The sequence below is a fragment of the Peribacillus sp. NPDC006672 genome, assembly GCF_050274955.1.
In the GTDB taxonomy this organism is placed as follows: domain Bacteria; phylum Bacillota; class Bacilli; order Bacillales; family DSM-1321; genus Peribacillus.
The window spans coordinates 1-364,377 of the sequence record NZ_JBNNOR010000003.1 but is presented as its reverse complement, the minus strand read 5'-3'; the positions used below and the strand labels follow the sequence as shown (position 1 = coordinate 364,377).

The 364,377-nt window shown below is 41.2% G+C and carries 342 protein-coding genes, 2 tRNA genes, 1 other RNA gene, 5 pseudogenes and 5 riboswitches; of the genes and pseudogenes, 76 read left to right on the top strand and 274 right to left on the bottom strand.

From position 1 onward, the window contains the following. Positions 1-116: 116 nt before the first annotated feature. A complete protein-coding gene (locus ACQKKK_RS07640) occupies positions 117-884 on the bottom strand; it encodes a TIGR01457 family HAD-type hydrolase (protein WP_427615285.1) in 768 nt (255 codons plus the stop codon). Between the two features lie 19 nt (positions 885-903). Continuing rightward, positions 904-1,341, bottom strand: coding sequence for a DUF86 domain-containing protein (locus ACQKKK_RS07635; RefSeq protein WP_427615284.1), 438 nt, complete (start codon positions 1,339-1,341; stop codon positions 904-906). A 431-nt stretch (positions 1,342-1,772) separates the two neighbouring features. On the opposite strand from ACQKKK_RS07635, the gene ACQKKK_RS07630 reads away from it, so the two are divergent. Both ACQKKK_RS07630 and ACQKKK_RS07625 read left to right on the top strand, forming a co-directional pair. After that, positions 1,773-2,039 carry a DUF3055 domain-containing protein gene (locus ACQKKK_RS07630; RefSeq protein ID WP_427615282.1) on the top strand — a complete coding sequence of 89 codons (267 nt, stop codon included), beginning with the start codon at positions 1,773-1,775 and terminating at the stop codon, positions 2,037-2,039. A gap of 66 nt (positions 2,040-2,105) precedes the next feature. Continuing rightward, complete coding sequence (locus ACQKKK_RS07625) at positions 2,106-2,399, top strand: cytosolic protein (protein ID WP_427615281.1); 294 nt, start codon at positions 2,106-2,108, stop codon at positions 2,397-2,399. 31 nt (positions 2,400-2,430) lie between these two features. Here the strand turns inward: ACQKKK_RS07625 and ACQKKK_RS07620 are convergent, their stop codons facing one another. Continuing rightward, positions 2,431-2,706 carry a YutD family protein gene (locus tag ACQKKK_RS07620; protein WP_427615279.1) on the bottom strand — a complete coding sequence of 92 codons (276 nt, stop codon included), beginning with the start codon at positions 2,704-2,706 and terminating at the stop codon, positions 2,431-2,433. 112 nt (positions 2,707-2,818) lie between these two features. Here ACQKKK_RS07620 and ACQKKK_RS07615 point away from each other — a divergent pair, with 112 nt between their 5' ends. After that, positions 2,819-3,478 carry a YhcN/YlaJ family sporulation lipoprotein gene (locus tag ACQKKK_RS07615; protein WP_427615278.1) on the top strand — a complete coding sequence of 220 codons (660 nt, stop codon included), beginning with the start codon at positions 2,819-2,821 and terminating at the stop codon, positions 3,476-3,478. Between the two features lie 38 nt (positions 3,479-3,516). Here ACQKKK_RS07615 and lipA read toward each other — a convergent pair whose 3' ends face one another. Beyond that, a complete protein-coding gene (lipA, locus tag ACQKKK_RS07610; protein WP_427615276.1) occupies positions 3,517-4,431 on the bottom strand; it encodes a lipoyl synthase in 915 nt (304 codons plus the stop codon). A gap of 182 nt (positions 4,432-4,613) precedes the next feature. On the opposite strand from lipA, the gene ACQKKK_RS07605 reads away from it, so the two are divergent. Both ACQKKK_RS07605 and yunB read left to right on the top strand, forming a co-directional pair. Then, on the top strand, positions 4,614-5,603 hold the full coding sequence (locus tag ACQKKK_RS07605) for a M23 family metallopeptidase (protein WP_427615274.1): 990 nt from the start codon (positions 4,614-4,616) through the stop codon (positions 5,601-5,603). An 87-nt stretch (positions 5,604-5,690) separates the two neighbouring features. Next, entirely contained in the window at positions 5,691-6,440 is a 750-nt protein-coding gene (gene yunB / locus ACQKKK_RS07600) for a sporulation protein YunB (RefSeq protein ID WP_427615273.1), read from the top strand. 22 nt (positions 6,441-6,462) lie between these two features. Here yunB and ACQKKK_RS07595 read toward each other — a convergent pair whose 3' ends face one another. The 19 genes from ACQKKK_RS07595 to ACQKKK_RS07505 form a co-directional block, all read right to left on the bottom strand. After that, positions 6,463-7,560 (bottom strand): HD-GYP domain-containing protein, encoded by a 1,098-nt coding sequence (locus tag ACQKKK_RS07595; RefSeq protein WP_427615271.1) that lies wholly within the window; start codon positions 7,558-7,560, stop codon positions 6,463-6,465. 175 nt (positions 7,561-7,735) lie between these two features. After that, positions 7,736-8,038: a YunC family protein gene (locus ACQKKK_RS07590; RefSeq protein ID WP_427615270.1), complete on the bottom strand. Its 303-nt coding sequence runs from the start codon at positions 8,036-8,038 to the stop codon at positions 7,736-7,738. A gap of 59 nt (positions 8,039-8,097) precedes the next feature. Continuing rightward, on the bottom strand, positions 8,098-9,483 hold the full coding sequence (locus ACQKKK_RS07585; RefSeq protein ID WP_427615268.1) for a bifunctional metallophosphatase/5'-nucleotidase: 1,386 nt from the start codon (positions 9,481-9,483) through the stop codon (positions 8,098-8,100). Between the two features lie 17 nt (positions 9,484-9,500). Continuing rightward, positions 9,501-10,328 (bottom strand): sulfite exporter TauE/SafE family protein, encoded by an 828-nt coding sequence (locus tag ACQKKK_RS07580; RefSeq protein ID WP_427615266.1) that lies wholly within the window; start codon positions 10,326-10,328, stop codon positions 9,501-9,503. Positions 10,329-10,400: 72 nt separating this feature from the next. Then, entirely contained in the window at positions 10,401-11,249 is an 849-nt protein-coding gene (locus ACQKKK_RS07575; RefSeq protein ID WP_427615264.1) for a DUF72 domain-containing protein, read from the bottom strand. Positions 11,250-11,445: 196 nt separating this feature from the next. Then, complete coding sequence (gene sufB, locus ACQKKK_RS07570) at positions 11,446-12,843, bottom strand: Fe-S cluster assembly protein SufB (protein WP_144478059.1); 1,398 nt, start codon at positions 12,841-12,843, stop codon at positions 11,446-11,448. A 55-nt stretch (positions 12,844-12,898) separates the two neighbouring features. Then, positions 12,899-13,327, bottom strand: a complete 429-nt coding sequence (gene sufU / locus ACQKKK_RS07565; RefSeq protein ID WP_061465486.1) for a Fe-S cluster assembly sulfur transfer protein SufU — start codon at positions 13,325-13,327, stop codon at positions 12,899-12,901. Beyond that, entirely contained in the window at positions 13,317-14,546 is a 1,230-nt protein-coding gene (locus ACQKKK_RS07560; protein WP_427615262.1) for a cysteine desulfurase, read from the bottom strand. The genes sufU and ACQKKK_RS07560 overlap by 11 nt, the downstream gene beginning before the upstream one ends. Beyond that, entirely contained in the window at positions 14,546-15,847 is a 1,302-nt protein-coding gene (gene sufD, locus ACQKKK_RS07555; protein ID WP_427615261.1) for a Fe-S cluster assembly protein SufD, read from the bottom strand. Before sufD ends, ACQKKK_RS07560 begins: the two co-directional genes overlap by 1 nt. A gap of 15 nt (positions 15,848-15,862) precedes the next feature. Beyond that, positions 15,863-16,648 (bottom strand): Fe-S cluster assembly ATPase SufC, encoded by a 786-nt coding sequence (sufC, locus tag ACQKKK_RS07550; protein ID WP_061465489.1) that lies wholly within the window; start codon positions 16,646-16,648, stop codon positions 15,863-15,865. 451 nt (positions 16,649-17,099) lie between these two features. Continuing rightward, on the bottom strand, positions 17,100-17,330 hold the full coding sequence (locus ACQKKK_RS07545; RefSeq protein ID WP_427615259.1) for a hypothetical protein: 231 nt from the start codon (positions 17,328-17,330) through the stop codon (positions 17,100-17,102). Between the two features lie 73 nt (positions 17,331-17,403). Then, the gene (locus tag ACQKKK_RS07540) at positions 17,404-18,243 is read right to left on the bottom strand and encodes a MetQ/NlpA family ABC transporter substrate-binding protein (RefSeq protein WP_427615258.1); all 840 of its coding nucleotides are present in this window, start codon (positions 18,241-18,243) and stop codon (positions 17,404-17,406) included. Positions 18,244-18,258: 15 nt separating this feature from the next. Beyond that, entirely contained in the window at positions 18,259-18,927 is a 669-nt protein-coding gene (locus ACQKKK_RS07535; protein ID WP_427615256.1) for a methionine ABC transporter permease, read from the bottom strand. Further along, on the bottom strand, positions 18,920-19,954 hold the full coding sequence (locus ACQKKK_RS07530) for a methionine ABC transporter ATP-binding protein (protein ID WP_427615254.1): 1,035 nt from the start codon (positions 19,952-19,954) through the stop codon (positions 18,920-18,922). The genes ACQKKK_RS07535 and ACQKKK_RS07530 overlap by 8 nt, the downstream gene beginning before the upstream one ends. A gap of 156 nt (positions 19,955-20,110) precedes the next feature. Next, positions 20,111-20,222, bottom strand: a riboswitch (SAM riboswitch). Between the two features lie 118 nt (positions 20,223-20,340). Beyond that, the gene (locus ACQKKK_RS07525; RefSeq protein WP_427615252.1) at positions 20,341-21,651 is read right to left on the bottom strand and encodes an O-acetylhomoserine aminocarboxypropyltransferase/cysteine synthase family protein; all 1,311 of its coding nucleotides are present in this window, start codon (positions 21,649-21,651) and stop codon (positions 20,341-20,343) included. Positions 21,652-21,749: 98 nt separating this feature from the next. After that, positions 21,750-21,855, bottom strand: a riboswitch (SAM riboswitch). Positions 21,856-22,003: 148 nt separating this feature from the next. After that, positions 22,004-22,312 carry a thioredoxin family protein gene (locus ACQKKK_RS07520; RefSeq protein WP_427615316.1) on the bottom strand — a complete coding sequence of 103 codons (309 nt, stop codon included), beginning with the start codon at positions 22,310-22,312 and terminating at the stop codon, positions 22,004-22,006. Positions 22,313-22,315: 3 nt separating this feature from the next. Further along, positions 22,316-22,681: a toprim domain-containing protein gene (locus tag ACQKKK_RS07515; RefSeq protein WP_427615250.1), complete on the bottom strand. Its 366-nt coding sequence runs from the start codon at positions 22,679-22,681 to the stop codon at positions 22,316-22,318. 92 nt (positions 22,682-22,773) lie between these two features. Continuing rightward, positions 22,774-23,157: a glycine cleavage system protein GcvH gene (gene gcvH / locus ACQKKK_RS07510; RefSeq protein ID WP_427615248.1), complete on the bottom strand. Its 384-nt coding sequence runs from the start codon at positions 23,155-23,157 to the stop codon at positions 22,774-22,776. Positions 23,158-23,252: 95 nt separating this feature from the next. After that, on the bottom strand, positions 23,253-23,609 hold the full coding sequence (locus tag ACQKKK_RS07505; protein ID WP_427615247.1) for an arsenate reductase family protein: 357 nt from the start codon (positions 23,607-23,609) through the stop codon (positions 23,253-23,255). 415 nt (positions 23,610-24,024) lie between these two features. Here ACQKKK_RS07505 and ACQKKK_RS07500 point away from each other — a divergent pair, with 415 nt between their 5' ends. Next, positions 24,025-25,494: an IS200/IS605 family accessory protein TnpB-related protein gene (locus tag ACQKKK_RS07500; RefSeq protein WP_427615246.1), complete on the top strand. Its 1,470-nt coding sequence runs from the start codon at positions 24,025-24,027 to the stop codon at positions 25,492-25,494. Positions 25,495-25,673: 179 nt separating this feature from the next. Here ACQKKK_RS07500 and ACQKKK_RS07495 read toward each other — a convergent pair whose 3' ends face one another. From ACQKKK_RS07495 to ACQKKK_RS07485, 3 genes are all read right to left on the bottom strand, one after another. After that, positions 25,674-27,461 carry an acyl-CoA dehydrogenase family protein gene (locus tag ACQKKK_RS07495; RefSeq protein ID WP_427615244.1) on the bottom strand — a complete coding sequence of 596 codons (1,788 nt, stop codon included), beginning with the start codon at positions 27,459-27,461 and terminating at the stop codon, positions 25,674-25,676. Between the two features lie 60 nt (positions 27,462-27,521). Then, a complete protein-coding gene (locus ACQKKK_RS07490) occupies positions 27,522-28,700 on the bottom strand; it encodes an acetyl-CoA C-acetyltransferase (protein ID WP_427615243.1) in 1,179 nt (392 codons plus the stop codon). 71 nt (positions 28,701-28,771) lie between these two features. Next, a complete protein-coding gene (locus ACQKKK_RS07485) occupies positions 28,772-31,156 on the bottom strand; it encodes a 3-hydroxyacyl-CoA dehydrogenase NAD-binding domain-containing protein (protein WP_427615241.1) in 2,385 nt (794 codons plus the stop codon). Between the two features lie 209 nt (positions 31,157-31,365). On the opposite strand from ACQKKK_RS07485, the gene ACQKKK_RS07480 reads away from it, so the two are divergent. Continuing rightward, on the top strand, positions 31,366-31,497 hold the full coding sequence (locus tag ACQKKK_RS07480) for a YuzL family protein (protein WP_427615240.1): 132 nt from the start codon (positions 31,366-31,368) through the stop codon (positions 31,495-31,497). 49 nt (positions 31,498-31,546) lie between these two features. Here the strand turns inward: ACQKKK_RS07480 and ACQKKK_RS07475 are convergent, their stop codons facing one another. Continuing rightward, a complete protein-coding gene (locus ACQKKK_RS07475; RefSeq protein WP_427615239.1) occupies positions 31,547-32,464 on the bottom strand; it encodes a proline dehydrogenase family protein in 918 nt (305 codons plus the stop codon). A 147-nt stretch (positions 32,465-32,611) separates the two neighbouring features. On the opposite strand from ACQKKK_RS07475, the gene ACQKKK_RS07470 reads away from it, so the two are divergent. Together ACQKKK_RS07470 and ACQKKK_RS07465 are read left to right on the top strand one after the other, a co-directional pair. Beyond that, a complete protein-coding gene (locus ACQKKK_RS07470) occupies positions 32,612-32,893 on the top strand; it encodes a hypothetical protein (RefSeq protein ID WP_427615238.1) in 282 nt (93 codons plus the stop codon). 13 nt (positions 32,894-32,906) lie between these two features. Next, on the top strand, positions 32,907-33,242 hold the full coding sequence (locus ACQKKK_RS07465) for a spore coat protein (protein WP_427615236.1): 336 nt from the start codon (positions 32,907-32,909) through the stop codon (positions 33,240-33,242). Positions 33,243-33,324: 82 nt separating this feature from the next. On the opposite strand, the gene ACQKKK_RS07460 is transcribed toward ACQKKK_RS07465, so the two are convergent. Further along, a complete protein-coding gene (locus ACQKKK_RS07460) occupies positions 33,325-34,497 on the bottom strand; it encodes an FtsW/RodA/SpoVE family cell cycle protein (RefSeq protein WP_427615234.1) in 1,173 nt (390 codons plus the stop codon). 319 nt (positions 34,498-34,816) lie between these two features. On the opposite strand from ACQKKK_RS07460, the gene ACQKKK_RS07455 reads away from it, so the two are divergent. The 3 genes from ACQKKK_RS07455 (at position 34,817) to ACQKKK_RS07445 (ending at position 38,297) form a co-directional block, all read left to right on the top strand. After that, a complete protein-coding gene (locus tag ACQKKK_RS07455) occupies positions 34,817-35,026 on the top strand; it encodes a hypothetical protein (RefSeq protein ID WP_427615232.1) in 210 nt (69 codons plus the stop codon). A gap of 322 nt (positions 35,027-35,348) precedes the next feature. Further along, positions 35,349-36,311: a LacI family DNA-binding transcriptional regulator gene (locus ACQKKK_RS07450; protein ID WP_427615230.1), complete on the top strand. Its 963-nt coding sequence runs from the start codon at positions 35,349-35,351 to the stop codon at positions 36,309-36,311. Positions 36,312-36,564: 253 nt separating this feature from the next. After that, a riboswitch (Lysine riboswitch) is annotated at positions 36,565-36,749 on the top strand. Between the two features lie 96 nt (positions 36,750-36,845). Then, positions 36,846-38,297 carry an amino acid permease gene (locus ACQKKK_RS07445; protein ID WP_427615228.1) on the top strand — a complete coding sequence of 484 codons (1,452 nt, stop codon included), beginning with the start codon at positions 36,846-36,848 and terminating at the stop codon, positions 38,295-38,297. Between the two features lie 48 nt (positions 38,298-38,345). Here the strand turns inward: ACQKKK_RS07445 and ACQKKK_RS07440 are convergent, their stop codons facing one another. The 7 genes from ACQKKK_RS07440 to ACQKKK_RS07410 form a co-directional block, all read right to left on the bottom strand. Continuing rightward, entirely contained in the window at positions 38,346-40,025 is a 1,680-nt protein-coding gene (locus ACQKKK_RS07440; protein ID WP_427615226.1) for a glycoside hydrolase family 13 protein, read from the bottom strand. 86 nt (positions 40,026-40,111) lie between these two features. After that, positions 40,112-41,194, bottom strand: a complete 1,083-nt coding sequence (locus ACQKKK_RS07435) for a Ger(x)C family spore germination protein (protein WP_427615224.1) — start codon at positions 41,192-41,194, stop codon at positions 40,112-40,114. Continuing rightward, positions 41,191-42,291: a GerAB/ArcD/ProY family transporter gene (locus ACQKKK_RS07430; protein ID WP_427615222.1), complete on the bottom strand. Its 1,101-nt coding sequence runs from the start codon at positions 42,289-42,291 to the stop codon at positions 41,191-41,193. The genes ACQKKK_RS07435 and ACQKKK_RS07430 overlap by 4 nt, the downstream gene beginning before the upstream one ends. 23 nt (positions 42,292-42,314) lie before the next feature. After that, positions 42,315-43,823: a spore germination protein gene (locus tag ACQKKK_RS07425; RefSeq protein WP_427615221.1), complete on the bottom strand. Its 1,509-nt coding sequence runs from the start codon at positions 43,821-43,823 to the stop codon at positions 42,315-42,317. Positions 43,824-44,028: 205 nt separating this feature from the next. Next, positions 44,029-44,562 carry a YhcN/YlaJ family sporulation lipoprotein gene (locus ACQKKK_RS07420; protein WP_427615219.1) on the bottom strand — a complete coding sequence of 178 codons (534 nt, stop codon included), beginning with the start codon at positions 44,560-44,562 and terminating at the stop codon, positions 44,029-44,031. Positions 44,563-44,616: 54 nt separating this feature from the next. Next, positions 44,617-44,745 (bottom strand): hypothetical protein, encoded by a 129-nt coding sequence (locus tag ACQKKK_RS07415; protein WP_427615217.1) that lies wholly within the window; start codon positions 44,743-44,745, stop codon positions 44,617-44,619. A 274-nt stretch (positions 44,746-45,019) separates the two neighbouring features. Beyond that, a complete protein-coding gene (locus tag ACQKKK_RS07410) occupies positions 45,020-45,349 on the bottom strand; it encodes a DUF948 domain-containing protein (RefSeq protein ID WP_427615216.1) in 330 nt (109 codons plus the stop codon). A gap of 119 nt (positions 45,350-45,468) precedes the next feature. Here ACQKKK_RS07410 and ACQKKK_RS07405 point away from each other — a divergent pair, with 119 nt between their 5' ends. Further along, entirely contained in the window at positions 45,469-45,648 is a 180-nt protein-coding gene (locus ACQKKK_RS07405) for a hypothetical protein (RefSeq protein ID WP_427615214.1), read from the top strand. Between the two features lie 306 nt (positions 45,649-45,954). Here the strand turns inward: ACQKKK_RS07405 and ACQKKK_RS07400 are convergent, their stop codons facing one another. Then, positions 45,955-46,125: a hypothetical protein gene (locus ACQKKK_RS07400; RefSeq protein ID WP_427615213.1), complete on the bottom strand. Its 171-nt coding sequence runs from the start codon at positions 46,123-46,125 to the stop codon at positions 45,955-45,957. Between the two features lie 159 nt (positions 46,126-46,284). Between ACQKKK_RS07400 and ACQKKK_RS07395 the strand changes: the two genes are divergently transcribed. After that, positions 46,285-46,905, top strand: a complete 621-nt coding sequence (locus ACQKKK_RS07395; protein ID WP_427615211.1) for an RraA family protein — start codon at positions 46,285-46,287, stop codon at positions 46,903-46,905. 59 nt (positions 46,906-46,964) lie between these two features. On the opposite strand, the gene ACQKKK_RS07390 is transcribed toward ACQKKK_RS07395, so the two are convergent. From ACQKKK_RS07390 to ACQKKK_RS07370, 5 genes are all read right to left on the bottom strand, one after another. Continuing rightward, on the bottom strand, positions 46,965-48,932 hold the full coding sequence (locus ACQKKK_RS07390) for an LTA synthase family protein (RefSeq protein ID WP_427615210.1): 1,968 nt from the start codon (positions 48,930-48,932) through the stop codon (positions 46,965-46,967). Between the two features lie 1,184 nt (positions 48,933-50,116). Next, on the bottom strand, positions 50,117-51,061 hold the full coding sequence (locus ACQKKK_RS07385) for a siderophore ABC transporter substrate-binding protein (RefSeq protein WP_427615314.1): 945 nt from the start codon (positions 51,059-51,061) through the stop codon (positions 50,117-50,119). 213 nt (positions 51,062-51,274) lie between these two features. Continuing rightward, positions 51,275-52,033 (bottom strand): ABC transporter ATP-binding protein, encoded by a 759-nt coding sequence (locus tag ACQKKK_RS07380; protein WP_427615209.1) that lies wholly within the window; start codon positions 52,031-52,033, stop codon positions 51,275-51,277. Then, positions 52,027-52,974 carry an iron chelate uptake ABC transporter family permease subunit gene (locus tag ACQKKK_RS07375; RefSeq protein ID WP_427615207.1) on the bottom strand — a complete coding sequence of 316 codons (948 nt, stop codon included), beginning with the start codon at positions 52,972-52,974 and terminating at the stop codon, positions 52,027-52,029. Before ACQKKK_RS07375 ends, ACQKKK_RS07380 begins: the two co-directional genes overlap by 7 nt. Continuing rightward, the gene (locus tag ACQKKK_RS07370) at positions 52,967-53,917 is read right to left on the bottom strand and encodes an ABC transporter permease (protein WP_427615206.1); all 951 of its coding nucleotides are present in this window, start codon (positions 53,915-53,917) and stop codon (positions 52,967-52,969) included. The genes ACQKKK_RS07375 and ACQKKK_RS07370 overlap by 8 nt, the downstream gene beginning before the upstream one ends. A 322-nt stretch (positions 53,918-54,239) precedes the next feature. Here ACQKKK_RS07370 and ACQKKK_RS07365 point away from each other — a divergent pair, with 322 nt between their 5' ends. The 3 genes from ACQKKK_RS07365 (at position 54,240) to shc (ACQKKK_RS07355) (ending at position 58,643) form a co-directional block, all read left to right on the top strand. After that, a complete protein-coding gene (locus ACQKKK_RS07365) occupies positions 54,240-54,509 on the top strand; it encodes a DUF1450 domain-containing protein (RefSeq protein ID WP_427615204.1) in 270 nt (89 codons plus the stop codon). 409 nt (positions 54,510-54,918) lie between these two features. Further along, the gene (locus tag ACQKKK_RS07360; protein ID WP_427615203.1) at positions 54,919-56,574 is read left to right on the top strand and encodes a M14 family metallopeptidase; all 1,656 of its coding nucleotides are present in this window, start codon (positions 54,919-54,921) and stop codon (positions 56,572-56,574) included. A 173-nt stretch (positions 56,575-56,747) separates the two neighbouring features. Continuing rightward, positions 56,748-58,643: a squalene--hopene cyclase gene (gene shc / locus ACQKKK_RS07355; RefSeq protein ID WP_427615201.1), complete on the top strand. Its 1,896-nt coding sequence runs from the start codon at positions 56,748-56,750 to the stop codon at positions 58,641-58,643. A gap of 241 nt (positions 58,644-58,884) precedes the next feature. Here the strand turns inward: shc (ACQKKK_RS07355) and ACQKKK_RS07350 are convergent, their stop codons facing one another. The 22 genes from ACQKKK_RS07350 to ACQKKK_RS07245 all read right to left on the bottom strand — a co-directional run bounded on the left by ACQKKK_RS07350 (position 58,885) and on the right by ACQKKK_RS07245 (position 80,651). Next, complete coding sequence (locus ACQKKK_RS07350) at positions 58,885-59,355, bottom strand: tetratricopeptide repeat protein (protein WP_427615312.1); 471 nt, start codon at positions 59,353-59,355, stop codon at positions 58,885-58,887. Positions 59,356-59,562: 207 nt separating this feature from the next. Next, a complete protein-coding gene (locus tag ACQKKK_RS07345) occupies positions 59,563-60,258 on the bottom strand; it encodes an ABC transporter ATP-binding protein (protein ID WP_427615199.1) in 696 nt (231 codons plus the stop codon). Next, positions 60,255-61,067 carry an ABC transporter permease gene (locus ACQKKK_RS07340; RefSeq protein ID WP_427615197.1) on the bottom strand — a complete coding sequence of 271 codons (813 nt, stop codon included), beginning with the start codon at positions 61,065-61,067 and terminating at the stop codon, positions 60,255-60,257. Before ACQKKK_RS07340 ends, ACQKKK_RS07345 begins: the two co-directional genes overlap by 4 nt. Positions 61,068-61,145: 78 nt before the next feature. Beyond that, positions 61,146-61,700, bottom strand: a complete 555-nt coding sequence (locus ACQKKK_RS07335) for a nitrous oxide reductase accessory protein NosL (protein ID WP_427615195.1) — start codon at positions 61,698-61,700, stop codon at positions 61,146-61,148. Next, the gene (locus ACQKKK_RS07330) at positions 61,697-62,971 is read right to left on the bottom strand and encodes a right-handed parallel beta-helix repeat-containing protein (protein ID WP_427615193.1); all 1,275 of its coding nucleotides are present in this window, start codon (positions 62,969-62,971) and stop codon (positions 61,697-61,699) included. Before ACQKKK_RS07330 ends, ACQKKK_RS07335 begins: the two co-directional genes overlap by 4 nt. Positions 62,972-63,156: 185 nt before the next feature. Next, positions 63,157-63,705 (bottom strand): PepSY domain-containing protein, encoded by a 549-nt coding sequence (locus ACQKKK_RS07325; RefSeq protein ID WP_427615192.1) that lies wholly within the window; start codon positions 63,703-63,705, stop codon positions 63,157-63,159. 64 nt (positions 63,706-63,769) lie between these two features. Further along, entirely contained in the window at positions 63,770-65,125 is a 1,356-nt protein-coding gene (locus ACQKKK_RS07320; RefSeq protein ID WP_427615191.1) for a sensor histidine kinase, read from the bottom strand. Then, complete coding sequence (locus ACQKKK_RS07315) at positions 65,122-65,817, bottom strand: response regulator transcription factor (protein ID WP_427615189.1); 696 nt, start codon at positions 65,815-65,817, stop codon at positions 65,122-65,124. Before ACQKKK_RS07315 ends, ACQKKK_RS07320 begins: the two co-directional genes overlap by 4 nt. A 434-nt stretch (positions 65,818-66,251) precedes the next feature. Further along, positions 66,252-66,773 carry a peptide-methionine (S)-S-oxide reductase MsrA gene (gene msrA / locus ACQKKK_RS07310; RefSeq protein ID WP_427615188.1) on the bottom strand — a complete coding sequence of 174 codons (522 nt, stop codon included), beginning with the start codon at positions 66,771-66,773 and terminating at the stop codon, positions 66,252-66,254. Positions 66,774-66,899: 126 nt separating this feature from the next. Then, positions 66,900-67,508, bottom strand: coding sequence for a response regulator (locus ACQKKK_RS07305; protein ID WP_427615186.1), 609 nt, complete (start codon positions 67,506-67,508; stop codon positions 66,900-66,902). A gap of 12 nt (positions 67,509-67,520) precedes the next feature. Beyond that, positions 67,521-68,642 (bottom strand): sensor histidine kinase, encoded by a 1,122-nt coding sequence (locus ACQKKK_RS07300; protein ID WP_427615185.1) that lies wholly within the window; start codon positions 68,640-68,642, stop codon positions 67,521-67,523. A 94-nt stretch (positions 68,643-68,736) separates the two neighbouring features. After that, the gene (locus ACQKKK_RS07295) at positions 68,737-69,783 is read right to left on the bottom strand and encodes a fatty acid desaturase (protein WP_427615184.1); all 1,047 of its coding nucleotides are present in this window, start codon (positions 69,781-69,783) and stop codon (positions 68,737-68,739) included. Positions 69,784-70,130: 347 nt separating this feature from the next. Continuing rightward, the gene (locus ACQKKK_RS07290) at positions 70,131-70,829 is read right to left on the bottom strand and encodes a response regulator (RefSeq protein WP_427615182.1); all 699 of its coding nucleotides are present in this window, start codon (positions 70,827-70,829) and stop codon (positions 70,131-70,133) included. Continuing rightward, positions 70,830-72,419 carry an ATP-binding protein gene (locus tag ACQKKK_RS07285; RefSeq protein ID WP_427615180.1) on the bottom strand — a complete coding sequence of 530 codons (1,590 nt, stop codon included), beginning with the start codon at positions 72,417-72,419 and terminating at the stop codon, positions 70,830-70,832. It abuts the gene before it with no gap. Between the two features lie 79 nt (positions 72,420-72,498). After that, positions 72,499-74,004 carry a tripartite tricarboxylate transporter permease gene (locus ACQKKK_RS07280; protein ID WP_427615310.1) on the bottom strand — a complete coding sequence of 502 codons (1,506 nt, stop codon included), beginning with the start codon at positions 74,002-74,004 and terminating at the stop codon, positions 72,499-72,501. Positions 74,005-74,043: 39 nt separating this feature from the next. After that, positions 74,044-74,499 carry a tripartite tricarboxylate transporter TctB family protein gene (locus ACQKKK_RS07275; RefSeq protein ID WP_427615178.1) on the bottom strand — a complete coding sequence of 152 codons (456 nt, stop codon included), beginning with the start codon at positions 74,497-74,499 and terminating at the stop codon, positions 74,044-74,046. A gap of 57 nt (positions 74,500-74,556) precedes the next feature. After that, positions 74,557-75,579: a Bug family tripartite tricarboxylate transporter substrate binding protein gene (locus ACQKKK_RS07270; protein WP_427615176.1), complete on the bottom strand. Its 1,023-nt coding sequence runs from the start codon at positions 75,577-75,579 to the stop codon at positions 74,557-74,559. A gap of 159 nt (positions 75,580-75,738) precedes the next feature. Beyond that, on the bottom strand, positions 75,739-76,665 hold the full coding sequence (locus tag ACQKKK_RS07265) for an AEC family transporter (protein ID WP_427615175.1): 927 nt from the start codon (positions 76,663-76,665) through the stop codon (positions 75,739-75,741). 153 nt (positions 76,666-76,818) lie between these two features. Further along, positions 76,819-77,691, bottom strand: coding sequence for a LysR family transcriptional regulator (locus ACQKKK_RS07260; RefSeq protein ID WP_427615173.1), 873 nt, complete (start codon positions 77,689-77,691; stop codon positions 76,819-76,821). Positions 77,692-77,957: 266 nt separating this feature from the next. Further along, entirely contained in the window at positions 77,958-79,151 is a 1,194-nt protein-coding gene (locus tag ACQKKK_RS07255; protein ID WP_427615308.1) for a dicarboxylate/amino acid:cation symporter, read from the bottom strand. 284 nt (positions 79,152-79,435) lie between these two features. Further along, positions 79,436-80,233: a formate dehydrogenase accessory sulfurtransferase FdhD gene (gene fdhD, locus ACQKKK_RS07250; RefSeq protein WP_427615172.1), complete on the bottom strand. Its 798-nt coding sequence runs from the start codon at positions 80,231-80,233 to the stop codon at positions 79,436-79,438. Between the two features lie 55 nt (positions 80,234-80,288). Then, positions 80,289-80,651, bottom strand: coding sequence for a DUF2294 domain-containing protein (locus ACQKKK_RS07245; RefSeq protein ID WP_063234138.1), 363 nt, complete (start codon positions 80,649-80,651; stop codon positions 80,289-80,291). A 334-nt stretch (positions 80,652-80,985) separates the two neighbouring features. Here ACQKKK_RS07245 and fdhF point away from each other — a divergent pair, with 334 nt between their 5' ends. Both fdhF and ACQKKK_RS07235 read left to right on the top strand, forming a co-directional pair. Next, a complete protein-coding gene (fdhF, locus tag ACQKKK_RS07240) occupies positions 80,986-83,925 on the top strand; it encodes a formate dehydrogenase subunit alpha (protein ID WP_427615170.1) in 2,940 nt (979 codons plus the stop codon). Positions 83,926-83,945: 20 nt separating this feature from the next. Then, positions 83,946-84,422: a DUF1641 domain-containing protein gene (locus ACQKKK_RS07235; RefSeq protein ID WP_427615169.1), complete on the top strand. Its 477-nt coding sequence runs from the start codon at positions 83,946-83,948 to the stop codon at positions 84,420-84,422. Positions 84,423-84,668: 246 nt separating this feature from the next. Here ACQKKK_RS07235 and ACQKKK_RS07230 read toward each other — a convergent pair whose 3' ends face one another. The 4 genes from ACQKKK_RS07230 to shc (ACQKKK_RS07215) all read right to left on the bottom strand — a co-directional run bounded on the left by ACQKKK_RS07230 (position 84,669) and on the right by shc (ACQKKK_RS07215) (position 89,614). After that, complete coding sequence (locus tag ACQKKK_RS07230; protein WP_427615167.1) at positions 84,669-85,637, bottom strand: nuclease-related domain-containing protein; 969 nt, start codon at positions 85,635-85,637, stop codon at positions 84,669-84,671. Between the two features lie 539 nt (positions 85,638-86,176). Beyond that, positions 86,177-87,079, bottom strand: a complete 903-nt coding sequence (locus ACQKKK_RS07225) for a TIGR01777 family oxidoreductase (protein ID WP_427615165.1) — start codon at positions 87,077-87,079, stop codon at positions 86,177-86,179. Positions 87,080-87,112: 33 nt separating this feature from the next. Beyond that, positions 87,113-87,658: an HXXEE domain-containing protein gene (locus tag ACQKKK_RS07220; RefSeq protein WP_427615163.1), complete on the bottom strand. Its 546-nt coding sequence runs from the start codon at positions 87,656-87,658 to the stop codon at positions 87,113-87,115. Between the two features lie 87 nt (positions 87,659-87,745). Continuing rightward, positions 87,746-89,614 (bottom strand): squalene--hopene cyclase, encoded by a 1,869-nt coding sequence (gene shc, locus ACQKKK_RS07215; RefSeq protein ID WP_427615161.1) that lies wholly within the window; start codon positions 89,612-89,614, stop codon positions 87,746-87,748. A gap of 99 nt (positions 89,615-89,713) precedes the next feature. Between shc (ACQKKK_RS07215) and ACQKKK_RS07210 the strand changes: the two genes are divergently transcribed. Both ACQKKK_RS07210 and ACQKKK_RS07205 read left to right on the top strand, forming a co-directional pair. Further along, complete coding sequence (locus tag ACQKKK_RS07210; protein WP_427615159.1) at positions 89,714-90,868, top strand: DUF2515 family protein; 1,155 nt, start codon at positions 89,714-89,716, stop codon at positions 90,866-90,868. 241 nt (positions 90,869-91,109) lie between these two features. Beyond that, positions 91,110-91,311, top strand: a pseudogene (locus ACQKKK_RS07205) (IS4 family transposase); the annotation flags it as partial. Positions 91,312-91,531: 220 nt separating this feature from the next. Here ACQKKK_RS07205 and ssrA read toward each other — a convergent pair. The 5 genes from ssrA to secG all read right to left on the bottom strand — a co-directional run bounded on the left by ssrA (position 91,532) and on the right by secG (position 96,079). Next, positions 91,532-91,893: a transfer-messenger RNA gene (gene ssrA, locus ACQKKK_RS07200) on the bottom strand. A 123-nt stretch (positions 91,894-92,016) separates the two neighbouring features. Then, the gene (gene smpB, locus ACQKKK_RS07195) at positions 92,017-92,484 is read right to left on the bottom strand and encodes an SsrA-binding protein SmpB (RefSeq protein ID WP_057912049.1); all 468 of its coding nucleotides are present in this window, start codon (positions 92,482-92,484) and stop codon (positions 92,017-92,019) included. Between the two features lie 68 nt (positions 92,485-92,552). Continuing rightward, the gene (rnr, locus tag ACQKKK_RS07190; protein ID WP_427615158.1) at positions 92,553-94,922 is read right to left on the bottom strand and encodes a ribonuclease R; all 2,370 of its coding nucleotides are present in this window, start codon (positions 94,920-94,922) and stop codon (positions 92,553-92,555) included. Positions 94,923-94,955: 33 nt separating this feature from the next. After that, a complete protein-coding gene (locus tag ACQKKK_RS07185) occupies positions 94,956-95,702 on the bottom strand; it encodes an alpha/beta hydrolase (RefSeq protein WP_125159768.1) in 747 nt (248 codons plus the stop codon). Positions 95,703-95,845: 143 nt separating this feature from the next. Beyond that, positions 95,846-96,079, bottom strand: a complete 234-nt coding sequence (gene secG / locus ACQKKK_RS07180; protein WP_061465545.1) for a preprotein translocase subunit SecG — start codon at positions 96,077-96,079, stop codon at positions 95,846-95,848. A 173-nt stretch (positions 96,080-96,252) separates the two neighbouring features. Here secG and ACQKKK_RS07175 point away from each other — a divergent pair, with 173 nt between their 5' ends. Together ACQKKK_RS07175 and ACQKKK_RS07170 are read left to right on the top strand one after the other, a co-directional pair. Continuing rightward, complete coding sequence (locus ACQKKK_RS07175; protein WP_427615155.1) at positions 96,253-96,795, top strand: hypothetical protein; 543 nt, start codon at positions 96,253-96,255, stop codon at positions 96,793-96,795. A 55-nt stretch (positions 96,796-96,850) separates the two neighbouring features. After that, positions 96,851-97,675 (top strand): M15 family metallopeptidase, encoded by an 825-nt coding sequence (locus ACQKKK_RS07170; protein ID WP_427615154.1) that lies wholly within the window; start codon positions 96,851-96,853, stop codon positions 97,673-97,675. Positions 97,676-98,027: 352 nt separating this feature from the next. On the opposite strand, the gene eno is transcribed toward ACQKKK_RS07170, so the two are convergent. From eno to ACQKKK_RS07125, 9 genes are all read right to left on the bottom strand, one after another. Beyond that, on the bottom strand, positions 98,028-99,323 hold the full coding sequence (gene eno, locus ACQKKK_RS07165; protein WP_427615152.1) for a phosphopyruvate hydratase: 1,296 nt from the start codon (positions 99,321-99,323) through the stop codon (positions 98,028-98,030). A gap of 31 nt (positions 99,324-99,354) precedes the next feature. Next, a complete protein-coding gene (gene gpmI / locus ACQKKK_RS07160; RefSeq protein ID WP_427615150.1) occupies positions 99,355-100,890 on the bottom strand; it encodes a 2,3-bisphosphoglycerate-independent phosphoglycerate mutase in 1,536 nt (511 codons plus the stop codon). Beyond that, the gene (gene tpiA, locus ACQKKK_RS07155; protein ID WP_427615149.1) at positions 100,883-101,644 is read right to left on the bottom strand and encodes a triose-phosphate isomerase; all 762 of its coding nucleotides are present in this window, start codon (positions 101,642-101,644) and stop codon (positions 100,883-100,885) included. Before tpiA ends, gpmI begins: the two co-directional genes overlap by 8 nt. Positions 101,645-101,689: 45 nt before the next feature. Next, positions 101,690-102,874 carry a phosphoglycerate kinase gene (locus ACQKKK_RS07150; RefSeq protein ID WP_427615147.1) on the bottom strand — a complete coding sequence of 395 codons (1,185 nt, stop codon included), beginning with the start codon at positions 102,872-102,874 and terminating at the stop codon, positions 101,690-101,692. Positions 102,875-103,121: 247 nt separating this feature from the next. Further along, positions 103,122-104,129, bottom strand: coding sequence for a type I glyceraldehyde-3-phosphate dehydrogenase (gap, locus tag ACQKKK_RS07145; protein ID WP_427615145.1), 1,008 nt, complete (start codon positions 104,127-104,129; stop codon positions 103,122-103,124). Between the two features lie 32 nt (positions 104,130-104,161). After that, a complete protein-coding gene (locus ACQKKK_RS07140; protein ID WP_427615143.1) occupies positions 104,162-105,196 on the bottom strand; it encodes a sugar-binding transcriptional regulator in 1,035 nt (344 codons plus the stop codon). Positions 105,197-105,336: 140 nt separating this feature from the next. Continuing rightward, positions 105,337-105,579, bottom strand: a complete 243-nt coding sequence (locus ACQKKK_RS07135) for a glutaredoxin family protein (RefSeq protein WP_427615142.1) — start codon at positions 105,577-105,579, stop codon at positions 105,337-105,339. Positions 105,580-105,593: 14 nt separating this feature from the next. Beyond that, the gene (gene rpoN, locus ACQKKK_RS07130) at positions 105,594-106,931 is read right to left on the bottom strand and encodes an RNA polymerase factor sigma-54 (protein WP_427615140.1); all 1,338 of its coding nucleotides are present in this window, start codon (positions 106,929-106,931) and stop codon (positions 105,594-105,596) included. A 328-nt stretch (positions 106,932-107,259) separates the two neighbouring features. Further along, positions 107,260-107,331, bottom strand: a tRNA-Arg gene (locus tag ACQKKK_RS07125). Between the two features lie 285 nt (positions 107,332-107,616). On the opposite strand from ACQKKK_RS07125, the gene clpP reads away from it, so the two are divergent. Then, complete coding sequence (gene clpP / locus ACQKKK_RS07120) at positions 107,617-108,225, top strand: ATP-dependent Clp endopeptidase proteolytic subunit ClpP (protein ID WP_427615139.1); 609 nt, start codon at positions 107,617-107,619, stop codon at positions 108,223-108,225. 105 nt (positions 108,226-108,330) lie between these two features. On the opposite strand, the gene ACQKKK_RS07115 is transcribed toward clpP, so the two are convergent. From ACQKKK_RS07115 to ACQKKK_RS07045, 15 genes are all read right to left on the bottom strand, one after another. After that, positions 108,331-108,588, bottom strand: coding sequence for an HPr family phosphocarrier protein (locus tag ACQKKK_RS07115; RefSeq protein WP_061465555.1), 258 nt, complete (start codon positions 108,586-108,588; stop codon positions 108,331-108,333). A 20-nt stretch (positions 108,589-108,608) separates the two neighbouring features. After that, positions 108,609-109,562: a DNA-binding protein WhiA gene (gene whiA / locus ACQKKK_RS07110; protein WP_427615137.1), complete on the bottom strand. Its 954-nt coding sequence runs from the start codon at positions 109,560-109,562 to the stop codon at positions 108,609-108,611. Between the two features lie 67 nt (positions 109,563-109,629). Next, entirely contained in the window at positions 109,630-110,616 is a 987-nt protein-coding gene (locus tag ACQKKK_RS07105) for a gluconeogenesis factor YvcK family protein (RefSeq protein ID WP_427615136.1), read from the bottom strand. Continuing rightward, positions 110,606-111,505 (bottom strand): RNase adapter RapZ, encoded by a 900-nt coding sequence (rapZ, locus tag ACQKKK_RS07100; protein WP_427615135.1) that lies wholly within the window; start codon positions 111,503-111,505, stop codon positions 110,606-110,608. Before rapZ ends, ACQKKK_RS07105 begins: the two co-directional genes overlap by 11 nt. Positions 111,506-111,547: 42 nt before the next feature. Beyond that, positions 111,548-112,006, bottom strand: a complete 459-nt coding sequence (locus ACQKKK_RS07095; RefSeq protein WP_427615306.1) for an NUDIX hydrolase — start codon at positions 112,004-112,006, stop codon at positions 111,548-111,550. Between the two features lie 549 nt (positions 112,007-112,555). Further along, positions 112,556-113,503: a thioredoxin-disulfide reductase gene (gene trxB, locus ACQKKK_RS07090; protein WP_427615133.1), complete on the bottom strand. Its 948-nt coding sequence runs from the start codon at positions 113,501-113,503 to the stop codon at positions 112,556-112,558. Between the two features lie 102 nt (positions 113,504-113,605). Next, positions 113,606-115,108: a tetratricopeptide repeat protein gene (locus ACQKKK_RS07085; protein WP_427615131.1), complete on the bottom strand. Its 1,503-nt coding sequence runs from the start codon at positions 115,106-115,108 to the stop codon at positions 113,606-113,608. A gap of 231 nt (positions 115,109-115,339) precedes the next feature. Further along, positions 115,340-115,996, bottom strand: coding sequence for a bifunctional phosphoribosyl-AMP cyclohydrolase/phosphoribosyl-ATP diphosphatase HisIE (gene hisIE, locus ACQKKK_RS07080; RefSeq protein ID WP_427615130.1), 657 nt, complete (start codon positions 115,994-115,996; stop codon positions 115,340-115,342). Beyond that, positions 115,993-116,751 (bottom strand): imidazole glycerol phosphate synthase subunit HisF, encoded by a 759-nt coding sequence (gene hisF, locus ACQKKK_RS07075; protein ID WP_427615129.1) that lies wholly within the window; start codon positions 116,749-116,751, stop codon positions 115,993-115,995. Before hisF ends, hisIE begins: the two co-directional genes overlap by 4 nt. Next, positions 116,752-117,486 (bottom strand): 1-(5-phosphoribosyl)-5-[(5-phosphoribosylamino)methylideneamino]imidazole-4-carboxamide isomerase, encoded by a 735-nt coding sequence (hisA, locus tag ACQKKK_RS07070; RefSeq protein ID WP_427615127.1) that lies wholly within the window; start codon positions 117,484-117,486, stop codon positions 116,752-116,754. Next, the gene (gene hisH, locus ACQKKK_RS07065; protein ID WP_427615125.1) at positions 117,483-118,115 is read right to left on the bottom strand and encodes an imidazole glycerol phosphate synthase subunit HisH; all 633 of its coding nucleotides are present in this window, start codon (positions 118,113-118,115) and stop codon (positions 117,483-117,485) included. The genes hisA and hisH overlap by 4 nt, the downstream gene beginning before the upstream one ends. Next, positions 118,116-118,703 carry an imidazoleglycerol-phosphate dehydratase HisB gene (gene hisB, locus ACQKKK_RS07060; protein ID WP_427615124.1) on the bottom strand — a complete coding sequence of 196 codons (588 nt, stop codon included), beginning with the start codon at positions 118,701-118,703 and terminating at the stop codon, positions 118,116-118,118. It abuts the gene before it with no gap. Between the two features lie 104 nt (positions 118,704-118,807). Then, a complete protein-coding gene (gene hisD, locus ACQKKK_RS07055; RefSeq protein ID WP_427615122.1) occupies positions 118,808-120,088 on the bottom strand; it encodes a histidinol dehydrogenase in 1,281 nt (426 codons plus the stop codon). Between the two features lie 13 nt (positions 120,089-120,101). Beyond that, the gene (gene hisG / locus ACQKKK_RS07050; RefSeq protein ID WP_427615120.1) at positions 120,102-120,734 is read right to left on the bottom strand and encodes an ATP phosphoribosyltransferase; all 633 of its coding nucleotides are present in this window, start codon (positions 120,732-120,734) and stop codon (positions 120,102-120,104) included. Then, positions 120,724-121,911, bottom strand: coding sequence for an ATP phosphoribosyltransferase regulatory subunit (locus ACQKKK_RS07045; protein ID WP_427615118.1), 1,188 nt, complete (start codon positions 121,909-121,911; stop codon positions 120,724-120,726). Before ACQKKK_RS07045 ends, hisG begins: the two co-directional genes overlap by 11 nt. Positions 121,912-122,404: 493 nt before the next feature. Between ACQKKK_RS07045 and ACQKKK_RS07040 the strand changes: the two genes are divergently transcribed. From ACQKKK_RS07040 to ACQKKK_RS07030, 3 genes are all read left to right on the top strand, one after another. Further along, entirely contained in the window at positions 122,405-123,460 is a 1,056-nt protein-coding gene (locus ACQKKK_RS07040) for a processed acidic surface protein (protein WP_427615117.1), read from the top strand. Continuing rightward, the gene (locus ACQKKK_RS07035) at positions 123,450-124,121 is read left to right on the top strand and encodes a class D sortase (protein ID WP_427615115.1); all 672 of its coding nucleotides are present in this window, start codon (positions 123,450-123,452) and stop codon (positions 124,119-124,121) included. The genes ACQKKK_RS07040 and ACQKKK_RS07035 overlap by 11 nt, the downstream gene beginning before the upstream one ends. A 71-nt stretch (positions 124,122-124,192) precedes the next feature. Further along, positions 124,193-124,336, top strand: a complete 144-nt coding sequence (locus tag ACQKKK_RS07030; protein WP_427615114.1) for a hypothetical protein — start codon at positions 124,193-124,195, stop codon at positions 124,334-124,336. Positions 124,337-124,369: 33 nt separating this feature from the next. Here ACQKKK_RS07030 and ACQKKK_RS07025 read toward each other — a convergent pair whose 3' ends face one another. From ACQKKK_RS07025 to ACQKKK_RS06980, 10 genes are all read right to left on the bottom strand, one after another. After that, positions 124,370-124,888 carry an acyltransferase gene (locus ACQKKK_RS07025; protein WP_427615112.1) on the bottom strand — a complete coding sequence of 173 codons (519 nt, stop codon included), beginning with the start codon at positions 124,886-124,888 and terminating at the stop codon, positions 124,370-124,372. Next, positions 124,885-125,553 carry a pyrophosphatase PpaX gene (ppaX, locus tag ACQKKK_RS07020; RefSeq protein WP_427615111.1) on the bottom strand — a complete coding sequence of 223 codons (669 nt, stop codon included), beginning with the start codon at positions 125,551-125,553 and terminating at the stop codon, positions 124,885-124,887. The genes ACQKKK_RS07025 and ppaX overlap by 4 nt, the downstream gene beginning before the upstream one ends. Beyond that, positions 125,543-126,487, bottom strand: a complete 945-nt coding sequence (locus ACQKKK_RS07015; protein WP_427615109.1) for a nucleoside recognition domain-containing protein — start codon at positions 126,485-126,487, stop codon at positions 125,543-125,545. The genes ppaX and ACQKKK_RS07015 overlap by 11 nt, the downstream gene beginning before the upstream one ends. Before the next feature lie 27 nt (positions 126,488-126,514). Continuing rightward, positions 126,515-127,327 (bottom strand): prolipoprotein diacylglyceryl transferase, encoded by an 813-nt coding sequence (lgt, locus tag ACQKKK_RS07010; RefSeq protein ID WP_427615107.1) that lies wholly within the window; start codon positions 127,325-127,327, stop codon positions 126,515-126,517. Positions 127,328-127,354: 27 nt separating this feature from the next. Continuing rightward, positions 127,355-128,290 (bottom strand): HPr(Ser) kinase/phosphatase, encoded by a 936-nt coding sequence (gene hprK, locus ACQKKK_RS07005; RefSeq protein WP_427615105.1) that lies wholly within the window; start codon positions 128,288-128,290, stop codon positions 127,355-127,357. Positions 128,291-128,838: 548 nt separating this feature from the next. Beyond that, positions 128,839-129,945 carry a DUF4097 family beta strand repeat-containing protein gene (locus ACQKKK_RS07000; protein WP_427615104.1) on the bottom strand — a complete coding sequence of 369 codons (1,107 nt, stop codon included), beginning with the start codon at positions 129,943-129,945 and terminating at the stop codon, positions 128,839-128,841. A 224-nt stretch (positions 129,946-130,169) separates the two neighbouring features. After that, a complete protein-coding gene (gene uvrA / locus ACQKKK_RS06995; protein ID WP_427615103.1) occupies positions 130,170-133,049 on the bottom strand; it encodes an excinuclease ABC subunit UvrA in 2,880 nt (959 codons plus the stop codon). Positions 133,050-133,055: 6 nt separating this feature from the next. Further along, positions 133,056-135,041 (bottom strand): excinuclease ABC subunit UvrB, encoded by a 1,986-nt coding sequence (gene uvrB / locus ACQKKK_RS06990; RefSeq protein ID WP_427615101.1) that lies wholly within the window; start codon positions 135,039-135,041, stop codon positions 133,056-133,058. Positions 135,042-135,259: 218 nt separating this feature from the next. After that, a complete protein-coding gene (locus ACQKKK_RS06985; protein WP_034309928.1) occupies positions 135,260-135,490 on the bottom strand; it encodes a CsbA family protein in 231 nt (76 codons plus the stop codon). A 191-nt stretch (positions 135,491-135,681) separates the two neighbouring features. After that, complete coding sequence (locus tag ACQKKK_RS06980; protein WP_427615099.1) at positions 135,682-137,259, bottom strand: catalase; 1,578 nt, start codon at positions 137,257-137,259, stop codon at positions 135,682-135,684. 274 nt (positions 137,260-137,533) lie between these two features. On the opposite strand from ACQKKK_RS06980, the gene ACQKKK_RS06975 reads away from it, so the two are divergent. The 3 genes from ACQKKK_RS06975 (at position 137,534) to ACQKKK_RS06965 (ending at position 140,749) form a co-directional block, all read left to right on the top strand. Next, on the top strand, positions 137,534-137,701 hold the full coding sequence (locus ACQKKK_RS06975) for an N-acetylmuramoyl-L-alanine amidase (RefSeq protein ID WP_427615097.1): 168 nt from the start codon (positions 137,534-137,536) through the stop codon (positions 137,699-137,701). A gap of 103 nt (positions 137,702-137,804) precedes the next feature. After that, positions 137,805-140,030 carry an MMPL family transporter gene (locus tag ACQKKK_RS06970; RefSeq protein WP_427615095.1) on the top strand — a complete coding sequence of 742 codons (2,226 nt, stop codon included), beginning with the start codon at positions 137,805-137,807 and terminating at the stop codon, positions 140,028-140,030. Between the two features lie 185 nt (positions 140,031-140,215). Further along, positions 140,216-140,749: a YceI family protein gene (locus tag ACQKKK_RS06965; RefSeq protein ID WP_427615094.1), complete on the top strand. Its 534-nt coding sequence runs from the start codon at positions 140,216-140,218 to the stop codon at positions 140,747-140,749. A gap of 56 nt (positions 140,750-140,805) precedes the next feature. Here the strand turns inward: ACQKKK_RS06965 and ACQKKK_RS06960 are convergent, their stop codons facing one another. Continuing rightward, positions 140,806-141,861, bottom strand: a complete 1,056-nt coding sequence (locus ACQKKK_RS06960) for a FecCD family ABC transporter permease (protein WP_427615093.1) — start codon at positions 141,859-141,861, stop codon at positions 140,806-140,808. Next, positions 141,858-142,862, bottom strand: coding sequence for a FecCD family ABC transporter permease (locus tag ACQKKK_RS06955; RefSeq protein ID WP_427615092.1), 1,005 nt, complete (start codon positions 142,860-142,862; stop codon positions 141,858-141,860). The genes ACQKKK_RS06960 and ACQKKK_RS06955 overlap by 4 nt, the downstream gene beginning before the upstream one ends. A 189-nt stretch (positions 142,863-143,051) precedes the next feature. Here ACQKKK_RS06955 and ACQKKK_RS06950 point away from each other — a divergent pair, with 189 nt between their 5' ends. Beyond that, positions 143,052-144,041, top strand: a complete 990-nt coding sequence (locus ACQKKK_RS06950) for an ABC transporter substrate-binding protein (RefSeq protein WP_427615091.1) — start codon at positions 143,052-143,054, stop codon at positions 144,039-144,041. A gap of 97 nt (positions 144,042-144,138) precedes the next feature. Here ACQKKK_RS06950 and ACQKKK_RS06945 read toward each other — a convergent pair whose 3' ends face one another. From ACQKKK_RS06945 to secA (ACQKKK_RS06905), 9 genes are all read right to left on the bottom strand, one after another. Beyond that, positions 144,139-145,332, bottom strand: coding sequence for a PDZ domain-containing protein (locus ACQKKK_RS06945; protein WP_427615089.1), 1,194 nt, complete (start codon positions 145,330-145,332; stop codon positions 144,139-144,141). A 213-nt stretch (positions 145,333-145,545) separates the two neighbouring features. After that, complete coding sequence (locus ACQKKK_RS06940; protein ID WP_427615088.1) at positions 145,546-146,970, bottom strand: S41 family peptidase; 1,425 nt, start codon at positions 146,968-146,970, stop codon at positions 145,546-145,548. A gap of 139 nt (positions 146,971-147,109) precedes the next feature. Further along, on the bottom strand, positions 147,110-148,519 hold the full coding sequence (locus ACQKKK_RS06935) for a murein hydrolase activator EnvC family protein (protein ID WP_427615087.1): 1,410 nt from the start codon (positions 148,517-148,519) through the stop codon (positions 147,110-147,112). 98 nt (positions 148,520-148,617) lie between these two features. Continuing rightward, complete coding sequence (gene ftsX / locus ACQKKK_RS06930; RefSeq protein WP_427615085.1) at positions 148,618-149,511, bottom strand: permease-like cell division protein FtsX; 894 nt, start codon at positions 149,509-149,511, stop codon at positions 148,618-148,620. Then, the gene (gene ftsE, locus ACQKKK_RS06925) at positions 149,501-150,187 is read right to left on the bottom strand and encodes a cell division ATP-binding protein FtsE (RefSeq protein ID WP_061141190.1); all 687 of its coding nucleotides are present in this window, start codon (positions 150,185-150,187) and stop codon (positions 149,501-149,503) included. Before ftsE ends, ftsX begins: the two co-directional genes overlap by 11 nt. A 293-nt stretch (positions 150,188-150,480) precedes the next feature. Next, positions 150,481-150,813, bottom strand: coding sequence for a cytochrome c551 (gene cccB / locus ACQKKK_RS06920; protein WP_427615304.1), 333 nt, complete (start codon positions 150,811-150,813; stop codon positions 150,481-150,483). 58 nt (positions 150,814-150,871) lie between these two features. Then, a complete protein-coding gene (locus ACQKKK_RS06915) occupies positions 150,872-151,735 on the bottom strand; it encodes a YitT family protein (protein WP_427615083.1) in 864 nt (287 codons plus the stop codon). 179 nt (positions 151,736-151,914) lie between these two features. Continuing rightward, a protein-coding gene (gene prfB / locus ACQKKK_RS06910; RefSeq protein WP_427615082.1) for a peptide chain release factor 2 occupies positions 151,915-153,013 on the bottom strand; the annotation gives its coding sequence in 2 pieces (ribosomal slippage) (positions 151,915-152,949 and positions 152,951-153,013; 1,098 coding nt in all). A 167-nt stretch (positions 153,014-153,180) separates the two neighbouring features. After that, on the bottom strand, positions 153,181-155,694 hold the full coding sequence (secA, locus tag ACQKKK_RS06905) for a preprotein translocase subunit SecA (RefSeq protein ID WP_427615080.1): 2,514 nt from the start codon (positions 155,692-155,694) through the stop codon (positions 153,181-153,183). 419 nt (positions 155,695-156,113) lie between these two features. On the opposite strand from secA (ACQKKK_RS06905), the gene ACQKKK_RS06900 reads away from it, so the two are divergent. Next, positions 156,114-156,437: a helix-turn-helix domain-containing protein gene (locus ACQKKK_RS06900; protein WP_427615078.1), complete on the top strand. Its 324-nt coding sequence runs from the start codon at positions 156,114-156,116 to the stop codon at positions 156,435-156,437. Between the two features lie 145 nt (positions 156,438-156,582). On the opposite strand, the gene sinI is transcribed toward ACQKKK_RS06900, so the two are convergent. The 20 genes from sinI to ACQKKK_RS06800 form a co-directional block, all read right to left on the bottom strand. Further along, a complete protein-coding gene (sinI, locus tag ACQKKK_RS06895; RefSeq protein WP_427615076.1) occupies positions 156,583-156,723 on the bottom strand; it encodes a DNA-binding anti-repressor SinI in 141 nt (46 codons plus the stop codon). Between the two features lie 31 nt (positions 156,724-156,754). Further along, positions 156,755-156,839: riboswitch (cyclic di-GMP riboswitch) on the bottom strand. Between the two features lie 708 nt (positions 156,840-157,547). Beyond that, positions 157,548-158,105 carry a ribosome hibernation-promoting factor, HPF/YfiA family gene (gene hpf, locus ACQKKK_RS06890; RefSeq protein ID WP_427615074.1) on the bottom strand — a complete coding sequence of 186 codons (558 nt, stop codon included), beginning with the start codon at positions 158,103-158,105 and terminating at the stop codon, positions 157,548-157,550. 253 nt (positions 158,106-158,358) lie between these two features. After that, positions 158,359-158,700: a flagellar protein FliT gene (locus ACQKKK_RS06885; protein ID WP_427615072.1), complete on the bottom strand. Its 342-nt coding sequence runs from the start codon at positions 158,698-158,700 to the stop codon at positions 158,359-158,361. Next, entirely contained in the window at positions 158,700-159,101 is a 402-nt protein-coding gene (fliS, locus tag ACQKKK_RS06880; protein WP_427615302.1) for a flagellar export chaperone FliS, read from the bottom strand. Before fliS ends, ACQKKK_RS06885 begins: the two co-directional genes overlap by 1 nt. A gap of 26 nt (positions 159,102-159,127) precedes the next feature. Further along, positions 159,128-160,642, bottom strand: a complete 1,515-nt coding sequence (locus ACQKKK_RS06875; RefSeq protein WP_427615070.1) for a flagellar hook-associated protein 2 — start codon at positions 160,640-160,642, stop codon at positions 159,128-159,130. 15 nt (positions 160,643-160,657) lie between these two features. After that, positions 160,658-161,020 carry a flagellar protein FlaG gene (flaG, locus tag ACQKKK_RS06870; protein WP_427615068.1) on the bottom strand — a complete coding sequence of 121 codons (363 nt, stop codon included), beginning with the start codon at positions 161,018-161,020 and terminating at the stop codon, positions 160,658-160,660. 234 nt (positions 161,021-161,254) lie between these two features. Continuing rightward, positions 161,255-162,085 (bottom strand): flagellin Hag, encoded by an 831-nt coding sequence (hag, locus tag ACQKKK_RS06865; RefSeq protein WP_427615066.1) that lies wholly within the window; start codon positions 162,083-162,085, stop codon positions 161,255-161,257. A gap of 137 nt (positions 162,086-162,222) precedes the next feature. Beyond that, positions 162,223-162,456 (bottom strand): carbon storage regulator CsrA, encoded by a 234-nt coding sequence (gene csrA / locus ACQKKK_RS06860; RefSeq protein ID WP_056524408.1) that lies wholly within the window; start codon positions 162,454-162,456, stop codon positions 162,223-162,225. Further along, a complete protein-coding gene (fliW, locus tag ACQKKK_RS06855; protein WP_427615300.1) occupies positions 162,456-162,899 on the bottom strand; it encodes a flagellar assembly protein FliW in 444 nt (147 codons plus the stop codon). The genes csrA and fliW overlap by 1 nt, the downstream gene beginning before the upstream one ends. 8 nt (positions 162,900-162,907) lie before the next feature. Next, entirely contained in the window at positions 162,908-163,489 is a 582-nt protein-coding gene (locus ACQKKK_RS06850; protein WP_427615065.1) for a DUF6470 family protein, read from the bottom strand. A 41-nt stretch (positions 163,490-163,530) separates the two neighbouring features. Further along, on the bottom strand, positions 163,531-164,409 hold the full coding sequence (gene flgL / locus ACQKKK_RS06845; protein ID WP_427615063.1) for a flagellar hook-associated protein FlgL: 879 nt from the start codon (positions 164,407-164,409) through the stop codon (positions 163,531-163,533). A gap of 16 nt (positions 164,410-164,425) precedes the next feature. After that, positions 164,426-165,985 (bottom strand): flagellar hook-associated protein FlgK, encoded by a 1,560-nt coding sequence (flgK, locus tag ACQKKK_RS06840; protein ID WP_427615062.1) that lies wholly within the window; start codon positions 165,983-165,985, stop codon positions 164,426-164,428. Positions 165,986-166,015: 30 nt separating this feature from the next. Continuing rightward, entirely contained in the window at positions 166,016-166,504 is a 489-nt protein-coding gene (locus ACQKKK_RS06835; protein ID WP_427615060.1) for a flagellar protein FlgN, read from the bottom strand. 68 nt (positions 166,505-166,572) lie between these two features. Beyond that, positions 166,573-166,836, bottom strand: coding sequence for a flagellar biosynthesis anti-sigma factor FlgM (gene flgM / locus ACQKKK_RS06830; RefSeq protein WP_410860570.1), 264 nt, complete (start codon positions 166,834-166,836; stop codon positions 166,573-166,575). Positions 166,837-167,060: 224 nt separating this feature from the next. Then, a complete protein-coding gene (locus ACQKKK_RS06825; protein ID WP_427615058.1) occupies positions 167,061-167,480 on the bottom strand; it encodes a TIGR03826 family flagellar region protein in 420 nt (139 codons plus the stop codon). A 97-nt stretch (positions 167,481-167,577) separates the two neighbouring features. Further along, the gene (locus tag ACQKKK_RS06820; RefSeq protein WP_427615056.1) at positions 167,578-168,270 is read right to left on the bottom strand and encodes a ComF family protein; all 693 of its coding nucleotides are present in this window, start codon (positions 168,268-168,270) and stop codon (positions 167,578-167,580) included. Next, positions 168,248-169,594, bottom strand: a complete 1,347-nt coding sequence (locus ACQKKK_RS06815) for a DEAD/DEAH box helicase (protein ID WP_427615055.1) — start codon at positions 169,592-169,594, stop codon at positions 168,248-168,250. The genes ACQKKK_RS06820 and ACQKKK_RS06815 overlap by 23 nt, the downstream gene beginning before the upstream one ends. Positions 169,595-169,782: 188 nt before the next feature. Continuing rightward, positions 169,783-170,625 (bottom strand): DegV family protein, encoded by an 843-nt coding sequence (locus ACQKKK_RS06810; protein WP_427615054.1) that lies wholly within the window; start codon positions 170,623-170,625, stop codon positions 169,783-169,785. 202 nt (positions 170,626-170,827) lie between these two features. After that, complete coding sequence (locus ACQKKK_RS06805; protein ID WP_061465606.1) at positions 170,828-171,511, bottom strand: response regulator; 684 nt, start codon at positions 171,509-171,511, stop codon at positions 170,828-170,830. A gap of 32 nt (positions 171,512-171,543) precedes the next feature. Further along, a complete protein-coding gene (locus ACQKKK_RS06800; protein WP_427615052.1) occupies positions 171,544-172,686 on the bottom strand; it encodes a sensor histidine kinase in 1,143 nt (380 codons plus the stop codon). A 626-nt stretch (positions 172,687-173,312) separates the two neighbouring features. Here ACQKKK_RS06800 and ACQKKK_RS06795 point away from each other — a divergent pair. Both ACQKKK_RS06795 and ACQKKK_RS06790 read left to right on the top strand, forming a co-directional pair. Further along, on the top strand, positions 173,313-173,948 hold the full coding sequence (locus ACQKKK_RS06795; protein WP_427615050.1) for a YigZ family protein: 636 nt from the start codon (positions 173,313-173,315) through the stop codon (positions 173,946-173,948). A gap of 178 nt (positions 173,949-174,126) precedes the next feature. Further along, positions 174,127-175,149 (top strand): LCP family protein, encoded by a 1,023-nt coding sequence (locus ACQKKK_RS06790; protein ID WP_427615048.1) that lies wholly within the window; start codon positions 174,127-174,129, stop codon positions 175,147-175,149. A 144-nt stretch (positions 175,150-175,293) separates the two neighbouring features. On the opposite strand, the gene ACQKKK_RS06785 is transcribed toward ACQKKK_RS06790, so the two are convergent. From ACQKKK_RS06785 to ACQKKK_RS06775, 3 genes are all read right to left on the bottom strand, one after another. Next, positions 175,294-176,343: a glycosyltransferase family 4 protein gene (locus ACQKKK_RS06785; RefSeq protein ID WP_427615046.1), complete on the bottom strand. Its 1,050-nt coding sequence runs from the start codon at positions 176,341-176,343 to the stop codon at positions 175,294-175,296. Between the two features lie 76 nt (positions 176,344-176,419). After that, positions 176,420-177,523 (bottom strand): glycosyltransferase family 4 protein, encoded by a 1,104-nt coding sequence (locus ACQKKK_RS06780; RefSeq protein ID WP_427615044.1) that lies wholly within the window; start codon positions 177,521-177,523, stop codon positions 176,420-176,422. A gap of 18 nt (positions 177,524-177,541) precedes the next feature. Beyond that, positions 177,542-178,285 (bottom strand): WecB/TagA/CpsF family glycosyltransferase, encoded by a 744-nt coding sequence (locus tag ACQKKK_RS06775; protein WP_427615042.1) that lies wholly within the window; start codon positions 178,283-178,285, stop codon positions 177,542-177,544. Between the two features lie 111 nt (positions 178,286-178,396). Between ACQKKK_RS06775 and ACQKKK_RS06770 the strand changes: the two genes are divergently transcribed. The 3 genes from ACQKKK_RS06770 to ACQKKK_RS06760 are packed head-to-tail and all read left to right on the top strand — an operon-like array spanning position 178,397 to position 182,546. After that, positions 178,397-179,827 carry an O-antigen ligase family protein gene (locus tag ACQKKK_RS06770; RefSeq protein WP_427615040.1) on the top strand — a complete coding sequence of 477 codons (1,431 nt, stop codon included), beginning with the start codon at positions 178,397-178,399 and terminating at the stop codon, positions 179,825-179,827. A gap of 4 nt (positions 179,828-179,831) precedes the next feature. Continuing rightward, positions 179,832-181,355: a murein biosynthesis integral membrane protein MurJ gene (murJ, locus tag ACQKKK_RS06765; RefSeq protein ID WP_427615038.1), complete on the top strand. Its 1,524-nt coding sequence runs from the start codon at positions 179,832-179,834 to the stop codon at positions 181,353-181,355. 24 nt (positions 181,356-181,379) lie between these two features. Beyond that, positions 181,380-182,546 (top strand): glycosyltransferase family 4 protein, encoded by a 1,167-nt coding sequence (locus ACQKKK_RS06760; RefSeq protein ID WP_427615037.1) that lies wholly within the window; start codon positions 181,380-181,382, stop codon positions 182,544-182,546. Positions 182,547-183,188: 642 nt separating this feature from the next. Here the strand turns inward: ACQKKK_RS06760 and tagH are convergent. The 4 genes and pseudogenes from tagH to ACQKKK_RS06740 all read right to left on the bottom strand — a co-directional run bounded on the left by tagH (position 183,189) and on the right by ACQKKK_RS06740 (position 187,549). Next, entirely contained in the window at positions 183,189-183,986 is a 798-nt protein-coding gene (gene tagH, locus ACQKKK_RS06755) for a teichoic acids export ABC transporter ATP-binding subunit TagH (RefSeq protein WP_427615036.1), read from the bottom strand. Between the two features lie 17 nt (positions 183,987-184,003). Then, complete coding sequence (locus ACQKKK_RS06750) at positions 184,004-184,801, bottom strand: ABC transporter permease (protein WP_427615034.1); 798 nt, start codon at positions 184,799-184,801, stop codon at positions 184,004-184,006. Beyond that, positions 184,798-186,006, bottom strand: a pseudogene (locus ACQKKK_RS06745) (CDP-glycerol glycerophosphotransferase family protein); the annotation flags it as partial. The pseudogene ACQKKK_RS06745 and the gene ACQKKK_RS06750, both read right to left, overlap by 4 nt. A 381-nt stretch (positions 186,007-186,387) precedes the next feature. After that, positions 186,388-187,549: pseudogene (locus tag ACQKKK_RS06740) on the bottom strand (IS256 family transposase). A 362-nt stretch (positions 187,550-187,911) separates the two neighbouring features. On the opposite strand from ACQKKK_RS06740, the gene tagD reads away from it, so the two are divergent. The 4 genes from tagD (at position 187,912) to ACQKKK_RS06720 (ending at position 192,056) form a co-directional block, all read left to right on the top strand. Further along, positions 187,912-188,310: a glycerol-3-phosphate cytidylyltransferase gene (tagD, locus tag ACQKKK_RS06735; RefSeq protein WP_057278149.1), complete on the top strand. Its 399-nt coding sequence runs from the start codon at positions 187,912-187,914 to the stop codon at positions 188,308-188,310. Further along, positions 188,303-189,466: a CDP-glycerol glycerophosphotransferase family protein gene (locus ACQKKK_RS06730; protein WP_427615033.1), complete on the top strand. Its 1,164-nt coding sequence runs from the start codon at positions 188,303-188,305 to the stop codon at positions 189,464-189,466. Before tagD ends, ACQKKK_RS06730 begins: the two co-directional genes overlap by 8 nt. A 350-nt stretch (positions 189,467-189,816) precedes the next feature. Beyond that, complete coding sequence (locus ACQKKK_RS06725) at positions 189,817-190,857, top strand: LysM peptidoglycan-binding domain-containing protein (protein ID WP_427615031.1); 1,041 nt, start codon at positions 189,817-189,819, stop codon at positions 190,855-190,857. 272 nt (positions 190,858-191,129) lie between these two features. After that, positions 191,130-192,056 (top strand): LCP family protein, encoded by a 927-nt coding sequence (locus tag ACQKKK_RS06720; protein WP_427615029.1) that lies wholly within the window; start codon positions 191,130-191,132, stop codon positions 192,054-192,056. A gap of 46 nt (positions 192,057-192,102) precedes the next feature. Here ACQKKK_RS06720 and ACQKKK_RS06715 read toward each other — a convergent pair whose 3' ends face one another. From ACQKKK_RS06715 to secA (ACQKKK_RS06705), 3 genes are all read right to left on the bottom strand, one after another. After that, positions 192,103-193,869, bottom strand: coding sequence for an LTA synthase family protein (locus tag ACQKKK_RS06715; RefSeq protein ID WP_427615027.1), 1,767 nt, complete (start codon positions 193,867-193,869; stop codon positions 192,103-192,105). A 284-nt stretch (positions 193,870-194,153) separates the two neighbouring features. Then, positions 194,154-194,639, bottom strand: coding sequence for an SLAP domain-containing protein (locus ACQKKK_RS06710; RefSeq protein ID WP_427615026.1), 486 nt, complete (start codon positions 194,637-194,639; stop codon positions 194,154-194,156). Next, the gene (secA, locus tag ACQKKK_RS06705) at positions 194,636-197,014 is read right to left on the bottom strand and encodes a preprotein translocase subunit SecA (protein ID WP_427615024.1); all 2,379 of its coding nucleotides are present in this window, start codon (positions 197,012-197,014) and stop codon (positions 194,636-194,638) included. The genes ACQKKK_RS06710 and secA (ACQKKK_RS06705) overlap by 4 nt, the downstream gene beginning before the upstream one ends. A 395-nt stretch (positions 197,015-197,409) precedes the next feature. Between secA (ACQKKK_RS06705) and ACQKKK_RS06700 the strand changes: the two genes are divergently transcribed. Continuing rightward, positions 197,410-198,834 (top strand): alkaline phosphatase, encoded by a 1,425-nt coding sequence (locus tag ACQKKK_RS06700; protein ID WP_427615023.1) that lies wholly within the window; start codon positions 197,410-197,412, stop codon positions 198,832-198,834. A 163-nt stretch (positions 198,835-198,997) separates the two neighbouring features. Then, positions 198,998-199,171, top strand: a complete 174-nt coding sequence (locus tag ACQKKK_RS06695) for a hypothetical protein (protein ID WP_427615022.1) — start codon at positions 198,998-199,000, stop codon at positions 199,169-199,171. A 236-nt stretch (positions 199,172-199,407) separates the two neighbouring features. On the opposite strand, the gene ACQKKK_RS06690 is transcribed toward ACQKKK_RS06695, so the two are convergent. From ACQKKK_RS06690 to ACQKKK_RS06675, 4 genes are all read right to left on the bottom strand, one after another. Beyond that, positions 199,408-201,480: a SpoIID/LytB domain-containing protein gene (locus ACQKKK_RS06690; protein ID WP_427615020.1), complete on the bottom strand. Its 2,073-nt coding sequence runs from the start codon at positions 201,478-201,480 to the stop codon at positions 199,408-199,410. Between the two features lie 104 nt (positions 201,481-201,584). Further along, positions 201,585-203,771: a bifunctional glycosyltransferase/CDP-glycerol:glycerophosphate glycerophosphotransferase gene (locus tag ACQKKK_RS06685; RefSeq protein WP_427615019.1), complete on the bottom strand. Its 2,187-nt coding sequence runs from the start codon at positions 203,769-203,771 to the stop codon at positions 201,585-201,587. A 620-nt stretch (positions 203,772-204,391) separates the two neighbouring features. Beyond that, positions 204,392-206,398, bottom strand: coding sequence for a penicillin-binding transpeptidase domain-containing protein (locus tag ACQKKK_RS06680; RefSeq protein ID WP_427615017.1), 2,007 nt, complete (start codon positions 206,396-206,398; stop codon positions 204,392-204,394). Between the two features lie 153 nt (positions 206,399-206,551). Further along, positions 206,552-207,991, bottom strand: coding sequence for a hypothetical protein (locus tag ACQKKK_RS06675; RefSeq protein WP_427615016.1), 1,440 nt, complete (start codon positions 207,989-207,991; stop codon positions 206,552-206,554). 441 nt (positions 207,992-208,432) lie between these two features. On the opposite strand from ACQKKK_RS06675, the gene ACQKKK_RS06670 reads away from it, so the two are divergent. Further along, positions 208,433-208,579: a hypothetical protein gene (locus ACQKKK_RS06670; protein ID WP_427615014.1), complete on the top strand. Its 147-nt coding sequence runs from the start codon at positions 208,433-208,435 to the stop codon at positions 208,577-208,579. Positions 208,580-208,607: 28 nt separating this feature from the next. Here ACQKKK_RS06670 and ACQKKK_RS06665 read toward each other — a convergent pair whose 3' ends face one another. Beyond that, complete coding sequence (locus ACQKKK_RS06665) at positions 208,608-208,925, bottom strand: hypothetical protein (protein ID WP_427615013.1); 318 nt, start codon at positions 208,923-208,925, stop codon at positions 208,608-208,610. A 534-nt stretch (positions 208,926-209,459) separates the two neighbouring features. Between ACQKKK_RS06665 and ACQKKK_RS06660 the strand changes: the two genes are divergently transcribed. The 3 genes from ACQKKK_RS06660 to ACQKKK_RS06650 all read left to right on the top strand — a co-directional run bounded on the left by ACQKKK_RS06660 (position 209,460) and on the right by ACQKKK_RS06650 (position 215,514). Next, entirely contained in the window at positions 209,460-210,353 is an 894-nt protein-coding gene (locus ACQKKK_RS06660; RefSeq protein WP_427615012.1) for a helix-turn-helix domain-containing protein, read from the top strand. A gap of 570 nt (positions 210,354-210,923) precedes the next feature. Next, complete coding sequence (locus tag ACQKKK_RS06655; protein WP_427615011.1) at positions 210,924-212,549, top strand: hypothetical protein; 1,626 nt, start codon at positions 210,924-210,926, stop codon at positions 212,547-212,549. Then, positions 212,542-215,514: a DEAD/DEAH box helicase gene (locus ACQKKK_RS06650; protein ID WP_427615010.1), complete on the top strand. Its 2,973-nt coding sequence runs from the start codon at positions 212,542-212,544 to the stop codon at positions 215,512-215,514. Before ACQKKK_RS06655 ends, ACQKKK_RS06650 begins: the two co-directional genes overlap by 8 nt. 117 nt (positions 215,515-215,631) lie before the next feature. Here ACQKKK_RS06650 and ACQKKK_RS06645 read toward each other — a convergent pair whose 3' ends face one another. Together ACQKKK_RS06645 and ACQKKK_RS06640 are read right to left on the bottom strand one after the other, a co-directional pair. Next, on the bottom strand, positions 215,632-215,802 hold the full coding sequence (locus tag ACQKKK_RS06645) for a hypothetical protein (protein WP_427615009.1): 171 nt from the start codon (positions 215,800-215,802) through the stop codon (positions 215,632-215,634). A gap of 211 nt (positions 215,803-216,013) precedes the next feature. Further along, a complete protein-coding gene (locus tag ACQKKK_RS06640) occupies positions 216,014-216,622 on the bottom strand; it encodes a LysE/ArgO family amino acid transporter (protein WP_427615008.1) in 609 nt (202 codons plus the stop codon). 125 nt (positions 216,623-216,747) lie between these two features. On the opposite strand from ACQKKK_RS06640, the gene ACQKKK_RS06635 reads away from it, so the two are divergent. Then, positions 216,748-217,068, top strand: a complete 321-nt coding sequence (locus tag ACQKKK_RS06635) for a GntR family transcriptional regulator (RefSeq protein ID WP_427615007.1) — start codon at positions 216,748-216,750, stop codon at positions 217,066-217,068. Between the two features lie 80 nt (positions 217,069-217,148). After that, positions 217,149-218,192 carry a PLP-dependent aminotransferase family protein gene (locus tag ACQKKK_RS06630; RefSeq protein WP_427615006.1) on the top strand — a complete coding sequence of 348 codons (1,044 nt, stop codon included), beginning with the start codon at positions 217,149-217,151 and terminating at the stop codon, positions 218,190-218,192. A 151-nt stretch (positions 218,193-218,343) separates the two neighbouring features. Here ACQKKK_RS06630 and ACQKKK_RS06625 read toward each other — a convergent pair whose 3' ends face one another. From ACQKKK_RS06625 to ssb, 8 genes are all read right to left on the bottom strand, one after another. Further along, positions 218,344-218,757, bottom strand: coding sequence for a hypothetical protein (locus ACQKKK_RS06625; protein ID WP_427615004.1), 414 nt, complete (start codon positions 218,755-218,757; stop codon positions 218,344-218,346). 197 nt (positions 218,758-218,954) lie between these two features. After that, on the bottom strand, positions 218,955-222,689 hold the full coding sequence (locus ACQKKK_RS06620) for a S8 family serine peptidase (protein ID WP_427615003.1): 3,735 nt from the start codon (positions 222,687-222,689) through the stop codon (positions 218,955-218,957). A 210-nt stretch (positions 222,690-222,899) separates the two neighbouring features. Beyond that, complete coding sequence (locus ACQKKK_RS06615; RefSeq protein ID WP_427615002.1) at positions 222,900-223,802, bottom strand: ABC transporter permease; 903 nt, start codon at positions 223,800-223,802, stop codon at positions 222,900-222,902. Between the two features lie 12 nt (positions 223,803-223,814). Next, complete coding sequence (locus ACQKKK_RS06610; RefSeq protein ID WP_427615000.1) at positions 223,815-224,819, bottom strand: ABC transporter permease; 1,005 nt, start codon at positions 224,817-224,819, stop codon at positions 223,815-223,817. 116 nt (positions 224,820-224,935) lie between these two features. Then, positions 224,936-226,552 carry an ABC transporter substrate-binding protein gene (locus tag ACQKKK_RS06605; RefSeq protein WP_427614999.1) on the bottom strand — a complete coding sequence of 539 codons (1,617 nt, stop codon included), beginning with the start codon at positions 226,550-226,552 and terminating at the stop codon, positions 224,936-224,938. 46 nt (positions 226,553-226,598) lie between these two features. Continuing rightward, on the bottom strand, positions 226,599-227,567 hold the full coding sequence (locus ACQKKK_RS06600; RefSeq protein ID WP_427614998.1) for an ABC transporter ATP-binding protein: 969 nt from the start codon (positions 227,565-227,567) through the stop codon (positions 226,599-226,601). After that, entirely contained in the window at positions 227,548-228,552 is a 1,005-nt protein-coding gene (locus ACQKKK_RS06595; RefSeq protein WP_427614996.1) for an ABC transporter ATP-binding protein, read from the bottom strand. The genes ACQKKK_RS06600 and ACQKKK_RS06595 overlap by 20 nt, the downstream gene beginning before the upstream one ends. A 590-nt stretch (positions 228,553-229,142) precedes the next feature. Continuing rightward, the gene (gene ssb, locus ACQKKK_RS06590; RefSeq protein ID WP_427614995.1) at positions 229,143-229,505 is read right to left on the bottom strand and encodes a single-stranded DNA-binding protein; all 363 of its coding nucleotides are present in this window, start codon (positions 229,503-229,505) and stop codon (positions 229,143-229,145) included. 369 nt (positions 229,506-229,874) lie between these two features. Between ssb and ACQKKK_RS06585 the strand changes: the two genes are divergently transcribed. Then, positions 229,875-230,309, top strand: coding sequence for a YwpF family protein (locus ACQKKK_RS06585; RefSeq protein WP_427614994.1), 435 nt, complete (start codon positions 229,875-229,877; stop codon positions 230,307-230,309). Positions 230,310-230,417: 108 nt separating this feature from the next. Here ACQKKK_RS06585 and ACQKKK_RS06580 read toward each other — a convergent pair whose 3' ends face one another. The 8 genes from ACQKKK_RS06580 to ACQKKK_RS06545 form a co-directional block, all read right to left on the bottom strand. Continuing rightward, a complete protein-coding gene (locus ACQKKK_RS06580; RefSeq protein ID WP_427614992.1) occupies positions 230,418-230,675 on the bottom strand; it encodes a hypothetical protein in 258 nt (85 codons plus the stop codon). 288 nt (positions 230,676-230,963) lie between these two features. After that, positions 230,964-231,392, bottom strand: a complete 429-nt coding sequence (gene fabZ, locus ACQKKK_RS06575) for a 3-hydroxyacyl-ACP dehydratase FabZ (RefSeq protein WP_061465660.1) — start codon at positions 231,390-231,392, stop codon at positions 230,964-230,966. A 121-nt stretch (positions 231,393-231,513) separates the two neighbouring features. After that, the gene (locus ACQKKK_RS06570) at positions 231,514-231,768 is read right to left on the bottom strand and encodes a DNA-directed RNA polymerase subunit beta (RefSeq protein ID WP_061466309.1); all 255 of its coding nucleotides are present in this window, start codon (positions 231,766-231,768) and stop codon (positions 231,514-231,516) included. Between the two features lie 171 nt (positions 231,769-231,939). After that, a complete protein-coding gene (locus ACQKKK_RS06565; RefSeq protein ID WP_427614989.1) occupies positions 231,940-232,785 on the bottom strand; it encodes a flagellar hook-basal body protein in 846 nt (281 codons plus the stop codon). A gap of 55 nt (positions 232,786-232,840) precedes the next feature. Beyond that, entirely contained in the window at positions 232,841-233,680 is an 840-nt protein-coding gene (locus tag ACQKKK_RS06560; protein ID WP_427614988.1) for a flagellar hook-basal body protein, read from the bottom strand. Between the two features lie 279 nt (positions 233,681-233,959). Beyond that, complete coding sequence (locus tag ACQKKK_RS06555) at positions 233,960-234,961, bottom strand: rod shape-determining protein (protein ID WP_057911932.1); 1,002 nt, start codon at positions 234,959-234,961, stop codon at positions 233,960-233,962. Positions 234,962-235,268: 307 nt separating this feature from the next. Continuing rightward, positions 235,269-235,541, bottom strand: coding sequence for a sporulation transcriptional regulator SpoIIID (spoIIID, locus tag ACQKKK_RS06550; protein WP_427614987.1), 273 nt, complete (start codon positions 235,539-235,541; stop codon positions 235,269-235,271). 437 nt (positions 235,542-235,978) lie between these two features. Continuing rightward, entirely contained in the window at positions 235,979-236,956 is a 978-nt protein-coding gene (locus ACQKKK_RS06545; protein ID WP_427614986.1) for a peptidoglycan DD-metalloendopeptidase family protein, read from the bottom strand. A gap of 152 nt (positions 236,957-237,108) precedes the next feature. Between ACQKKK_RS06545 and ACQKKK_RS06540 the strand changes: the two genes are divergently transcribed. Beyond that, complete coding sequence (locus ACQKKK_RS06540) at positions 237,109-237,534, top strand: VanZ family protein (protein WP_427614985.1); 426 nt, start codon at positions 237,109-237,111, stop codon at positions 237,532-237,534. Positions 237,535-237,554: 20 nt separating this feature from the next. Here the strand turns inward: ACQKKK_RS06540 and spoIID are convergent, their stop codons facing one another. The 46 genes from spoIID to ACQKKK_RS06310 form a co-directional block, all read right to left on the bottom strand. Further along, complete coding sequence (gene spoIID / locus ACQKKK_RS06535) at positions 237,555-238,592, bottom strand: stage II sporulation protein D (RefSeq protein ID WP_427614983.1); 1,038 nt, start codon at positions 238,590-238,592, stop codon at positions 237,555-237,557. A gap of 204 nt (positions 238,593-238,796) precedes the next feature. Beyond that, positions 238,797-240,098, bottom strand: a complete 1,302-nt coding sequence (murA, locus tag ACQKKK_RS06530) for a UDP-N-acetylglucosamine 1-carboxyvinyltransferase (RefSeq protein ID WP_427614981.1) — start codon at positions 240,096-240,098, stop codon at positions 238,797-238,799. 32 nt (positions 240,099-240,130) lie between these two features. Continuing rightward, entirely contained in the window at positions 240,131-240,880 is a 750-nt protein-coding gene (locus ACQKKK_RS06525) for a YwmB family TATA-box binding protein (protein ID WP_427614979.1), read from the bottom strand. 160 nt (positions 240,881-241,040) lie between these two features. Continuing rightward, positions 241,041-241,283 carry a DUF1146 family protein gene (locus ACQKKK_RS06520; protein WP_101223821.1) on the bottom strand — a complete coding sequence of 81 codons (243 nt, stop codon included), beginning with the start codon at positions 241,281-241,283 and terminating at the stop codon, positions 241,041-241,043. A gap of 149 nt (positions 241,284-241,432) precedes the next feature. Beyond that, a complete protein-coding gene (nuoN, locus tag ACQKKK_RS06515; RefSeq protein WP_427614977.1) occupies positions 241,433-242,959 on the bottom strand; it encodes an NADH-quinone oxidoreductase subunit NuoN in 1,527 nt (508 codons plus the stop codon). 3 nt (positions 242,960-242,962) lie between these two features. Further along, the gene (locus tag ACQKKK_RS06510; protein WP_427614976.1) at positions 242,963-244,486 is read right to left on the bottom strand and encodes a complex I subunit 4 family protein; all 1,524 of its coding nucleotides are present in this window, start codon (positions 244,484-244,486) and stop codon (positions 242,963-242,965) included. Beyond that, positions 244,483-246,354: an NADH-quinone oxidoreductase subunit L gene (gene nuoL / locus ACQKKK_RS06505; RefSeq protein ID WP_427614975.1), complete on the bottom strand. Its 1,872-nt coding sequence runs from the start codon at positions 246,352-246,354 to the stop codon at positions 244,483-244,485. Before nuoL ends, ACQKKK_RS06510 begins: the two co-directional genes overlap by 4 nt. Positions 246,355-246,388: 34 nt before the next feature. Then, a complete protein-coding gene (gene nuoK, locus ACQKKK_RS06500; protein WP_061465679.1) occupies positions 246,389-246,703 on the bottom strand; it encodes an NADH-quinone oxidoreductase subunit NuoK in 315 nt (104 codons plus the stop codon). Continuing rightward, entirely contained in the window at positions 246,700-247,218 is a 519-nt protein-coding gene (locus tag ACQKKK_RS06495; RefSeq protein ID WP_427614973.1) for an NADH-quinone oxidoreductase subunit J, read from the bottom strand. Before ACQKKK_RS06495 ends, nuoK begins: the two co-directional genes overlap by 4 nt. After that, the gene (gene nuoI, locus ACQKKK_RS06490; protein ID WP_048685828.1) at positions 247,215-247,634 is read right to left on the bottom strand and encodes an NADH-quinone oxidoreductase subunit NuoI; all 420 of its coding nucleotides are present in this window, start codon (positions 247,632-247,634) and stop codon (positions 247,215-247,217) included. Before nuoI ends, ACQKKK_RS06495 begins: the two co-directional genes overlap by 4 nt. A 33-nt stretch (positions 247,635-247,667) precedes the next feature. Beyond that, positions 247,668-248,675 (bottom strand): NADH-quinone oxidoreductase subunit NuoH, encoded by a 1,008-nt coding sequence (gene nuoH / locus ACQKKK_RS06485; RefSeq protein WP_427614971.1) that lies wholly within the window; start codon positions 248,673-248,675, stop codon positions 247,668-247,670. Then, positions 248,676-249,773 (bottom strand): NADH-quinone oxidoreductase subunit D, encoded by a 1,098-nt coding sequence (locus tag ACQKKK_RS06480; RefSeq protein WP_427614969.1) that lies wholly within the window; start codon positions 249,771-249,773, stop codon positions 248,676-248,678. A 5-nt stretch (positions 249,774-249,778) separates the two neighbouring features. Next, positions 249,779-250,792: an NADH-quinone oxidoreductase subunit C gene (locus tag ACQKKK_RS06475; RefSeq protein WP_427614967.1), complete on the bottom strand. Its 1,014-nt coding sequence runs from the start codon at positions 250,790-250,792 to the stop codon at positions 249,779-249,781. Beyond that, positions 250,793-251,269 carry a NuoB/complex I 20 kDa subunit family protein gene (locus ACQKKK_RS06470; protein WP_427615298.1) on the bottom strand — a complete coding sequence of 159 codons (477 nt, stop codon included), beginning with the start codon at positions 251,267-251,269 and terminating at the stop codon, positions 250,793-250,795. It abuts the gene before it with no gap. A gap of 26 nt (positions 251,270-251,295) precedes the next feature. Further along, on the bottom strand, positions 251,296-251,670 hold the full coding sequence (locus ACQKKK_RS06465; protein WP_427614966.1) for an NADH-quinone oxidoreductase subunit A: 375 nt from the start codon (positions 251,668-251,670) through the stop codon (positions 251,296-251,298). A 368-nt stretch (positions 251,671-252,038) separates the two neighbouring features. After that, positions 252,039-252,440: a F0F1 ATP synthase subunit epsilon gene (locus ACQKKK_RS06460; protein WP_427614964.1), complete on the bottom strand. Its 402-nt coding sequence runs from the start codon at positions 252,438-252,440 to the stop codon at positions 252,039-252,041. A 25-nt stretch (positions 252,441-252,465) separates the two neighbouring features. Continuing rightward, positions 252,466-253,863 carry a F0F1 ATP synthase subunit beta gene (atpD, locus tag ACQKKK_RS06455; RefSeq protein WP_427614962.1) on the bottom strand — a complete coding sequence of 466 codons (1,398 nt, stop codon included), beginning with the start codon at positions 253,861-253,863 and terminating at the stop codon, positions 252,466-252,468. Positions 253,864-253,950: 87 nt separating this feature from the next. Beyond that, positions 253,951-254,811 (bottom strand): F0F1 ATP synthase subunit gamma, encoded by an 861-nt coding sequence (locus ACQKKK_RS06450; protein ID WP_427614960.1) that lies wholly within the window; start codon positions 254,809-254,811, stop codon positions 253,951-253,953. A 37-nt stretch (positions 254,812-254,848) separates the two neighbouring features. Beyond that, the gene (gene atpA, locus ACQKKK_RS06445) at positions 254,849-256,357 is read right to left on the bottom strand and encodes a F0F1 ATP synthase subunit alpha (protein WP_053348485.1); all 1,509 of its coding nucleotides are present in this window, start codon (positions 256,355-256,357) and stop codon (positions 254,849-254,851) included. A 24-nt stretch (positions 256,358-256,381) separates the two neighbouring features. After that, positions 256,382-256,918, bottom strand: a complete 537-nt coding sequence (locus ACQKKK_RS06440; RefSeq protein WP_427614958.1) for a F0F1 ATP synthase subunit delta — start codon at positions 256,916-256,918, stop codon at positions 256,382-256,384. Then, complete coding sequence (gene atpF, locus ACQKKK_RS06435) at positions 256,915-257,436, bottom strand: F0F1 ATP synthase subunit B (RefSeq protein WP_427615296.1); 522 nt, start codon at positions 257,434-257,436, stop codon at positions 256,915-256,917. The genes ACQKKK_RS06440 and atpF overlap by 4 nt, the downstream gene beginning before the upstream one ends. Before the next feature lie 167 nt (positions 257,437-257,603). Then, positions 257,604-257,828, bottom strand: coding sequence for a F0F1 ATP synthase subunit C (atpE, locus tag ACQKKK_RS06430; protein WP_048685857.1), 225 nt, complete (start codon positions 257,826-257,828; stop codon positions 257,604-257,606). Positions 257,829-257,892: 64 nt separating this feature from the next. Continuing rightward, entirely contained in the window at positions 257,893-258,591 is a 699-nt protein-coding gene (gene atpB / locus ACQKKK_RS06425; protein ID WP_427614957.1) for a F0F1 ATP synthase subunit A, read from the bottom strand. A 22-nt stretch (positions 258,592-258,613) separates the two neighbouring features. Continuing rightward, positions 258,614-258,982 (bottom strand): ATP synthase subunit I, encoded by a 369-nt coding sequence (locus ACQKKK_RS06420; protein WP_427614956.1) that lies wholly within the window; start codon positions 258,980-258,982, stop codon positions 258,614-258,616. 470 nt (positions 258,983-259,452) lie between these two features. Further along, complete coding sequence (locus ACQKKK_RS06415) at positions 259,453-261,678, bottom strand: S8 family serine peptidase (protein WP_427614954.1); 2,226 nt, start codon at positions 261,676-261,678, stop codon at positions 259,453-259,455. 88 nt (positions 261,679-261,766) lie between these two features. Next, positions 261,767-262,909, bottom strand: a complete 1,143-nt coding sequence (gene wecB, locus ACQKKK_RS06410) for a non-hydrolyzing UDP-N-acetylglucosamine 2-epimerase (RefSeq protein WP_427614953.1) — start codon at positions 262,907-262,909, stop codon at positions 261,767-261,769. A gap of 22 nt (positions 262,910-262,931) precedes the next feature. After that, positions 262,932-263,561 (bottom strand): uracil phosphoribosyltransferase, encoded by a 630-nt coding sequence (gene upp / locus ACQKKK_RS06405; protein ID WP_034315825.1) that lies wholly within the window; start codon positions 263,559-263,561, stop codon positions 262,932-262,934. 235 nt (positions 263,562-263,796) lie between these two features. Next, the gene (glyA, locus tag ACQKKK_RS06400; RefSeq protein WP_427614951.1) at positions 263,797-265,038 is read right to left on the bottom strand and encodes a serine hydroxymethyltransferase; all 1,242 of its coding nucleotides are present in this window, start codon (positions 265,036-265,038) and stop codon (positions 263,797-263,799) included. Positions 265,039-265,392: 354 nt separating this feature from the next. Then, on the bottom strand, positions 265,393-265,989 hold the full coding sequence (locus ACQKKK_RS06395) for a TIGR01440 family protein (RefSeq protein WP_427614950.1): 597 nt from the start codon (positions 265,987-265,989) through the stop codon (positions 265,393-265,395). Positions 265,990-266,071: 82 nt separating this feature from the next. Then, entirely contained in the window at positions 266,072-266,518 is a 447-nt protein-coding gene (gene rpiB / locus ACQKKK_RS06390) for a ribose 5-phosphate isomerase B (RefSeq protein ID WP_427614948.1), read from the bottom strand. A 128-nt stretch (positions 266,519-266,646) separates the two neighbouring features. Then, positions 266,647-267,936: a methyl-accepting chemotaxis protein gene (locus ACQKKK_RS06385; protein WP_427614946.1), complete on the bottom strand. Its 1,290-nt coding sequence runs from the start codon at positions 267,934-267,936 to the stop codon at positions 266,647-266,649. 23 nt (positions 267,937-267,959) lie between these two features. Next, the gene (locus tag ACQKKK_RS06380) at positions 267,960-268,403 is read right to left on the bottom strand and encodes a low molecular weight protein arginine phosphatase (RefSeq protein WP_284469192.1); all 444 of its coding nucleotides are present in this window, start codon (positions 268,401-268,403) and stop codon (positions 267,960-267,962) included. 147 nt (positions 268,404-268,550) lie between these two features. Further along, positions 268,551-269,117, bottom strand: coding sequence for a manganese efflux pump MntP family protein (locus ACQKKK_RS06375; RefSeq protein WP_427614944.1), 567 nt, complete (start codon positions 269,115-269,117; stop codon positions 268,551-268,553). Between the two features lie 75 nt (positions 269,118-269,192). Further along, positions 269,193-270,242 (bottom strand): L-threonylcarbamoyladenylate synthase, encoded by a 1,050-nt coding sequence (locus tag ACQKKK_RS06370; protein WP_427614943.1) that lies wholly within the window; start codon positions 270,240-270,242, stop codon positions 269,193-269,195. 262 nt (positions 270,243-270,504) lie between these two features. Further along, a complete protein-coding gene (gene spoIIR, locus ACQKKK_RS06365; RefSeq protein WP_427614941.1) occupies positions 270,505-271,392 on the bottom strand; it encodes a stage II sporulation protein R in 888 nt (295 codons plus the stop codon). Between the two features lie 181 nt (positions 271,393-271,573). Continuing rightward, positions 271,574-272,443: a peptide chain release factor N(5)-glutamine methyltransferase gene (prmC, locus tag ACQKKK_RS06360; RefSeq protein WP_427614939.1), complete on the bottom strand. Its 870-nt coding sequence runs from the start codon at positions 272,441-272,443 to the stop codon at positions 271,574-271,576. Next, a complete protein-coding gene (gene prfA / locus ACQKKK_RS06355) occupies positions 272,436-273,506 on the bottom strand; it encodes a peptide chain release factor 1 (RefSeq protein ID WP_427614937.1) in 1,071 nt (356 codons plus the stop codon). Before prfA ends, prmC begins: the two co-directional genes overlap by 8 nt. A 159-nt stretch (positions 273,507-273,665) precedes the next feature. Then, on the bottom strand, positions 273,666-274,121 hold the full coding sequence (locus tag ACQKKK_RS06350) for a hypothetical protein (protein WP_427614936.1): 456 nt from the start codon (positions 274,119-274,121) through the stop codon (positions 273,666-273,668). A 245-nt stretch (positions 274,122-274,366) separates the two neighbouring features. Next, positions 274,367-274,972: a thymidine kinase gene (locus ACQKKK_RS06345; protein WP_061465730.1), complete on the bottom strand. Its 606-nt coding sequence runs from the start codon at positions 274,970-274,972 to the stop codon at positions 274,367-274,369. 137 nt (positions 274,973-275,109) lie between these two features. Further along, positions 275,110-275,310, bottom strand: a complete 201-nt coding sequence (rpmE, locus tag ACQKKK_RS06340) for a 50S ribosomal protein L31 (protein WP_053348458.1) — start codon at positions 275,308-275,310, stop codon at positions 275,110-275,112. A 149-nt stretch (positions 275,311-275,459) separates the two neighbouring features. Continuing rightward, positions 275,460-276,749 (bottom strand): transcription termination factor Rho, encoded by a 1,290-nt coding sequence (gene rho, locus ACQKKK_RS06335; RefSeq protein ID WP_034315849.1) that lies wholly within the window; start codon positions 276,747-276,749, stop codon positions 275,460-275,462. 326 nt (positions 276,750-277,075) lie between these two features. After that, positions 277,076-278,038 (bottom strand): class II fructose-bisphosphatase, encoded by a 963-nt coding sequence (gene glpX, locus ACQKKK_RS06330; protein WP_427614934.1) that lies wholly within the window; start codon positions 278,036-278,038, stop codon positions 277,076-277,078. A gap of 99 nt (positions 278,039-278,137) precedes the next feature. Continuing rightward, on the bottom strand, positions 278,138-279,421 hold the full coding sequence (locus tag ACQKKK_RS06325) for a UDP-N-acetylglucosamine 1-carboxyvinyltransferase (protein WP_427614932.1): 1,284 nt from the start codon (positions 279,419-279,421) through the stop codon (positions 278,138-278,140). A gap of 208 nt (positions 279,422-279,629) precedes the next feature. Next, positions 279,630-280,280: a fructose-6-phosphate aldolase gene (gene fsa / locus ACQKKK_RS06320; protein ID WP_427614930.1), complete on the bottom strand. Its 651-nt coding sequence runs from the start codon at positions 280,278-280,280 to the stop codon at positions 279,630-279,632. Positions 280,281-280,428: 148 nt separating this feature from the next. Beyond that, positions 280,429-281,286: a class II fructose-bisphosphate aldolase gene (locus ACQKKK_RS06315; protein WP_427614928.1), complete on the bottom strand. Its 858-nt coding sequence runs from the start codon at positions 281,284-281,286 to the stop codon at positions 280,429-280,431. Between the two features lie 246 nt (positions 281,287-281,532). Beyond that, on the bottom strand, positions 281,533-281,904 hold the full coding sequence (locus ACQKKK_RS06310; protein ID WP_061465740.1) for a response regulator: 372 nt from the start codon (positions 281,902-281,904) through the stop codon (positions 281,533-281,535). Positions 281,905-282,219: 315 nt separating this feature from the next. On the opposite strand from ACQKKK_RS06310, the gene ACQKKK_RS06305 reads away from it, so the two are divergent. Next, positions 282,220-282,750: a DUF2529 domain-containing protein gene (locus ACQKKK_RS06305; RefSeq protein WP_427614927.1), complete on the top strand. Its 531-nt coding sequence runs from the start codon at positions 282,220-282,222 to the stop codon at positions 282,748-282,750. Positions 282,751-282,957: 207 nt separating this feature from the next. On the opposite strand, the gene ACQKKK_RS06300 is transcribed toward ACQKKK_RS06305, so the two are convergent. The 10 genes from ACQKKK_RS06300 to ACQKKK_RS06255 form a co-directional block, all read right to left on the bottom strand. Next, the gene (locus tag ACQKKK_RS06300) at positions 282,958-284,565 is read right to left on the bottom strand and encodes a CTP synthase (protein WP_427614926.1); all 1,608 of its coding nucleotides are present in this window, start codon (positions 284,563-284,565) and stop codon (positions 282,958-282,960) included. A gap of 411 nt (positions 284,566-284,976) precedes the next feature. After that, the gene (gene rpoE / locus ACQKKK_RS06295) at positions 284,977-285,558 is read right to left on the bottom strand and encodes a DNA-directed RNA polymerase subunit delta (protein ID WP_427614924.1); all 582 of its coding nucleotides are present in this window, start codon (positions 285,556-285,558) and stop codon (positions 284,977-284,979) included. A 214-nt stretch (positions 285,559-285,772) separates the two neighbouring features. Next, the gene (locus tag ACQKKK_RS06290; protein ID WP_427614922.1) at positions 285,773-285,934 is read right to left on the bottom strand and encodes a hypothetical protein; all 162 of its coding nucleotides are present in this window, start codon (positions 285,932-285,934) and stop codon (positions 285,773-285,775) included. Between the two features lie 137 nt (positions 285,935-286,071). After that, positions 286,072-289,338 (bottom strand): fused isobutyryl-CoA mutase/GTPase IcmF, encoded by a 3,267-nt coding sequence (gene icmF, locus ACQKKK_RS06285; RefSeq protein ID WP_427614920.1) that lies wholly within the window; start codon positions 289,336-289,338, stop codon positions 286,072-286,074. Between the two features lie 30 nt (positions 289,339-289,368). Further along, entirely contained in the window at positions 289,369-290,001 is a 633-nt protein-coding gene (locus tag ACQKKK_RS06280; protein ID WP_061465749.1) for a TetR/AcrR family transcriptional regulator, read from the bottom strand. Positions 290,002-290,116: 115 nt separating this feature from the next. After that, entirely contained in the window at positions 290,117-291,256 is a 1,140-nt protein-coding gene (locus tag ACQKKK_RS06275) for an acyl-CoA dehydrogenase (protein ID WP_427614918.1), read from the bottom strand. Positions 291,257-291,282: 26 nt separating this feature from the next. After that, complete coding sequence (locus ACQKKK_RS06270; RefSeq protein WP_427614917.1) at positions 291,283-292,419, bottom strand: acyl-CoA dehydrogenase; 1,137 nt, start codon at positions 292,417-292,419, stop codon at positions 291,283-291,285. Positions 292,420-292,450: 31 nt separating this feature from the next. Further along, on the bottom strand, positions 292,451-293,308 hold the full coding sequence (locus tag ACQKKK_RS06265; RefSeq protein ID WP_427614915.1) for a 3-hydroxybutyryl-CoA dehydrogenase: 858 nt from the start codon (positions 293,306-293,308) through the stop codon (positions 292,451-292,453). A 31-nt stretch (positions 293,309-293,339) separates the two neighbouring features. Next, positions 293,340-294,530 carry an acetyl-CoA C-acetyltransferase gene (locus tag ACQKKK_RS06260; protein ID WP_427615294.1) on the bottom strand — a complete coding sequence of 397 codons (1,191 nt, stop codon included), beginning with the start codon at positions 294,528-294,530 and terminating at the stop codon, positions 293,340-293,342. Between the two features lie 195 nt (positions 294,531-294,725). After that, on the bottom strand, positions 294,726-296,855 hold the full coding sequence (locus ACQKKK_RS06255; protein WP_427615293.1) for a (Fe-S)-binding protein: 2,130 nt from the start codon (positions 296,853-296,855) through the stop codon (positions 294,726-294,728). Positions 296,856-297,209: 354 nt separating this feature from the next. Here ACQKKK_RS06255 and cls point away from each other — a divergent pair, with 354 nt between their 5' ends. Both cls and uvsE read left to right on the top strand, forming a co-directional pair. Further along, positions 297,210-298,412: a cardiolipin synthase gene (gene cls, locus ACQKKK_RS06250; RefSeq protein ID WP_427614913.1), complete on the top strand. Its 1,203-nt coding sequence runs from the start codon at positions 297,210-297,212 to the stop codon at positions 298,410-298,412. Positions 298,413-298,439: 27 nt separating this feature from the next. Further along, on the top strand, positions 298,440-299,393 hold the full coding sequence (uvsE, locus tag ACQKKK_RS06245; protein WP_427614911.1) for a UV DNA damage repair endonuclease UvsE: 954 nt from the start codon (positions 298,440-298,442) through the stop codon (positions 299,391-299,393). Between the two features lie 46 nt (positions 299,394-299,439). Here uvsE and argS read toward each other — a convergent pair whose 3' ends face one another. From argS to speE, 4 genes are all read right to left on the bottom strand, one after another. After that, the gene (gene argS / locus ACQKKK_RS06240) at positions 299,440-301,110 is read right to left on the bottom strand and encodes an arginine--tRNA ligase (RefSeq protein ID WP_427614909.1); all 1,671 of its coding nucleotides are present in this window, start codon (positions 301,108-301,110) and stop codon (positions 299,440-299,442) included. Between the two features lie 3 nt (positions 301,111-301,113). Further along, on the bottom strand, positions 301,114-301,554 hold the full coding sequence (locus tag ACQKKK_RS06235; RefSeq protein ID WP_427614907.1) for a DUF1934 domain-containing protein: 441 nt from the start codon (positions 301,552-301,554) through the stop codon (positions 301,114-301,116). Between the two features lie 232 nt (positions 301,555-301,786). Further along, entirely contained in the window at positions 301,787-302,665 is an 879-nt protein-coding gene (speB, locus tag ACQKKK_RS06230; RefSeq protein WP_403162785.1) for an agmatinase, read from the bottom strand. Positions 302,666-302,677: 12 nt separating this feature from the next. Then, on the bottom strand, positions 302,678-303,505 hold the full coding sequence (gene speE, locus ACQKKK_RS06225) for a spermidine synthase (RefSeq protein WP_056524113.1): 828 nt from the start codon (positions 303,503-303,505) through the stop codon (positions 302,678-302,680). Positions 303,506-303,712: 207 nt separating this feature from the next. Between speE and ACQKKK_RS06220 the strand changes: the two genes are divergently transcribed. Then, complete coding sequence (locus ACQKKK_RS06220) at positions 303,713-305,782, top strand: transglycosylase domain-containing protein (protein ID WP_427614904.1); 2,070 nt, start codon at positions 303,713-303,715, stop codon at positions 305,780-305,782. A gap of 148 nt (positions 305,783-305,930) precedes the next feature. Here ACQKKK_RS06220 and ACQKKK_RS06215 read toward each other — a convergent pair whose 3' ends face one another. Both ACQKKK_RS06215 and ACQKKK_RS06210 read right to left on the bottom strand, forming a co-directional pair. Next, positions 305,931-306,440, bottom strand: coding sequence for a YwhD family protein (locus tag ACQKKK_RS06215; protein ID WP_427614903.1), 510 nt, complete (start codon positions 306,438-306,440; stop codon positions 305,931-305,933). Positions 306,441-306,478: 38 nt separating this feature from the next. Further along, positions 306,479-307,135, bottom strand: coding sequence for a site-2 protease family protein (locus tag ACQKKK_RS06210; RefSeq protein WP_427615291.1), 657 nt, complete (start codon positions 307,133-307,135; stop codon positions 306,479-306,481). 145 nt (positions 307,136-307,280) lie between these two features. On the opposite strand from ACQKKK_RS06210, the gene ACQKKK_RS06205 reads away from it, so the two are divergent. Continuing rightward, complete coding sequence (locus tag ACQKKK_RS06205) at positions 307,281-307,466, top strand: 2-hydroxymuconate tautomerase (RefSeq protein WP_061465772.1); 186 nt, start codon at positions 307,281-307,283, stop codon at positions 307,464-307,466. A 28-nt stretch (positions 307,467-307,494) separates the two neighbouring features. Here the strand turns inward: ACQKKK_RS06205 and ACQKKK_RS06200 are convergent, their stop codons facing one another. The 3 genes from ACQKKK_RS06200 to ACQKKK_RS06190 all read right to left on the bottom strand — a co-directional run bounded on the left by ACQKKK_RS06200 (position 307,495) and on the right by ACQKKK_RS06190 (position 309,801). Further along, on the bottom strand, positions 307,495-308,004 hold the full coding sequence (locus ACQKKK_RS06200) for a YwgA family protein (protein WP_076368383.1): 510 nt from the start codon (positions 308,002-308,004) through the stop codon (positions 307,495-307,497). Positions 308,005-308,036: 32 nt separating this feature from the next. Continuing rightward, positions 308,037-309,344: an HD domain-containing protein gene (locus ACQKKK_RS06195; RefSeq protein WP_427614902.1), complete on the bottom strand. Its 1,308-nt coding sequence runs from the start codon at positions 309,342-309,344 to the stop codon at positions 308,037-308,039. A 235-nt stretch (positions 309,345-309,579) separates the two neighbouring features. Then, complete coding sequence (locus ACQKKK_RS06190; RefSeq protein WP_048683566.1) at positions 309,580-309,801, bottom strand: DUF1450 domain-containing protein; 222 nt, start codon at positions 309,799-309,801, stop codon at positions 309,580-309,582. Between the two features lie 281 nt (positions 309,802-310,082). On the opposite strand from ACQKKK_RS06190, the gene ACQKKK_RS06185 reads away from it, so the two are divergent. After that, positions 310,083-310,829 (top strand): RsfA family transcriptional regulator, encoded by a 747-nt coding sequence (locus ACQKKK_RS06185; protein WP_427614900.1) that lies wholly within the window; start codon positions 310,083-310,085, stop codon positions 310,827-310,829. Positions 310,830-311,086: 257 nt separating this feature from the next. Here the strand turns inward: ACQKKK_RS06185 and ACQKKK_RS06180 are convergent, their stop codons facing one another. Together ACQKKK_RS06180 and pta are read right to left on the bottom strand one after the other, a co-directional pair. Then, on the bottom strand, positions 311,087-311,935 hold the full coding sequence (locus tag ACQKKK_RS06180; protein ID WP_427614899.1) for a lipoate--protein ligase family protein: 849 nt from the start codon (positions 311,933-311,935) through the stop codon (positions 311,087-311,089). Positions 311,936-311,969: 34 nt separating this feature from the next. After that, the gene (pta, locus tag ACQKKK_RS06175; RefSeq protein ID WP_427614898.1) at positions 311,970-312,956 is read right to left on the bottom strand and encodes a phosphate acetyltransferase; all 987 of its coding nucleotides are present in this window, start codon (positions 312,954-312,956) and stop codon (positions 311,970-311,972) included. A gap of 255 nt (positions 312,957-313,211) precedes the next feature. Here pta and hemQ point away from each other — a divergent pair, with 255 nt between their 5' ends. Together hemQ and gerQ are read left to right on the top strand one after the other, a co-directional pair. Further along, positions 313,212-313,961, top strand: a complete 750-nt coding sequence (gene hemQ, locus ACQKKK_RS06170) for a hydrogen peroxide-dependent heme synthase (RefSeq protein ID WP_427614896.1) — start codon at positions 313,212-313,214, stop codon at positions 313,959-313,961. A 418-nt stretch (positions 313,962-314,379) separates the two neighbouring features. Next, positions 314,380-314,880, top strand: coding sequence for a spore coat protein GerQ (gerQ, locus tag ACQKKK_RS06165; protein WP_427614895.1), 501 nt, complete (start codon positions 314,380-314,382; stop codon positions 314,878-314,880). A 120-nt stretch (positions 314,881-315,000) separates the two neighbouring features. Here the strand turns inward: gerQ and ACQKKK_RS06160 are convergent, their stop codons facing one another. From ACQKKK_RS06160 to ACQKKK_RS06150, 3 genes are all read right to left on the bottom strand, one after another. Further along, positions 315,001-315,369, bottom strand: a complete 369-nt coding sequence (locus ACQKKK_RS06160; RefSeq protein ID WP_427614893.1) for a DUF423 domain-containing protein — start codon at positions 315,367-315,369, stop codon at positions 315,001-315,003. A gap of 26 nt (positions 315,370-315,395) precedes the next feature. Continuing rightward, the gene (locus tag ACQKKK_RS06155) at positions 315,396-315,659 is read right to left on the bottom strand and encodes a YwdI family protein (protein WP_427614892.1); all 264 of its coding nucleotides are present in this window, start codon (positions 315,657-315,659) and stop codon (positions 315,396-315,398) included. Positions 315,660-315,929: 270 nt separating this feature from the next. Beyond that, positions 315,930-316,610, bottom strand: a complete 681-nt coding sequence (locus ACQKKK_RS06150) for a uracil-DNA glycosylase (protein ID WP_427614891.1) — start codon at positions 316,608-316,610, stop codon at positions 315,930-315,932. Between the two features lie 152 nt (positions 316,611-316,762). Here ACQKKK_RS06150 and ACQKKK_RS06145 point away from each other — a divergent pair, with 152 nt between their 5' ends. Both ACQKKK_RS06145 and ACQKKK_RS06140 read left to right on the top strand, forming a co-directional pair. Further along, positions 316,763-318,199: a phospholipase D family protein gene (locus ACQKKK_RS06145; protein WP_427614889.1), complete on the top strand. Its 1,437-nt coding sequence runs from the start codon at positions 316,763-316,765 to the stop codon at positions 318,197-318,199. A gap of 138 nt (positions 318,200-318,337) precedes the next feature. After that, positions 318,338-318,685: a general stress protein gene (locus tag ACQKKK_RS06140; protein WP_427614887.1), complete on the top strand. Its 348-nt coding sequence runs from the start codon at positions 318,338-318,340 to the stop codon at positions 318,683-318,685. A 59-nt stretch (positions 318,686-318,744) separates the two neighbouring features. Here ACQKKK_RS06140 and ACQKKK_RS06135 read toward each other — a convergent pair whose 3' ends face one another. The 4 genes from ACQKKK_RS06135 to mobA are packed head-to-tail and all read right to left on the bottom strand — an operon-like array spanning position 318,745 to position 321,104. Beyond that, positions 318,745-319,764 carry a MoeB/ThiF family adenylyltransferase gene (locus ACQKKK_RS06135; RefSeq protein ID WP_427614885.1) on the bottom strand — a complete coding sequence of 340 codons (1,020 nt, stop codon included), beginning with the start codon at positions 319,762-319,764 and terminating at the stop codon, positions 318,745-318,747. Between the two features lie 24 nt (positions 319,765-319,788). Further along, positions 319,789-320,022, bottom strand: coding sequence for a molybdopterin converting factor subunit 1 (gene moaD, locus ACQKKK_RS06130; RefSeq protein ID WP_427614884.1), 234 nt, complete (start codon positions 320,020-320,022; stop codon positions 319,789-319,791). Beyond that, positions 320,015-320,479: a molybdenum cofactor biosynthesis protein MoaE gene (locus ACQKKK_RS06125; protein WP_427614882.1), complete on the bottom strand. Its 465-nt coding sequence runs from the start codon at positions 320,477-320,479 to the stop codon at positions 320,015-320,017. Before ACQKKK_RS06125 ends, moaD begins: the two co-directional genes overlap by 8 nt. After that, positions 320,469-321,104 carry a molybdenum cofactor guanylyltransferase gene (mobA, locus tag ACQKKK_RS06120; RefSeq protein WP_427614880.1) on the bottom strand — a complete coding sequence of 212 codons (636 nt, stop codon included), beginning with the start codon at positions 321,102-321,104 and terminating at the stop codon, positions 320,469-320,471. Before mobA ends, ACQKKK_RS06125 begins: the two co-directional genes overlap by 11 nt. A 327-nt stretch (positions 321,105-321,431) precedes the next feature. Here mobA and pdxK point away from each other — a divergent pair, with 327 nt between their 5' ends. The 3 genes from pdxK (at position 321,432) to bshB2 (ending at position 323,492) form a co-directional block, all read left to right on the top strand. After that, positions 321,432-322,259 (top strand): pyridoxine/pyridoxal/pyridoxamine kinase, encoded by an 828-nt coding sequence (gene pdxK, locus ACQKKK_RS06115; protein WP_427614878.1) that lies wholly within the window; start codon positions 321,432-321,434, stop codon positions 322,257-322,259. A 124-nt stretch (positions 322,260-322,383) separates the two neighbouring features. Then, positions 322,384-322,731 (top strand): YojF family protein, encoded by a 348-nt coding sequence (locus tag ACQKKK_RS06110; RefSeq protein ID WP_427614877.1) that lies wholly within the window; start codon positions 322,384-322,386, stop codon positions 322,729-322,731. 95 nt (positions 322,732-322,826) lie between these two features. Further along, positions 322,827-323,492, top strand: a complete 666-nt coding sequence (gene bshB2, locus ACQKKK_RS06105) for a bacillithiol biosynthesis deacetylase BshB2 (protein WP_427614875.1) — start codon at positions 322,827-322,829, stop codon at positions 323,490-323,492. A gap of 326 nt (positions 323,493-323,818) precedes the next feature. Here bshB2 and ACQKKK_RS06100 read toward each other — a convergent pair whose 3' ends face one another. Together ACQKKK_RS06100 and ACQKKK_RS06095 are read right to left on the bottom strand one after the other, a co-directional pair. Then, entirely contained in the window at positions 323,819-325,024 is a 1,206-nt protein-coding gene (locus ACQKKK_RS06100; protein WP_427614874.1) for an MFS transporter, read from the bottom strand. Positions 325,025-325,042: 18 nt separating this feature from the next. Next, the gene (locus ACQKKK_RS06095; RefSeq protein ID WP_427614872.1) at positions 325,043-325,462 is read right to left on the bottom strand and encodes a MarR family winged helix-turn-helix transcriptional regulator; all 420 of its coding nucleotides are present in this window, start codon (positions 325,460-325,462) and stop codon (positions 325,043-325,045) included. A gap of 270 nt (positions 325,463-325,732) precedes the next feature. Here ACQKKK_RS06095 and ACQKKK_RS06090 point away from each other — a divergent pair, with 270 nt between their 5' ends. After that, complete coding sequence (locus tag ACQKKK_RS06090) at positions 325,733-325,879, top strand: hypothetical protein (protein ID WP_427614870.1); 147 nt, start codon at positions 325,733-325,735, stop codon at positions 325,877-325,879. A gap of 172 nt (positions 325,880-326,051) precedes the next feature. On the opposite strand, the gene ACQKKK_RS06085 is transcribed toward ACQKKK_RS06090, so the two are convergent. From ACQKKK_RS06085 to ACQKKK_RS05990, 20 genes and pseudogenes are all read right to left on the bottom strand, one after another. Continuing rightward, on the bottom strand, positions 326,052-326,177 hold the full coding sequence (locus tag ACQKKK_RS06085; RefSeq protein ID WP_427615289.1) for a transcriptional regulator SplA domain-containing protein: 126 nt from the start codon (positions 326,175-326,177) through the stop codon (positions 326,052-326,054). Positions 326,178-326,181: 4 nt separating this feature from the next. Further along, complete coding sequence (locus ACQKKK_RS06080) at positions 326,182-327,276, bottom strand: PQQ-dependent sugar dehydrogenase (protein WP_427614869.1); 1,095 nt, start codon at positions 327,274-327,276, stop codon at positions 326,182-326,184. 27 nt (positions 327,277-327,303) lie between these two features. Then, positions 327,304-328,170: a Cof-type HAD-IIB family hydrolase gene (locus ACQKKK_RS06075; protein WP_427614868.1), complete on the bottom strand. Its 867-nt coding sequence runs from the start codon at positions 328,168-328,170 to the stop codon at positions 327,304-327,306. Positions 328,171-328,338: 168 nt separating this feature from the next. After that, positions 328,339-329,457 (bottom strand): PRK06851 family protein, encoded by a 1,119-nt coding sequence (locus ACQKKK_RS06070; protein ID WP_427614866.1) that lies wholly within the window; start codon positions 329,455-329,457, stop codon positions 328,339-328,341. 89 nt (positions 329,458-329,546) lie between these two features. After that, entirely contained in the window at positions 329,547-330,023 is a 477-nt protein-coding gene (gene ybaK / locus ACQKKK_RS06065) for a Cys-tRNA(Pro) deacylase (RefSeq protein ID WP_427614865.1), read from the bottom strand. Between the two features lie 98 nt (positions 330,024-330,121). Next, a complete protein-coding gene (gene gntK, locus ACQKKK_RS06060) occupies positions 330,122-331,666 on the bottom strand; it encodes a gluconokinase (RefSeq protein ID WP_427614864.1) in 1,545 nt (514 codons plus the stop codon). A 313-nt stretch (positions 331,667-331,979) separates the two neighbouring features. Then, positions 331,980-332,120 (bottom strand): annotated as a pseudogene (locus ACQKKK_RS06055) (hypothetical protein); the annotation flags it as partial. A 388-nt stretch (positions 332,121-332,508) separates the two neighbouring features. After that, positions 332,509-333,204: an ATP-binding protein gene (locus ACQKKK_RS06050; protein ID WP_427614863.1), complete on the bottom strand. Its 696-nt coding sequence runs from the start codon at positions 333,202-333,204 to the stop codon at positions 332,509-332,511. Beyond that, positions 333,201-333,695, bottom strand: a complete 495-nt coding sequence (locus tag ACQKKK_RS06045) for an ECF transporter S component (RefSeq protein WP_427614861.1) — start codon at positions 333,693-333,695, stop codon at positions 333,201-333,203. The genes ACQKKK_RS06050 and ACQKKK_RS06045 overlap by 4 nt, the downstream gene beginning before the upstream one ends. A gap of 2 nt (positions 333,696-333,697) precedes the next feature. Further along, the gene (locus tag ACQKKK_RS06040; protein ID WP_427614859.1) at positions 333,698-334,282 is read right to left on the bottom strand and encodes a cob(I)yrinic acid a,c-diamide adenosyltransferase; all 585 of its coding nucleotides are present in this window, start codon (positions 334,280-334,282) and stop codon (positions 333,698-333,700) included. A 14-nt stretch (positions 334,283-334,296) separates the two neighbouring features. Continuing rightward, the gene (locus ACQKKK_RS06035) at positions 334,297-334,725 is read right to left on the bottom strand and encodes a bifunctional adenosylcobinamide kinase/adenosylcobinamide-phosphate guanylyltransferase (protein WP_427614858.1); all 429 of its coding nucleotides are present in this window, start codon (positions 334,723-334,725) and stop codon (positions 334,297-334,299) included. Continuing rightward, positions 334,677-335,294, bottom strand: coding sequence for a histidine phosphatase family protein (locus ACQKKK_RS06030; protein ID WP_427614856.1), 618 nt, complete (start codon positions 335,292-335,294; stop codon positions 334,677-334,679). The genes ACQKKK_RS06035 and ACQKKK_RS06030 overlap by 49 nt, the downstream gene beginning before the upstream one ends. After that, positions 335,252-336,043 (bottom strand): adenosylcobinamide-GDP ribazoletransferase, encoded by a 792-nt coding sequence (gene cobS, locus ACQKKK_RS06025; protein WP_427614854.1) that lies wholly within the window; start codon positions 336,041-336,043, stop codon positions 335,252-335,254. Before cobS ends, ACQKKK_RS06030 begins: the two co-directional genes overlap by 43 nt. Beyond that, positions 336,040-336,615, bottom strand: a complete 576-nt coding sequence (locus tag ACQKKK_RS06020) for a bifunctional adenosylcobinamide kinase/adenosylcobinamide-phosphate guanylyltransferase (protein WP_427614852.1) — start codon at positions 336,613-336,615, stop codon at positions 336,040-336,042. The genes cobS and ACQKKK_RS06020 overlap by 4 nt, the downstream gene beginning before the upstream one ends. Beyond that, on the bottom strand, positions 336,588-337,661 hold the full coding sequence (gene cobD / locus ACQKKK_RS06015; RefSeq protein WP_427614850.1) for a threonine-phosphate decarboxylase CobD: 1,074 nt from the start codon (positions 337,659-337,661) through the stop codon (positions 336,588-336,590). The genes ACQKKK_RS06020 and cobD overlap by 28 nt, the downstream gene beginning before the upstream one ends. After that, entirely contained in the window at positions 337,636-338,601 is a 966-nt protein-coding gene (cbiB, locus tag ACQKKK_RS06010) for an adenosylcobinamide-phosphate synthase CbiB (protein ID WP_427614848.1), read from the bottom strand. The genes cobD and cbiB overlap by 26 nt, the downstream gene beginning before the upstream one ends. Beyond that, on the bottom strand, positions 338,598-340,070 hold the full coding sequence (locus tag ACQKKK_RS06005) for a heme ABC transporter ATP-binding protein (RefSeq protein ID WP_427614847.1): 1,473 nt from the start codon (positions 340,068-340,070) through the stop codon (positions 338,598-338,600). Before ACQKKK_RS06005 ends, cbiB begins: the two co-directional genes overlap by 4 nt. Before the next feature lie 6 nt (positions 340,071-340,076). Continuing rightward, a complete protein-coding gene (locus tag ACQKKK_RS06000; RefSeq protein ID WP_427614845.1) occupies positions 340,077-341,132 on the bottom strand; it encodes a FecCD family ABC transporter permease in 1,056 nt (351 codons plus the stop codon). Continuing rightward, complete coding sequence (locus tag ACQKKK_RS05995) at positions 341,095-342,066, bottom strand: ABC transporter substrate-binding protein (RefSeq protein ID WP_427615287.1); 972 nt, start codon at positions 342,064-342,066, stop codon at positions 341,095-341,097. The genes ACQKKK_RS06000 and ACQKKK_RS05995 overlap by 38 nt, the downstream gene beginning before the upstream one ends. Positions 342,067-342,224: 158 nt before the next feature. Beyond that, positions 342,225-342,400, bottom strand: a riboswitch (cobalamin riboswitch). Between the two features lie 86 nt (positions 342,401-342,486). Then, entirely contained in the window at positions 342,487-343,380 is an 894-nt protein-coding gene (locus tag ACQKKK_RS05990; RefSeq protein ID WP_427614844.1) for a polysaccharide deacetylase family protein, read from the bottom strand. Between the two features lie 197 nt (positions 343,381-343,577). Here ACQKKK_RS05990 and ACQKKK_RS05985 point away from each other — a divergent pair. From ACQKKK_RS05985 to ACQKKK_RS05970, 4 genes are all read left to right on the top strand, one after another. Further along, positions 343,578-343,651 (top strand) — tRNA-Arg (locus tag ACQKKK_RS05985). A 176-nt stretch (positions 343,652-343,827) separates the two neighbouring features. Further along, a complete protein-coding gene (locus tag ACQKKK_RS05980; protein WP_427614842.1) occupies positions 343,828-344,361 on the top strand; it encodes a site-specific integrase in 534 nt (177 codons plus the stop codon). A gap of 822 nt (positions 344,362-345,183) precedes the next feature. Next, positions 345,184-345,771, top strand: a complete 588-nt coding sequence (locus ACQKKK_RS05975; RefSeq protein WP_427614841.1) for a DUF4352 domain-containing protein — start codon at positions 345,184-345,186, stop codon at positions 345,769-345,771. A 68-nt stretch (positions 345,772-345,839) separates the two neighbouring features. Next, entirely contained in the window at positions 345,840-346,151 is a 312-nt protein-coding gene (locus tag ACQKKK_RS05970) for a restriction endonuclease (protein WP_427614839.1), read from the top strand. Positions 346,152-346,340: 189 nt separating this feature from the next. On the opposite strand, the pseudogene ACQKKK_RS05965 reads toward ACQKKK_RS05970, so the two are convergent. Then, positions 346,341-346,499, bottom strand: a pseudogene (locus tag ACQKKK_RS05965) (ATP-binding protein); the annotation flags it as partial. Positions 346,500-346,878: 379 nt separating this feature from the next. Continuing rightward, on the bottom strand, positions 346,879-348,237 hold the full coding sequence (locus tag ACQKKK_RS05960; RefSeq protein WP_427614837.1) for a lytic polysaccharide monooxygenase: 1,359 nt from the start codon (positions 348,235-348,237) through the stop codon (positions 346,879-346,881). Between the two features lie 476 nt (positions 348,238-348,713). On the opposite strand from ACQKKK_RS05960, the gene ACQKKK_RS05955 reads away from it, so the two are divergent. Together ACQKKK_RS05955 and ACQKKK_RS05950 are read left to right on the top strand one after the other, a co-directional pair. Further along, complete coding sequence (locus ACQKKK_RS05955) at positions 348,714-349,190, top strand: GNAT family N-acetyltransferase (protein WP_427614835.1); 477 nt, start codon at positions 348,714-348,716, stop codon at positions 349,188-349,190. 290 nt (positions 349,191-349,480) lie between these two features. Further along, positions 349,481-349,648 carry a hypothetical protein gene (locus ACQKKK_RS05950; RefSeq protein ID WP_427614833.1) on the top strand — a complete coding sequence of 56 codons (168 nt, stop codon included), beginning with the start codon at positions 349,481-349,483 and terminating at the stop codon, positions 349,646-349,648. 207 nt (positions 349,649-349,855) lie between these two features. Here the strand turns inward: ACQKKK_RS05950 and ACQKKK_RS05945 are convergent, their stop codons facing one another. Then, positions 349,856-352,048: a DNA topoisomerase III gene (locus tag ACQKKK_RS05945; RefSeq protein WP_427614832.1), complete on the bottom strand. Its 2,193-nt coding sequence runs from the start codon at positions 352,046-352,048 to the stop codon at positions 349,856-349,858. Positions 352,049-352,309: 261 nt separating this feature from the next. Between ACQKKK_RS05945 and ACQKKK_RS05940 the strand changes: the two genes are divergently transcribed. Beyond that, on the top strand, positions 352,310-353,860 hold the full coding sequence (locus tag ACQKKK_RS05940; RefSeq protein ID WP_427614830.1) for an ABC-F family ATP-binding cassette domain-containing protein: 1,551 nt from the start codon (positions 352,310-352,312) through the stop codon (positions 353,858-353,860). 103 nt (positions 353,861-353,963) lie between these two features. Here ACQKKK_RS05940 and ACQKKK_RS05935 read toward each other — a convergent pair whose 3' ends face one another. From ACQKKK_RS05935 to ACQKKK_RS05925, 3 genes are read right to left on the bottom strand one after another with little or no spacing between them, the layout of a single operon-like run. Next, positions 353,964-355,151 (bottom strand): class I SAM-dependent methyltransferase, encoded by a 1,188-nt coding sequence (locus ACQKKK_RS05935; RefSeq protein ID WP_427614829.1) that lies wholly within the window; start codon positions 355,149-355,151, stop codon positions 353,964-353,966. A gap of 33 nt (positions 355,152-355,184) precedes the next feature. Beyond that, the gene (locus ACQKKK_RS05930) at positions 355,185-356,093 is read right to left on the bottom strand and encodes a phosphotransferase (protein ID WP_427614828.1); all 909 of its coding nucleotides are present in this window, start codon (positions 356,091-356,093) and stop codon (positions 355,185-355,187) included. 15 nt (positions 356,094-356,108) lie between these two features. Continuing rightward, positions 356,109-357,809 (bottom strand): DEAD/DEAH box helicase, encoded by a 1,701-nt coding sequence (locus ACQKKK_RS05925; protein WP_427614826.1) that lies wholly within the window; start codon positions 357,807-357,809, stop codon positions 356,109-356,111. A gap of 304 nt (positions 357,810-358,113) precedes the next feature. Here ACQKKK_RS05925 and ACQKKK_RS05920 point away from each other — a divergent pair, with 304 nt between their 5' ends. Next, complete coding sequence (locus ACQKKK_RS05920; protein WP_427614824.1) at positions 358,114-359,406, top strand: NCS2 family permease; 1,293 nt, start codon at positions 358,114-358,116, stop codon at positions 359,404-359,406. 97 nt (positions 359,407-359,503) lie between these two features. On the opposite strand, the gene ACQKKK_RS05915 is transcribed toward ACQKKK_RS05920, so the two are convergent. Next, positions 359,504-360,046: a hypothetical protein gene (locus tag ACQKKK_RS05915; protein WP_427614823.1), complete on the bottom strand. Its 543-nt coding sequence runs from the start codon at positions 360,044-360,046 to the stop codon at positions 359,504-359,506. Positions 360,047-360,054: 8 nt separating this feature from the next. Further along, the gene (locus ACQKKK_RS05910) at positions 360,055-361,248 is read right to left on the bottom strand and encodes a ParM/StbA family protein (protein WP_427614821.1); all 1,194 of its coding nucleotides are present in this window, start codon (positions 361,246-361,248) and stop codon (positions 360,055-360,057) included. 365 nt (positions 361,249-361,613) lie between these two features. Here ACQKKK_RS05910 and ACQKKK_RS05905 point away from each other — a divergent pair, with 365 nt between their 5' ends. The 3 genes from ACQKKK_RS05905 (at position 361,614) to ACQKKK_RS05895 (ending at position 364,240) form a co-directional block, all read left to right on the top strand. Further along, a complete protein-coding gene (locus ACQKKK_RS05905; RefSeq protein WP_427614819.1) occupies positions 361,614-363,134 on the top strand; it encodes an FAD-dependent oxidoreductase in 1,521 nt (506 codons plus the stop codon). A gap of 102 nt (positions 363,135-363,236) precedes the next feature. After that, positions 363,237-363,431, top strand: coding sequence for a YwbE family protein (locus ACQKKK_RS05900; RefSeq protein WP_053348380.1), 195 nt, complete (start codon positions 363,237-363,239; stop codon positions 363,429-363,431). 149 nt (positions 363,432-363,580) lie between these two features. After that, positions 363,581-364,240 (top strand): SIMPL domain-containing protein, encoded by a 660-nt coding sequence (locus tag ACQKKK_RS05895; RefSeq protein ID WP_427614818.1) that lies wholly within the window; start codon positions 363,581-363,583, stop codon positions 364,238-364,240. The last annotated feature ends 137 nt before the right edge of the window (positions 364,241-364,377 follow it).

Here is a 364,377-nt window from a genome sequence, read left to right as displayed (position 1 = left end):
TTACCTTGATTATAAAACAAAAAAAGGTAGATTTCCTCAGAATAAACTGAGAAAATCTACCTCTATTGGCCCGAAGGGACTTTTTCAGTGCCCTCGCTTTCGCAGGCCTGTTTTTTTCATTCGAAGTGCCATAGGTCGAGCGTGTCCACCACATACGTCGGCTGCTCCTTATATTGCTTCAAGCGTTCTTTGGTCGTTACCCCAGTATGTACAAGCAATGTGTCGATCCCTGCATTAATGCCAGCAAGGATATCCGTATCATAGTTATCCCCAACCATGATTGTCTCTTCTTTAGGTACCCCTAATACTCTCAGAGCTTGCTCCACTATAACGGATTCAGGTTTTCCAATGAAAATCGGCTGTACCTGAGTCGAAACGGAAACAACGGATGTCAAAGCACCATTCCCCGGCAAAAGGCCTTTTTCAGTAGGAATGGCAATATCGCCATTGGTTGAAATGAAAACTGCGCCATTTCTAACTGCAAGACAGGCTTTTGACAACTTTTCATAATTGACCCCGCGGTCGATGCCCATTACCAAAAAGTCTGGATGCTCATCCACAAGCTTCATTCCTTTTTCCTTAAGAGCCTCGATAATGCCTTCTTCACCTACTACATAGACCGATGCATCTTCCTTTTGTTCAGCTATGTAATTCGCTGTGGCCATACTTGTCGTGAAAACCTGATCATCTTCCGTTGATATGCCGATGCTTCTCAATTTATCCGCTACCTGTGCCGGAGTCCGGGACGAGTTGTTGGTGACGAATAAATAAGGGATATCCCTTTTTTTCAGGTCATTTATAAAACCTGCAGCTTCAGCAATTTGTTCAGTCCCGCGATACATGGTGCCATCTAAGTCAATTAAATATCCTTTATACGACTTCATTGAATTCGCCTTCCTAACACTAGTTTTTAAAAGCTGATACAGGTCCCAATTCGTTTGTTAAATAGTTCCTCACCAAATTCGGGAATTGCTTGAATGCCGCGATATTTTCCGAGAATACCTTATGCAGTTCGTTGTGATCGACTTCAATGAAGTCCTGAACCAGCATTTTCCTTAGCGGCAAAACCTTTTTGAATTGGATCGATTTTTCTTCTGAAATGACTTTTTCATCATGTAGGATATCGATAATATCTTCATAACTTCCCGGATCACGCATAATAAAACCATCAATTACTGCATTTCCTACATCCAGCACGGAATCGATGGAAGTCTGAATGAGCCTTTCAGCGATAAGTTCCTTAAAGTCTCCATCCCAATTATCATGCCCTTCAAAAAGTCCAAGCTGCTTTTCAAGAAAACCTAATATTTGTTCAATCTTTTGGCGGTCTACAAAGTACATTTTTTCCAGATCCTTTCTGATCTAAGATGATATAGGAATCATTACTATGGTTGATTGGCCAGCCTAGTTAAACCCTGTGCCAAAACAACCTTATTCCTTGATAATACCATAGCTTCTCCCCTACTCTCAATTCCTTCAGCCACAACCTTTGAACCAATCCCTTTACTAAACAGCGACAGAAACGTAAGTTGACTTTTTTACAGGGGCCGATTTCCCGTCATCCATTGACATAAAAGGAACCAAAATTACGTCCCATTTGTATTCTTGACAATTTTCCTTTAATCAATGATAACTCTATCGCGGTCGATTCTAATACATCACGAGGCGTGACGGAGTTCAACCCTCGAAGAGCCCAAAAATGTCTGTTCCCCTATTGAAGTCACTTTGTTATGATGGAATTACAAATGTGAACATATGAAGGGAATGATACTATGGAAGATCGTTTTTATTTATACAATGACGTCGTTGATTCAAAAACCCGGTTCATAAGTTTCATGGGCGAGGAATCAAGATTCGATTTGGCCATTATGACAACTGATCGTTTTTATGGGAAAAAACTTGTTTTAAATATGCAGAGTAACCGATTCGCGATCATTGGACCTGATGATTTAGAAGAGGAAGGCTATCTTGAGCATGCCTTTCAGTTGTCAGAAGCGGAAGCGGAAGAACTGAGTCACTTTTTAATGGAAATCGTCTGAAAGCTGAAGTTTTTTTCTTAATCGGGAAAACCTACTGAATGTACGATTACATGAGGGGGGATTACCTTGAGCAAAGAAGAGGAAATATACCACGATTTCTCCAATGTCGAAAAACAGCGGGATTATTTAATTCCTGAAGAATTTCCCGAAGGACCTTTTGGATCATCCATAGCAAAAGATGCACCAGTTCAAAATAAAAGCACACCATGGCAGGAAGGGCAACGATATCAAAGTGCCTTTAATTTTGAAAATAAATCGTTGCATGAAGACTTACCTCGAAAATATCCTGGTGCTCATCCGACACATGATGATACAAAAAACCATGAGCAGCCTCCTTATAAAGGATACGGAAGCTCTTAACATGGAAGGCCAGAGTAAATTCTGGCCTTTTTCATTTCTTTATTTTCTTCACGACGAAATATGGACAGCCAAAATTGCAGTATTCATATAAATATTCAGTAAGCGTGCTTATTTTTGTATCGAAGGTCGCTTTCTGATTAGAATCATCAAAAAATCCACGCAGCCTCAATTGGCCGTAACCCCAATCCCCTACAATATAATCATACTTCGTTAAAATCTCACTGTATCTGGCTTTAAACGCTTCTTCGTTATAGCCTTCCCTTTCATCCTCGATTATTTCATAGGTCATGTTATTGATGTTAATCATTGCTTTCACCTCTCAAAAATACATTCCTTCTTAAATTATAACTGATTCCCCATCAATTACTAAGCGAAAAATAGAGAAATATGTTCATCCTAAAGTTACGGGGGTGTTATTGATGAAAAAAACAATAATAACAATAGGTTTAAGTTCGATTATTGCACTGTCCGGATGTTCCAATAAACATGATCAGGGGCTCGGTGCCAAAAACCATGCTGGTAACCCAACAAACGTAAATAATCCAACCCAATATTATGACGAGGATTATCGTAATCATGACAATAAAAGTGATGACTTCGGTTTTACCCGCACCAATAGTACAACCATTAACGGCCGTAACATTTCTAACAAGGCTGCTTCCATTGACCGTGAACAATTGTCTGATGTCATTTCTAAACTCAGTGCACAGATTCCAAATGTCAATAATGTGGCTACCCTCGTAACTGATGAGGAAGTTCTTGTCGTATACGATACAAATACCAAGGATCGGACTGAAACCGCTGACCAAGTTAAAAGGACCGCTATGTCCGTCGTTCCTCGCTACTATCACGTCTACGTCAGTGATGATTTTCAAAACCTTGCCCAAGATGTCGAGAATTTCGCTACATTGAAATCCGGCAGCAAAGGGATCGACTATACGATTGAACAAACCATCAAAAGAATGCTGAAATCGCCTCAAGGATACAAAATGAGTGACGAAGAAAATGAAAACGGAGAAATGGTTAACGATAAAAGGGATCATCACGATAACATCCATCAAAAAATGGATAACCGTTAAAAAATAAAGGACCGAATTTTTCGGTCCTTTATTTCACTCTATTTCAATAATTCTTCACCTTTGGTTTGCTTATGTTTAGCTGCTGCATTAACCTGTTCGTCCGCATGGTAGGAAGAACGGACAAGCGGACCGGATTCACAATGGCTGAATCCTTTTTCCAATGCACGATCCTTCAATTCGGCAAACTCCTCAGGCGTGTAGTATTTCAGCACCTTCAAATGCTTTTTAGTCGGCTGTAAATACTGGCCGATCGTCATGATATCCACATTATTAGCCCTTAGGTCATCCATCGTTTCGAGGATTTCCTCCCGTGTTTCACCTAGGCCGACCATTAAGCTGGACTTTGTCGGAATCTCCGGATACAGTTCTTTGGCTCTTCTTAAAAGCTCCAATGAACGTTCGTATTTAGCTTGAGCCCGTACACGGTCGGATAGACTTCTGACTGTCTCTATATTATGGTTCAGAATGTCTGGTTTGGCATCCATCAAAGTCTTAATATTTTCATGGATCCCGCCCATATCCGACGGTAATACTTCAATTGATGTAAATGGATTCTTGCGTCGGATGGCACGGACCGTTTCAGCGAAAACTTCAGCGCCTCCATCTTTTAAATCATCACGGGCAACAGCTGTAATGACGACATGCTTTAAATTCATCATAACAACGGAATCCGCAACACGCTCTGGTTCAGCCCAGTCCAATTCATTCGGACGTCCGGTTGTTACTGCACAAAAACGGCATGCCCTTGTACAGATTTCACCTAAGATCATGAATGTAGCCGTTCTTCTCACTGCCCAGCATTCGTGAATATTCGGACATTTCGCTTCTTCACAGACTGTATGAAGATTTTTTTCCCGCATCATATTTTTTAAACCGAGGTAATTTTCATTAGTATTAAGCTTTATTTTTAACCAATCTGGTTTACGAAGAATTTCTTTATTTGTAGAAGACATGAAAATGTCACTCCATTCTATAGAAATTAACACACCCTACTTTAACAATAAAAAAGCATTTATACAAGTTATAGTTGGTTTCCCATTATTTATTTTTCATGTTTATAGCCAAATCAGCAAAACTATAAAAGATGGACTGATGTCTTTATAAATTGGAGAATTTCATGAAAGGAGTTGCCCCGTTGAAAAAATTATTCCTTCTAATCATAACTTGTTTGTTTATGTTGGATGCACCAAGACAAATAGCTAATGCCGCCGATACCCCTGAAGCTTATGCCGGGAGAATGGCGCTATATAAAAACATGGAAGCTACCCTCCAAATCCCATGGTATTATCTTGCGGGCGCTGATCAATATGAGCACAGCCTAAGGGCTGCCAGACGGGATTTAGAGCCGGCAAAGGGTTTAATTGGCATCAATATCGAGCCTTCAAAGTGGGGTGGGGCTCTCAATCCTCACTTAAACGACATGAACCCGCTCACAATCACATTTTTTGATGGGTTGGGCCAGGATGGGAATGGTGATGGCAAAGCTGATGTTACTAATGACACCGATCGATTATATGCTTTTGCGAAGCATCTCCATACTTATGGTTCAGATGAAGATAATATCCGGATCGGCTTGTGGGATTATTATAAACGAGATAAAGCCGTCGGCATCATTATCGGCAATGCGGAGATTTATAAGAAATATGGCCGGCTGGATTTACAGGAAAAAGCCTTCCCTGTTCCAGTACGGACTCATTATACGTATTTAAATACATGGGGAAGCGCTCGTGGATGGGGCGGAAGGAGAATCCATGAGGGTACAGATATATTTGCGGATTATAGCCTTCCTGTTCGGTCAACGAGCTATGGAATCATTGAAATGAAAGGCTGGAATAAATTCGGGGGCTGGAGGATTGGGATACGGGATTTAAATAATACGTATCATTACTTCGCCCATTTAAGCGGATTTGCCGAAGGATTGAAAGTCGGACAAATCGTCGAGCCCGGACAAATCATCGGAGGTGTAGGCAGTACAGGTTACGGCCCTCCTGGAACTTCAGGTAAGTTCCCTCCGCATCTTCATTATGGGATGTACAAAGACAACGGAATCACAGAATGGAGCTTTGACCCTTATCCCTATTTAAAAATGTGGGAAAGGAAGGATTTAGCTAAAAAACAAAAGTGAGCGGCGACGATTTTCTCGCTGCTTTTTTTTGATTCGAACATAAACCCCTGAACTTGATGCATAGGTATTAGTAAAGGGGGCTAAAGCGTGTTCCGAAAAAGATTTCGAACAAAGAAATTCCGAAAAAAGGGACCTCTTCCCACCCGAAAAGTATTCCTCTACTCATTTATCCTTTTTATCATATCAAGCATCATGACTCTTTGGTATGTTGATAAATCAATTGAACCGGTGATCATGAATGTAGCTGAATATGAAATCAAACGGATTGCAACGGAAACGATTCATGAATCGGTAGATGAGAATATATCCAAGATTGATATGAACAAAATCATCACCAACAACGAGGGTGGTAAGGACTCCAGTTCTTCCTATAGCTTCAATCCGGTCATATACAGTGAATTGCGCAATAACATTACAAAGGATATTCAAAACAAGCTTGGCATCGATCAGGGAAATCCTTTTAAAAAGGGTTCCTCCAAAATAAATGATGAACAATATAAAAGTGTAGTCTATTATATACCATTGGGTGTCGTAACCGGGAATAACCTTCTTTCCAACTATGGACCTGAAATCCCAGTGAAAATGTCAGTCATCGGCAATGTTGAATCGGATTTGAAGACAAAACTGACAAACGCAGGCATCAATAATGTGTATTATGAATTGATTGTGGATTTTGATGTCAATATTCAAATTGTCATCCCCTCCTTCACTAAAGAGACCAAGGTCAGTCAGGAAGTGACAGTCGGCAGCTTGCTAATTGAAGGTGATGTACCAAGTTATTATAGTAACGGAAACGGTTCGGTGGCACCTGCCATCATGAAGGAAAACAAGGAATAAAAAAACCAGCTGATCCTTGAGGTTAGGCTGGTTCTTGTATATTGAGACATTTCATGATCAGCAAATGCAGGTTTTTATTCAAATCCACTTCATAGGACTCTTTTACCTGTTCCCCATTTTCTTCAAGTATCCTTATCATGGGGCGGTCCCCTATCCCCTCATTCTGTGCGGATACGACACCTTTTCTCCCATCATTCAATTCTACGGATAGACCATTTGGATAGATGGCAACTGCTCGCCGGAATGCCTCGATGATCGTATTGTCGAATTTTTTCCCGACTCCCGCATACAGGATTTCCAACCCCTGATGAGGCAGCATGGCCTTACGGTAAACCCGATTGGAAGTCACGGCATCAAACACATCGGCAACGGCAATGATCTTGCCAAAATAATGGATTTCATCCCCTTTTATTCCACGTGGATATCCAGATCCATCAAGCCTTTCATGATGCTGATAAGCACAATTTGCAACTAAAAGTGAAACGGTATGAACATTTTTGATTAGATGAAATCCATAATCGGCATGTTTTTGGATTTGTTCAAATTCCTTTTCCGTTAACTTACCGGGTTTATGAAGGATTTCCAAAGGTATGAGCATTTTGCCGACATCATGTAAAATCGCTCCCAGCCCAAGAATTTCGAGATTCTTATTATTAATATTCAATTCCATCCCGATTGCCAGGGTATATAGGGTCACATTGAAGGAATGGGTAAAGATATAGTCATCGTATGTATAAACGTCCGCCAATAAAGTCATTAACTCTTTATTCCTATTCAGCTCGTCCATGATGTTTCGGACGATTTGAGTGAACTTGACGTTAGCCTGCTCCATCGTGAAAGATCCATCAAGGTTCATTTTGTTTTTCATGTTCAGGAAAGTGGTTTCAATCCTATTAATGGCTTCTCTCCTTAGGCTCCCGGATACTGGGGGCATTGGAATAATGTCATCCGTCCTAAAATCTTGAATGTAAACTAAGGGAATATTAAGGGACGCCAGTCGAGTGATCATTTTTTGCGTTAATGTAAGACCCTCACACAAGAGGATATGGCCCTGCTCATTATAAATGTTTTTTCCGAGCCTGGCTCCAGGGCTTAAGGACTTTGTAATAGCTAGCCTCATACTTGTACTCCATTTCCCCATTAAATATTTGTAAATCAAACCGTTTCTTTATAAGGGTTATCGGAAAATATCCTGATAAATGAATCGGTTTTAAAAATATTCATTGAAAAATATTAACTATTTTCCTGGTGAATTAAAACAAGGCCCCCTTCTGGATTAAAGAAAGCCCACCACTTCAAATCATTTTGATTAATGCCTCTCTACCAATCATTCCTGGATAAATGCCCTTTTCCACAGCTTCCCAGGTAACTGATTCGAGCGGCGCTTCCAAAAGCTCTTCAATCGATTTAACCCCTGTAGCCCTGCCCGCAAGGATTTTACGATCTCTCAATTTATCATTCAGCAGCGCTACATCCAACGCCCCGCACATTATATACCCTTTTTCGGAAGCGACCGCAAGTAAATTCGTTTTGGGAAGCCCGACAGAAATGGCTAGGAATGTATGATTATCAAGTATTATTGGTACAATGCTAATCATTGGGTTCGCCCCTCTCTTCCTCATACTTTATGAAAAAAAGCTGAAACCGTGATTTAGCGTTAGGCATCTGTAGATATTTTTTTCAACTTCCATAAAAGTAAATCCCGTAAGAATTCCGGTAATAGATATTTCTTGCGATTGGTGCGCTGGATACTTGGAAAAAAGTGCCCAAACGTGAACATATCAGGGATTGCCAGTTTATAAGACTTATCAGACTGCAGTTTCTCCCCTTTTATTAATATCTCTTTTACGATTCCATTCTCCATTTCGTTAAATTCAATTTGATCATAATGCATGACTCCCATGATTTTCCCCCGGAAACCGAAACCTTTCACCGGAATATGAGGCCACTCCTCATTTCTCGATTGCATTAAGATTTCTTTTAATTCATTCCCATTAACTTCAACAACACAAGGATTGATGGGGTGTGGACAGATTTTGTGAATATCCCCTTTTGTGACAGGCCCCTTCGGCAATCCATCGAGCAGAAGACCCGCATTCAAAAAGGTGCAATCCGCCTGACTCCACTCCCTTAAGGCCTCACCAAGGATTTTCGTCAAAGCACTTACTTTGAACCAATCATTTTCCAGCGCTTCCGGTAAGTCCACTACGACCTGTTTTAGCGTTTCCCCACCGGCCTGGTACATTGCTTCAATCCATGATCGTTCATTCTCTAATTCCGAAAAGTCATTTGTATCATAGAGAATTGCACGCTTCTTGCTAATTCTCTTTTCCTGATTGACGGTCATTTCCACCTGCCCAACAAAAAACCCATATTTCCCTGCACCGCAAAGGAGTGTATCATTGATCAATTTTCCTTGGTGAAGGATGTGGTGGGTATGCGCGCCAAGTATGACGTCAATCTCCGGAAAGTCAGCTGCCATCCGCTCATCATCATGGATGCCCAGGTGAGAAAGGATGATGATTACATCTGCCTCTGTTCTAACCCTTTCTAGCTGTTCCTTTAACTCAGCGAATGGTTCTGTTAATTCCCAGCCCATCGCAGAATAAAACTTTTGAAAGAAGGCTGTCAAACCTATCAAGGCAATCTTGGTACCTTTTACCGTTGTATGTATCCGATATGGCAGCGCCCATTCCGGCCTTTCATTATCCCTATAATAAATATTGGCTGCCAAGACCTTGAACCTTGCATGATCATATAAGGAGTCTAAGGCATCATGAGGTAAAGTGATCCCTTCATTATTGCCGATGGTCACATATTGGTAGCCTGCTTCATTCAGCAGTTCAATATTTCCTTTACCCAACGTACCTTCTGTATATGGATGCCAGCGATCCACATGGTCTCCTATATCAAGTATGATTGCCTCTTCTCCCGTTTCTTGATGAAGTTGTCTTCTTGCTTTAAGAAACTTATCAATACGAGGCCAATTTTCAAAATGACTATGGAGATCATTGGTGTGATATAAATGAATGATTTCTGACATCATTTTTCCTCCTCGTTTTATCCTGTAATACTTTGGTATATAAGACGTAAACCAATGATTATCAGTACTATTTTCAACATATTTTCAAGTGCCCCGCTCTTTAGGCGCGTATTGATGTATGCCCCTAATTTTGCACCGAACCATGCACCTGGGATCAGGGCAAAAGCATATGGCCAATTTACATTCCCAAGGGAAATATGCGTAATCGAATTGGTGATGGAAGATAGAAATACCATGAACATCGAAGTCGCTACAGCCATATGCGGAGGGAAGAAGAAAAGAAGCATCATTACAGGAACCATTAAGGCTCCACCGCCAATTCCAAATAACCCGGAGCTGAATCCCACGACAAATGTAATCGATACAGCTATCAGAGGATGGTAACCATAAGAAAATGAATGTCCATTTTCAGTTTTATACGTTTTAACTATTTTCGCTTTACCAGGCTTGAAAACCATTGGCTTCAAACGGTTTTTCACTAATAACACGATAGCCATGAAAATCATGAAAACTCCAAAGTACAATGAAAAAGCTTCGACATTAAGGTTTTTATTCACATAGGCTCCTATTATTCCACCAGGTGCACTGCCTATTAAGAATATTAAGCCTGCCTTATAATCCACCACTTTATGTTTTAAATAAGATAAAGTAGAAGATAAGCCGGTAAAAATCATGATCACCGTTGAAACACCGACGGCGATCTGAGGTGTCAGTTCTTCTATTATATTTGTAGATGTACCTAAATATAAAAGAGAAGGTACAATGATGATGCCGCCGCCCAGACCGACAAGAGAGCCGATTGAGCCCGCTAATAATCCTATACCAACTAATACTAACCATACCATGAAGAAATCCGCCTTTACCTGTTTGTAATACTAGCTTGTCACACCATCTCTTTATTAATTATATAATGCCTTTTAAAACAAACCAAGCTGCCTGGGAGCCAGTCCTTCATATTCTATACCAAGCAACTCAATCATTTGCTTGGCATTATCAGCGGCATCTCCGCCTGAGTTATTATTGAACAGGATATATATCTCCTTGGATTCCTTTTCCAATTTCCTGATTTTCTCCACCCATTCAGTCAATTCCTGATGATTATATCGGTATAAGTACCTGACCTCACGCCAATTATCACCCGAAGAAGGTCTCTGCCAACCATGCAGGTTACGGCCATGAAAGCGGATAAGCGTTTTATCTTCATGTGTGGTATGCAGGACGACAGGAATGGATCCCTCTCCAGCCTGAGGCTCATCGCATACAGTATGGATCCACCCCTCCTTTTGGATGAAGTCCAGGGTTTGCTGAACTACGCTGGGTCTGTACCAGCTTTGATTCCGAAATTCTATGGCAGCTGGAATATCGCCCATTTCAGCTTTACACCATCGAAGGTAATTTACATTTTCACGTTTACAATCAAACCATGGCGGAAACTGAAATAGGATCATCGAGAGCTTGCCGGACTTATGATAAGCTTCTAGAGAGTCCCGAAAGGCCTTGAACATTTCCTTTTTACTTTCAAATGGAATTTCCCCACGCTGATGTCCCGTCATCCCTTGATAGGCTTTAACGACAAACTGGAATGACGCTGGTGTCTCGGATACCCACTTTTCACTGTTCCTCTTTGGCTGGATTGCATAAAATGAGGCATCCACCTCCACAATCGGAAAATGAGCCCCATACTCCTTGAGTTTATCACGCTGGGACACACCGCCATGATATAAACTATCATGATCTCCCCAACCGGTCACACCAACATATATCATCTGCACCATCACTCCTTTCGGGACAGGTCCCACTTCCTGACTTCTTCTACTTTTTTTACCCTTGTATGACCATATTTAATCTTTGGTAAGGGTGTCGAATATCATTATCCAAAACAAAAATCCTGCCAAGTCTCCCTGGCAGGATTTTGTATGAATGGGTTATTCTAAATCGCCTTACAGGCATGCCAGTCGGTTATTATCCGATTGAGCCTTCCATTTCGAACTTGATCAGACGGTTCATTTCAACCGCATATTCCATTGGAAGTTCTTTTGTAAATGGTTCGATGAAGCCCATTACGATCATTTCCGTTGCTTCTTGCTCAGAAATTCCGCGGCTCATCAAGTAGAACAGTTGTTCTTCAGATACTTTGGAAACCTTCGCTTCATGTTCAAGGGAAATGTTGTCATTCAAGATTTCATTATAAGGAATTGTATCGGATGTAGACTGATTATCCATGATTAATGTATCACATTCAATGTTTGAACGAGCTCCATCCGCTTTACGTCCGAAGTGAACGATACCGCGGTATGTTACTTTACCGCCTTGTTTAGAAATTGATTTTGATACAATAGTTGAAGATGTATTTGGCGCTAGATGAATCATTTTTGCCCCAGCATCTTGGTGTTGGCCTTTTCCGGCAATGGCAATCGATAATGTCATACCGCGGGCACCTTCACCTTTTAAGATGACAGCAGGATATTTCATTGTCAATTTAGAACCGATGTTACCATCAATCCATTCCATTGTTGCGTTAGCATCACAAACCGCACGTTTCGTAACCAGGTTAAACACGTTGTTTGCCCAGTTTTGAATTGTTGTGTAACGGCAGTAAGCATCTTTTTTAATGACGATTTCAACAACCGCACTATGAAGGGAGTTAGTTGTATAAACAGGTGCTGTACAACCTTCTACATAGTGAACGGATGCGCCTTCATCAACAATGATTAGCGTACGTTCGAATTGACCCATGTTTTCAGAGTTGATTCGGAAATAAGCTTGAAGCGGAGTATCCACTTTAACGCCTTTTGGTACATAGATGAAAGATCCGCCTGACCAAACCGCCGAGTTCAATGCCGAGAATTTATTGTCAGTAGGCGGAATCGTTTTTCCAAAATGCTCACGGAAGATATCTTCATTTTCACGAAGTGCTGAGTCCGTATCTTTAAACACGATACCCAAATCTTCCAATTCAACTTTCATGCTGTGATAAACTACTTCGGATTCATATTGAGCAGAAACACCAGCTAAATATTTTTGTTCTGCTTCAGGAATACCTAATTTATCAAAAGTTTGTTTGATTTCGTCAGGAACTTCATCCCAAGATTTCTCTGATTTCTCTGATGGTTTAACATAGTATGTTATTTCATCAAAGTTCAAGCTTTGCATGTCGCCGCCCCATTGAGGCATTGGCATATTGTAAAAATGCTCCAATGATTTCAAACGGAAATCAAGCATCCATTGCGGTTCATCCTTCATTCGAGAAATTTCTTCCACGATTTCTTTTGTCAGACCGCGCTTTGAACGGAAGATGGAAACATCTTTATCCGCAAAGCCATATTTATAATCGCCGATTTCAGGCATTTTCTTTGCCATAGCTCGTATTCCTCCATTTCAAATGGCTGAATTACAACAGCTCATTTTAATTTAATTATTCCTTCAATCCCTTTTCCATGGCCTTCCAAGCTAACGTCGCACACTTGATTCGGGCAGGGAATTTAGAAACACCTTGAAGGGCTTCAATATCCCCAAGGTCCATCTCATCATCGTATTCTTTTCCCTGAATCATTAAGGAAAAAGTCTCGGACATAGCTAAAGCAGTTTCAACGTCTTTGCCCTTAATGGCTTGAGTCATCATGGAAGCTGAACTCATGGATATGGAACAACCGTCACCATCGAACTTAACATCGTTGACTTTTCCATCTTCAATCTTCATTGTTAATCGAATCCGATCACCGCAAGTTGGATTGTTCATGTCAATCGTCATGCTGCCATCCTCTAGCATGCCCTTATTACGTGGTTTCTTATAATGATCCATAATGACCTGACGGTAAAGTGTATCTAAGTTATCAAAAGACATTGCTGAAATACTCCTTCGTTTTAACAAGCCCGGACACAAGCTTATCAATATCTTCTTCCGTGTTATAGAGATAGAAACTTGCTCTTGCTGTCGAGGACACGTCAAGCCATTTCATTAATGGCTGTGCGCAGTGATGACCGGCACGGACAGCAATTCCATCTGCATCAAGTACGGTAGCGACATCATGTGGATGTACGTCATTAATATTAAAGGTTACTACGCCCGCACGTTTTTCTGAATCTTTTGGACCGTATATCGTCAGTCCTTCAACTGCAGACATTTTCTCCATTGCATAAGCGGCGAGTTTATGTTCGTGCCGTTCAATATTATCCAAGCCGATTTCTTCCAAGAAATCAATCGCAGCCCCAAGACCAATGGCACCTGCAATGATAGGGGTTCCGCCTTCGAATTTCCACGGGAGTTCTTTCCATGTAGACTCATACAAACCTACAAAATCAATCATCTCACCGCCAAATTCGATTGGCTCCATATTTTCCAAGAGTTCTTTTTTACCATATAATGCGCCGATACCAGTCGGACCGACCATTTTATGACCTGAGAAGGCAAAGAAATCACAATCCAAATCGCGGACATCCACTTTTAAATGTGGTGTGCTTTGTGCCCCATCGACTACCATTACAGCATTGTGTTCATGGGCGATTTTCGCGATTTCCTTCACAGGATTGATAACACCAAGTACATTCGAAACCTGCATGATGGCAACGATTTTCGTTGCATCCGTAATTGTAGCCCTCACATCATCAAGGGAAATCGTACAATCCTCCTGAAGCGGAATATACTTCAGTACTGCGCCTTTTTCTTTGGCAAGCTGCTGCCACGGAATGATATTACTATGATGCTCCATGTAAGAGATGACAATTTCGTCACCCTCTTTTACATTTGCACCACCGTAACTTCTTGCTACAGTATTCAAAGAAGTCGTCGTGCCTCTGGTAAAGATGATTTCTTCTGTAGAAGAAGCATTAATGAATTTACGGACCTTTTCACGTGCACCTTCATACGCATCCGTAGCTTTTGTTCCAAGTGTATGCACCCCGCGGTGAACATTCGAGTTGTATCCGCGGTAATATTGCTCAATCGCTTCAATCACTGCAGCCGGTTTTTGAGAGGTTGCAGCACTATCTAAATAAACTAATGGCTGACCGTTGACTTCTTGATCTAATATCGGAAAAAGCTTACGAATTTCGTATGGGTTCATTACTGTACTTTCCTTTCAATGACCGCTACTAATTGTTTTTTTACTCCCTCAATAGGAAGCTGGTTAACAACAGGGGCCAAGAATCCGTGAATGACAAGTCTTTCTGCTTCTTTCTTTGTAATACCACGGCTCATTAAATAATACAGTTGAAGCGGGTCAACACGACCGACAGAAGCGGCATGACCAGCCGTAACATCATCTTCATCAATCAAGAGGATTGGATTGGCGTCTCCGCGTGCTTTTTCACTTAACATCAATACGCGTGATTCTTGTTCGGCATTAGCCTTTGTAGCACCATACTCTATTTTCCCAATTCCATTAAAAATGGAGGAAGCTGCGTCTTTCATGACACCGTGCTTAAGGATATAGCCCTCAGAGCGTTTGCCAAAATGAATGATGGCAGTCGTAAAGTTTTGCTTTTGCTCCCCGCGGCCGACTACAACGGATTTAGTATCACCGTGTGAGCCATCGCCCATTAAATATGTTGTGTTATCCGAAATCGTATTACCGTCATTCATAAGACCAAGAGCCCATTCGATATGTGCGTCACGGCCTGCAACTCCACGGCGGTTAACATATGTCGTAAAGCCTTTAGAAAGTGTATCGACCGCTCCGTATTCCACTTTTGCATTCGCATTCGCAAATACTTCAGTTACGATATTAGCGATGCCTTCGTTAGATTCAACATTTGAGAAATAGTTTTCCACATATGTTACCGAGCTGTTATCTTCCGCTACGATCAATACATGGTTGAAAAGTGCAGTATCTGGATTATCCAACAAGAATACCGATTGAATCGGCTCTTTGATTTCTACATTTTTCGGAACATAAAGGAATGCTCCCCCATTAACTAATGCAGCATGCAATGCTGTTAAACGATGCTCATCTATTTTAACGCCGTCTTTCATGAAATACTTTTGCACAAGCTCGGAATGGTCACGGGCCGCTGTGAAAATATCCGTAAAAATGACGCCTTGTTCTTTCACATTTGCTGACAGATTGATATGTGCCGGCGTATTGTTGCGTTGAATGTATAAGTTTCCGTTTTCCTCAATGATGGCCTTGATTTCTTCCGGAAGCTCCTCTTTTGAGGCAAAAGCTTCACTTTCAACCGCGTGGGTCTTAAAGGAAGTAAAGTTCCATTTGTCGATTTTCGTTTTATCCGGCTTTGGCATCGGGAGCTTTTCAAATTCAGAAAACGCTTGAATCCGAAGCTCGGAAAGCCAAGCTGGCTCATTGTTTTTAGTTGAATAAGAGTTTATATCCTCTTGTTCAAACGGTAATTTCGTTTCTGTAGTCATTGCAAATCCTCCTACTTACGCTTCTTCGCCAACAGTTTCGTCTTCAATGCCCAATTCTTGTTTGATCCAATCATAACCTTCCGCTTCCAAGCGGGCAGCAAGTTCAGGACCACCTGATTTTACGACACGTCCTTGCATCATTACGTGTACATAATCAGGAGTGATGTAATTTAATAGACGTTGGTAGTGAGTGATGATCAAGCATCCAAAGTCTTCTCCGCGCATTTCGTTGATTCCTTTTGAAACGACTTTAAGTGCATCGATGTCAAGCCCTGAATCAATCTCATCTAAAATTGCAATTTTAGGTTGGATCATCATTAATTGAAGAATCTCGTTACGTTTTTTCTCTCCGCCGGAGAAACCTTCATTTAAATAGCGTTGCGCCATGTCTTCATCCATTTCAAGGAATTCCATTTTCTGATCCATTTGACGGATGAATTTCATCAATGAAATTTCATCGCCTTCTTCACGGCGTGCGTTAATGGAAGAACGTAAGAAGTCAGCGTTTGTAACGCCACTGATTTCACTCGGATATTGCATAGCAAGGAATAGACCGACACGAGCGCGCTCGTCGACTTCCATTTCCAATACGTCTTCACCATCGAATGTGATGCTTCCGCTTGTTACTTCATATTTAGGGTGACCCATGATTGCTGATGATAAAGTGGATTTACCAGTTCCATTTGGTCCCATGATCGCATGGATTTCTCCACCTTTAACTTCAAGGTTTACCCCTTTTAAAATCTCTTTACCTTCAATTGATACGTGAAGATCTTTAACCGTTAATGTAGAAGCTGACATAATAATACCTCCGTGAACTAATTCCTATTTTATTACCAGAAAGTAAAGATAACTTTCCTTACTATAATTTGCATAAAAGCATTCTCAATTTATTCTCATTCCAATTTTATAACAAATCCAATTTGGAATCAACTAATATAGATAGGGGTTTCCACTTATTACATAGTAAAAACCTGTCCTATTCTTAGGATACTAACAAATAGAGCATATTTACAGCATATTCTGCCTTATTTTAGCTTTTGTTAAAATTATCTTATTATTCGGCAAACCTTCGTTCTTATTAATATATGTTCAACAGATTCGATTGGAAGGTATAAACGTTCCGATTAGGAAAGAAAAAATCGGACTGCCGGGCATTATGTAAGTTTATCCAATAAGGAAACCCTTATTTCCCGGACCACTTTACATTTTACCTCTACAGACCGATCTTTTAAAGAAATGTTTTATATGCTTAGCCGTGAATTTTGCGTTGAAGATCAAGGACCATTTTGTTGCACTTTACATGTTCCCTATCTCGTTCCTTCTCAACCTCGATACGGAGGTCTAAGTTCCTACTGTACTCACTGTAGCCAATCCCATGTGAAGACTGCATCGCCTTTTCCATTTCGCTTGTTACATTTAAATCAAGAGTATTGATAGTGAACCATCCTTTCAAATTTGTGAACCATTTTATTTCCTTCATTAATTCTTTACCCTTCAGTTTCGTGATTAAACATGAAAAACGACCTGAATTATATCAGGCCGCCATTCTTGAATCATTTATCAACCGGTACAACTGCACCTTTATATTCTTTAAGGATGAAATCTTGAATCTCTTTAGAATGCAATACTTCTACTAGCGTTTTGATTTCTTCTTTATTTTCATCACCTTTGTTAACAGCAATAACGTTCACATATGGTGATTCAGAATCTTCAATGGCAATCGAATCTTCCAATGGATTCAAGCCTGCGTCGATTGCATAGTTAGAGTTGATCAGAACTGCATCCCCTTCGCCACTCTCATAAATCTTTGGAAGTAAAGCTGCTTCATAATTAGCATCAAATTTAAGGTTTTTCTTATTTTCAACGATGTCTTTTGTTGTTGCTGTCGTTTTATCGACGCCCTCTTTCAATTTGATCAGGCCATTCTTTTCCAACAGAGATAACGCACGTCCGTGGTCAGCAACCGAGCTGCTCATAATAATTGTTGCCCCTTCCGGAAGTTTATCGATGCTTTTATATTTTTGTGAATATAGACCGATAGGCTCGATGTGAATTCCGCCCGCATTGACGAAATCATATCCATTCTCTTTAATGGCCGACTCTAAGAAAGGTAGGTGTTGAAAATAGTTAGCATCCAATTCCTTATCATTTAAAGTCTTATTCGGTAAAACATAATCCTGGAATTTTTCAATTTTCAGCTCTATTCCTTTTTCTTTAAGAATAGGTTTAGCTTTTTCAAGAATCTCAGCATGCGGAACATTGGATGCTCCTACAACTAATTTCTTCGTTTCCTTTTCTGTATCGCTGCCGCCGCTTTTGTCCTTATCTGCTCCACAAGCTGCCAGAGCAATCGATAAAACAAGGACTAATGCAAATCCTAAAAACTTTTTCATCCTATTCATCTCCCTTTATCTTTTGTCTAATTTAGATGTAATCAAATCTCCAATAATTTGAATAATGAAGACGATAATTAAAATAACGATAGTCGCTACTAACGTAACGTCATTGTTGCTTCTTTGATAGCCGTCTAGATAGGCTAGATTACCAAGCCCGCCTGCGCCGATGACCCCGGCCATTGCGGTATAGCCGACCAATGCAATCGAAGTTACCGTAATCCCGGATATAAGGGCCGGCATCGACTCTGGAAGAAGGACCTTCCAAATGATCGTACTCGTTTTAGCCCCCATGGATTTAGCCGCTTCAATTACACCCTTGTCGATCTCACGGAGGCCAATTTCAACCATACGCGCATAAAATGGCGCCGCCCCGATAATAAGTGCTGGTAATGCTGCATTCTCACCAATCATAGAACCGACAAGCATTTTTGTAAAAGGTATGAGTAACACAATTAAAATAAGAAATGGAATGGAACGGAATATATTTACGACAGCACCAATGACCGCATTGACCGCCTTGTTTTCCCATATATTACCTTTCCCTGTCAAGAACAGGATCAACCCTAATAGTATGCCTATAAAAAAGGTAGCGACTACAGAGATGCTTGTCATATAAAGCGTTTCTTTCGTTGCTTCTAAAATGGCTTCCCAATCTACATTCGGCAATAATTCTTCAAGCATGAGTAATCACCTCCACGCCTACCTGCTGTGCTTTTATGAATTCTATTGCGCGGAGCATTTCATCCTCATTGCCATCAAGGTGGATAAACAACGTTCCATATGAACCGCTTCTTGTTTGGGATATTTTACCTTGAACGATATTGACATCCAACTCGAAGTTACGTACGAGCTTAGTGATCAACGGGCTTTCTGCACGATCACCTACAAAAGTCAATTGAATCACTTTACCTGCAGGAAAGCGTTCAAGCAAATGGTCCATCGTTTCTTTTGTTTCTTCTGGTTCCGTTACCTGTTGCACGAAACGCTTCGTCATTTGTTCTTTAGGATTCTTGAATACATCAAGGACAGGTCCCTGTTCAACGACTTGCCCGCTTTCCATCACGGCCACACGATGACAGATTTTACGTATTACATGCATTTCATGTGTTATCAGGACAATCGTCAACCCCAGACGCTGATTGATGTCAACAAGCAATTCGAGTATGGAATCGGTAGTCTGTGGATCTAAGGCAGAAGTCGCTTCATCACAAAGCAGGACCTTAGGATCATTTGCTAGGGCCCTGGCTATTCCCACCCTTTGCTTTTGCCCTCCGCTTAATTGCGAAGGATATGCCTTTTCTCTGCCTTCCAGTCCGACTAGCTTGATCAATTCGTTCACACGCTTGATGCGTTCAAATTTTGAAACGCCTGCAATTTCCAACGGGAAGGATATATTTTCCTGAACGGTCCTGGACCATAATAGATTGAAATGTTGGAAAACCATGCTGATTTCTTGACGTGCCTTACGGAGCTGAGCCCCTTTAATTTTTGAAACTTCCTTCCCAGCCACCACAACGGATCCCTCTGTAGGTGTTTCCAAACCATTGAGCATTCTGATCAAAGTACTTTTCCCAGCCCCACTGTAACCAATAATACCGAAAATCTCGCCTTTATTTATTTCAACATTCACATTATTTACTGCCTTAATAGTCTCACCGTTTCCTTTTCCTGTTCGGAAAAGCTTACTTACTTTCGTCAATGTAATCATTAATACTCACCTCTTTTATCCAATGAAACCTATGAACTTAGTTGATTTCTCTATATTATTTGTCAGTTTTTTTTCCGCCCGCAGGAATGTTTTTCCAAATGAAACAGAAAAAACCTTTCTGCATGAGCAGAAAGGCAGGTGAAGAAGCTGGCCTTCCTCTCATCTTCCAAAGTAATTAAACTTTGTGTGAATTGGCACCTTTCCAAGGAATCTCCTTGTCGGTTGCCGGGTTTCATCGGGCACATCCCTCCACCTCTCTTGATAAGAGCTAATATATAGAATATTTGTACAACATTAAGTTCTTTAGTATGGTGAAATTTTATCATAGATAAAAAAGGAGCGCAATGTATATTATTTCTAGCAAAAGAATGAACTGGACTTTTCGCTTAAACCGTTTTAGACGTCAGGGAGACGATATTCGTCGCTTTTTCAATTGCCTGCTCTAAATCTTCTATTAAATCCTCTGCATTTTCAATCCCGATGGATAACCGGACCTGATCAGCACTCACTCCCGCTTTCGCCAGACCTGCATCATTCAATTGTTGGTGGGTCGTACTGGCAGGATGGATGATTAAACTCTTAGCATCCCCTACATTAGCTACATGGGACCATAATTCCACCGAATTGATAAGTTTTGCCCCGGCTTCGCGGTCACCCTGTATCCCAAAAGTCACAACAGATCCTGCTCCCTTTGGCAAGTATTTATCCGCAAGGGCTTTATCGGGATGATCCTCCTTACCAGGATGTGAAACCCAAGTCACGGCAGGGTGATTTTCCAAATATTGAATGACAGACTTAGTGTTCGAAAGATGCTCTTTCATTCTTACATGCAGCGTTTCAAGTCCAAGCGTAAACTGGAATGCACTTTGGGCACTTAGGGCAGGACCTAAATCACGAAGCAACTGCACTCGGGCTTTCGTTATAAAAGCAGCAGGTCCAACTGCCTCGGCGTATACCAGACCGTCGTAGCTTGGGTCAGGCTCCGTAAAGCCAGGGTAGTTTGGTGAGTTCCAGTCGAACTTCCCTCCATCCACTATGACACCGCCTAACGTCGTTCCATTCCCCAAAATCCATTTTGTAGCGGAATGGATGACAATATCCGCCCCAAAATCAATTGGTCGGCATAGATACGGTGTAGCGAAGGTATTATCGATGATTAAAGGTATCCCGGCTTCGTGGGCGATGTCTGCTACTGCTTTTATATCAAGGACCCTCAAACTTGGATTTCCGATTGTTTCAGCAAATATGGCTTTTGTTCTTGGCGTAATCGCCCTTTTAAAATTTTCTGGGTCATCAGGAGAAACGAACTTCACCTTAATCCCATATTTAGGAAGAGTGTTTTCAAAAAGATTATACGTGCCGCCATATAATGTAGAGGCTGAAACAATTTCATCCCCTGCACCGGCAATATTCAGGATTGACAGTGAGATGGCTGCCATTCCGCTTGCAGTTGCCAAACCGCCGATACCGCCTTCCAATAAGGCCATTCTTTCCTCAAAAACACTGACCGTGGGATTATGGAGTCGTGTATATATATAACCATTCTCCTTTAAACCAAATAAATTCGCTGCATGGTCGGTGTCTTTGAACAAGTATGCATTGCTTTGGTAGATAGGAACTGCGCGGGCACCTGTTTCATCAGCTTGCAGACCGCCATGAACACTCAATGTTTCGAAACGCAACTTTTTCTCAGACATACGATTTCACCTTTTTCTATGGATTTAGTTGGAATTTTATGAAGACCTGGCATTTCATAAACAAAAAAACCACTTCCACAAGAAGAGGTTTAAAACACACCTCATCTTCCAGAGCCAACACTCTGCTGGAATTAGCACCGTATATAAATTTATACCGGTTGCCGGGCTTCGTCGGGCCAGTCCCTCCACCACTCTTGATAAGAACTATTAAATTCAGCCGTTACTTTCTTAATTCAAAATATAGCATTTTAGAATGAATCAGTCAATGAATTGTTAGAATATTCTTTGTTTAGTTTCAATTTGGCCGCCTTATGTCCACAATAAAGAAACCAATCCGGTTCTGATTGGTTTCTTAGCTGATTTCCTTAAGCAATCCGTACAAATAAGGAACGGATTGAAAGGCATATATTTTTTTGTGCAGCTGTCCTTTTTTGAAAAGCAATAAACAAGGGACACTTTCAATTTCATACGATTCGGAGATTGCCTGGACATAGTTCATATTCATTTTGCCTGCCCTCAATTCCGGGAAAAGTTCCATGGATATCGTCAGCATCTTGGAAGCCACCTGACAGGTACCGCATAAAGGCGTATATAAATATAAACAAAAGGTTTCCCCTTTTTCAACGGCAAACTTACACTCTTCTTCTTTCCATTCCTGCATCAACTAATCGTTCACCCTTTGACTTAAAAATTTCATTTTCACATTCATATTGGCAGATAAAAGCACAGTTGCGATATGATGTTCGGGTGAGCTTTCCACTTCTTTGTACATTTTATTAATATACAGGTGGTTCGCTTCCGGCATTTCCCTTCGGAATTGCTTCCGCAGCTTTTCTCCTGATTCATCTGCGTCAAAAAGGAGATAAACATCACGGTCCATCAATTCATCCACTAATTCATCGAGCTTAGTTAATGATATGGTCCCATTCGTACATCTTATTTCCACATCTTCATTTAAAACGGAGGCAACTTTTTTTCTATCGGAACTGCCTTCTACAATGATCACTTTATCGAACTCGCCCCATTCCATGTCATCACTCCATCTCACGAATTATGTGCGCAACTGCAATTGTTCAAAATGAAAAAGAGAGCAGGCCTTTTCAGGCCCCCCTCTCCATCGTTTTAACCGTTAATCAAACTTTCATATTCTTCAGCGCTCATCAGATTTTCAATATCACCGCTATTTGATGGTTCAAGCACGATCATCCATGCTTTTTCAAAAGGAGATTCATTTACATATTCAGGGTTGTCACTTAAATCTTCGTTTACTTCAACAACCTTGCCACTGATAGGAGCATAAAGCTCAGAAACGGTCTTAACGGATTCCACACTTCCAAATGGCTCGTTCGCTTTCAGTTCATCACCGATTTCTGGAAGCTCAACGAATACGATGTCCCCAAGCTCGGACTGGGCGAAAGCAGTTATTCCAATGCGCACTGTTCCATCTTCCGTTTTGACCCATTCATGTTCTTTAGTGTAACGAAGTTCTTTTGGTGTTGTTGTCATTATTAACCCTCCATATGTATATCTTATTTTATCTATTCCATTATAAGGTAGATCTTATGTTTAAGTAAGGAATTAACCAAATATTTTGTAAAATTTCATTTCCAAGCCTGATCGAATTGCTCTTCTTTGAAACCTACCGTCACTTTGGTACCATCCGTAACAATCGGCCTTTTCAGAAGCATGCCATCTGTGGACAATATATCAAGCATCTCTGCTTCAGAAGCTTCTTTCAGCTTATCCTTTAAGCCCAGCTCCCGATATTTTTGACCGCTAGTATTGAAAAACTTCTTCAACTCTAAATTGCTGATTTTATATAGTTGTTCTATTTCAGTTCGCGAAGGCGGGTTTTCCGCTATATGGATCGCTTCATATTGCAGTTCATGATTATCCAGCCACTTTTTCGCATTACGGCATGTGCCGCATTTTGGGTACCAATATAATGTTAAGCCCATCGTTTCACCACCTATCAATAGAATACCCGTTTTCACCACGCAATACAACGAAATATCCTTTGAATTTCCAATGAGATTTCATCAAAGGAAATAAAGGGAATGCCTTTACGGGGCCTCCCCTTTACAGATTCTGATTTATCATTTTGGGCGAGAAGACTCCTTCCTCAAAATGAGCATTTAGGTGGGAGATGAATCGCTTTCTTTTTGTTTGAATAATCAGATATATTATTTGTACAGTGGTTCATAACTGCATATACTTAGTATATACAATAAGTAGAAAGGAGCTTGACTGATGAAGAAGACATATTTCTCAAAACGCATTTATAAACACACATTGAATCAAGGGTATGTAGAAGCCAATAGTCATGCTCTTTTTCTATTTAATCGATCCAAACATTTTGCGGTGAATAGGTTCGTGAAAGAAGAGCGTTTTGGCCGTTCAAGACGAGAAAAAAGCATGCAATTAACGTTGAAAGAAAAATTTAAAATGAATGACTATTATACAAATAGTGTCGTTCAAGAATCTAAGGCTATTCTTTCTTCTCAAAAAGAATTGAAAAAACTCTATGTTTCTAATAAAGAAGAACAAATAAAGTCAGTCAAAAAGAAGATGAAATCGTTGAAAAACAGACTAACTACTTTGACTAAGATTAAGGAATCCTTCATAAAAGGAAAACCGGCATTCAACAAAACGTCCAGAGAGCAGAAAATGGGTCGTTATTTCGTCTTGCCATTCAAAAAGAAAACAGATATCTATTATCACGCCTATCAATTTGAGCATGAGTATTTGGATGTTGAAATTCGAAACCTACAAAGTAAATTAGGGCGTTTGAATTTTCGCTTAGATCGATTAGAAAAGCTGTTAAGAAGTTTAAAAAATAATGTCAAGAACGTTGTTTTTGGTAGCAAAAAACGATTCAATCAGCAATTCACTTTAGAAAAATACGTGAAAAATCCTGAATCGTGGAAGAGCGACTGGCACCAATCTCGTTATAACAAAATGACCGTTTCCGGACGTAAAGATGCGAAATACGGAAATTTTGTTTTCACTTATAATTCAGATTCAACCTTCCTTTCTTACCAAACACCAAACGGTGTTTGTGTAGAAATGCCAGTGGTGTTTCCTTACGGACAAGAAAATGTAGATTTTGCAGTTAAAACGCAGTTGAACTGTAAAAACAAAAAACAATTTGGTAAACCAGTAGCCTGGTCATTAGAGGACCACGGCGATTATTATATCGTGAAATGTCTTATCGACATGGATGGAAACCCCAACAAAAACTACAGTAAAGCTGAAGGGGTATTTGGTGTTGACCTAAATGTTGACCATATTGCATGGAGTCATGTGAATTCAAAAGGTCAATTGGTTAAGTCTGGAGTCTTAGAGTTTGATATCGAAGGAAAAACCTCAGGTCAAATCACGAAAATCATTGAGGCGGAAGCTATACAGTTGGTTGAATTAGCTGCCCGTTATCATAAGCCAATCGCGCTTGAAAAGTTAAATACCACTAAATCAAAAGCATCGAATCCTTACGGCAATAAAAAAGCGAACAGGAAAATGTCCATGTTCGCCTATAACCAATTAATTTCAGCTATTAAAAATCGTGCGGAGAAGATGGGCGTGACTGTTTTTGACGTGAATCCAGCCTTCACTTCTCAAATCGGAAAAATAAAGTATATGAAGCGCTTGGGAATTTCCATTCACCAAGCAGCTTCTTTTGTCATTGCTCGACGAGCAATGGGTTTTAAAGAGAAACTTCCACCAGTGTTGCATTCCCTACTACCGGAGAAGATGGTAGGTCTACATCATTGGGCGCAGTGGAAGTGGATATCGTCATCCCTGTCTGGGTTCGCAAATCTGCGTTCTACCAAATGGAGCTTTTGAATATAAGCAGGATTCATCTTGGTGAACTTTTTCTTCCAGGGGCTCTCACAGACTTGGAACTAAAAGGTTTGGTTAAGTTCGAAAGCAGGAAATCGGCTTCCTAGTTGAATGGGAACCGTCCTTTTAGGAATCCCCTTCCTCAAAAATTCGTTAGAATTTAGGTGGGGGTAGTTCAATGCTTAAAGCGCATATTTTTCCGTTTCGATTACTTTAACCGAAGCTTCACGTTTTTTCGCAATGACATTGATTGGAGTGTATCTTGTCAGCTTACGAAGAGAAGCAAGCATGATGCGAAGAGTATCGCCTGTTTCTACCCCAATTAACGTTTCCTTTGCATGTTGTTCTATTTCATTGAAAGCTTCCTGAACGAAAATTTCCGTATAAAGTACTTTTTGTTTGTTCTTCTCCAGCCCCGTAGACGCAATTGCTTTTTCCGTACGTAATACCACGGACTCAGCTGCATAGGCAAGGGATGCTATATCAGCAATGTTGGAGAGGATTTCTTGTTCTTGATCAAGGTTTTTCCCGTATTTCTGTGCAGCAAGGCCAGCTGCCAAAATACCGATTTTCTTTGCATTTCTAACAAGCATTTTTTCTTGTGCCAATGGCTCATCACTAGGCTCTTCCGGCATCATCATCATTAATTCCTCTTGCAGGCTTTGTGCCTTTTGAAGAAGTGGCAATTCCCCTTTAAGTGCCTTTTTCAGGAAAGTTCCCGGAACAAGCAATCGATTGATTTCATTTGTACCTTCAAAGATCCGGTTAATACGGGAATCACGGTATGCTTTTTCAATTTCATACTCCTGCATGAAACCATAACCACCATGAAGCTGTACGCCTTCGTCCGTAACGTAATCCAATACTTCGGAAGCGAAGAATTTATTCAGTGAACACTCGATTGCATATTCAGCGATTGCAGCTGCCATTGATTTTCCATCTTTCACTTGCTCATCCGTCAACTTGCTCTGTCTTTGATCATAAAGTCCAACGGTACGGTATACAGAGCTTTCAGCAGCATAAATTTTTGCCGCCATTGTTGCAAGTTTTTCTTTCGTCAAGTTAAAATCGGAAATTTTCGTTTTGAACTGTTGGCGTTGATTCGTATAAGCAGCTGTAATCTCAAGGGCACGTTTAGATCCGCCGACAGCACCCACGCCTAACTTATACCGGCCAATATTCAGGATATTGAATGCAATGACATGCCCTTTTCCAGCTACGCCCAAAAGATTTTCGACAGGTACATGAACGTCTTCAAGGATTAATGTACGTGTAGAAGAGCTTTTGATCCCCATTTTCTTCTCTTCAGCACCAGTTGATACGCCTTTATAATCACGCTCCACAATGAAAGCAGAGAATTGTTCGCCGTCGATTTTAGCGTAAACACAGAAGACATCTGCAAAACCTGCATTCGTAATCCATTGTTTTTCACCATTTAAAATATAGTGGGTTCCTTCTGCATTCAATTTCGCTGTCGTTTTTGCTCCCAAGGCGTCTGAACCTGAGCTGGGTTCCGTCAATGCATACGCAGCAATTTTCTCTCCCGTAGCCAGTAAAGGGAGATATTTTTTCTTTTGTTCTTCATTCCCGAATAATACGATTGGCAAAGATCCGATACCTACGTGTGCACCATGCGTAATTCCGAAACCGCCTGCAAGTGCCATTTTTTCTGTAATTAATGCCGAACTGATTTTATCAAGACCCAATCCGCTGTATTCCTCAGGAACGTCAGCACCAAGTAAACCGATGTCACCTGCATGCTTCAGTAATTTAACAGAACGGTCAAATTCATGGTTCTCTAAATGTTCAACCTGCGGCAGAATTTCATTCACTACGAAATCCTCAGAAGTTTTGGCAATCATTTTATGCTCATCGGAATAATCTTCCGGTGTAAACACTTGATCATACGTAATATCCTCTACTAAAAAGGCTCCGCCTTTAATAAGGTTATCTGTAGTTTGATTGGACATATTATTTCCTCCTAAATGTTAATTATAGTAAATGGCTTTACAGCTTCCTAAAGGGTTGGGTTACGCTAATAATTCAAATACTCCGGCAGCTCCCATTCCGCCGCCGATACACATTGTCACGACTCCGAATTGTTGGTTTCTGCGCTTCATTTCATGAAGCAGGCTTAATGTCAATTTTGCTCCCGAACATCCTAGGGGATGACCCAAGGCAATGGCCCCTCCATTTACATTGACAATCTCTTCATTCAATCCCAGCTCACGAATGATTTGAATGGATTGGGAAGCGAAGGCTTCATTCAATTCAAATAAACCAATATCGGATAACTCAAGGCCTGCTAGTTTCAATGCTTTAGGAATAGCTGCAATCGGTCCGATGCCCATAATTTCAGGTGGTACCCCTGCTACAGCAAAGGAACGGAACTTACCAATCGGTTTCATCCCTAATGAAGATGCCTTTTCCCCATCCATGACCATGACCGCGGCTGCCCCATCACTCGTTTGTGATGAATTCCCTGCTGTTACGGACCCTGTTACAGAGAATGCAGGTCTTAGTTTTTTCAGCACTTCAACAGTCGTTCCTGGACGAACGCCCTCATCCTGAGCAAACGTGAATGATTTTTCCTTTAATTTAAGATCAGGCCCCACTGAGCGGAGGGTTACATCAACCGGTACGATTTCATCCGAAAATTTTCCTTCTGCGATGGCCTTAGCAGCCCTTTGATGACTTTGTACAGCAAATGCATCTTGATCTGCTCGGGAAATTTCGTATTTTTTTGCAACGGCTTCAGCGGTATGACCCATACCCATATAATATTCCGGGGCTGTTTCTGCAAGTTGCGCGTTCGGACGTGTTACATGGCCCATCATCGGCAAAAGGCTCATGGATTCCGCTCCGCCTGCAATGACTGTATCACTTTGGCCAAGCATGATTCTCTCCGCTCCATAGGCGATACTTTGTAACCCGCTTGAACAGTAACGATTAATGGTTACGGCTGGCACTGTATAAGGCAATCCTGCCAATGCTCCAATGTTACGCGCCATGTTCAATCCTTGCTCCGCTTCAGGCATCGCACAACCGATAATCAGATCATCGATGGTGCCTTCATAATTCCCTGCACGCTTTAACGTTTCCTTTACAACAAGAGCCCCTAAATCATCCGGGCGTACATTAGCAAGAGAACCTTTTTTCGCTCTTCCTACCGGAGTCCTTGCTCCAGCTACTATTACCGCTTCTTTCATGAGGATCCCCCTTACTCATTTTAAGCTATCAATCTATTAATCTTCGTTTCGCCATATCTTCATCTATTTCATCAGTTTCGGAGTGGTTTCCCTTTAACAAGCATGTGCTGCATCCTTGCTTGTGATTTCGGAGTCGAAATCAGTTTTAGGAACGCTTGTTTTTCTAGGTTCAAGATATACTGTTCATCCACTTCCGTGCCAAATGGGAGTTTCCCCCCTGCCAAGACGTATGCAAGCTCTTTGGCTATTACAAGGTCATGATCGGTTAAGAATCCTGAAAGGCGCATGGATTCCGCCCCCAATAGCAGTGTGGCATAACCCGTTTCACCTACGACAGGAATCTTTGTGCGGGGTGGAGCAGTATAACCTTGTTCATACATGGAAATGACTGCTTGCTTCGCATCATATAGTTGATGATCCGCATTCACACTTATTCCATCCGTTGAATTAAGGAAATTATCCCCGCGTGCTTCCTCAGCAGAGGTCGAAACTTTTGCCATGGCGACCATTTCAAATACTTTGTTGGCCACTTTCTGTAAATCAAAGTCGACACCCTTCGGCATATTCCTCAATGTCTTCACATAAAGTTCTTTAGTACCGCCGCCGCCTGGGATCAAACCTACACCAGCTTCCACTAGTCCCATATACGTTTCAGTCGTTGCCTGAATGTGCGCAGCCGGAAGGGATACTTCAGCACCACCGCCAAGTGTCATATTAAACGGGGCTACCACTACAGGGACCGCACTATACTTAATTTTAAGCATCGCCTTTTGGAATTGGCTGATGACCATATCAAGTTCGAAAATATTGTCATCTTGCGCTTCCATCAACATCATTGCAATATTAGCGCCAACACAGAAATTCTTGCCTTGGTTACCGATGACCAGGCCTTTAAAATTCACTTCTGCTTCGTCGACCGCCGCATTGATCATTTGCATGATATCCAGACCGATTGCATTATTCGGTGAAGTAAATTCAAGAAGAGCCACTCCATCGCCGATATCTATCAAGCTTGCACCACTGTTTTTCTTGATTACGCCTTTTTGCTTCTTGATTGCTTTAAGATTGATCACTTTAGGATTTTCGATAAGCTCTTTATATTCACCATTATCATAATAGTGAACTATGCCCTTTTCTTCTTTATAGAAAGAAGTGATGCCCTTGGCGAGCATATCCTTCACCCATTGCGGAACTGTGAGGCCATCCGCTTCCATACGGGCTACCGATTTCTCTACACCTATCGCATCCCAGGTTTCAAAAGGACCAGTGGACCATCCGAAGCCCCATTTCATCGCTTGGTCGATTGCCACGATGTCATCCGCGATGTCACCAAGCAGTTGGGCAGAATATACAATCACCGGATTCAGCACGTTCCAAAGCAATTGGCCAGCACGGTCTTCGCTATAAACAAGCGCTTTCATTTTATTTTCCAAGCCCTTGGCCTGTTTAGCCATTTCGATGGAAGGCGTTTTTAATTTTTTTCGTGCATCATATTCAAGGGTTTCGGGATTCAGTTCAAGGATTTCCTTGCCCCTTTTCAGGAAAAACCCTTGGCCTGACTTGCTTCCAAGCCACCCATTCTTAAGCATTTCATTCATGAAATCAGGTATTTTGAAAACTGTTTTTTCTTCCCCATCCACCTGGTCATATACGTTTTTGGCAACATGTGCAAAGGTATCCAATCCAACTACATCAAGTGTCCGGAAAGTCGCGCTAGTTGCCCTTCCGATCAACGGTCCTGTAACCGAGTCGACTTCACCGACACTGTATCCGCCTTTTTGCATTTCCCGGAGAGTGACCAACAAACCGTAAGTGCCAATGCGGTTTGCGATGAAGTTTGGCGTATCCTTGGCTTCGACGACACCTTTTCCCAGTACATCTTCTCCGAATCGTTTCATGTATTCGAGCACTTCTGGTGAAGTAGCTTTAGTGGGGATGATTTCCAACAATTTAAGATAACGCGGTGGATTGAAGAAGTGGGTTCCCAGGAAGTGCTTTTGAAAATCTTCCGAACGGCCTTCTGCCATCGCTTCGATTGAGATTCCTGATGTATTCGATGAAATGATGCTTCCTGGTTTACGATGCTGATCAACCTGGGCAAATACACTTTGCTTAACCTCAAGTTTCTCAACGACCACTTCGATGACCCAATCGACATCCTTTAAGCGACTTATATCATCTTCCAGGTTTCCTGCCTCGATCAATGCAATATTTCCCTTAGCAGAAAGCGGAGCTGGTTTCTGTTTTAAAAGTTTAGTAATCGCAGTTTGGCTGATGCGGTTACGCACTTGTTTATTATCTAATGTCAGACCCTTTTTCTTTTCATCCTCTGTGAGCTCACGAGGTACAATATCCAATAATAAAGTCGGAATGCCGATGTTAGCAAGGTGTGCAGCAATCCCTGATCCCATAACTCCTGACCCTAGAACAGCAGCCTTTCGTATTTGTCGAACCAAGTTTATATCCCCCTTACGCAATGTATTGAATGAATGCTCATTCATTTTTAATCCAAAAAATTTTGAATATTTTTTCTTATTACTAATATAGAATAAATTTGGAAATTCCGCAATGATTAAACAGGAAAAAAATATTTTTTTCTCCAAATTACTTTGGTTATTTCTCCTCTGTTCAGTAAAAAATAACCGGGCAGGAGGTGAATTATAAAATGAAGAGTAAAAATACTCCTTCTAAAGCAGCTGTAAGTGCAGCAAGCGTAAAAGGCAATGCCGGCCCTGGCGGTGAACGTCAACATGGAATCAATAAAGTGAACAGCCAGAACAATCAGTTCAAAAAATAAAGCCTTCTTATTAGAGCAGCCGTCCCTTATCCGGGGCGGCTCTCGCTTTCTATTTCTTGAAAAGGCCTTTTAAAACGAAAGCAATATTGGCTGGTCTCTCCGCAAGGCGGCGCATGAAATACCCGTACCAATCCGTACCATAAGGAACATACACCCTTACCTTATATCCTTCTTTAACAAGTTCAAGCTGCTTCTCATTACGTATGCCATACAACATTTGAAATTCAAATTGATCCTGGGGAATTCCCTCTCCTTTGACCAAGTCCCTCGTATAATCAATGATTTTATCATCATGTGTGGCAACGGCTGTATAATTGCCATTCAGCAAATGCTTCTTGATAATTTTCTTAAAATTTTCATCGACGTCTTTTTTCTCGGAAAAAGCCACTTCCCTTGATTCTTTATATGCTCCTTTAACAAGTCTTAGACTCGGATGGTATTCATTCAGCTCCTCAATATCCTTTTCGGTCCGATACAGATATGCTTGGATGACAGTCCCCAATTCATTATATTCAGCCTTTAAGTTTTTGAATACATCCAAAGTCGGCTGACAGCGCGGAAAATCTTCCATGTCAAGCGTCACGAAAACCTTATGGGCTTTGGCTTCTGCTAAAATCCTCCGCATGTTATTCATTACGACTCGTTCGGATACATCCAGGCCCATAGAGGTTAGCTTCAGAGATAATTGTGAATCGAGTTCATTACTGCCAATCATGCGAATCGCTTCTATACACTCATCTGCCATCTTCCTTGCTTCTTGTTCATTTTCTATGAATTCACCTAAATAATCAATGGTAACAGCAAGCCTTTTCCTGTTTAGGTCTGCAATCACAACTGAGGCCATATCCAATGTTTCTCCTGCCACGAAACGCGAGGCTCCAAACCGTAATCCGTATTTTTTCGCTGCCATTGTCATGCTTTTGTTCTTTGATAAAAAAAGAAATAGATTCCTCAATATTCTTTCCATCTGCATTCCCCCTCCAAATCATTTTGGAAAATAGATGCACAAGATTATCTTACCATTTAATTCAATTTTCAGAAATTTAGAATCAAGAATAAAAAAATTTCTTGAAGGGAAAATTAAGTACGTTTAAAGAACACCGAAGGAGGTAGAATGATGGAACAGCAAAATTCGATTAACAGCCAACAGCAGTCCACCGGCTATATGAAACAGCCACCGGAAATGATTTCGGTGAAAGACAGCTTATACTTAACTGATATGCTTGCATGGAATCTGAATGCGGTTAAAAAAGCACATTTTTTTGCCACACAATGCAAGGACCCGCAAATCATTGATGCATTAAATCGGTGCGGACTCATGCATCAACGCCATTACGATACCATTTTAAAACATTTGGACCCGAACCAACACCAGGGTCAACAACAATACCAGTAAAGGAGGGTACTTGATGCCCAATCAAAATAAAGTCCAAAATCCAGAATCCCCCGTGGCAAAGACGCCTCAAATGAATGACAGGGATTTTATAAATGATATGCTCACAACTCAAAAATACTTTAGTAACTCCTATTCCGTTGCCTTGAATGAAATGAGTAACCAAGCATTATTCCAAGACATTTTCTCCGTTTCGAAAGAAAATCAGGAGATGCAGCGTGAGCTCTATAACCTTATGTTCGAAAAAGGCTGGTATAGTTTAGAGAAGGCGCAAGCAACCAGCTTAGGCCAATCGTATCAACAATTTTCCGGTTATAAAAATCAATTTCCATCTGGTACGAACATTCAATAAGCAAACATTCAGGGGGGTGTATTCTGCTCCTTTTGTTTTTGTGCTACAAGTAAAGCCGGCCCATGGGGGGCCGGCTTTATTTTTAGATATCCGTTGAAAACATATACTTCTTATAGTGATACCGAATGCTGAATATTAAGCCCATGGCCATCATGTTCCCCATTAGCGAGCTTCCTCCATAACTGATAAATGGAAGTGGAATCCCCGTAATCGGCAAAAGGCCAACCGTCATGCCGATATTTTGAAAAACATGGAACGTCAACATGCTTATGACACCAACACAGATATATGTATAGAAGTTATTTTTCGTATCCATTCCCGTTTTTGTTATGTGGTAAATCAATAGGAAAAACAAGGAAATGATGATACTTGATCCGATGAAGCCGAATTCTTCACCGATGATGCTGAAAATGAAATCCGAATGACTCTCAGGCAAATACACTTCCCTCGAACCGATTCCCTTGCCTGTGGTCTGGCCGGAGCCGATAGCCAGTAAGGATCTGGTTAAGTGATACCCCTCGGCGCTCGCATAATCATATGGATAAAGCCATGAATAGATCCGGCCGAATTGATAGGTTTTTACCCCTAAGTATTTTACCAGGATCTCCGGCTTCCAAAGGACAAAGTATAGGATCGTCGAAGCGACGGCAATTCCTCCCGAAACGACCGGCAGCAGAATCTTCCATGATACACCTGATATAAAAATCATTCCGAGCATGATTGACAAGAAGACAAGCCCTGTGCCTAAATCCGGCTGTTGCATGATTAACAATAGCGGAGCACCGGTCACGAGACCGATTTTAAAAAGCAGCCAGAAATCCGTTTGAATCGTTTTCAGCGTGTTTTTGAGATGATGGTTTGATATAACATTTGCTAAAGCCAAGATCAGAAAAACCTTCATGAATTCCGATGGCTGAATCGATCCGATTCCAGGCAGGACGAACCAGCTTCTTGCACCATTTATATTAGGTACGATGCTTGTTGGCATTAGGATCAACAAGAAAAGCAAAAACAATCCGAATCCATAGGCATACCAGGAAATTTTTTTCAGTTGATCCGAATCAAGGGTGATAAACCCTAATACGATTCCAATCCCCACTATATACCAAAAGATTTGTTTGATTAAGAAGTTTTCACCGTACTGTCCAGTCGTTTGGGCACTATAGATTGCTAAGCAACTTCCTACGCATAGTAACAGCAATATTGTGACCAAAGAAAAATCTATTCTAGATGAAAATTTATTTTGTTCTTCCATACTTAACTCTCCCTTAAAAAGGCTCCTGCGATACAACTTTAAATACACTTATTCATTATACTTTAAACAAATAAAATCACAACTATATCGAAGAATAGTTTACAAGCTTCATGAAGCTATTTCCATGCAGTTGGAGGAATTTGATAAATATGTTCAGGATGAAATAAATAAAATACCAGAAGATCAACGTGTGCTCGTTACAGCCACGGCCAGTTATAGAGACAGGAAGGTTCGACCCTTCCATCAAGCTTGCTTACAAACTAGCAAAGGTGTTTCAACTTACCATTGAAGATGTATTTACTTTTGAGGAGGAGTTATAATGGAGGGTTTTAACTGGGGTGCTTTTTTAGGAATTACGCTCGGCATTATTATCGGACTGACTGGATTATTGTGGGGACGCCGTGCCGCTGCCAAACAGTGTGGATTAGATGAACGTTTTGACCTCATCCGAACCAAAGCACGGGCATCCAGCTGGTTTTTCACTTTTATTGCGACATGCTTTTTTTCTGCTTATTACCATTTGGTGTAAAACTTTCTGTCGCTCCTGTCATTGGCATTGTTACTCAATTTTCATGCTCTATTATCACGCTAAGCTTTAACCGATTCAGTTATCCGACTTTAACGATATGGCTAAAGACGCTAATCCCAATTCAATACCGCAAAGCACAATCAAACATAATAAGGTTTGAATCATCTTTATCCCTCCTTTAAGATTTGTTTCAATCTTAAAGGATGAAACCCATACCAGCACAAGACCTTATTTGAAGAAATCTTCAGCAGCCTTGCTCTGTTCTCTTGCTCTGAAATGGGTTTCATAGGGTACACTATAAAAAAAGAAAAATGGTGATCCCATGACAAACATTAAAGAAATTGCTCAATGTGCTGGTGTATCTGTCTCAACAGTATCTCGTGTATTGAATAATCATCCTTATGTAAGCCCTGATAAGAGAGAGAGCGTTTTACAAGCCATTGATCGCTTGAATTATTCGAGAAACATCAACGCCATTCATCTTTCAAAAGGCAAAACAAATCTTATCGGCATCATCATCCCCTTCACCAATCACCCATATTACGGGGCAATCGTTAACGGAATTACTAAACAGGCAAATGCAATTGGGTGTCATATAGTGATCTTTCAGACCCATTATGAAAGAGAGAAAGAAATCCAGGCTTTGAATATGCTGCAAATGAAGCAACTCGATGGCATTATCGTTTGTTCAAGAATATCGGAAATGAAAATCCTCTTGGATTATCAAAAGTATGGACCGATTATCTTATGTGAAGATACAGCCCAGGCTGAATTCTCATCCATCAGCATTGATCATTATGCAGCATTCTCCTGTGCCCTTGAATACGTGATCGCTAAAGGATATAAGAAAATTGGATACAGCCTCGGCCGTAAAAAGAGCAGGAACAGTTCTCTTCGAACAAAGGCCTTTAACGATATCATGAGTAAACATCAACTTATAAACAATAAAGAATGGCTGTTTGAAGGCAGTTATCGCATTAAAGACGGTGTAAAGTTGTTTGAGGATTGGCATTCGATGATAAGCAAACCTGAAGCCATCATCATCACTAATGATGACACGGCTGCAGGGTTCATACTCACCGCTAAGAAATCGGGTGTGAGGGTACCTGAAGATGTGGCCATTCTGGGCTTCAATAATGATAGCCTGAGTGAGATGCTCGACATCACGACCATTTCCTTGCCTCTAGAATGGATTGGAAAAATGGCAGTGGATCTATTTGAGAATCCCGAAGCGGTCCAACATGTAAAATTGGACTACGCCCTTATTAAAAGAAGGACCGTTTAATAGATTGTTATCAGAATGGCTTTACTTTTATACCGTTTCCTCTTCCAATCTTTCGGTAACTAGGAAAAAATAACCGCATAAAATAATCATTGCGATATCCCAGAAGTTATTTTATAATTTTGATATAGTAAAGTTTACTCAGTTACTAGCAAACTAGTAGCGTTTGCATGAATTTTTTTCATGAGTACGATCGTACGGCGTCAATTACAAGCTGGCGCTACGATATAAGAAAATTGAATACTTCCTCATTTACCGATGAGTTAGAGGCTGCAGCTTATAAAAGTAAAACGGACGAGATTCTGGAAAATTCGAGACTCCGTTTGAAAGGATAAGTTGCCGAAGTTAGGGTATATTCCATGTATATTCTCGCTGGCGGTGTCACCGAACAGGAACATCACTGTCACGTTTTTTCTAAAAGCGTGGGGAGCTATCTTCGGAAGGATAAACGGGTTTATTATAAACAGCCGTCGATCTTTTTCGACTGCTGTTTTTTTATATTTCGTTCCCTTCCAATAAAAAGGAGTGTAACATCAATTGTCAAATTCACAATCAGCATCAAGCCCTACTGAATTAAAAAGGAGCCTGAAAGCGCGGCACTTAATGATGATTTCATTAGGTGGAACGATTGGAACAGGTTTATTTTTAGCAAGTGGCGGTGCCATTCATTCAGCCGGACCCGGCGGTGCCTTGGTGGCATACGCGATCATCGGCATCATGGTTTATTACTTAATGACGAGTCTTGCAGAAATGGCAGCATACATGCCAGTGGCCGGTTCGTTCCGTGTATATGCATCCAAATTCGTCGATCCGTCTTTCGGTTTTGCGATTGGATGGAACTACTGGTATAACTGGGCAATCACCATTGCCGCTGAATTAGCAGCCGTTGTCTTAATTATGAAGTTCTGGTTTCCTGATAGTCCTTCCTTCATCTGGAGTGCTATTGCGTTAATCATTATGTTTCTTATCAATTACATGTCTGTTAAAGGTTTTGGGGAAGCAGAATTCTGGTTTGCCATGATCAAAGTCGTGACAGTCGTCATTTTCTTGATCACTGGTGTTCTGATAATTCTCGGGATCATGGGTGGGAAAGACCCAATTGGTTTTTCCAATTTCACAATGGGCGAAGGTCCCTTTAATGGAGGGTTCTTCACGATTCTAGGCGTATTCATGGCTGCCGGCTTTTCATTCCAAGGAACAGAATTGCTTGGAGTGACGGCTGGTGAAAGTGAAGATCCAGAAAAAAATATCCCTAAAGCGATCAGATCCGTTTTCTGGCGCATCATCTTATTCTATATCCTTGCAATTTTTGTAATTGGAATGATCATTCCGTTTACGGATTCACGTTTATTGAGTGAAGATGTTGCCGTAAGTCCATTCACGCTTGTATTTGAACGGGCTGGCCTTGCATTTGCTGCATCCATCATGAACGCGATCATTTTATCATCCGTACTCTCCGCCGGCAACTCAGGCATGTACGCTTCAACCCGTATGCTATGGGACTTGGCACGTGATGGGAAAGCACCTAAATTCCTTGGCAAGTTAGATAAAAGAGGAGTACCTGTGAATGCACTTATCGTGACTTCTTTAGTTGGCTGCGTTGCATTCTTAGCTTCATTTTTCGGAGATGGTGTCGTTTATATCTGGTTATTGAATGCTTCAGGCATGGCAGGATTCGTCACCTGGGTCGGGATTGCGATCGCCCATTATCGATTCCGCAAAGCCTACGCAGCTCAAGGCCTTGATATGAATGCTTTACCGTACCGGGCCAAAGGCTTCCCATTCGGGCCAATATTCGCGCTTGTCCTATGTATTATCATTATCATTGGACAAGGCTATCAAGCTTTCAGCAGTAATGGGATCGACTGGAATTCAATGTTCGTTTCCTACATTGGCTTAATTCTATTTTTCGTCCTATGGTTCGGCTATAAAATTAAGCATAAAACAAAAGTCATTCCTCTTGAGGAATGTGACCTTAAATCAAAATAATACTAAAAAGGACCTGGTCTTCTCTAACGGAGAAAACCAGGTCCTTTTTCATTTCAAATGATAAACACGGCATTCATATGGACGCAGAGGCATTCTCGAGATTCCTTTTTCCCCCTGTTCATAATTACCGATCAGCCTTGTAGCAGAATATGAATTTAGCTCTTCTGGCAAAGAATAAGCGGCATGCTCCTCTTTAAAGTTGCATAACACTAACAGCTTTTCTTCTTCGAACGTTCTCGTATAGGCAAATATTCGTTCATCATCTGGACAGAGCAGTTCAAAACGGCCATAAACGACAATTTCATGTTTTTTGCGTAATTGGATAAGCTTTTTATAAAAATGAAAAATGGAATTTGGATCATTGTAGGCTTTTTCTGCATTAATCTCGGGAAAATTGGGATTGACCTTAATCCAAGGACTCCCTTTCGTAAATCCTGCGTTCCGGGAGTCATTCCACTGAACCGGTGTCCTCGCATTATCCCTGCTTCGGGCGTGAATGGCTGACATCATCCGCTCTTTTAACCAGCCATGCGAATTGACAAGTTCGTCATATGAATTCAACGTTTCAATATCCCGATATTCATCAATGCTTTCAAATGCAACATTGGTCATCCCCAACTCTTCCCCTTGATATATATAAGGTGTGCCTTGAAGCATATGAAGACAGGCGGCAAGCATCTTTGCGCTTTCAATACGATACTCTCCATCATTTCCAAACCTTGAGACAATCCGGGGCTGATCATGATTGTTCCAGTATAAACTGTTCCAGCCATCCTCCTCCAAACCAGTCTGCCATTTGGAAAGAATTCGTTTTAAATCGCTTAGCTTCCACTTTTCGTTACTCCATTTCCCTTCTGGTCCGCCCCCCAAATCCATGTGTTCGAATTGAAAGACCATATGTAGTTCACCACGATCTTTACCTGTGAACAATTGCGCTTCCTCCGGTGTGACTCCTGGCATCTCCCCAACGGTAATCACGTCATATCCGGAAAGTGCCTGTTGATTGATTTCCTGTAAAAACTCATGTATGCGCGGGCCATTCAGGAAAAAGGGGCTTCCATCACCAAACTGCTTCCCATGCTGAACGGATCCATCTGAATAGCTCTGATCTTTTGAAAGGAAGTTGATGACATCCATCCGAAAACCATCGACACCCTTATCCAGCCACCAAGTCATCATGCTGTAGATTTCTTCACGGAGCTTAGGGTTCTCCCAGTTTAAATCCGGTTGTTTCTTGCTAAAAAGATGTAAATAATATTCATCAGTTTCTTCATCATATTCCCATGCCGAGCCTTTAAAAACGGACTCCCAATTATTTGGCTCTTTCCCATCCCTTCCAGGTTTCCAAATATAATAATCACGCTTTGGATTGTCTATTGAGGATCGGGATTCCTTGAACCACGAATGTTCATCTGAAGAATGGTTGACCACCAGGTCCATCATGATCTTCATTCCACGTTCATGCACCGCCTTCAGCAATCTGTCAAAATCAGCCATAGTCCCGAATTCAGTCATGATTGATTGATAATCACTGATATCGTACCCATTGTCATCATTGGGAGATTGATAAACGGGGGATAACCATATCACATTCACACCCAGATCCTGTAAATAATCGAGTTTCATAAAGATCCCGTTTAAATCCCCTACCCCATCTCCATCACTATCCATGAAACTCCTTGGATACACTTGATATACAACTGCCTCTTTCCACCATGATTTGTCCATGCCTTTCCTCCCTCTTTAAACGCATTGACATATTCACTACACCAATACCCCTATTATAAAGGGAGAAACTTCAGAATATTCTTCTTTTATTCTACTATTCCCGTTTGAATCATTTCAATATCCAAATCCACCTCGATTGGAATATGAGGATAGGCCTCCTCCCAATGTTTTTGATTGAAATTTCTTGTTTTACTTTTAGCGATATCACCGAGTGCAATCGGATCTATGTTGTTTTCCTGAAACATGGTTACCATCTCATTTAATTTTTCACCAATGACATGTTCTGCTTTGGCCTCTATTTTATTCAGGTCGACCGATTTACCCAAGTCATAACCTTGGACCTCTAGCAGGCTCGCTTTTAATTTCACTTCAATCCGGACTTTGGGGTCTTGATTTGCATTCCTGATATCATAATGGACACGTGATTCCACATTAGTGATATCTGTAAAGTCATTTTCCTTCCATTTAATTTCATAACTCCCTAGCTTAAAATTTTCACTAAGGACTTTGAATAAAAACCCGTGCTCATAAGGGATATATTTACCGATATACTTGTCCCTTTTAAAAAGGGCGATACCCTTTACACGCATATGGTCTCCTGCAGTTTCCAATAAGGGCATGACCGGATCGATTCCTTTACCATGACACGCATATAAATACCTGTGCAAATCTACATCAGGCAAATTAGTCCTGATATTCTGTTCGATCAGCTCTTTCACTTGGACTCCTGAAGTTTTAATCAACCTCGGCTCCATTTTAACTACATCCTCCGCTTTTCCATGAACGACCGCTAAATATAGATCCCTTCCCACCATTGGGTCACGCTTATATGTATCAATATAATCATTCAAGCCCTTACCTGCCAATTCTTCACCATAGAGAATGACTGTCAGTCTCCCGCTGACAATCGGGAATGGTGTTTTTGCATTTTCTTGCTGGCGGGCAGCCTTTATATTATGGGAGGTCGCTTCATATACTTCTTTACCTAGGTTTGCTTTTTCCCCAGGCTGAGGAACGCTGACAACGACCGTTCCTTTGACTTTTTTATCTCCGGCATCATCATAACCTACGACTTCAGCAATTGAAATATCTTCTAATATTTGCTTCTCCACCCCGCACGCTGTCATCAGGAAACAACCTAATGTAATCAAGATAAGTTTAATTTTCATGGATTACGACCCCTAACTTTATAGACAATCGACTGCCATATGAATAAGAGAGGAAGGTACAAATAAACGATATAAAAACCTATTTGCGAACTGATTGTGTTAAACCTATCGATTCTATAGCGGTTATCCAAAAAGTAGCAGGAAACTAAAATGATAAGCAGGATGTAAACTAACATCTTTTTCTGTCTAAATCCAAAAACTCTTTTCACTGTTCTGCTCGCTGCCCAAACCCCTAGGCAAACATTCGGCAGCACCATGAACAGCCAAACAGAAATCCCTATATGTTCAAACCTTTCAATGAATGGAAGGTCCACAAATTTCCATAAAGTCAATGTAGCCCAAATTACATCTTTCAGCTGTTCTTGATGATAGTAGGCTAATGAGACAATAATGAATACTAAATATATCGACATAGTAAACAACACACCTAAGTGGGCCCACTTTTGAGAGTGTTCACGCTTTTTAATGAATGGGTAATAGATCAGGAGTAATTCAAAACCAAGGTAATTCAGGGTCATTCTCTTACATGCCTTCATGATTTCCAAAAAGGAATGATCAAGTAAAGGACCCAAATTTTCAAAGTGGGCGTGCTTCAATGGGAAATAATTCAAAAGGAATAACGGCGATCCAATAATAAGTCCGATTATACAAAAACCAGTAATGGCCCTAAACCCTCCCACCACAAAACTATAAACGAGAATTAGAATGATGGTTAATAGCATCATGACATTAACACCAGGGAACATCCAAACCTGAATGACTTCCAAATAAGTCCTGATAAGAATGATTGAGATCATTAGAAAGTAGAGGATGAACAAAATGTTGAAAGCATTTCCTACCCATTTACCAAACAAATCTTTATGGATGGCGATCAAATCAAGTGTTTGGGGGCCCCTGCCTAAAAGCTTGAAACACATCCAAAGCAGAACATTTATGATTAACCCTGAAATGAGGACCGATATCCATGCGTCTTGACCAGCCTCTTTCGCTATGACCCGTTCAAATCCCAATATCCCTACTCCAATCTGCATGCCTGGTATGAGGAAAAAAACAAAAAATGGAGATATTAGTTTAGTTTCATTTGGTTTGACTTCCATACATTTTCACCGCTTTCTACGCCTTATTCATCAATATCACTTTGGGTACTTTTAGTTTCCTCCTTCCTCCTTATCCTTAGTGGCTTTTCCGTCCGCAGAAATTGTGGGCGTTTGGTCTGCTTTGTAAAAGGGAGGCGAATTAAACTATCTTTAAAGTCATGAATCCTCAACGGGTAAAGAGGGTCTAAATATGGACTGCCAAGCGAAGTCAATTTCAATAAATGACTTAAAATGAATGCACTGCATAAAGCTATTCCGAACAGTCCGTATAACTGCGCTGCAATTAGAAAAGGGAAACGGATAAGGCGAATCGTATTACTGATTTGGTAAATCGGCACGGTAAATGAAGCCAAGGCAGCCAAAGCGACAAGCATCAATAGAACATTACTGACAAATCCCGCTTCAACAGCAGCTGTACCTATGACTATACCGCCAACAATGCCGATGGTAGAGCCCACCTTAGCAGGCAGCCTAACCGCTGCTTCCCTCAGCAACTCGATCGTTCCTTCCAGCACGATCGCTTCCAAGATCGGCGGAAAAGGGATCACTCCCCTTGATGAGATTAAGATTGGCAACAAATCAGTTGGGATCACCAGATAATGATAGGTTAAAACGGCAACATACAGAGGTGAAGATAAAACGGAAAACAGGACTGCGAAAAGACGAATCAAACGGAATGAAGTACCAAGATTCCAAATTTGAAAATAATCCTCAAATGACGAAAAGAACGAAATGATGGTGTTGGGACCAACTAATGCATGAGGCGATCCATCCAGCATAATCCCTATTTTCCCTTCTGATAATACACTGGCCAGATGGTCAGGCCTCTCCGTATCAATCAGTTGCGGAAACATCGAATTCCGATTATCCGTGATCATCTGGCTTACAAACGAAATATCCACGATCGTATCATACTCTATATCATCTATTCTCTGCATGACTGTTTTAATGATCTGTTGATTTACAATCCCATCTATGTAGAGCACGACTAACCTGGTTTGCGAGATGCTCCCAACCCGAAATTCCTTGGACTGCAATTCAGGAATGGGTAACCGATTACGAATTAGATTCAAATTCGTATCAAGCGATTCAACAAAAGCCTCCTTTGGCCCAGCGACTGTATACTCCGACTCGGGTATGGAAGTTTGCCTTTTCACACTGTGAGCACAAGGAATCAGCAAACACATTTCATCATCTTTATTGTATTGAATCAAGATCGATCCTGCCAAAACGGACCTTTGAATGACGTTAATATCAGTTGTCACTTTCATATCTTCCATCGGAACATCGCTTTTTAATTGCTTAAGGTCCTTCTTTGGTTGATTAGAGATGACAGCCAGTACTTGTTCATGGAGCTGTTGATCACTAACAAGTGAATTGAAATAGGAGATTGTATAGCCATTTTCATCCGGGAATTGGAAGGTAAGGAAATCATTAGATACTTCAAACTTTTTAAGAAGTTCTTGAAAATCCTTGGAAGTAACCTGAAATGCTGTTGCATCCACTTCCTTCCTGCCCTTAAAAAACCTCACTAATTCCACCTCCCATTGCCTGTCTTGTGTTTTTTATTGTAACCACCCTCTTTAAAGTTAGTCATGATTCTACCGATCCCAAAAACCAACTCGATGCTGAACCTTTAGTTTTTTCTTGAGAAAGGAAAAGACTTATCCGGATTCCATGCCTAGCATGATATCAACGGATAAGCCTTTGCGTCTTCATTCATTTAACTCTTGCCAATTACTTTTGGTTTGGAAAAATGCGTGTTACAAGTTCACGGAACTCATCAGCGAATCCTGCAACTGGTTTTCCATTCTGGATGTCATTCGCATAATTATGCATTCTTTGAACAAAGTCTGGGTTTGCCGAAACATAAACGTTGTCTACCGATGGATCTGCTCCTCTTACTGCATCTGCAATCTTTTCTTTAAGGTCATTCGAGATATCTTTATCCCCACCGTCACTTAATACTGCCCCAACATATGCATTATTGTCAGTCACGATGACCCTGGCGTTCTTTACTTCCTTCAAAGCTTCAACACGATTTGAGATATCATCAGCGACCCTCATATCGTTTGCACCATTATCATTAACATTATCGTTAACATTATTTGTATTTCGCCTCGTATCGCTTACATTCATCGGATTATTTAAATTATCCTGATTCGTACGATTCAGGCCAAGGTTTTCATTGGCACCTTCTTTATTATTAGTAGCACATCCTGTTATCACTAAAGCCATCATCACACTTGATACTATCGCCTTATAATTCATATTCTTAACTCCTTTCAAATCGTTTAATATTACTATTTACGAGGAGTGGGTCGATTATTCATAAGAAGTGACTTTCGGGTCCGATACTTCCCACCAAAAAAAGCCAACGATACCAAATGCACCGCATGCTAGGCCGTTAAATACATGATGCCTACCAGAACCCCATTCCAGTTCAAATGGCATACAGGGTTCCCATAGGCAGGATTTTTATCGCCGATGATAAAAAAAACTAATAATTATGCCAGCAATCATTATATTTTAAACTCGTCGCTTATCTTTGTCCTCTCTAAATACAGAAAAAGCCCGAAAGGTCATAAATCATAACCTCTCGGGCTTTTCCCCCTCCGTGAAAGCAGATCCCTGCGTCTTTTGGACCAATCCGGTAAAATTTCAACCGAGGAACCCTGGAAACCTTTTATTCCCATACGATATCAGCATCCTAAATTATGTCAAATACCTATGCATCGCTTTTGTTTCTAAGCTTCCACTTGTCACCTTTTATTGAAAACCAAATATTTTTGAATGGTTCCGGTGTTTTTTTAGCGGCATCAACCGTATATAGTACGGCCTCTTTTTTATATTGAACATCTTCTGTAATTTCTAACTGAGTCATGGCGAGTTGGTCCGTCTCTGATTTAATCTGATCCGTTTTTGCCTGAATGCGTGAAACAGTTTCAGCCACACTTTCAATTGTCGGTTTGGATTCCTTAAATGTTTTGAAAGCAAAAAAAGCGAAATAGATGATCGAACCGATAAAGAGGGCAAGACTAATATATACAATAACCACCTATGATTCCTCCTTTTATTTTACCTTTACTATACCCGTAATACTTGAGCAGAAAACGGATCCCCATGTATTTTCTTTTATGCCTGGTCATATTATTGAAAGAAAAAGGAGGAATGAAAATGAATCATATGCCTCTACTTAAAGCCTGTTTTAAAGCTGGAATAAACTTCATTAGACATATAACCATACAGCAGGCTGCCGTTATAGCAGGAATCATTTTTTTGATCATTCATCCAGAAGTTTTAAGCCCCCTTTGGCTTACATTGGCAACCTCCGTCTTGGTATTGATTCTGCTTTGAAGATTGTTGAAAACTCCTTTAGTGATCTCCCGCACACCAGTTCCGCTAAGGACCGCTTGAACTGCGCCGGCGCTCGAAATAGGATAACTGCTATTTCCCACTTGATGACATAGGCGAATAAAGTAAACAGGCTATATGGAAATACATACAGAACAAGAAGACAACATGATGTGTAAAGTATACTCCATGAATGAACAAGAAAAAACGATATTTATTCCGATGACCTCCTTATTCATAACCTTCACCTGATGAAAAGTTATTGAAAATGGTTTGGTCCAGCTATCCCTGCACCTTTAAAAAAGACTTTCAGAGAGTGAACTTATCCAAATCATGCAAAATAGATATACTTGGAGCAGAAGAAGAGCTCAACATACAAACGATTGCAATCCTTAGGCACAATTCTATATCTGAATGATAATCCCCTCCTGCAGCGCATCCATCCATGGATATTAGACCTTGCTGCCGGGTTTTTTTCATATTCCCTCCTGTCTATAAAATTTAATCAATCGATTGATTAAACCAGAGAGAACTTCACTACGTTTACCATTTTACCGACAAGTAAAAAAACAAATAGAAAATTACAAATTATGTGTATAATTAAACTATATTCATAACCTTCAAGGAGGAATCAAAGTCATGGATACTCTCGTTCAACAATTAAGGAATTTGCCCACCACGGCCATTTCAGATGCAATGGAAGGATTGAACAATCTGGATTCAGCGATTAAACCTTTAAAAGAAGAGTTTCATTTTGCCGGACGTGCTTTAACTGTACAGATGCCAGTCGGAGATAATTCAGCCGTCTTGAAAGCAATCGGCGAAGCAAATCCTGGAGATATAATAGTCGTAGACAGCAAAGGGGATACATACCGCGCTATAGCAGGTGACTTTGTTGTCGGCATGATGCAGACCATGGAAATTGGCGGTCTCGTAGTCGATGGAGTCATTCGTGATCTTGAAGCCATTAAAGAAATGAATTTCCCCGTTTTCAGTAAAGGGACAACGGTTGCCTCAAGTGGCAAGGCAGGTGTAGGGCAAACCAATATCCCCATTTCCTGTGGAGGTGTCACCGTGTTTCCAGGTGACATCATCATAGGGGACATAGATGGAGTCGTTGTCGTGCCACAATCCAGGGGTGAAGAAATCCTGATCAAAGCAAAGGATAAAATCATGAAAGATGAACTGCGTGCCGAAAAATATGCAGGAAAACCTGAAGAAATAAGAAAGTATATTGCCATGATGACCCATAAAGCATGATCTAACGTATATAAAAAACAGGCAGGAAGCAATGGCTTCCTGCCTGTTTTTCATTTAGCTTATTTATCGGAATCGGCTTCCTTTGAACCTTCTTCATTATATGTGTAATCATAATCAGCAGGGTTAATCGGCTTAAAACCATTTGGAGTATAGAAACGGAGTAAGTCACCGTTCACCACTTGGTCGGATAAATTGAGCATCTTTTCAACTCTCTGTTTATAATTGAGGATGTCATCGTTTTCCTCGACCATTTCTCCTGTTTTCGTATCGAAGTATTTTCCTTTGATGGAAGTAACATCCGGTGTTACAAAATCACCATTCCTGAAAGGTACCACTTCATTATGATCTTTAGACAATAAATCAGAACCGAATTGTACATAATCTTTAGATTCAATTCCTAACAAATGCAATAAAGTCGGGAGAAGGTCAATCTGTCCTCCGTATTGGTGCATTTCCCCGCCTTCAACACCTGGAACATGAATCAATAATGGTACACGTTGCAATTGGGCATTCTCAAACGTGCCTACTTCTTTGTCCAGCACTTGTGACATGGCTCTGTTATGGTTTTCCGAAATACCATAGTGATCACCATACATAACGATTACCGAGTTATCATATAGGCCTGATTTCTTCAGATAAACGAAAAATTCTTCAAGCGCTTCGTCGGCATAGCGGGCTGTTTGGAAGTAACTATCAACAGATGCATCACCCGTCGTTTGTTTACCAATTGTTGCTTTTTCCTGGTCCATAGCATATGGGAAATGGTGAGATACTGTTATGAATTTTGTATAGAAAGGCTGTTTAAGCGTTTCTAACATAGGAATAGATTCTTTAAAGAAAGGCTTATCCATTAATCCATAACTTAATACTTCTTCTTTATTTTCCATATTATAATGGTTTGCATCGAAGAACTGATTAAAGCCCAGAGACTTATACATATTATCCCGGTTCCAGAAAGATTTGTAATTACCATGGAACACAGCAGATGTGTATCCTTGTTGTCCTAAAATCGCTGGTGCCGCTTGATACGTATTTTGGGAACGGTTTGTGAATGCTGCCCCCTGTGGTAAACCAAACAGAGAATTTTCGAGCATGAATTCAGCATCCGCCGTTTTCCCCTGACCAACTTGATGGAAGAAATTATCAAAATACATGAAATCAGATTTATTATGTGCAAGTGAGTTTAAAAATGGAGTTACTTCTTCCCCATTCAACTTATAATCAATCAAGAAATTCTGCATGGATTCCAAATGCAGGTATATGACATTTTTACCTTTTGCTGCACCAAAATACTTAGCGTTCGGTTCAGCGCTTGTTGCCTTCGTATAGTTGACCACTTCGGCGATATCCGTGCTATTTGCAGTTGCACGCTGAGCGTACGTTTTAGTATTCTGAACGGCATCATAGACCGTATAGTTGAACATGCCCAAATATTTGACAATATAATTCCGGTCGAATGTTCTTGACAATAATTGCGGGCGATCCTTTTCAGCAAGTCCTAAATTAATAGCAAAAATTGCAAGCCCTGCAAGATAAACCATTCCAACCGTACGGCGTTTAACTTTGAAGTCTTTCACTTTAAAGTCTTTGAATTTATATAAAACAATTAAAAGAACCGTATCAAGGAAATAAAATACATCATGAGATTTAAATAATGCTATAGTACTCGGTCCTAAATCCCCGAAATTTTGTACTTGTGTCATGGTTGATAATGTAATGAAATCGGTAAATGAACGGTAGTATACAATATTGCAGAATAGCCATAAAGACAACAATAAGTTCAACCTGATGATCCATTTAAACGATTTTTTACCTTTCGCCAATAATGCCAAGCCAAAGAATAAAATAGCTGAACTAATCGGGTTTATGAACAGTAGGAACTGTTGCAGGCCATTTTCAAGACCTAAATTAAATTCAACTCGATATCCAATATACGTTTTTATCCAAAACAAGACTACCGCAACAAAGAAAAAGCCTAGTATGTTATTTGCAAATAAATGCTGGCTCTTTTTAAGAAAATTATTCATGCTTTCACCTCTATTAATCTAGTGGTTTATTTATATAAATTTTTGCAGACTTACAAAAGACGGAAAATCGGAAACCTTATGATAGCATTCTTTCAATCAGATAGTCAAGATTGTGCAAACCACCTTTTGTCACATCAATAACCCTTATGATCCAGAACACTTTTTTAACTTATGAACAACTTTTGAAAAAATAACAGAGTTTCAACCGTCTTGATTGTTCAGCACATCTATAACAAATATATAGGAATTCCATGTCTTAATCCAATAAATATCACCGTAATTTTTTTGGGCGACTATGGAATACCGTCACTATTTTGTTTAACTTCCTTCAGGCTTTTACCATTATAAACGACTATTTATAAAAACACCAGTACATTACAAAATATGTAAAGATGTAAATCTTCAACCTTTGAATGCTATTAGATATGTAAGGGATTTCTTTCCCGATGATTCGACATCTGAAATTTGATTGCCGATTACATTGATGCATTGCTCCCCGCACTTTCTATTTCTCTTTAAGAACCAAAAGCCTGCTTATGTTCACCCGTTCATTTAATGCATCCTCCTGCGTTAAAATCCCATAAAATAACAAAAGGTTTTGAAGCCTGTTTCTTAAACTCATTTCGCGTTATATCGACATCATTCCCGTCTTGACTTCAGTTGATCTACTTTTATTGAATTAATTTCCCCTGATAGTAAATGACACCAAATTTACCTTTATTAATTGATGTAAAAAGTATGAAATCATTCTTAAATTCATGAATGTTCACGTCTTATTTTCAGGACTATTTACCAATCAATTTACTAAAGTTCACATAAAATACAATTTTAACTCAGACCAGAACCGGAAACTGTATCAAGCTTCCATGCAGATGACATTATAATAGGAAGAAACTATTTTTTCCTTGTTGTTATTTGATTGGGCTGAAGAGTTATTTTGTAGCCGCCCACATAAGCCCTAGAAGCTGCACTAGGCGTCAAATATGAGCCTTGTCCTATTTATTTCCCTTTATTGGGTGTGAAGACCTTATACACTGTTGTAACTGGGGGTTATTGGTTTCCTTTACAAGTGAATTCTTTTCTTCCCTTTGTTATTATATATACTTTCATTCAGCTTTATTATAAAAAATAAAAAAAATCCTGTCCTCAATCGAGGGCAGGATTTACTTTTAAACCATATTTATTTACTTAAGCCCTTCAGAAACTTCTTTAACCATTTCGTCAACAGATTCTAAACCGCCGCCAGATAAGTACCAGTAGTTAGGATCAAGATAAATGATGTTTCCTTCTTTAAAAGCCTTTGTATTTTTTACAATGTCATTTTCAACAGTTTCTTTTGCTGCAGCTCCATCACCGGCAACTGCATCTCTATCTACAACGAATAGGTAGTCAGGATTCTTTTCAGCAATGTATTCGAAAGAAATACTTTGACCATGTGTAGATACTTCCAATTTATCATCTACAGCAGGTACTCCGAATACATCATGGATAATTCCAAATCTTGAATCCGGTCCGTAAGCACTCACTTTTCCACCGCTAGCAAGAACGATTAAACTAGTTTTATCCGTCGGAGCTTTTTCTTTCAAAGCATTAATGTTTTCTTCAACACTTGCCAATTCTTTAGCTGCTTCGTCTTTTTTATCGAAGATTTTACCCAAAAGTGTTACGTTTTCTTTAAAGGATTCCATATAATTTGCAGTATCTACACCTACATAAACAGTAGGGGCAATTTTACTTAATTCTTTATAAGCTTCAGATTGACGTCCAGAAATCAGGATTAAGTCAGGAGCCATTTCATTGATTTTTTCGAAGTCAGGTTCTTTTAAACCGCCAGCATTTTCAGTTGTACCTTCATATTTAGAAAGGTATTTTGGAAGGCCATCATGAGGAACAGCTGCTACTTCCACACCCAATTTATCAAGAGTATCAAGAGCACCCATATCGAATACAACAACTTTTTTAGGGTTTGTTTTTACTTTCGTTTCGCCTAGTTGATGCTTAACCGTAAATTCTTCGCTTTTAGCACTTTCTTTTTTCGCACCTGATTCTTCTTTTTCCTTATCTGATCCGCAAGCTACAGCCACTACAGCCAGCATTGCAACTAAAAGCAGTAAAGATAATTTCTTAATCATTATGGTCACCTCGAAAAGTATTTTTTTATTTAAAATTACAGATTGAATCCACACCTTAACAGAATTCACCTGCATCGCTTTTCCCTGCATATAAACAGGAGGCGGCTATAACCTTGGGCGCCCGCCAACTTTTAACAGCCTAATGAGCGTATGAAGTGATTCTGAGACGGCTGCGAATACTGAAGTAATTTAAAACCAAATGGCATTGTCTTAAGTGAAGTACACACAGATCTTATTATCATTGATATTTTGGATTTCAATATCCATATCATAGATTTCCTTTAATACATCGGAATTGATCACTTGTTCGGTAGGGCCATTATGAACGACCTTGCCATCCTTCAATGCGACAATATAGTCGGAATAACAGGATGCAAAATTAATGTCATGAATGACGATTATGACCGTTTTCCCTAATTCATCGGCCAATCTCCTCAATACCTTCATGATTTGGACGGAATGCTTCATATCAAGATTGTTCAGAGGCTCATCAAGAAGTACATACTCCGTATTCTGAGCAATAACCATGGCGATGAATGCACGCTGCTGTTGCCCGCCGCTAAGCTGGTCAAGAAATTTATCCTGCATTTCGCCAAGTTCCATATATTCAATCGCTTCATCGACATACTTCCAATCCTCTTTAGTCAGTTTACCTTGTGAATAAGGAAAACGGCCAAAGGCGACGAGTTCACGAATCGTTAAACGTATATTGATGTGGTTAGCCTGCTTTAAGATGGCAATCTTTTTCGCAAGTTCATTGCTATTGAATTTCCCCATATCCTTACCCTCGATCAGGACTTCTCCTGAATCCCGGGTAATGAGCCGGCTGATCATTGAAAGGACTGTACTTTTCCCCGCTCCATTAGGACCGATGAAGGATGTGATTTTCCCTTTCGTTATTTCAATGGAAACATCCTCGACAACCGTTTTACTATTATATTTTTTGAATAAATTTTTCACTTCTACCATGATTTATTCTCCTTTAATAGAAGATAGATGAAATAGACACCGCCGACAAAGTTGATAATGACACTCAAGGTGGTAGTGAACGTAAAGATCCTCTCTACAATGAATTGGCCGCCGACCAAGGCAATCACACTGATCAGCATTGCACCCGGGATGATATGTTTATGCTGATGGGACTTAATGAATTGATAAGCCACATTTGCAACAAGTAATCCGAGGAACGTGATTGGACCGATCAGGGCAGTTGAAATGGAAATTAAAATCGTGACGACGATTAAAACCCGTTTCGTGACAAAGTCGTAATCCACACCCAAGTTTATGGCTTGGTCCCTCCCTAGGGACATGACATCTAAATACTTCAAAAATCTCATAAAATATATCATTGCCGCTATCATGAGGATAATCGCTAATGTTAACAGGTCAGTGTTGACATTATTGAAACTGGCAAACATTTTATTTTGTATCATTTGAAATTCATTCGGGTCAATCAATACCTGCATGAATGAAGACATGCTGCCGAATAAGGTCCCGAAGATGATACCGATCAGCAATAGAAAGTAAATATTTCGGTTTTTCTTAAACATGAACTTGAACAGCAGGCTGGAAAAAATAAGCATGACCGTAAGTGTAACCAGGAAATTGAGATTTTTATTCATGATCATGATATGCGTTGAACCGAAGAGGAAAATCACTCCCGTTTGGATCAGCATATACATGGAGTCCAGCCCCAAAATGCTTGGTGTCAGGATTTTATTATTCGTAACCGTTTGGAAAATCACTGTTGAAAAGGCTATCGCACAACCTACCACGATAATGGCAATGATTTTTATGACCCTTCTCGGCAGTGCATAATCCCAATTCGGACCAAGGTCCCAAAATATGTAACCTGCCGTTAAAGCTGCTGCCAGAACAGCTAATATAATGATCTTACTTTTATTATTCATATGCCTTTCTCCTCATTATCAGATAGATAAATACGGCGCTTCCTATCACACCAACCACGAGTCCAATCGGAATTTCAAATGGATATATGATGATCCTGCCCAGAATATCGCAGATCAATAGGAATACTGCCCCTAGCAATGCTGTATGAGAAAGACTCTTTTTCAAATTATCACCAAGGTATAGGGATACAATATTTGGTACGATCAATCCTATGAAAGGAATCGTTCCCACCGTTAACAGGACAACAGTGGAGGATAATGCCACGATAATCAACCCAAAATTGACTATAAATTTATAATTGAGCCCTAGATTGATAGCAAACTCCTCACCCATCCCTGCCACAGTGAATTTATTGGCAAAGAAGTATGCGAGAATGACTAAAGGGATACTTACATATATAAGTTCGTACCTTCCCGACATGATCATCGAGAAATCACCATTCATCCATGTGTTGAGGCTTTGAATCAAATCATACTTATAAGCAAAGAATGTCGAGATGGAACCGACGATATTACCAAACATCAAACCAACCAATGGAATGAAAATCGTATCCTTATATTTCACTTGATCAAGAATTTTCATGAACAAGAATGTACCTGCCAAAGCGAATATGAAAGCGAATGCCATTTTCTCAATAAGTGCTGCCGATGGAAAAATGATAATGGCAAGAAGAAGTCCAAGCCTTGCAGAATCCATGGTACCGGCAGTTGTAGGAGATACAAATTTATTTCGGCTCAATTGCTGCATAATTAGACCGCTTATACTCATCACCACGCCGGCAATGATTATGGTCATCATTCTGGGGAAACGGCTTTGCAGCATGATTTGCACTTTATCATCACTTAGATCCAATAAATCCAAGGGGGTAATATCTTTTACACCAATGAATAATGAGGTAAATGATAAAACAATTAACGACATGACTAAATATCTTATCTTCATCTACATTTCCTACTCTTCCTATCTCAATAAATACAGGGATAATATTTGTAATTAAAAATATATGAATAAAGACTATTGTGCAAATCCCCTATTAAATGGGGTTCATGAGACAATAGTTACAAGGTTCTCACATTCATGATAATGAGATTCATTATCATTATCAGTCATTCTTATTCTACCATTTCTTTGACATGTGTCAACATATACAAGTGAATTACTTTGATAAACTCAAGGTATTGGAAGAACCAATCATGCATTTCACTACAGGAAGTGATAAAATCATACTAACAATATTTACTCTTCTAATGAAAGAAGCGATGTGATGAAAAACTTCCTTTCCAAAGTGTTTACAAAAAAAGGGAAAATCCAGATTGAATTTTGCCAAAATAATCTTGACCGCTTCCTTAATGAACAAACAGTTGCTGATTATGGTAAATTCTTAGCGAATCCAGGTATTCAATATAAGGAATATGAATGTTTAAGTGAGTGTAAACTTTGTAAGCAAACCCCCTATGCGAAAGTGAACGGCCAGATAATGAACGCCAAGGATTCACGGGATCTTTTAAATCAGTTATATGATGAATTGAAATGATACGGGCCAAGCAAATTGCTTGAACCGTATTTTATTTTGAAATTTCAACTATCTACCCTTAAAGTATACAGAATACAGGGGATGAATAACTATGAAAAGTGATCACTAACTTTTTTTCCGTCAACATTCCCTTAGAAAAATAAGCCTTGATGAAGGTTGTTAAAGATTATTATGCATCAGAGTCATTCCCTTATGAAAAGATAATCGAAAAACATCCACACTCTTATTTTGGCAGAAAGAGGTTTTTTATACTCATGTTTTTCTGAGTGTGACTCACTGGGCTGCAAGCCATGGAATGCCTTTATTGATCTAGTAGATACTTCCTGTTTTTCTCTATTTCCTACGGTTATACTGTATATATAGCTTAATATATGATAATTTATGGAAAAAGATATATAGGAGGACGTCCATGAAAAAAATCATTCCTACCATCGTGTCATTCGTAACCCTAGGTCTTGTCATTGGTTTGCCTGGCCAGAACCCCATCGCAAAGACAGAAGAATTCACCCCTTATTATGGAAATGGTCCAAGCTTTATTCAACCTGATAACCTCTCCTACCTTTTCCCTGATCCTAATGTTTCTTTCAAGACCCCTGCCTTTATGCAAGGCAAGATCGCTTTTACGAGCCAAGAAGAAATGATTGGCTATATCAAGTCCCTCTCCCATAAAAACAAGAACATCCAAGTCAAGACGATAGGTAAATCAATAGAAGGACGCGACATCCCGATGCTTCTTTTCAGCAAGGATTCAAAAAAACTGAATAAGGATTCCCATAAACCTTTGATTTGGATTCAAGGTCAGATTCATGGCAATGAACCCGCCTCTGGTGAATCTACATTAGTGATTGCCCAGTGGCTTGCTGAAGGAAAACTTGGTGACGTCCTCGATAAAGTGAACATTGCCATCGTTCCACGCGTAAATCCAGATGGCTCCTATTATTTCAAACGATTTACCGCAAATGACATGGATGCGAATCGAGATTACTTAAAAGTGGAGTATCCTGAGGTACAGACTATTCATCAAACCATCAATGATTATGAGCCTGAAGTCATTCTTGATGTACATGAATATACAGTGAACCCCGCCCCCCTTAAAAAGGTAGGCGCTAATGGATCCATCGCTTCCTATGATCTGCTCATTTCATCAGCAAAGAATTTAAATATTCCGGAACAGCTTCGAAAAGCATCCGATGAACTTCTTTTGCCTAATGTTTTTAAAACATTGGAAAAAGAAAAGCTTTCCTATCATGATTACTATACACTCGATACTTCTGATACTGGAATTCTTACCGCTACTGAAGGAAGCACAGAAGCCCGCATCGGTCGCAACGCTCTCGGATTGAAAAATACGATGACCTATTTAATTGAAACAAGGGGTATCAATATCGGCCGTACTGATTTCAAACGTCGTGTTTATGCACAAGCTACAGCTCAGGCTGCCTTCATTAAAACGACAGCTGATCATGCCAATAAAGTAAAAAAGGTGGTCAAGCAGGCGGAAAATGAAGTGGTTAAAAAAGGGAGAAAAGCAAATGATAATGACAAAATTGTCATCACCAGCGAAAATAAATTAATGAAAAATCAAAGGTTAACAGTAGTCGATTTAGCAAAAGCCAAAAAGGTCGATACGCCTATCGATTGGCTGGATTCTACCGATGCCTACCCTACCCTTGTTAGAGATCGACCAACAGCTTATATCCTCCCACCTGAATACAAAGATGTTGCAAAAAAACTTCAAGTATTGGGAGTCCAAGTGAAAGAACTAAAAAAACCTGTGAAAATACCTGTCGAAAGCTATAGCGTAAAAGAGTTGACGGTTTCCACTGAACTTGAAAGCGGGCACACAACCAAAGAAGTGAAAACCACTGTCACTGATAAAAAACAAGATTTCCCAAAAGGAAGCTATGTATTTAACATGGACCAGCCTGACGCCAACTTCATTTCCTTGGCCCTCGAACCAGAAGGCATAGACAGCTATGTGACATTCAATTTCATTCCCGCTGTTAAGGGCGGAGAATTACCGATTTACCGCTACATGAAACAATCAGCATTACCAGTTAAATAATGCATTTCGACTACTTTCTAAAACGCTTTAGCAGCTTTCGTTGCTGAAGCGTTTTATTTTTGAACTCCTATTTAATTCACTTTTAAACCTATTGGCCGACTTTATTTTTTGAATGTGTTGAGAGCTTTTGAATATATATATATACGGACGATGTGTTTAAAGGGGGAACGACTTTGAACCAGCATGTGCAATTGGAAATGAACCGCCTTATTCATCGCTTGAAACAAGACCAATCAGCAGATGGATCTTGGAATTATCCCTTTGACACTGGGATAACAGCTGATGCCTATATGATTATTTTACTTAAAGTTTTAGAAATAGAAGATTCCTCTTTAATAGAGGCATTAGTAAAAAGGATTGAAAGCAGACAAACGGAAAACGGCTCTTGGAGACTTTTCCATGATGAAAAAGACGGTAATCTTTCAGTCACTATTGAAGCTTATTATGGTCTCCTTTATAGCGGACTGAGAAAAAAACAAGATCCTCATATGAGGAAAGCCAAACAATTCATTCTTTCTCAAGGTGGAATTAAACAGGCCAAAATGTTAACTAAAATGATGCTCACCATCACTGGACAATATAAATGGCCACTCCTATTCCCGATCCCGCTCGAAGCTATATTACTGCCGCCAACCTTCTTCTTCAGCATTTATGACCTATCCGTATATGGGCGTGTCAACATGGTCCCAATGCTTTTACTAGGGCATAAAAGGTTCCAGATCATGTCCCCAAACACACCTAGTTTAAAAGATTTATATCAAACAAGGGAGGAACGGTCTGAGGAGCATGTGTGGAAAGAATATCGAACCGACGAATACCGCTCCTTCTTTTCCAAACTTCAAACAGGTGTCAAAACTTTAATTGGTTATCCAGATTATCTTCATTCCTTGGCCCTAGAAACTACAAAACGATTTATGCTCGACCGGCTAGAATCCGACGGAACGTTGTATAATTATTTTGGGGCTACCTTTTTCATGATTTTTGCCCTACTTTCAACCGGCTACTCGAAAAAAGATCCTGTAATCCTAAAAGCTGTTTCCGGTTTGAAGGGAATGTCCTGTTCCGTTGATGGTCACACACATATCCAATTTACAACAGCACATGTTTGGAATACATCCTTAATCAGCTATGCCCTGCAAGAAGCCGGACTGCCATCAAAAGATGAAACTGTAAAGTCCGCCAATCAGTATTTACTGTCACGCCAGCATTATATGTATGGAGATTGGTTAATTCATAATCCTGACGCGGTCCCAGGTGGCTGGGGTTTCTCTGATTTGAATACAATGAATCCAGATGTAGATGATACGACGGCATCATTACGGGCGCTTGCAGGTCAAACGCAAGAAAAACCTGATAATCTGGAAAGCTGGCAGCGTGGTGTCGCCTTCACAATTTCCATGCAAAATGACGATGGAGGATTTCCCGCATTTGAACGAGAAAGCGATCCTAAATGGGTACATCTCATTCCTTTCGAAGGATCGAATTACCTCTTGACTGATCCGTCGACAGCTGATTTAACAGGCAGGACGCTTGAATTTCTAGGGAACTATACAAATTTGAAGAAACCTGGGAAGGTCAGCAAAAAAGCCGTAGATTGGCTCTTGAAAGACCAGGAGCAGGACGGCTCCTGGTACGGACGCTGGGGAATATGTTACCTATATGGCACATGGTCGGCACTGACTGGACTGAAGGCAGCTGGGCATTCCTCTGAACATCCTGCCGTCAAAAAAGCCATCTCCTGGTTAAAGAAAATCCAAAATAAAGATGGCGGCTGGGGTGAATCTTGTTATAGTGACATCAAGCAGCATTATATGCCTCTCGGGACCAGTACCCTGACACATACGGCTTGGGCTGTGGATGCGTTGATCGCAGCATCTGACAAACCCACACCTGAAATTGAAAAGGGCATCACCTATCTCACCCGCGGAGCTCAAAAAGAAGACTGGACCAATAACTATCCTGCAGGCCAGCTCATGGCAAGCGTTTTGTATACCCATTATCACAGCTATCGCTATATTTACCCGCTACTGGCCTTAAGTCACTACAGAAACAAATTCATGAATACTTAATCGCTTTTTCAGTGATTTTTATCATATAAGGGTGAATATGTGGATTACCTGTGGAAAAGGGGTGAATAACAACGAAAAGTTATCCACAATCCGAGGTTATCCACATTATTTTGCCTGTAAAATGACTAAAAACAAGTCATCGATAAACATTTCCACTCATTTTTGTTGATTAATCCATTTCGAATATGTATTAATGACTTGTTTATGCACGCTTTGTGGATAGTTTGGGGATGAATGATCACTATTCCAAGAAAACTTTATCCAGTTTATCACTATAGAATTCTATGGCCTTTGCATATGATTGAATTTCTCGATCCTCAGAGGTTTCCGCAATTATTTTCAATAAGGATTCCATCGCTAGATCATGTCGGCCCAAATTATAAAATGACATGGCCTTGAATACCAATAAAGCCCTATCCTCAGGAAACTTCTCCAGTCCCGCTTCCAATGTCCGTTTTGATTTTTCATATTCCCCAATGGTACGATATGTGCTCCCCAGCCCTAGGTAGGCTCCTTTTTCGTCCTCATCCGGCAAACCTAGTTTGAGAGCAGCTTCATAATGGGGCACCGCCTTTACCTCTAGTCCAAGAATATCCAAACTCCAGGCACACTGATACTGTATGACTGCATCCTCTGGATTTTGTTTTGCCAGATCCATCAATAATTGATTGGATTTCTCAAATTCTTTCTGGTGCCGCAACGATAGCGCCATTTCTAAATTATCCACTCTCATTCCCCCATTGAAAAAAATCTCTACGTGCTTATTTCTAGATGCAGCCCTTTATTTCCTATTCAAGCTCAAGAAAATAAGGATAGGTTCATACCAGGAAAAATAACAACGGAAAAACCCCGCCTTCCTCTTAAGGCGGGGTTTAAAATGATTTTACAGAAGTACCTTCTATATCTATATCTATATCCATTATTGCCGGTGTAGCTTCATTAACTTCATCGTTGTTTCTTCCACATTTCCTTCATTTCTAATTGTTTGGATGATTTCTCCTTGCTTCATGAAGAGTATAACATCGCCTGTTTCGGCTGCAACATCCATCATGTGAGTGGAGAATACGATGATTGTTCCACTTTCCTTAATCTCATTCAGAATTTCCACAAAGCGGGTGACCCAATACGGATCAAGTCCATTTGTTGGTTCATCCAGCAGTAAAATAGCTGGTGTTGCTAGGATAGATTGTCCAAAAAGCAATCTCTGCCTCATTCCCTTCGATAGGCTTTTGACTAAATCACGTTTCTTTTCGCTTAATCCAACCAGCCCCATCACTTCAGCAACTCGTTTCTTTTTTACTTGTCGAAAAGAGCCATAAAATGATAGAAATTCTTCAACCGTCATCATTTCCTGTGCATGAAAATCATCCGGCATAAAGCCAATTTCTGCTAAATAATTATCTCGATCAAATTGAATTTCTTTTCCGTTAATCGAAGTCTTTCCGCTTGAAGGGGCAATAATTCCAGCTATAATTTGCAGCATCGTGCTTTTCCCTGCACCATTTCCGCCACACAAAACCACGCATGTCCCTTCTTCTACCTCAAAGGAGCTGGTTGTCAAAGCCGTTTTATGTTTATATACCTTCGATATTCTTTCTACTTGTAATTTCGTCATCGCCTTTTCCTCCATTCCAGCATGAGCATAGAAAATAACAAGCTGAGTGTGATAAATACAATCACATAAAGGATATAAATGAGGATGGCTACTGGAGATTCCAAGAAGGTCACTAAAGAATCATACGCCTGACCGAAAACCGCTCCGCCATCGAGTCCAATGACCAATACTACCCTTAACAATTCAGCCGGATTAATAAAGAGGGCGACCTTCATCAACGGTTCGACCCATGTGTAAGGGAATAATCCCAATACCCCCATTAACGCAGTCGGCCAAATCATAATCAGGAAAAACCAAATAATCACAGAAACTGATAGCGCCTGCCACCTTGTTGAAACGATTGTTCCAATCACAATTCCCAATACAAGAAAGAAAAATATGAGTGAAATAGAAAAAAAGTAAATCGCCATTAGCCATTCTGAAGCGAATCCAGCTCCAAACATTAAGCCTATAGCCAAACTGATTCCATAGCTGAACGTAAAAACTATTAACTGGGACGTGTATTGTCCGCCAATTTTCCCCATTACATAAGAAAGTGTAAATAAAGGATATGTACTCAACAAACGCCACTGTCCATTTTCCATTTCATTTGCGATTGAAAAAGAACCGATTATCAACATGAATAGCGGAATGATATACAACGCTACATTGACGACTGTACCCGTCGTATTCGTATAACCTGTTAAAGAGGGAGCACTACTTTGCAGTAAAAATAAAAGCGATAAAACAGCCACCCATAAAAATAAAAATGAATAATAGGAATGTTGCCTTACCGTCATACGCAGCTCAGACCGCCATATATTCCACATCGTCATTCCCCTTTTAAAATTCTCTATAGTATTTCAAAAAAGACCGGCCATGAACAGGGCCGGTCCAGTCATGAACCCTTACATATCATGATCTGAATGTTCCTTCTCCATCTCGCCATCCTCTGAATGAGAATGATCTGTTTCTTCACCATGTTTTTTCATATCTTTCATCATTTCACTACTTCTCTTCCAAGAATGCTTATCTAATTCTTTTGCTGTCATGATAGAGCTATCTTTATGATCTGTCACATATTGCTCTGCATCTTTACTGTCTTTAAATGAAATCACATTATAAGCCATTGGAGTTTTTACAGATGTATCGTAAACATATGTAGCCTCTTTGACCAAGACCCATTCTTTATCGTCAAAGTCTCTTACAAATTCTGCATCAATGTCCTTATCCTCATTCTCACCAAGCCATTCATACATACAACCAATATCATCAAATACCATGGACTTTCCGTTTTTCAAAATGATTTGCGTAGCGAATTGGTTATCAACGACTGCCATATTACATGTCTCACAAGTATCTGTTGCTTCATCTATGGCAACCGGTTTAACTTCTTTGTCTCCACAAGCTGCCAAAATTGATAAAATGCCAACTAGTAAAATATAACTCAGCTTCTTTTTCATATTCTTTTCCTCCCAAAAATAAATAATAGTAAACTTAAAAAAACCATGAATGCACTAATCGTCCATAATACAGGACTTGATGATGTTTCTTTTTCCACATCTACAGAAGGGTGCATTAGCGGTCTAGGATCCTTTAATAGTTGACTCTCAGGGCTTTTCAGCATTTTCTGAAGCAAGGTCAAACCTGGGGCCTGGAAAAACAACTGATATTCTGGAACATCCTTTGTCAACGTTAAGAAATATGGATCAGCTGTGAAAGCTATAGCACTCGTTCCCTTTCCTCTTGTATCAATCTTCGCTGAAGCATCCCAATAGTTTTGGATGAAGCCATTTTTTGAACTCTCAATGGCTTGGGCTTCATTCACATTGCCAACAAATGTATTGAGGGTTACCTTATTCTCATTCGCTTTGTTAAATTGAATACCAATAAAGTTATCAGTTAACTTATTCGACTTCAAAAGATTTTTTTGGGAGTTCTCCATATAAATCCCCACCCGATTCTCAGTCATTTGATTCCTGATAATCTCTGTTCCTGTCACATAATACATAAGGAGCCCTTGTGCATTCACATTATCTTTATTATTTGAAAACTCATTATGCAAAACGGATGTACCTTTTGCCTCCATCAACATTGTTCCTGTCATGTTTCCTTTGGATACATTTTCTTTAAGCAGATTATTATTGGAATACATCAGATGCAGGCCGTATCGTGAACGGCTCAAGGAATTTCCTTTTAATGAGTTATCATGGCTCTGTTCCAGGTAAATCCCATCCACTACTCTAGAGATCTTCATATTTCGAATCGTATTATTATTTGACTCCCATAAGTCGATACCATTTCCCTTTTGCTTTCCAATAATCTCGCTATTTTGTATCATCACGTTTTGAGCACCATCGAGCTTGATACCAAACTGTGTTGTATCAATGTACAGGTTTTGAAGATTATGATTCGACCCCATCACAGAAATGGCTGTACTTTTCTTCACATCACTGCACTGTTCCACCTTTATGTTTTGTAAGGAAACGTGCTTGCCTTCAATTGTAATGATTGGTTGTTCTACACAAGAACGAATCACTACTTCACCTTTGCCTTTTAGGGTAATCGGCTTTGAAAGAACGATTGATTCCTCATAAACTCCTTCTTCTATTTCGATAGTTGCTCCTGCCGAGGCACGATCAACTCTAGCCTGCAGTAATCCAGATGCTTCACTAATGCTAGGCAGACAAAAAGATAGAACGAGGAAAAAAAGTGCCATTTTAAAAATTTTCATAGCATATACCCCCGCTATACTGATACTTCCAAATTTATTATAGACAAGAACTGTGAAGAAAGTTTGAAATGCTTTTGAATGAGCATTGAATTTTATTCATCAGTATTGGCTTATTTATCAATTATTTATACAATAAGCAAAAGAAGCATTGCTTCTTCGCAATGCTTCCCAAAAGATAGGTACCGTTAATCATCCAATTCTACTTTTAATACTTCTCCTGTATTGGCATCGATTTCGATATCATATTCCTTCTTACCTTGTTTTATCTCCAACTCGTACACAAGGATGCCATTCTCTGAATCCAGCTCTGCATCCGTCACTTGACCATCCACCTCTTTCAAGGCAATCTTTTCAGCTTGATCCATGCTGATTTTTGCAGTTTCCACTGCTTGTTGTATGCTCATATCCCCATCGTCTTCATCTTCCATCTCCCGAGAAAGGATCTCTCCTTTTTCAGCATCGACTTCAACATCTTGATAGCCTTCATTCGTTTTAACGGTCATCTCATAGGTCATCGGCTGGTCCCAATCCTTTTCAAATTGAGTAACCTTACCGCCCAGTTTTTCTGAAATCATTTTGACAGCCTCATCCTCGGATAACGCACTCTTATTGACTGCATATACCACCGTTCCAGCGGCACCGCCGAAAAGCAATACAGAAGCTATGGAAACCGTCATGATTACCTTTTTCTTTTGAATGATACCTTCTTTTATCGTAGTCCACTGCTTTTTCATGAATAGTTCCTCCTTTGAGTTGTTACCTTAAGAATAACCATCATTCATGAAACGAACATGAGCGCTAGATTAGAATTTGATGAGAAAGAGTAATAGTCACCAACGTCCCCTCTCCCACTTCGCTTTGAATTTCCAGTTTACCGCCGAATGACTCGACAAGTGTTCGAGCGATGGAAAGCCCGAGTCCATTGCCTCCCGTTTTCCTTGCCCTTGATGAATCCACGCGATAAAAACGTTCAAATACATGCGGGAGATGCTCTGGTGATATCCCTGCGCCTTGATCTTTAACACCAATGAAAATTTCATTAGCCTGCCGTTTTATCAGGATCTGTATATCCGATTCACTATATTTCATGGCATTGTCCAATAGGATGACAAGCACCTGTTCAAGCTTGCTGGAAATGGTCATTGCATATATTTCCTTAAACTCGGAATGTATCTTTATTTCACGATTTGCCGTCCTTCTAAATGTTTGGGCAATCTGTTCACAAAACGAAATAAGTTCGACTTTTCCTTCAATATCCTTGGAAGGTTCACTTTGGGAAGCGGACTGAAGTAGATGTTCCGTCAGCTGTTTCATCCGGATGGCTTCATGATGGATTGCCTCCACCGCCTCTTCCTGAATCACCTCATCCTTCATTCCCCAGCGTTTCAATAGTGAGGAGTAGCTTTCTATGACCGTAATCGGTGTTTTCAATTCATGTGAAGCATCTGAAAGGAATTGCTGCTGTCGGTTATAATTCCGCTCCAGCCTTTCCATCATCCTGTTGAATGACACCCCCATTACCTGTAGCTCGTCCTTTGATTGATCCGAAAGCGGGATCCTTTTGAATTCTCCACTTTTCTCAATATCCATCATTGTCCCGCTCATGATCGATATGGGTTTGAGGATTAGATTTGCCAGCCATTTACCGGCAAGAATGGATAGAAGAATGACAAAAAGGGATGCACCACCTAATACGAGGGCAAGAGTCGATAAATTATCAAGGAGGGTATCCTGCGGCTGTGTTACCTCGATCATCCCTAGTTTCTTCCCTTCTTCGGGATAAGGGTAACGGTAGGTCAACACGTAATCCCCATCAGCTTTGCTAAAATCAAATCCTTTCTCATTAATGGATTTAACCGCTAGCCCCTGAAGGTCCTCTTCATCCGTAAACGATTTAACCAACCTTCCATCTGTGCCAAATATCCGCACCATTCCATCGTCAGGGGTATACGGCTCCATTAAATCGGGATCATCGGAAATCAAATCTTTCGTCAGGATATTTTCTTCAATTAATGAAGCTTGATCTTCAAGCAGATCCATTTCCCTCTCAACGGATATCCAAAGAAAGGCGATTAAAACGATGATACTCAACAATATAAGCATGACGCTTAAAAAAAGACTGGAATACGATTGGATTTTCGTCCGAATCTTCATACCGGCTCCTTCAAGCTATACCCTACCCCGCGGTAAGTATGTATGAGCTGCAAATCAAAGGGGTAATCTATTTTTTTGCGTAAATAACGGATATACACATCAACCACATTCGTATCCCCTGCAAAATCATATCCCCATACATGTGTAAGTATTTGCTCCCTTGAGAGTACTTGATTTTTATTTTGCAATAGATATACCAGCAAATCGAACTCGCGGGAAGTCAGCTCGATCCTGTTGCCTTGCCTGAGAATGTCCCTTGTCCCAAGGCTCAATTGCAGATCATGGACCTTAAGTTCATCCGCTTTCCCTTCTGATTGGCTCTCCCGTACATTTGTACGAAAACAAGCACGGATTCGGGCCAGCAGCTCTTCAATCTCAAACGGTTTCGTTACATAGTCATTCGCACCATGGTCCAGGCCATTCACCTTGTCTGGTACAGCATCCCTTGCGGTTAGAAGAATGACTGGTGTTGAACCATTCTTTTTCCGGTAACGCCTAAGTACTTCTATGCCATTCAACTCGGGTAGCATCACATCCAATAAGATTAAATCCCACTCTTCGGATTCTGCCCTTTGCAGACCTGTCTTTCCGGTAAAAGCCGATTCAGTTAGATAACCCTCATGATTAAGTTCCAGCTGGAGGACCCTCGCGATTTTTTCTTCATCTTCTATTATTAAAATCCTTTTATTCATGATTACCACCACCTACCCCTTAGTGTACTGAAGAAAAATGAAAATATCATGAGAAATTGAACACTCCGCATAAAAATCCCATGAAAAAATGACTATATTTTCTTCTATATCACGCCTTAAAAATGTAAAAAAAAAAGAACCGGTTGTGAACAGTCCAGAGGGTCTTTATAGACACCATACACAGATTCCTCACAATAGATTTCCCCATAGCAAAATAATAAAAGCCTAAGTATCAATGGCTAACCATAATAAAAAGACTATGGAATATTTCCATAGTCAAAGTTTGTCGACAAAATGGTGTTCGGAACGGCCTCATCCCGAATAACTGGCTAGCCAAGACCCCACAGGCGCTTGCTTTGATGTGGCTTGGCAGACAGTCGGCGGAAAGGGAGCGGATTTCTTCAATCAACTGGATCGTTTAATAATGATCCATTTCATTCACCGTTCCAATGCTGGTCAATGAATTCATCGCGTCCCGATTTCGCACGGTCCGCTTTATAATCATCTTTGTTTTTTTTATGATAGCCTTGATGGTATTCTTCGGCAGGATAAAAGGGTTGGGCCGGAAGGATTTCCGTTACGATGGGTTTCTGGAACCTCCCGCTGGCTGCCACCTTTTCTTTCGATTCAAGAGCCAGTTTCTCTTGAGCTTCATCATGATAGAAGATGGCCGTCCGATATTGGCTTCCTCTGTCATGGAATTGACCGCCATCGTCGGTTGGATCGATTTGCTGCCAATATAGTTCAAGCAGTCTTTCATAAGGAAATAACAGGGGATCGAAAGTGATTTCGACGACTTCATAATGTCCTGTAGTTCCCGTCTTCAATTCCTCGTAAGCAGGGTTTTCAACATGTCCCCCTGTATAACCGGATACGATTCCCCCAATCCCGGGTTGTTCTTCAAATGGTGTCACCATGCACCAAAAACAGCCTCCAGCAAATGTAGCTTTTTGCATAATGATCATCACCTTCCTATACATATGTAATAAAAACTAATATACCATATCCTAATCCTAACACTATTTTTTTTAGCCTCCAAGCCAATCGCTTCAAAAGGGATGTATCATTTGACAAACCCTAAATCAATCTTTTGACCAGCCTTTTTCCTTGAATCTTACAATAGCTTCAACACGATTGCTTACATCCAATTTATCAAGAATGACCGAAATGTAATTACGAACCGTTCCATTGGTCAGATAAAGCTCGCTGGCAATTTCCTTTGTATTCTTACCATCTGAAATCAATTGGAGCACTTGGCACTCTCTTTCAGTCAAAGGGTTTTCTTCTTCAAAAGCCATATCCACCAGCTCAGGAGCATAAATGCGCCGACCGTCCATGATGACACGGATCGAGTTCGCCAGTTCCTCACTTGGACTATCCTTCAGCAGATATCCACCTACCTCGGCCTTTCTGGCCCTTTCAAAATAACCAGGGCGTGCAAAAGTGGTTAAAATGATGACTTTGCATTGGTGGCCCTGACCCTTGATCTCTTCCGCTACATCGAGCCCGGTTTTAACTGGCATTTCAATATCCGTAATGCAGATATCCGGCTTTAAACGATTGACGAGATTCATTGCTTCTTCCCCATTGCTCGCTTTTCCGACAACTTCCATATCCACTTCCAGATCAAGGATAGAACCTAGAGCGCCAAGCAGCATCCTTTGGTCTTCAGCAATTACGATTCTAATCAATGTTAATCCCACCTATCCATTATTTTTTATAGCATTCGGAACCCTTATATAAAGTGTCGTTCCATCTGTTGATTTAATATCCAGGCTGCCATTAACGAATTCAAGCCTTTCTTTCATTCCTTGAAGTCCATTGCCCTTCAAAAATTCTGATTTATGTGAAAGCCCCACTCCATTATCTTGGACTTTGATCGTCACTCCTGTCTGTAATTCTTCGATGACGATATTACATGAGTCGGCGCAGCTATGTTTGACGATATTTGTCACAGCTTCTTTCAAGCACATGCTTAAAACGGTTTCAACAAGCAATGGAGTATCTTGCAATTCTGTTGTGCCTTCCAAATTGAAATCTATCTCTGCCGCTTTCAATATTTGCTTGACCCGGATGATTTCATCGCATAGCTTGGCCCCACGCATTTCCGACACCATTTCCCGTACCTCCTTAAGTGCCGTCCTCGCCGTTTGACGGATATCCTTGATTTCCTTCTTAGCCGAATCAGGATTTAAATCAATCAATTTCCCTGCAAGGTCACTTTTCAAGCCAATCAAAGAAAGTTTTTGTCCAAGTGTATCATGTAAGTCACGGGCAATCCGCTGGCGTTCTTCCATTTTGCCAAGCTCGGATATTCTTTTATGTGCATCTTCCAATTGTTCTTCCAGCCTATCACGCTTATTCCGATTATATGTGTTGAATGGGAGAAGGATCACGCCTACTACACAAATGAGCATAAAGGGAAATTGCGAAAAGAAGGTAGGGTCTTTCATGATGAATCCAATATTGACAGAAACGATGGTGGCTAATAGCTGAATCGAATATAATACGAAAAAGCCAACCTTATTTTGAACATTCCCAATAAAGAATGCTAAAAAGAGTGAAAAGTAAATGTAGCTGAAAAATATGGTCATGGATATGGATATGACTATTTGTATAGCCGTCCATACGTATACGGGCCATCCCTTCGAAACGAATGAGAGACCATATGATATGAAAAACAAAATGATCATGACGATTCCAAAGGCAGTCTCCAACATCGATGAAGATTTGAAAATGAAGTAAAAAGGAAGGATACAAAAAATGATCCAGACATAAGGGCTCAGCCCTGTGTTCTTCGGAAAGATATGATACCAACTTTGCATGGCGCCGCCTCTATTTCTTTTTCTCCTAGTATATACTAAGGTGTTCTATCAAAAAACCATCCAATGGAAATTGAATGGTTTTTTGATTAACTATTTATTTCCCTTGAAGACTTGGACGTTTATTATTGATTTCCAACTTTGATTTTTTCTCATTTAGACGTTCCTTAATCTCTTTAAAACTTACAAACGTCTTATTTTCCCCATCATAAAGGCGGAATCGAAGTGATTTTAAACTTGAACTAAGCGTGATTGTCGTTGCCTGCTGCAAAGGCAGGGTGGAATCATGGACTTTTTCCAGATTATAGTTCGGCACTCTTGGACTAAGATGATGGACGTGGTGAAAACCGATATTACCAGTTACCCATTGTAAAACCTTCGGAAGTTTATAATAAGAACTTCCATCAATGGCAGCCTTCACATAATCCCATTCCGATTCCTCTTCGAAATAAGAATCTTCGAACTGATGCTGTACATAAAACAGCCAGATGCCCAAGGATCCAGTTACAAAAAGAAGCGGTACCTGAATCATCAGAAATGCCTGCCATCCGATAGCCAAGCATAACAAACCATAAATCACCACGATTGCGGCATTTGTCAAATACGTATTCATGCGTTCCTTCTTTTTTGCGCCTTTTTTATTCAGACGATTCGATACAAGGAATAGATAGAATGGACCTAATCCAAACATGACGATCGGATTTCTATATAAACGGTAAGCCAGACGTCCCCAGAATGAAGCGGCTACATATTCATCAACGGTCATGATCCAGATATCTCCTGTACCACGTTTGTTTAAATTACTGCTTGTTGCATGATGTATGGAATGACTATGCTTCCATTGCTCATACGGAAATAATGTGACGATTCCACTGATTGTACCCAAGATGTTATTCGCTTTCCTGCTTTTGAAGAACGATTGATGACAGCAATCATGGAAAATGATGAAAATCCTGACTACGAATCCTGAAGCCAAAACTGCCAATGCAAGGGTCAGCCAATATGAGATGGTTAAGCTTTGATAAGCTAAAAACCATAGCAGGAAAAATGGCGGAAATGTATTTATAAGTTGCTTCACACTTGATTTAGTATTGGATTTTTCAAAAGGGGCAATATCTTTTCTTAATTGTTTTTGATTACTCATGAATTTCCTCCTCATACATTTTATATAGGAACATGGAGTGTTTAAATGGATTGGTTCAGCTTACATATTTCGAATACCATAATTATGCCTTGTTAGCGTTTAACCTTTTACTCTCTATTTAAGTATAGGAATAATCACCAATCTTCTATAGTCATAAACGTCAATTGTCCTGCATTACAAATGTCATATACTTGTCCACTTTTCACACGTGTTTTTTCCTTAATGATCATTTTCACCCTTAAAAAAATGATCAATTCACTCAAAATCGCATCAACCATTCGATTCCAAATAAATAAGCCGTAGTTTATTCAATCAAAAAAAGATCCGCCATCTGGCGAATCCATTTATTACTTGATGGCATAAACCCGTTCAGGCCGGCCTACCGTGCCATATGTTAGATCGGCTTCGATTTTTTCCTCGGACATCAAGTGTTCAAGATAGCGCCTTGCCGTTGTCCTGCTCACCCCGATTTCCTTTGCCACTATTTCGGCAGTTAACCCCGGGGAGGCTTTCCCCAACACAACCATCACCTTCTCCAAAGTCATCCTATCTATTCCTTTTGGCAGTGATTCCCTATCCTTTTCATTCATTTCCTTTCGCAATAGCTTATCCACCTGTTGCTGCGTTACGGGAAAATTCCCCTTTTCCAATTCAGACAATTTAATGTAATACTCTTGATATCTGCGTAAGGACTGCTTGAAACGCTCAAATGCGACAGGCTTGATAATATAATCAAATATGCCGATCTTGATGGCCTCCTGGACTTTTTCGATCTCTTTTGCCGCGGTCATCATAATGACATCCATTTGTTTGCTTTGCTGCTTGATATCTTTCAGGATATCAAGCCCATTCATATCCGGAAAATACATATCGAGCAATAATAAATCCGGCTGCATGATTTCAATGAAGCTTTTAGCCTCGACATAACTTGACGCGATCCCGATTGCTTTAAACCCCTCAATCTTTTCAATGAATAGCCTCTGTATCTCGGCAATCCGTAAGTCATCTTCTACGATTAAAACTTCTATATTACGAATGGCCTTCATTTAATCACTCCTCTGTTTTTTTGGTATGGCTATAGTAAAGATCGTATATTCCCCTTCTTTCGTCGAAAAAGTGATATATCCCCCTAATCCATCAATCGCTTCCTGAACAAGACCCAAACCTATACCTGAATTGGTTTGATGGCTTTTCGTCGTAAAACCGTTCTGGAAAATAAGTTCGGTAACATCTGAATTCATCCCTTTTCCGTTATCTTCAACTTCGATAATCAGTTCTTTACCTAAATCAGTGACGAACAACGAAACCTTTTTTTCCTCCATTTGATTTTCTCGTACCGCTTCGAAGGCATTATTGATAAGGTTACCGATAATCGTCACTAACACATCTCTGTCTATTTCGGACGGAATATCTTTAAAGCTGCTTTCTCTATCAATAGTAAAATCAATTTTCAGCTCGCTGGCTAAACTTACTTTCCCTAAAATGAACCCGGCAATAATCGGATCAGGAACTTCCTTCATCAGAAAGTGAATGAAGCCTTGAGTGACATCCACTTCCTTCGATATAAAATCAATCGCTTCTTTATAGGATCCCAGTTGGATCAGGCCTAATAGAGTATAAAGCCGATTGGAATATTCATGTGTCTGGGCCCTTAGCCCTTCTGCATACGCCTTTACATGTGATAGTTCTTGAAGGAGATTGGATAGTTCCGACTTATTCCTCAAACTTGCAACAGCACCGATGACTTCACCCTGTCCATTCAAAATGGGAATCCGGCTAGCCAAAAAGATTTCACCGTCAATCATGAATTCCTGGTCATACTCGGCCTGTGCCGTGCTGACCACATCCAGCAAATGTGTATGCCTGATGACTTCTTCAATTTTTTCCCCGCGAAGCATGACGTCTTTAGGGATATCCAGGATTTTATGTGCCGTTTCATTGACGACGGTGATTTTCCCATGAACATCAATGGCGATGATGCCTTCATGAATCGATTCCAAAATAGCATGCTTTTCTTGAAACATCCAGGCAATCTCTTTCGGCTCCAGACCCAATATCGCCTTTTTTATATTTAATGAAATGAAAAAGGCTATTAATAAACCGCCGATTAAGATAAAAGAGATGGTCCATACTATCTTTCTTTGTATTCCGGACACTTCTTTTTCAATATCGTTCTGAAGGTAGCCAACAGAGACTACACCAATGACTTTTCCATTTGCCATTATCGGGGATTTCCCCCTTATGGAAGGACCCAATGTCCCAGTTGACTCCGTGATGATGGATTTCCCATTCCAAACCTCACCGTTATCCCCACCTACCATTTTCTTCCCGATCAAATTTGGATCCGGATGGGACATCCGTGTTTCATTCTCATCTCCTATTACTATGAATTCCGCATCGATCTGCCTGCGAATCTTTTCCGCAATGGGCTGAATGATTACAGAAGGATTTTCCGTCCGAAAAGCTTTTTTAATCTCAGGCAGCAAAGAAATGGTCTGGGCAACCGACAATGCTTTTTCCCCTGTTTCCTGTTTCAGGTTATTTTCTAAGATATTTATAAAAATAATTTCAAAGATTCCACCCATTAAGATGATTAACGTACAGATGCCCAGCATCAACTTAGTGTGTAAACGCATTCAATCACCTCTTCATACATCATATAAAAAAAAACTCCTTTTAAAAAGGAGTTTTTTTGCAACATTCAGAAAATATCTATTAACCTTCTACATTGATGACAACATCTTTCCCTCTCTTCTTAAGTAAAACCGGAATGAGCAGCCATAGTGCCGTTACAATCAGGAAGGTTAGGGAAAGCGGCCGAGTAAAAAACAAACTGTAATCCCCATCGGATATCGTCAAGGCCCTGCGCATATTATTTTCTATCATCGGTCCTAAGACCAGCCCTAATACCATTGGGGCGATTGGATAATCATTTTTACTTAAGAAATATCCCAAGACACCGCATCCTAATAATAACAATAAATCATAAGTGGATACTTGAACCGCATAAACACCAAAAATAGAAATCGCGATAATGATCGGAATCAAGTACTTCTTAGGAGTTTCAATAATTTTTGCAAAAACCTTAACGAGTGGTAGGTTAAGGATGAGAAGCATGAGATTCCCAATGAACATACTGGCGATAAGTCCCCAAGCCACCTGAGGATGGTCTTCGAATAATAATGGTCCGGGTTGAACATTGTACATCATGAGTGCACCCATTAAGATAGCTGTTGTACCGGAACCTGGAATTCCCAGCGTCAATAATGGAATCATCGCTCCCCCAGAAGCGGCGTTATTAGCCGTTTCAGGCCCAGCCACTCCAGCAATCGCCCCTGTGCCAAATTTCTCGGGTTTTTTTGAAATCCGTTTTTCCATAAGGTATGAAAAGAAAGAAGCAAGAGTGGCCCCTGCTCCTGGCAGGATTCCTACAAAGAAACCTAAGAGCGATCCCCGGGCAATGGGACCCGCAGATTCCTTGAATTCTTCTCTGGAAGGAAGCAAATTACTAATCTTCGCGATATCCCCGTCATCCTCTTCTTTTTCTAAGATTGTCTTGAATACTTCTCCAAGGGCGAATAGCCCCACTGCGATCGTCAAGAATTCAATCCCTTGATATAGCCAGGGAATGTCGAATGTAAAACGAGCGATTCCTGATACATTATCAATGCCTATCGTCCCAATCAGCAAGCCGCAAACAGTCATAATTAACGCCTTTGTTACGGATTTTCCCGCTAAACCACTAACGGCTGCCAGCCCTAGAATCATGAGCGAAAAATACTCAGCCGGACCAAATTTAATGGCAATCGTCGATAATGGCTGAGCTAAGGCAATCATTGCGATAAGGGTGACTATCCCTCCAACGAAGGAACCGATGGCCGAAATGGATAACGCACTCCCGGCTCTGCCCTTCTTCGCCATTTGATAGCCATCCAATGTGGTGACGACAGAAGAAGATTCGCCCGGTGTATTCAATAGGATGGAGGTCGTCGACCCTCCATACATTGCTCCATAATAAACACCTGCAAGTAAAATGATGGCACTTGTCGCCGCCTGCTCTGGTGGGAGTCCACCTGTAATCGAGGCGGTTACCGGAATTAAAAGAGCCACACCGCTCATCGGCCCGATCCCAGGCAAAACGCCGACAGCGGTTCCGATTAATACTCCGACAAATGCAAAAAGTATGTTATACCAAATAAGTGCCGTTTCAAATCCCTGCATTAAATAAACAAAAGTGTCCACTTCAAATCCTCCTTCCTTTTATGAAAACCAGATTGGCCAACCCGGCAAGGTTCCCTTTAAAACGCTCACGAATAAAAAATAGACGATTCCGGAAAATCCTGCAGAAATGATGAGCGATGTCACCCACTTATTCCGTTCCATCGTTTGAAAGCAAACAAATAAAAAGAGAAAGGTCGTAATGACATATCCTATCGTTTCCAGTGTCAAAATATAAATCAATGTTGATGTAAAAATGATTATAAAGGGCTTATACTCCAGCTTTTCCTTACTCGACTCTTGTCTCCTGCTACGATACGCCTCATAGAACAATCGAATGCTTAATACGGCAAGGATCAGTCCCAATACAAAAGGGAAAATGTCCGGTCCTACCGAACTTCCATAAGAAGAACTGGATAGCTTCCTGCTACCTATCATAAACAGCACTCCGACAGCCAGAAAGGCTACGGATGCAAAGCGATCGAATTTCACATCCATCCTTATCCCTCCATTTCAGAAAATAAGAAGAAGGTGAAAGCACCTCCTTCTTCTCCATTATTTTTCCATGCCTAAAGCTTCTAATAATTTCTGCACCTGTTTCTCCTGCTCTTCTAAAAACTTACTGAATTCTTCACTATTTTTATATTCTTGTTCCCATCCTTGAACTTCCACTTCCTTTTTCCATTCAGAGGTTTCAACTAACTTTGCAATGGATCCGTCCCAAAAGGTTTTCGCTTCCTCAGACATATTCTGAGGTCCAAAAACTCCTCTCCAAATCGTGAATTCCGCATCGACACCCTGTTCCTTTGCCGTCGGTATGTCTTTAAGATCTCCACCCAAGCGTTCAGTCGAGGTTACAGCCAACACTCTAATCTTTCCTGCTTTTAAAAATTCCCTGACACTGGAAGCATCCGTTCCAATCACATCCGCATTTCCACCAAGCAACGCCGTAATCGCTTCCCCGCCACCGTCGTACGAGACGTATTTAAGTTCAGTTGGATTCAAGCCATATTCATAGGCTGGAAGAATGGAAATCAAATGATCCATGGATCCCGGGGCCGATCCTCCTGCAAAGGTTAACTTACGAGGATCTTTCTTCACCACTTCCAGCATTGATTTCAAATCCTTGAATTCAGAATCCGCCTTTACCACTATCGCTCCATAATCTTTTGTCAGCTGCGCCAATGGAGTCGTATTTTTATATCCATAAGGACTGTTTCCCTCTTTTTTAAGGTTATTGATGATGACAGGCGGTGAATTCACGAAAAGCATGTCATTATTATCCGCTTGCTGTGTCGCATAATCCGCCATGAAGACAGCACCCCCGCCACCTGGTTTGTTTTCGACGGTTAATGGCTGTTTCACCAGTTTTGTCTCCCCCAAGACCTTTGTAAATGAACGGGCCGTCAAATCCCATCCCCCACCTGCGCCCGATGGAGCAACGATCGTAATGGTCTTTTTCGGATAACCTGTACTTTCTTTCTTCTCTCCTGATGTATCCGAACTGCTGCATGCACCTAAACTTAAAGCTAGCGAACCTGCCAATATGACCGCATAAATCTTTTTACGAGAAAACATATGAATCCCCCTTTTGAAAACGTTTTCCTAATTCTACAAAATTATCTTCCTTTTCTTTAATTATTCACCTAAAATACATAAATTTCATAATCTCCATATTGTTCATAAAGTTTTATGGATGGGCATGGGGAATAAGACTGCCCATTGCGAGCAGCCCTGCTAGAATAATATTTTTGATAAATATACGACCATTGTTACCGTTATACTGCTGAATAAAGTCGACATCAAGACCGCCTGTGCCGCATACTCCGGATGGTTGTCATATTCCAAAGCGAATAATGCGCTGTTTCTAGATGTTGGAAATGAGCTTGCGATAAATAACCCCTGAGCGACAGTCCCGTCCAAGCCCAGCATGAGAATGATCAGGAATGCGATGGATGGCGAGAGTATTAAACGTCCAATCAAGCTAAGGATAAGCGGAAGAGGGAAATGCGTCATTTTCAAGTAGGCACTCTGTGCACCTAATGTAATCAAGGCAATGGCTATGAAAGCACTCGCGATATTATCGATCGGGGTCCATAGGAACGGAGGAATTTCGAAAGAAGTGGCCTGTAATAGTAAACCGAGTAAAAGAGCATAAATGACGGGGTTCTTCAGGAACTCGCGAATGGCACCCTTTGCACTTTTTGTATGGACGGAAACGGAATTCATCAATCCATAGGTATAGGTCAACAGGTTTTGAAAAATGATCACAATGACTTGGATCGACAGTCCAAGAGGATTGGCATGAAAAACCATCTGACTGACGGGTAACCCGAAATTGGCTGAGTTATTCAAGACCACACTATTTTTAAACGTGGCAGAGAGACTTCGATCGAACCTGGCAAATTTAGCAATCACTGAACTCACGATGATGAGGCTCACTGCTTGAAGAGCAAGGAAGCTGAATATCTGGACAATCATCCCCCCGCCCATATTGCTTTGATATATATTGACAAAGCTAATGGCCGGCATGAGCAGGAAGTTATTCAATTTAGACAGCGTATTCAGATCCAGCTTGAATTTACGATGCATAATAGCCCCTGCTCCTATAAGGAAAAAGACCGGTACAATGACATTTAATACGATTAGAAACAGGACACTCACCTGACTTCCTCTCCATTCCTTAGGCTAATTCCTGTTGATTTACATCTCCCATCTATCATAATGCCGGGGAAACCATAATTAAAATACCAATAAATTATCGTTAACCATTCAAAAATGGAATGATAAAAAAGCACAGAGGTTTCTGCGCTCCATTTAAATATCTCTCATGAAATCGACGTCCTGGACAAATTTGACAAACTCTTTGACCAGTTTTAATTCCAGCGACTTTTCATGATATAACATCCAAGTATTCCTAATAAGCGGATTTCCTTGCTTATCCTTAAGATCCATTTGGCGGAGGCTTTGGTCTTTCTCCAATAAAACACTAGGAAGGATCCCATATCCCAGTCCATTCCTGACCATTTCTTTGCATGTATCCCCTTTATCCACTTCCATACCCACCAAAGGCGGTCCTGAAAAATTGTCCCTCCACCAATTTTCGATCATTGTTTTTAAAAGGGCGTCGGTCCCATAATCGATTCTCGGCAATGAGGGCAGGTCCCAAACTTCAATTTTTTCCTTAGAAGCAATACAAATCGTCTCCTCAAAAAGATGATGTCTTGATCCTGACCATTGATAGTCCCCCCGCACAATCCCGACATGCACTTCTTCCTTGTAAATGAGGTTCAGTACTTCTTTACTCCATCCAGTAGTCACATGGAAATCCACTTTAGGATATCGTTCACGAAATAATCTCAACAGGCCAGGCAATTTATGCAGCGTAATATAGTTGGAAACACCCAGCCGTAATGTTCCACTGATCTCCTGACCCATATTGAATGCTGTCTCTTTTATCTGCCGGAGCCTGATCAGCATCTCATCCGCACAGATGGCCAAATATTCCCCTTGAGGGGTGAACTGCACTCCCCTTGTCCCCCGCTCCACAATCTTTAGATTGAATTCCTTCTCTATTTGTTGAATCCGTTTCGTTAAAGAAGGTTGTGAGATATATAAACTTTGCGCTGTTTTAGTAATATTCTTATGTTCATGCAACACCTTTAAAATATGCCAATCCCTTTCGTTCATTGACTTTCCTCCGATATCATTTTCCAGTAATTGCTTTACCCAAACTGTACCATAAAAGGCTTGAAAGGATATATTATTTAACAAAGTCAAAAAAAGGTTCAAGCCATGCTGGCAAGGACCTTTTTACCTTTAAGCAAATTCTCCACCCTAACCCGATAGCTTTTCATCCCATATTGAATGGTAATGCATCTGCCCTTTGCTTTGACAACCTTCAAGTTATAACTCTGAAAATAAAAAACCAACTGTAATACAGCTGGTTTTTTGTTCTATTGCACTGATTGTTGAGTAAGATCAATTTCTTGAGACTTTTTCGAACTGAATCTGTCGACAAGGATGGACAAAGCACCATCTCCCGTTACATTCGCTGCCGTACCTAAGCTATCTTGAGCTAAATATAAAGCAATCATTAATGAAATCATGGTTGGATCAAATCCAAGCATCGTTTCAAGCAAACCTAATGCGGCCATAACCGCCCCACCCGGCACTCCTGGGGCAGCAATCATTGTAACACCCAGCATCAATATGAAAGGAAGAAACATCCCAAAGGTTGGAGTGCCTCCATTTAAAAGCATGACGCCAACTGAGCAACTTATAAGTGTAATCGTACTCCCTGACAGATGTACCGTTGCTAATAACGGGACGGTAAAGTCTGCAATTCTTCCTTGGATACCTGTTTTCTTCACTTGTTTTAATGTGACAGGAATAGTAGCAGCAGAAGACTGTGTCCCAATTGCAGTAAAATAAGCAGGAGACATTGTTTTCAATAATGTAATTGGATTCTTATTAGTTGCCAGACCACTAATCGTGTATTGAATCAGCAGCATTATAAGATGGAGCACAATAATAAGGACAAACACTTTTCCAAATACAGAAAGAATTGACTGTACTTGACCACCGTATGTCATATTGGCAAAAATACCGAAGATATGAAAAGGCAATAATGGTATAATCGCTGTTTTAATTAATTTTTCTACAATTAATTGAAATTCATCAAATGCATGCTGCAATGTCTTTCCTTTAATAGATGCCAGGCCAATTCCAATGATGAATGCGAATAGTAAGGCACTAATAACACCCATAATAGGAGGCATTTCAATTTGGAAAAAAGGTGCGACTAGAAAATCTTCCGGATTATCCGCGTCTTTTATAAGTTGATTTCCAGTAATGAACTTCGGAAGCAAGGTATAACTTGCCGCAAAAGCCATAAACCCAGCAAATATAGTAGAAAGATAAGCCAGAAAAGCCGTTAAGCCAAGCAGTTTACCTGCGCCTTTTCCTAGCTGGCCTATTCCAGGTGCTATGAACCCAATGATAATGAATGGAATCACAAACCCTATAAAGTTACCAAATATACCGTTAAACGTTGCAAAACTCATAATAAGCCATTTTGGTGAAATACTACCGATTAAAACCCCTAAAATAATAGCCAGAATTATTTGTGGTAAAAGACCAAACTTTATTTTCACAACTACAGTCCTCCTGAAAAATACAATTGTTTATCTTAAAAAGACTATACCACAATATTAAACTCATTAAAATGGAAATATATTAATATTCCTTCAGTAATTAGCTGTAAATGGTTTGTGTGCTTTATTTTTAGATTTCAAATCTAGACTTCCTATATTTCCATAGTGTGATTCCAAATATCATTCCTGCTCAAAAAAAAACCCGAAATGGATTGAATATCCACCTGGGTTGTTTTAGTATTCTTATTTATTCATTTTTTAGAAACAGATAAACTGTTTTATACATTTAATTGAATTCTTTCAGGACATGTATAGATATTCATGGAATCATTACGAATAAATCCGACCGTCGTAATTCCTAATCCTTCAGCCAACTCCAAAGCTAATTCTGTTGGAGCGGATTTTGAGAGTATAAGTTCACAGCCGATTTTCGCCACTTTCAAGAGAATTTCCGATGAAATCCGGCCGCTGAACACGATGGCTTTCCCTTTTATCGAAATACCATTTTTCAAGCAATGGCCGTATATTTTGTCCAAGGCATTATGCCGCCCGATGTCCATCCTGCTTAAAACGAGGCCATCGACATCACATAAAGCGGCATTGTGGACTCCGCCTGTATTCTGGAAGGTGACGGCAGAATTTTGTAGATCCTTCATCAAGCGAAAGCAGTCATCAGGAGTCAGTTTCACCGAAACATTATCCATTTTCTTGGCAGTCAATGCATCATTCACAAAGACGAACCCTTGTCTGCTCATTCCGCAGCAAGACGTAATATACCGCTTATTTTGAAAGTCCTGGAAGTATGGATTCACTTTATCTGTCTTCACATGAACAAAGCCTTCTTTTTCCTGGACCCAGATTTCTTTTATCTCATCATATTTTTTGATGATGCCTTCCGAAGCCAAATAACCGATTACCATATCCTCGATGTATTCAGGTGTACAAACCATCGTGACGAATTCCTGGCCATTTATTTTAACAGTAACGGGATACTCCGTTACAATCGTATCTTCCGTCCGCTCGATGTTACCTTTGGTTATCCGGATGATGCCCCTCTTGATTTCAATCGCCTTCATGTTCCCACTCCTTTTAATATCCAGGAGCCAATTGACCAATATGTAAGGAACATGGTCAATGCCCGTTGAGTTTATCCGCTATATTCTTATCAAATACGAATACGGAAATCGCTATGTTCTCTTTAATTTTGATGTCTGAAAACAAATGGACCAGTTTAGCTCCAACCAGTTCTTCCATTCCATCAGGAGGACTCTCCGAATACACATCCTGAACCATTTTCGTTCGTGCTGAATGGACCATGTCCCTTCCTTCCTCTGACCTTGAAATGAACATTTCCGTAGGAGTCAAATTCCCATATAACGTAGAAACCGCCATATTTTCCACGAAAACCGTGTGTATGCGTTCTGGTCCTTTACCGAATAGTTCCTTGCGCAGCTTACGAATCATATCATTGAATTCATGGATAACTTTTGACACCGTTACGTCACTCCAATTTAAGAAAATTAAGTTCTCAATTTTCTTATCATAAATCAACGCAAAGAAAAACAAAAGGAATTTGGGAATGATACCCTCTTTCCAGGATTGTTTCTTTTTATAATTAAAGGTATAATATCAATGATGAAAGTTGGGAGCATAATAGTGTACTGTTGTGTCCCTATCTTTTTTTAAATTATCCATTATGGTATGGATTGGTATATTTGCAAGCTTTGCTATTAAACTATTCCACCATGACCTACACCACCGTTTTAGAGCCGGAGGTGTAATCATGGTGGTTTTTTGCGTGTTTTTGGCTATAAAAGGGGGAAATATAATGAGCGATTCAAACATTGCCATCAAAATCAATGGGAAGGATTATACCGCTAATGAAGGAGCGACAATACTGGAAGTCATCAATCAAAATGAGATAGCTCATCCACAGATTTGTTATGTTCCCGAAGTGGATCCGATCGAAACATGCGACACATGCATCGTCGAGGTCAATGGAAAACTCGTCAGATCATGTTCGACAAAAGCAGTGGGAGGCATGGATATAGCCTTGGACTCAAGCAAGGCAAAAGAAGCCCAAACCGAAGCCATGGACCGGATCCTGGAAAACCATTCTTTATACTGTACTGTATGTGATAATAATAACGGAAATTGCAAACTACATAACACAGCAGAATTAATGGAAATTGAACACCAAAAATATCCTTACACACCGAAAGTGGAATTGGCTGCCGTCGATATGTCCCATCCATTTTACCGCTATGATGCCAATCAATGCATCGCATGCGGGCAATGTGTCGAAGTTTGCCAAAACCTTCAGGTCAATGAAACGCTTTCCATCGACTGGGAAGCAGAACGCCCTCGGGTAATCTGGGATAAAGGAACGGAAATCAATAACTCATCTTGTGTAGGTTGCGGACAGTGTGTAACCATTTGTCCATGTAATGCATTAATGGAAAAATCGATGCTGGGTGAGGCCGGTTTCATGTCTGGTTTGAAAAACGATATGCTTGAACCAATGATTGACCTTGTCAAAGAAGTGGAACCTGGATACAGCGGGATTTTTGCCATTTCGGAGATTGAAGCGGCAATGCGCGATACACGGACGAAGAAGACAAAAACAGTCTGTACGTTCTGTGGGGTAGGATGCACTTTCGAAGTCTGGACAAAAGGCCGTAAAATCCTTAAAGTCCAACCTACTCATGAAGCACCCGTCAATGCGATTTCCACATGTGTCAAAGGGAAATTCGGCTGGGACTTCGTAAACTCGGAAAAGCGTTTGACAAAGCCCCTGATTCGGAAAAATGGAAGATTCGTTGAATCAAGCTGGGATGAAGCACTTGATTTGGTTGCATCCAGACTGGGTTCGATCAAACAGCAATACGGCGGAAATTCAGTAGGCTTCATTTCCTCATCCAAGATCACGAATGAAGAAAACTATGTGATTCAAAAACTGGCTCGGCAAATATTCGAAACGAACAACGTCGACAATTGCTCTCGTTACTGTCAATCCCCAGCAACTGACGGACTGTTCCGTACAGTCGGCATGGGCGGAGATGCTGGTACGATTAAAGATATCGCCGCAGCAGGTCTTGTCATCATCGTTGGGGCTAACCCGGCAGAAGGCCATCCCGTGCTGGCGACACGCGTTAAACGGGCACACAAGCTTCACGGACAAAAACTGATCGTAGCGGACATCCGCAAAAACGAAATGGCCGAACGTTCCGACATCCATATCAGTCCAAAGCAAGGAACAGACCAAGTTTGGTTGATGGCGGTTACAAAATATATGATCGATCAAGGCTGGCATGATCAAGAATTCATCAATGAAAATGTTAACTTCTTCGACGATTATAAAGAAGTACTTGAAAAATATACCCTGGAATACGCAGAAACACACACAGGTATTTCAAAAGAAACATTGATCCAAATAGCCGAGACAATTCGCGATGCAGACGGAACCTGCATTCTTTGGGGAATGGGCGTTACACAAAACACTGGTGCTTCGGACACTTCGGCTGCAATTTCCAACCTGCTATTAGCTACAGGCAACTACCGTCGCCCAGGAGCGGGAGCTTATCCGCTTCGCGGCCATAACAATGTACAGGGCGCTTGCGATATGGGCACTCTTCCAACATGGCTTCCGGGATATCAGCATGTTACCGATGACGTGGCACGTGCCAAATTCGAAAAAGCTTATGGAGTAAAAATTGATGGCAAACCAGGCATGAACAATATTGAAATGCTTAAAGCGATAGAAAAAGGCGACATGAAGGCCATGTATCTTGTAGGTGAAGATATGGCACTTGTCGATGCGGATGCAAACCATGTTGATAAAGTGTTATCCGGATTGGATTTCTTTGTTGTCCAGGATATTTTCCTTTCAAGGACAGCCCAATATGCTGACGTGGTATTACCCGGAGCTCCATCTCTTGAAAAAGACGGAACGTTCACCAATACAGAGCGCCGTGTACAGCGTTTATATAAAGCCCTTCCCACTATGGGAGATTCTAAAGCGGACTGGGAGATCACTCAAGAGATCGCCAAGCGCTTAGGTACGAATTGGAACTACACCCATCCTAGTGAAATCTATGATGAAATGGCCAGCCTGTCACCGCTATTCAGCCAAGCGAATTACGAGGTGCTGGAAGGCTGGAACAGCTTCCTATGGGGAAGCCATGATGGAACAAACACGCCGCTTCTTTATGTGGATGGCTTCAACTTCCCTGATAAGAAAGCACGCTTTGCACTGGCTGACTGGGTAGAACCTCATAAATTCCCAGCAGAATATGACCTTCATATCAATAATGGACGCATGCTAGAGCATTTCCATGAAGGAAATATGACGAACAAATCCAATGGAATCCAATCGAAGGTACCTGATATTTTCGTTGAGGTTTCACCAGAACTTGCAAAAGAACGTAAAGTCAGTGATGGCGGACTCGTTCGCTTAGTGTCACCATTCGGGGCCGTTAAATTAAAAGTCCTGATCACAGACCGAGTAAAAAATAATGAGCTATTTTTACCGATGAACTCAGTCGATAAAGATTCAGCCATTAACTTCCTGACTGGTCCTATCTATGATCAACGCACAAGCACACCCGCTTACAAACAGACGATGGTCCGCATGGAAGTATTAAATGCAAGCGGAGATACCCCATTACCGGGCACAAATCCGCGGAACAAAAAACGTCACCCTCAAAATGGTGTCGAGGTTGAACGTAAGTGGGCCCGTCCAGGCTATGTTCACTTAACGGATAAATAAAAACAAGGAGGGCGAAGATCATGGCAGCTCCAATTACAGAAATCCATAATCCCATTACTGAGGAAGAAATAAAACTACAAAAACTAGAAGAACTAAAAACGCTGATCACCAATAATGAAGATGCGTTAAATAATATGTTTAAAATTGTCAATGAACTGAATGACTCGGGCGTATTCGAAGCTGCGACTTCCATGCTTCAAGGAAAAGAACAAATTGCTAAAATCGCTCTTCAACAAGTCACAAGGCAACCTGTCACAAACCTGATCAATACCCTTATGGGGGCAACAGGAGCCTTGATGAACGCCGATGCCGCACAATCCACCAAACTGCTGAACAGTGCACTTTCAGGAATCGATGAAGGAAACAAATTCCTCCAAAGCGATAAGAAAATCGGCATACTGGATTTAATGAAAACATTGAATGATCCAGACATAAACCGGGCAATCGGTTTTGGCGTCCACTTCCTAAAGGGAATGGGCAAGGAATTAAAAGAATAGAACCGGAACAAAGACTTAAGAGAAGTTCATACTTCTTTTGAGTCTTTGTTCTATTATGAATAAAAAAGGATCGATGAAATATTGGGATCTACACCTACGCTATTGTTTCGTAAAGGCTTGTTGCTGCAAAAGTGTAGTGTAGCGTATTGGATAAAATCAGCATTGGATTGGATGATTTAATGAATCAAGATGAAAAAATTAAGGAATCTGGAGAATTTCCAAAATGTTGATGTACATAGGGCCAAATCACTCATCAAAATACAGGCTGTACACCCTCCCCTTATTCGCACCACGGCTTGTCAGATTCAATGATTGCAAGATCCTCGTTGCACTGGATGAAGAGGAAATGTTTATAAAATCCCTCAACTGCCGATTCGTTATGGTCGAGCCTAATAAATAAAAATAGTCTCGTACAGCCTGGATATGTGCAGTTTTACTGGATTGTTGGCATTGATGACAAATCCATGTGCCATGCCTTCTAAATAACTGATTCCCCTTGCATTTCTCACAAATCACTCCTTTTATTAAGTCCTCTTCGGTAAGATTGTATCGTTCTAGAATGGAAAAGTCCGCATCGATGTGGTGTTTATTCATTACACGAACTGCTTTCTTCAAATCTTTTTCACCAAAAATGGAAGCTTTGATGGAATGCTCCATTTGATTTATTTTAGCGGGAAGTGCATCGCGATGGATAACTTTTTTGTGGAGTTTATGGTTTTCAGGAGCTGTACGGATGATTGTTTGGGGATTACTGATAACAATCAATGAAAGGATGGGGAGTGAGGGCAAACCATTTTTCAAGAACCAATTCGTCAACTGTGATTCCTGGCGGCTGACTTGTATGATGGGATCTGGAAATGCCGTTTCTTTTCCTTCTATCGTGCGAATGAGCTGATTGAAATGCGGATCAAAATAGATTGTTCCTGCAATGTTCTTCACTTCAATAATAAGCGCATATTTCTTGGAGATTAATAACGTATCCAGTTGAAAAAATCGTGATTGATCCTGCAGCCTTAAATCGTGGAAGATGTAATAGCTTTTCGGTTCAAGAAAGCTTAATGGAAAATCAATGGAACATTCCCCTTTATGGCCCGCTTCCCTTTTTTTGAGATCGTTCATGATTAAGGGGAGTTTGGGGTGATTCGGAGGAAGCCTGTACGCTAATGCACGTAATTTGCGGATGGCAAGAGGAACTTTTCGCTTTTTTACAATCAATTTAATCGCTCCAATCTTGTTTCTCCCAAAGGATTCTACAGCAGCAAGGAATATTCCTTTAAATGATAGCGATTGTACAATTTATCTGCGAAATCGGGAATATATCTTCGAAAATGGAGATATATCAGCGAAAACTCCTGATTTATCTGCGAATTATACGATTTATCGATTTTTCGACAAAAACAACTAAAAAAACAAATTGCTATATTTTCATCATAAATGTCGTAATCAAATATAATTATTTATCTTAAAACTATAACATCTTTTTGATTAAACCATCTGACTTTTTAAACTGCATTTAATAAAGTTAAACCTAGATACCATAACAGATTTTGAAGATATATCATCTGTACCTAACCCTTATAGGGGTACCGCCAACATTTCGCGTTTATCTGACGGTACCCCATATGCCAGTCAGTATTTTCTACGAACAGCTGATTAAGGACACAGCGTGCTATTCAACGCAGAGAGGGCCTGCCGTACTGTCATGACTAAAGCTTAATAATAAGTTTCCTTCTTCATACCGGCGCAATGTATCTTTAACCTAGAATATCAGAAAGTGCACTTTGTACGTATGGAAATTGAAAGGAGTAATTGTGGTAAAGTGCTTTTTGAGGGAGTACCCGCTGCCCTTTTAATACCAACTGACTCATTTCTCCAAGTACTACTTTTACTACAACCCCAGGAACACGGAGCCAATATGGGCGGTGAAGGACATCTGTAATGGACTGTCCGAATGATGACATGCGTATAGGATGAGGCGAGGTCACATTCAACGGGCCATCTACTTTAGAATTAATTATGGCGAAGTAAACCATCTCAACCGCATCTTGAATGTGCACCCAGGAAACCCATTGCATCCCACTGCCGATTGTCCCCCCAATACCTAATTTATACGGTAGCACCGTTCGCGGAAAGGCACCCTCTTGACCCAGAATGACGCCGAAACGAGCGAAGACCGTTCGAACGCCTAATTCTTGCGCAATTGCCCCTTCTTTCTCCCAACGCTTTACAACACTGGCCAAAAAATCATTTGCATCACTTTTGGAGGACTCATTAAACGTTTTGAAATCTGACATCCCGTAGTAACTTATACCTGAAGCTTGAACAAGAACTTTTGGCTTTGGATGAAGATGACTCATAATTCGAATGACCTCTTTTGTGGCTGTAATACGGCTATTCAAAATAGCCTCCTTTTTACTTTGGATCCACCGTCCGCTATTAATTGATTCCCCGGCTAAATTGACCATCGCATCGACATCCTTAAGTTCGTTTTCAGGTTGATGATCTGCAGATAGCCAATCAACATAATGAACGAATTCACTTGTTCTTTTATGATCAGAACGACGCGTCAATATCGTTACTCGATGGCCTTTTTGAGTCAACAGGTGCGTCAAGGCTTGACCTACAAACCCACTTCCTCCCGTTATAACAACATGCAATTTACTCACCTCCTGCAACTGCTTTCTTATAAGTTAGTGAATAAAATAACGGCCTAAAAGATTGCCAACAAGAAAAATCGGGATCATGAGCAGGCTGACCGGGAGACTTGCAAAAAGTAAATGCCCGTCTATCAGGCCGTGTTCGAACAAGCTGTCATAGGCAATAAGACAGTAAGGGATGAGAAGGAATAGTGCCGTTATGATGCCAGGTGTGTAGCCTTTGAAAAAGATGGACTGAACAATATGCATAATCGCTTGCAGAATAAATAAATTGAGAATAGCTGTATATAAAAGAAAGCCCCCTCCGTTTAATGTGAGATGGGCAGTCACCACTGTAGTGAATGAAATAATCAACAAAATCCAAGTAGCCGAAACAGAAAGCTGGGCAGCGGTCGAACCTAGTTTTTCCCTCATATTTAATATTAGTTGGACGAAAGATGATTTTTGAAACCTATTTTTACTTGCCTTCATGGAAGATTCAATGGTTATGATCTCTTCTAAGTCATGGAAAATAAAAATGATTGGGCACAACCAAATAATTGTATGAAGATCGAATAATTGGCGGAAAGTTTCAAACATCTTTTGCCTCCTGCTTGTTGTAGTTTTGTTCATTGTATCGGACAGACTTTAAAAATATGAAAGCTATTTGAATCCACAGATCCCTGTTTAGCTCCCTTCAGCTAATTTTTGATAATGAGCCAAGGCCAATAACGGAAAAACGTATTCGTAACAATGATAATTGAAATAAAGGGCTCCCGCCATTCCCCTTCCTTTCGGGTAGGCCTTTGCCCAATCTTTTTCTTTTCCATCTACTAAAAAAGCTGCGCCGCGTTTAATGTCAGGTGTGACTTCAGCCGCGGCTGAGATAAGTGTATCAAGGGCCCATGCTGTATGGGTGCGGGTACTTTCGCCCAACGGCACATAACAATTTTCGATATCACTTTTACAGGATTCTCCCCACCCTCCGTCTTGATTTTGAATGGCTTTTAACCAGTTTACAGCCTTCTGAATGGCAGGATGATTCGGGGAAATCCCAACCGCAACCATTCCCGTTACAGCCGCCCATGTGCCATAAATATAGACGCCCCAGCGCCCTACCCAAGAACCATCCGACTCTTGATTCTTTAACAGCCAACGAATCCCGCGTTTCACCATAGGATGATGAAAATCCAAATGGGTATAGTTCCCGAAAAACTCTAATGTCCTTCCCGTTAAATCAACCGTCGACGGATCAGTCAACAAATCCTTTCCGCCCTGGATCGGTAACAGGTTCAATATTTTCTTATTTACATTCTTTTCGAATGCCGCCCATCCACCGTCATTGTTTTGCATGGAAATGAGCCAACTGATTCCCCGATCCCATGCCTGTCGACAATCCACCTTTTCGATGGCTAACGTTCGAATCGCTCTTAGTGCTGCTGTTGTGTCGTCAATATCCGGATGGATTGTATTCAAGTCCTCAAATCCCCAGCCTCCCGGCAACAGGTCTGGTTCATGAATGACCCAATCCCCGTATTTGACATGTTGCCGGGAGAGGATATATCGGTTTGCCTTCTGGACGGTATTTGATGAATATGGGACTCCGGATTCTTGCAGAGCATAACTGATCAACGTCGTGTTCCAGACCGTAGCCGTCGCATATTGGCAGTGGAGTTCTCCATCAATCCGGCAGGTCATCGCTTTTAAGCCTTGCAAGGCACGGGTAATCACCGGATGTGTATTCGAATATCCCCTCGCCAATAAGGCAAAAATCATCATTGAAGTTGAACCGAAATAATTACATAAGGTGCCATCCGGTTCTATTCTATCCAGCATATATTGTTCGGCCCGATATAAAGCTAACTCGCGAATGTTTCCGGGGTAGTCTTTCAGGCCTTTTATCCCTTTTTGAATCGAATCGATAACCGAGCGGAATTCCGGATCTTCTGTAAAAAAACGATTTTCTTTTTTGAGATACAAATCAGAGATATCAGGAGACCGTAGCGTTCTCCTGCTAAAACCCAAATTGGCCAGAACCAGTAACGGGATGATGTTCGTTCTGCCAAACATGGAGAAGTCAAAAAGATTAATTGGAAAGGAGTCCGGTATAAGCAGCACTTCAATCTTAATGGGGAAAGGCGGCCACTCGCACTGTCCGGTTAAAGCCAACAGGACTTTAAAAAACATATGGACTTCAGTAGCCCCTCCGTTGGCAAGGATAAACCGCCTGGCTGCCTGGATATCCGGGTCATCCCGATCCCGGTAACCGGAGTAAAGAAGGGCATAATAAGCTTCCACAGTGGACGTAAGATTCCCTTTTCCTTCATCATAAAACAAACCCCATGAACCATCTTTCTGCTGTTTCCCTGCAATACGTTCCACCAGTTCTTTTATGAACGCCTCATCATTTATCTCCAATGTCCGCAATAAGATAATCATGTGACAGTCTGTTCCGATGCCGGTCTCAAAAGGATATTGCCAGGACCCGTCATCTGATTGGTCCCTAATAAACTGATCGACGATTCGGTTCATTTCCTCATTTACCCGATGTCCCATGTTACCCCCCTCTTTCGAATACTCACGTTGTATTCATATTCCTCTAGCAATATGAATATGCATTTCTTTAATGGGAGAATCGAACGCAGTTAAAATGAAATGTTGATAAGGGATGATGTATTTTTGCTTGATTCCTATTTGGATGTAAAGAAGGATTTGAAAAAAAAATTAAAAAGTAAATCTTCCGGCCTCCTGCCCTCTTTATCCGAAAACGATAAACAATGCATTCACTATATAAGAGAACAGACCAAACAACATAATCAAAACAATGTTACACGGACTCGGGCTTATTATAATTTTTATCTTGAGCATCCAGAAATCCATTGGGCCCTCCTTGGACATATGGTATCGAGGAACGTTGGCTGGAACATGACCGATTTAAAAGGGGATTTGCTGACAAAACTTCTGCCAGAAAGAGATCAGAAGGCGATTTATTCTTTTTTGGAACGCGGCAGCTGGTTGATTTTTCAAGATGTGTATCCCCAGTGTTTGATTTATGACCTAAGTTTGAAAGCCAACCAGGAAATGTTCCACCTTTTACACTTTTTTCACATTTCCACCTTTATGGAAACGATGTGGCGTTATTTTTGGAACAGCGGGGATTCCTATACTCTTGCGATTGCGACTGTGATAAATGAACAAAGTTATTTGGAAAAAAGAGTGATCCAAAATGATCATTTTAAAAAAACCGTAACCGGTACAGTCAGCTTCAAGTTGTATGATTTTTTGCGTTTCAATCACATTCTATTTCCATACTGTGCAGAGGGAAATAGGCAACAAGCCTTACTTGCCGGCGCTACCTCGCGTCATTTCACTACGCTTCACGAACGAATTTTATTCGGAAAAAGATTGTATGCCCTTCTTTTTCAGCGTACAAATATTTCAGCGGGCGTTTTGAAATGGGCGCACGATCATCCCCATACGGGTTCACGAAAAGATTATTGGCCCGATTTGTTTAACGATGTAAACGAATTTTTCCCCCGTTCCCTTTATAAACCTCGGGTCAAGAATTGTAAGTTGAGAAAAGGCGCCGCCGACCGGTTATACAGCCCACTGTTAAAATACGCCTGGCCGAATACTTCTCATGAAGATGCGGAAAGCGGCGACTGGTTTGAGGATTTGCATGTTCTGGACTATATTCATAAGGAAGTCGATGTGAATGGAGATATATTCGGGAATTATTGCAAAACGCTTGAAATAATTGAGCTTGCGGTCATGGGAAAGGAAGCCCTTCTGTTACGGGAAGAGGAATAACCATCAACGTGCGGTGATTTTGACAGCTGTTCTATATATTTGCATTGGTCGCTCCTTTCATTTTGACTTTTATTCCTCGAATTGTTGATTGTGTCATATCAGAAAGGGGAGAGTGTCAGGAAAATGCGCTTCCAAACTAAAAGCGATTAGGGTCTATTTTTACCCTCTGTCATGTATTGACGGGTACGATGCATGACAGAGGGTACAAGATAGTAAAGGGGGGATTAGACGTAGCCCTCTTAACTATCAAGAATCAGGTGAAAGTAGTAAGACGGCGGTGGAAAGATTCAACTTGAATATGATTTTACTCAGTGGTCAATTTTTAAACGTACGGGCTCGTGTCAGGAAAGAACAATGATAAAACATACGGTATCTTTTGTCTTGAAATCGTTGAAAAAGGAGACCTATGTTTGCATAATCTCGGTTACTTCGATTTAAGTGACCGGTTCCGTTATACAGCAGTTCAAATTAAGATAAATGAAACAACTATCTTGTAGACTTCAGAGCCCCCGACAACTCCAATAGAAGTTGTCGAGGGCTCTGTGTAATATTGGACTAGATCTACATTTTTTAACTTATTAACAAATTTATAAAACATAAAGATGTTATGATGACAATTTTATGCTTCAAGTCACACAAATAAAAAACCACCAATATATGTATTGGTGGAGACGGTGGGAGTCGAACCCACGTCCAGACATAACGGCACTTAAGCTTCTACGAGTGTAGTCGATATATTCGCATTTCGCGAACTCATTAGCCTATCGACAGGCGGCAGAGCAGCTAGTCTGATTGGTCTCTTCCTTCATCCTCAGACGGTGGATTCCGGCGTATCCCACTTAGAGTGAGTCCCTTACCCTACCACGTGGGCCATGGAGGGAGGAACAGCTAACGACTGTTGTTACGCAGCGAAAGCTAGGTTGTTGTTTTGTTTGCCAGTTATAGGCGTTGACGTTTTAACGAGGCCGATCCCCTCGACTCGCAACTTAAGCTCGAACTATCCCTGTCGAATCCGTAACGTCCCCATGATAGAAATGGAGCGTACGAGAGAAGAATAGTCAGCAAGTTGGCTGATATTCAATTGTCATCGGTACAGGATTAATTATAACAGATTGGTTCAAAAAAGCAATTGTAAGGTCTTGGCAGTTCTACATCTTCTGCCGATCACGGAAAGCACGTTCAATATCACGTTTCGCTTCCTTCTTCTTCAGGTCATCACGCTTGTCATATTGCTTCTTCCCTTTTCCAAGTCCGATTAAAACTTTGGCAAAGCCATTCTTTAAATACATTTTCAACGGGACGATGGTGTAACCCGTTTCTTTCGTTTCGCCAATCAGTTTACTGATTTCTTTTTTATGCAAAAGAAGCTTCCGTGTCCTTAACGGGTCATGGTTAAACTGGTTTCCCTGCTCATAAGGGCTGACATGCATATTATGAAGATAAATTTCACCATTTTCTATTTTAGCAAAGGCATCCTTTAAATTCACTCGGGCCGCACGGATTGCCTTGATTTCGGTCCCTTTCAAAACGATACCCGCTTCAAACGTTTGTTCAATAAAGAAATCATGATAAGCTTTTTTATTTTGTGCTAGTTGTTTACCTGAGCCTTTTGGCATCTAACTCTCCCCTTTTTTACATCCAATCGCGGCGAGAGGATGAAATGATCATCCCCCCGCCTCAATCTTTATCTCTTTTTTGGTTTTCTCTTGCGCTTGGCAGCTGGCGCATTTTCAAAGAATTTTTTCTTCTTTTTAGGCTTTCTATCGGAAGAAGGTGAATCTCCATTACGGCTGCCTCCACGGCCGCCGCCTTTTCCTTCGTTACGTCCGCCATTGCCGCCGCGGCCCCGTTTGCGTTCACCTGAATTGGCTTTGAATATTTTCTTCTCGCCAGATGGACGCGGACGGCTTACCTTCATGCCGATAATTTCAAAATCGATGGCGCGTTCCTCTTTATTTACGTTGGAAACACGTACGTCGATCTCATCGCCAATCCGGAACACATTACCAGTACGTTCCCCGATCATTGCCAGCTGACGCTCATCGAAGCGGTAATAATCATCCGTCATAAAGCTGACATGGACAAGTCCTTCAATGGTGTTCGGCAACTCGACGAACATCCCGAAATTCGTAACTGAACCAATGATCCCTGTATATTCTTCGCCGATTTTATCAAGCATATATTCCGCTTTCTTCAAATCATCCGTTTCCCGTTCGGCATCGACTGAGCGACGTTCACGTTTCGATGTATGATCGGCAATTTCAGGTAAAATGGTATTCCATTTCTCCTTCGTAGCTTCATCGATTTTACCTTCCACCAAGTAGGTCCTGATCAACCTGTGCACGATCAAATCCGGGTAACGGCGAATCGGTGATGTGAAATGTGTATAAAACTCAGCTGATAAACCAAAGTGGCCTAAGCTCTCCGGGTCATATTTGGCTTGTTGCATGGAACGAAGCATGACGGTGGATATGACCGTTTCTTCTGGTTTACCTGCAACCGCCTCAATGATTTCCTGTAACGCTTTAGGATGAACGTCATTGGCCGACCCCCGTACAATATATCCGAAGTTCGTAATGAATTCAAAGAAACGCTGCAGTTTTTCCGGCTTGGGATCTTCATGAATACGGTAAATGAACGGAACGTCAAGACGGTGGAAATGCTCAGCAACGGTTTCGTTGGCCGCAAGCATGAACTCTTCAATCAGCTTTTCCGCAACCGACCTTTCACGTAAAACCACATCAGTCGGATGTCCCTCTTCATCAACGATAACTCTCGCTTCATTGAAATCAAAGTCGATTGCACCGCGGTTCATTCGATTTTTACGAAGGATGGCCGCCAACTTCTCCATGTCCTGGAACATCGGCACCAAAGCTTCATAGCGTTCGAGTTGTTCTTCATCCTTATCCACAAGGATTTTGTTCACATTGCCATATGTCATACGTTCCGTCGTCTTAATGACACTTTCGAAAATATCATGATTGACAACTTCACCATTTGGCGTGATTTCCATTTCACAAGAGAGTGTGAAACGGTCGACTTGTGGGTTCAGGGAACAAATGCCATTCGATAAACGATGCGGGATCATCGGAATGACCCTGTCAACCAAATAAACGCTCGTCCCTCTTTCTAAGGCTTCCTTATCGATTGGCGAACCTTCCGTCACATAATGGCTGACATCAGCAATATGAACACCCAGCTTGTAATTGCCATTTTCAAGTTTAGAAACAGTGACGGCATCATCCAGGTCCTTTGCATCCGCTCCATCAATCGTGACCAAAACATCATTCCGCAAATCCCTGCGGCTGCCAATTTCACTTTCTTGAATAGTATCCGAAACGGCATTGGCTTGCTCCATGACGTCATCCGGGAACTCCATCGGCAAACCATATTTATGGATCACTGAAAGAATATCTACACCAGGGTCATTCTTATGCCCAAGAATCTCAATGACTTCGCCTTCTGCACTTACACGCCCTTCTGGATAAGAAGTCAGCTTGACGACAACTTTATGTCCCTCTACCGCTCCATGGGAAGCATGCTGTGGAATGAAGATATCGTTTGCAATCTTTTTATCATCAGGGATGACGAAACCAAAACTTTTACTTTCCGAGTATGTACCGACCACTTGTGTAATTCCGCGTTCAAGTATTCTGATGACCGTGCCTTCTTGTCTTGAGCCGGATGTTTCCGAAGATACTCGTACCATGACGACATCTCCGTGCATCGCTGTACCCGTTTCATTTGGCGGGATGAAAATATCATCCATACCTGGGTTATCTTCAGGTGTCACAAAAGCGAATCCCTTTGCATGTCCCGTTAATTTACCGCGGAACAAATTCATTTTTTGCGGCAGGCCGTAACGATTGCTTCTCGTTCTGACCACCAATCCCTTTTCTTCCATCTTAACTAAAGCCTTAACGAAATTCTTGAAATCTGCCGAGTCTTCGATTTTCAAAGCCTCTTCCAGTTCTTGTACGGTTAACGGCTTATATGCTTCATCCGTCATGTACGTCAGCAGCTTATTAATATGTTCTTGAATGTTATCTTCCATGAAAACCCTCCTATTCAGGGTATGATAAATTTGTTATTCGGACCAATCCAGACTTTCTAAAAATTCAAATACATCTTCATGCAATTGGTTTCGTTCTTTATCAAGAGTTATGACATGACCGGATTCTTCATACCACTTGATTTGTTTGACAGGTGATTCAATGGCATCAATAATAATATCGGCACTTTTGGGATTGATCACATCATCATGCCGGCCCTGCACGACAAATGTCGGCGCGTAAATAAGATCGACGTGCTCTCGTACATCAGTAATTAATTCCTGAAGGGCTTTTAATGTATTCATTGGTTTATCGGCAAGAAGGTCCATTTCAAGCTCTATTTGCTCTTGAGTTTTTCCTTCGTACTTCTTAAATTCTCTAGCGTACTCCAATACTCCTTTATACATCATTTCTTCACTTTTGATATACATTGGCGCACACATTGATACAATACCCTTTATAGGTACAGTGTAACCTAATTTAAGAGAAAATACGCCTCCTAATGAGAGCCCGGCAACAGCAATTTCTTCATGGCCTTCGCTTTTAAGAAAATCGTAGGCCATCATGACATCTTTCCACCAATCTGAAGGCCCCGTTTTCACTAACTCCTCTGGCGGAACGCCATGTCCTTTATAATGCGGGGCATGGCAGGTGTATCCCTGTTTCTCCAAGTAACGGCCAAGCATCCGTACATCTGCGGAATTCCCCGTAAATCCATGTAAAAGTAAAACAGCTCTTTTTCCGCCTTTAAAAGTAAAGGGCTGCTGAAGCTTGATTTTCATGATTTTTAAACTCCTTTATCGGTAAATAGAATCAAAAAAAATTCCCTATCCTATAATTAAGTACTAAAATCACTATATCTATTCATGCGACTATTGTGCAAAGAAAAAAGCCTAGCTATTTAGCTAGACTCATTTTTGATCCATTACACATCAAAGAATGCAACAAGTAAAGTTAAAGCAAAGAATAAAATGGCTAATACTACCGTTGCCCGATGTAAAACTAGGTCCAAACCGCGTGCCTTTTGCTTTCCGAATAGCTGCTCGGCACCGCCGGCAATCGCACCTGATAAACCTGCACTTTTACCTGATTGAAGCAATACCGTCACAATGAGGGCGATACTGACAATCACTAAAAGTGTTATGAGAAATGCATGCATGCAATTACACCTCCTGAAGAACCAATAAACAATTACTTTAACTTTACCACACCCACTAAATATCCACAATCTTTGTTATACTATAATGGTAAGAATTCCTAAATCCATAGTCGTTTATTTTCTTTTTGAAACAAAGTTTGAGATAATTTGCATAAAGAGAAAGAGGTGTCACCATGTTTAAGTCCATACTTCGGATTCTTGATCTCCTGACCATCCTATTCTCGGCGGTTGCCGGCTATTCTTTATGGACAGGCGGAAGCAATCTAATAAGTGTCCTATTAATCATCTTATCACCGCTGCTATTGCTGCTGGCAAAGTATCACGGAAATCGATACTTATTATTTGCTGCATATATCACGACAACCGTTTATTTTACTGCTATTATTTATAATGGACTTTCCAATAGCGGTATCGACTTTTTCCAATCAAACTTCCATGTCCTCCTGATCGGGGCAGCAGCCGTCTTGCTGAGCATCATAGCAGCGGTGATCGGGTTTGGGACCAATACCCTTACGATTCTTTGGTTATCGCTGCACGCCCTTGTCACATTCGAGACAATCAGGATGTCATCTGGTTTCCTTTCGCACTTTTGGTCTGATCCCGTCGTGGAAACCGCAATCCGTAATGATTATCCTTTTTTGTTGATGGTGGTCTGGATTGGCTTATTTCTTGATAAATATCAAAGTGAATTAACAAGGGATTACTTATCACGATAATCTTTCAAAACTATTTTTATTGGAAATCTTATATTAAAAGCAAGGGGCCTTTCATATGTTAAAACCTATATTTGCAGCAACTGCTCTATCATCATTCATTCTGATGGCTGGCTGTTCATTCGACCTGACCAGCGATGATAAAAAAGAGACAAAAGAAGAACAACCGAGCTCCCACGATAAGGAGACAGAAACTAATAAGAATAATGATTCAAATGAATCGGCCCATCGTCAGGTAGAAGTTGATGAAACGGTTAAACCCGGACAGGCTGGCCTTCAGACTTTAGCAAACCCGGAAAGCATACCTGTACTTGTCAATAAACAATACGGCCTACCGGAAGATTACAAACCTGATGACCTTATCTACCCAAAAGTGGATTTCATCTTCCAAGATAAAATTGAAAAAAGAATGATGCGCAAAGAAGCAGGAAAGGCTCTTGAAAAAATGTTCCAGGCTGCCGAAAAAGAGAACATGCACTTTGCCGGTGTTTCCGCGTACCGTTCACATCAAACACAAATCACGGTCTTTAATAACTATGTGGCGAAGGACGGGGAAGAAAAAGCGAAAACCTACAGTGCAATGCCTGGGACGAGCGAGCACGAAACAGGTCTAGCCATTGATGTCACGACCCATGACGGTGCATGTGCAGCCCAAGATTGCTTCGGGGATACGAATGAAGCGGCCTGGCTTGCAGAGCATGCCCATGAATACGGATTTATCATTCGCTATCCGGAAGGCAAGGAAAACATCACAGGCTATAAATACGAACCATGGCACATCCGCTATGTTGGCGTCGATGCAGCAACTGAAATTTACCAAACGAAGAGTACATTAGAAGAATACTATAATGCCGTTCCAGTAGAAGCTGTCTCGGATAAATAATAAAAAGGTGCCCAAATGCGGCACCTTTTTTTGTCTGGAATCCTATTAATCAAACGTTTGATTAAAGGGTTTGAATCCAGCTGGAATCATGTTTAAGGTGTAACAAGCCCCATCTTAATGAAGCATTGACTTTAAGGTTTAATAACCGTTCGAAATGAACCGGTTTTTACCTTTACAAGCACATTATTACTGATATATTGAAATGCTGTATTCTCAACAAATAGGGACTGTCCATTTGAATGCACACTCCCCCCTCATTAAACATAAAAAACCTCCCGTTCCAGATGGAATGGGAGGTGAAAAGAAATAATTATCTCCATCCGCTTCTCGTCAGAAGCGGATTTTACCGTTATTACTTCTTCAAGTTATAGAACGATTTCAAGCCGCCGTATACAGCCAAGTCACCAAGCTGGTCTTCGATGCGAAGAAGTTGGTTGTATTTAGCGATACGGTCTGTACGGGACATGGAACCCGTTTTGATTTGGCCTGCGTTTGTTGCAACGGCGATGTCAGCAATTGTTGCATCTTCCGTTTCACCGGAACGGTGGGAAACGACTGCAGTGTAGCCAGCGCGTTTAGCCATTTCGATTGCATCAAACGTTTCAGTAAGTGTACCAATTTGGTTCACTTTGATCAGGATGGAGTTGCCGATCCCTTTTTCGATGCCTTCAGCCAATTTTTTCGTGTTCGTTACGAATAAATCGTCACCCACTAATTGAACTTTAGAACCAATGCGTTCAGTTAGAAGTTTGTGGCCATCCCAGTCATTTTCATCCAAGCCGTCTTCGATGGAAAGAATAGGGAACTCATTCACTAGCTCTTCATAGAAAGCAACCATTTCTTCGGATGTAACGCCATTGCGGCCTTCGCCTGCAAGATCGTATTTGCCTGTTTCTTTGTTATAGAATTCGGATGAAGCCACATCCATGCCAAGGAAGATATCTTCGCCTGCTTTGTAGCCTGCTTTTTCAATCGCCTCGATGATGACTTGCAGCGCTTCACGGTTAGAACCAAGGTTCGGAGCAAAGCCGCCTTCGTCGCCGACAGCCGTATTAAGGCCTTTGGCAGATAGAACGGATTTCAATGCATGGAATACTTCAGCACCCATACGAACTGCTTCTTTGAAACTAGGGGCACCTACAGGAAGAATCATGAATTCCTGGAAGTCAACATTGTTATCGGCATGTGATCCGCCGTTAATGATGTTCATCATTGGAGTTGGAAGTTGTTTCGCATTGAATCCTCCAAGGTAACGATACAATGGTAAACCTGAAAATTCAGCAGCAGCATGAGCAGCAGCCATTGATACACCAAGGATTGCATTAGCTCCCAAGTTTCCTTTGTTTTCAGTACCATCAAGTTCAATCATAGTAAGGTCAAGGCCTGCTTGGTTCGTTACATCCAAACCAATGACAGCTTCAGCAATGATTTCATTTACATTATCAACTGCTTTTTGTACCCCTTTACCCAGGTAACGAGATTTATCTCCGTCACGAAGCTCAACAGCTTCGTGTTCTCCTGTGGAAGCACCTGATGGTACGATTGCACGTCCGAAGTATCCGGACTCTGTTTGGATTTCTACTTCTACTGTTGGATTACCACGGGAATCAAGCACTTCGCGTGCATATACATGTTCGATGTACGGCATTATAAATCTCTCCTTTTCCAATTCACAATTTTTATTTAGATAATAGGGATTTCCCTGTCATTTCAACAGGTTTTTCGACTCCAAGCAAATCAAGCATCGTTGGAGCTAAATCGCCTAGGATACCATCTGTTCTTAATGTTACCTGATTTTTAGTGATAATGACAGGTACGGGATTCGTTGTATGGGCTGTCATGGGATTGCCTTCAAGCGTTATGACTTCATCAGCATTGCCATGATCAGCAGTAATGATTGCTGTACCGCCTTTTGAGACGATTAAATCGACGATCCTGCCTAGGCATTCATCCACGGTTTCAATCGCTTTAATGGTAGGCTCAAGCATCCCTGAATGACCAACCATGTCCGGGTTGGCGAAATTCAGGAGGATCGCATCGAAACGGTCACCCTCAATTTGTTCCACCAATGCATCCGTCACTTCATAAGCACTCATTTCCGGTTGTAAATCATATGTAGCGACTTTCGGAGAATTAATTAAAATCCTCTCTTCACCAGGAAACTTCTCTTCACGTCCGCCGCTCATGAAAAACGTCACATGCGGGTATTTTTCAGTTTCAGCGATACGAAGCTGGGTAAGCTGGTTTTGGGAAAGTACTTCCCCTAATGTATTATCAAGATTTGTCGGCTTAAAAGCAACATATCCGTCAACTGTTTCTGAAAAATGTGTCAAGCATACAAAATGGAGGTGCAACGGATGTCCAGGACCGCGGTCAAATGAGCGAAAGTCCTCATTCGTGAACGTATTGGAAATCTGGATCGCCCGGTCTGGACGGAAGTTATAAAAGATAACGGCATCATCATCTTTAATCGTTGCCACCGGTTTACCGTCTTCCGCCGTTATGACTGAAGGTATCACGAACTCGTCAAAAATACCATGTTTGTAGGAGTCCTCGACACATTCCATAGCTGAAGAGTAAGCAGGTCCATCACCATACACCATCGAACGGTAGGATTTTTCCACACGTTCCCAGCGTTTATCACGGTCCATCGAATAATATCTTCCGGAAATGGTCGCAAACTGACCGACACCGATTTCCTTCATTTTCGCTTCCGCTTCCTTAATATAACCTTGAGCCGTTTTCGGACCGACATCACGTCCATCTAAAAATGCATGTACATATACATTTTTAACTCCTTCTTTAGCGGCCAATTTTAGCATGGCATACATATGTTCAATATGACTGTGCACGCCGCCATCTGAAAGAAGGCCGAAAAGATGAAGGTCCGTGCCTTTTTTCTTGGTATGGCTCATGGCTTCGACCAAAGTTGGATTTTCTGCAAACTCACCTTCACGGATTGCCAGGTTCACACGGGTCAGACTTTGATAAACGATCCGGCCTGCCCCAATATTCAAATGTCCCACTTCGGAGTTCCCCATTTGACCAGCAGGCAAGCCGACCGCTTCCCCGCTTGCAGTTAAATGGGAATGCGGATACTGTTCCCAAAAACGGTCAAAGTTCGGTTTTTTCGCATGAAAAACAGCATTTCCTTTTTCTTCGCTACGGCAGCCAAACCCGTCTAAGATGATAAGTGCCACAGGCGACTTACTCATAGTGACCAGCCTCCAGCAATTGTAAAAAGGAATCGGTTTTCAAGCTTGCCCCGCCTACCAACGCACCGTCAATATCAGGCTGTGCCATGTACTCTTTAATATTCTCAGGTTTTACACTGCCACCGTACTGAATCCGGATGGCTGCAGCCGCTTCATTTGAAAATTTGTCAGCCACAACTGAACGGATATGTGCACAAACTTCATTTGCATCTTGAGCAGAAGATGATTTTCCTGTTCCAATCGCCCAAATCGGCTCATAGGCAATGACGGTTTGTTTTAATTGTTCTTCAGATAATCCCGCCAAGCCTTTTTCAATCTGGCTTCCAACGAAATCATTCGTTTCGCCCGCTTCCCTTTGCTCAAGTGTTTCACCGCAACAAACGATAGGGGTTAACTGGTGTGCAAAAGCTGCATGCGCTTTTTTATTAACGCCTTCATCCGTTTCGTTGAACATTTCCCGGCGTTCGGAATGGCCAAGAATTACATAAGATACACCCAAATCAGCTAAAGCGATTGGGCTGATTTCTCCTGTGAAAGCACCGCTTTCTTCAAAGTGCATGTTCTGCGCCCCGATTTTCACATCGGTTCCTTTTGCTGCTTTAACCAGTTGGTCCAAAAACAAAGCTGGAGCACATACAACCGTATCGATTAAATCTTGCTTCGGAATCAAATTGCTCACTTCTTCTAAAAAGGCAGTCGCTTCAGATAGTGTTTTATTCATTTTCCAGTTTCCTGCAATAATCGGTTTACGCATTGGTTTCTCATCCCTTCTAAAGTTGAAATATGTAACGGTTTACGCTTATTTATCGTTCAAGGCCACAACGCCAGGCAATTCTTTGCCTTCCATGAACTCAAGTGATGCACCGCCGCCAGTTGAAATATGGGACATCTTTTCTGCTAAGCCAAACTTTTCAGCAGCTGCGGCTGAATCCCCTCCGCCTACAATGCTGTACGTATCTTTTGCTTCCGCCAATGCTTCAGCAACCGTTCTCGTTCCATTCGCAAACTTATCGAACTCGAATACACCCATCGGTCCGTTCCATATGACAAGCTTGGAGCCTTTAATAACATCCGCAAATAATTCACTAGTTTTTGGACCGATATCCAAAGCCATTTTATCATTTGGAATAGCATCGATATCAACATTCTCTGACTCTGCATCAGGTGAGAATTCAGCTGCTACAACTGCATCAATAGGCAAATGCAATTTTACGCCTTTTTCCTTTGCACTTTCGATGAAAGATTTGGCCAATTCTATTTTGTCTTCTTCCAATAAAGAATTACCGATTTCATGACCTTGCGCTTTAATAAATGTATACCCTAGTCCACCACCAATAATCAAGTGATCGACATTTTCCAAAAGGTTTTCGATAACGCCTATCTTATCCTTTACTTTTGCTCCGCCAATTATAGCTGTAAAAGGGCGTTCTGGATTGGATAGGGCTTTTCCCAGTACAGAAAGTTCCTTTTCCATCAATAATCCGGCAACAGCTGGAAGATGGTGTGCTATCCCTTCAGTTGACGCATGTGCACGATGTGCAGCTCCGAATGCATCATTTACATATACATCCGCCAGTGCAGCAAATGACTTCGCCAATTCTTGATCGTTCTTCTCTTCCCCCGGATAGAAACGAACGTTCTCCAACAACAGGATTTCGCCATTTTCCATGTTATCAATGATTGATTGAACCGATTCACCATAAGCTTCTTGAGCCCTTTGCACATCTTTGCCACTAAGTTCACTTAGTCTTTCCGCAACAGGAGCTAAACGCAATTCTTCAACGACTTGTCCTTTAGGACGGCCAAGGTGGCTGGCTAAAATGACTTTAGCGCCTTGTTCCGTCAGATAGGAAATCGTCGGCAGTGCAGCTTTGATTCTCGTATCATCCGAAATCTTTCCGTCCTGCATCGGGACGTTGAAATCAACACGGCAAAATACGCGTTTCCCCTTTAACTCAATATCTTTAATCGACTTTTTATTCATAATCCAAGAACCTCCTTAGATATTGTTATCTTATTTTTGATTCATTTAATCAAAAAGGGAGAGGGTAAATATCCCAACTCCCCTTTTCTCTTTTTCATTATAGTCGGTTTCCAGGAAATTATCCAAAAACAAGAAATGTAAACGCTTGACTGATTAATGACTAACTAATAATATCATCTTCTGCCAAGTTTTTTTAGAGGTGTGATAAAAAAAACCCCACTCTGGTGAGGTTTTTTTATTATTCTAATTACAATCCTTTTTTAGCCAAATAGTCGATTAAATCAACAACACGGCTGGAATATCCAGTTTCATTATCATACCAAGATAATACTTTAACCATGTTTCCTTCCATTACCATTGTGGAAAGGGCATCAATTGTAGATGATGATGGGTTTCCGTTATAGTCACCTGATACTAGCGGAAGTTCGCTGTACTCAAGAATTCCTTTTAGTTCGCCTTCTGAAGCCTTTTTAAATGCTGCATTCACTTCTTCAGCCGTTACGTCTTTTTCAAGTTCTGCAACAAGATCGACAACAGATACGTTTGGAGTAGGTACACGCATTGCCATACCATTCAATTTCCCTTTAAGTTCAGGAAGGACAAGTGCAACAGCTTTTGCTGCCCCAGTAGTTGTCGGAATGATATTCTCAGCCGCTGCACGAGCACGGCGATAATCTTTATGAGGCAAATCAAGGATTTGCTGATCATTTGTATATGAGTGAACAGTTGTCATCATACCGCGTTTAATTCCGAATTGTTCTTGAAGCACTTTAGCAAATGGCGCTAAGCAGTTCGTTGTACATGAAGCATTAGAGATTACATGGTGGTTTGCTGCATCATATTTTTCTTCGTTTACACCCATGACGATTGTGATGTCTTCATCGGATGCAGGAGCTGAAATGATTACTTTTTTCGCACCAGCTTCTAAATGTTTAGCAGCATCCGCACGTTTTGTGAAACGTCCTGTAGATTCAACCACTACTTCTACTCCCAGTTCACCCCATGCTAATTGTGCAGGATCACGTTCAGCCAATACTTTGACTTTATGACCATCAACAACAAGGTAATCCCCATCAACCGTTACTTTTTCATTAAGAGATCCATGAATTGAATCATATTGAAGAAGGTGCGCTAACATATTAGCATCCGTTAAGTCGTTAATAGCCACAATCTCTACCTCAGGATTACTCAATGCTGCACGAAATACATTACGTCCAATACGTCCAAAACCATTAATTCCAACTTTTACTGCCATGAAAAATTCCTCCTTTTAAGTTCGCAAATATATTAAGGGGTGTAATTCCCCTGAATTAACTCTTGGGCTGCCGCTTCATCCGTGATCAAAACGGTCGATGAAGGCGCGCCTTTCATGTAAGAACGGATAGCCTTGGCCTTAGTTTTTCCACCTGCCACAGTTATCACTCGCTTTTCAGGGCTAAGATCATCTAACTGGATGCCGACTGTCAAAACCTTATGAACAACTTTTCCGTTTTCATCGTAATAATAACCGAATGCCTCTCCTACAGCATTTCCATCTAACAGCTTCTTTAACATTTCTGGCGAAGAATTTCTTCTCTCTGCCATCGCCATGGCATCACCAATTCCATGAATGATCATATCGGCAGATTTGATTTGGGAAATCACTTCTTTAATTGCAGGTTCCTTCATGAAGGAAGCGTAAACCTCACCGCTTAATTGATCGGGTACATATAACACTCTGTAAGAGGCATGCGCCTTCTGTGCCATTCTTTCGACAATCGTATTAGCCTGGTTTTGCACTGCTTCACCAATTCCCCCGCGGGCTGGGACAAATGTCAATTTCTTCGAAGCTTCATCAGGTGACAACGAATTAGCCACTTCGGCCATTGTCGATCCACCAGTAACCGCAATGATATTCTTTGAGTTCCATTCTCTTTTCATACGGTTTGCACAAGCTTTACCCAATTCTTTTTTCACCCATGGGATTTCGTCACAATTTCCTGAGACAATAATGACCTCATCCACATGTAACAAATCCTGCAATTGCCGCTCCATTATGTCTATACCCATTACTTCACGCATTATTCCTTCTAACTTATCGAGGATTTCAATCCCTTCATCAGTCAGCGTCATACCAGAACTGAATATGTTAACCAGGTTCTGACTTTTCAGAAAATCAACCTCACTTCTAAGCGTCCGCTCAGTCAAATTAAGGCTCACGGCCAGACTTCGCCTTCCAACTGGCTGCATCATTTTGATATAACGCAGGATATCATATCTTTTTTGCATAGCCATAAGGAAATCAGGTAATAATTTTCTTTGTACCTCGAGTAATGTACGCATATTTAAAACTCCTAAAAAGTTAAGTTGGACACATAATGTCCCGCATAGTCGTTTGCTGTCCCACCTAAACCAAAAAAAATATTCCTGCTACATATTTTATTCTAGCAGGAACGGAATGTTTCTTCAAATGATTTGAAAAATTATTTTTCCACAAGCCTATTTAAAGCTGATTTATCAACATTTCCGAATTGAACGATATCATCTTTCCATTCTACAACAGGGATCATCAATCCGAATTTCTCAAGCAAATCATCATCGGTATGGATATCGATTTCCTTATACCCTATGCCTGACTCGAATTTCACTTCTTCAAGTATTTGCTTGGCTTTATCACATAATGGACATTTTTCCCTACTATATAAAACAAATGCATTTGATTCCAAACCACTCATCCTTTTCAATCATATCTTTTTCGTTTAGAAGAAGAAGGAATCCCCAATTGTTCCCGGTATTTGGCGACCGTTCGGCGTGCCAGTATAATTCCATGCTTCATTTTCAATCGTTCTGCCAAGTCTTGATCCGATAGCGGCTTTTGTTTATTTTCACCATTGATGGCTGCCTGAAGGCCTTTTTTTGCTTGCATGCCCGACATATCCTCATCAAGGCCGACTGACTGTAAAGAAGTAGTGAAAAATATCCGCATCTCTATTGTGCCAAATGGTGTCTGCACATATTTTCCTTTAACGGCCCGGCTAACTGTGGATTCATGTATGCCAAGCTCGTCGGCGACTTCTTTCATCGTCATCGGCTTCAAATAGTTCAGGCCATGATGAAAGCAAGCCGGCTGTTTTTCGACGATGCACTGAATAACCTTCAATATCGTTTCTTTTCTCTGTTGTATCCCTCTAGAGATCCATTGGTATTCCTGCCACTTATCCTGGATGAACTTTTGCACTCCCTGGTCCTTATGGCTCTTCATTCGGTTTAAATACCCTTTATCCACATTAAGATTGGGTGAGTTGCCATCATAATTCCCTACAAGCAATACCCCATCACGAACCTCCACGACCACATCCGGCACTATATAAGAAGGTTTTTCCTGAAAAAAGAGTGAAGCTGGACGCGGGTTTAACGTCTGGACATAATCAAAGACTTCTTGAATCTCCTTCATTGTAACACCGATTCTCTTACTTAAGTCCTTCCAACGCTTTTCAGCAAAATCGAGGAAATGGTTTTCTATGATCGATTCTGCCAGCAGATTCACCCCTTCTGCTTTTACCTGAAGTAAAAGGCACTCTTGAAGATTCCTAGCTGCAATTCCATGCGGCTCAAGTTGCTGTAAAATCGAAAGGCTCTCTTCCAAAACGACTGAAGATATGCCTGGAACACATATATCCTCCAGGTGAGTCCTTAAGTAACCGTTTTCATCGAGATTATGAATTAATAGCAGCATCGCCTTCTGCTGTTCACCGGAAAGTTGCTGGTGATTCACCTGGGACATGACATGCTGTTCAAGCGATAATGTATCTTCACTGATTTGTTCAATCCAATAGTTGGCATCATACGTATTTTTAAGAGTCCGTTTTCCCTTTTTCCGGTCAAAGGTTGGCTGAAATAAAGAAGATGTTGGCTGATCTAGGGACAGTAATGGATTTTCCACCATTTTATTTTCTAAGAATGCCGATAGCTCCTGTGAGGAGTATTGCAGCAATGTAATTGCTTGCATAAGCTCCTGGGTCATTGCCATCTTTAATGTTTGCTGTTGAAAAAGTCCTGCTTTCATATTCATGCTCATCGATTCATCCCTCCCCCACTCCATTTTACATTATCAGGAGAAAATTCTACACAAAAACCCATGAAAACGCTTACGTTTTTTTCTGAATAGTGTATTTGTTTTAAATACTATATGTTAGAAATGCGATTTTAACAACTACTTTTATTGAAAAATCACCATTTTTCAATGGTAGGGGTGAATAGTTTGAGGCAGGGAGTGAAATTCCAGGATTCGATGGAATTTTACGAAAATCGAGTAAATCCATCAAAAATCGCAAGGAATTATTTGATGCCTTTCATCGAATTGACCAATAAAAAATCCCCTACTTTATTAAGCAGGAGATTGGTAATGCCCTCGGCAGGAATCGAACCTGCATTTCAAGCTTCGGAGGCTTGCGTTCTATCCGTTGCACTACGAGGGCGAAATAAAATTTTTTTCGACAGACTTCATTATATGATAGAATCCCATCCTTTGCAAGGGTTATCAGGTTTAAAACTTCACCTTTTGGGTATTATGGGTAATGTGGAAATTCATCCCTGTGCGGCATAATTATAAATAAATCTAATCGGGAAGGGGACATGCCAGAAAATTGTCGAACAAATTATCCATTATAGGGTTTGTTTTGTTTGACCTAAATTGACCAAAAAGTGTATCATACATACATAAAGAATTTAAATGATTCTCTTAATCGAAGGAGGAAATGAACATGAATTTAATTCCTACAGTTATCGAACAAACAAGTCGTGGGGAGCGTGCCTACGATATTTACTCCCGTTTATTAAAAGACCGGATCATTATGCTAGGAAGTGGAATTGACGATAATGTTTCCAACTCAATTGTTGCTCAATTACTATTTTTAGAAGCAGAAAATCCTGAAAAAGATATCACTTTATACATCAACAGCCCAGGTGGAAGCATTACTTCCGGTATGGCCATTTACGATACTATGCAATATATCAAACCTGATGTATCCACTGTATGCATCGGTATGGCCGCTTCCATGGGTGCATTCCTATTGGCTGCTGGTGAAAAGGGCAAACGTTATGCGTTGCCAAACAGTGAAGTCATGATTCACCAACCACTTGGAGGAGCCCAAGGTCAAGCAACGGAAATTGAAATTGCTGCCCGCCGTATCCTTCACTTGAAAGATAAGCTGAACCAAATCTTGGCAGAACGTACTGGCCAACCTATTGAAGTCCTACAAAGAGATACGGAACGTGATAACTTCATGACCTCTGAAAGAGCTCTTGAATATGGCTTAATTGACAAAGTAATCACTCGCAGCAATCTTGAAGATAAAAAAGACTCTAAATAATAATACAAAAGGACTCGAAAGTTGCATTAAGCGACTTTTGAGTCCTTTTTCTATTATGTGAAAACTATAAAAAAATAAGAGGATGCTTGTCGGCATCCTCCTTTTTTATCCCTCTTGCTGAATGAACTCTTCCAATGCCTCTATTGCTTCCTTTTCATCGCGTCCTTCGACGATTAACTTAACGGACACGCCAGAACTGATGGCAAGGCTCATTAATCCCATGATACTTTTCGCATTCACTTTTTTTCCTTCTTTTTCAAGAAAAACATCCGAATGAAAGCGGTTAGCTTCTTGTACAAAAAGAGCGGCCGGCCGAGCTTGCAAACCTGTTTTCAGTTTTACTTCAACTTGTTTTTCCACCATCTTGATCTCCCCTGTTAGCTTTATTTTTTCGCAGCAATAGCCTCTCCCCCACGGAGCCTGTCAGCTATTTCATCAATCTTGCGTAATCGGTGATTAATCCCTGACTTACTGATGTTTCCTCCTGATACCATTTCTCCAAGTTCTTTTAAGGTTATATCTTGAAATGCTACCCTAAGCTCTGCAATTTCCCGGAGCTTATCTGGTAAAATGTTTAGTCCTACCGTATCCTCAATGTAATGGATATTTTCAACCTGGCGCAATGAGGCACCAATCGTTTTGTTCAAATTGGCTGTTTCACAATTCACAAGTCGATTTACTGAATTACGCATATCACGGACAATCCGTACATCCTCGAACCTTAATAAGGCTGAATGGGCACCAACTATGCTTAAAAACTCAGCGATCTTTTCGGCTTCTTTCAAATAAATGATGTACCCTTTTTTGCGTTCAAGCGTCTTGGCCTTCAAGCCAAACTTATTCATTAGCTCACAAAGGGCATCATTGTGCTCTTTATAAAGTGAGAAAATCTCAAGGTGATAGGAAGACGTTTCCGGGTTATTCACCGAACCTCCCGCAAGAAATGCACCTCTTAGGTATGAACGCTTACAGCATTTCTTCCCAACAATAGTGTCGGATATAGCATGGAGAATTTCAAAGCCGTCGCCTAAAATTTCCAAATCGGTTAAAACCCGCTGCCCTCCAGATGACATCCTGACAATATAAACATTATTTTTTTTAAGCTTCATCTTTTTACGGACCAAAAGCTCGACCTGGACCTCATAACTTTTTTTCAGCAGCGTATAAATCCTTCTGGCAATCGCAGCATTCTCAGTTTGAATATCCACGACAAGCTTTCGATTAGAAAATGAAAGGGATCCGTTCATCCGGATAAGCGCACACAATTCCGCTTTTCCGCAGCAATCCTTTCCCTCTAATGTAGTAAGCTCTTTTTTCGTTTCTGAAGCAAAAGACATCCATTTCACCCCCAATCGAACGCAGGTAATCTATTTTTATCAATCAAAAAACCGTCCCCGCTTATATCTACGGAACTATGTGGCTTTTTGTTTCATTTACAAGCATATTATAAAGCAAATCCGCCACTTTTTTCGTGTCATGGCGTATTACATTTCCTTCATAGCTGAAAATGCGTTCTTGTATGATTTCAAGACCCATTCGTTTTAAACTTTCCACATCATACATGACCGGTTTGGCATATTCAGCTTGATAACGTTGCTGAATCTCGGTCGGTATTTCCTCATTATTAACCAGTATCCTGTCAATATATGCATTTCCCATATGGTCATATATAGCTTTTATATGATCGCTCGCGCTATAATCCAGCGTCTCGCCGGCTTGTGTCATCAAATTGCAAATGTACACCTTCTTAGCCTTGGAGCGGCCAACTTCCTCCCCTAGGCCCGGGACAAGTAAGTTAGGCAGAATGCTAGTATATAAGCTTCCTGGACCGATGACAATAAGATCTGCATTCTTGATTTCCTGGAGGGTTTCACTGAGCGGCTTTATATGTTGAGGAGACAGGAATACTTTTTTTATTTTCTTTCCTGAAAAGGGGATCTTGGATTCTCCTGTAACAATCGTTCCGTCATCCATCTCCGCATGGAGAACCACACTTTGGTTGGCAGCCGGGAGCACTTTACCACGGACATTAAGGAATTTACTCATTTCCTGGATAGCATGGACAAAATCTCCGGTCAACGAGGTCATTGCCGCCAGAATCAAATTCCCAAGCGAATGCCCGGATAGCTCATTTTTACTCTGAAAGCGATGTTGAAACATTTGTTCAACAAGAGGCTCTACATCCGATAACGCAGCTAGAACGTTACGAATATCACCTGGCGCGGGGATATCCATATCCTCGCGAAGGCGACCCGAACTTCCGCCATCATCAGCTACCGTGACGATTGCCGTTATATCCACTGGATGCTTCTTTAAACCCCTTAACAAAACGGGAAGGCCGGTTCCCCCTCCAATGATCACAACCTTAGGTTGCTTCTTATTATCTAACATCTGCTTTCCCCTTACTTTTTTCGATATCGCGATGTGATACTTGAACGCTGTAATCCTTTTTGAAGTGGTTTGAAATATATTCCGTCAATGCTACAGATCGATGCTGACCGCCTGTACACCCAATCGCAACGACAAGCTGTGCTTTCCCTTCGCGTTTATAATGGGGAAGCATGAAGGCAAGCAGGTCGGTTACCTTTTCCAAGAACTTTTGAGTCTCACTCCATTTTAAAACGTAACTTGACACTTCCTGCTCCAAACCAGTCTTTGGCCTCATATGATCAATATAATATGGATTTGGCAGGAAACGTACATCAAACACGAGGTCGGCATCTATTGGCAGACCATGCTTGAACCCGAAGGACATGACATTGACTGTGAAACCTACACTTTTATCCGCAGAAAATTCCGAAGCGATTTTCTCCCGCAATTCGCGCGGTTTCAGTTGTGAAGTATTAAAGATCAACTGAGCCCTTCCCTTTAATTCGTCCAAAAGTTCCCGTTCCATTTTAATGCCTTCCAATGGCCGGCCTAATGGAGCAAGGGGATGGGTCCTTCTCGTTTCCTTATACCTGCGTACCAAGGAATCATCATCAGCTTCAAGAAAAAGGATTCTTGGTGATACTGCCGCTGATTCCGTTAATTTATCCAGTGCAAGAAATAAGGAATCAAAAAACTCTCTTCCCCTCAAGTCCATGACAAGAGCCACTTTATTCATCTTATTCCCGGAGTCCTTCATTAACTCCAAAAACTTTGGCAATAGCGTGGGCGGCAAATTATCGACGCAAAAAAAGCCGAGGTCTTCAAAGCTTTGAACCGCCACTGTCTTGCCTGCTCCTGACATTCCGGTTATGATGACCAATTGCGTTTCATTCATCTCCCCTGTACTCATAGTTCTCCGCCCCCATATATAGCATCTTTTTTATATTGAATATTAACCTGGATCTAATCGATAAGAGAGTAACTTAAACTCAGGCGTATAGGTAAACGTTCCATAAATGATTCCACTTCCATGAACCATATAGTCCAGAATATGAAAATCACCCTCAGCCATTTTCAGCTTTTTAACATCATCAACCGGATGCCAGCTAAGTTCCCCTTCTTCACAAACATCCACATTGACACCATCTGAATCCGTCGCAAAGAAAGTGAACATCATCCACTCTGATAAAACTTTATCCCCGTCCTTCATAATGAAGGTGAAAATACCTTTAATGGAAGGGTTTTTCAAATAAACTCCTGTTTCTTCGCGATATTCTCTAATACAAGCATCACGTATAGATTCACCAGGCTCCATCTTGCCGCCTGGGGCTACCCACCATCCGCGTCTAGGTTTTTTCAATAAGAGGATTTGATCATCCTTAATCAATACACAGTTTGTGACACGCTGCACGTTCTTCACCTCAATTGGCCTCTGCTCGACTATAGAAACCTTCCCCCTTCTTCTTGAAGAGATTCAGTTTATATCCTTAAACTGCGGATATCCATTTGGCGATTTTCAAATGCTAATAGTTCAAACAAGTTGTATTTTACATCTTATTACCTTTTGACAGTTATGTTTAGTATATCTTATCATTATACTATTTTTGAAATGAGCTAACAATAAAGGAAACTTCCTGCATTGGGGGAATATTCATTCGCAAGGAATCACTGAGTAAGTCTTTGTCTCCTGCTTAACTCCTATTCTTCTCCACTTTCCCTGCCTAAATTCAAAGAGATGGCTTACTTCACATTCCAAGTAATAAAAATTTACCTAAAAATTGGAACTAAGGATATAGTCTTAAAGCATGACACAAAAAAAAGGACACAGATACTTAATCTGTGTCCTCAAACGTTTATAATTAAAGGGGGTCAACTTTCTACCCCTACTATACACAATCATTATTTCACACGTGTTACAACATCGTTAAAACCGAATTACGAAGTGTGAACTTTTGTCCAATCAAGCCTTTGGTTGTAATTTTTCTTGAAGTTCCTCAACATAATGCTGAGCGGATTGAGCGGCAATGCTTCCATCACCTGTAGCTGTAACGATTTGACGCAATGTTTTTTCACGAACGTCACCAGCTGCAAAAATACCCGGGACGTGTGTCTCCATCCGATCATTCGTTTCAACATAGCCTGCAGCATTCAAGATGCCCAAGTTCTCAAATGGTTTAGTTAAAGGAAGCATTCCGATATAAATGAATACCCCGTCTGCATCCATCACTGTCTCTTCTCCGTTTACAGTGGAAACTAGAGTGACACCGCCTACTTTGCCGCCTTTTTCATTGATTTCCTTCAAAGTATGATTCCAGATGAAGTTAATTTTCTCATTAGCAAACGCACGATCTTGAAGAATCTTTTGAGCACGAAGTTCTTCACGTCTGTGAACGATCGTCACTTTTGAAGCAAAGCGGGTCAAGTACACTCCCTCTTCAACAGCAGAGTCCCCTCCGCCGATAACGAACAGTTCTTTTTCTTTGAAGAATGCTCCATCACAAACAGCACAATACGATACACCGCGGCCGCCCAATTCCTTTTCGCCAGGAACGCCGATTTTCTTGTATTCGGCACCCGATGAAATAATGATTGAACGTGCTTTAAATTCCTTGGAACCGGCTTTGATCGTTTTATACTCTTCACCGTCAATAATTTCCTTAACGTCCCCATAAGCATATTCCGCACCGAATTTCTTTGCATGGTCAAACATTTTAGTTGAAAGTTCAGGTCCGAGGATTGTGTCGAAACCAGGATAATTTTCAACTTCCTCTGTATTGGCCATTTGCCCGCCAGGTACTCCGCGTTCTAACATCAATGTTGAAAGGTTCGCACGTGATGTATAGACAGCCGCCGTCATCCCTGCAGGGCCAGCACCAATAATAACAACGTCATAAATTTTTTCAGACATGTTCTCACTCCTCCATATTCCATTAAAATGGAACCTTCACTACGGTTAGTGTTCCCTACCTATTATCCTATATAACAAATAATTTTTCGTCCAAATATATGCTCACCCCAGAAGGGTTTGAACCAATTTTACGTACTTCGATAAGGTGGACACAGAAATGAAATGTTTGTCCGCGATTGCCTGTTTGCTTGCCTTCTCATTTTTAAGCTGATTCCACACGTACTCCACCGCAGATGCCCAGCCTGCTGGATTGTTTAGCTTCTGCTCGGATTTCACCGCCTCGATAAAGACGGAAAACCACATTAAATAGAGCCCGGCTTCATCTAATTGTATCGGTTGGAAATGCTGATATAATAACTCAGCTGTGCGATCGGCAAAATCAATCGGTGTTAATTGGCGATCTTTAGCAGGAGCTTGCACAAGATCTGCATAATCACGTTCCAAATCAGTGAAATTCTGATTTAGGTTGAGGACCTGGTTTTTCAGTAGCTTCTGTTTATGGACGGAATGCTTCAGAAGGAAAATGGCAAACAGCCTTTCCTCAATGAATTCGCTTTCCAGCCTTTTTATAATAGAAGGAAAATGATGTTCAAAACCATCTGAAGTCGCATTCATATCTCCCCATGGCTCCATGCCTTCCTTTTCCGGGTTCATTTCCACGACCTTTTTCCATGCCTTTCTGGCAGCCTGTTCATGACCTAAGTGGAAAGCGGAGATAGTAAGCCAATAATAGAAGGTTCCATCTCCTTCAAATCCCTGCTTTTGTAATACTTTTAGCCATTTATATGCAGATGCGTAATTTCCGATCAATGCGAAGGTCGCTCCAAGCTTGAAACGATGTTCGGATAGCATCGGCCGAATTTTCTCCAGCATCTGTATGAGCTCTTCAACCTTTTCTTCATCCTGTTGATAATGATGAAAAACAACAAGGTTACAAAGCGCATGCAGGTTTCCCGGACTTTTTTCCAGTACCCCATCCAGTGTTTCAAAGGCTTCATTTACTTGACCGAGATAGAAATAGGCAAGTGCTAGATTATTATAAGCGGACCAGTAATCCTCGTATTCAGCAATCGTTTCTTTCAGTACTTCGATTGCCTTCGGGAAATTCCCTGATTCCAGATACTCGCGGGCTTTTTCCTGTTTGGTAATGAGCCCATCATGCTTAAAGAGATTTTCTTCTGACTCATCCGACTCAAAAGTTATCAATTCAAGCAGATCTTCTGCGTCATCGCTGAACTCCCCGTCTTCTTCTTTATCAAGATAAGCACTGGCGTGACGGTATGCCTCCTTGAACATGCCTAAGTGGGCATAATTATTTGCCAGGAAGTAATGACATTCCGACATATAGGGATCCATCACATCCAAGATGTTTTCCAAAAGGTTGTTTGAATAATTATATTCACCGATTTCTGAGCATGTAATTGCCAATTGACAGGCTATCATCGGTTCTGCAGGTTCAAGTTCCAGCGCACGTTCCAGGTATTTTTTTGATTTGGGTAGTTCTCGTCTATGATAAGCTTTTAAACCCTTGGTGAAATAATACTCACCTGTTGGGTGAAAAGTTAGAATTTTTGCCTGTTGGCCAAATTTAGAGTCTTTACTCATGTAATCCTCCATCTACAAGTTGATTAACCATAGTATTATAACATATTGGACTAAATTTGCCGAACAATTCAAGAAAATGGAAAACAGGAATCACCATGCTTTCTTTAAGAAAAAATTGAAGTATATTCCTAGTCAAATGGGGGGTCAAGATTGCTGATCGTATTCGAAAATACAAACAAAAGTCCTTTTAAAGTAAAAAAAACCCTCCTATTGACGGAGGGATTTTACCATTCATTCAGTTTCTTTTGGATCATCCTTATCGGAATGTCTAGCCTTCAATACATCAAGCACCGCTTGGAAAGGCAATTCCTGTTCCTGAAGAAGAACGAATAAATGATAAAGGAGATCGGCACTTTCCATGGAAAGTTCCTCTGCATCGCGGTTTTTAGCAGCAATGATCACTTCCGCGGCCTCTTCACCGACTTTTTTCAGGATTTTATCAACGCCTTTTTCGAATAAGTAGGTTGTATATGAACCTTCAGGCATTTCCGATTTTCTTTTTTCAATCAATTTTTCTAATTCCGTCAAGAAAGTCACATTCGCCTGCATGGCTTGTCCAGCTTCATTGTTTTGGTAAATCGATTTGCTAAAACAACTTGTTGCCCCTGTATGACACGCTGGACCTGCAGGAACGACTCGAACCACCAATGCATCTTGATCGCAGTCATACTTCATTTCGATGATTTTCTGGGTATTGCCGCTGGTCGCCCCTTTATGCCATAATTCATTGCGCGAACGGCTGAAGAAGACCGTTTCACCTTTTTCAATCGACAATTGCAGCGATTCTTGGTTCATGTAAGCAAGTGTCAGCACTTCGCCGGTTCCAGCATCTTGAATGATTGCCGGTATTAGACCTTTATCGTCGTATTTAATAGTTTCAAGATTCATCGTACAACCACTCCTTGTTGTTTGAGAAACACTTTAACTTCTTTGACGGATGTTTCTTTATAATGAAAAATTGATGCGGCTAATGCTGCATCCGCTTTACCTTCTTCAAAAGCTTCCTGGAAATGCCCCGCGTTTCCTGCACCCCCCGAGGCGATGACCGGCACCGAAACAGCTTCAGATACTGCTTTTGTTAAAGCGATATTAAACCCTTGTTTCTCCCCATCACAATCCATGCTAGTCAATAAAATTTCACCTGCACCGCGGATTACGGCTTCCTTCGCCCACGCGATCACTTCCCATTCAGTCGGTTTTCGACCGCCGTGGGTGTATACGCGCCATGATCCAATCTCTTCGTCATATCTGGCGTCTATAGCGACCACGATACATTGGGCCCCAAAATAATCAGAACCCTCATTAATTAAATCAGGCCGCAGAATGGCAGCTGTATTTAAGGATACCTTATCGGCACCGGCTCGTAAGATCTTCTTCATATCCACCAATGAATTTATGCCACCGCCCACCGTGAACGGGATTGCCAAGCTGCCCGCTACCGCTTGAACGACGTCGACGATCGTTTCCCTGCCTTCATGTGATGCGGAAATATCCAGGAAGACAAGCTCATCGGCACCTTCTTGGTCGTAAAAGGATGCAAGTTCGACCGGATCTCCAGCATCCCTAAGGGAAACAAATTGTATACCTTTAACTACACGCCCATCCTTTACATCGAGACATGGAATAATTCGTTTAGTGAGCATTTAACCACGCACCTTTTCTAGTGCTTCTTCTACAGTAAAGCGATTGGTATAAATCGCTTTGCCAATGATTGCCCCTGCAATGCCTTGAGCTTCATACTCTTTGAGGGTGATAAGGTCTTCGAGTGAACTAATGCCTCCTGAAGCGATCACGTTTTTACCAGTTGCCTCCGCCATCGCCAATATACCTTTCACATTCGGACCTGAAAGCATGCCATCTGTCGCGATATCAGTCACGATAAAGGTCTCTGCACCAGCATCGGCCAGTAATTTGCCAAGATCTATCGCAAGGGTTCCAGACGTTTGAAGCCAACCATGCGTTGCAACCATGCCATCCTTCGCATCTATCCCGATTGCGATATGACTTCCATATTTCTTAAGCATATCTTTAGTGAAAACAGGGTCTGAAACGGCCGTACTGCCTAGAATGACACGTTCCACTCCATTATCCAGATAATGGGCTATATCCCGTTCCGTGCGGATACCGCCGCCGATTTGGATGCTAGCCCCTAACTCCTTTGCGGCCCTGATCACATATGAATCATTGATACGTACTCCCTCTTTAGCTCCGTCAAGGTCGACCATATGTATCCAATCGGCTCCTTGGTCTGCAAAGCTTTTAGCCATATCGAAGGGGGAATCGCCATAAACGGTTTCCTGATTGTAATCTCCCTGGATTAAGCGGACGCACTTGCCTCCGCGCATATCAATCGCCGGGTAAATAGTAAAGTTGCTCATGCTCTTTCCTTCCCTCCTACTAATGACAGATAATTTCTCAAGAGTGACATGCCCATCTGCCCGCTTTTTTCCGGATGGAACTGCATGCCGAATACATTCCCTTTACCGACGATCGCCGGCACTTCCACATCATACGTCGCTGAAGCGGTAATAAATGATACATCCGTATCGACGTAATAAGAATGGACGAAATAAACATGTTCCTCTTCCAGCCCAACATTCACTGGTGACGAGTTTTTAAATTCAAGACGATTCCAGCCCATGTGCGGCACTTTATAAACCTGGTCATTCACATCCACTCCCTTAAAACGAACCACTTTACCCGGGATGAGCGATAATCCTTTTGTTGGTCCATTTTCCTCACTTTCATCAAAGAGAAGCTGCATACCAAGGCAGATGCCTAATAGATAACCCCCACCTGCTACATATTCCTTCAGGAATTCATCTAGCTTTTGTTTTTCCAAAAGACCCATGGCATCCCTGAAAGAGCCAACGCCGGGGAGAATGATCCCTTTCGACTTTGAGAGTTCTTCAGGGTCATCGGAAATGAATGAATCGGCACCAAGACGCTCCAGCCCTTTACTTACAGAAAATAAATTCCCCATGCCGTAATCGACAATCCCGATCATTTACAACATTCCTTTCGTTGAAGGGATGCCTTTGACCCGTGGATCGATGGTCGTAGCGTCATCCAATGCCCGTCCTAGCGCTTTGAATATAGCTTCGATTATATGATGTGTGTTGTGACCGTAATGAACGACTACATGCAGGTTCATCCTGGCTTCAAGAGCGAATTTCCAAAGAAACTCGTGCACCAGTTCAGTATCGAAAGTACCAACCTTTTGTGAAGGAAACTCAGCCCGGAACTCTAAATGCGGACGATTACTTAAATCGATGACAACCTGGGCGAGTGCTTCATCCATAGGTACGAAAGCATTTCCGTAACGTTTTATCCCGCGCTTGTCTCCAAGGGCCTCCAATAACGTTTGACCCAAGCAAATGCCAATATCTTCAGTTGTATGGTGATCATCCACATCTGTATCTCCGTTTGCATCTACAGTCAAATCAAACTTCCCATGTTTCGTGAACAAATCCAACATATGGGTCATAAACGGAACGCCCGTCTTAATGGAGGAATTACCTTCACCATCCACACCAAACTTCAAACTGATTTCCGTTTCGTTCGTCTTTCGCTCCACACTAGCAAAACGTTCCATTACAACTCCTCCTCATCGGGGTAAGACCCCTTTTCCCAAGATGTCAAAAGCATATCAAAAGTCTATATTTCAGTATTTTTCTTTATTTCGTAAGGATTCAGACATTATTTCTCGGATTTTTTCACACCCCGTGATTCGATGGCACGGGCATGAGCCTCAAGTCCTTCCATACGGGCAAATGCAGCAATTTTTTCTGCATTTTTGCGGAAGGCCGTTTCACTATACATGATGATGCTCGATTTCTTTTGGAAATCATCGACATTCAGCGGGCTGGAAAAACGGGCGGTTCCATTGGTAGGCAACACATGATTGGGACCTGCAAAGTAATCCCCTACAGGCTCCGAACTAAAGCAGCCAATGAAGATTGCCCCGGCATGGCGGATTTTAGCCATGACTTCAAGTGCATCATCGGTCACAATTTCCAAATGTTCCGGTGCAAGTTCATTTATGGCATCAATAGCTTCTGCCATATTCCCGCAGATAACAATTCTTCCATAGTCCCTTATGGCTGCTGAGGCAATATCATGGCGTGGTAGTAACGCCACCTGCTTGGTCACTTCTGCGGCCACTTCTTCCGCAAGGGATGTTGACGTAGTCACCAAAACACTGCAAGCACGAGTATCGTGCTCTGCCTGTGATAGCAAGTCAGCCGCAACTTCTGCGGCGTTGGCGGATTCGTCCGCCAATACCGCTATTTCACTTGGTCCCGCAATCATATCAATGGCGACATCTCCGAATACTTCCCGCTTCGCTAGCGCCACATAAATATTTCCCGGTCCAACTATTTTATCGACTTTTTTTATAGTTTCCGTCCCATAAGCAAGAGCGGCTATGGCCTGAGCCCCGCCAACTTTATAGATTTCCGTAACTCCGGCAATTTTGGCAGCTGCCAAAACCGCCGGTGATAACTTCCCATCTTTCCCCGGAGGAGATACCATAACGATCCGTTCCACTCCCGCTGCCTTAGCAGGCAGCGTATTCATCAGTACAGACGAAGGATACGCCGCTGTGCCCCCAGGTACATAAACGCCCACAGCATCAAGAGGTGTTAATTTTTGTCCTAACATCGTTCCAGTATCATCAGTCATAAACCATGAATTTCGAATTTGTTTCTCGTGAAACAATTGAATATTAGTTGCTGCTTCTTGAATAATATCAAGCTGCTCCGGAGTCATGGACGCTGCTGCTTCTTCCATTTCCTGTTCCGATACAAGTAATTCTTCTAGACTGACACCATCAAAACGTTCAGTATAGCTTTTTAAAGCAGCGTTCCCACTTTTCCTGACATCATAAATAATATCCTGAACCGCTTTTCTTTGATCGGCAGTACCTGCATCAACTGAACGTTTCAGTGAAATCCCTTCTGCAAACCGTCCTATTTTCATACGTACACCTCCTTTACTCTTCAATAATTCCTGCTAGCCGATCCACAATTTCAGTAATCCTTGCTTCTTTAATTCGATAGCTGACAGGGTTTGCCACCAGCCTAGAAGTCACATCGGCTATTTTTGCATATTCTACGAGACCGTTTTCCTTCAATGTCCGTCCCGTTGAAATGATGTCCACGATTCGTTCAGCTAAACCAATTAACGGTGCTAACTCAATAGACCCATTCAACTTAATAATCTCAACTTGTTCTCCCTGCTCGCGAAAGTAACTGGAGGCAACATTCGGATATTTACTGGCTATTTTGGGGGCGATGTCACTTATTTTAGTACCAGGCAGACCCGCCACGGCTAAGTAGCAGGCACTGATTTTCAAATCAAGTAACTCATATACATCACGTTCTTCCTCCAACATGACATCCTTCCCTGCAATTCCAATGTCAGCAACGCCGTGCTCCACATAGGTTACGACATCCATCGGTTTAGCTAAAATGAAACGCAGATTCTCCTCTTCCACTTCAAGGATCAATTTCCGGGAATCATCAAACTCAGGAGGGAGACGAAAACCGGCCCTTCTTAATAGCTCTGCCGCTTCTTCAAATATTCTCCCTTTTGGCATCGCAATCGTTAAAAAGCTACTTTTCATCTTTTCCATTCCCTCCATTCCCAACAAATAAATGCACTTCAGAAAATGTTCTTGTAAAAGCATCGACATTTTGAACCACTGTAATATCTTGAATTGTTACTAATTTTCCTTCGGATCGTTTTGTTCTTGCAAATTCAATTGCTTCCAATCTCCGTTCGGGACTGAATAAAATACATTCCGGTGCGACAGGCTGCATCGGCTCCCCAAGAGCTTCGGCAAGGTGATCCATCCGGATTGCAAAACCTGTGGCAGAAGCATTCCAGCCGAACTTTTCAAGCAGATTATCATACCGTCCACCATTGCCGATTGGCGAACCCACATGTCCCGCATACACTTCAAATAAAGTTCCTGTGTAATAACTCATATGACTGACCAATGTTAAGTCGAAGCTAACATATTGATCGACGCCAAATTCTTTCAACTGCGCTGACAATTGCTTCAGTTCAGCCAAAGAATCTTGTCCTTTATTATTTTCAACCAACCCTAGCGCCTTTTTAAGGGTGCCTTCACTGCCTCTTAAGGAGGTAAATTCGATAAGCCGCTGTTTATCAATGGATGAAAGCGGCAGCGATTTTACATGCTCCCGAAAACCAACATAATTCTTTTCATATAAAAACTTCCTTAATATAGAGGCTCTTGCCTCCGTACCTAGAATGCTTAAGAAAAATTCTTGTAAAAATCCGATATGTCCAATGGAAATCTTAAATTCCTGAAGACCGGCAGCCTTTAGAACATCCGCAAGCAGGGCAATCATTTCAGCATCTGCACTTATGGACTTATTTCCGATACACTCAATACCAATCTGTTCAAACTCTGCCGGCCGGCCTCCTTCACGCTGCTGTGCCCGATATACATTCGCAGAATAGGCCAGGCGAAGCGGAATTTGCTGTTTTAATAATTTGGATGCTGCGACTCGTGCAATGGGGGCTGTCATCTCGGGACGCAGTACGAGCGTATGTCCCTGAGAATCAAGAAGTTTAAACAATTGCTGATCTAAAATTGCCGAAGCCTCACCAATTGTTTCATAATATTCCAAAGCAGGCGTTTCAATAAATTGATAACCCCACTTCTTGATTTCATCACTCATTTTATTTCTGGCCGTCACTTTCGTTTCATACAGCACCGGCAATGTATCTCTCATACCTAATGGTTTCTCAAACATAAATGGCTTCGTCACGACTGCACTTCCTTTTGAAATATTAATTACTATATATATCCAATCGGTCCTCCTATAGGCAAAAACCAATGTCTTTGCCATAATTCCCTTTTGTATCCCTTTATGTTTCCAAGATTGCAGGCTTAAATCCAAATTTCAGATAACCTATAAAAATATTATCAAATAAAATGACATAATCATATAAATACTCACAATAATCTATTAAATTACTTTAGTTCGCTAATATGGTAGCAGAGTGAAGTTACTAATAGTTTACCCCTGCCCCCACCTAACGTCAAGAAAAAGGTGAGGAATTCCATGACTCCAATCCCATGACGGTCTTTGATATTTCTTCCTGACCTTTTTAAGGTCAATTGGAAGGAGCCACACCCTTTTCCCCGGATAAATATTCCTATCTTTAGCCATTCATTGTTATTAATGTATACCTTTTGGTTTAGCTGTTTTATAATATTAGGAGTTTGGTATTATTATAAATTTTTAGGGGGAAATGGAATTGAAGAAGTATTTTTCTTTTTTTGTGGCTCTTATCGTACTTTTTTCGCTGGGTTTTAGTGGAACAAAGGGTTTTGCCGCCACTAAGATCGACAAGCATGAGCTTAATGGGTACCTTTCTGAAGTCAGAATGACACAAGAAGAATTGGAAGAGTATTTAGCCTATTACGACTTAACATTGAATGAATTTGAATCTGTAGAAGAGTTGCGTGATACATTAGGACCGGCCGTCACTCCTAAGACTTTAAAGGATCTACTGAAAGAATATGAAATGACCGAAGCTGAACTTACCGAATTATTAATAGATTACGGTGAATTGGAAAAAGGAGATTCTATCATGGATACCTTCCACTTCATTTACGACATAGAAGATATCATCGATTTAGAAATGGGTTATGATGATGAAGATGATGAAGATATCATCAATTTAATGGATGGGCTCTTTTCTGAGATCGATCTTACAGACGAAGAGCTGGACAGATTCATGAACCATCTTTTACCTATCGCCGAGGACCCAACTTTTGAAGATCGTTTAATGGCGATTTCCGATAGGATGAACAAACTCGAATATTTTGAAACAATTGATGAATTGTCTGCAGAGCAAGTGGCAGAGTTGCTTTCTATATATAATGATCTGCAAAACTTGCTGCAAATTAAATTTAAATTCGCCTTAATTCATGATGGCGTCACTACAAACCTATCCCTTGAGGCTTTATTCCAGCTTAAGGAATTGAAGAATGCTAGTTTACTAGTTTCCATTTATGATTTAAACGGCAATCTATTGCTCGATTTTATATTGACAGGTGAAATGATTGGTTCCGATTTAGTGAAAGAAACCGGTAATGACATCAAACAGTCCACTGAGGTCATTTCTAAAGTGGCTGAAGTAAAAAAAGAAAAGAAGAAACCCGCAAAACACGCAAAACCCGTACATAAAACGGAAAAAGGCGGAGTGCTTCCTAAAACGGCTGGTAATTACCTATTCGGTGCTTTAATCGGTTTAGTGATGATGGGCATTGCTTTCGGATTAATTAGAAAAGCGAGACTTGCAAATTAAGATGAGCAAAAATAGGCAAACCAGGCATAAGAGAAAATGGTTACTCATCACTGCTGTTTGCTTTTTAAGCTTAGGTTTTTACTTTACAACGACAAACGCCTATACACTATTAAAAGGCTATGCCATATATAAATGGAATAAGTCTGAAACACCCGAGACGACGGAGCTGATCGAGGCGACGGCTAAGCTCCCAGGACCGAAGGCGAAAGCAGATATTCCCGATGGGACTGAACTATATGATGAACGGCCGAAGACAGGTGATTTGATGGGTGAGCTTTATATCCCAAAAATCGAGGCAACACTCCCAATTTACCATGGAACGGATGACGATGAACTCAAAAAGGGTGTCGGTCATTACGCTGGGTCGGTTCTACCGGGTGAAAAGGATAATTCCGTTTTATCCGGACATCGGGATACCATCTTCAGAAAGCTTGGTGAGGTTGGAAAAGGCGACCTGCTAATCACCAAAACAGAAGCTGGTACGTTTACCTATAAAGTGAGGAAAGTCCGTATCGTCGATGCTGATGACCGTACCGTGATCGTTCCCAAACCTAAAGCTACACTTACTGTAACAACCTGCTATCCTTTTTCATATATTGGTAGTGCACCGGAACGATACGTATTGGTTGCCGATTTATTGAAAACGGAAATAGATAAATGAGATATGAGGGCTGAAGTTGTTCAGCTCTCTCTTCATTAATCTTAAAAAGATTGTAGGTGGACAAGCTGAGTATGGATAAACAAGCACAGGAAAAGTTTTTTCAAATTTTGAAAGACACTTATGAAACGACAGTGAACAAGGAAAATATATCGATTAACGAAGTCATAGATCATCTAAAGAATGAACTGACACCGCTATACCCAAAATGCCATTAAAAAGACCTGCCGCATATTTGGGCAAGTCTTTTTTCATAAAGAAGTTTGCTGATCCCTCTCAAGCATTTCCTCTTTCGTATATATGATTTTCATTGGATTCCCCCCGACAAAAGCTCCCTCTGGAACATCCTTATGGACAAGCGTCCCCGCAGAAACAATCGCTCCATTACCAATTGAAAGCCCTGGAAGAATGGTCGAATTAGCTCCAATCAATACCTCATCCCCAATGACTACATCTCCTAAACGATATTCATGAATTAAATATTCATGAGCCAGAATCGTCGTATTATAGCCAATGACTGTATTAATTCCCACGGATATTTTTTCAGGGAACATCACATCCGGCATGACCATCAAAGCAAACGAAGTATGCTTTCCGACTTTCATATGTAAAAAAGTCCTGTAAAGCCAATTCTTCATGCCTAAAAACGGTGTATAACGCGCTAACTGAATCACCACAAAGTTCTTCACGACTTTCCAGAATGGTACGGTCTTATACACATGCCAAAGTGAATTAGCCCCTTCTACCGGATAGCGGGTCGTGCGTCTCATTTTCTAACCTCTGTAAGCTTTTCAATCTCTATGATATTCAGCAAGTCAGCCATTTGCTCAAGCATATAGTCAGGATGATAGCTTTCTAAAAATTCACGTCCTCTAATCGACCACGCGACACCCGCTGTTTTTGTACCCGTATTTTTCCCGCCAAGAATATCATGATAACTGTCGCCAACCATGATTGCCTCATCAGGAACCGAGCCGAGTTGGTTTAACGCTTTTACCAGCGGCTCTGGATCCGGCTTGGCTTTTTCCACATCATCCAGAGTGACCACGACTTCAAAGAATTGATCAAGTTTGCTTAAACGCAAACCTTTTTCGACGACATCACGTTTCTTCGTCGTAACGACAGCCAATTTATAGCCACTCTGCTTCAAAGTTTGAATTGTTTCAAACACACCGTCATACTGTGTCACAAGTAAATCATGATTCTTCCAATTACTCTCCCGATAGAAAGCGATCATTTCATCTACACGTTCCGGATCGATAGAAGAAAACGTATCAACCAATGTCGGGCCGATAAATGGAATAATATCCTCTCGCTTAAACTGTCCCGGACAATAATGATCTAAAGTTTTTGTAAAAGAGTCGATAATCAATTCGATAGTATTGATTAACGTTCCATCAAGGTCAAATAATAATGTAGTTATGTTACTGTTCATATACGGCTTCCTTCCTCTGCACACTGTCAGTCCGGTTCCAAATATAAGCGACCACCATCGTAAGTACAATAGCGGTGATTAATCTGATAAGTAATAACGGCAAAACCGGAATCCCCAGTGGAATAAAAATAAGTGTATCCTCAATAACAGCATGACAAGCAACTAAAAAGATAAATGCAATCGTCATATCCTTCTTCGAGACATTATCCTCTTTCGCTGCTTGAATCATTACACCTGCCCCATATGCAAGACCCAGTGTCAACCCTGTTACAAATGGCATAGAGGCATTTGGCTTCATCCCTAAAACTTTCATAAAAGGAGCAAGAGCTTTTGAAAAGACTTCCAGCCATTTTAAATCTTTCATGATTTGAACCACTACCATTAGCGGAATGACGATGACCGCCAGCTGGGCGATTCCGGAAAGGGCCTGGATGACCCCATGTAAAAGGATTGCACCCGCTCCGGTAATCTCAACAGTCTCCCCGATAGCCACTCCTTGGGCCATTTCAGATCCGCCCTGCCAAACAAGATTGATAACAACAGCAGACAAAAGCGCCAGTCCAATCCGTACAGTTAAAATGATCCACAGCTTGACACCGGTTTTCATCGCCACACCTGATTCAATTAATAAATTGTGTGAAAAAGAGAGCATCATTGCGATAATAAATACTTCTTTTACGGTCAGGTCTAGCGTTAATATACCTGCAATCGCTGCATATAAGTTCAAGAAATTCCCTAGTACGAGAGGGATTGCCGCGTCACCCGTAAGGCCGATGAGATTCATCAATGGCGCTATCAAGTTTATGATCCATGGCAATACAGGTGTATATTGAAGCACGGTAACAATCAAAGTAACTGGAAAAATCACTTTTCCCAATGACCAAGTTGTATTCAAGCCAGAAAGGATCCCCTTTTTAACAGAATCTACTATCACTATGCCCTCTCCCTTTACACATATTCTCTATGCATCTAAATATCTTTTCTCGGCATATCCACGGACCCTTCTAAATATCATTAATGCAATAGCAACGACGGCCAACACAATAGAAATCACTTGTGCGATCCGAAGTGACTCCGTTAACATCAAGCTATCTGTCCTTAGCCCTTCAATGTAATAACGACCAACGGAATACCATATTACATAGGTTAAAAATAGTTCACCCCTGCGCAAGTTCACTTTCCTTAAACTTAAGAGGATGATCACACCGACGATATTCCAAACCGATTCGTACAAAAAGGTTGGATGATAATATGTACCGTTTATGTACATTTGGTTAATAATGAATTCAGGCAGATGCATATTTTCCAAGAACGATCTTGTTACTTCTCCTCCATGCGCTTCCTGATTCATAAAATTACCCCAACGGCCAATTGCCTGTCCCAACAATAAGCTCGGTGCAGCAATATCCACCAGCTTCCAAAATGAGATTTTCTTGACCTTGGCAAAAATTATGGCAGTCAACACCGATCCAATCAATGCACCGTGTATGGCGATGCCGCCATGCCATGTTTTGATGATATCCCCCGGGTTTTGTGAATAGTACTCCCACTGGAATATGACATAATATATACGGGCACAAATAATCGCAATTGGAACAGCAAACAATATCAAATCTGTAAATATTTCTTTATCAAGACCTCTGCGCTCACATTCCCTTAAAGCAATAATTAGACCCAGTAATACACCGAAACCGATGATTAGTCCATACCAATGTACCTGGATAGGGCCTAGATCAATTGCTATTGGATTCAGTGGCTGTATTCCTTGTTCCATTTTGTCCCCTCTTTTCCTATATACCTTTTAAAATTCATCATGTTCCGGATCTGCAATTGCATGATTCAAGCGATCTGAAAACTGTTCTGCAGCATTTACTCCCATTCGTTTCAGGCGGTAATTCATGGCTGCCACTTCAATGATGACAGCTAAATTTCGACCTGGACGGACAGGTACGGTTATTTTCGTCACTTCCGTATCGATGATTTTCATTTTTTCTTCATCTAGACCAACCCGGTCATACTGCTTGTTTTTTTCCCATAGTTCCAGATTGATGACGATTGAGATCTTTTTATTGCTCCGGACTGCACCAGCTCCAAAAAGTGTCATTACATTAATGATTCCCAACCCTCTTATTTCAAGAAGATGTTCGATTAAATCCGGGGCATTCCCGACTAACGTATCCTGGTCTTCCTGTCGGATTTCGACGCAATCATCCGCTACGAGACGATGACCCCGTTTCACTAATTCCAGGGCTGTCTCACTTTTACCGACGCCGCTTTTACCGGTGATTAGCACACCAAGCCCATAAATATCCACCAATACACCATGAACAGCAGTAGTTGGTGCCAATCTACTTTCAAGGAAATTGGTCAGACGGCTATATAAACGTGTTGACTTCATACTAGACCTCATCACAGGAACGGATTCCCGCTCAGAAGCTTCAATCAACTCTATCGGCACTTCCTGACCACGCGTAATGATGATGCCTGGAGTAAAGTCCCTGCATAACTCTTCCATCCTTTGTATTCGTTCCGGTTCATTCAACCGATTAAAAAAGGACATCTCCGTCATACCTAAAAGCTGTACTCGATCCGCGGGATAGTAATCAAAAAAACCGGCTATTTCAAGTCCTGGACGAGATAGATCACTCGTGACAATTGGTCGGTTAATTCCTTCTTCCCCACTGATAAGTTCTAGGCCGAACGCTTCAACTATATCCTTTGTACGGACTTTTGCCATATATCTTTCCTCCTTTTGGAGCAATGCTAATTCTAGAGATACTTTTTCTATTTTAGCATTTTTCCGTTAATAACCAAACAAAGCATTATCGATTTATTGATTTTTTATCACTCTACCCGATAATGGCACCGGGAAGGACACCGTGAATAGGAAAAAGATGAGATGAACATACATGAACCCTTACAGTCGTTTCATCCCAATAAAAGAAAGCCCGCCAGTTTATATTGGCAGGCTCACTTTGTAGGCAAAAGGGGTCGGAAAACGTATCTTTCATCAAATGTTGTTCCCAAAGCAACACCTTCAATTCCTTAGGTATGGTTTCTACCAAAATTTAATAACAAAGTTGATTGGAACGAGGGTGCGAGACTCCTGCGGGAAAAGCGCGTTTAGGGGAGACCCCGCTGGCACAAGCCGAGGAAAGCGAGTTTCTTGAGCGGAAATCAACATCCAAATTGTACAAGCCATAAAAAAATGTAGACAAACTCGATTTTCATCGAGTTTGACTACATTCTGAGCCCGCCAGTTATATCAGCGTACTTTCTTTTTCTTCAGGAAATCGTTATCGCTGCAGTCTTGGTTTCTGCAAAAACATGAAGAACAGGGACCCCTTCTTTAACCGTCTTAAACTTAAGGACCTTTTGAACCACATCACTTTTCTCTTCGATGATGGTCATCCCTTCCAAACTTACATTAAAGCTTCCTAAGTTAGATTTTAACTCTCCTTCAATCGCCTTACCTTGTGGCAGGATCAGCTGGACTTTTCCTGTAACTGACTTAGCATGTATTGAATCGCAATCCATCCCTGAATTTGTGCAGACGATTTCCCCATTGAAAGTTTGAACATCCACTTTCTTAAAGTACCCATCGGCATTAATCGCTCCATTAAGGGTCTCAGCTTCCAAGTCATTAAAGTTGGTATCTGAAATCGTGATCATCCCGTTACCCGTTTCAAGCTCACACGAATCACCTGTACTCTGCATGATATGAATGGCACCATTCGCTGTTTTTGCTTTAAGGTTCTCTGATTTCAATGATTCAGTCGTGATTTCACCATTGAACATCCTTACATGAATGTCATCATATTCCCTCCTAGGAATGTACATGATCGTATCAACCTTTATGGATTTTTCACGAACCTTGAAATTCATCTTACCATCTTCGATCGAAAAATCGACTTCTTCTAAAAAGTTTTTCCTAGCTTCTTCCATATCCTCCACCCGGTATACCTTAGCTTGGCATTCAACCCGGACATCATTCTGATCCCATGTAGCGATTCTTATTTTCCCATTTGCTATATCTACATCAACTTCATTTAGAAAATCATAGTCATGCTGAAAAATATGACTGACTTCCACAGATTTCCCGAAATTGAAATCAAGGTCCGTTTCTTTGATTTTCTTAAAAGCACTTTCAACGAAATCAATAATCTTTTCTTTCGATGACTGGATATTCTTTTTAAACGTATCCTGAGTGCTTCCTTCGCCTTGCTTATCCACGACTACCGTCGATAATTCATTTTGTAATTTCTGCTCTTTAGCTTCACTTTCCTGACTAGCTTTTTCTAATTCTTCCAAAAGGCCCATAGCTTCTTCCGCTGATAACTTGCCATCTTGAATCATTTCTAAAATTTTCTTTCTTTCCTCCTGCATGAACATTCCTCGCTTTCTCCTATCATTTTATTCATACATACGCCCAAATATCTAAAAAGTTTCATAAATACCATTTTTCCCATCATTCGACAAAGGAAAATGACAATTTCCGAAAAGGGAAATGTACGATTTCCCCGGAAATATCTTGTTTACCTATTGTTTAATCAAATGATTGATTAAATGCACACTGTCATTTTTCTACAAAAAAACAAGCCAACCGGCTTGTTCTTTTAAGCATGTTCATGCTCTTGTTCTTTTTCTTCAATCCAATTTTCCATACGAATTTGATCACGAGTAAGAACAGGTTTTAAGTATTTCCCTGTATATGATTCGGATACTTCACATATTTTTTCAGGCGTACCATAGGTGACGATCGTTCCGCCCTTGTCTCCGCCTTCCGGACCTAGGTCAATAATATGGTCCGCCGTCTTGATGACATCCAGATTATGCTCAATCACCAAAACTGTATCCCCATTGTCAACCAGCCGCTGCAGGACCTCGAGCAACCTCGCTATATCGTGGACATGAAGTCCGGTAGTTGGTTCATCCAAGATATAAAAGGAGCGCCCAGTGGAACGGCGATGCAATTCAGAAGCAAGTTTCACCCTTTGCGCTTCCCCCCCTGATAAAGTGGTCGCAGGCTGTCCAAGCTTGATATAACCCAAACCAACGTCAAAGATCGTTTGTAGCTTCCGTTTGATTTTCGGGATATTTTCAAAGAAACTAACGCCTTCCTCAACTGTCATATCGAGAATGTCAGAGATATTTTTCCCTTTATATTTCACTTCAAGCGTTTCCCTGTTATAACGTTTCCCATGACAGATTTCACATGGAACATAGACATCAGGGAGGAAATGCATTTCAATCTTGATAATGCCATCGCCACGGCAAGCTTCACAGCGGCCGCCCTTCACATTAAAACTGAACCGTCCTTTTTTATAACCGCGGATCTTCGCCTCATTAGTCGAGGCAAAAACGTCACGAACATCATCAAACACGCCTGTATAGGTAGCTGGATTTGATCGCGGTGTTCTACCGATCGGTGATTGGTCAATATCAATGACTTTATCTAAATGCTCAATGCCCTTGATTTCACGAAAATCCCCTGGTCTAGCTTTGGCCCGATTCAGCTTTTGAGCCAAAGACTTATGGAGGATCTCATTCACCAATGTACTTTTCCCTGATCCCGAGACTCCTGTAACGGCTGTAAAGACTCCAAGAGGGAATTTCACATTAACGTTTTTCAAATTATTTTCCTTGGCACCCTTTATTTCAATGACACGGCCATCATTCTTCCGGCGTTCCAATGGCAATGGAATGAATTTCTTCCCTGCTAAATATTGGCCCGTTAACGATTTAGGATTATTCATGACCTCTTCCGGAGTTCCAGCGGCCACTATTTCTCCCCCATGAGCTCCTGCTCCAGGACCAACATCGATCAAATAATCCGCTGCTAGCATCGTATCTTCATCGTGCTCGACAACGATCAAGGTATTCCCGATTTCACGCATATTCTTCAACGTTTCAATTAGTCGATCGTTATCCCTCTGATGCAGCCCTATTGAAGGTTCATCTAAAATGTACAGGACTCCCGTCAATCGGGAACCGATCTGCGTCGCCAATCGTATACGTTGCGCTTCCCCTCCTGATAATGTTCCTGCCGCCCTGCTCAACGTCAGATATTCCAAACCTACATTTGCAAGAAAACCGAGCCGCTCATGAATTTCACGTAAAATCAATCTCGCAATTGCAGCTTCCTTCTCAGTCAAATCAAGCTTATTGAAAAATACTAAAGCATCTTCCACTGATAAAGCTGTTGTTTCACTTATATGGACCCCTTGAATGAGCACAGAAAGGCTCTCTTTTTTCAATCGGTGACCCTTACAGGTTGGACAGTGGTGTTCTGACATATATTTCTGCATTTGCTCACGAATATAGTCTGAACTTGTTTCCTTGAAGCGCCTTTCAATGTTTCTTAAAACTCCTTCAAAAGAAATATATCCTTCTTGCACTCTTCCAAAATCATTTTTATAACGGAAATAAATCTTATCTTTACCTGAACCAAGCAAGACCTTCTCCAATTTATCTTCCGGTAAATCTTTAACGGGCATATCCATATCTATCGCATAATGGTTGGCTACCGCTTCAAGAAGCTGAGGATAATATTGAGAACTCGTCGGCTCCCATGGCGCAATAGCATGCTGACGGAGGCTTAATTCCTTATTTGGGATGACCAGATCACGGTCCACCTCAAGCCTCGCCCCCAAACCATCACAATCCGGGCAGGCTCCAAAAGGGCTATTGAAGGAAAACATCCTCGGCTCTAACTCTTCAATCGAAAATCCGCAGTATGGACAAGCATGATGTTCACTGAACAGCAGCTCTTCTTCACCCATAACGTCAATGATGACCTTGCCTTCGCCAAGCTTCAAAGCACTTTCCAATGAATCTGCAAGCCGCGCCATGACACCCTCTTTAATGACGATCCGGTCTATTATGACTTCAATTGAATGTTTTTTATTTTTTTCGAGAGTGATCTCATCACTAAGATCATGCATTTCCCCGTTCACGCGAACTCGGACATATCCTTGTTTCTTAACTTCCTCCAAAACCTTTGCATGTGTCCCTTTTCTGCCTGAGACAAGCGGTGCCAATACCTGAAGCTTGGTTCGCTCAGGGTAATCAAGAATGCGGTCCACCATTTGCTCAATCGTTTGTGAGGTGATTTCAATATTATGGATCGGACAGGTCGGCCTGCCCACCCGTGCATATAACAGCCTTAAATAATCATAGATTTCCGTAACAGTCCCTACGGTTGAACGAGGATTTCGACTGGTCGTTTTCTGGTCTATGGAAATGGCTGGTGACAAACCTTCAATCGCATCGACATCCGGTTTATCCACTTGGCCCAAAAATTGACGCGCATAAGCGGACAATGATTCCACATAACGCCTTTGCCCTTCTGCATAAATCGTGTCAAAAGCCAAGGAAGACTTACCAGATCCGGATAATCCGGTTAGCACAACAAGTTTGTCTCTCGGTATCGTGATATCAATATTCTTTAAATTGTTGGCCCTGGCGCCTTTTATCACAATTTTATCCATTGCCATGTTTCGTCACCCTTCCGCTTTTAACTCTAGTAATAAATCACGTAGCTCGGCAGCTCGCTCGAAGTCCAGTGCCTTAGCCGCTTCCTTCATTTCTTTTTCCATGCTTGCCATCACTTTAACACGCTCTTTTTTAGGGAGCTTCGCGAGGCTTGGTGCAAGATCTTCTTTATACGCTTCTCCTTCTTCGGCTACATGTGTGGCCCTTATGGAGTCTCGGATATCCTTTTGAATGGTTTGAGGCATTATTCCATGCTCTTTATTATAATTTTCCTGTATTTCACGGCGCCGCCTCGTTTCATTGATGGCAAGTTCCATCGAATTCGTGATGCGGTCTGCATACATGATAACGTGGCCGTTTGCATTACGGGCTGCACGGCCCATCGTTTGAATAAGCGAACGTTCCGAGCGAAGGAACCCTTCTTTATCGGCATCCAGAATGGTCACTAATGACACTTCCGGAATATCCAGGCCTTCCCTTAGTAGATTGATTCCGACGAGTACATCATATTTGCCCATTCGCAGTTCCCGGATGATTTCTATCCTGTCTAAGGTCTTCACTTCCGAATGAAGGTATTGGACCTTGATGCCAATTTCCTTTAAATAATCAGTTAAATCTTCAGACATCTTTTTCGTTAAGGTCGTAATGAGGACACGTTCGTTCTTTTTGACCCGCTCCTGTATTTCACCGATCAAGTCATCTATCTGTCCTTCAATTGGCCGCACTTCAATCGTTGGATCTAGCAATCCGGTAGGACGGATGATCTGCTGAACCATTTCTGGCGTATGTTCGAGTTCATATGGTCCCGGAGTTGCCGAAACGAATATGGATTGATGGACCTTTTTTTCGAATTCTTCAAATCTTAGCGGGCGGTTATCTTTTGCAGACGGCAGACGGAAGCCATGATCGACAAGTACTTGCTTTCGTGCCTGATCTCCATTGAACATGCCCCGGATTTGCGATAGTGTAACGTGTGATTCATCCACGACCAATAGGAAGTCCTCTGGAAAGTAATCCATTAAAGTATAAGGTGTCGCACCTGATGGACGAAGCGTTAGATGGCGGGAATAGTTCTCTATCCCTGAACAAAACCCCATTTCCCGCATCATTTCCAAATCATAACGGGTCCGCTGCTCCAAGCGCTGTGCTTCAAGAAGTTTTTCATCTTCCCTTAATTCCTTCAATCTCTCTTCCAGTTCCATTTCGATATTCTGAACGGCTATCCTCATTTTCTCTTCTCGGGTTACGAAATGGGAAGCTGGGAAAATCGCGATATGTTCGCGCTCTCCTGTGATTTCACCAGTCAGGGCATCGACTTCACGGATACGGTCTATCTCATCTCCGAAAAACTCGACCCGCACACAGTGTTCATCACGTGAGGCCGGGAAAATTTCAACCACGTCACCGCGAACGCGGAAAGTTCCACGTTGAAAAGCAATATCATTCCGCTCATATTGAATATCCACGAGCCTGTGGAGCAAGGCATTCCGGTCTATTTCCATGCCTGTACGGAGAGAAACAACCATCTCCCTGTACTCTTCCGGAGAACCCAGCCCATATATGCACGAAACACTGGCAATGATGATGACATCTTTCCTTTCGAACAATGACGAGGTTGCCGAGTGACGAAGTTTATCGATTTCATCATTGATGCTTGCATCTTTTTCGATGAATGTATCAGTGGAAGGAACATAAGCTTCTGGCTGGTAGTAATCATAATAGCTGACGAAGTATTCAACGGCATTATTAGGGAAAAACTCTTTGAACTCACTGTAAAGCTGTCCTGCCAACGTTTTATTGTGGGCAATGACAAGTGTCGGCTTATTGATTTGTTGAATAACATTGGAAACCGTGAACGTTTTCCCTGTCCCCGTTGCCCCCAATAATGTCTGCATTTCCTTTCCCTCTTTAATGCCTTCGACAAGCATTTCAATTGCTGCAGGTTGATCTCCTTGAGGAGAGTATTTTGAGACTAACTCAAACTTATCTTTCACCAAGCATAGCCTCCTATTGAAATATTTTTATATGAAAACGGGACATGACCATATCCCTTCTATTTATTCCGGTTTAAGAAAGTATATATACTCATTCTACCACAATAGCCTCAAAACAAACCAGCAATAAGCGAACATCTATTCTGTTTTTGGGTTTTATAGACTCATGGTTTATTGAGGGCAATGGTAAGTTTGAGAAAAAAAAAGCACCTTTGATGTCAGGCGCTCTTGGATGTTCGTTTCATCATTCTTTTTGATAACCAAAATCCCACTGTAAGGGATAAGGCATCAACGATGATCAATAAGTTTGTATGCGTATAACCTTTATATGCAGAAGCTGTAATCAAGGCAACAGTTAAAACAAGGCCGACGACATTGTTATAGGTGACTCTTGAAAATAGCATGACAAGTAGACAAGGAAGAAAGAGGGCGGAAAGAATTTTAATCATTTTTTCATCTCCTTTATAAGAGAAAAATAGAGTAGTTTCAGTTTAAATGATTATGAAGTTTTTTGCCAATTAATTTCCCACTAGATTATCAAAAACATCCTCAGAAGACCGTTCCACCCATCCATCAATTATGCCCATAAAAAAAAGAGGCAAACCCCTTTTAAAGGGAAGTTTGCTTCTTTTCAGACCAATCAATATGGATCCGCTTCATGTCCTTTTCTAACTGCGGCCTCTGGGTTATCCGTTCCACCTATGGGTTTTGAAGATTCCGTATGTTCAGAAGCCGAGGCTAATCCCTCTTTCAATCTGCGACCATACTCTTCATCGGCCTCTTCAGCGAGGGCTATCATTTTTTCCTGAATGCGCTTGTCGGCAGGAGCCAATGCCGACACTAAATTGGAGATCAAATCATCTTTTTCCCAATCTTCAAATTCACGGAATGTTTCACCGGCCTGCTTCGTATTGCTTTGGCGATCGATTGTCTCACGGACAAGTTTCCCTTCTACCAAAGGTGTATACTCCTTGCCCGTCTGTTCAGCTTCTTTCAAACCGCCGACTGTTGATGGTTCGTAGTTGATGTGGGGGCTTTGGTTGCCCCTGCCAACTTCATATTGCATCTGTCCGCCAGTCTGATTCGTGGCTGTCCGTTTCTTTGGAGCATTAATCGGCAATTGCAGGTAATTTGCGCCAACACGGTGTCGCTGTGTATCGGAATAAGAAAAAGTACGTCCCTGTAACATCTTGTCATCCGAGAAGTCCAATCCATCCACTAGGACACCCGTGCCGAATGCAGCCTGTTCCACTTCAGTGAAATAGTCTTCCGGATTCTTATCCAATACCATCGTACCGACATGCAGCCACGGGAATTCATCTTTCGGCCAGATTTTTGTATCATCCAGCGGGTCAAAATCCAATTCAGGATGATCGTCATCACTCATGATCTGTACATTTAGATCCCATTCCGGGTAGTCCCCACGTTCAATTGCTTCATATAAATCCTGTGTGGCATGATTGAAATTCGTAGCTTGAATTTCATTAGCCTCTTTCTGTGTCAGGTTCTTGATCCCTTGTTTCGGTTCCCAGTGATACTTGACAAGTACGGCTTTGCCTTCCTCATTCACCCATTTATAAGTATTGACCCCTGACCCTTGCATCATCCGGTAATTGGCAGGAATGCCCCAAGGGGAAAAAACAAACGTAATCATATGAAATGTTTCTGGGGAACTGGAGCAAAAATCGAAAATCCTTCTTCCGTCCTGGATATTCGTAACTGGATCCGGTTTGAAGGCATGGATCAGATCAGGGAATTTCATGGCATCTCGGATAAAGAATATCTTCAGGTTATTCCCTACAAGATCCCAGTTTCCATCTTCCGTATAAAATTTTACCGCAAACCCCCTGGGATCACGTAACGTTTCCGGTGATGTCCCTCCATGAATAACAGATGAAAATCTCACGAATACCGGTGTTTTTTTACCTTCTTCCTGAAAAACCTTCGCTCTCGTATATTTTGAAATCGGCTCGTCCCCTGCTTTACCAGTCGGGACAAAATAACCATGTGCACCTGCACCACGGGCATGCACGACACGTTCAGGAATCCGCTCCCTATCGAAGTGACTGATCTTTTCCAGGAAATCGTAGTTCTCAAGTGTACTTGGACCTCTGTTCCCTACAGTTCTAAGACTCTGGTTATTCGTTACGGGGTGCCCTTGCCTGTTCGTTAATGTTTCTTTCGATTCATCATTGGTTTTTTTGGATTTATCGGACAAAAAATTACCTCCTTTGTTAATAAAAGCCACAATACTACTATACTTTCCCCTATCCCCTATATTTCACTCTTCAATCTTCAAATTTAATGGAAATCAGATAAATAATTGCTTTTCTCCTATATGTGAATGAGTATATTTTCACAAAATTAATAACGCCGCTTCATAACATCGAAAAAAACATATAAGGGACTCCCAAAAACTTCATCCAAATCCCTTGGCACAAAAAGGCCATGAGGTCACCATTTCAAACCTGCAGTCCGGGTGGTGAAAAAACATGAGGAATCAAGGTACCAAAACGCGTAATTTCCAGGTTATTGGAGCTAATAAACAAGCTGCCATTTTAGTCGGATCAGGATTCATTCCCAATCCTACGGAAGAAAGACTGTTAGCACCCAGGAACTATCAAGATAAGCTGCAAACGGCGGGATTCATGATAGATTGAAGGCTTTAGAAACATGAAGCGAGCATACCCATTTTTGTATAAGCCAGCAGAACTCAAATATAATGAAGTAAGGATAAAAAATTCAAAAAGCGGGGTGCCTTCATTGGACGAATCAATATTAGGAAGATTTGGCAGGATGATGACCGGAAAAACCAGTCGTTGGATTGTCATTGCTGTATGGATCATTGCAGCCATTCTATTAACCTTCACATTGCCTGCAGTAAATGATCGAACAGCGAATAATGCCGCTGACTTGCCTGCAGACTCTGCTTCCGTCGTGGCTGATGAACTTATTAAAAAAGAGTTTCCGAATTCTTCAGGATTACCGGCCCTGCTGACATGGCATCGGGAAAGCGGACTGACAGAAGCCGACTTGGCCAAAATCCAGTACGTTTCCAAAGAACTTACAGATAACCCACTTACACAGCAATCTTTTTTACCACCGCTTCATGACATCCCTTTGCCTGCTCTGCAAGAATCAGTTTCAGAAGATGGAACAACTTTCGTACAGCCGATTTTCTTTAAGGAAAAGACCGAGACTGCCATTCTGGAAAAAAATCTTGGAAGCATTAATGGAATAGTTTCAGAACGCATTGGATCGGACCCATTCAAGGTCCCAACGGATTCAGATGAATTATCCCTTCGAGTGACAGGCCCTGTAGGGATATCCGTCGATGCAACGGGATTATTCTCAGGTGCTGATTTCCAATTGCTTTTAGCGACTGTAATACTTGTACTTGTCGTCTTATTACTCATTTACCGTTCCCCGCTTTTAGCCATCATTCCTCTAATCGGAGTAGGCTTCGCCTATCTTGTCACAAGTCCGATTCTTGGATTCATGGCAGACCATGGTTGGATTACAGTTGATTCACAGGCCATTTCAATCATGACCGTATTATTATTCGGTGCCGGGACGGATTATTGTCTATTTTTAATTTCTCACTACAGAAGTGAATTAAGGACTCATGAAAGTAAACGGGATGCCATGATTGCGGCATTCAAAGATTCATCAGGCGCCATTGCGATGAGCGGCCTTACGATCGTCATTTCCCTGCTAACATTGCTTGTAGCCAAATACGGAGCCTATCACCGTTTTGCTGTACCATTCAGCTTGTCCATTTTAATCATGATGACAGCAGCTTTAACACTTGTACCTGCATTGCTTTCTGTATTCGGTAGGGCTTCCTTCTTCCCAATCGTTCCTCGCACACCAGAAATGGAAGAAGCACGTGCTAAGAAAAAGGGAAAAGGCGTCAAAAAACTTAAAGGATCAGGCCGAATCGGTAATTGGATTGGTAATATCGTCACAACCAAACCATGGACCGTCATTCTTACATGCCTGATCATCTTCAGTGTTTTAGCTGGATATTCTTCGCAAATAAAATATTCATATGATATTCTCTCTTCTTTCCCTGAAGATATGAACTCCCGGGAAGGCTATACTGTCATATCCAACTCGTACTCACCAGGCGAACTGGCACCAGCCACAGTGGTTGTCGATACGAATGGTAAGGATATCGATTTGTCAGATGCATTAAAAGAGATGAGCATCGTTGAACGTGTTGCTGATCCCGTTACAAGTAAATCCAATAAAGATCTGCAATCCTATGAAGTCACATTCAACATAAACCCATATGATATCGAGGCCATTGATTCAATTCCAGAAATTCGAAACATGGCGGAGAAGGAATTGAAGGCGGCCAATGTCTCTTCCGTTGATGAAAAGGTTTGGGTTGGCGGGCAAACTGCGACACAATTTGATAAAAGAGATACCGTAAAAGCCGATGAATTCATGATCATCCCGATTATCATCTTCCTGATTTCCTTGCTCCTTTTAGCTTACTTGCGATCTGTGACAGCCATGGTGTATTTAATGGGAACAGTCATACTCTCATTTTTTGCTGCTATGGGCTTAGGTTGGATAATCTTGCACTATTTCATGGGTGTGGATGCCATAGAGGGGACAATTCCACTTTATTCATTCGTATTCCTGGTCGCACTTGGAGAAGATTACAACATTTTCATGGTTTCAAGCATTTGGCGCAAGAAAAAGACGATGCCAATCAAGCAGTCCATAAGAGAAGGCGTTGCAAAAACTAGCGGTGTCATCTCTTCCGCCGGGATAATCTTGGCAGCCACTTTTTCCGTTCTTGCCACACTTCCTATTCAAGTATTGGTTCAATTCGGGCTCATTACCGCTTTGGGTGTATTAATGGACACATTCATCGTACGCCCTTTCCTGGTTCCTGCGATAACCGCCCTACTTGGCCGACGTGCCTTTTGGCCGAGTAAAGTGACTAATCAAGAAGAGAAAGAACATGCCAATTAATAAAGGTGTCAGCTTTATAAGCAAAAACCCTGTGCCCGATAAATGCACAGGGTTTTTCATGTTTTCAAAATTAAGGAAAACTTTCAGTTGACACTATTCCTTTCACCTCTTATAATTACATTAAGTTCAAGTATCTCAAATTAAAGATATATAAATTCAAGATTAATAATTCAGGAGGAATAACCATGACCAACACAAAATGGACAGTCGACCCGACTCACAGTTCTATTGAATTTTCTGTAAAACATATGATGATCGCTAAAGTAAAAGGACGTTTTAATAAATTCGAGGCAATCATTTCAGCAAATCCATCGGATCTGACAACTGCGGATATCAATTTTACCGTTGATGTGGCCAGTATTGACACACGCAATGCAGACCGGGATAATCACTTGCGTTCTGCTGACTTTTTTGATGTAGAAAAAAATCCCACATTATCATTCAAATCAACAAAAATAGCAAAAACGGATGATGATGAATACGATGTAACAGGTAATGTTACCCTTAACGGAATCACACAAGAAGAAACTTTCGCCATCACCTTCGAAGGCCAAGGAAAAGATCCATGGGGTAATGAAAAAGCAGGCTTTAGCGGAAAAGGGAAGATTAAACGCAGTGATTATGGCTTAACCTATAACGCAGCATTAGAAACAGGCGGCGTACTAATCGGGGATCAAATCAATCTAACCATCGAAATCGAATTAGCTAAAGAAGCTTAATGAAATAAAGAAGCAGCCATCCCTATGATGACTGCTTCTTTCTACATTTACCGGATTTACGAATTCCTCGTTTTATACAGTAAATAAATGAAGTATGGTGCCCCGATGCTCGCTGTAAAGACACCAGCCGGTATTTCCAAAGGTGAAAATAAGGTCCGTCCTACCAAATCCGCCACCATAACCAGGATGCCACCTAGCAAAGCTGAAGTGGGTAATAACATTCCAAAACTTGAACCAACCAGCCTTCTAGCCATGTGGGGTGCCATTAATCCCACAAAGCCTATTCCTCCAGCAAAAGCTGTAGAACCACCAATCAATGCCGTACTAATCATCAATAATGTAAACCGCTGTTTTTGGACATGCCCCCCAAGCCCCGTTGCAAGATCATCGCCTAGCTCCTGTAAATTAATATTTCTAGCATACAGAAAGGCAAGGAAAAGGAATAGAATCGTCCACGGCGCAAGCACAGCAATATTACTCCAGCTGGAGTTTGACACTGATCCCGTGATCCAAAGGTTTGCTTGGCTCGCCTGAAAGACTGGGCCAAGAATCATCATCATCGTGGTGAGTGCCTTCATTAAAGCCATCACCCCAATCCCGATCAACACAAGCCTTATCGGGGGAACTCCATTTTTCCAGGCTAAGGAATAAACAAGTAAAGCTACGACTGTCGCCCCGATGAATGCAGCCAACGGTAGCCAATTGATGCTCACCGTTAATGAATGATTCTTGTCGCTAAAAATGGCCATGAAGCCAACGACCGCTACAGTCGCTCCTCCTGTTATCCCCAAAATATCAGGGGAGGCAAGTGGATTTCGAATCATCCCTTGAAGGATTCCTCCAGCTACAGCAAGACCCATCCCTACCAAGAGAGCAACGATAATTCTAGGAAGGCGGAAAGATTGGATGATAAGCCGATCGCTCTCCGTCCCCCCTCCGATAAAGACCTGGAGGACATTCCAAGGATGTATATTCATTTCACCCATTCCAGTACTGATCACAAACACTAATGAAGTGACTAAAAATAATATAAAGATCACGATCATAGCCTTTTTATCCATTAAGAATGATATTTTTTCATTAAATAAACGGAAGCTCTTAAACGATTTCATCTACCGCTGAACCCCTTTCTAGCTATATAAATAAAGAATGGGGTCCCGATTATGGCTGTCATGACTCCTACCGGAACTTCTCGAGGCATCAGGATATACCTTGATATGATATCCGCTGCGATCAAAAGCACCGCCCCGAAAAGTCCAGAAAACGGAATCAACCAGCGATGATCGATGCCTACTATTGAACGGGTAAGATGCGGTACGACAACTCCTATAAAACCAATCGGACCCGCAACCGCCACTGATCCTCCGGCGAGCAGGATGACTGCCAGTCCAAGAACAAGTTTAAGGAAAACTATATTCAGTCCAAGACCTTTTGCAACATCTTCACCCATGGATAACACATTCATTTTACCGGAAACGATCAAGGCAAGGCCCCAGCCAACAATAAGATAAGGCAGGACGGCGATTAAATTGTCCAGACTTCTTCCGGAAACTGATCCAGCAAGCCAGAATAGGACTTGTTCTAAAAGGGCCTCATTGGAAACGAGAAGGCCTTGTGTCAGTGAAGATACCATGGCAGTCATGGCTGCACCGGCCAATGTCAGCTTCATCGGTGTCATGCCGCCCCTTCCCATGCTTCCAATCATATAAATGCTTATCGCGGCTATGCTGGCACCAATAAAAGACAACCACGTGAATACTTGAAGATTGCTTATCCCAAAGACGGTGACCCCAGTGACAACGGCCAATCCCGCGCCTGCGTTGACCCCGAATATATCTGGAGAAGCGAGGGGATTTTTAGTTAGCGTTTGCATCAAAACCCCTGAGATGGCTAAACTGGCACCAATTGCCGATGCGATCAGGGCCCGTGGAAGTCTGACTGATTGAATGACAATGTGTTCATTCGTCCCATTGAAATGGGTAAAAGCATCAATGGCCATTTGCCATGTTGTATTTGTATATCCGTAAACAATGCTTGAGCACAGTAAAAAAAGCAGCAAAATAATGGTAACGAACAGCCCCATCCATTTCTGCCGTGAATTTTTTAATAACATATCCGGTTACCTTTCCAATCACGTTTGTATATCCTTATTTTATTCAATTGTACTGGCGTTAACAGGATCATGTCAATGAATTTGAGAATCATTTTCAATTATATATTGACAGAAAAGTATATTCATTTTATGATGATGCTGGTAAGTGCGAATGATTATCATTTGCAAAAAAATGGGAGGGATACATAGATGTTTAGATTTAAGTCATTATTAACGATTTTTACAATATTTGCAGTCTTCCTTCTAGCTGCCTGCGGGAATTCGAATGATCAAGCTAAAGGAAATAAAGCTGAAGACAAGAAAGAAGAGAAAAGCTACACAATAGAGCATGCCATGGGCACTGCCGAATTGAAAAAAACGCCTAAAAGAGTGGTCGTTCTAACAAATGAAGGCACTGAGGCGTTACTTGCTCTAGGTATCAAACCTGTTGGTGCCGTTCAATCGTGGCTTGGTGATCCTTGGTACGACCATATTAAAGATGATATGGATGGGGTCGAAGTTGTTGGTGTTGAACATGAAATTAACTTAGAGAAAATCGCATCACTGAAACCTGACTTGATTATCGGAAGCAAGATTCGCCAAGAAGCCGTTTATGATAAATTAAATGCAATCGCTCCTACCGTTTTTTCTGAAACGCTAAGAGGCGATTGGAAAGATAACTTTAAACTATATGCAAAAGCCTTGAACCTTGAAGAAAAAGGAAACGACGTAATAGCCCAATTCGATAAACACACAGAAGATCTTAAAGCAAAATTGGGTGATAAGGTAAATCAAGAAGTTTCCATAGTTCGTTTCATGGCTGGAACAACTCGTATTTATTATACGGATTCATTCTCTGGAGTGATTTTCGATCAATTAGGATTTAAACGTGCAGAGCAACAGAAGGAACTGTTCACTCCAAATAATAAATTGGGTAACCTTGCCATCGAGGTTGGGAAAGAAGTCATCCCTAAAATGGATGGAGATATTCTCTTTTACTTCACCTACGCTCCTGAAGGCGATAAACAAGCCCTAAGCACAGCAAAAGAGTGGACTAATGATCCACTTTGGAAAAACCTTGATGCAGTCAAAAAAGGAAATGCTTATGAGGTTAGTGACGCAACATGGAATACAGCTGGCGGAGTAATTGCAGCTAATAAAATGCTGGACGATATAGAAAAAATCATGCTTAAAAAGTAAAAATACAGGATCGCGATCCTAATGAAAACGGCCTTTCTCGATATAGATTCGAGAAAGGCCGTTTTACTTTACATTCATGCGCTCCGCTTTAATGACATTACCCCGCTTGTCCACTTTCCTTTAATTGATCGTCAACGAACAAGATGCCCAATTCGTAATGCTCCCCGTCAAATAGGGCTCTTTGTACAAAACGAATCTGTTCATTATTATCGATGACCTCAAGCTTGCAATGTGCCCGGTTTATTTGGAGCGCCCTGTATAATTCTTCTTCTTCCCTGACGACGACACCATTTATTTTCGAAATGACCTCCCCTTTAAGCAACCCCATCTTATCTGCCGGTGATTGAGGGATTATGCCTAAGATCTGAACACCAAGCTTACTTTTTGAAAAATAAAAAGGGAGCTTTTCATCCATTGCCTTTTGGGAATAATGCAGGAATTCTCGACCCAGGATTGCTAAAACCGCCGTTATGATAGCCAATGGCGGGTACCAATAACCAACTGCCGCTAATAGCGTTATCGCAAATCCCAATGCTCCTATCTTTTTGCCTTGCGCCCTAATGGCCTGTTCTGGGAGCGTCCCCTGAACTTTTTGCTTGAAGCCGATCAAAATGGGAAGTACGATTGGCGAGAGATATATGTCCCCGATTGAAAACACCGGATACCATTCGAAAGGCGCTGGAAGCTGTCCGCCCGGAATCATAACGAACATTGGAATTAGCCAGATCCGCTGTGAAACGTACACACCTATCGGCTGCCCCCTCTTGGATACCTCCAACTGAGGGGAAACCTTTTTACTTCCATTGCCAACAATCAAAAACCCTTCAGCAATCAGCAATAACCCTATCAAAATAACAAGTGTCGGATATACGGACCGGTCCAGCTGATTAAACGCATCCTGAAGTACCGTCAGCTTGATATCTCTATCATATAAAAAGAAAAGGATAAAGAAAGTGAGTCCCACTGTATAAACGGGGGAAACGAACCTCCTTTTCATGGATAACATTGACAAGATCGTAACCCCTGCCATGATGAACAGCGCCGCCAAGGGAATGGTTAGTCCCAATGCCAAGGTGAGGACAGAAAGGATGAATCCCCATATCAATCCTTGAGGCAACATGGAACGCAGCTCCATGGAAATACCGTAGATCTTCGTATTAAAATCATGGCGTTCCCGTTTAACGCGAAGATAGCCGATGAATAAACAATATGCAATCGAAACATAAAGCAAAGGATGAAGGAAGAGTTTCCCTAATCCCATTAAGCATGCTATCAGCCAATCCGTTGTCAATTTCTATCCACCATCCTCAAAAGTAATCAAAATTTTGTTGAATTTCGTTCTGGTCATTTATCTCCTATTCTATCAAAAATGTGACCTCCCTGCCTATTAAGATGGAGAAAAAGTAGCTTTATCTTGAGTTTCCCCAATACTTCCTTCATGTTTGCAGGCGAAAGCTTGATCAAGTGCAAAAAAGGCACCGCCCTAAGCGGCGGTGCCTTCGCATTATTTCACTAAATAATTTAAAGCCGTGCGCAATTGAATATCATTATCTTCATCCTTGATCTTTTCCAGTATGGCGGATTCAAGATGTGATGCGGTTTTAGCGTCCAGCTTGCCCGTCACTTTCAGTCCAAATTGTTTTTGGAATGCTTTTACAGCGATTTCCGTACTCAAATCATAATAACCATCCTCACGACCCGGTTCAAATCCAATTCCTTTCAGAATGCTTTGTGCATACTGGATTTGTTCATCATTCATATCCCGCTGCAGGACCTTCTCAACGGCCAGCTGATGGGCATTAAAGTAATCCGGCTGTTTCACTTTGATTGTCGGTTCGATCCCCTTTTTATGGATCCAGTTTCCTGAAGGCGTCAGCCACTTATATAATGTAAGTTTAATTTTACTGCCATCACCCATTGGTACAGCTTGCTGAACGGTGCCTTTTCCGAAGGTCTTCTCGCCGACCAATGGATAGCCTCCCGCCTCCTGCATGGCGCCAGCCAGAATTTCCGAGGCTGATGCGCTGCCCTTATCCGTCAACACGGCAATGGGATAATCTTTCGCTTTCTTAAGGCTTGTAAAAAACGATTGTGTTTCTCCCGTTCTTTCTGCAATTTGCAAATAGGGCTTTTCTTTTGTGATGAACTCTCCAAGAATCGTTTCCACACTAGATAGAAGGCCACCTGGATTGCCGCGTACATCTATGACCAAGCCTTCGATTCCCTTCTTTTCCAGCTCCTTCATCTGTTTTTTGAAATCAGTGGCAGTATTCTCCGAAAATGTAGTCAACTCGATGTAACCTATTTGTTCACCGGCGACTTCCTTAATTGATGAAAATACGGTATCCAATGGAATTTCAGCACGCACCATATTGAATTCAAGTGGATTGGCAACCCCCGCCCGCTTTATTTCCATTTTTACTGGTGACCCTTTTTTGCCACGGATTTTCAGGCGTGTTTCATATAGATCTAAACTTTCTACACTTACACCATTCACCTTAAGGATTTGATCTTTCGGCTTTAATCCAGCTTTTTCTGCAGGCGAGTCTTTGTAAGGAGATACAATTATAACCTTACCATCTTCCATTCCAATTTCAGTCCCTATCCCTTCAAAAGAGGAGTCCAAGGTTTCATTGAATTGTTTAGCGGTCTCCTTGTCCATATATACGGAATAAGGATCTTTCAACGTTGACAGCATGCCTTGGATGGCACCTTCCACCAGATTAGAACCGTCCACCTGTTCCACATACTGGCTTACGATCAAACCGTAAGCTTGTTCCACTTTTGCCCATTCCTTATCCTTCAGTATTGTTTGGCTTTCTTCCTTTGCTTCATTCTTATCCGGGAAGCTTGTCCAATATATGCCCCCCACTGCTCCAATGGCTAGTGACATGATGATTGCTAGAGGAATTACCCATTTTTTGACCATATTTATCCCCATTTCTGACCCTGATATGTATTTCACTATATGTGGGGATTGGAGAGAATATGCTTTAAGAAAATGGTACACCACAAAAAAACAGATTAGGAATTTATCCTAATCTGTTTTTCCGATGATATATTGGGTATTAAATATTTACATAGTTTAATGGATTAACAGCATTTGACTTGCTATAATTCCATGCACCTTTATGTAGCTCAAAGTGTAAATGCTGACCGTATGAATGTCCTGTGTTACCCATGATTCCAATTTGTTGGCCTTTGGCAACAACAGAACCTTCGCTTGCTTGTCTAGAACTTAAATGTGCATACACAGTAGTCCATTGCTGACCGCCGATTGAATGGGTAACAAAGATGACGTTACCGTATGAACTTGAGAAGTAAGAACGGCTTACGATTCCATCGGCTGCCGCTACAACTGGAACCGTTCCACTAGCAGCAATATCGATGCCGGCATGCTGTTTATTCCAACGTTGACCCATTGTTGATGATACATATCCTGCACTTGGTCTAGTGAAAGTACCCGATGATACAGCTGGCGCTTGGCTTACATTAGACAATGAGTGTGAAGATGATGATGATGATGATGATGATGAACTGTTGCTTTTTGCACTGGATTCAGAAGAAGTAGATTGTTTTTTAGATTCGGATGCTTTAGAAGCTGCCTGTGCTGCTGCTTGTGCTGCCGCTTGAGCCGCTTCTTGCTCTGCACGTTTTTGCGCTTCAGCTGCCGCTTTTTTACGAGCTGCTTCCAATTCTGCAAGACGTTGATGCTCTAAGTTGATGGCTGACTTGATAGCTTTTTCTTGAGCAGCAAGATTCGCTTTTTCTTCCTCTAGGCCCATCTTCGCATCTTCATGTTCTTTAGTTTGTTTCTTTAATTTCTTAACCAATGCATCCTTTTCTTGCTTCTGCTGCTTTTGTTGCTTTTGAATTTCCAATAGTTCAGCTTTTGCCACTTCTAAACTGGCAAGCTTCGTTTCAACGGCATTTTGCTTTTCTTCCAGATCCTTTTTATCCAGCTCATGCTGTTTTAAAATATCCCTGTCGGCTTCAGCAATTGTCGCTACAGCTCCGACACGGTCAACTAAATCCCCAAAACTGGATGATCCAAATAGTACTTCGAGGTAGTTCACGTCCCCACCAGTCTCCTGGAAAGAAAGTGCCCTTTCCTTCAATACTTCATTGCGTTTTGCGATCCGCTCTTTTAATACTTTAATCTCTTCTTTCAATGCCTCTATTTCTTTTTTCGTTTCTGTAATTTCAGCATTTTTAGCATCGATTTTTTTTGAGGACTCTGCAATTTTCGCTTCAATGGCCGAGATTTGTTCTTCTGCTGTCATTTGCTTATCCTGCAGGTTATCGATTTTCTTCTCCGTGTCGAAAATATTCGATTCAACGCCCGAACGTTTTTCCTGAATGGATTCTTTCTGTTCTTGCAGATCCGAAATCGACTCAGCATAAGCTGAAGGTGCCGCTAAAATGCTTCCCAACCCAATCATGATGGTAGCATTCATGGCAATTATATTTTTTTTCACGTTTCATTTCCCCTTTCAATCCCGTTACATCCAGTGCCTTGTAACGTCTCTCTATCTGTATCTAGCTTCTTTTAGCGTTCGAATGTAAAGGTGCTTTTTTATACTTTCAAGAACTTCCTAACGGACATCAAGCTGCCCCATATCCCGATAACGGCGCCAATTACAATAAGGATGGCCGAAACTTGATAAATAAACGGGCTTGCAGGCAGAAAATCTATAAATTTGAACGTAATCTGTGGTGCAGCATATTTATAAATATTGTAGTAGAGTGCAGCAACCAGACCGATTGGAACGATGGAACCTAGGATTCCCAACCAGAGTCCTTCCAAGAAAAATGGCCAACGGATGAATGTATTCGTTGCTCCTACTAATCTCATGATCTCAATTTCTTTTCTTCTAGCTACAATGGTAATTTTAATCGTATTCGAAATCAGGAACATTGCAGTAAATAGTAAGCCTACAATAAGAACGATCCCTATGTTTCTCGCGATATTCACGAAGCTGAATAGTTTCTCGACGTAGCCTTGTCCATATTTAACACTTTGGATATATTCAAGACCTTCGATTTTCTTTGCCACCTTGATGACATCTTGCGGAGATTTCGTTTTGATGATATAAACGTCCCTTAATGGGTTGTCCTGTTCAAATGGTTTAAAAGCATCACCATTATCGCCTAAATCATCTATTAAATTCGTAAGCTCTTCATCTTTTGGAGAGAAAATGACTGACTCAATACCGTTCATCTCCGTAATCTTCTTACCAATATCTTTTATATCGTCATCATTCGCCGCATTATCAATATGTGCACGAACTTCGACATCTTTCTCCACATTTCCCGCGATATGATTTAAATTCATCATGAGCACTAAAAAGACGCCAACCAATGTTAGTGTGACCGTTACTGCACTGACTGAAGCAAACGTCATCCATCCATTACGGCCAATATTTTTAAAACTTTCACGGAAGTGACGGAGCAATGTTCTAAATTTCATATCCGTAATCACCTCGATGTTCATCGCGAACTATTTTTCCACTTTCAATGGCAATGACACGTCGTTTAATATTGTTGACGATGTCCCTATTATGAGTGGCCATGACAAGTGTAGTTCCGCGTTTATTAATTTCTTCAAATATGTTCATGATTTCCCACGATGTTTCAGGATCAAGATTCCCTGTAGGCTCGTCGGCAATGACTACCTTAGGATCATTGACGATCGAACGGGCTATCGCAACCCTTTGCTGTTCCCCACCTGATAACTCGGAAGGCAGCATCCTCGCTTTATGTTTAATGCCAACCAGATCAAGAACTTCCATGACTCTCTTTTTGATTTCTTCTGGTTCCTTTTCGATAACTTCCATGGCAAATGCTACATTTTCATAAGCAGTGAATGTTTGAAGGAGTTTAAAATCTTGGAATACCATACCGATATTACGGCGGAATAGAGGAACTTTCGAATTGCGGATACTTGGCAGGCTAAGGCCATTGACCAAAATATTACCGCTTGTCGGCTTTTCTTCCCTATACATCATTTTGATGAAGGTCGATTTTCCGGCACCACTTGGACCTACTACATAAACGAACTCGCCTGGCTTTATTTTCACATTGATACCATTGATGGCAATTACGCCATTTGGATATGTTTTTTTCACATCTATCATTTCTATCATTCTAAAACCACCTAATTTGCTTGAATTATCACTATGTATCTACAGCTTTTTCGACAATTTTCACTGAAATCTGACAGGAATCTCTCTTACTTAAGCACAGAAACATTATAACATCAAATTTTGTCAAATTAAGCATAAAAAATATTACAGTTTCATTTCAGTTAGACATATATCAACATCTATGTAATAATCCTAGGATTTGATTGCTTGATAAGGGGTTAAATGTGGGTTGCTCGAGGATTTTAAAGGAGGCTAAATGAAACGTCCTGCAAAGCAGGACGTTTCATTGATCATTACTTATGTTCAGCAAGCCATTCCGCGACCATACTCGCTTCCTTGCCTTGGATTATAGCTTTTGGCATTCCATCTCGACCATTCACAATGACCTTTTCGATGTCCGCTTTTGATAGCCTCGAGCCGACCTTCGTTAAATTCGGTCCCACGCCGCCTTCGAGATTCACTGCATGACAACTTGAACATTTGTTTTCGTAAATTTTCGCGGCATCACCAGCACCTGCCGTTGTCGTTTCGCTATTTTCAGCAGGCCCTTTATCTGCATTATCATCATTCCCACCGCATGCTGCCAAGGCCATAGAAGTGCCTAGAACTAAGGCTAACCATTTCATTTTTTTCATTTAATTTACCCCCTCTGATTTATGCCAATACAAGAACATTATACCAATTTCATTCCAGTTTAAAACCCTCCCCAAGTACCTCCGATGCTTCAATTACAATTACAAACGCTTTGGGGTCAACGAGTTTCACCATTTGTTTCAATTTGGTGAATTCCGACTGGTCTATTACGCACATCAAAATAGGACGAGTATCATCCGTATAGCCTCCATACCCGGATATCCCTGTAACACCCCGGTCTAGCTCATGAATGATAGCATCCCTTACTTCCATTTCTTTATTCGTGATAATTAATGACAGCTTGGAACGGTTCAATCCAACCTGGACGAGATCTATCGTCTTACTTGTCACATATAACCCTATTAATGCATAAAGCCCTTTTTCAATATCCAAAACAATGGCAGCACTTAAAACAATGATTCCATCAATGATAGCCACACAGGTACCTAAAGACAGATGGGTATACTTATGGAAAATCTGTGCCGCTAAATCGGTCCCCCCAGTGGAACCCTTTCCGCGAAAGACGATCCCCAGGCCAAGTCCGACCATCATCCCCCCGCAAATCGAGCCAAGCAATGCATCATTCGTCCATGCATCCCAATCCTTTGTCAGAAATACCACTAAGGGCAAGAACAAGGTTCCAATCAGGCTTTTGGCTCCGAAATGTCTCCCCAGGATGATAAGCCCAGCAATGAACAAAGGGATATTAAACCCCCACAGTACATAGGCTGGCTCCCAACCGAGAGTTGAATCCAGAATTGTACTAATCCCACTGACCCCGCCAGATGCAACCCGGTTAGGCAGTAAGAATACATTAAAACCAATCGCAATTATGGCCGAACCTACAATCACCCATCCATACTCCATTAACTTTTGCATTAAAGGATGCTTCGGCTCCCGGTTTCTTTTCCTCATTCTATATTGACTCCTCAAACCATCATTATTATCTAGTATTGGCCGAACGAAGCAGAACATCCCTTTTCATATCCTGTTAATGTCAGCCAGAGGAAGTGTTTAATAGGTCATTCAAGGATCTTTCATGCATAAGAAACCATAAAAAAAGCCGGACCGGGAAACGGTCCGACTTGCACATCTTATAATTTTGAACGTAAGTACGCATCAATGAACATATCGATATCCCCATCCATGACAGCTCCCAAGTTTCCGGTCTCCGCACTAGTACGGTGATCTTTAACCATGGAATATGGGTGGAAAACATAAGAACGAATTTGGCTTCCCCAGCCAATTTCCTTTTGCTCACCGCGGATTTCATCCAAATCCGCTTGTTGCTGTTCAATTTCACGTTGATACAATTTGGCTTTCAGCATATTCATGGCTTGGGCCTTGTTTTTGATTTGCGATCTCTCGTTTTGACACGTTACCACAGTATTGGTAGGTAAATGGGTGATCCGGACTGCCGAGTCAGTTGTATTGATATGCTGACCACCTGCACCACTTGCCCGATACGTGTCGACTTTCAAATCTTCCGTGCGTATTTCTATATTGATCGTCTCATCGAATTCCGGCATGACTTCACACGAAACGAATGAAGTATGGCGCCGTCCCGATGAATCGAACGGAGAAATACGGACTAGACGATGCACACCCTTTTCCGCTTTCAAATAGCCATAGGCGTTATGGCCTTTGAAAAGTAAAGTGACACTCTTGATTCCAGCCTCATCACCTGGAAGGTAATCAAGGGTCTCCACTTTAAAGCCTCTTTTTTCACCCCATCTTGTATACATCCGAAGTAGCATGGAACCCCAATCCTGGGACTCCGTTCCGCCTGCACCTGGATGAAGTTCAAGAATGGCATTTTTCGAATCATATTCTTCACTTAGTAAAAGTTGAAGTTCAAAGTCATTCATCTTTTGAGAAAGAATCGTGATTTCTTCTTCCAGCTCAGCCAAAAGATCTTCATCATTCTCTTCTTTCACTAGTTCATATGTCAAATCCAGATTTTCATATGATTCATTAAGATCGGACAATTGATTGACTTGTTCTTTCAAAGCATTCGTTTCATTGATGACAGTCTGTGCTTTTTGCTGATCATTCCAAAAATCGGGATGTGTCATCTCATTTTCAAGCTGTGCGATTCGTGCCTCTTTTTCATCTAAGTCAAAGAGACCCCCTAAAGTCCGTTAATCGTTGCGCTGTCCGTTCAAGTTCATTTCTAATTTCTGCTAATTCCATTTCTCTTCACCTCATTAGTATGTTAAAAAAATCCCTGTAGAGGGATTCGCCTCATTCAAATTAACCTCTTCAAACTATATGCAAATATATTGCTTTATGCAAACTAAACATGAAAAGAGGCGGCAAGCCTTAAACTTTACCGTCTCATAATCATTATACACCTAACTTTAGCCTAAATTACCATGGCAATTCTTATATTTTTTACCGCTGCCGCATGGACATAACGCGTTCCGGCCAACGTCTTCCTTTTTACGGGCAGGGGCCTTTTTCACTTTTCCCCCGTCTTCTTCTTTCGGGTTGACCGCTTGTCCTTTTATGACTTCCTTCCGCTCTAAATTGTTGCGGATTTCAGCCTTCATGATATATTTAGCGACTTCATCTTCCATAGAAGCAATCATGGCTTCAAACATTGCGAAACCTTCTGATTGATATTCGCGAAGTGGATCAATTTGACCATAAGCACGAAGGTGGATACCTTGGCGCAACTGCTCCATTGCATCAATATGGTCCATCCACTTGCTATCGACTGCACGAAGAACGATTACTTTTTCGAATTCACGCATTTGTTCTTCAGATAACTCTTCTTCTTTTTGGTCATAGTTTTCCTTCAATTTTCCTAAAATGAATTCAACCAATTCCGATTCATCTTTTCCGTTTAAATCATCTACAGTGATTGAGCCTTCATTGAATAGGTTACCATTCAGGTAATCGACTAGACCTTGTAAATTCCAGCCTTCCTCATCGCCCATTGGTGCAAATACGGCAACATTGCGTTGGATGGATGCCGTAATCATCTTTTCGACGATTTCTCGTAGGTTCTCACTTTCCATTACATCGAAACGCTGCTTATAAATAATTTCCCGTTGTTGACGGAGAACATCATCATATTGCAGTAACTGCTTACGTGAGTCGAAGTTATTGCCTTCGACCCGTTTCTGTGCGGATTCAACGGCCCTGGTCACCATTTTACTTTGAATTGGCTGGGAATCATCCATACCAAGGCGTGCCATCATGCTTTTCATGTTATCCGAACCGAAGCGGCGCATCAATTCATCTTCCATTGATAAATAGAATTGAGTGACCCCGGGGTCTCCTTGACGGCCGGAACGACCACGCAACTGGTTATCTATACGCCTGCTTTCATGGCGCTCCGTACCGATGACAGCAAGTCCACCAAGCTCCTTGACCCCTTCACCAAGCTTGATATCCGTACCACGGCCTGCCATGTTGGTAGCGATCGTGACTGAGCCTTGATTACCTGCATTCGCAATGATTTCCGCTTCACGTTCATGGTTCTTTGCATTCAAAACATCGTGAGGGATCCCTTTTTTAGATAAATAGGCAGAAATGACTTCAGATGTTTCGATGGCAACCGTACCGACAAGCACAGGCTGACCCTTTGTATAACGCTCGGCGATGTCTTCCACAACAGCCTTGAATTTCCCATCAGTTGACGCGTATATAAGATCTGCCCGGTCATCCCTAACGATATTCCTGTTTGTCGGGATCGCAATGACATTCATATTATAGATATTGCGGAATTCCTCTTCTTCCGTTTTGGCTGTACCAGTCATACCGGAAAGTTTTTCGTACATCCTGAAATAGTTCTGGAACGTAATCGTCGCAAGAGTCATGCTTTCATTTTGAATCTCAAGGCCTTCTTTCGCTTCAATCGCCTGGTGGAGACCTTCACTGTAACGGCGGCCCTTCATCAAACGGCCAGTGAATTGGTCAACGATGACAATCTCGCCTTCTTGGACCACATAATCCACATCCAAATGCATGGAAACATGCGCCTTCAACGCCTGATTAATATGATGATTCAAAGTAACGTGACTAATATCGAATAAATTATCGATGTTAAACGCTCTTTCAGCTCTGTTCATCCCATCTTCGGTCAGCTGAACGCCTTTTGTCTTTTCATCATACGTGTAGTCCGTATCTTTTTGTAACGTTCTCACAAACGCATTGGCTTGAATATAAAGCTGGGCCGATTTTTGTGCGGAACCGGAAATGATCAAAGGCGTTCTCGCCTCATCTATCAAAATCGAATCGACTTCATCAATGACAGCAAAGTGCAGTGGGCGCTGTACCATTTGTTCTTTATATAACACCATATTGTCACGCAGGTAATCAAAACCTAGCTCATTATTCGTGCTATACGTAATGTCAGCATTGTACGCCTCTTGTTTTTCTTCTTTAGAATGACTGTTCAAATTCAATCCGACGGTCAAGCCAAGAAAATCATACAATACACCCATCTCAGTAGCATCACGGTGGGCCAGATATTCGTTGACAGTAACGACATGTACACCTTTACCAGTAAGCGCGTTTAAATAAACCGGCATGGTGGAGGTTAATGTTTTACCTTCCCCTGTTTTCATCTCGGAGATATTTCCATCATGAAGCGATGCCCCACCCATGATTTGAACACGGTAAGGATATAGGCCTAGAGCACGCTTTGCCCCTTCACGCGCAACCGCAAAAGCCTCAACTAGCAAATCATCCACTGTTTCCCCATTTTGATAACGCTCTTTAAACTCACCTGTTTTGGCACGCAGCTGTTCATCCGATAACGCAGCCGTCTTATCAGCCAGCGCTTCGACCTGATCAGCGATTTTTTCCAAACGCTTTATTTCCCGCTTATTCGGATCAAAAACTCTATTTAATATATTAAGCATTCAATAACGCTCCTCTATTATGGTAATGATCGTTCAATAACAAAATTCATATAAGTAAGAAGAAACACACCTTCTATTATTACAATCCACGCTTAATTTTACCACTTCTATCCTAGAGGTACAACTTCATGTCACTTCCTGGCCATTGACCTGAATTCAATTCTTGCGAAAAACAATGGATAAATGAAGAGTAAAACTGTTAAAATAAAAGGAAGTATAAAAAATATATTGCAAACTCCCCACTATTCCAATGCAAATGAGAATTATCCATAACCTTCCATCACTAGATCTGTGTCCTTCTCTAGCGATAACCTGTCAAGGTAATCCAGCCTTAAAGGCTCCTTGTTTTGAATGATTTAATGTGGGCTACTCAAACTTATAAGCAGAAGATAAATAGAACATGTTTCGAGGTGGTATTGATGATTGGTGAACGTGTAAAAAAACTGCGGGAAGAAAAGAAAATGTCCATGACTGAACTCGCCGATAAAGCGGGGGTGGCAAAGTCTTACTTAAGTTCGCTCGAGCGAAACTTACAAACGAATCCTTCTATTCAATTTCTTGAAAAAATCTCCGCCGTGCTTAACATTCCTGTTGATGCCCTTCTTTACGATGCACCAAATAAGGAAAACTTGGACACTGATTGGATGAAAATCGTTGAGGAGGCTATGAATTCTGGTGTATCAAAACAACAATTCAGGGAATTCATCGAGTTTAATAAATGGAGAAAAGGTAAAGAAGAATAGTAGTTTAATAGTCTACCTACATAATCCTGAAGAATACAGCTTGAATGAACTAGATTTGCTAGAATCTCATGGAAGAATAAAACCCTATAAACAGCTAATGAATTGAACCACTGTTTATAGGGATGTTTTCGATGCTTTTCAGTACTTAGCTTTCTTCGTTCTCCTCTAATGTAACCTCAAGGCTTTCCCGTTCAAATAAAGCACTAATTTCCTCTTTTTTGAAACCCAAGCTCCTTGCTTCTAAAATCAACTTTACCCATTCTTGATCTATTTCCACATTAGCCACCTCTTCTACCTCCTAAAATACCCTTTGTATTTCAGGCAGACCAGCCATCGTAGTCGCTAAACCTTAGACCTGTGCCTTTGCGCCCTCATCTTTCAATAAGTTTGCCTTTGTCGTGGTACCTCTTACCAAATACATTCTTTTAATCATATTATAACGGATATACACTCCATATATTGCTATTTTATGTCGGTAATCTATCTAAATGCAAACCTTTTATCCGACAAAATATTACAATATTGGGAAAATGCAACATTCAATTCAATCATTATCAAAGTCCTATTCTATTCGTTTTTTATAAAACGAGGATAACTGCATTCATTAACCATTCGATGGGACCTATTAATTCTCTCCACTTTAAGTGCATCCAAGGCTTTTTGCACAGTTAAGTCCTCACCGCAGATCGGGCAAAGCCACTTTCCATATTCTGCACTGCTAAAGGAAGCCCTATAGCATTTATGGCAATTCTTTCGATACAAAAAAAAACACTCCCTCTGCACCTTGATCAAATTGTTTTTTATAAAAAACTAATTGTTCTTTTTAAAGAACTGACAATTTGAGTATAGTACAAAAGATAGAGGTGTTTGAATAGGTAAAACTAACTATTTATCTCATTAAAGAACAAAAACCGTTCGTTAAAATGAATTTCGAAAGGCAAATGATACGGTCATTTTTTATACCTTTTGATTCATTTCCATCTAAACTTAGTAAAATAGTAATAAAATAATCAACAGCACTCGTCGGCTATGAATGTAATGGTAAACTACCAAAATGCTAAAAAAGCACAACCCAGAGACTGGGCTGTGCTTTTGATTTCAGATTCATCATTAACTAGGTTCAATTAATCCGTAGCGTCCATCTTTACGTCGGTACACCACGTTCGTTGTGTTAGTATCCGCATTCGTATATACGAAGAAACTGTGACCAAGCATATTCATTTGTAAAATGGCTTCTTCACTGTCCATCGGCTTCAAATCAAAGCGCTTATTGCGGACCACTTCAATATCAGTATCATCTTCGAATTCATCCATCACTTCGTCAACTTCCGTATTGAAGGCGAATGCCTCGGGAGTCGTAGATAAGTTGTTCCGGAACTTACGATTGACCTTTGTTTTATGTTTACGAATTTGGCGTTCAAGCTTATCATTGATCAAGTCAATGGCAGCATACATATCCGCATTTTCCTCTTCAGCGCGAAGAACCAAATTCTGCATAGGAATCGTCACTTCGACCTTGGATGTATTATTGTTCACTTTCAAATTCACTAACACATTTGCATCTGGTGTATTGTTAAAATATCGTTCTAACTTGCCAATTTTCTTTTCGACGTATTCTCGAATTGCTGGAGTTACCTCAATGTTTTCACCGCGTACGTTGTAATTCATAAAGTGAGTCCTCCTTAAATTAAGACTATACAGTTAGATTCTACAATACCCCTCCGGTTCCCTTTAGAAACACATCATGAAATATGTCGAAATTATGAAACAATTGTCGGAAGGTTTTGGAAAGGGTTGATGTCTGCCCTAGCTTCATTATAACAAATGCCTAGCCATAAAGAAAAAATTAAGCGCGAATTATTTACAGAAATTTTAAAAATATTTAACATAAAAACCGTTTGGAATCCAAACGGCTGGGTAATTAATTTCTTTTATCGTAGAACATGCCATCGATTGATAGACTTTCATACGGGTTCGTGTATTTATTAGATGATTCTTTTTTAACACTGAGCTGTTTGATATCGCGTTGGATTTCTACTTTTTGTTCTTCGAGAAGTTGTGAAACTTTTTCATTGAGTTCGATTAACTTCTTCCCTAATTCCTGTTCAGAATCAGAAAAAGGCGGTTGAATCCCTGCCATCGACTTCTCCCGCTCCTCAAGTAAAGCCTCTACTTTTTCAATTTTCCGGTCCCGATCCTGATCATTTTCCAACGTCGAAAGCAATTGGTTCGTTGCCTCATAAAAATTTTGAATAGCTCCCATTATACTTGACCACTATTAGCAAATTGCTTCTGGCGGTTCAACTGAATAGCTTCCTTCCATGTATCGCGAAATTCCATGACAAACCCTTCAACCTCTTCTAAAATATCCAGATCACTTTTAATGTTGGCTTCAATCAAGCGTCGATTCAAATAATCATAAAGGGACATTAATTCCTTGGATATAGCCAGATCCATTTTTAAAGTGACCATCAGCTCCTGAATGATTTTTTGCGCTTTAATTAAATTCGTGTTTTTTTCTTGAAAGTTTTTTTCCGCAATTGCTTTTTTGCCCAGTGTTATAAACTTAAGGCATCCATTATAAAGCATTAACGTAAGGTCACCTGGAGAGGCAGTATTCACCGAATTTTGTTGATAAGATTGGTAGGGATTATTGTTTGCCATCATTCAAACTTCCTTTCTAAAATTGCTTAGCTGAAATACTGAGCTAGGCTGCTGCTTTGACTATTTGCTTTCGAAATCGCTTTCTCCATCGCTGTGAATTGATTATAATAACGGGTTTCTAAAGCCTTCAGCTTGACTTGCCAACTATCAATTTTTGTATTATAACTATTTAAAAGTTTTCCAATCGAAAAGGAATTATTAACGGAAGATGATGACTTACCTGCTTTATCCTGAATATTAGTCATCGCCGATTTTATATCAGCTCTTAACCTTTTGGCTAATCCCATTTCACCCGTTGTTTCTCCTGATTTCATAAACAAATTATAAATTTTGTTTGGATCCTCTGAAATAGCAGCACGCAGTTTTTCTTCGTTAATGGTTAGCTTACCACCTTCAAGATAGTTACTTGTAGTAGTTATTCCAATTTCACTTAATGAGTTGACGGAGTTGCTTCCACCAACAGAGGTATACAGGGAGGTCCGCATTTTCGTAAGGAGACCCGTCAACATAGAATCTCCCCGAAGTGTCCCACTCTTTGCCTTCGTTTCCCACAGTTTAATTTCATCCTCAGTCATGTCTTTCCTTTGTGCCGTAGTCAACGGTTGGTATGCCCGGTACTTTGTTTCATCTGTCTTCGTTTTGATGTTAGCGATAATCTCATTGTACTTGTCAACGAATTGGGTAACCGTATCTAGAACTGATTCTACATCAGATGACGAAGAAAAAGTTACTGGTCCAGATGTAACCTGTTTAAGTGTAATTTCTGCACCGTTAATGGAGAAGGTATTGGAGGAACGCTCGATATCCAGACCGTTAAAGTTTAAGGTTGCATTTTGACCGGCCGTTCCTCTACTCGCTCCAACAGCAGCAATATTATTTTCATCTAAATTGAGAAGATCCGTAAAGAGTGTACCACTCAAACCAATTTCTGCAGTAACACTCGTTCCATCTTCTCTTGTTAAACCATCCGGAACTGCCCCCGTGTTTTTCGCCGTAATCGAAATCTGTTTAGTGTTCTGATCATAAAAAGCGGTAACACCTGAATTAGCATTAATTTTTGTAATTAAACTATTTAACGTATCAGTTTCTTCAATTTTTGTGGTGAAGGTATTTAAAGAACCATCCTTATTAATCGTTTCAATTTTTATTTCTTGTCCAATATAAGCTTCTGGAATGATATCCGTTGCCTTTTCAATTCCAGAAGCACCATTACTGAGCATAGTTGCTGCGGTAGCTAAACTTTTTATAGTTACCGACCCAGAAAAGTCAGCAGTGGAATTTGTATTTTTTACCGAGATGGCATTTGCATCTGAAACCGATACCGTTTTCTTCATAAAAGATTGTTTCATTCCTACGCCATCTCTAATAAGGGTATCTAGCTCCAATAACAACTTATTGATATCGCGATAATCATCTCGCTGCCATTCTGCATATTGTTTCTTTTGTTCTAGGGTATCCAATGGGACACGTGCAGCCTGCATCATACTGCTAACAAGCGCGTCAATATCCATCCCACTCGCTAAACCGTTAATTCTTACCACAGAAACATCACCCACCTATATTTTTTCATCTACCATAATACCGACAAACTCGGTCATCGCTGCATAAAAGTCTAATAATTTCTTTGGAGGAATCTCCCTAATTGTTTCATTAGTTACATCATCCACAACCTTGACATAATACTCGTTCAATTTCTCATGATATTCAAAACGAACTGCTGTATGTGTTGGATTTAGAAACGTATTCAAACTTTCAACTACATCTTGAACCCTTTCTTTTGATGGCTCATTATTGGATTCTGCACTATGTTCTGAATAAGCAACCGTATCGATTTCTCTCTGATAATAAGAACTGATTCCTTCATAGATTGCCGTTCTAAGCTGTGAGGAAAGAATATTAGTTGATAAATTCTCCAACATCTTGCTGCCCCCAATACCCTTTATTTTTATATCGGTATTTACTATTTTATATTTAGTCCTTAATGAATGTGGTTATTAAGAAGATCTAGCAGAAGTTAAATCAAGAAATTTTCAAGAGATAGACACAGGCAGTAAAACTTATTATAAGTACGACCCATAAAACTTTTCCCTCATAAATAGTAAAAGACTCTAGCTAATCTGCTAGAGTCTTCCTATTCATCTTGATTCAAAAAATTAACGAAGTAATTGAAGAACACCTTGTGGCTGTTGATTGGCTTGTGCAAGCATGGCTTGAGCTGCTTGAGAAAGAATAGAGTTTTTAGTTTGTTCCATCATTTCTTTAGCCATATCAACGTCACGTACACGAGATTCTGCAGCAGTCAGGTTTTCAGATGCATTGTTTAAGTTATTAATTGTATGCTCTAAACGGTTTTGATTTGCACCAAGCTTAGAACGAGCAGCAGAGACTGTTTTGATTGCCGCATCAACTAAAGCGATGTCAGTATCAAATTGTCCAGTTGTACCATCAGGAGCAAGTGCGCCTACGCCTAAGTCATCCGCGCTGAATCCTTTACCTGCTTCACCTTCGATTGTCAATTCAAGCGTTTGTGTTGCGTTTGCCCCAATTTGGAAATCGCTTTTGAAACCACCGTCTAATAATTTTTTACCATTAAATTCAGTACGTTCCGAAATACCAGTTAATTCTTTGTTTAATTCCGAGATTTCATCTTTGATTGCTTGAAGATCTTCATCTGCTAAAGTTCCGCCATTACCTGCTTGAACAATTAGTTCACGTTGTCGTTGCAGGATGGAATGAGTTTCACCCAAAGCTCCCTCAGCAGTTTGAATCAATGAAATACCATCTTGAGAGTTACGAGAAGCTTGATCCAATCCACGGATTTGGCCACGCATTTTTTCAGAAATTGAAAGACCTGCTGCATCATCACCTGCACGGTTGATACGAAGACCCGAAGCTAGTTTTTCCATAGATTTAGATTGTGCGTTTGTTGCTGCACCAAGTTGACGATGAGTGTTAAGTGCTGCGATATTATGATTAATAATCATTTTGGTTTCCTCCTTGAGTTTTAAGTTCCCACATCCATGTGGTTTTTTACGATGGATAGTGAATAAGACGCCCGTCTATATCACTACTCATCGTTGTATATGTATTATCGACATGTTTAGAAACATATTTAGAGATTTTAAGATTTTTTCTTGAAATGTTCATATAAATTTTCCAGAATACTGGTTTCTGTTTTAGTAGCTTCATTATTTTCTTGCTGAATAGATAGATAGATTTCTTTTCGATGAATCTCGACATTTTTTGGAGCATTAATACCAAGTTTGATCTGTTCGCCTTCTATAGCTAAGACCGTAATTTCAATATCATTACCTATCATGATCGATTCATTAGATTTTCTAGTTAGAACAAGCATTATTTTTCCTCCTGTTCTACTGAAGGTTCAATAAGAAGATGCTTAGTCATGTAGCCACTTCCATTCATGATAAACTGCTTTCCTGTTTTTTTAGCGCTATTTAAAATGATAGGAGCTTGAAGATTAGCGGTCGTTTTATTGAATGGTTCGTGGATTGTTAGAATCACGAACGTAATGACTTCCTTTTCTGCTTCTATTTGCAAAGTAGATAGTACCTCATCAGTAAGCTTCACTTCATAATCATGAAAAGTATCAAAAGGGTTCAACATGATAAAAGCAACCTCTTTTGTTGTTATAGATTGCAGGACAAAAAAGGGTGTTTCCTCCAAAGCTAGCAAACAAAACTGTTTTTCTTCTAAAAACCCTGGTATCCCGCTTTCAAATGTATAAATGTTTTCTTGCGTTATCTCTATTTCGCCATGAAATTTTGTTTGCCTATTCATATATGTTTTCACTCACCTATCTCATCCGGAAACAAATTAATGAAATCTATATCCAGCGCATTTTTTTGTAGAATTTCCACTTCTACACTCCCTGGTGTGTATGTATGGTTCGGTCTATTGATTTGGGCATCAATATTCGGTTTCTGAGCGGTTGCTTCAATCTCCACCTGGGCAGGCTGATAGTCAAGCTGCACACTGAAATGAGAGGGAATCCAGCCGAGATTGAATTGCTTCTCCGGCCCTTTGCTGTTTTGCCTGGCCTGTTCAGCGAGTGCATTACCGCCCTTTTCAATATGCCTCAGCTCCGTCCCCTGCTGTGACCTTCTTGCCATACCTGCCAGCCAATCCTGATAGCCCTGCTGTGCAAATTCCTCAACTCGCTTGGATAGGCTTTTCAAATCCATATCTTCTCTCGCTTGTGACTGATCGATCGTCAGCTTTCCTGGTGTCGTTTGGATATCCAGGATCGCTTGCGGCTGTTCAATTGATTGGACTGCTGGCTTTTGTTCTATTTGCTGTACAGGCTGTTCTATATTCAATCCGATCTTCATTGAGGTGGATTGTAATCTAATTTGCGGAAACTGCATCATCAACACTCCTTATAGAAAAAAGCTATCCATTTAAGAATAGCTTAACGAAGAAAATCCAATAAACTCGGTTGCATGATTCTTGCTCCGATACTTAATGCAGCACTATGGACACTTTCTTGAGTCGTCAAATCCATGATCGCTTTTTCAATTTCGACATCCTCATTTTTCGAAAGAATATCAGTGGCAAAAACCTCCTGCTGCTTGAGACGATCCGTCATCAGCTCAATCCGATTCTGCCTTGCGCCTACCTGTGCTTGCATGCTTAAGAAAGTATCTATAGTTGCATCAAGTCCTGCCAGCGTTCCACTCACGTCACCGTCATTTTCGAGTGCATCGATTGTTTGGTCGATGCTTCCGCCAGCAGCAAGCGCATCACCAAAAATCTTCGAACCGTCCGTATTGATTTTCAGGGAAATCCCGGAAAACACTTCAAGGTTTATGTCCCCTGTGCCATACACCGTATTTCCATTCGCATCTTTAACGGACGATGGCCTCACATTCGTATCCTGACCGTTGAAAATATATTTCCCGCCAATCTGTGTGTCGCCAAGAGTTATGAGATGTTCTTTTAATTGCTTAATTTCTTCTGATACACTTTCGAACTGTTCTCCATCATAGGTTCCATTACTACCTTGAACGGTTAACTCACGAATCCTTTGAAGAACGGAAACTGCTTCAGAAATGGCATCATCGGTACTGTCAATCCAGTTAGTTGCCTCCGAGATGTTACTGGTATACTGCTGGATTTGATTGAGGTTTGTCCGGTACCCCATTCCCATCATGGCCGCAACAGGGTTATCTGATGGTTTTGAGAATTTCTTTTGAGAGGAAACCTGTTCTTGCAGCTTGGCCATCTTTTCATAGCTGCCGCTTAAATTTCTTAACATATTATTGGTTAGCATCGATTGCGTTACCCGCATGTTTGCTCACTCCCTTTTATCTGCCTACGGTACCCATTCCGTTTATGATTTTATCGAGCATTTCATCCATCATCGTCATCATTCTTGCAGAAGCGTTGTATGCCTGCTGAAATCTGATCATATCGGTCATCTCCTCATCCAAGGATACAGAACTGACAGAGTCTCTATTTTGGTTAACGGATGTAGCAAGCACGACAGAGTTGGAAAGGTTCTTTTGGGCGCTTTGAGAATCCACACCCAGCTTCCCGATGATCCCGGAGTAATAGCTGTCGAAGTTTCCTGTCAATTCGTCAGAGTTTTGGTCTTTAGTCAAGTAATCACTAAATGCCTTCGTTTTCAAGTCAGCCAAGAGCTTAGCATTTTCATTATCCCCGGATGCCCCTCCACTTTTGCCGCCTGCGGCAATTTTTGAGGGATCCTTTATGATCTCACTGTTTACCTTGATGCTTTGTGCAGCGCTCTTACCTGGTTCGATTTCAAAGAAGTTTAATGTTGAAAGATCGCTATCACCTAGGGCATATCCTTGTTTATGAATGGCATTAAACTCATTCACAAAAGCCGTCGCCATATTATCCAGCTTTTTCAGCATATCAGGATAAGATCCCCCGATCGTGCCATCATCCTTTTTATAGCCAAAACTGTTAATCAAACCGGATAGTTCTCCCGAGAATTTGTAATCCGTCAATGTTTTCGAACCAAATTTCACTCCGTCTACCATACCTGTCGTTTTATCATAGCTAACATCAACTTTGGACGTTCCGACCATCCCGGTTTGGTTAACACTGATTAGATTGATAGGCGGCACATAAGACGAACCGTCTTCTTGCATTAATTCGATGTTGTATAGCCCTGTAGCTACATCGCTGGCTCTGCCGTAATCCGTCGGAATGACGTTATTCACTTTAATACTGACTAGTTGCGATAGTTGGTCTACGAGTACATCACGTTGATCATAAAGGTCATTGGGAATATAGCCATGCGGCTCCACTTTACTGATTTGTTGATTTAGTTGATCAATACTGCTAATGAGCGTATTGATTTCGTTCGCTTTGACGTTAATTTGATTCCCGATATCCTTTTGAACGCTTGATAGCGAGTTGTAGTAGTAGTTTAGGGTATCCGCGACCATGACGCCTGTTGAGGCAACGACTTCACGGGCCCCGGAGTTTTCCGTGTTGGCCGTCAGCCCCTGGAGGGAATTCCAGAATTTCTCCATCGTGGCAGCTAATCCGCTATCGGTTGGTTCATTCATGATCCCTTCCATTTTAGACAATGATTCGCTCATGGCACCGTAAAAACCGATTTTATTACTTTGTGTCCTGAATTGTGCATCCAGGAAACTATCCCGGATCCGCTGAACCGTTTCTGCCGCTACCCCTGTCCCGATTTGGCCAGCTACGCGCGGGCTGTTCAATCCGACAGTAGGAAAGCCAGACGTCTGTACCAGGTTGACCCGCTGCCTTGAATATCCTAATGTATTGGCATTTGCCACATTATTTCCTGTCGTGTACAAAGCCCCTTGAGAGGTGGATAATCCGCGCTTTGCCGTTTCAAGTCCCATAAAGGTTGAAATCATTTACTCAAACCTCCATCTTTATTCTGTTTTTCAAACTTTTGAATCAAACATTGCCATGCCGCTTTTTACCGGCTTTTTAACCGAATCCCCATAATTCAAGTTCTGATTCTGCGGTCTCAGCATATCCAAAGAGACATTGATGAATTGAAGGGATTGATAGATTAATTGCTGATTTAAACTGTTCCGCTCCTTCAGCTTAGCCACTTCATCAATCAATTCCGCTTTTAGCCGTTCAAGGATTTCCGTTTCAACTGGTCCTGTCAGTTCCATTACGGCATCGATGGAGGCCTTCTTTCCCACCGTTCCATTTACTGCGAGAAATTCCTTGACTGCCCCTTCTCTTTCCATATCGGTTTGACTGATTGCTTTAATGTGCTTTTGTTCCTGAATCAGCAGGGCAGTAATTGCCTCGGTATCACTTGCTTTCAAAATGGCCGTTTTTCTTATCGCTAATTGATTGAAGCTTTTATGAAGCTTGATCAATTTTTCAAGCGATTCGATGATGTTCCGTGCAGACATTTTGCTGCCTCCTCTGCTCATAAATGAAGGACGGAAAATAGTCCCATCCACTTCATTCAAACTTTAGTTCATTTCCGGTAAAAATCGATGAGTCCCTTAGCCGTTGCCTGCGCATTCAATTTATAATTTCCGTTTTCAACTTGGATTTTCAGTTCGTCCACCTTTGCTTGTCTAGCAGCAGGAATCGGAGATGATTGCTGCATTTCTTTTGCCGCTGAAGAAATTTCAACTTTATCCGAGGCATTGACCTTAGATTCTTTGATATTCCCCGTTTTATTGGCTTGAAGATTATACGGGTTAACACCTGTCATACCAACGTTATTGATTTTCATATTCCAGATCCTCCCCTTCGGTCGATTTTTTAAATCCCATAACAATATGATTCTTCAACAGACCATGAGAAAGCTCTGGACTGTGTTATTCACCCTATTGTTATTATCGACAAAGAATCGATTTCTTTTATTGTTTCTTGTAATCTTTCCTTCGACAACCATTGTCGAATATTGTTCTCAATATCGAATATTTCAACAAATCATGCATGCTATTGCCATGATACCTACCCTTTTTGATTATCCTTCATGTAGTACGTATTTTTTTTATCATTTCCTTGAATTTCAGTTTGGCGCCTTTCCTCACTTTCGAATGCCTGCAAATCCGCAACGAGGGAATCGCTGCATTTGCCGCATAACCTTCCGATATTGATGTGAGTGCCGCACTTTTCACAAGGAATTCCTAGATTGGGAAACTGCGAAATCCTTAGCTTTCCTGTTTTCACAAATTTAATAATTAAAGTTTCTTCAACGCCAGTGTCCTTAACCACTTGCATCATGGACGCCGTTCTATTTATTTTCTTGCGAATATAGGCATACACTTTATCGAATTGGGCTTCTTCTTCTTTATAACAGGCATCGCATACATCACGGAATTTCGTCATATTGAATAACGAATTACAATTTGGACAGTTGAATATTCCCATTGAGTTCCCTCCCTCACCATCACAACGATTATTCTTAGTACTGTATATATCGAATAATACCAGCGATACTTTAGGATGTTTATTAAAATAAGCTATTTCACCTAGCCAGGGTGATGGATGATACCTCTCTGGCCCCAGCCGTTTTTAATGCCTTGGCTGCATGCCTGAGTGTTGTGCCTGTTGTGTAAATGTCATCGATGATCAAAATTGATTTATGCTCCAGTAAATCCATTTGTATGACCTGAAAAACCTGGGGTATTGACATTCTCTCTTGACGTGACTTTTTTGATTGTTTTTCCGTATGGATCCTTGTTAAGGTCTCGGCAGTGTGAAGTCCGAGAAGGACTGCCAAAGCCTGTCCTTGGTTGAATCCCCGTTCTCTAAGCCGTTCATCACTAAGCGGGATGACCGTTACCAGGTCAAACTCCATGTCCTTTAACCTGTCTTTCAAAAAAGGGACGAACACCTCAGCTAATGCATAATCCCCTCGGTATTTATATTTAGCAATAATATCTTTCAAGTATTCATTATAATGAAATAGAGATATGTTCTTGGACAAATAGCCTCCCCATTCCCTATTCCTTTCCCATCTTGAACAATCCAGACAGATGTCACCAGTGCTGTAATTCCCGTCCAGCTCCCTTGAGCACATTGTACATGTTTCCCCGGTTATCCTATTAAGTTTCCCCTCACAGCTTTCGCAAATCACCTTTGCCTCAGCCCTCACCAATAGGCTCCTCCATGTCAATGCTTCCTTCATTCCTTCATCACAAACAAGGCATCTCTTCATCCAGCAGCCCCCTTTTCATGGCATCTTTATTCATCATTTGTATATGGTGAACAGTCTCTACCATCGCTTTACTTTTACCGTAATGAAAAAAGCTGATCGTCCCGGCAGGGTTAGCAAAGCTTCTCCCTACCCGGCCGGCAATCTGAACGAGGGCACTATCTGAAAACACTTTATGTTCAGCACCAATCACCGCTACTTCTAACCGTTCAATTGTCACGCCGCGTTCCAGGATGGTGGTGGTCAATAATCCAGGAACCTTTCCATTCCTTAATGCCATTACTCTTTCTTTTCGGTCAGGGTGCTGTGAGTGGACAATCGATAATTCAGGGGACAGCATTTGAAACAGCGGAAGGGCCTGCTCCATTGCTTGAATGCTTGGGAAAAACAATAGGAAGGGGATATTCTGCTTAAGTCGCTCACTTACCCATCCTTTGATTACGGGAGGAATCTTTTTTTGATGAAATTGTTTTTGCCAGTTGCCGCTCCATTTCATTTCAGGGACAGGGATTGGCTGACGATGATAACGGGCTGGGATTATAACGGCTTTCAATTTGCCGCTTCGATATAGTCGCTGCATTCGTTTCGAAGGTGTGGCGGTCAAGTAGATGGTTGAGGCAGAAAACTTTTTCGATTTATTAACTGCATAATGCAGCGAATCATCAATTGAGTAGGGAAACGCATCGACTTCATCAACAATGATGACATCGAAGGCTTCAATAAAACGGAATAGCTGATGGGTCGTAGAAACAGTTAGTGGCGAAAACGCATGTCGATCTGCACTGCCGCCATAGAGCGCCGTGACTTCAATGGCAGGAAAGGCTTTTTTTAACCTTGGTGAGAGTTCGAGAACGACATCGGTCCGCGGTGTTGTCAAACAAATCCGTTTCCCAGCATGCAAGGCTGCCTCAATCGCTGCAAATAGGACCTCCGTCTTACCGGCACCACATACAGCCCACACAAGGAATTCACCTTTTCCGTTTACCGCCTCAACGACACAGTCGGAGGCATATTGTTGACCTGCAGATAAAGTGCCTTCCCAACTCGACACATTGTCAGGTATCTCAAACTGAAAACCCGGACCGGTCCACCTATATAACTTTGCACATTCACTGACCCTTCCCATCATGATGCATGAGCGGCAGTAAGTACAATCTTGATTGCAAATCTTGCATGGGAACATATAAAACAAAGCTTGATCCTTGTTACCACAGCGAACACAATTAAACAGGCCATTGCTGGATTGCACGCCGCAAGTTTCCGAGACATATCCATTCTTGAGATGCCCTGCGATGAGTTCCTGGGAGAAGGGGATTTCGAAGGCCAAAAGGTGCCTTCCCGTGAGATGGTGCTGAAGTTCCGGAGAAAAAAAGGGGGGAATGACCATATTTTCCAAACTGTAACCTTCTTTCTTAATAAATTATACTCCTCCATATCATTCGCCTTTTACTCTCAGATTCCTTTTTGCTTATAAAAAAAACGCCTTCCTCTTTTTTCGAGGAAAGACGTCCCAGCTTATATTTTATACCAGCCCATTCCCATCGAGCCTTCGCCCAGATGCGTTCCGATTACTGGACCGAAGTAGCTGATGTCGAACTCGACATTAGGGAATCGTGTTTCGAGTTCGGTTTTCCATTCTTTAGCTTCACTTTCTCGCTTTGCATGAATAATGACGGCTTTATACTTCTCTCCGCTTGCCGCATCTTCTCCAAGTAAATCGGCGATTCGTTTCATCGCTTTTTTTCTGGTACGGATTTTTTCAAATGGGACGATGATTTTATCAACAAAATGGAGGACCGGCTTCACTTGAAGCAGACTGCCAATCAATGCCTGGGCACTGCTTAAGCGTCCACCGCGCTGTAAATGGGATAGGTCATCTGCCATGAAGTATGCCCTGACCGATGGTTTCATTTCTTCGAGCCTGGCCATGATCTCTCCTGCAGCCTTACCATCAAGTGCCATCTTAGCCGCCTCGATTACGTAAAACCCCTGGACCATGCAGCTGATTTCCGAATCAAAGGCATGTACCCTAACCCCCTCGACCATTTCACCTGCCGATACCGCTCCTTGAAACGTACCGCTGATACCGCTCGACAAATGAATCGAAATAACATCATCATATTCTTTTTGCAACTCCTCGAACTTTTCGACAAACTGTCCGATTGGAGGCTGAGAAGTGGTCGGCAATTTCTCCTGCCTCTTTACTTCCTCATAAAACTCATCCGCAGCAATGTCCACTTCTTCCCGGTAAGCTTCATTGGAAAAAATGACATTAAGCGGCATCATATGTATATGTAAACGTTCACGAATTTCCTTAGGTATATATGCAGTGCTATCTGTTACGACTGCGGTTTTCATAAATAATACCATCCTTATAAAAATTTACTCTGTATCTTATTCACCATTCTATCTGAAAATGCTTTTATTTGCATTAAATAGCTTTCTTCATTACCGTAAATATGTAAAATTAGTCAAATCGATCCTTTCATTCATCAAAAAGAGCCCGGCCCTTCAGCACGCATTGCGGAAACTGAAGAGCCGGACTTATCGAATGCTTTAATTACTTCACTTCTACCCAGCCATTTTTAATAGCAAGGACAACCGCTTGTGTACGGTCATTCACATTCATCTTCTGAAGAATGTTACTCACATGGTTCTTGACTGTTTTTTCACTGATATATAGAGTTTCACCGATGGCACGGTTGCTTTTTCCGTCAGCTAGAAGTTGAAGTACTTCACATTCGCGTCGAGTCAATAGGTGAAGCGGCCTCCTGATTTCTATTGCATGTACGGAATCACGATCAGCACCCTCTTCGGCTGCCAAGCGGCGATATTCTTTAACTAAATTATGGGTAACCTTCGGATGAAGGTATGAACCGCCTTCAGCAACTACACGAACAGCATCAATCAACGCATCTGCGTCCATTTCCTTCAACAGGTAACCTTGTGCTCCCGTTTTCAATGCGTGCTGTACGTAGTTTTCATCATCATGAATGGAAAGGATGATTACTTTTGTTTCAGGATAACGGTTCACGAGCATTTTTGTTGCTTCGACCCCATTCATATTCGGCATGTTGATATCCATGATAACAACATCCGGTTTATGTGTTTCAACAAGGTCCATAGCTTCGCTTCCGTCATCGCCCTCGGCAACAACATCAAAGGATGATTCAAAATCTAATATACGCTTTACGCCTTCGCGGAAAAGCTGATGGTCATCGATAATGATGATACTAGTCTTCAACGGCTTCTTCCTCCTAGTTTCAATTCTAAAGTTTATAAATGATAGGGAATCTGTATAAACACCAAAGTGCCCGCCCCTGGTTGTGAATCGATCGTCATTTCACCTTCGAGCAGTTCGACTCTCTCCCTCATGCCTACCAAGCCAAATGAACCTTCCTTTTGGATCGAAGAGTCAAACCCTTTTCCATCATCCTTGACGACGACGGTCACCATCTCTTTGGAAATGGACAGTTTAACTTGAACCTGTTTTGGCTCCGCGTGCTTCAATGAATTTTGTACAGCTTCTTGGACCAGCCTGAATAAAGCGACCTCCATATCGGAAGGAAGCCTTTTGACCTGCCCAAGGTTGACGAAATTCAAATGCACGCCAGTATTATAATCTTCGGTCGTTTGCAGGTACTTTCTGAGGGTAGGTACAAGGCCTAGATCATCAAGTGCCATAGGGCGAAGATCATAGATGATTCTGCGCACTTCATATAAAGCATTCCTTACCATGACCTTTAAACTGCGGATTTCAACTAACGCTTCATCAGGACCTCTCTCGCGTTGCACTCGTTCTATCAGATCAGAACGCATCATGACATTCGCCAGCATTTGTGCCGGTCCATCATGAATTTCACGTGAGAGCTTTTTACGTTCCTGCTCCTGGGCTTCGATTATTTTCAAGCCGAAGTCCTGTTTGCGTTTCGCTTCTTGGAGGGCTTCCCCTACAAATTTAAGATCCTGCATCAAATAATTCTGTACAACCGATATTTGCGAGACGAGATGCACCGCTTTATCGATTGTCTGCTGTAAACCCCTTAACCTTAATTCAAGTTCATCCCGGCGATTACGGAGCTCTTTCTCCAATTGCCTGTTTATTTGTAAATCGACTTGCAGCTTATGTGCCCTTTCATAAGCATCTCGTACCTGTTCTTCAGAAAAATGGTTGAAGTGCATACTGACTTCGGAAAGCCTTTTTCGAGCAAACCTGGCTTTTGAATCCAGTGCATCGCTGTCGGTTATCACAATGGCGACCCTAATTTTCACATCATCGAGCTCTTTTGTTAATGATTCAAAGTCCTTTCGGCATTGTTCGCCGATATCAAAGACTTCATCCTTGCTTTCACTAACAGTGCTCACCATTGTTTCTAAGATCTTGTCCAATGCTTTAGCATCAACCTTTTTTATGGGCATTAAGATCCCTCCACTTAAATCAAAAGACTTAAACAATTTCTTGTCTTAAAGACTATGTATATGGAAAAAAAGTTCTTTTTCCTTTTTCATGAATGGTTAATTTTCAGGAAACCTTTGTATGAAGTAACCTTCATGAACATATTGTACCAAAAAAATGATAAAAATACGTTATTTTCCTTATATGATTTTCTCAAATGTACAATAAATATCCATCTCATATTATCGGATATTAGGGATAATGTAATCGTCACATATCAAAGGCAGAAAGCCATTTCCATTATCCCAATACAATTATCCTTTTCTATCAAATGGGATATTCCGCTCCATTGATTATCATATGAAACAGATGCATTTATTAAATGGCAAAATCCTTGAAATGAGAGGACACGTTAAGGACAAGGCAAGATTATGGCACAGAACTCATGTTTTTCCTACAATGTTATTCTTTTAAGCATATATGACTAGCTAATAACAATAGCAGGCAATAGAATTAATTATAACACGTACAGCTTTTACTTATATTAAAGTTTCTTTACACATACGGAATGAAAAAGAATCGACATTGCCACTTTTTAAGCAAAGCCTTATAATGAATCAACTAATAGGAAGTACGAAGGTGGAATAGTATGCTCACTCAATATTTAACGGTGACAGGTCGCGGCGAACATGAAATCGTCATTGAAAAATCCCGTTTTATTTCCCACATCGCCCGGGTCGAAACCGAAGAAGCCGCACAGGCCTTTATCCAGGAAATCAAGAAAAAGCATAAAGATGCAACACATAATTGTTCAGCCTATATGATAGGGGAACAAAATCAAATCCAAAAAGCCCTTGACGATGGAGAACCAAGCGGTACAGCAGGCGTCCCTATTCTTGAAGTTCTAAAGAAAAAAGAACTGAAAGACACCGCCGTTGTGGTTACACGGTATTTTGGTGGCATCAAACTTGGTGCTGGAGGTCTCATTCGCGCTTACAGCAAAGCTACTTCAGAAGGAATAAATACCACTGGAGTAGTCATTAGAAAATTAATGCGGGTCATTTCGACAACCGTCGACTATACCTGGCTTGGAAAATTGGAAAATGAACTGCGATCTTCGATTTATCAAATAAAGGAAATCCAGTACCTTGATCAGGTCGATATCCAAGTATATGTTGAAGAAAAACAAAAAGAGGTATATACCGCCTGGATGACAGAGCTGACAAATGGTCAAGGCCAAATCACAGAAGCCGAAATGCTTTATTTGGAACAGGAATTCGCTTGATTTTCTCCTGCATATTTTTCCTTTTTCATGCTGTAATATAATTGAAAAGAAATATTTATTTTACGAAATTATTAAATCATTGTAAAATTAAGATTAATATATGACGAAATATATATTGCAGGATTCGAAAAATAGCGATTTATGTCTGATGTTCGCTATTTAAAAGGAGAAGAAAAAGATGTCTACTACTAGGCGTGTCTATAAAATTAAAAAAACGAAGAAAAAAAAGCGGAAGAGGCTCTGGTTATTGCTTGTTCCCCTGCTGGTACTTGGTCTAGGGGCCACTACCTATGCTGCAACTCTATATATGAAAGCCCAGAATGTATTCAATAATTCCTATGACCCGGTTGAAGCTTCGGCTAAGCGGAGTGATACGGTAGACCCGCTCGAAGATAATTTCTCGATTCTTTTCATAGGGATCGATGATAGTGATGAACGTGACTATAAAGGAAACTCACGCTCGGATGCTTTAATCTTGGCTACATTCAATAAAGATCAGAAATCCATAAAACTTTTAAGCATTCCCCGTGATTCTTATGTGTACGTTCCAGCCAAAGGCGTAACCACGAAAATCAACGCGGCTCATGCTGCAGGTGGACCAAAAGCAACGATGGACACAGTTGAGGAGTTACTCGATATCCCTGTCGATTATTATGTCCGCATGAACTTCAATGCTTTCATCGATGTCGTGGATTCATTGGATGGAATCGAAGTCGACGTACCTTATGAAATGAATGAAATGGATTCACATGATAAGAAGAACGCCATCCATCTTGAAAAAGGATTACAGACTGTTGATGGTGAAGAAGCATTAGCCTTTGCAAGGACACGTAAAAAGGACAGTGATATCCAACGTGGTGAGCGTCAACAGGAAGTCCTTAAAGCCATCATCGCCAAAGCAACTTCTGCTGGGTCCTTAACGAAATATACAGACGTAATGGAAGCTGTCGGTGACAATATGACGACGAACCTACAATTCTCACAAATGAAGGGTTTCATAAAATATGTGACTACCGATAAGGGACTTGATCTTGAAACCATCAAACTTGAAGGTCAGGATTCTACCATTAGCGGAACCTATTATTATCAACTGAACGATACATCAGTAGCGAACACTAAGCTGCTACTTCAATCCCACTTGAACCTGGGACCAAAAGAAAGCAATCCAACTGAAGCCGTTCAATCACAAATACAAGAATAACGTGAAAAACCCCACTCGTCATGACGTGGGGTTTTCCTTTTTTCATGAATTAGTCAGGAATCAATGCCAAAAAAGCCTCCAACCGTTTATAGTAACGTTGGAGGCTTTTCACCTATTCAAATCTATTAATCTATCTGAAAAGCATCATGGCTTGTTTTTAAAGTTGAGCATCTTCAGCAAAGGTTGATAGTTTGAATTGACCAAACCAATTTTCTCCACAAAAATCTCAATGATCAGCAGGAGTCCCGTTACAAGGATCAAAGCTCCCCACATCGTTGCAAATGAAAAGATTATCGCCGCTAAGCCGAAGCAAGCAGCTAAAGCGTAAATGAGCAAGACAGTCTGCTTATGAGTGAATCCCAAATTTATCAAACAGTGATGTAAATGGGATTTATCAGCAGCCGAAATCGGCTGTTTATTGACGAGCCTGCGGATAATCGCGAAAAATGTATCCGAAATGGGAACACCCAGGATGATGATCGGTACAATCAAGGAAATCATCGTAACGTTTTTAAATCCTAGCAGGGACAGGACAGCAATGATGTAACCTAAGAATAAGGCACCTGTATCTCCCATGAAAATCTTTGCCGGATGAAAGTTATATTTCAAAAAGCCAAGAGTGCTTCCAATCACAATCAATGCGACCATGGCAACGAATAGATCTCCTTTGATAAGGGCCATTGTTGCAATTGTCACTAATGCGATTGTCGAGACACCGCCTGCAAGACCATCCAGCCCATCTATTAGGTTGATTGCATTAATGATGCTGACAATCCACAAAATGGTGATCGGTATACTTAAAACACCAAATTCAAGTGTATCGGTAATGAACGGCAAATTGATGAACTCCACTTGAAGACCGCCCCATAATACGATAATGAGGGCAGCCAAAACCTGGCCAAGGAATTTGGGTGCAGCTCTTAATTCATATATATCATCAGCCATTCCGATCAAAATGATGACAAGCGCTCCAACCAGAAGGGGCAATTGTTCCCAAAAATCATTCGTAAAAAGTAAAAAGGTAATGAAAAAACTCAAAAATATAGCTAAACCGCCCATGCGCGGCATAATTTTACTATGCACTTTTCGCTCATTCGGTTTATCGGTAGCTCCTAATTTAAAGGCCAGCTTTCCGACAAAAGGAGTCAGAAAAATGGATAATAAAAAGGCTACCAACAAGGCCCCTATTAACATCAAGAACCACCTCAATTCTACTAAAAATCTAATACCCGTAACGATCTATAAGAAAACCTATATATAAATGCTTATTTTAATTTTTCATCCTCAAATAAACATTATATACGTTTTTGGCTAAAATCTCTATAGAAAAGTTGTTTTTTGCAAATATTTGTAAATTCATCCCTATCTTTGTCAGGTCCCCGGATTTTTTTAATTCTAAAGCATTGCAGATCGCCAATTTCAGTTGATCGACATTGCCTATATCCGTAATCCAGCCCTTGCCCCCATCCGGAATCAATTCCTTTATACCGCCAACATCACTCGTGATAGCCGGAAGACCAGACCTTGCTCCTTCAAGTAAAACCAGTGGAAAGCTTTCGCTTAAGGAAGTCAATAATGTGACGTCCCCCATTGGGTAAATTCTTTCTAAATCTTCACGATACCCCAAAAAGAACACGTGATTGGATAATCCCTTTTCCGAGACCATCTCTTCCAGAGCAGTTCTCCTGCTCCCGTCCCCTGCAAGCAACAGCTTTACATGTGGGAATTCCGATACCACTTCACTTAATGCCGCTAAAGCAAATTCATGACCTTTCACCGGTTCAAGCCTTGCAGGCATGATGATGATGAAATCATCTGCCCCAAACCCAAAATCATCTCTTTGAAAGGGGAAAGGCAATTCCTTTTCAAAGTCGATTCCGTTTAGGATCTTTGTTATTTTTGACGAATGGATTCCTTGGTCAATCAAGTCCTGCTTAAAGCGGTCGGAAACTGCCAGTATATGATCGGCATATTGAAATGACCTTACATGAAGGCCCGTAAACACTTTTCCTTTTACACCCTGGCCTAAAAAGTCATGATGTGGTGAACTGTGAACAGTAAGGAGCCAAGGACGTTTAATGAAGCGCTTTAAAAAAGCACCATATATATTCGCCCGCGGGCCATGGGTATGGATGATGTCTATATTATTTAGACGGATAAAGTCCCGTAAAGGTTTCAAAATTGAAAGGTCAAATTTGGAATGTTGCTTGAAAAGTTCGGTTTGTATCCCGGAAGACATGGCCCGCCGGTAAAGTTCACCATCTTCAAATACACCAAGCAAGCACTCCTCTTTATTCAATTGGTTCAGTAAGGACATAATATGAAACATACCGCCGCCAGTTTCATTACCAGCGTTTAAGTGCAAGATTCTCATCCAGTCCACTCCTTATGTTCAGGAACGCTGCACCGTTTTCCTTAACCGTCTAACCTTGAATACGAATCTTGGCAAAGCAAGCATCCGTTTCCACCGTGAAGGTTGCTGGATCAGTCGGTACAACCATTCAAGACGCATCTTCTGCCAGAAAACCGGGGCACGGTTCACCTTTCCTGCAAGAACATCAAAGCTTCCCCCAACTCCCATGAAGACCCCTTTTTTAAATAGCGGATAATGCCTGGAAACCCATTTTTCCTGCCTAGGAAACCCTAATGCTGTCAAAATGATGTCAGGTTCAAGTTCCGCTATGGACTTAGCCAGGCTATCGTCCTTAATATCGATGTAACCATGGTTGTATCCCACCAACTCGAGGCCAGGGTATAGCTCTTTCGCTTTAAGGGCCGCTGCTTCAATAACGTGTTCCTCCGCTCCAAGCAGATATACCTTCAACGCTTTTTCATCAGCAACCCGGAATAATTCATTCATCAAGTCGAATCCTGTAATCCGCTCTTGTAAAGGTTGATTTAGCCATTTAGAGGCCATAATAATACCAATGCCATCCGGAGTGATGTAATCAGCCGATATAATGATGTCCTTATAATCCTGATGTTCATTTGCATACTCAACTATTTCTGGATTTGCCGTAACGACAAACGTTTTTTCCTGATTCATTAATCTTGGATAGATCATTCCATTCATGAATTCATCCATATTGCTATCGATGAATGGTATGGATAGTATCTCAACAAACTTTTCTGTCATTTCACTTCAGCCTTTCATATGTACTATACATCTAAAGGGTGGGGTATTATTCAAGAAATTTTTTCATACACATCATAGAACGTGATTTTCGATTCAAAGGTGGTTAATCATTTGAAATTTATAGAAAAACAATCGTTATTCATTCTAATCATGTGCCTGCTCGTCCCATTAGCAGTGCCTCACCCTATCACCGGTTACATGGCAACGGTGTTGATGCTCGTTTTTATCGGTATAAATAAAAAAAACCTGTTATTAATTTTATTCATTTACTTCCCTGCCCGTCCCTTATTGATGGAACTGAATAGCGGTTTAACCTATACAGGTGACCTGATCATCCTCACCTTGTTCATTTCTTTGCTTATGGAAAATTTCAAAAAGTACGAATGGCAGATTTCTAAATATCATTTTACTGTACCATTTTGGTTGTTTTGTTTAGTTGGTGCCGTAGCTGGACTCCTAAACGGAGTGGGGATCCTCCCCATCCTATTCGAACTCCGGGCATTACTTGTTACATTCTTGCTTCTTTACATTATCGGTGAATTAAATCTAGAAAGAAAGGATATCTTTCGCTTTTTGAAGGTAATCCTAATATTTACAATCTTTCTTTGCCTGCATGGCATATTGGAGAAAATCTTTTCGCGGACGATCCTGCTGCCCCATGAATGGGAAATGTGGAACCTTTCTCCAACTAACCGTATGAGGATTTATGGAGCACCTGCCAACCCTAATGTATTTGCCTTATTCTTAAGCATGCAGTTATTCCTTAGTTTTTTTCTATTTCAGTCGCTGAAAAAATATAAACCCATCGTCTTTCTAGCGTCCATCTTACTTTCTGGTACGTTACTGCTCACCTATTCAAGGGGAACGATGATTGCATTTGGATTCGCGGCGCTTGTCTTTATAGTTTGGACTAGAAATAAATCATTTCTCAAATATGCTGTAGGCGCATTCGGTCTCGGCCTGCTTCTGATTTATTACCCTGTTCTATTCGCTTCAGATAAAGTGGAGGTATCGGCATCGGTTCCTATGGAAAATATGACCATTGGCAGCACCCCCACTTCTGAACACGAACATGCCCTTTCCAATCGTTTTTCTGAAATGTTCTCTGATACGACTCTTCATCAAAGTACAGAATGGGGCCGGTTATATGTCCTATTCAAGGGACTTGAAATTTTCAAAGATCATCCCATAATTGGTACAGGGCTAGCAACCTTCGGAGATTCTGCCACCCTTTCCTTTTCCTCACCAATCTATCAGGAATACCAAATTGGTGAAAGGATGTATACCGATAATCAATATATCCAAATTCTTGTTCAAACCGGGGTGCTTGGTTTTCTCGCGGTACTTGCATTCATTCTTTTTACCTACCGTAAAATTATTAAATCGAGAAATGGCACCTTAGCGGTATTTACTATCTGCCTGATGTTAGCAGCATTGCTAGCAGGGCTTTTTTACAATATTCTAGAAGATAAAACGTTTACACTATTTTTTTATAGTTGTTTAGGTTTCTGTTTACAAAAGGACATCATTTTAAAGGATTGAAAATATGCCTAATCTTTCACATGTAATTAAATCGGTCGGGCTAGTCACTATTATTGCAGCCATTGGAAAAGTCCTCGGATTCGGGCGGGAATCGATCATTGCCGCCTATTTCGGTGCATCGTCTATGGCAGATGTTTTTTTCGTGGCAAGCCTCATACCAACCATTTTATTTACGGCTCTCGGCAGCGGTCTTCAGGCCGGCGTCATCCCCATTTACTTGGAAAAGAAGGCGAATAACCCTTTGAAAGCTGATGAATTCATCAGTGTTTTAGGTTCCTTCTTTATGCTGGTAGCCGGATTCATCACCATTGCCTGCATGATTTTCACAAAGCCGCTCGTTATATTGGTAGCCCCCGGTTTCTCTGATTCAGAGCTTGCTCTGACGGAGTCCCTGACCAGGATTATGCTGCCAAGTTTACTATTTTTCACGCTTTCATACATGGCGACGGGAGTCCTGAATGCGAATAAGCGTTTTATTCTTCCAGCACTCACTTCGACTGCACAAAACACGGTCATAATAGCAGCCACCGTTTTATTCGCTGCTCCCTTTGGGGTCGAAGGGCTGGCTTGGGGATTTGTGTTCGGTGCAGCCAGTCAGTTCCTTATTCAATACCCATCATTAAAGAGGTTCGGAATCCGGCCCATCGTCTCTTTCCTGCCTCATAAAAGGCAGATCGTTCAAACACTGTACACCTTTTACCCTATCATCATCGCCGCTTTGGCGATCCAATTGAATAGTGTCGTCGATCGGATCATTGCCACCTCGCTCGAAACCGGAAGCGTATCAGCCCTGAACTATGCGAATCGGCTGCTGTGGCTGCCATTAAGCATTGTCCTCACGCCGTTGATTACCGTATTGTATCCTTCAATCGTCGAGCGGGCACTTATAGGCTATCAATCTTTCCTTAATTTGACCTTAAAAGGGCTGAAGTCACTTCTATTTTTAGCCATTCCTTTCATGATCGTCATGTTAATCAGCGGAAACAGCTTAATCACTCTGGCTTTCCAACGCGGGGCTTTCGATACTTCAGCAACCGAGGTGACTTATAGGGCATTCATCTTTTATTCCGCTTGCCTCCCATTCTTTGCACTAAGGGATTATTTGATGAACGCCTTCTACGCCTTAAAGAAAACAAAAGTGGCCATGTATTCCTGCCTGTTCGCCGTATTGCTTAATGTCCTGCTCAGCTGGGTCCTATCACGTTATCTTGGTGTCGGCGGAATTGCTTTAGCATCGGGCATTTCCATGCTCCTGCAATCTCTCTACCTTTTCTGCTACCTATGGTTAAAGACAGAAAGAACGGACAAGGTCGCTTTCAGGGATGTTTTTCAGGAATGCAGCAAGCTTGCCATCATCGGAACCATCATATTCGGACTTGCGCTCTGGATCCATCCGCTTACCGAAACGTTGCCCATCATTATGGAATTAGTGATCATCTCGCTTTTGGTATTCGGATTATATTTCGCATTATCCATGCTTTTTAAAGTAAGCAGCCTACAAGCAATGAGAAGGATCAGGTCAAAGTAATACATTAGAAGAAGGAGTGCCAATATGAACATTTTAATCACAACGATTTTCAACTACCCTCATGAAGGAGGGCTATCGAGTCATATCACTACGTTAAAAAAGGGGTTAATGTCGCGGGGCCATAATGTGGACATATTATCTTTCTCTCAATTACCAACTTTCAAGAGGAAGATGCTCGCCCAGGCTCCAGGATTTTTATTAAATAAAGTAAAACAGGGGAGCGGTCAGCTTTTCAATGACAAACAGCGCCAAAAGTTATTGGCTTCATCTATTAAAAGCTTGAAAAAGGACTATGATGTCATTAATGCCCAAGACATTTTCGCCACGCTTGCCTCCATTGAATCCGGGATTCCAACGGTGCAAACTGTCCATGGGTATTTTTCATTCGAAGCAGTCAGCAGGGGCGCCCTTCTTCCGGATAGTGAAGAAGATTTAATCATTCGGGAGCTTGAAAGAAAAGCCTATCAGTCTGCTGCAAAAGTTGTGACGGTCGATCAAAGGATCAAAGACTATATAAATCATTTGGCACACATAGAGGCGGAAACGATCAAGAACTTCATTGACGTGTCAGCTTTCAAACCGGAAACGGAAAAGCGGAAGCAAACCCGTCAGGATTTTCAAATTCCCCTACATAAAAAGATGCTTTTCGTCCCTAGAAGAATGACTGAAAAGAACGGTGTCATCTATCCGCTCCTTGCACTGCCGGAGGTGCTGGAAAATCATCAGGAAACGGTATTGGTCTTTGCAGGTACAGGAGAACAGCGAACCCGGCTTGAGGAAACGACAGCACGACTCAAATTATCCGATTCCGTACTTTTCCTGGGTTCAGTGCCTTTCGAGAAAATGCATAGCCTCTATGAAGCATCGGATATCGTACTCATCCCAAGTGTTCATTCCCACGGGGTGGAAGAAGCGACTTCCATATCTGCATTAGAAGCGATGAGCTGCCGCTCACCCGTCATTGCAAGTGCAATCGGGGGTTTAAAGGAGATTCTCATTGATGGTGAAGATGGACTGTTAGTTGAGGAAAAAAATATAGAAGCACTTGCACAAGCGATCTCCATTCTGCTTAATGACACTGAATACGCAACAAAGTTAGCTGCGAAAGCAAGATATAAAATGGAAAGCGAATACTCCCACCTTACAGCCGCCGAGCGGTTTGAGAAAGCTTATGATGAAGTGCTTAACTAAAAAAAAGCAGACCCGAAGCCCGGGTCTGCTCAGACTGTTGGGGCTGTCTCATAAGTCCTTTTTAAAGTAAAATAGCGCAAAATTGAAGAGGCAGAAATGTTGTTAAATCAACGTTTCTGCCTTTCAGTATTTACTCAATTTCGGCTTAAGTACACCTTTTGGGACAGCCCCTACATTTTTTTTATGGTTTGTACAATTTGAAAGTTGATTGGAACGTAGGGCACTCGCTTTCCGCGGGCGGTCCGCCCTCGGCTTGCGCCTGCGGGGTCTCCCATGGACGCGCTTTTCCCGCAGGAGTCTCGCACACCCGCTCCAATCAACTTTGTTTTAACAATTAAATATAACCGCTTTTGACCTTTTTTGTTTTAAAATAGGAGTATTAAAACTTGAAGTGTTAGGTCATGATTTCCATGATAAAGTACCTCACTCTCAACGTTCGGGAAAAATTATGAGCGTCGCTGTAAAGATACAGCTGTTTGAACAGATTTTTTATCGCATCTATAGTGGGCTCGTAGAGGCCCAATCTCTTAAATCTTGAGCAAAACTCAAAGGGAATTTCAAAAGGGGTTCGGAATGTTTTAATTCCGAACCCCTTTTGTCTACAAACTAAGCAGACCCGAAGCCCGGGTCTGCTTTTCACTTTCATACCAGTGCGGAACTACGCCTTTTCATTTGTTCTTCACGGTACTCTTTCTGTTCTTTTTTAGACATGGCGTTATATTCTTTTAAGAATGCTTCATATTGCGGCATGACTTCGTTCATGGCACCGTATGCCTTTAACTCTCCATATTCAAGCCATAAAGCCTTTTGGCAAAACTTCTTCATCTGGCCGATTGAATGGCTGACAAAAAACATCGTTTTGCCTTTTTCCTTAAATTCGTTCATTTTCTCCAAACACTTTTCAGCAAAGTTTTTATCCCCGACCGATAAGGCTTCATCAATAATCAGGATATCTGGATCAATATGCACGGAAACGGAAAAACCAAGCCTGGACTTCATACCGCTTGAGTAGGATTTCACCGGTTGGTCAATGAACTTGCCAAGCTCTGAAAACTCAATGATCTCAGGCTCAAGTTCTTTGATTTTATTTTTATCGAATCCGAGCATAAGCATTTTCAGCTCAATATTTTCTCTGCCCGTCAACTGATTATTCAGGCCCGATGAAACGGCAATCAAAGCCGTTTTCCCGTTAGTTTGGACATTTCCATCCGTAGGCGGGATAATACCTGCAATAATATTGGACAATGTGGATTTCCCGGATCCGTTGACCCCGACAAATCCTATTACATCGCCCTTTTCCGCTTCAAAACTTACATTTCTCAGAGCAAAGTACTCTTCCCCATAGCTTTTAGGTAAAAGGAGATCCAATATTTTTTCCGAGTTTTTATTATATAATTTATATTTTTTCGTTATATCTTTAACAATTACCGATTTTTCCAACTTTTCTCACTTCCAGTTTACTTAAAGTCAACAAAGCGATCTCTAAACCTAACATGCAGCGAGGAACCTATCAAAAAGAAGACGATTACGACTGCCCAGAAATATAGTGTATATTCCCAATTCACTATTAGGTACCATGATTCCCCCAATAACGAAGCTCGATACCCCTCCACAATATAATATAGTGGATTCAGCTTCATGAAATTAACGATTACTGGATGATCTTTAGCATCTAATACCCAAAGGATTGGTGTTAAATAAAACAAGACTCTCATTAATGACACGATCATATTGTGAACATCACGAATAATAGTTGATAATGTTGAAGTAATTAATCCAAATGAAAATAACAGAGCCACTGTTGCTACAATAAAGTAAGGCAGTTGTATGATGTAAACTGTAGGGAGGTATCCAGTAAAACATAATACTATAATAATGACTCCCAGCAGCACAAGATGCTGATACAACTTAGCAAAGATGACATACGAAGGAATGACACTCATCGGAAAGCTCATCTTGGAAACCATATTCAGTCGGGAAAAGATGGATTTGGACGTTTGGGTAATTGAAGGATTCACAAAAAACCAGACAACGATCCCTGCCATCAGCCATGGAAGGAAATTTTCACCGCGATTTAAGATTATAAATCCGAACACGAACCAATAGATCGAAATCTGTATCATCGGATTGATGATTTCCCATAGCATTCCTAGATAGTTATTACTGTTCGCACTTTTCAACTCATAAACAGATAAACGCCTTACCAAATAAAAATTTTTGATTTGTTCTTTTAAAACGGTCAAAGCTGAACTCATATATTAACAGACCTTCCTAAAAACACTTTTTCTACGACACGGCGTGAAGCCTGGCCATCCTCGAGGGCACAAAACCGTTCGTGAAAGTGATTGAACTCATTGTTATTTTCAAATTTAATCGCCCTGATACTATCAATGACCGCATCAGATGTTTTTACTAACATACCTGGCGCATTCTTTTCAAAATCAAAGTAAAACCCGCGAAGCTTGTCCCTGTAGTTTTCAATATCATATACATAGAAAAGCATCGGACGCTTTAAATTAGCGTAATCAAAAAATACTGAGGAATAATCCGTTATTAATAAATCTGAAATTAGATACAAATGACTGATATCTTCATAACTGGATAAATTGTAAGCGAACCCTTGATGAGCCGATAAATCCAAGTTCTCGGAAATTAAATAATGAAGACGGAGCAATATTACATACTCATCCCCTAATTCCTGTTTCAATTGATTCAAATCCAGTTTAATTTCAAACTTATATTTCCCCTTGCCATAAAACTCATCATCTCTCCACGTAGGGGCATATAAAATGACCTTTTTCCCTGATGGTATACCCAACTTCCGTTTCAATGAATCGATTGTATCACGATTATTACTATTGTAAAGTATATCATTGCGCGGATAACCTGTTTCCAGAATTTTAGAAGTATCGACATTGAAGGCCCGGGCAAAAATCTCACTAGAATAAGCGTTAGGGGAGATTAAATAATCCCACTTACTTGATTCGGCATGGAATTCTTCTTTATATTTATCCGTCGTTGTTCCAGGCATGTGTACTTCATTCATATCTGCCGCAAGTTTCTTTAATGGCGTCCCATGCCACGTTTGCAAATAAATCGTGTGCTTCGGCTTCGGAATCCAAAGCGGGAGCCTGCTGTTCGTTACCCAATAACGGGCCCTGGCCATTTTAAGCAGCCAACTGAATGAAAAACGATTGAGATATGGAATGCCTGCCTCTCTGAAAAGAGCACTATACCTTTTATCTACGCTCCAATACATTTTATATTCAGGATGGTGACTCTGCAAGTATTCATAAATCGCTCTTGGATTACAGCTATACTGCTTTCCTAAAAAGCTCTCGAAAACAACCAGCTTTTTATCTGCAGGCAACACTTTACCTGCCATAGAAAAAGCCATTTTATAGGCACTTGTGAGCATGGACTTTACCTTATTTACAATAGATGACATTATTTTCTCCTTTCAATAAAGAACATGCTGGTTACCTTTCCCACTTTAGTTTTGCTACTAGGTCATTACCTATCCATTTTTTAATTTTTTACGAAGTTAGCCTAAGCCTACATCTTCAATATAATAGTTAACGATTAACTGATTAACTTCTCACTTTCTTGTAAGATCTATTTCAGAAATAATTAATATTATAGGATTCCAACCAAATAATTTCAAACTTACTGTAACTTAAAATACATTTAAAGAGAAAACATTATAAATATGGAAATATAAATTTAATATAAAGGTTTAGTATTAATCCATATAATCATATTTGTAATAAATTATACAATTCCAACGGTACCGTCAATAATTTTGTATAAATAAGTTTTACCTTTTCTTGTAGACGCTCTTTTATTCTTTCGTTTTGAACATATTTTCAAGTTCTTCTCGAGCTTTGTCAAAACCTATATGGCACCTGGTTGCGAACCGTTGATTATATTCTTCAAACTGTGAAACTAGAAAGCGTTCTAACGATTCTTCGTTGGGGAATTGCTCCTTACGCTTGCTATATTTCTTGATTTGTTTATTGAAGGATTCAATCAAGTTTGTGGAGTAAATGCTACGCCAAATGGATTTTGGAAAGCTATAGAACGTGAGTATGTAAGGATTTACAGCTAATGGTTTTGTGACTTTGGGATAGACTGCTTTCCACTTTTTCACGAAATCTTGGAGCGCTTTCTGTGCATTTTCCAAGTTATCTGCACGGTAAACCGTTTTGAAATCGTCACAGATTTCTTGGCGATCAGAAATTCTTACTTTATGAGAAATATTTCGTTGAAGATGGACACAACACGTTTGGTATTTTGCATCTGGATAAATGGAGAGAATGGCATCTGATATAAATAATAAGATTTCTTCCGCACCACGTTCTTGAATGTCTTGAAGAATCTCTTTCCATATGCTCGCTGATTCAGTCGGTGCAATGGCATATCCTAGTACATCTGTTGAGCCAGCTTCACGGATTCCAACGGCAATATAAACAGCTTCTTTTTCGACTGTTTCTCGTTTTAAAGCAATATAGGTCGTATCTAAATAAACACACGCATACCGCGCAGAAAGGGTTCGAACTTGAAAAGCCTCAACTTGTTCAGACACCACCTTGGTGATGTCCGAAATCGTTGTGCTGTGTAATTGTGCCCATACATACGCTCGATGAAATCGACAATTTCAGCGGTTATCACGACTTTTTGAAACATATGAATCACAAACGCTTCTAGTGTATCGTTTGAACGACGATAGGGCGCTACGGTTTGTTGTTTAAATTCTCCATTACGATCTCGAGGGATAGCAAGTTGAAGATCACCAACTCAGTATGTAGCGTACGCGTATAGGAACCATTTCTAGAATTACCAGAGTTAAAGCCAATCCGGTCATATTTTTCGTAATCTAAGAAAGCTGTTAGTTCGCTCGATAAGAGCGGGTTGACAGCCAATTCTAAATGGCTACGAAAAACCTCCGTAATATCTTCTTTTTTTACTAGAGCTTGGACAATATCTGTTGTAAACTGATTCATGGGAAGAACTCTTTTCTTTGAATTGTGTTATGGTGACTTAATTCTGCAAGAAAAGGTCTTCCTTTTTCTATTTTATTCATTTACACAAGATATTTTCCGCTCTCATTCCAACTTTTCACCTATATAAATGATTATATATACTTGAATAATAACTATTAAAATTGTAAAATTATCTCCAAATTAATCTAATATTGGTTCATTTAAAATAAGATTGTAAAAGTTTTGTGGTTTAATTGTAAATTTTATTTGTTATAATTAGATAGACAAGACATCCCAGCTTCATTTATAAATTACAAAGCATTCTTTTTTTTTGCGATCATCAAGATTATATATATAAATACATTTGTACAGGAGGAATAAATATGAAGAAAGTAATCACTTATGGAACCTTTGATTTGCTTCACTGGGGCCATATCAATCTATTAAAACGCGCTAAAGATTTAGGAGATTATCTGATTGTTGCCATTTCGACGGATGAATTCAATGCTTTAAAAGATAAAAAAGCTTATCATAGCTTTGAAAACAGAAAAATGATCCTTGAATCAATCCGTTATGTGGATGAAGTTATACCGGAAGACAATTGGGAACAAAAGAGGGAAGATATCGTTCGTGAAGGTGTAGATATTTTTGTAATGGGTGATGACTGGAAAGGCCAATTCGATGAATTATCCGAAGTTTGTGAAGTGGTCTACCTGCCAAGGACAATCGGCATTTCGACTTCCCAAATTAAAGATGACCTTTTACAAGTAACGAATGGCTAAAGAATTCGCGATAGGGATTTATCTTTTTTGTTTCAAAGTTTTATTCTCTATCTTTAAGCTTTGCCCTTTACATGACAAAACAACCTTTGTCACATCATTCGGGGACAATTGCCAATATATTGCAGACGAAATGGACAAGCAGAACATTTCTGTTCAAAAAGTATTTTTAATGAAACCGAGCAGTCATATACATGTGGAGGACGATGGGCAAACCATCGTCCTTCCGTTTGAATCTAAAAATATCATTGCTATAATCCGTTCGATTTATCATCTCGCAACATCAAAATGGATTATCATTGATAATTATTATGGCTTTCTTTCAGCTATTTCATTCAAAAAGCAAGTGATTTGTGTTCAAGTGTGGCATGCGGCTGGTGCCATTAAGCAATTCGGGGCAAAAGACCCTTCCATTCAAACCCGCTCTGCAGGAGCGAGGAAAAGGTTTTTAGAGGTCTATCGAAAGTTTGATTATATTACGGCAGGTTCAGAGCGAATGGCGGAAATATTTCAAGAAAGTTTTCAATTACCATCATCACATATACTAAGGACCGGGATACCTCGGACCGATTTCTTTTTCAATGATGAGTCAAAGAAAGCTGCACGTAGTGCGTTGCTTGCCAAGCATCCAGAACTTGAGCATAAGAAAATCATATTATATGCCCCTACATTTCGTAATGATGGCTTAAACAGTGGCGAGATTGCATTAGATTTGGAACTACTCTACAAGGAACTGCAGGGGGAAAATTATGTGCTCTTACTTAAATTGCATCCAGCGGTAAAAGCGGAACATGATTTCCAACATCAATTTCCTAGGTTCGTTTACCCTGTTAGTAGTGATATTCACGTAAATGAACTGCTAATCAGTACGGATCTTTTAATTACCGATTATTCTTCGATTCCATTTGAGTTCTCTTTTTTGGAAAGACCAATGATATTCTTTGCATATGACTTAGAAAAGTATGTGAAGGAACGGGGATTTTGGGAGGATTACTCCTCTTCCATGCCCGGACCGGTGGTATCTACCACTGAAGAGCTTTTAGGGAAAATACGGGTCGCTGATCATTCATTAATGAAGATTACCCCCTTTAACCAAAAATGGAATCAATACTCTACAGGAAATTCGAGTAGGAATTTAGTTAATTTCCTTTTTAAATAAAACCAACCCACTTTGTAAAATGAAGTGGGTTTTTAATGTGAAGTTGCAGAATATCCAATAACCCCTCATAAAAAGAAAGAAATACATTCTCAATGTGAAATTAGATGGGACAGGAAATGAACATTCTAAAAATAGCGCCTTTTTTACAGGGATTGACAAATGAAAAATACACGAATCCACATGTGAGAAAAGACTCATAATATAGAAAATATTGTAGATTATATCTCTCAAACCTAACCAATATAAACCAGTAAAATACTACTATTTTCCCCTTGTAACAAAAATGTAATATTTTTTAACCCTTTTCATTTGTTAGAATAGGGAAAAAGACATATTTGAGGTGGAAAACCGTGAAAAAAAGTGTAGTCGCATTTTCGACATTAGCCATTTTATCTTCGACTTTTGTTTCTCCTGCCCTTGCCAGTACATATACAGTCAAAAGCGGCGATAACCTAAGTAAAATTGCCCAGAAGCATAATACGACGGTAAAAGACTTAAAACAGCTTAATAACTTAAAAACAGACTTTTTGAAAATTAATCAAAAATTAATTACATCCAACTCCAAAACAACATCAAATGCTTCTTCAGTTTCCGTGAATAAAACAAAGAATACCACATATACCATTGTTTCAGGTGATACCTTAACCAGGATAGCAAACAAGCATAACCTTACACTTGCTGAATTGATGAAATTGAATAACTTAAAATCCGATAGAATTTATGCAGGTGCTAAACTTATCGTATCTAAATCAACCACTACCACTACAATTGATTTACCCAGCGGCTCCAAACCGTCCAATGTTACACAGACCCCAGCGAATTCAGCTACATACATTGTGGTAAAAGGTGACACACTTTCTGGAATTTCCAAAAAAACCAATTTGTCTGTAGCTCAGCTTAAATCTAACAACTCGTTAAAATCCGATTTAATCAGAGTTGGTCAAAAATTAAAATTAGGTAAATCGGCAAGTACAGCCCCTGCAGATAAAAATGATGCTGGAAAAGTGGAAGCACCAAGTTCCGGGAACAAAGTAACCACGCTCGTTTCCGAAGCAAAGAAATTAATTGGATCACCTTATTCGTGGGCGGGCGCCTCCCCATCAGGTTTCGATTGCAGCGGATTTATTTACTATACGTTCAAAAAGGCCGGGTATGAAGTTTCCAGGCTTTCATCTTCCACATATTATGATATGGGTAAAAAGGTTACTTCACCGAAAAGTGGCGATCTTATCTTCTTTGCAACGGGTTCTAATAAATCAGTTGTTAGTCATATGGGAATCTACTTGGGCGGCGGGCAGTTCATTCATGCCTCAACAAGTAAGGGAGTAGAAATCAATTCTACTTCAAACTCCTATTTTAAGAGTAGAATCATCGGTTATAGAAGTTTATAGGATTTTCTTGCCAGACTTTCTCTTGTCATGTAAGAGACTCAATTCTTTTTTATCTATGGATATATAATTAACTAATATTCGAATGAGGAAGCGAAGGAATTCATTTTCTGTGAATCCTTCGTTTTTTTTGAATGAAAACAGGTAAATATGCACTCTAAGTACAAAAAGAAACTATTCTATTTTTGACTAAAAAAAGGTATAGTTAAAAACATACCGACTAGGTACTTTTTCACATCTTCCATTTAGTGGGATAGTTCAGGGAGGAATATTAGATGAGATCCGAACATAAAAAAAAGAAAAAGAAACGCAAATCGTTTAAAATAATCGGCTTCACCCTTCTTATCCTTTTCATTGGCGCTGGTGCTTATGGAGCTTCAGTTTATCAATCTTTGGCAGGTGCGATTCAAACTATGCAAGGTATTGCGCATAAAACGGATAAGCGTGTAGATGACATCAAGTTCAAAAGCAAAGATCCATTTTCAATACTAATTCTTGGCGTGGATGAAAGGAAAAATGACAAAGGTCGATCAGATACGATGATTGTCATGACTGTTAATCCTAAACAAGAATCCATTGAATTATTGAGTTTACCCAGAGATACGCGTACAGAAATCATCGGTAAAGGCACAAATGATAAAATGAATCATGCCTATGCCTATGGCGGAGTTTCCATGTCGATAAATACAGTGGAGGCCTATTTGGATATTCCGATTGATTATTACGTCAAAATGAATATGGAAGGCTTTCAGGATATCGTGAATGCCGTAGGCGGTGTCACTGTTGATAATGATATGGACCTAGCCTATAAAGGGTATAACTTTAAAAAGGGCACACTCGACTTAAATGGAAAAGAGGCATTGATCTATTCCCGAATCCGAAAGGAAGATCCCCGCGGGGATTATGGCCGGCAAATGCGGCAACGCCAGGTTATCCAAGCCGTCATGAAAAAAGGGGCTAGTCTCTCAACACTTACCAATTATGATGATATATTCGAGGCACTAGGGAAAAACGTGGAAACCAATTTAAGTTTCAATGAAATGCTGAGTATCCAAAATAACTATAAATCCTCCCTTAAAAATATTAAACAATATACTCTTGAAGGTGACAATCAAAGGCTAGATGGCGTTTGGTACAACATTGTTCCAGAAGATATAAAACTCGAAGCCCAAAACCGTGTGAAGAAACATCTGGGATTATAATGGAGAGAGGATGGCTTTTATCAGTCATCCTCTTTTTTCTTTTGGGTCAATCCTTCGTTTGTTTAAAATAATTGGTACGTATCACTTGGTCACTCAGATCAACCTCCTTTTGGTCTTCTGGTGAAAGTCCTTCGACCTTCCCTTCTCCATTTATTTTCATTTGAGAACCATAATCCCCTTTTAATATCAAAGCGTCGCCATCTTCGCCATTCAGCATGCTCTCCCCAAAGTATGAAGAACTCTTAATATTGAATAAATCATATAGAGTTGGTAAAATATCGACCTGGCCCCCTACCTTATTAATCGTTCTTCCTTCCATATCTTCCTGATAGATGATCACCGGAATGGGCATATATTTTTCAATCCACTGCTCATCGCTAATTTTATTATCGTAATACGCTTCAACCTCATGTTTATCTTTTAAAAATAGCCCATCATGATCTCCGTATATGACAATCACGCTGTCTTTCAATTTCCCGCCATCCTTCAACTTCTTTACAAAATCCCCGATGGCTGTATCTGTATAATGAATGGCTTCGAAATATTTAGTCAGATAGCTGCCCTCTTTTCCAACTTTAGGTTTTAATGTTATCTGTTCCTTCGGAAGCGAAAAAGGTACATGGCTGGTTAACGTAACGAAAAAAGCGTAATAGGGATTTTGTTTATCTTTTAAGAAATCATAGCTTTGATTGAAGAAATTGCGGTCTCCCAGGCCCATCGAAATCATCTCATCCTGATGCATATCCTCAATGGAAAGATAGTCATCAAACCCTAGCGAGGGATATGCATGTTGCCTATTCCAAAAGTCTTCTTCATCTCCGTGGAAGGCATAACTTTGATAATCCGACTTCTTTAATTCTTTAGCAAGACCCGGAAAATCATTATAAGGGAATCGAAAAAAGGTCGCTCCTTGCTTTAAAGGAAATAAACCGGTATTCACGATCAGCTCTCCGTCAGATGAATTTCCAAATACGGTCTGTGGATATACATGCGGGAAGTACAAACCCTCTTTCGCCAATTCATTCATGAATGGCGTGACCTCCTGTCCGGCACTCTTTTGAAATAGCGGAAACGCCTGTAAAGATTCCACCTGGATGATAATGAGATTCTTCCCCTCCAAAGAGCCTGAAAAGGCATGATCCTGCCTGTTCTTTTTATTGAAGTAATCCGAAACGGCCTTCTTTTCTTTCGAGGACATACTATGCCTTCCCGAGTCAGTAAAGTAGGCATACGTATCCAATACGTGATGACCGATCGGACCCCAGTTTCGCAAGAAGGTATTCGCCTCATAACGCCGGGTTATATCGACCTTGTCGATAAATATATTCTTTACCGGCTTTAGCCCCGCTATCATGAGGAATATTACGGCCGGTACAAGTGCCATATGCTTGAGTGGGTATTTTTTCTTCATGAATGACTCTGCAATTGGAAAGCCTAACAGAAGAAAGATTGCATCCTTCATTTCCATCATACTGAATATACTTTCACCAAGCCCATTCAGATTGCTTTTTTGCATCCACATATAGGAAGTGATAGGTGTCGAGTAATAGCGATAAAACCAAATGTCCGCAAGGAAAAAGGCCATGATCGAAAGAAGGAAGATCGAAAAAATGATGCCCTTTAGGATTCCATTCGGTACCCATTCCTTCAGATAAACAATAAAACCGGCAGCGCCGATGATTATCGTAAAAATCCCAATCGAAAGATCATTCCCCATCCTATCATTCGTATAAATGAAAAGTATGGCCACGATTGAAATGGACATAATCTCAAATAGCCGCTCCTTCAATCGCTGATTTAGGTTGTTCTTCATGCTCCTGCCACTTTCCTCTTCATTATTTCCAGGACTTAGGTTAAGCCTGATTACGGAAGAATACTTATAAATATTACTTAGCGTTACCATTTATGAGAAATTGCACACAGAAAACAGCATAAATATTTGGCTAGTCTTTAATGCCTTCCTTTAAAAACAAAAAGCCTTCATCAATAAATGGATGAGGGCCTTTCAACATTCTTAATCATTTCTGTGTGGTTTGATTTGGCAGTCGGCAAAAAGAATCGTTCCGGTTGCCGCCAATCATGTGAGTGTTTTTCCTACTATTTCTTCCATTCAAAAGCAATCTTCCAATCTTCATCAGGAATCGATTCTGCCAACATATCCCCTTCTTCGAATAAGAAACGCCATGGCATGCTTGAAAGTGCTGGTATTTCACCCAGCTTTGAGAGATCGAAAGCCTTTTTTGCCAATAATTTTCCGTTCTCATCCACTAACAGTAAATCCACGATATCAAACAGGACAGCTTTCTCCAATGAATTTCGTAGAAAAGCCTCTATGATTACATCATCCTCCACCCTAGTCAGCTTAACACCGGAAATTGAAATTTGATTCGGTTTTAATGCAGGCAGCCTTTGATGGTGGAATTTATATACATATTCCTCTTGCTTGGAAGTTTTCCAATCCTTGTGAAACATTAGGGAAGTATGAACAGTGACATCCGGATTGTGTACCTTATGCCCATCTGAAGCTAAAATATTCTCCCTTTCATTAACCTCTTTATCCCTTTTCCCAAAAAAACTCATCATTCATCACTCCCCAAAGCAGCTTCATCTTCCTGATTGCTTTTGATATATTCCATAAAGCCGATGCTAATCTCCGACTCGATTTTACTTAATAGAAGGTTGAATTGACTAAGAGCTTCTTTTTCAAACAGCATATACGGGTCCTGTTGACCATAGCCGATTAAACCCATTCCTTCCTTCAAACTATTCATTTCGTCTAAATGGTTCATCCAATTTTCATCAATATGCTGCAGCATGAAAGCACGTAACTGATTTTGCCATTCTGCATCGGCTTGAAAAATTTCTAGCATCGCTTCCAATTCACCTAAAGCCTCCAGAGCTTTTCCCTCAACTATATGACCTTCTAAATCCTGCAAATCACTTGCCTGCCAATCCAACGTCAGGAAAGAAAGGGAAAGCTCTTCAATAAAGGCAGAGAAATCAAGTTCTTCTATATGCTCAGTGTAATATTTCACTACGAGCCGACGAATGTATTTTTCGATATATTCAAGTAAAATGGCTGACATCCGTCCAGATTCCAAATCTAGTATCCGGTCTCTCATCGCATATATGATTTTACTCTGCTCATTTAATGCATGCTCTAACTTCAATAAATGGTAACGGCTTGATTGATGCATCTGCTCTATTGTTTCCTGCACCCTTTTCACGAACTTTCCGGGTGCAGGGCCCAACACCAATCCACTTTCATCCGTTTTTATTTTCTTTATATACCGTTCGAGTTCTTCTTCATCATAGTAATCAAACAAATCATCTTCCAAAGAAATGATGAATTGTGTTGAACCTGGATCACCCTGCCTGCCAGAACGTCCCCTTAACTGCATATCAATCCGATTGCTTTCATGTCGCTCCGTACCGATAATATGAAGGCCGCCCAGTTCCTTGACCGCATCATCCAATAATATATCGGTTCCCCTCCCAGCCATGTTCGTAGCCAGCATGACTTGATTTTTTTGGCCGCTACTTGCGATGATTTCCGCTTCATCCGCTTCCGTCTTCGCATTAAGGATTTGGTGCTTAATTTTCGCCTTCTCTAAATGAACCGAAATTTTTTCAGATTGCTCAATGGAGGTCGTCCCGATCAAAATAGGTCTGCCTTCATCATGAATCCGTTTTACTTCTGTGACGATTTTGTTGATTTTGCTCATTTCATCCTTATAAATTAAATCCATCTCATCAACACGAATAATGGGCTTATTAGTTGGAATTTCAATGACGGGGAGCTGATATATTTCCTGGAATTCTGACTTTGATGGCATGGCACTGCCGGTCATCCCAGATATTGAATGATATAAACGAAAATAATTTTGGACGGTAATCGTTGCCTGTGTTTCATTCTCTTCGGTAATCTCCAAGCCCTCTTTTGCCTCAATTGCTTGATGAAGCCCATCACTGAAGCTTCTACCTTCCATCACCCTGCCTGTGAATTTATCGATTAATGCAATCCTTCCATCCATGACAATATAGTCCACATCCAATTTCATAATCGCGTGGGCTTTAAGTGCCTGTGTTACATTATGTAATAACTCTTGATGATCCGTTCCATACAGATTGTCGATACCAAAGGCCTCTTCAATCTTGAAAGCCCCTCGGTCCGTGAAAAAGGCAGCCTTTGACTCAATGAAAATCCCGTAATCATCATTTTCTATAAATGACTTTATGATTTGTGCAGTGATCTGGTGAAGCCCGGTACCGTCACTTGACTTGCCCGCAATGATTAATGGTGTCCTCGCTTCATCAATCAAGATGCTGTCAATCTCATCGACAATGGCAAACCGGTGTCCTCTTTGAACCTTTTCCTCTCTCCGGAAGACCATATTATCTCGCAAATAATCAAAACCGAACTCTGTTGCCGTTCCATACGTGATATCCGCCGCATACGCTTCACGTTTTGCAGAAGGCTCCAATTGGGAAATGTTCAAACCGACCGTCAAACCTAGAAATTCATGAATTTGTCCCATTAACTCTTTATCACGTCTTGCCAAATATTCATTGGCCGTAATAATATGGACACCATTCCCGTACAGCGCATGTAAATAGCTAGGCAAAGTGGAGACAAGCGTCTTCCCCTCGCCCGTGTTCATTTGTGCAATGCCCCCTTCATTCAGGACAAAACCGCCTGCAAGCTGAACATCATGGTGCCTAAGATTCAATACTCGTTTAGAAGCCTCCCTTACTACTGCAAAAGCTTCGGTTTGTATATCCCATATATTTTTACCAGTATCCAATATGCTTTTAAATCTATCCTTCATCCCGCTTAATTCTTGATCTGAATAACGTTCATATTTACCCTCTAGTCGATTCACAGCATCAACCAACTTATACATTCTATTCAAGTCTTTAGAGCTTTCTCTGAAGAGCTTTTTCATACTGGATAGCATAGGGTTCTCTCTCCTATTATTTCAATTGAACTCTAGTGAAATTATATCAGTTATATATTTACTGTTTATAAATTATTACCTATATATTGTAATTTATAGAAAAGTTTTTTTCATCATTTCTTCTTTTATTACAATATCATTTTAAAACTGTTTATTCTTTCATTATTCGATGAGTAAAAAAGGTTCAAGTTTACGGTTTGGCGGATCATTATTCAGCTAACATCTCTATTCCTTGTTGCACAAGCTGACAATATAGGCAGGCTCTTTACTTTTGCATTCATATAGCGCAGAAATCATGGATAAAAGATTGGCTCCTTCAATGAATATAATGAAGGGGTTTTTTTTATCGATTTTAACAAATAATAGGGAGACTTTCACCCAATGGAGGATTACCGATGAATAAGACATTCAGAAGACATAAAGTTTTACAGCCTCATCACTTTGGATTACTCGTTCTTATCTGTTTGATTTGCATGACCTCTCCTATTCAAGCAGAAACAAAGAACACCCCCAGGAATGTCATATTACTGATTGGCGACGGCATGGGATTAGGTGCAATAGAAATTGCCCGACAAATGGAATATGGAAAAACAGGTATTTTACATTTGGAAAAACTGGAGCATGTTGCCCTTATGCGCACGTATTCCGCCAATAATTACGTCACTGACTCAGCGGCAGGGGGCTCCGCGATTGCCACTGGAATAAAAACCAACAATGAATCGATCGGTGTCGATGCCAATGGTTCCGAGGTAGATAGTGTATTGGATGCATTTCAGGCTAAAGGAAAAAAAGTCGGGATCATCTCAACCAATATGGTAGTCGATGCCACTCCTGCGGCCTTTGGTGCAAGTGTATCTAACCGCTGGACAGGTGGTGCGAATATCGCGAGGCAGCTCTTTGATAACCGGATCGACGTCATTCTTGGCGGAGGTTCCAGCTATTTCGAGGCAGATAAACAGAAGGGCGAGGATTTAATCGCTAAATTTAAAAATGCTGGCTATGGAATTGCGACCACTAAAAAAGAACTTAGTTCCGTTAATAAACCGGATAAACTTTTAGGGTTATTTCACCCTACCTATATGAATTTTAAGCTGGATAAAGAAGTATTACATTCACAAGAGCCCTCTCTGCCCGAAATGACATCCAAAGCAATTGATATTTTATCTAAGGGTGATAAGGGATTCTTCTTGATGAGTGAAGGTGCGCGTATTGATCATATGGAGCATGCAGCCGATATCACTGGAATATGGAAAGAAACGATCGAATTTGACCAGACCGTGAAAGAGGTTGTGAATTGGGCAAAAAATAGAAATGATACTTTGATTGTTGTGCTTGCAGACCACGAAACAATGGGGACCTCCGCTTCTGAAACGATGGATATCACTGCATTGAAAAAAATCAGGGTTTCATCTGAGTATATGTCCAAACAGCTTACATTCGATAAAAATAATGAAATCAATCCAGATAGTGTCGTTTCCGCATTCAAGAAGTATGCACATATATCCCTTACGGATCAGGAAGTTCATCAATTCATCAATAACGTAAAGAATAATAGAACGCTTGTTTATCCACAGCATCAAATTGATTGGGAAATCGGAAGCACCATCGCCAAGCATCATAAGGCAGGTGTAGCTGATAGAAGCATACGGGCTGCCAGTTCCACAGGAGGGCACACAGCCAATATGATTCCCGTTTTTGCTTCAGGCCCGGGCAGTGAAGCCTTTGATGGGGTCATTGAAAATACGGATGTTTCGAAAATCATCACAAAAGCCGCCGGTGTTCCGTTCACACCTGGTCAGCATAAAACAAAAGAGGAATGAATTCATTCCTCTTTTAAGCTCATTCTCCGGTCTCTTTAACTGGGTTTTTTCGGTATTCAAACTATTACAGGTTCGTTAACTCAAGTTTTGTGGAATTTCCCCCGAAGTTCGGGGCAATTACCAACGATATTGCACGATATCCCTGAGTTTGGTGTGTTTACTCGTGAGTTTGCGCCTCTTACTCGTGAATTCGGTGAGTTTACTCGTGATTTTGACCCTTTTACTCGTGAATTCGGTGCGTTTACTCGTGAATTCGGTGCATTTACTCGTGAATTTGACCCTTTTACTCGTGAATTCGTGCTGTTTCCTTGTAAGTGTGATGCATTTACTTTTATGAGGTGCGTTTACTCAAATGTCAGGTTCGTCGCTCCACTGGCTATATTCCACTAGTCACTCCCTTGCCATTGTCCGCATCTTTCATTACATTATTCACGATTTAGGGATCGGATTAGTTCATAAAAAGGATGGCTTCACTGCGTGTCTTCTCAATTAAATTATTTTGGATCACTATAAAATTACCTTAATACCATTTAATACAAAGAACAAAAAAAGACGCCAGGAATGACGTCTTACTCATTTTTTAATATGTTTAATTAAAACATACCCAATTTGGCTTCCTTTTTTCACTTTATACCACTCACCTTGTTGAGATAGTATCGTAATGGTTTGATCCCTGTTCAGTTTCCCGACCGTTTTAGAAGATGTACTTCTTTTTTCTTTAATATGTAGTACACTTGCTGTCACTGTTCCCATCGTCTTCCTAATGGGGATATTCGTTGAAACGGTATTCTGATTATCTCTCTCATCCTTAGCGGAGATAGTCACGGTAAACATCCCGGTGGACATATTTCTGAAATCCCAAGTTGCCGTTTGCCTGCCTTTAGTGACCTGCCTTGCAGCAAGGGTGCCCACCACTATTCCTTTACTGTTCTTGATATCCACTGTTACATTGGCGTTTTCATTTATTGTATACGTTATGTTCGCTTTCTCGGTACTGTAATTACCCGATGTATCGACATCTGTGATATCCGGTGCCGACGCATCCTTATTTATCTTAATCTTCATTGTGGCTGAACCTTCATTACCGCTTCGGTCCATTGCTGACATTTCTGCTGTATATGTACCGCTATTTACAGCTTTCGTGTTCCAAATTGCTGAATGACTCCCCTTTTTCAATGTTTGATCACGGACTGGGGTAGCTAAGGTTTTCCCCTTACTATCTTTAATCGTTAGTGAAACTGCAGATTCTTCTTTAAGGGAGTATGTGATTCCAACCTCATCATTTATATGATCCTTCTTCGCTTTCAGGTTTATTGAATACGATTCCGCCTTTACGACAAGATCCCTTTTAGGTTCAGACACTGCATGTCCATATTCCTTTTCTATATTAGTATTAGGATAATAAAACCCTAAAATCTCTTGATACGTTTGACCAGCTTCCGCTCTGTTTTTCGCTCCAATCTGACTTAGCCCGACGCCATGTCCGTATCCTGACCCTTCAATAGCAATTCTGGAAGGATCGGAAGATGAATGGTCAACCAGATAGCTTTTCATCACATCCTGACCCACCATGCCCCTGATTTTGGATGCCGCTACATTCGTAAGGCTAACCTTCTGCTCCAAAAGTTTCCCCCTTACATCAACGAGATTCCTTACATAGAAATTGATTTGGATGGAGCCTTTCGTAACCCGGCCTCCCGTTTTTTTACCAGTTAAGGTTAAAACGGGTATTTCTGTTATTTTAATATCCTGATTGGCATATCCATTATTTCTCAGCCAAACCTTCAGCTTAGGTACAACCGCTTTATCTTTTTCCTGTACACTTGTCCACCATTCATCCGGCTTCGATAAGTCTTTCTTTGACAGGTCAATTTGCTGCTTGTCCAGCGTTATCGCCCAATTTGTTTTTGTATCATATGAGTCTTCTTTTATAGTTAAATATGCAAGTGGGTTCCCACTTGACCAAACATTCGAATTCGATTCGGTCATGCCTCCATTGCTTGAAGAAAAAAATGCTTCGATTATTTCACCGTCATGTTTAATTACCATACCCGTTGTCTGTTCAATGGCTGAATTAGATTGGTAGTGACCGTCCGCCCCGCCATATACTTGGTAGGAAACCGTATCATCAATTAATGTAGATTGATGGCGAAGTGCATATGTCCGGGCTGCAATTGCCTGTGCTTTTAAGGCTTCGGCATGCCATAGTGCGGGCATCTCCCGTGGGACAACGCCCTTTAGATAATCTTCAATGTCAACATGATTGATAGGACGAATGTAACCGCCCTCCACTGTAAATAAAAATGATCCTGGATACGGCCGGCCGTTTATGGACAATAAAGCATCTGGTTTAACAGGAATGATCTTTAAGGAAGCATCGGATCCCGTATTCTTGGAACCTTTGTAAACGCCAAGTTTTCCTGACTCTATTTTCAAAGTCAGTTCTTCCCCCTCCTTGATAAATGTCTCTCCCTCTGAAGTACGGTAGTCCCCGGTTGCCGTTAATTTGACATTGGTTTGATTTCCTAAGTAATTCTTCAGTTTCACTTCCATCACTGTATTCTCTTTTGCTGCCTTTGCTCCGTGAGAAGAAAATGTAGAAAAAATGATAAAGAAAGCCAAAAACAAATACTTTAAACTTCTCATTCTTTTTCATCCTCATTCCTTACATCATTCAGAAAACTACCAAAGTATACATTAATATCGATACTTGCATTGGCAACAGAAGAGGAACATACATTCACAACATACTATTTTACATCCTCGCCAAATACGGTTTTTACGACATTCTCTGCCGCATTGCCATTATCCCAACCGCAGAATTTATCGTAAAAGCGATCATACGTCTCTTGATATTGAGTCTTAACTTGTTCAATATTTGTAACGGCATCAATGATTTCATCCGTTGTTTTCACTAATGGACCAGGCACTTCTGATTCAATATCTATATAAAATCCTCTTAATGTATCTCTATATTTCTCAAGATCATAGGTGAAAAACAAGATTGGTCGTTTCAAATTTGCATAATCAAAAAATACAGAAGAATAATCAGTGATCAATATATCAGAAATCAAATAAAGTTCAGCAATATCATCGTATTTTGAATAATTATATACAAATCCTTCTAAACCATCTGTGTCAATCTCATCGGCAATAAAGTAATGCATTCGTAATAAAACGACATATTCATCCCCTAATTGCTCTCTCATTTTATGCAAATCCATTTGAATAGCAAACTTATACTTTCCAGGTTCATAAAATTCATCATCCCGCCACGTCGGGGCGTATAAAATCACTTTTTTATCAAGAGGAATTTGGAGACTCTCTTTTAAATTCTGGATAGACTCCTCATTATCCTTTTTATATAAAATATCATTTCTTGGATAACCGAATTCGAGCATTTCCTTTTCGTACTTAAAGGCACTTCTAAATATATCCGAAGAATATTGATTCGGTGAAATAAGATAGTCCCAACGTCTTGACTGATTAAAGAAATGCTTTTTATAATTCGGATTTGCCGAATAAATATCATTCATATCAAAAACAAGCTTCTTCAACGGTGTTCCATGCCAAGTCTGCAAATCGATATTCCCTTCACGCTTATTCAATTTTAGTGGAAGGCGTGAATTACTTACCGAAAATTTAGATGTAGCGAAATAATAATAGTAAGCTAAGCTAAACCGTTTCACTTGTTTTGCATTACCTGGAATCTCTTTCCCTGTCTTATTAAAAACCCATATATATTTAAAATCGTAATTATGCTCGAGCATATATTCATAAATGTACTTCGGACTATCCGAATAGTTTTTCCCTAAGAAACTTTCGAATACGATTGTTTTTTCTTTTAGAGGCATACGCATGAACACAGAGCGATATAAATAAATGTACATTTTCTGCCTACTCTTCAATGCCCTCTTCGTATTACGGGCAAAATGATGGAGTCCAATCAGCCTTTTATAAGATTCCAGTTTCCTTTTACGTAACAGCTTTAGCTCTCTTTTCACTACAACATTAAGCTTTTTCCTTTTTGATACATCAATTTTATCAACAGAAACGGCTACTTTATTAAAAAATTCATCGATACATCCTTGATTGGAAAACAGCATGATAATCTGTTTTCGATATATATTCAAAAATAACCAGTCTAAATATGAACCAGCTCGTTGGTTCATACCATATTGATCTTTCATCTGATTATAGATTGATAAAAAATCCAAAACCTTTTTCTCCCGATCCGATTGCATTAATGCAGGATTAGAGATGGGGTCATTGCGCCTGCGCTTGAAATAATAGCAACGTGTTAAAAATGGGAATGTCCTCATTTCACTTATGATAGGAACGATAAAGGATAAATCTGAATAACAATCCACTTCTTCTGAAAACCGCAAATTATTCACCTTTATATAATCACGCGAAACAAGAGTGTGCAGGATAGACATACCGCGAAACGAGCGTTGAATCCCTCTTCTTAAACGTACACGTCCTTCTTGCACTTTCTCTTCAATCTCTTCTATTATCATTCCATCATCAGCTTCTTCTTCAACCATATTCCCGATTTTACTATCCTCTTTATTAGTTAACCGGACCCGCTTTCCGGTTAGCATATCGTGTTCCCCAATATTCTCGACCAACCTTCCAATTGTATCGAGAGCAATAAAATCATCACTATCAATAAAGTAGACGAACTCACCCGTAGCATTATCTAAACCTAGATTACGAGCTGCGCCCACTCCTTTCCTCTCATCATTATGGAAGCAGATAATCCGTTTATCCCTCTTAGCAAATTCATTAATGATAGCACCAGACTGATCCAATGATCCATCATTAATAATTAAAACTTCCAAGTTACTATATGTTTGATTCACCACTGAAGTTAAACACTCATCTAAAAATTCTTCTGTATTATATGCTGCAATAATTACTGATACCTTTTTCAATTTTTTCCAAACTCCTTAGGTATTCAATTTCCTAATTTTAATTAATAGGTAGATTTATTATACAATATTTCAGGTCTTTTGACGCCCCAAATAAACTGGATGGAAATGGAATTCACCTTATTAAATGCTTAGAGAGGGGCGGCTAAAATAATTGATTGCTTGTGAAATAGATATAAAAGGATTCAACTGCATAGAAGAAGGCAAAGTCACTTCTTTTTTCCTCTTACCTTCCTAATTTAATTACTTCAAATGCTGTAATTCATTGATTCTAATTGTAAAAGTAATATTAAACAAAAGAATTAACCTCTATAAAGAAAGAACGAAGAAGCCCTTTCTCAGAATTAGATAACCATCCTTTATGATTGATTAATATTAAGTTAGATACAAATCCCATTTACTAATTAGGTGCTAAGAGAGGATTTATTTTAGCGACATAGCAGGCTTGTACGTACAAAAATAGAATATTAATTAAAAGATTACATATGCAATACATATAATCATAAAATCCACTCGAATACAAATAAAGGGGTGATGGACTTTTCCCTCCAAGTAAAAAAGCTGGACATGGAAGAAACCATGTCCAACTTTTTTTTGGTAAATGCTCGATGCAAAATATTTCTTTACTTCAAATACTTCTTAAAAACCGGTTTCATATGATCGATGACTAAATGGCTGCCGCCACGTCCTTTTACATCTTCAACCATCCAGGCCATGAGAAGCTCTGGATCTTCTGTGTCCATGGCAACAAACCAGCCATTTTCCGTTCCGTCAGAATTTTTGGATGCCTTGATTTCAGCAGTTCCCGTTTTGGCTGCGATTTTGATGCCAAGATCATTTATTCCACGTGCGCTTCCCTTAGGATGTTCCACCACTTGTGTCAGCATCTTGGTAATCTGATTTGCTTGGTCAGCTGATATGACGTTTTCTTTCCATATTTTCTTTTCTGTTTTATCTCCAGCTATTAACGAAGGTGCCAGGATGTTTCCTTCATTCAAGAAAGCTGAATAGGTCATAGCGAGATGAAGCGTGCTCATTTGGACTTGCGCTTGACCATATCCAGCGTCTGCCAAGCGTCCTTCACTGTCGACCTTACCAATGCTCGATGCTTTGATCGGATAATCGTAGTTCAAAGCTTCATCAAATCCGAAAGCCTTGAGTCCACTTGTGAATTTTTCCTTTCCAAGCCCCAATGCTTTTTGAGCAAAGTAAATATTGTCTGAATAAATTAATGCCTTTTCCATATCGATTGGAACACCGGGGTCAGAAACCCTTGTAATGGAATGGTCTTTCCATGTCGATTTGGCCCACGTTCTCCCTTGGATATTAATCGCCTCATTCGGATCCACACCATTTTTCAAAGCGATTGCCGCAGTAATGGCCTTAATGGTTGAACCAGGTGCAAACGTCGAACTGAAGCGGTTTAGAAGCGGTTTTTTTGGATCTTCTTCAAGCGCTTTTTGTTCCGCTTTTGTTATCCCGAATATATATTTATTAGGATCGAATGACGGACTTGAAACTAGTGCAAGCGTTTCGCCGGTCTTCGGATCAAGTGCCGATGCTGATCCAGCTTCGTTCTTATATTCCTTAAAGATATCCTTTTGAAGCTCGGCGTCGATGGTCAATGTAATTGTTTCTCCCTCTTCAGCGGGCTTTTCAGCAATCACCTTCTCTTCGCCATCTTCTGTTTTAATAAAGATCTTACCGCCCGGTTTTCCTTTAAGGCGTCCTTCTAAAACTTCCTCAAGGCCGCGCTTGCCAATAACGTCACTTGCGGTATAGCCTTTTCCTTTCAATTTCTTCAGGTCTTCGGCCGATGCCTCGCCGACATATCCAATTAGATGGGCAGTAGCCTCTTTATATGGATATATGCGTTCTTCCGTATTATTGACCGATACCCCAGCAATGCTCAATAGCTTTTCCAAAGTTGCAGCATTATCACTTGACATTTTCTTGATAGGGACGAAATAGCTGGGCTTTACCCATGATTGTTTTAATTTCTGATTCACTTCGTCGGTGGACATATTGAGGATTCCAGCGACCTTTTTAACCGTTTCGGATTCGTTGGCCATTTTCTCTGGCACAATTCCTATTTCCGATACCGTTCCATTCATGGCAAGACCGTGTTCATGTCGATCGACAATTTCCCCGCGAATGGCTGGATACGATACTACCGATATCTTTTCACCGGCTTCCAACTGAGGGAATATATAACTTTCATCCCACTTGATGTACCAATTCTCTTCCTCACCTTCCCCTTCCTTGACAAGGGTCGCTTTATGGTCAGAGCTGACAGCACCCGCCATAGTGGACATTTCTACGGTATAAGCAAGGTTTACCTTTTCTCCATCTTTATGATCTTTTTCTTCTTTTGGCTGTTTATAATCCACCTTTAATTGGTCGACTTCTATGCCCTGATAGATTTTTTCATAACGCTTCGCAAATTCATCCGCACTGATTTCTTTCTTTGTCTCAGGTGACAGATACTCGTACATTTTCTTAAAATCCTGTTTATTCCAAAGCTTCGTGTATGCCGCAAAGCGATCTTCTGGACTTGGCTCATCCGAGCATCCGGCCAGGAACAATACGCTCATCAACAATAAGCTGGAAACTAAAACTAGTTTCTTCATGATTTCCTCCTAATGAATAGTTAGAATGATATACCTATAGTTTATCAAAATATTAGGGGAATGGGGGAATTTGTATGACCAATTTCTTCATTTTGCTAATTTACTATGTTTTTTCTAAAGCAAAAGTCCTGTACAAGTGTGCAGGACTCTTTACTAAAGCATTCTTTTTTTTCGGCTTTTCTTCTCTTGCAACCATTTTTTCAAGAAGAAAAAACCCATGACGCTCGAAATGATGAGACCGCTTGTCGTAACAATGACAGCTACCCATTCGTATAAGGTGTAATCCATATATGCTTTCCAAGGAAATTTCCCTTTCCAATCTTCAATATATAGATTCATTCCGAATATCCCGGAGATAACCGTATAAATCGTTAGTATTTGCAAAAGATAATTTCTGCTTTTCCCAGCCAGTTTATCCTGGTTTTGATAAAGGTAGGAAAGGGTCTCCTTCACTTCTTTATAGAGTGGAGCTATCCTGAAGGTTTCATCCGTTTTTTTGAATAACTCTTTTCCGATAGCCGTACTATTGACTTCAGTAAATAAATATTTTGAAGAAAACTCAGTGATCATGAAAATTAGCATTTCCGTGTCCGATTGATCTTTTTCCACGTCTATCTTGGAATTTTCATGAGCCAATTTGAGCAATACGATCTTATAATAGAAGAAAAGCAACACTGTATAAAAGTGCTGGCCATACATTTCGCTTGCCAGTTCCTGTTCCAGTTTACCTGTAGCTTTCGTGACACACGCAAAATGATTCATGCTTGTTACATAATAGGTTTCCTTGCCCCACCTGTCATATACCCTTTCCTGATAATACTTTTCAATATAATCAGGGTTTAGTGCCCCTACATATGGCTCTCCATCATTGTCATACCCGTTCAGCTCGCTGATCCGGAATAAGTCATTTTTAGAAATATCACGATTCCCAGGGAATGCGGTATAACTGATGACGTACATTCTTTCATCAATGAAGAAGGGCAAACTGCCAAAATAGGTCGGGTCAGCATGTTCCTCATCCATATATTCTTCCATTGGCGGCAATAGTTCATTAAAGATGAAATCCTCCACCTGTTCATACTGATTTTCCCGACAGCCGACTTTCGTTTTCTCTTCGTCATCAGCAATCGGTTCGAGAATTCGGAATGTATCTCCAAAATAGAGCACATCATTATAGGAAAGTCCTTCAGGTAACGTAACACGAAGATTCATCATGCCAATATGAAATGGGCATATAAAAATATCAATAGAGTTAATAATAAATGGGGTATTTAGATAGGGAGATTCGAAGGTACATTCAATATCCAGTTTTTTCGTAAAACGTCGCAAGCCTTCCTTCTGTTTTGCGTTACCTGGAAATAATATCGGTTCGATGTAAGGCATAAAATACTTTTCCAATTTACGGTGTGAAACTTTATGGCCACCGTAAAATTGATTTTGTTGTTCCATATCTTTCAAGTTCAAAAAAACGAAATTGTCCTCAAACAACTTTCCAACAAACTTTTCAATCATCTTTCCTTCAAGGGTAAACGGAAAGATGTATTGCTGGAAAGTTCGCTTCGTGGGATCATTCTTATTTACTTTCACATCCATAAAATATATTCCTCCGATTAAAATCCAGGTTTAATTCATCTTGTTTCTTATATTTACCCATGTTTATATAAACAAAACAAAACATATTATAGAAATAAAGCGGAAAAAAATCCCCCAAGCAAGTGCTCGGGGGCCATCGAAAAGAGTTCTCCAACTCTCTTCACTTTAGGGTACTAGAAACTGATGTTTCTAATGAAAAATCCGATATTCGGACCATTTTAACATTTATTTTCAGTATGATAAAACACGAAATCCTTCCATATTTGGGCTTTACGACTTATTATTCATTAATTAACCCGTATATGCAGTAGTTAACACATGAAAATATAACTATAGGAATAAACACAAGATCTCCTTACCGTTTAATCCATCCCTTTATCATGAAAATCACGTTTTAAATAATGGAAAAAGGGTAAATGAAAAAAGCAAAGGGGAGACATCATGAAAACCGATAGCAATAAGCAACACTTTAAATTTTTCGAAAGAACAAATAACACTAAACCAAGCGAAAGAAAACAAATGAGCGATTTCATCAAAAAAATGAAAATGAATGCTCAAAACTCTCATTTAAATGGTAAAAACTCATGACATATTGGATGTCATGAGTTTTTATCGTTTAAAATGCGATTTCATTTCCCTGAAGGTTATGACTCACACATTTTTTGATACCGATTACATTCAAAAAATGTTGAATTTTCTTCATGGAGGTTGCCTGATATTCATCTACAATGGAAAATTCTTTAATATAGGCGATTTTTTCTTGTATATCTGTATCTATATGATCATGGCTGTATTCTTTTTCATCTGACTTTTTGCAAGTGTACACCACGGCTTCACCAATTTTCCTGGTTGCCTCATCAAAATAAAAAGAAAACACAATGGCACATTCTTCATCGTAAAAAGAGGGTTGAACTTTCATATTAATATCAATCATTAACCTTACACCTCTCTCCGTTTTGTTATTTACACTATAACAAAATTAATAAAAGGAAATAGGCGTTCCAAACTACACTCACGTTTCTTCCACACCTACCAAATGGACCTTACACTCCCAATGCAAAGATAATTATAACTACAGGAATATGCACAAAAGAATAATCCATTGAAAAGAATAAAAAAAACATCTTCAAATGAAGATGTTGAATGAGTGGAAGCTTTATGCTGGTTTATATAAACCTGGAAGTTCGTAAAGGCCTGGTAATTCGGTTGGGGCAATAACGAAAGCAGCGATGATAAGAAAAGATACGACTAATGCTTTAGTACTTTTTTTCATAGGTCATTCCTCCTTTTCTTAAAAAAAATATTGGTTAAAATAGAAATAAATTCTATAGTTATATTTAACCACACTTCTTTAAACCATATATTTGGACTAAAGAATCTATTTAAACAGTTAAGGACATGCACATACAGCTTTCACCGATTTTTCATAACAAAATATAACTCTAGGCATATTTTAAGGAGAATCAAAATGGATTTTTTTGCAGTTGGACAAAAGATTAAAGAGCTACGTAAACAAATCGGACTTTCCCAAGAAGAGTTGGCATCCGGTATTTGTACACAAGCACAGATCAGTAAGATTGAAAAAGGCGATGTCTATCCATATGCATCCACTCTCTACTTAATTTCTCAACGTTTAGGCGTTGATGTAAACTATTTTTTCGATATTGGAATGACCCCTAGGCTGGATTACGTAGAGGAAGTGATTTATCAATTAAAAATAGCCAGAAGAACCCGAAATTATGAGGAAATGCAGCAAATTGTAAAGGCTGAGGAAAACAGCCCTCTCTTTCTTCAGAATAAAAAGAATCACCAATTGATTCTTTGGCACAAGGGGATATACGAATACGAAAAAAATAAAGATTTAGATAAAGCTATTGAATTTATTAATCAGGCCATCGCCATCACTCATACGACTGATAAAATTTATTCGGAACGGGAACTTGAAATTTTGAGTAGTGTGGGTGTAATGTATGTTGCCGAAGAACAATACGAAAATGCATTTGCCTTGTTAAGGAAAGCTTTAGATCACTTGAAAGCCCTGCCCTTTTTGACGGATAAAACGCTAAAGACACGTTTGTCCTATAATTTTTGCAGAGTGTTAACGCGCCTGGTCCGTTATGAGGAGTCCATTACCTGCTGCCAAGATGCCATAAAGTGGTGCCTCCAACATGATCAATTATATGCTTTAGCGGATTTACATTATCATTTAGGTTATAATTTTGAACTCGTAGGTAACTTTAATGAGGCAAAAGAGTACTTGGAAAAGTCAGCATTTCTCTTCACATTACAAAAAAACCATGCCTTTGCTACATTCATCAACAAAAAGTTGGACAGTTGGAAGAATGAAATGAAAATAAACTAATTCCATATATTAAAGCCATTCCCCACGGGAATGGCTATTCCCATTCACAAGGAATAATTGAATCTCTCACACATCAATTCCAAAACCTCTATTCTACATTTCAAATTCCAAGCCAAAATGAAGTATAATAAAGAGATGCTTCAAAAACCCATTTTAAAAAAAGGGTTCCGGCCCCTCATCACTTGGTTTCGTGAGTGTGAAGAGGATGAAGGATTCGTGGCATCGTTATCTTGAAGGCCTGTTTGGAAGGCTATATATCCGAACTGCTTATATTCAGGGGGATTTTTGACGATATTGACTTTTACAGGGTTTAAATGAATATACGGCTTGTGGCATTGAGGGTTTGTTCGATTAAATGGATGAAGACGTAAAGAGAACGGCCACAAAATAAGTCCAGCATGGTGCATATGATGGCTAAAAAAAGTCACTGTGACAATTGCTTGGATCTAATATATACATGTCAAATCCTCGGTTAACCGAGGTAATAATGCGGTTATTTAAGTACTGATAGTTCATGATCATACAAAATATAATTTTGGTTAACAGGGCTTGACCCTGAAGGAGGAGAGTATGGAGCGGGAGTTGTTGTTAGTTGGGGAAATGCTGGCGGAATTTTTGGATGCCGGGAATCCGGAAGATTCGGACGTGGTGAATCAAGGGCTCCAGTTATACCGTCAGGGGCTTGTTGATATTAAAGAAGAAGCGGCGGATACGATTGCGGCCGAGGTACAGGATGAGACTCGCTTTAAGTCAAGGTTGAATCTTCTCTTCCCTCAGGATGGAAGCTGTACATGTGATTCAAGGTTCATTTGCCGGCATCAAATGGCCGTTTTCTTTTCTGCGTATTCAGAAAACTCTAGTGTTTCCGAATGGCTGAGCGAATGGAAAGCACCAAAAAATACCACAACCGCCCAAGCACTGCAGCAAGTAAAACGGGCGAGTGAATTACTTAAACAGGCGGGGGAGAAATCCATCATCTTAGAAAAAAACTATCCTTCATGGAAACAATTCGTGAATGCAACCTTTGCGGAACATGTCGAGCCCCATATAGGCGAGCCTACTTATATGATTGAAAACCATATCCAAACATACTTTAAACGCCTTAGCTCTAAAGCTCCAATGGAAAGGGAATGGAAACTGCTTTATCATTTTGTTACGCAATTTTGTACGATGCAGCTGACACTGAGAATGATTCAGTTACATAAAAGTCAGTCGCAAACGATCCGGGTCTTTTATGCACTTGCCGTTGACCTAGCGGAAGAGCTGCATGAAACGGTGCAGCCGCTTAGCCGGCAAGCTAGGCCCTTCGCCTTTGATCCCTTCGTTTTCAGCATCAAGGAAGATGTATCTAAATTACTGGATGGAGTAGAAGGTCTAGAATATGAAAAGATCGATCTCTACCGGGAGATTTGGAGCTTCTTATTCTCCAGTTCCTCATGGCGTAAAGAGGAACTGGAACGAATCAAGAAAGAACTTCCTGAGAAGTATTTGGGCACGACTGAGAGGACGTCCTATTCCCTCGCAGCCATTCACCTTTCCCTTCTGGAGAATCAGGATAAACACGCAATTGAACTTCTCCATGAATTGAAGAAGGAAGCCTGTCCATACATTTTTTATTGGCTGAATCTCTTGTCTGAATCAGACAACCGGTCACGGGCCATTCCTTTCATTGAATTCATCATCGCTAATGTCCAGGAGTTCCTTGCCGATTTATCCGATTATTATCAGCGGGTAGATTTCGTAAGGACCTTTACGACTTTAATCAGCAGTTGCTGTTATAAATTAAAACGGACCGATTTGCTTGAGAAATTCTACAGGGCCACCCTTCCGCACAGCTATTGGAACTATGCAAATTTCCTTTTTGAACAAGGACAATATAAAAAATGGGTGGAGATGCATATTTACTCAGAAATCAGCATTGACTTAATCAGCAGTGAATCCATCAAAGAAGTGGTCTCTAAAGAACCGGAACTAATCCTGCCCCTCTATTACCATGCGGTCCAGGAAAAAGTTTCCTTAAAAAACCGGCCAGCCTATAAGCAAGCTGTCCGTTATTTAAAAAGGATGCGCACCATCTATAAAAAGACCAAAAAGGAAGACGTATTCGAACGTTATATACTGTATGTGGCCGATTCAACCAAACGGCTTCGCGCTTTCCAAGAAGAACTAAAAAGGGGTAAGCTTATCGATGTTTAATCCAGGGAAATTAAAAATCAAAATAGCGGCTCTCGAAAACGGATCCTACGCCCTTGGTGCCGTCAATGAAGAGAATGCCTTCCTCAACACGAATTATATACGCAGGTTGCTATTCAATTGGGATGACGCAAGTTTTTATGGAACTAAAATGTCTTCGGATATCATTGATGGAAATCCTGTATTCATTCTTGATGCTTGGGGACTTCTCAACTTTTTTGCGAAGGAAAGTTTCAACTCCTTCATAGAATGGGAATGGTCGGAGATATCCTCCCTTTGCCTGTCTGCTGCGCCTGTTCTTCATGAATCCATTGAAGCGGGGATCCCTGTACCGGATTTCACTAATCTTCAGTTGGACTCCATCGGCTGGAAACTGCCGGAAGAAGTAGAAGAGGAATTCGTCCCTTCCTTTTGGGAAGAAGAAGTATCTTTAGATCTCCCTTCACCAGAAGTGGAAACCAATCGTACTTTTATCGAGAAATGGTATAACGGTGCCGCTAATATGTATTTAAAGAACTACTCACCTATGCAGCATAAATGGAGTGAAGCCGTCGGGGCATTAAAGGATTCAAGACTTTCCCCCGAAGAATTGCAGGCCTTCTTTGACAAAGACAGCTGGCAGGAATGGCTTGGGACCCAGCCCGACCCCAAACCATTCACTATAGGCCTCCGTTTAACTGAGCCTCCGGATGGTAATGGGCCCTGGGTACTTGATGTTACCCTTCGTTCCAAAAGGGATGAGAACATTATCGAAACCTATACGGGAAAAAAACTGCCGCGCGGCTGGAATAAGTATGCAAGTGAAGTGGTGCGTGCTACGAAACGCTGGCAACTCGTCGTGCCATGGCTTGGAGAGAATGGACGTCTAAAAAGGGAGATTTCGGAAAAGGATGCATGGGAGTTCTTGACCGACGCAAGCGAAAAACTCCTGTTTCTTGGCGTCGAAATTCTCCTTCCATCCTGGTGGCTTGCCTTGAAGGAGTCCTCTTTGAAGGTTAAGGCGAAAGTGAAGAGCCAATCGAACCGCGGCCCTTCTTATGTCGGATTGAAAGCTTTAATGGACTTTGATTGGCGGTTCTCATTAAATGGCAAAGAGCTCACTGAGGCGGAGTTCGAGGAGCTCGTCGATGAAAAAAGGCGGCTTGTTTTCATCCGCGGCCAATGGGTCAAGCTTGACCCCGCTTTCATTAAACAAATTCAGGAACTGATGGAAACAGCTAATGAAAAAGGAATCCAACTTACTGACTTGCTGCAGCAGGAACTGTTGAACGGCGTAAATGAAGATGGCGATAGCGATTCTGAAAACGATGAAATGCTCCGAATTCAATTTGAATTGAACCAGGAGCTCCGTAAAATGGTTGGAAGACTCAGGGAAACCAAAAACATATCCATTCTGCCCGTCCCTAATGCACTTCAAGGCGATTTACGCCCCTATCAAAAACTGGGCATGAGCTGGCTCCTTTTTTTAAGGGAGCATGGCTTTGGTGCTTGTCTAGCTGACGATATGGGGCTTGGAAAAACAGTCCAGATGATAGCCTACCTACTTCATGTAAAAGAAAAAGAAGGAGCCAGTAAAGAGCTGCCTACTGCCCTTAGGGACGAACAAAAGAGTGAACCGATCATTGTCGATGAGGAAAGTAACTCCGAGAGCCGCGAAGAGGCTGAGGACAATACCGCTACATGCGAATCGGTCTCTGTACAATCGTCGCTCATCGTATGCCCAACATCTGTCCTAGGCAACTGGCAAAAGGAATTGGAGAAATTCGCACCAACACTAAAAGTTCACCTTCACTACGGGTCTAATCGGGCTAAAGGTGAAGCATTTGCTAAAATAGCAGGGGATCATGATATTGTCTTAACATCATATGGCCTAACCCACCAAGATACAGCTGAACTATCCTCCATCCATTGGAGCAGCGTGATCCTTGATGAAGCACAAAACATCAAGAATGCCCAAACAAAGCAATCTAAAGCGGTCCGCAAGCTAAATGGCAGGCATCATATTGCCTTATCGGGTACGCCAATGGAAAACCGTTTAAGTGAGCTATGGGCGATTTTCGATTTCATAAATAAAGGGTATCTTGGAACGCTAGGACAGTTTCAGGAAAAATATGTGGCAACCATTGAACGTGATGAACAGAAGGATAAAATCAAAGAATTACAGCGTTTAATACAGCCATTTTTGCTCCGCCGTACAAAACGCGATAAAGAAGTCGCCCTTAATCTGCCGGATAAGCAAGAACAAAAGGAATTCGTACCGCTTACCACCGAGCAAGCATCGTTGTATGAACAACTGATCAAAGATACATTCACTGATATCGAACAACTGTCGGCCTTCGAAAGAAAAGGCATCATCCTGCAGATGCTGAATAAGCTAAAGCAACTTTGCAATCACCCGGCTCTTTACTTAAAAGAGATGGAAAAGGAAAACATCATGAAGGCACCTAACCGTTCTGGCAAACTCGAGAAGCTGACTGAGCTTGTCGATGCTGTCCGCGAACAGGATGAAAGCTGTCTCATTTTCACTCAATATATTGGTATGGGCAATATGATGAAGGAATTGTTGGAAAAACGGTATGGCTTTGAAGTGCCATTTCTGAACGGGAGTGCGAACAAGAAGCAGCGTGATGATATGATCACTCGATTCCAGGATGGGGAGTTCCCTGTCTTTATCCTGTCGTTGAAAGCAGGCGGCACGGGGCTGAATCTAACAGAAGCAAACCACGTGATTCACTATGATCGCTGGTGGAACCCAGCTGTTGAAAATCAAGCAACCGACCGTGCATATCGAATTGGACAACAGCGTTTCGTTCATGTTCATAAGCTAATATGCACAGGGACACTGGAAGAAAAAATTGACCAGATGCTTGACAAAAAGCAAGCCCTGAACGACGAGATCATCAGCAGTGACAACTGGATCACCGAACTTTCCACAGAGGAAATCAAGGACTTGGTTGCACTTCAATAATGTTCTCACACTCAAAAATCCGCTCTCACGATACAAAGTTGAATGAGGGCATGTTAGCTTATCAAGGCATAAAAAAATACAGGAGAATACATATTCGATATGTATTCTCCTTTTTATTCAAAAATCACCGGTTAATGCTGCAAAAATGACCTCAATTACTTCATATTTTTCAAACTTTGAAAACCTTTCATAGCTGGCTGGACTGGTATATAACTTTCCCTGTCCGCCAATACTTAAGTAGCATCCACCATCGCCTCTCTGTACCACAACTTCTTTCTGTAAATACATTTAAATTCCCGTAAAAGTTCAGATCTATGCTCACAAGAAGCAAAGCAAACAGGTCAAATCCATCCGAAAGCCTTCAAACATGACATTAAATGATACTTTTCTCCACTAGTGCCTCTGCAATCTGGAGCACATGAACATGCATAGTTTTAACTGCAAATAAGTAATTTTCCCGGGTAGTCAAGTTCGAATTCAGATGCCATTTTTTTCTGTTTCAAAAAATCGATTTAACCATATAAAGAGCCGTAATCCAGATGATGATTGCAGAGATTTTATTTAATATTCCAAGGAATTTGCCTGATGTATCAACCTTTTTCAGCAATCTTCCCGCAAAACATAATCCATGGAACCAGCACCATGACACAACGATGCATGTCCCCGTGAAAATCACTTTATCCGTTCCTGAATAAACAAGTGAGCTCGAACCGATTACACCTATCGTATCCAAGATTGCATGTGGATTCAGTAATGATACTGATAAGGCAAATACAATTTGTTTTTTTGTGGACATTTGCATAGTTTGAGCGTCTGACCGTGGTTTCGTTTTGGCAGACCAAATTTGAAAACCCATATACAATAAAAAAATAACTCCGATTATGATTAATGTAAGACGCAACCAATCATATTGCATGACAATCAACGAAACACCCAAAATAGCTAACAGAATGAGCACTGTATCACAAATGGCAGCTGTGATTGTTGCAGGCAATGCCTTTTTTAAGGTCGGTTGGATTGCACCTTGATTAAAAATAAATACATTTTGCACTCCTAATGGAAGTATCAGTCCCAATGCCAATAATAATCCATGAAAAAATGGTCCCATACGAATACTTCCCTCCATTCACATTCAGTATAATGAAAAAGACAAAGGAATTGACCCTCCATTTGGTTGGTATTCAACCCAACCAATTTATAATGAATATAGAACATGAAAGGGGTGGTTTTCGTATGTTTATCGAATGGAGGCCAAACCGGCCGTCGAACATCTCACTACACCAACAAATAGTAGATTGGATGAAACAACAAATTACACAAGGGGAATGGCCGGTTGCGACCAAGCTTCCATCACAACGCTCATTGGCCGATTCTTTTGGCGTAAACCGAAGTACCATCATTACAGCTATGGATGAGTTGATTGCTGACGGACTATTAGAACTAGGGTTGGATCTGGCACATTCGTTTCGAATAACACATGGAATGTGCTCGTCTCCAGCAAACAGCCCGACTGGAAAAACTATGTCCGGAATGGCCTTCATGAACCTAATTTAAAAACGATTCAGGACATTAATCAGCATGAAACGAACCCTGCCATCATCAGATTAGGCACGGGCGAACTCTCTCCATCTCTATTGCCTACAAAAAAAATCGAAAAGTCTTTGCAATCCACTTCTTTTGATGCCTACTCATTAGGTTATTCTGAACCCAAGGGTGATAAGAGGCTTCGCCAAAGTATAAGTGTTTATTTAGAAACAAAAGGAATCAACGCTAGCCCCGGCTCCCTCATGATCGTTTCTGGCGGGCTTCAAGCACTCCAGTTGATCTCAGTTGGTTTACTTCAAAAGGGATCAATGGTTTTACATGAATCCCCTTCCTATTTAAATTCTGTTCATCCTTTTCAATCTGCGGGGATGCACTTAGTAGGTTTATCAAAACAAGGACGGGAAAGTATTCCGACCCAAATAAAGCGCATCAATGGAAGGAAGAAAGCGTCACTGTTTTATACTGTTCCAACGTTTAACAATCCAACCAATACTACCTGGACTAAAGAAGAAAGACTAAACCTCTTATCCATATGCAAAAAAGAACAGATTCCAATTATTGAAGATGACGTATATAGTGACTTGTGGTTTGAAAAGGAACCGCCGCTGCCTATAAAATCCCTTGATACAGATGGCCTTGTATTGCACATTGGCAGTATGTCCAAAACATTAAGCCCCGGTTTGCGCATCGGATGGATTGCTGGTCCAATAACTGTGATTGAACGTTTAGCAGATATTAAAATGCAAATGGATTACGGTTCCAGTGCACTTTCTCAACACCTTGTCGCAGAATGGTTAGAAAGTGATCAATATACAAAGCATTTAGAGTGGCTAAGGCATCAGTTGATAATACGTAGAGATATTACATTATCTCTTCTCAATCGATATTTTAAGGGACTGGCAGAATGGCAAATACCTCAAGGCGGATTTTATATATGGTTAAAGTTATGTAAACCAATTGTGAATCAAAACCTTTTCAAGCAAGCGATAAAGGAGAACATACTCCTTAATCCGGGGTACATATATGAACCAAATAACAATACACATCTACGGCTTTCATATTCTTACTCCTCAGAGGAACAATTAGCTTATGGTATCCACACCCTCTCAAAGGTCATTCGGCGGTTGATTTAATACATGACCTCATCGTGTTGAGACATTAATGGAGCTGCCTTGGCAGCCCCATTTTTATTGAACTGAACAATCTACATGCAGTGGGTAAAGGAGCTTGTCGAATTACGTTTCACTTAGCGAAAGTCACCTGCCTATGAAAGGTAAGAGGATATCACGGGGTAGCGGCCTCCCTTTTTACATTCCACTCTTTTGGTTGGACGATGAAAAAAGAATGGTGATTTCCATGATTGATCATAATATGATCGAGGATTGCGGTAAGCGCCTCACCCTTATTCTGATATTCATCTGAACTTTCCTCAATGGTGATTTTTTCTTGGTGGGGATCATAATTAATAGATGTTTTAGCACTCTTTTCAAAAAAGGAAAGGGTGACCTCCTGACATAGAGGATAATCCTGATAGGGTGAATCTGAGCGGGGTTCCTTTTCAAATGGAGAATTGACGTGCTGAAGTGCATCAAAAAAACTCGGTTTTGTAAGATTTGGCCTGTGGCTTCCTATTTCTTCAAATTTCACTGTAATTCCACGACTATATACCTTTTTACTCGATTTCTTCTTATAATTCATAGACACCCTCCTTTTTATGATTCTTTATACCTATTCCTTTATCTTTCACCAAATACCTGCTAGATAATAAAAATACTTCCTCACTAATAGATTTCCATATTAGCACAGTGAAAACACAAAAAATTACTCCTAAAGAATTATACTTAAAATCCATAATCCGGAAAAAAAGCCCTCTTGGATAAGAGGGCTGACTTTCATTATTTTTTTGCTTTATTGATGTTAAAGGATTTCTTCGATTCATTTCCTGCAAGATCGGTCACCTTAAATTCAAACTTGTTGTTGCCTGATTTAAGCGGCAGTTCCAAATCCTCTATTTTCTTCTTATAGGCACGCATTTTATATGGTTCCTTAAATTCATTATAGAAAACTTCGCTTCCGTTCAGATAAAGGCGGATTTCATCGAAATTATCTTCTACCGTCACATCCACTTTTGGATTTTTGTCTTTGACTCCCACAGTTGCCGGTACACCGTTAACTATTAAACCTGGTTTTGTTGCATCGACCATAATCGTCCGTTTAAAGGAAACCGTGTTATCCCAGTTGTCCGTTGCTTTAACCGTAAAGTTTTGGACGCCATCTTCAAACTTCTTTTCATAAGTGAATTCATATTTATTATTCGTTTTGTTATACGTTACAGGGACCGTTTTATCATCGATTTTAAATTCTTTTATTTCCGACGCTTCTTCAATATCTCCTGTTATTTTAATTTTATTTTTATTGTTCACGCTTAAGGCTTCAGGACTTTTAATCTTTACAGCTGGTGCATCATTATCGATTGGAGCTGAATCATTGGCTAATTCAGTTTCAGCCGTTTTTTCATTACCTGCATAGTCAATTGCCACTACCTGAACCTTTTCCCCTTTTACATCAGGTAGAGTGAATTGTTTCGCATTCGCCGGAAGCGGCTCTTCCATGATGGATGCTCCATCAACTTGTACATCGTAATAGGCAAGTCCTGAACCATTCAAATTATCTTTACCTTGGATAGTTAATACATTGCCTTTTTTCGAAATCTTGACTGTCGGCTTTACCGTATCGATTTTGATAGGCATTTTAAACGTCTGCCATTTTGCACCCTCATAATCTATCATCGCTTTAATTTCATAATAATAGACCCCATCCTTAGCGAGTGCATTATTGATTTTCCCGTCCCATTTATGGGCTGGATTAATTGAGTATGCGGTCCCTTTTCCTCCATCATAATAGTCCTTACGCACATTATTCTCCGTGCGAATTTTCCGGACTGGTGTGTTCTCACCATCCAATATATTAAACTCTACTTTTTTTGCATTTCTCAAGAATGATAGGACCGGCACGAAGTCATCCTGTGCTCCATCGCCATTGGGGGAAATCGCAATATTTTTGCCATTAAATGTTTTTCCTGCAGGGTCATAGCCAAGATAAGTGAAATCTTTCCCTGCTGTCGATACTCCTCCTGCCCTGCCATAGAAAGACTCTTTATCATATATAGTGCCATCCAGGATCGGCGCCTTGTCCCACTCCCCTTTAAACCCTACATACGGTACATGCAGTTCCGGATGAGTGTCAGCTGGATCCTTCAATGAAATGAACCCTTCAACAAAATATCCATTTGGGAAGACCTTGTCAATGTCTACAAGAGTCTGAAGGTCATCGCCAAGCACCTTTGCATTGGATATGTCCACTTTCACTTCGAATGTAACAGATTTTTTTGCAGGTACCGTAATCTTATTTGTATTTTTATTATTGATTTTAATTGAAGCGTCCTTAATTTCCTGTGCTTCTAACTGGTCAGCGGAATAACCCAGTTGTCCCTGGATTGCATAGTCTGTTTGGATATTTCCTTTTACATCATATTTGACTGCTTTGTTGCTGAAGTTTTCAACCTTTAAAGTAAACGCGAACTTATTGCCGATCTCCTTCATTGCAACCTTCGCTTCTTTCGTGAATGCCTCCGTCACGACAGCTGGTGTGGACAATGCGGATTGCAGCTGCATGACTCCAGCTCCTTGTCTGCGAGGCGAGTAAGGGTTTTCCCAGTCAAGGGCCTTATTGACGACACCCTGATCCGTTAATGGTTTTGAAGTATTCATCATTAGGTTCTTAGCCAAATTTGCCCGGGCAAATCCATCCAATTTAAAGTCTTTATCTACTCTTTCAAGAACCAGTGCAGAGCCGCCGGAAACATGTGGTGCAGCCATCGAAGTACCGCTCATCATACCATATTCATCATTGTTCAACGTCGAATAAATTTGTCCGCCTGGAGCAGTGATTTCTGGTTTGAAGTCCAGGTTCGGTGCGACTCCCCATGAACTGAATGAGCTCATTTTTCCTGCTTCTGGATTTACAGCTTTTGTTTTATCACCATTAAAGGTAATCTTCACCTTTTCTCCATCCATTAAGGCCGTTTTCAGCTTTGCACCATCCGATTTCAACATAAACAGCTGCGGAATGGTGATGCTTGGATCTGTAGCCATGGAGATATATCCGTCAGCATTATTGTAAATAATTATGCCAGCCGCTCCTGCTGCCTGGGCATTTTGCGCTTTTTCTATAAAAGAAAGCGTGCCGCGCTCGATGAGGGCGAATTTGCCTTTTACATCCACTTTGGAAAGCTCCCCTGGCGTCCCAAGGCCTGCAGCGACCAAGTCATATGTTTTTTCCTTTAATGCATTGGGATGTACGCTTGAGGCCGACATGAACGGCGCTTTTCCTGCTTGCCCGTTTATATCATAAGTCGCCGCATCCAAATCCATATAGTTATTCTCGACCGATGCAACTTGTACCGAATCATAAGCAAGTCCAGGTGAACCTGAAACGCCAATATCCGGGTTCGAGGCTGATGGGTTTGCAAATCCATTTCCAAAGTGAGCCGAGTTTCCTGCTGAAATCGACATAAGAATCCCATTATCAACAGCTCTAGATACCGCCTGCTGCTCAGGATCTTCTGCTGATACAAAACCTGCAGTGGAACCAAGGCTCATATTCAGCACATCTGCCCCAAGAATGATTGCATCGTCAATTGCCTTAATATATATATCGCCCCAAGTTGTTTGCATGGCGGGATCATTCCCGAAGACCTTCAAAGCAAGCAGCTGGGCTTCAGGAGCAACCCCTTTAATGCCGCCATTCTTTTCATCCCCATTGGCGCCAGCGGTTCCTGCTACATGCATTCCATGCATGGAGGCCCCTTCACCAAGGTCAAGGATTTCTTCATTTTCATCCATGTAATTGTATCCATAAGGTACCTTCGCCGTATAATAGTTGCCTAATAGATGGCTAGATTCCTTCATTCCGCTAATTTCACTTTCAGTCAGTTCTGCCTTATTCTCGTCGTTTAGGACCATATCACGGTGAGATGGGTCGATTCCAGTATCGATAATCCCGACGACCATCCCTTCACCTTTATATCCATATTCCCGCCAAGCTTCCTGGGCTTGGACAAGTTCTTTACTATAAAGCATCTCGGGTTTTTCTACAGGACGTTCATATTCATTCGCTATATGTACCTCAGCAACTTCAGGCATGGCTTCCACCTTTTTGATTTCACCATACTGAAGTTCACCACTGAACCCATTGACGACTGTCGTAAAGCTTTCAAGTTCCTTGAAAGCTATTTTTTTCGCTTTCACCTTATTTTTCAATTTCTTCTGGTTAGCCAGCTTTTCAGACTTTAATTGTTGTTTCTTACTTTTCGATAACTGTTTAAATAGCTTGCCTTCTTTGGAAGCTATTTCTATCGCAGGCGCTTCCTTCATCTCTACGATGACCCTGACCTTCTCGTTACTTTTATAATTCTTTCCCATATCGTTTTTCTTCAACTTCAGGATACTCTTTTGATTTTTCTTCCCTTCACCAGAGCCGCTCGGTGAATTCGGAAGCTCGGCTGCGGAAACGCTTGCAGTAAATACTAATAGAAAGATGGCTAGAATGGACAAGCTACGTTTAATCAATGAACTTTTCCTCCTCTTAAAATAATGAATATTTGGAATTTTCTTACTGAGTATAAAAGTATCACAACTTTTGGGGTGATTTTAAGAGATAATAGTCACTATTTTCCTATTTAAAACTAGGATATTGTCATTATTTTTCATATTTTAATAGATTTACAAGATAATCGACAAAAAGATGGTGATGTTAAAACTAACATCACCCATTTATTTCTAATTTTTCATTCTTGGATCCAAAGCATCGCGCAGGCCGTCACCCATTAAGTTAAAGCCGAGAACAGTTAGCATAATCGCAAGACCAGGAAACAGCACCGTCCATGGTGCCTGAATGATAAATGACCTCGAATCGGCTAGCATTTTCCCCCACTCTGGTGCTGGCGGTTGAGCACCGAGACCAAGGAACCCGAGTGCTGCACACTCAATGATAGCAGTGGCAATCGCCAAAGTACCTTGAACGATGATCGGTGCAAGGCTGTTCGGAAGGACGTGGTGAAGTAGAATCCTGCCATCCCCCATTCCTATTGCCTTGGCAGCTGTTACATATTCCTCTTCTTTCACCGTTAGAACTCTTGAACGTAAAAGCCTCCCGAATATCGGGACGTTGACGATGGCAATGGCAATGAGTGCATTGCGAAGAGAAGGCCCCAAAACGGCTACTACGGCAATGGCTAGCAATATACTCGGAAATGCCAGAATGATGTCAAAGACCCTCGATATGATTGTATCTATCCACTTACCGTAATACCCGGCAATGATTCCAAAAAAAGATCCAACCACGACAGACCCTGCTACAGATAAAAAGCCGACTGCTATTGATATGCGCGCGCCATAAATGACCCTACTCAAAATATCACGGCCAAATTCATCCGTTCCAAACCAGTGTTCCGCAGATGGTGCCAAATGTTTGTCACTTAACTTTTGCCCTTCAAATGAATAGGGTGCTATAAGCGGCGCGAAGATGGCGATTAAAATGAAAAATAAAACAATCCCCATACCAACAAGGGCTACCTTATTTTTCTTAAAGCTTTTCCATCCTTCCTTCCAGGGAGAGATGACCTTTTCCTCTGTTTCTTTAGGAGGAAGGATTGGCGATGTATTCGTTGCAATTTCAGGCATGAGTTTCCCTCCCTATTTATACTTAATCCTAGGATCGATCGCTGCATACAACAAGTCCACAACAAGATTAATCATGACAAACAAAAAGGCGATGACCAGAATTCCGGACTGTATGACCGGATAATCCCGAGATAGTATTGCATCATAAATATATGTACCGATACCTGGCCACCCAAAAATGGTTTCCGTTAAAATGGCGCCGCCTAAAAGTAATCCTGTCTGCAGGCCGATAACCGTCACCACTGGAATTAATGCATTCTTGAAGGAGTGCTTGTAAATGACCCAAAACATTCTCATTCCCTTAGCACGGGCTGTACGGATGAAATCCGACCTCATAACTTCCAGCATGGACGAACGTGTCATCCTTGCAATAATGGCCATCGGAATGGTCGCAAGCGCAATTCCTGGCAAAATGAGATGTTTGATCACTTCAAAAAACTGATCAACCCTGCCAGCAATGAGTGTATCTATCAAATACAAGCCCGTTATGGCCGCAACGGGATCCCTTATATTATCCCGCCCTGTCGTGGGAAGTAAATCCCATTGAATTGAAATGATGTATTGCTCCATTAATCCCAGCCAGAATATAGGCATGGACAACCCAATCAATGCAACCACCATGGCTACATAATCAAACCATGAGTTTTGGAACCATGCTGATATTATCCCTGCATTTACACCGATGATCACTGCGATGATCATGGCGATCAATGCAAGCTCAATAGTGGCCATTAGGTATGGCCCGATTTCTTGGGAAACCGGACTATTCGTTTTTAACGAAACACCCAGGTCACCCTTTAACAGGCCAGATAAATAATCCCAAAATTGAATGAACCAAGGTTTATCCAAACCGAGTTCCTTTGTCATTGCCGCAACTGCCTCTTTTGTTGCTTGCTGTCCTAAAATTACTTGTGCTGGATTTCCAGGGATTGCCCGGATCATCATGAATACAATAAACGCCATTCCGAATAACACTGGAATGAGAGATCCTAAACGTCGTACGGTATAGGATAACAAAACAATCACCCGCCTTTTAAATAAGGGGCCTTCGAAGCGCCCTCGATCATTTTGAAATGCATTCCATAACAAAACCGGGCAGCATGCATAAAATCCATACTCCCCGATTCGTACGGTTAATTCTCTATAGACACGTTAACTAAAGGTTGGGAACCGGTTGGATGCGGAACGAATCCTTTTATTGTCTTAGTTCCAGCAAGTTGTGGTAAAGAGTGTACAAGTGGAACCCATGGTGCTTCTTCATGAATGATTTCTTGAGCTTTTCCGTATAACTCATTACGCTTGGCTTCATCAGCAGTGGACTGAGCTTCGATCAATAGCTTATGAACTTCTTCGTTTGCATAACGGGCATAGTTGTTGGAGCCGATATTATCTTTATCCAATAATGTATAAAGGAAGTTATCCGCATCTCCATTATCGCCTGTCCAGCCTAGCATGAAAGATTGAGCTTCACCAGCCTGCACTTTCTCTAAGTATGCAGCCCATTCATACGAAACGATATTTGCTTCAATGCCTACTTGTTTTAAGCTTGCTTGAATGGCTTCAGCCACTTTTTGACCATCTGGCATATAGGGACGTGGTACCGGCATTGCCCAAAGGTCCATTTTGAATCCATCTTCTAGTCCAGCCTTTTTAAGTAATTCCTTAGCTTTTTCTACATCGTAGTCATAGTCTTCAATGTTGTCATTGTAGCCAGAAACAGATGGCGGCATTGGATTCTTGGCAGGCTCCGCTGTGCCTTCGTAAAAGTTATCAATGATTTCTTTTTTGTTAATTAGGTGAGAGATGGCTTGGCGTACTTCCTTTTTGTCGAATGGTGCTTTTTCAACATTGAATGCAAAGTAGCCGACATTCATGGATGGACGTTCGAATATTTGTAGTTTGTCATCCCCTGTTACCTTGCTTATATCACTTGGATTTAACCCGTCCATTAGATCAACTTCACCTTTGATTACAGCATTTAAACGAGCAGAGTTTTCTTTAATGACTTTAAACGTGATTCCATCAAGCTTTGGCAGTCCATCTTGCCAATAATCATCATTTTTCACCACTTCAATCGTATCGCCTGGTTTCCATGATTTGAATTTGAATGGACCTGTTCCAGAAGGATTCTTACCGAAATTGTCTGCATCTTTTTCAAAGCCAGTTGGACTTGCTATGGCAAATGTAGGCATCGCAATGTTTTTCAAGAATGGTGCCTGCGGACGATTTAACGTGAATTCCACTGTATTATCATCAATAGCTTTTACCTCTTTGATAACATGACCTTCATCACCTTCAAAGCCGCCAAACATGGAGGCATAGTATGCAAATTTAGCTTCATCCTTACTTTGTGCCCAGCGCTGAAAGTTTTTAACAACTGCTTCTGCATTGAAATCCGAGCCATCATGGAACTTAATGCCGGTTTTCAATTTGAATGTATATGTCTTTGCGTCATCGGAAACATCCCATGATTCTGCAAGACCTGGCTTTATTTCCGTATTATCTTCCCCGTATTTTACAAGTGTTTCAAAAACCTGCTGTGTTACGATGAATGATTCACCATCCGTTACTATAGCGGGATCTAGTGAAACTGCATCGCCGCCTTTACCGTAAATCAATACGCCGCCTTTTGCTTCACTCGATCCCCCTTTATCATCATCTTTCTCTTTTGATGTAGACGAGGAGCATCCTGCAAGTGCTAGCGAAAGAGCCAGGATACCAGTCAACAATAAAGCCAATGTCTTCTTCATATTCTTCCCCCTTTATTTTTTTAAAAATTTATGTGTACGTCAAATGTCAATTGTATAAATGACAAGCAACGTAGTGACCAGGTTTATGCTCATGCAAGATTGGCTTTTCCGATTTGCACTCTGCCATGGCTTTCGGGCACCTAGTATGAAATGTACAACCGCCAGGCGGGTTTGATGGGCTTGGAACATCTCCCTGAAGGATTACCCTATCCCCCTTGTATTCCACATCCGGGATCGGCACGGCTGATAATAAAGCCTGTGTATATGGATGTAGGGGATCTTCGTAGAGTTCTTCACTTTCCGTCAATTCAACGATATGTCCAAGATACATGACACCGACACGGTCGGAGATATGCCTTACCACTCCAAGGTCATGGGCAATGAAAAGGTACGTCAAATCAAAATCTTCCTGCAAATCCTGCAGGAGGTTCAAGACTTGGGCCTGAATCGACACATCCAGTGCAGATACGGGTTCATCGGCGATGATCAGCTTTGGGTTTACCGCAAGTGCCCTGGCAATGCCAATACGCTGCCGCTGGCCCCCACTGAATTGATGCGGATACCTTTTAGCATGGTAACTGCTTAAGCCAACAACCTTAAGAAGTTCCTGTACACGGGCTTTTCGCTTCTTTTTATCCTTAATCCCATGAACGATGAGCGGTTCCTCCAATATTTTTTCAATAGTATGCCTGGGATTGAGTGAAGCGAATGGATCCTGGAATACCATCTGCATTTCACGGCGCATCTTTCTCATTTCACGGGAAGATAAAGCCGTCAGGTCCTTTCCTTCGAAATAAACATTCCCTTCACTCGGCTCAAGCAATCGAAGCAATAATCTTCCCGTTGTCGACTTACCGCAACCGCTTTCACCGACAAGACCTAAAGTTTCCCCTTTATAAATGGAAAAAGACAAACCATCTACTGCCTTGACCTCTCCAATGGTCTTTCCTAGGACTCCTCCTTTAATTGGAAAATGCTTCTTTAGGTTTTCTACCTTAACCAATGTTTGATTCATGCAAGGCCGCTCCTTTCCCATCTTCATACAGCCAGCAACGAACTTGCCTGCCCTCATCAAATTTCAAAAGAGACGGAGTTTCATTTATACATTGCTCCATGGCATGGGAGCAACGAGGGGCAAATTGGCACCCGATGTTGCTTGTCCCAGGTTTTGGAACATTGCCCGGTATCGAGTAAAGACGCTCTTTCTTTATCCGCATATCCGGAATCGACTGAAGTAATCCGACTGTATAAGGATGCTTAGGATTTTGAAAAATCGTTTGCACATTTCCTTCCTCTATTACCTTCCCTGCATACATGACAATTACACGTTCACACATTTGCGCCACAACGCCAAGATCATGGGTAATCATCATGATTGCCGTATCTGTTTCTTTATTTAAGTTCTTCATCAACTCCAGGATTTGTGCCTGGATGGTCACATCTAAAGCCGTTGTCGGTTCATCGGCTATAAGGAGTTTCGGCTCACAGATCATGGCCATTGCTATCATGACCCTTTGTCTCATTCCACCCGAAAGTTGATGCGGATATTCATCGATCAATTCCTTGGCACGCCCAAGCCCAACCAGCTCCAACATTTCCACAGCTCTATGACGGGCCTGCTTTTTGTTCCATTTTTTATGTATCCGAAGCGTCTCCACCAACTGCTCGCCAATAGTGAACACAGGATTCAAGCTTGTCATCGGTTCCTGAAATATCATCGCTATGTCATTCCCGCGAATCTTTCTCATTCTTGCTTCAGAGGCATTTGCGATATTCTCCCCTTTAAAGAGGATTTCTCCCTCCACCTTACCAGCAGGTGAAGAAACCAGACCCATGATGGATAAAGAAGTTACGCTTTTTCCGCATCCTGATTCTCCTACAATCCCTAAAACTTCACCAGGATTGACGTGAAAATCGATTGAATTTACGACAGGAATCACCCCATCGTCAGTACGAAAACTGGTTCGCAGCCCATTCACCTTAATAATTGGTTCACCCATCAAATCACTTCCTATATATAACTTTTTTTCCATACATTATTTGGTTTATTATTGCATCAAAATTAAAATTTTACAATATATTTTCTAAAAATTCTAATTTAACAGATTATTTTTTTATACACACACATTTTGGCATTAAAAAAAGACTGCATATTTGCAGTCTATGAAAGAGGGGAATCAGAGAACTTGATTCCAAATGAGGGTAAATCGGAGTTTCCAGCGAGGAAAAAGCTATATTTGCTTTGGGGAAGGAAGGGATGAAAATGAACTAATACTACAGTGATTTACGGAATTTTTTTCGTCATCGGAATATTTTACGCTTTGTTCAAGTGCTGAAATTCGTTGCATTAAATTTTCATTATGGTCGTATAAATACTTGTTTTGTGTTTTCAATTGAGTAAGCATCAAGTGAATCTGTACTAATTCATATTCATTATTCAAAGTTTTCACATGGGTCTTCGCCACATGACGGATCAAATCACTAATGAGTTCTTCCATCCGCTTTTTCTCATGCATTGTCTAAAAGCGAGCTTGCTCCTGCCCGGAGGCAAGCTTTATATCCTTCGCTCATTCTCGACATCAACTTAATCCTATAAACCAACATGTTCAAAATCCTTGGGTTTAATATCGTTTGGTTTCGATGCCATGAATTGAACCCTCTCAGCGACCACTTCAGTAACATATACAATTTTACCCTCTTGATTTTCGTATCTCCTTGTCTGTATTCTGCCTGTGATGCCGATTAAGGTACCTTTTTTACAGTACTGAGCAGTATTTTCAGCCGACCTTTTCCATATGATGCACTGTACAAAGTCCGCCTCATATTCACCAACATTATTACGGAAGTTCCGGTTGACTGCTAACGTTATATTGGAAACAGCCTTGCCGTCTGGTGTATATCTTAATTCGGGATCCTTCGTAAGCCTGCCGACGAGGGTAACTTGGTTAATCATTTTTTCACTCCTTCCTCTTTAATATGCTTTTATCATACTCGTTCTACCATCGATTAAAAAATGGAGGAAATGGCATTATTACACCCTTTCCCTTCTTAAAAAATCCTTTGAATTGATGCAAAATTAATTTTTTTCGATTAAAATCAAGTAATAAACGCATAGTTAACAAAATTTAATATTTTGCAAATTTTTATTCTGTCCTGCATAATTTAGACAATTGCTGGGTTTTCATTTCATTAAGGGACTATCTTTTAGTATGATATAATTACCTTTAAAAGGATTAACCGACATGAACCATTCCGGATAGAATAAAATTTACGTTTAAGAAGGGGCTTTTATCACTCTTCTGGCAAGAAACGGAGGAATTAGATGAAATCATTTAAATTAATTTCGTTGCAAATTGTTACTGAGAATTTACAATTGATTGATATTGTATTAACAGATGGACTAATAATAAATAAAGAAAACGATGCTAGAACATGGTTACTGGAAGCCTTTGTAGAAGAAAAGCATTTCAAAGAGCTTGAACCCTCACTTCCCAATAAAGACGGAGAGGTGTATATCCAGGCCGTCATTACCAAAAAGGACAATGAACCGGCATTGTTTCACACTGTTTTACGCGCCATAAGAAAAGTAGGCAACCATTATAGCCTATTATTCGTTGGTCACATCCAAAAAACGCGTAGCAAGTATGCTGAACTTCTTCTTGAAGATTTAGTCCAAAAAGGTCTCGTCGGCGATGAATTAATAAATGAGTTCAAGCAAAAAATCCGTTCAAAACCTAAATTAGCTACGAATAAATAACCTCCCCTTTATTTCCCTAATCGAATATGCACAAAAAAGACTGACTTAGACGAATAAGGATGAATAATCCTCTTCTTAACTAAACCAGTCTTTTTTCATCTGTGCTAATTACTTATTGTCGTTGTCGTTTTTGTCAATCAAGTCATTATTGTCATTGTCATTATCATTATCAAGCAAATCATTATCATTATCGTTATCATTCAAGTCGTTGTTATCATTTACACCATTTCTATCATTATCCATGATGTTGTTATTATCTTCTGGTGCGGGTTTGTTGTCATTATCATTATCATTCGTTCCACATCCAGCAAGGAACATAATAGATAATAAAGATCCCCCAATTAGTGCAAAAATTCTTGTCTTCATTTTTGGCAACCTCCTTTCCTTCTTAATCATTAGTTATTTTGCCCGAATGTGAAAATAACTTGCGTCCTATTTTTAATTTTAAAAAAGAAAATACACTTATCTCGTATTTATTGGAATTTAATCATTAAAAAATGCCGGACATAAAAAAATGTCCGGCATTCAAAGGAAAAATAAAAAGGGCCTAATTAAAAAAGCAATGCAGTGCTCTTTAATATATACACTTAAACCATTTTTAAAAATATAGTCTTATTAGTCCATTTTCTTTCTCCCGAAAAATGAATGCACTTCTTATTTGTCACCAAAGGCAAACATGATTTCGGCTTCACACGCTACTTCTCCGTCTACCGTCGCCACTGCTTTCCCTTTACCCATTGACCCTCTCATACGCACTATTTCCACTTCCAGACGCAGTTGATCACCTGGTTTTACTTGCTTTTTAAAGCGGCAATTATCAATTCCAGCAAAAAATGCAAGTCGTCCTTTATATTCTTCTTGTTTCAAAACCGCTACAGCGCCAACTTGCGCTAAAGCCTCCACAATTAAAACACCAGGCATAACTGGGTAATCCGGAAAATGACCATTAAAGAATTCTTCATTAGCTGAGACATTCTTCAAACCTACCGCTCTTTTTCCTTCATCTATTTCTATGATCCGGTCCACTAATAAGAATGGGTAACGATGCGGAATAATTTCCTTTATTTGTGTGATATCAAGCATATTTGTTCCTCCTATGATTTAAATATTTCTAACATAACGTAAACTCGCCCCTGCCATAAAGACAGAGGCGTAGTTGCCATGTAATATAAATCCGTTAACGACAGCAACTACCTCAATGGAACTATGCGTCCTTGTTCACTATATCAATAATATGAGTCCATGTGGATTTTTGGAAAACATCCATTGCATGTCCTCCCCCGATCACACTGTATCCTATAAGTGCCCCGGATAACACAGCAATGAAAATCAATCCGATAACAATGAGTAAGCGAAGCCAAATTGGCAAAAGACGGACCTTGATTCTACGATTCGGTTTCGTCTCAACTTCCTTTATCTCTTCTTCAATTTGTTGTCTCATTACACGATTTTGTTCCATATAGAATGTGAAAGCTCCTTTTTCTAAGAAAACTCGCCGACTGATTTCCCCTATATTCCAGAAAATCGGAAACTATGCAATATGATAGGCACAAACGATTCTCTTTGATATGAATTCATTATAACCGATTTGCTATAATTCCGCAGGGAGACATTTTACTTTCCAGAAAACTTAACGGATTCCATTGATTAATCCGCTCATTTGATCAGCCATCGTTACCGCCCGGGATTGAAATTGATAAGACCGCTGAACATTGATAAGATCCGTCATTTCTTTGGAAAGATCGACATTTGAGGACTCCAAAGTTCCTTGACGGATAGCTATTTGGTTGCGGGAATCCCCTGTTAATGCGGTCATGATATCGTCTTCAGTACCCAAGGCATTGATGTTTCCGGGCAGGCCAAGTAAATTTCCGCCTAGCTGATCAAGAAATTGCGGCTTCTTTACCGAGACGATGCCGAGCCTAAAACTCTTTTCACCGTATTCTTCCGTATCGACCGTCAATAAGCCATTTTCCGAAATCTTAATGTCTCTAACATTTCCGTCAATAAGTATCTGGTTACCATTTTCATCAAGCACCTGATGTCCAGCAGAGGTAACGAGCACCATTTGGTCCTGATCATTCGCATTTGGAGATAAATAAAAGGCGCCATCCCTTGTAAGCCTTGTATTGACCCCTTTACCGTCCTGAACGCTTACGGTGAAGAATTGGTCTTCACTAGTGAATGCAGCATCAAGATTACGGTCCGTTGTCTTTAAGGACCCCTGTGAAAGCACCAATTGAGACTGGCTTACCTTAGCACCTGTTCCCTGTCGAATGCCAGGTGTGGTCAACCTTCCTTTTTCCTTTGTCTCACTCGGTTGATTATTGAAACTCTGTGTCAGTAAGTCATTGAAGCTCGTTTGGGTCTTTTTGTAGGCAGTCGAGTCCACATTAGCGATATTATTACTTATTTGATCGATTTTACTTTGAAGCTGGTTCAGCGTATTTGTAGCTGTCATCATGGTACGATTCATGTATATTCCCCTTACATGTCCAAATTTCCAAAGACGGTTTTCTGCTAATGTTCAATTAAAGCCTGCCAACTTCATTGACTGCTTTATCCAAACTTTTATCATAGGCTTGAAGAACCTTCTGACTCGCTTCAAAAGAGCGGTATGCCGACATCATTTCTGTCATCGTTCTCGATTGGTCGACATTAGAGCCTTCAAGGAACCCTTGCTTAGTAGAAAAACCGACCCCTTCAGACTTGTATGCACTAGGTAAATCCCCATCATTCACAGCCTTATAAAGGCCTTCCCCATCCTTCATGAGCTGTGATGATGGATCATCTGAATAACCGATGCCAAGACGTACCGTTTGAACATTCCCTTCTAAAATAACGCCGTTTTCCGTTACGGTGAACTGATCGCTATCAAGCTGGATCCGATTATTATTTTCATTCAATACATAATGACCGGCAGGTGTAGTCAGATAACCTTGTCCGTCTAGAGTGAAACTGCCGTTGCGCGTATAACGGATGCCGCCATCACCATCCTGAACAGTAAAAAACACCGACCCTTGCAGACCGGTTTCTTCATTGAGCGGAAGGTTTTCATCGACCAAGGAAATATCTGTATTAAGCTCGGTTTCCTCCAATGTACCTTGGGTAAATAAAGGATTTGCCTCCTGTACGTATACCCCAGTACTGAGCCCCCCAACCTGGGATAATTCAGGCAAATTCAATTTATTCTCCACAGGAACCGTTTTGCCATCTATTTTGCTGATAAGCATTTCCGGAAAAGACCTTACACTCGTTTGATCTGCTTTATACCCTGTTGTATTCGCATTGGACATATTGTTTGTGAGCAATTCTGTGCGCCTTTGCTGTGTAAGCATCCCGGAAGCAGCTGTATAAAAACCTCTTAACATCCTTTTCACTCCTCATTCTACATAACTTATCCTGTTCAATTTCTCATATTTATCTTATCGGACATGAACATCAGTATCTTAAGGAAAAGGAATAGCATTAGGCAGAAGAATTTGTCTGTTTCGTAGGCTAGGTCAGATTTAAAGGAATGGTGTTAAATTCTCGACTAAAAGAAGAGGGCCTATTGCTCATCAGTACTAGAACTGCACGCACTTTCACTATGCCTCATGTTTGTCTGAACCTTAGACCCCTATCTTATGATGCAGATTTACATCCGCTTTTTAGTTGAATTTGTGCCGTGGCAATTTATCCATATTATCAAGCATGATTCCAGTTCCAATTGCTACACAATCCATCGGGTGTTCGGCAACGAGTACTGGGACCTTAAGCTCTTCAGCGAGAAGTAAATCAATCCCGTGAAGCAACGCTCCCCCGCCTGTTAAAATGACGCCGCGATCGATGATATCAGCAGAAAGTTCAGGCGGTGTCCGCTCAAGTACGCTTTTTGCAGCTTGTACAATGATTGAAACCTGCTCACGAAGAGCTTCCTCAATTTCTTCCGAATTGACCGAAATGGTTCTAGGTAATCCTGAAACCATATCCCGTCCACGAATATCGATGACTTCATTACGGGAACCTGGGAAGACTGTTGCAACCTGAATTTTAATGTTTTCCGCTGTACGTTCACCAATCAGCAGCTTATACTTCCGCTTGATATAATGTAAAATTTCATTATCGAATTTGTCACCGGCCATTTTAATAGAAGAAGATGTAACGATATCCCCCATTGAAAGGACGGCAATATCCGTTGTACCCCCGCCAATGTCTACGACCATATTGCCGCTTGGTTGAAAAATATCCATGCCGGCACCGATTGCAGCCACTTTTGGTTCTTCTTCAAGGAATACTTTCTTCCCTCCGCTTTTTTCAGCAGCTTCTTTAATCGCCTTTTGTTCGACACTTGTTATGTTGGTCGGGCAGCAGATCAAAATTCTAGGCTTTGAAAGGAAGCCTTTCACATTCAATGTATTGATAAAATGCTTAAGCATCGATTCTGTTACATCAAAATCCGCAATGACCCCGTCTTTTAATGGACGAATTGCGATGATGTTTCCTGGAGTACGGCCTACCATTTTACGAGCTTCTTCCCCGACAGCAAGAACACGGTTCGTATTCTTATCAATCGCTACTACCGAAGGCTCATTTAACACAATTCCTTTACCTTTGACATGTATAAGAACATTGGCTGTTCCAAGATCTATCCCAATATCTCTAGCAAACATTTCTTAAATCCTCCTTGAATATCCTCACATATAACCTACTTCTGTCCTAATTGTTTATTTTACCATATTGCATTGACACAAGTAAGTATGAATTATAAATAAACAGTAATACATACTATTTTTACCTATTTTGCCAATATGTAAAAATATCCGATGCCTTATGTACTATCTTCGGTCTTTCCTCACAAAAAAATTCCGGCATGGAACCGCAGTCAAGGTTAAGAAAAAAGCTGACACAATTCCATGTCCCTTTATTCATTCCCTGATTGCGGATTCGCTTCCAAATGCCGGAATGATATCACAAAGATTATTTAACGATTTCTTCTTCTTTTTCCGATCGTTTATATTTTAATTTTGTCGCTTCTCCACCTCGAAGGTGACGAATGGATTTATGATAATCCAATATATCCTTCACTTCGTTAGCCAAATCAGGATTAATTTCTGGCAGCCTCTCAGTTAAGTCTTTATGAACTGTGCTTTTGGAGACTCCGAACTCTTTTGCAATGACGCGGACTGTTTTTCTAGTTTCCACGATATACTTTCCTATCTTGATAGTTCTTTCTTTGATGTAATCGTGCACACCACTCGACCTCCCCAAATTGGATGTGAGAAGTGTGAAATGAGATTCGTATTTTTCGAATCGAATACCGCTGCCCTATAAACAATGAAAGATAGAATTATTCACCTATTAGATAATTTGTAATAAACGATTCCTCACCTCAAACACTCTCTTTGCATGGTTTATAACATCTTATTAGCTTGGTTAAGAATATATGCCTAATTGGACAGGAGGTTTGGATTTATTTCTAATTTTCATCTGTTTATTTTCCTTAAGGACTAATTATTTCCCGAGAAATTTGTCGGAAATTCAAATGTTTCAGCATGTTGGCCAATATTTCCTAGAAAGAAAAAAAGGAAGCCGTTCAAAGTGAACGGCTTCCTTTTACCAAATTTTTCAGTTGTTGTCATTCGTAACGTTCAAGGTTTTTTGTTTTGATATTATTAAAAATCTTAATCTTAATTAGATTGTTTTAACGAATCTTTTAAGGAATCGCTTTCCTCAGTTGTACCTTCATCTGGGACAGAGCCTTCCTCATCCGTGCCACTCTCTAAATCAGTGCTCTCGTCAGTTTCATCAACGGCAGGCGCTTCATCCGTGCCAGTTTCAGATTCTTCGATTGCAGGTGTTTCTTTCTTATCAGTTTTAGATTCTTCGACTGCAGGTGTTTCTTTCTTATCAGTTTTAGATTCTTCGACTGCAGGTGTTTCTTCTTTTTTAGCTGAATCATCAAGTTCGCTGCCTTCAGCTTCAGTTGCCGATTGAATGGCAGAAGCTTGTTTATCAATAAAATCATTCGGGTTTAACGCAATGTTATCTTTTCTGATTTCGAAGTGGACATGCACGCCCGCCTCTTCGTTGATTTGGCTTTTTCCAGCTGAAGCAATTGCTTGCCCTTGTTTCACTTTGTCACCGACTGCAACCTTAATGTCTTTAACAGATTGATAACGAGTAACGACACCATCTTCATGCTGTACTTCAACTAAATTTCCAAGTAACGCATCGTCTTGGACTTTCGTTACATTTCCACTTAATGAAGCTTTTACATCGAAAGACTTTCCATCTTTCAATGCAATGTCTATACCTTTGTTTTGCTCATATCTATTGTTGTAGAAAACCAACGCTTCTTCTTGTGCCTTTTCATCCGCATTCACATCATAAAACTGTTTCTTAATAACCGTTTTGTCTGCATCGGCTACAGGCATCTTGATTGTCTCAAGATTACTATTAACCTCGACAGAAGGCTCACCATAGTTTTTTCCTGTTTCAGCTGATTCCTCTTTGCCATCTTTAGCTGAATCATTAAAACTATTTTGTAATAAGAAGGCCGCGGCTAAGATTATGGCTGCACTTGCGATATAGATTGCTGATAATGCCCAACGTTGTTTTAGTATACGTCGGATTGTGGAAGTTGGTTTCTTTTCTTCCTCTCTCATATTAATCACCTCAGCAATCATTCTGAACATTTTGTTAAGATTATATACATTCAGGTAAAAAAATTTTTAGATTTATTTTGTGGAAATGAAACCGATTTTATTCGTAGAATGGTAAAATGTTTGGTATCTAATTGTTGAAGGGTGTTTATTTCATGAAAAAAACCTTTAAAATCGTGTTAACGTTATTGCCTTTTCTATATATGATTGCCATTTGGATAATGTCGAGCAACCCCGATGATATGATTCTTGATCTTCCATCATCCTCAATTGACCGATTTATCAAAGAGGCACTTCATCTAGTCGAATTTGCCCTTTTGTATATATTATTGGTTTCTGCTCTTGCTGCAAACCAAAAACTGAAACCTGGATTAAGCTTGTTGGCGGCCATAGTAGCATGCTTTTACGGAGTTATAGATGAATATCACCAATCATTCATCCCATACCGCTCAGCTACCTTAATAGATGTAATTAAAGATATCATTGGAGTAGCTGCTGTGTATTTTCATGTCCAATATCATTATTTCAAGCATGAACGTGGCTTTTTGACCATTATAGAAAAATTAAGCGCAAAAAAATGAGAGATGGGATTCCCCATCTCTCATTTTTTTGCCGTCATCGTATTCAGCCACTTACTTGAAGATTGAACTTTGACACCTTTATAATAATATTTAACGATGTCTTCATAGGTTTTCCCTTCCCTGGCCATTCCATTAGCACCGTATTGGCTCATTCCAACCCCGTGCCCAGATCCTTTTGTCGTGATGACAATCTGGTTGCCTTGACGCTCCCAGTTAAAATCGGATGATGTCAGACCCAGCTTTTCACGGATCTGTTTTCCTGTCATTTTCTTTCCCCCGATTTCCACCACACCTACGCGATTGCCTGATGTTCTTTCAATGACAGTTCCTATTGTTGTTCCTGATGGTAGACTTACACCCAGCTTGCTTTCAAAATCTGCAGTATTCACAACAACTTTATTAAAAAACTTTGGTGATTCCTCTTTATCCCATGGACTGGATACGCTTTTTAAATAGGGGAAATCCGCTTGCCAATAGTCCTCGGAATTCTCAGTGTAGCCATTGCTGGTCGAAAAAAATGTCGCAGTAATCGGTTTTCCTTCATAGGTTAGAATTTGACCCGCTGTTTCCTTTATAGCTTTGTTAATTTTCTTCATCTTCGATTTATAATCAGAGCCCCACTGTTTTTTCAGCTCATCATTATTCTTATAAACTTGATGCATGACCGTATCGCTTACATCGGCACCATCCGGCAAGCCTAATCGACTTTCGCTTAGGAGCTGATTGACAATGTAGGTTCTCGCTGTCAATGCTTGTGCCTTGAGTGCCTCTTCCTCGAATTCCGCTGGCATTTCAGCTGCCACCACACCAGTTAAATACGTTTCAATCGGCAGTTTTTCAATCTTTCTTGCAGATGTACGGTAAACGGCTACTTCAACGGAACTCATTTCATTTGCACTTACCTCTTTACCTTCATTCTTCACTTTCTTTTCTAATTGTTCGGCTAACTCCCCACTTGTCTTATCATTTGAAAATGGAAGCACAAGCACTGCTGGAATCATGATAATTACGAATGCTACTGCTATGAATAGTACAATCATCGGTTTGATTGCTTTCAAATTCCTGAGCCTCCCTACACTTGTTTTCTCTGCCGTATAATCGTAAACAGCAGGTATCTTTACATAACAAATGTATGTCGAAGGACAAGCTTTTATGAGTAGAAAAACGACAACTATTTAGCTGGAGGCCATGAATGCCTGATACAAAACAAAAAAACCATTCACGTTTCAATAACTCGAACGTGAATGGTTTTATATGCTATCTTATGCGTTTAAATCGGCAATTTTTTTTGTTTCTGCAGGTACATCTTCGTTAATACGTTCCACGTTGGCACCTAGAGAAGCCAATTTACCATGGAAATTCACGTATCCTCTGTCAAGATGCTTTAACTCTGTAACACGAGTAATGCCATCTGCAACCAATCCAGTCAGGATGAGCGCTGCCGCGGCACGTAAATCTGTTGCAGCTACTTCAGCACCTTGTATGTTAGTTGGTCCATTAACGATAACAGAACGACCTTCTATTTTAATATTGGCATTCATGCGACGGAATTCCTCAACATGCATAAAACGGTTTTCGAAAACGGTCTCCGTAATCATACTTGTTCCTTCAGCACGCAATAATAATGCCATCATTTGCGATTGCATATCAGTCGGGAAACCAGGATGCGGCATTGTTTTGATATCAATGGCCTTCAAGGTTTTTGGACCGATAACGCGTAACCCATCTTCTTCTTCAAGAATTTCAACGCCCATTTCTTCCATTTTAGCAATAAGGGAAGTAAGGTGTTCAGGTACAGCGCCTTGAACAAGAACATTGCCGCCAGTAAGAGCAGCAGCCGTCATAAATGTACCGGCTTCGATACGGTCAGGTATAATCGCATGTTCAGTGCCATATAATTTATCGACACCCTCGATTCTCATCGTACCAGTACCAGCACCTCTGACTTTGGCACCCATTTTATTAAGGAAATTCGCAAGATCTACAATTTCAGGCTCTTTGGCCACATTTTCAAGAATAGTAATACCTTCAGCAAGTGTTGCTGCCATCATGATGTTTTCAGTGGCACCCACACTTGGGAAGTCAAGATACACTCTTGCACCCTTAAGTCTGCCTTCTACTTCGGCATCAATGAAACCATTGCCGACCTTCACTTTTGCTCCCATCGCTTCAAAGCCCTTTAAATGCTGGTCGATAGGACGTGATCCGATGGCACAGCCACCAGGAAGAGCAACGCGGGCCCGGCCATTCCTTGCTAGTAATGAGCCCATCACTAAAACGGAAGCTCTCATTTTACGTACATATTCAAATGGTGCTTCTTCTAATAACTCTCTTGATGCATCTACAGTTACTTGATTGTCATGAAAGGCAACATCTGCATTTAAGTTGCGCAATACTTCATTGATTGTATATACATCGGAGAGCGTAGGAACATCTTTAATGATACTTTTCCCATCACTTGCTAATAATGTTGCAGCGATAACTGGCAAAACGGCGTTTTTAGCACCTTCTACTTTAACTGTCCCGCTAAGCCTATTTCCGCCGCGGACGATGATTTTTTCCAAAAGTATTCCCCTCCGCGTCCATTTTCTCTATATTAATATTCAAACGTTATGATTGGTGTGCCAACTACAAAGTTCGTTCGGTCACCCAATCCTTCTGTCCGTAGCCCAAACTGCAAATTTAATTTTTCTTTTGTCAAAGGTTGTTTAAACAATGTTGAATGTGCAGATATAGATGTAAAGTTTGTTTCATGCACACTCTCAATTTCCCTTGCTTGGAACATATCTAACAGATCTTCAGTTTTAGAGTTTAAAACCGAATCCATATTATCATTGATAGACCCTTTTATACAAGAAAAAATTGAAGGAGTTCCTATAAAAAGTTCATTCACCCTGTTATGGAACATAGTTGTAAAAAATGCCGAATTAGCTTTTTTCCACTCTTTTCCCTTCACTTCGTAAATGACATAGGTAACTTTATCAAATTTCTCTTCCGTTGTCATTATTTTGATAGACTCGGTTAGACCTGAATCGACATTGTAAGTTAACGCCTCTGCCTTCCAGCCGGAAGCATCATCTTTCCGGTGCCATTGAAATTGAGGGTATTTTCGTTTTAAAGCCGTAACTTTTCTTTCAAACTCTTGTTTAGTTGTAATCTCTTTATTTATTTCTCTAGCGAGCACAGACCAATCCCCTATGTCCAAATCCTTATCCTTTTGTAACAGTCCCACCAATTTAACTATATCTGGTTTACTTTCTGCCACAATCGTACTATTCCCAATTAAAATCACCATCAAACCAAGAAATACTATGTATGTTAACACTTTTTTGTTTAAATTATACATGTTAAATCCCTCCCCTTTTATCATTCTTTCCATAAGGAGAGAGATCATACTTCGAGTTTTCCGACAATTGGTGACACCTTCCACCTGACAAATGGCAGGAGAAGCATGGCGAATACAAGAGTAGAATCATATTTTGCTATAAGAAGATCCTTACAGCTTATCAGTCATTACTAAACATATACGGGAGTTGGTTTGCAAACCCCAGGTAGTCAAGGAAGAAATTACTCACAACTGAACCGATGGCAACCGTTAATAAAATATATAAAACCCTGGCCTTGATGACCGAATTGGATCTTAAGATTTTATCAAAGTGTAATGCCTGTAAAGCCCACCAGGTAACTGCAATGAAAAACAAGTGTGCAATTATTCCTGTTAAAGCCTGCTGTCCCATTGCTGAAAACATGTACATACCTCCTAAAAGACACCCGTCTTCTATTCTAACACAAAACCCCTTCGTATTTGGAATATAAAAGGAAAAATCGCAAAATTTCTTTTTAAAACTGTAAATAGAGGCTTGATCCAATGGAGCAAGCCTCTGATACAGGCATTATATCATTTACTCGAAATAAAGTCTGTAAATTCACCAAATTGATCATGAAGAAAATCTAAGGCAATATTTGGCGCCACCCCGAAAAGTATGGTGCCTATTACGCAAATGATCAACACGGTGGATAGACCCGAACGAATTTTAATGGCATTCCCTGAATGAATGGGTCGGAAAAAGACTTGAACCAATAATCCGAAATAATACACATAGGACACAACGGTACCGGCAATCATGATTCCCGCAAGGACAAAATGTCCAGGTTCCGTAATGAATGTTCCAAGGAATATATTGAGTTTGCCAATGAATCCTGTCGTCCCGGGAATTCCTGCAAGCGATAGGATAAATACAGTAAATCCTATGGCAAGAAACGGTGATTTCCTCCCAAGTCCTGCAAGAATGCTAATGTCTTCTGATCCACTTTGACTGGAGAGCAGCTGAATGACTGCAAATGCACCGATATTCATTAATACATAAGCCATTAGGTAAAACCAGACTGTATCGATCAGGAAATATCCCCCGCCCAATGTAGCCACGGCTACAAGGAGGTAACCCGCATGGGCGATGCTTGAATAGGCGAACAATCGTTTTAGATTTTGCTGCCTTAACGCAATCACATTTCCAATGATGATTGTCAGACCTGCCAATGAAGCTATATAGATATTATTTTTTTCCAAAAAGTCGAGCGCTCCAAAGGTATCGCCGGAAGCTGTTAGGAACAACGAAAGAAAAATGCGCAGGATGATAACGAAACCTGCTATTTTCGAAATTACACTTAAGAAAGCTACAACTGGTGTCGGTGCCCCCTCATATACATCAGGTGCCCACATATGAAATGGGGCAGCAGCTATCTTGAAGGATAAACCGACAAATACCATGAAGAAAGCGAGGCCAATAATGTATTGCAGCTGACCATCCGTCATCGCAGCCATCGTCCGGCTCATCTCGCCTAGATTGACAGAACCAGTCACTCCATATAAATAGCTCATCCCGAATAAAGTGATCGCCGTGGAAATACCTCCGTTTATCACATACTTCATGGACGCTTCGTTAGACTTCCGATCATGTTTACGTATTCCGACTAATATATAAGATGAAAGTGAAAGAAGTTCCAATCCAACGAACAGTGTTATCAAATCCCCGCTTGAGGACATGACCATCGCTCCAAGCAAAGCGGTCAGGAACAGATAATAAAATTCCCCCCGATGCTCTCGCAGCCCCTCTTGCGGTTCATAGCCTTCAGCCAGAAGAATGATTAGGCCCGCCCCAAATAATAAGAGTAGCTTAAATGCTTTTGCAAAAGAATCTAAACGAAACGTATCGGATAAGATGCTGACTGTCTCAAAGGATAGTAAGCTAATCAGTGACAAACATGCCAAAATGATTCCGGTTAGTGCGAGCCATGCCAGTTTTCTCCGATTAAAGTGCTTCGGCCAGAATAAATCCAATATCGACAGGAACATGGCCGTTCCAAGGATGATGAATTCCGGCATCATCGCTCCCCAATCATAAGAAAGCATCGTTTTCCACTCCATCCTTCATCGCCCCCCTAGAGCTAGCATCATGGCTTCAATCGTTCCTTGAAGAGGCCCGCCTAACAAATTTGGGTATACCCCAACGGATATTATCAAACCGAGAAGAACCAATGCTGGTACAAGCTCCCAGCCTTTAAGATCCCGTTTCTCTTTCTCTACCAAGCTATCATTTTTCCCGAACGTCATCAACATGACCGCCCTCAGTATATAGACAGCGGTTAATACCAGCCCGATCACCCCAATTGCTGCAAGCAATGGCTGACTCTTGAACAAACCAAGAAATACCATAAATTCACTGATGAAGCCCGACATGCCAGGTAAACCGAGTGAGGCCATCCCGCATGCTAACATGAAACCTGAAAAAATCGGCATCGACTTGGCCAATCCCCCAAGCTTAGGAAGCATGGTGGTTCCCGTCCGCTCATACAACACAGCCACCAAGAAAAACAACAAAGCAGCAATAAGACCATGTGAGATGACTTGAAAAATTGCTCCCTGAATGCCCGCTTCATTCAAGGCTCCTAGCCCCATCATGACGATTCCCATATGTGAGATTGATGAGTATGCTAAAACAAGTTTGAAATCCGTTTGTACCAATGCTAAAAATGCACCATATAAAAAACTGAGGATCCCAAATAGGACAACGGTAAAGGCCAAGCCTTTATATTGTTCAGGAAATATCCCCATTCCAAACCGGATGATTCCATATGCCCCTATTTTCAATAGTACACCTGCATGAATCATGACTATGGATGGAGGTGCTTCTGCATGGACCCGCACCATCCAGCTGTGAAAGGGAAATACGGGCAGCTTTATCGCAAATGCAACGAGAAAGGCCAGACATAAACCAAACTTCATCGAACCGGATATAGGTGCAAAAAGCGAAACACCGCCCATTGTCATAATCTGTGTCAAAGCCGCAATATTGGTCGTACCTGTCCTGGCAAACAAAATCAAAATAACCACCAATAAAACCGCCGAACCAACGCCATTATAAATCAGAAAACTATAAGACGCTTTCTCCCTTTCCAGAAAGCCCCATCTACCAATTAAAAAGAAAGCTGGAATCAGCGTCATTTCAAAAAATATGAAAAAAAGGATCAAATTTTCTGCCGTGAAGACACCAAGCATCCCAATCTCCAAGATTAAAAATAACAAATAATAACCTTTCCATCCTTGTTTTATATAAATGGAGGCGATTGCAGCTAGTGAAGAAATGATTGTCGTCAGTAATATGAAGATGAGACTTAATCCATCCAGACCGAACTCAAAGTCAACTGTGAAGAGTTTGGGATCATACATCTCCAAATTCCCAAATCTAATCCAATTCAACTTAATGTCAAAGAAGGACAGGTCCATACCCGAATAATATTGGCTGCATAGAAAGAACGATAGGAAAAGGGGAGGCAGTGTTCCAAAAAAGCCAAATTGTTTAATCGTCCTTTCCTCTTTTTTCGGCATAAGAGCAACCATCAAAATGCCCAGCAGTGGTGAGAACACTAAAAGCGAGAGCAAATAGACATTCATCTTAGATACCCCCCAGTTACTGCAAAAATTACCAACAGTACCGCAAGTCCCAGAAAGGCAATCATGCCATATTGCTGTACCTGTCCCGTTTGCAGTTTAGACCCTATTTTTCCCAATCCCTCTATTGAACTTGTAACAGTGGATACCAAGCCACCGACAATGAACCTTTCGATGTAAGATAGGAATATACTGAATCCTTTGATTGCATAGCCTACAGTGAAATAATAAATCTCATCAATATAATACTTATTTTCCAAAATTCTATATAACTGGGAGTTTTCTTTAATAAGCCATCCCCGATGTAACCCCTTTTTAGCGTAAATCGTATAAGCAAGGAATATCCCGGCCAGCGATACAAGAACGGACATGAACATTATCCAAACAGGTCCCTCACTATGGCTGGCGCCTAGAAGATTTTCATTTCCCTCCACAAGCCACTCTCCCAGGAAGGTTCCAAACCAAGGTGTTTGGATATATCCACTGATTACAGCAAGCAATCCCAATACGAACATGGGAAGTAGCATGACGGAAGGTGATTCCTTGACCTGTTTTAATTGACTGCGTGAATCTCCAGCAAACATCATGAAAAACAGCCGGAACATATAAAACGCAGTTAAAAAGGAGGTAATAACCGCTAGTCCGAACAACATATAATTTCCATTCTCCCAGGCTGCCATTAGAATTTCATCTTTACTGAAAAAACCCGAGAGCAAGGGGAATCCTGATATCGCCAAAGTGCCAGTCAAGAACAGCGGCCCCGTCCAATTCAATTTACCCCATAATCCGCCCATCTTTTCTATATCCTGTGTATGTATAGCATGAATAACACTGCCTGCTGCCAAAAACAGCAATGCTTTAAAAAAGGCATGGGTCATTAAATGAAACACCCCCGCCACATATCCAGCAGTACCCAAAGCAAGCATCATAAAACCAAGCTGAGAGATTGTCGAATAGGCCAATACGCGCTTAACATCCTTTTGCACGATAGCAATGCTTGCGGCAAAGATGGCTGTAAATCCACCTGTTATTGCTACGACCTGCATTGCAGCAAAACTAGCCAGGAATAACGGAAACATGGTAGCCACCAGATAAACCCCTGCAGCGACCATAGTTGCTGCGTGAATCAATGCGGAAACCGGAGTCGGTCCCTCCATTGCATCCGGAAGCCATGTGTGCAGTGGAAATTGTCCAGACTTCCCAACCGCACCGATAAAAATCAGAACAGCAATCAATGTCAACCTTCCAACTGAAATCTCACCAGCTTGAACGGCTTGAAAGATCTCCCCATATTCAAAGCTGCCTGTTTCCCAGAATAGTAGAATAATACCGATTAAGAGCCCTACATCCCCAATCCTTGTCATGATGAATGCCTTCTTTGCTGCATTCTTAGCTTCCTCTTTATAAAAGTAAAACCCAATAAGCAGGAAAGACCCCACCCCGACCAATTCCCAAAAGAAATACAGTTGTAATAAATTGGGTGCCATGACAAGCCCAAGCATGGCAAAGGTGAAGAAGCCCAGATAAGCATAAAAAATGGAGAATCGCACTTCATCCTTCATATACCCCTTCGAATATATCTGGACAAGCAGGCTGACAAGGGAAACGATCACAAGCATCAATGCATTAAGCTGATTGATTTCAAATCCCGCTGTAAGTTGCGTCCTTCCGAAGGAAAGCCAATCTATCGATATTTTATAAGTAGGTTCTCTAAACCGTTCTATCAAGGCAAGCAACGATAAAACAAACGAAGCCAATGTACATATTATTCCTATATAAGCCCCTCGTTCCCTCAACCGCTCACCTGATAGAAGCAGAACCAGAAACGTGACGAGTGGAAAGATCGGTATGAGCCAAGCGTTCTCCATCATCGTATCAAATCCCCTTCTTCATTTATATAAACCTTCAATGCTTCATGATATCCATTTCATCAACATTGACCGTCTTCCGATTGCGATAAAGAGACATTAAAATAGCGAGCCCTACAGCTGCCTCAGCCGCTGCGATTGTAATCGTGAATAATGAAAACACTTGACCCGTAATGGATGGCGTTACCCCGAATTTACTGAAGGCAATTAAATTAATATTCGCAGCGTTCAGCATCAGTTCGATTGAAATCAATACAATGACCGCATTTCTCTTCGTCAAAGCGCCATATAGCCCTATGCAAAATAAAACGAGTGCCAATACAAGATAGGCCGACAAGGGAACTCCCGTCATGATTGATCTTCCTCCTCATCATCCTTTTTAGCCAATACGATGGCGCCGACTAAAGCAACAAGCAGGAGTACCGACATTACTTCAAATGGAATCACATATTTTGAAAATAGTTCGATTCCTATTTGTTTTGTATTTTCCTCATGCAAGGCGGTTGGCTGTACAGGTATATCCAGATTATAAATCCCCAGATAAACCGCCACGGCGAATCCACCAATCGCTGCCAGCAAGGATAATTTCCCCCAGCCCCCTTTAGCGGGTTCATCACTTTCTTGATGTTTCGTGAGCATAATTCCAAATAACATCACAATCGTAATTGCCCCTGAATAAATAAGGATTTGGACAATGGCGACAAACTCAGCCGAAAGTACCATATAAATGCCCGCAATACTCAAGAAAGTAAAAACGAGTGCAATTACCATGTGCACCACTTTAGTTAAGGTAATTAACAGTACCCCGCCTAAAATGGCGACGAGTGCCAAACCAAAAAAGGCAATTAATTCACCGGACAAACTCATACTTTATTCACCTTCCGGATATTCTCATCATTTTCATCCAGCCACTCCAGATTTTTAAATAAGTGATCACGGCTATACTCCGCCAGCTCAAATTGATTCGTCATCACGATTGCTTCTGTAGGGCAGACCTCCGTACATAAATCACACAAAATGCAAATCTCGAAATTAATGTCATACGTATCAATGATTTTACCTTTTTTTGACGGATCCGGATGTTTTTTACCAGTTAATTGAATACAATCGGTTGGACAAATCGTCACACATTGATTACAAACAATACACTTTTCAGGATAAAATTTTTGGATTCCTCGGAATCGGTCAGGGAGCGGCAGCGGCTCATTCGGGTAGTCATAGGTCACTTTTTTCCTCGTCAAGTTCTTTAATGTATAGGTCAAACCTTTTGCTAAACCAAGCATATAAATCCCTCGCTTTCTGACCAGCTCAAGTTTTTAAAAAAGGTTAATTAATTCTTTTATAATTGCCGTCAAAAATATATTTGCTAATGCAACCGGAAGCAGCACTTTCCATCCGAATTCCATCAATTGATCTGCCCTTATACGAGGAAAAGTTACACGGATCCAGACCAATACATAGAAAACAGCACTAAACTTCAGACCGAACCAGATGGCCGCCGGAATAAAATCCAAAAACGGAATAGAATTCCATCCCCCTAAAAATAATACAGTGGTTAGCGTAGCCATTGCAAACATATACACATATTCGGATAACATAAAGAAGGCCCAGCGAAATCCAGAGTATTCAACATGATAGCCTGCAACAAGCTCGGACTCCGCTTCTGGAAGGTCAAAAGGAACCCTGTTCAACTCGGCAACCGATGCAATAAAAAACACGATAAACGCAATCGGCTGAAGAAAAATGAACCAAACCTTCTCCTGGGCTGCGACTATTTCATTCAAGTTTAAACTACCTGTTAAGAGGACTATTCCCACTAACGACATCACCAACGGAATCTCATAAGATATCATTTGAGCGGCTGCCCTCATTCCGCCAATCAAAGAATATTTATTATTGGATGCCCAACCCGCAGTGACGATGCCGATTGTCGATATGCCGGAAATGGCCATATAATAAAGCAGCCCGACACCTATATCAGCAAATTGGAAGGCATCGGTGAACGGCAAGGTGGCCAGGACCATGAAAGCCGGAGCAAAAGCTATCACTGGAGCTAATATATATAGCGGCTTATCGGCTTTTTTTGGTATAGTATCTTCCTTGATCAGAAGTTTCAAAACATCTGCAACGGTCTGCAAGAGACCCCATTTACCCCCAATTTGGTTGGGGCCGACACGCAGCTGCATGAACCCCATGATTTTCCGCTCTGATAGGATTCCATATGTTACAAACCCTAATACAACGAATAACAGCAGGACTGCCAAACCAAAAAATATGCCAAAATTCAGTAGGCTTGGAGCGGAGTGGAGCAAATCCTTGATCATTTATCCATCCACCTCCCCTAAAACGATATCGATAGCCCCTAATATCGTTATCAAGTTCGCCATATTTTCCCCTTCCAATAATTTCGGAAGAATTTGCAGATTATAAAATGAAGGTCTTCGAAATTTCAAACGATATGGCTCCTTTTTGCCTTCACTCGCGATATAACAGCCGATCTCCCCTCTTGGTGATTCAATTCGGACAAACGCTTCACCCTTAGGAACCTTTATTATTTTCGGGACCTTAGCAAGGACCGGCCCTTCTGGAAATTGCTCAACCGCCTGCTCAATGATTTTCAGTGATTCTTCGATTTCTTCCATTCTACAGTGATAGCGTGAAAAGGCATCACCCTCTTCCCGTGTAGGAACATCAAAGGTGAACCTGTCGTAAATGGAATATGGTTCATTCTTTCGCAAATCCCATTTCACACCCGTACACCTTAAGTTAGCACCGCTAAGCGAATACTGCAGCGCTTCTTCTTTTGTATAGATGCCCACCCCTTTAACTCGATTCACAAAGATTTCATTCCCTGTTACAAGCTCATGGTAACCGATAAGCTGCTCCCTCATATAAGGTACAAACTCGGCCACCTTCACAATCCAGTCTTCAGGAGCATCCCATTTCACACCTCCAACACGCATATAATTGAATGTGAGGCGTGCCCCTGACAATTCAGTCAATAAGTTAACAATCATTTCACGTTCTCGAAAAGCGTATAAGAAAGGACTCGTTGCACCTATATCAAGCAGGTATGTACCCCACCAGACAAGGTGGCTTGCAACTCTTCCCAATTCCATTGCGATAACACGCAAATATTCTGCCCTTTCGGGGATATCCACTCCCATCATTGTTTCAACAGCATGGCAAAGCACATAATTATTTGTCATTGCGGCTAGATAATCGAGTCGGTCGGTATATGGAATTATTTGTGTATATTGCAGATTTTCCGCTAGTTTCTCCGTACCCCGATGCAGATACCCAATGACAGGGGTTGCCTCTTTTATTATTTCACCGTCAATCTTGATGACAAGCCTAAAAACACCATGTGTACTCGGATGCTGCGGCCCGACATTGAGAAGCATTTCTTCCGTCCTTAACATTGGGCTTACACCTCCACATCATAAGGCTGATAATCTTTTCTAAGGGGATACCCTTTCCAATCATCACCAAGTAAAATCCGCTTTAAATCAGGGTGTTCCTGAAAATTAATACCTAATAAATCATACGCCTCACATTCCGGCCAATTTGCTCCTGACCATAATGGAGCCAATGATGGAATAATGGGAGAATCCCTATCCAACTTCACCTTTAAGGCAACTGATTGGTCCATATTGAATGAATGTAAATGCACATAGATTTCCATATGGGATTCAAAATCCGTACCATGAAGTTCCGATAAATACGAAAAGTTAAACTGCTCATCATTTCGCAGAAATTTTGCTATTGAGAAATATGTATCCGGATTAGCCACTAAAGTGGGTACATCTTTTGATAGTCTATTAATATAGTGGTCTATTAATGCCTCTTGTCCTACATGCCTTTCAATTGCATGAACAATTCGATCAAGTTTGGCCTGATTTGGGGAAGGTTCGTCTGGGGTGTTATCTTCCGTGCTTTCCTTTACAGTGGTCCTGGTCTTCGCAGCCGCAGCGGCTTTCGCTTTGGCAGCTGCAATAGCCTTTGCCTTCGAGTTTTCAAAATCATCATCATTATCCCTTGATTCCTTTTTCCGAGCCAATGCTGCAGCCTTCGCCTTGGCCGCTGCCGCCGCCTTTTGCTTCGTTATATCCGTTTCGCCTTCAGGATTTTCCGCACTTTCAGCTTTCGCCTTTTTCCGAGCCGCTGCTGCAGCCTTTGCCTTGGCCGCTGCCGCTGCCTTTTGCTTCGCTATATCCGTTTCGCCTTCAGGATTTTCTGCCGCTTCCTCTTTCGCCTGTTTTCGGGCCAACGCTGCAGCCTTTGCCTTGGCTCCTGCCGCTGCCTTTTGCTTCGCTATATCCGTTTCACCTTCAGGGTTTTCTGCACTTTCAGCTTTCGCCTTTTTCCGAGCCAACGCTGCAGCCTTCGCCTTGGCCGCTGCCGCCGCCTTTTGTTTCACTAAGTCTTCCTTCTCACTCATCTATATCACCCGCTTTCCGGTTTTGGCTTCGTAACGGATTTTTTCTTTTAATTTATTGATTCCATAAATAAGTGCAGCTGGGTTTGGGGGACACCCCGGTATATATACATCAACAGGTACAATTTGATCTACTCCTTTGACCACAGAGTATGAGTGCACATAAGGCCCTCCCGCAGTTGCACAGGATCCCATTGCAATGACCCATTTCGGTTCTGGCATTTGGTCGTATAATCTACTTATTATTGGAGCCATTTTTTTCGTTACCGTTCCTGAGACAATCATGACATCCGATTGTCTGGGTGATGTCCGAAAAAATGAACCAAAACGGTCCAAATCATAATGAGAGGAACCTACACCCATCATTTCAATTGCACAGCAAGCTAAACCAAAAGTCATTGGCCAAAGTGAGTTACTTCTAGCCCATCCCTTTATTTGTTCAAGTGTGGATAAAAAAATACTATGACGCATTTCTTCCATTTCTTTAATGGTAAGTTCGTCTAACTTCAATTCCACTTTAACACCTTCTTTTTCCAAGCGTAGATTAGCCCTAGCATAAGGACAAGGACAAAAAATAGCATTTCAATCAGTGCAAACAGCCCGAGTTCATCGTAGGCAACCGCCCATGGATAGAGAAAAACCGTTTCTACGTCAAATATGACGAACATCAATCCGAATAGATAATACCTTACATTGAATTGAACCCTTGAATCCTGAAAAGGCTCGATTCCACTTTCATAAGTCGTATACTTCATAGCTGTGGGTTTATAAGGTCTTAGCAGTCTACCAAGAAATAATGCGATTACAGGTAATAGAATCCCAAGACAAAGAAAAATAAATACAATTAAATAATTATTTTGGTAAATATGCAGCTGTCCCATGTTCATCTCCCTTTATGGATAAATCATGTTAAATGCGCATTAAAAATTTGCTTGTCTTCTTTTTTATTGGATACCGTTTTTAAATATTATGCAGGGTAACATTCTTTTAGAAGCAAAGTGACAAGGAGGGGTATGATGCAATCATTGTAAGCGTATACATTATATCATCAAGACAATCGGATGTCGACGAGTGTGAGGATTAATATGGTAAATACTATACCTCATAATCCGATTTTTTTGACGAATGTTCTACAGTTTTATCCTAATTACGACGTTCAATGACAAAAATCCTCAAAACCATTTTGGTAAATAAAAAAACACCTGATTTTACCACGAATGGTTCGATCAGGTGTTTTCATCATTTAAAGTTATCGCATTTCTGCAATTTGGATCCGGTTAATGGCACGTTTAAGCGCTAAATCAGCTCTTTTTGTATCATTTGATCCATCATTGTTCTGCAATCTTTGTTCCGCACGTGCTTTTGCTGCTTGAGCGCGTGCAAGATCGATAGTTTCAGCTCTTTCAGCAGATTGAGCTAAAATGGTTACCACATCAGGGCGAACTTCTAAGAAGCCACCGTTTACAGCTACATAGTCTGTGTTGCTTCCATTTTTAAGACGGACAGCACCGATGGTAAGAGGGGCTACAGTTGGAACGTGTCCAGCCATAATTCCCAGCTCACCGCTTTTAGCTTTAGTGCTTACCATTTCAACTTCTGCATCATATACTGGGCCATCGGGAGTAACAACATTGACTTTAATGGTCTTCATTTCATTCCCTCCTAGGTCCCTTTAATTAAGCCATTTCTTTTGCTTTAGCAATAACTTCTTCGATGCGGCCAACTAGACGGAAAGCATCTTCAGGAAGTTCGTCATATTTTCCAGCTAGGATATCTTTGAATCCTTGGACTGTTTCTTTAACTGGTACATAAGAACCTTTTTGACCAGTAAATTGTTCAGCCACGTGGAAGTTTTGTGACAAGAAGTTTTGAATTCTACGAGCACGGGCCACGATTACTTTTTCGTCTTCGCTTAACTCGTCCATACCCAAGATCGCAATAATATCTTGAAGTTCTTTATACTTCTGTAAAGTTGATTGAACTTGACGAGCCACTTTATAGTGTTCAGCTCCAACGACTTCTGGGCTAAGAGCACGGGAAGAAGACGCCAATGGATCAACTGCTGGGTAGATCCCCATTTCAGAAAGTTTACGCTCAAGGTTAGTTGTTGCATCTAAGTGAGCGAAAGTTGTAGCTGGAGCCGGATCCGTATAGTCATCGGCAGGTACATAGATCGCTTGAATAGATGTAACAGAACCTTTATTAGTTGATGTGATACGTTCTTGTAATTGACCCATTTCTGTAGCAAGGGTTGGTTGGTAACCTACCGCTGAAGGCATACGGCCTAGAAGGGCAGAAACCTCTGAACCTGCTTGAGTGAAACGGAAGATGTTATCGATGAAGAAAAGAACGTCTTGTCCTTGTTCGTCACGGAAATATTCAGCCATTGTCAAACCACTTAGGGCTACACGCATACGTGCACCTGGCGGCTCGTTCATTTGTCCGAATACCATCGCTGTTTTCTTAATAACACCAGAATCAGTCATCTCGTAGAATAGGTCATTACCTTCACGAGTACGCTCACCTACACCAGCGAATACTGAGATACCGCCGTGCTCTTGTGCGATGTTATTAATAAGTTCTTGGATAAGTACAGTTTTACCAACACCGGCACCACCGAAGAGACCGATTTTACCACCTTTAATGTAAGGTGCAAGTAAATCTACTACTTTAATACCCGTTTCAAGAATTTCAACTGTTGTTGATAAGTTCTCAAAAGTTGGTGCTTGTCTGTGAATTGGATCACGACGTACTTCTGCTGTAAGTGGTTCAAATAGGTCAATGTTTTCCCCTAATACGTTGAAAACGCGACCTAGAGTTACTTCACCTACAGGAACGGAAATTGGAGATCCTGTATCAACAGTCTCTGCACCACGAGTTAAACCATCCGTGGAAGACATTGCTACAGTACGAACTGTATTATCACCTAGTTGAAGGGCTACTTCAAGAGTTAGTCCTGTACCAGACGCTGTATTTTCGATTCTTAACGCGTTATAGATCTTAGGAAGTTGCCCGTCTTCGAATTTCACGTCAACAACCGGACCCATAACTTGAGTAACGCGTCCTATATTCATCGTTTTCCCTCCTAACGTTGCTTATAACGACTATCAAGTTTATGGAACGGCCAAGCTTCGTCCGGGCCGACCGTCCCTTTAAAGATTTTATTCTAAAGCTGCTGCACCGCCGACAATCTCTGTAATTTCTTGAGTAATTGCTGCCTGACGTGCACGGTTATATTGTAATGAAAGTGAGTCAATCAATTCTTTTGCATTATCGGTTGCACTTTTCATTGCAGTCATACGTGCAGAGTGCTCACTTGCTTTACCATCTAACAAAGCACCATAAATTAAACTTTCTGCATACTGAGGTAGTAATACCTCAAGAATTTCTTCTGCATTCGGTTCAAATTCATAAGAAGTCAATGTTGCATTGGAAGTATTAAAGTCAGCTAACGGAAGGACTTGCTTTTCCGTCACATCCTGCTGGATTGGGCTGACATAATGGTTATAGTACATATAAAGCTCATCACACAGTTCGTTTAGATACAAATTCACTGTTGATTTAGCAAGGGAGCTAATGTCAGCGAAAGACGGCTGATCAGGAACACCAATTACTTCAAGCTCTACGTGCATATTACGGCTGACAAAGAAATCACGGCCAACCCTTCCGATTGCGATAATGACGAACTCATCATTGGATTTATGGCGTTCAAGAATAGTTTTATGAACGTGGCGAAGGATACTACTGTTGTAGGCTCCTGCCAATCCGCGGTCCGATGTGATTACCAGGTAACCGGTTTTCTTTACTGGACGCGAGATAAGCATTGGATGAGATGCATCCGTGCTTCCGTTCGCAATACTTGATACTACTTCTTGAATTTTTTCCATATAAGGAACATATGCTTTAGCATTCGCTTCTGCACGGTTCATTTTAGAAGCAGATACCATCTGCATCGCTTTTGTAATTTGACTCGTCTTTTTCGTTGAAGTAATCCGAGACTTAATATCGCGTAAAGAGGCCATTCATTCTCACCACCCTTTATAAATTAGTTAGACCTTATTATTCAGAAATAACGAAGTTCTTTTTGAACTCGTTAATTGCAGCAACGATAGCAGCGTCTTCAGGAAGACCTTTAGTTGTGCGAATGTGATCTAATAATTCTGGATGAGAACGATCTAGGAACACATAGTATTCTTCTTCAAAACGAAGGATATCCGATACTGGAATATCATCTAAATGACCTTTAGTTAATGCATAGAAAATCATGACTTGTTTTTCAACTTTAATTGGTTTGTTTAGATCTTGCTTAAGAACTTCAACTGTACGAGCACCACGGTTAAGTTTTGCTTGTGTAGCAGCATCAAGATCAGAACCGAATTGAGAGAATGCTTCCAATTCACGATAAGAAGCTAAGTCTAGACGTAATGTACCAGCAACTTTTTTCATCGCTTTAATTTGTGCAGATCCACCAACACGGGATACGGAAAGACCAGCGTTAATCGCAGGACGTACACCTGAGAAGAACAAATCAGATTGTAAGAAGATTTGTCCATCAGTGATGGAAATAACGTTTGTTGGAATGTAAGCAGAGATATCGCCTGCTTGTGTTTCAACAAATGGAAGTGCAGTGATTGAACCGGCACCTAAAGTGTCATTCAATTTCGCTGCACGCTCAAGTAAGCGGGAGTGCAAGTAGAATACATCCCCTGGGAATGCTTCACGACCTGGAGGACGACGAAGCAGCAAGGAAAGTTCACGGTATGCTGATGCTTGTTTAGAAAGATCATCATAAACCACTAAAACATGCTTGCCAGCGAACATAAACTCTTCACCCATAGTCACACCAGCATATGGAGCTAGGTATAAAAGTGGTGCTGGTTGAGAAGCTGATGCAGATACAACGATTGTATAATCTAATGCACCATTTTTACGTAGTGTTTCAACTGTTCCACGAACTGTTGATTCTTTTTGTCCAATAGCAACATAAATACAGATCATGTTTTGGTCAGCTTGGTTAAGGATTGTATCGATCGCAACTGATGTTTTACCAGTTTGACGGTCACCAATGATTAACTCACGTTGTCCACGTCCGATTGGTACTAGAGCATCGATAGCTTTAATCCCTGTTTGTAATGGTTCATGAACAGATTTACGGTCCATAACACCTGTAGCAGGGCTTTCGATTGGACGAGTTTTTGTTGTAGCGATTGGGCCAAGACCATCTAATGGCTGTCCAAGCGGATTCACAACACGTCCGATTAATTCTTCTCCAACTGGCACTTCCATGATACGGCCAGTACGGCGTACTTCACTGCCTTCTTGAATGTCTCTGAAAGGTCCAAGAATAACAACACCTACGTTATTTTGCTCAAGGTTTTGTGCTAAACCCATTGAACCATTGGAAAATTCTAAGAGCTCCCCAGACATTGCATTATCTAAACCATGAACGCGAGCGATACCATCACCAACAGTGATAACTGTACCTACATCGCTTACTTTAATTTCCGACTGATAGTTTTCAATCTGCTTTTTAATCAGCGCACTGATTTCTTCAGCTTTGATGCTCATGAATTTCACCCCTATCTGTGAATATTAACCTAATAGTTGTTTGCTAAGGCGATCTAACTTACCGCTAATCGTACCGTCATAAATGCGGTTACCGATTTGTAGTTTGATGCCGCCAAGGATATTGCTATCCGTAATATTAGTAATGCGTAAATTTCTTTTGCCGATTTTGGCAGCAAAAGCTGAAGACACAGCTTCCACTTCCGTTTCAGTCAATGGACGAACTGTATAGACCGTTGCATCGGCTACTGAATTTTCTTCATTCGCAAGTTCAATAAACTCTTGAGCCATAGCAGTCACTTCATCTGTACGATGACGCTCCACCATTAACTTCACAGTGTTTTGAACGGAAGAAGAAAGGCTTGCAAATGCATTTGCAATCAATGCGCCTTTTGCATCTTTAGTCATTTTAGGATGAGCCAGGAAGCTTAATAGCTCATTATCATTTGTAAAAACTTCATTCACTATGCGAAGCTCTTCTTCAAGTTGGTTAATGAGATTTTGCTCTTTCGCAATTTGGAAAAGGGCAACGGCATAACGCTTAGCTACTGTTATATCGCTCATTTCCCTTCTCCTACCTCTTGAATATAGTCATTAATCAATTGCTCTTGATCTGCTTCGGATAGTTCTTTTTCTATTACTTTAGAAGCAATAAGTACGGATAAAGATGCCACTTGCTCACGTAATGCTGTAATAGCTTTTTCTTTTTCCTGTACAATTTCACGCTTCGCTGATTCTTTGACACGTTCAGATTCAAGACGTGCTTGATTCACGATTTCTTCACGCTGTGCTTCACCTTGAAGTTTCGCGTTTTCTATAAGTTGTCCCGCTTCAGTACGAGATTGTTTTACGATTTCACGTTGTTCTTCTAAATATTTAAGTGCTTCTTGTCTGCTAGCTTCCGCTGCTTGAATTTCATTTGCAACATGTTCTTCACGTTGAGTCATGATGCCCATTAGAGGACCCCATGCAAATTTCTTCAGCAAGAATAACAAAACGATAAACATTCCTAATTGGTATAATATGTCTCCGCCATTAAAGCCGTTGACAGCTGACCCAAGTACAAAGCTGCTTGTTAACACGCTTGGTTCACTCCCTTCACGAGTTTCACTTCTTAAAGCGTTCATTTATATGAACTTTTAGAAAATTATGCTCTTAAACTGTATTAAAACAGGATTGTGGGCATAAAGGAAAGGCGAAGGTTCACATGGAACGAACTTCGCCATTTTTGAACTTTTTAAAGGTTCTATTAACCACCATATACCATAAACGCAATTACTACCGCGATGATAGGCATCGCTTCAACTAAACCTACCCCGATGAACATTGTTGTTTGAAGCATACCGCGAGCTTCTGGTTGACGAGCGATACCTTCTACTGTTCTTGAAACGATAAGACCATTACCAATACCTGCACCTAGTGCTGCTAAACCAATTGCAATTGCTGCTGCAAGAAGACCTACTGAACCTGTCATTATAAATATCCTCCTTAGATTGTATCAAAATTTATTATTTTTTTAGTTCTAAATGAACTTATAATTAATGGTCGTCACTGACTTTATGAGACAGATAAACCATTGTTAACGTGACAAAGATAAACGCTTGGATACTGCCGACGAAAATACTATAGCCTTGCCATACTAATGTAGGCACAATTGCACCAATAAATCCGAGAGCTCCACCACTAAATGCTAGAGATCCTGCTAGTAGACCCAGCAAAACTTCACCAGCATAAATATTACCATATAGACGCAGACCAAGTGTCAAGGAGTTTGTAAATTCCTCTACAAGTGTCATTGGGTTTTTATAAGCTTTAAAGTAACCCTTGGCGCCTTTCATTTTTATAGCATAATAATGCGTTAAACCTAAAACCATGACTGCAAGAGTCAATGTGATAACTGGGTCGGCTGTTGGTGATTTCCACCAAAGCACTCCATTGTAACTAATTGCAAACGGAAGACCTAGCATATTGGACACAAAAATGTACATTAGCAAAGTCATACCAAGCAGTTGAAACTGACCACCTGTTCTCCAGTCCATGTTACTATTAATAATACCTTTAACGAAATCCATAATCCATTCCATGAAATTCTGCATGCCGGTTGGCTTCATTGCAAGCTTACGTGTACCAAGCACAGCAAGTATGAACACAACTAGACTGGCAACCGTAATCATTAGGACGTTACTCAAGTTAAAGGTAAGACCCATAAAATCGTGTAAGGGTGCTCCATGATTCAACTATATTCACCTCTCTTCCCCGCTATCGACGTATTAATTGGATGAAAAAATCTATAAAAATGACAATATAAGCTGTCATTAATCCCCATACAACACTTATCAGATGAAAATGCTCCGGAAATTCCAATGCAATGAGTACCGCTAGTCCTGCGGATGCCATTCGTGTCATCGTCCCAAGAGATTTCGTTTTCTTTCCTTCATCGAGCGCCTGACTGAATTTTTTCATTTTCTGATTGATCAGCCATAAATTGTATAAACTCAAACTCGTACCCAGTATAAGCCCAGCAAAAACGGCTTGATAACTCGTAAGTCCCCATCCAACAACATAAACCGCCAGAAGAAAAATTATATATTTAATCTGCCTGTTGAACATGATTTTCATTTCTGGCATTTTTCATTTAATCTCCTGAGAAATATTTTCGTACTGAATGAAGCATTGCTTGTAAACTTAGCAAGTCCACAAAGAAGGCCAATTACTAATAGCAGCGGTTCGAATATTAAGTCCTGACAAGTCATCTTTCTTATAAGAAGATACCGTTCAAAACTGATCCGACTATTTGAGAAAGAATCGTTGACATCAAATTCATAGCCATTTTAAACGGCAATTATTTTGACGCAAGTTGCATCCTCGCGGTTGATTTTGGGTGGAGGATAGAAAACATTTCATGCTGTAAAAATATGCATGCTGGGCTACTGAAAACCCTCTCATTTTACATCCTTTGTTAGCATACAATAGGCAAGAATCATTGTCAATGAGTGGTTAGTGAAATTTGTCACAGGTTTGTAATTATTAACGAATTGTTCACAAATTTTCTTTTTTATACTATTGACAAGCGTTTTATTTTACTTATCACACTTTGTTCACTCAATAAGTAACGTCTTTTCTATCCGATCTTCCCTTCCACCCTTTCTCGCAAAGATTATCGCTTTATACACTCCTTTAGATGGCAAATTCTTTTTCAATACATCTTTTTTGATCAAACCGGAAGGGGCCGATCTGGACCAATCCAAATATCCAGCGAATTTCAAGCTATCTTCCTCATATAGGGCAATACCGAATTCTTCAGCCCCGCGTGGAAGGTACATTTCGTATCGATATGTTCCTTTCTGGTCCCCTTGGCCAAAATCAAATCCCATTATCCTTGGGTAATCAGGCTCTTCTTTTACATATAAATAAGGAAGGGATATTCTTTTGGTTCCTTCCATTATAATGAGGTATCCATCAAAGACTCCCTTTCTTAGCTTGGCTGGGTTGACCTGTAGTCCCACTGTAATCGTTTTCTTTTCCTTCGGATTCAAAGTAAGGGATTTTGGCAATTCCCAAGTGAGTCCCGTCTCTTTCAATGGGACCATAAAAGAGTACTTCCTCATTTTCTTTCCGGTATTTTCAATGACTATCGTTTCATGATGCTCTTCAATTCCATCTTTTTTTGTATACATCCCGAATGACAACGAGCTTGGACTCAAGAGCGTGTCGACTTTTAAAGCTTCGTCAATCTGAATGCGTCCTGCCCCCTGTTCATATGTGTGATACAATTGTTTTCCAGATTTCCTCAATGGCTTGGAAGTACTCATCAATGCAGATTTCACTTGATCAGGGGTCCATTCCGGGTGTTTTTGCAGGATTAAAGCGCACGCTCCTGCAACATGCGGTGCGGACATACTTGTTCCATCCAGGGACATATATCCTTTAGGAATGGTGCTTTCAATTGCCACTCCTGGTGCCAATACGTCAGGCTTTATTCCCCATGATACGGTTACCGGTCCCCTGGAGCTAAAATCAGCGAGCTTATCCTGCTCGTTCTTATAAACAAATTGAACGGTTTTGCCGTGATCTTGCTCCATGATTTGCTTTAGTTGCAATCCATCTCTTCTATTAATAGAAGCAGCTGGGATGTTCATTTCTTTTTCCAAGGTTCCAGTAAAGGTCCCGCTCGTATTATTATAAACAATTACCCCTTTTGCACCTGCCTTCTCAGCATTGGATACTTTTTGCTGGAAAGTAAGTGTGCCTCGCTCCAACAACACAATCTTATCCTGAACATGTTTCAGGTCCTTTTCATTACCCAGACCCCCATATATGACATCCTCAGAAAATGTCATGCTCCACTTTTTGGAGCCTTGAAACAAGGTTAAATGAGATTGATACTTTTTCGAGCCAAGCCCGTAAACCATATATGGAACCTTTAAGGGAGGAGTCGATGCCCCAACGGAAATCGCTTTTTCTGCTGTTCCGGGTGATCCGACGGTCCAAACAGCGGGACCGGAATTCCCGTTTGATGTCACGGCAACGATTCCGCTTTCCACAACCTTATTCAAAGCAAGAGAAATAGGTAAATCAGGGCCATTGACATTATTTCCAAGAGAGAGGTTTAATACATCCACATTATCCTTCACGGCCGACTCAATAGCAGTCAAGACTTGCTCTGTATCTCCTGCACCACCTGGCCCCAAAGCCCGATATGCATAAATCTCCGCTTCTGGTGCGACTCCTTTCATTTTTCCATTGGCCGCTATGATACCTGCCACATGAGTCCCATGTAATGTATCCAGATCGCCTTGATTTTTGGTTTCCATCGGATCCTCATCACCATCAACTAAATCCTTCCCTCCTTTGTAAGCACGGTCTAAATCTGGGTGTGTATAATCAATTCCAGTATCGATAATCCCTACTTTTACCCCTTTCCCGGTGATTCGATGATTCTCCTTATCGAAGAACCCCCTCGCCCTGCCTCCTCCTATGTATGGCACACTTTTATCCAACACGGCATGATACATGGATACTTCCGTTACAGTCTGAATTTTATTCTCCTTTTTGAGTTGTTCTATTTCATTCACTTTCCCCTGTAAGGAAAAACCATTCAGGGCAACCGAATAAACATTCCGTAATTGAAGGGATGGATATTTTTCAATCAGTTTATTAATCTTTTTTTGCTGAAGTTCCCTATCCAAAGTGACAACTACCGTTACTTCCTTAGATTCAGATATTTTTGGTAAAGGCGGCAGAGTAACGGACGCCAAACCCTTTTCATTTGAATAAATACATATAAAAAGGAAAACAAACACTATGAACGTTTTCTTTCCCAACTTAATCATGCCCCCTTAGCAGTTATCTTTTCTCAACAACCTTGGAGTATACAAATAAAAAAGGAAAAGCCATATGGCTTTTCCTTTTTTATGAATCAAATCTAGCTGGTGGTATATTTACTTGCTTAAAATAGTAACGGATGGCTTCAGCTATACGGACCGAAGCATTTCCATCGCCATATGGATTTGAAGCCTTGGACATTTTTTCATGTTCCTCTTGATTGGTGAGCAATTCATGTGTCATATTGAATATGGTTTGTTCATCAGTACCCGACAACCTTAAGGTTCCAGCTGCAATCCCCTCTGGGCGTTCAGTCGTATCCCTCAAAACAAGAACAGGTACACCTAGTGACGGTGCCTCTTCTTGGATTCCTCCAGAATCGGTTAAAATCAGATAAGCTCTTGAAGCGAAGTTATGGAAATCTAATACATCCAGCGGCTCGATTAAATGAACCCGCGGATCGTCCCCGAGAATTTCGTTTGCTAATTCTTGAACAAGAGGATTCAAATGGACTGGATAAACCACTTGAATGTCCTCATGCTCAGCAATGATTCTCTTGACGGCCCTGAAGATATTCCTCATGGGTTCACCTAGATTTTCTCTGCGATGGGCAGTAAGTAAAATGAGCCTGTCTTCTCCAAGTCCATTTAAAACCGGATGGGAATATGTGGACCGCACAGTGGTTTTTAAGGCATCTGTCGCCGTATTTCCCGTCACGAAGATATTGTCTTTCTTGTTTTCGTTCAGCAAATTCTCCTCCGCTTTTGAAGTCGGCGCAAAATGCAAATCCGCCATCGTACCGGTAAGCTGCCGATTCATCTCTTCCGGATAAGGGGAATACTTATTCCATGTGCGCAACCCCGCTTCTACATGCCCAATGACAATCTGATTATAAAAAGCAGCCAGACTCGCGACAAACGTTGTGGTTGTATCACCGTGGACAAGAACAATATCGGGTTTAGCTTCCTTCATTACGGAATCAAGACCATTTAATGCTCTTGTTGTAATGTCAGCAAGCGTTTGCCTTTCCTTCATTATGTTCAAGTCATAATCCGGCTGAATGGAAAATAATTCGAGAACTTGATCTAACATTTGACGATGCTGAGCCGTAACAGCAACGATCGGCTTGAAATATTCTGGGTGTTTTTGAAATTCGAGTACTAAGGGAGCCATTTTGACAGCTTCTGGTCTCGTCCCGAAAATTGTCATGACCTTTATCGGTTTGTTCATTCGTGACACCTCAGTTTCTTTCTTATTTTGTGCCGAATAAACGATCTCCTGCATCTCCAAGACCTGGAACGATATAACCATGTTCATTCAGTTTTTCGTCAAGTCCTGCAATATAAATATCAACATCAGGATGGGCTTCTTTTAATGCTTCTACACCCTCTGGCGCTGCGATCAAACACATGAATTTAATATTGACTGCACCGCGCTTTTTAATGGAGTGGATCGCTTCGATGGCTGAACCGCCAGTTGCTAACATCGGGTCAACGACAATGCATTCTCTTTCTGCCAAATCACTTGGCATTTTCGCATAATATTCAACTGGTTTCAAAGTTTCAGGATCACGGTAAAGCCCAACATGTCCGACCTTTGCAGCTGGAATCAGTTTAATGATTCCGTCCACCATCCCTATGCCTGCACGTAAAATCGGAACGATCCCCACTTTTTTACCAGAAAGCATTTTCACTTTCGCTGTGCTTACAGGTGTTTGGATTTCCACCTCTTCCAGTGGCATATCCCTTGTAATTTCAAATGCCATCAATGATGCAACTTCGTCCACTAGTTCGCGGAATTCTTTTGTTCCTGTATTTATATCACGTATATAGGCTAATTTGTGTTGAATTAACGGGTGATCGAAAACATAAACTTTTCCCATTCAGCATCTCTCCAATTCCATTCTTATTTTTTCGCTTTTTTATGATTTCCCTAATCGAATAGAAAAATTTTCGTGTCTTTTAAAATTCACTTCAACCTATTTTACAGAAAAATGTTTCATTCTTCAATAAAGGTTTAGATGTCAGACCTATTTCCACTATTCAGACTCTTCTAATATACTCACCTTCATTAAAGTACAAAAAAACCGCTCCATTTAAAAGGGAGCGGTTCTGATATTACAATGAAGGATATAATTCAAATTTGTTCGTTAATGATTCAACGCGCTGTTTTGCTTCTTCAAGTTTAGCTTCGTCTTCATTATTTTTCAAAACAAGTCCGATGATTGCAGCTATTTCATCCATGTCTTCAAATCCAAAGCCACGGGATGTCACTGCAGCAGTCCCAATACGAATACCACTTGTGACGAATGGTTTTTCCGGATCATAAGGAATCGCATTTTTGTTAACCGTAATACCGATTTCATCCAAAACATGTTCTGCGATTTTTCCTGTTAATCCTGTAGAGCGTACATCAAGAAGAATCAAGTGATTGTCCGTTCCATCAGAAACAAGGGTGAATCCTTCTTTCTTCAAACCTTCGCCCAAGCGTTTAGCATTATCGATGATTTGTTGTGCATACACTTTAAAATCATCTTGAAGCGCTTCGCCGAATGCAACAGCCTTAGCGGATATCACATGCATCAATGGCCCGCCTTGAATACCAGGGAAGATGGATTTATCAATTTTCTTACCGAATTCTTCTTTACAGATGATCATCCCTCCGCGTGGTCCGCGAAGTGTTTTGTGAGTAGTTGTCGTTACAAAGTCTGCATAAGGAATTGGGCTTTGATGCAATCCTGCTGCAACTAAACCTGCGATATGCGCCATATCGACCATTAAATAAGCTCCAACTTCATCTGCAATTTCACGGAATCGCTTGAAATCAATTTCACGTGGATATGCACTTGCACCTGCTACGATCAATTTCGGCTTGTGCTGACGCGCTTTCTCCAATACATCATTGTAATCAATACGGTGATCTTGTTCGTCTACACCATATTCAACAAAATTGTAGTTAACACCACTGAAGTTAACTGGACTTCCATGTGTTAAGTGACCGCCATGCGAAAGGTTCATCCCAAGCACTGTGTCGCCAGTTTGAAGTACTGTAAAGTAAACGGCCATATTAGCTTGAGCTCCAGAGTGAGGCTGTACGTTTACATACTCCCCGCCGAAAATTTCTTTTGCACGCTCACGTGCTAGATCTTCAACGATGTCAACATACTCACATCCGCCATAGTAACGTTTTCCAGGGTATCCTTCTGCATACTTATTAGTCAGGACCGATCCTTGAGCTTCCATGACAGCTTCACTTACGAAGTTCTCAGAAGCAATAAGCTCAATCTTACTTCTTTGACGCCCTAATTCCAGTTGAATTGCGTTAAATACTTGCTCATCTTGCTTTGCTAAACGATTCATTCCGTAATTCCTCCCCAAATTGTGCGTGATTCGCTTTTTAGTATTTATGTGCAACATGCCTTCAAAAAGACATGAAAAAGCCTTACCCTTAATTATTAGAAAATTCTATTCCATTTTAACATGTCTAATTTAGAAGTGATAGTCTAATTTTATCGAACATTAAATGTTTTTTAATTAAAAAACGTTCGTATTTAACAGTGAAATTAAGTTAAATAGCTCTTTTACCCTATATTTCATCAGCGAAAAAATATTTTATTGGCACTAAAAGTGTGAACATTATCTAAGTTTTATAATTTCACTCCCTTTCTATACGAAAAACAGCATTCCCCATCCGAGAAATGCTGTTTAACTTACCTATAAAGTACAACTCTTGTTTTCCATGAGGTCCTGATAAACGGCCCGTTCCCCGCCTATTAGTTTCGGGCGGGTTTTTGCCATGGTCACATGTGCATGTCCTATTTCTTTAATGGCAGATCGAACTGGAACCGCCACATGCTTTAAATGCATGCCAATGAAGGTATCCCCAATGTCTATCCCCGCTTCCGCTTTAATATGTTCAACGACGACAGCATCTTTCCATTGTTGATAAGCGAACGTCGCCATCGATCCCCCAGCTGTTCTGACCGGCACAACCGAAACTTCTTCATAATCGTTTCGCACTGCGGTTTCCCTTTGCAAAACCAGGGCCCTATTTAGATGCTCACAACATTGATATGCAACCTGAATACCCGTTTTTTCTTGAAAATCCCTCACTACGGAAAAAACCATCCCCGCAACGTCGAGCGTCCCTTCCGTACCGATTCGTTTTCCAATCACTTCACTAGTACTGCAGCCGATTACCAGTAGCTGGTTCTCTTTTAAAGCTGCCTCTTCTTGAAACTCATGTAATAGTTTCCGAAACTGGTTTTCCCATATCTCAAGTTCATTCGAAAATATAGCATCACTTGTCATGAAAACGCATCCTTTCAATAAGAAAACTTGCTAGCGGAAGAAAAGAGTGGACTCTCTAGATTCTTTTCCAAAACCTTAACGATTAGCTGTGCTTATCTTCATACTCCGCTATCTTACCAATCCTGTTTTGATGACGCCCGCCTTCAAATTCCGAAGTCAGCCATGTTTGTGCAATTTCCCTGGCAAGACCCGGGCCAATGACACGTTCCCCCATCGCTAACATATTGGTATCATTATGCTGACGGGTCAATTTTGCACTATAGACATCATGAACCAATGCACAACGTATCCCTTTAACCTTATTAGCTGCAATGCTCATTCCAATTCCAGTCCCACAGATTAAAATACCCCGATCGAACTCACCCTGTGCAACTTTTTCTGCAACCGGCAATGCATAATCCGGATAATCCACTGACGTACTGCATTCACAGCCAAAGTCCTCAAATGGAATCTGTAATTCATTCATTAAATTCTTTATTTCTTCACGGATATGTATTCCACCATGATCCGAAGCAATTGCAACTTTCATCAAAATCCTCCTTAGCTTTTTTATTTGATTTTATTGTGTCACAAAATTATGAAAAGATAAAGGATGGCCAATCTTTTTTCCTCCCGCAAAGAAGCAGGAAACCAATCAAGGTTTCCTGCTGAAAAATGTCAAGTGTTAAAGCGTGTAATGGTCCCGTTCAACTTTTCCGCTTGCACTTTAAGGTCCATCGCCGATTTTTTGACGTTTTCCATGACTATTGCTTGTTCGCTCGTCGTAGCCATTACTTCTTCCGCTCCAGCAGATGTTTCTTCTGCAATGGCAGCCACTTCTTGGGACTGCCTAGATGTTTCTTCCACACATTCCATTTGACGGTCAACAAGCTCAGTAATATCTTTTACTGCAACGACCACATTATGTACCGTTTTTGTCATTCCTTCTATCGCTATATCCGTATTTGCCCCTTTTTGGGCTTCTTCATTTGCCGATATGACCTGATCGCCGATTTGTTTCACAACTGCCTGGACCTCAACTTGAATATTTTGAACCAAGTTCGAAATGCCCTGAACAGCTTTTGCACTCTGATCAGCTAACAACCGGACTTCTTCGGCTACAACCGCGAACCCTTTTCCATGTTCCCCTGCCCGTGCAGCTTCAATGGAAGCATTCAATGCCAGCAGGTTCGTCTGTGCCGCAATATCGCCGACAAGTTCGATGATTCGCTCCACCTTTTTTGCATTTTCCTCTAAACGATTGACTGTTTTCAGCGACCGTTGATTTTCTTCAGCCAATTGTTTAATGCCATGAACCAAGGAATTGACCACCGCTTTGCTCTGAACAAGTTCTGTAGCCATATCACTGGATAGTCCAACGGATTCCTGTGCTTTGCTTTGAACCTTTTTGGCAATCATGACGACATCATCAATGGATTCAGCAGTATTCATGATGGAAGCGGCAGATGTATCCGCCCCTTTTGAGATTTCCTCTATGGTTCTTGCTATATTTTCTGCCTGTTCGGATGCTTTTGAAGATTCTTGAGAGATATGAAGGACCTTTTTGTTGGTCTCACGGAAATTCTCTTCAATATTCTGAACCATGTCCTTCAGGTTAGAAAGCATATGATTGAAAGCAGTGCCTAATGAACGGATTTCATCATCCGTCTTCGATAACACCACTTCGTCGTTTATACTTCCCTCAGCAGCACTTAATACAACTTTTTCTAGTCTTTGCAGGGGTTTAGTAATAAGACCAGCAGCGAAAAACGAAAGAATCCCCGACCACAATATGCCTAATAAAAGCGTCCCTACACTAAAACTTAGCGAACTCATTTTTTCAAAAAACATTGGATGGACCACGAAAATAAAAAATGCCGAGGTCGAATAGGTAATCAGTGCAAGGACTGTAATGAACATAACCAATTTTTTTCGCAAGCCAAACTTATAATGTGTTCTTTCCGCCATACTGTTTCCCCCCTGTAGACTGTTTACTCTTTCAGCCTTATGACTAATTCTTCTATCAATTCCTGCAGCTCCCTGAAGGTTTCCCGATAGATGCCTTCAGAACCGCCAAACGGATCTATTATGTCTCTATCATATTTATCGTCAATAACGAATTCTTTTAAAGTAAAAGTCTTATCGATCATCTTGGGATATGTACGGATAATGACCGCTTTATGCCCTTCCGTCATGGTGAAAATATGAGTCGCCCACTCCATTTCCTTCTCGGATAAAGGCGTTGAATGATGATTATGCACTATGTCATTCTCAACCAATACATTTTTAGCATGCATAGAAGCATCCTGTCCCGCTGAAGCATAAACACCAGCGGACTTCACTTCAACACCTGCAATATGCTTATTTTTTAATATCGCTTCTGCCATGGGGCTTCTGCATGTGTTACCCGTACATACAAATAATACTCGGATCATTTTAACGCCTCCTTTTTATTCATTATAAGCTATCGCCCGTTCTTTATAGGCAAAAAAATAAACACTCTCTTTATGTCATAAGAAAAAATAAAAACCGTCCCGGTAATCGGAACAGTTGAGGAAGGAAAGGTATGAAGTCAAGTGGAATTAAAAAGAGAACAATAATTTTAAACCAAACGCACACAGTATGCTTCCGCCAAGAATCTCACTATAAACTCCGAGCAACCCCTGCATTTTTCTACCCAGTAATAGCCCTAGCCACGTTAACAGAGTGGCAGCCAACCCAAAACAAAGAACGGTTATAATCGTTTTCGCACCGTAAATCCCCAGGGTTAACCCTACCGAGAAGCTATCCAGACTTACCCCTAAAGCAAAAATGAATAGGCCTTTCCCGACAGGAGCCAGCATCTTATTTCCCCTGGTATCAGCTTCACCCTTTTTACCTGGGATAAACATCTGTATACCAAGAATGATTAACAATAGACCGCCGGCGTATGTAGCAAAGGTCCCGAATTTTTCTGAAATGAAACGGCCTGCCCCCATACCAAGCAAGGGCATCCAAATATGAAAAATACCTACTATCAGCCCTATAAAAAATATTTGCCTCAACCTTAGCTTAAACATTCCCATTCCTAGGCCAACGGAAAAGGCATCCATTCCCAACGCGAATGCCATGAGTAATAAGGTGATGATTTCCCCAGCAAATGTATTCATTCCAATCCTCCCTCGGACGTGCCTACTACATGTTATGCATGTCCGAAAAGAAATAGAAGAATAAATCAGTCCTTGTTACACATGTTCCTCGATGATTTGATGACCTGCCGCCTTCTCAAGCCGGTTCATGACAGCAGCTCCGATACCATAGTTAGGAAACATTTCACTGAAAATGATATCGACCTCCAGCTCATCAAATTGTCGTAAAGTATCATATAAGCCTGTCGCAACTGTATGTAAATCCGTTAAAGAACCTGGGACAACCACATAATCCGCATTATAATCCTGCTGATGTTCTAAAGCCGTTATGATGCCTACCTTTAACCCGTCACTTCTTTTTTCATTCACAAGTTTCTGAAGGAAAGCTTGATTACCTTTGACTAAAAATAGAGGGGCCTTTGGGGCATAGTGGGTATATTTCATGCCCGGAGCTTTTGGTGGCGTTTCCTGATTCTTCAAAGCGACATCTTGCCTAACTTCTCCTATTACAGCTTCCAATTGTTCCAAAGTCACCCCACCAGGCCTTAAAATAACAGGGACTTCCACAGTGCAGTCCAGTACTGTGGATTCTACGCCCACACCCGTAGTACCGCCATCGACAATGCCTGCAATCCGGCCCATCAAGTCATCTTCCACATGTTTGGCTGAGGTTGGACTTGGTTTTCCGGAAGTATTTGCACTTGGAGCTGCAATGGGCAAATCACTCGCACGAATAAGACCAAGGGCAACCAGATGATCTGGCATCCTGACAGCCACCGTGTCCAATCCAGCTGTAACAAGGGTTGATAGCTGGCCCGGTTTTCGTTTCATGATCAAAGTCAAAGGACCCGGCCAAAATTCCGCGATTAGCTTCCGTGCCTTTACCGGAATCTCTTCTACAATATCTGACAACTGGTCATCTGACGCTATATGAACGATTAAAGGATTATCACTCGGACGCCCCTTTGCTTCAAACACTTTTTTGACCGCCTCGTCGCTTTTAGCATTTGCGCCTAGTCCATAAACGGTCTCTGTAGGAAAAGCAACCACTTGATCAGCCCTTAATAATTCAGCTGATTGTGTAATCTGGGGATAACTTTGTAAATTATCCACATTTTTATCCACTGACCAAACTTTCGTTTTCATTTTTAACACCATCGCCTTTTAACATTTCTTATTTTATATAATCGCTTTTATATGAACGATATTTTCAACTTATCGTACTAATTTTACTTAAAAGATACTTTGAAAGTATAAAAGAAGTATACACATAATTCAAGTGTTATCCACAAATTGGGGATAACCATATCGAATCCGTGGATAAGTTTGTGGATATTAAAGATTAATGACAGACTTTTTTGATTTTTTGTTAATAACCCTGTGGATATGTTTTTTAAATTATCTGATCTTAAAAAAGCTCATTGAAGATTTCTGCAAATAAGGACTTCACTTCGACCTCAGGTTCCTTTTCACCTTCATATAATTGTTGACCCTGTTCATTGGACGCCGTAAGCTTCTCTTTGTTTTCCTTAACATTCCCATCAATGACTTCCTCCGTTACTTCCTCGTTCCCTTTTACTTCTGTCACTTTCCCTTTGTCCTCTGGCTCGATAACCTTTTCCTTTACCGTTTCTTCCGGTACTTCCTCTTTTATACTTTCATCTTTTACCCCTTCTTCAACTACTTCCTCTTGAACAGGTACTTTCTCTTCATTCGTTGCAGCATAAGCCTTCCCTTCCGAAGTTACGGGTCCTTTATCTTCATCCTCTACAATCGGACTTTGACTTACAGCCGTCCCATTTGAAAAATCCAAGAAACATAATGGAGGAAATAACACACACCACCAATTAGCCCCTTCCCCTTCACCCAGTGTGATGATCACAGCTTCATAATCCCCTGCCGGATATAAATACTGCCCGTAAAGTTTTGTTGGAAATTCCGCTTGTCCAAAATCTACTTTTACTGACTGTTCCAAACCTTGTTCCTTTATGACTGCCTCAGCCGTGGCCTGGATATCCGGTAGATGTGAGGTGATCACATCCCTCGCTTCATCCAAAGAAGTAAGCTCCTGGACCCACTTTGTGATATCTTCATTTACCTCATCCCTAATCAGCCGCTTAACCGCTTGATCCTCTTCTGTATCACTATTAGCAAGTATCCGCAGACGAATCGCCTCATCCGGAATCACCATTGTTTCCTCTGCACCGACCATTTCCGCTTTAGGCATATATATACTTACGATCGTTCCTATAGTTAAGATTAATAGATAAATAATGGCTAAATGTTTAGTTTTCATCGCCTTCGCCCCCTCACATGAATTAGTCTCACCATTTTCCAGCTATCTTAAACTAGTAAAAATTAAAAAAATTGATAGCTGGAAATATAGATTCCAATTGGATAATGAGGGGGGTGACCATAAAAAAAACCGTCTCAAAGTAGAGACGGATCCAGAGAACCCGTCCCTAAGAAGAGACGAATCATTTTAATACAGCAAAGACCATTCTATCTTTTTCGTTAATATCATTTACAATGGATACTTCTGCGGCGGGAAAGGTTCGCTTCAATAAATCGGCAACCGCCTGGCCCTGTCCAGTGCCCACTTCAAAACCGATCAGTCCAGGCACCTTCATGATAAGAGGTAACTGTTCCATAAAACGGCGGTAAAAATCCAGCCCGTCGATACCAGCAAATAATGCACGATGTGGTTCATGGCCTGTTACGACTTCAGACATGGATTTTTGATCATCATTTGGTATATATGGGGGATTCGATAAAAGGATGTCCACCTTCTGGTTCATGTTAATAAAAGGCTGAAGCAAATCACCCTGCATGAACTGCACTTCGGCACCAAGTGATTCGGCATTTTTCCTCGCCACTTCAAGTGAAGGATCTGCTATGTCCGTGGCCATCACCAACAAGCTTGTTTTTTCAAGTTTCATCGTAATGGCGATTGCACCGCTGCCCGTTCCAATATCCGCTAATCGGAGCTGTTGTCCCTCCATAAAAATGGCCGGGAGTTTACGTAATGTATAATAAATCAATTCTTCTGTTTCAGGTCTCGGTATAAGCACTTCTTCATTTACAAAAAAAGTCCGCCCATAAAATTCTTCACTGCCTATTATATATTGGATGGGTGTTCCATCAGCATGCAGCTCAATAGCTGCCTTAAATTGTCCAAAATCTTCTTCACTAAGCACATCATGAAGGTTGGCTAGTAGCTGGGAGCGATTTTGTTTTAATAAATGCTGTAACAGGATTTCCCCTGCATTGGCGTCACGATCATTTTCCTTTAAAAAAGAAGAAGCCCATTTAAGGGCTTCAAACACTTTCAGGCCAGAATTATTCATCTGCATTTTCCAGCCTTGAAGATTGGTCTTCCATGATTAAAGCATCCACGACATCATCCAGTTTACCTTCCATGATTTGATCCAGCTTTTGAATCGTTAAACCAATACGGTGGTCAGTAACGCGGTTTTGCGGGAAGTTATACGTGCGAATCCTTTCGGAACGATCGCCCGTTCCAACAGCAAGCTTCCTATTTTGATCATATTCCGCCTGCACTTCGCGATGGATTTTATCATAAACCCTGGCACGCAAAACCTTCATTGCTTTTTCTTTGTTCTTGATTTGTGACTTTTCATCTTGACAGGATACAACCGTATTAGTCGGAATATGAGTCAATCGCACCGCTGACATGGTCGTATTAACACTTTGCCCGCCAGGACCGCTTGATGCAAAGGTATCGACACGAACATCCTTATCGTGGATCTCGACTTCCACTTCCTCAGCTTCGGGTAAAACGGCAACAGTGGCTGTAGATGTATGAATCCGTCCACCTGATTCAGTTTCAGGTACTCGCTGAACCCGATGGGCTCCATTTTCGAATTTCAATTTTGAATAAGCGCCATTGCCATTGATCATGAATATGATTTCCTTGTAGCCTCCAAGCCCGGTAGGACTTGCTTCAATGACTTCAGTCCGCCAACCCTGCACCTCTGCAAAACGGCTATACATCCGGTATAAACTACCTGCAAATAAAGCCGCTTCATCTCCGCCTGCCGCTCCGCGGATCTCCATGATTACGTTTTTATCATCGTTAGGGTCTTTCGGAATGAGCAATATTTTCAGTTTATCCTCAAGGCCTTGTATGGTCTCTTCAAGTTCATTGATCTCTTCTTTTACCATTTCACGCATATCTGCATCAAGTTTGTCCTCCAGCATAGCCTTAGCTTCCTGAAGTTGCTCACGAACCGCTTTATATTCTTTATAAGCCGATGCGGTCTCTTGAATACTGGATTGCTCCTTAGAATATTCCCTTAGCTTCTTAGTGTCATTAATGATCTCCGGGTCACTTAATAGCTCATTCAATCTTTCATATCTATCTTCTACTGCTTGCAATCGATCAAACAAATTATTCACCTCATAATTTTCCAAAACATCTGAAACGAATTGGAAGTAATCCATCTTTTTTAACTATAAATAAGTAGTTCAGTGCCCCAGCTCAGTTCACTTCTAGGTTAATTATAGTATAGGTGAATAATCAACGTCAAAGAGGATTCAAAATTGTGGTTATTTCTTTAACTTAACATCTATTTTATATTGGGGCACAACCCTGGTTATCATGTCTTGAATTCGCTGCTTTTCCTCATTTCTTTTTTCTTCTGTCTTGATTTCACCTTTATCATGGACCGTAACATGTATGGTATTGCCATTAAACCACACGGTGCCCGCCTCATAATTAGTTTTCGACTTAATGACCTCTCGGATTTTATCAATTTCCTGCCCCATGGAAGGGGAATTATTCGATGTTTGATGCGGAGTGTTTAGGACTTGATCCGATGGCCGTTCCGTTTCATTGTCCCAATCATTATTAGACATACGTTTTAACCCTTTGCCAACAAAATCTTTTCCATCCCGGGATTGATCGCCATATTCCGAATCATTATTTATTGCATTGTTATTTTGACCGCATGCTGTTAGTGCAGCAAGAAAAAAGGCCATAATAAAAACCAGTATTGATTTCATATTTTTTCCCTCCATTTTGATTAGTTAAACAAGAACATTTCCTGAGTTAGCCTTCCCAAAATGGGGCAATATTTATCTTTTATTTCCCTTCCATGTATTGGTCTTACCCACCTGAATGCCTTTAGAAGGTTTTTGCGCATGGCTTATCCGCTTTTAGAATAGACTCAATTTCCTCTATAAATTACTTAACCATTTCTTCATAAAAAAGCACCCTAAGATCACATTAGATCATAGGGCACCATCATTCAAATATGTTCTTTAATCCCGACAGCCTGCTTACCTGGAACTTCGTGATGATGACGGCAGCGGGGCTCGTATGATTCCGATGCACCCACAAGGATGATCGGCTCATCATAGGAGGCCGGCGCCCCATCTATCAATCGCTGTGTCCTGCTCGCAGGTGATCCGCACACTTCACACACAGCCTGCAGCTTAGTCACTGATTCTGCTAGCGACAATAGAACAGGCATAGGACCGAATGGTTCACCTCTGAAGTCTTGATCGAGTCCAGCCATAATCACTCGATAACCGCTGTCCGCAAGATGCTGGGCAACCCCGATAATTTCATGATCAAAAAATTGCACTTCATCTATAGCAATGATATCCAGGGGCTTGTCCAAATGCTTAAAAATATCAGTTGAATGGGCAATCGGTTTTGCCATCACAGAAGATCCATTGTGTGATACGACAGCCTCTTCCGCATAGCGATTATCTATAGCCGGTTTAAATACAGCTATTTGCTCTTTAGCAAATTGAGCACGGCTGACTCGTTTTATCAATTCCTCAGATTTACCTGAAAACATGCTTCCGCAAATAAGCTCGATCCAGCCTGTTTGTTTCATTACATACATGGAAACAGCTACTCCCTTCCACCTGTCGATCCCTTAGCCATAATTGAAGTGGACCCGGCTTTATATAAATTCTTACTTGTTTACAGAAAATAAAAAACAGGCAAGAAAAATACTTGCCTGTTTTTAAAAAGTTCGGCTTATTTAATACCGTATTTTTTGTTGAAACGATCAACACGTCCGCCAGCTTCAGCGAATTTTTGACGACCAGTATAGAATGGATGGCACTCTGAACAAGTCTCAACTTTGATCTCTTCTTTAACTGAACCAGTTTCAAAAGTGTTTCCGCAAGAGCAAGATACTTTTGAAAGTTTATAATTTGGATGAATTCCAGTTTTCATTCTTTTCAGCTCCTTCTGCCCTGAATCATTCGAAACAGAGTTATATACTTCAAGGTGAGGTAAAAGCACCCTCACATTTATTGTAAAAACACATGAACCCATTATAGCAACTTAAGACTAGTTGTGCAACAGTTTGTTTCTTTCACTGTTTAAGAACGTTTAACGCTCGCTGGTCCCTTTTTCATTTCTGACATCTCTTCATCCAACTTACTGAAAAACTCTTCATTACCTTTTGTCTGTTTTAGACGGCGAAGGAATTTCTCTGAGAAATCAGGTGAATCTGACATCGTTTTCCTAATAGCCCATAATTTATCCAGGCGATCTTTCGGAATTAACAATTCTTCTTTACGAGTGCCTGAGCGACGGATATCGATTGCCGGGAAAATACGTCTTTCGGCAAGGGCACGATCTAAATGCAGTTCCATATTACCCGTACCTTTAAATTCCTCATAAATGACATCGTCCATTCTCGAACCCGTGTCTACCAATGCTGTAGCAAGGATCGTCAAGCTGCCGCCTTCCTCGATATTCCTCGCCGCACCGAAAAAGCGTTTTGGACGATGGAATGCAGCAGGGTCAATCCCTCCGGATAGTGTACGCCCGCTCGGGGGAATGACAAGGTTATAAGCACGGGCAAGTCGGGTAATGCTGTCCATTAAAATGATGACATCCCGTTTATGCTCCACAAGGCGCATAGCTCTTTCCAAAACTAGCTCTGCCACCTTTATATGGTTTTCAGGCACTTCATCGAACGTTGAACTTACCACGTCTCCAGCAACAGAGCGTTCAATGTCCGTCACTTCTTCCGGGCGTTCATCGATCAATAGCACAATCAATTCCGATTCAGGATGGTTCGTGGTTATCGCATTGGCAATTTCTTTGATAAGCATCGTTTTACCAGCTTTTGGCGGTGCGACAATCAGACCACGCTGTCCAAAACCGACCGGTGCCAGGACATCCATAATTCTAGTTGATAAGTTCTTCGGTGTCGTTTCCAGTTTAATTTGCCTGTTTGGATACAGCGGTGTTAAACCTGGAAAATGAACACGCTCCTTAGCCGATTCCGGATTATCGCCATTGACAGCTTCAACATGCAGCAATCCATAATAGCGCTCGTTTTCTTTTGGAGGTCTTACCTTACCGGACACTTTATCTCCATTTCGCAAATCGAATCTGCGGATCTGTGAAGCAGAAATATAAATATCCTCCGAGCTTGGAGAATAATTAATTGGACGCAAGAAACCGAAGCCCTCAGAAGGGATAATCTCTAAAACGCCCTCCATGAATAGGAGACCATCCTGCTCAGCTTGTGCTTTCAGGATAGCGAAAATAAGTTCCTTTTTTGAAAGTTTGCTGTAATAGGAAACTTTATATTCACGCGCGTGCTCATAGAGATCCTTTAGTTTCATGTTTTCTAAATTAGAAATAGTTAAATTCATTATGACACCACACTTTTATTAATTAAACGTTTTCACCCATACTGAAAAAGAAATGGTTTGTTAGATGGAAGAAAAACCGCAATCCATGTACCCGACCAGAGTTTTCTTAGAAAGGATGATACATTTTTACATGTAAAGAAGAAAATTATTTGAAGGCTTCTTGAAGTTTGGAGTGAAAGGGCAGATTTTATATATATAAATCAATTAATAGTAAACCAAGCTTTATTTTACTTTTTTTATTTTAATTATTCAACTTAAATTTTTAAAAAGAGAAAGCGAGCGATGAAACCGCTCGCTTTTTAGCCGATCTTTTCTAAAAAACGTTCTTAGTCAATCAAACCATTCGGTTTAATTTTAAGACTGTGACGTCCATCAATGAAACGAACGGTACCAGATTTAGCACGCATGACTACGGATTGTGTTTCGCCGTAATTTCCTTTAAATTGTACACCGCGTAGAAGTTCTCCATCAGTCACACCTGTTGCAGCAAAAATTGCGTCATCTCCGCGAACAAGGTCTTCCATCCTGAGGACTCTGCCTAAATCAAGGCCCATTTTTCCACAGCGTTCCACTTCTTCATCACTTTGAGGAATAAGTTTACCTTGAATTTCTCCTCCGAGGCATTTCAAGGCAACAGCCGCAATAACTCCCTCTGGAGCTCCGCCAGATCCGAATAAGATGTCAACACCGGTAAGATCGAAGGCCGTATTGATGGCACCTGCTACATCTCCATCGTTGATCAACTTGATGCGTGCCCCTGCCTCACGAAGTTCGTGAATGATCTTCGAATGACGATCACGATTCAAAACTGTTGCGACTACGTCTTGGATATCTTTATTTTTTGCCTTGGCTACCGCTTTCAGGTTGTCCAACACAGAAGCATTGATATCAATCTGACCAACAGCCTCGGGACCAACGGCTATTTTATCCATATACATATCCGGGGCATGAAGCAAGTTCCCCTTATCTGCTATCGCCAATACAGCCAATGCATTCCAGCCGCCAGATGCAACGATGTTCGTTCCTTCCAAAGGATCAACTGCAACATCCACTAGTGGCCCAAGGCCAGTACCAAGCTTTTCACCAATATAAAGCATTGGCGCTTCATCCATTTCCCCTTCACCGATTACAACCGTTCCTTGCATGGGTATTGTATTGAAAACATCCCTCATTGCAGTTGTTGCTGCATCATCTGCTTCGTCTTTCATTCCTCTTCCCATCCAACGAGCAGAATTTAGTGCCGCCGCTTCTGTTACGCGAACAAGCTCCATCGATAAACTTCTTTCCATTTCCGGTTCCCCCTCATGTACACTATCATGATTTATTTATATATTAGTATAACACATTATATCATATATAGTAACACAATGGGGTAACAAGAAAAGGGATCAGCTTTTAAGCTGCTCCACTTCTTCTTGCGTCATTTCTTCACGCCAAATCGTTGCTCCCAAACCTGAAAGTTTTTCAACAAGATGGCTATATCCGCGATCTATATGTTCAAGCCCGGTCACTTCGGTAATCCCTTCAGCCATTAAACCGGCAATTACCAGAGCTGCTCCGGCACGTAAATCACTTGCCTTCACTTTTGCTCCATGGAGTTGGACAGGACCATCAATGATGCCTGCTCTGCCCTCGACTTTGATCTTCGCATTCATGCGTCGCAGTTCATCAATATGCTTAAATCGTGCCCCGTATATCGTATCGGTCACCATGCTAGAACCGCTTGCTTTTGTTAAGAGCGAAGTGAAGGGCTGCTGAAGATCTGTGGGAAATCCGGGATAAACCAGCGTCTTGATATCAACGGATTTATACTTTTCTCCTGGTGAGACAAAAATCTGATCATCACCGGCTTCAATATTAATTCCCATTTCCCTCATTTTGGCAGTCAATGACTCCAAATGCTGGGGGATGACATTATCGATCAAGATTCCTTCACCGACTGCAGCGGCTAAAATCATGAAAGTCCCGGCTTCAATCCGATCTGGTATGATCGTATGTTTGCACCCATGCAAACTTTCCACACCATCAATACGAATGATATCCGTTCCGGCACCCTTGATTTTCGCTCCCATGTTGGTCAGCAATGTGGCAACATCGATGATTTCTGGTTCTTTCGCAGCATTTTCAATTACCGTGCGGCCTTTGGCCAAAACGGCGGCAAGCATAATATTGATCGTTGCCCCTACACTGACGACGTCCAAATAAATGCGTGCCCCCCTTAGCTCGTCCGCCCTAAGGTAAATGGCTCCTTGTTCATTCGTCACTTGTGCGCCTAGTGCTTCGAACCCCTTTATATGCTGATCTATTGGGCGAGGACCTAAATGGCAGCCCCCAGGCAAGCCAATCACTGCCTTTTTGAATTTACCAAGCATTGCCCCCATTAAATAATACGAGGCACGTAGCTTCTTAACTCTTCCATTGGGAAGAGGCATTGAAATCATCCTGCTGGGATTCACTGTCATTTCCCCATCATCGAATGAAACCTCACCGCCAATTTCCTTCATTAACTCTTTCAGCATCTGTACATCCGAGATATCAGGCAGGCCTTCAATCGTTACAGGAGAGTCCGCCAAAATTGTTGCAGGGATAAGGGCAACCGCACTATTTTTTGCTCCGCTGACACGAATGCTTCCCTTTAAAGGATAGCCACCGGCAATTTTAAGTTTTTCCATAATATACTCCCTTCCACGCTAAGCACTTAGATGCTACTTTCGAAAAGTAATATTTTACCACAAGAAAATTGCATAATCCGACATCATTCACTATCTGTTCCTTAGTTTACACAAAATTATAAAATTCATGTAAAAAAAGATAAAAATTTCTAATTTATGTTAACTTTATCCAAAATGGTGCAATCTATAGCGACTTAGCGGCAAGGCATTATGCTTCAGTACGAGAATTCCAATCCTTCAAGAAAGCTTCAATCCCTTTGTCCGTTAATGGGTGGTGGAATAATTGCATTAAAACTTTATAAGGAATCGTTGCAATATGTGCCCCTTTAAGAGCCGCTTCTGTAATATGCATCGGGTGGCGGATAGAAGCTGCAATGATCTCAGCATCGATATCATGGATCGCAAATATGTCAGCAATATCCGATATTAAATCCAAACCATTTTGGCCAATGTCATCCAAGCGTCCTAAAAATGGCGATACATAAGTTGCCCCAGCCCTAGCTGCCAATAATGCTTGGTTGGCACTGAAAATAAGGGTGACGTTTGTTTTGACACCTTGTTTTGTAAGAGCTGCAACAGCCTTCAAACCGTCTGGAGTCATTGGTACCTTAATCGTGATATTAGGTGCAATTGCAACTAGTTCCTTGGCTTCAGCCATCATTCCTTCAAAATCAAGCGCAATGACTTCTGCAGAAACGGATTCCTTAACAAGGCTTGTGATTTCTTTGAGGCGGTCATGGAAAGAAACTCCCTTTTCTCTTGCAACAAGGGATGGGTTAGTCGTAACTCCGGCTAAAACACCAAGTTCGTGTGCTTGTTTGATTTCTTCCATGTTTGCTGTATCTATAAAGAATTTCATAAAATATCCTCCGTATGTAATCGATTTTTTCTATGCATCTGAATTCTAATTGTTCAAAAAATAGAGCTCGGATTCCAGCCTGCATCTAAAAGAAACCATTAGGGGGGAGCCCCCCAATGGAAATATCATTTATGTCATCTTTTGATATTTAGGCTTTACCGTTTGAACCGAATTCACGCATTTTGCCGATGACAGTTTCTTTAATCGCTTCACGGCCAGGTACCATGTATTTACGTGGATCGTATACTTCAGCATCGTTATTCAGAATTTCACGAACGGCTTTTGTGAACACAATTTGATTTTCCGTATTCACATTGATTTTTGATGTTCCAAGAGAAATCGCTTTTTGGATATCTTTCGTAGGAATGCCTGTACCACCATGAAGAACAAGAGGTTTGTTAGTTAAATCCCGTACTTCTTCCATTTCTTTATAGCCTAGGTTAGGTTCACCTTTGTATGGTCCGTGAACGGATCCCAACGCTGGAGCAAAACAATCGACATTCGTTTCTTTAACTAACTGTTCACATTCTTGAGGATCTGCATATACGACTCCATCAGCGATTATATCATCTTCTTGTCCGCCAACTGTGCCCACTTCCGCTTCAACAGAGACATTACGTGCGTGAGCGAATTCGACAACCTTCTTGGTTGTTTCGATATTCTCTTCAATCGGGTGGTGTGAAGCATCGATCATTACTGAGGTGAATCCAGCTTCGATAGCCTCTTTACATTTATCAAAACTTGAACCATGGTCAAGGTGAATGGCCACAGGAACAGTGATTTTCATGTCTTCCAACAATCCTTGAACCATCATGACAGTCGTTTTAAAACCACCCATATGACGGGCAGCCCCTTCAGAAACACCAAGAATGACTGGAGATTTTTCTTGTTCTGCAGCAGCTAAAATAGCTTGAGTCCATTCCAGGTTATTGATATTGAATTGACCTACTGCATATTTTTCATCAAGAGCTTTATTCAGCATATCTTTCATAGAAACTAAAGGCATTTGATTTCCTCCTACTAGTGGATGTAATATTTTAAAGTTAATTCTTTCTAGATATTCCCTAAAACCAAAGTAGCATACGCTTATAAATCAGAATATCTCTCTTCTTTTAGCATATCAATACATCAAAAAAACAGCAACAAATACACTATATCGTACCTCAAGTTTTATTCCAAAAAAACAACGGCCCATCTTAAAAAAGATAGCCGCAGCAATTCTTTAGTCAAAAATATTAAATTTTCAAGACCATTAACTTGACTGAATCGGTAAATATTCACGAACGGCTTTTCTAATATCATCTATATCAAACGGCTTTGCAAAGTGGGTCATTGCACCTAAATCCTTTGCTTCTTGAATCATATCGAGTTCACCATATGCGGTCATGATTATGACCCGGATGTCCGGATCGACCACTTTCATCCTCTTCAAGATCTCAATGCCATCCATTCCCGGAATCTTCATATCCAGCAATACAAGATCTGGTGAATGATTATTTAGAACTTCCAGGGCTTGAATGCCATTTGCGGCCTGAAATGTTTCATACCCTTCTTTATGTAAAACCTCGTTCAATAAAATACGAATCCCAAATTGATCATCAACTATTAATATTTTACCTGACATTTTATCACCTCTCCCTTTCCCGATTCATTAAATTAAAATGTATTAGCCTAGTCGGCCATTTACCCGAAAAAGGGTAGTTACATAGGTTGCGTCAAATTACTTGAAGTCCAACGCATTTATTCATTCATGATTTCTATGTTCATATTCGATAATTGTAACAAAATTCCTGCTGTATAGCTAAAAGGATTTTTAATTTTTTTGTTTTTTCGACCGATTTAGTAAATTCAACCCTTTGGGGCAAAAGCCCTGAAGCCTGTCAATGCAAGGGGAAGTCCTTTATAATAAAGATATAATTTTTTAAAGGAGTCTCTAATCATGTTAAAAATTTTCTCGACACAGATAAGCGGTTTATTTAAAAAAATGATTGAAAATGAAGCCTTTGAAATGGAGGATGCCGGCCGCCTGCTGGCTCAGGCGGCGGTTGGGGATGGCTCAGTGTTCATTCACGGTTTTGGTGAAATGCAGGGCGTCACGGCGGAGGCTTTGGATGGGGCAGAACCCTTTCCTAAGGCAAAAAGATATGAATTGGGAGAAACTATGTCCAGGGAAGATCGATTTCTTATATTCACTCGCCATTCGGATGATATTGAAGCATTGATTCTGGCAAAACAACTAAAGAAAAATGATATACCATTTGTTGCGGTTTCTACATCCGTTCCTTCTAAAGATGATTCCCTTCTAGAGTTGGCAGACGTACATATAGACTTACGTATCCAACGAGGATTGATTCCCGATGAAACTGGAAATCGATATGGGTACCCTACCCTCATTGCCGCTCTTTTCGCTTATTATGGGATTAAATTCACTCTTGAAGAAATCATAAAAGAATATGAAGATGAAGAATGATAAATTATCTTAAATAAAAAAACAGCCACATGGGCTGTTTCAGAGTGTAGACAAACCCCTTTTCCCAAGAATCGTTGGAGCAAAAGGGGTTTCTTTATCTTTTAATTAGCCTATTTAGTTGTGACTATGAAAGAAGGTCACAACATCTTGTTGCTAACTTTTTATAAAAAACAGCTGTCGACTTTGTCGACAACTGTTTTTTATTTATTAAAGTTTTTTGCTGCTCTTTAAAGACATACCGACAAAGTCACGGAATAGCGGCTGTGGACGGTTAGGGCGTGACGTGAATTCCGGATGGAATTGGGAAGCCACAAACCAAGGATGATCTTTCAATTCAACAATTTCAACCAGACGGCCATCTGGGCTTGTACCGGAGAAGACGAATCCTGCCTCTTCCATAGCCTGACGGTAGTGGTTATTGAACTCATAACGGTGACGGTGACGTTCATAAACAACCTCGTCATTATACGCTTCGTATGCTTTAGTTCCTTCGATAAGCTTACACGGATACAGACCAAGACGCAGTGTACCACCCAAATCTTCTACATCCTTTTGCTCAGGAAGAAGATCGATGATTGGATCTGGAGTATCCTCTTTAATTTCAGCTGAATGTGCTTCTGGCAATCCTAGGACGTTGCGTGCATATTCAATGGATGCCAACTGCATGCCTAAACAGATTCCGAAGAACGGTGTTTTTGTCGTGCGGGCAAACTCGGTCGCTGCAATTTTCCCTTCGATTCCACGATCTCCAAAGCCACCAGGGACAAGGATTCCATCTGCATCTTTAAGAAGTTCAGCAACATTTTCTTTTGTTACATCTTCAGAATTCACCCAGTCGATTTCAACATCTGCATCAAATGCATAACCTGCATGCTTAAGTGCTTCCACAACAGAAAGATAAGCATCTTGCAATTCAACATATTTTCCGACTAGAGCGATTTTCGTTTTCTTTGATAAAGAAGTTACCTTTTTGACAAGTTCCTTCCAATCTTCCATATCCGCTTCGCCACAGTCTAATTTCAAGTGATCACAAACGATTTGGTCCATATTTTGTGCTTGAAGCGCAAGAGGGATGGAGTAAAGTGTATCCGCATCAAGACATTCGATGACAGAATTTTTATCGATATCGCAGAATAAAGCGATTTTATCCTTCATATCTTGTGAAATTGGGCTTTCTGTACGTGCAACGATGATATTCGGCTGAATGCCAAGACTGCGTAATTCTTTTACACTATGCTGTGTCGGTTTTGTTTTCATTTCACCAGCAGCTTTGATGTAAGGGACCAGTGTACAGTGGATATACATAACATTATTGACCCCGATGTCACTTTTAATTTGGCGAATCGCTTCAAGGAACGGAAGTGACTCGATATCCCCTACAGTACCACCAATTTCAGTGATGACTATATCGGCATTCGTTTCATTACCTGAACGGAAAACCCGTTCCTTAATTTCATTCGTGATATGGGGAATGACTTGAACTGTTCCACCTAAATAATCACCACGGCGTTCTTTTCTCAGGACGGTTGAATAAATTTTACCTGTAGTCACATTGCTGTGTTTACCAAGGTTGATATCAATAAAACGCTCATAATGCCCAAGATCCAAATCCGTTTCAGCACCATCATCGGTTACAAACACTTCACCATGTTGATATGGACTCATCGTACCAGGATCCAAGTTGATATAAGGGTCAAACTTCTGAATCGTAACATTCAATCCCCTATTTTTTAAAAGTCTACCTAAAGAAGCTGCAGTTATCCCTTTTCCTAAGGAAGAAACTACTCCACCTGTCACAAAAATATATTTTGTCATCTTATATCCTCCTATAGAATGTTTTCTTCGAATGCCGTTCTTCACATCATTTGATCAGAACCTGCATCAAATCTTCCGCTACACAAGCGGTTAAAGCTATAAACCGTAAATCAGTGCAAACCATTAATCACTTAAAGGTCTTTAGTGAGAGTCATGCAGGATACATGAACAAGAATAAATTTCCTTAAATGACAGTTAACATAAATATGTTCTCTATAGTTTTTACAATTCTACGAGAAATCATTTTTAAAAATAAAAAAATGATGTCATTTATTCATTCCATCATTAAAAACAAAAACGCTCCGCTTACAATAAAAGTAAGGGAGCGATATAATTTAATCATTGTGTCCTTTTTTAAGGAGCCCAAAAATGATTCTACAAATTTCGCCTCAAAAAGTCAAGGGCGATTATTTATTTGTTATTCTCTTCTTCCAACACTTCTTCGTCTTCATCTTCGTCCTCATCATCTTCCAGGTCAAATGCTTCATCTTCAATTATTTCTTCTTCCAGATCGTCCTCATCATCCACGTCATCATCCAAAAGCACTTCTTCAATAACTGGAGAACCTAGAATATCATCATCGTCGTCGTCTTCATCCTCGTCCAGATCATCGACATCTTCTTCAAAGTCAAGATCTTCGTCTTCAAGTTCATCGAAATCGTCGATAACGACAGCAGCCTTTTTAGCTTTCTTTTTCTTTTTAGGTTTTACAACATGCACGACTTCTTCTTCGATTTGGTCAACTGGATACCATGTTTTCAATCCCCAGCGGTTGTCTCCAAGTGAAGTGAAGCGGCCATCCACATTTAAATCCGTATAGAATTGTGCAATTTTCTTTGCCACTTCCGCTTTAGATAAGTGGTGCAGCGAAGCCAATTCGCTTATTAAGTCTTTAAATGGAATCGGTTCATTTCTTTCCACCAACAAATCATATGCCATCTCTATTAAGGACATTTCCAATAATTGCTCTTTTGAGTGTTCTTTTAAACTCAAATTCCGCACTTCCCTTCTCTATTCAAACACTGAATTCCGTGTTTTTTCACATAAAAAAATAATCTAAAACAGTATTTCGATAAAATAACGACAATTCCTGCTAGACATATACTCCATTATAAACAATCTAAATGGGTTTATGCTAGTTCTATCTGATACTTTCACAGATTTACCTTAATGTCTATCTTTCACGGGAACCCTTAAGCAGAAAAAATCATCCACTTTCTTTTTTCGATTTCTGACGATAGGCTGCAGTAAAAAAGACAATAGTCAGGATAAAAAAAGAGATGGCACCCAATTGATGCTCATACAACTCAATTAAAATAATGATGGCAAGAATGTAACCTATGATTTTCCCAATCATTTTCAGGTTCATTTTCTCAACTCCAATAGGGCTGATTCTTCATTTATGCCCCTTTTCCAAATAATTATAAGGTAAAATCTTCATTTTGTTAAAAAAGACGGAAATTATTTAAAAAAGGGGCCCCTAAAAATCGGAGCCCACTTCTTACTCTACATATTTCTTCGATACTGACCGCCTACATCATATAGTGCCCTGGTTATCTGGCCAAGACTGGCCACTCTCACACAGTTCATGAGTTCAGCAAAGATATTTTCCCCATTCATGGCTGCCAATTTCAGTTTAGTTAGCGCTTCATCCGTGAACTCCTTATTTCTTTCCTGGAATGCCCAGAGATTTGTGATTTGCCCTTCTTTTTCTTCCTTTGTTGCACGGGCAATTTCCATGCTGTTCACAGCTTCCTCGGAAGGAGGGTTGGGGTTCAAATACGTATTGACCCCAATGATCGGCAATTCGCCCGTATGCTTTTTCATTTCGTAATGCATGGATTCATCCTGGATTTTCCCGCGCTGATACTGTGTCTCCATAGCACCCAACACTCCGCCTCGATCATTGATCCGATCGAACTCTTGCAGTACAGCTTCTTCAACCAGATCCGTCAATTCCTCAACGATAAAGGCACCTTGCATCGGGTTTTCATTTTTTGAAAGCCCATGCTCCTTTGTAATGATCATTTGTATGGCCATTGCCCGCCGTACGGATTCTTCAGTAGGCGTCGTGATGGCTTCATCGTACGCATTAGTATGCAGCGAGTTACAGTTGTCCTGTAGTGCCATTAAAGCCTGCAGTGTCGTTCTAATATCATTAAAATCAATTTCTTGCGCATGAAGGGAGCGCCCTGAAGTCTGTATATGGTATTTCAGCTTCTGGCTACGGTCATTCGCACCATATTTATCCCGCATGACGGTCGCCCAGATCCTTCTTGCCACCCTTCCGATAACCGTATATTCCGGGTCGAGCCCATTTGAGAAGAAGAACGACAAATTCGGGGCAAAGTCATCAATATTCATTCCGCGACTTAAATAATATTCGATGTAAGTAAAGCCATTCGCTAATGTAAAAGCCAGCTGTGAAATGGGATTGGCACCCGCTTCAGCAATGTGATAGCCAGAAATAGATACAGAGTAGTAGTTCCTGACTTTCCGATCAATGAAATATGCTTGAATATCCCCCATTAACCTTAAGGCAAATTCCGTAGAGAAGATGCAAGTATTCTGGCCTTGGTCCTCTTTCAGAATATCTGCTTGAACGGTTCCGCGTACCGTTTGAAGAGTATAAGCCTGCACTTCTTCAGCTTCGGCATCCGTAAGGGGGCGGCCTAGCTCTTCTTCTTTCCGTTGAATCTGCTGGTCGACTGCCGTATTCATATACATGGCCAAAATGATCGGTGCCGGTCCATTGATGGTCATGGAAACAGAGGTTGAGGGGTGACAAAGGTCAAAGCCTGCATAAAGCTTTTTCATGTCATCCAACGTACAGATACTGACTCCGCTTTCCCCTACCTTTCCATAGATATCAGGCCGATGATCAGGATCCTCGCCATATAAAGTTACAGAATCGAAAGCCGTACTTAGCCGTTTAGCATTATCATCCTTTGACAAATAATGAAAACGCCTGTTGGTTCGGTCGGGCGATCCTTCACCGGCAAACTGCCGCTTCGGGTCTTCTCCTTCACGCTTGAATGGAAAGACTCCCGCTGTGTAAGGAAAGAAGCCGGGAACGTTCTCACGGAATACCCATCCTAAGATTTCTCCATAATCAACATATTTAGGCAATGATACTCTCGGAATCATTAAGCCTGATAAACTTTTAGTTTTCAGCTTTGTGACAATTTCCTTATCCCTGACTCTCGTTACAAACTGCTCCCCTGCATACTTTTCTTTTAAATCCATCCATCCAGAAAGGATTTTTTTAGATTCAGGGGATAAATTTGAGGCGGTTTCATTTTTTAAATTTTCTAAAGAGGCCACAATGCCTTCGTTATTATCATTTTCCTTAACTGCTTCAATAGCTCCTTCAAGCTGGAAAAGCCTACGGGCAATGCGTACTTGTTCAGCCGCACGTTTATGATACGATCTGACCGTATCACTGATTTCACGTAAATAATAACGGCGATCGGTTGGAATGATGACATTTTGCTTATAAACATCCGCTTCTTTCGAAAAGGCAGTAATCCAACCCGTCCCTGATTTTTCATTAAGCTTTTCAATCAGTGCTGCGAATAATGCATTTGTTCCTGGGTCATTGAATTGGGAAGCTATTGTACCGTATACCGGCATTTCCGATGGATCTTGATCAAAAAGCGTACGGCTTCTTTGATATTGTTTTTGAACTTGGTTTTTTGCATCCTCGGAGCCTTTACGCTCATATTTGTTAATGACTATCAAGTCTGCGTAATCAATCATATCGATTTTTTCGAGTTGTGAAGGCGCACCGAATTCACTCGTCATTACATACATGGATACATCGCATATTTCGGCAATTTCTGCATCTCCCTGACCAATTCCGCTCGTTTCAACGATGATTAGATCGAAGCCAGCTGCTTTCACGACTGAAATGGCATCTTTTATCGCCAAAGACAACTCACTTTTTGAATGACGCGTGGCTAGGCTCCTCATATAAACACGCTCTGAAAAAATCGCATTCATTCTAATCCTGTCACCTAACAAGGCACCGCCTGTTTTTTGTTTGGTCGGGTCGACAGATAGAATGGCGACTTTCTCGTCTGGAATTTCGTTAATGAACCTCCGTATCAATTCATCAGTCAACGAACTTTTTCCAGCGCCGCCCGTCCCTGTAATCCCAAGAACAGGAACCTTCTTTTCGGAAGTCTTGATCTGCTCAAAAAGACTCTCTACCGCTGCCGCAGATTCCTTGGAAGCGTCGAGTCTATTTTCAGCAAAGGTAATAAATTGGGCAATGGCATTTGTTCCCCCTGCAATCAATTCATCAAAGCGTTCCTGCAAAGATGGTTTGACAGTCGAGAAATCACACTCCTCCATCAATACATTTATCATGCCTTGAAGCCCATATTCCCGCCCTTCATCAGGAGAAAAGATGCGGGCAATCCCATAATCATGGAGTTCTTTGATTTCCTTCGGGATGATGACACCGCCACCTCCGGCAAAAATCCGAATGTGCTCGGCCCCCTTTTCTTTCAGCAGGTCATACATATATTTAAAATATTCCACATGACCGCCTTGGTAAGATGACATGGCTATTCCCTGAACATCTTCCTGGATGGCAGCATTCACGATCTCCTCCACCGAACGATTATGTCCTAAGTGAATTACTTCCGCCCCGCTGGACTGAAGGATTCTCCTCATTATATTTATAGATGCATCATGTCCATCAAATAAACTCGAAGCTGTAACGAATCTGATATGATTCTTCGGTTTATATACCTCAACTGTACTCATTTAGCTCCTCCTTATTGAAACGTTTTTATATCAGAGACTTTTCTGAAGCGATACATTTTGAATCAATAATTGCGTCTGCAGTTCAACATACTCTTGAAGCGTGTAATTTTTATGCAAAGCCCATCTTCTGAAACTCCACATCTGTCCCTGAACAAAAATGTTATGTGAAACAAGGCTTATTTGTTTTTCCGTCAACAATAGCTCCCCATTCTCGACACACTTCGTTATGACCTTTTCGAACATGCCCACCATCCGGATTTCTTTGTTCAGAACATAAGGTAAAGCATCTTTCGTCAGAGCTTTCACTTCCTGATACATGACCAGCACTTCGTCCTGCATTTCATCCATCACTTTATAAAAGTAAGCGATCGTCAGCTTCAAACTTTCAAGTGTCCCATCGCTCTGTTCTATTTCTTTTTGAAGCTTTTCCTGGACTTCATCGTAGATAAAGTCACAGACGAGATATAATATATCTTCCTTGGTCCGGATATACTCGTATAACGTGCCAATACTGAAGCCAGCGGCTTTGGCAATTTCCCTGGTAGTCGTTCGATGAAATCCCTTTTCCTTAAAAAGGGTCACCGCCCCTTTAATCATTTGTGTACGCCTTTTTTCAACCAGCCGCTCATCCTTTACCGATGCAAGAACTTCTCTTTTTTCCATGTTCAAACCCCTTTTGGAAAGCCCATCAATTAATTACCAAAGACATACTTTCGAAGAAATTGAAAAGGGTATTCCGGTAAGGACGATGCCTCATCGGAAAACCTCGATTTCAATACTATTTAGTAATCATCCGTGAGATGACCAGCTTTTGAATTTCCTGTGTACCTTCGTAGATCTGGGTTATTTTCGCATCACGCATATACCGCTCTACTGGGTAATCTTTTGTATAACCATAACCACCGAAAACCTGCACGGCTTCTGTAGTCACTTTCATCGCTGTATCTCCAGCGAAAAGTTTGGACATGGCCGACTCTTTTCCATAAGGCAGGCCCGCTGATTCCAACCAGGCAGCTTGATAGGTTAATAGTCTGGAAGCCTCAACACCCGTTGCCATATCCGCCAATTTAAAACCGATTCCTTGCTGTGCAGAAATTGGCTTGCCGAATTGGACACGCTCTTTTGCATAGTCAACTGCGGCATCCAATGCCCCCTGGGCTATGCCTACGGCCTGGGCAGCAATTCCGTTCCGGCCTCCATCAAGCGTCATCATCGCAATTTTAAAGCCTTCTCCTTCATTTCCAAGAAGATTTTCTTTAGGCACACGGCACTCTTCAAAGATGATTTCCGTGGTCGGCGAGGAACGGATTCCCAGCTTCTTCTCTTTTTTGCCAACGCTAAAACCTGGGAAGTCCTTTTCAATGATAAAGGCACTCGTTCCTTTTTGTTTCGATTCAGGATCTGTCAATGCAAAGACGACATATGTATCAGCAATCCCGCCGTTCGTAATGAAGATTTTCGAACCGCTGATAATATATTCATCACCTACAAGCTTTGCAGACGTTCTCATACCGCCTGCGTCTGAACCCGAGCTAGGTTCAGTAAGGCCGTATGCACCGATTTTTTCCCCCAGTGCCATCGGGCGAAGGTATTTTTGTTTTTGCTCTTCAGAACCAAATTTATATATTGGCCACCCTGCAAGCGAAGTATGGGCTGATAGAGTCACTCCAGTAGAAGCGCAAACGCGGGAAAGTTCCTCAATCGCAATGCAATACGCTAAGTAATCGCTTCCAATTCCGCCGTATTCCTCTGGCCATGGAATCCCTGTCAGTCCAAGTTCAGCCATTTTATCAAAAATCTCACGGTCAAATCGTTCTTCTTCATCCCTCTCGGCAGCTGTCGGAGCCACTTCATTCTGAGCAAAGTTGCGTACCATCTTTCTAATCATTTCATGTTCTTCAGTTAGTTTAAATTGCATGACCATGTCCCCCGTCTTTTTTGTATTTATAGACTCTTACTGATGACCATTCTCTGGATTTCACTTGTTCCCTCATAAATTTCGGTTACCTTTGCATCCCTGAAATAGCGCTCGACCGGATATTCTGTTGTATACCCGTAGCCTCCGAACACTTGGACTGCTTCTATCGTCACCTCGACAGACGTCCTCGAAGCAAATAGCTTAGCCATGGCCGCTTCTTTACCGCACTTCAATCCATTTGAGCGTAAATACGCCGCCCGATAGACCAGTAGCCTTGAAGCTTCTATGCCTGTTGCCATTTCGGACAGTTTGAAACCAATCCCCTGTTGTGCTGCAATGGGTTTGCCAAATTGAACCCTGTCTTTTGCATATTGGACAGCATGTTCCATGGCGCCTTCTGCAATTCCCAGAGCTTGAGAAGCAATGCCGATTCTTCCAGCATCCAAGTTGGCCATTGCAATTTTAAAGCCTTCACCTTCTTTGCCTAAGAGATTGGCAGCAGGCACTTTCATATCCTCGAACGTCACCTGTACGGTGCTCGATCCATGAAGGCCCATTTTACGTTCATCTTTACCGATGATTAAACCTGGCGTCCCTTTTTCTACGATAAAAGCAGAGATTCCCTTGCTTCCCTTTTGAGGGTCGGTTGAAGCAAAAACAATAAACACATCCGCTTCCCCGCCATTGGTGATAAAAACCTTGGACCCATTTATTCGATATTCTCCGTCTTCCTTTACTGCCACTGCCTTGGACTTCAAGCTCGCGGCATCTGAACCCGAGCTTTGCTCAGTTAAGCAAAAGGCGCCCAGATATTCACCAGCGGCTAACTTAGGCACATATCTTTGCTTCTGCTCTTCCGTTCCAAAATAAACGATTGGATTTGTGCCAACAGAAGTATGAACGGACAGTATGACACCAAGAGTTGGACTTACTTTGGAAATCTCATTGATGGCGATGATATACGACATGAAATCCATACCTGCGCCACCGTATTTTTCTGGAATAGGGATTCCCATCAAACCAAGCCCACCCATTTTTTGCAGGATCGTTTTTGGAAACACTCCCCTTTCCATTGTCTCGATATGAGGTGTAATCTCATTTTCTGCAAAATTGCTTACCATCTTCCGCATCATTTCCTGTTCTTCGGTAAACTTGAAATCCATTCCTTCACTCCTCCCTAGCTGCAAATGCTTTCTATGATTGGTTATATTCGTAAAATCCACGTCCTGATTTCTTGCCAAGCCACCCTGCTTTCACATATTTCCTTAACAGCGGACACGGTCGGTATTTATCGTCTCCCAGCCCTTGGTGAAGGGTTTCCATTATGTATAAGCATGTATCGAGCCCAATGAAGTCAGCTAGCGTAAGCGGACCCATGGGATGGTTCATTCCCAACTTCATTACATCGTCAATTGCCTCTTTAGTAGCGACACCCTCATAAAGTGTATAGATGGCCTCATTGATCATCGGCATCAAAATCCGATTCGCTACAAAACCTGGAAAATCATTGACTTCCACCGGTACCTTGTTCAAAGATTCAGCCATCTTTTCAACCTCTTTATAAACTTCATCCGATGTAGCAAGGCCACGGATGATCTCAACCAGCTTCATGACTGGAACGGGGTTCATAAAATGCATGCCAATTACCTTTTCCGGCCTATTCGTGGCAGCGGCTATCTCAGTAATCGGAAGTGAAGAAGTATTGGATGCAAGAATGACATGTTGTGGCGTGATTTCATCCAACTCGGCAAATATTTTTGTTTTTATTTCCATATTTTCCACCGCTGCTTCAATCACTAAATCAACAGCAGCTGCATTTTTTAAATCTGTAGATGAAGTCAAACGGGAAAGGATCGCATCTTTATCCCCGGGTTCCATTTTCCCTTTTTCTACTTGACGGGAAAGGTTCTTGGTAATTGTCCCTAATCCCTTTTCTACATATTCTTCTTTTAAATCGTGTAAAAGAACTTCATAACCGCTCATTGCACAAACCTGGGCGATGCCAGATCCCATCTGCCCCGCACCAATGACCATCACTTTTTGAATGCTCATGAAAACCCCTCCTCATTTATCTATGAAACTATCATCCTTGCTTTGGCACTTCGATTAAAATGGCATCTCCCTGCCCGCCTCCACTACAGATCGCTGCGATGCCCAATCCACCTCCGCGGCGTTTCAATTCATGCATCAGCGTAATGATGATGCGGGCACCACTTGCCCCGATTGGGTGACCTAATGCTACAGCACCGCCGTTAACATTCACTTTTCCAGGCTCGATGTTGGCAATTTTCCCACTGGCGAGTGCAACCGCTGCAAATGCTTCGTTCACTTCAAATAAATCAATCTCCTCTATCGATTTACCTGCCTTCTTCAGGATTTCATTTATGACCAAACCTGGTGTTTTAGGGAAGTCCTTTGCCTCCACTGCCACTTCTGCATGAGCTACAATATAGGCAAAAGGTGTTTTCCCTTCTTTTTCCGCACGCTCCTCACTCATCAATACGAGTGCTCCTGCCCCATCATTGACGCCTGGTGCATTACCTGCCGTAATGGTTCCCTCATTATTAAAAGCGGGACCTAATTTAGCTAACTTCCCGGCAGATGTATCTTTTCTTGGGCCTTCATCATGTTCGATGGTAATTGGTTCTCCTTTTCGCACCGGCACCTGTACGGCAATGATTTCTTCTGCAAGAATACCGCCATCGATTGCTTTTATCGCTTTTTGATGACTCTCGTAAGCCCAGCTATCCTGTTCCTCACGGGTGATTTCAAGATCTTCGGCAGTACTGTTTCCGTAAGTGCCCATATGAACGCCTGTAAAGCTGCAACTAAGTCCATCCGAAATCATGGTATCCTTAAGTTGGGCATCCCCCATCCTTAGGCCCCACCTTGCTTTCGGAAGAATATAAGGCGCATTGCTCATCGATTCCATTCCTCCGGCAACAATGATTTCTTCTTCACCTAAGCGAATGATCTGATCAGCCAATGTAACACTGCGAAGCCCTGATGCGCATACTTTATTAATGGTTTCCGTTTTTACTTCCCAAGGCATTCCAGCATGACGTGCTGCCTGTCGTGACGGTATTTGGCCTTGGCCCGCTTGAAGTACATTCCCCATGATGACCTCGTCTACTTGCCCGCCTTCAACCCCTGCCCGATCAAGTGCCTCTTTGATTGCTATTCCACCAAGCTGTGATGCTGTCAAACTGCTAAGGCCACCGCCAAATTTACCAAAAGGTGTTCTCACACCACTAATAATCACTGTTTTTGCCATCATTATTTCCCCCTTTAAAAAAAATTGATTGAACGCTCGCTCAATATGAAGTTAAAAAAAAATTGTTTTGTAAGCGCTTAATATCATCTTACATAATTTTCATAAAAATTAAAATATTTAGTTTGTAAATATTAGAAAATTGCCTGCTTCCATTTGGTTCATTCCATATAGAAGAAGCAGGCATTCCGTTTTAAATTAAGATGCAATCGATTTATTTTCACCAATGACCGCTTTTTCGAGCAGTTCAGCTACATCATACGTTTTAACATTTTCCTCAACTTCTTTTGCTTTCGTCCCATCAGATAGCATAGTCAGGCAATAAGGACATCCGGAACTGATCACTGTTGGACTTACGGCTAGTGCTTGTTCAGTACGTGCCACATTGATGCGGTTTCCTGTTTCCTCTTCCATCCACATCAAACCGCCTCCAGCTCCACAGCACATACCTTTTTCACGGTTACGCTCCATCTCAATAAGTTTCACACCGTCAATGGATTGTAAAATTTCACGAGGCGGACTGTATACTTCGTTGTACCTTCCCAAATAACAGGAATCGTGGAATGTAATCGTTTCATTCACTGGATACTGAGGCACCAATCTGCCTTCACTTACAAGTTTGGCTAACAATTCAGTATGGTGATACACTTCAGCTTCCAAGCCAAAATCCGGATACTCATTCTTAAAGATATTGTATGCATGCGGATCGATCGTTACGATTTTCTTGATTTCATTCTTCTGGAATTCTTCTATATTTTTCATGGCAAGCTCCTGAAAAACAAACTCATTTCCCAATCGACGAGGAGTATCCCCTGAGTTTTTCTCCTTATTTCCGAGGATTGCAAATTTGACGCCCGCCTCATTCATTAATTTTGCAAAGGAAAGGGCAATCTTCTGGCTTCGGTTATCGTATGATCCCATTGAACCTACCCAGAATAAATATTCGAATTCCTCGTCTGCCTTTTGTAATTCCTTCACGGTAGGAACGCTGACATCTTCCCGAAGGCTTCTCCAATCTTCTCTCTCTTTACGGTTAAGACCCCACGGGTTTCCTTGACGTTCGATATTCGTCATGGCACGTTGTGCATCTGGATCCAGCCTGCCCTCTGTCAATACCAGATAACGGCGCATATCGATGATTTTGTCGACATGCTCATTCATTACCGGGCATTGATCTTCACAGTTCCGGCAAGTTGTACATGCCCAAAGTTCTTCTTCCGTAATGACTTCGCCAATCAGGCTCGGACTGTATGCTTCGGTCGCTGCAGCTGATTCCTGCGTCCCCTGTGCAGCACTCGCTAGAGCTATCTTATTTCCCTTCGTATTCCCAAAAACAAAAGATGGCACCCATGGCTGCTTCGTTGTAACAGCAGCTCCTGTATTTGTTAAATGGTCACGCATCTTGATGATGATATCCATCGGTGAAAGCATTTTACCGGTACCAGTTGCAGGGCACATATTCGTACAACGCCCGCACTCCACACAGGCATAGAGGTCCACCATTTGATATTGCGTCAAGTCTTCGATATATTTGGCGCCGTAATATTGATTGCCTTCTTTGTCGAAAACCTCTTCTTCCAAATCAACCGGCTTCAATTTTCCCGGATTGTCCAGCCGATTGAGGAATACATTTACCGGACCGGCAATCAAGTGTGCATGTTTAGATTGCGGGATATAAACAAGGAACGATAATATAATCAGTAAATGCAGCCACCAAGCTACATAAAAAACAACTGTTGCTGCTGTTGTTCCCATCCAGCCGAAAAGGAAAGCAATGCTTGATGCGACTGGCTCTGACCAAGTTGCATCGTGTTCATGCCAGATCATTCCCATTCCATTCCCCAGTAACACGGTAATCATGATTCCGGTAATGAAGATGACAACCAATCCTGCTTTGAAACCCCTTTTCAAGCGAACGAGCTTCTCAACATAACGACGGTAAGCCGCCCATAGGATTGCGACAAGAACAGTAAGCGTCACAATTTCCTGGAAGAAAGTAAAGGCCGGATAAACAGGGCCAAACGGTAAATGCCATCCCGGTTTTAAGCCTTTAATGAAGAAGTCCAGCGCCCCAAATTGCACTAAGATGAAGCCATAAAATAACATGGCATGTATGATTCCGCTTTTTTTATCTTTAAAGAGCTTCTTCTGTCCAAATACATAAACCCCTATTTTCACAAGACGATCTTTCACACGGTTATCGAATTCCACTTTTTTGCCAAGTTTTATATAAGCTATACGAGTCCTTACCAAATAGATAAATAAACCCGCGGCGTAAGCGGTTACAATCAGAAACGCAGTTAAGTTGATCCATAGTAAGCCATTCATTTCCATGCAGTCTTTCCCCCTCTGAGTAATTATAAAATGCCAAAAGGTAGCCATTTTAAAAAAATAGAAAATTTGGCACTTTTCTGAAATTTGATTAACTCCATTATATAATGAATGAGCATTCAGTCAACTTTTTTCTTTCTAAAACATATTTGATTTTTCTACACCTTTTTCTACACCTTTTTCTACACCTTTTTCTACACCTTTTTCTACACCTTATTGTATAGTTCGACAATTCCGTTAATTTACCCTTCTGTATTCTAAAAAAAAATGAGGTCCCTTTCTCCGCTTTTTAATGGTTACTAACAGGGAATTTGAGCCAAACTAAATGAAATCATTTAGGGGGGATTTTTTTTGAAGATAATCACTACGATTGCCTCTATATTTTTATTGATCTTCACTTGGTGCTGGGTTGATCTTAAGTTAGGGCATAAGCGTTATATGAAGCAGGCAACCAACATTAAATATCCGCCACGGAACAGTGACATGACTATATTCACATCAGGGAAAATCCTGTTTGATGATTTTATGAAAGAAGTCAAGCGAGCTCAGCATTCCATCCATATCCTTTTTTATATTGTGAAAAATGATAAATTCAGCAAGGACTTTTTGAATTTACTGCAATCAAAAGCGGAAGAGGGCGTGGAAGTGCGACTTTTAGTAGATTGGGTTGGAAGTAAAAAGATTTCCCGTAAAACCATTCAGGAGCTAACTAAAAGCGGAGTTCATTTTTCTTTTAGCTTTAAACCGAAACTTCCTTTCCTTTTCTATACAATACAAAAAAGAAATCACCGAAAAATTACGGTGATAGACGGCAAAATCGGCTATCTTGGGGGCTTTAATATCGGTAAGGAGTATATTAACCAAGGGGAAAAGCTTAACCCTTGGAGGGATTATCATTTGAAAATGACCGGGGAGGGGGTAAGGGACCTGCAGGAAGTCTTCCTCTCGGATTGGTTCTATGATACAAACGAGGATCACAGGGGAACACCTGCCTATTTTCCGACATTGACTCCCGGGTCGCAGGCACATCAGGTTGTTGTCACGAATGGAAGTGATCTTGAACAGTCCTTAACACGCATGATTCAGCAAGCCAATAATAAAATAATCATCGGGACTCCATACTTCATTCCCAGTGAAACTCTATTTCACGAATTAAGGGAGGCCCTTGCACGCAATGTTTCCGTAACGATCATCGTACCCGAAAAATCAGACCATGCCCTTGTCAAAGAAGCTTCCTTTCCCTACTTCAGGGTACTATTAAAAGATGGGGCTGAAATCATGCAATTCCAAAGGGGATTCTACCATTCTAAAGTGATACTTATTGATGATACAATCTGTGATATCGGTACGGCTAACTTTGATAAACGCAGCCTTTTTTTAAATAGTGAAATCAATTGTCTGGTATTTGACCGGACATTTATAGCAGATGCAGAAAAGGAATTGGCGGTGGACCTAGCTGAATCCACGCCATTAAGCGGAGACGCGCTTTCCTCCATGAATGTTGTCCGATCAGCAAAAGAATCGCTGGCCTCCATCCTTTCTCCTTTTCTTTGAAATCCCGCTGTTCAAGGAGAAAATATAATGAAAATAAGATTCGGATTTGTATCCAACGCAACCTGTTTATGGGGAGCTTCTCCAGCTAAGACACTTACTTTCAAGCGATATAGCACTCTTGGCACGGAAAAAGGGATGGAAAAACTGCTGAGTGTGACTAAGCAGAACATTGAAAATACCTTAAGGGTCCTTCAATATAACACGGCCCACCAAATAGAAATATACCGGATGTCCAGTTCAATTGTTCCTTTAGCCACGCATCCCGAAATAGAATGGGATTTCGTCACTCCTTTTAGAAGAGAGTGGAAACAGCTTGGAGATTGGGTTTTTGCACATAAGATGAGGATTAGCTTCCATCCCAATCAGTTTACGCTGTTTACCAGCCCTAAACCCGAGATTACACAAAATGCCGTAAAAGATATGGAGTTCCATTATAAAATGCTTGATGCAATGGGCATTGCGGACTCCTCTTTCATCAATATCCATGTCGGTGGAGCCTATGGTGACAAAGATTCCGCCATAGTAAGGGTTCATGAAAACCTTAAATCGCTTCCTATCCACGTCAAGGAAAGAATGACCTTGGAGAATGATGATAAAACCTATACAGCATCAGAAACCCTGAGTGTATGTAAGAAGGAAGGCATTCCACTTGTCTTTGATTACCACCACCATCTCGCAAACCTTTCAATTGAGCCTCTTAATGAGCTTCTCACCGAGGTGTTCACCACTTGGAGTCAGGCAGGGGCGGTACCAAAGATTCATATTTCATCCCCGAAATCGGCAGGTGAGTTTCGCTCGCATGCTGATTATATCGATTTGGAATTCATTATGCCCCTTTTTAAAGTGCTCAAGGGACTTGGACAAGACGTGGATTTCATGATTGAAGCCAAGATGAAGGACCGGGCGATGTTGCAGCTGATTGAAGATATAGTCAAGGTACGTGGTGTAAAAAGGGTGAGCGGCGGTGCCGTCGAGTGTTAATCAAATTTAAAAAGCGGCTGTTTCACTAGAAACAGCCGCTTTTCCTTTACATTTTTTCCGGCGCTGAAACCCCGATAATAGCTAATGCATTCTTTAAGGTAATTTGGACGGATTTGACCAGTCCTAGACGTGCCTTACTTCTTTCCATCTTTTCAACATCCAAAACCTTATCGGCATTGTAGAAACTGTGGAATGTAGAAGCCAAGTCGAATATATAATTCGTCATGCGGTGAGGCATACGTTTTTCGGCAGCTTCCGCTATTGCCTGCGGGAACTCACCTAATTTCTTCAGAAGCTCCACTTCTTTTTCAGTAGAAAGGGCAGAGAAATCAGTGACTCCTTCATAGCTGATCCCTTGTTCCACACCTTGGCGTAAAATGCTGGAAATACGGGCGTGAGCATACTGCGCATAATAAACCGGGTTATCATTGGATTGTGATACCGCAAGATCCAAATCGAAGTCCATATGAGTATCCGCACTTCTCATTGCAAAGAAATAACGTGTTGCATCCAGACCCACTTCATCAATAAGATCACGCATCGTGACGGCTTTACCGGTACGCTTACTCATCTTCATTTTCTCGCCGTCTTTGTACAGGTGAACAAGCTGGATGATTTCTACTTCAAGCTGCTCGCGTTTGTACCCTAATGCTTCGATCGCTGCTTTCATACGCGGTATATAGCCATGGTGGTCCGCACCCCAGATATTGATCAACGTTTCAAAGCCGCGCTCCAGTTTATTACGGTGATAGGCAATATCCGGTGTCAGATATGTGTAGGACCCATCCTGTTTAATAAGCACGCGGTCTTTATCATCGCCTAATTCTGTAGAGCGGAACCATGTAGCCCCATCTTCCTCGTAGACATGGCCTCTTTCCCTCAACACTTTGAGTGCTTCATCAATCTTACCGTCTTGATATAGGGAAGTTTCGGAGTACCATACATCAAATCCGACACGGAAATTCCCCAAGTCTGTTTTCAGTTTTTCCATTTCATATTTCAAGCCGTACTCTCGGAAAAATTCAAAACGCTCTTTTTCATCGGCATTTACATATTTATCCCCATATTCACTGGCAAGCTTTTTACCGATGCCAATGATATCTTCGCCATGATAACCACCCTCAGGCATATCCTTTTCGAGGCCAAGTGCTTGGAAATAGCGCGCTTCTATGGAAAAGGCCAAATTATTGATTTGGTTTCCTGCATCATTGATGTAATATTCACGTGAAACATCATAACCTGCTTTAGACAGGATATTACATAACGTATCACCCACTGCTGCACCGCGGGCATGGCCTAGATGAAGATCACCGGTCGGATTCGCTGAAACGAACTCCACTTGGATTTTTTCGCCTTTTCCAAAGTCACTTTCCCCATATGCTCCATCCACCTTCAAAATGACTGGAATCAATTCTGTCAAATAAGAATTATTCATGTAGAAGTTTATGAATCCTGGACCAGCAATTTCAATTTTTTCGATGGATGCTTTTGAATTGTCAAAGTTTTCGATGATTGCTTCTGCTATCATTTTTGGTGCTTTCTTTGCAATCTTCGTTAATTGCATGGCCATATTCGTGGAATAATCTCCGTGTGTTTTATCTCTTGGAAGTTCCAATACAACGTTTGGAATCTGCTCTTCCGTTGCTAAACCAGCTTTAATGACTGCCGCTTTAATTTCTTCTTTCAGTTTTTCCTGTACCTCTTTTACTATATTCATGTGCTATGCTTCCTCCTTATAGGAAATCGTCATTTCATATTGACCGGGTTCGCTTCCCTGCATATGTAAAGTATATTTAAGGACAAGTTTCCCTTGTTTGGACTGCTCATCCCAATGATGATGAATTTTTTTCGCGGTCGTCCGTAACCCTAACCTGCCGTATATACTTTCATAATGTCCATTTGTCGCTTCCTGCAAGCGGAAAAGCTGCCTCATTTTAATGGCACCATTTCTAAGCAGAATCGTTTCATTCGTTTTGTGCTTGATGGTCGTTTGTGTCTGACCGGCTTCATTTTCCTCTTTATATTGCAAATATAAGTCTGAACCTTTATACATTTTTGTACCAAAAGTGACCAGCTCATACGTTTCCGTTTCTGAGCCGTGCTTGATTTTTGTCTGTAAAGTCACTTTAATAGTATGCTTATCTATATCATGAAGAGTCAAAGCTACACTTCCTTCATCATGTCGTTCTTAACTTTATAAGTATAAATATTCTTCAAGGAAGTTTCAACTTGGAGCGGGAAAATAAAGTGTAAATCCAATAAAGTGAGGAAAAACTTGCGAAATCATATTGTAGCAATTCACTTGATTTTAACGCATGAATGACTCATTGGGGCGGAATTATGAAAAAAGACCATCCCCGCTAAAAAACAGGAACAGTCAAGTCTTCCATCCATTAACCTTTTTGTACCCAACCTAAAATCATTTCGCGAATCAGCTTGCTCGCCGTGTTCGCCGTTTGCTCAGATGGATCATAAATCGGTGCCACTTCAACTAAATCGCAGCCGACTACATTAATTTCAGAACGGGCTATCTCATGAATCGAAGCTAAAAGCTCTTTTGAGGTGATGCCCCCACAATCTACGGTGCCTGTTCCTGGCGCATGTGCAGGATCTAGAACATCGATGTCGATCGTCACATATACAGGACGACCAGCCAACTGCGGCAGTACTTCTTTTAGAGGTTCAAGAACTTCAAATTTAGAGATGTGCATGCCGTTTTCTTTTGCCCATTGGAATTCTTCCTTCAAACCGGAACGAATGCCGAAAGAGTATACATTTTTCGGACCGATAAGTTCCGCAGATTTACGGATGATAGACGCATGGGAAAGCGGCTCGCCCTCATAGTCCTCACGTAAGTCCGTATGGGCATCCATATGGATGATGGCCATATCGGGATACTTTTTGTACATGGCTTTAATGACAGGCCATGTGACAAGGTGTTCCCCTCCCATCCCCATTGGGAACTTACCTGCATCCAACACGCTGTCGACAAATTTTTCAATCATATCGATGCTGCGCTGCGGATTACCGAATGGTAATGGAATATCCCCTGCATCAAAGAATTTAACTTCCTCTAATTCACGATCTAAATACGGGCTGTACTCTTCCAAACCAATCGAAACTTCACGAATCCGGGTAGGACCAAAACGAGAACCCGGACGGAAACTTACCGTCCAGTCCATCGGCATACCGTATAGCACAGCTTCAGATTCCTCAAAAACGGGGTGGCTTTTAATGAATACATTGCCTGAATAGGCTTCATCGAATTTCATAGTCATGCCCCCTTATTTCACTAAATCTTGAACGAATTTAGGCAGGACGAAAGCTGCTTTATGAAGTTCTTTTGTATAATATTTCGTTTCGATTTCATGGAAACGTTCTTCTGTCACTTCTAATGGATTATATTTTTTTGATCCAATCGTGAACGCCCAAAGGCCGCTTGGATACGTCGGGATATTCGCTAAATAAAGGCTAGTGATTGGGAATATTTCTTTCACATCACGTTGTACATCACGAATTAAGTCTGCTTTAAACCAAGGATTATCTGATTGTGCAACAAAAATCCCATCTTCTTTCAAAGCTTTGGAAATCCCGGCATAAAAACCTTTAGTGAATAAATTGACAGCAGGTCCAACAGGTTCAGTCGAGTCGACCATGATCACGTCATATTCATTTTCACTTTTGGCGATGTGCATGAAGCCATCCCCTACTTGTACGTCTACACGCGGATCTTCAAGCATGCCTGCTATTTCAGGCAAGAATTTCTTTGAGTATTCGATAACTTTCCCATCGATATCAACCAAAGTAGCTTTTTTTACGCTTGGGTGTTTCAGGATTTCACGGATAACTCCTCCGTCCCCTCCTCCTACAACCAAAACGTTTTCTGGATTAGGATGAGTAAATAAAGGAACATGGGCTACCATCTCATGGTAAACGAATTCATCGCGCTGTGAAGTCATTACCATGTCATCCAACAATAGCATATTGCCCCACTCTTCCGTTTCAATCATATCCAGCTTTTGAAACTCAGTTTGCTCCGTATGTAAAGTACGATTCACTTTCATCGTAATACCAAAATTCTCTGTTTGTTTTTCAGTAAACCAAATGCTCATTTATTAACGCTCCTTTTCCATTTCATATAGTCAGTCACCTAATAGGTTCCCCAAAATCGTTATAGTCATTAGCTAGAAAAATTATAGACGAATCTAGCAGAATTGCAAGATAAATTTATAAATGCAGTTCCCATGTTTAAAATTTTCTTTTTTTTCCATAATAGTAATAGATAATAGATTCTTTTTCTGATAAGAGAGGTGAAAGCAATGGAATTGATTCCAAGCGAACGATTCAAAAGGACAACTAAATATGTACGGGCCTTCATTATCCTTGCCACAATCGGGCTCACGATACTCTTTGTATTGCTTCTCTCTTTACTGATTTATGCAAAAATATTAGGTCCGCCGCCTTTGGTCGTGCCGCAGTCCACTCTTTATTATAGTGATAGCGGAAATGTGATTGGTGAAACCGATAATGGCCAGAAACGTTATTGGGCTGGAATGGAATCTATTTCTCCACAGCTTATCAAGGCTACTGTCGCGGTTGAGGATCGACAATTTTACACTCATAAAGGCTTTGATATAAAACGAATCGGCGGAGCCATCCTTGCCGATATTCGTGCTATGTCCAAGGTCCAAGGTGCAAGCACGATTACCCAGCAGTATGCCAGGAATCTATTTCTCGGCCATGACAAAACGTGGACGCGAAAGTTTAATGAAGCCTTTTATACGATACGGCTGGAAATGAACTATTCCAAAAAGGAAATTCTAGAAGGCTATTTAAATACAATTTACTATGGCCATGGTGCATATGGGGCCCAAGCTGCAAGTCAATATTACTTTGGCAAGGATGCCAAGGATTTGACCCTTCCTGAAGCGAGCATGCTGGCGGGAATACCAAAAGGGCCGTCAAATTATTCTCCATTAGATAATTTTGAAAAAGCGAAATCAAGGCAGAGAGTTGTCCTTCAAGCCATGAAAAACAAAAACTACATTTCAGGAAAAAATATCGCAGAAGCGTTGCAAACATCCCTTACATTAAAGGGCGAGCACGGAACGGTTACAAATAAAACAGCTCCCTATTTCCAGGATGCGGTCAAGCAGGCTTTAAAATCACAGCTTCATTTAGATGACCGAATGATCGAGCTGGGCGGGCTTAAGGTTTATACAACACTGGATGAAACCCAGCAGGACGCTGCCGAAAAGGTTCTTTCCAATACCATACCCAAGTCTTCAGGGATCCAAGCTTCGATAGTGGCAATGGACCCGGACACCGGGGAGGTCCGTGCACTGGTCGGCGGTAAAGATTACGCGGAATCGCCATTCAACCGAGCTACACAGGCCGTTCGCCAGCCCGGTTCCACCATTAAGCCATTGCTATACTATTCAGCGTTGGAAAACGGTTTCACACCGTCTACCACCTTAAAAAGCGAGACCACTACATTTTCTTTCGATGATGGTCACTCATCTTACACACCGCATAATTACAACCATCAATATGCGGAAGGCGAAATCACGATGGCTCAGGCCATTGCTCTTTCCGATAATATCTTCGCCGTAAAAACGCACTTGTTCCTTGGGGAACAGACGTTGGTCGATACGGCGCATCGTTTCGGCATCACGGCGAAAATGGATGCAGTTCCGTCCTTGGCACTCGGTACGTCAGGTGTAAGGGCGATTGAAATGGTGAACGCATACAGCATTCTGGCTAACGGTGGCAAGAAAGTTGTACCAGTGTTTATCAAAAAGGTTGAAAATCAAAAAGGTGAAGTGATTTTTGATGAAAATAAGAAACCAGAGCAGATTTTGGATGAGGATAAGGCATTTGTCATGACTCAAATGCTTACAGGGGTTTTCGATGAAACCTTAAATGGCTATACGAAAGTGACTGGCAGCACCATCAACTCCCAGCTGACCCGCCCATATGCCGGCAAATCAGGTTCCACCCCGACGGATAGTTGGATGATCGGTTACACACCGGAGCTTGTAGCTGGAGTATGGACTGGATATGATCAAGGCAAAAAGATCGAGATCCCCGCTGAAAAAAGCTATGCTAAGAAAATCTGGGCTTCCTATATGGAAAAGGGCCTACAGGGGAAACCGGCAAAATCGTTTAAGGAAACGAAAAACGTAATCGGGGTAAACGTGAATCCCGCAAGCGGAAAATTGGCAACAAAGGGTTGTCCTGTCTCAAGACTGACTTATTATGTTAAAGGAACCGAACCTGTCGAATACTGTGCCGAGCACTTTAAGGGTGAGGGTTCGAAACCTGCCCGAAAAGAAGAAGGGCAAAAAAAGGCCCCGTGGTATAAAAAAGTCTTAAAACCATGGGGATAACGAAAAACCCCGAAGCCGGTGGCGGCTTCGGGGTTTTTCTGTCCTAGTTCCACAGTGTCTAAACTGCTGTCTTTAAGTTTACTGATTTTATTCGTTTCCTACAAGTGCATTTTTCACTAAACTTAACATTTCGTCCATTAAATCAAATTCAAACCGTCAATGACTCTTTGAGCTTTGCTGAAGAGCGCTCCCACATTCCTGCATCATGGTTTTTCAGGAAGTCTGCAAGTATACGTTTTGATTTATCGTCCATGTCCTCGACGATGATATGCCGTTTAAGCGATTTATCCATCCGGTTAACATGCTCCGGAAGGGATTTGTAACCGCGTCTAATTGACCGGTCGACCATCATTTCACACGCTGTCACACCTGCATAGTGCGGACCATTTTGAGTGGCTTCAATGGTCACCCAAACAAGCCAGTAAGGTTTGGCATTCGGGACCTCCTCTTTAGTCTTTAAAAATTTAATCCCTTTTTCCACTGCACTCCTTGCATGCATCGCACCGATATCGACCTCTGCATCACCTGCATCCACATCGATGATGACCGGAGAGATATTATCGAGCGTCAAAACCCCAGCTCCATATCCGCCATGACCTTCTGTAGGGTCGTTTTTTATAATATTGAAGCCTACCTTTTTCTTTGGTTGTTCTTCCATCTTTATGTCCCCCTTTATGGTTTGTCATTCCTTATAATTTAAAAAAGCAAAAGTGTAAAGAACCGATTCAAGGCGCCGCCTACCAATGGCACAACATTGTTCAAAATCGGGCTAATCGTATAATGGCTTAGCGGGGTGATGATCAGAATCAAAAAGATCAATGAGCCATATTGTTCATACTGGGTCATTTTTGCCCGCAAGTCAGCTGAAACAAGGTCCTGTACAATCCTATAACCATCGAGCGGCGGCAGCGGTATCAGATTAAATACAAACAAAAGGATATTTAAGTTGATGAGCACCTCGAAGAATGGCTGAATGAAAAACGGTAAATCAGGTCCAAAGCCTGCCGCCAGTAACCCGTAAAAAATTAAATACCCGAAAATGGCAACAAGCAAATTACTGAAAGGACCGGCAAAAGAGACCAGTACCCCAGCTAATTTGGGATTCTTAAAATGAAAACGATTAACCGGTACAGGTCTCGCCCAACCAAATCCTGCTATCAATATTAATAATGTTCCGATAGGATCCAAGTGAGAAATCGGATTCAATGTGACTCTTCCTTCATTCTTAGCTGTCGGATCACCGAACTTATAGGCCACATAAGCATGGGAAAATTCATGAACCGTAAATGCGATTAACAGTGACACAATGACATACGGAAGATCTTCCAACCTATAAGCTAAAAATCTTTCTATTTGGTCCAATAGCTTCTCCCCCAATATTTATTACCGTTAGTATACATCAAAAGATCAATAAGTGAAAAAACTCTGACTTCCACATCTTGCAATTATTTTTCCACTGTGAAACACTACAAGATAAGAGAGGAAGGGGGGATGAGAGATGCCATATGTAACAGTCAAAATGCTTGAAGGCCGTACAGACGAACAAAAAAAGGCTTTAGTTGAAAAGGTGACTGCAGCTGTTACGGAAACAACTGGAGCACCAGCTGAAGCCGTGACGATTTTCATTGAAGAAATGTCAAAAAATCACTTAGCAGTAGCCGGTGTCCGTAAAAGCGATCAATAAGATTTACATAATGGTAAAAGCTAAGCCATCAATTCGGCTTAGCTTTTGTTTTTAACTGCTCAATATATTCATATGCCTCATCAATTTCTTCAAGCGTATATTTTTGTTTGCTTTTCAGCGTGAAAATTTTCTCGGTGACTTCCTCTTTTTCTAGCGTGTCAAAGTATAACACCGTTGAAACCAGCTCCAAAAACCGGGCATTCTGTTCGTTCATATCCAGTAAGCATGCCTCAAGTGCTGGCATCTCGACTTCCTGTATGGATAGGAAATCCTGGCCGGCATCCGTTATCGAATAGCAATATTGATAATAGCCTGCTTTTTTTTCCCTTACTTCATTCAAATAACCCATTTCGCAGAGCTCTTCAATCCGTAAGGTCAACTCCTCCGAATACGGTCCATAAAAGTGAAACTGAAACTTTTCATGAAATGGGAAGGACAGCTTCTTCGCTATATAAACGATTTTTTGTAATTTTTTCCGACCCGAGATTTCACCGGCAGTAGAAATTGCATTGATAATGTTTGCATGATCCTTAAACAAGGCTCGTCACTCCTCACCAAAAATGTACCACTTTAATCCGATAGCTCCAAAAGCTTACGAATCTGTTTTTTTATATTTTTCTTCGTAGATTCATCACGCAATAAATCTGCTGGATAATACAACTTATGATCCGTTCTTCTTTTCCCTGAAATTGCATCGACAATTTCGGATTCACGCGATAATTCACGAATATCGCCATTGTTTTTCAGCAAGTGAATCGGCAGTCTCTCCTCTTCCTCACCTGGCCGGTAAAAATCATACGGCAGATCTGATGAAGAATCGACGACAAGATAATAATCCGGATCGATGCCTGCCTTCTTGAATAGCGTCCTTAATTCCATCAATCTGTTCATTTGACTGTTCGATGGATGGAATTCCACATATTTAAATAGTTTACGGTTAACGAAGCGCGTGCATAAATCTTTTAAAATCGCATCGTTTTCCTCTTCCCATGCTTCGAAATAATAGAGCATCACCGCTTCATCCATTTTCAAATAATCCGTTAAAGTCACTTCTCCCTTGAACAATGAATAAAAATGGTGCGGTTCTTGAGCAAACTCATAACCGGATTCATATAAATGTTTCGCTCTATGTAGAATCTTGGTAAGTATGACCTCCGCACTTCTCGTAACTGGATGGAAATAAACCTGCCAATACATTTGGTAGCGACTCATGATATAATCCTCAACCGCATGCATCCCGCTTTGTTTGATGACGGCATGTTCTTCCCTTGGCCTCATTACACGCAAAAGCCTTTCCATATCGAAATGTCCATAACTCACGCCAGTGAAGTAGGCATCACGCTGTAAATAATCCATTCTATCAGCATCGATCTGACTTGAAATCAGGCTGACTACTAATTTGCCTTTATAGGTTTTCGCAATGACTTCTGCCACTTTTTTAGGAAAATCACGCCCAACTCTAAGGAGGATCTTATTCACTTCCGTATCACCAAGGATTATCTGCTGAGTGAATTGCTCATGATCCAGGTCAAACACCTTTTCAAAAGAATGAGAGAAAGGACCATGACCCAAATCATGCAGAAGGGCTGCGCACAATGATAGTAACCGTTCCTCAGGTTTCCATTCCGGTCTGCCCGCAAAAACATCATCCACGATTCTCCGGACAATCTCATATACTCCAAGCGAATGGCTAAGCCGACTATGTTCCGCACCATGAAAGGTTAAATAAGTCGTTCCCAGCTGTTTGATCCTTCGAAGCCGCTGGAATTCCTTCGTCCCTATTAAATCCCATATAACCCGGTCACGAACATGTATATATCGGTGCACCGGGTCCTTGAACACCTTTTCTTCTTGTAATTTTTCGTCGGAATATTCCATGGACTACCCTCTTTTTCATAATCTCGATGCACTCATTATAGCGCGTTTTGACAAAAAAACCTAACCTCCACCTTGCTAGTAAGAGGGGTCATTTTGTAAGAAAACGGAAGTTCCAGTCTGTTTTGTTTCGAAAATAAGGAAATAAAAAATCACCGCAGTGTGTTGAATCTGGGTGATGATTACTTGTTCCATTTATCAAAAGCAAACAATCCACTCTAACTATATATCATGGATCCTACTTTAGTTTTTTATTGATTTTATCTAGTAACTCGTCTTCTGTCGGTGCAGCAACTGGACGGTTATTGACAAAGGCAAAAGACTTCTTTCTGCCAGGACCGCAATAGGATTGACAGCCCACTTCGATTTTCGCGTCGGGATCTAGCTTTTCAAGACGGGGGATTAATGTTTTAATGTTTACCGCCAAGCAGTCATCGCACACTCTGAATTCATTGGACATCCTCCGGTCACCATCCTTTCCATGACAAACTATGTTTCATTCCATTTATATAACTAAAGGGTATTTTACCGTTTCTCCTTATGAATATCAAGAGGGCTGGATGATGTGAAAAAGAAGGGGCGGCCGCTAGCAAATGATGAAATTCATCAAAAGACTAGTATCCTTTTAACCTTTTTGTATAAAAAATCCAGATTTTGTCCAAAATGCTAGTAGAACACTCCGTTCACGATATTTTATATAGTTGTTTATTTTAAAAGTTACCAGAAAGGGAGTATGTAGAAATGAAGGTTCGTCAAGATGCCTGGACAGAAGAAGATGATTTGCTTTTGGCAGAAACGGTATTGCGCCATGTGCGGGAAGGCAGCACTCAGCTGAATGCTTTTGAAGAGGTAGGGGATAAGTTGAATCGCACCTCTGCCGCATGCGGATTCCGCTGGAATGCTGTTGTCCGCCATAATTATGACAAAGCGCTATCCCTTGCCAAGAAACAGCGTAAGCAGCGGCAAAGGATTCTTGGAAAAGATCAAGGAGGGAAAAAACGGCTTCTTTATACTCCGCCGTCCCCTACGATTTCTGACATAATGGTTCCTCAGGCACAAGAAGTGGAACTAGAGTTGGAATCCGAAGTCGATACTACCAATTATGAAGCAGCAGAAGAATTCGTTGTGGCTGAAGCACTCCCCCCTAAACCGCAGCACACTCCTGTGACTTTGGAAAAGGCCATGAACCTTGATACCGTCATCGCCTATTTGGAATCTATGAACGGCCGTATGCTTCAAGCCGAAGTATTAAAAACCGAAAATGAAAGATTGAAGCTTGAAATCAAAGGGCTGAAAAAGCGAAACGAAGATTTGGAGAATAAAATCAGCCACCTTGAACAAAACAGCGGCCTGATGCAGGAAGATTATGAAACTTTGATGAATATCATGAATCGGGCAAGAAAGCTGGTCTTGTTAGAGGAAGAGGAACGTCCGGCAACTAAGTTCAAGATGGACCGGAATGGCAATTTGGAAAAAATGGCTGAGTAATAAGATAATGTGGGGTTCAGTTACATAGATTAACCACATGCTAATGGCCGAATCACCAAAGTTCATCCTAAAGAAGGAGCCTAAACAAGGCTCTTTTTTTCATGGTTCCAAGAAAAAGGAATAAAATCGTATAAAAACGCTCGTTGATTATATCTCTGCTACCTATCATACATTCCCCTTTACAGTTTCAGTGAATGCTAAAGTCGTATTAAATGCAAAAAAGCCTTTCCAGACTTACTGGAACGGCTTTTTGCAAATCAATCATTTAATGAATCGAATACCTTATCGTTACGTTCTACCACTCTTCTCAAGTATGCCTCATACAACGGCCATTCTTCAACAGAAAGAGTGTCAGAGAATATCCTTCCGCTATGTGCTTTCAATACATGAAGGAATCTGAGCATCACGTCCTGAACACTCAATTGCACCCCCAACAATTCTGTAAGGGATGCCATTACCGAAGGGACGATATCAGGATAGGAGAATTTCGTTTCTGCATTTCCTTTAGCTGCATCATAAAAACCCTTGACGAGACTTGCACGTTCAGCCCCGTTTCCATTGACACACAAATAGATTTGAACAGCAACGCCATTGCGAATCCTGCGCTGGGATATACCGGCAAACTTCTGCCCATTTATACTTAAATCATAACTTCCAGGACAATAGGAGCCGACAATTTCCCTTGCCTCCATAGTGACTTGGAAGTCGGAAAACATCAATTGGACAAGCTCCCACATTGCATCATATCCACGATTGATTTCAATTTTCTGATCGTTTTCAGGAAAAATGAGCGAAAAGTTAAGGACCCCTTCATCCAACACGACTGCCAGCCCTCCGGAATTCCGTACGATGGCCTGATAATTCTGTTCTTCTAAATGTTCCAAACCCTTTTTAAGAAAAGGCAGCTTCGTATCCTGTATACCCATTACGATGGTTTGATGGTGTACCCACGCTCTGGCTACGGCCGCTGATTTACCTGAACCTACTGAAGTGCAAAATGTATCATCCATCGCAAAGGACTCCAAAGCTGGAAACTGAGGTCCAACGGAAGATTGATCAATAACCCGCCACTCTTGCTGCATTAATAATGAATCTGTTTCACTCATATGAATCTCCCTTTACATTTAATCCTCATGCTGCCTATTGATACTGCGCCACAAATCCTTGTGCCGCTGTAATGACAGCCAGTTTATATACATCCTCTTCACTGCATCCCCTTGAAAGGTCATTTACAGGACGGTTCAGCCCCTGAAGGATCGGACCGACCGCTTCGAAGCCACCCAAGCGCTGTACCATCTTATAGCTAATATTCCCTGCTTCGAGACTTGGGAAAATAAAAACATTCGCATCCCCCTGAATAAGAGAATCCGGTGCTTTCTTTCTTGCTACAGAAGGAACGAAAGCCGCGTCAAACTGAAATTCCCCATCAAGAATGACTTCAGGGGCCATTTCTTTTGCCAAATCGACAGCATCAACCACTTTTAAGGTTTCGGGGGATGTTGCCGACCCTTTCGTCGAAAAGCTCAGCATTGCCACACGCGGTTCGATATCGAACATTTGTGCAGTCTTTGCGCTTTCTATAGCAATTTCAGCCAGGTCCTGGGAATTAGGGTTTATATTAATCGCACAATCCGCGAACACATATTTTTCTTCGTTCCGGACCATGATGAATACGCCCGATGTTTTATTGACGCCTGGCTTTGTTTTGATGATCCTTAGGGCAGGACGCACCGTATCGGCAGTCGAATGCGTTGCACCACTCACCATTCCATGTGCCAGTTTCATATGGACGAGCATGGTTCCAAAATAGTTCGCATCCTTTAAGATTTCCCGTGCTTGTACATCAGTAGCTTTACCGTCACGGACCTTCACGAACGCTTCAACCATTTCATCCATCATGATATAATTCTTCGGATCATATATTTCGATTGCATCAAGGGAGACTTTTAAATCTTTTGCCTTCTCTTGAATCAACCCGATATCCCCGATCAATACTGGTGTCACTAGTTTAGCTTTGGCAAGCCTGCCTGCCGCTCCCAAAATCCGTTCATCCAATCCTTCTGGAAAAACGATTTTCAAATTATGCCCCATAACTTTCGATTCCAATATTTCAAATAAATCACTCACTGGCTCTTCCTCCTTTTCAGATACGTTCCCCCTGTTTTCCCTATATTTAACCATTCGGTAAACTTCTAGTCGTCTTCTTTTAAGAATACTCTAGCAGCTAGGTAAATTCCAGCCACTTTGGTTCCTCCCAATCCGCAAATTTGAAAATTGTTTGAACACCGAAAAACAATGATGGTGTTTGCGGGTTGATATAAATTTCCTTATACTGAAACTATGGTATATTAAAGTTATTAAAAGACTTAGGAGTGAATCGAAATGAGTGAAGCAGCACAAACACTGGACGGCTGGTATTGTTTACATGATTTCCGTTTGATCGACTGGACTTCTTGGAAAACGTTATCAAGTGACGAACGCCAATTAGCTATTTCAGAATTCCAAGGTTTACTGGATAAATGGAATATGACACAAAGTGACAATGAAGGCAGCCATGCCCTATATTCCATCGTTGGTCAGAAAGCGGACTTCATGCTTATGTTTGCCCGCCCGACCATGGAAGAATTGAATGCAATTGAAAACGAATTCAATAAAACGAAGCTAGCCGAATATACAATTCCAGCTTATTCATACGTTTCCGTCGTGGAATTAAGCAATTACTTAGCAGGTGGGGATGATGAGGACCCTTATCAGAACCCTCATGTACGTTCTAGACTTTATCCGATACTTCCAAAAGCGAAACATGTATGCTTCTATCCGATGGACAAGCGTCGTGATGGGGATGACAACTGGTATATGCTTTCCATGGAAGAACGCAAAGGCTTAATGCGTTCCCACGGCTTGATTGGCCGCAGTTATGCCGGCAAAGTAAAACAGATCATTTCCGGTTCTGTCGGTTTTGACGATTATGAATGGGGCGTTACACTATTCGCAGATGATGTCCTTCAATTTAAAAAATTGATCTATGAAATGCGTTTTGATGAAGTGAGTGCACGTTACGCTGCATTTGGTTCTTTCTTTGTAGGCAATATCCTGCCGGAAGAAAACGTCACTTCTTTCTTATACGTATAAGACGATGGGCTTCCGGTCTCCGGAAGCCTTTTTTTCTTTTTGCATCCCCTCACTTTTATTTTTCCCCAGCTATGGAATAAATCCAATGCACATCCCATACATTTTCAATAGTGATGAATTTATTTTTTACAATCCATTCAGCTTCAGGAAAATTGACCAAGGAAATTCCTGACTCCAGCGAGGTGAAGGAACGTTACTTCTATTCATTAGCCGACAAGAGGATATGACTTGAATCATGAACGCCGTTAAGATCACTTAAAATTCATTGTGGTTTTTTAAGCCACCCGGGGATTGTCCAGAACAGCCGTAAACAAATACAATACTACCGGTCGCTATAAATCGCACTGTTTCTCCCAGTCCACATTCTCGGATTGTCCAAATTCCACAAAATCCAATAAACCTTTTAGGAGGGAATGCAATGTCACAAAATAACCCTTATGGTAATTACCCGTACGGTGGAAGCCCCTATTACCCCTATGAGAATAACGAGCCTGAACTAAGGCAGCAGAATCCTATCCCGCAACAAGGTTACCCGCAGCAAGGATTCCAGCCACAACAGCCTACTATGGCCGGCACGCCACAACAAATGCCCATGCCGATGAATCCAGCCACTTCCGGACCACAGGTACCTGGCATGCTTCCGGTCGAAGCGTCATACATCGAGAACATATTGCGTTTGAATAAAGGGAAATTAGTCACTGTTTATACCACGTTTGAAAACAACAAGGAATGGAATGCAAAGATCTTCAAAGGAATCATCGAGGCTGCAGGGCGCGATCATTTGATCATTAGCGACCCTCAAACAGGAAAACGATACTTAATCCCGATGGTATACTTAGATTTTATAACGTTCGATGAAGAAATCGAATATGAGTATCCATTTGGAGGCGCTGGGCTTGCCACCTATTCGCCAAGGTGAAGAAAATTCAATAAAGAAGAGCCTCAGAATCTATTTGATTCTGAGGCTCTTCTTTATTGGGATGACCTTTTTTCTAAAATGAATCTTAAAAGGCTGACCTAAGAAGGTCAGCTGCCTTCATTATAAGTATTTATATGCAGCAATGACCATTAGGACCCAAGCAACCAAGAATGATACACCGCCAAGTGGAGTGATGGCCCCCAGGACTTTGATTTGCGTAACGCTTAGAACGAATAGGCTTCCGGAAAACAGGATGATTCCTATTAGCATAAGCCAGCCGGACCAGTTGATTAGCGGACTTGAAATCTTCCCAGCCAATAAACCGAGCACTAATAAACCCACCGCATGGAACATTTGATATTGAACAGCCGTTTTCCATATTTCTAAATATTTATCAGGAATCTTCCCTTCTAGTCCATGTGCACCGAATGCACCTAGTGCTACAGCAATAAATGCATTCAATGCACCTAAAATGATGAACAGTTTCACTATTATTTCGCCTTCCCTTCCCTAATTTAAAAATCGAACAAGGACTCCCCATTTGCCTCATCCATTTTAACCGGTTCTACATTCGATGTAGCCGACATAACGGGTTGGGTCAATGTGATTGGGTTAGGGTTTGGAATGCTGGTGTTCCCAGCTTTTTCATCTACCATTACCTCACAAAGGGATTTAATGGCGATTACATACCCTTGCACCTTATCCTCTGAATTTGCCTGTTTCGCTTTCAAAACAAGCTCTTCGATTTTATTTAACATTTGTCTTGATGAAATATCCAACTTTACCACCTCGTCTATATACAGGTCAAAACTTTCATAACTAGCATAGCAAAAATCAGAGAAGAAAACACCTTGCATATTCCCTACTTTTTAATTGGCTTGGATTGAAATTTCAAGCATGGCTGTCCTGAAGAACGAAAGACATCAAGGGAGGGCAGGTTTGATGTTTTGAATTGAAAAGCACGGCAGCCCTTTGGAAAATTGGGATCCCAAGTTATATAGAAATGACTGCACGCCATACAATTCACCCGTTCCGTTTTCTCACCCCAATCATCGCTTCGAGATTTTCCAATCAATTGGGGATTCCCCCATTTCCATCAGCAATTGATTTGTTTTGGAAAAAGGTTTGCTGCCAAAGAAACCTCGGGAGGCCGATAGCGGACTCGGATGAACGGACTTAATGATTTTATGACGGGTTTCATCAATCAAGGGGATTTTAGTTTGGGCAGGTTTCCCCCACAGGATGAATACAATCGGTTCCGGACGGTCATTCAATAGGCGAATAACTTGATTCGTAAAGGTTTCCCATCCTTTTCCGCGGTGTGAGTGAGCCTCTCCCTCACGGACAGTCAAGACGGTATTCAATAGCAGCACTCCCTGTTTTGCCCATTCGACTAGGTAACCATTATTCGGAGCCTCATAGCCTAGATCTGTGTCTAACTCTTTAAAAATATTTCTTAAAGAAGGTGGGATGCGAACCTCCGGCTTAACTGAAAAACTAAGGCCATGCGCTTGACCAGGGCCATGGTAAGGGTCCTGTCCAAGGATGACAACCTTTACATCTTCATAAGAAGTATAGTGAAGCGCATTGAAAATATCATCCTGATCCGGGTGAATGACTTGCTGACTATATTCCTGCTTTATAAATTCCCTTAGCTCCTTGTAATATGTTTTTTTGAATTCCTCTTCCAATAGAGGCCACCAATCATTTGTTAATAACTGATTTTCCATCTGCCACAGCCCCTTTCCACTTTTTGAAACTATATTATATCAAACTTTATCGCCTTACCTTTTTCCATAGATTACGATTTATGTTTCTATATACCCCTAAAATGGGAAAATAGATAGTTAGCAATCAATTTATTCATGTTGGAGGATTCCCTATGAAAAAATGGTACAAAAGAAAACGATTTTATCTGCTTGTCAGCATTTTGATCGTCATTACAGCCGTAATCATCTATAACAGCTGCAAGCCTCTCCCTGATGGCATTTCTTACGAAGGAAAGGTTCATCATGTCGAGGATATTGATTTCATCTATGATCTTTCCTATCACGATGAGCAAGGGAATCTGCAACATGAGCAGCGAATTTTCCAAACCATATATCAAGCCATAGAAGACGCAGATTCTTTTGTCGTAATCGATATGTTTTTGTTTAATGCTTTTTATGATGAAAAGATAAACTTTCCAAAGTTAACCGAGAATCTGAAGGATAAACTGGTTGAACAGAAGAAAAAGACACCTGACCTCCAGGTTATATTCATTACTGATGAAGTGAATACTTCCTATAATGCCTACCAGCTAGAGGCATTGGAAACGATGAAGAAAAATGGCATTGAGGTCATCGTTACCAACTTAGACCGGCTTCGGGATCCGAATCCTCTCTATTCAGGTGTATATCGGACCTTTTTCCAATGGTTCGGTGAAAGCGGGAAAGGATGGATTATGAATCCAATGGCTAAAAGCGCACCAAAGGTCACCTTACGTTCTTATCTAAGACTGATGAACATTAAAGCCAATCACAGAAAAGTGGTCGCTACCGAAAAAACGGCCATCATTTCATCAGCCAATCCTCATGACGCGAGCGGATTCCATTCCAATATTGCGTTTCAGATGGATGGGAATATCATCGGCGACTTTGTTAAAGCAGAAGAAGCTACTTCGAAATTTTCAGGTGGACCAAAGTCATTTCCTGGATTAAAAGGGACATCTGCTGAAGATAAAGGACCAATATCTGTACAATTGCTAACGGAAGGAAAAATTAATAAACATGTCCTTAAGGCAATAAAGGATGCAAAAAAAGGCGACAAGATCCATCTTGCCATGTTCTACATTGCCGATCGCGATGTTGTCGAGGCATTAACCGATGCAGCTAAACGGGGTGTGAAGATTCAAATGATATTGGATCCGAATCAAAACGCTTTCGGCAGTGAGAAAATCGGTCTTCCTAATCTTCCAGTTGCCGCTGAATTCGAAAAACTGGGGGATGCTAACATCTCGATCCGCTGGTACAAAACAGAGAAAGAACAGTTCCATACAAAGTTGATGATGATACAAAAGTCTAATGAAACGATTATTCTTGGAGGATCGGCTAATTATACCTCACGCAATCTGGATGACTACAATCTTGAAGCCAATGTTGAAATTCATGCTCCAAATGATGCGGACGTATCTTATGATGTCGATAACTATTTTCAAAGACTTTGGACAAATCAAAATGGAACATACACGGTAGATTACCGTGAATATCTAAAGAAACTACCTGTCTTCAAATACTTGACCTATCGCATACAAAAGGTGTTCCGCTTCACCACTTACTAAATATATTTCGATATAAAATGTTTATCCATGCCCAAATAAGGTTATATACTACTATAACCATCAAGCAACCACAATAAGCAAGATTCCATTTACCTATATTCAGGTGAATCTTACACTAAAATTCAAGGAGGAGTTTATATGTATCAAGTACATGTAGTAGAAAACGGTTTACAAGCAAAGGAAAAAATCGATGAATTAATTACATCAGGATATACGAAGGACGATGTATATTTGTTTGCCCATGATAAAACCCGTTCTAAGCACCTTACCGAGAATACAAATACAGAAGATGTAGGCATGAAGGAACAAGGCTTCCTTGATACCGTTGGAAATCTCTTTAAATCACGCGGAGACGAACTTCGTAATCGAATGAGCAACCTTGGCCTTAGCGATATGGAAGCAGAACGTTACGAGGAAGTGCTTGACGAAGGTAAAGTCGTCATCGTTGCTTCCAAACAAGATAATAAAGACCGGGTTACACACTAATCCCCGATAACCATTTAAAAAAGCGAGGCACCCTACCGGAGCCTCGCTTTTTATATTCATTATCCCAGGATACTTTGGTATGTGGCCTTTGCATGGACCATATCCTTCGTTCCGTGAATCAACGCCCGGCCATCCTCGAAAATGACAATACGTTCCCCATCTTTTTCACAAGAGAGAAGAAATGGATTGAATTGCACCAAATAACCACTGCCGTTCAGATCTTTGGCTAATTTCCCGAGTTGCAGTTTCAAAGGTCTTGGCGGTCTGACCTGTACAGTATCCCTACCGCAAAGAACCGCAGTTTTTGTTGCGTTTTCCATAGTTAAAAAGGGATATGTCCTCTGATCTCCGCAAGAGAGACAATCTTTCTTTCTCGCTTTTGTTAATTTTACGGTTTGGTATTGATTCCTCCACAGATCAAAAGTAACAAGTGCAGGTCGAACCGATTCCCAATCTTCAACGAGGATTTTCAAAGCTTCGGCAGTTTGGTGTGCCACTACCATCGTTACAGCTGGTGATATGATTCCTCCTGTGTCACAGGTCATTCCTTGAATGGGGATAGCTTTAAGTAAACAGTGCAAACATGGCGTCTGTCCGGGTAGGATGGTCAAAGTCATGCCCACACTCCCCACACATGCACCATAAATCCATGGTATCTGTAACTTTTGGGACAGATCATTAATAATCATCCGTGTCTCAAAATTATCGGTTGCATCCAATATCAAATCAACATCACCAAGCAGCTGTTCAAGGTTCTGGGCGGTAGCGTCCATGATGATGGCATTAACTTCGACTTCATGATTGATATCAAATAAATGGCGCTTTGCCGCTTCTGCTTTTGGCAGTTTCTCCTCGACATCCCGTTCCGTATACATTTGTTGGCGCTGTAAATTACTTGTTTCGACATAATCCCTGTCAACAATGGTAAGCTTCCCTACTCCCGCACGAGTAAGGGCCTCTGCGTTAGCAGATCCCAATGCCCCCGCCCCAAGAAGTAAGACGTGCTTCTTCAAAATTCTCAATTGGCCCCCTTCACCAATAGGGGAAAATAAAGTCTGTCTTGAATATCGCTCTTTCACCGTGAACCCTCCCTTCCGAACGCTTTAGCCTCCACTTACTGGCGGAATGAAAGCCACTGTATCTCCATCAGATAGAATCGTGTCATCGTCAGCAAATTCTTCATTGACCGCTGTCATCACGGTTTCAAGACCCTCCAATTGAAATTCCACCCTCATTTTCCCTTTAAGCTCGACCACACTCATACCATTTCCTTCTATAGAAAGAGTCTCTTTGCCTAACTCATCTTTCAATTGGGCAAATAAAAGTACATTAATCATTGATATCCACCTCTTCCGGTTTCCCTTTTGGATATGGAACGGTTTCCAACTGATTTCCGACCCATGTCTCCCCATCTTCCCAATGTTCCTTTTTCCATATAGGGACAATTTCTTTTATTCTTTCAATCGCATACCTGTTTGCCTCATATGCATCATTTCGATGTGGCGTACTAACAGCAATAACGACTGCGATATCCGTGATTTCAAGTTTTCCCACACGATGGGTAATTGCCGTTTCTGCATCAGGCCAGCGATCCTTGATTTCAGATCCAATTTGCTCCAATTTCTTGATGGCCATCGGTTCATACGCTTCGTAAATTAAGAAAAGAGTCTTTTTTCCTTTCGTCATTTCCCTCACTGTACCAATAAAGGTCGTGACGGCACCTGCATTCCGCTCTACTACTTTATCAATCACTTCCTGGATGACAATCGGCTCTTTTGAAATTTTATAATTCATGTCTACCATCCTTTATATATAATTCAGTTTGATCAATATACCCTGCCTCTTTATAATCTTCCCTCGTATTCATATTGAAGAAAAGGTGTTGAAGACGTTCAGGATTCTCGTGGTATAACTTAAATTCGGTTTCCTTCATGATTTTCACCGAAATTTTTTCCAAAAATTGACCCATTTTTAACTCACGTTTTAATAAGCACTCCGTCAGTACAGGAAGACACCTTTTATGATAAACAGCAAAAAGCGGCTGTATCTTTCCATTTATTTCCGGAATAACAGCATCGAATTCAGGTTCATAATAGGAAATGATATCATTTATGGCATCTGCATTCACAAAGGGCATATCACAGGCCGTAAGGAATTGAAGCTCCGTTTTCGCAGAGGTCATCCCTGCATGCAATCCGCCAAGAGGTCCTTGATCTTTATGTAAATCCGATATTAACGGAAGCTGCAGAAAACGATAATCTTCAAAAGTATTGGTAATGACCAGAATGTTTTCTGACACCTTTTTCAATTCGGATGCCACTCTTGAAATGTTCACAACGCCACCTATGGTCAACAGAGCTTTATTCACTCCCATACGACTTGATTTCCCACCAGCTAAAAGTAACATAGTCCATTCCAAACGAATCACTTCCCTATTTTGGGTTTAATCCCGAATCCAACGGTAAAGCTATAATAAATTCATCCCCTAATGAAGCGTCCCTATATTTAATTATTTTAAATCAACTTTGAAAATAATGACACTTTCATATATTTGCTTATATATCAAAAGTTTGGCAAAGTATATTTCCAAGGGGCAGACGGGTCCTTTCCATTTCCTTATTAAAGGTGCTCATATTAGGGTGACAACTAAGTTTTACATAAAAGAAATTTTGGTATATTCTAAAAACAGGATATTACCTGGTATGCTGATAATATCGATATCTAATTCTCCTGAGGAGGTCACATAATGACTATGAAAAGAGCTATGACAGTTGCTGGATCGGATTCGAGCGGCGGAGCTGGTCTTCAAGCAGATTTAAAGACATTTCAAGAATTCGGTGTTTACGGTATGTCCGCTTTAACGACAATCGTGACGATGGATCCTAAGAATGGGTGGTCCCATAATGTATTCCCTACACCGGTCGAGGTTTTGGAAGCCCAAATCGAAACGATTTTATCAATCGGCATTGATGCCATGAAAACAGGAATGCTTGGATCAGTGGAAATCATTGAACTTGTTGCCCGTAAAATAGACGAGTTGAAACTGGACAAAGTCGTAATCGATCCAGTTATGGTATGTAAAGGTGAAGATGAAGTGCTGCACCCTGAAACAGCTGTAGCTTTGCGAGAACTTCTTGTTCCACGTGCAACTGTAGTTACGCCAAACCTGTTCGAGGCTGCTCAGTTAGCTGGGACAGCATCTATCAAAACGATCGATGATATGAAGGGTGCAGCTGAAAAGATTCATGCACTTGGTGCAAAATATGTCTTGATCAAAGGCGGAAATAAGCTGGCGAATGACAAAGCCATCGACCTTCTATATGATGGAAAAGAATTTGAGATCCTTGAATCCGAGAAAATCGAAACAACCAACACACATGGTGCCGGCTGTTCATCTTCAGCAGCTATTGCAGCTCAATTGGCTGAAGGGAAAAGTCCGCGTGAGGCTATCCACATTTCGAAAGACTTCATTACCGAAGCGGTTCGCCATTCTTGGAAGATGAATGACTATGTAGGACCTGTCAATCATGGTGCATACCATAAATATGGAATTGCTGAAAACACGCAAAAATAAAACATCAAGTTTAGTGGCCGCTCAAATTCATCGAGCGGCCTTTTTCGCTTTTTTTGTTTTTATTTAGTAAACTAGAAAGAAGGAAAAGCTTATCTAGCCGCCCAGTTAAGGAGGAAATTATAGAATGAAACCTATAGACCGTACAGAGGTGCAAATTGCTATTGATACTTTCGCCGGACAAGATGTATATCTTCACCTTGAAACGACAAATGGTGCCTATGCCACTCATGTAGATGAAGCTTTCTTTTCAGCAGGTGCTTATATTCGTAATGCTTTAATACAGTATGAACACGGGAAGATAGTTGGGGATGGACCCTTCCGCATCGGCTTAAAGCTCAATATTGGCTGGGTATATGCAGAAGGCGTTAACCACTTCGAAATGGATGAACAAGGTAGGTTGCTGTTGGCAGGCCTGGATTTTTCCGGAAAGCTTGCTGTCTCCATGCAGCTCAGTCCTACTCCCTTTGAATGATTGCAACTTGCTTGATATGTAATATAATTCCGATGAAAACTCCCATTCACCGATAACCATACTCACTGTAAGTAGAACGGAAGGAGAAATATACCTTGGAAAAAGAACGTCATGTATTAGTTATTTTCCCACATCCCGATGATGAAGCCTTCTCGGTCTCTGGAACGCTTGCCCTTCATAGAGAAAAGGGCACTCCTGTCACCTATTTATGCTTAACTTTAGGAGAAATGGGACGTAATTTAGGAAATCCTCCATTTGCAACAAGAGAATCGCTCCCTAAAGTTCGTAAAAAGGAATTAATCGATGCAGCAAATGCGATTGGAATCCAAGATTTGCGCATGCTTGGTTTGCGTGATAAGACAATCGAATTCGAAGATGATGAAAAGCTGACTTCATTATTTACCGATGCCATCAATGAATTGAATCCTTCATTGATCATTACGTTTTACCCAGGATACAGTGTCCATCCAGACCACGAAGCAACAGCACGGGCCGTTGTTCGGGCAGTGGAAAAAATCGAAGAAAAAGAAAGACCTAAACTTCATTGTGTCGCGTTCTCCAATAACTGCATCGACGAGTTAGGACAGCCCGACATCATCCATGATATAACTGCCGTAGAAGAAAAAAAGGTAGCTGCATTCACTGCCCATCGTTCTCAAACACAGGCAATGGTGATCGATTGGAAAGAGAAATTCGAAAATCAGGATGCTGATTTTCTTGACTGGATCCGCAAAGAACGATTATGGACCTATAAATTTTAAAGAAACCGCCAATAAAGGCGGTTTCTCAGAGTGTAACCCCTTTTCCCAAAGAATCGTTGGAGAAAAAGGGGGTTTTTTATCTTTTAATTAATATTTAGTTGTGACTATGAAAGAAGGACACAACATATTATTGCTAAACTTTTTATAAAAAACAGCTGTCGACTTTGTCGACAGCCTGAGAAACCGCCAATAAAGGCGTTTTCTTTGTTTATGGCATAAAAAAAGCGCCTGCGGATTACAGGCGGTGAAAAGGGGGATACTTTGGAAAACCAATCATTATATAAGCATCCCCCAAATTCTCCATTTTATACAGGCTTATAAAAAAATTAAGCAGACAAACGTTCCTCATGATGCATGTTCTTTCTTGCTGAGGCTTTTTTTCCATGTGCCAAATAATAAATCCCGATAAGGGCGAATGCAAAGATTGACATTCCCATGAATAACCCTTTAAACCCGGTAAGTGGAATAAGGAAGCCCAATAGGAATGGGCCAACACCAATACCAAAATCATACATTGTAAAAAACGTGGATGTGGCTAATCCCATCCGATTTGATGGGGATTCCTTGATAGAAATCGCTTGACAGCTTGATTGGAACGTACCATATCCCACTCCGATAAAGGCACCGGCAATCAGAAGCGTGATACCATGATGGGATTGACTGAGGATGACCATACCAATGGCAAATAGGAAGAGCGATGGGTAAATGACTGCATTCTCCCCCTTCACATCGAACATTCGTCCTGTAAACGGGCGGGACGCCAAAAGGAATACAGCAAATACGACAAAGAAAAAGCTCGCCGCATCCATTAAATCCATTTCCTTTGCAAAAGATGTTAAATAGGACAAGATGCTCGAATAGGCAAATCCGGCAAATCCGATAAAAACGGAAATGGGCAGGGCCCTTTTTTCAAAGTAATCACTGATTTTAAATCCCTTTTGTGGTAAAGCCCCGCCTTTTTCCCCTTCAGGTACATTCATGAATAACGATGCGACTAAAGAAAATGCGGCAAATAAAGCGGCTGCATAGAAAATGATGGAATAACTAAAATGCTGTGTGATCAGCAATCCAATAAACGGACCAAAGGCCATTGCCAAGTTTGTACTCATGGCAAAGTAACCTGTACCTTCCCCGCGTCTTTCATTCGGAATGATATCTGCAGCAATCGTTCCCGTTGCCGTAGTGGCAAGGCCAAAAGCAAAACCGTGAATAAGACGATCGATCAATAAGAGGGGTAAACTATTCACCAGGAAATAGCCAATGGATGCGATCAGGAATAGAATCAAAGATCCTAGCAACATTTTTCTGCGGCCGATCTTGTCAATTTTTTTCCCTGCAATCGGTCTGACAAGCACTGCCCCGAGGACAAAGATACTTGAGGCAAGTCCTGCTTGTGCTTGCGACGCATGAAAATTATCTATCGTATAAATGGTCAATGTCACCATCAGGACATAAAAAGTTAAAAATAGAAAAAAGTTCGCAGACGAGACAATCAGAAAGTCTTTCGTCCACAATTTCGGTTTGTGATTCATTTCAATCCTTCTTCCTTACTATTGTTTTAATTTTTCCTTCAGGAAAATCAAAGTCCTTAACGTTGTCTCTCGATCCTCTTCAGCCAAACCACTCATTAATTGAAGTTCAAATTCTTCAACCACTTTTTTAGCCTCTTGAAAAGTCCTTACACCTGATTCCGTTAACTGTATTCTCCGTTCCCGCTTATCTTTTCCAGGGATTTGTTCAATCAAATCACGTTCTTCCAAACGGTTTACCGTCCGGGTTACCGTCGGCTTCTCCACATCTAGATATGTGCTTATTTCAACAAGCGTAGAACAGCCATACTGATTCAGATAATAGACAATCAGCCACTGGGAATGAAAAAGATCAACCTTAGCCAATTGTTCATTTAACTTTTTGGTAAATGACCTTGAAAATTGTAAGTTATGATGAAAAAAACCATTATGAAAGGACAAAGGGATTCCTCCTACTAAGTAGTTACCTAGGTAACTATACACTGATTCTTTAGAAATGTCTAGCCTTCGGATGAAGAAAAACAATTGTATGCAACCTGTTTCTACTTTATCTCCATTGCTCTGACACAATAAAAAAATGCGCTATTCAGGAGTTTTGACGTTACTCTTGAATTTGGAACGTTTACTCGTGAATTTTACCGTTTTACTCGTGAAATTACCGCTACACACATGAGTTTGCGCTGTTTACTCGTGAATTTGGAGCGTTTACTCGTGAGTTTCGCACGTTTACTCGTAAGTTTTACCGTTTTACTCGTGAATTTCGCACATTTACTCGTGAGTTTCGCACGTTTACTCGTGAATTACCGCTACACTCATGATTTCGCGCTGTTTACTCGTGAATTACCGCTACACTCATGATTTCGCGCTGTTTACTCGTGAATTTGGAGCATTTACTCGTGATTGTGGGAGAAAGGGGCTCTTTATGGGTCAAATCGAGGGGCCATGCTAAGTTATTGTCAATGCTTCAAGGCCATCCACAAAAAAGACCCCGCTATTAAAAGCGAGGCTTCCGAAGAGTACAATGTCACTTTCAGGAACGGCGTGACTGCATTGGATCATTGCGACGCTGGGCAATATCATTCGAAACGGTTGGTACATGGGGATTATTATGAATCATAAACACCTCGTCTCCGACTTGTACCTCAAGTGCATTGATAACTTCAGGGCATATTTCCTTTTAACCGAGATAGTGGCACACGATAAAGCTTATCATCCTTTTCATCAGGATTTCCTCGGCCATCCGTATTGTTGCTTATGAAATAAAGGGATTCTCCATCTACGAATACATCACGTATCCGCCCGAAACCCGTAATGATATCAGTCAGCTTTCCGCTCTGTACATCATAACTTTTAAGCGATTCGCCCCTTAGGGCAGCAAAATAAAGCTTTCCGTCAAAATAGACCATTCCAGAAGGGGCCCATGTTTTCTCACCGGAATGAATCAATGGATTTACCATATCAGGTTTTTGCTCATCGCCCTCTATTTCTGGCCAGCCATAGTTCTTACCTGGATCTATCTTATTTAATTCATCGTGAGCAGAATCCCCGTGCTCACTTTCATACAACTGTCCGGATTCATCCCACGCCAGACCTTGTGGATTGCGGTGACCGTATGAATAAACGTATGAATTCCCGAAAGGATTATCTTTCGGAATGGTGCCATCCAGATTCATGCGCAAAACCTTCCCGCCTAAGGAATTAATATCCTGTGCAATCTCAGGCTTTCTTGCATCACCTGTTGTTGCATATAGCTTATCATCCGGTCCAATCTTGATCCGGCCACCATGGTGGTATTCCCCGCTTGGTATGCCGTCGATCAAGGTCTCCATCTCCTGCCATTTATCATCAACTTTTTGTAAAATGATGATTCGATTGACGGAATCCCCGCCTTCTTCATACGTATAATAGGCGAAAGCTTGCCCGCTCTTAGAGAAATCGGGAGTTAACAAAAATCCAAGTAATCCCGCTTCCGCTTTTGCAGATAATGGCTTTTTAAGATGGACTTTTTGCCTTGTCACCTTACCCTTGTCCCATTCTATGATGGTTCCTGTCCGCTCTGATACATACATTGTGTCCCTATCCTTCTGAATCGACCATGGGGAATGCAAGTTCGTTACTAGTACATCCGGATTTTCTCCTAAAGCGTCCGTCACTTCTTTATCAGGCTTCGGCTGGGTTTTGCTGTCCTCCTTATTCATGTTACAGCCAGTTAAAGTCAATGTAGCCATAAGGAAAAATAAGAGCCATCTTTTCAAAAGTCATTCCCCTTTCGATTTATGAGTTTAATAGGCTGACTGATTAAGTACCTTTAAAATGGCCTCCGCTACACCGGATTCGTCATTCTTACCTGTTACTTCATCACATAGTTTTTGAATATCGAGCGGGGCATTTCCCATTGCAACAGACAAACCTACCCGTTCAAACATGGATACATCATTATAATTATCCCCAATGGCCATGGTTTCCTGCATCGAGCCGGATTTTTCATTTACATAAGTTTCAAGCGCCGTACCTTTTTGAGCTGTCCCACTCATGATTTCCACATTTCCCCGTCCAGATGAGGTGACTGTAACTTCCTGTCCTTTCAATTTAGAAGCAATTTGATTTAATAAACTTGAATCTTTTGAGAAGCAGAGAATTTTATAATATTCCACATTCGAATGGTGGAATAACTCGGAATAATCGGAAATGGAAGTCACCTGCCCAAGCTGTAAACGCTCCTCTGCAAATTTCCTCATTCTCTCAGGGTCAATCTCCGGATTGGCTGTAACAAATATATCCACTAAAGCGGCTATTGCGTTTTCATAGTCTTTAGAATAGATTCCCTGACTCGTATATATTTCGAAATAAATTCCTTGTTCTTCGAGGAATTCACCTACCATGCTAGCAGTGGCAGCTGACATTGGATTGGAAGCAGCAATCTTTCCATCCTCCCTGAAGAGTGCAGCACCATTTACACAGATGACAGGACAAACGATGCCTGCTTCATCTAAAGCGAACCTTGCTTCCACATAAGATCTGCCAGTAGCAATGATCACTTCCACTCCCTCACTTTGCGCCTTCTGAATTGCGTCTCTATTTTCCTCACTGACCTTTTGCATGTTGTTTAACAATGTTCCGTCCATATCAATTGCAATCGTCTTTATCAATTCGACCGGCTCCTTTTTTTCAATATAATCCCTATTTTAACCGAAAGAGCGTGGATAAACACGTTTTACAAACTCGTCTTGATTCTTGGTGTAACTTCAGTCATTTAAGAAGTCCCATTATGTAAATAAATAAACTGCACCAAATGAAGAAAGGTGCAGTTTGTTTTCTTAATGTAGAATCGTGTGGCTATCCACTTCCTGTGCCCGTTCAATAATCTGTTGGTGGATGTCGCTTTGAATGTCATCGATTGCTGTAAAGTCCATCGCTTTCACATAAATCTTTTCAAGTTCGTCATGCAGCTCTTTTGCTTTAGCCAGACTTGCTGTAGCTTCATTCATTTTCGTCCTGTACCTGGAGGAAACATCCTTTATCTGATCAGCATAAATTTCATCTGTTCCTGGCAAGATGGCCGTTTTATATATATCAATGATTTCATCACCTTCACAACTCGGAAAATATTCATGAGGGGATGTGCTGTCAAAAATGGCAATCCCTACTTCCCGGACGATTACCATATCCAAGCTATTCGGATCAAAACCACAATGATATACTTCCACATCAAAACCTCTTTGCTCCGCAGCCTTTGCAATCTTTTTCAGCATCGTTGATTTACCGGAACCCGGACGCCCCTTTAAAAAGTACCGTTTTTGTACTCCTGCAGTAATATTGGGGATGAAATCAACTGCACCCTTTGGTGTAGCGGCACCTAAAAACCGATGACGAACATCAGCCTTCTTGTTAAGGGCGATATCTCTATAAAAGCCTTCTATCAATTTATTGGTCAACCCATTCAATTTAGCGAAATCAATATTTGCCTTATAAATGTCTTCCCATTCATCATGTATCTTCAATGCTTCAGCGAAAAGGACATATGCCTTCTCAAAACTCTTGCTTCTCGCATTCGTCAATCTTATGATTGCCGCTCTGTCGGAAGCCAGCTGCTGGGAATTCCATGCAGACCCTAGATTGACATATTCCTCAATGGCCCCTGGTGCCTTCGGCTCAATCACATGCGGCGCTGTCCCATCCACGATTCCGACCTTCAAAGCCGGTATGATTACTCCGTCAATGGAATCATTATCGGACGAACAATGTAAAAACTCGATGTCATAATCTTTATCCAGCCATTCTTGGCCGATTTTTTTCATAATGGTCGATTTACCGGAACCAGGCCCGCCTTTTAATATGAATAATCTTTCCAAACCTGCTAAATTGGAATCATATAAACTATAAAAACCTTTAGCCGTATTGCCTCCAGCAAAATAATGCATCACTTTTCCTGTCACTTTTACACTCTCCCTCACAATACAGATGTGATATTCAAGACAGCGTATGCAGAAAAAGCCTATTAGGTGAATGCCTAAAGATAAACAGTCTATTTTATAAGGGCTACAGATTCCGCTTGTGTGACTTCCAGGAACTCTGACGGTTTTAAAACTATCTGTGTACCGATCCGCCCTCCGCTTACGATGATTTCAGGCAGGTTGGTTGCACTTTCATCGATGAAGGTGGGGTATTGCTTTTTCATTCCGATCGGTGAACAGCCTCCCCGAATGTAACCTGTATATTTTTGCAGGTCTTTAACCGCGAGCATTTCAATTTTTTTTGCACCTGCCGCCTTCGCTGCTTTTTTTAAATCCAGTTCGGTGGCTACAGGAATGACGAATACATAAAGCTGCTGCGGTCCGCTATGGGTAACAAGTGTTTTAAAAACGGTCTCTGGAGCTTTTCCAATTTTGTCCGCAACAGTGATCCCGTCAATTTTTCCGTCATTGGCATCATAACTCATCATGCCATACTCCATACATTTGTTATCAAGAATTCGCATTGCATTCGTTTTACTGGCTCCCATATTAAAATTCTCCTTATCGTTTTCTTCCATCTTACCATTTTTAAATACCAGGCAAAAAGAAAAGCACAGTGCTTATACACCTGTGCTTTCCCTTAAATTCATTCTAAATGACGCCTTTGGAAGTCAGCAATCCGCTTGTAGTCGCCTTCCAATTGCCTGCTCACAGATAAATAAATCGACATTAATTCTTCATACACTTTAACGTTCTCTTCGATTGGGACAAGTTCATTCGTTTCACCGATCATACCCTCTACCTCATCGAGGCTTTCGATTTCCCCTAAAGCGTATAATCCAAGTACGGCGGCACCTAAGCTAGAACTCTCAAAGCTTTCAGGAATTGTCACATTCTGATTGAATATATCAGCCATGATTTGACGCCAGAGCTTTGAGCGGACAAATCCACCGCTTGCATGAATTTTCTTGGGAGCACCAGTCAGTTCCTTTACAGCAAGAAGGACACTGTACAAGTTATACATCACACCCTCCAACACTGCCCGGACCATATGATCACGAGTGTGATGAAGCGCAAGTCCAAAGAAGGAGCCCCTAGCATCGGCGCTCCATAATGGCGCCCGTTCCCCAGCCATATACGGGTGGAATATTAGCCCATCGGATCCAGGTGCGATATTGGAAGCCATATCCGTCAGTATCTCATAGGAATCCTGGCCCAAAGCCTTCGCTTTTTCAATTTCCACACGGCCTAATTGATCGCGTGCCCATCGGAAGGTGATTCCCCCATTGTTGACCGGTCCGCCGATTATCCAATGATTCTCAGTAAGGGCATAGCAGAATGTCCTGCCTTTCGGATCAGTAATCGGTCGGTCACTGACGGTTCTTACCGCACCGCTCGTTCCGATTGTCACGGCCAGAACTCCTGGCTTGATGGCGTTTTGCCCTAAGTTGGCAAGCACACCATCACTCGCGCCAATCACAAACGGGGTACCTGGCCGAATGTTCATTTTTGCAGCTAATTCCTCACTTAAACCTGAGAGGGTATGCGTTGTAGGGACAAGCGTTGGCAGCTTGTCAGCCCCAATACCGGCAATGGTAAGTGCCTCTTCATCCCACTTCAAGTCATTCAAGTTGAACATGCCCGTTGCAGATGCAAGCGAATAATCCATCACATACTCATTGAAAAATTTATAGATGATGTACTCTTTAATCCCTATGAATTTGTCCGTTTCGTTAAAAACCCCAGAATGCTCATTTCTTAACCACATTACTTTCGTGATTGGGGACATTGGGTGAATGGGTGTTCCCGTCCTGTGATACAATTGCATCCCCTGTTCCGAAGCCTTCAATTTCTCCGCATAAGAAACACTTCGATTATCTGCCCAAGTAATGCTATTCGTTAGCGGATTACCATCTTTCCCCATGGCGATCAAGCTATGCATTGCCGAACTGAACGATATGAACCCCAGTTCTTCCTTTTCTATACCACTTGCAATCATGACCTCGCCTATAGCAATGATGACCGCTTTATAAATTTCTTCGGGATCTTGTTCCGCAACGGAAGGAGTTGGACTGTGAAGAGGGTATCCCTTCGAACAAGATTGGACAACTTCCCCCCTTTTTGAAAAAAGAACAACCTTCGTACTCGTCGTACCAATATCGATTCCCATCATATAACCTGAATGTTTCATACTTACATCATGCTCCTTTCTCTTAAACAATTGAATTCAATAGTAAGATTAGGATAAGTGAAACGACTGATATATTCGTTTCCATAACCGTCTAAGATTTTACCGTTTGTGCGACTGTTAAATTAAAAAACTCTTCGATCATCTCAAATCCTGCATCGTTCAAGTGGGATGGAATTGATTAACTCAAACCGTTAGCAAGGACCAGCAATTTAAAGATATGATCGGCAGGCACTACCTGCCGCAGTTGTCATCACGACAGTTGCTGAACCTGTGGCCTCTTGAATCATAGCTACCAAACAGAATCAGTGAAATATCAAAGGAAGCCGCTTAACTTCAATGGCTTCACGACTCCACTCATGATCAATACATTTTCAAATGCATCGCCAGCTCCAATAATCAAAATACTGGACGCGGTTGGAGCGAGACAGGCGGACATAAATTGGTTTAGTTCTCCTTTATTAAAACCTGGTGTAACCTAATGTAAAGAATGAAGCCGACACAGAGACCATGAGGGGGATGCCGAAACCCGGTAGCCTCTTAGGTCATGTACATCTTTTAGATATGTAGGAACTAAAAAACGGAAATCATCGCTTCCAATCAGCACCTTCCCGACTCAGCCATCATTTAAGCATCGTACTTAAACCGACAGTAAGAGCTATCAAGCCGGGAGTATTACTGCCCCTGTCTGAACAGCATCTGCAACATCCGGAACATCCATACCTGCGATAATCCTTAAAATGACGGAAGCAAGCAGGAACCATTAAATTATGACCTAAATGAAAAAAGCATCGACCCAGTTCATTGTGAACTGGAACCCGATACCTGATTCATTCATGAAATGATCATTCTCCAATAAAAAGAGGACCGGATCGGAGCTTGATTTCTTCCTCCAGATGTTCAGGATACGCAATGAGGAAGCAGGTAGATGGTCCAGACGATTTTTCGATATCGACTTTATTACTTATATGGATAGAAACACCTTCACCACTTGGGTCCAGATGCTTCCACTCATACGCTATCCCTTTTGAACCGACTGGAAGTGCCTGAACTTCTTCCATTTCACATAGGCTTTTATATAAAGATAATGGGGCGACCCAATCTTGTTGATCCATAACTTCTTCTCCAACGAGCGGCCTGCCGATCAGAGCGATTTTCCGTAAAGGATGTTGCTTTTTAACACGTTCATTCCTTCGTTTACCAATCACCATAAGACCAATTGCTGATTGAAGAAGCGGCATGTTAGTTTCTGTGCTGCCTGTAATGGGAAGCTCCATTCCCAATTCATTCAAGCCCTTCCTGACACCCTTGCTCAAGTCCTCCCAGGCTTCATCACCGCAGAAATTATGTAGGACAACGGATACTGGTCTTCCGCCAACACCCATGCATTCCATGACGGCAACCCGAAAGGAATAATATCCAACGACCTCATAAGGGACATGAATCAGATCTTTTTCCTTCAGACCGATTCCGCCGCTATTATCACTTGAAACAATCAATGAATCTGATTCGGAAAATGGTAAAATCAATGAATCACTCATTCTACGAGTCCAGATTTAAAAATGATTTTTTTCAAAACAGGCTCCAAGCGTGGCAGTAAAACGGCTGCCAATACTACATTTACCGCCGTCACCGCCGTTAATCCCGGAACCAGCAACGTGTAAAAACCCGTGCTGACCAGAAAGGCGAAAGGCAGGGCCAAGATGAAGGAGTTACCGATGAAGAAGAGGAAAAATGCGCCTATTTTTTTCCCGTGTATATATAAAATGCCAAACATCCATACGAGGACTGCCATTTCGACCATGATCAAAAAATGGAATGGCCCAAGTGGCATGCTGCTGAAGAACGCTGAGATGATATGACCAAGCCCCGCTACAATAGCCCCCGATACCGGGCCAAGTATGACAGCCGCCAAAAGGGCCGGAAAACTATCCAAAGCGATGCTGCCGATTAAGGAAGGGATCTTAATCATCGCCCCCACCGCCGATAAGGCAATGAATAAAGCAATTGCACTAATTTTTCTTACGTCCATGTTTACTCTTTTTCCTTTCTTTTCCCTCCACGGAATACATTTGCACTGCGGATATATTCCACATCTTTCACACCAAGGCGGAAATTGATCACACGTGCAACAGCAAAGAAGTAATCCGACAAACGATTTAAATATTGAAGTGATAATGGTGAAACTGCTGCACCCGACTTGATCAATGAAACGACCAATCGTTCCGCCCTTCTTGTAACCGTTCGGGCAATATGAATGGTTGCAGCTGCTTTTGAGCCGCCAGGCAGGATAAACTTTTCCAATTCCGGCGCTTCGAGTATGAAGGCATCTATTCGTTCTTCCAAATAGGTAATGGCCTCATCCGTCAGCTTTTGTGGAGCCTTCTCGGAAACGGTTGCCAAATCACCGCCGCAGTCAAATAACTCATGCTGGATTTTCTCTAGATCGGCCAAAACATCCGAAAATATTGCGGGATCCAATTCAGTCACCGCAAGACCAATATAGCTATTCACTTCATCCACTGTTCCATACGATTCAACACGGATGTCATCCTTGTCAAGCCGACCTCCGATTACGCTTGTTTGTCCCTTATCCCCTGTACGTGTATAGATTTTCATCCCAATTGCCTCCTCTATTTTATTCTCTGGTTAATTCCATACCAAATGATATCAACGCGCCTTGATATGGATGCTACATCTTGAAAGACCCATCCGCAGGCATCGCGCCATTTGCGATCACTTGCTTCCATCGGAACAATTCCTTTGGAAATATCCGATCCGATTACAATGCAGTTGTGAGCATCCTTTTCTTTCTCCCATATTCGCCAGTCAGCCATGATTTCCTTCCACCTTTTTCGAATCGAATCTGAATCCAACTTTTCTGCATCTTGTCGTATCCATGCATCCAACCCCTGCAATACGACTGTATTGCCTTGAAAATCAATCAATTCCGGCTGTTCTTTTCGATAACCGGATAGCCAAAGGACATCACTTTCCAGACCATACAATTGCTTTACCCATTTAGTTTTCCCATTATAGGCGCCGCCTGTAACAAAGTGCATCTTTCTCCCCTCCTTAAGCTGTTCCGGTCTTCCCATATCAGCTCATATCCCCTGCCATGGGAAATCCCCCAATCAAAAAAAGACTTTTCCATCGGGGCATAGCGAACCAATAAATCACGGATTACCCCTCCATGGGTCATAAGGACATATTGGCTTTCCTCACAGTCAATCAATTGGTTCCAGCCATTATTAACACGTTCGGAAAATACCGGATAACATTCACCCCCAGGCACCAAAGCCTCCATGGGACGTTCAAGCCAATTAAGATAATCTTCATCTGCCTTCAAATCATCATACGTCCGCCCTTCCCAACTGCCGAAGTTCATTTCACGGAACGAAGCGTTTTTGACCGGAACTATATCTGGAAACAACAGTCTTGCAGTTTCCACACAACGAGGTAAATCACTCGTGTAAATTTTTTCATACTGTGGGTAAGAGCCCCTTAAGTCTAGAATTTCCTTTTCTCCTTTGCTGCTTAACGGAGAATCCGTCCAGCCTAAATAGGCCTTTCGCTCATTTGCTTCTGTCAGCCCATGGCGAAGTAGTGTAATAGCCACAATATCAGCCATAACCAAAGCTCAACCCCTTCCACGGATGCCCCCAGTACATCCCCTGTTATCCCACCGAACCAACTGACGATTTTACGTTTTATATAAACCAGGAAAAATACCGCAGCCAGGCACATGATGAAAAATAAGGTGACAAGCCTAAAATCGATGATCCAGGCAATCGCCAGACTTACAAGGAGGTACAGCCAATAAATAGGCAAACTGCTTTTCTTTACTGCACTTTGAAAAAAAGCGCCGAGCCCCTCTTTTTTAGCCAGTGGCATCCGGATGAGTAAATAACCCATCACACATTTGCTTAAGAGTGGCAGGGCAATGACCAAGAAGTATGTCCATTCATTGACCCTTTCAATAATTTCATAAATAAATATAAACCGGGCGGCCAAAAGTACGATGACGGAGATGACACCGAATGCGCCTGTCCTGGAATCCTTCATAATTTCTAGACGCCTCTCTTTATCCTGATAGGAAAAGAAGGCATCACTTGCATCAATCCAGCCATCGAGGTGCAAACCGCCTGTTAATGCCATTGTTAAAAACCAAATCACAAACGCGATCGAAAGGGATGACAATGGGGTCCACTCTATTAACGCGTATAAAACACCTCCCAGTATCAGACCTAGGAAAAGCCCAACTAAAGGAAAAGTTTGAATGGCACGGTGTATATATTTCTTCTCCATAGGAAGCTGTTTCTTTATTGGGAACACGGTAAAGAACTGCAGGTTAATTAAAAATCCAATCACTCCGTTCATTCCTGCATGCACCCTTTCTTCCGCAATGGGATTCCCGATTCAACTAAATAAGCTTCATTCGCCTGCTCGACGATCGTTTGATGAAGCAGGCCTAATGTTTTTCCGTATATATGGAGGAAATCATTCTGGAAAATCGGTTCCTGCACCAATTCATTGCTCACGACTATTAAACAGCTGGATTGTTTTCTTATCTCATTGATTCCGGTTATTATTTTTGAAAAAACGCTATGTAGAAACTCCTTTTCAAGCGGAATACCCGGACCAAATAGTTCATTATCAAGCAGGGTTGTCAGACAATCGAGCAGGATTATGGAATCTTGATTAATGTCTGCTCCTATTCGTGTAATATCCGTTTCGTATTCGGAAGTCTTCCAGGTAATTGGGCTGCTTTCTCTATCTTTCTGGTGCCTAAGGATGCGTTCACCCATTTCAACATCACTGACACGGCCGCAAGCGAGGTAATGCAAGTTCCCATCCATTTGAAGAGCATATTCCAGGGCTTTTCTTTCCGCGAAGCTGCTTTTTCCGGACCGGACACCCCCGGTTATAAAACAGAGCCTTGCTTTCTCCACTGTCTTACCCCCTTCATCAGCGCTTCGTTATCACGTTCACTCTTCACTGCAAACCGAAGCCACTTTCCATCCAGCCCCGGGAAATTATAGGTATGGCGCGGTACGATTCCTTCTTTTAGCAAAAAGGGGAAAAGGGATAAGGATTCATCTTTCACTAAATAAAAATTAACTGCGCTATTAGAGACAACCAACCCTTGCTCCTCATAAAACCGGAATAGTTTCTGCTTTTGCAATTGAATATAGTCTCTTGTTTTTCTCATATATGCTTCTTCAGCAAGACAGATTTTCCCTACTTCCAATGCCACATGGTTGACGCTCCAATGCGGTTTATAAGATCTTACACTAGTTATGATGTCAGGTGCCGCAAGCAAATAGCCTAATCTTAAACCTGGAATTGCAAAGATTTTAGTCATTGATCTTAAAATGAGTAAATGTGGAAATTCATTAATTAAAGAAGCATAAGTAAAGGCATCTTCCGTAAAATCATAAAAAGCCTCATCCATGACAACCAGACAATCCGCTTTTTGGCATTCCATGATCAATTCTCTAACTGCACCCCGCTTAAATGAAACACCCGTCGGATTATTAGGCGTACATAAGAAAATTGCATCATATTCGGATAATCTTGGAATCAATCGATCCAAGTCCAGTTTCCACTCAGGTGCATGAAGCTGATGAAAATCGACCTCACATCCTGCTGCCGAACAAGCTTCTGCATATTCCGCAAATGCCGGCTGAATGATTAACACCCTTTGATTGGCTAACCTGTTCGCTACCAACATGATTATTTCTGCACCACCATTACCCACCAAAACGGATTGCTCAGGAAGCGCTTCTTTTTTTGCAATTGATTTTGTCAGTTCAATGGCATGCGGATCTGGGTAATGTAAGATTCCTTCGAAAAATTCAGGCCACTGTTCCTTTATACGTAAAGGCGGACCCAATGGGTTGATGTTAGCACTGAAATCAAGAATCGATTCAGGCATTTCGATTTTCAGCGCTTCGTAAAGATAATGAGGATTAGAGCCATGAGAAGGTAATGTCAAGAATAAGTCCCCCTAGCCATAGCATCAGTAGAAATAGAAAAGATGACCGATGCATGATGGTAATCGTTTTTGGTATATGTTTTGCTTCTAATCGAACAAGCGGAACGCCCATCCTCGCACGGTCGGAAACAATTCCTTTGTACATATTCCGGCCGCCTAGCTGTATTCCCAAAATGGCAGCAACGCCTGCTTCACACCACCCGCTATTCGGACTTGGATGTTTTTTTGCATCATTGAATAGTATCTTCCATTTAGCACCAAATTCATGAAAGCCGGATTTTGAGCTCAGCAGCATCAGGAACCCAGTGAGGCGGCTGGGGATCCAGTTCACGATATCATCGAGCTTAGCTGAAGCCCAGCCAAATTGCCCATATTTATCATTTTTGTACCCAACCATTGAATCGCAGGTATTAATTGCCCTGTACACCATCGCGAGCGGCGCACCGCCAACAGCTGCCCAAAACATTGGGGCGGTAACACCATCACTGGTATTTTCTGCTACGGTTTCTACTGTTCCCCGGACGATTTCGGATTCATCAAGATCAGCCGTATCACGGCCCACGATATAGGAAAGCTTTAGCCTCGCTTCGGGATAATCCCGTTCATTCAGCGGTTGGCACACATCCATTCCAGCTTGCTTTAAGCCCTTCTGTGCTATCGTAGTGGAAATGACAACAGCTTCCCATAGGATACCTGCAAGCGGATGGATACGATATGCTAAGTAGACGGTTAGACCTGTAATCAATATCACCATCGCTAAGACGATGATCAACATGAAGAGTCCATTCCGTTTCTTATATGCCCCTCTATTGAATGCCTGATCCAACTTGCTTATCATCGTTCCTATCCATTTAACTGGATGCGGCCAATTTGGCGGATCACCAATTAATAGATCAAGGAAAAACGCCAACGTAACTGCAATAAGATGATGGTAAATCATAGATCCTCAATCCGTTTCCGATTTTTCTTTAATGCTTCTACTGTACAATCATATACACCGCGACTGATCAGCTTCCCTAACGGAGTAATGGTGCCTGCATATTGAAGCTCCTTCCCTCTTTGGGACGCTGCAATCAAAATACTGTCGGTCGATGTTCCTGTTGCACATGTATTCGTTACCTTATCCAAGACATGTGAATCATGAAGCGCTTTTACTTTTGCCTCGGTTGCAGTAACTATGCTGTGTATGAAAGCCTCTTCCGCCAAATGTCCATTTATGAATATCCATGTATTTAAGGTTCCTGGGGCGGCACTCCAAGAATGTCGGTCAGCTAAAGAAGCGTCGATGGCATTCCCTACACCAGCCGTCACGATGATAAAAACCGAGAAATCTTCAGCTCTCATTAACTTAAAGGCAACCGTATCGAGAAAGACGGCTGTCATCATCCCCACCGTTTCTTGTGGTTCAAATCCATGAGTTTTTAAATAGCCGGCCATTTCAACATGATGATCCTCGCAGTTATAATCATGGTGGACATGCCTATTCACGAAATATTTATGCCAGCCCGTACCCGAACCGGTCACTCCAGAAGACATCGTTCTAAGCGGAATCGGAGAATTCAATTGAATCATCTCAGGTCCCACTGTCAGATATGATTCGTCAATTTCCAATGGGATAGTGTCATTGCCATGCTTCTCCGGAACGATGAACATTTGAGGTTTCGGAAGTGCGGGATGTGGATGTTTTTCGATCGTCGTATGATATACACCTTGAATCCGTTCCTGTTGGAGCACTCCATTCGGCACATCAACAACCTGAATTTGCCCTTTTTCAAGCAACATAAGCCGATCACAATATAATCCAGCCAAATTCAAATCATGAAAAATTGAAATAACGGTTAACTCCTGTTCTTTTGCCATTTTTCTCATAAGATCAAGAAGGTCCTTTTGATAGGAAAGATCCAAGTGGTTCGTAGGTTCATCCAAAAAAAGAATTTCCGGTTCTTGGGCAAGTGCCTGTGCCAGCAAGACCCGTTGTCTCTCCCCTCCTGATAATCGTTCAAAATGAAGATCCTGGAAATCCGCTACTCCCGTTTGTTCCATAACCCGTTGGACGATCGTTTCATCTTCTGCGGACCAACTATGGAACCAGCCTGTTTGATGGGCATATCTCCCAAGTGAGACCGTCTCTTTTACTGTATAGGAGAAAGCTAATGAGGAATGTTGAGGGAGCACGGCAATGACCTGTGCAAGTTGTTTTGATGAATATTCCTTCAAATCCCTACCTCTTATCCGTACGCTTCCGCCCTTATAATCAAGCACGCCGCTAAGCATACTTAAAAGCGTCGTTTTTCCGCTGCCATTAGGACCAAGGATACCGAATAATTCCCCTTTATGTACATCAAAAGAGACAGAGTCCAAAACAGTTTTGTTGTCATATCCACCTGTTAACCCTTTTACTTCAAGCATCCGTTTTTACCCTTCTCTCCGTCTCTTTAATAAAATCAGCGCAAATGCCGGTGCCCCGATAAGTGAGGTGATCACCCCGATTGGCAGTTCCGATGGGGCAATGATCGTTCGTGCCACAAAATCCGCCAATATTAAAAATCCGCTTCCTATCAACAATGACAACGGAAGCAAATGTTTATGGTCAGGTCCCCAAATCTTTCGGACCAAATGAGGAATGACCAATCCTACAAAGCCAATCGCCCCCGAAACGGCAACGGCTGCCCCTGTCAATGTCGAACCGGCTATCAAGATCCACATTTTCCGCCGCTTAACATTCACACCTAAGTGTTTTGCCCGGTCTTCCCCGAAAGTCATTGCATTCAATTCACTTGTATTCATGATCAAGGTCAACGAACCAATGATAAAAAACGGCAAAATGATTGCAATATAATTCCATCCACGCATGGAAACGCTTCCCATCAGCCAGCCGATGATTTGTCTTAATTCATCACCCGTCAGCGCAATCATCAATGAAATGAAGGCACTTAAAAACGAGCTGAAAATGATTCCCGTTAAAATGATCGTTTCCACTTTCATCGATCGATCCATTTTTTTTGCAAAAGTCAGTACGCAGAGCATCGTGAGCACTGAGCATAAGATGCTCAATGCCGGAAGAGTATATAAACCGATGAATGGCAGTGATATATTCAAGAATATTGTCAATACAGCGCCGACCGATGCTCCAGATGAAATACCTAATGTGTAAGGATCAGCGAGCGGGTTCCGGAGCAGTCCCTGAAAAGCCGCACCCGCAATCGCAAGTGATGACCCAACCAAACCCGCAAGCAACACACGCGGCAAGCGGATGTTCATCACGATATTCGTAAGCATCACATCAGAATCAGCAGAAACCGGTAAATGAAAAATCTCCTTGCCGATTATTTGTATAAGTACGGGAATCGGTACTGGCACCGAACCAAAGGAAATGCCTATCGTCATTGCAATTAACAAAAATAACAACGCAATTAAATAAGCAAACGTCCATTTAGTTGTCAAATAGGTTCGGATAGACTGATTTGGCAAGTTCCTCTACTCCCTCTATTAAGCGTGGACCGGAACGGGTCACCAAGTCAGAATGGACATCAAAGACTTGGCCATTCTTAACGGCATTTACATCTTGCCATCCTTTTCGGCCCGTCACTTCACTAACTGGATCTTTCGTATAATAACCATACGTTGTAATGATGACATCAGGATTTGCAGCAATGATCGACTCTTCATCAATTTTTGCCCAACCGTCCAATTCAGCAGCAGCATTATCCGCTGAAATAATATGAAGCATCTCATTCATGAAAGTATTTTTTCCAGGTGTGAATATTTCCGGTGATGGCGAAACCTCAACAAAAACGGTCTTCCTATCCGCTTCCTTAACGGATTTGGCTTTTTCCTGAATATCCTTGAGCTTCATTTTCATATCCGTAACGATTTCTTTTGCCTTATCATGTTCTCCCGTTGCCTGCCCAATCATATCAATAGACTCATAGACTTGGTCAAAGCTTTGTGCATCATTGACTACAAGGACATCTATTCCAGCATCCTTAAGCTGCTTTAAACCCTCATTCGAATTATGGGCACTTGATGCATGGGCAAGAACAAGGTCGGGCTTCAATGAGACAATCAGCTCCGTGTTCATTTCCATTCCGCCAACTTTTTCGATTTTTTTCGTTTCTTCCGGATAATTATCATTGTCGGAAACACCAACGACCTTTTTACCCAAACCAAGTGCAAAGACCACTTCCGTATTACTTGGTATCAACGACACGATTTTCTTCGGTTTTTGTTCTATCGTAACTTTTCCCCCAGTTGCATCTTTAATCGTAATCGGGAAAGCTTTGTGTTGAGCATGATTCGTTTGCTGCTTTTCTTTTCCTTCATCAGTAGCGTCACTGCAGCCAACCATCATGCCTGCAGTAAGCAACATCAACAATATCAGACCAAAAATCTTTTTCATTTTCATTCCCCACAATCTTTTCATTTAATTTCTTCCCACCTAATAATCTCGGAAGATGCCCCCAAAACAAAAAGCACCTCCCGTTAAACGGAAGATGCTTGTATGGCAACAATATAATTACGGACTCTTAGGGTCTGCCACACACCTTCCCATCCGCGTAGGTTACAGGTGTACGAATCTTGGCAGGTCTCCTGGCTCATGGTCATCGTCAACGGCACCTTCCCATATCCCAATACAGTGGTACATAGCCGTCAGCTCCCATATACAGTGGCGGGACCGCGCTGGCATTTCACCAGCTTCCCTTTTAAGTCATTAAGACACCAAATCGTTCATATGTATATAATTTTCACTGCCTTCATTATACACCATGTAAGAATCGATTATTATATGATTTTTCTGAACAAGTTCGAAATGCACCGTCCATCTTCAATGATTTGAAGCATTTTCTATCAGCGACGCGAACCCACCGACTGATAATCCGGGTGAAATCCGAACTCGATGCAGGGCATACATCCCTTGGTCCCTTGAAGCTCCTCCAGGTTCAGTAGTGACGGCCATCTTATAGCCAGCCTCTTCTGAAAGCCTGAGACTCTCTTCATTATAACGACCAACTGGATAGGAAAGCACTGTCGTTTCCTGTTGGAGGATACGATCGAACAGATCCTTTGACTGGACCATTTCCGCTTCTTGCTGCTCTGCCGTCATGCGGTTCAGCTCCAAATGGTTAATCGTATGACTTTCGATTGAAATCCCATTCCCTCTCATCTCAACCATTTGCTTTTCAGTCAGGTGATGACCTTTATCGATGGACTTCCCGATCATGAAGACAGTCGCTTTCATATCATATTCTTTTAGTATAGGGAAAGCGTCCGTGTAGTTATCTGTATAGCCATCATCAAAAGTAAGCCAGACACACTTCTCACTTGGCATCCGATTTTCGGTTAAAACGAGGAATGCTTCTTCAGGGGATAATGTATAGTAACCATTTTCCCGAAGCCAAGCCATTTGCAATCGGAATTCCTCTTTTGGTACCCGAAGATTATTGCCTTCAGAAATGCTATGATACATCAATATTGGAAGCTGTACCGCGGACTCAGCTATTATCCAGTTTCTCGTATCGATTCGTTCAGGATATAATTCTTCCTCCGAATCCTGCCCAGTGTCATTCTCCGCTGCTGCAGCCACTTCAATGTTATCTTCCGTGATCGGCGCAGCCGTCTTTGTGCCTATACCCTCTAAAATCCCTTGTGAGCATGCTGGTAAAATTAAAATCCCCAGCAGCGTCACCATCCATAAAACTTTATTATTCCCCACTATCATTCTCCTAATTTTTTCTAGCATAATAGTACCAGAAAACCAGGAAATAATAAAGTATTCCATTTAATGAAAGGTAAGGAAACACAAGCGCTGGGTTCCCCCTATACGGCTAGATGATTTTTTTTATAATAATTATTGCTATTAACTTGAAAAGTTTGCCTATAAGAAATATAATAAATAAGTCGTCGACTTTTTTATATGTCCCAGTAGCTCAGCAGGATAGAGCGACAGCCTCCTAAGCTGTAGGTCGTAGGTTCGATTCCTATCTGGGACGCTAAAGTTTATAAACCCTGTTATAGTGCGGTTAAAGCCGTTTTATAGCAGGGTTTTTCTTTTGACTTAACTGAAAAAGGCTGCATCACGTATGTCGGATGAAAGCACTTCTGAACATGGGAAACAATGGTGATTCTATTCACTAAAAGTTTTCATTGTTTGGAGGTGCTTTTCTTTTTGGTTAAACACGTTATTAAACAACGTGGTACACAGCTAAAGGAACGGAAATTTTCTAGTAAGACTACAGAAAGTTTCACTATAGAATATACGCTACAGGAAGCATTAGAAGTCTTCCTTCGTGCAAAAGTTGCTGAAGATGTTCGACAGCGAACATTAGGCGAATATGTACGGCACATTAGGTATTTAACGGAATACTTATCTGTTTATCAGCCTACTTTTAAACATGTCAGTGACTTAACGCCTTCATTGATAAGAGATTACATCACTTTTTCAAAGAATAAGAGGGCTTATGCAGGTGATGAACAGCGTGAGAAAACCACTACTTTATCAGTAAATACAATCAATATCAGGTTACGAACATTGCGAACCATGTGTAAATTCTGGTTTGAAGAAGGCATAACACGCGATAATCCAATGAAGAATATCAAGAACCTTAAACAAGATGCTGAAGAAGAAGTAAAGGGTTTTTCAGATGAAGAAGTAACTATGATTTTGAATTACTTTAATGAAGGTAATTATCTATTATGTTAAATCGGTGAATTAGGAATAATTTTTGCTATACCCCTGAGTTTTGGAAAATTTCTCATTTTCCTGCTTATATTAATTATATAGGCTTTAAAAAGTAGAATTCAGGGGGAATATATATGGATTCAGATTTATTACAAATTTTATTAATTATTGCAAGTACTATGGTGGTAACGTCAACAAAGGTAATTGGCACCCAAACTTTTTCCCTAGTTCGTTCATACCCCCTAACACTAACACCTTCATACGGCCTTCCCTATGGCCTGTACAACTGTACTACGTAACGGCATTCGGCACCAGCAAGACTACTATCATAGAGGTATGGACAAGGGGGTAGTTATAAGGTTTTCCCCATACGCCAATCGGTGTACCTATCACCACATAGATATTGACCAACACATATCATTGCACTCAACACGTACAGTAGAGGGTGCTAATATCCTCATGATTAATGAGAGAGAATGATAACGATTAGAGTCAGGAACCTACGTGGGCCGTCGTTAACCTCCCCAAGTAACTAATCTGTAGGAAAGGGTGAAATATCCGAAGGGTACCATAGGGGGACGTGGGTACCTCCATCCGGCCCGGCAGTTGGTTGGAAAATATACACCACGGTTTGCGAAAGCGAACTTACAAATAACTGTGATTTTACACAACCATAAACCGCAGCCGGGCTAATTTTGAGGTATTTTCTAGATAGGGTGTCGTTGAGGTGGACTAATGATCAATAAAAAAAGTAATTACCTTACTATTCAATACAGGGATAGGATGGTATAGTAACATAGTCATAGATACATAAAACTGTATGGTAAAGGGGAAATGAATATTATGAGTAAAGAGAAAAAAGCAAAGAAGCCTATCTATAAAAGATGGTGGTTCTGGGTCTTAGCAATAATCGTGGTTATCAGCATAGCGAACGGTGGGGAAGATGAAGAAACACCGTCTACTAAAAGCACTGACAACAAGGCAACTGAAACAACTTCGACTCCTAAAGAAGAAGCTCCTAAACAACATAATGTTGGGGACACTGTAAAAGTTGGCAAAATCGAGTACGTAGTAAAAGGTGTTTCCGAAACGCAAAAGATCAGTAACGTACTTGGAGACAAAACGACTGAAGGTAAATTCGTAGTAGTTGACATGTCAATTAAGAACACTGATAAAAAGGCACGTATGGCCGACACAACAATGTTCAAAGTAAAAACTTCTGACGGCACTGAATATGATCCTGATGCTGAACTAGACATGTACGTAAATGAGGGTGGAATCGGATTCTTCCTAGAATCTATTAATCCAAATATCTCGAAGTCAGGTAAAGTAGTATTCGAACTTCCTGCTGAAGCTAAAGAGTACAATATCGAAGTATCTAGTGGAGCTGGCTGGTCTGGTGGAGAATACGAGCAAATCAAATTGAAGTAACACCCTGGGAGGCTTCGGCCTTCCTATTTTTTTACATAATTATATCCAATATAAGGAGTATTTCCATCATGTTAGAGGAATTTATGACTGGACCCTACATTTTCATAATAATAATAGGGTTAGTAGCGTGGATTATAAAAGAGGATTTTCGGGCAAAGAAACGTAGGAAAGAATGGGAGAGAAACCTTAGGAACTCAGACATTTACGAAGTAGACCGGATGAAGGGTGCCGACTTTGAAGTGTTTCTCAAATTCCTATTAGAGGTTCACGGGTACCAGGCCCAGGTAACAAAGACCTCCGGTGACTACGGGGCCGACCTGGTTCTTAGGAGTCAGGAGCAAAGTCCCCCAATGAATAAACAAAGCACCTATTTTTATTAAAAAAACAGCTTATTAATCAGTGAGGTATTTAATGTTAGACACCAGTTATAATTTCCGTAGCTATTGCAACCTTTTAAACACGTTCTTTTTCTTCTGTACGATACGTTTATTTAGACTTGGTTATACAAGTGTCAATATCGGTTTACTTTTCCCCATTTTCATCGGAATAAAAATCCCCATTTCTATCGGTTACTCAGTCAAATTGGCAGGGATTATTCCTGCTTTTTTCTTTTCTTTGAGACGATAAGATTCCCCTTTTATATTAAAAGTGACAGAGTGATGAAGGAGACGATCTAGAATCGCTGTGGCTAACACATCATCACCAAATACTTTTCCCCATTCAATAAATGAAATTGCCGATTATAATAGCATTTATAAACAATCCATACCTACTTGTTAGGGAAACTGTAATAAGCAGTACCTCCTAAGCTGTAGGTCGTAGGTTCGATTCCTATCTGGGACGCTAATTAAAAACAGCCAAAACCTTGTTGTATCGAGGTTTTGGCTGTTTTATTTTATTGGTACAGGGTTATTCTTTGCATGATACAGGTGTGTTTGAGAAAAACCTCATGATTCTAACACCATTACAACTTTCTCCTCGGACGTTAGCTTGTCCCAGTACTTTCTCAAATGAATGACTTTTTTTCTTCATTCCTGCGTTTTTTAGTATGTTTATTTTCAGTTTTTTTGCACCAAAATCCTCTTGCTCTCTTAAGTGGTACTTAAATTAAATCTCGTTCCATAACGATAAAGCAAATATCCAGTTTGGATCGCCGTTTCCTTGATAACTTTGAACCGCTTCATAGGTTTTCCCCTGATGTTCTACTCTGTCACCCTTAGTATATGCTTTAAATGAATCCCATTGTTCATAAGATGAGCTCTGCTCTTTTGTAGTTACTGCAAAAGTATCACTTTTAATCGATTCATTTCCTGCTGCATCTACTGCTGTAACTGTGTATTTATATGTTGTATCAGATCTTAAGTTCATGTCCATATATGATGCAATGTCGGATTTGCCGACTACTGTCATTTGTCCACTTGCTGTTTCCCTGTATACTACATAATGGTCAATTCCTATATTGTCTTCTGATGGACTCCACATTAAGTTAACACTAGTTGAGGTTTCCCCCATACTATGCAGTCCTTTTGGCTGAGTTGGCGCTTCCGTATCCAGTACTTCGTTACCTGTCTTTGCAACAACAGTTTCACTTTCTTGAGAAACATTTCCTGCTGCATCCACTGCCTTCACTGTATATGTATATTCCGTATCAGCTTGTAATTTCCGATCTGTAAATGTTGTTCCTGGTACTGTATCAATTACTTTTCCTTCACGTAATACTTGATACTCTTTCACCCCTACGTTATCTGTAGAAGGCTCCCAATTTAATTCCACACTATTTGCTGTAACCTTCACTGCATGTAATTCTTTTGGTTGTGTTGGAGCTTCTGTGTCCGGTTTATCATCATTTATTAAATTAACATCGATAACACTATAGAAAGCATTAGAAGTATTAGCTACATCCCAAACAGCCAAAATCACATGGTATCCATTACGGTCTGTTGGTACGTTAATTTTATGCGATAGATTATTAGATGCTTCAGAACCGTCATGTTGAATATCTCCAATTGGTTCAAGATCAGCACGGGTTAGAGGTTTATTAGAATTCCAACCTTTTTTTGTAATATAATAGTGCCATTTGCTCGTTAAATGCGGTGCGGTGTATTTCCATGTGAAAATATTTTCACCGCCAGTGATTGAATTCTTAAACCAGCGATCAGCTTTTTGTTGATCGAGAATTCCGCCAAACTTACCACCGGCAGAAGCAATCTCACCATCTGCTGGCCCATTTTCCGGAAATCCTTTAGGGGCTTCTAAACTCTGTGGTTCATGCATTATACTTCCACAATTCAAGTTAAGGGCCCCATAAGTTTGACTGCATAACGCAGCTCGGCTACCGGGTTTTTCGACAAATCCATGTGCACTTGCATCCTTAGGCATTAAAGTAGTTCCGATTATGGCTGCGGCCAATATACAAGCGCTAGCTCCTGCTTTTCTTATACTCATTTTTGTAAAGTTATTATTCATCGGCATTGGTCCCCTTTACTATATCCTTGTTACATGATGATCAAATTTTCTATGTGCGAGGATTTTGATGCAAAAAGATAAAAAGCTACATTTTGTCAGGGGAATTTTTAAAGATGCGAAGTCATAGTCTCATCTATTAAAGAAATTCCACTTTCTGCTTTACCTCCCTTTTTTGACTTAAAATTGTAGTTATCATGATATGTATCGGATAAATCTTTGAAATTAAATGGTAAATAATAATTTAAAAACGAACATTCGGTGAACTTTAATTTTAAATTAGCTCTAATTATTCAAAAAGAGATATTCTTTTCCTATTTTGTATATCAATAGCATAATTATAGTGAATTTAGTCGAAGTAATGTCCAATAGTGTTTTTTAAACTTTCTTTAGAGGAGCTTGCCATATTTTTTAAAATTAAGAAGATAACCAGCTTCATAATGGTAATATATAACAGAAAGGAATAGGGGGAGCATTTTATGGAAAAGGTAAATTTCGTTGAGTTAAAGCATTTTTCAGATGAATATTCCGAAAAACTAAATCATTTTGAACTACCTGAAGAACAAGATCTATTTACTGCCTTGCCAAACAAGTTTACAGACGTAGCAAAAGGACAGCATCGAATTGTCATTTTAAGTGATGATGAACCTGTGGGTTTCTTTTTACTGCATTCAACAGATCGCGTAAAAGAATATTCGACTAACCCGAATGCCATGTTGCTGACCGCATTATCAATTGATTATGAGCAGCAGGGAAAAGGCTATGCAAAACAAGGGATGTTCCTACTAGCCCAGTTTGTTAAATTAGAATTTCCTAATTGCGATGAAATTGTATTAGCTGTCAATCATAAGAACATCCCCGCACAAAAACTGTATTTTAGGGTTGGATTTCATGATACGGGTTTGAGAAAGGTTGGAATTATTGGCGAACAATATATTATGAAATTAACCATTTAATTCATATTCATTTTTTTATTTCGATAAATATCTGCAGAAAAATAATGGATATAAATTACACTTTTTTTAAAATAGATGTTTCAACTTGTCCAACCCGGGTATACAAATACTGTAAGACATTCTCACCAAAGGAGATGATGTGCACGATGAGTACAATCAGAAGCCAATGGAACAAAGAGAATGACGCAGCGGTGTTTAGTCCCGGTGATCAGCGTTAGAGTCAATTGAAGAGTTAGATCATAATCAAAAAGGGAATTACTAGTCTTCTCACCCAAAGGAGGATACTGATCATGAGTATTTACAGCCTATGGAATCCAGAGAATGATGAAGCAATTTTCAGTCCTGGTGATCAGCAGCCATTCTGTACGCTTACACTAGTAGATTCGGATAAACACACACACAAAACTGACAAAACACTTGAATATGAATTGCACGGAACCGTACTGAATGAAGTTTAGTCGTAGCCGCGATATATGGAAAGGGATGGAGCGAATGCTCCATCCCTTTCCACTGTCTTTTTTTATGAATTTCACAACTTCATTAAGCGGCAATCTTATTGTCAGGAAAGATGGTCCTGCTGAAGCAGAAAACAACAAGGATTATGCCCACTCTGCCCATAAAAAGAGCCCTCACTATAAAAACTTATAGTGAAGGACCCATTTCTTTTATTTATCGAATTTCAGTTTGGCCAAAGCATCCGCTAATGCAGTATTGATCGGCTCTTCTTTATTTTGCTTTTTCATATAATTGGAGACTTCATTTTTTGATACTTTTTGATTTTTATTTTGCCCTCTTCGTTTATTGTAAGATGAAAGTTTTTCGTGGAAACCGCATTTACATGTGAATGTCTGTGCTTCTCCTTGACCGCGCATTTCCATCTTTTTGTGACATTGTGGACATCTGGCATTTGTTACACGTGAAACACCTTTTTTGTGGCCGCATTCACGATCTTGACAGACAAGCATTTTTCCCTTTTTACTATTTACTTCAAGCATCAGCTTGCCGCAATCAGGACATTTCGTTCCTGACACGTTATCATGCTTGAATTTTTGGTCACTATTTTTGATTTCACGAACGATATTTTTAGCGTAGGTGCGCATATCGCCGATGAAAGCCTGTTTTGGTAGCTTTCCTTTTGCAATTGCTGTTAACTTTTGCTCCCATTGAGCCGTCAGTGCCGGAGATCGTAAGTCTTCAGGTGCCAATTGAAGGAGTTGTTTTCCTTTCGAAGTAACATGAAGACCCTTCCATCTCTTTTCGATCAGGAAGCTATTGAACAGTTTTTCAATTACGTCAGCACGCGTTGCTACAGTCCCAATCCCGCCAGTTTCACCCAAAGTCTTGATGAGTTCTTTGCTTTCCCCTGCCATGAAGCGAGCAGGATTTTCCATTGCCGAAAGAAGCGAGCCTTCATTGAATGGTTCCGGCGGTTTCGTTTCACCCTCTGTTTGTTTCACAGTCGAAATGGTTAAACTGTCACCTTTTTGAACGTTCGGAAGCAGTTGCTCGGCAAGGCCATCTTTAGCCTCTTCCTCATCGAATTGGTGATCATAGACTTCCTTCCAGCCTGATTTCAGGACAACCTTCCCTTTTGCCATGAACGTCTCCTGCCCCATTTTTGCGGTTATGGTCGTTTGCTCATATTCAAAAGGCGGCATCAATACGGCAAGGAACCTTTTAACGACCAGATCATAGATTTTCGATTCTTTGTCGCTCAGTTTTCCTGGCAGTGGCGTTTGCTCAGTGGGGATGATTGCATGATGATCTGATACCTTGCTATCATCCACGAACGATTTATTGGCCTTAATCGGGCTGCGCAGGATCCTCGATGCATACTGGGCATATGGTTTAATGCTGACGGCCTGTAATCTTTCTTTTAGCGTATCAACTAAATCCGTTGATAAAAAGCGTGAATCCGTCCTTGGATACGTCAAGACTTTATGACTTTCATATAAGCGCTGCATGATCGACAACGTCTCTTTCGCCGAATAGCCGAATTTCTTATTGGCGTCCCGTTGAAGTTCCGTTAAATCATATAAAGAAGGGGCAAAACTTTTCTTATGGGCTTTGTTCACTTCCACCACTTCTGCCTTTTTCCCCTTCACGGCTGCTAGAATCTTTTCTGCCTTGGCTTTATCGAATGTGCGTATATCTTTTGTTTGGGCATCTTGCCAGATTAGGCGCAAATTGGATTCTGCATTTGCCGAAACGCCATAATATTTCTTAGGCTGGAATTGTTTTATTTCTTCTTCCTTTTTTGCAATCATCGCAAGTGTCGGCGTTTGGACCCGACCGCAGGATAACTGGGCATTGTGCTTGGTTGTAAGGGCACGCGTCGCGTTCATCCCAACGATCCAGTCCGCTTCCGCTCTGGCCACAGCAGAGGCAAATAGATTTTCATACTCCTTGCCATCCTTCAGCTTTTTAAATCCATCTTTGATCGCTTTATCCGTTACAGAGGAAATCCAAAGCCGCTTGATCGGCTTCTTCACATTCGCTTTTTCGAGAATCCAGCGTGCAACAAGTTCTCCTTCACGGCCTGCATCTGTTGCAATGATGATATCCTTGACATCATTGCGGTTCAATTGTGTTTTAACCGATTGAAATTGCTTGCCCGATTGCTTGATCACGACCAATTTCAAAGAAGGCGGCAACATGGGCAGGTCCTCAAGGCGCCAAGTTTTATATTTTTCATCATAAGTTTCTGGATCTGCATGTGTCACCAAATGACCTAGAGCCCATGTGACGATATACTGATCGCCTTCAAAAAAACCATTACCCTTTCTCCCGCAATTCAGTACTTTTGCTATATCTCTTCCGACCGAAGGTTTCTCGGCCAGTACGACTGTTTTACTCATAGTAAACATCCTTCCCTTTTAAACTGATTTCTCTATTATCTCATATAATTTATGACAGGGCGATAATGCACAGGCATGGCATCTGAAAACAGGACCAACAGGTGTCGATCCTATATCCATCATTTTGATTTTCCTGACAAGGGCTCGCTTGTTACCCAAGGGCATATATGTAAATTAATAGATTAGATAGCAATCCCGCGCAGATTTTAGTATGATGAAACGTAGGGATTTTTTCAAATTAATTGGGAGGTTCAATATAAAATGAGCTTACTTTCTATAGATAAATTAGCACATAGCTTTGGCGACCGCACCTTATTCAAGGATGTTTCCTTCCGCCTGATGGCCGGCGAACATGTTGGTTTGGTAGGGGCAAATGGTGTCGGAAAGTCAACGATGATGAATATCATTACTGGACAGCTTATCCATGATGATGGCCGGGTGGAATGGACACCTGGTGTCGAATATGGATATCTTGATCAACATACGATACTTTCTAAAGGTAAATCGATTCGCGACGTCTTAAGGGATGCATACTTACCTTTATTCGAGCAGGAAAAAGCATTGAATGAAGTAACAGAGAAAATGGGGACAGCCACTCCAGAAGAACTTGAAGAACTCTTGGAACAAATGGGTGAAATCCAGGACAAGCTGGAAGCCGGTGGTTTTTACAATCTGGATATTAAAATTGAAGAAGCGGCACGTGGCTTAGGGTTGGATGCAATCGGATTGGACCGTGACGTTTCTGCCCTAAGCGGTGGACAACGGACAAAAGTTTTACTAGCCAAGTTACTTTTGGAACAGCCTGAAGTACTGCTCCTTGATGAACCGACGAACTACTTGGATGTAGAGCATATCCGCTGGCTGAGCAGCTACCTGAAGGAATATCCTAATGCTTTCTTATTAATTTCGCATGATACCGAGTTCATGAACGGCGTCGTCGACGTCATTTTCCATCTTGAATTTTCAAAACTGACCCGTTACACGGCAACTTATGAAAAATTCCTTGAGCTTGCAGAATTGAATAAAAATCAGCACATCAATGCCTATGAAAAACAGCGTGAATTCATTAAAAAGCAAGAAGATTTCATTGCAAAAAATAAAGCCCGCTACTCAACGACCGGTCGGGCAAAGAGCCGTCAAAAGCAATTGAATCGCATGGAACGTATCGATCGTCCAGAAACTGCAATGAAACCTACCTTTGATTTTAAAGAATCACGTGCGAGCAGCCGTTATGTATTTGAAGGTGAAGATTTGGAAATTGGATATGACCGCCCATTGCTTCCGAAGTTGTCCATGACAATCGAACGGGGAGAAAAAATTGCCGTGGTCGGCTGTAATGGAGTTGGTAAATCCACTCTTTTAAAAACGATTTTGGGTAAAATTGATCCTCTAAGCGGCAAAAGATCACTTGGCGATTTCCTTTTTTCTTCTTATTTTGAACAGGAAGTCAAAGCAGGCAATACGACGCCGATCGATGAAGTATGGAATGCATTTCCGCATCTGGACCAACCACAGGTACGTGCCATTCTTGCCCGTGTCGGTCTGAAAAACGAGCACATTACACGTCCGATGAGCCATTTAAGCGGTGGTGAACAATCAAAAGTGCGTCTGTGTAAACTTATGCTTACTGAAAGCAATTGGCTGTTATTCGATGAACCGACTAACCATTTGGATGTTGTTGCAAAAGAAGAACTGAAACGTGCATTGAAAGAGTATAAAGGAACGATTGTCCTCGTATGCCATGAACCTGACTTCTATGAAGATTGGGTTACCAAAGTATGGGATGTAGAAGAATGGTCGGCCCAAAATTAATTTTTTTAGGGGATGTCGCAGAACGCGGCATCCCCTTTATTATGAAATAAAAAAAGCTGACTGAAAGGCTCATTCAGTCAGCTTTATTTCCCTAACCAGCAGCTTAAACTCGTTCCGCCACCAATGTATATGTTTTCGGAAGTCCAATATCGTGGATTTTATGATTAGGTTCTTCCTCGAGTACTTTAATAACAAGCCCTGATTGACCTATTGACGTTATTAGTTCCCCGATTGTCCATTTACGTTGTACAACTCTTGAAAGGCTCCCTTTTTCCTCATCCGGCATATGCTTGGAAAAAGCGACCTCATTATTTTCGATTGCCGGCGCAAAATAGTTGCCTGTTATCTTATGTTTTTTGCCATTCGAAGTAATGAGCTTTGTTGAAATCGGGTGGAATTCATGCAGTACGAATCGGCCTCCGGGTTTCAACATCCATTTAATTTTTTCAAATAACGGCTGGAGATCAATTAAATAGTGAAGCACGCCAAGCTCCATTAAGACCAAATCCTGATTCCCTGATTCATGTTCCGATGGTAATGAAAGCACATCCGAAACGATATACTCGATGGAGACATTGGCCCCATTTGCCAGCTCATTTGCAAACGTTGCATTTTCCTGGGAAAAATCAACAACTTTCACTTCAGCTCCCAATATGGCCAGGGCAACGGCTTTAACACCGTTCGACCCCATCAAATGTGTAATTTTTTTATTGGTTATGTCCCCCATATATTTATAAAAAGGGTGCAGTCTCCATTTTGGATTTTGCTTGATTTTTGATGCCAGTTCCACGGGATCCCCATAACGATTGACAAGCGCTAAGTAATTATTCTGGTTCCACGCCTGTTCATTTTCCGCTGTGAACCCTTTCTGCTCGGCAGATAAGTAAGCATGAATCTCGGAACTGTACTTTCTCATTTCTTCGTCGTATAAATAACTGTACAACGACCTGCACCATACCTCCAAATCCCCCATTTTTATAGACAAACGATAAGGGTCTGTTTTAATGGTCGTGTTAAACCGGCAGCGGACAGTGACAGAAATCCCCTCGACATCCATTTGAAAGGAGGCAGTCTCAGGACTTTTTTCAGGCTTTGTCGGGGAGTATTCGGAAAAAAGATCTAAAGCCTCATCAAAAAGATCCCATTGGACATCAATGACGATGTTCTTATAATCATCAATATCCACTCCTTGCACGAACAAAGCAGGTCGACCTGTATATTGATAAGGAATATTAGCTTGTTCCAACATGTTCCCCATTAATGTGATTGAATGATAATAACTTGCCTTCATATGAACCTCCTAAACATCAAAAGAGCATTACAATTATTCTTCTATAGCAAATTTCAAACCGGTACTCGTAATGGCTATCAGCTCTTCATCATGGCGGTCAATGCCATATACGAGTAATGTAACAAGCATATATATTGCTCTGAATCTGGCTAAACTCTCCGTTTCTTTTTCGATTTCGCCATAGATTTCAAAAAAGCCTCGGCGCGCTTCTCTTGGGAAATAACTATATAAAAAGGAGAAATCAATGGCAGGGTTTCCGATATGCACATCTCCCCAATCAATGATACCTGTAAGAATGCCTTCGTCATCAAGTAAAACATTCCGGATATGAATGTCTCCGTGAACGAGTGAACTCGGATGCTGAACATCCAACTCGCCTATCCCTCCAACAAAACCCTTAACCGCATAAGCCTGTTCATTGTACCCTAACTTTAATAGCGTTGAGACATTTTCCATTAGTGATTTTTGGCGAAAGGATACATCGAGCCTTCTCAATCCATCAGGCTGTACACCTAAACTCCTAGCCTTATCTACAGGAAAACCGTGAAGGACTTTCAAAAAATGGGCAAATCTTTTTGCCGATTCTATTTTATTTGCAACAGATCCTTCTACAGGTAAATGTCCCTTAACGATTTTATAACCGGTAAAAGGATATGGATAGATGGTACTTGGTTTCCCCAAAAAAATCGGCTCAGGGATATCAAGCGGCAAAGTGCCTGCAATTGAAGGCAAAAGCTGATTCTCCACCTGAATCAACGTAACCGCTATAGGGCGTCGAGGGAAACGGAATACAAATTGCCCATTGATTTGTATGACCGTATTATCGAAACCCTCCCCAAGCTGCTTGATCTCTTTCAACTCAATTTCTGGAAACTGAAGCCTGATCAATTTCCCTGCCAGATCTAAGGAAACTGGATATTCTGCCAACCAAGGCTTTTCCACTCCCGTCTCCTCCCTTTACCGTTTTCTCCCTCTATTGGAACTGCTGCCAGATCCACCTCTAAGACTACTTGGCCCCTGTGTACTAGTAGTTGATCTACGGCTATCTCTTTGACCTCCTCGTGGATTGTCACGCAGTAGTCCACGGCTGTCTTCCGAACGGCTTCCCCGAGGGTTCTCTCGTCTTGGTCCACGGCTGTCTTCCGAGCGGCCACCCCGCGGATTCTCTCGTCTTGGTCCGCGGCTGTCTTCCGAGCGCCCTCCCCGCGGGTTTTCTCGTCTTGGTCCACGGCTGTCTTCCGAGCGCCCTCCCCGCGGGTTCTCACGCTTTGGTCCGCGGCTGTTTTCCACCCGGGCTCCCCGTGAATCTTCACGTTTGGGTCCACGACCGTTTTCCATCCGGCCTCCTCGTGGTTTTTCCCTTTCGATTTCACGATTATCAGTTTGGTTTACAGAACGGTGACTGCCACGATTCGGTCCTCTCGTATCTATCCGTTCCCGATGGCGTCTTCCCCCACCTGTACGCGGTCGACGGGCACTACCTTCAGAAGTATCTTCATATCGTTTCTTTTTATGTCCCACCTCATCAGGTTGGAACATTGTGACTCCTTCAATCGTCTTTCTTTCGATTTTCATGGAGATCCCTTTTTCTATATCGCTTAAAAGCTGAAGATCCTTCGTGGCAATGAAGGTTACAGCCAAGCCATTCTCACCCGCTCGGCCTGTACGGCCAATTCGATGGATGTAACTTTCAGCGTCCTCGGGAACATCATAATTGAATACATGTGTCACGCCTTCTACATCAAGTCCTCGTGCAGCAACGTCCGTTGCCACTAAATACTGAAGCTTGGCATCCCTGAAGTTTTTCATGACGCGTTCCCGCTTTGCCTGTGAAAGGTCCCCATGGAGTTCTTCAGAATTGAATCCGGCTGCTTTTAGGGCATCATTCAAAACTGAAACGCGACGTTTTGTACGGCAAAATATGATCGCCAGGTATGGCTGTTCTTCTTTTATTATGCTAATTAATGACGACTGTTTGGCACGATCGGTCGTCTCGATGACAAGCTGTCTGATTTGTTCGACCGTTACTTGCTCAGCCTTCACAGCGGCGGTTAATGGTTTATCCATGTAGCGCTTAGCCAATTGATGCACTTGTTCAGGCATCGTCGCTGAAAAGAGCAACGTTTGGCGTTCCTCTGGAAGCTGACCCATGATTTCTTCCACTTCTGGTAAAAATCCAATATGTAACATTTGATCCGCTTCATCCAGCACAAGTGTTTGAGTTTGGGAAAGGTCAATGGTGCCCCTTCTTAAATGATCTAATAACCTGCCTGGTGTGGCCACGACCACAGAAATATTTCTTGTCAGCTTTTTCATTTGCTGCTCGACATCCTGTCCTCCATAAACTGCAAGCACCTGAAGCCCTTCGATTTCATTGGCGAATTTTTTCAATTCAGCTGTGATTTGCAAAGCCAATTCTCTGGTTGGCGTGACGATCAGTGATTGTATGTGGGATGCAGCGGGATCGACTTTCTCCAGGATCGGCAGCAAAAACGCCAACGTCTTTCCCGTTCCCGTCTGCGCCTTCGCGATGACATCTCTTCCAGCAAGGATATCCGGTATCGATTTCTCCTGTATGGGGGTGGGGCTAGATATTCCTATTTGCTTTAATATCATGTTAATCGCCGGGCTGACGCCAAGGTCGATGAATTTTGTCATGTATTTGCCTACTTTCTGAATTTCTTCGTTTTATTTACTAGTAAACCAACTTCAGGAAATGGGTTTGCTTCCTTCACTAAAGGTCATTTTCTTAGTCTAAGCTATTTGTTAGTATATCATTATCTATTTTCGAGAAAACCTGTACCTTAAAATTTTTCATGCTATTGTACTTTAGTTATTTTTCTAATATAATTTTATAAGATTTATTATCCATACTATCGAGCTACTTACTTGAAAAAGGGTAAGCATCTTCTCCTTGTAGAATTTTGCAAGGATTTTTTGTATATAAAAAAGGAGTGACCGCATGTTTAAATTAAAAGAACGGAATTCAAATATCAAGACGGAAGTACTTGCGGGGCTTACAACCTTTTTAACACTGGCTTATATCATCGTTGTAAACCCAATGATCCTTTCTGATGCCGGAGTTCCTTTCGACCAGGCATTCACAGCAACCATAATCGCAATAATAGTCGGTACCCTATGCATGGCCCTTTTAGCCAATTACCCAATTATCATAGCGCCAGCCATGGGATTGAATGCTTATTTTGCATACTCGGTACTGGGAACCCATGATATCTCATACACAGTTGCCTTTTCGGCAGTCTTTGTTACCGGTATCATCTTTATTCTTTTATCCCTTACCTCTTTCCGCTCAAAATTGATCGAGGCCATCCCCAATAACTTAAAGCATGCAATCAGTGCCGGAATCGGACTTTTCATCACCTTTATCGGACTTCGCTTGTCAGGCGTCGTAACACAGCATAAATCAAACCTAGTTACCCTTGGAAGCTTCCGGGATCCTAGTGTGGCACTTACATTGGTTGGTCTGGTCATAACGATTGTACTGATCGTTCGTAATGTACAGGGTGCGATATTCATCGGAATGATCGTGACGGCCATAATTGCTTACTTTACAGGGCAATTGAAAATAGATGGACTTGTTTCCACACCTTCATTACCTGAAGGGATAATAGTCGCCAATCCAATCACATCTATCGCGGATGTCATTAACTACGGGCTTTATGGCGTCGTCTTCTCCATTTTGCTTGTGATGTTGTTCGATACGACAGGTGCTTTATTAGGTATTGTTCGTCAAGCTGGATTGTTGAAGAATAATAAGCTTGAAAAATCCGGCAGTGCTTTTTTTGCAGACTCCATCGGCACTACCGTTGGTGCCATGTTCGGTACAAGCCCGACCGCAGCCTCAGTTGAATCTTCAGCTGGGGTAGGAGCAGGCGGCAAGACAGGTTTAACCGCGTTAGTTGTGGCCATCCTTTTCTTAATAACTGCCTTCTTCAGTCCACTGATAGGGGCTGTTTCAGATGTAGCGGCAATCACGGCACCAAGCTTGATCATCGTGGGAAGTATGATGATTAAAAGCATTAATGAAATTGACTGGACACACTTTGACGAGTCATTCCCAGCCTTTTTGGTCATTGTCGCCATGCCGTTAACGTCAAGCATCGCAAACGGGATAGCACTTGGATTCATCGCCTATCCTATTTTAAAAATGGCTAAAGGCAAGTTCCGTGAAGTGCATCCGTTCGTGTACATGTTTGCAGCTCTATTCCTCTATCAACTGATTTTCCTAGCTTGATCATTTCAAGAGGGACCCCTGTGGTTCCTCTTTTTTTTAACCAGCTCTCCAATAAAAAGAAGGATATCCAACTTTTCGTCAGATATCCTCCTATATATTACTGGTTCATTTGATCAAGAAAATCACCTAGGAGATCATCAAGATTTTCCTCTTCCTGTTCTGGTTCTTCCACTTGTTGTTCGGGTACTTCCAAACTCCAATCAAAATCATCCAGATCTTTCTTAGGCAAGTCTTCCTGGACATCCTCAGCTTCCTTCTCTTCAGGCTCGGCCTGCATATACGATTCCTCATTCAATACATGGCTGTTCAATGAGGCAAGCAAGGCCGTAGCGCGTAAAGGATCGGATAATAGGTTGTACATAATCGTTCCAAGCATAGCTTCTGAGTGGGAATGCTTGAGCCAATCACGCTGAGATTTGCTTAGCTTGTTCGGCATGGGCAGGGCAATCATTTCCCGTTCCTGATGGGCTGATTGCCCGACTCCATCGAGAACATACTCGGCAATTTTACTGGAAAAATTTCTTCTTTCCGTTTCCTTCAATTTCTGCAGCTGTCTTAACGTATAATCTGATACATCCGAAGGGATACGAAAAGTGATGGCTTGTCCTCTTTTAATTTCAGAAGAAGCTGTTTTTTTCATTCTCTCACCTATTTAATGGAGCCTGTTCTTTGTTCTTTCTTCTTTTGCTGGGATTGATTCTGTTCCTTTGAATTCCGGCGATTAAAATCCGAAATCAATTTATAATAGGCGTTTGCCATCATCCAAACGCTTTCCCGTTCATCTTCGAAAAAGTCTATATTGTAGCCATCGAAATTTTGATTCAATGTTTTCAAGTAATCTTTCAGGACAATCGATCCCCCGCCTACAAAATAGCAGATTTCCGTTTGTGAATTTTTTTGCCATACATTACGCAGGTGGCGATATTGCTTTTTGGCCAGTTCTCCCAAAATACGGTCAACGATATCATGGACGCTTGTCCGGCTTCCGCGAACCATAATATGATTGCGATCATTTTTCTTCGTGATGATTTCAACGACATCGCGCCTGCTGTCCAACTCGACACCATGTTTCTTCCTGATTTCTTCGCGGATCGATTCAAGGGCTTCAGCTACTCCTAAATTGAACCCTTGCGCCTTGTCATCATCAACTTTACGGTTTTTAATGACCGCGATATCTGTCGATAATCCACCGATATCCTGAATGAGTATTCTTCTATCTATTAATTCACGGTTAATGATATTTAAATCATTATCCATGACTAAATTGATGTATGCTGCGAATCCCTCTGGATAGACCTTCACCTCGTCAAATTTGATATTGACCTTCATGCCTTGGTATTTAGGGGTAATTAAAAATTCCACCTGATGGACGGATCCGAGTAATTTCGAGCGATACCCGACGTCTTTCCCTTCTTTAACCTCGCGAAGAGGCAAGCCCGTTCCAAGTGTATAATTGGCTTCCACAACGTTATTCACTTTTTTGAATTTATCATTGTTCCCCAGTTTGGCAGCGTCTAATGCCAGAGCCGCAAAAAGCATGACTAATGTTTGATCTTCTTCTGATTTACTGCTTCCCAAATCCAGTTCTGTAGGATTATCGCTTTTTGTCGCCAAGTTCCCAACGCGATATATAGCATTATTGTCTTGCAGGGCTGGTGAATGAACTCTAATATGAATCCCTTCCAATGGGTTTTTTTCGTCAAGTTCCTCAATCCCAATGACCGGACGGTCCTCTATGTCTTTTGCAATGACGTTCGGTATATATAGTTCAGACTCTAGCTTTCCAAAAATAGCTTTAATAGCATCATTTCCTACGTCTATTGCTGCGATTCTAGAACTCATCTAAAAACATCTCCTTTTTTATAGAAAAAAATTAAGTGAAGCATTCCCTTTAAGGATAGAAAAAGTTACCACGATAGTCAATCCTTCATTAGTTGCAACTATATTTCTCGAATTGTTTTCAATTTGTTTACAATAGGAACAAATATGTATACACCTTATATATAGCCATGTGTACGTGATTGTAAACATGTTTACTAATTTGTGTACAACACAACTATTTTTGTTTACATGTGTACGCATTTGTAAACAAACCAAATAATGTATTTTTCAAATCTCTTTTTTACAGAAAATAGGCGTATAAACAGCAGATTTGGGCATGGTAATAAATGGACGATTTACTAATGAACTGTTATGGAGGTATTCAAATGACTGATAAAAATACAAACCTTCCTCAATTTCCGGAACCTTATTGGCGCAGTGCGTTAACTTTCCCTTCGTTTTCTAAACTAGATAAAGATATAACCACTGATGTCTTAATAGTTGGCGGCGGAATAACAGGAATCACTTCCGCTTATCTATTGGCTAAACAAGGCATTAAAGTCACACTGATTGACGCAGGCGAAATCCTTACTGGAACGACGGGACACACTACAGCAAAAATCACAGCCCAGCATGGCCTGATTTATGACCAGTTGATCACCGAACATGGAGAAGAGAAGGCCAAACTCTATTATGAAGCGAATGCAGATGGAATGAAATTAATCAAAGACTTGGTAGAAGAACATTCCATTGAATGTAATTTGACTGCACAGGATGCTTATGTTTATGCGAACACCGATGAATATAAAAGCAAAGTCCAAAATGAACTGAAAGCCTATCAGAAACTTGGCATTCGGGGGGATTATGCAGAGAGTATCCCTTTCTCCATTCCTTGTAAAGCTGCTGTGATAATGAAAGATCAAGCTCAGTTTCATCCGTTAAAATATTTAACTGCCCTCATCTCCACGATTCTTGAAGCTGGAGGGACAATCTATGAACGGACAACGGCCATGAAGATTGAAGACGGCGACCCACCGGCCGTTCAAACCGATACTGGACATACAATCAAAAGCAATCAGGTAATCGTTGCCTCCCACTTCCCTTTCAATGATGAAACGGGCTTATACTTTGCCCGTGTTCATGTAAAAAGGTCCTATGTACTTGGAATTAAGACTGAACAGGAATATCCAGGTGGGATGTATTACAGTGCAGACAACCCTACCCGTTCCCTTCGCTATACGGAATTGGACAATGGGGAAAAACTTATACTTGTCGGCGGGGAAGGCCATAAAACAGGCCAGGGAATCTCGACTATCGAGCATTATGAGGCCTTAAAGGACTTCAGTTCCCAATATTTCGATGTGAAGGATATTCCGTATCGCTGGTCGGCACAAGATATTATGTCACCGGATAATATCCCCTTCGTCGGTCCAGTGACATCCAATCATCAAAACGTTCAAATTGCAACCGGTTATGCAAAATGGGGTATGACGAATGGATCGATTGCCGCTAAAATCTTGACTGACCATATTTTACAAAGGGATAACCGGTATGCAGAATTGTATGACCCTTCCCGTTTAAAAGGCTTGAAGAATATGGTTCAAGTTAATGCTGATGTAGCGAAACATTTGATAAAAGGCAAATTGGCCGCCATTCTTAAAACGCCAGAAGACTTAGGCATTGATGAAGGAGCAATCGTGAAGGTCAATGGAGACAAGGCTGGGTGCTACCGTGATCATGATGGCCAGCTGCATATTGTCGATTCCACATGTACCCATATGGGGTGTGAGGTTGCATGGAACAGCGGCGACCGTACCTGGGACTGCCCATGCCATGCCTCCCGTTACTCTATAACTGGGGAAGTTTTAAATGGTCCTGCCGTCGAACCATTGAAAAAAATACGCTAATGGACAATGTTAGTAATAGTCGACTGGGTCCGCCGTTTTCCTTATACTGAAGTTACTGCATGATTGAATGATTGCAAATAACTCTGAAAGGATTGATGAAACATGAACGGTCAAAATCGAAAAGATATTACTCCAGGTACCTCCGTGGACATCGTGCTTAAAGCAGATCAACGCAGCGGAAAACTAACACGTGGAACTGTAAAAGATATTTTAACCAACTCCAGCAGTCACCCTCATGGAATTAAAGTAAGATTGACAGATGGCCAGGTTGGAAGGGTTCAAGTCATTCACAAATAATACGCACTCGGTTCTAGGCCGAGTGTTTTTTTGTACAATTTATTATCGATTTTTTGAAGCCATTGATAAAGAAGAGATAATTCAATCATGTTTCCCGCTCCTACTTCGTACAATAGGGTTGAGATCTTATTAAAAAGGCTGGTGTCAACATGAATCAAGAATATAATGCCCCCGATAGGGATTATTACCGCAATGCTGAACATACATTAAGAGTTTCCGGCTCAGAGACGCTATCTGCTGCTCCGGATCAAGCCATAGTCACCCTTGGAGTCATAACAGAGGATAAGGACCCGCAAAAGGCCCAGCAGGCCAATTCCCAAGCAATCGCGAATGTCATCGCATCGCTTAAATCCGCTGGCATACCCGAAGAGCAATTGAAAACGAGTGATTACAGAATCGATCCACAATATGATTATATCGACGGAAAGGAATTGTTCAAGAACTATAAAGTCCAGCACATGATCCAAGCCCAAACGACCGACATCGAAAAAATAGGCAGCATTATCGACACGGCAGTCAGAAGCGGTGCCAATTCGATCACAAGCATCCGCTTTTCCTTATCCAATCCAGAAGCATACTATAACAGGGCACTTTCGCTCGCTATAAAAAAGGCATACGAAAAGGCACTCTCCATGGCTCGAACAATAGGAATCTCATTGAATCCAATTCCTAATCAAGTTGACGAAGTATCAGAAACCACTACCCCAATCCTTTTCCAAACGAGCACCTTTTCAAAAATGGCATCCACCCCGATCCAGCCTGGAGAATTGAATATCACCGCCTCGGTCAGGGTGGTGTACACGTATTAGTCATTCCATTATCCAATCCATGTTAAAAACCCCCTTGGCAAACCGAGGCTGCTGAAAAACTCACGTTTTTCTAACTAGTACGGTAAATCAAATTAAAAAAAGACGATTCTCATTCGATACTTGAATGGAAATCGTCT

Coding starts and splice junctions, on each gene's coding strand:
- ACQKKK_RS07640 (WP_427615285.1), bottom strand. CDS start 884: ATGAAGTCGTATAAAGGATATTTAATTGACTTAGATGGCACCATGTAT.
- ACQKKK_RS07635 (WP_427615284.1), bottom strand. CDS start 1,341: ATGTACTTTGTAGACCGCCAAAAGATTGAACAAATATTAGGTTTTCTT.
- ACQKKK_RS07630 (WP_427615282.1), top strand. CDS start 1,773: ATGGAAGATCGTTTTTATTTATACAATGACGTCGTTGATTCAAAAACC.
- ACQKKK_RS07620 (WP_427615279.1), bottom strand. CDS start 2,706: ATGATTAACATCAATAACATGACCTATGAAATAATCGAGGATGAAAGG.
- ACQKKK_RS07615 (WP_427615278.1), top strand. CDS start 2,819: ATGAAAAAAACAATAATAACAATAGGTTTAAGTTCGATTATTGCACTG.
- lipA (WP_427615276.1), bottom strand. CDS start 4,431: ATGTCTTCTACAAATAAAGAAATTCTTCGTAAACCAGATTGGTTAAAA.
- ACQKKK_RS07595 (WP_427615271.1), bottom strand. CDS start 7,560: ATGAGGCTAGCTATTACAAAGTCCTTAAGCCCTGGAGCCAGGCTCGGA.
- ACQKKK_RS07590 (WP_427615270.1), bottom strand. CDS start 8,038: ATGATTAGCATTGTACCAATAATACTTGATAATCATACATTCCTAGCC.
- ACQKKK_RS07585 (WP_427615268.1), bottom strand. CDS start 9,483: ATGTCAGAAATCATTCATTTATATCACACCAATGATCTCCATAGTCAT.
- ACQKKK_RS07580 (WP_427615266.1), bottom strand. CDS start 10,328: ATGGTATGGTTAGTATTAGTTGGTATAGGATTATTAGCGGGCTCAATC.
- ACQKKK_RS07575 (WP_427615264.1), bottom strand. CDS start 11,249: ATGATATATGTTGGTGTGACCGGTTGGGGAGATCATGATAGTTTATAT.
- sufB (WP_144478059.1), bottom strand. CDS start 12,843: ATGGCAAAGAAAATGCCTGAAATCGGCGATTATAAATATGGCTTTGCG.
- sufU (WP_061465486.1), bottom strand. CDS start 13,327: ATGTCTTTTGATAACTTAGATACACTTTACCGTCAGGTCATTATGGAT.
- ACQKKK_RS07560 (WP_427615262.1), bottom strand. CDS start 14,546: ATGAACCCATACGAAATTCGTAAGCTTTTTCCGATATTAGATCAAGAA.
- sufD (WP_427615261.1), bottom strand. CDS start 15,847: ATGACTACAGAAACGAAATTACCGTTTGAACAAGAGGATATAAACTCT.
- sufC (WP_061465489.1), bottom strand. CDS start 16,648: ATGTCAGCTTCTACATTAACGGTTAAAGATCTTCACGTATCAATTGAA.
- ACQKKK_RS07545 (WP_427615259.1), bottom strand. CDS start 17,330: ATGAAGGAAATAAAATGGTTCACAAATTTGAAAGGATGGTTCACTATC.
- ACQKKK_RS07540 (WP_427615258.1), bottom strand. CDS start 18,243: ATGAAAAAGTTTTTAGGATTTGCATTAGTCCTTGTTTTATCGATTGCT.
- ACQKKK_RS07535 (WP_427615256.1), bottom strand. CDS start 18,927: ATGCTTGAAGAATTATTGCCGAATGTAGATTGGGAAGCCATTTTAGAA.
- ACQKKK_RS07530 (WP_427615254.1), bottom strand. CDS start 19,954: ATGATTACATTGACGAAAGTAAGTAAGCTTTTCCGAACAGGAAAAGGA.
- ACQKKK_RS07525 (WP_427615252.1), bottom strand. CDS start 21,651: ATGTCTGAGAAAAAGTTGCGTTTCGAAACATTGAGTGTTCATGGCGGT.
- ACQKKK_RS07520 (WP_427615316.1), bottom strand. CDS start 22,312: ATGCAGGAATGGAAAGAAGAAGAGTGTAAGTTTGCCGTTGAAAAAGGG.
- ACQKKK_RS07515 (WP_427615250.1), bottom strand. CDS start 22,681: ATGGAATGGGGCGAGTTCGATAAAGTGATCATTGTAGAAGGCAGTTCC.
- gcvH (WP_427615248.1), bottom strand. CDS start 23,157: ATGACAACAACACCAAAAGAACTTCGTTACACTAAAGAACATGAATGG.
- ACQKKK_RS07505 (WP_427615247.1), bottom strand. CDS start 23,609: ATGGGCTTAACATTATATTGGTACCCAAAATGCGGCACATGCCGTAAT.
- ACQKKK_RS07495 (WP_427615244.1), bottom strand. CDS start 27,461: ATGTCCAATCAAACTACAGATAACCTTATTAAAGGCGGAGCCTTTTTA.
- ACQKKK_RS07490 (WP_427615243.1), bottom strand. CDS start 28,700: ATGAAAGAAGCGGTAATAGTAGCTGGAGCAAGGACTCCGGTAGGAAGA.
- ACQKKK_RS07480 (WP_427615240.1), top strand. CDS start 31,366: ATGAAGAGTAAAAATACTCCTTCTAAAGCAGCTGTAAGTGCAGCAAGC.
- ACQKKK_RS07475 (WP_427615239.1), bottom strand. CDS start 32,464: ATGGAAAGAATATTGAGGAATCTATTTCTTTTTTTATCAAAGAACAAA.
- ACQKKK_RS07470 (WP_427615238.1), top strand. CDS start 32,612: ATGATGGAACAGCAAAATTCGATTAACAGCCAACAGCAGTCCACCGGC.
- ACQKKK_RS07465 (WP_427615236.1), top strand. CDS start 32,907: ATGCCCAATCAAAATAAAGTCCAAAATCCAGAATCCCCCGTGGCAAAG.
- ACQKKK_RS07460 (WP_427615234.1), bottom strand. CDS start 34,497: ATGGAAGAACAAAATAAATTTTCATCTAGAATAGATTTTTCTTTGGTC.
- ACQKKK_RS07455 (WP_427615232.1), top strand. CDS start 34,817: ATGGAGGGTTTTAACTGGGGTGCTTTTTTAGGAATTACGCTCGGCATT.
- ACQKKK_RS07450 (WP_427615230.1), top strand. CDS start 35,349: ATGACAAACATTAAAGAAATTGCTCAATGTGCTGGTGTATCTGTCTCA.
- ACQKKK_RS07440 (WP_427615226.1), bottom strand. CDS start 40,025: ATGGACAAATCATGGTGGAAAGAGGCAGTTGTATATCAAGTGTATCCA.
- ACQKKK_RS07435 (WP_427615224.1), bottom strand. CDS start 41,194: ATGAAAATTAAACTTATCTTGATTACATTAGGTTGTTTCCTGATGACA.
- ACQKKK_RS07430 (WP_427615222.1), bottom strand. CDS start 42,291: ATGGAAGTCAAACCAAATGAAACTAAACTAATATCTCCATTTTTTGTT.
- ACQKKK_RS07420 (WP_427615219.1), bottom strand. CDS start 44,562: ATGAATTATAAGGCGATAGTATCAAGTGTGATGATGGCTTTAGTGATA.
- ACQKKK_RS07415 (WP_427615217.1), bottom strand. CDS start 44,745: ATGCCATTTGAACTGGAATGGGGTTCTGGTAGGCATCATGTATTTAAC.
- ACQKKK_RS07405 (WP_427615214.1), top strand. CDS start 45,469: ATGAATCATATGCCTCTACTTAAAGCCTGTTTTAAAGCTGGAATAAAC.
- ACQKKK_RS07400 (WP_427615213.1), bottom strand. CDS start 46,125: ATGAAAAAAACCCGGCAGCAAGGTCTAATATCCATGGATGGATGCGCT.
- ACQKKK_RS07395 (WP_427615211.1), top strand. CDS start 46,285: ATGGATACTCTCGTTCAACAATTAAGGAATTTGCCCACCACGGCCATT.
- ACQKKK_RS07390 (WP_427615210.1), bottom strand. CDS start 48,932: ATGAATAATTTTCTTAAAAAGAGCCAGCATTTATTTGCAAATAACATA.
- ACQKKK_RS07380 (WP_427615209.1), bottom strand. CDS start 52,033: ATGGTAGAAGTGAAAAATTTATTCAAAAAATATAATAGTAAAACGGTT.
- ACQKKK_RS07375 (WP_427615207.1), bottom strand. CDS start 52,974: ATGAATAATAAAAGTAAGATCATTATATTAGCTGTTCTGGCAGCAGCT.
- ACQKKK_RS07370 (WP_427615206.1), bottom strand. CDS start 53,917: ATGAAGATAAGATATTTAGTCATGTCGTTAATTGTTTTATCATTTACC.
- ACQKKK_RS07365 (WP_427615204.1), top strand. CDS start 54,240: ATGAAAAACTTCCTTTCCAAAGTGTTTACAAAAAAAGGGAAAATCCAG.
- ACQKKK_RS07360 (WP_427615203.1), top strand. CDS start 54,919: ATGAAAAAAATCATTCCTACCATCGTGTCATTCGTAACCCTAGGTCTT.
- ACQKKK_RS07350 (WP_427615312.1), bottom strand. CDS start 59,355: ATGGCGCTATCGTTGCGGCACCAGAAAGAATTTGAGAAATCCAATCAA.
- ACQKKK_RS07345 (WP_427615199.1), bottom strand. CDS start 60,258: ATGACGAAATTACAAGTAGAAAGAATATCGAAGGTATATAAACATAAA.
- ACQKKK_RS07340 (WP_427615197.1), bottom strand. CDS start 61,067: ATGTGGAATATATGGCGGTCTGAGCTGCGTATGACGGTAAGGCAACAT.
- ACQKKK_RS07335 (WP_427615195.1), bottom strand. CDS start 61,700: ATGAAAAAGAAGCTGAGTTATATTTTACTAGTTGGCATTTTATCAATT.
- ACQKKK_RS07330 (WP_427615193.1), bottom strand. CDS start 62,971: ATGAAAATTTTTAAAATGGCACTTTTTTTCCTCGTTCTATCTTTTTGT.
- ACQKKK_RS07325 (WP_427615192.1), bottom strand. CDS start 63,705: ATGAAAAAGCAGTGGACTACGATAAAAGAAGGTATCATTCAAAAGAAA.
- ACQKKK_RS07320 (WP_427615191.1), bottom strand. CDS start 65,125: ATGAAGATTCGGACGAAAATCCAATCGTATTCCAGTCTTTTTTTAAGC.
- ACQKKK_RS07315 (WP_427615189.1), bottom strand. CDS start 65,817: ATGAATAAAAGGATTTTAATAATAGAAGATGAAGAAAAAATCGCGAGG.
- msrA (WP_427615188.1), bottom strand. CDS start 66,773: ATGCAAAAAGCTACATTTGCTGGAGGCTGTTTTTGGTGCATGGTGACA.
- ACQKKK_RS07300 (WP_427615185.1), bottom strand. CDS start 68,642: ATGCAAAGTTGGTATCATATCTTTCCGAAGAACACAGGGCTGAGCCCT.
- ACQKKK_RS07295 (WP_427615184.1), bottom strand. CDS start 69,783: ATGAGTAATCAAAAACAATTAAGAAAAGATATTGCCCCTTTTGAAAAA.
- ACQKKK_RS07290 (WP_427615182.1), bottom strand. CDS start 70,829: ATGAAGGCCATTCGTAATATAGAAGTTTTAATCGTAGAAGATGACTTA.
- ACQKKK_RS07285 (WP_427615180.1), bottom strand. CDS start 72,419: ATGCGTTTACACACTAAGTTGATGCTGGGCATCTGTACGTTAATCATC.
- ACQKKK_RS07280 (WP_427615310.1), bottom strand. CDS start 74,004: ATGCAGGGATTTGAAACGGCACTTATTTGGTATAACATACTTTTTGCA.
- ACQKKK_RS07275 (WP_427615178.1), bottom strand. CDS start 74,499: ATGGATGTGAAATTCGATCGCTTTGCATCCGTAGCCTTTCTGGCTGTC.
- ACQKKK_RS07270 (WP_427615176.1), bottom strand. CDS start 75,579: ATGTTTTCTCGTAAAAAGATTTATGCGGTCATATTGGCAGGTTCGCTA.
- ACQKKK_RS07260 (WP_427615173.1), bottom strand. CDS start 77,691: ATGAACGAAAGGGATTGGCATATTTTAAAGGTGTTGCATGAACATAAG.
- fdhD (WP_427615172.1), bottom strand. CDS start 80,233: ATGAAGGCGATTGAAATCAAGAGGGGCATCATCCGGATAACCAAAGGT.
- fdhF (WP_427615170.1), top strand. CDS start 80,986: ATGAGCGATTCAAACATTGCCATCAAAATCAATGGGAAGGATTATACC.
- ACQKKK_RS07235 (WP_427615169.1), top strand. CDS start 83,946: ATGGCAGCTCCAATTACAGAAATCCATAATCCCATTACTGAGGAAGAA.
- ACQKKK_RS07220 (WP_427615163.1), bottom strand. CDS start 87,658: ATGTTTGAAACTTTCCGCCAATTATTCGATCTTCATACAATTATTTGG.
- shc (WP_427615161.1), bottom strand. CDS start 89,614: ATGGGACATCGGGTAAATGAGGAAATGAACCGAATCGTCGATCAGTTT.
- ACQKKK_RS07210 (WP_427615159.1), top strand. CDS start 89,714: ATGTTGATAAGGGATGATGTATTTTTGCTTGATTCCTATTTGGATGTA.
- smpB (WP_057912049.1), bottom strand. CDS start 92,484: ATGCCAAAAGGCTCAGGTAAACAACTAGCACAAAATAAAAAAGCTTAT.
- rnr (WP_427615158.1), bottom strand. CDS start 94,922: ATGGAAGATAACATTCAAGAACATATTAATAAGCTGCTGACGTACATG.
- ACQKKK_RS07185 (WP_125159768.1), bottom strand. CDS start 95,702: ATGAAAATCAAGCTTCAGCAGCCCTTTACTTTTAAAGGCGGAAAAAGA.
- secG (WP_061465545.1), bottom strand. CDS start 96,079: ATGCATGCATTTCTCATAACACTTTTAGTGATTGTCAGTATCGCCCTC.
- ACQKKK_RS07175 (WP_427615155.1), top strand. CDS start 96,253: ATGTTTAAGTCCATACTTCGGATTCTTGATCTCCTGACCATCCTATTC.
- ACQKKK_RS07170 (WP_427615154.1), top strand. CDS start 96,851: ATGTTAAAACCTATATTTGCAGCAACTGCTCTATCATCATTCATTCTG.
- eno (WP_427615152.1), bottom strand. CDS start 99,323: ATGCCGTACATCGAACATGTATATGCACGCGAAGTGCTTGATTCCCGT.
- gpmI (WP_427615150.1), bottom strand. CDS start 100,890: ATGAGTAAGTCGCCTGTGGCACTTATCATCTTAGACGGGTTTGGCTGC.
- tpiA (WP_427615149.1), bottom strand. CDS start 101,644: ATGCGTAAACCGATTATTGCAGGAAACTGGAAAATGAATAAAACACTA.
- ACQKKK_RS07150 (WP_427615147.1), bottom strand. CDS start 102,874: ATGAATAAAAAGTCGATTAAAGATATTGAGTTAAAGGGGAAACGCGTA.
- gap (WP_427615145.1), bottom strand. CDS start 104,129: ATGGCAGTAAAAGTTGGAATTAATGGTTTTGGACGTATTGGACGTAAT.
- ACQKKK_RS07140 (WP_427615143.1), bottom strand. CDS start 105,196: ATGCGTACATTACTCGAGGTACAAAGAAAATTATTACCTGATTTCCTT.
- rpoN (WP_427615140.1), bottom strand. CDS start 106,931: ATGAGCATGAATATGAAAGCAGGACTTTTTCAACAGCAAACATTAAAG.
- clpP (WP_427615139.1), top strand. CDS start 107,617: ATGAATTTAATTCCTACAGTTATCGAACAAACAAGTCGTGGGGAGCGT.
- ACQKKK_RS07115 (WP_061465555.1), bottom strand. CDS start 108,588: ATGGTGGAAAAACAAGTTGAAGTAAAACTGAAAACAGGTTTGCAAGCT.
- whiA (WP_427615137.1), bottom strand. CDS start 109,562: ATGTCTTTTGCTTCAGAAACGAAAAAAGAGCTTACTACATTAGAGGGA.
- ACQKKK_RS07105 (WP_427615136.1), bottom strand. CDS start 110,616: ATGTTAGATAATAAGAAGCAACCTAAGGTTGTGATCATTGGAGGGGGA.
- rapZ (WP_427615135.1), bottom strand. CDS start 111,505: ATGAGTACAGGGGAGATGAATGAAACGCAATTGGTCATCATAACCGGA.
- trxB (WP_427615133.1), bottom strand. CDS start 113,503: ATGTCTGAAAAAATTTATGACGTTGTTATTATTGGTGCTGGCCCTGCA.
- ACQKKK_RS07085 (WP_427615131.1), bottom strand. CDS start 115,108: ATGAGTAAAGACTCTAAATTTGGCCAACAGGCAAAAATTCTAACTTTT.
- hisIE (WP_427615130.1), bottom strand. CDS start 115,996: ATGAATCTTGAAACTATTAAATACGACGATAAAGGTCTAATACCGGCA.
- hisF (WP_427615129.1), bottom strand. CDS start 116,751: ATGCTCACTAAACGAATTATTCCATGTCTCGATGTAAAGGATGGGCGT.
- hisA (WP_427615127.1), bottom strand. CDS start 117,486: ATGAGCAACTTTACTATTTACCCGGCGATTGATATGCGCGGAGGCAAG.
- hisH (WP_427615125.1), bottom strand. CDS start 118,115: ATGATCGGGATTGTCGATTACGGCATGGGGAATTTATTTTCTGTAAGT.
- hisB (WP_427615124.1), bottom strand. CDS start 118,703: ATGGAACGTTTTGCTAGTGTGGAGCGAAAGACGAACGAAACGGAAATC.
- hisD (WP_427615122.1), bottom strand. CDS start 120,088: ATGAAAATAGGACGGTTTGCAGAAGGGATTTCACTGAAACGTTCAGTT.
- hisG (WP_427615120.1), bottom strand. CDS start 120,734: ATGAAAAGTAGCTTTTTAACGATTGCGATGCCAAAAGGGAGAATATTT.
- ACQKKK_RS07030 (WP_427615114.1), top strand. CDS start 124,193: ATGGATAAACAAGCACAGGAAAAGTTTTTTCAAATTTTGAAAGACACT.
- ACQKKK_RS07025 (WP_427615112.1), bottom strand. CDS start 124,888: ATGAGACGCACGACCCGCTATCCGGTAGAAGGGGCTAATTCACTTTGG.
- ppaX (WP_427615111.1), bottom strand. CDS start 125,553: ATGAACAGTAACATAACTACATTATTATTTGACCTTGATGGAACGTTA.
- lgt (WP_427615107.1), bottom strand. CDS start 127,327: ATGGAACAAGGAATACAGCCACTGAATCCAATAGCAATTGATCTAGGC.
- hprK (WP_427615105.1), bottom strand. CDS start 128,290: ATGGCAAAAGTCCGTACAAAGGATATAGTTGAAGCGTTCGGCCTAGAA.
- ACQKKK_RS07000 (WP_427615104.1), bottom strand. CDS start 129,945: ATGTTCATGCAGGAGGAAAGAAAGAAAATTTTAGAAATGATTCAAGAT.
- uvrA (WP_427615103.1), bottom strand. CDS start 133,049: ATGGCAATGGATAAAATTGTGATAAAAGGCGCCAGGGCCAACAATTTA.
- ACQKKK_RS06985 (WP_034309928.1), bottom strand. CDS start 135,490: ATGATTAAAATTCTTTCCGCCCTCTTTCTTCCTTGTCTACTTGTCATG.
- ACQKKK_RS06975 (WP_427615097.1), top strand. CDS start 137,534: ATGAGGAATCAAGGTACCAAAACGCGTAATTTCCAGGTTATTGGAGCT.
- ACQKKK_RS06965 (WP_427615094.1), top strand. CDS start 140,216: ATGACCAACACAAAATGGACAGTCGACCCGACTCACAGTTCTATTGAA.
- ACQKKK_RS06960 (WP_427615093.1), bottom strand. CDS start 141,861: ATGAAATCGTTTAAGAGCTTCCGTTTATTTAATGAAAAAATATCATTC.
- ACQKKK_RS06955 (WP_427615092.1), bottom strand. CDS start 142,862: ATGTTATTAAAAAATTCACGGCAGAAATGGATGGGGCTGTTCGTTACC.
- ACQKKK_RS06950 (WP_427615091.1), top strand. CDS start 143,052: ATGTTTAGATTTAAGTCATTATTAACGATTTTTACAATATTTGCAGTC.
- ACQKKK_RS06940 (WP_427615088.1), bottom strand. CDS start 146,970: ATGGTCAAAAAATGGGTAATTCCTCTAGCAATCATCATGTCACTAGCC.
- ftsX (WP_427615085.1), bottom strand. CDS start 149,511: ATGAAATTTAGAACATTGCTCCGTCACTTCCGTGAAAGTTTTAAAAAT.
- ftsE (WP_061141190.1), bottom strand. CDS start 150,187: ATGATAGAAATGATAGATGTGAAAAAAACATATCCAAATGGCGTAATT.
- cccB (WP_427615304.1), bottom strand. CDS start 150,813: ATGAAATGGTTAGCCTTAGTTCTAGGCACTTCTATGGCCTTGGCAGCA.
- ACQKKK_RS06915 (WP_427615083.1), bottom strand. CDS start 151,735: ATGAGGAAAAGAAACCGGGAGCCGAAGCATCCTTTAATGCAAAAGTTA.
- secA (WP_427615080.1), bottom strand. CDS start 155,694: ATGCTTAATATATTAAATAGAGTTTTTGATCCGAATAAGCGGGAAATA.
- ACQKKK_RS06900 (WP_427615078.1), top strand. CDS start 156,114: ATGATTGGTGAACGTGTAAAAAAACTGCGGGAAGAAAAGAAAATGTCC.
- hpf (WP_427615074.1), bottom strand. CDS start 158,105: ATGAATTACAACGTACGCGGTGAAAACATTGAGGTAACTCCAGCAATT.
- ACQKKK_RS06885 (WP_427615072.1), bottom strand. CDS start 158,700: ATGGGAGCTATTCAAAATTTTTATGAGGCAACGAACCAATTGCTTTCG.
- fliS (WP_427615302.1), bottom strand. CDS start 159,101: ATGGCAAACAATAATCCCTACCAATCTTATCAACAAAATTCGGTGAAT.
- flaG (WP_427615068.1), bottom strand. CDS start 161,020: ATGTTGGAGAATTTATCAACTAATATTCTTTCCTCACAGCTTAGAACG.
- hag (WP_427615066.1), bottom strand. CDS start 162,085: ATGATTATTAATCATAATATCGCAGCACTTAACACTCATCGTCAACTT.
- csrA (WP_056524408.1), bottom strand. CDS start 162,456: ATGCTTGTTCTAACTAGAAAATCTAATGAATCGATCATGATAGGTAAT.
- fliW (WP_427615300.1), bottom strand. CDS start 162,899: ATGAATAGGCAAACAAAATTTCATGGCGAAATAGAGATAACGCAAGAA.
- ACQKKK_RS06850 (WP_427615065.1), bottom strand. CDS start 163,489: ATGATGCAGTTTCCGCAAATTAGATTACAATCCACCTCAATGAAGATC.
- flgL (WP_427615063.1), bottom strand. CDS start 164,409: ATGCGGGTAACGCAATCGATGCTAACCAATAATATGTTAAGAAATTTA.
- flgK (WP_427615062.1), bottom strand. CDS start 165,985: ATGATTTCAACCTTTATGGGACTTGAAACGGCAAAGCGCGGATTATCC.
- ACQKKK_RS06835 (WP_427615060.1), bottom strand. CDS start 166,504: ATGTCTGCACGGAACATCATCGAATCGCTTGAAAAATTGATCAAGCTT.
- flgM (WP_410860570.1), bottom strand. CDS start 166,836: ATGAAAATCAATAACGTTGGTATGACAGGTGTTAACCCGTATAATCTT.
- ACQKKK_RS06825 (WP_427615058.1), bottom strand. CDS start 167,480: ATGGGAATATTCAACTGTCCAAATTGTAATTCGTTATTCAATATGACG.
- ACQKKK_RS06820 (WP_427615056.1), bottom strand. CDS start 168,270: ATGAAGAGATGCCTTGTTTGTGATGAAGGAATGAAGGAAGCATTGACA.
- ACQKKK_RS06810 (WP_427615054.1), bottom strand. CDS start 170,625: ATGAAAACCGCAGTCGTAACAGATAGCACTGCATATATACCTAAGGAA.
- ACQKKK_RS06800 (WP_427615052.1), bottom strand. CDS start 172,686: ATGCCCATAAAAAAGGTTGATGCTAAAGCATTGGACAAGATCTTAGAA.
- ACQKKK_RS06795 (WP_427615050.1), top strand. CDS start 173,313: ATGCTCACTCAATATTTAACGGTGACAGGTCGCGGCGAACATGAAATC.
- ACQKKK_RS06790 (WP_427615048.1), top strand. CDS start 174,127: ATGTCTACTACTAGGCGTGTCTATAAAATTAAAAAAACGAAGAAAAAA.
- ACQKKK_RS06785 (WP_427615046.1), bottom strand. CDS start 176,343: ATGTTAATAGGGGCCTTGTTGGTAGCCTTTTTATTATCCATTTTTCTG.
- ACQKKK_RS06780 (WP_427615044.1), bottom strand. CDS start 177,523: ATGAGAATCTTGCACTTAAACGCTGGTAATGAAACTGGCGGCGGTATG.
- ACQKKK_RS06775 (WP_427615042.1), bottom strand. CDS start 178,285: ATGACAGAAAAGTTTGTTGAGATACTATCCATACCATTCATCGATAGC.
- murJ (WP_427615038.1), top strand. CDS start 179,832: ATGCCTAATCTTTCACATGTAATTAAATCGGTCGGGCTAGTCACTATT.
- ACQKKK_RS06760 (WP_427615037.1), top strand. CDS start 181,380: ATGAACATTTTAATCACAACGATTTTCAACTACCCTCATGAAGGAGGG.
- ACQKKK_RS06750 (WP_427615034.1), bottom strand. CDS start 184,801: ATGAGTTCAGCTTTGACCGTTTTAAAAGAACAAATCAAAAATTTTTAT.
- tagD (WP_057278149.1), top strand. CDS start 187,912: ATGAAGAAAGTAATCACTTATGGAACCTTTGATTTGCTTCACTGGGGC.
- ACQKKK_RS06730 (WP_427615033.1), top strand. CDS start 188,303: ATGGCTAAAGAATTCGCGATAGGGATTTATCTTTTTTGTTTCAAAGTT.
- ACQKKK_RS06720 (WP_427615029.1), top strand. CDS start 191,130: ATGAGATCCGAACATAAAAAAAAGAAAAAGAAACGCAAATCGTTTAAA.
- ACQKKK_RS06715 (WP_427615027.1), bottom strand. CDS start 193,869: ATGAAGAACAACCTAAATCAGCGATTGAAGGAGCGGCTATTTGAGATT.
- ACQKKK_RS06710 (WP_427615026.1), bottom strand. CDS start 194,639: ATGATGAGTTTTTTTGGGAAAAGGGATAAAGAGGTTAATGAAAGGGAG.
- secA (WP_427615024.1), bottom strand. CDS start 197,014: ATGCTATCCAGTATGAAAAAGCTCTTCAGAGAAAGCTCTAAAGACTTG.
- ACQKKK_RS06700 (WP_427615023.1), top strand. CDS start 197,410: ATGAATAAGACATTCAGAAGACATAAAGTTTTACAGCCTCATCACTTT.
- ACQKKK_RS06690 (WP_427615020.1), bottom strand. CDS start 201,480: ATGAGAAGTTTAAAGTATTTGTTTTTGGCTTTCTTTATCATTTTTTCT.
- ACQKKK_RS06680 (WP_427615017.1), bottom strand. CDS start 206,398: ATGAAGAAACTAGTTTTAGTTTCCAGCTTATTGTTGATGAGCGTATTG.
- ACQKKK_RS06675 (WP_427615016.1), bottom strand. CDS start 207,991: ATGGATGTGAAAGTAAATAAGAATGATCCCACGAAGCGAACTTTCCAG.
- ACQKKK_RS06670 (WP_427615014.1), top strand. CDS start 208,433: ATGAAAACCGATAGCAATAAGCAACACTTTAAATTTTTCGAAAGAACA.
- ACQKKK_RS06665 (WP_427615013.1), bottom strand. CDS start 208,925: ATGATTGATATTAATATGAAAGTTCAACCCTCTTTTTACGATGAAGAA.
- ACQKKK_RS06660 (WP_427615012.1), top strand. CDS start 209,460: ATGGATTTTTTTGCAGTTGGACAAAAGATTAAAGAGCTACGTAAACAA.
- ACQKKK_RS06655 (WP_427615011.1), top strand. CDS start 210,924: ATGGAGCGGGAGTTGTTGTTAGTTGGGGAAATGCTGGCGGAATTTTTG.
- ACQKKK_RS06650 (WP_427615010.1), top strand. CDS start 212,542: ATGTTTAATCCAGGGAAATTAAAAATCAAAATAGCGGCTCTCGAAAAC.
- ACQKKK_RS06645 (WP_427615009.1), bottom strand. CDS start 215,802: ATGTATTTACAGAAAGAAGTTGTGGTACAGAGAGGCGATGGTGGATGC.
- ACQKKK_RS06640 (WP_427615008.1), bottom strand. CDS start 216,622: ATGGGACCATTTTTTCATGGATTATTATTGGCATTGGGACTGATACTT.
- ACQKKK_RS06635 (WP_427615007.1), top strand. CDS start 216,748: ATGTTTATCGAATGGAGGCCAAACCGGCCGTCGAACATCTCACTACAC.
- ACQKKK_RS06625 (WP_427615004.1), bottom strand. CDS start 218,757: ATGAATTATAAGAAGAAATCGAGTAAAAAGGTATATAGTCGTGGAATT.
- ACQKKK_RS06615 (WP_427615002.1), bottom strand. CDS start 223,802: ATGCCTGAAATTGCAACGAATACATCGCCAATCCTTCCTCCTAAAGAA.
- ACQKKK_RS06605 (WP_427614999.1), bottom strand. CDS start 226,552: ATGAAGAAGACATTGGCTTTATTGTTGACTGGTATCCTGGCTCTTTCG.
- ACQKKK_RS06600 (WP_427614998.1), bottom strand. CDS start 227,567: ATGAATCAAACATTGGTTAAGGTAGAAAACCTAAAGAAGCATTTTCCA.
- ACQKKK_RS06595 (WP_427614996.1), bottom strand. CDS start 228,552: ATGGGTGAACCAATTATTAAGGTGAATGGGCTGCGAACCAGTTTTCGT.
- ssb (WP_427614995.1), bottom strand. CDS start 229,505: ATGATTAACCAAGTTACCCTCGTCGGCAGGCTTACGAAGGATCCCGAA.
- ACQKKK_RS06585 (WP_427614994.1), top strand. CDS start 229,875: ATGAAATCATTTAAATTAATTTCGTTGCAAATTGTTACTGAGAATTTA.
- ACQKKK_RS06580 (WP_427614992.1), bottom strand. CDS start 230,675: ATGAAGACAAGAATTTTTGCACTAATTGGGGGATCTTTATTATCTATT.
- fabZ (WP_061465660.1), bottom strand. CDS start 231,392: ATGCTTGATATCACACAAATAAAGGAAATTATTCCGCATCGTTACCCA.
- ACQKKK_RS06570 (WP_061466309.1), bottom strand. CDS start 231,768: ATGGAACAAAATCGTGTAATGAGACAACAAATTGAAGAAGAGATAAAG.
- ACQKKK_RS06565 (WP_427614989.1), bottom strand. CDS start 232,785: ATGAATCGTACCATGATGACAGCTACAAATACGCTGAACCAGCTTCAA.
- ACQKKK_RS06560 (WP_427614988.1), bottom strand. CDS start 233,680: ATGTTAAGAGGTTTTTATACAGCTGCTTCCGGGATGCTTACACAGCAA.
- ACQKKK_RS06555 (WP_057911932.1), bottom strand. CDS start 234,961: ATGTTTGCTAGAGATATTGGGATAGATCTTGGAACAGCCAATGTTCTT.
- ACQKKK_RS06545 (WP_427614986.1), bottom strand. CDS start 236,956: ATGAGAGAGGAAGAAAAGAAACCAACTTCCACAATCCGACGTATACTA.
- ACQKKK_RS06540 (WP_427614985.1), top strand. CDS start 237,109: ATGAAAAAAACCTTTAAAATCGTGTTAACGTTATTGCCTTTTCTATAT.
- ACQKKK_RS06525 (WP_427614979.1), bottom strand. CDS start 240,880: ATGTATAATTTAAACAAAAAAGTGTTAACATACATAGTATTTCTTGGT.
- ACQKKK_RS06520 (WP_101223821.1), bottom strand. CDS start 241,283: ATGTTTTCAGCAATGGGACAGCAGGCTTTAACAGGAATAATTGCACAC.
- nuoN (WP_427614977.1), bottom strand. CDS start 242,959: ATGGAGTGGAAAACGATGCTTTCTTATGATTGGGGAGCGATGATGCCG.
- ACQKKK_RS06510 (WP_427614976.1), bottom strand. CDS start 244,486: ATGAATGTCTATTTGCTCTCGCTTTTAGTGTTCTCACCACTGCTGGGC.
- nuoL (WP_427614975.1), bottom strand. CDS start 246,354: ATGATGGAGAACGCTTGGCTCATACCGATCTTTCCACTCGTCACGTTT.
- nuoK (WP_061465679.1), bottom strand. CDS start 246,703: ATGACGGGAGTTCCCTTGTCGGCCTATCTTGTATTGGCACTCGTTTTA.
- ACQKKK_RS06495 (WP_427614973.1), bottom strand. CDS start 247,218: ATGAGTTTGTCCGGTGAATTAATTGCCTTTTTTGGTTTGGCACTCGTC.
- nuoI (WP_048685828.1), bottom strand. CDS start 247,634: ATGCTTGGTTTAGCAAAAGGTTTGACCTATACATTAAAGAACTTGACG.
- nuoH (WP_427614971.1), bottom strand. CDS start 248,675: ATGATCAAGGATTTGCTCCACTCCGCTCCAAGCCTACTGAATTTTGGC.
- ACQKKK_RS06480 (WP_427614969.1), bottom strand. CDS start 249,773: ATGTTAAGGACGGAAGAAATGCTTCTCAATGTCGGGCCGCAGCATCCG.
- ACQKKK_RS06475 (WP_427614967.1), bottom strand. CDS start 250,792: ATGAGTGAGAAGGAAGACTTAGTGAAACAAAAGGCGGCGGCAGCGGCC.
- ACQKKK_RS06470 (WP_427615298.1), bottom strand. CDS start 251,269: ATGGAAGAAATGCGTCATAGTATTTTTTTATCCACACTTGAACAAATA.
- ACQKKK_RS06465 (WP_427614966.1), bottom strand. CDS start 251,670: ATGGGACAGCTGCATATTTACCAAAATAATTATTTAATTGTATTTATT.
- ACQKKK_RS06460 (WP_427614964.1), bottom strand. CDS start 252,440: ATGAAGACCATTAAAGTCAATGTTGTTACTCCCGATGGCCCAGTATAT.
- atpD (WP_427614962.1), bottom strand. CDS start 253,863: ATGAATATAGGACGCGTTACTCAAGTTATGGGTCCGGTTGTTGACGTG.
- ACQKKK_RS06450 (WP_427614960.1), bottom strand. CDS start 254,811: ATGGCCTCTTTACGCGATATTAAGTCTCGGATTACTTCAACGAAAAAG.
- atpA (WP_053348485.1), bottom strand. CDS start 256,357: ATGAGCATCAAAGCTGAAGAAATCAGTGCGCTGATTAAAAAGCAGATT.
- ACQKKK_RS06440 (WP_427614958.1), bottom strand. CDS start 256,918: ATGAGCGATATAACAGTAGCTAAGCGTTATGCCGTTGCCCTTTTCCAA.
- atpE (WP_048685857.1), bottom strand. CDS start 257,828: ATGACAGGTTCAGTAGGTCTTCTTGCAGCAGCAATTGCAATTGGTTTA.
- ACQKKK_RS06420 (WP_427614956.1), bottom strand. CDS start 258,982: ATGCCAGAAATGAAAATCATGTTCAACAGGCAGATTAAATATATAATT.
- wecB (WP_427614953.1), bottom strand. CDS start 262,909: ATGAACAAACCGATAAAGGTCATGACAATTTTCGGGACGAGACCAGAA.
- upp (WP_034315825.1), bottom strand. CDS start 263,561: ATGGGAAAAGTTTATGTTTTCGATCACCCGTTAATTCAACACAAATTA.
- glyA (WP_427614951.1), bottom strand. CDS start 265,038: ATGAATCGTTTAGCAAAGCAAGATGAGCAAGTATTTAACGCAATTCAA.
- ACQKKK_RS06395 (WP_427614950.1), bottom strand. CDS start 265,989: ATGACAAGTGATGCTATATTTTCGAATGAACTTGAGATATGGGAAAAC.
- rpiB (WP_427614948.1), bottom strand. CDS start 266,518: ATGAAAGTTGCAATTGCTTCGGATCATGGTGGAATACATATCCGTGAA.
- ACQKKK_RS06385 (WP_427614946.1), bottom strand. CDS start 267,936: ATGGCGGAAAGAACACATTATAAGTTTGGCTTGCGAAAAAAATTGGTT.
- ACQKKK_RS06380 (WP_284469192.1), bottom strand. CDS start 268,403: ATGATCCGAGTATTATTTGTATGTACGGGTAACACATGCAGAAGCCCC.
- ACQKKK_RS06375 (WP_427614944.1), bottom strand. CDS start 269,117: ATGAATACATTTGCTGGGGAAATCATCACCTTATTACTCATGGCATTC.
- ACQKKK_RS06370 (WP_427614943.1), bottom strand. CDS start 270,242: ATGAAAACGAAAGTTTGGTCAGTGGATAAAAATGTGGATAATTTACAA.
- spoIIR (WP_427614941.1), bottom strand. CDS start 271,392: ATGAAAACTAAACATTTAGCCATTATTTATCTATTAATCTTAACTATA.
- prmC (WP_427614939.1), bottom strand. CDS start 272,443: ATGAATAATTCTGGCCTGAAAGTGTTTGAAGCCCTTAAATGGGCTTCT.
- ACQKKK_RS06350 (WP_427614936.1), bottom strand. CDS start 274,121: ATGAAATCAATACTGGTTTTTATTATGGCCTTTTTTCTTGCTGCACTA.
- ACQKKK_RS06345 (WP_061465730.1), bottom strand. CDS start 274,972: ATGTATGTAATGAAACAAACAGGCTGGATCGAGCTTATTTGCGGAAGC.
- rpmE (WP_053348458.1), bottom strand. CDS start 275,310: ATGAAAACTGGAATTCATCCAAATTATAAACTTTCAAAAGTATCTTGC.
- rho (WP_034315849.1), bottom strand. CDS start 276,749: ATGAATTTAACTATTTCTAATTTAGAAAACATGAAACTAAAGGATCTC.
- glpX (WP_427614934.1), bottom strand. CDS start 278,038: ATGGAAAGAAGTTTATCGATGGAGCTTGTTCGCGTAACAGAAGCGGCG.
- ACQKKK_RS06325 (WP_427614932.1), bottom strand. CDS start 279,421: ATGGAAAAACTTAAAATTGCCGGTGGCTATCCTTTAAAGGGAAGCATT.
- fsa (WP_427614930.1), bottom strand. CDS start 280,280: ATGAAATTCTTTATAGATACAGCAAACATGGAAGAAATCAAACAAGCA.
- ACQKKK_RS06315 (WP_427614928.1), bottom strand. CDS start 281,286: ATGCCTTTAGTTTCTATGAAAGATATGCTGAATAAAGCTCTTGATGAA.
- ACQKKK_RS06310 (WP_061465740.1), bottom strand. CDS start 281,904: ATGTCAGGTAAAATATTAATAGTTGATGATCAATTTGGGATTCGTATT.
- ACQKKK_RS06305 (WP_427614927.1), top strand. CDS start 282,220: ATGTTAAAAATTTTCTCGACACAGATAAGCGGTTTATTTAAAAAAATG.
- ACQKKK_RS06300 (WP_427614926.1), bottom strand. CDS start 284,565: ATGACAAAATATATTTTTGTGACAGGTGGAGTAGTTTCTTCCTTAGGA.
- ACQKKK_RS06290 (WP_427614922.1), bottom strand. CDS start 285,934: ATGAACCTGAAAATGATTGGGAAAATCATAGGTTACATTCTTGCCATC.
- icmF (WP_427614920.1), bottom strand. CDS start 289,338: ATGAGTACAGTTGAGGTATATAAACCGAAGAATCATATCAGATTCGTT.
- ACQKKK_RS06280 (WP_061465749.1), bottom strand. CDS start 290,001: ATGGAAAAAAGAGAAGTTCTTGCATCGGTAAAGGATGAGCGGCTGGTT.
- ACQKKK_RS06275 (WP_427614918.1), bottom strand. CDS start 291,256: ATGCAATTTAAACTAACTGAAGAACATGAAATGATTAGAAAGATGGTA.
- ACQKKK_RS06270 (WP_427614917.1), bottom strand. CDS start 292,419: ATGGATTTCAAGTTTACCGAAGAACAGGAAATGATGCGGAAGATGGTA.
- ACQKKK_RS06265 (WP_427614915.1), bottom strand. CDS start 293,308: ATGAGCATTCAAAAAGTGATGGTCATTGGTGCGGGGCAGATGGGATCT.
- ACQKKK_RS06260 (WP_427615294.1), bottom strand. CDS start 294,530: ATGGCAAAAACAGTGATTATTAGTGGTGTGAGAACACCTTTTGGTAAA.
- ACQKKK_RS06255 (WP_427615293.1), bottom strand. CDS start 296,855: ATGAATGGCTTACTATGGATCAACTTAACTGCGTTTCTGATTGTAACC.
- uvsE (WP_427614911.1), top strand. CDS start 298,440: ATGAAAATAAGATTCGGATTTGTATCCAACGCAACCTGTTTATGGGGA.
- argS (WP_427614909.1), bottom strand. CDS start 301,110: ATGAATATAGTAAAAGAGGTACAGGAAAAACTGAAAGAAGAAATTAAA.
- speB (WP_403162785.1), bottom strand. CDS start 302,665: ATGAAATTCGATGAAGCCTATTCAGGCAATGTATTCATTAAAAGCCAC.
- speE (WP_056524113.1), bottom strand. CDS start 303,505: ATGAGCATTTGGTTTACTGAAAAACAAACAGAGAATTTTGGTATTACG.
- ACQKKK_RS06220 (WP_427614904.1), top strand. CDS start 303,713: ATGGAATTGATTCCAAGCGAACGATTCAAAAGGACAACTAAATATGTA.
- ACQKKK_RS06215 (WP_427614903.1), bottom strand. CDS start 306,440: ATGGAAGAACAACCAAAGAAAAAGGTAGGCTTCAATATTATAAAAAAC.
- ACQKKK_RS06205 (WP_061465772.1), top strand. CDS start 307,281: ATGCCATATGTAACAGTCAAAATGCTTGAAGGCCGTACAGACGAACAA.
- ACQKKK_RS06195 (WP_427614902.1), bottom strand. CDS start 309,344: ATGGAATATTCCGACGAAAAATTACAAGAAGAAAAGGTGTTCAAGGAC.
- ACQKKK_RS06190 (WP_048683566.1), bottom strand. CDS start 309,801: ATGTCCAATGAATTCAGAGTGTGCGATGACTGCTTGGCGGTAAACATT.
- ACQKKK_RS06185 (WP_427614900.1), top strand. CDS start 310,083: ATGAAGGTTCGTCAAGATGCCTGGACAGAAGAAGATGATTTGCTTTTG.
- ACQKKK_RS06180 (WP_427614899.1), bottom strand. CDS start 311,935: ATGAGTGAAACAGATTCATTATTAATGCAGCAAGAGTGGCGGGTTATT.
- hemQ (WP_427614896.1), top strand. CDS start 313,212: ATGAGTGAAGCAGCACAAACACTGGACGGCTGGTATTGTTTACATGAT.
- gerQ (WP_427614895.1), top strand. CDS start 314,380: ATGTCACAAAATAACCCTTATGGTAATTACCCGTACGGTGGAAGCCCC.
- ACQKKK_RS06150 (WP_427614891.1), bottom strand. CDS start 316,610: ATGGAAAATCAGTTATTAACAAATGATTGGTGGCCTCTATTGGAAGAG.
- ACQKKK_RS06145 (WP_427614889.1), top strand. CDS start 316,763: ATGAAAAAATGGTACAAAAGAAAACGATTTTATCTGCTTGTCAGCATT.
- ACQKKK_RS06140 (WP_427614887.1), top strand. CDS start 318,338: ATGTATCAAGTACATGTAGTAGAAAACGGTTTACAAGCAAAGGAAAAA.
- moaD (WP_427614884.1), bottom strand. CDS start 320,022: ATGATTAATGTACTTTTATTTGCCCAATTGAAAGATGAGTTAGGCAAA.
- ACQKKK_RS06125 (WP_427614882.1), bottom strand. CDS start 320,479: ATGAATTATAAAATTTCAAAAGAGCCGATTGTCATCCAGGAAGTGATT.
- pdxK (WP_427614878.1), top strand. CDS start 321,432: ATGACTATGAAAAGAGCTATGACAGTTGCTGGATCGGATTCGAGCGGC.
- ACQKKK_RS06110 (WP_427614877.1), top strand. CDS start 322,384: ATGAAACCTATAGACCGTACAGAGGTGCAAATTGCTATTGATACTTTC.
- ACQKKK_RS06100 (WP_427614874.1), bottom strand. CDS start 325,024: ATGAATCACAAACCGAAATTGTGGACGAAAGACTTTCTGATTGTCTCG.
- ybaK (WP_427614865.1), bottom strand. CDS start 330,023: ATGGGAGCCAGTAAAACGAATGCAATGCGAATTCTTGATAACAAATGT.
- gntK (WP_427614864.1), bottom strand. CDS start 331,666: ATGAAACATTCAGGTTATATGATGGGAATCGATATTGGTACGACGAGT.
- ACQKKK_RS06050 (WP_427614863.1), bottom strand. CDS start 333,204: ATGAGTGATTCATTGATTTTACCATTTTCCGAATCAGATTCATTGATT.
- ACQKKK_RS06045 (WP_427614861.1), bottom strand. CDS start 333,695: ATGGACGTAAGAAAAATTAGTGCAATTGCTTTATTCATTGCCTTATCG.
- ACQKKK_RS06040 (WP_427614859.1), bottom strand. CDS start 334,282: ATGAAAATCTATACACGTACAGGGGATAAGGGACAAACAAGCGTAATC.
- ACQKKK_RS06035 (WP_427614858.1), bottom strand. CDS start 334,725: ATGCACTTTGTTACAGGCGGCGCCTATAATGGGAAAACTAAATGGGTA.
- ACQKKK_RS06030 (WP_427614856.1), bottom strand. CDS start 335,294: ATGGCTGATATTGTGGCTATTACACTACTTCGCCATGGGCTGACAGAA.
- cobS (WP_427614854.1), bottom strand. CDS start 336,043: ATGAACGGAGTGATTGGATTTTTAATTAACCTGCAGTTCTTTACCGTG.
- cbiB (WP_427614848.1), bottom strand. CDS start 338,601: ATGATTTACCATCATCTTATTGCAGTTACGTTGGCGTTTTTCCTTGAT.
- ACQKKK_RS06005 (WP_427614847.1), bottom strand. CDS start 340,070: ATGCTTGAAGTAAAAGGGTTAACAGGTGGATATGACAACAAAACTGTT.
- ACQKKK_RS05995 (WP_427615287.1), bottom strand. CDS start 342,066: ATGAAAATGAAAAAGATTTTTGGTCTGATATTGTTGATGTTGCTTACT.
- ACQKKK_RS05990 (WP_427614844.1), bottom strand. CDS start 343,380: ATGATAGTGGGGAATAATAAAGTTTTATGGATGGTGACGCTGCTGGGG.
- ACQKKK_RS05975 (WP_427614841.1), top strand. CDS start 345,184: ATGAGTAAAGAGAAAAAAGCAAAGAAGCCTATCTATAAAAGATGGTGG.
- ACQKKK_RS05970 (WP_427614839.1), top strand. CDS start 345,840: ATGTTAGAGGAATTTATGACTGGACCCTACATTTTCATAATAATAATA.
- ACQKKK_RS05960 (WP_427614837.1), bottom strand. CDS start 348,237: ATGAATAATAACTTTACAAAAATGAGTATAAGAAAAGCAGGAGCTAGC.
- ACQKKK_RS05955 (WP_427614835.1), top strand. CDS start 348,714: ATGGAAAAGGTAAATTTCGTTGAGTTAAAGCATTTTTCAGATGAATAT.
- ACQKKK_RS05950 (WP_427614833.1), top strand. CDS start 349,481: ATGAGTATTTACAGCCTATGGAATCCAGAGAATGATGAAGCAATTTTC.
- ACQKKK_RS05945 (WP_427614832.1), bottom strand. CDS start 352,048: ATGAGTAAAACAGTCGTACTGGCCGAGAAACCTTCGGTCGGAAGAGAT.
- ACQKKK_RS05940 (WP_427614830.1), top strand. CDS start 352,310: ATGAGCTTACTTTCTATAGATAAATTAGCACATAGCTTTGGCGACCGC.
- ACQKKK_RS05935 (WP_427614829.1), bottom strand. CDS start 355,151: ATGAAGGCAAGTTATTATCATTCAATCACATTAATGGGGAACATGTTG.
- ACQKKK_RS05925 (WP_427614826.1), bottom strand. CDS start 357,809: ATGACAAAATTCATCGACCTTGGCGTCAGCCCGGCGATTAACATGATA.
- ACQKKK_RS05920 (WP_427614824.1), top strand. CDS start 358,114: ATGTTTAAATTAAAAGAACGGAATTCAAATATCAAGACGGAAGTACTT.
- ACQKKK_RS05915 (WP_427614823.1), bottom strand. CDS start 360,046: ATGAAAAAAACAGCTTCTTCTGAAATTAAAAGAGGACAAGCCATCACT.
- ACQKKK_RS05910 (WP_427614821.1), bottom strand. CDS start 361,248: ATGAGTTCTAGAATCGCAGCAATAGACGTAGGAAATGATGCTATTAAA.
- ACQKKK_RS05905 (WP_427614819.1), top strand. CDS start 361,614: ATGACTGATAAAAATACAAACCTTCCTCAATTTCCGGAACCTTATTGG.
- ACQKKK_RS05900 (WP_053348380.1), top strand. CDS start 363,237: ATGAACGGTCAAAATCGAAAAGATATTACTCCAGGTACCTCCGTGGAC.
- ACQKKK_RS05895 (WP_427614818.1), top strand. CDS start 363,581: ATGAATCAAGAATATAATGCCCCCGATAGGGATTATTACCGCAATGCT.